Genomic DNA, 461,373 nt, shown 5'->3' with positions numbered 1-461,373 from the left:
AACTATTTTCAAGCCTTTCGCGGTCTACTGCTGTTGCGCCAAAGCGCTCTAATGGAAAAGATTTACGAATATCATGTGTTGCTGTTAAACCGCGTAGTTGCTGTTTTAAATCTTCACTGAGCGCATTAAAAGCAGCTGTACCGCTGGCCCAGAGCGTATCCCCGCCAAATTCAGGGATTTTAATGGCTTGCAGCACACAGCCCAATGGCGGTGTTTGACTAAATGTCACATCAGTATGCCAAAGATCATTGTCTCTTAAATCTTGTCTATGGCTATCCAATACAATCACTTCCGGTGCATCATCCATCGCAGGGTAAATCGGATGAATATGCAAAGTACCAAAGGTTTTTGCCAACCTCACTTGCGACTGTGCGCTAAGCGCCTGCTTTCTAAAAAAGATCACTTGATGCTGCAATAGCGCTTGTTTTATTTCCAGCAGCAACGGTGTATCGGCATGGTTTAAATCGATACCTTCAATAACAGCGCCAATGTTTGGATTAATTTGCTTTGCTTGCAATGACATAATTAAATCTTCTTCAATTTCTAAATCTGTTTACAGCTGTTGGCCATACCAAGGCGCCAACTGCTTTTGCAGCCAACGTAAAAATAGCTCAAAACTTACCGCGACAATCGCAATCACAATAATTCCAAGAATCACAGTATCTGTAATTAAGAACTGAGCAGCTGACTGCACCATAAAACCAATACCGCGATCAGCAGCAACTAATTCTGCAGCCACTAGTGTTGACCAGCCCACGCCCAAGCCAATGCGCACACCCGTTAATATGTGCGGCAAAGCTGTAGGTAAAATCACATATTGCAAAACCTGCAAGCGCGTTGCGCCTAAAGATAATGCTGCACGTTCACGGTTTTTTTGGTGGCTGATCACACCATGGGCACTGCTGATAATAATTGGCGCCAAAATTGAAAAGAAAATCAGCAACACTTTGGTGGTTTCACCAATACCAAACCAAATCACCAAAAGCGGTAAGTATGCAAGCGGTGGAATGGGACGGAGTAGCTCCACTAGTGGATCAAATACAGCGCGTACCCATTTGTTCAGTCCCATCCATAAACCCAAAGGTACACCAATCACAATGGCAGCAATGAGTGCGCTAAACACACGGCCAATACTTTCAGCCAAATGCTGCCAAAGCGTGGCTTTCATAAAACCTTGCTGGCTGACTTCAATAAACTTCTGCCATACCGCTGCAGGGCTTGGTAAAAATAGCTCTGGAATGATTTTCAAAGTGGTTACCACAAACCAAAGTACCAGCAAGCTCAACACGCTGCTGATGCTCACAATAAGTGGCAAATTTTTTCTAAATATAGAAATAGAAGAGCTTCTGTTTAATGTTGCTACTTCTGCACGATTTTCGCTGAGATGAGCCTTATTTAATTTTTGAATTTGCGTATTCATATTAAGACTCCACCGCATGTAATTTTTGCGCTTTTAAGCGTTCAAACAACATTTCACGCAGCTGAATAAACTGCGGATCAGATTTAATCACACGTATAGATTCACCTTTTCTATAGCGCTCAGCAAAATCCAGCTTGAGCGTTTCAACAATTGTCCCCGGGCGCGCTGTCATCAGTACCAATTGATTGCTTAACAAAAGCGCCTCTTCAATATCATGGGTAATTAAAAAGAAGCCCTTCTTCTCTTTAATCCATAAATTCAGCACAAACTCCTGCATGCTTTCTCGAGTAAATGCATCGAGTGCTGCAAAGGGTTCATCCAGCAAAATAAATGGTGCATGACTAATCAAAGCACGTGCAATACCGACGCGCTGTTTCATACCGCCTGAAAGTTCCCAAATATTGGCATTTGCCACATGCGACAAGCCCACAGTCCCTAAAATTGATGTGACTTGTGACTTTATCTCTGCACTTTTTAAGCCTTTTAATTTCAAGGAAAATGCTACGTTATCTGACACGTTGAGCCAAGGCAGTAAGGCATGTTCTTGGAAGACCACCGCACGTCTAGCATCTGGGCCAGTTAAAACTTCATCATCAATTTTGACTTGGCCTGCGCTCACCTGCTGAAAACCCGCCAAAATATTTAAAAGCGTCGTTTTACCGCAGCCAGACTCGCCAAGTACAACCGTTAAAGTCGATTCAGGCACGTCCAAATTGATATTTTTTAGTACAGCCACCTCTTGTTCAGGATAGGTCAGGCTAATATTTTCCGCTTTTAAGATACTCATTTTCACATCCTTAAGGCTGAACAAATAAGGCGGTCACATTGCCCTTATAATCGGCTTTGACTTTATCTACTTTGCCTTGGGCTTTTAAAAAGGTCGCTGTATCTAAAATATTCTTGGCAAAATCTGTGCTGAAGCTTTGAGCTTGCTGCTGCTGGTTCAAATAAATATTGCCTGATAGAAGTAATGGAATATCTTTCGCATCAGAACCGGTTAATTGCGCAATGCTATTGATATAAGCAGTATTCGTTTCAAACGCTTTCGGATCTTGATTGTATTCATCTATTTTCTTTAAAGAAGTTTGAACGAAGGACTTTAAAAACTCAGGATTTTGCTCTGCAAAGTCTTTACGAACTACCCAAACATCAAAGGTTGGCGCACCCCATTCTGCAACTTGCTTAGAATCGGTCAGAACTTTACCTGTGGCACTCGCCTTGCTTAAAGCAGGTTCCCAAACATAAGTCGCGTCAATATCGCCACGTTCCCATGCTGCAGAAATTTCAGGCGGGCGCAAATTAATAATTTTGACCTCAGCCTCAGATAAATTCCAATGCTTCAATGCAGAAAGCAGGCTGTAATGTGCTGTAGAAACAAAAGGCACAGCAATGGTTTTACCCTTTAAGTCTTCAGGTTTTTGAATGCCTGATTTATTGCTCACCACTAAGGCTTCTGAAGCACCAAGTTTGGCTGCCACAAAAAATACCTCTATAGGTAAATCACGGCTGGCTGCAGCCGCTAAAGGACTGGTACCAATATTGCCAATACTGACATCACCTGATGCCAAAGCATTTACAACATCGGCACCCGTATCAAATTTTTTCCACTCAATTTTTTGTTGGCTGTCTTTTTCATAGTCGCCATTGGCCTGCGCCACTTTGCTCGGATCAATACCCGTTTGATATGCAATAACCACCGCTTTTTGATCTTTTTGCGCAATTGCAGCCGTTGAAGTGTCAGGAGTAGATTTTTTAGTTTGAAAATAAACAAAAGCAGCAATCGCCACAATGACGATCGCCGTAATAATTAAAGGTTTTGATTTGCTGCTCATATTTTTTCATTAAAAGTGATTACTAATTCACATATTAATGAGTCAGTCTTATGATGAAAAATAAGTTAATTGACAATGTTTAGCACAAATTTGCATTTATCTATTAGTGGAATACTTATTCTTTTATTCACTAAACGTCTAGCAATCAATTTTCTGCGCGGGATCTTTTAATCGTATTTTCACTTCACTAAGATTTCATGGAACATATTACGTAACCATTGATGGCTCGCTTTATGATGACAAGACATGTGCCAATATTGCTTCACACCATAGCTTGGAAAAACAATCGGAGCATCAAAAATTTTTAAATTACCACGTGACAGTAAGACTTCACTGAGATAATACGGCACTGTAGCAATCGCATCTGTATCTTGCACCACCAGCCCAACACCCAAATAACTCGGCAAACGCATTAATATGTCACGCTTAAGGCCCAGACTCATTAATTCATTTTCAATATGATAGTGCCCCATCCCTGCATCAATATCTATATGGGATTCTGCCAAATACTGCTCTGTTGTTAGATGTTCACCTGTTAAACGTGGATGATCCTTGGCAGCAATAACCACATAATATTGCTCGAATAATTTTTGTTGATAAAAACCATTTTCCAAATGAGGCAAAAAGCCCAATGCCAAATCAATCTCACCATTGGCCATTTGATAACTGGTTTCTGTGGTAATTGGGCGAACATTGAGCCTGATATGTGAGGCATTTTTTTTTAAATATTGCGAAATTTTAGGCAATAAGACCAAATGTGATACATCGGTCATAGCTAGAGTAAATTGCTGATCTGAAATCGCTTGATCAAAATCAATACTAAAATTATTGATCGCCTCAATCTTACTTAAAGCTTCACTCACGAGTGGAAAAAGTTGCTTAGACAATTCTGTTGGCAACATTTCATTACCAATGCGCAAAAAAAGTGGGTCCTTATAATGCTGACGTATTTTATTTAAAATATTACTCACGGTCGGCTGACTCATGTCTAAATGCTCAGCAGCCAAAGAAACACTTTTAAATTTGTAAATATATAAAAATACACTTAGAAGCTTACAGTCCAATTCAAACACGTCAGCTTTTTTCCTCAGATTAAATCAGGTTAAACAATACATCCCTGTATTGTTGGTTTAAAGAATCTGCTGAAATAGTACTGCGAATAACCTGCTTTTTCTAGCATTGTTACACATGCTTTGGGCGTAATACATCCTCATCTACATGCGGATTACAAATTTATGTCTATCATGTGAAGCCAACAAAAAACCAGCTAAATAATTCATTCAAATCATTTTAAAATACATTAGCTTTTATTGTTATTTATTCCATGTACACGAGATAATAGCGACAAATACAATAGGATGGATACGTGCTAAAAGGTAAAAAATTAGTCTGTTTTGATTTAGATGGGACTTTAATTGACTCCGTCGGGATATGGAATCAGGTTGATGCCCAATTAATTCAACAATTTTCTCAGCAACAAATCGACTTACACAGCATACAAAAACAACGTGACCAGCAATTAAAAAGCTATAAACATTGTTTAGACTCTTACTTAGAATACTGTAACTTCCTTAAAGAAAGTTATGAGATTTCACAGCTAAGTGCAGAGCAAATTAAAGTACAGCGTTATGCGATTTCTCAGCATTTTCTAGATCATATTGTTCGACTGAAGCCACAAGCAGATCAATTTGTGAAAAGCTTAAAAGCCTGTGGCATAGCAGTTGCATTAACCACCACAACCAGTTTGAATAATGTGAAGCGCTATGCTCATAATAATCAGGCAATTTACAGCAAACTTAACTTTTTACACGATTTTGACTTAGTCTTAACTCGAGAAAGTGTCACCAATATCAAGCCACATCCAGAAATGTATTTGAAGGCGCTACAGCATTTTGGTATCAGCGCTGCAGAATGCTTAATTGTAGAAGACTCACTAATTGGGGTTGAAGCTGCAAATGTTGCTGGTATTGATGTAATTGCAATTCAGGATGAGTATTCGATCCATGAAGCCACCGCAATAAAACAGCGCGTCAATTATTATGCCCCTCATTTTAAGGCTCTGTTGCAGTTCGTTGACATAAATGCCATTCATCTAGACCATAAAAAAGACATCTACTTTTAAAGCAGATGTCTTTGAATGCAATATTTATCTTTTACGCAATGCATTCATATTTGAAACAAAGCGCAACTTATAAATGAAACGGCTGAGTTAAATGACAGCTGCATTATTTCGAATATTATTCATTGCGTTATACACTTCAGTTTTGCCGACCAAAATCTGCTGATTAATAAAGCGATGTATTCCGTCTAAGTCATCAAGTTGCTTAAAGTTATCTCGAATCATCTGATGAATCGTAACACCATGAATGGTTTCATCTAAAGAAATAAGGTTATGGAAGGTATGAATATTTTGCGCTTCCAAATCTTTACTGCTGGTTTTAACCAAATGTAAATACCATGCTTTCGGATAATTGTAGTGATATTTTAGATTCACTTTTTCCGCAATAATGCCAATATCTACAGGCTTATTCACCGACTTCAAATACGCCACAATATCTTGATGAAGTTTATGAATGTCCACATTTTTATAGGCTTTTTGCGGTGTGGTGTATTCCAATGCGGCTACACGTACTACAGAACCTGCTTGCATAAGCTCATTTAAATATAAAGATGCATGGTTTTGTGAGCCACTACGGATTTTTTTAGCAATATCATCACGTGTGAGTGGACGGCTACTTTGTTCCAGCCAATTCAAAATGGTTTGTAATTGACTTTGAGGCTTAACTGCTTCATTTAAGCTAATCGTGTCGGCACCCGATTTACCTGTAAAGTAAATGCCATGCTCCACCCCCCAGTTACGAATAAGGTGGCGAATTTTAAAATAATCATATTGTTTTAAAGTATCACTTACTTCATACGCTTCCATACGTAAATGCATAGACTGTTGCTGCGTTTGCTGTGACAAAATCGCTAATACTTCTTTAAAGATCAGTTCTTGATCCGCAAAACTGATATTAAATTCATTAATATGGCAGTACGCACCACGGTCAGACTGGTAGAGATAGTTTTCTTCAACATCCTCATTAATTGAATGATCGAGGCGATGTGTGCTTAATTCAACTTTGCTATAGCCTTCTTGGTTCGCACGTTCCAAAATTTCTTTAAAATTTGCACCATCTTTAAAATGCAATGCAGCATGTACAACCGCATACATTTTATTTAAGTTCTTCGGGTAAATCCCTGGTGTTTTAGTTTGGTCAGAAAACAGAATATCTGCATTTTCTGCTGCATTATGTATTGCATTTTTTGCAACGCGTTCCGTACAACCTGCTAAATCTACAATCTGATGAATTGCGGTATCCCACGGCATAGGTGCCTTGTGATGAAGAAACCACTCTTGAAGTAGACTGTTTACATTAATGTTTGGCTTGATAATGTGTACCAGCTCATTTTTATCAAATGAACACAGAAGCTCTAAAAAGTTAAGTAAATCATTTTGATTAGAAAAATGCGAAGCTAATTTAGGATATAACTGCATAAATTCGCTGTCTGCATTTTGGTTTAAATTTTCCCAAATCACATCCACCGAGATACGAACTCGTTCACGTAAGTTCTGAAATGCATTTTTTTCGACTTGGCGAATTCGTTCACGTGTAAGGTCTAAGCTTTGCCCCACTTGTTCTAAAGTCTGCCCCACCACACCGTCGATCCCACAGCGTGCTTTAATAATCGTTACTGAGCGCTCTTCTGCATGGTTAAGAAATGCTTCTAAATCACGATTAATAAAATCATCCATTTCAAAGGACGTTAAATTGCTCGCATCATCTATCATGAAATAACCACTTTGATAAGCTTGCGGAAGTAAATCTTTCGTCTTATCAAAAGCATTGGTTACATCAAGCAATTGCATAATAATAGAGGCTTTGATTGAGTCGGCAGGTTGGCTATTCACTTTGGTGTTAAATGCATGATGCATCACCACATTCATCATAAATTTAAGATCAATGCTTTCATTTTCTACATTTAACCAAACACCCAGTTTATCTAAAAATTTAATTTGATCAGATGAAAAACGTGCCTTAGATAATTTGAGCGCCCCCAGTTCTGGATAGTCAAAAACAGAATTATTCACTGGTTTGACGTCAAGTAAGTTACGCAGTTTAGTACAAATTTTTTCTCGACGTTGCTGACAGAACCATTCAAATTGATTTAAATCTTGTGGAATTTGATCAATTAACTGACTAGTTAAATAAAGTTGCTGCGAACTGAGATTGCCCATAAAAAAGCTTTCGAGCCATTGAGCTGGTTGAGTCGCATTTTTTTGAATATTGACCGATTCAGGAATTAACTGCAAATTCACCACTGTATTGGCTAGGTTCTGTAGCTTATTACTCCCATCATTTACAATTTTTAACTTCTGCATTTTTTTAGGTGTAAAAATGCTTTTTGGATAAATATGATCGATATGTGTTCGTACAAGTTGACTATCAGGAAACACTAATAACAATAAGGCTTTAATTTCATTATCTTTGCCGTATCGTAACTGACATAAATTCTGCACATCTTCTTCGTTAAAGCTTAAGGCTTTATCTTTTTCTAACATAGCCTGTTTTACAGCTTCGTATGGGAATACTGTAGCAGTTTTTCCAATTGCCTTACGGATATGTAAAAGTAGACTCTCAAGATTACTCGACCAAATGCCTTTTTTAAGCAGACTTTCAATCAGCCAGCGCTTCATTAACTGAATATCATTGCTATCAATTTTGATTTTTGCTTTATCTAAATCCAAATTGACACAATATTTATGATAAACAAAATATACGATAGGCAATATCGCAACATCATGAATCAACGCTTTATGATCAAAGCCAAATTCTTTGAGTAATTCCGAACTGCTAATAAAGCCCAGTTTAATTTGTTCCCAATTATTTTCCATTACCCGCATATTGTCTTTATTAAAGTTGGATAATTTAAAGCTTAAATTATTGACTTCAGACAACATAATTCCTGCACGTAAAATTAAATCTTTACTAAATTCAAATTCAGTATTTTCTTCAATCTCTTTTAACAGCTCATTTATTTCATCTCGCGCATTGAGAGTTGACCACTGGGTAACGGCTTTGTTGCATAGAGTCTTTAAAGGTAGAGTTATCCTAAGTCACTAAAATTTAAGGCATAACTTGGGTATGTGGTCGGCCAATTTCCGTAAATTTATTTAATAGGGCTACACGAGCATGAATTTCATTTACTTGACTGGGAAAGCTTCTTGCCATTAATTTTTCGCCTAATAATTTGATGCAATGCATCTTGGTTTCAACCAAACTGCGACGGTGATAGCCTGACCATTTTTTCCATAGTGTCCTGCCTAAACGTTTAACGGTTCGAAGTAATTCATTTCGCTCTAGCGAGCTAATCTTTGTATCTTTCCAAGGTCTCGCATTTTTTCTTGGTGGAATCACCGCATGCGCTTGTCGGTCTGCGATTAGCTGACGGCATTGCTTGGTGTCATAAGCCCCATCAGTATAGATGGAGTCAATCTGTTCTTCTTCTGGAATCTGATCAAGTAAATCACCAAGCACCTGTGAATCATTCACATTGTTGGTTGTGAGCTGAATAGCACGTATTTGAAGGGTTTCAGCATCGATACCAATATGTAATTTACGCCATTGGCGACGATTTTCAGGCTGATGTTTTTTACGTTTCCATTCACCTTCACCTAAAAACTTTAAGCCAGTAGAATCGACAAGTAGGTGGAGACCATTACTGCTTTTTTGATAATTAATTGCAATATCAATATGCTTTTGTCTTCTACAAATAGTGGAATAATCTGGGGCTGTCCAATCTAATCTACAAAGATGAATGAGACTTTGAACAAAGCCATTGACCATACGTAAAGACAGACGGAATAGAGATTTAATCATCAGACAGCATTGGATAGCAGCATCAGAATAAGTTTGATTGCGACCATGTTTACCTTGTGACTGTGCATACCATTGCGTTTTCGGATCAAACCAAATCGTTAATTTACCACGATTGATCAAAGCGCGATTGTAGGATGACCAATTGGTTGTACGATAAATTTTAGGTGTGGGCTTATTCATTTTAGAATTATATTGCTGAATAAGCCCTTAGAGGTAGGTTTGTGCAACAAAGCCCTTCTAAAATAAGTCTTTTTAGTTCGACTTTAATTTATTTAATTCAATCTAATATGATGATTTATTTTAATAAAAAACTCAACTTTCATTTTTAAAGATATTTTTTTAATCGATTTTACTATTTTATGCACTATAAGTTAAGATTAACTAATTAATAAAATAATCTATACAGCTTATCTTTAAATTTAAAACTTCATTCTGCTACAGAATCAATTCTATAAAATACAATAAATGTATTCATACCCATATAAAAAGCCCGAAGAGTTCGGGCTTTTTATTAACTAAACAGTTTTATTAAGCTGTTTTCATACTACCAGTTTCTTCAAACTGTGCATGCCAAGACAGTGCTTCATTTAATAAGTGTGGGGTTTGTCCCCCATGCTCACATGCACGCTCGAAATAACTTAATAAAGCTTCACGATAATCAGGATGTGCACAGCACTCAATGACTTTACGTGCACGCTCACGAGGTGCAAGTCCACGTAAGTCTGCCAAACCTTGTTCAGTCACCAAAACATCCACATCGTGTTCAGTATGATCGGTATGACTCACCATTGGCACTACAGATGAAATTGCGCCAGCTTTTGCAATCGATTTAGTCACAAAAATTGCAATATGCGCATGGCGAGTAAAGTCACCTGAGCCACCAATGCCATTCATCATTTTAGTGCCCGTCACATGCGTCGAATTTACGTTGCCATAAATATCAAACTCAAGTGCCGTATTAATTGCAATAATGCCTAATCGACGAATAATTTCAGGATTATTTGAAATTTCTTGTGGACGTAAAACGATTTTGTCTTTGTATTGATCAAAATTTTGCATCACTTTTTGTGCACAAGATTCTGACAACGTCATAGAACAACCCGAAGCAAAAGTCATTTTTCCTGAATCAATCAGCTGGAAGGTGCAATCTTGTAAAACCTCAGAGTACATTTCTAAATTATTAAAATTAGAATGTTCAAAACCAGCAAACACGGCATTGGCAATTGAACCAACACCCGACTGTAATGGCCCTAAATTTTCAGGCAAACGGCCTTGTGCAACTTCTGCTTCAAAAAAATGAATCAGGTGTTTCGCAATTGACAGCGTATCTGTATCTGGCTCATCCATACCAAACTGTGTGTCGGGCAAATCATTCAGTACAATGGCTGCAATTTTTTCAGGGCTTACGTTAATTCCAATGGTACCGATACGATCACCCGCTTGAGTGAGTGGAATCGGGCCACGATTAGGGCGCGCTTTCGGTAAATAAATATCATGTACGCCTTCAAGAACTGGATTGATCGTATTATCAATTTCGATAATCACTTGATCTGCCATTTCGATGAAGTTCGCTGAGTTACCACAAGAACCCGTTGGAATAATTTGTCCATCTTCAGTAATTGCAGTCGCTGCAATCACTGCAACATTAATACTTGGTAAGTTATGATGACGAATATTATCAGCCATTTCAGATAAATGCTGATCGATATACATCACTTCACCATTGTTAATGGCCTTACGTAATGTTGGGTCTGCCTGATATGGATAACGGCGTTGAATGGCATGTGCCTGACTTAAGCGCCCATCAATACTATTGCCTAAACTTGCACCTGTGGCCAAAGTAATACGTAAAGGATGAGCAGCCGCGTGATCTGCCAAAGCCAAAGGAACTGTCTTTGCCTCACCGGCACCACCAAAACCACTTAAACCCACTACCGAGCCGTCTTTAATTAATTCAATCGCTTGTTGCGCAGACATAACTTTGTCGCGAAGGGAGATTAAGCGAATGCGATCTAAACCGTTCATAATAAAAATCTCATAATAAACATCAATTATTCAACCACCCCAGCGTACTGAGACGGTGTTACAGCTTGCTTATCTAAAAATTTAAAACGATGATGAATTATATTAATTCAATTGCAATCGCAGTCGCCTCACCACCACCAATGCACAGTGCAGCGATGCCTTTTTTGCCACCCGTGCGCTTTAAAGCATGCATGAGTGTCACAATAATACGTGAACCCGATGAACCTAATGGATGACCTAGTGCGCATGCACCGCCATTTACGTTCACTTTCGCTTCGTCGAGCTTAAAGCCATCTATCGCAAGCATCGTCACCATGGCAAAAGCTTCGTTTACTTCCCAAAGGTCAACTTCGTCTGCTGTCCAACCTGCTTTTTGTAAAGCTTTCTCAATCGCTCCTACTGGTGCAATTGTAAACTCAGATGGATGCTGTGAATTTGTCGCGTAAGCAACAACCTTAGCCATTGGCTTTAAGCCACGTGCATTTGCTGTTTCTTCAGAAGTAATCACCAATGCCGAAGCACCATCTGAGATTGAACTCGCATTCGCAGCAGTAATTGTGCCGTCTTTTTTAAATGCTGGACGTAAGGTTGGAATTTTTTCTGGTTTTGCACTCAAAGGCTGTTCATCAGTATCAACAACCACATCGCCCTTACGTGATTTTACTGTAACAGGTGCAATTTCAGCCTTGAAATAACCACCATTTACAGCCGTTACCGCTTTATTCAAAGAGTTAATTGCAAATGCATCTTGCTGCTCGCGGGTATAGCCTTTTTTATCGGCCATTTCCTGTGCCAAAATCCCCATAGAAAAGCCAGTTTCAGCATCTTCTAAACCTTCTTGGAACATGTGATCCGTGGTTTTACCATGCCCCATGCGATAGCCTGAGCGTGCTTTTTCCAGTAAATATGGTGCATTTGACATAGACTCCATGCCACCTGCAACCACAATTTGTGCAGAGCCCGCTTTAATTGCATCGGCTGCTTGCATCACAGCTTTCATGCCAGAACCACAAATTTTATTAATTGTGGTCGCGCCTGTTGAATCAGGTAAACCTGCAAGTCGCATTGCTTGACGTGCTGGGCCTTGTTTTAAACCTGCGGGTAAAACACAACCAAAAATCACTTCATCAATATCAGTTGCCTGTAAACCTGAACGTTCCACAGTTGCTTGAATCGCAACAGCGCCTAGCTCTGGTGCTGTACATGATGAAAGTGAACCCTGAAAACCACCCATCGCTGTACGAACGCCATCAACAATAACAATCATTTTTATACCATCCTGTATTTATACATCTTGTTTACCCTAAGAAGCTTAATTCTTCTTAGGGCATTTCCATCTATAATCGTAAACTGTTTTTTAATTATGCTTGTGCAGTAAAGTAGTCTTGCGGTAATTGCATAATTAAATCAGCACCTGCGTAAATACGCTCTGCGCGTGCAGCTAAGTCTGGCAGCACTTTTGCAACATAGTAATCTGCAAGCACAAGTTTATGTTGATAGAACGGCTCTGCTTTCACACGAGCAGCTTCATGAATACGTGCATACATATAAACAAAGCTGAGTAAGCCCACAACATGTAAGTAATCCACTGCCACAGCATTACTAAAGTTAGGATTTAACTTCGATTGTTCAACAACAAATTGCGTTAATGCTTCTACTTTCTCACATACATTCAAGGCTGCTTGTTTTACTTTTGAATCTGGCATGTTATTGCTAAATTCGCGAATTTCAGCCATATACTCTGCAACAAATGCACCTGAGCATTTCGTGGTTTTACGGCCAATTAAATCAATCGCTTGTACACCATTAGTGCCTTCATAGATTTGTGCAATACGTAAGTCACGAATACACTGTTCCATGCCCCATTCACGAATATAACCATGTCCACCAAAGCACATTTGAGCTTCTAAAGTAGCTTGCAATGCAGTATCAGTTAAATAGGCCTTAGCAATTGGTGTCAGTAATGCAACACGGTCATTGGCTTTACGAACAGCCTCAGCATCGGTTGAGTATTTTGTGATATCTAATTGCTGACCTACATATACGGCAAACGCACGTGATGCTTCATTATTTGCACGTACATTGAGCAACATACGGCGTACATCACCATGTACTAAAATTGAATCAGCGGGTTTTTCAGGACTTTGAACACCTGTAGCTGCGCGACCTTGTAAACGATCTGTCGCATATTGCGCTGCATTTTGATAAGCATATTCTGAAGCACCAATACCCTGAATACCCATTGATAAACGTTCATAGTTCATCATAACAAACATGCCAGCAAGGCCTTCATTTTCATTGCCAACCATGTAGCCTTTAGCACCATCAAAGTTCATCACACAAGTTGCAGAGCCTTTGATGCCCATTTTGTGTTCAATTGAACCTGCGGAAACGGCATTGCGCTCACCTAATGTACCGTCGGCATTGACCAAAAATTTCGGCACAATAAACAACGAAATACCACGTGAACCAGCAGGTGCATTAGGTGTTTTTGCCAACACTAAATGAATAATGTTTTCGCAAAGATCATGCTCACCGCTGGTAATAAAAATTTTGGTACCCGTAATATTGTATGAACCATCATCATTCGGTTCAGCTTTGGTTTTAATAATCCCTAAATCTGTACCAGAGTGAGGCTCTGTCAAACACATCGTACCTGACCATTCACCTGTATAAAATTTTGGTAAATAGGTTTCTTTTTGTTCTTGAGAAGCACGGTCATTAATGGCCATCCCCGCGCCAACTGTGAGTAGCGGATAAAGCATAAATGATGGATTGGTACTCCAAATCATTTCATCTGCCAACACAGTGAGCATTTTTGGCATACCTTGGCCACCCCATTCTTCTGGAGCACCTAAACCTACCCAACCACCTTGCGCAAATTGATTAAACGCCTCTTTAAAACCTTCAGGTGTTTTTACTTCACCTAGGTTAAATTGAGCACCACCTGATTCATCAGCACTACGGTTAAGATCTAAAATGACATTTTTAGAAAATTTAGCCATTTCTTCTAAAATTGCATTTGCGGTTGCAACATCTAAGTGCGCTAAATTTTCGTTGGCTTGCCAAAACTCATCAGCTTTAAATACATCATTTAAGATGAAGTCCATGTCTTTGAGTGGTGCGTTATAAATTGGCATTTAATAGTCCTTAATTTATTACATGCTGATGCGAAGCTTCAGCTTTTTGCAGATAACAGTCAGCTATAAGAAAATACTTGGCATTTCTTAGGCTTAAAATTTAAATTTCTGAGAGCGATACGGTCAGATAAATTGATCTGAAACAGTGTTAAAAACGTGCTAAGACAATAGAATAATTTATTTTAAAATGGAATTTTATTTGCCAAATATGACCTCAAGGGTTCAGTTTTCTTGACATTGGGCGCTAATACTACAAGATTGTTCACATATTCTTCATCTTTGTATTAAACGGCTATTTTTAGTTCAAAATAGAATACACTGCTCGACCTTAGTGTTATTTTAGCAAGCATTAAATCACCGTAATCTTCTATCATATTCTCCATTGATGTATTTGGAATAAAAATGACTACAGTACGCCAACAAAATTTTCTACAACGCAAAGAGAAAATTTTAGCGATGGCCGAAACGTTATTGCTAGACAACAATCAGGACATTACTTTAAGTGAATTAGCAGGCGAATTAGATATTGCTAAGGGCACGATTTACAAACATTTTAAAAGTAAAAACCAGCTGTATTTAGAATTAATTATTTTAAATGAGCAACGTTTGCTAGAGATTTCCAAAAAATATAATCACGATATTAAAACCTATGTTTCACAATACATGCTCTACAACATGCTGAATTCGAATCGAACGATTCTTTTGCATGTAATTGAAGAACGCCTAACAAATAATGAGCGCAAACTCAAAGACTTATTTGAAGAGCTTTATCATATTCGTGAGCAACGAATACTTGAAATCAAAGATTTGTTTGCGCACCATCTCAAAGAAACCAACAGCATGATGTCGATTCGTGACTATTTATCCTATATTTGGACGGTCACTTACGGCGCTTCACTTTTATTAAACTCAACGCACTATCAAAAATCGATCGGTTCACGAGAGCGCTTAATTAAACTTTATGTCAATCAAGCACTGATGACACCAGATAAAATTGCAAGCCAAAACAATTAAGTCTTGTTCTTTCTACATTTATCAATGCTGTTCAAAGTAGCACAATTTTAAAAATGGCTAATTTTGCACACAATAAAGCCCAGTTAAACCGGGCTTTATTGACAACAGTTAAATTATTTAGCTCGTAACCATTAAGCCAATTGCACTGCTGGAAAGCCATCTTCCGCTAAAACCTCTAAAAGTTTTTGCTGTTCCGCAGTACTATCAACTTCCACAATTTTACTTGCAACATCAATATTTACTGTCGCATTTGGATCAAGGTCTTTAATACTCGCAGTCACGCTACGTGCACATCCGCCACAGGTCATTGCATCGATACGTAGTTTCATAGCATTTTTTCCTCATGTTTGTTGTGTTAAACAAAGCTATACAACGATATTTAAAAACTTAAAGCTTCCAATAGGGTGAAGGTCAAGCCCCTAATTCATTCCAAATTCAATTTTATTTAAAATTTCGCATTCAGATTGCTGATTTCCAGCACAACAATGGACAGACTGTTCTAAGTGATCCACCATGGTTTGTAAATCTACAATTTTTTGTTTTAACGCCAGAATATGCTTTTGAGTTAAATCTTTTACTTCGGCACTTTGTCGGTCGTGGTTTTTCCACAGCTCTAGAAGCTCTTTCATTTGCTCTGTAGAAAAGCCAAGTTCTCTGGCATGTCGAATAAAATGCAAGGTTTTTAGGTCGTCTTCACTGTACATCCGATAACCTGCATCGCTACGTTTAGATGCTGGCAATACGCCAATGTCTTCATAATAACGAATCATTTTTGCAGAAATGCCCGAGTTTTTTGCAACTTGTCCTATATTCATGTGTTAAGACTCCAATTTCATTGGCTTACTATCAGCGATGCTCTGTGCCCATGTAGGCTGATAACGCTTTAAGCGTAGCGCATTACTAATCACAAATACTGAGGATAATGCCATCGCTCCAGCAGCAAACATAGGCGAAAGTAATATTCCAAAAAATGGATATAACAGCCCTGCCGCAACTGGAATTAAAGCCACATTATAAATAAAAGCCCAAAATAAATTTTGACGGATGTTATTCATGGTTGCGGTACTCAAGCCAATTGCAGTTGGTACTGCTTGTAAATTTCCAGACATCAGCACGACATCTGCAGCTTCAATTGCAATATCTGTTCCTGTGCCAATGGCTAAACCAACATGAGCCTGTGCGAGTGCTGGAGCATCATTAATACCATCCCCAACAAAAGCGGTAATGCCATATTTAGCTTGAAGCTGTTTTACGGCATGTACTTTCTCATCGGGTAATACTTCTGCAATCACCGTATCTATCTGCAGCTGTTGTGCAATCGCCTGAGCCGTATGTGCATTATCCCCAGTAATCATGGCAACTTTTAAGCCTTGTGCATGTAAAGCACGGATTGCACTAAAAGTGGTTTCTTTAATTGGATCTGCAACGGCAATAATGGCTACTAAATGCTGATCAATTGCAACATACAGGGGTGTTTTCCCTTGCTCGCCCAGCTGTTGTGCCATGGCTGTAAAGACATCAATATTTAACCCTAAATCAAGCATTAAACGTGCAGCACCAATATGAATTTGCTTTCCATGTAATTCAGCACGAATACCCGCGCCTGTAATTGAATCGAAATGGTCTACATGAAGACATTCAAGTGATAAATCCTGAGCGGCTTGTACAATTGCATAAGCAATAGGATGCTCTGATTTTGCTTCTACAGAGGCCACCCATTGTAAAACTTCATGCTCATTAAAGCCTTCAGTCACCTGAAAATCAGTCAGTTGGGGTTTGCCTTCGGTCAGCGTCCCAGTTTTATCAACTGCAACGACTTGAGTTGCTTTAAGTTGTTGTAAGGCTTCGCCTTTACGAAATAAAACACCTAATTCTGCACCACGCCCCGTACCTACCATAATCGACATTGGTGTTGCCAAGCCCATTGCACACGGGCACGCAATAATCAGTACAGCCACAGCATTGACTAATGCATAGGTAAGACTCGGTTCGGGCCCAACTAAATACCAAACTACAAATGTGAATGTAGCCAATAACATTACGGCGGGTACAAACCATAAAGTGACTTTATCCACTAAGGTTTGAATTGGAAGTTTTGAACCCTGTGCCTTTTCAACCATGTGAATAATTTGTGAAAGCACTGAGTCTTGACCCACAGATGTTGCTTTTACTGTCAAATTGCCATTTTGATTAATAGTTCCCCCAACAACGTGTTGCCCTGCAACTTTTTCAACGGCTAAGGGTTCACCACTAATCATGGATTCATCAATATAGCTAGCACCTGAAATCACTTCTCCATCTACAGGTACTTTTTCACCTGGACGAACTTCAAAGACCATACCAGACTGGACTTGCTCTATCGGCATTTCTATAAAAGTACCATCTTGCATAACACGTGCAGTTTTGGCTTGAATACCCATCAAATATTGTATGGCCTGTGAAGTTTTACCTTTGGCTTTGGCTTCTAAATAACGTCCCAATAAAATTAAAACAATAATGACTGCTGCAGACTCAAAATAAACATGCACCGTACCTTGTGGTAATAACTGTGGCATAAAGAGTGCAATACACGAAAATAGATACGCAGAGAATGTGCCCACAGCCACCAAGGAATTCATGTCTGGTGCTAAACGTAATAAAGCTGGAATCCCATGCTGATAAAAACGACGTCCCGGTAACAGTAAAACCAAACTTGTGAAGATAAATTGGATATACCAGCTATTTTGTAGGCCAATAAAACCATGTATCCAATGATGAAAAGCTGGAATCAAATGGCTGCCCATTTCTAAGACAAAAACAGGAAGCGTAAAAATGAAAGCAATGATTAAATCACGTTTCAGTACCTGCATTTCTTGTTGTTTTTTTTCAGTTCGTGTTGCGTCTAATGCTTGTGCGAGACGAGCTTCATAACCAGCCTTTTTTACTGCCTGTATTAATGTTTCGGGTTGACCACCGTACACCATGGCTTTTTCAGTTGCTAGATTAACAGTGGCATGACTCACGCCATCTACTTTCATTAAAGCTTTTTCCACACGTGCAACACATGAAGCACAGGTCATCCCGACCAGATCTAATTCTATGGGTTGGGTTGCAATACTATAGCCAGCTTTTTCAATCGTTTTATACAGTTGCTGTATATTCAATGAGCTCAAGGCGTTTACGGTAGCTTTTTCCGTGGCCAAATTAACAGTGCTGTGCAGTACACCATCAACTTTATTCAGTGCCTTTTCTACTCGTGCAACACATGACGCACAGGTCATACCTTCAATAGGAATTTCTACTTGTTGGGTTGCAACATTAAATCCTGACCGTTCAATTGCTTGAACAACACGATTAAGCTCAATGGGTTGCTTACTCTCAATATGGGCTTGTTCAGTCGCCAAATTAACCGTAGCATTTTCTATCTGCTCGATTTTATTTAATGCTTTTTCTACTCTTACAGCACATGAGGCACAAGTCATCCCTTCAATATCTACAGTAAGTTGATATTGTTCTTGTTTTTTTTCAGCGCTTGCGGTCGACATATTAAATGCCTCATAAATGATTAAATTAATATCTATAGCTTAAACATTGCCATATTGGTAAGGTCAAGCCATCACCATAAAAAAAACAGGCGCATCCGCCTGTTTTTTTATTTACACATCCAATCATTGATAATGATTGTACGGTCTTAGTCTGCAGAAATATCTTCAAACAGTACTGAAGATAAATAGCGCTCGCCACCGTCTGGTAAAATCACCACAATAGTTTTACCCGCATTTTCTGGTCGTGCAGCCAATTTGGCAGCAGCAGCCATAGCTGCACCACTCGAAATACCCACCAAAATACCTTCATGAGTCGCTGTTTTACGCGCCCATTCAATTGCTTCAGCACTCTCAATTGCAAGTACTTCATCAACTAAATCAAGGTCAAGGTTTTTAGGAATAAAGTTCGCACCAATGCCCTGAATTTTATGTGGCCCTGGTGTTAAAGTTTCCCCGCGTTTTGCCTGACCAATAATTGGAGACTCTGCTGGCTCTACCGCAACCGAATAAACAGGCTGATTTTTCACTTGCTCAAAATAACGTGAAATACCTGAAATCGTGCCACCTGTACCTACGCCTGATACTAAAATATCAACTTTACCGCCAGTCGCTTCCCAAATTTCAGGGCCTGTGGTTAATTCATGAATTTTAGGATTTGCTGGGTTTTCAAATTGCTGAGGCAAATAATAAGTTTCTGGATGTTCTGCAACCAAACGTTCAGCTTCTTCAATCGCACCTTTCATGCCTTTTGCAGGCTCGGTTAATACCAAGTTTGCCCCAAAAGATTTTAAAACTTTACGGCGCTCAATACTCATGCTGGCTGGCATCGTTAACGTAATATCATAACCTTTAGCAGCTGCAACAAAAGCCAAAGCAATACCTGTATTACCACTGGTTGGCTCTACAATATGCATACCCGCTTTTAACAAGCCTTTTTCTTCAGCATCTGCAATTAAAGCAGCACCTACACGGCACTTTACAGAAAATGCAGGATTACGGCTTTCTACTTTTGCCAAAACCGTTGCATCCGACTGAATAACACGATTAATGCGTACAAGTGGCGTATTACCAATAGCCTCCGCATTATTGCTATAAACAGCAACACCTAAATTACTTGGTACTGGAAAAGCACTATCAGTTGTCATGAGTATTCCCTTAATTTTATACATCACTGCAATCTTAAGCATCATAACGCCAATTTGAAAGTGCTGTATATTTTTTGCCTAAAATACATAAATTTGTGCTAAATTTTTAATCGCCTTGTATATTCGTTATTCGATGTAGTAAATAAATGCATCTTTTTGATACATATAATTTTTATTGATATTTATTTTCACTAAAAACCATCAATTATCGGCATTTTTTTACAGCGCCTACGTCAGATAACCGTATACTTATTCCACGCCAAACCTATATGGATACTCTGAAATGAATACGGATCTAGAAATCACCAGTTTGCGTGATTCTGCAGATATCGTCGTCGGTGTTCTAAAATCCTTAGCAAACACTGATCGGCTACTTATATTATGTCACTTAGCGCAAGATGAACTAAATGTTTCACAAATCGAGCAAATGACAGACATCTGCCAACCCACATTATCTCAACAACTGATGATGTTACGTAAAAGTGATGTGGTGAGCACACGACGTGATGGCAAGCAAATTTATTACTCAATTAAAGACGAAAATTTGGTTACCGTACTCAAAACATTGCAAGATTTATATTGCACCGCACCTGAAGTCTAAAAAAATTCTTGGCTGACAGTACCTAAAAACAATTCTTCATTGACAGCCAATAGCCAGATTTTTTAGTCCCCTTATTCAACAAATCGCCATCCTCAGCAAAAAACCATATTTCACTTCGCTCTCTTATTACTTTAATTTTATCTCCATGCCTTAAAAATAAAGCATCAGAAATTTTGGCAGGACTTCTTAGCATTTTTTATGCATAATATATATTAAATTGTGATTTAGAATTTTTTATGTCAGATTTAAAACAACGCATCTTGGGTTATTTTCCTGCGTGGCAATGGCTACAAGACTATCATTTAGGTAAATTTAAATCTGACGTATTGGCTGCATTAATTGTGATTGCCATGTTGGTGCCACAAGGGATGGCCTATGCCATGCTTGCAGGTTTACCACCCATCATGGGCTTATATGCCAGTATGTTACCCATGATTATTTATGCTATGACAGGTAGTAGCTCGACTTTATCAATTGGGCCCGTCGCCATTATTTCTATGATGACATTTGCTACCCTCAACCCTTTATTTGAAGCTGGCTCACCAGTTTACATAGATGCAGCTATGTTATTGGCGGTAATGGTCGGGGTGATTTCTTTTTTATTGGGTATTTTTAGGTTTGGGTTTTTAATCCAATTGATCAGCCATCCGGTTATCAAAAGTTTTATTATTGCTTCTGCACTTATTATTGCTTTAGGACAAATCAAATTTTTGCTCGATGTTCCTTTAAATGGCAATAACATTCCGCAATTTATTCAAAGTGCTTGGCAGTATTTATCCTTCACTCATGTGTTTTCCTTAGGCTTTGGCCTGATCGCAATTTTATTTTTAATTTATGCGCCCAAATTACTCAATAGCCAAGCTATACAAGGGCGAATCGGCTCAACCACTTTTTTAATAAAAGCACTTCCCTTAATTTTGGTGGTCATTTCCATTGCACTGACCATAGGCTTTGGCCTAAAAGCCTATGGGCTTAAAACAGTCGGTGAAATTCCTTCAGGATTTCCCCCTTTACACATGCCTTTCTGGACATGGGAATTGGTCATTAAATTGCTTCCTGGCGCAGCGATGATTGCCATGATCAGTTTTGTCGAATCATTGTCCATTGCACAAGCCACAGCACTACAGCAACGTAGCCATCTCAATAGTAACCAAGAACTAGTCGCTTTAGGGCTTGCAAATTTAAGTGCAGGTCTAAGCTCGGCATTCCCTGTAACAGGCAGTTTGTCTCGTACTGTTGTTAATGCCGATGCTGGTGCTAAAACGCCTATGGCTGGCGTTTTATCCTCAATCTTTATTATTATTGTGACGTTGTACTTTACGAGCTTTTTTAAAGATCTGCCTTTGGTTATTTTGGCTGCCACTATTATTGTATCTATTTGGAAATTGGTAGATTTCAAACCTTTTGTGGATACTTGGCACTATTCAAGAGCTGATGGCATTGCGATGTGGATTACGTTCTTAGGCGTGATTGTTATTGATATTTCAACGGGCTTAATGATCGGTATTATCTCTACCTTTATTCTTATGCTTTGGCGTATTAGTCGACCACACATGGCCGTGATTGGCTTGGTTGAAGGCACACAACATTTTAGAAATATACAACGCCATCATGTGGTTACAACTGCAGATATTTTATCTGTTCGTATTGATGAAAGCCTCACATTCTTAAATGCCAATGCATTAAAAGGCTTTTTGATTAATGAAATTAGCCATCAAACTGAACTACGCCATGTAATTTTGAATTGCTCTAGTGTCAGTAGTATCGACTACAGCGCATTAGAAATGCTTGAAGAAATTAATGCAGAGCTTAGCAAACTCAATATTCGGTTGCATTTTTCAGAGGTCAAAGGTCCCGTCATGGACAAACTACAGCAATCTAAATTGCTTAAGCATTTAAGTGGCCAAATTTATTTGACGCATTTTAAGGCTATACAAAGCCTTTCTCCTAAAATTCTTGAATATCAAATCTAAGTGATAAAAAGCCTCAGCTTATGAGGCTTTTTATCAATAAGTCATGTATTTTATTCAAAATCCAATGTATTTTTGTAAAAAATGCAACTGAAAAACAATAACTTAATTTTTATATTCATTTTTCTTACTAGCTAATAATTTTTTCAGTATAAAATAGGCGCCTAATTTTCATCAATTTTGTCATTGTAATTCTGACAAGGCTCTCCTATGTTCACTGCTTTTACGCGTTTGAGTTTAGTAACCCGAATTATTATCGCCATTATTTTGGGCGTATTGGTTGCTGTTTTTTTCCCAAATGCAGCTCCTTATCTAAGTATGCTAGGTGATTTATTCATCAAAGCATTAAAATCTGTTGCGCCAGTTCTTGTATTTGTCTTGGTATTGGCTTCCATTGCAAACTTTAAAGTTGGTAGTAGCAATGCTTACATTAAGCCAATTATGTTGATGTATGCCATTGGTATGTTCTTGGCTGCTCTAAGTGCAGTCATTGTCAGCATTTTCTCGCCAAGCACTTTATTCTTGAATGTTCCAGCACAAGCTGATTTGACACCACCAGGAAGCCTTGCAGAAATCATGAAAAATTTGTTATTGAGTTTCGTTGCAAACCCAGTAACTGCTATTTCTGATGCTAACTTTATTGGTATCTTGGCATGGGCTGTAGCACTAGGCATTGCATTTCGTCATGCTGCTGACACCACTAAAACCTTCCTTACAGATGCAGCCAATGCAGTTAACAGCGTGATTCGCTTGGTTATTAGCTTCGCTCCTGTGGGTATTTTTGGTTTGGTTGCGGTGACATTTGCAGATGCAGGTTTAAGCACCCTTGCAAGCTATGCACATTTATTAGCGGTATTGATTGGCACAATGTTCTTTGTTGCTTTGGTGATCAACCCAATTATGGTGGCATTTGTAACACGCTCAAATCCATATCCATTGGTGTTCCAATGCTTACGTGAAAGTGGTATTACTGCATTCTTTACGCGTAGCTCTGCTGCCAATATTCCTGTGAACTTGGACTTAGCAAAACGTTTAGGTGTACCTGAATCAACTGCAAGTGTTGCTATTCCACTCGGTGCAGCAATTAACATGGCCGGCGCTTCTGTAACAATTACAGTGCTTACACTCGCAGCAGTAAATACCTTAGGAATTAACGTTGATTTCACAACAATGTTAATTTTATCTGTGTTGGCAACTATTTCGGCATGTGGGGCATCAGGTGTTGCTGGCGGTTCATTATTATTAATTCCTGTTGCCTGTGGCTTATTTGGTATTTCATCAGATGTTGCTATGCAAGTGGTTGCAATTGGTATGGTGATTAGTGTTTTACAAGACTCTACCGAAACAGCCCTAAACTCTTCGACTGACGTATTATTTACTGCAGCTGTAGACCGTGGTTTAAAGTAATATACTCATTCGTATATAAAATGCGCTGTTTATTATGCCATTTCAAACTTTACCAGCATGGATACAACTTGGCGCATTCTTTCTTGCGATGAATGCAGGCATGATCAATGTCATTGGCTTGGTCACTGTTCTGCATCAGTCTGTATCTCACATGACCGGCAACGTCAGTATGCTTGCTCAAGCCATCATCACATGGCAACCCGAACATGTGTTGTATTTGGTTCTGGTCATTCTTTGCTATGTGATTGGCTCATTTTATAGTGGGCTCATTCTGGGAAATAGTCACTTTCGCTTAGGGCGCCTTTATGGCATTCCCTTAAGCTTGGTGGCTTTTTTTATTTTACTCTGTTGGCTATTGGTACCTTATTTCCCAAGATATGCACTTTTATGGGCTTGTGTGGCAATGGGCGTACAAAATGCCATGGTTAGCCACTATAAAGGCACAATTATTCGCACCACGCATTTATCTGGTGTATTAACCGACTTAGGTTTAGCACTAGGTTATCAGCTACGTGGCCTTCCAGTAGAAAAACGCAGAATATTACTGCATGTACTCATCTTAATGGGTTTCTTTTTAGGCGGGATAGTTGCTTCTTTACTTTATCCTTTATTAAAATTGAATACATTCTTAATACCCGCAGCCTTAAGTCTTTGTATGAGCGCTGTGTACTGGGTCATTTATTTGCGCTATCGGCACATTCAACATTAGTTTGGACTTTTTTTCATGGTTAAAAATGCATTACAAGCACAGCTGCTCAAAGCTGGCTTGGTCGACAATCAAAAGGCAAAAAAACTGTCAAAACAAGCAGCTCACGCAAAACGTACTGGCGACAGCAATGAAGCAGAAATAAAGGCAAAAATTGCGCAAGATCAGCAGCAAAAGCAAGCGCGTGACCAAGCTATTGAACAAGAGAAAAAAGCTGTTTTACAAGAAAAAGAGCTAAAAGCTACCATTGTACAAATGATTAATCAGCATAAAATTCGCCAAACCGATGGCGATTCTGTGTATCAATTTATTGATGAAAACAAAATTAAAAAGGTTTACATCAATCAACAAATTTATAATGCTTTGGTTGCTGGTAGTCTTGTTGTTGCAAAAGACAACGACAGCTATGCATTTTTACCTAAGCCATTGGCTGAACGTATTAACAGCAAAATGGAAGGCTTTATTATTGTCAATAATTCCGAGAAGAATGAACAAACCACTGAGGAAGAAGATCCTTACGCAGCGTACGTCATTCCAGATGATTTGATGTGGTAATTCTTGCTATAAGCAGTATTAAAGCCCCGTTGTTTTGCACATGGGGCTTTTTTAATAATATAAGCAGTAAATTAATCAGCCAGTAAGTCTGCCAATACTTGATCCATGAGCTCACCTTGTTGTGGTTGCGTTTTCCAAATGCATTGACTCGCCTGCATGGCCTGAACAAAACTTGAATCGTCATAAACAATCGTATTTAAAAATCGCATGCCTGGCATGTCTTGTAATAACTGGTTGGCTTGTTCGATTTCTTGCGCTTCAGTTTGCATGGGTATTTTGTTCAAAAGCACATATACACGTAATTGTGGATTGGATTGCTTCATGGCTATCGCCAGTTCCACCATCTCAGCAAGGAGCTTTAAATCTTGCGCTGTTACACCAGTTGGAATAATCATTTTATGCGCATGCTTTAATACTGAGCGTAGTGCTTTACTATCGTGTCCATCAATATCTACCACTATCTTATCGTATTGCTTTTGCAAATGCTGTATGCGCTTATCTAGTGTGATGGCATCATTTTCTGAGACATCGAGGTGCTCAAAAGCGAGATTTTTATCATGTTTTAGCGCCCATTCAAAATGGTCAGTGCTTAAATCTGCATCTAAAAGCATAGTTTTGTGATTTTGCTTTAAATATTCACACAAATGCATTGCAATGGTGGTTTTACCTGAGCCAGCTTTTAAACTGCTAATCACATAAATATTTGCCACTGTTTATCCCCCCCTTTAATTATTTTAACGCCAGAGCAAAAACAGCGCCTGCTCAATTATTTTTCTATATATATTTTCATGTGCCGATTCTCAAAAGTGAACCCTACTGACTCGTCATTCATCTCGTTTTATTTATTCATTACACTAAAATATATTCAAATTTAGTCAATTACTCTCACCAATCAAAACAGCTTTTAGATCGTAACTCTGCTATAAGTACAATTGCTATAAAGGTATGAATTTCAGTTAATATAGAGCGGTAACGCTACAAAGAAAGGTGATTGTCGTATGTTAAAGTGGTTTGAAAAATTGGTAGATCCCTACCCAACAAAAGGCTTAAATGAACCTTTGCCTACCACTTTCTTTGCCTTTGTTTGGAAAGCAGCAGATGGCGTAAAGCGCTATTTACTACTTTTGGTCTTATGTACAGCTGGTGCTGCCAGCTTTGAAGCACTACTCTATGCCAAAATTGGTGACTTGGTGAACTGGTTGAGCCAAAGCCAGCCTGAAACATTCATGGCGAATCATCAGCAAAATTTGATTATTTTAACCAGTATTTTACTGGCCAATGTTTTCTTCTCCAGCTTACAAACCATAGTTAAACATCAAATGCTCTATAGCAGCTTTCCGATGCGATTACGCTGGCGTTTTCATAACCTTTTACTACAACAAAGTCTCGATTTTTTTCACAATGATTTTGCCGGTCGTTTATCTGCCAAAGTCATGCAAACTGCATTAGCAGTACGCGAATTTTGGATTATTTTAGGCGACATGTTGGCCTATGTTTTAATTTATTTCGTCACCGTCAGCTTGGTATTTGCTGCCATTTCGCCAATGCTACTCATCCCACTGATGTTGTGGCTTGTTCTGTTTATTGCATCTGCAGCATACTTTATTCCAAGGCTCAGTAAAATTTCCAATCAACAAGCCGATGCACGTGCCGTAATGACAGGCCGAGTTACAGACGCCTACACCAACATTCAAACGGTGAAGCTGTTTGCACATGCTGGCCGTGAAAGCCAATATGCCAAAAGCTCAATGCAAGAGTTTATGGTGACGGTGTTTAAACAAATGCGTTTAGGTGCACGCTATTCTATTAGTATTAGCATTTTAAATATTGTGCTATACGGCGGTGTGATTGGAACAGCCGTATATTTATGGCTACATGGACAAGCTGAACTTGGTGTGATTGCAGCTGCAACAGCAATGATTTTAAAGCTGAGTAGTATTGCTGAATTTATTATGTGGCAAACTTCTGCACTGTTTGAAAATGTCGGAACAATTCAAGATGGTATGAAAACTTTAGGGCGCCGTATTAATATTCAAGACAAAGAAAATGCCCAAGAGCTACAAGTACCGCATGGTGAAATTAAATTTGAAAATTTAAGTTTTGCCTATAATGATAAAAAAGTAATTGATCAGTTCAATTTAACCATCCAACCTGGTGAAAAAATCGGTATTGTGGGGCGCTCAGGTGCAGGTAAATCCACACTTATTCAGTTACTTTTACACTTTTATCGTATCAACGAAGGTCGTATTTCGATTGATGGACAAAATATAGAAGATGTTACACAAGACAGCTTAAGAAAAAACATTGCTTTAGTCACGCAAGATACTTCGTTATTGCATAGAACCGTTGAAGAAAATATTAAATATGGTCGACCAGATGCTTCAGATGAAGAAATGTTTGATGCCGTACGTAAAGCCAAAGCAGAAGAGTTTATCCCTCAGTTGGTCGACTTACGTGGCCAAAAAGGCTATGACGCTTTTGTCGGTGAGCGTGGTGTAAAACTATCGGGTGGACAACGTCAACGTATTGCAATTGCACGTGTATTTTTAAAGGATGCACCTATTTTAATTTTAGATGAAGCCACCAGTGCTTTAGACTCTGAAGTTGAAGCAGCCATTCAGTCCAGTTTAGATGAATTGATGCAAGGTAAAACTGTGATTGCGATTGCACATCGTTTATCTACGATTGCACAAATGGACCGCTTGATCGTACTTGATCAGGGTCGCATTGCAGAACAAGGCACACATGATGAATTAGTTGCTTTAAATGGAATTTATGCACATTTATGGCAACGTCAAACAGGTGGTTTTTTACTCGAGCAGTCTTAATTTTTAACTATTCTGTATCGGAACATAAGGAAATTTAACCGCATGCTATATTTGGAAGATATTAAAATTGGCGATCGCTTTATCAGTCGTGACTATGAAATGACCCTTGCGGAAATTAAACAATTTGCACAGGCCTATGATCCACAACCCTTTCATACCGACGAAGCACTGGCAGCCGAACACCCAATTTTCCAAGGTATTGCAGCCAGTGGTTGGCATACAGCAGCCGTCACTATGCGCTTATGGACAGAGTGCTTTCCGATCGCCAATGGCCTGATTGGCTCTGAAACCAGTGTGCGCTGGCCACGGCCGACCCGACCAGGTGATAAAATACATGTGGAAGTTGAAATTGTTGCGATCACGCCATCGCGTAGTAAGCCTGATCGTGCCATTGTGACTTACATTACACAAGCACTGAATCAAACGCAGGATGTAGTTTATATTTCCACCACAAAAATTGTGGTATTTAAAAAAGAAACATCTTAAATTCAGTACTGCTATTTTTAGTTTCGAAGCTTTACTTGAGCTCAACAGTCTGGATGCATATTGTCCAACAATTTTAATGGGCTTATCTTGGATTTCATGCCAATATAAGTCCGAATATAAAAATATAAAATGATTGCAATGGATCGCGCATGAAAACAAACGCCACACGTCAAGATCAAGGTATACCAGGTGTTTATGGCTTACTTCTTTTAGATGTAGTCTCTCGTTGGGGTTACAATGATCAAACTCTATTTTCGCCATTTGATCTCAATAGCGAACAACTTGCAGATCCTGATTATCGCATCCCCACACCTGTCGCGAATCAATTGATTCAACATGCTTTAAGATTAACGGGTGAACCAACTTTAGGGTATCACCTTGGCAACCAAATGCGGATTTCTATTCATGGTTTTATTGGTTATGCCATTATGACTGCTGAGAATATTACCGATGCATTAATCTTAGCCAATCGATTCATACAACTGCGTTTACCTTTTTTACAATTATTTTTTTCGACTTTTGGCAACAAGGCAACCATACAATTACAAACTGATATTGAACTTGAGCCAATTCGTTCAGAAATTTCGATCGCCTTAATGTTCGGTCTCGTCAGTATGGGTAAGGCAATTACCGGCGTAGATGATGCTTCAGGGGAAATTGATTTCGATTTTCCACAGCCAGAAGGCTTTGAGCGATTTATGGCCAAGTATCCAAATCATACTTTCCGTTTTGATCAGCCTCACCTACTCTTGAGTTTTAACAAAAACTATTTAAGCAATAAACTGGTCAATGCCGATCCGATCGCCAGCCAAATTGCAATTAATCAATGTGAAGCTGAACTTTCTGCTTTAGGTGAACGCCATCGAATTGCAATGCGTGTACGGGATATTCTAACGAACTCAGAGCAACATTATTTAAGCATTGAAGCCGTCGCTGAACGCTTATTTATGTCAGATCGAACGCTGAAACGTCAATTGGCAGCAGAAGGCACTTCTTTTTCTACCTTGGTCGATGAAGTTAGATACCGTCATGCCACCTCCTTATTATCCCGCACTGACTTTACCTTAGAGCAAATTGCCGATGAACTTGGCTATAGCGACGTTGCAAATTTTAGTCGTGCTTTTAAACGTTGGAGCGGTCGTAGCCCAAGTAACTGGCGTAAAGACCCTTATTTATAATTCTGACTGATTATTGCTTTTTTTTTTAACTAAAAGCATGTATAAACATGCAAAAATGACTTTCACAGCTTTAAGGAGTTATCCATGAATCATCCTTCAGAACTAAAATATGCACGTACACATGAATGGGTGCGTATTGAAGGTGATCTTGTTGTAACGGGTATTTCAGACCACGCTCAAGACGCGTTAGGTGATTTAGTTTATGTTGAAGCACCTGAAGTAGGTCAAAAAATTACTGCTGGCGAACAAGCAGGTGTAGTTGAATCAGTAAAAACTGCATCTGATATTCATGCACCTATTACGGGTACTGTTGTAGAAGTTAATTCAGATTTAGAAGATGACCCTGATTTTGTAAATGATTCGCCTTATGACAAAGGCTGGATTTATAAAATTAAACCAGACAATATTGCAGATGTTGAAGGCTTACTCAGCAGTGCAGATTACGAAGCTGGCCTTTAATTTAGTATTCTAAGTTTGAAACCAAATAAAATCAGCCAGATGGCTGATTTTATTTTTCAGTGATAATAATTGGTTCGACTCAGCCTAACCTATCTCGTTTTGTTATGTTTAAAACCAATAGAATTCAGGTTTTTCTCAATATGAATTGTACGAATAACCCGAATTAAAAATAATAAAGGCATGATTTTTATCATACCTTTATTCAATAGCGATACGTTTAAATACGAGCAAATTTGCTTAGGATGCCTTCTCACCTTCAGCGGGCTCTTCTTCCTTGCTTTCACTCATCATACTAAAACTAGAGGTTGACTCGAGTGCAGGGTTTGCACGGCTACTTTTCAATTTAATTTGTAAACGTAACTCATTGGTTGAATCGGCATTACGAAGCGCTTCATCATACGAAATTGCGCCTTCATTATATAAATCAAATAATGCCTGATCAAAAGTCTGCATACCAAGCTCACGTGATCTTGCCATAATTCCTTTTAATTCATGGAATTCACCTTTTAAAATCAAGTCTGAAATTAACGGTGTATTCAACATAATTTCAACAGCAGCACGGCGCCCTTTACCATCTTCTGTACGAATTAAACGTTGCGAAATAATCGCCTTCATATTAGACGACAAGTCCATAAGCAACTGATTTCTACGCTCTTCTGGGAAGAAGTTAATAATTCGGTCCAAGGTTTGGTTGGCATTATTAGCATGTAAAGTCCCCAAACATAAGTGCCCTGTTTCAGCAAAAGCAATCGCATGTTCCATGGTTTCAGTATCACGGATCTCACCGATTAAAATAACATCAGGAGCTTGGCGCAAGGTATTTTTTAACGCGTTGTGCCAAGAATGACAATCCACGCCAACTTCACGGTGAGTAATCATCGATTTTTTATGCTTATGTACATATTCGACTGGGTCTTCAACCGTAATAATATGACCAGCTGAATTTTCATTGCGATGGTCAATCATGGCAGCCAAGGAAGTTGACTTACCAGAGCCTGTACCACCAACAACCAATACCAAACCACGTTTTTCCATAATCACATGCTTAAGTGATTCGGGCAATTTTAACTGGGTAAATGTTGGAATTTCATTGGTAATGGTACGAATGACCATACCTACATTTAATTGTTGCTGAAATACATTCACACGAAAACGTGAAATTTCTGGCACACTAATCGCAAAGTTACATTCTAGTTCCGCATCAAACTCTTTACGTTGCTTTTCATTCATTAAGCTATATGCAAATAATTTGGTTTTATCTGGTGTTAATGCTTGTTGACCAAAAGGCTTCATTAGACCTTGGTGCTTAATACTCGGTGGAAAATCTGCCGTAATGAATAAGTCAGAACCGCCGTACTCAACAACTTTGGTTAACATGTGGAACATTAAGCGACGTGCTTCTTCAAGCAACTCAGCTGAGTACATAGTGGTTTTCCCCAAACACAAAAAGCAGCAGACCAAAAAAGTAAGGCCTACTCATGATTATTTTTTAAAATTCAATTGTGCATGTTTTTTATTATGCGCTCAATTATAAACATCTAATTTTAAAACATTTTCTAATAAAAAATGTCTATATCATCATATTTATAGGTAAAATATTGACTTATGACCTTTTGTCGCTGGACTAAAATGCAAATGTAAACACAAAAGTGGCCAAGTCAAATACTCAGCCACTTCCAAAAGTTGATCATAATCTTCACGCGCTACGCTTTAAACTTTGAGTACGTAATTGTTCGGCAACTTCAAGTAAAAGATCCTCGGTTTTGCTCCATCCTAAGCAACCATCAGTTACAGATTGTCCATAACACATCTGGTCAGAAATTTTTTGTGCGCCATCCACCAAAAAGCTTTCTAACATAACACCACGGACATTACTTAACTGACGTTCTAATACAATTGTGCGTAGCACTTCAGGCTGTAACATTGGATCTTTACGGCTATTTCCATGGCTACAATCAATCACTAAAGCAGGCATTTCATGTTTAATTTTGGCTTGGATTTTTTCTATTTCAGCTAAGGCATAGTTTGGGCCAGTATTTGAACCGCGTAAAATTATATGTGCTTTTGGATTACCTTTAGACATTAAAATACTTGGTAACCCAGATTGACTCATGCCCATGAATTGATGCGGTTGCGATGCAGATTGAATCGCATCTAAAGCAATTTGAATTGAGCCATCTGTACCATTTTTGAAGCCAATGCTATAAGGCATGTGACTCGAGATTTCACGATGAATTTGTGATTCGCTGGTGCGTGCACCAATTGCACCCCATGCCAATAAGTCATCGAAATAGGCTGTGGCCATTGGGCTTAAAATTTCTGATGCAATAGGTAAACCCATTTCGATAATTTGCAAATAAAGCTCACGTGACTTTTGTAAACCTGATTGCATATCAGATGAATTGTCTAAATTTGGATCGTATAGGAAACCTTTCCAACCCACTGTGGTACGTGGTTTCTCAATGTATGCACGCATCACAAGGAATATTTGGTCTTGAACTTGTACCTGAATTTTTTTGAGTTTTTCTGCATATTCAAGTGCAGCAACTGGGTCATGAATTGAGCATGGTCCAGTAATGACCATTAAACGGCGATCTTTGCCTTCGAGTATATTTTGTATAGTTTGACGCTGAGTCGCAATTTGCATTGCCAATGTATTTGAAAGTGGTAATTGCGCTTTCAATTGGTGCGGTAAGCTTAAAATAGTTTCTGTTGTAACAGTTTTTTCTAATGTGATATTTAAGGCATTCATTGGTCATTCCTTTGGACTGTGCGCATGACAGTCCGATCTTTTATTTGAGCGTTATGGGTCTAAGGGATTGCTGGCTGAGTGTCATAAATTGACTAAAGTAAAACCAATATGCGCTGCTAAAATATGAATAGTTAAAAGTCATCATGTCTAATCTTCCAAAAGTGTTATAAAAATCGAGATATAAAAAAACCTGATCAGGGTTGCCGATCAGGTATAAACTTGGTGGGCAACCATTTTCCGTGCCCGAACGCGTTCAGGCAATTATCTAAATTGCCAAAAATAATAGTAAGCGTTTGAGATTAATGGTTGCTTTAACATCTTGATTTCATCAAAAGGTATCTGTCTGAAAATTAAAATACGCTGTATTCAATACTTTGACAATAGCATTTCAATAAATTATTGCTAAATATTTACACTATTTTTTGCTCAAAAGCACATTTTAGCTATATTTATAGTTCATCTACTGTTTTTAATATATAAATCATTTTCTCGACGGGTCTAAATTATGCTGAACGACAAACAGACTGATGTTTCTGTAGTATAAAAAGCATCAATCCTTCAAAAACTCAGAATTGATGCTTTCTCATCGTGTTTAAACTCTATTGCTTAATTTAACCGAATAAAGCCTGTAACCGTGTTTTGGCTTTAGTAGCATAATATTTTGCTTCTGCTTTCCAGTCATTAGGTAAAGATGCTTTTGCCAAACGTACCCAAACACTGCCAAACTGCTTCATAAAGCTGGCTTCATTGTAGTTAATACCATATTCAGCACACAACGCTTTAATTTTTGGCGCAACTTCGGCATAACGGTTGGCTGGCATGTCTGGGAATAAATGATGCTCAACCTGATGGCTTAAGTTACCACTTAAAATATGCAACCACTGTGTGCCTGTGAAATTACTCGAACCACGGATTTGTCGTAAATACCATTCTGCGCGGGTTTCGTTCTCGGTATTGTCCATTTCAAAAGTTTCAGTATCTTCTGTGAAATGTCCGTTAAAAATTACTGCAGATGCCCATAAACTACGAATCACGTTTGCAACTGCATTACCTGCAAATACTGGGATTGCATTAGGCCCAGCAATTAATGGAAAAAATACATAGTCTTTTAGAATTTGGCGTTTCATTTTTTTACGGACATCGGCCGCTTCTTCCCACACTTGTGCCCAAGTTTTGGTTTTATACGCTATTACATCTTCTAAGTGTAAGCGTTGAATTCCAACATACCATTCAAAAAACACCATCAGTTGAATCGCAAGTGGAATATTAAACAAGAAGCGTGGCTCCCATTTTTGCGAATCACTCACTCGAATCAGTCCATAGCCAACGTCATGATCCATACCGACAATATTGGTATAGGTATGATGGACGTAATTGTGGGTATATTTCCAATCTTGACCTGTGGCCATTGTATCCCAATCATAATTGGCACCATTCAAACTAGGATCGTTCAGCCAATCAAATTGACCATGCATCACATTGTGGCCAAGCTCCATGTTTTCAACGATTTTAGAGATACCTAATAACCCTGTAGCCAAGAGCCATACTGGTGGCACCCAACCTGCAAACATGAGCATGCCACGCGATGCGATTTCGCTATAACGTACAAAGTTACGAATTTTATAGATATATTGCGCATCTTTTTCATTGAGGCTGTCCATCACTTCACGACGGATGGCTTCAATTTTTGCGCCCAGCTCTTCTACTTGTTCAGAACTTAAGTAGTGAGACTTGCTTTTTTCATTAAAAAATAAGGGTTTATTCATTTTTATTACTCCCCTAAATGCTTTATAGATTAATTACAACTGGACTGATGGCCTGAGAAATACACAATTTAATTTGTGTATTATTGCCTTGGTCAATTTCACCAGTGAGCACATTGCGTACGGCACCTTGCACTTTGGTACATGAGCAAGTGTTACAGATGCCAATTCGACAGCCATGCGCTGGTTTTAATCCGGCCTTTTCAGCACTTTCAAGCAAGCTAGCATCTGCCATAAAGGTCTGCTGTGCACGTGCAAAAGTCACTTGTTGCGCCTCTAATGTAGGATCAATCGTTAACTGAAAATATTCAGTTTTCAGTTGGTTTTGTCGCTCAGTAGATTCATACAATGCATGTAAGTCTTGCATCATGCCCGCTGTACCACAGGCATAGCACATGCGACTTTCAAAATCTGGGACCAAATGCTTCAGTAATTTTTCACTGAAGTGCAACTTGGTTTTGCTGGTATCGATAAGATGATATGTAAAATTTTGGAACTGTTGATGCAAACTTTCAATTTCATGATGATAAGCACTATCACGGCTAAAATAGATCATTTCAATTGATTGATTTTGCTTTAGCGCATGCTTCAGGAGTGAATAAATTGCAGTAATTCCACTGCCTGATGCGATCAGCAAAACTGGCTCTGTAGATGGTGTGTTTAACGTAAATTCGCCTTGTACTTGCGAAATTTCAATCACCGAATGGATCGGCATTGATGCCAAAGCATTTGAAACTACGCCTTGTTGTTTTACTGCAATATGAATGCCATATTCATCAATATTGATAATGCTATAGCTACGTTGCTGGCGCACACCTTTCACCACAACGGTGACTAAAAGCGATTGACCAGCCTGAAACTTACTTGCATCAAAATTATGATTTGGACGCAATATAAACTCATGAAAATCTTGGCTTAAAGCACGCTTTGAAACCAGCTCGGCTTTGACCTTTTTCCATGCCCATGTTGGATGAAATTTTTCTGCAACAAAGTCAACAAAATCTTCGCGAACCCATTCAGGCGTATAGACTGCTGTGTTCATATTGCTCCCTGTAAAATTATTAATATACATTTGTTCTTTTATTGCTGGATACAATATAGTCGTTCGAAAAAATGGACTATGTCATTTCAGGTCAAAACAGGTGTTTTTCACACTTTTTATCATTTTTGTCTAACAATTAATGCAAAAAACCAAGCCGAAGCTTGGTTTTTAAATTTGACTAAATCACTAAGATTTAAGCTTATTCTGCAAAATTAACCACTGAACGAATAGATTTCCCCTCATGCATTAAGTCAAAGGCTTCATTGATTTTATCTAGGCCCATCGTATGGGTTACAAACGGCTCAAGTTGAATATCACCATTCATTGCTTCTTCGACCATACCTGGTAATTGTGAACGACCTTTTACGCCACCAAAAGCAGTCCCTTTCCATGAACGGCCAGTGACCAATTGGAATGGACGCGTAGAAATTTCTTGGCCAGCACCTGCCACACCAATAATAATTGATTGGCCCCAACCACGGTGTGCACATTCCAATGCTGAACGCATCACATTAGTATTACCAATACATTCAAAGGAGTGATCTACACCCCAACCTGTCATTTCTACAATCACTTCTTGTACAGGACGATCGTGCTCTTTTGGATTAACAAAATCGGTCGCACCAAAATCTTCAGCCAATTTGAATTTTTCTGGGTTGGTATCTACCGCAATAATACGGCCAGCTTTGGCTTTTTTTGCACCTTGTACAACAGCCAAACCAATACCACCTAAACCAAATACTGCAACTGTGTCGCCTTCTTGCACTTTAGCGGTATTTTTTACAGCACCTAGACCTGTTGTTACACCGCAGCCCAATAAGCAGACATGTTCATGGTTCGCTTCTGGGTTGATTTTTGCCAAAGACACTTCCGCAACAACGGTATATTCAGAGAAAGTCGAACATCCCATATAGTGGTAAATAGGTTGACCTTGGTAAGAAAAACGAGTCGTACCATCTGGCATTAAACCCTTACCTTGAGTTGCACGTACAGAAACGCATAAGTTGGTTTTACCAGACTTACAGAACAAACACTCACCGCACTCTGCTGTATAAAGTGGAATAACATGATCACCAGGTTTAACACTGGTAACACCTTCGCCAACTTCAACTACAACACCTGCGCCTTCATGACCTAACACAGCAGGAAAAACGCCTTCAGGATCATCACCAGATAAAGTAAATGCATCTGTATGACAAACCCCTGTATGACTGATTTTAACCAATACTTCACCCGCCTGAGGTGGTGCGACATCAATTTCTACAATTTTTAAGGGTTGACCTGGCCCAAATGCAACAGCAGCACGTGATTTCATAAGGATAACTTCCTGTAGAGGCTAAATTAACAGATGAGCTACAGTAACCGCTTTTTATTCGCAGAAGCAACCTTTAACATGGTGATATTCTGATCATAAAATTTATAGCGAAATAAATCATTTATGTATAAAGACATCACGCTAAAAACAGTTGCACTGCCCATCATGCTATTACCATTAGTGGGATGTAGTTTAGCTATGAATCAAGCACCAAAAGATAAGCCAATTTCTGTTTCATCGGCACATTGGTTAAATGATGAAAATAGCGCAGCAGCACTAGCCCAAGGTCAAACTGCATTTTTAGCTTTAGATGATGCTTTTATGAGTATTGCCTCTCGTATACATCTTATTCGGAATGCTAAGCACAATATCGACTTGCAATACTATATTTGGAAAGATGATTTTATTGGCCACATGATGTTGCAAGAATTATTAAAAGCTGCAGATCGTGGGGTAAAAGTTCGTTTATTAATTGATGATCAAAATGGAACTCAATTAGATGACACGCTAAAGGCACTGGCATCACATCCTAATTTTTCTATTAAGATTTTTAATCCTTATAAATACCGAAATTTTCGTGTCATTGATTACGCATTTCGCTTAAAGCAGATTAACCACCGCATGCACAATAAATTGATTATTGCGGATGGTGCAATTGCTGTAACGGGTGGCCGAAATATTAGCCGAGAATACTTTGATGCAAGTGAAAGCTTTCAATTTACCGATTTAGATATTTTGTTTTATGGCATAGCCGTGCAAGAAGCCAACGCGGTTTTTCTACAATTTTGGAATGATGATCTGAGCTATAGCGTAACTCAACTTTTAGGATCCAGCTCTACGGCTGAATTAGCTCAGTTACGGCAACATTATGAACTGGATGCTGTGCGTAAAAATAATGTAGAGAATCGCATTGAATATGCACAAAAAGTTCTGTCAGCAGAGTTAAAACAAAAACAAATTCGCTGGGCAAATGCGCACTTTATCGCAGACCATCCTAATAAAATTCGTGGAACAGCGCATGATCAACAGCTCATTTACAAACAAATGCAGCATTTAATGGGCAACCCAAAACACAATATGGAATTGGTATCGGCCTATTTTGTGCCTACTGAAAAAGCTACAGCTTACTTAGGTGCTTTAGCACAAAATAAGGTAAAAGTTCGTGTACTCACCAATTCCTTAGCTGCCAATGATGTCGCGGTCGTACACTCTTTTTACCAAAAATACCGTAAGGATTTACTCAAAAATGGCGTAAAACTTTATGAGTTTAAACCGTATATTGAACGTAATAAGCGCACATGGTATGAAATTGTCACGGGAAATATTATTCCCGCTAAAGGTAAAAATGCATCGAGTCTACATGCAAAATTCTTTGATATAGATGGAATGGTCTTTATTGGCTCATTTAATTTCGACCCACGATCAGCAAACTTGAATACTGAAGTTGGCTTAGTCGTTGAGTCTGAGCAATTACAAAATGAAATTTCTGCATCATTAGATCAATACCTTCCACATATTGCCTATGAAGTTAAACTGGATCAAAACAATGATTTAATTTGGTTAGATCGACAGGCAAATGGGACAATCAAAGAATTAAAACAAGAACCCGAAACAACTAAATTCCAAAGATTGAGTATGAAGTTCGTGTCTTATTTGCCACTTGAATGGATGATGTAATTGCAAATGAATGACATAATTAACTTTTCAGTGGCAAAATCATGAAGAGTTACCGCTGAACTCTAAATAAAGCCAAACCCTTTAAATTTTTAATAAACTTAATTTTGTTGAATCCCGCTTGTGTCAAACCCTCTTCATGCTCATCAATTGACATATAAAGTTCATTATTTTGCATCGCATCTGATGCATAAATATGGTCACAGACAAAATAAACGCTGTGCGGATGCATCAGCATTTGAACGGCTTGATGAAATTGAGCTGCGTGGCATTTATGGCGCAATTCATGCAAGGCTTGATGAATGATAATGACATCAAAAACGCCGATACACGGTTCAGCAGGCGCAGCTTTTGCATTGAGTTCGATGGACTGCTGCTGTCTTAAATTCTGCAGCAATAAATCCGGCCAATGACGGTCTTTAAAATTACCCGTTACAAATTGGATTCTGTTCAGTTCTGATGCTGATAGTCTATTTTTAGCCAAGGTATGCATGGCGTCTGAGAAATCAAAAGCGGTGTATTGGATATTCGGGCAATGTTTTAACACATGGGACGCCAAATAACCCGGACCTGAACCCAGCTCCAAAATGCGGGCATTTGGCGCATGCTGGGATATTTCAGCTGCGTAATCATCAAATATTTCATACCGCCACGGCCGTTTCACATTGACTTCATTGGCCCACTGCACTGCGTCCGCTTCATTTCTAAGGTCGATCGGACATAAAACGTCTTGCTGCATTTTTAGCTCCTCCGAATCATTTTCTTATTTGGACTGATATTTAAATGTTTATTCTTTATACAAAATAAAGATCAGTTTATGCAATTGTTTTACAGCCATATTTCATTGCTTTAAAATTGTATTTTTTCTGTGCCCCGCTATTATTGCGATTCTCCCTCCTATGCAATTTTTTGATTTAAGCCGTCAGTTTAATTTAAGTGATATTTTAACGCCAAATAAGACTTTAAACGACTTAGAAGCGCAAGAATGGATGCTCTCTAAAGTCCGTGTTGAACATGATTGCCTCTCTGAAAATGAACTGATTGAAGGACAAGCTGTTTTAAAGTCGAGCCAAAATATTCAAATTGAATTGGAATGGCTGATTCAAGATACAGGTTATGAGTTGCAAGTATTATTCAAAGGCATTGAAACTCCAGCTTCAAGTGAAACATTGGTGCTGGTTAAAGGCGCGCAGTTAATTGATGCAAATGAACAGCAACTGTCTGCGCAAGCGCTGAGTCTTTGGATTGACGGCACCTTGCTGCCGATGATGCCCAATATCCGTAAAGAAATTAAAGCCCGTTTAAATCTGTGGGATTATGTTGAATATGACGGCTGATCATGCATTTTTTGCACTGTCATTTCATTTTGTTCTGTCGAATCTAAAATTTATATCTTAAAGATTTTTTAGATTGCATCACTTTAACCCGCATGCAATATTTTTTGTGAATTCAAACATGCGGCCAAAACATCGTAGACTTTTTTGTCTATACACTGCGCAACATTAAAACGCATAAACTGGTGTGCATTTTTCGCTTGGCTAAATGAATTGCCCGGAGCAAGAATAATACCGTTGGCCAGACAGCTTTTAGACAGTTCAGCTGCATCTATATGCGCAGGCAACTGACACCAAAGGAACATTCCTGCTTTGGGCATTGCGACAGGATGTATATCCAATGCTGCTAATTGCTTGACCGTTGCCATCATGTGTTTTTGCAGCTGCTTTTTAATCCATTCAATATGCCGGATATAACTGCTGTCCGTCAGTGTCTGATAAATAATTTCAGCATTCAAATGACTGGTATTGAAATGCGTCGCAATGTTGAGGTCGATGAGCTGATCAATCATGGCCTCTTGCGCAATAATATAACCGCAGCGCACGGCTGCAGAGAGGGTTTTGGTAAAACTGCCAATCTGTATCACCTGTTTTAAACCCAACAAGGTCAAATAGCGCGGTGCATGAAAATATTCCAATTCAGCAAAAATATCATCTTCAACAATCATTAAGCCATTTTGTTCTGCCAATTTTGCAATCTCGAAGGCAGTTTGCATTGAAAGCGTTGCACCTGTTGGGTTATGAATACCCGAATTGGTTAAATACAGTTTAGGCTGAAATTGCAATGCGTGTTTGAATGCTTCAATCTCTGGGCCATACTTGCCAAAAGGCACAGCAATACAATTGAGCCTGTGCGCTTTTGCTAAAGCTCTAAAATTAAAATAACACGGGTCATCAATAATGATGTAATCACCCGCTTGTAATAAGTTTCTGAAAATTAAATCAATAGAATGCGTTGCAGAATCACTAATCAAAATCTGTTGCAGATTTAAATGCACATCATAAGCCTCACGCTTACGCGCAATATAGCGCCGTAAATCGGCATGGCCGTGTGGCGTAGAATAATCTAATAAAAAATGGCTTTCAGATTTCGCGACCAGTTTAAGTGCTTTACGAAGTGTTTGCTCAGGCAGCCATTCTTTAGGAAGCCAACCACAGCCGGGTTTAAGCATATTGTCATGTGCATCTAAAGACTGCCGTGAAATCCAGAGCGGGTCTACTTCTCGGCTATACTCAATTGTAAGTTCTGCCAATAACGAGTTTGTGTTCGAGTTTTTGCGCACATAGTAGCCCGCACCTACGCGTGATTCCAACACTCCTGTACTCACAAGCCTCGCATAAGCCTCCACAATAGTTGAAACCGAGCAACCTAGCTGTTTCGAATATTGACGGACTGAAGGCACACGGCTGCCTTCAAGCAATTTTTTTTGCTCAATTAGCAGCTTGATCTGCCCCATTGCCCATTCAATTTTTGTCATGCTGCATGCCCAATATTCAATTTTTTCAATACTCACCAATGCGCTAAAATTATAAAAATATGCGCTTCAATGCAAATTGTATGGGTATTTTTAGCATAACAGTTATTTAAAATTGTACTGGACTGTATGTGTTTTATCGTCATGCCATGATTTACATTTTACTCACTTACTTAACTAAAAGATGAAAAGAGCGAAAATGAACTTCAGGATTCAAAACATTCAAACAGGCTGGCTACATGGCTTCATTGGTGTCGCTATTTTTGCAGGCTCAATGCCGGCAACACGTGTTGCTGTACAAGGTTTCAGCCCTGAATTTCTGACCGGTGCACGTGCTTGCATCGCTGCACTTCTGGCATTTATTTTATTGTATGTGCTTAAACAGCCCAAACCATCTACCCAGCAAATTAAATCTTTGTGCATTGTATCGATTGGTGTCGTCATTGGTTTTCCGCTATTTACTGCGCTTGCTTTGCAAACTCAAACAGCAGCCAATTCACTCATTTTTGTGGCTTTACTGCCCTTAGCAACTGCATTTTTTGCTGTACTTCGTGCAAAAGAAATACCGCAGTTGACCTTTTGGCTCTATGCAGGCGCTGGTAGCGCTTTGGTGATTTTCTTTATGCTACAACAGTCTGGCATGCATGGTCTGACACTCAGCGATCTCTATATGATTATTGCCGTACTGCTTTGCGGTTTGGGTTATGCAGAAGGTGGTGTGCTGTCTCGGACTTTAGGCGGATGGCAAGTGATTTGCTGGGCGCTCATTATCGCCTTACCCCTTATGCTTCCAATGTTTTTTGTGTATTGGCCTCATAATTTTCAACAGATACCAGCATCTGCCTATATAGGCTTGGCCTATGTTTCTATTTTTAGCATGCTGATTGGATTTTTCTTTTGGTACAAGGGTTTAGCGTTAGGTGGTATTGCCAAAATTGGCCAAATTCAGCTGATTCAACCTTTTATCGGCCTGATGCTTTGCGCCGTACTATTAAATGAGCAAATTAGCCTGCTCATGATTACGGTATCTCTAGCTGTGGTCAGCTGTGTGGTAATGGCCAAAAAGTACGCATAAAAAATCACACGCTATGTTTTACTCAAAAACAACGGGATGACTGACCAATACATTTCTATTGTTCAGTCAAAATTTTTCTTAAAAATTTGATACAGTTAAGCGCATAGGCAAATAGCGTTTGCAACTCCAAACAAAAGAAAAAAAATCTAAATAATAAAAAGGAAATAGAATGAATCCACAAACTTGGCAAAAAATAAGAACGGTTTTTTCAAATGCTCAACGTGCAGCCATGCATTGTTCAATTGCAAGTGTTGATGTAGCTATGCAACCGAATATTACCCCTATCGGTACGCTTTTTTTGCATGAAACAGAATTTTCAGGCTTTTTCTTCGATAGCTATGCTGAAAGCTTAGGTCAAAACTTAGCAGTGAATCCCAAAGTCTGCATCCAAGCAATTAATAGCAGCAAATTATTTTGGTTAAGTTCTTTGCTGAAGGGGCAATTTTTAGATTATCCAGGTGTACGTTTATACGTGACTATTGGTGAAAAAAGGCCTGCAACGACTGAAGAATTACATTTGGTACAGCAGCGTATCCGCATGCTGAAGTGGACGAAAGGCAGTAAATTAATTTGGAATGACTTTAACCAAGTACGTGATTTTCAAGTCCATGCCCATAAATGGGTTGAATATCCCCAAATGATGCCCTGAACATCATTCCATTTAGATCTGTACGCACCCAAAACTTACTAATAGTTTGTTTATTTCCAATAGTTACTTTAGTTGATAAAAGATTATATAAAACCAATCTCTTTAAAAAGCTGGTTATATGCTTTTGCCTTCTTTTCTAGCGCTAGTGGATATGCTCTGGAGGAAGATGGCATTCTATATAATCTAATAGGCCGATCTGCAAAAAAAGTATCAATCGCTTGGCCAATTTGCGGTTTTTTAGTCCCTGCAGGCATAGAGAGCATTAATGTATCTGTTGCTTTATCACCCGTAGTCATAATGCTTTGGCAATGAGGCATCTGTTCCAACATATTTTTAATATCAGATGTTTGATAGATTTGCAGAAATTTATCAGATGCATTGCCTTTTAATCGGATCACTTGATATGCCGTATCAAAAATACCAATCCCTGTTTCAGTTAAAAAATCTCGGATTTTTTGTTCTTGAAATGTTTTATTTTCAACATTCAAAAAATAGTTTTTGTCCTGAAAAAAACATAAGCCAAATATCTTCCACATATCGTTTTGGAAGTTTGGGTAATAAAAGTCCATTTTCCAGCGGTTTTTTGGTGGCGGAAAACTACCAAGCATCAACAATTTTGCATTTTTTGGCAAAAAAGGTTCAAGCGGATGCGTTTCTATACAAGGTTCAGAATCAGACATAGGTGAGATAAATACATAAATAAGAAGTTTATATTAAAGCGCTTGACGAATTTTTTCTGCAACTTGGGAACCCCAAATCTGGTAGACCTCTTTGCTGGGGTGAAAGCCATCTTCAGCCATATTCAAATTGAGCATTTTATATTGCGCCAAATCATATTCAATTAACTGCATATTCGAGTGCAGTTTAACGAAAGCTCTTAACTTTTGATTCATTTGAGCTGCATATTGACCAAACAACCAGCCTAATGGATTGGGAAGTGCCGGAAACTCATTCATCGGTGGTACGCCTGTTGCGACCACTAATTTGGGGCTAAATTTTGATTCAATTAATGTATAAAGTTGTTTTTGTTTGGCAATCCAATTTTTTGCACCCATGAATTGAGTAACATCATTTACGCCAACAGATGTAATTACGACATCGTAAGGAGCACTTGGCAAAGTATTTATATTTTGCATAATTTTAGTGCTGCTATCGCCAGATTTAGCCTGTAAACACCAATGCACAGTAAAATGTTTATCCAATTTTTGTAAAATGGCACCCAATAAGGCATCCTGCTGTGTTTCTACGCCTACACCTGCAGCCGCAGAATCACCAACAATTAATAGTGACAATATAGGGCCTGAACCTTGCTGCCCTTGGCGATCGCCTGTTGCTTCGGGTAAGCGGGGTGTATTTTTTTTAACACTTAGCCCTTGTACTACAATTGCTGGGAGCAAAGCTAAAGTCGCTACGCGTAGAAACATAATAAAGGCCTATATCAAAGTGATGGGGGTAAGTTTTGTGATCTATTATGACATAAGTGCCTATTTATACAGCCAAAGCAAATAAAACTCAGCATTTAGTTTCTAGTAATTTCGGGTGTTTTTCTGTCATTTACTCTTTTAATCATACTTCTTTGAGATACCAATAAAATAAACTTATTTAAATTGTGATGGCACATTTTTCATAATATTTCGAAAAGTGAAATTAATCCTTGCACCTAAATTACGTTTAGTCGTGGGTAAATGATGGAGCCAATGACTTTGTGTACAACCTTTCATTAAAAGCAAACTGCCATGCATTAATTGAATTTCAATTTTTTCATGGCTGACTTTGTGTTTAAACAAAAAGCGACGAGATGCACCAAGGCTGAGTGATGCTATAGTTCCCTGCGGTTTTAAATCTTTTTCACCATCACTATGCCACGCCATACCTTCACTACCATCATGATATAAATTTAATAAACATGAATTAAACTGTTCAGCACACTGCGCTTCTACAATTGCCTTGAGCTCTAAAAGAACAGGCGTCCACAACATGGCTTTTTTCTCAATACCTGAATAGGTATAAGAATATTGCTGATTACCATACCAAGCGACTTTACGTTTAGTCTGTATGCATCGGCCAAAAATCATGGCTTGGTCATGTTGCCAACAAATGTCTTCGAATAATTGATTAAAATATTCATCTGCACATTTAGGCGTCAAAATTTTACCGAGATACTCAACACAACCATCATAAGGTAATAAATTATTGGGCTGTATAGGTGCTAAATTTGAGTCAAAATCAAATTCTGCTTGACTGGTAGGATGTAAGTTTTCATTCAGATTTTTCATGGGTTTTAACCCCTTCCCAACCAATGATTGCAGTTTTACGTGGTGCGCCCCATCGGTATTCCCCAATCACTCCTGTCGCACGAATAACCCGATGACATGGAATTAAAAACGCAATTGGATTGCGTCCAATTGCTGTACCTACTGCGCGACTGGCTGTTGGTTGTTGAATCTGTTGCGCAATATCACCATAGGTGCTTAAGTGCCCCATCGGAATTTTAAGCAAACTCGCCCAAACTTTAAGCTGAAATGGCGTACCTTTTAAATGCAGTTTAATTTGCGCCAAACTCTGATCTTTTGCAAATATGGCCAAAGCATCACGTTGAAACTGATCAGACTGCGCAAGAAAGGTGGCCTTCGGAAAAGATTGCTGAAGATTTGAGACTGCCAAATTTTGATCCGACTCAAATGCCATCCAGCACACACCTTTGTGTGTCGATGCGATGAGCACTTCACCAAATGGTGTGGCAGAAAATTGATAGTGAATGACTAAATTTTGGGCCTGTTTTTTGTACTCAGCAGGCGTCATCCCTTCAATTTGAATAAATAAGTCATGTAAACGACTAGGGCTAGATAATCCCGTGTCATACACAGTTTCTGTAAGAGAGTAATTTTTTAAGACGCTTTTGGCGTGTTCTACACTAATATATTGCAAAAATTTTTTCGGGCTGACTCCCACCCAATGTTTAAATTGTTTTTGAAAATGAATAGGACTCACGTGCACCGCAGAAGCAATCTGTTCTAAACTGGGTTGCTCTTGAAAATGTTGATGAATATAGCGAATTGCATCTGCAATACGATCATATTGATCTATTTGTGCAGTTTCATATTCATGATTCATAAAGTTGATCTCTTCGTCTCGCCTCATATTGGTATAACAACATATTCTGCATGAAGAAAAAATCCGAATCTTGTGTTTGTGCCATTCATTTGAATTTTACACTTGTGTCAGTTATTTAGATTATTGATGAATAGATAAAAAAAGCACCTCTAAAGGTGCTTTTTATTCTGAAATTTATTGTGAACGCTTAGCCTAGCTTGTTCACAATTTTCAGTGGCAAAACTTTCATTGCTAAACCTAATGGTAGCCAAGGCCATTTTGGTACATAAGCTTTAACTGGCGCTTTTTCAATTTCAGCAGCTAATAAGCGTGAACCGGTTTTTTCATCAACTTCAAAGGGTAACTTTTTCGCACCTTCATTAATTTCAGTACGAATATAACCAGGGAAAATAGTGGTTACTTTAATTGGTGTATCAATCAACTCTGCACGAATACCTTCAGCCAAAGCAGCCACACCTGCCTTACTTGCGCCGTATGCGGTTAAATGTTTAGGCATGCCGCGCATAGCGCTCATTGAAGATATAACAACTAAATGCCCTGAATTTTGCGCACGGAAAATTTCAACGGCAGCTTCACACTGGGCTAATGCAGAAATAAAATTGGTTTCTACTGTTGCACGGTTGACTTCAAAATTTCCTTTACCAATTCGACGGCCTTCCCCAACGCCTGCATTGACAATGACACGGTCAATAGTGCCAAAATCGGCTTTAAAGGCACGAAATACTTCAAAAACTTGGTCGTAATTTGTGACATCGAGTGTTTTTGCAATCACTTTGATGCCATATTGGCTTTCCAATTCTTGTTTGAGCGTTTCAAGACGCTCTAAACGACGTGCACAAATAGCTAAGTTATAGCCTTTTTGTGCAAACTCGCGTGCCATACCAGCACCAATCCCTGAGCTTGCACCTGTAATTAAAATTGTTTTCGCCATGATAGTTCCTTTGCTTAATTTAGATCCAAGTCAATAAGTTGGGATCAACTGTTTTTATAAAATGATGTTCATTTAAACTGAGTAATTGCGGTTCATTTCCAACCAAACGCAGCGTCGTTATACTGGTGTTGGCAATGGCCCAATTGAGTGCAAATGTTTTTTCTGGACTCAGCCCTAAAATTTTGCCGACGGCGACTGAAATTACCCCTCCAGATGTAAAAACAACTGCATAGCGCGGTTTGGTTTCAGCCAATTGATTGCACAAGTTTTCTAAAGCTGTTTCGACGCGATTTTTAAATTGTGGCCAAGATTCATCATATTCATGATGAAATTCACCGCCTGTCCAACGATCAATGGCGCCTTCAAATATTTTAGATAAATAAGCACGCGGGTTTTCATGCTTAGAAACATCTTCTTTTAATAAATGCGGTTGATTAAATCGTGGCTCATACTGTGCAAATACTTGCTGATGATTAAATTCATTCCACGATGAATCCGTAATGATGTCACTTTCAGGGAAACATTCATCTAAACAAAGTTGTGCAGTTTGCTGATGACGTTGCATTGAGCCTGCAATAACTTGCGGTGCTTCTTTTAAAATGTCATTAAAATAATGCCCAAGTACAATAGCTTGTTGCTCGCCATTAGGAGAAAGCTTGTCATAGCTTTCAGCACCAAAAGAGGCTTGCCCATGACGGATTAAATAAAGCGTGGTCATTTCCCTAAAAATTCCTTCATTTTTTCAATGTACTTTTGCGCGACTTCATTGGCTTCAATTTTTTGGACTCCAATGAGTTTTAGTGCACGAATATGCAAAGCGTGAATCACAATCCAAAAATCTTTAAATGCAGGATTATTGGTCTGTTTATGGTAGTAACGGTAATAAATTTGCTGTGCAATCACAGCCAAACGGAAAATACCGAACACTTCATAAAAGGTCCAATTGTCTGTTTTTAGCCCAGTTTTTTCTAAATAATATTCAACAACTTCTTTACGGCTAAACATTCCTTTAAGATTTGTCGGTTGACGGCGTGTCGCTTTAAAAATCGCGTTATCGCCATTTTCAACCCAATATGCCAATGCTGAACCCAAGTCCATCAATGGATCACCAAGTGTTGCCATTTCCCAATCTAATACTCCAATCACTTGGGTAGGATTATTTGGATCTAAAATCACATTATCAAAACGCCAGTCGTTATGAATCACACAAGTTTTAGAGTCAGCTGGAATATTGTCTTTAAGCCAATTACGGACGTATTTAAAAGAAGGAACATTTAAGGTTTTGGCTTTTTCATAGCGCGCATCCCAACCTTCAACTTGCCGACGACAGTATCCGTCGCCCTTGCCTATTTTTTCTAAATCTGTGCCTTGATAAGGCACTTGATGTAGCTCAATGAGTTTATCAATCACATTAATGCATAATTCCCGAACTTGGCTTTCATCAAAGTTTAATTCTTTGGGTAAATTTGCACGTGGAATAATCCCTTCTACGCGCTTCATCACATAGAAGTCACAACCAATGACTGATTCATCCTGACAAAGCGCAACCATTTCAGGGAGTACAGGATAAAACTCAGATAAGGCTCTTTGTACATGATATTCACGCGCCATGTCATGTGCAGACTTGGCTTTGGTTCCCTTTGGAGGACGGCGTAAAATTAAATCTTCATTACTATACTTTAAACGATAGGTCCAATTTGAAGCACCACCCGAATATTGAGTAACTTCAACTGGACCAGAAATTTCTGCACCATGCTCAATCAGCCAATTGCCTACGGCACGTACATCCAGCTCTTCTCCCTCGCGAACCGAACCACCTACATCAATCACTGACATGATTTTTCTTCCTAATTTTGAATCTATTACAAGCTAAAAATTTATTTTAGAACTGTTTATAGCATGGTCAACACGAGGCTGCCATGCTATTTGTTGCATACAAATTTGATTATTTTTTACGACGGCTACTATAACCACGTTTAGCCAATTCTAATTTTGCAATCATGCCTTTATGCACTTCATCTGGACCATCGGCCAAACGCAGTGAACGTGCTTGTGCAAAGAAACCTGTAAGTGGTGTATCACGTGAAACGCCAGCACCACCGTGAATTTGCATGGCCATATCGACTACTTTTTCCAATACACTTGGTGCAACTACTTTAATTGCAGAAATTTCAGTTAGGGCTGCCATGTTACCCATCGTATCCATTTTATATGCAGCATATAGAGTCAGCAAACGCGCTTGATCAATCGCAACACGGGCTTCTGCTACACGTTCTAAATTACCACCCAGCTTTAAAATTTCTTTACCAAAAGCAGTTCGACTCATACCTCGGTCAATCATCAATTCTAATGATTTTTCGGCAGCACCAATACAACGCATACAGTGATGAATACGGCCAGGACCTAAACGACCTTGTGCAATTTCAAAACCTTGACCTGCACCACCAATAAAGTTTGCTACAGGTACACGCACATTTGTGAAGCTAATTTCACCATGCCCATGTGGAGCATCGTAGTCACCTAATACAGGTAACATACGTTCAATTTTTACACCCGCCGTATCAATTGGAACTAAAACCATAGAATGCTGATGATGACGATCTTTACTTTCATCTGGTGTATGCGCCATAAAGATAATGATTTTGGCATTTGGATCACCTAAACCTGAAGACCACCATTTACGGCCATTTAACACAATTTCATCGCCTTCAACGACAGCCGTGGCTTGCATATTAGTGGCATCGCTTGAAGCAACTGCAGGCTCTGTCATACAAAATACCGAACGGATTTTTCCGTCAAGCAATGGAGTTAACCACTGCTGCTTTTGTTCTTCTGTACCATAGCGCCAAATCACTTCCATATTGCCACTGTCTGGTGCATTACAGTTAAATACAATAGGTGCAAGCAAGCTACGGCCTGAAAGTTCTGCGATATGTGCATATTCTTGCACAGATAAACCTTGTCCAAGTTCAGGACAAGGTAAAAACATATTCCATAAACCTGCAACTTTGGCTTTATTTTTTAAAACCTCTAACTGTGCTGGCCATTGCCATTTGGTCCAATCACCACCTTGGTTCAGTTCATGAACTTCTGCCCAAAACTCAGTTTCAACAGGCTCAATTTCATCTTTAATAAAACGTTTAGTTCTTTCTACATAGTCTTGTGCACGTGCTGACAGTTCAAACATGGCATGATCCCTTTCAATATTATGTATTACTCTTTACAACAACATACCGCGAATTCTATTATGAACAAAATGATTTAATTCCATAGCAAAATATGAATACAGTGCATAGTAAAAATACCATTGATATGAGTTCTTTTTATCGTATTGATATGAATTTATATCCTTTATTTGTAGCGATTTACGAGCAACAAAATATATCTAAAGCAGCACAACTGATTTGTATTACGCAATCTGCAGCCAGCCATGCTTTGCAACGCCTTAGAACACATTTAAAAGATGATTTATTTGTTCGTACTGGCAGTAAAATGTTGCCCACACCTTTTGCTGAGCAGATTTATCCAGATATCAAAGATGCGCTTTTTTGTATTCAAAAAATCTCCAATCAAAATCAAAAATTTGATTCAAGCCAATTACAAACTTTAAAAATCGCCGTACATGATGAAATTGAACCATTGATTTTTCCTAAGCTTGTTGCACATTTCCAGCAGAGCCAATTTAATATTCAGTTCTCAAGTATTAAATTAGACCGTAAAAACATTGTGGCAGACTTGGCTTCTCAGCAAGTCGATTTTGTGATTGATTTAGAACAAAATTTTGGTGATAAAATTCAGTTTCACAGCTTACAGCAAGATCATTTTGTTGCATGCTCACAGCAACTCAGCATGAACAAAGCGGAATACATCTCCGCCGAACATATTGGTGTTTCTTCTAGACGTACAGGCACTTTGGTTGAAGATATTTTTTTGAACCGTAAGCATTTATCTCGCAATATTCGTTTACGTTGTCAGCATTATTCAACTGCCCTGCAAATTTTGGAAATGCAGCCACAGGCTGTGTTAACCATTCCTCAAAATATTCTTTCACATTTACAAATACATCCTTGCTTGAATATTTTTGAAGTGCCTGTTGAACTGCCTTTAATGAGCCTAGGAATTTTTTGGCATAAAGATGTTGAAATGAATGCTCGGCATAATTTTTTACGTGGGGAAATTTTTAAAATTTTTGCTTAGGCTATTTTAATTAGAAATAAATTCTGCTTAGGCTATTTATATCTGCATGAAGTATTCATACGTTTGGATAATCTGCGCTTTTATTGTGATGAATGTTTTCTAATCTATTGTTTTAATTATTGTTAGGTGAATAATTGAGCATTATAAAACTGCGCTTTCATTTATAATTTACTTCAGTTTTAGCGCTGCTGTTTCGCTATATTTGTCCTGCGTATATCTCCCATTTATGATGCTTTCTCAATTATCTTCAGGCTGGCTGATTGCTTTAGGCATGGTGCTGTGCCTGATCTTGCTTTACCTGCTTCGTAAGCTCTCAGTTTTTCTTTCAGAACTATTTACACCTTTTAAAAAAGGTAAACGCTATTGGTGCAGAGTTGTGCATGTCAGTGATGGGGATACCCTCACCTGCACACGATTTAACTTACGCCGTTCTGAAACTAAATTGCGTTTTGCATTTGTTGATGCCCCTGAATCCAAACAAAGTTTTGGTAAAGAGTCACAGCAAATGGTGAAAAAAATGGTGTACCGCAAGTTAGTCCGCGTTGAAATTACAGATGTTGACCGTTACGGACGTTGTGTCGGATTTATCCGTCGATATGGTAGAAATATTAACCAAGAGTTGGTTAAACGTGGTGGCGCATGGGTATATGAAGAATATATTCGTAATCCTAGCCAAAAACAGCAATGGCTCGCTCTGCAACAACAAGCAAAAAAACAGAAAAAAGGCCTTTGGAAAAATCCGAATGCGATGCGCCCAAGCACATATAGAAAACAAACTAAATAAAGCCCTACCCTTTTTAGCCCACATCATATATGCATGAAAAAGCAGTTTTTATACTGCTTTTTTCGTGACAAATAGCGGCTGGATCTCAAAATCACATTTATATTTAAGCAAGATTTATTTCGTGATGCATTATTTAAAAAGTCCAGCTTCTAGTGAATAGGAGTTTTTGCACTTCCACAATAAGATTTGGATTTAAAATATAAATTAAACCGTTTTATTCCTAAGTAAAAACCTCGATTCACCATTCTATGAGCTTGCGTACCGATAAACATAGTCATACGCACTACATTCATTTTTAGATAAAACGGCCTTATTTTAAAGCTTGAATATTAAACTTGATCGGCGTAAAGTTTCATTAATTTAGTTACCCTAGTTAACCAAAATAAATTCTCGTTTAGGTTTCCGCACTTCCCTACTGCGTTCATCGCGCATGATTTGTGATGAAATCAACACCCTTTTATTACCCTACCAGCTGAATTATTCACTGTGGCAAGTCATGTTCGTTATACATGAAAAGCAAAGTTGCACTTCGATAGACATTGCAAATTATCTCAATGTCTCTAAGCCATCTATTACTAAACGTACGCTTATACTGAGTCAATTGGGCATCCTCACACAGCTAGCAACCCAAGATAAACGTCAAAAGAAAATAGCACTCAGTGATGCAGGTCTGCAGCTATATCAAACTTGTGCCAATGTTATTAATGACTTTGAACAGAGCATGATTCAACAATTTGACCAAAAAGACGTTGTGCTCAGCACTGCGCTTTTAAATACTTTGATTGATCAACTCTCAGCAAAAAAATCGGGAAATAATCATGCCTAATTCAGCGCCTTTATGGACCAAAAATTTTATTTTAGTGAGTGCTATCAACTTTCAATTGGTCCTTACATTTTATCTGTTGGTAGTGGTCATTGTTGGCTATGCTGTAGCTGAGTTAGGTGCGAGTACTGCTCAAGCAGGTTTAGTCTCTGGGCTGTTTATTGTCGGCACTTTGGTTGGACGTTTATTGGTTGGACAGTTTCTGGAACGGTTTGGACGTAAGTTTAGCTTGCTCGTTGGCTTAACTGGATTTTTACTGTTTTCTTGCCTGTACTTTATTCGTTTTGACATTGGCATGTTGCTTTTCGTGCGTTTTATGCATGGCTTCATGATGGGGATTGCATCTTCAGTATTAGGAACTATCATCGCACAAATACTGCCAGCAACACGCCGTGGCGAAGGTATTGGTTATTACAGCATGAGCAGTACTTTAGGTACGGCCATTGGTCCCTTTCTTGCGATTTGGATGATGCTGAACATTGGTTACCACGCCATTTTTATGGTTTCAAGTGTAATCGCACTGAGCTGTCTCGTCGTTGCGCTGTGTATTCAAGTACCCAATATAACGCCTACTCACATCTCTAAAATAAGTGAGCTTCAAGCAAGCAGTGGACAAAAAAGTCTTATTTCACGTTTTGTTGAGCCCAAAGCCCTTCCTATTTCCTTTGTGATGCTTTTAGCCTCTATCTGTTATTCAGGGGTACTGTCATTTATTCACTTTTATGCCAATGAAATTAATTTAGTCGAAGCCGCATCTTTCTTCTTTTTAATGTATGCCATTGCCATTTTAATTTCACGTCCGATTACCGGGCCAATGATGGATCGCAAAGGTGCAAATGTGATTATGTATCCTGCATTTATAATTATGGGGAGCGCATTATTGATATTAAGCTTCACTCATAGCGCATGGATGTTATTACTTTGTGCCGCCTTGCTTGGCTTTGGTTATGGCAATATTCAATCTATTTGCCAAACAATTGCGGTGAAAAGCTGTAGTATTGAACGCATAGGATTTGCTACCTCAACATTCTTTATTTTCTTGGATGCTGGTTTAGGCTTTGGACCATATTTTCTTGGAAAATTACTCGAACACTTAGGCTATTCACAACTGTATCTTTATAGTGCTTATGCTGCCTTTGCATGTATTGTGGTTTACTATTTCGTTTATGGTCGACATCAGCACACTAAACCACTGATCGCTTAACCACACTATGACACTTTGATTTTTAAATATTGCGGACATAAGCAAAGCACTAACCTTTTTACATAAAAAATCCCCCAGCTCATGGGGGATTTTTTAAAACGACATTGTGTGCTTGTTCAAAATTGATTTATTGAAACACTTTGAAGCGTGTTGCATCATCAATATAGCCTTTATCTTTGGCTTCACCTTCCACAGAACCAAATACCAATTGTGCACGTAATTTCCAATTGCTAGGAATACCCCATTCTGCATGAACTTGTTCATCTACAATTGGGTTGTAATGCTGCAAAGATGCACCTAAACCTTCTGTATGTAAGGCTGTCCATACCGCAAATTGTGCAATGGCAGTTGAATGTTCCGCCCAAATTGGGAAGTTTTCTGCATAAGATGGAAACTGTGTTTGTAAACCTTGTACGGTCTCTACATCTTCAAAAAATAAAACTGTGCCTACGCCTGCAGCAAAAGTTGCCATTTTTGCTGTTGTTTTTGCTGCACTTTCTTCGTCTTTTGCATAGGCTTTTAATGCGTCTGCAACAAAGCCCCAAAATTTTTCATGTTGTGCATTCAATAGAATCACTGCACGTGAGGACTGTGAATTAAATGAAGATGGGCTTTGCTTGATAGTGTTTTGAATCAAATCAGTTAAATATTCAGGTGTTTGCACTACATTTTTGCCAATTGCATAGATAGTACGACGTTTTGTAATTAGATCTAAAAACTGATTTGACATCTATTTTTTCCTTTTGAACATATTTAAACGTTAAGCAAGCCAATATTCATTAAATGTCATGAAAGGCTCAGCTCAACTGCGCATTGTTGGTCTTAACATTATGCAAAAACAATTCCATTTACCATTAAAATTTGGCAAATTTTTAACCAGTTGTTAAAATTTATATGCACGTTTTCTAATAATTAAATACATAAATCTGATATACGCATAAAAAAAGCCCCTCCATTATTGAGGGGCTTTTTAAAATTCGTAAAATCACTTCAGTACATATCAATGCAAAATACAATGTTTAGAAATTTGCTTGTAATACTTTCGCTGAAACTTTATTTTTCCACAGATCACGCAGTGTTGGAAGGTAGAATTTTTCGCCTAGCTCTACAAGTTCTGCATCAATCAAACCGTGTACTTCATGCATAAACAAGTAATCAAGTTCAACTGTCGACAACATGGGTTGTGATTTAGAAAAATCTTTGCGCTTTTGCTGTGCTTGCTTCACAAGATTGTCTGCATATTTACGGTCTTTGTATTGAGCTATCGCATTTAAACGTAATTCAATAACACCCCAACCACTCAACAATAATTTAAAGGTTTCAAAGTCAGCAGTTGTCGACTCCCAAGACATTTCTTCCAAGTTTTCATTTTCAGGTAATACTGGCAGCATAAGCTCCATAACACTTGGAAAAATTTTCTTGAAATTTAAAACAAATTTAACAGGATGCTCACCAGGATAATCCTTAAATTGAACTTTCTTTTGGACATCTGTTAAATAAATATCAAACATTAAAATTTTCCGCTGGTAAATTACTGTTTTTCAAAAGATAAAAAAATGCCTATCAAAATTTTATCAAAACTTTAGAAAAACTGAGTTTTTGAGTGTTGAGTATTTTAGCAATTATGACACATCATTCAATGTAATTTGAGTTGTGAAAGATCAAGATAGATTCTTTGTTCTAAATTTATCCTTTTATGTATGAAAAAACCGCCCTGAGGCGGTCTAATTTACTTAAGCAATCTGTATCGCTCATGAGGCAGTGTTTTGAGTTCAAACATGTGGTCGTAATCATAGTTTGGCATAGTTAATCCGCATTTTTTACTCACGCCTGATATAGCATTACTCATAGAGAACATATTGTCGTTAAGCATAGTCACTAGCAATGGATTGAGTTTGGCCAATGTTGGGCTATGTGTATTCCACCACGCCTGAAAGAATCGGGCATGTACGCAAAGCATTTCTAGGGATTGTTTTTCATCTATATAGATGTTCCCTTTTGACTTCACTTCTAGAGTTTCTAGGTAATTCACTGCGTCTTGGAAATGAATGGCCAGCAGGTCGCTATAACGTGGAATGCGAAAATGTTTGTTGTGACGTGACCACATTTCGGCATGAAGTTTACGTTCGCCTTGAGCACGTCGGTCGACGATTTCTTTGAGTTCTGCTTGTTGCTCTGCGTTGATTTTTACTCGTGTATCGATTTGCTGTTGCAGTGATTCTTTTTCCAGTACATCGAGTACCCATTTTCGGAATTCTTTGGCCACTGGTGTACGGGCGAAGATTGCTATTAAATGAGCGCCACGTAGCGAAAAAACCCGTACCGTCAAATTGACGGTCTGAGGATTAGCAACAACTTTTGTCATATCAGAAGTAAATTCATCTAACTTACGATCATAAATACGAGACACTGAATCTTCTCGCGCATATCCTAATGCACGAGCAAGATCAGATGATGTAATCCAAATTTGCTGATCATTGCTTTCTATTGGATGAAATTGCATTGAATTAAATGTTAGACTGTTCATATCAATTGTTCTCGAAAATAATTGGTAGATACCCCGTCTTCCGCCAAGAATGTTCGGGGTATTTTTTTATTTAAAATAATGTCCACTGGACATATTGCAAATATATATGTCCACTTGATACCATGTCAACAGAATTTTTCAGGATGAAGTCATGGGTAAACATTTAGGTGTCGCATATAATTTGCGCTTACCACAAGAACTAAAAGATAAAATTGCAGAGTCTGCTAAAGAGCTGAATCGTTCTATGAATGCGGATATAGTGTCTCGTCTTGAAGAAAGTTTTGAAGGATCAGCAAGTAACACCAATTCCCAAGCTGATTTAAGAATTATTCCATTGCATGATGGGAAGAAGCGTGTGATTTACGGGAAACTACTGAATACACTAGATTTGGACTACACCCAATCACTGAGTGATTTGAAGGTTGATATTGAGCTTGCACTTGAAACTTTAAGCCGTTCATCCATCTGGAACGCTCTTCAATTTCTAACTAAAGATGTAATTGTCGCTCAAGGCAATAATCATCTAAACATCGTTGATAATGGTAAGAAAGGTTTAGGTTGGCTCGTGGTGGAAGATCACTATGTAGCTAACGATAAATAAATTTATAAAACTTAGTATTTTGGTCTTTATTAAGATTGAAATTCAATACCAAATCTAGTTAAAGTATCACATTCTCTTTTCTTACTACTAGTTTGTAAAAGTCTTTAAAGTATGGAACAAAAAATGACACCATCAGATCTGCAATTCGCCTTCTTTTTTGCAAATCCACCAGTTAACCTTAAATTTGATGAGTTTTCAGTTGATTTAAAAAGAAAATCAGTTTTCAAAAACAATAATTTAGATCTAAAAACTTTTATATTTCCAATACCGAATGATGTACCAGCAGAAATTCCGCGATGTCAAATTTCTTCATCAGACCAAACCTTCAACTTAACTATATCCGGTGCTAGATGTGATATTAATTTCAAATACGGTCATCAAGATTCAGTACAGGTATTCAACGATATATTAAAAACAACTATGGAGCTTTTTCAACAGGAAAATGTTGAAATAAACCGTATTGGCTACGTAACAAGACATATAGTTAAGCATGCGAATCCAGATTCAGCAATTAGAGAGAAATTTTTAAAATTTGATGAAACCAACTTGTGCGAACCTTTGATTCGTTTTGTTCTTAAAACCGAAATTAAGGAGGTAACATATAATGATGTTTATCAAATAGAAGTTGCTAAACAAAAAAACTTCAATACAGGAAATGAAGATAATATCATCTTGATTACTCAAGATTTCAATACTTTACCTGATGACATCAACATTATTACACTTAGTGATTTGAATACCTTTGTTCAAAGTATTCCTAATAAAAATATTCAAAATTATATTAAATTAATTAGTGAATAATAATGTCTGATAAAGAAATAAAAAAAAATCGAACTAAAAAATTAGAAGATGGAGAAGTTATCTATCCATCTTCTAAGTCTTCAATTACATCAATAGGCCCTAATGAAACAATCACTTTTTCAAGCCAACCTGTTGAAAAGTTGAATAATGAAATTAAATCTACCAAAACGATTGGACAACCTTCTATACATCAAACTATTTCTAATGTTAGTGTGCAAGGCTCTTTATCAACTGAGACGATTAAAAATAGTACAAAATCATCTACAGCTAACTCACCAAAAGACCCCAAAATACATTTTGGTTTTCAAAGCAATGAATTCGAAAGATTAAAAAATTTAGAGTTAATTCTCGAAAATAAGGCTGATGGAATTGAAAAGGCCTTGCTCGCAAAGCAAAGCACAGCACTCGAAGCACTTAATAGTTCTTTAGATAAGGCATTAAAAAATATTGATGACCATAAAGTTGAAACTAAAGATGAATTAAAAGAAACTCGTAATTCAGTTCTAGGAACTATTGCTTTATTCGCTGCTTTTTTTACATTTGTTTCTGTGAATGTTAATATTTTCACTAAAGCAGAAAATGTAATGCAATCTATTATTTTTATGCTTTCTTTTTGGTTGTGTATTATTGGTTTTATTTCTTTATTTTTTCTATTTCTAAATAAGAATAAAGACACTATTATTTATAAAACCACTGAATTTATCACAACGGCAAGCTGTATCCTGCTATCAGCAGGTTTAATGTTTTTGCTATTTAACAAATCTGATTCTGAATCTTATAAAAAAATTAATGATAAACTAGTCAAAATTCAAAAAGAAAATGATACTTTGAAGAAAGAAAACACCGCATTAAATGAAAAAATAAATAAAAATTTAAAAGCACTGGATGAACAAATTTTTGAATTACGAAAAAACCAATATCAATTGAATCAACAATAATTGTAGAAGAAAGCGCCCTTAGGCGCTTTCTTCTACAATTTTTAAAACTCTTGGTTTTCTTGGAATTTCCATTCCAACCAAATTTTCTAGGAAGCCCACATTCACATCCAAAGCTTGAGCTATATCCTCTGCAAAAATCTTCTTTTTCGCGAGCATAGCAAAGCAGGCTTGAAGGAGCTCAGGCTTCTCTTTAGGGATTAAATGATCTTCTTTTTCAGTAATGCCCTCACCTGTTTTTTTCAGGTAAATCACACCACTTGTGTATTGCTCTTGAGTTAATAAACCCAATTGCTTAGCACGATACAAAATTGCAGCCTTGCTTACTTTCCAATTCAGTTTAAACTCACTCAACTTAGCCCAGTTAAAACGGCCATTTCTATACCAAGTTGGAAAGTGCGTACGCATCATAACTTGGGGAATGAGCAAAGCCGAAGCAAAGTGATTTGCCTGTGATTCTGTTAACCGATCTCCAGTTACAATACCATCATGTAATACAAGATGACCAAGTTCATGAGCCAAATCAAAACGCTGACGACATATACTTTCTTTTGCTTCATTACGCACAAAGATTGGACGTTTTGTAGCTAAAGATAAAGCATCTACTTCTTTAGATATAGAAGAAAATGTTGTCACGATAATGCCGTGAGTTTCGCAAAGCCGAACCATATTGCTAATTGGCCCTAAACCTAAACCCCATTTTTCACGGCACTGCTCAGCAATAGTTTCAATTACTGGATCCTGTGCCATTGGTTCATCATCCGAAGCATGAATATCATACTTAGGTAATCTGAGTTTTAAATCCAAATATTCAGTCAATCGCTTTATATATTCGCCTCTAGCGATAACAATCTGCTTAAAGGAAACTTTCGCGGTACGGTTACTTCTAAAATGGATCTGGTCTTCCTGTAAAACAGGTTTTAGTTGCATAAAAAAAGACTGTGGCACATTAAAATAATGCGCCACTTTGTCAATAAATTGATCGTTGGGAAGAGTCTGCCCAGTTTCAACTTTATGAAGATATTGACGTGTATAGTCAGAGTCCAGCTTGCTACCTAAGTCTTCTAAAGATAATTCATAAAATTGTCTAAGAAGTTTTAGTTCCAAGCCATTAAACTGTGTTGTCATGGCTAGTCATCTTACAATTAGTTGTTTACAGCTTCAGAATCGTCATCATCCTCATTATCCAAATCTGGATCTTCAACCAATGGAGAACCTAACTCTACAGAAGTTGGTGTTTCTGGCTCATCTAGGCGAATATAATTCGTACCGGCAATGCTACTAGAGTCCCAGTAAGCCACTACTTCATTTGCTAAATTATAACCAACGAATACAACTAAAGGCTCGTCATCTAATGTTTTCGGCTCATTAAGAATAAAACGCCAATAGTGAGGTTGTAGATCATCGAGTGGAAATAAGCTCAAACTTTGCAATTGCTGTATGAAGTATTTCTTTTTCTTCGGATTCTCAAAATCATCTTTTAAGAACCGAATAGTTGCGTGACCAATTTGGAAAATAAACTTCAAGGAGCCATTGATCAAATGCACATCTACTGGGCACTCCTGCTTCATGATTAAATTTAAAAAACGATTGCGGGTACGATCAAAAATACTAGTACCTCGGCCGTAGTTTGAATCATCTTCTGTACTTAGTACATCAAGGATATCTCTATGAATATCTAGCATGTGCTGAGCAAAGAAGCCTATGACCTCATCGGTGAGCTGTGGTTCGAATGAAGAAGGATGACGCCATTCCATAAAAAATATCCGCAATAAATAGTGAAATGTTGGGTTAAAATCAATTTATTGCCAATTCCAACATCTGTCAACCAAAATTTATTGCTATATTCAACATCTGTCAACCAAATTCACTTTTATACGACTTTCTAACTAGATTCGTTGAGCAAACAAGTCGAGAGTTGTTAGACTTCGGCTAATGTTTTGACTTTAAAATAATTTATGAAATTTTTACTTATTTTAGTTTTGGGGTTCATTTCCATCCAAGTTTATGCAAAAAAATGCGCTGACTTTAGTACTCAGCCGCAAGCACAGAAATGGTATGAGCAAAGAAAGAAATCAGGACAAACAGGCTGGAAAAGTTTAGACCGCGACGGTGATGGTCAAGCATGTGATTGCCTGCCGGGTGGAAATGGGAAGAAGTGCCCGAAGAAGAGGAAATAATGCGCCACATGGCGCTTCACTCCACTATTTCATACTCTTTAAAACACCATCTTTTAAAATAAAATGATGAATTAACGCAGCCAAGGCATGCAGTCCAATTAGAGTCATAAAGATGTTAGCAACAATTGGATGAATCTCCCCAATATCTAACTTAGGCATAAAAAGCGCTTGGGGTAAGTCATTTCCCAATAAACTAAATGAATCTTTCTCTGAAACCAGAGTAACCCAGCCAAGTAATGGAACAGCGAACAAACCCGTATACAAGGCCAGTTTCATAAGCGTAAAAGCTCTTTCTTGCAAACTTGATAAGTAATCGACTTTCGGGAACTGATCTTTGAAGTGCATATATAAAACAATACGCACGAAAAAAAGTATAAAAACTAAACCACCAGAAATGACATGTGTTTGTCCTAGCCAGCCATCTTCAATATGACCTTGGCTGCTAAAATATGCAACCAATACACAAAGCAAAGTCATCCAGTGAGCATATATTACAATCTGAGGAAATCTTGCACTTGAAGCTGTCATGACGTATTCCTTATAAGGCTTACATAAGAAAATATAATCAAAAACTTAAACTGCGCTTAATTATCAAATACTTAATACATAAAAAACAAAGTTGGCCTGAAAAATATTTATAGTAATAAATTAACTTTCAAATTAAAGCAGGCTTATAACATGAATTCAAAAACGCGTAATCTCCTTTTAGCTAGTGGCGCAATTCTCATTGCTGGTTCCTTACTTTCAACAGCAAATGCAAACACGACAGAAGTCCAAGCGGTTTCAAAGGTAGACTTAAACAAATATCTTGGTACTTGGCACGAAATCGCACGTAAACCGCTATATTTCCAAAATAAATGCGATTACAACGTCACTGCGAAATATTCATTAAATGATAATGGTAACGTGAAAGTTGATAATAGTTGCTATAGCGCAGACGGCAAACTTAACCAATCTATTGGCGAGGCTTATGTTCAGAACGCTCCTGCTAACTCGAAACTAAAAGTGAGCTTTTTACCAAAAGCAATTCGTTGGCTGCCAGTTGGCCGTGGCGATTATTGGGTTCTAAAAATTGATGATGGCTATCAAACTGCATTGGTTGGATCTCCAAATAAAAAATATCTTTGGGTACTCAGCAGAACTGCTAATCCTGACCAAACAACAGTCGATGAATACCTAAATTACGCTAAATCTATAGGTTTTGATTTATCAGATCTGATTAAGACAAAGCACAAATAAGTTTTAAGGGCCCTCAATTGAGGGCTTTTTTATACGCATTAGCTAACTTCACGTCATAGCTATTCTTTGCATAAGCACTACCGTTATATCCATGAGCAAAGGCTTTCCAGTCTTTATTTTTTAATGAATTGACCAGGCCATTCACCTTGATGTATCGGCACATAGCATCTAATTGTGAGGCTTCATCTTTATACATGGCATTAATGAATGCCTGCAAAGATTCATAACCTAATGACTTCCAATGGTAGCCCATCACTTGCCCAATACCCCAGCTTGCTGATTCAAGTGCGGATACACGATGGTATTGTGCTGCAGCATTTAAACGGCCATGCTGGGCTGAATATAAGCCATAACCACCATCAGTTTTATTGCACAGATCTGGTCGCTCAACACTGATGAGCTTTAGATCAATATCTCGTTTATTAGCAATCAAGCGTTGCCGCATCACATGTCGTTCAAAGAGAATCACTGGAGTGCCATCAGCATTAAATCCAGAGCTTTTACATTCAACTTCTATCACAGCCCGCAATGCTGCAGTTTCAATCCCTAGCAATTTTGCTTGCAACTGAATTTGTAAATCAGTCAATTTTTTCATGATCATCTCCATGCAGTTCGGGCTGCTTTTTCAAACGTGCAAGCACCATCGCAACGCCGACAAAACAACCTACGACCTCTTTCCATTGCTCAGGCACCATGTTTTTTACATCTTGTGGAATGAGATTCCAGATACCCACGAACTGATCCGCGAATAAAATCAAGGCATAAAAAAAGGCGCTTACTGCGCCTACTTGTACTGACTTGAGTTTCCAAGCCTGTTTCCAATTATCAATCAACTTCATTTCAATTTCCTTTGGACATAAAAAAACCGCCGAAATGGCGGTGTAAACAGATTTATTGTGTCACGCTATGCAATAGACCATAGGTGATAATACTCTTGAATATCAGAGTTTAAAAACTCATCCTGCTCAGGATCATAATGAAAAGGGTTGTGCTCTAGTAATTCTGCACATTCATTAGCAATAAGATATTTTTTTAAGAATTTCTTAAATAATTCAATTTTTTCAGGAAATATACTTTCCCCATCCCATAGAATTGAGCTCATTATAAGACCCATAAGCCAAAAATTGGATCGAATTATATTGCAAAAATAAATGCATTTCAATAAATTAGTGTGAAACAATTCGCATTTAATATGGGTCACTTTCTCAAATCATCTTTTGCATTTTTCAATTCTTTCACCACTTCAATAATTGTTTTACCCTCCTGCTTGTTAATAAAATTAAATGTCCACCGAACAACAGCCCAGCCTGGCAGCCCGCACACAAAGAAGAATCCGCCTAAAGCGATCATCCCCCATATATCTGTTACCCATTCATGCAGGCCCCATTTTACAATAATGAATGCACCACCCGTAAGACTGGATACAACGGTACAAATCAAACCCACGGCCCACTCTTGTGGTGAACGTGGCAAACGCATCATGATGACAACCGTTGCAACAAGTGCTATCGCTAAAGTGACCATAATCGCTGCACCGTAGAACTTTAAAAATGCAGCAAAACCACTTGTGGACACTGGTTCCATTTATTTTCCCCTAATTTTTTGGTAATAAAAAAGCACCTTCGGGTGCTCTATTTTGTGACTTCTAAACTACTAATGTAGTTGATATCCGGTCTATTTAGATCATTTGATTTTTTACCAATAAAAGTCACACCACCTCGAAGATTGTAAGCAGATGTGTTTGTCTTTGTTGCGATAAGCGCATTATCTAAATAAACCTCATACGTCTCACCAATTTTTTTGAGCTTAAATTTGTGCTTTTGATTCGCAACAATCGGTAAAATTAATTCAGAAAATAAATTCCATCCTTTTGTGTGATCTACAGACATAAAAAGAGATGTTCCCGTGAGACACATATATGACCAATCTCCGCCAGACTGACCGTGCATTGCAAGTATTCCATTGAAAATACTTGCATAATTAGCAACAAACTCAAACTCTAATGTGAAGTCATCAACAGCTGGATTTAGATCGAAAGATGATGTTAAATATTGTGACCCAGCACATCTAACACAACCACTAGGAAATTCTGTAGTAGTTGTTAGTGATGCTCCATTGTGCGCAACTATTAAAGTATTATGGCCGCTATGATCTAAAATATCGCTAGAAAACGGAGCATAAAAAACAACATTTGCTGCTTTCGCTTTGACAATGCCACTTAATTTTTCAACGCCGTTTTTCACAGAGCCAACAGCAACATAATATGTTTTTCCAATTTCAATATCAGTATCAACATAAGTACGCACATCACCCGCTAAAACAGCTTTTGCCGTTGGCAAATTTTCAGTATCAATCGGCGTTTCAGAGCAGTAATAACGCTGCTCGTCAACAAAGCCATCTAATTTCCAATTTAGCTCTAAGCGATTGATTTCATCGTCTTTAAACTCAATCACCAAGTCATATGGTGGATCAAACACAACCTCAGTTCTTGTATGAATCTCTTCACTGAATTCTTCAACTGAATCCCTAATCGCCCCAGCTCGATAGTAATAATCTCGATTTGGTTCAACAGTTAAATCCTCGTAATACATTGTTGATGATATGCCAATCGGCTGACCTAAATTTTCTATAGCGGTTGAAACCGAGTTTCGATAAATATTGAAATATTCAAAGTGCCCAAACTGCGCAAATTCAAGCCTTACTCCTGCCATTTTTTACACCTCAATTTGAATCACATCACCGCTTGTAGCCAAGCGCTTTATCTCCGCATCACTGATAAATACAGTGGCACCTAAGTTATAACGTGTTGTGCTGGTACACATCACAAGGCCTGAGCCATCGATAACCAAAACTTTGTAATTGGGATAATCTTCACTTGTGATCGTACCAATAAATTCAGGAGCTTTAGGTAGCAGTCCAATTAGTCGCTGCAATGCATTACTCATGATTTACACGCTCCACTTTGACTGTTTGATTCACTGTTGAATGGGTAAAAGCAACACCAATACCATCAACAACACCCCACCATTCAGCATTAAATGCCAGTATCTCCCCTGGCATACACTCACCAATCTCCGTTGAAATCGGCATCGTAAATGTATGGGTTTCAACCATCCCAGCTTTTGCCAATTTTGCTTTACCGAAAGTGCCCATGTTGACATGATCAAATAGCGGATTATTTTCAGCAGGCAATAGCGTATCTGCGCTTGTACCAGTTCGTTTGACTTGAGCTATCTTTCCGCTGCGGTCGTTTGTGAGTGTAATGCCGTTGTAGTCTGGATATAACTCATAGTCAGTAGACTGTGTTGTGACAATGCTTTCAGGGATTAACCGATCATATTCATCGATGGTTAGTGAATCCCAAAAGGTCTTTTTATAAAGCGGTTTAATAGTCAATGCATTGCTATTTTTTTCACTATACACAAACCCACCGCCACTTTCGGCAATCATTTTAATCACTGAAATCGGGGCTAGGTTACTATAGCTCAAGCTGTTATTAGCAACGACCCAGCCCAGTTCATCAATCAATTGCCAGTTCAGTTGTGTATCGCTAAAGACTCGGTCCAACTCGGTTTGGCATAGCTGCACTGATGTACGCTCATTCTCTTGAAGAAATGAACGTACTGGTGCATAAGGCTCTGAAAGCAATGCGGTTTGGCTTCGGCCAGTGAGCACATAAACATCTTGTGCAAACTTGCGTGAGCGACTGCGGTTTTCAAGAAGCATTTGGTGTTCATTGTCATTCACTATAATTTTTAGAATCACAGGCTGACCATTAATCGGTTCAAGTTTTGGCAATTCGCTTGCTGGTACAGTCAAGCTGTAAGACCAGCACCATCGGTTGCGGTCTGTGCTGTAATTTCCATCCAGCACATTTATTTCCTCGCCATTGTCCAGGCGAGTTACAGATAAGGTATTCAATATGTGCCACCAATTTTTATTTGGAATTGCTGGAATGCAAACATCTGCACCAAAGTTCAGCTCAACATTGTGAGAATCAACATCATGACAGAGGCATACAAAATTAAGGTCGCCCGTGCCTTCATATTTTGGAATCTCAGGTTCTGGCCATGGCTGAATTGGGTGTTTGCGATAGTGAATAGCCTTGGCTTTATCCCACGCAATATTATCTTTAGTGACCAGCTCCAAGCCTTTATCCCAATCAAAACCAAAACGCTTTTCAAAGACATGCGCGACTTGGTGTGAAAACGTAATATTTCGGCGTTTACGGATCATCTCTTGATGAGTAAATTCACGGTTTAATTGAAGCTTGATTGACTCATCAAAATACAGATCACGCGCAATACGAATTTTAAGGTTCTCTTGCCAACCTATTCTCTGGTTTCGACTCAGCTTTAAGCCTTGGTCAAAAGCCGAGTGAATGGATTCAGACAAAGTAAGCGCTCGATCAAATCCAATTTCTTGACCTACGCTCATCACCAAACCCTGATCAAAAAAAAGAGCTTCATTCGAGACTCTTAAAATAGGTTTAGACCACGGTATTTGCGTGACACTAATTTGGGCTAGGGCCTTCTTAAAGGTTGCACTCAATTTTAGCTCAACACCAAGCTGGTGATTAATATCCTGTAAGCCCGATGAGACTGAAATAAACCCGCAATTTATGTATGAATTGAGATAACCACTGTTATCAACCGGCTGAAGATTTGAGCCTGAGATTTGCGCAGTAAAGCCAGTATTAATTACAGCTCTAACATAATTAGCAACTAGATCTGGATCATAAACAGCATGTAGATCGAAGGGTGCTGTAAGAGCGCTTGGCACAACAATATCAAGATAAGATGCTGTGAGCGAATACGGCTTATTGTGTTCGTAATTGTCGCTCATATCACACCTAAATCACTGGTTTTAAAATTATAGAATCAAGACGCTGTGTAGCACCCATCACAATGTCATAGCTATTCAAAATAATGTCTGTACCCATTGCAAAATCAGCAACTGCTTCACCATTGGCATTCAATAATCTAGCCCATACCACTATTCCAGTTTTAAGCGCAAGAACATCATTGGTTGGCTTGAGCTCTATACTGTCTTCGTTAAATCGACTAAAACAAGGTTTAGGTAAGGTTAGTGTTGCCAGTTTGGTCGTATCATCTGCAGGAACTAATGTGTTTTGAGGCTTTGCAGAGTCGTAATAAACAAAGGAAGCATTTCCGCTTCCCAAGTCAATAAAATCAGCCAACGCTCGCAGTTGTGCAAGCCCAGCTTTAAGAGATGGTGTAATCATTTAGGCACCACATTGTCTTGGATAACAGCATTGAATTGATGGTTCATATCGAAAGCAACAATGAAAGTTTTTAAATTTGCGTTAAGACCTGCGAATTGATACCAGCCGTTTGCATCAGGTTTTCTTACTGCAATTGGCTGCAAATTAGCTTTACAGTACAAAACCACAAGTGAGTCTTTGTATTTTTCGCCTAATTTTTTAGTTGAACCTTTAATAGCTGCAATCACGGGGCCTGCTACCACCACTTGCAGCATATTTGAAGAGTGTGAAATCCTTCTAGATATTGGTTTCACTCTAATTCTCCTAGATAAAAATAAAATCCACCTTTTTGATAGCTGGCATTTCCACCTGTTGCCACAGTGTCATACACATACATTGATGAATCAGCTATCAAAGGGGCAAGCATATTCTCTTGCAAAGACTTTCCCGCATAGCAAACGTGTAGTAAAGCGCCTCTTAAGTGTGCTTCATTATCTAGTATTGGTACTTCTAATGCGGGCAAGTTGTTCGCATACTGATTACTCATACCAGACCGATAATCAAGTAAAAGGCTTTGACATTCAGTACTGTTTGAAAGCCTGCTCAACACATCGTATTTTGGGATAAAAAACTTGCCAGCGCTTGCGTTATGACAAAGCATGGAAACACCGTTGCCGTTGTACATACCGACCCCAGATATGGAGTTTGCGCTTCGGTTGGTCAAGTGTGCTGATAAAAACCAATTTGGAATTACATCATTCATCATGGAAGACTGAAATATCCCTGCTCCATGCAAAACGTTCCAGAGGCCATTGCCAGGATTCTCATTTACTACAGTGTAAAAGCAGTTTTTATCACCGACCAAAGTAAAGTTGCTATTTGCTGCAGCACCACCGCTTGAATCTGGGTAATAACCGCCTACTGGATTTCCAGTTCTAGACCAATACCAGCGTGACCAGCCTCGAACGCAATCACCTCCAGTTCCTGAAATTTTCCAATTCTTAGATGGGTTAGCTGGATCGAAAGGAAGCTGTAAAACATCAGGATTCTGATAATCATCAATATGATCCATATGCTCAAGCAAGCCGACCATTGCATATTTGGCATAACTGGAATTATATGAGTTCACGCCATCGGAAATAGACTCGTCAACTCGAATAAATGGGTGCTGCGCGGTCGGATTTTTTGCACGATATACGCGCTTCACATCCTTATCATCACGAAAAACGATGTCATAACCCAGTGATGCTAATTTACTTGCACCTTTGGTTGTAACGGCAGTTTCATCAATCACAACCTGAGGCTTTAGAATCAATTGCGTATCACTTAGCACACCTTTAATTCGATACTTTTGATTTAAAGATGATGGCTCAAAGCCAGTAAGTTCAACAACCTGCAGCAACATGGCTTTGTGCGGCGCAAATAGTGTTAAGTGCAAATCCCCTTGCTCATCAATTGCTGCTGAAGTGATACTTGGTAATTCGACCCCATTCACCAGACAAGCATCCAAAAGGCGAATCATATCGCCCCAAGTATTGCTCAGCACTAACCCATTCAAGTGGCTAAAAAATTGAACTTCTACATCTGTTGCCATATTTGCAAACCCATAAAAAAGACCGCCAAGGCGGTCATATTAAAGTTGAAGTCTAAGCAACCCGGTCAATATCACCGCGCAGCATGATTTGGAATGAGTCTGACAGTACAGTAGGCTCGGACTGTTTTACGGTGCGAATCACCCAAATCGGATAATTTGCCCCAATCGAGTTAAAGCGCAAGGTATTGCCATTCGCCCAGCCACTGCCCCAACCTTCTTTTTTAATCTTAAAGTATGGTGCATTGGTGATTGGGTTGAGTGGTGCATAATCAGCTGTAGTGGTGCCACGCTGTGCCAATTCACCAGTATATTCACCAACACACTTAAACGTTGTTGCATCCGTAAACACCATAGCCCAGCGCTCTTGAATCGCGCCCTTGTTACTAACCTCTAGTGGGTACAAGGCATCATTATAGTTCGCTGAAATTGCACCACCTGTAGCCTCATCTGACCACACAGAATTCCAAGTGGGCTGAACAAATAAACGTGTGTAACGTGATTTCATATCACCAATCACAAGTGCAGATCCAACAATGGTGTTTGCTGGATCATAGTTATGTGTCAAGGGTTTAGTGAATGTCACCTGACCATTGATTTTAACATCGCGGACAAGGCCCATATCCTGATAGCGGTACTTTGCCGTCAGTGGTCCAGTCAGATTGCCTAAGGCAAAATCACCGTTTAAAGTCACTTTGCCGTAGTCATAGTCCACGATGTACATATCAAATGGCACTTTAGCCCCATCTGCATCCTCCAGCTCACACCAGGAGATCCGTTGATCAGCCAAAGCGTAGATCTTACCCGCGATATAGTCTGGCAACTCCTGCGATTTGCTTGCGCTGACAATGCCGATTTCACCGCTGCGGAAAATCGGGACTCGGCCATCTATAGGCAAACGCACTGCAGATAAACCAAGCAGATCGGCATCAATCGGAATGTAGCTGAAGCCCACTGCGCTATATTTGATGGTTTCAGGCAGCACCATGATTGGCTTGTGAATCCATTGCTTGCCATCTTTTGCATACTCAAGCTCAGCCACATACCAATCCTGCGACATAATTTCCGCGCGGTTTGCTTCAGTGATAATCACTTTTTCACGAAATACGAATTGGCCATAACCTTGATCAAAATTAAAAAATCCATCGCAGTCAGCCGTATCGATCGTACCTGAACCATCTGGCACAATATTCAGCACACCACCCTCAACTTTCACTGCAGACAAGGTTAGGGACTGAGCGCGAATTGGAATCATTGGTGCACGATAAGACACTTGGTTGGTTTTCACACTTTCCAGCTGTGTTGCCAGCGACTCCAAAACTGGGTTATTCGCTCCACCTACATCCCATGATGTGATTTCAATATTACCGTTGCCGTACTGGATCTGACCCGCAAGCGTTCCAGCACCCGTGGTTACAGATGAGTTTCGATAGAGAGATCCTATCTTATCAACGTAAGTTGAGCTGGCCAGTGTAAGCCTTACCGATCCCGCCAAAATCTGCTCTGCAAAACCTTCTGTTAAGTCAGTTTTAAGCACAGATCCAATTACAGTGTCATTCCAGCTTTGCGCTGCAGATTCATCACGATATGAAACGTTCACCGTAACCGCAGTAGCTACTTCATTTAAAGTCAGTGTATTTGTGGTTTTGACATTTTGATAATTAATTGTCATCCCTAACATGCCGGCAGAAATAGCCTCTGAAGATGTGTTGTATTTACCAAAGAAAGGCCGCATGATTTTTTCACGCTCAACAGATTGAAGCGTGGTGCTTGGTGTCACACTGATAGTCCGCGTAACGTAATCTATTGAACCTTGCTGCTGTCCAGCACCATTGATCATGCGGCCTGTAGTCGCATCAATCGGCATATCGCGCAGTTCAACCTCACCCGAATGTCCCATATAACGCACTGGTACACGAATTTTTACAGACTTGGGAACCAGCGGTGCAGATCCATTGTCCAACTCAACCGTAATTGATCCGCCTGACGGTACAGCTGAAAGGCTAACCGCAGACTTCGGGCCCTTTTGGCCAGACACATTGAAAGTGGTACCGCCATTCGGCAGTAGGGTCGGCATAAGCTTGGCCACGCCATCCGCATAGTCGATCGTACCTGTGGCATCCCCAGTAAATTGACCTTGACCATTGTCTGTTGCTGTCTTAGACACACCATTCAGCAGCCAGTCTACAGTCAGCGTGCCCGCCACAATTGAATCATTTACAGGGATTTCAATATAGGCCTTATTAATGACTAACCCCGAGCGCTCTTGAGCTGTGATCATATTGCTCCACGTTAGCAATATTGCGCTGCCAACGTCTGCCAATTCACCAACTGTAACCGCCATGGTGCCCGTTTCATAATCAATGCTGCCAGATCCGAATGAAGAATCAGAACCACGCAGCTGGCCTGCACCATTGTCGCGCAGTGTGTAGACTTGGTTTTGCACCAGATATGAAAACTGCAAACTGCCCGGCGACGGTAAAGGCACCAAGTTCTTAATCCAGTTAAATCCATTATTTTCCTGATTCACATAGATCAACATCGATTCAACTGGCGCAGTTACTGCGGCAGCCGGCATAAACGTAATATTTAAATTGGTTGTACCCGTGCCAGCATTGGCATTCCACGCAATTGCGCCATTTTGGTAGTTTATCGTACCGATTGAAGTACCAGCACTATTCTTTAGTTCACCGCCAACATCGGTAATAGCCGATCCAAACAGGGTAAATTCAACAGATTTAGGCATCACACTTGAGCCGATATACAGCCCTTGCACAGTATTCACTGTGATATTTGGAAAGATCTTGCTTAATACGCCACTGGCTGTTTTGACTAGCGCCGCAGAATCGCCGGCAGCATTGATATTCACCATCGGTGTTTCAGTCTGCGCAGAAGGTACCAGCTGCGTGTAGACACTATCAGCAACGACAGAATAATCACCGACCTGAGCAGCTTCTTTCAAATTCGCACTGGCATAGTATTTACCAGTATCCGCAACAATAGTGTCTCGAATAATGGTCTGGCTTTTTTCACCGCTGTACCACTGCTTTGCAGAGAGGCCCACAAAGTCAGCTTTTAAGGCGTCACTGAGGCCGTAAGTTGCAATCTTGTATTCAACCTGCTTACCGTCAATCATTAAAATTGCAGTACGTGTGGAAACTTCAGTAATGCGAAGATACTGCTCAACTTCTAGAGGCTTGCCTTCATTTGAAATTAGCACAATAGATGCGCCAATCGAGCTTTCAGCTTCCTGTGGAAACATAGCTACTTGCAAAGACTTCATACCCAGCCAATGCGTATCCAAAGGTGTGCCTGTCAGCTGCGCACCTTTGGCTAAGTAATTTTCAATGCGGTTCTGTGCACTAGAGCGCTCATCTGTCCAGCTATTTGTACTGAATAATACGGCGGATACATTCGCATCTTTTGGGTTTTCAGAAATAAAGACTGTGGCACCCATCAGAGCATCCGTATCAGCTGTATTGACTGCGGCATAAATTTTTTGGATTGATGTGCGACCTGTTGTGCGATCCATTTCAGAAATGTCATTAAACAGGTTATTGCTTTGGCCATCGACAATTTCACGGCCTGAATATTTACCGCCGCCATCTTCCGCATCAGTCTTAATGCGTTCAGATTCCAGCAGTTTTAAATTGTTAGTTTCAATCGCCATCGCTTACCTCGGTGAATCGCATAGTGACATTAAAATAGGTATCAAGTGATGTTGCTGGTGTACCTTTAATTGTTGAACTTTCAAGTGCACCATCTTTGTGGTTAAAAACCACATTGAAGCGCCGCTGATCATGTGGCCATTCAAATTGCAATGTGAATTGCTCTTGCAGGTTCTGCCATTCGCGCAGCTTGTTTAAATCACGCAGCTTGATCCAGCCTTTGGTCTTATTGGCTGGCTGCAACGTGATTGGGCGGCCCGCCTGTTTTCGGCCCTCTTGAATAATCAAGGCGCCATTAATGGCATATTCTTGGTTCTGCTGAATCGCAGACCAGTTTTCATCAGACCAAAAAAAACCATCCTCTAATTGGATGGTTTCTGATGAACTTTTACGGACTAATTTCATTACATGCTCCGTTTAAGTGTTTCAAGTTGTTGTAGCATGTCTTGAAGAGCATCTGACTGATCGGGTGCAGCTGAAACTGTGGCTGTTTGACCCATGCCCATATCGATTTTAATCTCCACTGTTTCTTTAGGCACTATACTTTCAATAGGCGTAAGATCAAAACTTGAGGCAACTATTGGAGCGTCAGGCATTGCCGGCGCTTGATAAGCAGGCTCATTGCCGCCAGTAAGCCCAGAGCCAGCATTGCTAGAACGACCGCCTGACCGCTGTGCTTGCGCTCTTGCATTTGCCGCATCCGTTTTGGCTTTCATCTCAGCTTTAAAGTTATCCCAATAGTCATCAGAAGCCTTTTTCTCAGCACTAACCTCTGGCTGATTCTGTGCAGCTGGTTGACTTACCTGACTCACACTGCGCTGGGTTGCATCTGCAGCACGCTGAATCTCACCAAGTTTGGAAACAGTGGCTTTGCCAGTGGCGTCAAGTTGAACCTCAAGGCCAAGTGATGCAGCTTTAGCCTGAGCCACGGCGATTTTAGCCTTGTTTCCTGTTGCAATGGTTGCATTCAACATGGCTGTATAAGCTTGCTGAATGCTATCGGCTGTAGCCAATCCACTCTTATTAACAACATCAAAATTTCTTTGTGCCACAAGAGCCGCATCACTCAATTGCTCTTTGGTTTGTATACCAAAAGCACTAAAGGCTGCTTGTGCTGGGTTTAATACATCTGGAAGTTGTCTTGCTTTTTGCTCGATTTTACTTAAACCCAGCGCAACCTGATCACCTGTTATCTCCCCCTGTTTCCCGTACTCAACAAGTTTGCCTTTAGCATAATCAAGCTCGGATCTAGTTTGTGCTGTGTCTATGGCCCTCCCAAGGTTTGCACTTAACGCCAAACCAGTATCAATACCTTGGGCCTTATAGGCATCCAAGTTATCAATAACAATTTGAACATCATTACTGGCAGACTGGAATGTTTCAGAAAACCTTCCCTTGAGTTGTTGTGTATCTAACCCTGTTCTACCCAGCGCTGCTTTCATCACAGCTTCCGTCATAGCTGCTGACTTCGCTGCCTCTTGTGCTGTTCCCGCAAAAGCGGCCTTTGCATTGGTCTGGAATACTGTTAGGTCTTTTCCACTCAGTGCCTGTCCCAGCCTTGACTGCAACTCCTCAGCAGTAATCTTGCCCTGATCTTTAAGCAGGATTAACGCGGTAACAGAATCATTAATCCCTTTTGTTGAATCAAACTTCATGGCATTAGAAATCTTCTCTAATGCTTCTTTGGTTGGTTCGCCCTTTTTAATGAGTTCATCAAACTCGGTTACAAGCTTTTTGGACTCAACTGTAAGTTGGTAGGCCTTTTCTCTGGCTTTTTCAGCGGCCAGTGCAAAGGATTGTTTTAGTTCCGCCGCAACCTTAGAGCGAGCCGCCTCCAAAGCCATCTGGTTTTCTAGATCAGCAAATGCCTCCCCATACCCTTGAAGTTTGGCAATACCCTCGCCAATTGCAGTACCGATTGGTACACCCACAGTTGCCATTAAAGCACCCGTTGCTGTAACAGCCACCCCCAGAGAGCCAAGTCGCCCAATAAGCCCCATAATGGATGTGCTAGATGAAGCCATCGATGTTGTTGCAGCACTAGCACCAGTAGCTAACTGTCCTTTCGCTAGCGCATTAGCCCGTGTAGCATTTGCATTCACTAATTGCGCTTGAGTGTTGGCTACGACTGATACTGTCTCTTGTGTAATGGCAGTTGATGCCACTCTCACGCCAGCTGCTTTATCAAGGAACACATTTGCAATATTCAATGCTTTATAAGCAACAAAGGCCTGCCCTGCTAACACTAATGTTGAAACAATCTGATCTAGATTTTCAGCAACAAATTTAAGTGCTTCTGCTACCTTCGCACTCGCACCAGTGGCAGCATCTGCCTCTCCAATATACAGAGTCCATGCTGTTTTAAGGTTTTCAATGGACTGTCCAATCGTAATAGGCATTTTGGCGAATTCTTCATTAAGCGCCTTGGATTGACTTTCAAGTGCCTTAACAATCACCTCAGATGTGAGTTTCCCTTGTCCCGCCATCTCACGTAATTTACCAACATTTACACCTAAGCCATCCGCTAGAGCCCGTGCCAACCGCGGTGCTTGCTCCATCACACTGTTGAACTCTTCACCGCGGAGAACACCAGACTGCAGGGCTTGGTTGAATTGATAAATTGCTGCTTCGTTTGAGGCTGCCAGCCCACCACCCACAATTAACGACTTGTTTACTAGGTCAGTAATCCCTAAAGCACGCTCTTGAGAGTATCCAAGCTGATCCACTGCGCTTTTGACACGGGTAAATAGTTCCGCTGTAGCTGTAAGATTTGATCGGGTTTCAATCGCAATCTTTTTTACACCTTCGAAAGCATCTGTAAAGTTGCCGCTTTTAGATGTGGCAAGCCCAATCCTTGCCTCTAGAACCTTAAACTCATCAGCAGTTCGACCAATTTCTGCTGCAGATACGCCTACACCAAGTGCGGCCATTGCGCTTGTTAACGCTGTATAGCCTGTTTTTAAACCTTGGATTTCCACACTTGCTTGTTTAACAAGTGTCTCACTCTTCTGAAGTTCTGCATTTGTTTTACCAAGTTCTGCATCTAGCTTGGTTGCCTCAGGTGTAATTAAACTTAGTTCAGACTTAAATGCGCCAAATGCCTGATCGGCTTGCTGAACTTCTTTTTCTAAAGCATTAATTTGCTGTTGTGCCTTAAGAATATCTTCTGGCGTAGCATTGGTTTTTGAAAATTCTTCAAGTTTGGTTTTTGCGGTAGCAAGGTTGGCCTTTAGTAAATTAAGAGATCGGACCGAATCCACACTAAATTTATTAAAACTTTCTGATGCACCTATAACACCAGTACCTGTGCTTTTAATAATTTCAGTTGTTTCATTCAGTGACTTAATTAACGCAGACGCACGCTCACTGGCATTTTTAGGAATAATATTCCCAATTTCCTGACCAGTATCCTTGGCTGTGCTGGCTACATCCTGAAATTCACTGCCTAGTTCATCTAACTTGCCTTTTGCCTGATCTGCTTTTTTGGGTAGATCGACTGGTATGATTTTACCAATCTCTTTTGCAGTCTCAGCACTTGTTTTCTTGAGTCGCTCAGCTTCACTCTCAATGGTTTCGAATAGCTTTTTGCTAACATCTTTGGATTGTTTTGCTGCGGCAACAAGGCCTTTGCTATCGCCATCCATAATGAGTTTAAAAGTTAGGTTCTTACTAGACATGGCGACCTCAAATTTTAGGCATAAAAAAACCCGCTAAGTAGCGGGTAGGTATTCAGGAGGGTTTTATTTTTCAATTTTTCGATTGATCACGTAAAATCGTTTGCCATTTTTACAATCTACAAATGATGCAATTTGCTCTGGAAGGTTGCTTTTACTTTCAGAATATCCAACATACATGACTTCATCGCACTCGCTTAGTTTTGCAACAATGATTGCAGCATCATGATCATGCTCTTGAATAGCCTTAAGCCCATCATCACCAACTTTCTTGTGAAGTTTTGGATATAAATCCTTGGTGTATTCAGTTACTGCATGTTTGTTGATTTTAGGCATCATGGGTCCCTTATTAAAACTATTGATTAAAAAAAGCACCCTAGGGTGCTTTGTTCTTTAGTTACATTTTGAAGGCCAGAGGCCATCCATTATCTGAGGTGTAAAAATAGAATCCTTCGCATCAGATTCAATGATCACTGTTTTATCCTCAGGGAAGTAAATGTAGCGTGCGAAGCCTGTATAGCCACCCATTCTATTTTTAGCATTCACTTCACCACAATTACCTTTTTGATTTCTAAACTTTGCAGAATCAGAATCTAGTAAGCCGTCTTTAACCTTTTGCGCTGCAACTTCTATCTGTGCTTTTTGCTTATCCTGTTCAGCTTTTTGAGTAGCTTGATTTTCTTTAATGCGCGCCAATTCATTTTTAGCTTTTAGTTCGGCCGCGGTTTCCTTGGCTTTTACGGCCTCGGCCTCCTCAGCCTCTAGCTTCTGCTGATGTGCCACCTCAGCTTGCTTTAAGCGTTCCGCGTCAGCTTTATTACTTTGGCTTGCAAAAAATAAAAAACCACCAAGAATTAAAACGGCAGCCACAGCTAATACTTTTAAATTCACAATCCAACCCTCAGCGCGAAGTCTTAATATGCGTTACTTTGCCGTTCTCAATGGTAATCGTATAGGTTTTATTGCCGTCTACATAGCTAACTTCACGCACTGAGGTTTCTTTGCCATTCACGTTCTTGGTGTAGTCATAAGTCGATACTGGTTGACCCAATTTACCAACGATCTGGCCGTAGGTATCACCAACGCGAACGCGCTCACCATTAACACTAGCATTGGTTAAATTGGCATTTGCAAATGAAAATGCAGTCATCAAAACTGCAGCAACAAGTAATTTTTTCACTATATTCCCCAGTGTTTTAAGTATTTACTGGATATTAGCGTGATCAATTAGACATCACAATGTGAAAATCACTGATCTTTCTCAAGGCTCTTAATAAAAGCATCAAACTTCTTGTTTATTGCGTTCTGAGCTCGGGTTGCAATCGCCAGATTGCGCATCTTTAGTCGCTCAGCTTTTTGGGCTGCTTTAAGGTAATAGCTGAATGAACCATAACTCATTTGCATAATGTTTTCAGGCTGATGACCGTTTGATACTAACACCTGAAACACATCAAACCAGCTACTCTTTTTACGCGGATCTACATCATCCCGGTGTTTTGGTTTTGGCTCAGAGAAGAATGCATCATTCACTTTAATCACGGCATCCAGCAATTGGGTAATAAGCTGCTCATCACTCTTAAATAACTCAATGACCTGCTCAATGCTGTATTTCAAGGAATGGGCTATCAATTGAGTTGATTCAAATGCTTGTGCCTCAAAGAGTTTGCTTGTGGTTTCATCTGGATGGTTATTCAAATAGTCTTTAATGACCTCCGCTGCACACGACCACTCATCAAAGTTATGCATCTGCAGCTGGCGCACCGATAACTCACCAACTTTGATAGGTCGATTTGAGGCTATAAAAAAATCATTCATGATGAAATCTCAAAAAAACAGGCACAAAAAAAGATGCTTATCGCATCCCATTAAGCGCCTGTGTGTGTTTATGCCGCTTTAGGAATCTGCGTGTAATAGCCGTATAAGCCAAGCGCACCATCTTTGTCTTTTGATAGGTCGCCTAAGGCATCGCCACTGATTTCGTATGAGCCAAATTCTTCATGAATTAAACCAAAGCTTGAATCTGGTGACTTCACTGTACGATGCAGGGCCAAGAACACTTTTTCCTTGCTGATTTTATCGATGCCTTCAAAGAACAATGCATATTCTTTGCCGAAGTCGGATGCAATCGTGGTGTGTGTAACTGCACCAGTCTTATAGCCAATTACAACCTTTGGCAGATCTTCAAAAAACTCGATAGTGCCGTAGACCGCATCCAGCTTGTATTTTGCTGATTCAATAGCAACCGCTGGCGACTCACCATCTGTAACTGTTGGTGCACTGATATTAAAACCATCCAGCTTGATCTTTTGGCCTTTAGTGACAGCACCTAAATCTAAATCTGCTACGGTTTTCGTATCCACTGCTACATTTTTACCAGACAGAATGTACGCTAAGTTGTCAGGATCAAGCTGCTCAAGAGTGCCGCTGAATGAAACCGCAGTAGTGTTGTATAGCACTAGATCAGTCGTGTCATCGCCTGACATGGATTCTGTATGTTCAATTTTTTCCGCAGTGATTTCTAGCGTGAAGTCAGGAATATTTCCTAGCTCGCGCATAGCACCAACCACACCCTCAACAATCGGAGCAAGAGAGAACTTGCCGCGTAATGAAATATACTTCTTAGCCATTTACAGGCACCTCTTTAGTTTTTAGCTTAACTTCCGCTTTGGTTTCGGGTTTGATCACTTCGATCGCACCATCTTCTAAAAGCTGCTTAATTTTTTCTGGTGGCAGAGCGCCAATAATCTGCCCTTTCTGCCATGAGCCAATCGGCTTTAAGGCCTTGTATTGCGTTTTCATATAGTTCCTTAATCGGGTTCTGTTTGAATAAATAACTCAGACTCTAAAACTACCGTTGAGTAAACACAGCTTTTAGAAATGTCTTCCTCTGTGTTTACATAAATTAGAGGTTCAGCACTCGATTCAGGTTCCCAGCCACTCAATTTTTTGATGATCTTAATAGTCAAGTCACCAGCCATATCGAATGCTTTAGACCCATCCGTCACTTGTGATGCGGCATGCTTACAGCAAGCAGTAACCTCCCAAACCACTTTTAACTTAAGTGCGTCACTTTTACTTACTGCGCCCGCGCTTTTAGTACGGCGAAAATTGACCTGAATATTCGGAGTAATTTGTGACAGCTCATTCGTCACACCTAGATTTTTAGGGGTATAGATTTTCTTTACACCCCACTCATCCATGAATTGCTCTAGGCGCGCTACTATTTCATCTCGTACCGCATATAGATTTTCATCACTCATCTAGCACAACGTCCTCAACAATGTTTAAAAGATCCTGCTCGTCACCCGACGTTAAACCCAGCCAAGCACGCGCAGGCATTTTCACGGTATAAGCACCAACGGTCACGTCTTGTGCAAAGTTAGATCGCGTTTGACGAACAAAACGATTACCAACAACACCGGTCTTTTGGTTCTGTCGGAAGTAAACCGTGCTTTGACGGGCCTCATGCTTGATTTCACCGCCAAAGTGATGAATTGCGCCATACTCAACATCTGTGCCAACTTCAAAACCATTGGCGATTGTGTTGTATGTAATGGAGTTTAATAATCGAGATGTATCACGAAGTGTTGTACCACCTTGACGCATTACCCTGACAGATAGCGGCCATTTACCATACAAGCCTTCTCCGCGAGCCCAGCGGTCACGGATGTTTTCCACCAAAGAGGCACCCATGCGCTCATAAAGCCTCGACTGACGCTCTTCAACATCAGCATAAAAACTTAGAGCTTTAGAGAGCACTGAGTCACCATCGGCACGAATTTCAATAAATGCGCCCGGCATGCATCACCTCACTTAATGCTAGGCATCATATTTAAGACATCATCACCAAATACGCCGCCGCGGTATGTTGTACCAATTGGCATTGTGGCTGGTGATCTTGCTGGCTTTTCTTCAGTGACTTCATTTTGAAGATTAAGGATGTTCAATGTTGCCTTACCATCAGCAACCCGTTTCAAGAAATCAATTTCTGCCTTGTAGCGATTTTCAACTTCTTCCGTCGGCTGCTGAAAGTAAAGCCGGTAGCGCGCAATATTGCACGCTATCCGTTTCAATGTACTTGGCGTATTTGGTAGAGGCAAAACGTAACGAACAGCGATATAACTGTCTATTTCCTCCGATGCATCCTGCAGCGCTTCTTCAATCGAATTCGCTACAGTCTGCATTGATTCCAGCCCTTGAATTTCCTCTTCCCCGAAACGCGCTTCTAAGTCATTCCGAGTCGCGTACATAGATCACCTATTTATCGGCAGTAGTTGCTTTCTTGGCTTCAGCGGTTGCTTTTTTAAGATTAGCCTCAGATGTAGCTAGTGATTTTTCCAAGGCGCCAACCTTCGCCTTCAGCTCAGCAACTTCTTTATCAGCCTGCTCTTTTCCAGCAATGAGGATCACTTCATTCGCCTTCAGCTCTGCCACTTCGGCTGTTAGGCTTGCTAACTCTACAGCTGTGTTATCAGCTTTAGGTTCCTGAAGCTCTTGATATTCTTCAATAGCGCCAGATGCTAAAAGGGCCTGAAGTTGTTTAGCTTCAAGCCCTGTGATTTCTTGCCCTGGTCGAAAGTGACCGAGTGATTGTTTTACAATGTACTTTGGCATGCTTTATTCCTTATACAAAGCCACGACCGCCAACAAGGCCGTTCTTGTTGTTAGGGATGGCTAGCGGTGATGACTCAGCTAGCATTTGAATGCTGGATGGATTCTTTTCTTGCCACTGGCTCAAGTAAAATTCTAAAGCCTGACCAAATGCTTCTACATTTTGAATTGCACAGTGTGCGATCCAGCCATTTGCATCCGAGATCAAACCAAAGAAGTCTTCAGGGATAAAGCGTTCAGGTGTTGCACCACCGATACTGTGCTGAACATCGTATGTCCAGATTTCAATATTATCGACGGTACCACGGAACTGAGGTTTATCCATCTGATCAAAGGTTGGTGTTAAAGGAACGCTAATACCTGCATACGGCGCAATGAACTTTTCCTTAAACTCTGCATCTTTAATCAAGGTGTTATAGACCTTCGAGGTCGTCAAAGCCATCATTGGAGACGTACCTGAATGCTCTACAGACAAATCAATCATCGCTTGGATGTCTTTAACTGGTGTGGCACCAGTTTGGCCCCATTTAATCAATGGTGCGAAATTACAAGCTGGATTACGTTCATAGTTCACTTCATACATTGGGAAGTCAGCAGAAGCGAATGTTGTTTTGCCATAAAGAAGCACATCACGAGCAATCAGCAACTTTCGATTTTCAATAGACTGGCGCAGATATAGAGCCTTTTGCGCTTGGTCAATCAGCAATAGATCCGCATCGCTTAAACGGTTTGAGCCCGTTGCAATCACACCAAATTTACGTAACTGCGTAATCAATGCAGTATTTTGAACATCGCTTGGGAATACCGTCATCATTGGCTTTAAATAAGCTGGCTTAACAAATTTTACGTTACCAGACTCACCCACTTTAATTTGACGACCCGCAGCCGTTGGCGTTACGAATGGAGCCAATGGAGTTGCTGTATTTAATTCACCTACTGGCACTTCTTTTTTCGTATACGACACACGTTGCGGAAAGAATCGATCCATCAACCAAGTATCAACCTTTTGAGTGGTATCTGTTAACAGTACTAACTGCGGAACATCCAGCAGTTCAACTGGTGCATTTTGAAATGTAAATTGTTGACTCATTTATTAATTCCCCACGACTTTACGAAGTTCGATTTTGTTGACCAATGCCTGTGCACGAACCGCATCATATTGACCAGCTGTTAATGCGGTACCTTTTACCGTTACTACGGCAATATCAAATGCACCTTGTACATAAATTGGCATTTCTAGACCATTGGCTGCATGGTAAGTTGCTTGTTCTGCAGTCATATCGGTATTCGCAATTGCATTCCAATCACCCACCACGCCTTCAGTGATTACAGGATGGTCTGCTAAGTTGCCAGTACTAACCTTTAGCAAATCACCGCGCTTGTATGCTGTGGCCGTTTTTACTTTGGCATTTTCCGTGCGAACACCATCACCAACCACAAGTTGTGTAGTAGTGATTGTTTGAGTAATTGTGCCCATTATTGTTTTGCTCCTTGTTGAGCTGCAGCAAATTGGTTAAAAGCTTGGTCCAGTGCTGAACCTTGATTACCACCTTGCACTTGTTGCCCACCTTGACCACCTGTAGCTTGATGGCTAAACAAATGCGCAAATTGCTGTGGAATCTGCTGTTGTTGTGGTTGTGTCGCTGGTGGAGTACTACCCGCAGAGAATTGTTTTAATTGCTGGGACATAAATGCAAATGAACCATCGTCCATATTTGTATATGACGTTTTTTCTTCAGCACTGAATTGTTTATTCAAAGACGTTTCAAGGGCTTTGATATCTTCTTCACGCTTATCAGCTTTGAACTTTTTAAGTTCCGTTTGTGCTGCGTCACGCTCTTTTTCAGCCTGTACGCGGGCTGCTTTTTCTTGCTCTAATTCGGTCACGTCTGTGTCCTCTGGTTGATTAAAGTTTTTTGGTGTGTGGCTTGCGGCAACGGCGTTTGTATTGTCATCTGCACCTAAAGCACAAAAGGACACTTCGCGGATGCGTCCGCCGCGGAATACTGTAATTGGTCCTTGATGAACTTTTCCGTTTACGGATACAGATGCGCCTGCTTGAATTTCTTCGATAGCTGTAGGCTCAATCCGAACAGACATTTGCCACGGAAAACCATCATCCGAGTCTTGAGCAACCTGAGCACCAAACTCATTGCTCATTAAGTCACCAGAAACAGTTAATCCCGTTTGATGGTTAATTGAATGTGTATTGATTGCCCCTGCTCGCTGACTTGATCGATGTTCAAGTAACGCGGGAATGCGGCCTTTTAATTGCATTGAGTCCAAATCAAAAATAATTCGATCCCAATACCAATGATCAGTGATTGGCTCCCCGCTGTAAGCAACACCGGAGAAGGTGCGTTTTTTCTTACCCTCTTCAGCATTATCAACACTCAGTTGCCCGAGCTGGAAACAATACTGATTAGGCTTTTCAGCTTCTGGCATTTTGATGCTCCATAAAAAAACCGCCCTTTCGGACGGTCTCTAGTTAGTTTCAAATTAATTCACCAATGCTTTAAGTGTGTAAATCATCTTGCCATTCAGTGCCTCAATTGAAATCACTTCAAATGACAAACCAATTGGCATCAATACACCATCACCCGCATTCAGCTTTTCAAGATCAATCCCTAGACCTTTTGCATTCTCAATCTGAATCATGATGTTTGACTGGCCAGCCAATAACATGGGCGCATCCAGAGTCACTACTTTACCCACTTCAAGCGAAGCTGCATAAGCCAGTGTAGAAGACCCTGCAATCACTTCTGCAGTGCTGGCTGATACGGCGTGAATCTTTGCCATATCGTCTTTTACCCAGCGTTTAAGTACATCTTCTGCCAAACTAATGGAGGGCTGTTTTAGGTAGCTACTAAGCGCACCATCATTGCCCTGTACATAATCCAAGAAAGTTTTAATCGCGCTTGGCCTAATGGTTGGATCCAGCGGAATAACTGTACTGGCCACCACATCGAATAGATCACGGCTAGAGTCAGTCATCGGTGCTAAAAGACCAGTCAGCTTTTTGGATGCAGTCCATTCAGCTCTAATGACTTCCTTTTGCTCCAAGAGATATTCCTTATCTAAGGATGAAGCACTGATCTTTTTATCTACCAGCTCTTCCAGATCACCAAATTGTAAAGGATGAGAACTCCAGTCCAATGCCTCTGCAACCTCTGGCAACTTATCATCAGGTGTGATGCCGTATTTAAGCGCCTGTGCCTCTGTAAGCGCGATAACAGTACAGCGACAACGAAAGCCCAGCGGTGGGTAATGCGTCAGCCAAAATGGATGATCAATCGGCAATACAATGCGATTCAATGCCAAATGTGCAGGACGTACGCGGCTATCATTGATAGCTGAGTACATCAGATAAGGGCGTTTGTCTTTATTCCTTTGCTGTTGTTGCCAACGGCCATGACCATAAGCACTTTGGATATTCGTACGAAATACATTGTCCAGATAATGCTTGGGTAAAATGATTTCAGATTCAGCTATAAGCTTCTGGAAATCGTTAAATGTCCCACCATTAGCCAAAGTCTTATTCAGCGACTTAATCACAGTCTCAACTTGCTCTAGACTAGATAAAAAGCTAACCGTGGTCGCCATCTGCCGAGTCTTTAAGTCCATCGAGTAGAACTCATCAGGTAGCACAATCTTTTTGTCATGCGCGTACTGCAGCGCCTCAAGGAACGTGACTGGTTGCATCTATTTCCCCTTAGCAGCTGTTGCATACCCCAACACATCCGCCGCATATAAAGCCTGATCTAGCTGAGCATTGAATTGCGACTGTGTTGCATCGGGTATTAATCGAGTCAAATTAAATAGCAAGGCCTCTGGCGTATCAGACTCAGCTGCTAATTGCTTAATCTGCTCATTGGTCAATAACTGCAGCTCACCTTGGCCATCTGTCAGCTCTTCAACTTCTTGCTGTTCAGGCGATTGGTTTTGTACTGATGCTTTAAAGCTAAATGCAGGTTTAGGTAATGCAGAAAAAGTTTGCTGAACAGGCTCCGTAGCGGTCTTAAGATCACCTTCCTGTAGGCCATATTCACGCATGAAATATGCGTCTGAGAAGTTTGCACCGGCATTTTTCAATCGTGTATCGCGTTCAGCCTGCTCTGTATTCAGCACCTTAGATTCTTCACCCAATACGATTGTATGTTTAGCCCAATTGTTTAACTCGCATAGTGCGTTAACTACTGCTTGCAATGTTGGGGTGACCAATCGCATATCTGATTTGAGTTTGTCCGCACGGACATTCTCATGGACTTGGCCAAGCGCATAACTGCCTTTTCCATCCGTTCCGCTGGTGAGCGTTTGCCCGAGTACTAATTTTTGAATCTGCTGTGCCAAGGTTTTATTAAATGTCTCAAAAGCACCGTTGGCTGAACCAGAGCCTTGAGTAGATAGAACCTGTACATCATCTTCTACATCAATAGACAAAACACTTTGTGCATGAGCGTTCAGAAGTGCCTCATTCATATCTGCAGTTTCAGTATCTTTGCATTTACCTAAAAGAATAGGCGTACCAAAACGCTCTAGAAACTTTGCCCAAAATTTAAAGCCGTTCTGTTTAAAGAAGAACAACCAATAAAGTGTGGCCAGCAACGCTTTACCATAAGGTTGTTCATAAGTAGCCTTACGGCGCGTCAGGAAAAACTTAAAGATCTGGTCAACAACATGTTCCTGGCTAGATCCTTCTTTACGCAAAATAAGCCGTCCATCGTTCTTAGGCTCAAACCATTGCATTGGCTTTTCACCAATCCATTGGAGTCCAATATATCCTTCGGGCTTAAGCTCATATATCGCTTCTTGTACTGAGTAGCCAAAAAACAATGCATTTAACGCTCCTGCAGAAATCTCAAAGTACCACTCATCAAGCTGTTGCTTTAAATGCTGAGCTTCTGGCGTGTCACTAGGCTCGATTCGATACGGCGTACCTAAAAGCGCATCAATACGTGTTTCAACAGCTTGAGCAATTTCATCGTCGTCTAGCAATACTCGCAGTTTATGACGTGTGATACCTGCTTTACGTAGCACCTCATCATTGTCCGGCTGTCGTCCAAAATGAGAAAAGAAATTTGAGACAGCTTCTTGAGTATATAAACCACCTTTAGACAAAGCCTTCTTTGACGCTTTGTCTTTTTTAGACTTTGCCATGTGTTTTCCTATTGATATGTGCGACTACCAGCACCTGCAGGTTTTTTACCCACCCGTGCCTCATTCAATTCATTAAAGCCATCACTACAACCATCCACTTGGTCATCATGTTTGCCATTTGGAAAGTTGCGTAACTCATCAATCAGCGCCTTATTCCAATCACCTCGTAGCATTTTCACGTTCCCAATGTTGACTTGCGCTGCAAAAGGCTGAGCACGTGTAATTTTGTCACCTGAGACTGTCTCGGCCTTCACATTGAAACCTGAAAGCTTGGTAATGAAGTTTTTGGCTTGAGATTTACCAGCCTGACCAGGATCTTGAGGTAACCGAATCATTACTGATTTTCCATCCATCTGGGCTGTTTGCTTAATTGTATTTTCGACACCATCAGGTCCCCATCGACCTCGTACCATATCCACGATGTAAATGATGTTTTCTTTGGTCTTGAGCATTCGTGGACCAGCAGTCCAGTCACCTTCATTTTCTGAGGCAGCTAAATCCCAAGCACGCACCTCTTTCAGATATTCCGCAGGTAATGCATCAACAATTTCAATTCTGTCGGGCTTAAAAAAACCGCCTGCTGGCGGTGATGGTAATTGGCGATACTGTCCTGAGAAAACATACGGCGCAGCATCCTCCATAACCTTCAAACGCTCAATTGAATGCTTTGCTGGCCAAAGTGCTGTGCCGTCATCTTGAATAGCTGGCAAGCATAAATGCTCCCATTCTTCACCATTACCACCAGCAAGTAACCACCCTGCTAAATCTTCTTCATGCAAGCGCTGCATAATTACAATGATTGGTGTATCTGGTGAGTTGGTCCGAGACTCAAGCGTATTCTGAAACCACTCAATTACATTGCCACGAATTGTGTCTGAACTCGCTTCACTGGCTTTGTGAGGATCATCAATGATAATAGCCCCGCCAAACTCCTTTCGGATCTTGCCAGCGCCAAAACCCGTAATGGTACCGCCTGTACCTTGGGCATAACACACTCCACCAGCTAACGTGCGCCAATCATCTTTAGCCTTACTGTCATCGCGCAGCTGAAAATCAGGAAACACGCGCTTATATGCAGTTTCTTGTACCAAGTTTCGGGTCTGAAATGCATTGTTAGCTGCTAATGTGGCTGAGTAGCTGATATGAATAAATTCACAATCAGGTACCTTGCCAAAACACCACGCCATGAAATTAATCACTGCTAATTCAGTCTTGGAATAACGTGGAGGAATGTTGATGATTAATCGCTTAGTCTCACCACGGAACACCTTCATTAAGGCATCACAAACCACTCGATGGTGCCAGTTATGCATCCATTTGTACTTACGGCGCTCTTTGAACATGTATCGAGAAAAGAAATACAAGTCCTCTTGAGCCTCAATGCGAATTGCAAGTTCACGTGCTGGGTCAGTAATCATTTAAGGCCTGCTCCCTTGCAGTAAGGTAGCTTTCGGTTGAAACATTCTGGTTTATGGTTTCGATTGGTTTGCCGTCTTTACCTGTGATTTCAATCTTCTTCTCATAATAGCCTTTGACAATCTTCTGAATCTGATCTGAAAGTTTGATTGCATCACGGGTATTGCCTTGCTTTTTAATAAATAAAGCACTTAAAACCCTAAGCTGAACAATGTCGTTTGCAGCCTCAATGTTATAGATCGGTTGCTCGATGTATTTTTTACGCGCCTCATGAAACATATCAACGAATTCTTGCGATAAATCAGCACCAGCCACTTTGGTTGGGTCATAGCATTCAACCTGTTGGCGAGATACATCTATCTTGTAGTTTTCCTTGACAGCCTCTGCTACTTGGGATGGCTCCATAAACTGCGCAAGTGACCGAACTATAAAGGCTTTCTCATGTTTTTTTAGTCTTGCCATTTCTCTCCATCCGTCAAGGTACGTCAAGGAAAGTGGGCAAAAAAATTAACCTATTACACAGGTCCCACAACATGCCGCCATACTTGTTTCTGAAACGAACGGCGCCTGCTTCGCAATCTCAACCAGTCGCTTAACATTTTCATCAGCTCCCCAGCGTTTAGTTTCACCAAAGAACACTTCAACGTCATGGCCAGCTAAATAATGCTTAGGTAGACCAGTGTTATCGCTATACATAGGTTCGCCATCTTCGTCACGCTCTACACCGATGTGATAAAGCTCATGTTCAATGAGTCTGCAGAAATCTCTGTCAGTTGCTTGTTCACAGTACGCAGCATCAATTGTTATGAGATATACAGGTACGGCGCCGAACCAGTCGCGCATTTGTTGTTCTTGGCGAGCTTTCTTCCATCCACCTTGGTTAAACATCACTTTTTCGCATTGGCCCAACACCATTCGCTTTTTAGCCATACATGCAGATGAAGCCCAAGCAAATGCCAAAAAGTTTTCATCATCATGAAGCAGTTCAGCAATGTGGTCATGATCAGGATTATGAAGTTCACCACCAATGGTCAGCCAATTTGCTAAAACCCATTCTTTTAAATCTGGTGCAGGTGCCAGAAGAATTGCTTCTTGCTCTTCTGCTCGATCAATCAGATCTGTCGGCGGGAATGGTCTGATCTGTTCCATCTTCTAATCTCTCTAACTGACTCTGAATCCAGCGAATTGCATAGCCTGACTCAATTTGATGTGGCTCAAGACGTTCAATTCTATATCCCATGTCTTCAGCCAAATCATATTTAGTAAATGCGTTTGCTATCTTTTTCCCACCGCGACCTACAGCCCAAGGACTACCAGCTATCTCTATAAGAAGCCTGAGCTTTACGATATAAAAATCGAATCGCCAGTTTTTGGTATGTTCAAATTGAAATTTACGCTCATAGCCAATCAAGTGTTCTTCTAATTCTTGAAATAATGTTTCTTCTGCTTCTAGGTATTTTTCTTTGGCTTTAGGTAATGGTCTAGTACGAGGTTTCTTTTTAGGAGGAACCTTTTGGGTTAGGGTTTTATATGCATTAAGTTCCATATTTCACCCATTAAAAAACCACCCGAAGGTGGTTTCTTGAATTACATTACAAACTAAGATAATTTAAAAATCTTTCCAGTTTTATTGCTATAAAAATGGAAATCAAAACTAGGCTTAATCATTTCATCATCTATATTTATGGATCTAATACATTCGCCAAAACTTTTCGGTTTATCATTCGATCTTTCGCACATAGCGTCAACTGTATATGTAGCGCCATATTGATCAACTACATTTACTAGAACTTTTTCTAATGGAATATTCATAAATTAATTATCAATCGCGATGATTTCACTTGCTTGAAAGCCACGTTGACTTTTCGACACTGAAAATTGTACTCGCTGACCTTCGATTAATGTTTTAAAACCGTTTGACATAAAGAGATGGATCCGTAAATTTGAACAACTCCTATAAGTGATATTCTGCTCCTCAAATGATGTTATAAACATCAATATATGGAGTATTTTATGGCACGTAGACCAAGAAGAAATCATTCAAATGATTTTAAAGCTAAGGTAGCACTTGCTGCGATTAAAGCAGAAAAAACACTTGCTGAATTGAGTGCTGAGTTTGATGTTCATCAAAACCAAATTATTGACTGGAAAAATCAATTGATCTCAGCTTCCTCGCAAGCTTTCGATCAATCAAAAGCTCCAACAGAACCACCCATCGATCTAAAAAAACTACATGCAAAAATCGGTGAGCAGGCATTAGAAATTGATTTTTTAGAAGGTGTGTTGAAGAAACTGGGCCGCTTCAACCACAAAAGTTAATCGACGACTCACTTCAGATTTCAGTATCTAAGCAAGCTAAGCTGCTGAAAGTCTCCCGTGGTTGTTATTACTATCGCCCAAAACCTGTGAGTGCATCAGATCTGAAGCTGATGCGATGTATTGATGAATTACATATGCAATATCCTTTTGCAGGCAGTCGTATGATGCGTGATTTGTTGAATCGTCAAGGACATCATATAGGACGACGTCATACACGTACTTTAATGAAGAAAATGGGTATTCAGGCGTTATATTGCAAACCAAATTTAAGCCAGGCTAATCAAGCTCACCGTAAATATCCATATCTGCTCAAAGGATTGGCTATTCAGCGCAGTAATCAAGTGTGGTCTACGGATATAACGTATATCCCTATGGCAAAAGGCTTTGTTTATTTATGTGCTGTGATTGATTGGCATAGCCGCAAGGTACTTGCGCATAGAGTATCGATTAGTATGGAGGTGGATTTTTGTATTTCGGCTTTAAATGAAGCGATTGAAAAATATGGTCGACCTGAAATATTTAATACAGACCAAGGCAGCCAGTTTACCAGTGATGCATTTATTGATGTATTGAAATCAAATGGCATTCAAATCAGTATGGATGGTAAAGGTCGATGGGTAGATAATGTGATGGTTGAACGATTATGGCGGAGCGTTAAATATGAAGAGGTGTATCTCAAAGCTTATAGCAGTGTCACAGATGCGAAAAAGCAATTAAGTGCATATTTTGAGTTTTATAATTTGAAACGACCTCATTCGAGTCTAGACAAAATGACACCAAATGAGTTTTACTATGATCAGCTACCCCAACAAAACAAGGTGGCTTAACTAGAGCGGAATATCACTTATAAATACGCTTTTAGTTGTTCAAACAAGTGGGACCACCTCTTAATTTGAGAATAATGAGCAAAAACCTCATTACCATTATCACCTGAAATGAAGCCAAAGCCTTTTGCATCATTGAACCACTTAACAGTGCCAGTAGTTAGATTAGACATATATTTTTCCTTATAAGTTTTTTTTTGATAGAGGGAAATTCGTAATACTCTAAGTTTAATTAAACAAAAAATAAATAAAAATTTTTACCCTACAATTATTTGAATAATGTTGGATATTTAAGAATACAATTTATAAAGCTTATTCAATTCAGTATAAAAAGACTTGCCATCTAAGTTCAGTTCAATTTTTTTCCCTGACTCCAGTTCGACTTGTTTTGCAACTTCAACCCAAGTATGACCATTCTTTGTACTTTGGGCTTTAGTTAGTGGAATAATATTTACTTTAATGACATTGCCATTAGTCGCTGAGGCTGTAGTCCAGCCATTTTTAATGTTCATTTAATTACTCATATGATGAGCTTTTGTAAACAAGAAAGTATTTAAAGATAAAACCAATTATAAGGTTGGAGATAATTCACTTAAAAAAGTATTTAAACTTATGATATTTACAGTAGCTGTGAAATTTAAAAAGATATAAAACAAATCAGTATCTTGAAAGTGTAATTTAAGGGAAACCCACGAATAGCTGCAGGCTCCCCTTGATCGGCATGATGCGAATTCATGCTATGCGTTAACTGTTTGAATTTGATGCTTGAACATCAGAATGGAGGGAATACGCAATTCCGTTAACAACTCAAACACTACCGTTCCGCTTACGGATTCGATCAAACCCAATATAACAGATCTTAGCTCTATAACCTATTTATATCTCACTTTAATATTTAAATAATAAAATATTCTGATTTTTTAGCGTATAAGAGCATTAAAGTTAAATTAATACGATGAAATTAAATAATCATAAAAAAACCTAGAAAGCATGAAGCAATCTAGGTTATAAACTTTAAATTTTTTATTGGTAGCGGGAGCTGGATTTGAACCAACGACCTTCGGGTTATGAGCCCGACGAGCTACCAGACTGCTCCATCCCGCATCAATGTGTTAGCTTTATACGCTTTAATCCAGCATATAGCAAACTTTATTTTAAAATAAAAATATTTAAAGGATATCTAGGGTAAATAATTAAATATGACTATTATTTGGCTCTGTCACGAATGCTGGATGTAAATCTCTATATTTTTGTAATCTGCCTTTTTCATTCTCTAGAAACAATTTAGGCTCTTCAGACCATAATGATTTTCTTGTATCAAGGCCAGAATGGTTTAAAGCCCAATCCGAAATATTTCCATATATAAATGTATTGTCTGCAAAAATAAATTTAGCTTTTCCACCCCCTGTTGCTAGATAAACTTTATACGTAGGAAGTGACCCAAAAATGCTAAATTGAGTGTATTTATATTTATAAGATTCTGACATGAAAACAATTACCTAAAAACTGCTCCATACTTTAACATTATAAAATTTAAAAAACTAAAAATTTACGACCTCATTAAATTATCTATCGAATTCGTAAATAATTTTTATTTCAAAAAAACCTGCTTATCTCTCCCAAAATAAGCAGGTCAATGTTCGCTGATATTTTTTAATATTGCTAATATTTATTTATTGGCACCGACTATACATATCCAATGTTTCAGAAATATTAATAAAAAGAAAAAACAACTTAAATATTAGAAACACTACATCAAGTAATACAAAATTTATAAAAGCTATTTAATTTTTTTAACCTTAAAACAGTTTCGACAAATTTCAAGATCACCATCTTTACAATGATGAATTTCAGTCGCGTCATGAAAACCTAAAAGACATTTTAGAAGCTGAAACATACCCCCCCTTTTTTTAAAAAAAGCCCACACGGGGAAAGGTTGTGTGGGCAGGAACTAAGGACACCCGATAAGGTGCTGAAACTACAGCTAGTTTCGATTGATTATTTTCCATACATTACACAAATTTACATTAGCATAATGTGACAAACTAAAGCCCTATAGTGAGAATAATTGACAGAAAACAAAAAACATTCCTAATATTTAACTTCAAGCTGATAATCGTCCTGAGTGACCTTAATTTTAATATTTTTATACTTTCGCTTATTTGGGTCCATTGCTGACCCCGCAACTTCTTTGAAAAAATCCCGATCATTCATCAGCTCACCATAAGCCTTGAAACCGATCAATATCTTTTCAGGTTTTTCATTCTTATTTGCAAGGTCTTTCAGAATATCGTCTAGGTTTTTTACTGTTGGCAGTGGCATACGACTCAATCCAAATTTTAAAATTATAATTATTCCCCATCAGTATGAAGCTAAAGTGTCAGTGACGCATCACAGGCAAAAAACACCAGTGCTTAAAGGGGCTGTATCGCAAAACGCCCAGCAGCTGCCATAAATTAAAAAAGCCCCACTTTGCTGTGAGACTTCCCCTTAATTTTTTGCGCTGATTAAGGATTGTTGTTATTTGTTTTTATTAAATAACAGTTGTATATTAATGCATTAATTTTACTTAAGTCAATTTTTTAATAAAAAATGTGAATATAATCACAAAATATAAAGTCGTGGATTTTCTTGTCCTTTGTCTGTCATGGGTACCACCAATAAGAAAAGAAAAACCCCTCAACATCTAGAATGCGAGGGGCTTTGTTTGCCGTAATATGTTCGGCGAATTATTTAGGTAACTTCAGATCCACATCAGGAATGATAACGCTTGGTCTGAAATCAACTTTGTACTGGTAGGTACTAACACCCTTACTATTCAACTGCTCAGAAAAATAAGTAACATTGTCAGAAATACCTAGTGAATGCTTTTTGAATTCCGTATCACTGGTCTTACAGGTCACATCAACCTTCCGTTCGCTCACAGCTTCAAAAGCACACTTGCCTTCAATAGTAAGAACATAATCACCAGTAACGCCATTATAAAAAACAATTCGTCGATCCAACTGAAAGTTATCAGCTGCATATGATAGATTTCGTGAAGCAACTTGAGCATCACGAGAACAACCCGCCATTGCCATTGCACACATTAGACCAACTGCTAAAATTTTAGTTTTCATTGTTAGCTCACTTTTTTTAGACAACAAAAAAGAGCACTCACGCACTCTCACATTTCACAAAAAAACCGCACTAACTTTAGTTAATGCGGCTTCTTATTCTTACCAAACTTAAATAACGCTATTCGATTTCTTTCCAGAAAGTGACATATAGCTTGAATTCCGACTTTATGAGAAATGCACTGATTAAAAATGCAACCCCACTCACCAGAAACATTACATCAATATTCAATAACCCCACCAATTCAAGGATAACTCCAAGAATACATAACGCATAAAAAATAACTACGCCTAAATTTTCTTTCATTTGCTTCACCAGGAGAAAATTTGCTTTCTGCAAATTTGAACCGGCATTTTTACATCAAAAATCACATAAATGGAATAGACCGAGAAGTCTATACGGTAAATATACTTTTTAGCTATCTGATTTGCATTTCCCACACTTCCGGCATTCAGCCTGATTAAAAATATCAGACTCATAATCGTAGTGATGAAAGCAGAATAGCCGTTTTAAAAATTGGAGCATGTGGATCTCCTTTGATTTTAAAGACGGGATGAATACGGCAGGACTTGAACCTGCGCGAGTGGTGTCTAAGCTGTTCTCCACCCATACGACTGCTATCTCGTATTAGGAAGCCGCTCTAACCAACTGAGCTACGCTATTCATCCCTCTTTAGAATCTGGGTGGCGGCATTAATTTAAAAACCACTAGAAATTAATAGGAACCGCCATAGGCGCCCTGATATTGCTTACACAAAAAACATTTCTCAGGGCATTAAAAAGGGCGTGGCAAATTACCACACCCTTGCCTTAGATTACGATATTAATAAAGGTTTTCTATTAACGAGCTAAATGGTTTTCAATATTTGCAATTGCTTCCGATTCAAACACATCTTCGAGCTCAACTTTCTCTTCAAATTGCTTGGAATATGCATCATATTCACGTTGTGCAATTAGGCCATCCAAAATAAACTCAACCCCAAGAATCAATTCTTCATTATTTAGATTATTTAGTTTCGCTTTAACCCTATCATAAGCATTCTGAATGTATTCTTCTTTGAAGCTCTTGGAGTCAAAATTTTCTTGCACTTTTAAATTAGATTTAATTTCGTTTTTTACTAAATCTTTATAAGAAATTAAATCATCGTGTCCAGTATTCTTACCCTTGTTTTCTTCACGCACTTCATAATCTAGAATGTCAATTTTCGATTTTGCAGAATAAAGAAACTTAGCTATAGCTGACGCAATTGATTCAATTTTTACATTCACACCCACATCTTTCATGATTTCTTCTTGTACTTGTGGAGTAACACTAAATTGTTTAAAAACATCATTTAGATCTGAAACTAATTTTTCGTTATCGGTATTCATAAATAATCCGCTATCTATCAAAATTTTTTGTAGATTTAAATTAAAATTATTTCAAATAAATAGCAACAAAAAAGCCCACCATTAGTGAGCTTTGATATCGGTGTAAGTCATAACAACTTGCCACCATACACTAAATTTATACAAACATGGCTGCCAAGTCAATTACTTAGTGCCTCTATTTTTCCATCTAAATAAGCTAAGCCTTTTTCAACTTCTGCACGAACTTTAGCTCGACTACATCCGTGTGCATTTGCAATCGTCTGATCAGACCAATCATTTTCAAACTTTAAAATTAAGAACCAAGCTCGTTCAGCCAAATATTCTCTTTTATCACTATGCATCTTCGCCAGCAGCTGGCTCACTTGTACTGCTTCAGCATCACTTATTTCACAAGGCATTGAGACCTTGCTTGCTCTAATTCTTGTTGTGTCATTCTTATCAATCAGAATTACCAGCGGATTTGCTGAAACAACCGATTTTGCAGACCGAACCCATATCCCATATTGCTCAAGCCACTGGTGGGCTGAACGCTTTGACCAATCCATTACTTCAATTTTCGCTGCTGCATTCATCCCTAGTCCCTCAAACTTCTTTAATATCGATATCGTGTACTGTTTTCATAAGGTGTTTCTTATTGCGATAACTCGCCAATTTCCGCGTTACTGCCGACTTCACATCCTCAACAATCAGCTTCCCATTGCTCAGGTATGTAAAATCTGCGTAATACCTCAATTCAGGTTTTGCCCTTTTCTCTCCTTCCAGTTTTACTTTAGGTGCCAGTACAAATTTAACCTGACACTTAAGCTCTGAAATTTCACCCCTCTGCATTCGCGCTGTAAGCTCGATATAGCGCTTGTACTCTTTGACGCTATCGAACTTCATCCCATCCTTTTCTATGCGCTGTGCGTTGAATTTACTGCGCCCTGACTTGGGTTTAGTCTTGGGCGCGTATTGAGCGTGATATTCAGCGAGTGAGATGCTGGTCATGGCTCACCATCGTAAAAGCGTTCGCAAAATCCCGATAAGGCCTTGCATAAACACTCCCATCATTCAGACTTTGATAAACAGCCATTTTTGGAAACTTTTCGTTGTTACACTTATTTGCTGTTGCGATGTAGCTGTATAGATTTCCAGTTTTGTTGTGCTTATAGATCACGACTCACCTCGCAGAATAATTTCAATTTCTTCACGGATTACATCAATACTTACCAGAGCATCAATGTATTCAAGCCAGCCTGAACTTGCTTCCCATTCTTCACCAGTTTCACAAAACTCAAAATTAATCAGATGCGAATTAGATGGTTCATCTTTTGCAATTGCTAAATGATCTTGATCAATTTTTTTCACATAGCATTGGTTGTCAAAATGGTAAAATTCAGCATCTTCAGGTGCGAATCGATCTATACATATCAACTTCTCCAGGCGCTCAATTAGTCTTAATTTGATGCTCAAAGCCTCAACCACTTGTTCACACGTCCAACTGGTTCTTGGTGATAATCCATTCACACCATGAAGCATTCCTTGGATTTTGCACATGGATGTTTGAAATCGATCCTTTCGAGCCACTTCACCAGTGCCATCAAATTCAAGATCATCAAGTTGTGCGTCACGGAATTGAGGTAAGCGGATATCACGCTCAGTAACTTGTCGTTTATTCATGCCTTCACCCCAAATAATTCTTTAGCCATACCAGTTGCTTTAAATTTATTGTTAGTTGTTCTTTCCAGATATCCAATTTCAACCAAGTCATTCAAGCATCTGCGGATCGTCCATTTAGTTGCACCTAGCACACAAGTGGATATATCACCAACTCTGAATTGATCTGGTGTATGCACAGCAAAAAGCAAAATGTCAAAGCGGTTTTCAAAAATGTGTCTTGAATCATTTCTCATGCTGCACCGCCAAACAGATCAGGATGAGCAACAGCTGGATTCATCCACAAGCATTCAATTCTTGTATCCGTGCCACGGCCAGACGAAATACGCGCTTTAGTTTCTATCCGTTTCCAGCCTTTCAGCGTGTCGTCATACATCTCGCATGGATAGCCTGAAAGCATGACCATTCCTTCTAGATCAAGTAATGTTTCTAGCAATTCCTGATGAGCCGTATCATCCATTTCATGTCTGTAAATACGACCAGATTTAGCACCGTCATAACGTGTGTTCATGACGTACGGCGGATCTACATAATGCAAAGTCGATTCAGCATCGTGATCTTTTAAAACTTGAACTGCTGGGCGATTTTCAATAAGTACGCCACTCAAACGCTGGCCAATCATTGACAAGTGTTCTGGATATGTGGACCACAGCGATTGAGCTGTACCATATTGGCGCTTTGTATCGATTCGAAACCCTGTGATGCCCTTTGTGGCTCCAGCAGATCCAAAGCCCATCTGTGCACGTATGCATACGCGGCGTGCCCGTTCAATTTTGTTTTCAACTGGTTCCCAAGCGTTTTCAAAATCTGTGCGGCTGTATGGGGTTAAAACCAACTGCTCAATGAGCTGTTCTCTCGAGCTAGAATTCCGAAGCACTTCAAATAGATTTACGATATCGCCATCAAGGTCGTTATAAACCTCCGCATACGCACGTGGCTTCTGCAGCAGAACACCAGCTGCGCCGCCGAATACTTCCGTGTAGCAAGTGTGATTCGGCATTTGAGAAATAATCCAATGCGCTAAGCGAAATTTTCCACCGTGATAACGGATAAGAGGATGATCTAGTTTCACACCCCACCTCCCACACGTTGATCCGCCCAATTGCACTCAACCACCGTTAAACCATCATGCTGAAAGCGTGACCAGAGACGATCGCCTAAATCCTTCTGCAGTTCTGCCAAGGTCAAATTCGAAACAATCATGGTTGCCTTACCCGCGTCATAGCGCGAATACAAAACCTTGTGTACTAGCTGTAAGCGGTTCTCATGACGGTCATGCAATCCGTATTCATCCAAAATGAGTAAGTCGTAATCTGTAAAGCGGTATACGGCGCTACTCTCGCTGTCATCGGGTTTCTTCCAGGCATTTGCAATCTCATTGGCCATGTCTTCAGATGTGATGTAACGGACCTGAATTCCCTTGTTCAGCAAAGTACGTGCTGTAGCACAGCTGAGGTGTGTTTTTCCCGTACCTGTTTTGCCAGTCATGATCAGATTGCGTTTGTGGCCATTGATCATTGATTTAGCAAAATTCACACAGCTAGCCAGCGCTTTGGATTGGCCTTCATGTGTAGCTTGGTAATTTCTAAAACCTGAATCCTTGTGACGTGCTGGGATCATTGCGCCAGCGAAATGCAGTTCACGTACCATCTGGTCTACGTGCTTCTGGCGTTCGCGGTTATTTTGATTCACGTTGTTTTTAGCGCATTCAGGGCAAATCTGATTTGGGCCAGCTTGTACCATGTGAACTTTGTGTTCAGGGCAGAATGTTTGCACCTGAGGAAAGCTCATTGAGATCATCGCGTTCATTCGAAATCCTCCGGTATGTGTACGTGTGTTGGTGCACCCGTTGGTTGTGGAAATGAATTCCATGCATCGTTCACATTGCGAGAGTTTGGTTTTTCAGGAGTACGGGGTTTTGATTTTTTTGCTTCGCGTTCTGCATTGGCCAATTGTTTTTCAAATTCTTGAAAAATCCATTGTGCGAATTTGCGCAGTTTTTGGTTATCCGTGATTTGGTGATTGTTTTCGTGGTGAGCGTTGAAGTTCCCCAGATGAAATTCAAAATCCGCCATACCCAAAATTTCATAAACTCGTTGTGAGTGCTTCGTGGCTTTCAGAGCTGTTGCCAGTTGTTCAAGATTTGGTTTCCATGCTTCTGAATTTTGATTTTCCGCGGGCGCGTTCTTGTGTGTGTATATATCTGTAGTAATCTCTGTAGGAACGAATTGCGCTTTTGTTTGCTCCCGAACTGCGCTTTCGTCAGTTGGGGAAATGACGTTTTGTGAGTTCGCCAAAATCATGTCTGTAAGCCACTGATCAAAGCATTCTTCGTTAAATTTGAAGTACAAACGATGGTCGAGTCGTTTGTACGTTTCAGAGATTAAACCCAAGGCAACCAGCTTTTTTCTGGCACTCGCTTGCTCACGATAAGACAGACCTGTTTCTTCTTCAATTTCCTCAGAAGTTTTATAAACGCCCAGTGGGTTATCTGTTTTATCTGCCCAAAAAACCATTTGGCCAAGAAAGATTCCAGCCTTCACGCAGCCGATGTATTTACCCAGCTTGGGGAAGTAAGCGATAGGTTGCCCTGTGCCACGAAGTGACAGAATGTGGCTCATTGAGCATCCCCTTTAGGCATTTCGTAAATAAAACTGCCATGCATTAAAATTCTATTAGCTCTACGTAAACTCGCTACAATTTCAGCAGCTTGATACACAGAAATTCGGTGCTCATTCACCAGTGTTTCAATGAGCTCATCTCTGAGCACCGCGGCATTCTTTTCGTCGCGATTAATCTTTCTAAGGTTTGCTTTACGCACATCTAGCAGTCGAGCAAGTGAACGTAATGCTGGTTCATACCATGACTGCGTCCATTGCGCTTGTTTATGCTCTGGCTGTTTTTGAATTGCCTTGTTGGTGATCATGGGACCTCCGCAAGCGCTTGTTCAGCTGTTGTCAGCCTACGTTTAGCCAATACCTCTGCCACGGATGCATTGCGGACTAATTTTTTGCTTAGAGTTAATGTGCCGAAGCGAATCAACACACAAACCATGTGCTCATAAACCTCAATCACATAGCAAAGGTCGTCAAACGACTCGAAAGCCCCGCTCTCATCCAAAACCACTGCATCACCGATCATGAAGTCCGCATTGTTTTCAATAGGTTGTTGTGTTAAATTTGAATTCATATTCAATCCCCCCTAAGTTTTGAATTACTAAAAGCCTGATGTACGAGATCAGGCTTTTTTATTGCTCTACGCATTTGTTTATTTGCATTTCTAATTCGGCCAATATCTCGTGTAGCAGATGAATGACCTTTGACATGTCTATGGCTTCACCACGAGTGATTCGACCGTCTGCCATCATTTCTTTGAACTGTGCACATATATCCCCACCACCCATTCCAATACTGAGTACTAGGTCTGTGAGTGCTGTATCTCGGCATTCGGGTATACATGGCAAGTTAATAGCCACTTTTCCGTGTTGGGCATTCAGCGTTTGTAAAATGCGGTAATCCCCGGTCAGCTCCATAAGTTTTGAAGCTTCAAGCAAAGTAATGTGGTGTGTTTCCGTATTTGGATTCACTTTGCTGTTGAGTACTGCTGGGCTTTTTATGCCCATTCGTGGCGCTAGTGCATTCGCTCCACCTTGATAGTCGTGAACAGTGTTGTAGGCAGCATCCAATATGTTCATGGCGATTCCTTTTGAACGTGGTTATTGGAGGGCTGGCTTATTACTATTTTTAGTAGAACGAATGAACGACCAATTTATATCTGGTCGTAGCTGTTCCGCTTTAACTTTTGATTTAGTTAATTCCTCTATTGGCAAACAGCGATCTTCAGGAATTTTATCGAAATTCCATTTACTTAAAGCCCAAGGTGTAATGCCTAATCCACGGGCTAAAGCTGATTTATTGCCAGCAATTTTTATCGCTTTTTCTAAAGCATCTTTTGGAGATAACATAATGCACTCAATAAAACTACTTAAAGTAGAAGATAATATACTACCTAAAATAGAATTGGTGCAACTAAAAATACGAGGTAAACTTCTACCATTGGTAGAAAATGGAAAGAAATCCAAAGTGCAGACAGCAAAATATCTTGAATTTGCTTCAAGACTAAAAAGCCTTATGGATAAGGATGGATCACCTATTACAACTGTTAATCAGTTGAAAGACGCTATTGAAGTTACTTACGAAATGGCTCGTAGATACACGCTTGGTATAGCAAAACCACGCGAAGAAAAGATGCAGATTCTTGCTGATAAATTTAATGTTGATATTAGTTATTTAGATCATGGCACTGGTTTGGAACCTAATGTAACTACTCCTTTTCCAGTTGCGGGTCGCCTTGTCCCTGTCATCTCTTGGGTTCAAGCTGGAGCATGGACCACTGTAGATTCTGTGCCTGCGGGTACACAGTTTGATGAATGGTTACCACCAAACCCTAAGTGTGGAAAGAATGGCTATGGCTTGGAAGTAGTTGGAGAATCAATGCTCCCAGACTTCCGCCCTGGCGACAAAATTTATGTAAATCCTGACTTTCAAATAACAGATTTAAAAACTGGTGATTTAGTTATTGTTTCCTGCCAAGGCGATAGTGAAGCGACTTTTAAGAAGCTTATTGTTGAAAGCGGAAATATGTATTTACAGCCTTTAAATCCCGACTGGCCAGAAAAAACTATAGCTTTGGAAGATGGCTGTAAGTTGGTTGGTAAGGTTGTTGGATTGTATAGAGATGTTTAATATTTTTACTTAAGTTTGGACCTATAATGACAGAAATAAATTTAGCGGATACTAGACCTACCAAAGAATATTTAGTTCATGGTATTACGCAAGATGTAAGTATCGAAGAATGTATTTTTGATTTAATTGATAATTCAATCGATGCTTATCCGAGAAATTCTGATGAAATAATGTCTGACTATGATAATTACACAATAGATTTAACAATACAAAAAAATCTTTTTTCTATTGATGATCAAGGTAAAGGTATTAACAAAGGTTTATTGGAAAAAGATACCTTACGCTTTGGGACAAAGAGTGATCATCACACCACTAGTATTGGGTTCTACGGAATAGGATTAAATCGAGCACTTTTCAAACTCGGAAAAAAAATTGATCTAAGTACAGAGACTGACAAAGAAAGATCAATTATAAGATTAGACGTTAATAAGTTTCTAAAAGACAATGACAACTGGTCACTCCCAATAATTCCAGAAAAATTAAAAGGAATTAAAGGCACGTCCATAAAAATCGAGAATTTAAACTCTGAAATCAACGAGAATTTTTCCAGTACAAATTGGATTAATTCATTTTCCAATCAAATATCAATTCGTTATAGTGAATTTTTAAAGAAAAACTTAAAAATCAGAGTTAACGGAAATGACGTAAAGCCTTATTTAGTCTCAATTAGAAATAATAGTGGTTTCAAAGAATTAAAAAAAGAGTTTACTCATAATGGTATTAAAGCAATCATAACCTTAGGACAAAGCTCAAATCACTTTTTCTCTTATGAAGATAGCTATAACTACGATAAAAATGCTACGCCTAAAGATTGTGGATGGTTTGTGTATTGCAATGATCGAGCTGTAAAGCTGTTTGATTGGACACCTGATACTGGTTGGTATACGAAATTTCATAATGAGCATAATGGCTTCATTGGAAAGGCATATTTCATTGGTAATGCAGGAAAACTACCTTGGAATACTAGTAAAACAGATATAGATTTGAATAACGAAATATACAAAAAATCCTTAGAAACAATGAAAAATTTTTCCGAGGAATGGAGAAAACATACAAATAAAGTTTTAAAAAGAGGATTTAGGCCCATTACTGAAGAAAATCCTGCAATAAGTGATTTATTTGGCAGTTTACCAATGGGAGGAAAGCAACCTGTACAACCAGCGACAAATCCACAGCCAATTATTGAGCAAGCTCCCCTAAATCCACAGCCAATTATTGAGCAAGCTCCCCTAAATCCACAGCCAATTATTGAGCATGCCACCCTAAATCCACAGCCAATTATTGAGCATGCCACCCTAAATCCACAGCTTGATATTCAGCAAGATCCCCTAAATTTACACCAAGTTTCACAAGAAACTAAAGATAACTTTTATAAAGAGGATGAATTATCTGATAATTTTTATCAATACGATCCTAATTATTCAGCTCCGAGCCATATTGTAGACTATGAATATTTATTTAATAATAAAACAGCTAAAGTCCCTTTTTTTATACCTAACGAAGAAATCAAGCTTAAAAGTCTTTTAGCTGAACTTGTGAAAATTAGAATTTCAACTTTACCAATAGCAACTATAATGTTGATAAGGGCATTCCTCGAGTTAAGTTGCGACTATTACAGTAGAAAGTTTAATGTTGATATAAAAACCAGAAAACCGTCTCTATCAGAAATAGTTTCTAGATGCCTTCATAAGATGGAAGAAAAACAGCATTTGAGATTAGATTCTAGACGTATTTCTACATTGCATTCTCTTTGTAATGAAAGAAAATATGAAAAAGGTTTTTTGTGTATTCAGAACTTGCAAATAACATTGCATTCTGAAGACTTAATTTGGGACAAAGGATCTATCCTCTCATTTTGGTACACATTACTTCCATTTCTCACCGCTTGTTATAACAGCCATCAAAGATAACTTTCAAAATTTTCTCAGCCACAATTGGGCTAACACTATTACCAATTTGGCGGAAACTATGCCATTTTGTTTCATGAAAAACAAACCAATCAGGGAAGCCTTGCAATCTCGCTGCTTCCCTAGGCGTAATTACTCTTGGTTCTAAATAATGTATTGGTCTTACAGCTTGATAGCTACCTTTATCACTACCTGTACCCGCTCGTAAGGTTGGACAATATCCAGCAGGATTCAATTTTACGGATTTTGATATTTTATCCTGTTCACCAAATTTTAATTCTTTGAAACGCTTCTCAACTTCAAGCGTATGCCTCGTTCCATGACACCCTGATACCAAATTTTCTTCAAAGTATCTTTTTAAACTTTCAGGATCGCCTACATTAATAGGAATTTGTCCTTCTACTTTTTTAAAAAACTCATCATCACTAAATTTCTCTTTTTCAATTTTTTGCCATGAGTCAATTTCTTTTAACCATGTAGGTTCAATTTTTTGCATTAGTCCTTTGAGCGCATCCTCTACAGTTGGAGCTTCAACTGATTGATTATAAAAATTATGCTCACTCAAGATATATTTAACTTTCTTACGATGAAACCCAATAAAAAATATCCGTGTTCTAATTGTTGGGGCACCAAAATCTGAAGCTTTAATTTTTAAAGGAGGCAATAAATAATATTTTTCTTTAACATGTGATAAGGCAGCTTCTCTTATTTCAGAGTATTTTTCATTTAAAATACCAGAGACATTTTCTGCGACAAAAAAATCAGGATCTAGTTCTTTTACAATTCGAAAAAAATCATTAAATAAGTTATTTCGTGGATCTTCTAAGTCACGTTTACCCATTGTACTAAAGCCCTGACAAGGGGGACCTCCAACAACACCTTGTAAATCTTTTTTAGAAATTTTTAACTCTTTTAAAATCTCTTTCCCATCTAGTTTGGATATATTTTTTTGGATATGACAAGAGTATGGAAAGTTTTTCGAATGTGTAGAAATAGCATGATCATCCAGTTCAACAGCACCTATCACATTAAATCCTGCACGGGAAGCACCCAAACTAAGGCCACCTGCGCCGGCAAATAAATCAATAATATTCTTAGTCATAGACCCTCCACTTTTAGCTTAGGATCATACATTTTATTTTGCATTTTACGATCGTTTATTTTTTTAGATGTCTTTTATTTCACCGCTATCAAACAAAATTTTATTTTTTTCGTAGAAAACGGAATTTTTTAAACTAATTCCTTCTAGCCAAAACTACAAAAAGACTTATTCACCTTCATACTCTTGCGAACTTGCAAGTTGGGTCAATTGTTGGGTTTTCTTTTGCCTACCACAACAAAAAACAATTAAAAGTAGAATATTTTCTACAATGTATTGACAATATTTCTACTTAAAGTAGTATTTATTTCACCAGACAACAAAAAAGCACACCGTCCTTCTAACTCCGATGTGCTTTGCAACTTGCGAGATAAGTATGAACAAAACATTAACCCCTTTCAATAGCTTTGCTGTTACGGCGCTTACCGCCAGCGTAACAATTGGCGCTTTAGCATACAGCCTTCAGCCAAACTTCGACCTTACTGCTCATCCAGTAAAACAAATTACTCCTGCACAAACTGCAGTTGCAGCTATGCACTTCACCTCTGCTAACTCTGGTACTGCAGTCATCCGTTTAGACGGCTTCACCCTAGACGTTAGCTTTGACTTCGAACGCATCAACGACTCATACGGCGTACCAGGTAGTGAATTTACCAATGCCGATATTACAAATCTATCTGTAGACAAAGTCATGGATACATCTGGCTATCCAATCCGCGACTTTACTGACTTCAATGACCACTTGACCATCAACGCAATGCTGGTTGCTCACATGCTTCAAAACAAAATGTTGGAGGCTATTTAAATGAATACTCATAACAAACCTTTTCGTAAAGATTTAGGCCTTGATGATGCAGGCTTCCACCGCATCCGCATGGGCAACACAGTTTACTGCGTAAAAAATAATGTCATTTACATCTTGTCTGCAGATGGCCGACTCACCCAAGTTGATGAAAGCACGCTTAGTGCCAAGTCTTGGATCCGTCGCAATGTAAATGAAGTGCTTGGCCAAAACCTAAAATTCAAAGCGCATTTTGCCTTCAAGAGCCGTCGTGGTTACGTGATTGATGTGAATGGCATTCAGTACACAGCACGAGTATCTACAGATCCGACCAGCTGTCTAGATAGTTATGTCAGCTCCCCTTATGCACCAATCTTTATGTTTAGTAGCCTACTGGTGAATGACAATGGTGTATTACGTGCTGTCACTGAAAATGAAGTTAGTCACCCTGAATTTCAGCGCGTGTTTAAAAACTGCCTTAACGCTCGACGTCGCATAGACCGTATTGAGCAACGTGTTGCTTTGAATACCCCAAGCCGTACTGCAGGTGCTCAGTATCGCAAGCATAAATCTTTATGCATTAAGCGCTCTGCTTGATTAAGGAGAATAAATTATGTCTATTCAAATTATTCCTGCAGATCAAGCCTTAAATGTCAGCGCGATTATTACTTACATCTATGCAGATCCGGGTGTGGGTAAAACATCACTGGGCTTTACAGCGGATAAAGCGATTTCTTTCGACTTTGACCGTGGTGCACACCGTACTGGTGAGCTACGTCGCGGTGCCGTAGTACCAGTGCAACAGTGGGCTGATATTGAAAATATCAAAGAGCAGGATCTTGCTCCGTACAATACCGTTGTTATTGATACAGTTGGCGCGATGCTTGAGTCTATTAAAACTCACTTGCTGAAAACTGCAAATAACCGTCAACAAGATGGTGCTTTAAAACTTAAAGCCCAAGGCTTGGCCAATATGAAGTTTAAGCAATACATCTATACCCTACTTAGCTTTGGCAAGGATGTGGTGTTTATTGCCCATGCATCGGAAGATCAAAACGGCGATCAAGTGATTTACCGTCCTGAATTGGGTGGTAAAAACCGCAATGAGCTGTACCGCATTGCTGACATTATGGGTTATTTGACCACTGTTACTACTGGCGAAGGCAAAAATGCCCGTGTCATCAATTTCAAGCCATCACCTACTCATCACGCTAAAAACTCTGGTGCATTGGGCGGTGAAACTGGTGAAGTTTGGTTGCCTGACTTAAAAGCCAACCCTACCTTTTTGGCAGATTTGATTGCTCAAGCCAAGGCACATATCAACACATTAACCCCTGCGCAATTGGCCTCCGCTAAAGCACTTGAAGACTTGGAAAATTGGAAACAAAGCTGTGATGAAGCTTTGTATGCAAGTGATCTAAACCAATTAACCGAGTCACTTGATAAAAGCCACATGTATTACCAAAACATGCGCCAAGCCATGCTATTCAAGGCAAAAGAGCTGAACTGTACCTTTGATAAGCATAAAGAAATGTGGATTAGCCCGCCCGAGTTTAATGCCATTACGGATGCTCAACGCGATGACCTACAGGCATTCATTGCTGAACGTGGCTTAGATGTGAAAACAGTGTGTGAGCACTTGGGCATTGATTCATTAATGCAAATCGATTCAACAAAAATTCAAGCTGTAAAACAAGACATTGATCAACTCGCTAAAGAAGGAACTCAAGCATGAATATCTTAAATGGAACTAAAGCCTTTGAAGCAATGTCTGCAGGTCAAAAAATTGAATGTCGTCATGTTGGATCTGATTTAGATTTTGATGAGATTCGCAATTTCCCTGCAACTGTTTTTATTGATCAAGAATATGAATTTCGTGTTGCTGTTGTTTATATGCTGATAGGTGCAATACGAGTACCAGAGGCTACAAAAGAAGCACCAGCAAAAGGAACGCTATGCTTCACCCCCTCACTTTTAACAACTGAGTTGAGTAAATCATTCAAATGGAAAAACTCAGACTTGGATTTAGCATTGTTACAACGTGGCCAAGTTCATTTGTACGAAGAAAATGCTGTTATCCATGCACAAGCCCTCATTACGATTAGTCATGGATCATTCAAAGCAGACGAAGCTTCTACAGCTGACAATGAATTGCCTTGGGAAGATAAAAATGTCCAAAATCCAACATCAAATGATGTTGAAGAAAAGACATCTACAAATCAACTCAACACAGAAGAAGATCTAGCTGAACAGGATCAAGCTTTTATACAGCGATCTTCTAAAATTAAAGATGATTTTATTCACATGTTTAGCACGTGCAAGACAGAGAGAGATATCAATGGCGTTCACGGCATGGCCCTTGTGAATAAATTGCTGACCAGCTCAGACAAAGCTCTTATCACGGCATATCGGGAGTATTTAAAAAGCTTAAAAGAATTATTGAGCAGTATAGCCAATTCGAGCACACCTGCAGAAGTAAATGCGCATATTCGCGACACAAAATCTTGGACAGAAATCCAGCGAAAACCTTTGTTAGATGCGATTCATAAGCGCCTGCAAGAACTTGCGCCAGCAGAAGCTGAAATTAAAATGCCTCCATCCCTGATGGTCCAAATTCAAAATGCGCCAGATCTAACTACACTGGATACATTAGAGATTGATGTATCTACACGCCATGCAGATATTCAACCAAAGCTTATGGGCTATGTGAAGCAACGTCGCTTTGAGCTTGAGAATCAAGCAAGTGAGGCTTCTTAATGGCTTATCAATACTCATCAATTACCCGCGTGCTGATTATTCAGCACAACGGTCGGGTAAAAAGTTACCGCAATATCAATCTATTTGGGATTGAGGATTGTATTAAGCAGTTTGTGGATAGTTGGGGGCATCGCCATGGTTGAGCATATAAATACAATCTCTCGTTTACCTAATGAGCTATGCCCTGCATTCATGGAGTGGTGTGTGCGTGGTGGACATGAAATCAAAATTAAGAAAGATCGCGTTGTTGTTCGTAAAGGTTTGAAGACTGGCGAGATATTTGCGAAACGCGGTGCTATTCAGCCAAGTTATTTAATGAACGATTACCTGGTTGAGCGTTTCAAGTTATTCAGTCTGCAATGGCTAAAACAAGGTAAATCTTTTGTGAATGACTTGGATAATTCAATGATGCACAAATTTGCAGAAGTACATCGTCAACACAATTTAGCTAAGGTGGCGTGATGGATATTTGTTTGGTCAAAGTATCTGAATTTATCAAAAGAGTGTATGGCGATCAGGGAGCAACACCACCCACTCGCCAAACCATTGTGCGACAATGCCGTCTTGGTCAATTGCCCGCAGAGCAAAAAGGTAAATTGTGGTACATCAAATGGAATATTTACCAGAAGCAAACTGGTGATGATCTTGTTGATAAGGTTTTAGGAAGTTAAGCGCATGGCACGACCACGCACCAAGCGAAATAAAGATTTACCTGCAAATCTATACCGAAATACCGGAAATGGATGGCGCTATCGTCATCCGTTAACTGGTAAATGGCACAGTATGGGTAATGAAAAAGCGAAAGCAATCACTGCTGCACGTAAATTGAATGACATACTAACCCCTTCGACCGATCTTGTTTCAGTGGTTATGGGAGAAGTAACATTCGGTGAGTTTTCACAAAAGTTCTTGTCTGAAAAACGTCGAAAAGATGGACGTTCTCTCGCTCCAAACTCTATTAAGACGTATACACATAGCTTAAATCGCTGTAGTGAATGGAGCGATAAGCCATTGTCATCAATTACCCTATTTATGACAAATAAGCTACTTGAAAGCTTACCCGCTTCAACAAGCATTGAAACCCGAAGTTTATTGATTCAAATTTTTGATTTGGCAATCAGTAAAGGATTGGTGACAGAGAACCCGGCTGCACAAACCATTAAGCGCTTCCGTGTTAAACAACGTAAACGCCACACACTTGAAGGTTTGGCTAAGATTCGTGATGCTTCCCCTCAATGGTTAAAGAATGCTATTGATTTAGCAATGCTCACAACTCAACGACGTGTTGACATCATCAATATGAAATGGACAGATATTGTTGATGGTTATTTACATGTCGCACAGCAAAAAACTACTGATGATCCTGAAGATGAATTTGAGCTATTGGAAGGTGCAGGTTATGTTCGAATCAAAGTGAATGCAGAATTGCAGGCGGTTTTAGATCGATGTAAAGATAATGTCCTTAGCCCCTTCATTATTCATCGTGTGCCGAAGGGTAAAACGAAAAATAAAAGTCAGCTTAAAGAGCATTGGTCACAGGTAGAGGCACCTTATGTTTCACGCGAATTCCAAAAAGCGCTTCAACTTTCAAACGCCTATCCTGATCTTAGTGGACGTCAGTTACCAAGCTTTCATGAGATTCGAGCTTTATCGATTCATTTGCACAAAAAATCAGGAAAATCTGCTCAAGTATTAGCTGGCCATGCTACAGAAAAAATGACTGAAATGTATGCCTCTGGGCATGAGATTATTTGGAATGATGCTGACGTTGGAATTGAATTGCCGTTTAAATAACAACCGATTATCACTACAGAAGGCTCTACTACATGAGCCTTTTTATTTGCCTTTTTGACAGAGAAAACCTTAGCAAAACTATACTGTAAGTTATTGTTTTACATAAATTCCATAATTGCCATTTTTGACACTATTTTATGCGAAAGAAACAATATAAAGATCAATAAAAATAGATACTTAGAAACAATTCACAACCATGTTAAATAAATATCAAACATTTAAACAACCTTTAATTAAAGCACTGTTTTTTATATTTTATTTTCGAATTGCACCATTAATGCAAAACGCAAATAAAGTTCAAAACATAAATAAGACAGGCATTTTATCAAGTATAAGGATTTATTCAATGCTCATAAGAAGATTAAAGATACCGTTGATACAACTCGGCTTGACGACTCATACGCTAAATTAAATACAGTACATGACAGATCTAAGTATGAACTAGCTTACTGACACGGCAGTAATCATCATTTTACATTTCACGTTTTTAGGGTTCTTTTTTTGTGCACTTCAAATACTTAAATATTTCATGAAATTCATTGCCTGTCATCAGGCCTAAAAAATTTCACATTATATTATTAAAATCAGATATTTGTTTGACCCTTTCACCCCATTTTAACAGCGAAACTTTATGGACACGATTAAAGAAACGAAGCCCGAAATTAGCTTTAAAGAAGCTATCTTATTTTGGTTAAAACTTGGTTTTATTAGCTTTGGTGGGCCAGCGGGTCAAATTTCCCTCATGCATCAAGAACTTGTCGAACAAAAAAAATGGATTTCAGAAAAACGTTTTATGCATGCATTAAATTATTGCATGCTGTTACCTGGGCCTGAAGCCCAACAACTGGCCATCTATATGGGCTGGTTAATGCATAAGACAAAAGGTGGTGTTATTGCTGGTTTATTTTTTATTTTACCTTCACTTTTTATTTTAATAGGTCTGTCGTGGGTCTATGCTCAATTTGGCAATATCCCCATCATTGCAGGCCTATTTTATGGCATTAAACCAGCTGTTACTGCTGTCGTTTTTCATGCCACTTATCGTATTGCACATAAATCACTTAAAAATAATTATATGTACTCAATTGCATGTATTGCGTTTATTTTAATATTTGCATTTAAAGTTCCCTTTCCTTGGATTGTACTTTTAGCTGCAATCAGCGGTTATGTACTCAGTAAATTTAAAGCTGAGCTTTTCTCAGACAATCACCAAAGCACAAACTCAAAAAGTTATGGCCAAGCGATTATTGACGATCACACGCCAGCACCGCAGCATGCCATTTTTAAAGTGTCTCGACTGATTCAATTATTAGTTTTTGCTGCAGTACTGTGGTGCCTACCTATGAGCATACTGACAATAATTTATGGCTGGTCGCATGACTTCACACAAATGGCTTGGTTCTTTAGCAAAGCCGCTCTAATGACATTTGGTGGCGCATACGCAGTTTTACCCTATATGTATCAAGGCGCTGTAAACTTTTATGGTTGGTTAAAACCAACACAAATGATTGATGGTTTAGCATTGGGTGAAAGTACACCCGGTCCACTGATTATGGTCGTGGCTTTTGTTGGATTTATGGGTGGATATAACCTTGAACTACTCGGGCCTGAACATACATTTATTGCGGGTGCTTTAGGTGCAATGATTGTTACATGGTTCACTTTCTTATTTTCATTTGTATTTATTCTTGGTGGCGCACCAATGATTGAATCGACACATAATCAAATTCAATTTACAGCGCCTCTTGCAGCAATTACAGCTGCAGTGGTGGGCGTCATACTAAATTTAGCCATTTTCTTTGTATACCATGTACTATGGCCAAAAGGTTTTAATGGGGCATTTGATTACATAGCAGCTATCATAACGTTCCTTGCCTGCATTGCGCTCTTTAAATTTCATCAAAGCGTATTACGTGTCATTGGCCTAGCTGCTTTACTTGGCATATTCATTCAACTCAGCAAGTAAAAATAAGCAGATCATTGACCTGCTTATAACACACCATGTTTATACTGCCGCTTGTAGCCTGCAACTGTGATTAATTTCAGCAGAAACATGTACAATTTCTTCATGGATGGATAGTGCTTTGCGAACTTGATCCGCAGTTATATTCATGTTGCCTACGTCTAAGCACAGAATACAAGAAAATTTGCCTTTACCCACCTTCCATACATGAATATCCGTAATCACAATTCGGCTGTCTAAATCTTCTATGACCTCTTGAATTTCTTCAACGACAGGATGCTCCATTTCTGCATCCAGTAAAGTTTTAGCTGTTTCGCGAATGAGCCCCCAAGACCAATGTGCAACCAAAATAGCACCAACAATTCCCAGCACTGCATCTAAAAAATCCCAACCAAAATATTTAGCTGCAAACAATGCAATGATGGCCAATACAGATGTTACGGCATCAGCTACAACATGCAAAAATGCTGCTTTTTGATTTAAATCGGCTTTGTTGCACAAACCTATCGTTAAGGGCTTATTCCACAATATAATTTCCAAATGAACAAGCCTGCACCTAAAATTTATCGTACCACCAATTGGTCTTCTTATAATCGAGCATTAATAAATCGAGGAAATATTTCAATTTGGTTTGACACTAAGACTCAATGGTATGCGCAGCCAAAAGGCAAGCATGGACGAAATCAAACTTATTCCGACACCGCCATCCAATGCTGTCTAATGATTAAATCTTTATTTCGCCTTTCTTTACGTATGGTCACAGGTTTTGTTCAAAGTCTGATTAAACTCTGTGGATTAAATTGGACAGCACCAGATTACAGTACGCTTTGCAGAAGACAAAAACATATTGATATTGCGATTAGTTATCAAAAAAGCAGTGGTGGGCTTAACTTGCTAGTAGACTCTACCGGTCTAAAGTTTTTAGGTGAAGGTGAATGGAAAAGGAAGAAACATCAGCCTGAATATCGTCGTCAATGGCGTAAATTACATATTGGTATAGATGCTAAAACTCTCCAAATACGTGCAGTTCAGCTTACAACTAACAATGTAAGTGATTCACAGGTACTTGGTGATTTACTCGATCAAATTTCCTTAGATGAGCAGATTGACTCTGTTTATACGGATGGCGCTTATGACACCAAACAATGTCGTCAGGTCATTGCAGATCGGCAAGCGCATGCGGTGATTCCTCCAAGAAAAAATGCGAAACCTTGGAAAGATACAAAGGTCAGCTCGCTAGAACGAAATGAATTACTTCGTACTGTTAAACGGTTTGGCAGAATACTATGGAAAAAATGGTCAGGCTATCATCGCCGAAGTTTGGTGGAAACCAAGATGCACTGCATCAAATTATTAGGCGATAAACTCAGTGCAAGGAACTTTAATAGCCAAACCAATGAGATCCATGCACGTGTAGCCGTGTTAAATAAATTTACCGAGTTAGGTCAACTACATACCCAAGTTATGCCTTAAATTTGAGTAGATATGGGCAATCTTAATTTTTACATCTTTGTGCAACAAAGCCATTGCAAACTGCTTTCTATTTAGTTTTGAATACGAAACATCAGCATAGCTATTTATTGAAAATATACAAAACCCAATTAAAGCTAAAATATTAATTTTCATAATTTATCTCGATTAGTTTTTTATTTTTATTTACACACTAACAAAGAAAATCCCACTCTAAAGTGGGATTTTCTATTCTACTTAATCAATTAAGACAATTGAGCAGCAGCAATTTTCTTCGTATCAACTTCTTTAGAAGCGTCAGTATAAGTTTCCATTTTGTCGAAGCTTAAGTATTGGTAGATGTCAGCAGACATGCTATCAATTTGAGCTGCATATTGTTGGTATTCTTCTGGAGTTGGTAATTTACCAAGTACAGCAGCAACAGATGCAAGTTCAGCAGAAGCTAAGTAAACGTTAGCGCCTTGACCTAAACGGTTCGGGAAGTTACGAGTAGAAGTCGATACACATGTAGTGTTCGGTGCTACGCGCGCTTGGTTACCCATACATAATGAACAACCTGGCATTTCTGTACGAGCGCCAGCTTTACCATAAATGTTGTAGAAACCTTCTTCCATCAATTGACGTTCATCCATACGAGTTGGAGGAGCCAACCATAGACGAGTAGATAAAGAACCACCAGGAACTTTGTCTAGAAGTTTACCAGCTGCACGGAAGTGACCGATGTTAGTCATACATGAACCAACGAATACTTCGTCAATTTTCACGCCTTGAACGTCAGAAAGCAATTTAGCGTCATCTGGGTCATTCGGGCAACAAAGAACTGGTTCAGTGATTGTAGAAAGGTCGATTTCGTACACTTTAGTGTATTCAGCATCAGCATCAGCTTTAAGAAGTGATGGATTAGCCAACCATTTTTCCATGTTCTCTACACGACGAGCCATAGTACGCGCATCGCCATAACCTTCAGAGATCATCCACTTAAGCATAGTGATGTTCGAACGAAGGTATTCAGCAACTTTCTCTTCAGAAAGTGTGATTGAACAGCCAGCTGCAGAACGTTCAGCAGATGCGTCAGAAAGTTCGAACGCTTGCTCAACAGTAAGGTCAGTTTCCATTTCTGTAAGGTCGATCTCAAGGATACGGCCAGAGAAGATGTTCTTCTTACCTTTTTTCTCTACAGTTAAGTCACCTTGCTGAATCGCAACGTAAGGAATTGCATGTACTAGGTCACGTAGAGTGATACCAGGTTGCATTTTACCTTTGAACTTAACAAGAACAGACTCAGGCATGTCTAGTGGCATAACACCAGTTGCAGCAGCAAATGCTACAAGACCAGAACCCGCTGGGAATGAAATACCAATTGGGAAACGAGTATGCGAGTCACCGCCAGTACCTACTGTATCTGGAAGAAGCATACGGTTTAACCAAGAGTGGATAATACCGTCACCTGGACGTAGTGATACACCACCACGGTTCATGATGAAATCAGGAAGCGAGTGTTGCATTTGAACGTCAACTGGTTTTGGATACGCAGCTGTATGACAGAAAGATTGCATAACTAGGTCAGCAGAGAAGCCTAGGCAAGCTAAGTCTTTCAATTCGTCACGAGTCATTGGACCTGTTGTATCTTGAGAACCAACAGTAGTCATCTTAGGTTCGCAGTAAGTACCAGGAAGTACACCTTGACCTTCAGGAAGACCACAAGCGCGACCAACCATTTTTTGAGCTTGAGTGAAGCCTTTACCAGTAGCTGCAGGTTGAACTGGAGTACGGAATAAAGTTGAAGGTGCAAGACCAAGAGCTTCACGAGCTTTAGTTGTCAAACCACGACCAACGATAAGGTTGATACGGCCACCAGCACGTACTTCGTCTAGAAGAACTGGAGTTTTAAGTTCAGATTCAGCGATTTGAGCGCCGTCTTTGAACGCAGTAACTTTAGCAGCAGCGTGATCGATCTTAAGAACGATTTCGTCGCCCATGTTCATGTTTTGAACATCGATTTCTACTGGTAATGCACCAGCATCTTCCATTGTGTTGAAGAAAATCGGAGCAATTTTAGAACCTAAGCAGTAACCGCCATCTTTTTTGTTCGGGATGTGAGCAATTTCGTCACCGAAGAACCAAAGTACAGAGTTAGTTGCTGACTTACGAGAAGAACCAGTACCAACAACGTCACCTACGTAAGCAACTTGGTTGCCTTTCGCGATAAGGTCTTTAATTTGGTTAAGCGGACCAACTTCACCAGGAACTTCTGGGTTGATACCGTCACGTACGTTTTTAAGCATTGCGTTAGCGTGTAACGGAATGTCTGGACGGCTCCAAGCGTCTTGTGCAGGTGACAAGTCGTCTGTGTTAGTTTCGCCAGTTACTTTGAAAACTGTAAGTTTGATTTCTTCAGGAACGTCTTTACGGCTAGTGAACCATTCAGCGTCTGCCCAAGATTGCATAACTGCTTGTGCATTTGCATTGCCCGCTTTTGCTTTTTCAGCAACGTCATGGAACGCATCAAATACAAGAAGAGTTTTCTTAAGCGCGTCAGCTGCAAGTTCAGCAAGCTCAGCATCATCAAGAAGAGCAACTAAAGGAGCAACGTTATAACCACCAAGCATAGTACCTAGTAGGTAAACCGCACGTTCTTTAGTTACAAGTGGAGAAGTCGCTTCACCTTTTGCCAAAGCAGCTAAGAAAGCAGCCTTAACGTAAGCAGCTTGGTCAACACCTGCAGGAACACGGTTTTCAAGCAAATCAACTAAGAATGCTTCTTCGCCAGCTGGTGGATTTTTTAATAATTCAACTAATGCAGCTGTTTGAGCGTCATCAAGTGGCTTCGGTGGGACTCCGAGTGCGGCACGTTCTTCAACGTGTTGGCGGTAAGCTTCTAGCACAGTGTTATTCCTCTTTTTTAAAAAATTACTCGCGAATTCCTGCTTTATAAAAGCTTCACAAGTAATATGGACTGCTAAATTTTACTAAAATTCCAGTTAAAAGTTAATGCAAGTAAAGTGTTTCTTTGTGATGCCCGTTATTTTGTAAATAAATGGTATCGATTTTGCTTAATCTACAATCAAATTCAACACTTATTGCATGCTTTTCACTCACAAATTAACTTTGAAGTGGAATTCACCCCATAAAAAAAGGCAACTAAATGTTGCCTATATTTTTTAAGATTGGATATTCCACCTTAGTGTACTGTAGTTGCCGAAATATATTGGTTTAATTCTGTACGACTGCCACTAAATTTCACCTGACACTGGTCTTCAAATCTACCGCAGTGCTGATTACTTGCGAACGAAATATCGACTTCGCAACGCGGTGTTCCCTGCATAATATTATGCTTAAAATAAACCTTGTCCCCAATGCTCAGCACATAATTTACGCCACCAATAATGACAAGGCCCTGTTCATCTTCCAAAAGTAAATCTGCATGGTTCATATAGCCAACAACATCCATTTGCTACTCCTTTTAATGCGGATCTTCAAAATCATTATTCATTAAAAAGATAAGCTTTTCTATATTTTAGAAATAGGTTTTGTGTCAATTTGTGATCACATTTTGCTTAGGCTATTTATAAGTATTCCTGTCTATCCATAAAAAATAGATACCCATAAAAAAACCGTTCAAATATGAACGGTTTTTTTATCAAGCTACACGCTTAAAATGGTTTGTAATCTGGCATTTCGTCGTGTGGCGTTGCAATACATTTGGCTGTAAATTCAGCTCGGATTTTTTCGCGTGATGCTTCTACATCATTTTTGATGGCATCTTCAGGCAAGGCATACACTTCGTCAATAATGCTGATCAGAAACTTTTTTGTAGTTTCATCTTCAATTTTTGAAGCATGTTCTACTGCTTTGTCTTTTTCAATCGCATTTTGACGATCTAACATTACAGTACGTGCAGCATTACCCACACTACGACAATAACCATGCCATTGCTCTTCAGGTGTTAATGGTTTCTTTTCGGCACAACCAACCAAAGCCACCAAAACAGATAAAGCGAGTAACTTTTTCATGAATTTCTCCTTACGACAGGCAATATAAAAGATCGCTCGGCTTTTGTCATGTAAATAATGAGAGCATTCTAAACAAACAAAAAGCCCTTACGGGCTTTTTGAACAATTTGACTTAACCACAACTTGCAGCAGTAATTTTTTTGCTACTTGGATCGACTGTAACCGTTACACGCTCTGCACGATAATCCATTGTTACAGGTTGTCCGGGTTGAACCATTCTGACAATTTGAGATTTTGTGAGCACTTTAATTTGATCTTTAGATAAATTCGATTGTCCAACCAAACGCTTCGCCTCTTCAGCAGAACAATTGGCCTGACTTGCACGGAACAATGCCCATTCTTCTACTACCCGCCCATTGGCTAAATGGCAATATCCAACCTGACCATTCGTTTCATTACGTATTTCAAGCTTTCCACCTTGATCCACACAGTATTGACTTGCAGGATTAGCCATCCCCACTTTTGGCACTGTGCTTTGACTATTATGAGTCGCACAACCTGCGAGCCCAACCACCATCAAACTCATCCAAATCATATTTTTCATTAGTCTTTCCTTCATAATTCGTCTTTAAATTAACAGTTATTACAAAGCTACTCGAGAATATAAAAAGTGCTCAAAACAAAATACTTAATTGACCGAATGAATATCAAGTTCTTCGTTAGTCGCCAAAACCACTGAAGATAAAATTGGTACACCTAAAATCATTGGCATTGCAAAAATCCAAAGAATGACTGTCGCACCTGGGTTAAAGAAAAAATGAATCGCAATTGCTGTAAACACCAAAACAAATAGCAAAATCATGGCAAATCTTAGCGTAAATTTAGTTGACATCGTCTTATACTCAAATGAGAAATCATATTCTTTCAATATACACATACTTTATAGTATGGTTTTATTGATTTTCAATCTGTATTTTCACTTTACTATTGATTATTCTCATCTTAAATCCAGTCTTAAAACCAAATACAAGCGCATGCTTAGCATCAAGCTCTTCCATTTTAAACGTCCTAAATTGACGTGCTACTGATTTTTAAAGCTTTTTAAATTTGAAAATTAAACCACGCAACCCTTATGCTAAAAAGTAGATTTCCTTCAAACACGCCTTGTAGCGTAGGAGCAAATATGTCAAAAAAGCTGCCGATTTATTTTTCGGACCAAGCGTGGTCGTCCTTACAACACCTCATGGGCGACAATGGCAAACCCAGTCCGACTATTAATGCCTTGCTTGAACAGCAAGATATTTCAGATGCATTTTTACACTCGAATCTCAATGTGCAAGCCATCAAGCGAAACTCGCATATTCAACTTCCTGTTGCACTCGAGCGAATTCCTGCAGGGCCTGCTTTTGCCAATAAAGATGTCTTTGAAAAAGCCTTAGACTTAAATGATTATTTGGTGATTAATCCATTAGCAACCTTTATTGCACATGTAGATAGTGAATCACTCCTTCATGCAGGCTTTGAAATTAATGACACCTTTTTGGTTGACCGTAGTTTAGAAGCCAAGCATGGCGATATTGTGGTTGCACTGATTGATAACCGTGAAATTACACTAAAACGCCTGATGATTAGCGCAAAAATGTCTAAAGATGAAATTGCCGATATCTTTGGCGATGCCAATAAAGTCTTGCCTGAAATGTGGTTAAAAGCAGAAAATCCTGCTTATGAACATATCATTCCAGAAGACTCGCAAACTATTAGCATTCAGGGTGTGGTGACATTTAATCTTAAGCAGCTCTATAAGCGTTTGTAAAATATAGAGCATTGCTATGAAAGCCGAAAATAAAATATTTGCGTTAGTCGACGTGAACAATTGTTACGTCAGCTGTGAACGTGTTTTTAATCCCAAATTAAATAATGTGCCTGTTGTTGTTCTCTCAAACAACGATGGTTGTGTGGTATCGCGTAGCGCCGAAGCCAAAGCTTTAGGCATTAAAATGGCGGTGCCTGTATATCAAATTCAAGACTTAATACAACAGCACAATGTACAAGTACTTTCGAGCAATTACGGTTTATACACCGAAATGTCAAAACGCTTTATGAATATCCTAGGGCAATTTGTAAACGACGAAGAGCGGGAAATTTATTCAATTGATGAATGCTTTTTAGATTTCACCAGTTATCAAAATTTATTTGATTTAACGGACTATGCACGCAAAATTATTCAAACCGTCAATCAATGGCTAGGGATTCCGTGCTGTATTGGTATTGGACGCTCAAAGACTGAAGCCAAAATAGCCAATCATCTTGCAAAGCAAAATACATACTTAAATGGGGTTTGCAATTTAGTCACCATGGATCCTTGCGCCTCAGAACAACTACTGGCCCAAATGCCTGTAAATGAAGTTTGGGGAATTGGGCGCAATCACCACAAATCATTAAACCAGATGGATATTTTCAGTGTATTGGATTTAATTGAAACTAACCCAAAGGACATGCGTCGCTTATTTAGTGTGATGATGGAAAAAACTGTACGTGAACTGCAGGGTATAGCCTGTATAGACATTGAGCAAGACGCACCATGTAAATATCAAATTATTAGTAGTCGCTCTTATGGACAGCCAGTTTATGCACTTGAAGACATTAAAGCATCTATACGGCTTTATATTGCCCGTGCTGTCACGCGTTTAAGAGCAGATCAGTCTTTATGCCGTATGGTGGGTGTATTTATTCAGACAGGACGTTTTGGTAATAACGAAAAATATGCACCTTATACCGCCATTACGCTAAATGAACACACCGATGATTTACTCAGCATCACACAAGCAGCAACGTATGCCGTTGAGACAATTTATAAAGCTGGATTTAAATATAAAAAAGCAGGCGTCGTTTTATTGCAACTACAAGCCAAGCAAAATTTTGTACCCGACTTATTTTGTGATCTTGCGCAGCGTCAAAGTCGCTCCAAACTCTCCGATACACTCGATCATATTCAAAAAAAATTTGGCCATCACTTTGTTTCTATAGGGCTACCTCAAGACGATGCAGCCACATGGCGAATGAAAAAAAATATGTGCTCGCCCGCCTATTTAAGTAACTGGAATGAACTCTTAAGGGTGAAATAGGCTATATAGAAATTCCTCAGTTGTATCAAGCGCGGTCATGTCTATTTAAAACAAGTAGAAATAGAACCTAACCGCGACAAGATGATTACCAACTGTACAATCACAACCTAGAAATTTACAGCATTAAAAAAGGATCAGCACATTTAAAAAAGATCTGCACAACAAAAAGGCATTAACCATGATTGATGATTTCGGTTTTTTTCGTGATCGCCTCAACAATTTTCTTGATGGAATACAGTAGCTGACCTAAAAGCACATGCTTTGAGGTTAGTACGACCAATACCATTGGGTATTTAGCATTTGGAATAGCTGTTAATACGACTTTGCCATTATTGGCGTCCAAAGTTAAGCTTTGACAACCTTCCAAATTTATCTCGCCCATAAAAGCCTGTACCATAGCTAGGATAGAACTACTTACAGCGGCCAATTTACCGGCATTCTCAATCTTCTTCTTAGATGCTGAACTAAGCTCAAACCCATCTGTAGAGCACAGCATAGTAAATTCAACTTCCGAAATATCTCTGAGCAATGCATTAAGATGCTCGTGAGCATATTCTACAAGTGCCTCTGGCGCTTGACGATTCAATTGATGTGCTAACATACTTTTACCTTAAATAATTAAATTGAAAATTGAACTTCTGCATTGGCAATCAATGCTTCAATGAGTAAAAGCACATCATTTTTTTCACGGGCGTCAATAAAGAATAGCGGATATTTTGTATCTATTTGACTTTTTTCCCAATCTCTATAAATAGATGTGTTATAAGCTGTTTTCACATCTAAATGCGTTATACCAATAATAATATTTTCAGAAACAGTTTTAAAATAATTTAAATAAAAATCAAGCTCTTTGATTGGATTCTCAGTGCTATGATCTATTAAAATAATTGTACCTAAAGCCCCTTTGCAAATCTCACTCCAAATAAAATCAAAGCGTTCTTGGCCTGGCGTACCATATAACCCTACTTTCGTTCCATCATCTAAGATTAATTCACCATAGTCGATTCCGACTGTAGTAAACATTTTAGTGTGAGACTGAGTATCCGTGTTAATTGCTTCCGTGGATACAACGCCAACGCTGGATAATGACTTAATTGCCTCACTTTTCCCCGCACCCATTGTCCCTGCAAAAACTATTTTGTATTGATGTAAAATCATTTTATTCCACTATAACCCTAGCTTTTTACGCAAGCTGTTAAAAAAACCACGCACCTTACTTACTTCCTGAATTTCTAAAGGCGTCGTAATTTGACCCAATGAATCTTTTTCAGGAATTTCTTCTACAATTTGAGCAATGTGACATGCAAATAGGTAGCGATTGATCAATGTTGCATTAATACTGGTTTTTTGCTCAATATATTGCACCGTACATCCTCGGCTAAAATAAGCAGAAATTTTTAATACTACATGACGTTGCTGATCTAGCTCAGGTTGTGGCCAATGACGTAAACGATATGCACCATAATATTCAGGTAAATCTGACGGGGAATGATCCCAAATAAATTGCCAAATTCCAGTATTGAGTTCTTTATATTGAAAATTTTTCTTAAACTTAACAATAATATTAAGGTTTGCCGGTACAATTGATAGATCTTGCCCCGTAATACTGGTCAGTTCTGGATGTTGATAAAACTCCCTATTTTTCAAATCAAAACAGGCGATTATTTTGTCATTATTTTCAATAACAAAATGACTAATCCCTGAATATTCTTGCGTAACTTGCAGAAAAGCAGACGTAAGAATTTGATGCTTAATGGTATTTGAAATATCAACATTTTCTGGAAAAATATTGCATGAATTTTCATTATTATAATAAGTTTCATGAATATCACCTAACGCATTACTAATCCATTCATTCAATATCTGTGATGAATTTATGGGTAAATATAGTGTATTATTAACAAGTTCACCTGATAATTTTTCATTTTTCTTTAATTTTAAAATTTTTACATTCGATTTATTTATTTTTTCAACATAATCAATATCTGAAAAATCATCATTTATTAATAAAATTTGCAACCTATCATCTGAAATAGGTGTCCAACAAATATCAAACTGGCTAGAAAATTTATTATAAATAATATTTTTTAAATCATTAATCGTCGAAAGACTTAAACCGAATATTGAAACATAAACTGATTTAGCCATAATTTTAGACAATCATATTAGTTAAAAATTAAAAAGGTTATTGCTAGGTGCAATAACCTTTATTTCAATTAAGAAAAATCAAGCTCTTTCTCGAAGTGCTTTAACTCATGACGTGCCATAGCCAAGTTAGCTTTACTTCGATCTAACACTAAGTAAAGAAATAATGCTTCATTTGAATCCAATGGACGGATTAAGTGATACTGCTTACCCAACGTAATCAAAATATCCTCAATCGAATCATTCAAATTTAATGCTTTAGATACTTTTCGCTTTGCACGAATTACTTCTGTATTACCTGCTGCCGCAAGCTCTAAATCAATTGTATTATTACCTTGTGTAGCAAGAGCTAAACCACTCTCACTATCCACAAGCGCACTCGCGATAAAACCATCAATTTCAAGCAAAGAATCTAATGATACTTTAGCCATGCTGTACTCCCCCTGACTTTATATTATATTTTGATAATATTTAAAAAATAAATTACTGCGGTAAAAAAATATCATCAAACAACCTATCGTTCATTGGCAAATTAGATCAATTAAAATCATCTAAAAATAATAGCTAAATATAGAAAAACTCAATAATTAATTAACAAAACAAATATAAACATAAGAAAAAATACTAAAAAAAGCAAAAAATAACGCTGAAAAATCGATTTTTTAATCAAAATTTGTAGAATTTTAAGCCATTTTCTATTTTCTATTTTTTTAATAAATATATTTTTATATTTAGCTTATCTTTACAAAAAACAGCAAACCAATTGGCAATAACCATCAAAAGAATGAAAGAAAAACAATAATTAATAATAATTTACAGTGATTTTTTCAATTATTTTTCGTTATTTAAATGGTTAAATTAAAAAAATCAAATATATGATTATTTTACATCCATATTTAATTTTTTCATCTCGTGAGGCCCACAATAATTTAGATTCACTCAGTTTATGAACTACTTAAATATTTTATACAAAATTCATGTTTTCCCCCTAAAAAAAACTTATAATTTGTTAACATTTTGCATAATTTATACTCTATTAATTAATGAACGACTCACAACTTTCACTGAGTGAATATCTATCAGCCGTTCAAAACGTCATCAAACTGGCTTTTGATGATGCTGTATGGGTCAAGGCGGAGATTCGTAATCTAAATATTAAAGGTGGTCATTACTATTTAGAACTGGCAGAAAAAGATCCTGACAGTGACAAAGTCATTGCCAGCTGTAAAGCGACGATATGGAAATTTACGGCGTCAAAAATCGTCGGCACATTTGAAAAAGAAAGTGGTATTGAACTCAGTCGTGATTTGAATGTGCTTATTAAAGTACGTGCCCGATTTGATCCACAGTACGGCTTTTCTGTGAATGTAGAAGAAATTGACTCTAGCTTTACGTTAGGTGATTTAGCCAAACGCTACCAGCAAATCTTAGTAAAATTAACAGCAGAAGGCTTAATCGAACGTAATATAGGTTTAGCATCCCCTTTTGATATTCAACGTGTGTTGGTTATTGCTCCAGAAAAAGCAGCAGGCTTGGGTGACTTTAAAAAAGATGCAGATGCGCTGTCCAATGCAAAAGTGTGCCAATTTATTTATCATTATGCGACGTTCCAAGGCAATACAGCGACGCAAAGTATTCGAGATGCCTTGGCCTTAGGTTTAAGACAATGGGCAAACCAATATGATACTGCCCCAGACCTCATTGTGATTATTCGTGGTGGTGGTGCAGTCAATGATCTGGCCTATTTAAATGACTATGACTTAGCGGCTTTACTTTGTAAGCGTAGCGTTCCTATTTGGGTCGGCATCGGTCATGAAAAAGACCGTACAATTTTAGATGAAATCGCGCACCGTTCTTTTGATACGCCAAGTAAAGTCATCGCAGGTATCCGAAATCATATTGTGGAACGTGTACAGGAAGTCAGCGACTATTTGCAAAGCATCCAGCTCATGTCACAACAGCAAATTAGCGTCTATCAAAATCAAAATGACCAACTCTTAACCCTGATTCAAACCCTTGCACAAAACCAGCTACAGGATGCCTCCAAGCAGCTCACGCAGCTCATTGGACTGACTGAAAACTATGCCAATCAGCAACTGAAATTTGCCAAACATCAAGTAGAAGCTTTAATGCGTGAAGCGTTACTACAAAACCCACGCACAGTAATTTCCAAAGGCTTTGCTGTTGTGCGTCAAGATGGTCACAGCATTCGTCATGTTCAACAGCTAAAGGCCTCTCAACCTATCCAAATTGAACTTCAGGATGGCATTTTAGATGCCAAACTGATCCATATTCACCCGCATACGGGAGTATTACCATGAGTAATGAATCCATCAGCTTTAAACAAGGCTACGACGTTTTAAAGAAAAATGCTGAATTGCTAGAATCGCAACAAGAACCAGATATTGATAATTTGATGAAAATTGTTGAGGAATCTATGCAAGCCTATAAAGCTTGTAAATCTCGAGTTGACGCTGTGCAAAATGCACTCAATGAAACTTTCAAAGAATAAAGTATGTATACGGCGTAAATACACTGCAAAATAAAAAAGTAATCCTAGGATTACTTTTTTTTAATCTATTTTGTTTAGATTAACGAGCGCCTAAAAACTCAAACGGTTTAGTCACTTTAAATGAATCATTGGCTTTGCCGGCATATACTTTGGCCTGATCTGCACTCAGCTCCAACTTCTTGGCTTGACCATCTTTAAAGTTGATATCTTTTAAATCCACCCAAAACACATTAGGCGAAACAGCCGACTCAAAGAAATACAAACCACGCTTATGGTCTACAACTGTTCGCCAGCGAGTAGATGAAATATTCGGCTCTTCTTCTGTATTTAAGCCAAAAGGTACTGAAGCATTTCGAATCACGCTAAATACACCTGCCAAAGAATGTTTTTGATCTGCATTTTTTGGAATGGCATTGGTGTAGAACGATGCACGAGCAAAACGATCAGCTGCGCGGTTTGTTCCTGGTAGCATGGTGGTGCCACCGATTTGTTGCCAATATGTATTGAGCGCCAGTTGCTGATCAAAGGTAGGTGAATTGGTCATCACTTGATACTTGCGGTTATGATGAATGACCTGCTTGCCATTAATATATTCAATAATGGCACTGTCGCCTGTTGCATCTGAAATTAATAAATGTAACGTCGCTAAGCGATTTTCACCTGGCACGTGATCTGATACGACTACAAACGGTTCTTTTTCTAAAAACTTGATCGCTTCATCTACCGAGCTAAAATTATCCAATACATATTGAGCCCATAGTGAAATACTTAAAGTTGCTTTGGTATTTTTTTGCACTGCAGGATATTCAGACTCTACTAACCACAATAAATTTGCCATGAGGCCTTTTTCATTGACGCCATCAGTCGTGGCAATATCGTAGCCTGTTGCAACCACACTGCCGTATTTAGACGTCCATTGCACAGATTTTGGACCAGCCAAACCACTACGCTTAACCTCACTGGGTAAAATCCATAGGTTTGTGCCGACATCACTTTTCCAATCCATTGAGCGGGCTGTCATAATCTCATTATTGCCCTGAAAAATAACACGCGTACATGCCGAAGCCATTTCAGCAGCAAACATCAATCCTGCTGCGAATAACACTTTTTGTAATGCTTTATTCATGAAACGCCTCTATTTAAAAAATTGGTAAATTTATGCCGACGACTGGTCCGTGTTCTTTAATATCCCACTTGAAATCACCACTTGTATAATCTTGCTCAAAATAACAATAGCCCCCACGTATATTCAAATGTCGGTTAAATACAGGAATGCGGTAACCGACATAAGCTTGTACAGAACGGGTATCTTCAACCCCAAAAGTGATTTCTGAAGCAAAATTCCACGCAGAATCGAGGTTATATTTAAATCGTGCACCCCAAAAGAATTCATCCCATTCTGTAGAAGCTTGAATCTTATGATTTAAAGCACCAAGTGTTGCACTGGCATCTGTATGATGCATACCTATAGTGGGCTCAACAATGAATTTAGCGTATTGATCTTTGGTTTGCTCAGGGGAAACATAGGCCTGATAATAAATACCGTAGCTACTTTGATCCAACTTAGTCGCCAAAGCCAAAGGAACATGCAAAACCTGTTTATCTTGAGAAGTTTTTACATATTGACGATCTGCATAAATCCCCCATTTGCCTTTACTCAAATCCAAATGTGCCATATAGGATTTATCTAACTCTTTTAACGTCTCTTTAAAAGGCTGTTCAACCTCATAGGAAATAGGACCTTTGCTAATATCGCCATCGATATCCGCAACAAAAACATAAAGATTCAAATTGAGTTTCGTTTTTCCTTTAAATGTATCCGAAATCTCATTTGCAATTGCTGATTGACTCGCTATTAGCGCTAAACCCACCGTAAAATTTATTAAAGTTTTTAAGTACATTTTATTATCCTGATGTGTTCTATTTCTTTTTTAGCATACTTTTATCAGTTTCTACTATTAAATTGTACCAACCTCTTCAGCTAGATTTATAACCGTATATCTTTATCATTACATACTAAAAATACTTTAGTAAATTTAACTCACCCAATACCAATAAATGCCACATGATGTAATTGTTTGCGCCATTTAAAATGCACCGTAATAAAAAAACCGCCTAAATGGTTTTAAATTTAGGCGGATATTTTTAGGTCTACAGAACAAACAAGATTAGAAGCGCCAGTTATAAAATACGTCTATTGCGCGTTCTAAAGATTGGCTTGCTTCTAAATACAGGCGTTGGTTCATTTGATAACGCAATGTCAATTTATTGACTGGAGTAAATACACCTACACCATAACGAATAAACAAGTCTGGTGTAATATAACCCGTTACAGATACTTGGGTATCATCACCTGTACCTTGTGCATCCAACGCCAAACCACTTAGACCAAATGTACGACCAATCTGATTGGTTAAGGCACGTGTACCGCCCAAGCCCATACTAATACCAGCAGCTGCAATGGTATTGTTTACATCGGATTTAAAGCTCTCAGTTTGACTTAAGCCTGTCGCGCCTTCATTAATACGTCCCGTAATTAATGCATTCATCGCTTCTTGTTCAGATAAGCCAGCATCGTTATACACTTGAATACTCGGACTTGTTGCAGTTCCTGTTACACGTACGCCCACAGTACTGCTCTGAATAGTTTTATTGGCATCCACATCTAAGGTTGGATTAGACAATGGGCCATTGAAACGAGCAATCGCACGATTCAAATCTAGGCTTTGGCCATAAGCTTCAATTTTCACACGTTTAGATACACCAATTGCACCATTGGCACGCATTGCTGTTTCTAAACCACGTTGTGATAAATTCAAGCGACCAATTAATGGAATACGACTATCAAAACCTTGGAAAATCACTTGATTGCCCAAGCTTACACTAAGGTCAGCACGGATATCCCAAGGGCGTGCTGATTTTAAAATTTCGAGCTGATTATCGCCTTCATGCACAATACGAACGTCAGATGAAACAGCCGTAACAGGCACTGAAGACTCAGGCATTGAAATAAGTGCACGCGGTACTTCAACCGTACCATTCAGAGTTAAACGTTTTTTAAATGGGTAAACATCTAAATTTAAGTCTGGTGTGACTTGGGCCGTAATCAGTGGTGCTTGGCGTATAAGCAGATCACTGCCTTTTAAGCTGAGCTGTACCCGTGGTTCATCTTTCCAATCCACACTACCTGTTAATTTACCAACACCACGTCCACTATTAAATGCACCGTTAATTGAAGCATTGTTTTGGCGAATGGCAGAATACAACTGAATATTGGTTAGGTTCACAGGTAAAGAAATCATACTGATTGAACCATCTTTAATACGTGCTTCACCTTCTAATAATGGCGATGTCAGTGTTCCTCTGATTTTACCCGCATACGAGATGGTGCCCCCTAACGCGCGCACATCTTGAATAAACGGTTTCAAAATTTTCAATTGCACTTGATTAAAGGCAATCTCACCGTTCATTGGTTTTGACTCTTTATAAGGATCAATCACCACATTGGCATAACCTGTACCAATATCAGGGGCTTTTACATCTAATCGAAGCTGTAAACCTTGTGCAACGCTTTTGAGTACCAACGCCACTTCATCGTATTTCATGGTTGAGCCAAGATACTGCGGATCTTCTGCAGCCAAGCCCATTACCCCGTCGCGCGTGAGTAAACGTGCATCAATTTTAGGTTTTGCACCTTTTGCCCATGAGGCTTTGGCATAACCATTGACCTTACCTGTCAGCGCTAAACCGTCGGGCATGAAGGCCGCAAAGTCATTTAAGTCCACGTTACGCGTAGTAAATGACACATTGCCACGGTTGGGATTAACACGAATAGGTTGATCAAAACACAACTCACTTTGCTGACTCATCCAACAATGTGCGCCAATAAAAACATCCGACTGTGCTGTATTATAAATAATCGAAGCATTTTGACGTTGTACAAGACGAGTACGCAGTGAGTCGAAATCACCTTTTTGGATTTGGCCTAGCCAGTTATTTTGCGCATTAAATCCGCCTGCAAACTGTACGCCAAATTTAGTAATTTTATTTTCTGCATTTACTTTGAGCACATGTGCATTACGTGTACCTGCCAGTGACAGTGAGGCCTTCGAAATACCACGGTTACCACTGCGTAAGTTGTCTAAAGTTGCGGTCAACAATGACGGAACACTTTGCGATGTTGGCAATTGTCCCTGTATGCGTACTTTTTGAATGCTAAACAGGTTATTTAAACCGAAATTATCAATCGCTAAGTTTGCAGAGGCTTGTAGTCGAGGTTGCACTTGCATATTTAAATAGCCGTATGCCCGACCTCTTAAACCTGGGTAAATTTCATATAAAGCTGGCGCATTGACTTTAAGCCTTAAGTTTTGTGCATTACCTGTGGCTTGTATCTGGTTACTTGCATACGCCAAGTACAAATTATTGGCTTCAAACTGCTGTGGCAATAATCCACTTTGATTTGAATTAACCACAATAGCTAGGTTACCTTTACCACGTATAGACTTGTCATTAATTACACCCGCCAAATTCAAACCGTCTAACTGCACGCGTTTCAAACGATCTGACCATTGGCCCTGTGTTTTTACATTACCTGATAATTCGCCACGCACATTCGATGCAAAATAATGCGGTTTAAAACGTACCAATGAGGCATTCACATTCCAAGCCAAACCATCTTTAAGGTTTAAAACCCCATTGGCCAAAATTTTGCCAGCGACACCATCATGGCGTAACTCTGAAATTTTAATTAACTCAGGTGTGCCTGCTACATTTAACTTTAATACACCTTGGCTGGCTGCTAACTGACTTGCGGTTAAACCGCCATCATATTGCACAGCAAAGCTTTTAAACGCACCGCCTTGTTTAGCATCTTGGAAAAGTAAGGCTGCTGTGCTCTTACCTGTCAAACGAACAGTATCTTTTTGACCCACTAAACGCCCAGTTAAATCAACTGCATCTAAGTGAATAATTTGCTGATTTGGCTTGGCATAACCATTGGCTTTTACTTGACCATTTAAAACATCGATAGGTGCGGCAGCAGCAATACTCTGCGGATTAAAATGATCTGCATAAAGCTGTGCGTTCCACTTCAGCATGCGCTTGTCATCTGGAAGCTGAACCACGGCACTGCCTTTAAGTGCGCCTTGCTGTGCAATATAGCTAAAGCTTGGCACATTCAAATTGTTATTTTTGAGGTTTAATTGAGCCTGATACTGGCCTGCAGGAAGCATGCCTTTATCATGTGCGGACACAGCTGTTGCAACAAAAATATTTTGCTGACCTTCAACCAATGCTAATTTCGCATCACCAGAAGCACTACTTAACCATCCAACATAAGGCACAGCGCGATCAATATTCTTCCAAGACACATTCATCAGCATTGGCTGTGGTTTATCATTTTTAACTGGATTTTGATCTAACTTTAGATTCCATGTTTCGTATTTATCAAAGTCAACCAAAGCTGTTAAATGCAGACCATTTTCTAGTGTACCCTTAGAGCCTATTTTGCCGTCTAGACTTGGTGGTAAAAAGTCCTGTACCACTTGTGGAATTAATTTATCTTTAGGATTAATTTTGGATAATGCACCACGAATATCCCAAGTGACATGATCCTTCCAACTCACCACACCAGCAGCGCTCACAGCACCTTGCATTAACTGTGCATTTAAGTCGTCAATATTTAGTTGATGAATCAAATCGGTATGCATGATGGCACTGTACTGGCCTTCAGGTAGATCTTTTCCTTTCAGATCCGTTCTGACATTTAAGTCTAAACGATCGATATTGCCCTGAAACTCTGCCACACCTTTTTTAGAATGTAGCTTGAAGTCTGTTAAGAGTGGCCAATTGTAGTTTTTAAACTTTAATGCACCTTTCATTGGCACGTGATGATCCATTGGACGTACAACTGCCCAACCCGTCAGTAAGTCTGGCGTATTGGTTGCCACACCCGCCTGAATACTTTCTAAAGTACCGCGAGCTGCAACGTTAATATCATGAATATTTAAGCTTTCTCGTAATGAAGGTAAATTCACCACAGCATCTGCATGAATTGGATAACGACCTGTAAAGTCCATTGAACCCGTTGCACTACGTACGGCTAAATAGCCCATATCAACACGCGAGTCTTTAAACTCAAGTTTTGTACCTGACCACAAGGCATCATTTAAATGAATATCATAAAAATCTACGCCTGCTGAATGGGTTTTAATGAGCATATAGTCTACATCTGCATCATCTACACGTAATACAAATGGCAAACGAATATCACTATAGCTAAAAGGTGTATCACTTGGTGGGAGTTTAGTGATGATCTGTAGATTTCTAACATCAGCATGGCTTAAGTGAATTTCTTTATTTAAAATTGCACGCCAGCCTAATTTTACATCAGCACGATCAATTTTGACGTCTACAGGTTTTAGGCTGACCAAAACATTACGTAAAATAATGCCTCGCCATAAATTACCACCTTCATATTCATACTGAATAATTTGTTGACGCTCTAAAACACGGTCGAGCAAAAACTTACTGCCCTTGTCTGTAGAAAACATCACAGCTAAGGCAGCCACGAGCGATACAATAATAAAGCCAAGTGTAAGCAAGACACTTCTTAAAATACGGCGTCGCTTGGGTACACTTTCTTCTGGTAGATTATTGTTTTCTTGCTGCTGTTCTTGATCAGCCATAACTCTCTCTATTACCGTATTTTATAATTGTGAGCCAATGAAGAAATGAATTCGTATTGGGTGATTATCATCAGATAAACCCGATGCAACATCAATACGAATTGGCCCAATTGGTGATGCCCAGCGAATACCTAAACCTGCGCTATAAGCGGTTTTGGTATTAAAATCTTTGTCATAGGCATTGCCTGCATCACTAAAAATTGCCGCACGCCAACCATCTTTAAATTGATAGTTATATTCTAAAGAACCGACCGCCAATGCTTGACCACCAATTTTATAGCCCGACTCAGATGCTGCTAAGCTCTTGTAGTCAAATCCACGAATGGTTTGATCGCCACCTGTAAAGTAGCGTAAGTTATAGGGCACTTTACTAAAATCTTTAGTAAAAATATAACCTGCATCGGCACGACCCACAAACTGATGGTTGTCATTTTCACCTAAAGAGTAAATAAAACGCCAACCCGCATTCACGATTGCCATGTCAGCATCGGTCAATAATTTTTCGGAACCTAACTCGACTTTATAAGTCTGCTTAAAACCAACCGTTGGGTTTACACGTTTGTCCGTGTCTGTTCTAGATACTTCATAACCCACCAATAAAGATTGTTGCTGGCTATTGGCATTTACTAAGAAAGCTTCAGGTATTTTATCAATATCGACAGCAGCTAAGCCGTTTTCTGTAATACGGTCTAATCGATAGCGTAGACCATAAGTTTGTTGCCATTGACCACGTGGGTTTTTAATAATTCGGTCAGCACCTGCAACTGCAGATTCAATTAACAAGTTAACATCACCACCGACATTATCACGCTCTTCACGCTCATAACCGCCTACTAGGCTAATGTAATCATTCAGTGGGTGTTTATAAGGAATGTTATAGCGACCATCTATAGACTGTCGAATTTGTGACAGCTCCATATTGGCATCAAATGAATGTCCACGCTCATTTACAATGGCACGGCGATATTGCCCACGTAAACGAACACCTGTATCTGTACCAAAACCAGCACCCATTTCTGCACTATTTAGCTTGTCAGCATTTAAAGTGACAATCACAGGAACAACTTTGCTTTCACGTGCTTTATCTTTTAATACATCTTGCTCGTTATCTTTTTGCTCTTGTTGCTCCGCCAAACTGCGTAGGCTCGCTTTTTGCTCTGGGTCTTTCACACCTGCAAATTGATCTTCATTGACTACATGCTGTGTAACTTCATGATCTGAAGCTACCGCTTTTTTATCTTGTACTGCTAAATCATCTGCTGACAGTTGATTTTGATCGACCAGCTTTTGTAAATCTGGCGGTAAGTCTAGCTCTTTTTCTATTGGATCTGGACGGACTGCATCCACCAAAGTGTAGTTAAAGTAACGTGAGTTGGTTAGGTTATTGGCTAAGCCATTTACACGCCAAAAAGCATAATCCGCACCTTCTTGCCATGTCACTAAACTACGTAAAATTTTCTCATTCAAAGGGAATGGTTTAGTTGGGTCGCTCATTCTAAATTCGACATCACCCAACTTATAACGCTCACCTGTTTCAAAGCGCAAGTTAATATCGGCAGTATTTTGTGGCTGCGCAACCTTCACATCATGCAAACGCCAATATGAGTCAAAATAGCCGTTATTAGATGCTGCATTATCTATACGAACTTTAGTGTTTTCGTATAAACCATGATTAAACACACCACCTTCTTCTTGATCTGGCAATACACCAATCACTTTGAACTGTGCTTGATTCGCCCCTGGGCCTGTAAACTCAACATTTTGCTGTTGAATGACTACAGGGCTATTTGGTGTAACAAGTACGCGAACACGAGAATTACTAGTTTTCTCAAATTTAAACTCAGAATTATAAAAACCCACAGCCTGTGAAGCCTGAATTGACAAGGCACGTAGCTGAGGTAAAGCAGAAGGAAAGTCGCTGAACGATTCTTGTGTAAAACTCGACAACTTACCTTTAATATTGGCTTTTAAGTTTTCTAATGCTTCCGCATAATCTTTATTTGAGACATTGCTTTCATTTTGCGAAGACACCAAAACAACATCTGCAGTAATCCGTGGCACTTTCGCTGTATTCATTTGGCGTGGCGGGCGCACTTTATATAATAATCGCTTAAAGAAATTGGGTTGCTTATCGTCAACAGCTTCTTGATTATCTAAACCCACCACCAACTCACGACCCGTTTGATTTTCTTGAATCGCAATGTCACTATCCGCGCGGATAGATTGCATTAATACATCTACATTGACTGGAGCTTGGTTAATTTCTTGCAGTTCTTGTTGGGTGATATCTGCAACTGCTACTTCATTATTTTGTGTTGCTCTATAGTTCTGAGCAGACTGTTTCGCCTCTTCTGCAACTTTAAAGATTTCATTTGCAAGCTGTTGATCAATTGGTTCAACTGGCAAATTTTCTAAATCATCAAACTCAATCGGTTTAAACGCCTCAATAGGGGTCTGAGAATTTTGTTGTTCTTGTAACATTTGTACGCTGTCTACAGGAGCTGGCTCTGTCAGCTGTTGTTCAACTTTTTGACGAAGTTCCTCCTCAGAAACACCTTGTTGACTGGCTTCAGCCTTTAATGCATTCACCATTTCCACTTGAGTTGCATCGGCGACAGGCGTATGTTCTTCAACTGTTTGAGCCATTACGTGCTGCGCAAACAATGTTAAAAAGATACTTAAACACAAACGTTTGTTGTTATGATGCCCGAGTGTCAAATGACTTATACTTAAATTAAGTGTGGTCTTTTTAAAATTTATTTTTTCTGGCATAGCGAACTCTAAACATACATGTTTATGAAATAGATCTTTAACCCCATTGAAGTTAAATTCAAGAACTGAATTTCAATGGAATTGATCCATTTTCCTAGGCTTTAAAGTATCTTACATGATTTTCTTCGCTGTTTTACTAAACACTCACATTTCTTAATAAAACTTTATGTAGCACATATCATATGAAGAACAGTGAACATTTACTCAGTAGCCGTCGTTTCCTACCCATGTTTCTCACCCAATTTTTTGGGGCATTAAATGATAATGTTTATAAGCAAGCCTTACTTCTCGTTATCACGTATGGATGGATTCAACAACAAACAGCAAGTATTAGTACTTTAAATAACTTAGCAGCCTTACTGTTTATTTTACCCTACTTCATCTTCTCTGCGACGGCTGGACAGCTTGCAGATAAGTACGAGCGTTCACAGCTTGTTCGAATGCTTAAAATTGCTGAAATTTTGATTATGCTCTTGGGGACTGCAGGCTTCTTATTAGGCAATTTATGGCTATTATTGTGTGCACTGTTTTTAATGGGCACACATTCCACCTTCTTTGGGCCCATCAAATACGCTATTTTGCCTGAAATACTTAAACCACAAGAACTCATGTCAGGTAATGCGCTATTCCAATCAGGCACATCTATGGCCATCTTGATCGGGATGATTTTGGGTGGTGCGGTGATTTCCCTATCGCAAGACAATTTGCTATGGATTAGCCTCACGGTAATCACAATTGCTTGCTTAGGCTATTTATTAAGTCGCTTTATTTTAAAACAGCAAGTCACCTCACCCAATATAGACATTGACTGGAATTTCTTTCGTACCAGTGGTCAAACCTTGCGCTATGCCAAAAGCCTGCCTTTAATTTTTACGATTTTATTAGGCAACTCATGGTATTGGTTTTATGGTGCAACCTACCTCACCCAAATTCCACAGCTGACGCAGCAAAATTTACATGCATCTGAAAATGTCGTAAGTTTATTACTGACCTTCTTTTCTGTTGGTATTGGTGTAGGCTCATTATTGTGTCGTAAAATTGGGGGTACTGAAGTCAATATTAAAATGGTCCCATTAGGTGCCATTGGTCTTACAGTATTCGCTTTATATTTAGCAGCCAGCCTTACTTTTGTACCAGAGCGTACTGGTGCGCTACTCAGCCTCAGTGATGTATTCCAAGGGGGCTGGAGTTATTATAATGTGATGTTTGCAGTGACTTTACTTGGTATTAGTGGTGGTTTTTATATTGTGCCACTCTATGCCATGATGCAAGCCTATTCACCTCGCTCACATCGTGCGCGCATCGTAGCGGCAAACAACATATTAAATGCTGTTTTCATGGTATCTTCTGCTATATTTTCAATTATCATCTTAAGTATATTGAAGATTGATATTAAAATACTTTTCTGCATAACCGCAGTGTTGAGTGCTATTTTCTCTATTTGGCTCCTCCTGCGTTTAAAACCTATGCTTAAAACTGCACACGTCTCGTTGGAGGATTAATTCATGCGTCAATACACCGGTCTAGACAAATTCATCCATTCTTTTGACCAAGCGCTACGCAGTTTAGTTCCTGGAAGCACTTCTGCGCAACGTGAGAACCCTGCCAATGGAACCAACACACAGTTGGCTGTAAGTGAAGCTCGCCATGTTGCAGGCTTAATGCGTGTCAACCATAGTGGCGAAGTATGCGCACAAGCGCTTTATCATGGCCAAGCGCTCACTGCAAAGTTACCCAATGTACGTCGTGAAATGCAACAAGCAGCCATTGAAGAGCAAGATCATTTAGCATGGTGTGAAGATCGACTCAAAGAACTGGATAGCCATACCAGCTTACTAAACCCTGTATGGTATGGTCTGTCTTTTGGTATGGGTGCTTTAGCAGGTATTGCGGGCGATAAATATAGCTTGGGCTTTGTCGCTGAAACAGAACGTCAAGTGAGCATGCATTTAGAACACCACATGAGTCAGCTACCTGTACAAGATCAGCGCTCATATCAAATTTTAAATCAAATGAACATTGATGAGTTGCAGCATCGCGATACGGCGCTTAATGCAGGCGGTGTTGACCTTCCAGCACCTGTTAAAATCACCATGACAGCCATTTCAAAGCTCATGACCAAAACCAGTTATTTTATTTAAGCCATACATAAGATGTAAAAGCCCGCTAATCTGCGGGCTTTTTAAATTTTAGAAACTAGTATTTTAAATTGAGCATATAGCTTTTCATTATTAATTAGCGATGCATAGCGGCGTTTATCTTTTATTAATGTTTAGAGCTTTGCTCAGCTACTTTTTTTCGATAGCCATACACCAACCGCGCAAGCCCAATACAAGCAATCACAGCAACAATCGTATAAAGCTTATCGTCATAAGGCAATATGTACTGCCAAAATACATGTAAGGCATGCGTGATGTGTACTCCAGCACTAATCACTACCCATGCCCAAATGAAGCAGGCCACAATGTTAATGAGTACATATTTCCAAATTGGATAAACTTTTATGCCTACGGCGATCGGCAATACTGTTCTAAGTCCCCACGCAAAGCACATACCCAGAATAGTTAAAATTGGATAACGATCGATAAATTGGCTGGCACGTTGAAATTTTTTGGCAAACTCTGGCTGAGATTCAAGCATTTTTTGCCCATAGCGTGCGCCCAATTGATAATAAAATTGATCACCAATAAAGCTTCCAAGCATAGCAACCGAAAGTAATAGCCAAAAATTGAGTAAATGCTGATGCACTGCATAAGCACCCAGCATAAGTACTGTTTCGCCTTCAAACAAAGTTCCTGCAAATATGGCCCAATAGCCATAATGCTGAATGAGCTCAGTCCAATTCATACAGCCAACAACTTGATGATGATTATTTTTTCTATCTTAGCACTGAATCTAGCATGACTGCTGTTTTACAGACTCAAATGATCTGCTATGCGATAACACAACCTAGCACCCAAATCAAACGCTAAGTGCTCAACATTTGAATACATAAAATTATAGAAACTCAAGTCTATGCATGACATGAGACCACAGGAAAGTGATGTTTCTCATGTACAAAAGCTGCATCTGACCAAATCTCATACATAGGAATTTTCACATCCAATGCCAAAGGTAATTTTTTGGCATTAAACTGCATATTGGACAAACAACTACCCCATGCGATTAAATCGATATCTAAAGTAATTTGATGTGAAGGTCGAATACGCCCTGAATCGGTTTCCATACGTTTTAATTGCAGGACTAAATCCGTTACGGATAAATGACTTTTCAATAAACACGCAGCATTCCAATAATCCGCGCCAATCGCATCTCGGCACGGAATTAAATAAATACTGGAAAAGCTTAAATTACCGAATTGAGCGAGTTGTGCAATTGCTTGTTGAAAATGCTGTTTTGGATTGCAATTACTCGCCAGTGCTAAGGCGAATATCGTTTCGGTGACGTTCAAGACGAATTCCTACAGAATTTGCTTGCGGGATAATGGCAGGCTTACGGATGGTAATCATAATAGATTCCACTACAGGAAAGGTAGTAAAAAGTGCATTCAAAACCAGTTTTGCTGCATGTTCGATCAATTTAGGTTGCGCTTCTTGAATCACTTTTGCCGAAATTTCACAAATTTCCGCATAATTGAGCGTATCGTCTAACTCATCAGAATTAGATGCCTGCTCTAAACTGGTATTAATCTGCAAATCGAGCATTAAAGGCTGAATAATTTGACGCTCCCAATTGAAACAGCCCACCACTGTCTCTACCTTTAAGCCTTCAATAATAATCGCGTCCATAAATCTCTCAAATACAAAAGTCCCCCTTATATAAGGGGGATTTAAAAAAGTGTGTCAAAGTAATAAAGACTGTAAGCGCATTAAAGCTTAGTGCTTTAGCAACAGATTAGGGTCTATACTTTGTACCATCTGTAAGCGCTGGTCAGCATAAATATCTGTATACGGCGCTAGAATACGCATAAAACGATCAAAGTACAGCATTTGCTTAAATAACAAGGCAAAATCTCGTGGGAAACGGATGCCATGACGTTCGCCTACACCCACCATATCCATCATAATGTCATTAATATCCGAAGGATTTGATGTGAGCAATTCTTGCGGATCTGCCAGCAATACACCACTAAACAGACGCTCTAAATCATCAGCCAAAACTTTGGTATCAATTTTATGATCCGTCATGCCCATTTTCAGCATATTTTCAGCCATTAAAGCATAGTCGGTCTTTTGCAATGCATCCATAAATGCAATACAGGCAGTCCATACTTCTGGCTTTAACTGACCCACAATACCAAAATCGATAAAGCCGACACGACCATCTTCTAAGAACATAAGATTGCCCGCATGCAAGTCCGCATGGAAGCTATTACACATCATCAGACTACCAAACCATGTATTCATGGCAGTAATTAAAACTTGTGATGGGTCTTTTGCAACTTTTTTAACCATATCAAAATCAGTCAAAGGTACACCATACAAGCGTTGCATAGTCAGCACACGACGAGTTGAATATTGATGATAAACCTTAGGTGCTGTTGCTGCTTGGTTATTGGTAATATTTAAATAATTCACAAAATCATCTAAATTTTGTGCTTCTTCAATAAAATCAACTTCACGCACCATACGTGTTTTTATTTCTTCAACAATATCTGCTAAAGACGCAAATTTAACTTTAGGTACAGCTTTTTCAAGTAATTTAGTCGCCCAATGCAAGACATTTAAGTCAGTGTATAAAATGGTTTCTACACCTGGCTTTTGTACTTTAATTACGACATTTTCACCACTCACTAAAGTGGCTGCATGTACCTGTGCAATAGATGCGGACGCAAGTGGTTTTTCATCAATAGATGCAAATATTTCATCTAAATTACGGCCTGCAAACTCCGAAGCCAATACCTGCTGTACATAGCTAAACGGCAAGCTTGGTGTCTGATCTAGACAACCTTGAAACTCTTCCACATATTCACGTGGAAATAGCGAAGGCGTACTGGCAATAAACTGCCCTAATTTAATATATGTAGAACCGAGCGATTCAAAAGTTTCACGCATGAGTTTTGCATTGCTTGGTTTTTCTGTGGCGTATTTAATGCCAGCCTTGGCTGCCACCACAGCTGTTTCACCCATACGGGCAACAGAACGTAATCCATCAAGCCAAATATTGTTTTTCATAATGTCTGAGGAAAAATAAAGTGTAGTGAGTGTAGCAAAATTTTATGCCCTTGCAGGATTATCTTGCCTGACAGCTTGCACAATTTTCATCATGCATAAAATTTAAAATTCGCTGCGTCATATTTAAACCATTCCACAATAAAAGCTTTTGCTTCAGTGGCCTAAGGTTTAAACCCAAATATAATAACGCATGATGCGCCTGTAAGCTGGCCATCACATTCGGCGTGGTCGCGAGTACACCTGAGTCCGCACAGCGTAGGCTTTCATTTTGCTGTTCTTCTTTTGGAAACAGACATTCATAACAAGCCGAATCGCCTTCAACCATAAACAATTGCCCCTGAAAGCCAATTGCTGAAGCACTAATTAATGGCACACCGTGTTGCTGACAAATTTGATTCACCAAATAACGTGTTGTGAAATTATCACAGCCATCGAGCACCAAATCTTGCGATGCTATTAGGCAATCTGCATTGGTTTTATCCAACTTAGCGACAATACTGTGCACCTGAATATGTGGGTTAATTTGTGTTAAACGCTTTGCCAATATATCTGTTTTATAAAAACCAATATCTGCAGGTCCAAAAGCCATTTGGCGCTGCAAATTACTCACTTCAATGCTATCTGCATCAATTAAGCTAATTTTTCCCACACCTGCGCGTGCCAATAACTCAGCCAATGCACAACCAATCCCCCCACAGCCTACAATCAACACATTAGAAAGTTTGAGCTTTTCTTGTGCTTCAAGATCCCATCCCTCTAAGAGTATTTGACGACTATACAGGTGCATTTCTGCTTCGCTAAGTTCTAAGTCCAAGTCCAAGTCCGATGACTGATTCACGATTTCAATATCCGTTTAAACAATTATGGTATCGATATTCAAGCTATTATCAGCATTGCATCGATAGTATTGTCAATTCTTTGATGAATTTCCTTTAAATTTGCTTCTTTGTTGATGAATAAAGCATCAATGAAAGGTTTAGTAATTGAAGCACCAAAAAGCATGTCTGCCAAAACCTCTGCAGTTAACGCTAAACGCCAGTCTGAGGGCAAAATACGCTCAATAGCTACAATGAGGTGATTACGACTCGATGCAATCCCCATTTCATAAAACGTATGTGTCATACCGTCCATATCCGCGTGTTCCGCAATGGATAGACGACATAATTTTATATGACGCTCAGAAAGTACGTGCTCAGCTATCATTTTCATGTGTTGTTTTAACCTGTCTACAGCATTCAAAGGAGAATCTGAAAAAGCTTCTTCAGGCCAAATATAAGAAGACTCAACCAATGAGTTCAATAAGGCGCGTTTATCTGCAAAATATGCATATAACGTTTTTTTAGACATTCCTGCTTCACTGGCAATTTGAGCCATCGTGACATTTTCAAAACCATAATTACCAAATAGCTGTTCTGCAACTGCAAAAATTTCTTTACAGCGTTGCTCTACTGTCATTGCCAAAGGTCTACCCAATTTAGCCATGTACTCTTCCTTGACTTAGGAAACCAGTGAGTTTCATAATGTGCGCCATTTAAACAATTCAGATTTATTATGACAGCATCCCCCAATCGCGCAATGCCAATACTTATTGCATTGCTTGCAACACTTGGCCCCATTGGCATTGATATGTATTTGCCTAGCATACCTGCAATGGCCGAGGCACTAGGCAATAGCGAAGGTGCAGTACAATTCAGTTTAATGACATTCTTTGTGGGTTTAATGCTTGGGCAATTGGTCTATGGCCCACTTTCAGATAAATTTGGTCGTAAGCCACTGATCTATTTAGGGCTGAGTATTTTTATAATCGCATCAATCAGCTGCGCTTTTGCAACAAATGTCATGCAACTCCAAATCATTCGTTTTGTACAAGGCCTTGGAGGGTCTATTGGAATGGTGATCGCTTTTGCGATGATTAAAGACCAATATCAAGGCCCTGCCATGGGTAAAATGATGTCTATGGTATTGGCAATTCTAGGTTTATCACCCGTAGTTGCACCACTGATCGGCAATGGCCTACAAACCTTGGGCTCTTGGCGCAATATTTTTGCATTTCTTGCCGTATATGGCATTGTGGTGATGAGTGCTGTCGCGCTTTACCTACCAGAAACACGTGATATCAAGCTACGTCAACAATTTAAGCTCTCACAGACATTTAAACTGTATGGTCGCATCATTACAGACCGTAAATTTATTATTTATGCACTGAGCTTATGTATTGCACAGGCTGCTTTCTTTGCCTACATTGCAGGCTCAGCAAGTGTCCTTATTTCTCAATATCAGCTGAGTTCTACCCAATTTAGCCTACTATTTGCCTTTAATGCTTTTGGCTTAATTATTACGGCCATTTTAACGCCAAAAATGCATGAAAAGTTTGGGCTCCTCAACGCCTATAAATTTACAACATTTGCCTTACTCATCGTCATGGCTATGCTTTTCTGTTGTCTTGTTTTTGGTATAAATCAGTTAATTCTATTTTGTATTATTATCTTTATAGCTATTGCCTTTCTTGGTTTTATTATGCCAACAGGAACACAATTGGCATTAACTTTTCAACACCAAAATGCAGGCACAGCTTCAGCTTTATTGGGTGCACTGCAATTTGGCTTTGGTGCAATCATTACCGCAATTACGGGAAGTACTTCAGCTGTAGGCGCTATAGGCTTAATTAGTATTATGGCCACCTGTGCATTGCTTGCCACCATCACTTGCTTCGTGTTTTTTCCAAAGCATCTCCCGATGGCCAACCATTAAAAAAGATGCGACATATTAAAAAATAACAAATTACATCAACAATAAAGGCGGTCATTTGACCGCCTTATATTTAGATAAATTAAATTATTCAACCCACTTTGGCTAACTGCTCTAATTTTGCAATTTCTTGTTGCTTGAGCAAATTACGCTGAATTTTACCACTTGATGTTTTAGGTAAGCTGTCTACAAATTCAATTTCTTTTGGATATGCATGTTTTGATAACCGTGAACGTACATATTCTTGTAGTTTTTTCATGAGTTCTGCCGTAACAGCATATTGTGTTTTAAGCACCACAAAAGCTTTCACAATCTCAGTACGCTCAGGGTCTGGCTTACCAATAACTGCTGACTCTAGAACCTCTTCACACTCAAGCAAAGTACTTTCCACATCAAAAGGACCCACGCGATAGCCTGACGTTGTAATGACATCGTCAGCACGACCAATAAAATCGATGCCCAAATGTTCGTTTAAACGTACAGTATCACCTGTTAAATAATAGTGCCCGACAAATGATTTACGATTATTGCCCCCATAGCCATTAAACCAAAACAAAGGTGACTGTGAGCAATCAATGGCCAAGGTACCAATACCGCCTGCTACTACTTCTTGGTTATTACTATCTAATACAGCAAAACGATGCCCAGGAATTGCATACCCAGCAGAACCTACTTTCTTTTCATGCGCTAAGGCATGATGGTTGGCAATTACCATACCCAATTCAGTCTGACCATATTGATCGTAAATATTGACATTTAGATCATGGTTAAACCAATGAATAACTTCAGGTGTAAGTGGCTCACCCGCGCTACTCACCACACGCAAATGGGTTTTAATTGACTCATCAAACTTTTCTTTAAAGCCAAAAAACAAACGAAATGCTGTTGGCGATCCTGTTAAGTTACTCACTTTATATTTTTGAATAATTTGCAATGCGTTATCTACACTAAATGCACGCTCATCCATAATAATGCTATGACCTAAGCTTAATGGCCCTGTAATACCATAGTACAAACCATAAGCCCAACCTGGGTCAGCTAAGTTCCAAAATGAATCTTCTTCACGTAAATCGACAGCATGGGTCATATAACCTTTAAAAGCTAACATTGCCTTTAAAGGTACAGGTACAGATTTCGCCAAACCTGTCGTACCTGAGGTAAACATCATTAAAAAATAGTCATCAAAGCTTTGCATTTCTGCATCACAGTGTACAGATTGCTGGGCCATCACTGTCCAAAAATCCGCCTCAGTAGCTATCGAGTTAGGCATTACATCGACTTGCCCAACCGTTAAAATATGCTGCACTTTAAGGTTGTTTAATTTTGCACGTTGCTCTGTATTGGTCACAATCAGTTTAGTCTGTGCAACTTCAATACGGTGCTCAATTGCTTTAGATTCAAACGCAGTAAATAAGGGTTGATAAATTGCTCCAATACGCCATGTAGCCAATACAGTTATGAGTAATTCTGCTGTACGTGGCAATAAGCCCGCGATGCAATCTCCTTTTTGAATACCTAAACCTTTAAAATAATTTGCAAGCTTGCCTGAGGCTTCATCTAGTTGTTCAAAAGTCCATGTTGCCGATTCGCCATTCTTACCTTCCCAAATAAACGCTGTTTTGTGCTGTCCAACGTACCGCTGGCAACATTCCACATAGGCATTTACTTCCTTAGAATGACCTTGTAATTGCATTGTAATTAATTTTTCAAAATCAAAATCGAGATATGCTTGTTCAAGTGTTTTCATGGTATTCCCTATATCATGTGGGCTGAGGACTTGGCATCTGCTCTATGTCACTTCAGCATTGTTATATTGCTTACACACATCTTGCTGTGTGGCGCTGTACATCCCGTACTTCAATTTGGCCTAAGTTAAACTCACGCCTTTTTTATATAATTAGAAAAACACGTTTAAAGATGGCCTGCAATTTCCATAAACCTCATCTGTATTGCAGGCTTTGAACATCGACCAAAGTCTAATGACTTCGGCCTTCATGCTTATGACTCTGCATGTTTATGACTTGGCAACTTCACGCGCAATTACGAGGCGCTGAATATCGGATGCGCCTTCGTAAATTTGGCTGACACGCACATCTCTATAAATTCGTTCAACAGGAAAATCCGAAACATAGCCATAGCCGCCATGAATTTGAATTGCATCTGAACACACCCGCTCTGCCATAGTTGAGGCAAATAGCTTCGCCATAGACGCTTCTTTTAAGCAGGCTAAGTTGGCATCTTTTAAAGTGGCCGCATGAAAAATCAACTGACGTGCGGCTTCAATCTGTGTGGCCATGTCGGCCAAACGAAATGCCACCGCTTGATGCTCTACAATATTGACACCAAATGCTTGACGCTCATTGGCATATTCAATGGCTGCATCCAAAGCCGCCCGCGCCATACCAATACACTGGGCTGCAATACCAATACGGCCCGATTCTAAATTGGATAAAGCAATTTTGTAGCCATCACCTTCTTTACCCAATAAATGATCAGCAGGTATACGACAGTTATCAAATATAATCGTTGCAGTATCTGAGCAATGTTGGCCCATTTTTTCTTCTAAACACGATACGATATAACCTTCAGTACTTGTTGGTACTAAAAAGCATGAAATCCCTTTTTTGCCAGCTGCTTTATCTGTCACTGCAAACACCAATGCGACATCAGCATATTTACCGGTGGTGATAAATTGCTTGGTACCATTGATAACCCACTCATCACCATCACGTACAGCCTGACACATCAATGCACTGGCATCTGAACCAGCTTGTGGCTCTGTTAAGCAGAAGCAGCCTAACATTTCTCCAGTCGCTAATTTGCTTAAGTATTGCTGCTTCTGTTGCTCTGTTCCATAACGCTGGGTAATTCCACATGGCAAAGAGTTTTGTACGCTTACAATGGTCGAAATTGCGCCATCACCTGCGGCAATTTCTTCAATAGCCACAACCAAAGACACATAGTCCATGCCTGCACCACCCCATTGCTCAGACACAGTCATACCTAAAGCACCTAAGGCGCCCAATTCTTTTAATTCTTGCGCTGGAAAGCGCGAAGTTTTATCGCGTTCTGTAGCAGTAGGTTTCAGTTTATTTTGTGAATAATCACGCATCATTTCCTGAACCATTTTTTGTTCATCATTCAAAATCATGCTTACATCCTTTTAAAATTTAATTATTTTCACTATCAAATACATTGCAGTGGCGGTTGCGCCACCTGCTGGCCAAACATCCCATTTAGCCAGCAATAAATTAAGTTTCGTTGCTCACCCATCAAAAGGAAACAAGAAGTTTTTCCTTAAAATGAATTATTTAGGTTGCATACGAATTGCACCATCCAAACGAATCACTTCGCCGTTTAGGTAGCCATTTTCAAAAATATGCCCTACCAAGTGCGCAAATTCTTCTGGTTTTGCTAAACGCGGTGGAAATGGCACCATTTGCCCTAAAGCATCCTGTACATTTTGCGGTAGGCCTTTAAGCATAGGCGTTTCCATAATCCCTGGCGCAATGGTCATTACTCGAATCGCTTCGCGAGCCAACTCACGAGCTAAGGGTAAAGTCATTGCGACAACTGCACCTTTTGAAGCTGCATAGGCAGATTGCCCAATCTGACCATCATAAGCTGCCACAGAGGCTGTATTCACAATCACACCACGCTCTTCTTCACCCGCTTTTAATTCATATTTAGCTATTAAGCGCGCGCCAAAACGAATCATATTAAATGTACCAGACACATTGATATTCAATACTTTTTGGAACATTGCCAAGTCATGCAAACCATCGCGACCCAATACTTTTGCAGAAGGTGCGATCCCCGCACAATTGACCAAACCATTTAATTGACCATATTTATTCTCAACATGTTGAAAAAAAGCTTCTGTTGCAGCTTCGCTAGTTACATCTAACATGACAAATTCAGCATGCTCACCTAGGCGATGTTGTAAGCTTTCACCTAAGTCTTGGTTCATATCGACCATAATGACTTTTGCGCCTTGCCCAACCAAATAAGTAGCTGTAGCCGCCCCTAAACCAGACGCACCACCTGTAACTACAAACACTTTTCCTTGGATTTTCATTTTCTTTTATCCTAAACAACATGTTTTAAAATTCGACTTAAGACACAGAGTAATCACAGAATAAATTGAGTACAATTTCCAAATACTGCATCGCGCGTGATGTATTTGAACAATAGAAAATATACTTCAGCTCAATCATGGAATTTAGATTGGATCACGACTATTTCAAAGGGACAATTTCAATTAGCCTTGTACATGAAGCACTCCTTCATGCAAAACAACAAGGCTATGACACTTTTGCTTTACTGCAAAAAGCGGGTATTGCACCTGAACTGCTGCATTCGGATAAAACTCGTGTGTCGGTAAGCCAATATGCACAGCTTTGGATTGTACTTGCCGATGCAATGAATGATGAGTTTTTTGGGATGGACTCGCATCCCATGCGCCGAGGCAGTTATACATTCTTATCCAAATCAGTTACGCAAAGCACTGATTTAAAACAAGCTCTAACGCAAATTCTTCAATTTTTAAATCTTATTTTAGATGATTTTAAAAGTAAGTTTTTTGTGGAAGAACACTATGTATATATTGTGATTCAAGAAAATACCTTGCCCAAACGCATGTTCAGTTATGCTACGTATTTAATGTTAATTCATGGCCTGATGTGCTGGTTATGTGGACAACGTATTGTTTTGAATCGAATTCAGCTACGTTGCACTGCGCCGAGCGATGATCACGACTATAAAGTTCGATTTTGTGATGATATTCAATATGCTGCCGACGAAAACTATATTCAGTTTGATGCCAACTACTTAAACTTAGCCATTAAGCAAGACCAAAAAACTTGGCATCAATTTATTCTGCATACACCATATAACTTATTGGTGCGTTATAAAAACCCCAATGCATTGGGCCATCAAATTCGTAAACACTTTATGCAAACCGCAACGGCTGATTGGAAAGAACTGACCGAACTAGCGCCCCTTTTTAATATGTCGGAAGCCACGATGCAACGTAGACTTAAGCAAGAAGGCATTAATTTTCAACAACTCAAAAATGACATACGACGTGACCTTGCCATTGATTTGCTCGCACAAAGCCATTTAACCTTGCAAGATATTAGTGAACAACTGAACTTCCATGATGCAAGTGCATTTCACCGTGCCTTTAAAAAATGGACAGGCGTCAACCCAGGAATGTACCGCCAAAAACAACAGAATGAAATTTCAGAAGTCTAATATTTAAAATCACTCAAATAAGCTTAATTTTAGATTAATTGAAAAATTTACAAATTTATCAATAGTTTATTAAAAAACACAAATACGACTGTACGTTCATCGCTAGAAGATTGCCAACCCCCTTTAAATAGGTTATTTTTCACTCAATTTAAAGCATTTTGCTTATTGTTATTTTGGCTGTATCTCACTCCCTGATCTCATCACCTCGAAGGCTCCCACATGCTTAAGATGATAGACGTACTCGAGCAAAGCTTGGTACAAAATTTCTCTGAATCAATTTTTCAAGCAACTGAACAGACTGAAGCTCAGTTTCATCAGGAACTACTTAAGATTTCTGATATTGATTTAGCCAATATTGTCTCTACATTTTTCTTAAATGAGCAGGCACTTGAAATTGCACAACACTTGGATATTTCAACGGAAACCATTCAAGAAGTTCAAGCTGGTGCCAATTTAAAAGATGAAGCTTACATTACAGCAACTACTAAAATTGTTGCCTATTGTCTTGCAGTAGAAACTGATGCTTTCAACCAAGTTGAAGTGGCAGAATGTCTACAAGATTACCCAATGTAATCTATCACAGTAGTACAATAATCATTAAAAATACGGCGGCCGACATGGCCGCTTTATTTTGTATAAAAAACCTTTTTACAGCCCTAAACTACACTTATCAATTTAACTGAAATTTTATGATCTATTTGATATATAAAACAAAATCACATACTAAATTTTTAAAATAAATATTTTTCAATAACTTAATATTTAAAATACTCTATTTTTATATTTTTCATTTTGTTATCACTTTTTCTATTTTGCTCTATTTAACTTCAGCACGTATTTATAACGAATTATTTTTGCGCTATACATTTTCGGGGTTATATGAAAACGATTCGTCAACTTGCTATCTTGGCTACTACGGCTTTAGTAACCACAGTGACTTTGGCAGCACCACCAAAAGAAATCAAACTGGATTATGCCTACTATGCCCCAACCAGTTTAGTGGTTAAAGATCAAAAACTTTTAGAAAAAGCCTTCCCTCAAAGCCAAATCAAATGGGTATTTAGCCAAGGTTCAAACCGCTCATTAGAGTATTTAAATAGTGGTAGTGTCGATTTTGCATCTACTGCAGGTTTAGCTGCGGTATTAAGCAAGGCCAACGGTAGCCCTATTAAAACAGTGTATATTCAAAGCCAACCTGAATGGACCGCATTACTGGTTGCTAAAAACTCAAATATTAAGAGTTTAAAAGATTTAAAAGCTAAAAAAATTGCAGCAACTAAAGGTACTGATCCCTATTTATTTACCTTACAAGCGCTAGAAACAGTTGGTTTAACTAAACGAGATGTTCAACTGGTTCATTTACAACACCCAGATGGTAAAACGGCATTAGAGCGTGGCCAAGTCGATGCTTGGGCTGGACTTGATCCATTAATGGCTTCAGCTCAACTACAGTCTGGAGCAAAACTGCTTTACCGCAATGTAAGCTTCAATAGCTATAGCGTTTTAAGCGTAAAAGATGCTTTTGCAAAAGAAAACTCTGAAACTGTGACCGCGGTGCTTAAGGCGTATGAACAAGCACGAAAATGGGCCAAAGCACATCCTGATCAAGTTGCCGCACTATTAGCCAAGGAATCTAAGCTTCCTTTAAATGTTGCAAAACTACAAATTAGCCGTACCAACTTCGATCAAAACGTTCCAACTGCAAAACATATTGCTGCCTTACAAAAAGCAGGCAATATTTTGACTGAAGAAGATTTAGTACGAAAAGGCACGGATGTAAACCAAGTAGTGACTCAATTACTTGATGCAAAATTTGCACAAAATGCTGTGAAGTAAAAGGCATTTTTTAACTTATGACACATCCTCAAGCAACACCGAAAGCACCTACTTCACTCAAACCGAAAATTGAAAGCGAAGCATCTAGGCCCAAGTTAAGCACTTGGTCAAAAGCACTCACGATCCCAGTTTTAGTTCTTTTATTATGTGAATATTTAGTTCGTGCAGGCTGGATTGAACCGTATTTACTCCCTGCACCCAGTAGCCTTTGGCAAAGCTTCACAGAATTGGCAGCTGGAGATTTATGGCAACATATTTGGGCGAGTAGCTTACGTGTATTGATTGGCTTTTTAATCGGCAGTTTTTTAGCCTTGTTTTTTGCGGTATGGGTTGGTCTAAGCAAACAAGCTGAAGCCTTTTTAGAACCTAGTTTTTCAGCCATTAAGTCTATTCCTAGTTTAGCATGGATACCACTTCTGCTCCTTTGGCTGGGTATTGATGAGGCTTCAAAAATTACTTTAATTGCAATTGGTGCATTTTTTCCTGTGTATACCAATACTGTAGCAGCAATTAAAGGCGTAGACCGTAAATTAATCGAAGTCGCTCAAGTCTATCGTTTAAAATATTGGCAACTTGTACAGCAAATCATATTACCAGCAGCCTCCCCAGGCATATTGACTGGGCTACGTAATGGTCTGAGTTTATCTTGGATGTTTATGATTGCTGCTGAATTAATTGCAGCAACACAAGGAATTGGCTATTTACTTAGTGATGGCCGAGAAACCTCGCGACCAGATATTGTCATTTTAGCGATTATTTTATTGGCAATCTTAGGTAAGTTAACCGATCGTGTCATGCAAGCACTAGAAACTTGGTTACTTCGCTGGCGAGACGTTATTAAACAGTAACCGCCTTTAAAAATAAAAGCGCATTGAATGCGCTTTTATCATTTGTTTTTGGCGCAGCTACATTACTGTTGCCATTGCCCTAAGGTCACACGGTCATTTCCGCCATAATCTTTTACAGTACGGACATCACGATAGCCCGCTTGTAAAAATAGATGACGTACCGCTTCACCTTGATCATATCCATGTTCGAGCGCAACCCAGCCATTCACGGTTAAATGCTTTTTGCCTTGCTGAATAATTTGCTCGATATCTGCAAGACCATGCTTATCTGCCACTAAAGCGCGCTCAGGCTCTGTCGCTAGATCTTTCATGTGCACATCGTCTGCATCGATATACGGCGGATTCGACACAATCACATCAAAGAATTCGCGGCCAAATGGTTTTAACCATGAACCCAATACAAATTTCACATGCGCTAAATCATGTGCTTTAGCATTGTATTCTGCGACTTCCAGTGTCGGCTCATAAATGTCTGACGCTGTAACAGACCAATCAGGCCGTTCACTTGCCAATGACAAAGCAACGGCACCTGTTCCTGTGCCTAAATCTACAATACGCGCATCTTCAGGTAAATCTAAACGCAACACGGTTTCAACCAATACTTCAGTATCCGGACGCGGTACCAAAGTGTCTTTAGTCACTTTTAAGTCTAAAGTCCAAAATGGCTGTGAACCCGTAACATAAGCCAATGGCTCACCCGCTGCAATACGTTCTAAACCAGCGAGATAAGCTTGTTCTTGCTCTGCGGTTAACGCTTGATCCTTCTTCATGATTAAATCAAAAGAATCAATTTTCGTAATGTGCTCGAGTAACCATGCATTTTCCTGACGCTCATAGCTTTCAGGTTCACCGCGATAGGCCAACGCCTGTGCAATATTCATTAGCCACCATTCTGCTGAGCTAACATTGCCAATTGGTCGGCTTGATATTCGCGGTGCAAACTATCCAGCAATTCTGTTAAGTCGCCTTCCATCACAGCATCTAACTTATATAGCGTTAAGTTAATACGGTGATCGGTCATACGGCCTTGCGGATAGTTATAGGTACGGATACGTTCAGAGCGGTCGCCCGAGCCAACCAAGTCACGGCGCATTTCAGACGTTGCCGCATCTGCAGCTGCACGTTTTGCATTTTCCAGACGTGAAGCAAGTAAAGCCATCGCTTTGGCTTTGTTCTTATGCTGTGAACGCTCATCCTGACATTCCACCACAGTTCCTGTTGGAAGATGGGTAATACGAACTGCCGAATCGGTTTTGTTAATGTGCTGACCACCCGCACCTGACGCACGATAAGTATCAATACGCAAATCAGATGCGTTAATTTCTACTGTGGTGTCTACATCTATTTCAGGCAAAATTGCTACGGTACATGCTGAAGTATGCACACGACCCTGTGATTCTGTCGCTGGTACACGCTGTACACGATGCGCACCGCTTTCAAATTTCAAACGGCCATACACGCCTTCGCCATTTACAAGGCAAATGACTTCTTTATAACCGCCATGCTCGCCTTCATTTTCTGAAAGTACTTCAATACGCCAACCTTTAGATTCGGCATATTTGCTATACATACGGTATAAGTCGCCTGAGAAAATCGCAGCTTCATCACCACCCGTTCCTGCACGGATTTCCAAATATGCAGAGTTCGCATCATTCGGATCTTTAGGAATCATTAAGATGTTAAGGTCAGCTTCCAAAGTGCTAATCAAAGCTTTATTTTCTTTAATTTCTTCCTGAGCCATTTCCTTAAAATCAGGATCAGACAACATCGCTTCAGCAGTTTCTATATCTGCCTCAGCTTGAGTATATTTGTGCCATACTTCAGTAATTTCGCTCAAATCACTATGTTCGCGTGAAAGTTGACGAAAACGTTTATTATCTGAAATTACCTCAACATCTGCGAGTAAGGCATTTAATTCTTCGTGACGGTCAGATAATTGATCCAACCGCAAACGCAGTGATTCTTTCATTTTACAAAATATCTCTTTAACGCCTGCTCTAATACGCGAAATAAAATTTGGCTAGAGCAGACAAATCTTCATTTTGCGCCTAGTTTACAGATTCTCAGTTTTAAATGACATCTTTATTGTTATTCAGCTGCTTGTGTCTTTAACTTATATATAAGACACAACATCACTCTATCTTCCGCCTGTTTCTATGGGCTATATCATGCATGTCGCCAATCCGACAAAAACGTATTTTTAATCTGCCTAAATTCAGCTAAATTTAAGCGCCACAACATATCCTGTTGTGCTTATAGGACTAATACCCTCAATAAGAACATATTCAGGACGTTCAGTTGTGCCTAATAAAGTATGATTTTGCTGTTTTAGACAAAATTTCAAAACTAGCGCCAATCATTATTCTACTTAATTCATTCATCATTGCTTTGAATTGAGGAAATTAAAGGCAATTTTTTCACAATTGTTACAAAGAAAAACATTGCTTACACCAAAGCACATTAATTTGGAGAAGGCTCTCCATATTTATAAAGAATTCTTTTGTTACATTTACCCCATCTAAAGAAATTAAAGAGTCCAAACACGATTGGACATGGAGTTAACCATGAAAATGAATACACTTTTACTTAGTAGTGCTTTAGCACTCACTTCAGTATTTACGGTTAGCGCCCACGCTGACAACACCACTCGCGTTGCTGCTGCTAGTGCACTCGGTAGCGTTGCAGGTACTGCAATTGGTAAAAATATGGGCGGCAATACTGGTGCGACCATTGGTGCTGCATTAGGTGGTGCTGGTGGTGCAGCTGTAGCCAGTGATCGTCGTAATCGTACAGATTCTGCGATTGGCGGTGCAATTGGTGGCGGTGCTGGTTATACCGTAGGTAAAAGCATGGGGGGTACAAATGGCGGTTATGTTGGTTCTGCCCTTGGTGCTGCAGGTGGTGCGGCTTTAGGGAATAAAATCTCTAAAGACAAAAATTACAATAACAGTAGCCGTAAATACAAAAAACATCGTCGTCATCGTTAATTCGGCACATCTAAATTTAAAACCCGCTCAATGTCAGACATTAAGCGGTTTTTTATTATAAAAAACTATACGCTAAAAAATGGAGCATCATGTCTAAAGAAGACTCTTTTATTCTAAATACCCCTATTCATATCGTCTTCAAGTATCAACAAAACAGCAATAATATTAAGCAACCTCACTAATCCAATGAGGCATCTCCACAAGTAAATCAGAAACTGTATATGCGTTTCCTACTTGACTAAAGCCATGGTCAGCATAATAGAAACTTGATGCTTTATTTTTCCCTGTATCATTGTACAAAGCCTCTTTTACCACATCATTTTTAGCAATATATGCCAATAAAGCTGTTTCAACACCCAAACCAAAAACACGGCAAGACATTACAACTTGAGAAATTGTGCCTTCTTCTACCAAAGCAACAGCAACAATACCGTTATTACTGAATTTATCTTCTACTTGAGCAGTATAAATTTTTAATTTTTTGCTATCTAATAACTGAATAATCTCTGACTCAGTCCACCGCTTTCCAGTTGTATTAAACTGATTCGTTTTATTAATAAGTTCAAATGCTCTGATAAAGTTGGCATTCTGTTGATCCAAAATGATATCAAAATTAACTTTAAGCTCTAAAGAGAGTAAGAACTCTTCACGATTCATTGTTTTTTCAGAGTGATCTCTCTGAATTTTAGCCTGAATCAACTCAGTTCTCGCAGCAGATTCATTTGTAATATGCAAAGTTTGCATTTCTGGTGCGTATAAAATTTTATTTTTCCAAATCTGAGGCTCCCCACTTAATGTATTTATTGTTGGAAAAACACTCAACACCTCTTCGATTTCACGCGGATTATCATCAATAAATAAAACATTTTCAGGGAGAAGATTAGTCTCTTCTAATATTTCTGCAATATTCTTAGATTTTGGATCCCAATTAATTTTAAGTGCACAAAAATCTTGTACTTTAATCGTGTTTTGCCAAATATGATCAAACCGACCTACAGTTTCATCATGATTATTTTTACTTGAGATTGCTAAAAGTCCACCACGTCGTTTGAATTCTAATAAGGCTTCTACATAACCCAGTGGCCAACCCTCAGTTAATTCATGAGCTATAATCGTTTCAAACTCAGCAGCAACGCCTCTCCATAAAGTATTATCCAAATCTGTAATAATTAATTTTATGGTAGAAAGATTTTTAATACGAATCAACATATTATCTAATCTTTCAAAAATAGAACCAATCATTAAATGAGTATCTTCACCATCATTAAGTCCACTATGTGAAAGATGACTCTGTACACTATCAACTATTAGACTGTCGCCAACAAAATTCAAAAGGTCATTTATTTCAAAATAATAGACATTACTTTCTTTTGATAAAATATCCTCTAAATAATCATTTATATCACGAACAAATCTATAAAGAGATCTAGAGCGGTTTATTAAAAAATCCCCCTGAGCTTTTAAAGGAGGTTCTATAAATGAAAGAAAAAATATCGGCCCATCATATTTGAGCTCATTTTTGATTTGATCTATTTTAGCCCCAATATATTTTTTGAACTGCTCCAAATATTGATCATAATTTTTAGCAAATTGATGATCACTATGTACATGAAGCACATCACCAGCTACAGAGCCACCTAAAATATCCCATAAAAAATGCCGTAATGTGAGATGTACAATTACTGCATCTAACTGATTCGTTTCAACTCTAGGAACTGGATCATAGTGAAGTGACCCCATTAAATAATGAGAAATATTTCTACCAGCAAGATTTCCATAATTTGTTATTTTTTCTGAAACACATGTTCCCAACAATGCGATATTTTTAAACTGAATATTATTTTTAAGAAGCTTATTAGTAAAAAAAGCTCCCTTATTTCGTATATTTAATTGCGCATTTCTATTCGCATTTAATTTTTCTTCACTACTCATCATTGATGCAATAATCTGATTTGTCACAGATATACGATCAGACGCATTCAATATCATTTCAGTATATTGTTTTTTTCCTGAATCATCAGGCTTCCTGTTTAAACATGTTTCATATAATGTTTCTACAAGCTGAATTACTGTTTCATAATTTAAGTTTTCTTTGGCATTCATATCTTATGTCTTTCTTTTATAAAATTATATTTTTGAAATCTGTTACAACTAAATTATAGAAAAAAAAAACAAAAAAACAACATCTCTATTTCCCAAGCTAAACGCGGGCTTATGGGAGGCTCATCTTTCTTAAGATTATAATTTTTACACACAATCAAACACCAAAATAAAACCATATAAAACAATGTTTTGTGAATATTTAATTAATTATGAAGCAATTAAAGATCTAAAATTACAAAGCATTAACCAAATAATACTACTGAGCAATATTAGCCTTCACTATTTTTTCCATCTTTTTTCTTACATTTAACTCAAGACGAAATTGTGATGCTCTTAGGAGTTTAAAATGAAAATCAAAACCGTATTCTTTAGTGCCGTATTTGCTGCTTCAGCAATGACTATGACTGCCGCAAATGCAGGCAATGCCACAAATACAGCCCTTACTTCAGCACTTGGTGGTGTTGTAGGTGCAGCCATTGGTAATCAAATGGGTGGCCAAACTGGCGCTATGATTGGTTCTGCAATTGGTGGTGGCGCAGGTGCTGCAGCAGCCTCAAATAAACGTGATCGTAATGGTGCAATTATTGGTGGTGCACTTGGCGGTGCTGGCGGTTATACCGTTGGTAAAAATATGGGTGGCACAAATGGTGGATATATTGGTGCTGCAGCGGGCTCTGCTGGTGGTGCTGCTTTAGGCCAAAAAGTTAGCCAAGACCGTCGTTATGATGATAGATACAACAATCGTTATGACAGCCGTTATGATGACCGTTATGACAATCGTGGCTACCGCAATTCTAAATACCGCTACAACAACTCAGCCTATCGCCATGACAACGGCCGTCACCTAGGTTGGTACAAACAAGACCGTCGCTAAGTAGGATAGCCTCTTAGGCTAGCGCTCAATATTAAGCACCTTCGGGTGCTTTTTTAATGTCCAAGCAAAACATCTAAACTCCTATATCAATCATCATTTTAGAAGAACGAATATATATACGATACAACAGGAATACCTATTAAAGGTGGAATACAGCCCAGACCCGAACACATTTATAATCATGCTTATATAGATTGTGCTGAATGCGATTAATATCGAAATTTATCGATATACATGCAAACCTTTATATCGTATTATATCGATATAAAGAATACGAGGCCAGTTATGCGCAACTTAAATGAAATTAAATTTTCAATATTAGAACTTGCACCTGTTCGTGAAAACAAAACGATTGCAGATGCCTTACATCATGCTTTGGAACTGGCACAACATGCAGAAAAGCTGGGTTTCGAACGCCTTTGGGTAGCAGAACATCACAATATGGCAGGTATTGCAAGCTCTGCAACATCGGTGCTTTTAGGCTATTTACTGGCAAATACACAACAAATCAAATTGGGTTCAGGCGGAATAATGCTTCCTAACCATGCACCATTAGTAGTGGCTGAACAATTTGGCACATTAGCAACCTTATATCCTAACCGTATTGAGCTAGGTTTAGGTCGTGCACCTGGTACAGACCAAAATACAATGCGTGCCTTACGTCGCGGACAGCAAGAAACCGAGGATCAATTCCCTCGTGATGTCACAGAAATTTTGCAATATTTTAAAGACCCTATGCCAAACCAGCGGATTATTGCAACGCCTGGCCAAAGTACACACGTTCCCGTTTGGCTGTTGGGTTCAAGCTTATTCAGCGCACAGCTGGCAGCACAGCTTGGCCTACCCTATTCATTTGCCTCGCACTTTGCACCCCGTATGTTAGGCCAAGCCATTCAAATTTATCGCGACAATTTCCAAGCTTCGGAATACCTTGAGCGCCCTTATGTCTCTATGGGGGTTCCTGTTGTTGTGGCTGAAACCGATGCTGAAGCTGAATTCTTAGCAACTACACCATACCAACGCATTTTAAATATGTTTCGCAACCAACGTGGCAAACTTCCAGCACCAATCCCAAGCATGGAAGGCATTTGGTCTACGTCCGAAAAAATGTCGGTTGAAAGTTTTTATGCCATAGCTCAAATTGGATCGAATTCCACAGTAAAAGCAGGCTTAGAAGCATTAGCACAACGCTATGATGTCGATGAATTTATTTTTACTTGTGATATTTATGACACACAGAAACGCTTAGACAGTTTTGAACGCTTGATGAGCATTCGTAACCAACTTTAAAATATTTGGACCTGCAAATAGCATTCATATTCTTTCCATATCGACTTCTTATCTCTGTAATGAAAGTTGCTATTTGCAAAGCCCCCCAATCTTCGACAATTCATAATTCTGCGAATCTCCCACAAATTCACATAATCTTTTGATGATTACAGCATTATTTTCGGGATGACTGTCCAGATTACATTCCGTATTTTACCTCTGTGCGAAAGTTCGCTATCTATATTCCTATAAATACACCCGAAAACAATTATTATTGGAACACCACTTATGAGCAAACAACAGCCCGATGGCACGCATCAGGCCTTTCAAAATATATATACTGATTTTAAAGAATTTAAAGGCATACTTCTTTCTTCAAAAGATATTAAAAATTTTGACTTTAACCATAAAAATGTCGCAGTAATTGGTATCGACCAAGACACGGCTACGCAACTGAACCACATCAGTCAACATGCACAGCAAGTTGCTGTATTTCAAATACAACCCCACTTTGTTTTACCCAAAACAGAACGTTTTATACATAAACTGATTGAACACCCTTTGGTGATTAAAAATCGACGCTTATTTAACAACCGCATTAAAAGCCTTTTAGCGCTACGTTTTTTAGAAGAGCAAGTTAAAGATACATGGCTTAAGCATTTGCTCATGCCAAATACAGCCATTCAAAATAAGACTTTTTTAAAGTCAGATAGTTATTATTTGGCTTTACAACGTCCCAACTGCACCTTAGTGACATGGCCAATTATGAAAGTGCATAGTCATGAAATTCAGGCGATTAATGATCATCTTTATCCATGTGATGTCATCATTCACCATGTAAAAGCACCATAATTCATCCATTTTTAAATGAGCTTATGCTGGTTTCGTATAGGCTCACGAATTTAATTTGGTTGTTTTGTGATCAATTGGTTCATTTTTTTGTGCTTATAAAAGTGCTATCAAAGCAAATTAGTACATAAAACTATCTGAAAAATAAGCTACATTGTTGGGTCGAATCAAAGCATTTTCATCCGTATTTAGCACATAGAAATCGCACTACTTTTGTCTAAATTTGGTAAATAAAAACATCATGATTATTTAGATGGTTAAAATATTTTATTTAATTTTTCTAATAAAATTTGCTCAATTTTTAGTTTTTTATTTCCATTCAAAATAAGCGCTTTCTCTAATCTACTCTTTCAAGAGGTTATTTTTATAAAAAATGACATTATAGATGGCATTTATTTTATACATACTGATATTAAATTCTTATCAATCCATATTTCATATTTATAAAAAATGAGCCACTTAGGCGTGGCTCATTTGAGTGTTAACCGATTCGACGCTTCAAACCTGTCATCTGTAATACACGTGTTGAGATTTCTTCAATCGACATTTCCGACACATTTAAATACTTAATGCCTTCTGAAATATAAATCCCCTCAATTGCACGCAACTCCATTTGACACTGGTTATAACTTGCATAACGGCTATTTGCTTTACGCTCCGAACGAATCGCTACAAGACGTTCTGCATCAATCATCAAGCCAAATAGCTTATTTTTATGGGGACGAAGCACTGCAGGCAGACGATTATCATCCAAATCCTCTTCAGTTAAAGGATAGTTCGCAACACGAATTCCAAACTGCAAAGATAGGTAAATTGACGTCGGTGTTTTACCCGAACGTGATACCCCAATCAAAATCAAATCAGCTTTATCATAATGGCGTGTACGTGCACCATCATCATTATCTAGAGCAAAATGTACCGCATCAATACGGGCCTTATATGACTCAGAATCAGTCACTGCATGAGTTTGTCCGACTAAAGTCGTAGGCGATGTGCCTAATTCATCAGACAACTTACTAATAAGCCCTTCAAATACATCAAGATTTATTGCATCAGCTGTATTAATAATATCACGTACATAAGGGTCAACTAAGGTATCAAACACCAAAGGCTTTTGACCGTCTTTTTGTGAGCGTTGATTGATCTCAGCTACGACGTTTGTAGCTGCCTCTTCAGAGGTAATATAAGGGATGATATGAATGTCAAAATCTACATGCGGAAACTGCGCCAGCAAAGAGTGTCCGAGGGTTTCAGCGGTAATGGCCGTACCATCAGAAATAAAAAAAACACTGCGCTGAATTTGTTTACCTTCTGACATTAAAATTCTCCTCAAATATTTGTCTAAGTGCTATATAATCTTTATAGTAAACCATCTTACATGACTGTCACTTAGTAAATCCAAAATGCTAAGTAATTTGTTATAATTTCATGCCAAGATAGTGATTAATACTGCAAAAGTGGAGTAACAACTTTGGAAGCGCGCGTAATTGGTCTAGAAAAATTAGGGAAACATGACGTTGAACTAGTAGGTGGGAAAAACTCATCTCTCGGTGAAATGATCAGCCATCTATCAAATGCTGGTGTATCTGTCCCGGGTGGTTTTGCGACAACAGCACAAGCTTATCGTGAATTCCTTGAGCAAAGTGGCCTAAACGCTAAAATTAACGCAGAGCTCGCAGCACTCAATGTTGATGACGTGATTGCTCTCGCTGAAACAGGCGCTAAAATTCGCCAATGGATTGTTGACACTCCGCTTACAGCAGAGCTTGAAAAAGAAATCCGCACAGCATTCGAAGCACTTTCAAACGGCAACCCTGACATCGCGGTTGCCGTTCGTTCATCTGCAACTGCAGAAGACTTACCAGATGCGTCATTTGCTGGCCAACAAGAAACTTTCTTAAACATTCGCGGTATCGATAACATTCTGATCGCGATTAAAGAAGTTTTTGCTTCACTTTATAACGACCGCGCAATTTCTTACCGCGTACACCAAAACTTTGCACACGATGTTGTTGCATTGTCTGCTGGTATCCAGCGTATGGTTCGCTCTGAAACTGGTGCTGCTGGTGTAATGTTTACACTAGATACAGAGTCAGGCTTCCGTGATGCAGTATTCATTACAGCATCTTATGGCTTGGGTGAAATGGTTGTACAAGGCGCAGTTAACCCTGACGAATTCTACGTATCAAAACCGCTTCTAAATGCAGGTAAACACGCGATTCTTCGTCGTAACCTTGGCTCTAAACACCAAAAAATGATTTACGGTGAAGAAGGCGCTGCAGGTAAATCTGTTGTTGTTGTTGATGTAGACAAAGCTGAACGTCAACAATTCGCATTGAACGATCACGAATTACAAGAACTTGCTAAACAAGCCTTGATCATTGAAAACCACTATGGTTCTCCAATGGACATCGAATGGGCTAAAGATGGCGATGACGGTTTAATTTATATCGTTCAAGCACGTCCAGAAACTGTAAAAAGCCGTGAAAATGTCGGTACTATGGAACGTTACCTTTTAAAACAAAAAGGTACTGTAGTATGTGAAGGTCGTTCAATTGGTCAACGTATCGGTTCTGGTAAAGTTCGTATCGTGACTTCAATTAAAGAAATGGACAAAGTTCAAGACGGCGACGTACTTGTATCAGACATGACTGACCCAGATTGGGAACCAGTAATGAAACGTGCTGCTGCAATCGTAACAAACCGTGGTGGCCGTACTTGCCACGCTGCAATCATTGCACGTGAATTAGGTGTTCCAGCAATTGTTGGTTGTGGTAATGCAACTGAAGTACTTGTAGACGGTCAAGAAGTGACTGTTTCATGTGCTGAAGGTGACACTGGCTTCATCTACGAAGGTTCTTTAGATTTTGAAGTTCAGCGTAACTCTATCGAATCTATGCCTGCTCTTCCGTTCAAAGTAATGATGAACGTAGGTAACCCAGACCGCGCATTTGACTTCGCTCAAATTCCAAACGAAGGTATTGGTCTTGCACGTTTAGAGTTCATCATCAACCGTATGATTGGTGTTCACCCTAAAGCATTGCTTAATATTGACAGCCTTCCACGTGAAACGCGTGCTGCAGTTATGGCGCGTACTGCTGGTTATGCATCTCCGATCGAATTCTATGTTGAAAAACTCGTTGAAGGTATTTCTACACTTGCAGCTGCTTTCGCTGACAAACCAGTGATCGTGCGTATGTCTGACTTTAAGTCAAACGAATACGCAAACTTGATCGGTGGTAAGTTATACGAACCTGAAGAAGAAAACCCAATGTTGGGCTTCCGTGGTGCAAGCCGTTATGTATCTGACAACTTCCGTGACTGCTTCGAATTAGAATGCCGTGCATTGAAGAAAGTTCGTGACGAAATGGGCTTAACAAACATTCAAATCATGATTCCATTCGTTCGTACTGTAAACGAAGCGAAACGTGTAATTGAATTACTTGCTCTAAATGGTCTTAAGCGCGGTGAAAACGGCCTTAAAGTGATCATGATGTGTGAATTGCCAACCAACGCATTGTTAGCAGACCAATTCCTTGAACACTTCGATGGTTTCTCTATCGGTTCAAACGACTTAACTCAGCTTACACTTGGTTTAGACCGTGACTCAGGTATTGTTTCTCATTTATTTGACGAACGTGATGCAGCTGTAAAAGTTTTACTTTCTATGGCAATCCAAGCATGTCGTAAAGCTGGCAAATACGTAGGTATTTGTGGTCAAGGTCCTTCGGATCACCCAGACCTTGCTTTATGGTTAATGGAACAAGGTATTGAATCTGTTTCATTGAACCCAGACTCAGTATTAGACACTTGGTTCTTCTTATCAGAAGAAAAAGCTCAACAAGCTTAAAAATCTGTGTTAAAAAAAGACCCACATTTGGGTCTTTTTTTTCACCTATACTTTTTATATACGTTTTGAGATTGTATTTTTATGCAGATTTACTTGGCACGAAATAATCAACAAGCTGGACCATACACTTTAGAGCAACTTAATCAAATGCTCTCAAGCCAACAAGTTTTACTGACAGATTTGGCTTGGCACCAAGGTATGACCGAATGGAAGGCTTTAGGTGAACTCACTCAAGGACAACTTACATACCAACCTGCAGGTTACACCCCCCCAACACCTGCACCTACACCATTCCAACAACCTGTTGCCACGGCACAAAAAAGCACAAATGTTGCATCGCAAACACTTGCCTCTATTCCAAGTCGCGCATTAGCAAAAATTATTGACCTATTGCTTTGGCTACCTGCAACCTACATTTTGACATCTTTCTTTAGCGCTCAAGAAACTGAAGCATTCAACAAACTGAATGAGCAATTTATTACCGCTGTTATGGATGCAAGTACAAATCCAACGGTCATTCAAAATTTGCAAAATCAAATTTTTGATATGTTTTCACAACAAGCATGGATGGCAATGACAGCATATCTTGTCATCATGCTTATGGTTCAAGCTTACTTTATTACCAAGTCAGGGCAAAGCATTGGTAAAAAAATCACCAAAATTCAAATCGTAGATGCCGAATCAGGTGAACAAGTTTCAACCTTACGTGCATTTACCCTGCGCAGCATCGTATTTATTTTAATCAACTTTATGTTCTTAATGGTGGCTATTGTTGATTATTTATTCGCTTTTGGCGCGAAACGTCAAACTTTACATGATAAATTAGCGAAAACTAAGGTGATTAAGCAGCAAAAATAACATAAATTAAGGGATGAGTTTTCATCCCTTTTTTATTCATTCCTTTGAAATTAAAATAAAATTATTAACAGCATTTATGAATTCCGACTGACAAAATAGGTTTTTAATACAGTCATTTAAACCCGCTTTATGTATAGCTTAGTTTCCAGATATGAGGCATAATGCCCAACAACGTAGCGGTGTCTCATGATTGGGAAGGATTTTCTATGTCTAATAAGAATATTCTCAATCATGCGACACTATAATCGCTATCCCATAATTTAATTAGGGAATGGGACTCTTCACCGAGGTTGTAAAATGAGACAAACAATTTTAGCTGTATTGTCTTTATCTGCGATCGCCGCACTGTTAACAGGTTGCGGTGGTGATATGGTACTTCTAAACTCGAAAGGTCCAGTTGCTCAAGGTCAATCTGACTTGATGATGACTGCGATCTATTTAATGCTTTTAGTGGTGATTCCATCAGCACTTATGGCGTTATGGTTTGGTTGGAAATATCGCGCGTCAAATAAAGATGCAGACTATAAACCAACATGGGCACATTCAACTGCAATTGAAGTTGTAGTATGGGGTGTTCCTATCATTATTATTGGTATTCTTGCGTACTTAACATGGTGGGGTTCCCACAAATATGACCCGTACCGTCCGCTAGAATCAGATAAAGCTCCTTTAACTGTTCAAGTTATCGCTGAACAATTTAAATGGATTTTCATCTATCCAGAGCAAAACATTGCGACTGTTAACGAACTACGCTTCCCAGAGAAAACTCCAGTAAGCCTTCGTTTGACTTCTAACTTCACAATGAACTCATTCTTCATTCCTGCATTGTCTGGTCAGATCTATGCAATGGCAGGTATGCAAACTCACCTGAACTTATTGGCAGACGAAACTAGCCCAGCTGAAGGCTTCCGCGGTTTCTCTTCTAACTACTCAGGTTACGGCTTCTCACAAATGCGCTTCCGTGCTCATTCTGTGACAGATGCTCAGTTTGCTGAATGGGTTGCGGCTGTGAAAGCAGGCAATGGTACTTCAGTAAATCCTGAAGCAGTTCAAAAAACTGTTTTAGACCAAGCTGAATTTGCAACCTTACGTGACGGCAACCGTTCTAAGCATCAAATTGAAATGATGGTTGCACACGCTGAAACTGAAAAGCAAAAAGAAGCAGCAGCTCTAGCTGAAGCAGAAGGTCCTTATCCTACTAAGCCACACCCTGTGACTTATTACTCTTCAGTAGAACCTAAATTGTTCGAATCTGTAATTAACAAATACATGAGCAACTACCACGGTGCTGATCACTCAGCTGCTGGTCATGAAGCAGTAGCTTCTGAAGCTCATGCAAATGCAGATCATGCGACTGCTTCTGTAGGGGAATAAGACATGAGCTTATTAGGTAAGTTAGGCCCGGATTCAATCCCACACGATCCAATCGTGTTGGTGACTGTGGCTATGATGATCCTAGGCGGTATCGCAGTTGTTGCGGGTATCACCTACTTCAAAAAATGGAACTACTTGTGGACTGAATGGTTCACATCTGTAGACCATAAAAAAATTGGTATCATGTATATCTTCGTATCGATTATCATGCTTGTGCGTGGTTTTGCCGATGCGATCATGATGCGTCTTCAGTTGTTCCTTGCAAAAGGTGGCGGCGAAGGTTACTTACACCCAGAACACTATGACCAGATCTTCACTGCCCACGGCGTGATCATGATCTTCTTCGTAGCGATGGGTCTTGTTGTTGGCTTAATGAACGTTTCTGTACCACTTCAAATTGGTGCACGTGACGTAGCCTTCCCATTATTAAACTCTTTAAGCTTCTGGTTATTCGCAGGCGCTGCTGGTTTAATGATGGCATCTCTTGCGATTGGTGAATTCGCTGCAACTGGTTGGATGGCTTACCCTCCACTATCAGGCATTGAATACTCTCCAGGCGTGGGTGTGGACTACTACATCTGGGCACTTCAGATTTCAGGTCTTGGTACTCTTTTAACTGGTGTTAACTTCTTTGTTACCATCATTAAAATGCGTGCTCCTGGCATGAAACTTATGGACATGCCGATTTTCACTTGGACTGCGCTTTGTACTGCGGTACTAATTATCGCTGCATTCCCTGTGTTAACAGCTACAATTGCAATGCTTTCCCTTGACCGTTACTTCGGTTTCCATTTCTTCACCAATGACATGGGCGGTAGTCCAATGTTGTACGTGAACTTGATTTGGACTTGGGGTCACCCAGAAGTTTATATTCTAGTATTACCTGCTTTTGGTATTTACTCAGAAGTTACTTCAACGTTCTCTCGCAAAACACTATTCGGCTACAAGTCAATGGTTTATGCGACTATTGCCATTACCGTTCTTTCATTCGTTGTGTGGGTTCACCACTTCTTTACAATGGGTGCAGGTGCGAACGTAAACGCGTTCTTCGGTATCATGACAATGATCATTGCGATCCCTACTGGTGTGAAAATCTTCTCTTGGTTATTCACCATGTACAAGGGCCGCATCACGTTTACAACTCCAATGTACTGGACACTTGGCTTCCTTGTGACTTTCGGTATCGGCGGTTTAACTGGCGTATTAATGGCAGTTCCACCAGCTGACTTCCTTGTACATAACTCATTGTTCTTGATTGCTCACTTCCATAACGTAATTATCGGTGGTGTAGTATTCGCAATGTTCGCCGGCATCATTTTCTACTGGCCAAAAATGTTTGGTTGGAAATTAAATGAAGCTTGGGGTAAAGCTGCATTCTGGTTCTGGTTCTTCGGTTTCTACTTTGCATTCATGCCACTTTATATCCTTGGTTTCATGGGTATGACTCGTCGTTTGAATACATATGACAACCCTGAATGGGATCCGTACTTAGCGATTGCTTTCTTCGGTTCTGTACTTGTTGCAATCGGTATCTTCTGTTTTGTTATGCAAATTGTTGTTGGTTTCCTTCAACGCAAAGACAATATGGACGTTACTGGTGACCCATGGGATGGCCGCGTTCTTGAATGGGCAACTTCATCTCCTGCTCCGTTCTATAACTTTGCTCACCTTCCAAAGATCAATGGTATTGATACTTTCTGGACTGACAAAGAAAACGGCATCGCGTACGCTAAACCTACTAAATATGAAGACATCCACATGCCGACTAACCGTGCGGCAGGTTTCGTAATTGCAATGTTTATTACAGTTATGGGCTTTGGTTTGATCTGGCACATTTGGTGGTTAGTTGTTGTTACGTTCATTGCTTCAATCATCAGCTTCATTGTTTCTTCATTCACGAAGAAAGTGGACTACTATGTTCCTGCAGCTGAAGTTGAGCGTATTGAAAACGAACGTTACGCAATTCTTGAAAAACACTTGAAGAAGGACTAAGACAATGGCTGAAGTACTTCATCACGATAACCACGGACACGATGAACATCATCACCACGATGATACAGACATCACAGTCTTTGGTTTCTGGTCTTACTTGATGAGTGACTTGATCCTATTCGGTACACTCTTCATTGCGTTTGCTGTTTTAAGCAGTCACGTTCCTGTGGACACTCCAAGTGCAAAAGAATTGTTTGGCGATACTTTAGGTTTCGTTCTAACAGAAACTTTTGCTCTCTTAATCTCTTCTGTAACGTTTGGTTTTGCTGTACTTGCTGCATACAAAAAAGACGTTTCAAAAGTTTTAACTTGGTTAGCAATTACTTGGGTATTTGGTGCTGCCTTCATCGGCATGGAGCTTTATGAGTTCAATCACCTTGTACACGCTGGTCATGGTCCAAGCACAAGTGCGTTCTTATCTGCGTTCTTTACTCTAGTTGGTACGCACGGTATTCACGTAACTTCTGGTTTGGTATGGATGCTTGTGTTGATGTTCCAAATCAAGAAATATGGTTTGACACTTCCAAACACTCGTCGTCTTGCTTGCCTAAGCTTGTTCTGGCACTTCCTTGACATCGTTTGGATCTGTGTATTCAGCGTAGTTTACTTAATGGGAGTTCTATAATGAGTCACGACCATAACTCAGCTGGTGCTGCACACGGCAATACTAAGCAATATACAATTGGCTTCATCCTGTCTGTTGCTTTAACAATCATTCCTTTTGGTATGGTTATGATGGGCGGTTTTAGCCGTGGTTTAGTTGTTGCGACAATTGCAATCACTGCAGTTGCTCAGATTCTTGTACAGTTAGTTTACTTCCTGCACATGAACTCTTCTTCAGAGCAACGCTGGAATGTTATTGCGTTCATCTATACAATTCTTACAGTTGCAATCTTATTGGTTGGTTCTGTATGGATCATGAACTACTTACACTACAACATGATGATCTAAACTGTTCGTCATGCTGAAAAAGTATTTATTCCTGACTAAGCCAGGAATTCTCTTTGGTAACTTCGTTACCACTCTGGGCGGCTTCTTTTTAGCCGCTCAGGGGTCTGTAGATTTCCTCCTCCTTCTTATCACCCTACTTGGTACAACCCTAGTTGTAGCCTCTGGCTGTGTCGTCAATAACGTCATTGATCAAGATATTGATCAAAAGATGGAACGGACGATGAACCGAGCACTCGTTAAAAAAACCATTAGTCCAGCTGTTGCATTGACTTTCTCTGCTGTACTTGGACTTTTAGGCTTTGCCCTACTTTGGTTTTTTGTGAATGCTTATGCTTTTGGCTTTGCTGTACTTGGTTTTGTGGTTTATGTAGTTTTTTATAGTCTTTGGAGCAAACGTACTTCAATTCACCAAACGGTGATTGGCAGTATTTCTGGCGCAAGCCCTCCAGTCATTGGCTACACCGCTGTTTCAAATGAATTTGATGTTGCAGCATTGCTAATCTTTTTAGCGTATGCACTATGGCAAATGCCACATTCATGGGGAATTGCAGTTTATCGTTTTGATGACTATAAAAATGCAGGCATTCCTATTTTACCTGTCGCTCGCTCAATTTTTCGTACTAAGGTCGAAAGCCTGATTTACGTGATTTTGTTTGCTTTGGTACTTAATGGTTTGTATTGCTTTGGCTATACCAATATGTTCTTTTTAATCACTTTTAATGCACTTTGTGCATACTGGGTGTATTTATCAATTATTGGATTTAAAGCCGAAAATGATCAGGTTTGGGCAAAACGCTATTTCTTATATTCAGTGATTTTAATTACTGCTTTAAGTTTTAGTTTTAGTTTTAGCTATTCCTCACCTGCACCGCATTTACCGCTGTTTTAAAAAAGATAGAGTTTTACTCTATCTTTTTTCTTTATACCCCTAAAAAAATTCTTGAGTCTTATTTTCTAATTGATACCATAGCGAGCACAATAATAACCTACCGCTCAATAATGAAATTAATCTCTACAGCTTTTAAAACTTCACTTTTTATTTCTACATTTCCTTTTGCTCTAATGTACAGCACACATGCTTTTTCTGGTGTAGACATCTATTGCGAGACTTCAGCTCAGATTCAAAATAATGAATATACCGCGTGCAATGCCCTTCCTGCGCTTACACCAGCCAATGACAACCAAGTCAACATGCTCTTGTTACTTAGCGACTTAGGCTTAGCCAAATTAAAATTTGCTACCGATACTGAAACCTTATGGTACACATCTTCAAGCACTGTTCCATTCGAAACCAAAGCACTCACAGCATCCGCCGTCAATTTGGCCAAAAATGCGCGACAACCCAACAAAGCACTAGATGGTTCAAATTCAGAATACTGCAACACCATTCTGAACAGCCATCAAGATTTTATTCAGCAGGTTAAAGCAGATAAAAAACTGTCCAGTACAGAGCGTGATTTTCTGATCAAAGTGCGTAGCCAGCTCAAAACTTGCGACGACCACATCAGTTTGATTACAGTAGATCCTCATTGGTCTGTGACTGCACGCCAATTTGCTTCATATCTAAATGGCAGTATCGCCTTCTACAATACTAACTTTTCCACAGCTTCTAAGATTTATTCAGCTTTAACTTCCGCAGATCAACCATGGATTAAAGAAACTGCGCAATACATGCTAATTCGTAGCAATCTCAACGCAACCTATCAAACCGGCTTAGGTGAATATGGAGATTTGGATCAGTCTAAAATTAATCAGCAATTACTCAAAAATACTTATGACAGCATTAGCCAGTATTTAAAACTGTATCCATCGGGCAGATATGCAGCCAGCGCGCGTGGTCTACTGCGTCGCTGTTACTGGATTGGTGGGCAACAGCAGTTATTGGTAAATGAAATCACTTGGCAAATTAACAATCCCAAATCGCCATTTTATAATCTAGAAATGAGTAATTTGGCCTATGAAATTGACCGTCACGTTTTCCAATCCCCATTGTTCAAAGCGCAGTATTTAAAAGATCCTTTCTTGTTAGCCATATATGATTTAATGCGAATGCGCAAACCTGAGTCGGCGGAAGACCGCGTAATAAATTGGAATGAATTAAACAGCCAAAAAACTGTATTTAAAACACAACCAGAACTATTCCAATATTTACAAGCTACGCATTTATTTTATGTGCAAAACAAACCCAATGAAGCCTTGAATTATTTGTCTAACCCTCAGGTTGGCAATTCAAACAGTTACCTAGCTCTGAGTCAAATATTGCTCAAAGGTAGGGTTATGGAAAAAGCCGGACAATCTGCAAATACGCAGCAATACTGGGAAAACTTACAAACCAAAGCAAAAACACCAGAGCAACGCGGACTGTTTGAGCTTATGCTGTATCCATATTATGCCAAGCAACAAAATGCCAGCTTTTTTGCCGGCGAAAACTCAAAAATTAAAGCGCGTTTTCTACAACGTAACTTCATTACCGAACAAGCCAACGAAAACAGCTTAATGCATATTGTGCAGGACAAATCTGCCAGCGAAGATCAAAAAAATCTAGCGCTAAATACGGTGCTAGAAAAATCCTTGATTCATCAAAACTACAGCTTGTTTAATCAAGCCTACACACTACTGCCAAAAAATGCTGCGCAATATGTTTTTAGTGACACCGACTACATATCTTATAAAAAACAGCCTCCACTGGGTAATTTTGTCTGGAAAGGTTCAACCATAAACTCCAAGCTTAGCTGCCCAGATCTTTATAGTCTTACGCAAAAACTGCAAGTTGCACCAAAAGATTTGAGCTTAAAGCTCTGTCTAGGTGAATATATTCGTTCAGATAAAGCTTACCGTTTAAGCAGTATCACAGAAGATGAAAAACAGCGCAGTACCTTGCAAGGGCCAATCTTCGCACGCGGTCAAGTCTATAAGGATATAATCAAATCAACGTCCAATGCCGATTTAAAAGCCTACGCACTGTACCGTGCAATCATGTGTTACTCACCAGGTGGGCTTAATGACTGTCAGGATGCTGACGTGGCTAAATCCGTACGCAAACAATGGTTTGACCAAATTAAGCGTGATTATCCAGAGACCAGCTGGGCTAAATCGCTGAAATACTATTGGTAATTAAAAATGAAAACTTGGCTAACAGCAGTTTGCATTATTTTATGCTACATATTTACGCTGACGGCATGTAAGCCAAGTCAATCTGCTCAGGCAAGTGATTATATCAATGCCAACAGCTACGATTCATTCTGGATTTGGGGCAATATCAAATCTGCCCCCTACCTCAGTCAAGCCAAAGAACTCTATATACTGCAGGGCAATATTTATCTCGAGCAACATACCCAGCAGTCAGTACTTAGCGTACAAGGTATTGCTCCAATGAGCATGCCACATCAAAAAATATGGCTGGTCTACCGCAATCACCATTTAAATTGGAACAACAATGAACTCAATAGCATATTAAAGCGTGTAAAACGCTGGGAAAATATGGGAAGCAATATTGAAGGCATTCAAATTGATTTTGATGCTAAAACCAAGAATCTACACGATTATGCTTTATTTCTGACACTGCTTAGATCTCAGTTGCCTCAAAAATACAAGTTAAGTATTACTGGACTGATGGACTGGAGTAATCTTCAAAACACAAAAACGCTCCAGTTACTCCAAAGCAGTATTGATGAAATTGCAATTCAAACTTATCAAGGCTCCACAACTATTCCGCATTATCGCGCATATTTAAGTAAAATTGCAGCGCTAAACTTGCCCTTTAAAATTGGCTTGGTACAGCATGGCCAATGGGATAAAAGCATTGATTTTAAAAACAATCCTAATTTCAAAGGCTATATTGTTTTTTTGTTGCGTGAAGCGCCTCACTAAAAATATCCAGTCAGATCTGCTCATACATGCATGTCGCATTTCAACACATCTGTACAAACAACAACCCCACTTATGCTAAAACCATAAAAAATACAGGCTTTTTAGCTAAACACCTTGTATTCCAATAGCAAACCCTCTAAAATCTGTGCCTCGCAGACACTGCGACATAACTATTTTATAGTAGTTATGCCTCCTTGCTTCTAACAATTACGTTAGGGGCTGTCTAAACCGTAAGGAGCTGACAATGCGTCATTACGAAATCGTACTTTTAGTACACCCAGATCAAAGCGATCAAGTTGTGGGTATGGTTGAACGCTATATCTCACAAATCAAAGAAGCTGAAGGTCAAATCCACCGTCTTGAAGACTGGGGCCGTCGTCAATTGGCTTACCCAATCAACAAGATCCACAAAGCTCACTACATTCTTATGAATGTTGAGTGTGGTCAAGCTACTCTTGATGAGCTTGAAGAATTGTTCCGTTACAACGATGCAATTATTCGTAGCCTTATCATCCGTCGTGAAAACGCTATCACTGAAGAGTCACTATTGGCTAAGAGTGCTGAAGAAAAACGTGCGCGTAAAGCTCAACGTGAAGAAGCACAACAAGCTCAAGACTCTGCTGAAGCATAAGGAGAACACTAAATGGCACGTTTTTACCGTCGTCGCAAGTTCTGCCGCTTTACAGCTGAGAACGTTACGTACATCGACTACAAAGATATCGACACTTTAAAACAGTACATCACTGAAAACGGCAAGATTGTTCCTAGCCGTATTACAGGTACTAAAGCTCGTTACCAACGTCAATTAGCGTTAGCTATTAAACAAGCGCGTTACTTGTCTTTGATCCCTTACACTGACAATCATAAGTGAGGTTGAGCTGTGGATATTATCTTACTACAACGCATTAAAAACCTAGGTAAACTAGGTGACAAAGTTTCAGTTAAAGCTGGTTACGGCCGTAACTTCCTTATCCCACAAGGTAAGGCTGTTGCTGCAACAGAAGCTAACACTGCTGCTTTTGAAGCTCGTCGTGCAGAACTTGAGAAAGAAGAAGCTGAAATTTTAGCTGCTGCTCAAGCTCGTGCTGACCAATTGAACGAAGTTAACATCGTTATCACTGCTAAAGCTGGTGACGAAGGTAAACTATTCGGTTCAATCGGTACTCGTGACATCGCTGACGCGTTAACTAACGCTGGTCTAGTGGTAGATCGTTCAGAAGTACGTTTGCCAAATGGCGCGCTTCGCCACACTGGTGAATTCAACATCGCAATCCAATTGCACCATGATGTTGTTGCAGAAGTTCTTGTTACTATCGTAGCAGAGTAATTTCGCACCAAAAAAAAAGAGCATGCATTTGCATGCTCTTTTTTTATCTGTACATTTTGTTATAGTCTTAACAAAACTATTCACACAAATATTCATATACAGATACACCTCAATATAAGATGAACCCTCAGTATAGATGATCGTATTTCTATGGTAGAAAGCGTATGATCTACTGCTATATACCCTATTTATCTGCTATAAATATTTAAGCCCAAGTATTGACTGTTAAACGGAATATCTATGTCTCAGGCCAATGCCGATACGAAACAAAAATCAGCTCCTACACCTACATCAGAGTCAGGACAACTTAAAGAATTTCGTACGCCTCCACATAATCTTGCCATTGAACAAGCTGTGCTTGCAGCCCTCATGACTGTGGCTGAATCATTTGAACAAGTGGGTGATACGCTCGTTGAAAATGACTTCTATGCAACACGTCATAAATATATTTTTCGCGCCATTGATCAGCTTTCCAAAGACAGTTCACCTTATGATGCCGTTTTAGTGCATGACTGGCTGACTAAGCAAAACCTATTGGATGCAGTGGGTGGCGAGGAATATTTAATGCAATTGATGGCTGACTCACCATCAAGTTTCTACAACTTAGAAACCTATGCATCTAAAATTAAAGAATTTTCAACTTTAAGAAATATGATTAAAGTGAGTTCTGAAATTTTACAAAATGCCTATGACACCAAAGGTCGTACAGTCAGTGAAATTTTAGATCTTGCAGAAACCAATATTTTCTCGATTGCAGAACAGCACAATAACAACGCGAAAGCTCAAGGCCCTAAAGCAATTAATACTGTCGTTGCAGACGTTTTTGACAAATTAAATGAATTGTCACAAATGGAAGGAAACATTACAGGCTTAACAACAGGATTCTTAGAGCTCGACAATAAAACCTCTGGTATGCAAGCCGGCGATCTAATTATTGTCGCGGCCCGCCCTTCTATGGGTAAAACCACTTTTGCCATGAATTTGGTTGAAAGTGTGCTCTTTAATAATGACTTGCCAGCTTTGGTTTATTCAATGGAGATGCCTGCCGACTCTATCGCAATGCGTTTAATTTCGTCTTACGGTAAGGTACATCAAGGGCATTTACGTTCGGGTAAATTAGATGGTGATGAATGGTCTAAAGTGACTGGTACCATCTTACAGTTACAAGAAAAGAAACTGTATATTGATGACTCATCTGCACTTCCTCCAACAGAGGTACGTGCACGTGCGCGTCGTATTGCCAAACAGCATGGTGGTAAGCTCGGCTGTATTATGGTCGATTACTTACAGCTGATGAAAGTTCCAGGCATGGGTGATAACCGTGTGGGTGAGATTTCGGAAATCTCTCGAAGCTTAAAAGCTTTGGCAAAAGAAATGATGTGCCCTGTAATTGCCCTTTCACAGCTCAACCGCTCACTGGAAAACCGCCCAAATAAACGACCTGTGATGTCAGATTTGCGTGAATCTGGTGCGATCGAGCAGGATGCCGACTTAATCATGTTTATTTATCGTGATGAGGTTTATAACAAAGAATCTAAAGAAGCTGGTACGGCGGAAATTATCATCGGTAAACAGCGTAATGGTCCAATTGGTACTGTTCGTCTTGCCTTTGAAGGTCAATATACGCGTTTTAGTAATTTATCGCCTGAGTTCTATGCACAATATGACGATGAAGAATAATCAATAGAAGCAGGCTTAGGCCTGCTTTTTTATATGTATATTTTTTAACTTTTTGTTCAAATAATTACTTTAAAAAAACCAATTTAAATACTTGATCTGCACAGTATTTCCAATCAAATTTACTCGCATCATTTTGCTTAAAATTCACTAAAATAGTGCATCAAGAACGTCTTTGGCCTGCGCTTTAAACTAAATTAGCGTAAACTTACAGGCCAAATATATTTTATGGCTTCACTCGCTTAGCATAATCAATCTATAGCGAGCAAACCAATCCTAAGGAGTTATTAGGGTGCGCCAAGCAACTGTCTATATTGATCAATCTGCACTTCAATATAATTTAAACCGCGTCAAACAACTTGCCCCAACTGCGAAAATTGTCAGCATGGTGAAAGCCAATGCTTACGGACACGGTGTAAAAGACTGCTTAGCAGCCTTAACAGAAACCGATGCCTTCGGTGTTGCCTGCCTAGAAGAAGCTTTAGAAATTCGTGAATTCGGTTATCTACAACCGATTACGTTGATTGAAGGTATTTTCAGCGCGGATGAAATGACTGCCGTGTTAGCGCACAATATCGAAGTTGTTGTGCACCATCAACCACAGTTGGAATGGCTACTGGCAAACAAAGATGCATACATTGCAAAAAACCTAAAAGTTTGGGTCAAACTCAACAGTGGGATGAATCGTTTAGGCTTTAAAGTGCCTGAAATCATTGAGGTCATTAACTCACTCAAAGCTGAAGGTTTTACTTGCGTACTTGCTATGCATTTTGCCAATGCAGATGCAGACAATCATCCATTAAATGAGCAACAGCGTGACCAATTCCTGCACGTAAAACAAGCTTGTGCGCCTATTTTAGGCTCTTGCTGTAACTCAGCTGCTATTTTTAAATGGCCTGAATTAAACTTTGATTTTGTCCGCCCTGGCATCATGCTTTATGGTGCAACACCTTTTGCCGACAAAACAGTTCATGAGCTTGACCTTAAACCGGTCATGACGTTTACAGCGGATATTATCGCTTTAAATACTATTCAAGCCGGTGAATCAGTAGGCTATGGTTCAACTTTTGTGGCTGAACAAACCATGCAGTTAGCTATTGTCTCTATTGGTTATGGTGATGGTTATCCACGCGCCTTCCCAAAACAAAACTACGTCCATGTTAATGGTCAAGCAAGCCGTGTGATTGGCCGTGTTGCAATGGATATGATTGCGATTGATGTGACTGGCTTAAATGCACCAATTGGCACGACCGTAGAGCTTTGGGGCAAAGACCGTCTAGTAGATGATGTCGCAGAAGCCAATGGTACGATTGGCTATGAATTACTTTGCCGTATGAGTGCGCGCCCAATCCGTAAAACGGTTTAAAAAGATAGAAAATCTATTTTTAGATCATTTCCACAAAAAGCCCAAGTCAATCTTGGGCTTTTTGATTTAAGCAGCTTCATCAGGCTGTGCATCATACAAATGCACCAAAAAGGCTTCCACTTGATCAGCATTCAAAGCAAATGGCCTAAATTTTTCCTGCCCTTGTTCATTCAAATACTGTAGCGCATGACTATTCCTACTCACATACTTCATCGACCAGTCTGCAAAATGTGCTTGATCAATGCTCTTAAATCCATAGATCATAATCTCACGATGTCGAGAATCTTTGCTTAGCTTTTCTACCAGCAGTTCAAGTATTAGCTCGTTACCTTCCAAACACTGAAAAAAGTGGCCATCTGCATAATACAGCACACCTGTAATTGCATGACGATGGTTAAAATCTCGCGCTTCACTCAGTATGTTTCTTAAATCTTCCAGCAATGTCACTGGAGAAGATGTTGAACAGCTGGCATAGCAAAGTTGCTTCATCATCGAACTGCCCTCATCTTTTTTAGCCCCTAAAAAATAAAAACTGCATTGGAATCTTATCGTTCCAATACAGTTTTAACATAGCATTCTTCAACGGATCAATTAATTAAAATAATCTTCTGTGGGCTTTGCTAGGCCAACTAAACCATTGCGTAATACATCAGACCAACCTTTACTAATCATTGTAAAATATGGGTCTTCTTCATAAATTCGCTTTCCATTAGGAATGACAAGACTATCTTTTTTATAAATAAGTGCATCCAATGGCAAACCCACAGACACATTAGAACGAATGGTCGAATCAAATGAAATTAGGCTACAACGCATCGCTTCATCTAAAGGCATGTCATAACGTAATGCACGGTCTAAAATAGGCTTACCATACTTACTTTCACCAATTTGGAAATATGGTGTATCCGAAGTTGCACTGATAAAATTTCCCTGCGGATAAATATTATACAATTGCATATCAGCACGACCAATTTGCCCACCGACCAACAAACTACAAAAGTAATTACTTTGCTCAACTGTATCTGAAGTGACATCTGCAATGACTTTTCTTAAGGTATGCCCAACCAATTCAGCAACCTCAAACATCGTATTTAAGCTATACAAATTAGGCTCTATTTTCAGCTCCAACTGATTTTGTAGATGACCAATCACGGCTTGCGTTGTGGCTAAATTGCCTGAGGTTTGTATCACAATGAAGCGCTCGTTGCTTACACCAAAGGTATATAATTTGCGAAATACAGAAATATGATCTACGCCCGCATTAGTACGCGTATCACTAATAAACACCATGCCATCCTGTAAGCGCATCGCACAACAATAAGTCATTTTTAATCCTTCTTTTTTTCAACAGCGAAGTACTTGCACAATCGAACTCATTGATTCAATACCGCCTTTTTCCCGTACCCCCCGCACGGGAGCAACATCCCAATAATCACGGCCAATTGCGACATAAATATGCGCATTTGGTTTAAACAATTGATTACTAATATCAAAACAATACCATGCATTGTCTATAAATGCTTCAGCCCATGCATGACTGGCCAGATGTGCTGTTTGTGGTACATATAAATACCCCGATACATAACGTGCTGGGATACCCAAATACTTACACATTGCAATAAACACATGACTATGGTCCTGACAAACGCCTTCACCATGCAAAAAAGCTTCTAATGCTGTGGTATGTACTGAGGTTCTTGCAGGTGTGTACGGAATACACTGTAAAATTGCCTCAGCCAAAGCCACTAAGTTTTGATGTGTCGGAGTTGGAACATACTGATGTGCGAAACACTGCATTTCCGTATTGCACAAGGTACGATCTGTCGGCTGTAAAAACATAGCAGGTGAGATATGTGCCAAATCTACACCCAAACTATTATTTACATTCAACTCCACAATTCCCTGCGCCATAATCGTCAATTGGCTATAAGGTTCGTATTGTGAGCTGGTCAACCAAATATTTTCAAATGCATCGTGTTTCGCAATAGACTGACCAGGCACACTCACCGCCCAATGATGTACCTTTTGATGGACATTACTGGGTGGTGTCATACGAATATATTGAATGCTCCGATTTACATCCGCAGAATAACTATAATGCGTTTGATGATTCACCATGAATTTCATGTATCAGCCTCAAATATCCGTTGAATCGAGTCATAAAAATGAAAAAAATGCGTGTTATTAGGAACTTGCTGCAATTGTGCCCATGTTTGTTCTAAATCAGACCAACCTAAGTGCTCCAATGAGCTCACAATATGACCAACCTTCGCTAAAGTCGTTGTTTCATCTTGTTGTAAACGTAACTGTCGATCGAGTTCCTCTATACCTTGCCCCAAACTAAAAAATAGAAAAATAGTTTCAGATTCAGTTTCTAAAATATCTTGGCATTCAGATGCCACATCACAAATATAGCCTCGATTTTCATTGGCATTTTTTATCAACAAACTTAATTCTGCATAATTCACTGCACTTAGCACTGCGCGTAAATCTTGAATATTGTTTTTTGCACATTCAAACTGATAAGAAAATGAGGCCACCTGTGTTGGATCTAACAATAGCTCATTTAACTCAATTGCATCCTCAGCATTTAAAGCAAATGCATGTGCATACTGCGCTGCTTCTTCGTCTACTTGAAAAGGAAATTGAGCACATAAGTACTGTATACGTGTTAAATATCGCCCCAACCAAAAAATATTTTGTACATTACTTTTTAACAAAATCATCTCATTTTCCTTTTATTGGTATAAGGCATCACACATGTAGGTTATCCACCACCCAAGTATCCTTAATCCCTCCACCCTGAGATGAATTGACCACCAATGAACCCGCTTGCATGGCTACACGCGTCAAACCACCAGGCACAATTTCTGTGCGATAAGGTGAACTCAGCACAAAAGGACGTAAATCAATGTGTCTTTCTGCAGCCCCATGCGCAGTCAGCGTTGGGCACACAGATAAATCCAAAGTAGGCTGTGCAATATATAAATGTGGCGTAAGGCTTATTTTCTTTCTAAATTCATGAATTTGCTGTTCAGACGCTTGGGGCCCAATTAACATGCCGTATCCACCAGAACCTTGTGCTTCTTTTACCACCAATTGTTCTAAATGACTCAACACATAATCTAAATCTGCTGCTTCACGGCATTGGTAAGTGGGCACATTTTTTAAAATGGCTTGCTCACCTAGATAGAACTGAATCATTTTATCTACATACGGATAAATTGATTTATCATCTGCCACACCAGTACCCGGTGCATTGGCAATCACAACATTATGTTGATGATAAGCCGACATTAAACCTGCAACACCCAAGGTACTGTCTGGTCTAAACGTTAATGGATCCAAAAACGCATCATCTAAACGACGATAGATCACATCTACCCGTTGACGACCTTTAATGGTTTTGACATAGACCACGTCATTTTCTACAAATAAATCCGCAGAAGTTACTAACGGTACATCCATTTCACGTGCCAAGAAAGCATGTTCATAATAGGCACTGTTATAGCGACCTGGCGTTAAAATCACGATAAATGGATGATCACAATAAGCATTTTCTTCAAGTATTTGTCTGAGCAAGCTTGGATATTGCTCTATGCCCAAAATATTGCTCTTTGCACATAAATCGGGCATGAGTTTTTGGCTTATTTTGCGTGACTCCAACATATATGACACACCTGATGGTGTACGTAAGTTATCTTCAAGCACATAAAACTCACCATGACGATCACGGATAATATCAACACCACTAATCTGGCTATAGACCTGACCTTTTAAATGGTGCTGTACCATTTGAGGCAAATATGCCTCATGCGACAACACTTGTAACTCAGGAACAATACCCGCCTTTAAAATTTCTTGTTGATGATAGATATCATGTAAAAATAAATTGAGTGCACGAACACGTTGAGCACAACCAGTGGCTACGGTATTCCATTGTTTCTTCGCAATCACACGTGGAATTAAGTCATAAGGGATTGTACGTTCGGTCCCCTCAGCCTCACCATAAACATTAAAGGTAATACCTTCATATAAAAAATGTTCTTTTGCACGTTGGTTTAATGCTTTTAATTCATCTAAATTATGCTGCGATAGCCAATGTTCTATGTTTTGGCATGCTTCACCCGAGATCAATCGATCATCACGCATTTCATTAAAAAAATTTGACTTCAAATGTTCAAACAACGCATAGGACTGTGCTGTCGCTGTATTTCTACTCATGGTAGATACAGATGATGCATACGCCTCTAAGGATGTACTGGAAGCTGTATCGTGTATATTTTCTTTCAACATACCAACCTCTTCTCTTTGTAATCTATTGTAAGCAAATCAAAGCAATAAGCATGCCAGCTGTATAAATTACCACCTTGTCTTACATTTATTGATCATTTCCAACATGTACACAAGACTAAAATTGCGCCATCTTGTTTCAAATTGTGCTGTTTTTTTTAAGTCAAAGACTTGCGAAATAAATCCAGTTTTTTTATTGTGTATTTTGGCGTTGCCCATCTCACTACTAGATTAGTTATTGTCTACATTATGTCCTCACAAGAAAAAGAAACATCCAACAGTCTCTATCGCCAATGGCAAATTTTGTCGCGATTACCCACAGGAAAGTGGATTGGGACACGTGAATTGCAAGAAAGCTTGGTACGCGAAGGTATCGATATTAGTTTGCGCACCATTCAGCGTGATTTAAACCAAATTGCCCAGCGCTTTCCAATTGAAAGTAGCAAAACATCGCCTCAGGGCTGGCGTTGGCGGGCTGATGCACCTATTCAAAGCTTGCCACACATGACCAGTTCTCAGGCTGTAACTTTTATGATGGTTGAGGAACATCTTAAACATTTACTGCCGCCTAGCCTCATAGAGGAAATGAATCCTTGGTTTGATTTGGCTCGCCGAAGTCTTTCCACCCAAAACAGTGTGCGCCAATGGATCAACCGTGTTCGTATTGTGCCGGCCAATCAGCCTCTTATACCGCCAACTGTAGATAAAACATCACAACAAACGATTTATGAAGGCTTACTCCAAGACAAGCAATTAGAATGTGTATATCAAGGCCGTGGTTTACAAAGCGAGGAAAAGACCTACATCTTAAATCCACTGGCATTGGTTCAAAAAGGTGCAATCATTTATTTAGTGTGCACCCGACATGACAAAACCGACATCCAAACATTCGCTTTGCACCGCTTTAAATCTGCGCAAGTGCTTAATTCACGTGCATTGCATCCAGTCAATTTTGATATAGATGCTTATATAGAATCTGGTGCATTGGGCTTTAGGGTTGATTTTAATCAACCTACTGAGAATATCGAGCTTCGCCTCACTGTTACAGAACAAGATGCAGGCTACTTTGAAGAATCTCAGCTCAGTAGAGACCAAACCATACAAAAACTAGATAATGGACAGATTTTAATTACTGCAACTGTACCCTATACCTCGCAATTGGTTTGGTGGTTACGTAGCTTTGGAAAACGTATTCAAAATATTGAACCCGAATATGTTTTACATGCAGTACAACAAATCAATGAACCTTAAAACGCTAAAAAAATCCAAATACTGTATTCAAGCTAAGCTTTGAATGAGGCGGTATGGCCAAGCTTATCTAGCCATTTTACAAGCATAAGGCTGCATAGAAAAAAGTCCCAAAACTGGGACTGATAATTTCTTAAAATGTTATTGTCATTCTTAGCGTTGATTGGCTGATTGAAATACCGTATTCAGTTGCTTTCCCCACTGCATACGGTATTGGTAAGTTAAAGTCAGTTTAGAGATCTTGATTAGCATAAGCATGCTAGATCTGCATTGTTAAAACGGATCGATTTTTTAGTCATCTTTATTGCTCCTTTTGCTGGGGTAAAATCAATTTATCTAAAAAATCTTAGTGGGTGAAATCATAAGAATTGCTTTGTATAGCAGATCAAAACCTAAACAATTTTTCAGAAAAACTTAGTCCACTCTTTGCAAATAACCATGCGTATAGCTCATGAATTTCGCATATTAATTTGCACAGAACTACATTCAATCAACAAACTAAAACTTGAGAATTGCTAACAAAATCGGCACATTAAAAGCTTAATGCAGTCTATGGATAAATTTTTATATGCCAAGCCCAACACAATCTATACGACATAAACTGCTCAATACATTTTTTTCACGCCATTCTATTTGGTTCTTGTGTATTTTTATTTGTTTGCTGGTCACGTCATTCCATATTGGCTATGAGCCTCGCTATATTTATTATTTTGTTCCCAAAACCTTGCTCAATAGTGTTTGGGTTATCACGGCAATCTTAAGTTTGATTGGTTTGTATGACGTGCTTCAAAATAAACACTCCATCTTAAAAAATTACCCAATCATGGGGCATTTTCGTTTTTTATTTGAAGAGTTCCGTCCTGAAATTCGCCAATATTTTATTGAAGCTGATCAAGATGCCCTTCCTTTCTCTCGCATGCAACGTAGCTTGGTTTACCAACGTGCAAAAAATGAAAATGCAGATAAACCCTTTGGTTCTATTTTAGATGTTTATCAGGATAATTATCGCTTCATTACCCATTCACTCAGCCCATGTAAACCTGCAAATCCTGCAGACTTTAGAATCAGCATTGGTGGGCCACAATGTACTCAACCTTATAGTGCATCAATTTTAAACATTTCAGCCATGAGCTTCGGAAGTTTAAGTGCTAATGCCATTCGTGCACTCAACAAAGGTGCACAGATGGGACAGTTTTACCATGACACTGGTGAAGGTAGCATTAGCCCATATCATTTAGAACATGGAGGCGATATTGTTTGGGAACTAGGAAGTGGCTATTTTGGTTGTCGCACACTAGATGGTCAATTTGACCCTGTTCGTTTTGCAGAACAAGCCAAACTTCCTCAAGTCAAAATGATTGAAATTAAGCTGTCTCAGGGCGCTAAACCTGGTCACGGTGGCATTTTGCCTAAAGATAAAATTTCTGCTGAAATTGCTCAAATCCGTGGTGTTAGTCGCGATCATGATTGCGTATCGCCGTCAAGCCATCCTGCTTTTAGTACCCCCCTCGAATTGATGCATTTTATTCAACAATTACGAGAGCTTTCCAATGGTAAACCTGTAGGCTTTAAACTTTGCCTCGGCCAACCTTGGCAATTCATGGGTATTGTTAAAGCCATGCTTCAAACCCAAATTTTGCCAGATTTTATTGTGGTCGATGGCTCTGAAGGTGGCACTGGCGCAGCCCCTGTCGAGCTAATTAACTATATGGGTACACCGCTACGAGAAGGTCTACTCTTTGTACACAACAGCTTAGTGGGTGCTGGTTTACGCGATAAAATTAAAATTGGCGCCAGCGGTAAAATCATTAGCGCTTTTGATATTTCCAGCACAATGGCGATTGGCGCTGATTGGGTCAATTCTGCTCGTGGCTTTATGTTTGCCGTTGGTTGTATACAAGCGCAAAGTTGCCACACCAACCAATGCCCTGTAGGCGTTGCCACGCAAGACCCAGACCGCCAAAAAGCGATTCATGTACCCACCAAAGCAGAACGGGTCTATAACTTTCATAAAAACACCCTGCATGGCTTGTCTGAAATGTTAGCCTCAGCCGGCTTAAGCCACCCTGCGGATTTAAAGGCACATCATTTAGCGCAGCGCATTAACGATCGTGAAATTAAAAACTATGCCCAGCTCCATTTTTGGCTAAAAGAGGGTGAACTTCTACACTGTGAGAATAAAGATCAAGAAAATTTTTATTATCGCATGTGGAATATGGCAAGCGCCGAGCGTTTTTAAACAACTGAATGAACATAAAAAAAGTAGCATATTGCTACTTTTTTTATGTTTTTGATCAACAAAAACTCAAGGCTAAACCTGCAACTTAGTAATAACTTTTACTGCTATTTGCATTTAAAAAAGCAGGAATTAAACCTGTTAGCGCAGCGCGAATATCTGCACGCTCGTTAATTAACTGATGAGAGCCTTCTTCTAACATGAGTAGCGTTTGTAAACGGAACTTTCGGCGAATAAACTCAATATTGTAACGCCAGTCAACCGTCTGATCCTGCGCACCTTGTGCTAACCACACTGGAATGCGACATGCTGGACGATCTTCCATTTCCTGCATCCACTTCGACATTGCTAAAATCCAATCCATACCCATCATACGTGGCTGTAGTGGATCTTTTAGGCGTACAAAGCGTAAAAACTCAGGATTATGGTTATTGCGGCGAAAATGACGAGGCACTTCACGCTTAATACGGCGAATAATGCCCAAACCAACCGAATTGTGCCACCAAGCAGTTTTGGCTGGACGAATTAGTGGCGATAACAACAATACGCGATCTACATACGGGTTTTCACGACGCTCAGCAAAGGCAAGCAAGTGATGCAACCAAATTGCGCCACCCGTGCTTTGACCAATGCCTAACCATGGCTGAGGCAATTGCGAAGCATGTTTTACATAACGGTATACGGCGTCTAATACGGCTTGGTAATGATCAAAATTTTGAATACTCGCAGGTGAGCCATTGCTTAAACCATGCCCAGGTAAGTCATAGGTCAAAATACTGTAGCCTTGCTCAAGTATTTCTCGAATTATCGGTTGATAAATACCGCTATGCTCTAAATAGCCATGCAATAAAAATACCGTCCCCTTACTCTGTTGACCTTGTTCTAATTTGGGTTGAAAGACCTGTACATGTAGCTTAAACAAAGGCATTTCAATTGCACCTTGCCAATGCTCACAATTCAAAGCATCTAAACCATACAAACGACGATAAGCTTGAATTTCCAAAGTCGGCGTATAAGGCCGATTTAAATTTAATTGTTCTAATAACAGAGGCGTAGTTTCACGGCTCGGTATAGGCAACTCTAATTGCTTTAAAATTGCAGGATTTAAAAAAGGTATATCAGACATTAAGGTACCTCCCTGCATTCTGTACCTACCCACATGTCGCGCATTGTCGCCAACATTTCATAATTGGCACGGCGACTATGGTCATAATTTTTTTCACTTGGGCGCCATCGGGTTAAATGCGTTGGCATTGGCGCTTCTATAGCGATTGTTTCAATGCCATTGAGTGCAAATAAACGTCGAGTTCTTGGCATGTGATAACGATCTGTAATGAGCATTACTGTAGGTGCACCACCTTTTTTCTGCAAGAGCAAAGAGCTAAAACGTGTGTTTTCACAGGTATTCATACTACGGTCTTCAAGCAATTTGGCTTCTACACCACGCTCAGCCAACCAACGTTGCATATAAGGTGCTTCTACACCACTCAGTACAATTGGCAATTTATACCGCTGTTCTACTGTGAGCGTTTTTTCTAAACGTAAGCGTGTATAGTCATTTACAACAATATCTTTACCATTTTTATCGAGTGTTAAACCACCACCTAACACCACAATTGCATAAGGTTCAGACAAGTGCGTTGGCTTTGCTTGTGTGGCTTTTTTCTCATTTTCATTTTGGTTCTGAATCAGGGCAATATCTTTAAATATTTCATCATCCACAGGCTCTGAAGCAGCCATTTCAACAGGATGTGTTTTTAAAAACTTAATATAATATTGCATCTGTTCATCATCAAGTTTTGCATTGAAGTCAAAAACATTTGCCACTGTCGCTTCAGATGCACTACTTGCCTCTGCTTGATCAACCACAGGCGCCAATAATGGGACCTGAGGGCGATTTTTCTCTTCAACTTCTTTTTGAATGTCTTCTTCGATATTTTTTTGCAGTGCTTTATAACGTGCCTGTACCAACATCAAATCTTGTGCATTTTTAGTTTGGATCGCTTCTTCCATCACTTTTAAATACGCTTGACGTGCAATCCACATATCTGAGCCTGGCTCATAGCTTTCGTGGTCACTTAAAGAAGCCATTTTTTGACTTTTGGCAGCCACCTCATTCACTTCTACAGGTACAAAATAATTCAGCGCACGTACGATCAAGCTAGAATAAAAAGGCGTATAAATAAAAACGATCAGACAGCCGAAAAGCGCAAATAGTAAAGCGACTATTTGCACCAAACGGACTATCCATGGCGTTTTTTTCATTTTTTAGTCCTGATGTGAACGGATTAAACCTTGCTGACTAAACAACACAGGTTCGGGTTCTAAGTCAATTCCAAACTGATGATATACATCATTTTGCACAGCTTGATAGGTACGGCGTACATCGTGCAAAGTTGCATCAGCATAATTTACCAGCACCAAAGCTTGCTTATGAAACATTCCTACAACACCTAACTTTTTGCCTTTCCAACCCGCTTGATCAATTAGCCAGCCTGCTGCAATTTTGACCTGCCCATTCGCTTGAGGATAATGCGGTAAGTTAGGATGTTTTATTGCAATTGCTTCATAATCCTGCTGAGAAATGACTGGGTTTTTAAAAAAACTACCCACATTTGGAAATTCTTTAGGATCTGGTAATTTAGCCTGTCGAATATGAATCACCTGACGTTGTAAATTTTCAGCGGTGAGCTCATCACCTACTGCTGCTTTTAAATCACCATACTGTAATTTCAGTTCTGGTGTTTTCAACAGCTTAAATTGAACCGCACAGATAATGTAACGGTTTGGATCGTCTTTAAATACACTATGACGGTATGCAAAATCACAGTCTGCCGATGCAATACATGTAAATTTTTTCTGATTACGATCATAGACTTCAACCGTATCAATAAATTCACCTGCTTCAACACCATAAGCACCAATATTTTGTACAGGTGCCGCGCCTACAAGCCCAGGGATCAAAGCCAAATTTTGTAAGCCATACAACTGCTGTGTCGTCGTCCATAACACAAAGTCATGCCATACCTGACCAGCACCCACACACAACGTGCGGGTATGCTCATCTTCTGCGAGAGTTTCAATCCCCATTATGTGCATGTGCAATACCAAAGCATTGATGTGCTCTGGCAGGAGCATATTACTGCCCCCTGAAAGTATAAATACATTCAGTTGCTCTGCCTCTGCAAAAGCCAATGCTTCTAACAGGTCTTGTTTTGAAGACACTTGAACATAATGAGAAGCAATCGAATTTAAATTGAGCGTATTAAAAGGCTTAAGTTGTACTTGAGTCTGGATATGCATATCGAATCTTAAACCTTAATATTTTAATTTTTTCTGAAGAACCTGAATCCAGGCACGACTGCTGGATTCACACTGGTCAAGTACCAACTCAAAACCATTTGCACCACCATAATACGGATCTGGAACAGCTTGTTCAAAAAAGTCAGGATCATGCTGACTCATGAGTGCAATATCAGCACGTAAGGCATTTGCACCAAATTCTTGCTGTGCTTGGATCTTTAAAGCTTGAATATTCGCTAAGTTTTCATAATCCATGGCAAGAATCAAATCGAATTCTACAAAATCTTGAGTTTTAAGCTGACGTGCACGTAAGGCAGACAAATCATAGCCACGCTTTTTAGCATGTTGCTGGCTTCTAGAATCTGGTGCCTTACCAGGATGGTAATTGCTGGTACCTGCAGAATCAATTGCAACATTCAAGTTCGCTTCATCACATAAGTGCCTGAACACAGCTTCAGCCGTAGGAGAGCGGCAAATATTACCTAGACAAACACATAACACCTGATAGGGCGTTTGGGATGACATAAGAACCTCAATGTTACTTTTATTTCAAGCATCTTATGTTAAGTTATTTAAAGGATGAATCCTATATCAACCCTCAACAATAATGCGCATTTAGATATAAAAATTAAGGATAAAGTCATGAGCCAATTTCAGTTTCAAACGGTGAGTAATATTATTTCGGGGTTGGGTTCAATTCTTGAGCTTAAAAATCTGCTCAATGACTTTAAACCGAAGCGCGTATTAATTGTGACTGATCCAGGTATGTTGCTTCATCAGTTGCATTTACCCATTGTCGAAATATTGGAAACGCTTAAACAAGACTATGTAATTTATGCCAATGTACAAGCAGATCCTCCTGAGCATTTGGTTCTCGATGCAGTACAATTTGCGCAAAATGAAAAAATTGATCTCGTACTTGGCTTTGGCGGCGGTAGTTCTTTAGATGTGGCTAAAGTGATTGCGATCTTAGCGCACCCTCAACAGCATCAAACTATTCAAGACCTATACGGTGTAGGCAATGCCAAGCGACCACGCCTGCCTCTGATCTTAGTTCCAACCACGGCAGGAACCGGTTCAGAAGTTACTCCTATTTCTATCGTCACCACAGGTGAAACCACCAAAACTGGCATTGTTTCGCCTGTGTTATATGCAGATGTCGCTATTTTGGATGCTCACTTTACGCAAAATTTACCTGCTTCAATTACAGCTGCCACAGGTATAGATGCTATGGTGCATGCCATCGAAGCTTACACTTCTAAAATAAAGAAAAATCCTTATGCAGATATGTTGGCCAAGCAAGCGCTTCGCTTATTAAATAAAAATCTTCCGTTGGTACTCAACGATGGAAATAATCTTGAAGCACGACAAAACATGCTGGTTGGCTCAATGCTCGCTGGACAAGCATTTGCGAATGCACCCGTAGGTGCAGTACATGCCTTAGCCTATCCGCTTGGTGGGCATTTTCACATTTCACATGGACATAGCAATGCTTTAGTACTGACTGAAGTTCTAAAATTTAACGCACCAGAAGCCAAAGGCCATTACGCAGAGCTTATGCAATGGCTTGACCCTTATAGCACTGGATGTACAGCAGGCTTATGTGATTTATTTATTGATCACATGCAAAACCATCTAGATCAGAGTGGTCTAACGCTTAAATTGCAACAGCTCGATATTCCACATACCAAATTAACTGAGTTGGCTACAGATGCTATGTTGCAAACTCGCCTCCTGCAAAACAACCCACGCCCCTTACAACAACAGGATGCTCTACAGATTTACAACGCAATTTACGCTTAAATAATAATTTATGACTGTCTAGCTGTGATGAATTCGACATTCCTACACTTTTACTGTTTATTAAATCAGTGAAATGGTGATTTATTTATACATTCGAATTCAACACATTAGATGTTGATTAAAAATCAATCACCAAAAACCATATTGTTTTTAAACACTTTTTATTACTTTTATATTTTAAAATAGCTTCATTTACATTGTAATTTTTCTTATTTATTAAGCTTTTTCATGTATTAACTGCATACACTTATATCTAAAACCACTTCAGGATTTGAATTGGTATGACGCAATACAGACTAAGGAAAAGCAAATGAATCATATTAAAAAATCAGCATTATTGGTCGCACTATGTGGTGCAATGCCTTTGGTTCATGCCTCTACATCTGATGGAAAAACATGGGCTGTTTCAGCAGGTTGGTTGCACATCATGCCTCAAAGTAGCGCGCAAGGTGTTTCAGGAAGTACAACAGATAAAACACCTATTTTAGGCGCTCAACAGGCCTCCTCTCCAAATGCTGGCTTTGAAGTACAAAATGCGGATACTGCTGGCTTAATGCTTGATTACTTTGTTAATGACAATGTTTCTCTCGAACTAGTTTTAGGTGCACCGCCAAAAATGGATTTATCTGGTAAAGGTGAAATTAGCCTCCCAGTTGTTGGATCAGTCGCAAACTTAGAGCAATTTAATAAAATTGCAACAACAGATGCATATACCCCAACCTTCACTGCACGCTATCACTTTGGCTCAATTAATAACCGTATTCGGCCTTATGTGGGCGCAGGTGTAATGTACGCACATTTCAGCAATGTAAAAGCAGATCCTGCCATCAATACAGAACTACAGACGCATAATCCGCTTGTAGGTGGTTTACTTAAACCTGAATTAGGCAAAATTAAAGTCGATGATGCTTTTGCACCCGTTGCTACGGTAGGTGTTGATGTGAATTTGACTAAAAATTGGTTTGGTACGGCGTCTGTCAGCTATGCTCATCTCTCGACAGATGCAAAACTTAATGTCATTGGTAATAGCAACACAGGTGACCGTGACACGGTGTTACTTGGATCAAGTAAAATTGAAATCAATCCAGTTGTCACCTACTTAGGCCTTGGCTATCGTTTCTAACTCAAAAATACAGAAAAAATTATTGTTTTAATTTTTAAGCTTTCATTTTGCCATAGCCATTCAAATTGCTTGAATGGCTTTTTTTTACTTGAATAAACTGGCATAGCAAAGTAAAAACACATGATGCTTGATAACAATACCGACCCAAATGAAACCAACGATCAGACAACGCAATCAATATCGCTTTATATTTCCTATTCAAACCCGCTGGGCAGATAACGACTTGTACGGGCATGTCAATAACGTTACCTATTATAGTTACTTTGACACAGCAGCCAATGCCTTATTAATTCAAAAAGCAGGCTTTAATATTCACCACTCTCCCATCATAGGTCTAGTGGTGAGCTCTTCTTGCAACTTTATGCAAGAACTCAGTTACCCTGAGATTATTGAAGTCGGTGTTGCCATTCAAAAAATTGGAAATTCCTCTTTAAGCTATGACTTGGCAATTTTTAAACAAGGACAAAATCACGCCGCTGCACAAGGTAATTTTGTACATGTTTTTGTTGAACGTGAATATAAAAAAAGCACCCCGATTCCACCAGAAATGCGAGATGCCTTAAAACATTATCTAATTGATTTAATTAATGAAGAATAATGTATTCCACCTGATTATTTCAGTTGAATATTATGTAGTTCACCATTAAATGCTTGGATTAAAGATTTCACGGTAGGCTCACTATGCAATAACTCTGAGGCGCGAACATACGCTTGCTCTTTACGTGCATTTAACAACACATAAGGCGTACGCTCACTCACATCGCCATACACCACATTAAAGCGTGTTGCTGGCCAAGCACTGTGTAATGCTTGCTCCAACAGGTGTTGCATTTGAGTCAGCAACTGTTCATATTTTTTAGGAATATGGAAGTTGCTCTCACCATCAATTGTGCCAATCATCACCCCATGTTGTGCTAACTCCTGTACAGCAGGTGACAAATCACTATGACGGAACCAGTATTCCCACTTATCGACTGTCCATTCACCTTGTAGGTCTTGTACAGGCAGTTTCAAAATATCCTGTGGCATAAGATGGCTAACAGATGCAGATGATACCGTGACTGAGTTTTGAGGTTGCTGTACTATTTCTTCCTGTACAAAACTTTCTACTACAGCTGCAACTGTCATGTCTTGTGCAAATAAACCAGCCTCTGCACCGTCTTGATCTGGCTCAGCTTGCGCTTCAGTTACAGGGCTATTTTTAATAACCGTTTCTAAGGGAGCAATAGATTCAAAGGCATAATCAGGTGTTAGATCTACAACTTGATCCCCCCCTGCCAAAGCATCTAAACCAAATAATGTTTCACCATTCGATAGATCAAAAATAATTTGATTTTGATCAGGTGACTGTATTTGATCTATTGGAGATGAATCGGCATTTTGCGTATGTGCTTCAGAGCTTATTTGAACATCGACTAGAACCTCAGACTCTAGCTGATGTTTTGTACCTTCAGGCTCTGGAGACAGCTCAAATTCAGCTTCATCTAAAAAATCATCTGATGAAGGCTCATTCACAGTTGCTTGCGATCTAAAGTCATCTTGCTCATCATCATATTCATCAGAGAAGAAACCATCAGAATTTAGCGCTTCGTTTGTTTCATCCTGCGTTGAAGGTATATCTGTTGCTAATGGTGATGCATTTACTTCCAGCTGACTGCTATGCGGTGTTAGCGCTTCGCTTACAGGTGCTGGTTCAACATGTGCAGCTGGTTGAGCTGTTTGTACTGGTGCTGATGCAGATATTTCACTCGGTTGCATTGGGCGGAAAGCAAGCAAACGTAGCACGGTCATTTCAAAACCCTGCTCTTGTGTCACTGCTAGCTGTAGATCAGCTCGACCTTTACAAGCAATTTGATAATATAATTGCAAATCTTGTGCTGTGACTTGCGCTGATAAACGCATAATTTTTTGGTTAATTTCAGCACTGTATTTTAAAGCTAAATCTGGCAAATACTGTAGTAATGCCAATTCATGCAGTGTCGAAATCAATTGATCCAGCACCATAGAAACATCAAGTGCTTGCTGGCGGAATTGCATTAACAACTGGCTAATCCGCGCTTGCTGATTTTGATGTATCGCTAAAATCAAATCATAAATAATCGTACGATCAATCAGACCCAACATGTCTTTGACATCTTGGTGATGAATAGCACCCTGCCCATAAGCAATTGCTTGGTCTGTCAATGACATCGCATCACGAAGTGAGCCTTGCGCAGACTCTGCAATTTGCCAAATCGCATCCTGCTCTGCTTCGATGCTTTCTTTGTGTAACACATCGGTTAAATGCTTTGTAATTTCATCTACAGCCAGCGGACGTAAGGTAAATTGCAAGCAACGCGAAATGACGGTAATTGGCAATTTTTGTGGATCTGTCGTCGCAAACAGGAATTTTACATGCTCAGGCGGTTCTTCCAGCGTTTTCAAAAGTGCGTTAAATGAATGCGTAGACAGCATGTGCACTTCGTCAATCAGATAAACCTTAAAGCGTCCTTGCGTAGGCGCATAAGGAACATTATCTAAAAGTTCACGTGTATCTTCTACTTTTGTACGCGATGCTGCATCAATTTCAATCAGGTCGATAAAACGCCCTTCATTGACAGACTTACAGGTCGCACAAACTTCACATGGCGTAGAAGTAATCCCTGTTTCACAGTTCAAGCATTTCGCTAAAATACGCGCAATTGTGGTTTTACCTACACCGCGAGTCCCTGTAAACAAATAGGCATGATGTAGGCGACCACGGTCTAAAGCGCTGGTTAATGCGCGTGAGACATGGTTTTGGCCAACCAGTTCATTAAAATTGCGTGGACGGTATTTTCGCGCAAGTACTTGATACATGTATGCTCCTTTTCACATGCATAAGGATACTGTTTTTTTGACGAAGAGTGAATGAAAACTCTTAATTTGCTAAGTCTTTGGCTACTATCCTTTCTACTTGATCAATTTTCAAAATAGTTATGACTTTATCGTCACCTGTAATGGCTTGGCGAAACACTATAATTTTATCTTGATATGCTTCAAGTAACTGTGCTTGTTGCGACCTTGATGAATTATCTTTGAAATATACTGTAGGTGCTTCACTTAAATAAGCAATTTTAATCTCTGCATTCAGAGCAGTAACCAATATCACCATTAATGCGAGTGTGATTCTTTTTGTGATCAAATCCAATGTATGATTAGTCACTAAGGCCATGCTCAACCCAAAAATGAAAAAAGCCCAGATATAGATTTGAATTGTAAATATAAAGCCAAAGTTTTCCAGCACCTTAAATATTAAATTCATCAACAAAACTGAAAAGACAGTATAGCCTCTTATAAAAGATTTCCTTTTCTTCGCAAGTAAATTCTTTATCTCTTGCTCATTATTTTTATAAAATATTTTCCGTTTTCGAAATAATGATTTTAATAAAATTTTATACAACCACTCAAAACATGCTGCACTAATAATCAACAGACATACTAAAAATAAAACTCTAAAAACCTCTACGAAATATACCGATGGTGAAAGTGTTGACATGATCCATAAAGCATCTAATGAATAATAAAAGTATGCATTAGAAAGTACAGACAATCCTACAGCGAACACTGAAAGCAAGGCAATTAAGTCTGAGACTGTTAACTCTTTTTTTAACATATTTACAATTTATAAGTGCTTATAGAGATGCGTTAAACTACCGCTCAAAATCCACTGTAGTCCACTATTTAATGTCATAAATCTGCCAGTTCTGTTCTTATATTTCATTTAAAGCCTCAGTCAGCTGATGTAGCTAACTGATTCAATCGATATTCAGCTTAAAATCATTTTTTAATCAGTACTTACTTTGGCTCAATATGTAGATTTAGGCACGTTCAAGTAAAAAGTTATCTTGCACATCATAAGGTTGCGCGGTGTCATTCTTCAAAATTTCTAACTGTTTATTTGCTAAATTAACATATAGCAAATTACGACTTTCTACATTCACCAGCTCTAATTTGGTCTTTTCTGGATTATGAAATTTCATCGCGCCATGTAGTAAAGCCGGCTGATCATTTCCACTCATGCTTTGACGATCTAAGGTATAGGTCATATCAGTATTTAAAGTCAGTTTAACCGCCATTCCCTCACAATCTTCACACAATGCGCTACAACTCATGCATGGCGTATGCCCGCTATAACTACCAACCCAAGCTGGGACGATTTGTTTCACTTGCACAGCCTCTGTTTGCTTTACAGTCGTCTCGGAGGCACGCTCACAACCCACCAAACCAGTCACAGTCAAACTAGAAAGAGAAACTAAGGGAATTAAGATCGACTTATTCATGTGTTGCCTGCCTGTCATACATTCGGCGGGAAAAATAGCACAAACAAACCGATACGTCGTCCATTAATGTACAGCATGTGCAATTAAAGCCAGCCTTTCCGCCCTTTTAGCACACGGTCTGCACAGCGGAGTGTTTCCTGCGTCAACGCCCATAAACGGTAATCCCCCGTCAGTGAGCCTGTTGGAAAGTTATGTGTATATGCAAAGCTTAAATCACGCTCTGGGTCACACCATGCACCTGAGCCATTAAAACCAATATGACCAAAACCATTGGATGATTTTCCTAAACTCAGTACTCGGTGATAGCCCAGTCGCCAATGCATCGGCAATGGCATAATTCGGTCACGCTTTTTACTCTGGATTGTACTCAGGACTCGATACACTTCTGGTTTAATCAACTTTTGACCATTCCACACACCATTATTTGCTAGCATGGCATATATCTTAGCCAAACTTCCCGCTGTAAAAGCACCATTGGCTGCCGGTATGACGGCCTGCATTCCCTCATCACTAAAAAAACTAAAGTGCTTCATGCCTTTAGGGATCATTGCATCCTGAAAATCTTGCGGGTTCTGGCCACTCAGCTCAATCAGCTTATCCATCGGTGATGCCTTACGCTGTTTCGAATGATCTGAAGATTGTTGCTGCTTCGCTGCATTTGAACGCGGCGCTTTGGGCAATGGACGAGCTGCACGTTCAAGCTGATCCTGCGGTACACCAAAATACGCGCCATCCAAAGCCAAAGGCCCAACCAAATACTGCTGCATTAACTCAGATAAACTTCGCTTGGCCGCTTTTTCCAATACACCGCCCACCAGCCAGCCAAAGGTCAGAGGCTGATATGCCATGTCTTCACCTAAGCCAAAACGCGGCGTCATGTTTTCCATCACTTGGAGCATGTGCTGCCAGTCCGCCATTTCAACGGCCTGATCAATATTATTACGGATGTCATATAAACCACTTTGATGACTCAAGATATGTCTAAGCGTTATACGAGCTTTACCATGTTGTGCAAATTCAGTCCAATAATTAGCAATTGGTACGTCATAGTCAATAAAGCCTTCACTGACCAAAATATGCGCCAAGGTAGCGAGCACACCTTTACCCGTGGAATAGCAGATTGAAAGTGTATCAGGCTGCCATTTTTCATCTGCCGATTTTTGACCTGTAAAAATATCCAGTACTTTACGCCCCTTAAAATAGACGCATAGCGCAGCGCCACCTTGCGTGCTACGCGCATCCTGTAAGCGACTAAACAGCTTTGCTACATCTTGAAAAGATGCATCAGCTTCACCTGAATAATGATCAGTACTTGCAAATAAAACTTCTTTGAGCTGGTTCATATCCTTTGAACTCCAATGCTATAAGGCATAAATGATATGACATATTTTCGGACAGAAAAAAAGCCTGATGCAATGAAGACATCAGGCTTTTTTGGCTTATAGCGCTGTGACTGTACCCGTCACATGCGGTTTTTTATTTTTTGCACTACGAATCATAAAGTCTGTTTCAGATGAATTCACCGCAGTTAAAAATTCTACTTTTGACGGCAGGTACATCGGCAGTTTAAACCAAACATCTGCATCATACGCATCTGGCAGGCTTAAATTCGCCAATGCTTTCGCTTTGCTCCACATACCATGTGCAATGGCTTGTTTAAAGCCAAATGCTTTTGCTGTAACAGCATGAATATGAATCAGGTTAAAATCACCAGAGGTAATTGCATAACGACGTCCTGTATTTTCAGAAACCCCCCACTCCGCAACCAGCTGATAGTTTGGTGTTTTGCTCTCAGCCGTTTTTGCTGCAGCTTTTACATCGGTTTTTTGACGCGCTAAATAAGTGGTCAGCGACTCTACAACAACATCATTACCTACTTTTGCAGTGGTAATAAAGTCAAACTGTACGCCTTTATCATGCGGCTTTAATTCGCCAAACTTGCAAGACAGGCTTAGCTGTTCATTTACACCGACTTTACGGGTTTGCTTCACTTGGTTACGAATGTGCACCAAGCCTAAAATTGCAAATGGAAATGCTTCGGTAGTCATCATGTGCATTTGCAGGCTTTGCGACAGCACCGCCAAGTAAATTGCAGGAATATAGCCGTTGTTTTTAAAACCGCAAACTTCGTTATACGCTTTTAAGTGTTTTGCATCGACTTGAAATGAATCCACCACATATTCAACTTGCGGCAGCACTTTTTCACCTTTCGGCTTTTTAAAAATCAAGCCTTGGATGACTTTTGGATAAGCCAAATAAGGTTTTGGAAGTTGACTAAAATGGCGAGTATTCATACTGAACCTTTGAGAAGTTTTTATTTCAATGTCTTAAAAGCCCCTTCTCCCTCTGGGAGAAGGCTGGGATGAGGGTAGCCTCATGTCCCTTTATAGTAAATTTTACCTCTCCCTAGCCCTCTCCTTAAAGGAGAGGGAATTTTAAGAGGGATGCATTAAGCCCCTAACAGGCTTTGACCGCAAACACGTACTACGTTGCCATTTAGACCTGTAGATGCAGTTGAAGCAAACAATGCAATCGTCTCTGCAACATCGACTGGCAAACCGCCTTGACTCATCGAGTTCATACGGCGACCCGCTTCACGGATTGCAAATGGAATAGCAGCGGTCATTTGCGTTTCAATGAAACCTGGCGCAACGGCATTAATGGTCACACCATTAGTTAGTGTAGGTGCTGTAAATTTAACCACACCAATTACACCTGCTTTAGAAGCAGCATAGTTAGTTTGACCCAAATTACCTGCGATGCCTGAAATAGACGATACACAAACAATACGGCCATTCGCATTAAAACCGTCATTCGCTAACAAATAGTCATTCACACGTTCAATGGCAGACAAGTTGATGTTAATTACCAAGTCCCAAAGCTCAGGCTTCATATTTGCCAAAGTTTTGTCACGTGTAATACCTGCGTTATGCACAATAATATCTAAACCGCCTTGCGCAGCTGCCGCAGCTTTAATTTTTTCACCAGCATCGCCTGCTGTAATGTCAATCGCAAGCGTTGAACCGCCAATTGCACCAGCTACACGGTCAAGGTCAGCTTGCTGCTGCGGAACGTCTAAACAAATCACATGCGCGCCATCACGAGAAAGCACATGCGCAATCGCTTCACCAATACCGCGGCTTGCACCTGTCACTACAGCAGTCTTACCTGCAAGCGGCTTAGTCCAGTCAATATCTACTGTGTCTGCTTTCGACACGCGGATCACTTGACCTGAAACATAAGCTGAACGCGGTGAAATTGCGAAACGAAGCGCAGACTCAAGGTTCGCTTCAGCGCCTGCATCTACATAGACAAGATTAGCCGCAATGCCTTTTTTAAATTCTTTACCTACAGATTTCACAAAACCTTCGAGCGCACGCTGAGCAATAGCCTGTTTTGCAGTTTTTGCAGTTTCTGGTGTTGTACCAACAACTACAACACGGCCAGATGCTTGAACCTGACGTGCAATAGGGTTAAAGAATGCATATAGCTCATGAAGCTGCTCTGAGTTTTCAATGCCTGATGCATCAAAAACAACAACTTTAAATTTAGATTCTTTGTCGCCTTCATTAAATGCGCTTAAGTTCAAACCTGCTTTTGCTGCAGCTTGCTGCAATTCAGTATTGTTGCCTGCATAGCCATTTGCATGCACATTTGCCAAAACTTGAGCAATAGAACCAGCCAAGGTGCTGTTTGGCGCAGCGCCAACTAAAATTGCGCCTTTCACCACAGGAGAAGCAGATTCAAAACGCTCTAGGAAAGTCGGTGCTGGCAATCCTAAATTTTTAATGACAAATTTACCAATTGGAGATTTTGAAAATGCTTGGTATTGGTCAGTCATGTTTGTATCTCTCGAATAAATTAATTTTTTGATGGCTTTGAAGATATCCTTTAAACTTCAATATGATGTTATTGGCCTTATATTTCAATAGATCCACCAGTTTCCATTGAATCATACTTGAGTTAATGCTGATATGACTTGACCTGAATGTATTCGGCACTGTCATTCTAGTCAATTCAGCACTGCTGAGTTTATGATAATGTAGCCTTCAGAAACACTTTTACATGCTTGGAAAAGCCTTATGAGCAAGACTACTCAAGAAAATCCAGCAGTCGAAACTTCTGCTGAACAAGATGTGTCAAAACCATCAAAAACCGCATCTAGCCGCACCGCTCGAAAAACCAGTACAACGGCCAAATCAGCAGCAAGCGCTAAACCTGCCAGCACACGCTCAGCAGCGCCGCGTAGCAGCAGTAAAAGTACAGCGTCTAAAACTACAGCTTCAAAACAAACAACTCAAACTTCTGTTCAACAGGAAAAACACATGAGCCAAAATACAGTTCGCCGCGTAGCAATCATTGGCGGTAACCGCATTCCATTTGCACGTTCAAATGGCGCTTTTTTCACAGCTTCTAACACTGACATGTTTACAGCTGCTTTAAATGGCTTGGTTGAACGTTTCAACCTGCAAGGTCAACGCTTAGGCGAAGTTGTTGCAGGCGCAGTGTTAAAACACAGCCGTGACTTTAACATGACACGTGAATGCGTGTTAAATACTGAACTTGCTCCAGAAACACCTGCTTACGATATTCAGCAAGCATGCGGTACTGGCTTGCAAGCTGCATTCCTTGTAGCAAACAAAATTGCTTTAGGTCAAATTGACGTTGGCGTTGCTGGCGGTGTAGATACAACATCTGATGCGCCAATCGCATTTGGTGATGGCTTACGTAAAGCATTGCTTGAATTAAACATTGCAAAAACGGGTAAAGACCGCCTGAAAGCATTAACTAAAATTAATGTCAAAGATTTGATGGATGCACCTAAGAATGGTGAGCCGCGTACTGGCCTTTCTATGGGTGACCACCAAGCGATTACAGCGCTTGAATGGGGTATTCCACGCGAAGCTCAAGATGAACTTGCTGCGACTTCTCATCAAAAAATGGCGAAAGCATACGAAGAAGGTTTCTTCGATGACTTGATCACGCCTTTCCTAGGCTTAGACCGTGACAACAACTTGCGCCCAGATTCATCTGTAGAAAAACTTGCGAAACTTAAGCCAGTATTCGGTAAAGGTGACGGCCGTACAATGACTGCGGGTAACTCTACGCCACTTACTGACGGCGCATCTTGTGTGCTTTTAGCTTCTGAAGAATGGGCTAAAGCAAATGGTCACGAAGTATTAGCTTACTTAACTTTCCAAGAAACTGCTGCTGTAGATTTTGTTGGCAAGAAAGAAGGCCTATTGATGGCGCCTGCTTATGCAGTACCGCGTATGCTTGAGCGTGCTGGCATTAGCCTTCAAGATTTCGACTACTATGAAATTCATGAAGCTTTTGCATCTCAAGTATTGTCTACGCTTAAAGCGTGGGAAGATCCTAAATTCTGTAAAGAACGTTTAGGCCTAGATGCGCCATTAGGTTCAATTGACCGCACTAAATTAAACGTTAAAGGTTCTTCACTTGCTGCAGGCCATCCATTTGCTGCAACTGGCGGACGTATTTTAGCTACTGCTGCAAAACTGCTGAATGAAAAAGGTTCAGGTCGCGTATTAATCTCGATCTGTGCTGCTGGCGGTCAAGGCGTCACAGCAATTGTTGAAAAATAATTATTGAGACCACAAAAAAAGCACCTCAATTGAGGTGCTTTTTTATTGCTACGCTAATACTTCACTATTTTTTACTATTCCTTACGAAGATCTATGCGCGGGCTGATAGCCTAATTGGGCTTCAATGTAGTCATAACACCATTGGAAAATAAAGGTATAAACCAAAATACACATTGTAAGTACTAAATCAGTGATAAAGGCTTGGGCTAAAGACATATTCAGCGCATACGCCACCATAGGGATAGTCGCAAGCATTAAGCCACCTTCAAACCCAATTGCGTGTAAAACACGGACACCTACTGTTCTTTTCAGTTTACGTTTTGCTTCAAATTTTTCAAAAAAATGGTTAAAAATCATATTCCAAATCACCGACGTTACAGCCATGGCAATACCCAAAGTGCCTGTAACTTCCATTGGCATTTTAAAAATAAAACTCAGCGCAATTGCAATGATCACCAATAGAATAATTTCATAGCTCAGCGCATGAACAATCCTTCTTTTGAAAATCAACATTTTCAACTACTCAACTTGTTTGTTTAAGATGAGCCTATTTTATTTGTATATTTTTGATTGATCGAGTTAGCTTCTTTCAATTTATTTGATAGATTAACTTTAATCTAGCTTCACAAGAGATTCGTATGAATCTGAACCAAGAACAATTGATTATTTTTAAAAAAGTCATGGAAACAGGTTCTTTTTCTGCCGCTGCGCGTGCTTTAGGAAAAGTACCATCTGCTGTCAGCATGTCCATTGCCAACTTAGAAATTGATTTAAATCTGCAGCTGTTTGAACGTATTGGCCGTGAGCCAGTCCCTACTTCACATGCAAAAATATTATATGAAAAAGCTGAACAGCTACTCATCGAAATGAATCAATGGAAACAGCTTGCACGGTCGCTCAGCACGGGACTTGAATCTGAATTGAATATTGTGGTTGTATCTGAGTTACTGCACACCCGCTGGACGGATTATATTGCTGCCCTGGAAGCCCAATTTCCCACAGTGCAAATTAATATCTTTACAGCCCCCCAAGAAGATGCACAAAAAATGCTGATTAATGGTACAGCTCAATTTGCATTGATGTTTGAACGTGAACAACTGGAAAGCAATGAACAGTTCATTGAACTTAAACAACAAGCCTTGATTCCTGTGGCAGCAAAGAGCTACGCCCTTGCGCAATTTACACAGCAAAGTTTTGAACAAATTTTACAAAGTAGACAAATTGTCGTTGCCAGTCGTGACCGCAATATTCGGCCTGAACTCTTATTTTCAAAAAATTACTGGCGTACAGACAACCATCACTCAGCCTGTGCCATGATTTTACAAAACCTTGGCTGGGGAGTTTTACCTGTTGAAATGCTAGATGAAAATCCATTTCTAAAAAAACAACTGAAGGTTTTAAACTTTTCAGATTTCACCCCAAAGTTTGAGTATTTTGTAGATTTAGTATGGAATAGAGAAAGCCTTCAGGGCACGGCTGCACGTTTTTTAATAGATTATGTAAAAAAACTGCGTAAAAATACCGTTTAAATGTCTTAAAAATAGCCACAGGCACTTTTGCTGTACAGTCTTTATGATATAACTAAATCAAGGGCAATAACTTTAAGAACTAGATTTAAATGACACATTCAGCTTTAACTCAATTAAAAAATTTAACAACGATCGTTGCAGACAGCAGTGACTTAACTGCGATTGAAAAATTCCGTCCACTGGATGCAACAACTAATCCTTCTTTAATTACTGCGGCCGCAAACCAACCTGAAAATATGGCTTTAATTGAGGCGGCTTATCTGCAGGCACAGCAAGAAGGTTTACAGCATGATGCTTTGATTGAGCGTACTATTGATATTTTAACGGTAAAATTTGGCGCGGAAATTTTAAAGCTGGTCGAAGGTCGCGTATCAACAGAAGTTGATGCAGCGCTGTCTTATGACACTGAAGCTACAATTTCAAAAGCTAAAGAGTTGTTGGCACTTTATGCACAGTACGGTGTAGACCAAAACCGTATTTTGATTAAAATTGCATCTACATGGGAAGGCATACAAGCAGCCAAAGTATTAGAAGCTGAAGGCATTCACTGCAACCTGACGCTGTTATTCGGCTTACACCAAGCTCAAGCCTGTGCAGATGCAAAGGTTACGCTTATTTCGCCTTTTGTAGGTCGTATTTTAGACTGGTACAAAAAAGCAGAAAATGTGGACAGCTATCCGATTGAAAAAGATCCTGGCGTATTGTCTGTAAAACAAATCTACCACTACTATAAACAGCATGGCATCCGCACTGAAATTATGGGGGCAAGCTTCCGTAGCGTCGATCAAGTGCTAGGCTTAGCTGGATGTGATTTACTGACCGTCTCTCCGAACCTATTAGATGCATTAGCGCAAGATCAACGTACGGTAGAAGCGCAACTTTCTGCAGATCATACACATCCACACACTGAACACCCAATCAGTCCGCTCACAGAAACTGGATTTAAAGCACAGCTGGAAAAAGACTTAATGTCATTCCAATTACTGCAAGGTGGTATTGATGGATTTATTAAAGCACGCGAACAGCTGAGTCAGTTGTTACGCCAAGCTTTTGGTGAATCACAAGAAATTAAAGCTTAATTCTCTGCTTTACGCATAGAAGCTTTTATAAATCAGGTGAATTTTCCAATTTATCTACATATCTTGTCCACTCTAAAACTGATGTTGTTATACTGACGGCATCAGTTTTTTATTGGCAAAATCACGTGTTTGGCATTACAGACTTAACGACCTTTATTATTGGCACAACATTGATTGTGTTACTTCCGGGTCCAAATTCCATCTATGTAATGACCATCGCTTCACGCTACGGTATTCGCGCTGGCTATAAAGGTGCTTTTGGTGTTTATAGTGGCGATTTAATTCTGATTATTTTAACGGCTTTAGGTGCAGCATCTTTACTGCATGCATTTCCTTGGCTGTTTATTTTATTAAAAATTGTGGGCGCTGCATATCTAAGCTACTTAGGCATTAAGCTTTTAAAGGCTGCCTATGACACTTGGCGCACTTCCGATGCACCTCAAGCTGTACAGCAAAAAGAAGATCTTTCGTCATTAAAGCCCTTCCGAACTGCGCTCACCATCAGCGTTTTAAATCCCAAAGCAATTTTGTTTTATCTGTCTTTTTTCGTACAGTTTGCAGATCCCAATTACCCGTACCCTGCTTTAACATTCATTATGTTAGCTATCGTGCTGCAAATCATTAGCATGAGCTATTTAACTATTTTAATTTTTTCAGGCGCAAAATTGGCGTCTTACTTTACTGCACGTAAACGCTTAACTGCCAGCTGTGTTGCAAGTGTGGGAATTTTATTTTGCGGTTTTGGGCTGAAATTGGCATTTTCATCACTCTAAACACTGAAGCCATAGTGAAGATAAATTAGGGATCTTTTAACAACAACAATCATTTGTCCCTAACTGAAATTATGGCGCATTGTGGTAAGTACGGCGCATCATCTCCAACTCTAAACGCTGTGTTTCATCTGGATCATCTACCCCTGTAAACATAGTCAGCCAAAGACCGTCAGCCGCACAGCGTAAAAGTTGCAACTCAATGCCACTGTCTGTCTCTGCATGTAAAACCAAACGTCCATTTAACCATTCAATCCATTGTGCATTAAAAGCCTGATCCGTCAGCATGACCATAGAAATAGCCGTCCATAAACTGCCAATTTCCTGCACATCACGCTGTAAGGTAAAATGAATAAAAGCACGGGTAAACCGTCCATAAGGCTCAGGATCGCGTGCCATATACTCATCAAAAGCCTGATCAAGTCTTTGTAGCACAGTACTGACGACTGCACGTATTAAAGCGGGTTTATTCGGAAAATGATGTAGCAACCCACCTTTCGTCACACCCGATAAATCAGCCACAGCTTGCAAAGAAACACCAGATAAACCTTTATCTGCTGTCAGCTGAATAGCCACATCTAAAATACGTTGTCGGACTCGCTCAGGTTCTTTTTTCCGCTTGTAAGGATTATCCATTAATGCCCCGTTGAATTTGAAAATAAGTTAATCACCAATACGCCTGAAACAATCAGTGCGATACCCAGCATTGCAGGCAAGTCCAAATTTTGTTTAAAAATAAAATAGCCCACTGCTGCAGTTAAAATAATACCCACACCCGCCCAAATGGCATAAGCAATGCCCAATGGAATAACCTTAATTACTTGTGACAGTAAATAAAATGCAATACAAAACAGCACAACAACAGCTATCGATGGCCAAAACTTTGTAAAGCCCTCAGATTTTACCAAAAAAGTAGAATCTGTGACCTCAGTAATAATGGCTAAGGCCAGCATGGCATAAGCCATATAAATCGGATTCATTGTATATACACTCACCAAAACATACCGTATGGTCGGTATGTTATAGTTTTATAAAAAGAATGCAAGCCCATACGTGTAACTGTGAATCACGACTTCGTGTAAAGATAGCTACTTTAATGTGGTTTCTAAATGATCTTCAGGCGCATATTGCGCTAAAAATTCAAAGGTTTTTTGTAAAGTTTGTTGGCTCGCTTTTTTACCCATCATAAATTGATATTCATGAACCAATAATTCTTTGCTCTCAGGGTAAAAAACTTCAGTTACGGGTACATTGACCTGTTTTAAACTTTGCACAAATGGCATGGATTGACTTTGGGTTAAAAAGTCCTTATTCCCACCGCTAATAAAGACTGGTGGATAAGTTGCGCTCAAATGCTGACGCGGGGAAATACTGGCTAAGAAATCCATATCCTGCATTCGATCCCCTGTATAAGCTTGTACTAAATTGACAATCCCCCATTCTAATAATTTAATTTCTTCTGGGGCCATGTGTACAAAATCACTTAAATCATAAATGCCACAATGCAAAATCAGACCTTTTAAATCTGTTTGTTCTAAAACGGGTTGAAAGTTTTGAGATTGTGCATACCCAGGATTACTCACAAAACTGGCGTAGTGGCTAGCCATGTTTGCCCCAGCCGAATCTCCAGCTAAAAAGATCTGTTGTGCATTTAAATGGTATTGAGTCGCATGCTTTTGAATATAAGCAATCGCTTGGTTTATTTGATGTAACTGTGTGGGATAAATTGCTTCAGGTGCAAATTGATATTGTACAGACACCACGTTATAACCAGCATCTGCAAGACGTTTAAAATAGCCACGTGCATGTTCTTTATCGCCAGAAATCCAACCGCCGCCATGTATCCAAACAATAACAGGTCGAGGTACTAATTGCGCCACATAAGTAGGTTGATATAAATCAAGTCTAAGCTCTGGCGTTTGCATATAAGGAATATTGTTATATACCTTGATATGTTGAGGTGCGTGTCGATCAATGAATTTTTTTTGGATTTGGGTCGATGCATTAAATACACCTGCAATCACACGGCTATTGGACTTTGTTGATTGACATGCAGATAACTGTAACATCAGTAAAACACTTAAAATCGTCATCCCTGTTTTATGCATGATTTCGCTCACAACAAATAATACCAAACACAAATTATACCTTTAAATACAGAATAATTAATCTGGATCGCAAAACAGAAAAAACTAGTCAAAAGCTGAGCATTTTACTGTGAATTATTTGCCAATCAATTGGCATTTAATTAACTTAATTATATAAAATTAAATATTATTTTCCATTTAAAATTGAACCTTTACACGCAATATGCTATGTATAAAGAATACACTGATAAAGATAAATACTGGAGTTTTTCTCATGGCTTATCAACAAATTTTAGTCCCTGTAGATGGTTCAAAAATCTCTCTTTCTGCTGTTAAAAAAGCAGCTCAACTTGCTATTGCTTTCAATAGTAAATTAACGCTGATTAGCTTGGTTGCAGAAGATCCATTTACTGATGCTGACTTCTACTACTCAACTGCCATCATGCGTGATTACTTTGTGCAAGCCTATGAAAATGCCGAAAAAGCATTGCTTGAAGCATCTCAAATTGCAAAAGATCTTGGCGTAGATGCATCAACAGAAGTGGTAAAAGGTCTTGTTTCTGCCGAAGGCGTAGTGGCAACTGCCGAACAATACAAAGCCGATCTGATTGTAATGGGTTCACATGGCCGTAAAGGCTTCCAAAAAATCCTGCTCGGTAGTTTCGCACAAGATGTATTAAGTAATACTGAATTACCTGTACTGATTGTAAAATCTTAAAACTCACTACGACCCCAATGAGTCACCGTTTTAAGCGATTTACAACAACACAAAAATCACACGTTTTTTTATGAATGCATCACCATAATAATGTGATGACTTAAGGAGTCTAACATGAGCGCATATTCACACATTCTTGTTGCTTTAGATGAATCCCCTATGGCTTATGCTGCTGTAGAACAAGCCTTAAGCTTGGCACAAGACCTAAAAAGTCAAGTCACTATCATGAGCGTGATTGCAATTGATCCCTTTGTTGGTGTCGATTTTTATAAAGTTGCCCCAGCAATTACGGACTACTTTATGCAAGCAGAAAAGAATGCCAAAGAGCGCCTAGAAGATGTAAAACAATCTTTTGTTCGTGATGGCCTCAGTGTGAATATCAAACTTATTCATGGGGTATCTCCTTCACAAGGTATTATTCAAGTGGCTGATGAAGTCAATGCAGACTTAATTATTATGGGGTCTCATGGTCGCAGAGGTATTCAAAAAGTTATGCTCGGCAGTGTGGCTCAAAATGTTCTGACCCAATCACCAATTCCTGTACTAATTGTCAAAGTCTAAATTCAAGCAAAAAATATAATTAAAAAAAGCCCAATCCTTTTCGATTGGGCTTTTTACATCTCAATAACAGCATAAAATTTAAAGCTTTACTCGTGCCAATGTAGAAAATGCTTTTTTAGAATCTAGTGACTTACAATAATCCTATCCCGCAGATTAATTTATTGCGGTTCATTCCAATCAAAGTTTTATTCATTTTTTGACCAAACTACAATTTATTCATTGCTTTTAATAACTACGGTATTGGCCATTTTGTCATGCCAACCTTGTTTCTTTTGATCAAATGCAACCCAAATTAAACCCAACCCAAATACCAATGATGAAGGGAAATAGCCCAAATAACGTATCAACGATTGTAAGGGTTTTATTTTGTCACCTGTGGTGGCATCTACAATTTTAAGCCCCAAAAGAATTTTCCCAGGCGATGCCGACCAAATGTGCCAGACCAATAAAGTTAAAATAAAAGGTAAAATATAATTAATCGTGACATCAAACCATAATACGGATAATTGCTCAGAACGTCCCGTATCTAAAATTAAATCCCAATCCCCTTGGTAAAACCAAAAAAGAAGAAACAACATGATAATCAATAAAATAAAGGAATCGATAATACACGCGCCTGTACGGATCCAAAATCCTGCATATTGAGAAGGTTCCTGAAGCATGTGAATTTTCCTTGTTTTTTGTTTTATTCACTTACTATAAAGCAGTCTACTTACAGACTAAATTGTAATTTTGTATAAAAAAATCCTTCTATTGAAGGATTTTTAATATCACTTGAAATTTGAATTAACTCATAGCTTTATGCAAATGTTGCAAAAATACTTCTGCCTCTAAGCCAGTATCAAAATGCTTTTCGAATACTGCATTTTTTTGCACGCTGTTTGGGGTGTACTCTGTTGCAACGGTAAAACCGCCACTTTGACTCTTAGAAATTCGCACTGCAATAATATGTTGGGTATTTAAATAAAAGCCATCTTCAACTTTAACTAACATAACAGCCTCAAAATTTCGCTCACACTAACTGAGTCTCATCAACTCTTTCACTTGATACATTTATTACAGTCAGACACTATAAAATGTAATGTATTTAAATAATTGTACTCCTAAAATGTGAAATACATAACACTTTTCACGTAAATTTAATAATTTAGCATTATTAAAACAATGAATTATTCAATATACCTCATTTAAAAAAATATCATTTTTACAAGATGTTTTTTTATTTCATAAGTTTAAATTTATTCTTTAAATTAACTTTATATACACAATAGACATAAAAAAACCGGATGCGAACATCCGGCTTTAAGCTAACCCTTTCACACTATACGCTTAACATACTGTTCAGAGTTTCTGATACGTTTTTAGATTTTACTTGAGGTTTTAAAGCCTCCAATTCCGCTTTTACCACCGAGCGCTGTGGTTCTGCCAAAGTGTACCAACGTGACAACGCTTGCAATAAACGTGAACCGACAATTGGGTTTTTCTCATCAAGGTACTTCGCAAGCCCAATAAAATGCTGCACGCCAAAGCTCCATGTATTTACAGGATTGGCATTCAAGCCGCCGGATACTGCGCGGATACGGTTCGGCACTTTCAAATCATAATCCGGATGCTGCGTTAATGCCTGAATAGATTCAGCTGTCGCTTTCGGATGCGCTGCCTGCACCATGAACCATTGATCCATCGACAATGCTTCATCTTTAAAGCGTGCATAGAAATCCGCCAATGCTTCTTTGGCTTGCGGCGCATCATTCCAAACCAATACACGTAGCGCACCTAAACGCTCAGACATATTGCCCGTATTTTGATACTGTGCATTTGCCAACTCGAATGCTTCTGCATCGCCCTGACGTGCAATCATGCCCAAAAGTATATTTTTTAGTGCACGAATACCCATCGCTTGAGAAAACTCTTTTTGCGTGTCAGGATCAAGTGCCAAATAAGTTTCTTTGCAAAATGCACCAAACTCACGCGCCAAAGTATCCAATAGTGCATTCCGTTTTTCTTTGACTGCTTCAGGGTTGTAGTCCGTATCAATACGACTACCCAAATAACCCTCTGTTGGAACATCAAATAAACGTGACGCTAACAACGGATCTTTTGCAATCACTTCTGGCACGGTATGTTTCATGGCTTGGATATAAATATCTGCTGCATGATCATTGAGTAAAATACGTTCCAATAACGTTTGGGTTGCTTGCCACTGGTTAAAGCCATTGGTTTCATACTGCATTAAAAATGCAAGTTCTTCATCGGCATAATTAAAGACTAAGTTTACAGGCGCAGAGAAACTACGTAGCAATGAAACAACAGGTTGTGCTTTTACGCCTGTAAATTCGATCACAGCTTCATCTTGATCAAATAAATACACACCATCTTTTACGGCGTTTTCGAACAATGCATCAGAATTTAACACCAATTGCTCGCCAGACGCTTTATTAAAGAGTGCAAGCGCCACTGGAATCGGCACTGCTTTTAAATTTGGATATTTAGGATGTGCTTTTAGGCTTTGCTTTAAGCTTAAACGGTAAGTTTGTGCAGTTGCATCGTATTCACCCTGCGCTTCTAATTTTGGTGTACCTGGTTGGTTATACCAAATCAGGAAGCTGGATAAATCTACACCCGAACCTGCAGTTAAAGCAGCTACCCAATCTTCAACCGTTACTGCTTGACCATCATGGCGCTTGAAGTATTCATCTGTACCGGCACGGAATTTTTCTTTGCCGAGCAAAGTCGCCATCATGCGGTTAATTTCAGCGCCTTTTTCATAGACTGTTGCCGTATAGAAGTTATTAATTTCAACAAAATGGTCAGGGCGTGGCGGATGCGACAGCGGGCCTGAATCTTCTGGGAATTGATGCGCTTTAAGTACAGCAACATCATCAATACGCTGTACCGCAGCTGATTGTAGGTCTTCAGAGAAAGACTGGTCACGGAACACCGTTAAGCCTTCTTTTAGGCACAATTGAAACCAGTCACGGCAAGTAATTCGATTACCTGTCCAGTTGTGGAAGTACTCATGCGCAATTACTGACTGCACACGCATAATGGCAGCATCCGTTGTATATTCTTCATCTGCCAATACACATGAAGTATTAAAAATATTCAGGCCTTTATTTTCCATTGCGCCCATATTGAAAGCGCTAGTTGCGACAATCATATAGTTATCTAAGTCATAAGGACGACCGTAGTGTTCTTCATCCCAACGCATAGAGTGCTTTAAGGCTTCCATCGCAATATGACATTTCGCGATATCTTTTTCTTCTGCATAAATTTCTAAGGCAACATTACGCCCTTCAGAAGTGACGTATGAGTCCTTTAATACAGCTAAATCACCAATAACGCAGGCAAATAAATAAGCAGGTTTTTTGGTTGGATCTTGCCATACCGTATAGTGACGACCTTCACCCGCCTCACCAGCTTCAATCAAGTTACCATTAGCCAAAAGCACAGGGAATTTTTTATCTGCCTCTACGCGTGTGGTAAATACCGACAACACATCTGGACGGTCTGGGTAAAAGGTAATTTTACGGAAACCTTCAGGCTCATTTTGGGTAACGAATAAATCACCACCCGCCAAATATAAACCTTCAAGTTGTGTATTCGATTCTGGATGAATAATGACATGCGTTTCAATTACAGCATGTTCAGGTGCATTCGCAATTGACAGTTGTTCTGTGTCGAGTTGATATTCATTTTCTGCTAAAACTTGACCATTCACTTTGATGGATTGTAGTTGCAAGTCTCGGCCTAAAAGAACAAGATCGCCTGCCGTTTGGCGTTGCATATCGAGTTTGGCGTAAACATGCGTTTTGTCATCAAAGACTTGAATATCTAGCTGAATAGAATCTACAAGGAAAGACGGCTTTTGATAATCTTTTAAATAAACAGTTTGGTCTGCTTCAACTACTGGATGTGCTGCAATATTCATATAGAGTCCTAATCCTTTATTTAAACGTCTAGACAGCTGACGATTCTTAAAATGGGCAATGCATTAGATCATACGATAAGTTTTTCTAGCTGTCTGTGCATTTCATTTGTAATGTATATGGGAATAAAGCGCACTCATTTCAATTGCTTTCGCTGAATATTTATGATGCCCGCTGTATATTTGCGCAGATTAAAAACCAAGCTCACAATACAATTGTAAGCGCAACAGCTCTTAAGCACGCTAATTAAGTTTTATCAGCGAACATACACCTAAATAACAAATTCACTAAAACTTTAGGAAAATACACACGTTATCCAGGTCAAATTTCATGCAAATCTAGTATCTAATTCTAGGCAAAATTTACTCTGATTGAAGCAAGCTCATAGCAACACCGTACATGCACCAAGCCATATCATTTTATTCTTTTCATGGTGCATCTAGATGACAAAGCTGCTGGAGTTCAGCCAGCATTTAAACTCAATCCTATAAATTCCAAAGCTTTAAAATGTTGAATTTTAAAGTATCACCCAATAAATAGTTTTTATTTTTAAACAACTTAGCAACATAATTAAAATTAATTCACGCTAAATTTCTTAATTCGTACATTTTGTGCACAGTTATTGCTTTTATCTAGCTGAACAAAGTTCACAATAAAATTTACTGAAAACAAAAAAGAGGTGCTCCATGTATTTAAAAGATCACATTGTACGCGTAGAAAACGTGAAAGCACTACAAGCACTGGATGCAGCAAATATTGATCACAAAGTGATTGCTATGTTTATGAGCTGCGAAGGTATTCCCCTACAAACCTATGAAGTTAGCGCAATATTAAATAGCTATGAGCATTTAGGAGGCAAAAAAATCCCCACAAAGAAAGTCCAAGCATTGATTGATGCAAAACAACTCGGTGAGGAAGATGAATCATTACCATGCCCTGCAGCTTACTAAAAACAGTTACAGCAGTCTCTACTAACTGATCAGGAGATAAAGGATTGCCAAGATATGAAAAGTGCTAAAGGACATCTAATGCTATGACCTTAGTACGCTTAAACCACGCATACCCTGTGTAAAGCTGATTTTTATACGTCGCTTTATACAGGATTCATCCTTTATAGGCGCTTAAATTTAACCCTTAGCACCGAATGACAACGGTGTATAATCAATTCACTTTCTCTTTGATTTGATGACTTAGGTTATGACTTTAAACGTTCTACAAAAACAGCTGGATGCGAGCACAACGTGCCCACTCTGCCATGCTGCAATGTTTTGGACGGAAGCCGAACAATACGATCAAGAAATCAATTATTTTGAATGTAGTCACTGTCAGCACCAAATATTTCCAGAGCAACAACGCACATGCCACTGTGAAAAATGCTTAGCACAGCGTAAAAAGCTGATGGCGGAATCCCGATTACAGGAGCAACGTAAGCTACGCCAAAAAGATCAGCATGAATATGAACTCAGTCAATTGAGCTTTATGCAAAAGCTGTTTTTATTAGCGCTTTTAGATGACCTTGTGCAAGAACATACTACTCATCATGAATTTATCGATTGGGATCAAATAAAATATTACCCAATAACGCCAAATTATCTCTTTCAGAACTCAATTATTAAATATCTAGTAAAAGAGCAAGTATTAATCTGCAAAGACTTTGCTGCCCAAGCACAGCAGTATTATCTGAATATTCGCTTAGATGGCTACTCAGAACCAAGCCTATTTAGCATTACGCACCAATTACGGTTGTGGTTTTATGAAAACCTCTCTATGGGTGTGCCATTTAAAAATGCCGAAGAAGTGAAAGATGCACTTTACACGGTGTTGTATCAAGAAATTATTCAATTTATGCAGTTTTATTGTCGCTCGTGGGGAATCCAAATTGCGGGCAATAAAACCTTCCGTGCATTTTGTTATCAATTAATGGATGGGCTGGCAATTGGACAGATTTATTACTTGATCCAAACGGCCTTAGAATACCTGTATCAAAAAAATGCACTGCAAGCGCGTAACGAAAACTTTATTAATACCAACTTATTAAAAAAAACCTTACAGCAATATCGAGAGCGTAGCTTGACAGAAAAATGGGAAACCAGCACTCTGCCACGCCCACCCCAAATGCCATTGAGCAAAATGAGCCAAATTTTGTTTTACCGCTTTTTGGGCTATGACGAACGGATTTTTTTCCAGCCAGTATGGCGTTCTTGGAAAAAAATTGAAGCGCGTTTGAGTTTCCATTCCAACAAACGTTGCATCCACTGTGGCTCTGAAGAACTCTCTGTCGATTACGATGCCTCTGATTATGTCACGCTTTTCTGTCGCAATTGTAAACATCAAGATCACTATTTCACGCGTTAGGGACAATCAGCTCATGAACCAACTCGAAACCTTGCTTCCCTTAAACACAACTGAACATTTAAGCGACCTCAGCGCCCCCTTAATGGAGCAAGTCTGTGAAGCATGGACACAATTACAAACCCAACAGCCTTTGGTACATATTATTACCAATGGGGTTGCCAATAATTATGTTGCAAATGTGCTTTTGGCTGCAGGCGCATCGCCAGCTATGATTGATAACCCTTTCGAGGCAGAAAGCTTTGTACGAATTGCGAGTGCTTTAAATATAAATTTAGGCATGCCTACTTCTGAGCAGATGCAAGCCATGCAAATTGCGGCACAAACGGCACAACAAATTGCAAAGCCTTGGGTACTTGACCCAGTTGGTTATGGACCTGCTCTGCCTTGGCGCTCAGAAATGACCAATCAGCTGATTCAATATGCACCAACTGTGATTCGAGGCAATGCTTCTGAAATTAGTGCACTTGCAGGTAATCAAGTCGAATCCAAAGGTGTAGACAGTACCTTAGACAGCGCTGAAGCTTATTTACAAGCGACATCATTACTCGAATATGCAAGTTGCATCGCCATTTCAGGTGAGTCAGATTATATTTTATCTAAAGAACTGAATGCAGTTATTCAAGTTAAAGGCGGTTCTTTCCTACAACCGAAAATTACAGCATCAGGCTGCGCATTAGGTGCATTAACAGCTGCCTATTGTGCAGTCAGTAACGCTACGGTAGGCACTGTGGCCGCACATATACATTTTGCAATTGCAGGTAAAAAAGCCTATGAACGTGCCAATACGGTTGGAAGTTTTAATGTTGCATTTTTAGATGAACTACATTGCTTAGATGCAGATAGCCTGCATCAATATCAAGACCTATACATAACAGCCTTATAAGTGAGGCTTAATACCCAAGCAATATGTATCAACGACTTGGTTTTTAATCGTGCATAAGCATACCCAGCCAGTATGCTTAACGCACCTTACGCCCAATCGCTAGGTTAAACGTCGTTTAGAGGTGGTCCCACTTGTTTGAACAACTAAAAGCGTATTTATAAGTGATATTCCGCTCTAGTTAAGCCACCTTGTTTTGTTGGGGTAGCTGATCATAGTAAAACTCATTTGGTGTCATTTTGTCTAGACTCGAATGAGGTCGTTTCAAATTATAAAACTCAAAATATGCACTTAATTGCTTTTTCGCATCTGTGACACTGCTATAAGCTTTGAGATACACCTCTTCATATTTAACGCTCCGCCATAATCGTTCAACCATCACATTATCTACCCATCGACCTTTACCATCCATACTGATTTGAATGCCATTTGATTTCAATACATCAATAAATGCATCACTGGTAAACTGGCTGCCTTGGTCTGTATTAAATATTTCAGGTCGACCATATTTTTCAATCGCTTCATTTAAAGCCGAAATACAAAAATCCACCTCCATACTAATCGATACTCTATGCGCAAGTACCTTGCGGCTATGCCAATCAATCACAGCACATAAATAAACAAAGCCTTTTGCCATAGGGATATACGTTATATCCGTAGACCACACTTGATTACTGCGCTGAATAGCCAATCCTTTGAGCAGATATGGATATTTACGGTGAGCTTGATTAGCCTGGCTTAAATTTGGTTTGCAATATAACGCCTGAATACCCATTTTCTTCATTAAAGTACGTGTATGACGTCGTCCTATATGATGTCCTTGACGATTCAACAAATCACGCATCATACGACTGCCTGCAAAAGGATATTGCATATGTAATTCATCAATACATCGCATCAGCTTCAGATCTGATGCACTCACAGGTTTTGGGCGATAGTAATAACAACCACGGGAGACTTTCAGCAGCTTAGCTTGCTTAGATACTGAAATCTGAAGTGAGTCGTCGATTAACTTTTGTGGTTGAAGCGGCCCAGTTTCTTCAACACACCTTCTAAAAAATCAATTTCTAATGCCTGCTCACCGATTTTTGCATGTAGTTTTTTTAGATCGATGGGTGGTTCTGTTGGAGCTTTTGATTGATCGAAAGCTTGCGAGGAAGCTGAGATCAATTGATTTTTCCAGTCAATAATTTGGTTTTGATGAACATCAAACTCAGCACTCAATTCAGCAAGTGTTTTTTCTGCTTTAATCGCAGCAAGTGCTACCTTAGCTTTAAAATCATTTGAATGATTTCTTCTTGGTCTACGTGCCATAAAATACTCCATATATTGATGTTTATAACATCATTTGAGGAGCAGAATATCACTTATAGGAGTTGTTCAAATTTACGGATCCATCTCTTTTCCACAATGGTTTTTAAATCTAACTGACATACACACATCATGCCCATCCCATCAAAATAATCAGGCACATGTTGCATAAAAAATTGATGATGCGTGTCCTGTTTATTACGCAGTCGAATCAATTGCTCAGGCGTAATTTTTGGAATATCACAATAATGTGTAAATACCTCATCATCACGTTTCTCAACTTGTGATTTACGCGACATCACCATTTTTAGTACTCTCAAATGATCTGAACTCATTTTTCGTCCATTACGCGGATAAAAGTTTACCGAGCGCGAAGCAAATAGAGAATAGACTTTAGGTTGCATAAGCGTAGTGACAAACCATAATGGAACACTGGGATGACGTAAGCGATGATGAAATGCAACTCGAATTGCAGAACGTAAAGATAAATTGCGACGACGATACTGAGCTAAAAATCCAGCACGTGACATCACCACAAAAATAGGCTGGTGATCTAATTTTAATTTTAAAATGGCAATAATATTTTGCCCAACCAAAATGTTTTTGTGAAAATACTGAACCACTTGAACTGAAACGGCATCTAAGTCATATACAAATTGATATAAGTTTTCAATTTCAGTGTGTGGAAAAATTTGCTGATCAAATGCCCAAATTTGTTGAAAAAACAAATGCTTTTGCTCTACAGAGAGCTGCACAAAATCAGTCACTCGTTCTGTGATTTTCATAAGATGCACTCACTGCATTTAACTTTATAATAAAAAATATTTTTTTAATTTAAAATATATATGACTCTAATGAGTCTATTTGTCTTAAGCATAATAACTTTCACGCATAAAACAATGACCTAATATCCAGAACTTTTGGGCTATTTATACAATAGACAATCTACCCTGTACATATTGAACAAAAAACTAAATCATACCTAAGCGTATAACAAAAATCTTCATTCAAGCCCTATAAAAAAAGCTGGTAGATAACTACCAGCTTTTTAAATAAGTATGTGAAGCGTGTTTAATGACGTATTAGAACCGTTTTAATGCGATTTTCATCCATCTCAGTGACTTCAAATACAACGCCCTGATATTCAAGCTGTGTGCCAATATCGACCACACCCTGCATCTTGTCTAGAATTAAACCAGACACACTAATGTAGCCTGCATCTTCTTCAACCAAGTCCAACATGCCCAATTCAAGTTCTAACTGATAAACATCTAGCAAGCCCGAAGCACGCCATGTGTGTTCATCTAATTTAACTAAATCAAGTTGCTCGTCTGCATCAGGGAATTCCCCTGCGATTGCTTCAAAGACGTCCAGTGGAGAAACTAAACCTTGCACATTACCAAACTCATCACTCACCATCACCAAAGAACCTTTTGAAGTTCTCAAGGTATTAATCGCATCAATCACTTTCATTTTTTCGAAAATATAAATTGGGCGGTGGCGTTTAATTAAAGCTTTGAGTTCCGTTTCGTCATCGAGTACATCCAATAAATCCTTGGCGCGCACCACACTAATGACTTTATCTAAACTACCTCGACACACAGGGAATAAACTATGTGGTACCGATAAAACCTTTTCACGAATTTGCTCTGCTGTGTCATCAAGATCGACCCACGAAATTTGGCTACGCGGTGTCATAATTGATGCAACTGAACGTTCTGCTAGGGTTAAAACCCCACCAATCATATAACGCTCTTCATCAGCAAATGCTTCTTGTGCTTGTAAGACAACACGATCATCCGTAGTTTCAACACGACCACCCATTAATTTTAAAATGGAGTCTGCAGTCCGATGACGCAAAGGAATTTTAGATGCATGTTTGGCAACATTACGTTGACCAAATTGGTTAAAAGCTTCAATCGCAATGGCTACGCCAATACCCGAATAGATATAACCTTTAGGAATATGGAAACCAAATCCTTCTGCAATTAAGCTGATACCAATTAATAGTAAGAAGCTCAAACACAAAATCACCACCGTTTGATGACGGTTCACAAATGCAGTTAAAGGTTTAGATGCCAATAACATGACTGCCATAGCGACAATCATTGCTGCCATCATAATGCGGATATCATCCACCATACCAATAGCAGTAATTACAGAGTCTAAAGAGAACACTGCATCTAACACGACAATTTGCGCGACAACTGCAGCAAAGCTCGCATAGACTACATTATTCGACACTTTGACTTCTGGCTTACCTTCAATTTTTTCGTGTAATTCAGAAACCGCTTTATACACAAGGAATAAACCACCACCCAACAGGATAAGGTCTCGCCCAGAAAAAGGATGATCAAATATATTAATGAGAGGTTCAGTCAGGGTGACTAACCAAGAAATAGCAAACAACAAGCCTAAACGCATGAACAATGCGAGCGTTAAACCAAGTACACGTGCTTTATCACGTTGTGAAGGAGGAAGTTTTTCTGCCAAAATGGCAATAAAGACTAGGTTATCAATACCTAATACAATTTCTAAAATGATTAATGTAATTAAACCAACCCATAACCCAGGATCCATAAAAAATTCCATTAGTTATTTACTCCGCAGTATTGAGTTTGGTAGGTACTAAGCAGATCTGCGCACGGCGACGGATCCATATTTGAAGCCTTTGTTACTATAGATAAATTTATTATGCACAAACTTAAGATTTTGTAATGATTTTTTTGTAATTTTTTTGAGTTAAAGCTCAAATTTCACGCAGAGTAAAAACTTACTTTATATGTGTTCAGTTACTGTAGTGTAAACAACTAAATTAAGTATGCTGGGCTAAACTGGACTTTAAATTGAAAAATTTAATACCTTAATAATTTATTACAAGCTCAATAAAACATTTAATTTATTCATATTTATTTATATCAATCGTTATAAAAATCCAATTTTATATATGTAAAATATTTTTCAAATAAATACTTAAATTAAATCATCCAAACACATATATACAGAGGTGGTCCCACTTGTTTGAACAACTAAAAGCGTATTTATAAGTGATATTCCGCTCTAGTTAAGCCACCTTGTTTTGTTGGGGTAGCTGATCATAGTAAAACTCATTTGGTGTCATTTTGTCTAGACTCGAATGAGGTCGTTTCAAATTATAAAACTCAAAATATGCACTTAATTGCTTTTTCGCATCTGTGACACTGCTATAAGCTTTGAGATACACCTCTTCATATTTAACGCTCCGCCATAATCGTTCAACCATCACATTATCTACCCATCGACCTTTACCATCCATACTGATTTGAATGCCATTTGATTTCAATACATCAATAAATGCATCACTGGTAAACTGGCTGCCTTGGTCTGTATTAAATATTTCAGGTCGACCATATTTTTCAATCGCTTCATTTAAAGCCGAAATACAAAAATCCACCTCCATACTAATCGATACTCTATGCGCAAGTACCTTGCGGCTATGCCAATCAATCACAGCACATAAATAAACAAAGCCTTTTGCCATAGGGATATACGTTATATCCGTAGACCACACTTGATTACTGCGCTGAATAGCCAATCCTTTGAGCAGATATGGATATTTACGGTGAGCTTGATTAGCCTGGCTTAAATTTGGTTTGCAATATAACGCCTGAATACCCATTTTCTTCATTAAAGTACGTGTATGACGTCGTCCTATATGATGTCCTTGACGATTCAACAAATCACGCATCATACGACTGCCTGCAAAAGGATATTGCATATGTAATTCATCAATACATCGCATCAGCTTCAGATCTGATGCACTCACAGGTTTTGGGCGATAGTAATAACAACCACGGGAGACTTTCAGCAGCTTAGCTTGCTTAGATACTGAAATCTGAAGTGAGTCGTCGATTAACTTTTGTGGTTGAAGCGGCCCAGTTTCTTCAACACACCTTCTAAAAAATCAATTTCTAATGCCTGCTCACCGATTTTTGCATGTAGTTTTTTTAGATCGATGGGTGGTTCTGTTGGAGCTTTTGATTGATCGAAAGCTTGCGAGGAAGCTGAGATCAATTGATTTTTCCAGTCAATAATTTGGTTTTGATGAACATCAAACTCAGCACTCAATTCAGCAAGTGTTTTTTCTGCTTTAATCGCAGCAAGTGCTACCTTAGCTTTAAAATCATTTGAATGATTTCTTCTTGGTCTACGTGCCATAAAATACTCCATATATTGATGTTTATAACATCATTTGAGGAGCAGAATATCACTTATAGGAGTTGTTCAAATTTACGGATCCATCTCTATACACATACTACAAAACTTTGTATTCAACCAATAAAACAAAGATTAATACTAATATTTAAAATATACAGTTACTTAGAAACCAACTATCACTCTGACACTATTCATGACCTATATATTATAAAATCAATATTTGTTATAGATGACGGACAGTAAAAAACTGATTTAACAGTTAAACTTAAAGCCATTTATCCGAATATTCTGGTGCATCTATCATTTGAAAAATCATTTAACTATAATCAAATGATTAAATTTCTTTTACTTGTTGTGAATTCTAAAAATATCTATTGATATTGAACACACTTTTTACTTAGAATAACGACAGATTAAATAAAATTACAAAAAATTTGACTTGGGGCATTTCATGACGAAAAAGTATTCTAAATTTTTACCAACGACTGACGACTTCAACTTAGAAAATTTCCCATATTATTGGGTAACTCAGGTTCATGCACAATATGTTCTTAATGTAGATCATGCACTTAAGAAGTATGGTGTTGATAACTCACGTCGACGTATTCTCCTTGCATTGAAGTCTAAGCCACATGCAAGCGTATCGGATTTATCTGAAATGGTGGTGTCTAAAATGTCCACCACAACCAAGATTGTCTATCGCTTAAAAGATGAAGGATTAGTAGACACTTATTCATGTGAAGATGATGCACGTATTACGCGCGTTGTACTCACTGAAAAAGGCAATCTAATGACGCAAAAGATTAATGATTTAACCAATATTGTATTGGAGCAATCATTCGAAGGCCTTACTCCCCTTCAAATTGAAAAAACCATGGAAAGCCTACGTCATATATTTAAGAACTTGTCTCGTTAAATATATCTCACTACATTCTCAAATATCAGTCGAAAAAATTTAGTTGGGGACTAATTTTTTCGACTTTTATTTTGGGTACGTGTGAACATTCAAATTCTTCTACTGGAAAGCCTTCCACAAAACTCTGGATATTCGGCGATTTCCAGTTTAACCACTCTTCTAAACGTGCATGCGGTATAACTATAACTGAACGCTTTACATCACCAGGCTCATGAAAGTCATTCATCATAGGATGGTCTATGGCATTCATTGTGATCATTGTACTTGACCGTATAACTTCAGAACCTTGCTGACAAATATCATAGAGCGCAGCAATATAAAATGCCTGCCCGTCTTTACGACGCACACCCCAACGCTGGGGTTTATTATCGATATATTTTGATTCATAAAACTCTGCAACGGGTATAACACCAAACTTGCATTTAGAAATTGCATTGATAAAACTGGCTTTTTGTAGCAAAGTTTCATTACGTGCATTATAGGTTTTTAATGCAATTGATTTATCTTCTGCCCATTTAGGTACCATACCAAAACCCACTTTACGCCACTCTAAACCTTGTTGAGCATTAAATAAGAGTGGTAAATCGTAATTTGGATATACTTCCGCCACATACTCAAATGGAATTTCAGGTAAGTGCAATCTGTGTAATTGCTCCAACGTCAGCGGTTTAAAATTAGCACACATAGTTTCTAGACTAAAAAAACTTATTAATATAATAATAGATTCACATAAGCTTGTGCATTCTGACTAAAATCCATCAAGCTACTATTTCTTTACATTGCGATGTGTATGCATCATTTTTTATTAATTTTCTAAAGGTTCTTGAATTTTCAACATAGCACGATAGATCCGCCAATACACGACGCACGAAAAAATAGGATCAATTGCCACATCTTTGTATTCATTAATTTTTTCTAATTCTGGCTCACTCCATCCTTCAGAATAATTTGTCCAAATCAATTCAATCAAAATCACAGCAACTACAAAAATGACTAAAGTTTTGAGCACAATCGGCAAATATAATGCAAAAAAGCGATTTAAAAATTGTTGCCCTTGTTCCCCACCATTGGCCTTAAATATCGCATTGGTCCAACTAATCAATAGCCCCAGATTCACCACAAAGGTTGCTAAATTTAATCGTACAGGTTGCTCAGGCGTAATGGCCACAAAAAAGAATGAAACTAATATTAAAATACTGCTCGCGATATAATAGTTTTTAAATTGACTTTGCTTAACCTGATGAGTTTTTAAATCGTGTATGAGCTGTTTTACATTCCAAAAATACATATAAAATAAGTTCCTCTATTTATTTCTATTTATACATGAAAAAAGCCTCCGAAGAGGCTTTTTTAGTCAAACAGTCTGACGATTAGTCACCTGTATAACCTTTTAACTTCAAGCGGTAAGCATGAAGTAGTGGTTCTGTATAACCTGATGGTTGCTCTGCGCCTTTGAATACCAAGTCATAAGCAGCTTGGTAAGCAAAACCGTCAAAACCTGGTGCCATTGCAGTGTATGCAGGATCATTCGCATTCTGTTCGTCTACGATTTTCGCCATACGTTGCATAACTTCTTCAACTTGCGCTTTCGTTACGATACCGTGACGTAACCAGTTCGCTACGTGTTGAGAAGAAATACGTAAAGTTGCACGGTCTTCCATTAAACCAACGTTGTTGATGTCTGGAACTTTAGAACAACCTACACCGAGGTCTACCCAACGCACTACATAACCCAAGATACCTTGAAGATTGTTTTCAAGTTCTTTGATCTTGTCTTCTTCAGACCAGTTTGTATCTGTCGCTAAAGGCGGCGTTAACAAGTCATCTAAAGAAAGCGCTTCAGTTTTGAGAAGCTCTTGCTGACGGTTTGAAACATTGCATTGGTGGTAATGGATCGCGTGAATTACAGCGCCAGATGGTGACGGAACCCATGCACAGCTTGCGCCAGCTTCTGGATGCTCAATCTTAGTTTTGTACATATCAAGCAGCATATCTGGTTTTGGCCACATGCCTTTACCAATTTGCGCTTTACCGCGTAGACCTGCTTGAAGACCGATCATTACGTTACGGTTTTCGTAAGCTGGGAACCAAATTTGCGACTTCACTTCGCCTTTACGAACGAATGGGCCTGCTTCCATAAATGTATGGATTTCATCGCCAGTACGGTCCATGAAGCCTGTGTTAATGAAGATCGTACGATCTTTTGCTTGCGCGATACAGTTCTTCAAGTTTACAGATGTACGACGTTCTTCATCCATAATACCGATTTTTAAAGTCTTCGCTGGAAGGCCTAGCGCTTGCTCTGAACGTTCAAATAGTTCAACTGCAAATGCAACTTCTTCTGGACCATGCATTTTTGGCTTCACGATGTACATAGAACCTTTACGAGAGTTCTTGTTTTCGTTTTCGCCTTTAATATCTGCAAACGTCAATAACGGTGTAATTAACGCATCCATAATGCCTTCGTAGATTTCAGCGCCATCTACAAGGATCGCAGGGTTTGTCATTAAATGACCAACGTTACGAAGAAGCATTAATGAACGGCCATGAAGTTTAGTTTCACCGCCAATTAAGTTTTTATGCGTACGGTCTTTATTAAGTGTACGTGTAATCGTTTTACCGTTCTTCTCAATAGACTCTGAAAGTGTGCCTTTCATTAAGCCTAACCAGTTACGGTAGCCTTCAACTTTCTCTTCAGCATCTACTGCTGCGATAGAGTCTTCCAAGTCTTGAATCGTTGTTACAGCAGCTTCAAGAACAAGGTCTTTTACGCCAGCAGGGTCTGCTTGACCAATTGGGCTTGTCGCATCAACTTCAACGATCACATGTAGACCATTGTTAAGCAAAACGATTTCAGTTGGCGCCGCTTCGTCACCATTAAAACCAACGAATTGTGCTTCTTTTGCTAAAGTCGTTGTAGAACCATCTTTTAAGGTTACAACTAATTTTTTAGCTTCAACTGCGTATTTTGTTACATCTGCATGTGAGCCAGTTGCAAGTGGGAAAGTTTCATTTAAGAAATTCTTAGCAAATGCAATTACTTTTTCGCCACGTACAGGGTTATAGCCCTTGCCTTTTTCTGCGCCGCCATCTTCAGAGATCACGTCGAAGCCGTAAAGTGCGTCGTATAAAGAACCCCAGCGAGCGTTCGCTGCGTTCAAGCAGTAACGAGCATTACGTACAGGTACAACCAATTGCGCACCAGCCAATAATGCGATTTCTTCGTCTACATTTTCTGTGCTGATGTTGAAATCTTCTACTTCTGGTAATAAGTAGCCAATTTCAGTTAAGAAAGCTTTGTAAGCTCCAAGTTCAAATTTGTTGTTGCGGTGCCATTCATCAATTTTAGCTTGAAGGTCGTCACGCTTAGCCAGTAGTGCTTTGTTCTTTGGGCTAAGATCGACAACGACTTGTTCGAAGTTTTTCCAATATGTATCGCTGTCTAAACCAGAACCTGGAAGCGCTTCATTTTCGATGAAATCGTAAAGTTCTTTAGCAATCGCTAACTTGCCTTTTTGAATACGTGCAGTCATTGTCTTTCCTGATATTGCTACTTTTTATAACAAGAGATTCCAGTATACCCATTTATACTTAGCTGAATAGCACTATCACATTACTAAATAGTGATCATTTTTTAGCAAGTAAATACCCTCATTTTCTTGCTTAAACATCTGATCGGCAATGCAACATCATCAGCTTGAATGCTCTTTTACAGTGTATAAAGTTTTTGTTATGCCGAAATTAGACTTAAGTGCAGACTTTTGATTTAAAAATATACAAATAGCACTAATTTAGTCATATTCAATGCTGATTAAGCCATGAAAAAGCCGAAATGTCGATAAAACACACAGTCACTTTTGAATAAAAAAAGCGCCATAAATGGCGCTTCTTCATCTTTGTTCGATCCGTGGCTTTTACACAAATAATGAACATATTCCAGCTATTTTGCTGTAAAAATACACCCTATATCTATTTCAAGTTCACCATTTTAAGTACTGACTTTTCACTAAACTGCTCACTATAATTCCATACCTGCTGGTGCACTAATTTGGCGATGTGCTGCGTTTAGATAATCATCTGACTGCATTTCTAATAAACGCGAACGTGTACGCTCGATTTCAAATGCCAGTTTCTCACCTTGATAGATATCAATAATCGAGTCTTCAGAGGTTAATAATAATTTAACACCACGGTCGTAAAACTCGTCGACCAAGTAAATAAAACGACGTGTACCTTCCGATAAATAGTCCGTCATGTGTGGCACATTACTGACCAATACGGTGTTATAGACATTGGCGATTTCAATAAAGTCAGCTGGACTACGAGGTTTTAAGCACAGTTCTGAATATTCACACCAAAGCACATCTTCTGTATGACCAATAGTTTCCACAATTCGCTTATTAATAATAATCGGCTCTTGTGACTGAGTCTGACCTTGCGTCAAAGCACTAAAACGCTTTGCCATCCAAAGTTTATTTTCATGCGTAAGTGGGGTTTTAAACAATTGTGCTTGCTTTAATACGCGCAGGCGATAATCCACACCTGCATCCACATTTAAAATCACACAATTCTTTTTAACCAGTTCAATGGTTGGAATAAAACGGTCACGGTGAATACCATTTTTATATAAACCATCTGGCGCAATATTTGATGTTGCAACCAGTGTAATACCACGTGCAAAGAGTTTTTGGAACAAATCGCTTAAGATCATGGCATCTGTCACGTTTGAAACAAAAAACTCGTCAAAACAAATGACAACGGCCTCTTTATAAATTTGGTCTGCCACTAAGTCGAGCGGGTTACGTTGCCCTGAAAGCTTATTGAGTTCACGATGTACGTGCTGCATAAAGTGGTGAAAATGCATTCGTGTTTTACGGCGAAATGGAATCGACTCATAAAATTGGTCCATGAGCCATGTTTTACCACGTCCGACACCACCCCACATATATACACCTTGTGGTGCAGTTTGGCGACGGAAACGACGAAATGCCTTTTTAGATGCTTTAAAGCGTTGAATCAGTTCTTGCCATACGCGATCTAATTCATGCACAGCTTGCGCCTGTGCTTCATCCGGTAGGAATTGGCCTGATGCCAAAACTTCAGCATATCGCTCTGCCGGTGAAATTGGGGTAAATGCTGTACTGTGCTGTGCTTGAATGTCTGACATAACTCTAAATACTATTTTGGGCTATTTTAAATTATAGCGAAGATTAAACTTGAATATATAACACTTTGGGATATACATGCTTAGGCTATTTTAAATATTGCCTTGGGCTTTGACCAAACCACCGTTTAAATGCATGATTAAACGCCGCTGGTTCTGAGTATCCCAAAAGTTCCGCAATCATTTCTATTGAATATTCATTGTATTCAATTAAGCGTAAGGCTTTATCTTTAATAATATCTTCACGGATTTGTTTATAACTACTCCCGAGTTGTTGCAACTGATGTCTTAACGTTCGCTCTGGTAAATTTAGTGCTTGTGCTGTTTCAGCCATGCTTGGCATTACACCTGTTTGAAGCTCTAAATAATCCTGCACTCGTTGTATCAGTGAAGGTACTGTTTCATCCGCATTGAGTCGGTTGAGTTCAGCAATGCACTTGGCTTCATATAAATTAAAGGTCATTGCATCAGCAGAAGGAATTTTGACATCCAACACTGACTGCTCAAACCAAAAAGACGCAAATGGCGCACCAAAGCTAACCTGCTGACCATAATAATCATGATAAACCTGTAATTGCTGTGCCTCACTAGGCAAGTCAAAGGGTAATTCAATTTGAATTTGTGGCGAAGCCAGACCCATCATTTTGTACAAATCACGAATAAATTTGTAAGTTCCTGATATTTCAGATTGTGCCAACAACAAACCTAAAGGACTATTGATATTTTGTGGCCGATAACATAAAGCTGCTTGGTGCTCACGAAAATCTAAGCCCAATTGACCCGTTAAATGTGTTAATTGCTGAAAGCGCATGCCCTGCTCAAGTACAGTTCGAATATTCGGACTAGTCACCAATAGCATTAACAAGGGGCCATAACCTGCTAAAGCATAATGCTGACCAATGAACATTCCTTGCTCTGGCGGCACATCATGCCCAATCACCTTTAACACATCCCACTCAAGGCTTGGGTGAATCACCGAAGTTGCATCGAGTGCATCAATACGCAAGCCAATGGTTTGAAGTTTCTGATCCACATCTATGCCTGCCTTACGCATGCCTTGAATTAAGTACATAAGGCTGAGAACAGATCGCTTCATAGACACCCAATAATAAACAGAGAAAGATTTAATTCATGTTTGTTTTACTATAATTTTTAAGCTTTGCAAATTGCCGTTTTGATCAATTTTCCTGTCATGACAATCATTTCTTCTATTGGAACGAATGCGGTACTCTAATACCATAAGCAAAAAAAGAGCAAAACAATATGCAATCGAGCGATATCCAAAATACGCAAAATAACCGCACGAAAGTCGCTATCATTGGCGGAGGCTTTGGTGGTATAGCTATGGCTATTCGACTTTTACAAAACAATATCAACGACTTTGTAATTTTAGAAAAAGCCACAGATTTTGGTGGGACTTGGCGTGAAAACCAATATCCTGGTGCTGCTTGTGATGTGCAATCACACATGTACTCGCTTTCATTTGCTCCTAAAAAGGATTGGTCTAAGCGCTACGCCGAAGCCCCAGAGATTTTTGCCTACATTCAAAGTTTAATTCAAGAGTTTCAACTCAAGAAGTACACTGAACTAGACTGCGAGGTACTCGGTGCACAGTACAATGAAGAACGCTGTGAGTGGCAATTAACTTTAAACAAAGAACGCCAATTGACGGCGCAATATTTGATTTTTGCCTCAGGCCCTTTACATGTACCACAAATCCCACATATCTCAGGCATAGAAAAATTTAAGGGTAAAGTCTTCCATTCTTCTCAATGGGATCACCAATACGACTTACATGGAAAAAATGTTGCCTCTATTGGTACAGGTGGTAGCGCAATACAATATATTCCTGAAATTGCCCCACAAACCAAACAACTCTATGTATTCCAACGTACCGCTGCTTGGGTCATTCCACGTGACGAACGCGAATACAACCAACTTGATCAAACTCTATTTAACAAATACGAGTGGTTTAGAAAACTACATCGCGCACGCTTATATTGGAGTAATGAGTCCCGCGTGATGCCAATTGTTAAACCTAAAATAATGAAATATGGCCAAAAACTTGCTGAAGCTTTTATTCGTTATCAAGTTAAAGACAAAACAACTGCTAGGCAATTAACGCCGAATTTTGTGATGGGCTGTAAGCGTATTTTAATTTCTAATAAATATTTCCCTACATTTAATCGACAAAATGTAGAACTCATAACAACCGCTATTCAGGAAATTACCGAAGACAGCATTATTACCAAAGATGGCCAAAAACGCCCTATTGACTGTTTAATTTATGGAACAGGCTTTATTACCGACCCACGCGTTTATATGAAATCATTTCAGTGCATTGGCCAAAATGGCTTAGCTCTCAGTGAAGCTTGGAAAGATGGTGCTGAAAGTTACTTAGGTGTGTGCACCAAAGGCTTTCCAAATTTATTTCAGTTACTCGGCCCGAACACGGTACTGGGTCATAATTCGGTTATTTTTATGATTGAAGCTCAGGTCAATTATATTTTACAAATGATCAATTTAGTGTCTAAAACCCAAAACCAAGCCATTGTGATTAAAGATCATATTCAAGACAAATTTAATGATGATGTTCAAGAGCAACTTAAAGGTACCGTTTGGCAATCTGGCTGCGTGAGCTGGTATCAACAAGATGGCGGCAAAAATTTTGCGTTGTGGCCAACCTATACATGGAAGTATTGGCTTCAAACCAAAACTCTCAATCCTGCGGACTACCTATTATTACAACAACAAAATCAAGCAGCTTAAATCTTAAGCTGTCATACTAAGCAGGTGTCCCATCACCTGCTGTTTTTGTTATGCAATCTCTTTGGTTGATTTTCCAACTGCTGTTCTGCCTATTTCTTGGCTTTGTTCTGGCACGTCGCTTACCACAAAATATTGAAAAAATTGGCTTTAAAATTCTTCCCTATTTTACCTATATTTTACTCATTGCTATTGCGATAGAATTTTCACAAACCTTACATCAGATTAATAATCCACAGCTTATTATTAGCAGTGCCGTGAGTATTGCCTTTGCAACATCGCTTGGTGCATTTGTTTGTTGCTATATACTATTTAAACTAATTGGCTATCAACCTACCCAAGGTAAAGTATCTACTGAACTTTTATTAAGTTCATTACTCAATATTAGCTATGCTTTTTTTGCACTTGCACTAGGTTATGCAGTTGCAGAACTGTTTAATTATATAAATATTCCTCTGCACATAAGTACGTGGCATTTACTGCTCGTCTTTATGTTTTTAATTGGCTTAGATTTAGCCTATTCACCACTCGATCGCTCTTGGCTTAATTGGAAAATACTGCTTGTGCCATTAGCCTGCATTATTGGCTCAGTTATTGGTGCGGTGGCTATTTCATACTTCCTGACCGAGCTACATCTTAAAGACCTCATTATGCTTTCACAAGGTTATGGTTTTTATTCAATGTCTGGCATTGTGATTACTGAATTAAGAAATGCGCAACTTGGAAGCATTGCACTGATCAATGATTTATTTAGAGAAATATTTGCGATTCTCTTTATGTATTTGATTGGATGGCGCTATCCACGCTCTGCTATTTCATCTGCTGGGGCAACCGCCATGGATGTGACCTTACCCATGGTGAAACAAGCTTGCGGTAATGATTTTATTCCACATGCAATGGTCAGTGGTTTTGTACTTTCTGTTTTAGCACCCATTGCTGTTAGCGTACTGGCTGCGCTTTAATTGACTTAGCAATTTAAATGATAAGCCCTTATTTTCCAATAGGGCTTATCCAAACATTACAGTAAACGAGCTAATGAACAAATCAATTAGATGTTCAAATCAATACCACTAATCAAATCACCAACAATATCCACTGCTCCCTTTGCGATTTCAATAACATCAATACTTGAAGTCCAATCAGCAGAATCAGATTGCTTCTGTTCTTGCTCTAATTGCTCATTGTCCTGAACTTCAATATTTTGCAACCCGTCTAATGCGGGCTTATTTTTAGGGATTGTCATATCGCCAATTCACTATTTTAAGAATGAAAAGACCAATGTATAAAAAAAGCCCTTCTTATGAAAGGCCTTTTAGCATTCTAGATCAAATAACATAATTACCAAGTGAGGTAATTATCGAATGCAAAAATTATAGTGTTGCTAAAATATCTTTTAATGTTTGACGTGGATTTTCAGATTTTGTAATCGGGCGACCAATCACCAAATGCGTAGAACCATCTAGCATTGCTTGCTTTGGTGTCACAATACGCTTTTGATCATCTGCATTTGAGCCTTCAGGACGGATACCTGGGGTTACTAAAGCAAAATCTTTCCCTAGACTTTCACGTAGCATTTTCGCTTCTTGAGCCGAACATACAACACCATCTAAACCACTGTCTTTGGTCAATTTAGCCAAGCGTTTAACATGCTCAAATGGTTCAACATCCAACCCTAAATCGGCAAGGTCCTCACGCCCCATAGAGGTTAATACAGTCACAGCAATTAATTGTGTATTGTAATTACCCGCTTTTAAGCGCTCTACGCAGGTCTCCATCATCTTACGGCCACCAGATGCATGAACGTTTACCATCCATACACCCATATCTGCTGCCGCACAAACAGCCTGCGCAGTGGTATTTGGAATATCGTGAAATTTTAAATCTAGAAATACTTCAAAGCCTTTATCATGCAAAGCTTTAACAACACTTGGACCCTCGTGGGTAAATAACTCTTTACCAACTTTTACTCGACACAGCGCTGGATCTAATTGTTCAGCAATTGTTAATGCGTCATATTGGCTTTTAGCATCTAAGGCAACAATGATACTCAAGAGACTACCCTTTTTTTGATTAAGACAAAAGAAAGCACATTATAGAGGCAATCTAATTCTGCAACCAAGCTTAAAACTTAGATTATCCAACTTTATCTCGTGCTGGCTTGATATTTTTATCAAGCACTGCATTTATCAACATAAAAAAAGCGCCCTAATGGATACTTAGAGCGCTCTAAAAATTTTATTAAGTCTGTTTCTTTAATCCGATTGGCTAAACAACTGTTTTAACTCAACCAGCGAGATTATAACGGGCTTGACGGTCGATCATCTGGATGAATATCCATCACAGTTTTTTCATGCCGTGTCACTGATGCAGCTTCCGCCGCAGCCAATTGTGCCGTTTGAATCTGTTCTTTACGTAGGCGATCTATGTCTTTACGTAGGCGTTTAATTTCCCAACTGTTTTGGAATACCCGGAAGATTTGAACTCCAAGTAATAATCCAAGAACAATACCCAATGCTAAAGTCAACAATAAGAGTAGACCTAAACGCATTGCTGGAACTTGTGTAAACAGAAGATCTACACTTAGTTCTGTACTATTCTGTAGTACCAGGAATAAAGAATATCCGAACAGCAGAATTAATAAAATAGCCAAGACATAACGCATAAACACCCCCGGATAGAATTATTTGTTTGCGGATTCGTTTACCGCATCACGTAAAGCCTTACCAGGTTTGAAGTGCGGAACAGCTTTTGCTGCAACCTCAACCGATCTACCCGTTTTTGGGTTACGACCTACACGTGGTTCACGATGATGCAATGCAAAACTGCCAAAGCCACGAATTTCAATACGATTGTCAGTTGATAAAGCTTCAATCATCTGATCAATCATAATTTTAACGGCCTCTTCAACCAGCGGTTCTGCTAAGTGCGGGTTTTTAAGAGAAATACGCTCTATTAAGTCAGACTTATTAAGTGCTTCCGTAGTCATCTGCGACCTCTTTAATTATCAAGCTACTTGGGAATCTATAGGCTGATAATAACCTGTTTAAATACAAAACGGTAGCGCAATAATTGATTACTACGCTACCGTTTACAGTAATTGTATAAAAAGTATGAGTTAATTTACATCAACTATACAATTCAAGCACTTACTTAGTTGCCCATTTGAGCTTTGATCAAATCACCAATAGTCTTAGGACCATTGTCTTGACCGTTAGCAGCTGTTTTCAAGTTAGCAACTGCTTCTTTTTCTTCAGCTTCGTCTTTCGCTTTGATAGACAAGTTGATAGAACGAGATTTACGATCTACGTTGATGATTTTAGCTTCAACTTCTTGACCAACTTCAAGGAACTTAGTTGCATCTTCAACGCGGTCACGGTTGATTTCAGATGCTTTAAGAGTCGCTTCAACTTCGTCAGCTAACTTAACAGTTGCGCCACGAGCGTCAACAGCAGTTACAGTACCTTTAACAAGCGCACCGCGTTCGTTAGCAGCTAAGAAATCGTTGAATGGATCGCTGTTCATTTGTTTGATGCCAAGGCTGATACGGTTGCCTTCAGCGTCTACTGAAAGGATAACCGCTTCAACTGTGTCACCTTTCTTGTAACGACGGATAGCTTCTTCGCCTTGTTCGTTCCAAGAAATGTCAGACAAGTGAACTAGACCATCGATACCGCCTGGTAAACCGATGAAGATACCGAAGTCAGTGATTGACTTGATAGTACCAGATACTTTTTCGCCTTTGTCGTGGTTTTTAGCAAACTCTTCCCATGGGTTAGCACGAGTTTGTTTGATACCAAGAGAAATACGACGACGTTCTTCGTCAACTTCAAGAACCATAACGTCAACTTCGTCACCAATCTGAACAACTTTAGATGGGTGGATGTTTTTGTTAGTGTGGTCCATTTCAGAAACGTGTACTAGACCTTCAACGCCTTCAGCGATTTCTGCGAAACAGCCGTAGTCAGTAAGGTTAGTTACGCGTGCTTTAACGATTGAACCTTTAGGGTAACGGCTCATGATCGCTAACCATGGATCTTCGCCTAATTGTTTAAGGCCTAAAGATACGCGGTTACGTTCGCGGTCGAATTTAAGTACTTTAACAGTAACTTCTTGACCAACTTCAACAACTTCTGAAGGGTGCTTGATGCGTTTCCAAGCCATATCAGTGATGTGAAGAAGACCGTCGATACCGCCAAGGTCAACGAATGCGCCGTAGTCAGTAAGGTTCTTGATAGTACCAGTAACTGTTTGACCTTCTTCAAGCTGAGCAAGAAGAGCTTCACGGTCAGCTGAAGATTCAGCTTCCATAACAGCACGACGAGAAACAACAACGTTGTTACGTTTAGCGTCAAGTTTGATTACTTTGAATTCTAACTCTTTGCCTTCCAAGTGAGTAGTATCACGGATAGGACGAGTGTCAACTAAAGAACCAGGAAGGAACGCACGAACTGGACCGATGTCAACAGTGAAACCGCCTTTAACCTTACCAGAAATAACACCAGTAACGATTTCGCCGTCTTCAAAGATTTTTTCAAGTTTAGTCCAAGTTTCAGCGCGTTTAGCTTTTTCGCGTGAAAGAACTGTTTGACCCATACCGTTGTCAAGCGCTTCAACAACAACATCAACAGTGTCGCCAACTTGAACTTCAAGTTCGCGTTGTTCATTTAAGAACTCAGCACGGTCAACAACGCCTTCAGATTTAAGGCCAGTGTCAACTGTTACCCAGTCAGAGTCGATGCTTACTACAACGCCTTGGATGACAGCACCCTTTTCAACGTTGAGGTTTAATTCGCTTTCTTCAAAGAGGGCTGCAAAAGATTCGGTCATGATATTTCCGATAAGTCAGCGGTCTTGGATCAGACAAGGCCGGTTTAATTAAGCGTCTACATAGTCCATATTGAACTGATCAAGCTATGCTTCTGCTGAAAAATTCTTTAATTTGTTAATTGTTGATCGACATAATTTGTCATCAACTTGAATACATCATCAATGCTTAAATTAGAGCTATCGATAATATACGCATCCGAAGCAGGCTTGAGTGGCGCGACTGTGCGCTCCATATCTCGTTTATCGCGAGCTTCGATATTAACTAAAATGTCGTTTATTTTAGCATCCAGCCCCATCCCCTGCAACTGCTTTACACGACGCTGTGCACGAGATTCAGCCGATGCCGTCAAATATATCTTGGCTTGCGCCTCTGGAAAAATTGAAGTGGCCATATCACGACCATCAGCAACCAAACCAGGCGCTTGAGCAAATGCATGTTGACGTGCCAATAAAGCAACTCTAAGTGCAGGAATTGCTGCAACTTTTGAAGCATACTCTCCCACGCGTTCAGTACGAATCTGTTGTGTTACATCAACTGATTCTAGTAATACCGTCATGCCAGTTTGAGTTGTAACAAACTGTATGTCTAAATTTGTTGCAATTTGGGTACAGGCTTCAAGTTCTGTATCTAACTTTTCAAGCAAGCCTTTATTAAACAATGACAGCCCCAGCAATCGATACAGCGCACCTGAATCCAATAAATGATATTGGTAATGCGACGCCAGTTTTGCCGCTAATGTGCCTTTACCCGAACCACTTGGCCCATCAATCGTAATAATATTTACTGTCATTGCCTTTTCCGCCATTCCCTATACAGTTTTTGCGAGTTTAGAAAAACCAAGTTTAATCGCTGATTTAAGCTGTGCAAGGATTAATTTACTGACAAAAGGTGCACGTGCTTGTAATTCAATCGTATAAGTCACTAAAGTTTTCTCACCATCAACGCGCTGAAATTGAATCACGCCCAAATGATGCTTCACCAATGGGTTTTTAATAATTTTATATTCAATACGTGAATTCGGCTCAAGCAGTGTAATTTGCTCTTGGAGTGGCTTAACTGGGCCAAACCCCATACGACGCACAGACCCAACTCCATCCGGACGCTCAGGATCTGCTGAATCTTTCACACGCACAACCTGCACTGGCGCAAAAGCCACGTTATAAGTTGCATGTTTAGACAATAGTTCAAATACCTGTTCTACTGGCGCATTAAATTCTTTTTGTATGGTAATAGAGTTCATAGTAGATCCTAAAAGTTATTGTGCTGTTTTATGAAATAGAAATAGCAAATATCATACGCTTTAGCCTTGATCATTTAAGGCCTTTTCTTGTAATTTTTGCTGTCTTTTCTGCTCACGACGCATTTTAAAAAACAGGCTGAGTTGCTCTGAACATTCGCTATGCAAAACACTCTGCTCAAATGCAAAGACATGATTGTAGTAACCCGTTTCAAAGAGTTTACGCGCACTAACCAATGAACCTGCTTTCGGCTCTGTCGCACCATACACCACACGTTGCACACGGGCATGAACTAAAGCACCCACACACATCGTACAAGGCTCAAGTGTGACGTATAGCGTCGCGTCATCTGGTAAACGGTAATTTTTAATCTGTTCACACGCTTGGCGAATTGCTTGTATTTCAGCATGTGCTGTCGGATCGTTTAAACCAATAGGTGCATTAAAGCCAAAACCAATCACTTGGTTTTGGCTCACAATAATCGCACCGACTGGAATCTCACCTTGTTTTGCAGCAGATGCAGCCTGATCAATCGCCAACTGCATCCAATATTCATCACTATAAAGTTCAAACTCAGTCATGCGAAATTAAATAACACCATAGTGTTTTAATAAAGCATTCCAGCTTTCATTTGATGTCACTGGAGGTTGATCTGCCAAAATCCCCTTTAATGACATATCTGCACCTTGCTTCCACTCAGGAGAAAGGTCTTTATCTACCAAGCGTGCACGCACACCCTCAACAAAGTCTGGGTGATTAATCTTCCAGTTTGAAATTTCAGTTTCAAGTTCAAACACTTCATTCCACGAATGAATTTGCTTACCCCATTGCCATAGCAACCAGCTCAATGCTGCTGTTGTTGGTGAACCTTTTTGCAAGTTTTCGCTGGCTTGACGCAACCAGTCACTTCGCGCATCACTCAAACCAACAATAGCTTCATAGTCATGCTCAAAATTCACACCACGACATACACTCTGAATCACATCAAGCGAGTTTTGAAGTGGACCTGGGCCGACTGGACGGTGCATGCTATTCAAAGTGTCATCAATTGCACGGAAATCGCCAGCTGGATAATGGCCCCAATCAATATTAATGACTTTATCAAGTACATTATCACGTTGTGCATCACAGATATGTGTTGCCCAACCAATACCATACGCACCTGCAGCAGTCATAATTGAACCAGTTAAACCTGTAAATAGGCCTATAGCACCACGGTCTGCTAAGAAGCGAGTTGCCCCCACATCTGGATATAAACCGATATTGATTTCAGGCATCGCCAAACGAGAATATGGTGTCACCAAGCGGAAAGGTGCCGCCATGAACAAGCCCAAGCCCCCACCCATGACATAACCTTCACCCCATACCAAAACGGGTTTAGCATAGTTATGCAATAACAAATCTAAAGCATATTCTTGTTCAAAAAACTTATTCGCAGTTGCTACTTCATCATTAATGACCAATTGACGTAGTTTGCGTACATCGCCACCTGCACAAAACGCTTTTGGTGTGGTTGAATCAAACCAAATCGCTTTCACACTACTATCACCATGGAAGTCTTCAAAAACTTCAAGCAAAGCAGTCACAATGGATTCATCTAATGCATGTAAAGATTTCGGACGGTTCAGGCGAACAATGCGCCAACCGTTTTTCGCTTCTTCTACAATTAAATCCGGATGGTAGTTTTTTGAAACGGGAGAATATGTCATGCGTCCAGCTGCCAATCAATAGGCTCAATGCCATGTTGTTTAAGATAATTATTAGATTTTGAGAACACTTTACAACCAAAAAAACCACCGCGGTTTGCAGCCAATGGTGATGGATGCGCGGCTTTTAACACCAAATGTTTATTTTGATCGATACGTTGTCCTTTTCGTTGTGCATACGCTCCCCAAAGAATAAAGACAACATGTTCACGCTGTTCATTCAATACATCAATTACATGATCTGTGAAATCCTCCCAGCCACGTTTTTGATGTGATGTTGGTTGACCAGCTTCTACAGTTAACACACTATTCAGCAATAACACACCTTGTTCTGCCCAACGTGTCAGGTCCCCGTGCTTAGGTACTGTAATTCCTAAGTCACTTTGCAACTCATGGTAAATATTGCGCAAAGACGGCGGTAAAGGTACGCCTTTTTGCACAGAAAAACTTAAACCATGTGCTTGATTTGGACCGTGATATGGATCTTGCCCTAAAATAACCACTTTGACATTTGCCAAAGGTGTCGTATTTAGCGCATTAAAGATCAATGCATTTGGCGGATAAACCACTTTATCTGCTTTAATTTCTTGCACAAGAAAGTCTTTTAGCTCATCCATTTTTGGGCTAAGCAAAAACTCACTCAGTCCATATTTCCAGCCCGCATCAAGCTGAACTTTGTTTAGTTTCGCTTGTTGCTCTTCTGTAAAAGACATACTTGCTACCCAATCCTTTTTACTTTATATCATTACTGTGCTGCATTAGAGTTTAACTTGTAACTCTACCTGAGGGTTTTGAAATTTCAGACCTTTTTTCAGTTGTTCGAACATCTGTGGATTTGACCATTCTGCTTGAATTTGCTCAGAAAATACAATTTGCTCTAAATCCAAAACACCCATTTGTTCATTTTGAATATCTTCTAAAAAGCTTTGTGCATAGCCAGTATCTGTTTCATGCACAATGACAGAGTAAACTTCAACATCACCTTCACCATTTTGTGTTTCTGTCGATGCTAAAACTTGTTGTGCCAAATAAAAGAAAATACGCGAAAACTGTTCAGCTGACGGTGATACTGGTAATGATACCCAACGCGCACTAAATGTTTCACATGCTTGAATATATTCTTGACTGTCTTGATTCCAATAGCAAATCGCATGATCAAAACTATCATACAAGTCTTTGATCACACCTTTGAGCAAACCAAAATCGTAGACCATTTGCCCATGATCAAGTTTCGATGCTTTCAAAAGCAACTCTACTTTATAACTATGCCCATGAATGGAACGTTTACAACGATCTGATGTGCAATTACGCACAATATGCGCATTTTCAAACTTAAATAACTTACGAATTATCATGTGCCGTAATGCAATTAAAAATCTCTAGATGACCTATAATTATAAAGCAAAAGTAAATGTTTGAGCATTAATTTTACTGTTCACTATGATTGACAAAATGCATCAGCCACACAAAGATTTTTTGACTAAAATGGCGCCATGCTCCGATAAGCCACATAGACATCTTTATCTTTTCTGATCATTTGCGAGCTAAACTGGCGTTTTCTCCCACCTAGTTCAACCTGAATTTTGGCTTTAAAACATTCAGACTGAACACCAAGCAAGGTATTCACTGCAGATTGTTTTTCTTCTGATACCTCTGAAAATGGTGCTAAAGCCCATAAATCCGAAACACTTTCAAAATGTTTTAAATTGGCTTGCTGTTGCTCGACAGCCTGCTTTACCGCATTCACATCAAGCTTTTCATCCAAACTTGCCAATAAAAATGCCGACGCAGTATTTATATTCACTTTACTATCGTGACTTGGAATGGCTGTTACATAAGGTGCAATTAATTGATCTTTGCCTGCCTCAAAACCCCGAATTTGTTTTAATTCTGCCACGTCATGAAATTTAGCATTGGGTGGCAATGACGCATTTGCCATGCCTTGATAATAACTCGCTTCTGCACCCATTGAACCTAGAGGTTGATCATCCAAATCTTGCCAGTCAATAACCGCTTCACTCAATTGAGCAGGGAGACCCACTTGCACCAAAATCCGTTCAAACCAAGCTTTGGCATTTTCATTGACCTGACCTTCGTTATTCACCAAGCTATTGAGATTAAACTTACCTGATTCATCTTCTAAAACACCAGCCACTGAACCATCTTCAACTGGAAAAGCAGGCATAGGTTTAGCCCAGTTTTCTTGTAAGTGATCGACTTGTCCTGCATTTTCAGCATCGTCTTTTAAAAGTTCGGCAAAAAATGCTTCTGCACTTTTTGCATACAATAAAGACTGATTTTGACGCATCAAATAAGACGTGCTTTCTGCTGTATTGGCCTGTTGCTTGGCAATTCCTGCTGCTAAAATTGTCGCCAAGGCCACCATCACCAAAATGGTCAACAAGGCAACACCTTTTTGAGTTCCAACCTTAATGTGCATTAAGATGACACTCCTTGGTTACCATCTGGCGTGCTAACAGTTTTTTTCTCTTCTAAAAAGTCCGTATTGAGTAAACTAAAAATCCACTCATAACTTACACCATTTACTGTTAAGTTCAACTTAAGCCCGCGCGGTAAGCGTTGCTTTTCCGCATCACTACTTAAGTTGCCCACTGAATCTGGCCAAGTGGTGAGCTCATTGGGGTTTAATACTGTAATTTGATATTGCTCTACGCCATTGAGCAAAACACTACTGTCTGGCTGATCACGCCCAGATTGATTAATATTTGGATATTTTAAACGGTATAATTTCTGCTCATCTTGACGATAAACATATTCTACCCGCTCATCCGCAGCCACACCTTGATTAAGTGGGTCGGTTACCCCTGTTTTACTAAACGCCAATTTGTTATTTTGCAAAGTTAACGCTGCCTGCACCTGTCCAGCAATATTTGCAGTCAATGGCACAGCTTGCATTGTATCTCTTAATATTTGTTTGTAACTTTCTTGTAATTGTCCCAATTTGCTTTCATGCATTGCATTTTGAGTTTTGACTTTTGCAATATAATCAAACACTTTCCAACCCAGCGCAGACAATACCGCAAAAATTGCGATTGCAACCAACAACTCCACCAAGGTAAAACCCCATGCTTTTTTTAGTTTCATGAGCTTTTAATCCGATGATTAAAGAAAAGTAAGTTGGTCACACCTGATTCTACTTGCCCAGTTTCTGCATTTACTAAGCTCACATGCACATCAACACGTTGTACATTTGGGCTAATGGTGGATTGAGCGCTTTTATCAATTTGCCACGTTTCACCCTGCTGCGTCACTTGTTTAGACGATGTACCACTCATCCACTCTTGATTGATTTCCATCATGGCAATTTCATTCAGCGCAGTGAATTGTGCTTTGGTTCTTAAAACAGCATTTGATGTGGCTTGCGTGTATTGTCGTGCAACATTAGTCAAAGCAATCGCAGCGACTGAAAATATTGCCAGCGCCACCATTACTTCCAACAAAGTAAACCCTTTAGCTTTCATCAACTATTTTACCTAAATGGTCTATTTCTATTTCTGAACCAATCGGTTGGTCATTTAAATAAAATTGCACTCTTACTGGTTTAGCCTCGCCATTACCCAACCAAATTAACTTAGGTGCGCTATGCTTTAATAATTCAGAATTATTTGCATTACGATAGGCATGATCTAAAGCTTGAATACTTAATGACACATGATCCGGCAAAATGCGCGGCTCAAACTCCGAATAGGTTTTCCATTGATTATTTTGATTGTAAGACCCACTCGTTTGCTGAGTAGGTAAATATTCGACAACATTATACTGAAAATTAGCCACATCTGTTGCAGATTGCGGGTTTAAAGCCAATATCCGCGATTGATCATTGGCAACTCTTAACATCTTCTGCATATCCATGAGAAAGACTTCTCTGGCTTGCATGGCTTTACGCTGATCTGTACCACCAATATTCATTAAAATAATGGAGGCTAAGATACCCATCACCACAATGACGACCATCACCTCAACTAAAGTAAAACCCTTGATGGATGATCGTCTTGGTGAGTTCATAGCATGCCTTTACGCAAATTGTGGAACAGCATGCGTCAGCTTAGGCAGTGCTAAAGCTTGATCAATGTAAGCAACCCTTAACGTATCTCTTGAACCTAGATAACGCTGATAGAAACTTGAGTTCAAAATTGCAGCAGCACCATGCGTAAGCGACCAAATTGAAGCCAAATAATCACGTACAACCATTTTACTTTCAATTAATGCTAAATAGCTTTCTGTCATTCGAATAATTAAGCGTAGACGTTGCTTACGAACTTGATAAAGCTCATTAAACAAATGCTGGATACCCACACCAGTTGTAGATAAACGCTCTTCAATTTGATGAAACAGCACAGTTCTTTCAGGATGATGTAAATGATGTAGCATAAAGAAAGCTAAATGCTCAGGGAATTGTTTATCTGTATCCTTGATCATTTCAAGCAACATGCGCTCATTACGAATAATGAGCAACATATATAATTCATCTTTACTTTGAAAGTGTTTATATAGAGTGCCTTTTGCTAAATCCAGCTCTGCCGCCAATGCATCTAGCGTCATCCCTGCTTCACCATTTTCAAGCAGCAATTGCTCTGCAACTTGAAAAATTAACGCTTCTCTTGCTCTGAATTGAGCTTGACGATCCATCTTCACCCTATTAACTCTCTTATACGCTATATCATTCAATTTTTTACTTTTGCTTGAGGAGATTCTCAAAATTTTGCATCGTTATACGCGCAATCTCTTCAACGGGTTTATCATATACTTCACTTAATGCTTTGGCTACATAAGGCACATACTTTGGTTCATTAGACTTTCCTCTATAGGGCATAGGCGCCAAATAAGGACTGTCTGTTTCAATCAACACGCGATTGAGTGGAACTTGCTTAGCGACATCACGCAGATCTTGCGCATTTTTAAATGAAACGATGCCTGAAAACGATACATAATAACCGCAATCCAATACTGCTTTTGCAGTTTCCCAGTCTTCTGTGAAGCAATGCAAAATACCATGTGTCGATTTTTCAGCACGAATGATATCCACAGTATCGTGTTTAGCTGCACGAGTATGCACAACCACAGGCTTGTTCACTGCTTGCGAAGCATGAATATGGCGAGCAAAACATTCTTTTTGCTCTGTAACGAAGTCCGTACTGTGATAATAGTCAAGACCAGTTTCACCCAAAGCCCAAACTTTTTCGGGTTGTGCAAGTTCAATTAAATACTCTGTCGTCGCACGCGCCATGGTTTGAGCATCTTCGCATGGATGCACACCTACGGTATAACCCACATCTGCATGTCGGGCTGCAATTTTAGCCAGCTCAATGTGATCGTCCAAATCAACTGATATACTCATAAATTTTGAAACACCCGCTTCGCGGGCTTGCGCCAATGCCAAATCCAAATCCCCACCATAAGGGCTTAAATCCAACATAATCAAATGGCAATGAGTATCTACAAACACAATGAAACCTATTCGCTAAAATTCAAATTCTACATAGTGTAACTTCTACGCCCTTCAGTTTTAAGCCCTGTAAGTAATCGTTCTGTTTCAGAACGGAAGTAAACGCCTTTTTCACCGCTCAATTGAATCCCAAAACCTTGAGGTTTCACCCCATTTTGTTTATGGGAAATCCAGATCACCTTACCTGTTAAGGGTACTTTTTGTGTTTGCTCAGGCAATGTCGCCAAAATAAAAACTTCCTCACCCATTTTAACTGGCTGATTTGACGGCACAAATAAACCACCACCAGAAACATAAGGCATATAACATGCAAAAAGTGTATCTACATCTGGGATATTCGCCTGAATAATTCCGCCCATACGTGGCTGCATCCTTTTCCCCTTTTTATATATTCATTAATTTGATGCACAGCTGATCGAGCACAAGATTGGTTTGTACATTTTGCTCAATAAACCGCTTAGATTGCTGAAAATCAGCATAAATACCAAACAACGCTTCTAAAGAATACTGCGCTGGTAAATCACTATAATTCAAATCAATATTTTTAATTGATTGATTTAGCTTGACACAAATTATATCGGACAACAAGTATTCAAACATTTGACTAAAATCACTAAAACTTAGTGCTTTGTTCCATTTGGTCGCAATTGCCATCGGCATATTTTTCTGTTTGATCAGTTTTTGCCAATCATCAACGAAGTCTTGTCTTAATGTTAGCCATTCTGCCTCAGCCAAATTCACAGCGCGCAATGGCATTTGATCAGACAAATTCATCAATAATTCATGACTAAATCTATCCGTAGCAATCTTTTCTTGTAAAAACTGCTCCGACTGCGATGGGCTTATTCGATCAAGCGCAAAGTGCTGTAAACGACTACGAATCGTTGCTGGCAATTTTAAGTAATGATCTGCCAACAGAATAATAACAATACGCTCACCAGGCTCTTCTAAGGTCTTGAGTAAAGCATTAGAAGAAGCAGTATTTAATGCTTCTGCTGGTTCAATAACAATGACACGCCAACCGTCCACCGTTTGTTGCACAAAAGGTAAAAGATCTCGAATTTTTTCAATTTTAATCTTGGCGTTTTGCTTTTTATTGTCTTCATCTGTACTAATGTGCACATAATTTGGATGTGTATCAGACTTTAGCCACTGACAACTACCACACTCACCACATGCATAGCGATGGCTATCACGATTTTGACAAAGCACCCAAGCAACAAATGACTGTGCAAATGTTTCTTTTCCACAGCCATTTTTGCCATAAAACAGTAAACCGTGCCCAATTTGTGGAAAACGACTGGTTAAGGTGTGCCAGACATTTTCCTGCCAAGGGTATACAGGTGCTTTTACATCATTTTGCATGGATAATTATCCTTATTCAAAATGTGCTACATCCATTTGGTTTAAGCGATCCAAATCTTCTTGAGTATCGACACCCGGTGGCAAATTCGCTTCTGCTACAGCTATCGCAATACGATGTCCATTTTCAAGAACACGTAATTGTTCTAAGCTTTCCAGCTTTTCTAACACGCCCATATCCCAGCTCACGTACTCTTGTAAAAGTTTAACGCGATATGCATATAGTCCTAGATGACGATAAGCTTGATCATGTAATTTTTGCTCTGCAAGCTTCGCACCATCTCGATCATAAGGAATGGTTGCACGGCTAAAATATAATGCTTGGTGATGTTTTGACATAACCACCTTCACAATACTATCACGCTTAAATTCATCTAAATGATGAATAGGCTCACACAGTGTAGACATTGAGCAGGCAGGCTGTTGCTCTAATAATTGAGCGACTTGTTTAACCAATAGCGCTGGAAGCAATGGTTCATCGCCTTGCACATTGACAATAATATCGTTTTCATCCCAACCTTTTAAACGCGCAACTTCGCTCAAACGATCTGTACCTGAAGGATGATCTGCCGAGGTCAACACAACATCAATACCTTCTGCACGACATACTGCTGCAATACGCTCATCATCTGTTGCTACACATAAGTCATCAAAGCCTTCTACTTTTTTAGCCTGATCTACAACGCGTAAAATCATAGGACGACCATGAATTTCCAACAACGGCTTACCTGGTAAACGAGAACTCGAAAAACGCGCTGGGATGACGATATGTTTCATAAAATACTGCCTTCAGGAAGAGTAATGCCCAATTGACTCAATTGCTGATGCAAGGTGCGATAGCAATCTGCTGAAAGTACAGCATCTACAGGAACAACCCAAATCTCACGTTGTATATTTGGGTGTTGTTTGAGTAAGGGTAAAATTTTAACTGCATCTTTTTCAGTGGTGATAATTGGATAATTATCTTCAAACTGTAAATCTGCAAGTTCGTATTCATAATGATCTGGAAATTCATGGCATTGGAACTGGTGAATACCCATATTTTCCAAAGTTGTATAAAAACGTTGTGGAAAACCAATGCCAACCACAGCATAAAATGCTTGATGTGGATTAAACACTTGCTCAGTCGTGCTATTAAGCAGATAAGGCTCTGACGCCTCTAAGTGCATATTGAGTGGACTAATGGCATGAGATGCATGCTCAATCACCGTACCCGTATTTAAGCGACTTTTAGGTTCGCGCAAATAGCCTTCAGGTAAAATTTTTTCATTTCCCAAACCACGGTTATTATCCAGCACAATCCATTCTAACTGTCGATTGAGTGCCAAATGTTGCAAACCATCATCGCAAATAATTAAATCTAGAGGATGCTTGCTCAGCAATAGCTCAATGCTTTTTTGACGATTGGCACCCACGGCCATCGGCACACCCGTAGACTGAACAATCAAAGCAGGTTCATCACCCACTTGCTCGGCTTCTGCATTCAGATCGACATAGGCTGGAAATGGGCCTTTACCGCCATAACCACGACTAATGACACCTACACTTAGGCCTAAGCTTTGTAAGTAATTAACCAAGTGAATTAGCAATGGCGTCTTACCGCTTCCACCCACGGTAATATTACCAATCACCATAACAGGCACTGGCGCGGTATAACTTTTTTTAAGACCCGTGGCATACATTTTCTTATTCAGTAAAAATCCGCCACGATAAAGCCACGACAACGGTCGGAACACAATTAGCCACTTTGCTTGTTTATGCCAAGCATCTTGTATTAACTGTGCGACCGACATGCTTAGTGCTCCTCAAAATTACGCTGATGTAATTGGAAATATGCACCTTGTTTTGCAAGCAACTCTGCATGCGTGCCTTGCTCTACAATCAGGCCTTTATCCATCACCACAATACGATCCGCATTTTCAATCGTCGACAATCGGTGAGCAATCACAATTGTAGTACGATCTTTCATTGCAGTATCAAAGGCTTGCTGAATAAAGTACTCCGATTCATTATCTAAAGCACTGGTTGCTTCATCCAAAATCAATATTGGCGCATTTTTTAATATTGCACGAGCAATAGCAATACGTTGACGCTGACCACCAGACAAGTTTAAGCCTTGCGCGCCTAATGGCGTATCATAACCTTGTGGTAAGTTCATGATAAAGTCGTGTGCATACGCCGCTTTAGCAGCTGCAATCACTTCCTCATCACTAGCAAATCCCAACTGACCATAAGCAATATTTTCACGTACCGTACGATTGAAAAGCACCACTTGCTGATTCACCATTGAAATTTGTGACCGCAATGCATTCAGCTCAATATCATGAATATCCATTTGATCGAGCTTTAACTGACCCGAACTAATCTCTTGATATCGCAGAAGTAAGTTAACCAATGAGGTCTTACCTGCACCAGACCGCCCAACTAAAGCGACCGTTTCACCCGCATTCACTTTTAAGTTAAAGTCATGAATTGCATGATAACCATCTGAGTAGGTCAAGTTCACATTATTAAATTCAATTTCACCTGTTAAGGCTGGTGTTAATGTACCTTTATTTTCTTCTTCTGGTAGATCCAATAATTCAAATACTGAATATGCAGCAGCCATACCACGTTGAATTTTTTCGTTAATATCCGTTAAAGAACGAATTGGCTTCGCCAACATACCCGCTGCAGTAATGTAGGCAACAAACTCACCCGCAGACGTTTCACGCAAAATCTCAGGTCTTAGGGCAATAAACATAATAATGGCCAAAGAAATAGACATGATCAACTGTACGACTGGACTATTCAGCTGTTGTACCACTACCATTTTCAAGCCACGGCGTAAGTTTTCCATTGAGCTTTCATGAAAACGTTGTTGTTCATAACTTTGCCCAGCAAAACCTTTGACCACCATATTGCCGTTTACAGTTTCTTGCACCACATGGTTTACATCACCCATCGTATCTTGTACTTGATTCGATAGTTTACGCATCCGTTTCGATGCCTTACGAATCAACAAGCCAATCAAAGGGCCAAATACCAAAATAATTAAGGTCAAACGCCAATTGGTATAAATTAAATAGCCCATTAAGGCCAGTGTAATTAAACCTTGTTGTAATAACGTTTTTAATGATTCGGTCGATGCAGCGGTTAATTGCTCGACGTTATACATAATTTTGGCAGTAATATGGCCACTCGAATTATCTAAATAATACTGCGATGGCAATCGCATAAGCTTAGCAAATACTTCTTGGCGGATATTAAAGATTAAATTACGGGAAATCACTGCCGTGAAATACCCACCCATAAATAAACCCAAACCGCGGAAGAACATCAGCACCACAACTAGCAGTGGAAACAGTGTTGTAAAGCTTTGGTCTTTATTCTGAATCGCATTAATGATTTTCTCTAGCAATTTTGCCACAGAAACTTCTGTTGCAGCATTGATCGCAAAACCAAGTACAACCAATAATGCTACGCCCCAAAATTGCTTTAAATAGCTTAACAGGCGCAGATAGACCTTAACATCTTGCTTCACTAATAACCTCGAGTTGGTACTTTGGTACTAATATTAACGTTCACGAAACCTAACTGACCAGCGACATCCATGACACGAATGACATCTTGGTGTGCAGCTTTGGCATCCGCAGCAATAATAAACATTAAATCACGGCGATCATGAGAAATCTGTTTAATTGCCGTATTTAAATCTACAGTATCCTTCCCCTCTAAGGACTGCCCATTCACAGCATAGTGTCCAGTAGCGTCTACCGTCACTTCAATTTTTTGATCATAGTGCTTAGGTGGCACACCCTGCGCATCTGGCAGGGTTAAATTCATTCGACTCATTTGGTTAAATGACGTCGACAACAGCAAAAACACCAAGATAAACAATAAACAGTCAATCATTGGTGTTAGGTTGATATGAATATCTTCAACTTGACGGCGTCTGAACTTCATTTTAGACCTCAGCTTGCTTTTGGCATGTCTTGATCTTGTCGTTCAGCTACAGGTGTTGCTTTATAAAATAATGCAGCATGAAATAAGGTCGATTGTTGTTCAAGTTCGGCTGTAAATTCTTGCACCAAACGCTGAAAATAACGATGTGCGAATAATGCTGGAATTGCAATTAGCATACCCGCCGCTGTCGTAATCAAAGCCTTTGAAATACCCGGCATCATCAGTACTGGATCACTATTCGTACCTACATCAATCATTAAAAATGATTCAATAATACCCAGCACTGTACCCAACAAACCTAGTAATGGCGCTACTGCACTTAGTGTACCCAAGAAATTTACATTTTTTTCTAAAAAACCAATTTCTTGAGAAGCCACAGCTTCCATTTGAGCACTGGCATATTGCTGTGCTTGGTCTTTGCTTTCATAGCCAGCTAAAAAAATACGGCCAAGCGTACTGTCTTGTAGCGCTTGGCTTTGGCGCATAACCTTTACAACTTGATCTGCACTTTGATTTTTTTTCATTAACAATGCAGTGGGTAATACTGTCGATTTTTTCAAGCGAATAAATCGCTCAATCGTAATAGCTACGGTAAAAATCGAACAAAGTACCAAGGGTAGCATCAGCCACCCACCTGCTTTGACTAATTCCCACATTTGATTTTCCCCAATAAATCGAAATACAAAATTAATCTGCGAAGCAAATATTTAAAATACCATCCAACTCTTCGAGTGAATGATAATTAATCACCAACTTGCCTTTGCCTTGTTTGTTATGGTCGATTTTAACATCGGCACCAAAACGATCAGATAAACGTTGTGTTAATTGCTGAATATCTGAAGATGCTGCTTGTTTTTCTTTGACTTGTTTTGGCGCATTCATGTCTCGCACCAATTGTTCGGTTTGACGCACAGACAAGCTCTTTTCAATCACATGTTCAGCCACTTTAAGCTGATCTTTGGCTTTTAGCGTCAAAATTGCACGTGCATGACCCATGTCTAAAAGGCTTTGTTGCATAAAGTCTTTTACAGGCTCAGCTAAAGTTAATAAGCGTAGTAAATTACTTACTGTCGTACGTGCTTTACCCACTGTATCGGCAATTTCTTGATGGCTTAAACCAAACTCATCATGGAATCGTTGTAATGCCATCGCCTGATCAATTGGATTTAAGTCTTGACGTTGAATGTTTTCAATTAAAGCCAAAGCAATTGCAACTTGGTCCGTTAAATCGCGAACAATTGCAGGCACTTCCGTTAAACCGGCCAACTGTGCGGCACGCCAACGACGCTCACCTGCAATAATTTCATACAGGTACTTTTCATCTTCAATTGGACGAATCACAATTGGCTGCATCACACCGTGTTTTTCGATTGATGCCGCTAATTCTTGTAAGTCTTGCTCATTAATATAACGACGTGGCTGATATTCGCCACGTTTGAGTAAATGAACATCAATTTGTTTGAGCTGACCATGGTCCAAAGATTGTGCTTCGAGTTGCAACTTTTCTTTTTGAATGGAACCAAGCAACGCGTCTAGACCACGACCTTTCGCTAATCCGCGTTTTTTTACTGTCATGCTTTAATTCCTTTTTTTACTTTGCTTTTCTTTAACATTTCAGCAGCAAGGTTTAAATATGCCACTGCACCCTTCGAGCTTTTCTCAAAATAAATGACTGGCAAACCATGCGCAGGTGCTTCTGCTAAACGAATATTACGTGGAATAACCGTCTCATATAGCTTCTTGCCAAAATATTGTTCTAGTTCTGCTGAAACATCACGTGTCAAAGCATTTCGCGCATCATACATGGTGCGTAAAACACCTACAATTTGTAAGTCTGGGTTTAATGCTTGCTGAATACGATCAATCGTTTGCGTTAAATCAGCCAAACCTTCCAAAGCGTAGTATTCACATTGCATTGGAATAATCACGCCATCCACTGCAGCCAAAGCATTCACCGTAATCAAGCTTAAACTTGGCGCGCAATCGACAATAATATAATCAAATTTATCTTCAACCTCTTTTAAGGCTTCACGTAAGATAAATTCACGGCCAGGCTGCTCCGCAATTGCAAGCTCAACACCTGCTAAATCACGGTTTGCACCCAATACCTTATAACCAACTTCAGCTTTACTAATTGCTGTTTCAATCGGCATTTCGCCCAGCAATACATCAGTTACCGAATACAGCAGATCATTTTTTTGAATGCCAGAACCCATCGTCGCATTGCCTTGTGAATCCATATCCACAAGTAATACGCGTTTTTTAAGTACGGCCAATGATGCAGCCAAATTTACTGCGGTTGTAGTTTTACCGACACCACCTTTCTGGTTCGCAATCGCAATAATCTGTGCCATGGTAACCCCAAATCCTTTGAAAAAATTAAATACGTTTTAACAGCAACAAGTGACGCTGTTCATCCAAACGTGGAACTTTTAACTCAATAATTTTACAGCTAAATTGATCTTTAAAAGCTTCGACTTCTTCGCTTGGAATCAGCCCTTTCATAGAAGCAATAATGCTGTTGTCATGCATAAATGGAAGTGACGCATGAATAAAATCTGTTAATGAGGCAAAAGCACGGCTGGTAATGACATCAAATTTACCAAGCTCTTGAATGCTGTCTTCATTTTCGACACGTGTTTGTACTGCGACTACATTACTCAATTTTAAATCTGCAATAAATTGCTTTAAGAAGCGAATTTTCTTGCCATTTGAGTCAAGTAATACACATTGGCGTTCAGGCTGACACAAGGCAATAATCATACCCGGCATACCCCCACCTGTACCAATATCTAAAAGACGACCTGCAGGTAAATCTTTTAAAATACTAAGGCTATCTAGTAAATGCTTAACCAACATTTCTTTTGGATCACGAATCGCAGTCAAGTTATATGCTTTATTCCATAACACCAAAGCATCTTGGTATTTGAGTAATAAATTTAAAGCTTCATCGCTTAAGCTTAAACCTAAAGCCTGACTACCTTGCTTGAGTTCTTGAAAAAAAGTATGCATAACCAATTTACGTCTCGAAAATTTAGATGGAAGTATAACGATTTATCCTGCCTGTCACAGCAGGATGTGTCTAGCGAATATGCACTTAAACGTACATCCCTTCACGAATCTGGAGATTTAGTGCACTTAAACGCTCAGGAGTGCCTACATCTACCCAAACCGCCTGCATTTTTTCTGCAGCAATTTTTCCGTCGTGCATGGCCTGTTTTAAGAGTGGCGCCAATGGACGTTTACCCGCCTCTAGGCCATCGAACATCTTAGGATCAATCACAGCAACTCCACTATAAGTGAGTGCCTCTCCCGCATGTGCCTGCTCAAAGGTGTAAGCACGGCCAGCATCCAATGTAAAATCACCCTTTGGATGTTGCTCAGGATTTTCTACAAACACTAAATGTGCTAAATCATCATTTAGTTGCACATCTAAGAGTGATGCAAAATCAAATGTCGTCCACACATCGCCATTGACCAAAATAAATGGCTCTGTCCCTAGAAGTGCTAAGGCATTAATAATACCGCCCGCTGTTTCTAAACCTTCCAATTCACGTGTCCAACGTATATCGACACCAAATTGTGAACCATCGCCGAGAGCGCCTATCAATACATCCGCCAACCATGCCGAGTTAATTACAATTTCAGTCACACCAATAGATTTAAGTTTCTCGATATGCCAAACAATTAAAGGCTTACCCCCCACTTCCAACAATGGTTTCGGTTTATATAGCGTTAAAGGTCGCATGCGGTTGCCCAACCCAGCAGCTAAAATCATGGCTTTCATTATGCTTCAACCTCGTATTTGCCATATTTCTCTTCAAATTTTGGCAACACTTTAGCCTGAATAAACTGCATAAATGGTTGTAATTCTGCATACGGCTTACTTTCTTCGAGCAAATACCACATCACACGCGGTAAATCTTTTAAATAACCAGACTTACCATCACGCTCAAACAAGCGAACAAAAATACCCAAAATTTTAATATGGCGCTGAATTGCCATTAAATCTGCGTCTTTTTTAAATTGCTCAAAGTCACGACCTTCTTTTGCAGACACAGGAAGTAGATCATAAAATACTTTAAACCACGTATAGACACGCTCAGGATTCCATTGCACATAAGCATCTCGTGTAATCGAAATCAGATCGTAAGTATCTGCACCAATTACGGCATCTTGAAAATCAATGACACCTTGCTCTGACTCACCTTCCAATAACATCAGATTACGACTATGAAAATCACGATGCACAATAACTTGAGGCTGTGCTAAAGCAGCATTGGCTAAAATAGCAAAAGTTCGCTTAATTAAAGCACTTTCAGCTTCAGTTGGTTGGATCTTAAGTGAAGGAAGTAGCCAATCTGTAAGTAATTCCATTTCTGAAATGAGTTTTTCGTAAGCATACTCAGGGAAATGACCTTGACCCGCAATCGATTGTAATTGAATTAACTGTTTGAAACTTTGTGCATAATGCGCATCTACTGTTTCATCATTTAATTTTGTAGACAGCAATACATCACCAAAATCTTCCAACAATAAAAGACCTAAATCAAAGTCTTTCGCCACAATATGTGGTACACGTACACCATGTGCATCGAAAAATTCATCAATCGTCACAAAAGGCACACAATCTTCTTTTTCTGGAGGTGCATCCATGAGCATAAATGTTTTATTATTCAATTTGATTCGTGCATAACGACGAAAGCTAGCATCGCCTGCTAAAAAATGAGTTTCAAATTGATCTGAACCGAGTACAGATGTCATCCATGATTGTATCAATTGTTCACGTTGTGTATTCATTTGCGATTATTTCTAAAACAGGCTGAGTTTTTAAAGTGCTAAGTGTAGCCACTTATCAACTTTTTCTCTATGATGCGACAATAATTAATTGCAATTAAGCATACTTGGTTAATGAGACAAATGAAGCATCAGTTTAAATTTAATCCTTTAGCGACTGCGATCTTAACTCTACTTTGCGGTAGTTCCATCACGGGCTATGCCGCTGACCAGACTGCTTCGACTGTCACTAATGCAGAGCTTAAAAAAAGCATTACTGAAACCTACCCTGGCCAAAAGTTTTTTGAACAATACTATATAGATAAATCTGCGCCTGAAGCGCAGCAACGCCAAGGCCATCAACTGAGTTCAGCTTATTGCCAAGGTGCTTGGGTAACTCCAATTGCTTCAGACACAAAAGCAGCTTCTCCTGAAACTGCAACGTCTACAATTACTGCAGATTATGGTCATTTTGATCCAAACGGCGACTCAACTCTTGAAGGCAATGTCGTTATTGATCAAGAAGGCCGTCAAATTCGTGCTGATCAAATCAAAATTGATAAAACTAAAACCTATGCAAATGCTTCAGGCAATGTGCAAATGGCCCAATCTGGGCTACTGTCACAAAGTGACAATGTCGATTACAACCTCAAAACCCAACAAGGCGATTTAAATAACAGCCTTTATATTGCTGAGCAGCAACATGCTCACGGTCGTGCAGATAAAATTTCACGTACATCAACATCTACACTGGAATTGGATAACGCAACCTACACCACATGTCCACCAGATGAAAAGCCCACTTGGAAAATTCAAGCAGACCATATTAAGCTGAATCAAGAAACGGGTCGTGGTGAAACCAAAGGCACTAAACTTTATGTAAAAGACGTGCCAGTGATGGCCGTTCCATATTTCAACTTCCCAATTGATGAGCGTCGTACCACGGGTATTTTGACTCCAAGCTTTGGTTTTACCAATGATGGTGGTTTAGAGCTTGGTGTACCTGTTTATTTAAATTTAGCACCCAATTACGATGCCACTATTACACCTCGTTTCTTGGCAGACCGCGGTGCAATGCTTGAAGCTGAATTCCGTTACCTTACCCAAAACTTTGGACAAGGCTTAATTTCTGGGGGTGCATTACCATCAGATAGTGGCTACAACGATAAAGATCGAAAATTCTTACACGCTGAACACAATTGGCAAATTAACGACCAATTTAGTACGAACCTCGATTATAACTACGCCTCTGATAAAGACTATTTTGCAGATTTAAATAACAACCCAAACTCTAGAACCGACCTAAACTTACGTCGTGCTTGGGAACTGAACTACAAACACGGTATTCCTGGTTTAAAGGCTCAGCTTAAAGTCGAAGACTTCCAAACATTAGATAAAACCGTAAAAGACGAAGATCGCCCTTACGCGCGTTTACCGCAATTCTTGGTTAACTATAAAACGGGTAATCCACTCGGTTTACAATATGAGTTTAACCACGACACGGCTTACTTCAAAAAAGACATTAATGACTACAGCATTTATAACAATAATTTAAATTCGTTTGAGCCAAGCGGTACGCGTATTTATAACGACTTCTCTGTTCGTTACAACTATCGCACCCCTTTTGCATTTGTGATTCCTGAAGCAACTGTACGTAACGTCAACACCTTCTTTGATAAGAACACGATTGACTACTTACAAAGCAATGGTAACAACGCTGTACAAACCAACTCTTCAAATGAAACCAAATCTATTACCGTACCACAATTTACTTTAGATGCTGGCTTAATCTTTGAAAAGCAAGGTAAGTTCTTACAGACTTTGACACCGCGTGTGTTCTACGCATATTCACCATATCGCAATCAGGACTCACACCCAAACTTTGACTCTGCTACAGCCTCTGTAAGCTATGACCAATTATTTAGCCCATACCGCTTCTATGGTCATGACCGCTTAGAAGACAACAACTTCACATCATTAGGCTTAAGTTATAGCTTGTTTGATGATGTTGGCTTAGAACGCTTAAAAGCAAGTGTTGGTCAAAGCTTCTACTTTGAAGATCGTCGTGTCACACTCAACAACACCAGCGATGATTTTGATCGTGAACGACACACTGGCCCTGTTGTTAGCTTAACTAGCCAATTATCAGAGCGCTTTACCATCAATGCCAATAGTGCATGGATGGCAAACGGTGATAATGCCGAACGTGATATTCAAGCCTATTACACAAGTGATAAGGGTAGCCTATACAACCTAGGCTATTTTAACCGTCGTGCTATTCCAAACCGCCAAGATCACTACGATCAAGTAGTAGCGTCATTTATTCAACCTGTACACAATAACTGGCGTATTATTGGTCATGCACAATATGACTTAGACAACAGTGTTGCCCGTGAATATCTGCTTGGCGTGAACTATGAATCATGCTGTTGGGGTGTTTCTGTCTATGGTCGTTCATACTACAACGACTTAGATAACGTGAAAGATGACGGTGTTAACCCAAAACGTGCCATTATGGCTGAGTTCACCTTAAAAGGCTTAGGTGGCTTTAATAACAAACTTTCATCATTGCTTGAAAACCGTATTTTAGGTTTTAACAATATCAATCAAAATTGGACTGAACGTTAATGAAGACAACACAATTAAAACGCATTTTTAAAGCAACAACGCTCGCACTTTGTTTGAGTGCTGCAGTACCTGTTTTTGCTGCTGGCCAACCTAAAGATGAAGTTGTTGCTGTTGTCGATAATGGTGTGATTTTACGCAGTGACTTAGAGCAAAGCATTTCAGAACTCACACACCAATTACAGGCACAGAAAAAAACTGTTCCACCAGAACAATATTTACAACAACAAGCACTTGAACAGCTGATTGCGCGCCAAGCACAATTAGAACAGGTAAAGCGCTATAACATTAAACCAGATGAAAAAAGCCTTAATGAAGCTGTATTAAAGGTTGCTAAAGATTCAGGTTCTACTAGTCTTGAAGCTTTCCAACAAAAATTAGATGCCCTATCACCGAATACTTATGCAGGTCTACGCAATCGTATTGCAGAAGATTTAGCGATTAATCGCTTACGCCAACAAATTGTGACTTCACGTATTCACATTTCTGATTCGGACGTAAAAAACTTCTTAAACTCACCGCAAGGCCAAGCTGCCATTGGCAGTCAAGCGCATGTGTTACATGTTCGTATTTCTGGAACAGACCAAGCCGCTGTAGAAAAAACAGCAAATCTAGTGAAAGCCGAACTCAATAACTCCAATGATGTTAAAGCCATTAATCAAAAATTTAGTACCAATGGTGTTAAAGTTGAAGGCGCAGATATGGGTTTCCGTAGCTTATCAGACATCCCTGCTGAATTAGCTGCACGTGTGAGTACACTCCAAGAAGGCCAAACCACAGAACTGATTCCTGTACGTGATGGTACTCATGTCTTAAAGCTTATTGAACGCAAAGGCGCAGACCAAAAAGCGATTGTTTCACAATTTCAAACTCGCCACATTCTGATCCAACCTTCTGAAGTGGTTAGCCCTGAAGATGCTAAACAGCAAATTGATAGTATTTATACACGTTTAAAAAATGGGGAAGACTTTGCAGTTTTGGCAGGAACTTTCTCCAATGACCCTGGTTCTGCACGTGATGGCGGTAGCTTGGGCTGGGTAACGCCTGGTATGATGGTTCCAGAATTTGATGCAAAAATGCAATCTACGCCAAAAGGCCAAATTACTGAACCTTTCCAAACTCAATTTGGTTGGCATATTCTGCAAGTGACAGACACTCGCCAACAAGACATGACGAAAGAATACCAAGAACGCATGGCCCGCCAGATTCTTGGAGAACGTCAATTTGATGCTGAATTAGACAGCTGGTTACGTGAAACGCGTAACAATGCTTTTGTAGACATCAAAGATCCTTCTTTAGATCGTAAAAATAATCGCTCTTAATATTAGAGCAAAAAAAACCAGCACTCGATGCTGGTTTTTTTCTTAATTTTTAAAATTAAGTCATAAAAAAGCCTCTCAATTGAGAGGCTTTTTTATGAAGTATCAATTAACGATTATTTTCGTCTTCTTGAGAATCTTCAAATTTTGATTCGCCATCAAAGCCAGCAGATTGACCACCGAAGCCACCTTGACCACCGAAGCCACCTTGACCACCGAAGCCACCTTGACCGCCGAAGCCACCTTGACCGCCGAAGCCACCTTGACCACCGAAGCCACCTTGACCACCGAAGCTACCTTGACCACCGAAGCCACCTTGTTGACCGCCACCGAAGCCGCCTTGTTGACCGCCACCGAAGCCACCTTGTTGACCGCCAAAGCCAGCCGCGCCTTGAGCACCAGCAGGAGCACCAGCAGGACGTGGATTACGTGCAGGAACTACTGTAGAAATCGCATGTTTGTAAACCATTTGGCTTACAGTATTTTTTAATAAAACTACATATTGGTCAAAAGATTCAATATGACCTTGTAACTTAATACCGTTCACAAGGAAAATAGAAACAGGAATACGTTCCTTACGGAGAGAATTCAAGAACGGATCTTGTAAAGTTTGACCTTTAGACATGTTATAACTCCAAAAAATTTAAAAATCAGCGCAAAAACTACCTTTGATTTTTCAATTAAAAATTATAAAAAAGGTAGTACCCAAATTTTGCTTTATCCGTAACAGTTTCGCAAGTCTTCTTGAGCCTGCTTAATCGTTAAATATGTTGTAAATTTATGCGTTTCTTGCAAAGATCTTAACCATGTGTATTGACGTTTTGCAAGTTGTCGTGTTGCAAATAGAGCTCTATCCTCCATTTCTTTACGATTTACGATACTTTTATCACTATTTTTTAAAAATTCCATGGCTTGTCGATACCCGACTGAGCGCATCGAAGGTAAATCCTCGTTTAAATCGTATTTTTTCATGAGTTCTTCAACCTCATTTAAAAATCCGATATCCCACATAATCTCGAGACGTTTTTCTATTCTTTTATGCAACTCTATACGATCAGGTAGCAAAGCGTAATTATGAAAAGTGTATCGATATGGTAAGTTCTTCGGTTGTTCAGCTTGAAGCTGTGTAATTGGTTTACCTGTCAGCTTAAATACTTCGAGTGCGCGAATAATGCGTTGCTTATCACTCACCTTAAATCTCTGACCTGCCAATGGGTCAACCTGACACAAATGCGCATATACAGCATCCCAGCCATCTCGCTCACCCATCGCTTCAATTTCTGCACGAACTGCATAATCTGCACTTGGTAAATTACTCGATAAGCCTTCAAGCAATGCTTTGAAATACAACATGGTTCCACCCACTAATATTGGGGTTTTTCCACGTGTGTGCATATCATCAATCAGTGCAGATGCATCTTCAACAAAGCTTGCCGCTGAATACACTTCAAGTGGTGAAATAATATCAATCAAATGATGCGGGAATTGAGCCAATTCATCTTTTGTCGGCTTTGCCGTACCAATATCCATATCTTGGTAAACCAGCGCAGAATCGACGGAAATCAACTCAAAATCACCTTGCTCGTATAATTCGCATGCCAAAGCAGTTTTCCCGCTTGCAGTTGGTCCCATTAAATTGATGACCGGCAATTGATTTGACATGTAAAACTACTCTCCTCGAGCAAAAAGTTTATCAAGTTGAGCCAATGGAAAGGCACGCCATGTAGGACGGCCATGATTACATTGGCTGGCAAATTCGGTTTGCTCCATTTGGCGAAGCAAAGCATTCATTTCAGAAAGGCTGAGTATTCGATGTGCGCGTACTGCCCCATGACAAGCCATACCCGCTAAAATTTCATCGCGACGTTGCAATAAACCTTGCGCTTGATCAGTCGGATCTAAATCATTTAGCAATTCAGGTACTAAGGCTTCCAGATTTGCTTTATGTAAAATCGCAGGCACACCACGTACAATCACTTGCTCATCACCATATTGGTCGATTTCCAAGCCAAAACGAGCCAATTGATCTCTTAGATCATCAACTCGCATCGCTTGCATGCGACTAATATGAACAACTTTAGGAATTAATAGCTGCTGTGACATCCAAAATTCAGGCTTATCCCAAGCAGCTTTCATTTGTTGCAACACAATACGCTCATGCGCAGCATGCATATCAACAATAATCAAACCTTCAGTATTTTGCGCCAAAATATAAATACCATGTAGCTGTGCAATCGCAATACCCAATGGATGCTCATCTACTTTAGACGCAATATGTGCCTCTAAACTCATCTCTTGCGCTGTAGCACTTGATGTATCTTCAGTTGCTCGAAGTGGTGCCAAATAACTTTGCAAAGCGTTATTTAGCCGTACAGAGCCACCTAATTGTGCATTGTACTGATAAGCAGTCGCTGTCGCTTGTGTACCATCACGGCGCATTTCTGGTACAGTCCGATCAAACTGAAAGTTTCCATCATGTTGCGGCATTGTCGGCGTCAAAGTCTGAGCTTGCGTAGTGGCCTGCTTATGCAAGTCAAACTGCTCTTGATAACGTGGTTGAGGCGCATGCTGTACAATTGACTGTTCAATATCTTGCTTCATTGCAGAGGATAATTCTGCTGAAGCCGTTTGAAATTGAGCCAAGGTTTTTTTTGCAGAATGTCGCACAAACTCATGCACTTCGCGTTGGTTTAAAAAACGAATTTCATGTTTGGTTGGATGAACATTGACATCAATATTTTCAGGGTCAACTTCTAAAAAGAGCAAATAGGCCGCATGTTGATGCCCATGCAAAATTCCCTCATAAGCCATACGCAAAGCATGAGAAATTGTCTTATCTTTCACAATACGGCCATTCACATAGACATATTGTAAATCTGCCTGCGCTCGCGCATCAGATGGATGGCCTAACCAACCACTCAAACGCATACTGATGCTGTCCGCATCCATCCAATATGCATTTTCAGTAAACTGACGCCCTAAGAGCTGTTGAACTCGCTGAAACCGTAGTTCACCACTATCAGCTATCGGTAAATTCAGCTTAATGCTGTTGTTATGTTCAAGTACAAAACGAATATCAAAATGGGTCAGTGCTAGACGACGCACGATTTCTTCAATATGACCAAATTCAGTACCGGGTTTCTTTAAAAATTTACGTCGTGCAGGAACATTAAAAAATAAATCTTGTACCCGAATGTGTGTGCCCCGTGGCGCTGCTACTGCTTGAATTTGTTGGTGATCAAATGCCGTACCATTTACCTCTACCTGATAACCGACCCCTTCATCCGTCTGACTACTGGTTAAGGTTAAGCGAGATACAGCTGCAATCGAAGCTAAGGCTTCTCCACGAAAGCCAAGACTGACAATTGCCTGCAAATCTTCAGCTGACTGAATTTTACTGGTTGCATGACGCATCACAGCTAAAGGTAAATCTTCAGGGTGAATGCCACGGCCGTTGTCTATAATTTCAATGAGTGTACTGCCACCCTGCTCAACCCGAACAATCAGTTCTGTGGTTCCTGCATCAATGGCATTTTCCAGTAATTCTTTGACCACAGATGAAGGGCGTTCAATCACTTCACCTGCTGCAATTTGGTTAGCTAATGCAGGCTCAAGTGTGCGAATACGGCGTACACTCAATTCACTCATGAAAAACGGTTCTCTAAAGCTGTTTTTAAACTGTCTGAAGCAAAGCTTAAAGTCGCATAGCGCGTTAGCTCATCTTCAGACTTTTCAATATTAATCAACAATTCTGGCGCAGGAATTTCATCACCACCTTTCGATGGCCATTCAAACAAAAATAACGCATTTGGGGTTTCGAGATAATCGCGAATACCCATCAGTTCTAATTCATAAGGATCATTTAAACGATACAAGTCAAAATGAAAAATATCTTGCCCTTGGATATTATAGGGTTCAACCAAGGTATAAGTTGGGCTTTTTACCGCACCTTGATGTCCCAAAGCTTGCATAAAATAACGTGTTAAGGTTGTTTTTCCTGCACCGAGGTCACCAATTAAATGTATAACACCTGAGTTAAAATGCTGTGCCAAAACTTGTGCTAAGTTCTGTGTATCTTCTTCATTGTTTAAAACCAAATTAAATGAATACTGCATAATACTCACGACACCAATATAAAGATTGATTATGATAGCATTGCATGGCTTTAAAAGCCTATTTTCGCCTATCAGTTTGTGTATTTTTTCACGGCTTAACGCTCTCATCATCTCCTATTGAATATGCCCATGCTTCTTTCTAATTTCATACCACCTATGATTAATGGCGTAAGTGCCAGTAAAGTGTTTTTAAAAGCTTTACAGCCACAACCACAGAGCATTTACCAATACTTGTGCCTTGAATTTCCACATATTGAGGCGCAAGAATGGTTACAACGTTTTCAAGATGGGCTGATCTTTGATGCGCAAGGGCAAAAACTCAATGCAAATAGTCCCTTTCAGCCAAATAGCCACGTGTTTTACTATCGGTTTTTAACACATGAAATTCATGTGCCTTTTAAACACCATATTATTTTTGAAAATGAACACTTTATTGCCGTAGACAAACCCCACTTTCTCACTATTAGTCCCACAGGACAATATGTACAAGAAACGCTTTTGGTTCGCTTAAAGAAACAAACTAGCATTGAGCATCTCACGCCAATTCATCGTCTTGACCGTGAAACTGCAGGGATTGTTTTATTTTCAAAGTGCATTGAAAGTCGCGGTATCTATCAGCAGTTATTTGCCGATCGTAAAGTGCAAAAAACCTATCATGCGATTGCACCCTATCTACCCACTTTAAAACTGCCACTTACGCTTCGTTTAAGAATGGAAAAAGGTGAGCCATTTTATACCATGCGTCAAATAGAAGGCGTAGCCAATAGTGAAACAGAAATTCAACTCTTAGAGCATAATCAGCAGTGGGCAAAATACCTACTCAAACCGCATACTGGTAAACAACATCAACTCCGTTTACACCTTAGCCACTTGGGTATTCCGATTCAAAATGACCCATTTTATCCGCAAGTCAAGCACAAAGCTGATCATGACTTTAGCGCACCACTACAATTACTTGCCAAGCATATTAAGTTTATCGACCCTTTATCTAAACAGCAGATCTCTTTAAGCTCCACATTTGACCTCACACTGTCATCTTAATGTCATTACAAATAATTCATATTTTTATGAGTTGAAGGATTGAATTTGGCGTGTAATAGATTAAAATAAATGCGAAAAGTTAAGTATTTAAAAGCTTTCTAAAATTATGAGAAAAACTGAAGTCTACCAAATCCGCTTGGATTCCCAAGAAAAGAAGCAAGCATTTGCGGTATTTAAACAACTGGGGATTACACCAGCTCAAGCTGTGCGTCTGTTTTTCAAGCAAGTTGTACTTACAAAATCTATCCCCTTTTCGATTGAAAATCAAAACATCAATCTTGAACAATTAATTCGTTTACGCAAACTGAAGCAACAAGATGTGAAATCATCTGTGGCAGCAACAGATGCAGACAATATGATGACTTCAAGCGATATAGATTTAGATGATGAGCATTTAGATATCTTTGAGGAACTCAATGCCATTTTGGGCGAAGGTGACAAAACTTAACACTGTCGTATTTTTAAACAATTTAAAAATCACAGTTTTTTAATTATTCGTTATGCTTCATGCAACCCTCTAATTTTAAGCATGGAGTAAAGCATGATTGTAAGACGCGCTGTAGAATCAGATTTAAAGCAACTTGCAATATTATTTGATGAATATCGCCAGTTTTATGGTGCTTCTTCCAATTTAGACCTTTCTTTTCAGTTTTTAAAACAACGCTTTGCTAATCAAGAAAGTGTGATCTTCATTCATATTAAAGATGATCTATTTACGGGCTTTGTCTTACTGTATTTAGGTTTTTCTTCTGTTGCTTGTTCTCGTTATTATCTCTTAGATGATGTTTATGTCCGACCTGCCTTTAGGCGTCAAGGCTCTGCCAAACAACTGATTGATACTGCAATCTTATTTGCACGCCATGAAAATGCGCAGCGTATTAGCTTAGAAACACAAAAGAATAATTTTCAATCGCATGCATTATATGAGTCTATGGGTTTTGTAAAAGATGAAGAATTTCAAACCTACCATTGTTTTTTAAAATAAGCCCCAAATAGTTATCTTTGTAAATTCAGCGATCTTTGTATTTAAACAAAATCATGCAACAACAGCATCTATCAATCGCATGCGTAGTTCCAATCCACGCATGCACAACATATCAGTCAATTTAACTTTAAAAAGCTATTCAGCGCGTTGCTTTGCTAATTCAATTTGCGCCTCAGTTAAATAAACCCACTCACCTTCTGCTAAGTGATTTAACTGTTCCAAGCCCAATTGTCCAATCTGCGCCCGATGTAATTGCTCTACCTTATTCCCTACAGCCGCAACCATGCGTTTCACTTGATGATACACACCTTGATGCACAGTAAAACGTAGTTGCTTCTCTGCTAAGCGTATAGCTTCTGTAGCAGCAAATATACCGCTTTCATTGCGTAGCTCTACACCCAGCTCAAGCTGTTGTAGCTGCGCGTCTGTTACATCATCGGCCGTATACATTTCATAAACTTTTGGCACATGCTTTTTAGGATGCGTTAAAGCCTGCAAAAACTGACCGTCGTCCGTTAACAATAACAAGCCTGTTGTGTCTTGATCTAAACGACCCACACACTGTAAACCTCGATTCATTAGCGCATCATCAAAAAACTCAAACACACTAAAATGATGGGTCGCCTGATGTGAACATTCATAGCCTTTAGGCTTATGTAGGGCGATATAAACTTTTTCTCGATAAACATAGTTTTGACCATAAACTTGAAACGCTAACTGATCCAAATTTACTTTATATTTGAGATTATCAATCAACTCACCATGAATTTGAACAGCACCGCTTTTAATTAACTGTTGGCAATATTTACGTGAACCAAAGCCCTGTGACTGCAACATTTTTTCCAACAACATAAAAGCACATCTCAAATAAATCGCCTGATATTCTAAAGGATCATGATCTGAAACCCAACTCAAAACAATGCAGCGGAAAATCGACCTGAGCCACGATCAGTATAAATATGCTTTATACTCTACTTGTCAATGCAAATCTTATATCTCCCGTGATGACCCTTTCCAACCTTGATTTAAACCTTATTGTCCTAATTGTTTTATTGGCGTGTGGTGTCTTTAGTCATAACACTGCTGTAACCATTGCAGCAGCTGTGCTCATTGTGTTTCGTATTACGCCTTTAAGTGAATACTTTCCTTTGCTGCAACAGCATGGTTTAAATATTGGCATCATCATCCTGACCATTGGTGTACTCACACCAATCGCCAGTGGCAAAATACCTGGCGATGAAATTTTGAAATCCTTTTTCAATTGGAAATCCTTATTTGCCATCGCTATTGGTGTATTTGTGGCTTGGTTAGGTGGTCGTGGTGTACAACTGATGAGTAATCAACCTAATATTGTTGCTGGATTACTGATTGGTACAGTTGCTGGGGTTGCTTTATTAAGAGGTGTACCTGTAGGACCATTAATTGCTGCAGGTATTTTGTCACTCATTATTGGGCTTGGCCAATAACACAGCTTGATCAGCTTCGCCCTAAAAAGATCAAATGGCAAAAAAGTTATTCTTCTATAATTAAAAGTTGTATGTACTTTCACACATCTTAGTTATAGCAAAAGCCAACAGAGTTAATGTGTTGGCTTTGAATGCCTCCCAACCAAAGCTCCCCCCAAAAACTTAAGCAGAAGTTTTGGGCTGAATTGCAAATAAGCGCTGTGTAAGCACAATACCCAGAATAGACAGAACACTCATGAGCACACCGACCCACAACCAAGTTCCAGTGCTAGACACCAATAATGCGATACTTGGCGGTAATAAAAATTGAGACAGTGCAGAACATTGTAAAATCATCCCCACAGTAGTGCTAATAGCCATAGGACTTGGGGAAAAATGTAGGGCTTGTGCAAAGATACTTCCCGCTACCAAGCCACCAAATAATGAAAAGCCAAAAACCAGTACGTATTGCAGCATAAAAGGCAAACTGTCTTTTGCTGTATAAAAAAGTAGTGCACAAGCAATTAATACAACAAATCCCAAAATGACCAGCAGCTTCGCCTGCAAGCCTCGTTGTAACAGTAACCCACAGATAAAAGTACCTACGGCATTTGCGATAGATACACTTGCCGTAAGCAATCCAGCCAAAGTAGGTGCAATATGATTTTGCTCATAAATCGTCGGTAAAAAGCCCACCAAAGCAAACCATTGCCCTGCATAAGTTCCAAATATCAACGCGAGTAACCATGCTGGCTGATGCTGCAATGTAAGTTTAATTAAAGATTTTAGCGGTACAGCTTGTGAAGAAGGCGTTGTATTTGGAATAAACCATGCAATACCAATTAAAAAGCTCAATGTAATGAATGCATAACTAAACCAAACCACAGACCATGACCAACTTTGAATCAACATAGGTGCAGTAATTAAAGCAATGCCTACTCCTCCGCCCATATAAGCCGCCCATAAGCCCATTTTGGCCGGTAAACTCTGTATAGGTGCCAACTCGCGAATAAGCGCTGGCCCACTCAAGGTAACCAGTAAAAAGCCAAAACCTTCTATAATTCGCATGCTAAATAAAGACAGTACCGACTGCGTGAGTCCGGCACAGATACTGGCTAAAGTGAGTAAACTGAGCCCCAACAACACACAACGCTTTAAACCTAACTTTGATACATAACTACCAATCAGCAGCGCAAAGCACATCCCTGCACATTGTATACAGGACAATAGTAAACCCGACTGCACCAAACTTAAGCCTAGCTCAGCCTGTAAAATAGGGATAGCAGCGGGTAATTTACCAATATGCATCGCAGCGGCAAAACCAGCACCAATGATGAGTAAATCCTTTGCAAACCATTGTACTTTTGCTGACATTTAATAAAATCTTTTACTTGAATAAGGCAGTAACATAACAAATATAAGATTTAATTAATATCGTCGAAAAATATAAATTAATATCTATTTACGATAATTTAAGCCAAAAAAATTAGATTTTAGTAAATAATTTATTAATTACTCTCATTTTGTATCATTCAAACTTATTCAATTAGATCAAAGCATACACCTGACTTTGCATCACTTTTCCATCTTCCAAATATACGGTCACAGCTTGGCGATGATATTCCACGCCTTCAAACTCATCCAAATATTCCCAGTGATCCTCTAAATGCTCAGATATAAATACATAGCCCTGAACAGGATTTCCATCATCTTTCAAACGAATTCCAGGACTACCTAAAGCCGCACCCCAACCGCTATTTTCTAAGTTCCCCAATATATAGCCTTTAAACCATGTGCCACCAATTCGCTCCATCACATGTGCATTCGGCTCACCGAGGCGTAAAGTGCCGTATACAAATAAACTTTGCATATTGTGTATTTCCAATTTCATTGTCTCTGTACTTTAACGTTCAAATTTAAAAGCCACTTATTTCAACCCAAAGCGGAGGAAATAAATGGCTTTATTTATGAATCAAAATATTAATTCAATCTATATTTAGATTAACTATTCAACAAATAACAAGGCCAAACGCACTTGGTCATAACCCATACGCGGGCTGGTCTGTTCCACAATCGGACGTAATTTAATGCTACCGTCATCATTAAAATGTTCGGCATCTTTACGCTTCATTAAGCGTTTATAAATTTTACGGACTTGTTCCACTGCTTCTTCACCCGGATGAGCAACAGAAATATCGAGCGCCTGTTCTTTTTGCAAGCGAGCCAAGTGATTAATAATTGTCGCTGGAGTTAAACCACGCTCTTGTGCAATATCTGCTATGTCATAGCCATCTTCAAACAATGCTCGTGTTTCATCCAAAGTAGCTGAACCATAACTTTGTTTCGCACCATTTTTGGCGATTTTCTTTTCATTACGCTCAATTTCATATTCATTTAATGTGCCACCACAGTGACGAATAAATGCTTTATGTTGCGGGGTTAAATCAATATCAGCAAATTGATTTTCTGCTTCTGCAGAAAGCTCTTGAAAACGTCGATCTGCTTTAATAGCCAAACTATCTAACTCAAGTGCTTGCTCATTAAAACCTAATAATCTTAAGCCTTGTAAGGTTTTTAAACGCGACAAGGCAACATAGCCTTGGCCTTTTTCAAAAGTATGACTGAGATTAATCTCAGCAGCTTCTAAAGTCATACCTTGTGATTTATGAATGGTAATTGCCCATGCCAAACGCAGCGGAATTTGCTGAAAACTGGCAATGGTTTTGCCTTCGTCATTGTCAACTGACCATGTTTCAGGCTCCACAATTAAAGTCGTACCATCTGTAAGTTTAACTTTAGGCAATACACCGTATTCATCGTCTTCTTCAAAGCCAATTACTTCACCCAAACTGCCATTGATATAGCCCACATCAAAATTGTTTTTTACAAACATGACTTTGGCATTTTTCTTTAAATTGAGTGTTTCTGGCGCACGTACAGATGATTTTAGCGTTTCGATGAGCTTTTCATTGCCATCACACTGCGCATCAAACTGCTTTGCTTCCTGCTCAATTTCATTTAAATGTTTGAAGTTAATACTGTCCACATCCATATTGTGGGTATATAAACGTGTAAAGGTATCGCCAATATCTTGTGTGCGTGTTTGTTTTAATGCTTCTAAGTGTGCAGGACCAATCGTTTGCGCACGAATTGCATTTAAAATATCATTTAAATAGTCATTGCCTTGACGGTGTTGCTCAGTCAAATAACACACGCGAAATTTGGCTTCGACCCAAGCCTCAGACATAAAGCAAAACTTATCGCGATTGCGTTCTTCATTACGGCCTACAGGTGGCAACTGGAAAAAGTCACCAGCCGCAATGACTTGAATCCCACCAAAGGCTTCATCACTTTCTTTAAAAAACTTCAGGACTTTATTCACCAAGTTGAGTTGCTTGGCATGTAGCATCGAGATTTCATCAATAATCAATACTTGGGCATTTTCTAAATGCTCTTTTAAATATTTACGTTCTTTTAAGCGTTTGAGTTCATCTTCAGAAATCGCATCTTTAATGCCTATGCCCGCCCAAGTATGAATCGTCATGCCATTCATGTGTGTGGCTGCAATACCTGTAGATGCTGTAATCGCAACCGTCACCTTGCGCGCTTTTAGATAATTAATATATTGATTTAAGGTATATGTTTTACCCGCACCTGCCGAGCCTGTTAAAAATACGTTTTCACCAGCTTTTAATAACTTGAGTGCGGTTTCCTGATTCATAAGACCTATACCATTAAAGAACCGCTATAGCCTACCGACTTTTACCTCAAAAGTTAAGCTTCATCCGCCAGAGTCTGTCGCGTATTGAATCGTACTTTGCTTGAATCAAATGGATTGTTGATTTCGTAGATTCAGAAACTCAATAAAACGACAGGCAATCATTGTTGCTGTTACTTGAGCTTTTTTATTATGAGCATGTTCCAACTGATCAAAAATCAAGACTTCATTTTGTAATACGCAACCTAAAGTCATCGGTGCGAGCGTTGAATCGAGTGGCATCACATGAAAAGCCACATATTCACCTTCTATAATCCGATGTGCATAACTGGCGGCCAAACAATGCCGAAATACTTTAGACTCTTGAATAATGCGGTCTATAGATGTCAACTCTTCAATCAACCATTGTTCAAACTGTATTTGCGGCGAATGACTCCACGCACTCCATGATGCTTTTAAGCAGTCTTTTTTGAGCTTGGTCATAATTTCTTCTTTTTGAATTTCATCATGCCAAACAATCGCCTGCTGATATAAGCCAAACCATGTCACATTCTTGGCAATGACTTTATTTTCTGCAAAATATGCTGTGAGGTAATCACGGACATAAGCATCAAATAACGACTCCCGGGATTGCTCATGAACTAAATAGAAACGCTGACGAAAATCATCCAATTGAATACGGTGACGTCTTAAGGTACTGTGAAAATTTCTATTTTGCTGAGTTTCTGGGCGTATAAACGCAATCAACTCGGTTGCCAAAGGCTGGGTAATCTTGGCCAAATGCTGTAAATACGCCTGCATCACTCGACTGAGTGAGGCATAAACTCGTTTTTCAAGTGTTTGGTCTTCACGTGCAATACAACGAACCAAGGCCATCCACTCATCTAAATACAAAATAGAATGGCTTATTGCAATACGATGATCATCCATCGCCTGTTGCGTGCCTTGTAAAACGGCATGGGTATTGTTCGGATGGTCAAACCACTGTTCCTGATTTGCAAACTCATAACACCGACTAATAAACATGCGAGCGGCAGCATATTGAAAGTACTGCAACGTCGCTAAAATAATTTGAGGATGTTGCTGACTACAATCAATAAAGCTTATGGCCGTCATGGCTACACGTACACTGCTATGCTGGATATTTTCACTAACCCAATCGATCACTTCACTTGATTGACGGTACAACCAATTGACAGTGCGCATACCATCGAAGAGTGGTAGCTTCGCCGCTTTTTTTTGCCAAATTCGTGTATTAGCCTGTACAAAATGTTGCTTAGATAAAATATCTGGCTGTTGCCATACTTCATGGTGCATCAGGCGTAAAAAAACCAACATTTTAGGTTGCTCAAGCGCATGCCGATATAGCAGTTCAATATCCGCTCGATGTTCCTGTAAATCATTTAAATTAAAGCGTTCTACAAAGTTTAAAGACATAATTCGATACAAAGGTGCATCTAAAAACTGCGTCGCGGTATAGCCAAACTCATAAAAGCTTCCCATCAAATTCTGCACAGGCAAGAATTCTGTCTCCATTAATAGATCAAAGCAAAACATCGTTTTAAATTGTTCGATCACTGCTTTTGGAATAGCGACACCTTTACGGCGAAAATTTTGCAAAATGGGCGTTTTGTAATACTTGGCTTTTATCATTAAATGATCAGTGATTTCAGCTTGTACTTGCGTAATTTGCTGTAAAAAAGCTTCTGCCCGCTGTTCAACCCCACAGCACTGATAAATATATTCAAGTAGTAACTGTTTAAGTTTTTGCGCCTTGCTTCTGAGCAAAAGCGAATGCTGTGGCTTACGATCACCCGTTAAAAAGTAAATTTCATGTAAAAAGAACTCCTCCAACGCTTCGGCATGTGGTTGCCCAGCAACAAAATGCATGTCAAATAAAGTTGGTGAGCTTAGACAGCTCAAACTTGTATAACGTTCTGGCGTATGAAAATGAATGGAAAACAATTGATTCGCCAAAACAATACGTTGCTTTGCAGGTTCAATTTTGAACATGTTTTGCGAAGTAATGTTTCCGGCCAATTCAATTTGATCAATATACAGGCGATTTAAACCCTGTGAAATACGTAGTAACTGTTTCGCAATCGCCACCAAAGAAGTGGTAACGTCTTTTTGATCCATCCCCCACTCCTTATTGATTCATACATTTTATTTATTTCTTCAATATAGGAAATATTCGCTCTTTGCTCCAGTCTTTTCTATAGCCTGAGCGAATTTATGGCTTATGTGAAATACACTTTAGCACTACGCTACCTTTATACAGCATAGTCAAACTCAAGCGTTTTTACAGTATAATTTAATGCGCAAAAAGATCGTGTTGTTGCTCACGATATTGTTTTAAATCAGATATTCCCTGATAAATCTGTTGCTGTATGTGCTCACGAAATGCTTTCAACTCCTCCACATCTTGAATCTGCATCAGACTTTGACGGGGCATAAATTGAAAATAAAATGGTAATCGCTTTGGAATTAAACTTTTAGGTAAAGATGGAATGACCTCTCCATGCCTTAACAATTTCGCTAATCTTGGGACTTTGAGCAAGGTTTGAAAAAATTTAGTATTCACTACTGTTGAAGCATCTACACCAATTTCATAAGCTTCATCACCACCTAAGGCAGCAAAAGGTACAATATCATAACTAAACTCTTGCGCCAGTTTTAGAAAGCCGTAACGCTCTTTCCAAATCAGCTGATAAGCTTCGCCTTTACGTTTCAGCAGCTCACGCCCACCACCTGGGAAAACTAAGATGGAATAGCCTTGTTGCATCACGCTACGGACGTATTCTTGTACACCGTCCACCGCACCAAACTTTTTGACAATCTCACGCCAAACAGGCAAATAAAAATGGCTATGGTCAGCAATACTAACCACAGCCACTTTATGTTCATTGTACAGGTAGTCGATAATCATCGGTGCATCAAGCACACCATACATCGTATGATTACCCACATACATTGCAGGTATAGATGCATCAATATATTCTGCGCCTAAAAAAGTTGGCTGAAAATATTGCTTGGAGATCGAACTAATTCGCCCAATCCATTTTGCATCATGTTGTACCTGCACCTGTGTACCTTTTACATATCTACTGTTCAGTCTATAAAGACCTAAAATCAGGATTTATGCAACGTGTTTTTGTACGAGGATTGAACCTACTGAATAACCCGCACCAAACGAACACAATACGCCATATTCACCGTCATCCACTTGGTCTGCAGTACGGTGTAAAGCAATAATGACACCTGCTGATGACGTATTTGCAAACTCATCCAAAATAATTGGTACTAAATCTGCTTTTGCATTTTCTTTACCTACCACCAATTTCAGAATTAATTCATTCATACTGGCATTGGCTTGATGTAACCAAAAACGCTTCACATTTGCGGGTTCAATTTCATTTTTCTCTAATTGCTTTGAAATCATTTTCGCAACTAAAGGACAAACTTCTTTAAACACTTTACGTCCGTCTTGGCGGAAACGCTTATCATCAGTATCCGTCGTTTCACTTGGATTTAAGAAACCAAAGTTATTGCGAATATTGTTTGAGAACTGGGTAAACAAATTAATGTCGAGCACTTCAAAACCAGTTTTGCTTGTTGTTTCTTCAATAATTGATGCAGTTGCAACATCACCAAAGATAAAGTGACAATCACGCGAACGGAAATCTGTATGACCCGACGTAATTTCAACGTTAACCAACAATACGCGACGAGCACCAGCTTTAATCGCATCATAAGCTTGCTTAATACCGAAAGTCGCTGCTGAGCAAGCCACATTCATGTCGTATGCATAGCCTTGAATACCCAGCGCAGTTTGAATTTCAATCGCTACTGCTGGATATGCACGTTGCAAATTAGAGCAAGATAAAATCACCACATCGATGTCTTCTGCAGTAACACCTGCATTTTCCATCGCTTGTTTAGCAGCAGTCACGCCCCATTCTGCTTGAATAGATAATTCATCATTTGAACGTTCACGCAACAATGGACGTAAACGCTTTGGATCTAAAATACCTGTTTTCTCTGCAACATAACGACGCTTTACGCCTGACGCTTTTTCAATAAATTCTGCGCTCGAACCACGACGAGCCTCTAGCTCACCTGCTGCAATTTTTTCAGCATTGTCTTGGTTATACTGTTCCACATAAGCATTGAGACCTTCTACCAGCTCTTCATTGGTAATAATGTCTTCTGGATGATATAAACCCGTACCTGTAATGCGGATGCCCATGTAAAACTCCTTTTTGAAATTGCCACTATCTTAACTGATTCCAAGTTTTTCCCATAGTTTTTGCAACCGGGTTGGAGAAATTGGCATCTTTGTTTTCATTGGTTGTGAAAATAAAGAAATGCGTAATTCCTCGACCATGAAATACAATTCTTTTAGTCGAGCATCGTTTTTAAACTTAAATAATTTTTCCATCCATGGGTCAACTTGATCAATGGCAGAATTGTCCCTTTGCAGATTATTTGCTAAGCGATCTAAACGCAACACCAAGGCCTTTAAATAACGCGGAAATTCTTGCCAAACATCGGTTGGTTTCACATAAACAAAATCTGATAAATTCATCAAATCTAGCTGATCTTCAATATCATCAATATTTTTTCCAAAGATAGAATCATCTAAAACCAGCAGTTTGCGACGGATATCCTGCCATTGAATAAAAATTTCACTTAATGTGGCCAAGACCTGCTGACCATGAGTTAAGAAAGATTTCTTTACATTTAAAACCAAGTTTTGATACTCCTGCTCATTGACAGGAAGCTCATTTATTGCAACTTGTAGTGTGGCATAAACTAACATTTGCTCTAATTTTGCTTTATCACCCAATGGCGAATATGCCAAAGCTAAAGGTTTTGAAATCTGTTTTTTTAACTGACGAACTACATCACCCAATTGCATATACACCAAACGAATCACACCTTCACGATGCTTTCGCACGGCTTCTGCTTGGTCATTAAAGGTTTGTATCACAACACCCGATTCATCTTTTTGCTCTAGGCTCGCAAAAGGTTTTACAGAAACCAAGGCCTGATATTGCTTAACCACCACCCCTGTCACTTTTTGTGAAGCTTCAAATACAAAAGACTCTGGGAAGCTTTTGAATTCACCTTTTAATTGTTTGACTGGGCTATGGGTTTCTGTGCGGCAACGTGCTTTTAACTCACTTAAATCACGACCTTGTTCAACCATTCGGCCTTTTTCATCAATGACTTTAATCAGTGGTTGTAAATATTGCTCAATACGATCAAATGAAAAATCTTTTTCTGTGATTTGATCCCCACGCAGTTGATAAGCCAAAAAGCTAAAAATATGCTGATTCAAATGTACAGCATCAAGTCTTGCCATCAACTTTTTCGCGGTGTCTGGGATGGGTACCAAGCCACGGCGTTTATCTTTAGGTAAAGACTTTAATAACGCTTCGATCAGGTCCTCACGCCAACCTGGAATTCCCCAAGACCAAATTCCTTCGTCTACTTGTGGCAAGGCCTGTAGTGGAATTTTAACCGTTGCACCATCTTCATCATGACTTGGGTCAAAATGATAGGTAGCCGCCAATCTCAGCTCACCATTACGCAAATAATCTGGGAATTGTTGCGTTGTTGGGCGGTCATTCAGCCAAAGTGCATCATCTTCAATAAATAAATAACGCGGTTGCTGTTGTTCAACAGTAGCACGCCAATCCTCAAAACTACGTCGGCTTGCAACTTCAGCTGACACTTTAGATGCATAAAATTGATAAATTGTTTCTTCATCCACCACCAAATCACGACGACGCAATTTATCTTCTACACGCTCTACTTCTTCAAGTTTAAGTAAATTGTGCTTTAAGAATGGTGGGATTACACCTAAATTCCCTGTGGTTAATGCATCACGCAGGAAGATTTCATGTGCCGCAGGTTGATCGACTTTTTCATAATTAATTTGTCGCTTCGGCTCAATAATCAAACCAAATAACGAAATTTGATCATAAGCATTTACCACACCTGCTTTTTTCGACCAGTGTGGTTCAAAATAATGATGCTTTAACAAATCACGCGCAGCCAACAAAATCCACTCGGGTTCAATTTTGGCCAAAGTACGCAAATACACCTGAGAGGTTTCAACCATTTCAAAAGCCATCACCCAAGGTGTATTGGTTTTATGTAAGGTAGAGGCTGGAAATACACGCGCTTTTTGCTGACGTACCGCCATGAATACATTTCGTTCATCTGTTTTGTTGGCAATAAACGACAGCAAACCCGTTAATAAAGCACGATGTAAATTTTCATAGCTGGCTTTCTTTTCGTTAAATGACAGCTTTAAACCTTTAGCTAAGTCAACCAACTGCTCATGCGTCTTTTTCCATTCACGTAAACGCAACCAACTTAAAAAGTGAGTACGGGCAAATGAGCGTCGTTTATTTTCACTCATGCTTTCGCGGTTATCGTTTAGCGTGTCCCATAATTTGGTATAAAACAAAAAGTCGGAATCGGCCTCGCGGAACAAAGCATGTTTTTGGTCTGCTTGCATTTGTTTATCGGCAGGACGTTCACGTGGATCTTGCACAGCTAAAGCAGCCACAATCACCAACACTTCATTTAACACACCAAAATGAGCACCACCTAAAATCATACGTGCCAAACGTGGGTCTATCGGCATTTTTGCCATTTGCTGACCAATTTTGGTTAATGAGTCACCCTTGGCATGAGCATGCTTGCCTTGCTGAGCATTAGACTTATCTGCCATTGCGCCAAGCTCAATTAAAAGCTTACGACCATCATTGACTAAACGGTGATCTGGCGGCTCAATAAAATCAAAATCTTCTAATGAACCCAAGCCTAAACTTTGCATTTGCAAAATTACAGAAGCCAAATTTGTACGTTTAATTTCAGGTTCTGTAAATTCTGGACGGCTCTGAAAATCTTCTTCCGAATACAAACGAATACACACACCCGGTGCAATACGACCACAGCGACCTTTACGCTGATTAGCCGCTGCTTGTGATACCGCTTCAATTGGTAGACGTTGAATGCGTGAGCGATAGTTATAACGTGAAATACGAGCAAAACCACTGTCAATCACATAACGAATATTCGGAACAGTTAACGCTGTTTCTGCAACGTTGGTGGCAATAATAATGCGTCGACCACCCCCAGTAGGGTTAAAGATTTTTTGTTGCTCGGCTAAAGCCAAACGTGCATACAGTGGTAAAACCTCCGTATGACGTGGGCCATGTTTGATTAACGTTTCTTGTAATTCACGAATTTCTTGTTCAGTGCTGGCAAAAATCAAAATATCAGCATGCTCTGGATGGCCTTTCGTTTGCGCATCCTGAAAACATTCTTCTACTGCTGACACCACAGCACGGGGCAGATTTTCTTCAAAATCATCAAATTCGTCGTCATCACTGCCCACAATACTCAGTTCTGAAATAGGGCGATAGCGCAGTTCGACAGGAAAACTACGGCCTTCGACTTCAAAAATAGGCGCATTGTTAAAATACTGACTAAAGCGGTTCACATCTAATGTTGCAGACGTAATAATCACTTTTAAGTCTTTACGACGTGGCAATAATTGCTTGAGATAACCCATGATGAAGTCAATATTGAGCGAACGCTCATGTGCTTCATCAATGATAATCGTATCGTATTTGGTGAGAAAGCGGTCATTGGCCAACTCTGCCAATAAAATACCATCCGTCATTAAGCGTACAAGAGAATCTTGCGAACCTTGTTCATTAAAACGAACTTTAAAAGAAATTGCCTCACCCAGTTTTTGCCCAACTTCTTCTGCAATACGTTGTGAGACACTACGTGCAGCCAATCGGCGTGGTTGCGTATGGCCAATCATGCCCGTCAAACCACGGCCAGCAAGCATTGCAATTTGAGGTAACTGTGTGGTTTTACCCGAACCTGTTTCACCAGCAACAATAATCACTTGATTGCTTTGAATTGCATCAATCAATTTGTCTGCATATTGAGTTACAGGCAAATCTTGATTCAACTTGATGTTTGGAATGCTTTCCACACGCTCAAGTACTTTGAGATGTGATTTCTCAAATAATTCTTGATATTGCTTTTCATTGGCGTCTTTGCCTTTGCGCAATCGATTTAAACGGTGAAGATCACGTGCCATCACCATATTTTCTACATTTAAACCTTTTGCAACCAAGTGAACGCCCTACAACTATCTGAAAACGCCCTATTCTACTCGTTTTCAAATAGATTCCCAATCTCCTGATGTCCCGTTTCAAACATTCAAATACACTTTAGCGCCAAACATCACAATTCAAACCGCTCTATACCGCTCAGCTCTACTTTTTAGTGCATACGATTTAAAAATTTGCTTGTGTCTGCTTTTACGAAATGTCATGCCCAAATTTGAGTCCAATAAAAAATAAAGATGACTTTTTTAAAATCTACCCTTGAATTTTCAACTCACTGGCATCATGTTCTTAAGCGAGTATTTGGGTCGATCATTTTGTCATTTAGACATCATATTTTTCATGCTAAATGAACAGAATCATCTGACTTTAAGTCTGTGGATATTTTTCTAATTCGGTTTTTCCGATATTTGTAATGTAAAAATACTATTTCAGCAATGACTTAAAGTTCGATACTCTATTGGAAATCAAATACAAACCTCAATCATGGAGACAATGATGAGCTTAATTAATACTGAAGTTAAACCATTCAAAACTACTGCATTCCAAAACGGTCAGTTCATCGAAGTAACTGAAGCTGATCTTAAAGGCAAATGGTCTGTAGTATTCTTCTACCCAGCTGACTTCACTTTCGTTTGCCCAACTGAACTTGGTGACCTTGCTGACAACTACGAAGAATTCAAAAAATTAGGCGTTGAAATCTACTCAGTTTCTACTGACACTCACTTCACTCACAAAGCTTGGCACGATTCTTCAGAAGAAATCAAAAAAATCCAATACGTAATGGTTGGTGATGCGAACTGGACTCTTGCTAAAAACTTTGACGTATTAATCGAAGCTGACGGCCTTGCTGACCGTGGTACTTTCGTTATTGATCCTGAAGGCAAAATCCAAATCGTTGAAATCAACGCTGGTGGTATTGGCCGTGATGCTTCTGAACTTCTTCGTAAAGTTAAAGCAGCTCAATACGTACACGCTCACCCAGGCGAAGTTTGCCCAGCTAAATGGAAAGAAGGCGACGCAACTCTTGCTCCTTCAATCGACCTAGTTGGTAAAATCTAATTTCTAATTAGATTAAACTGATTAAAAAACCGCGCTTTTAGCGCGGTTTTTTTATTTTACGAAAGATAATCTAAAAGATTAAATCTGGTACATTCATAACCATTTTAGGGATTTACACCTAAAAAGCTAAAAGGGGCTGTCTCTACAAATTTAGCCGTAGCATCACCTGCGTATGCAATTGCCTGATCTTTGCCTAAATTCAACTTACGTGTTTGAGACTGCTTGAAGTTAATTTGTTTTAGTCCACCCAAAATACATTCGGTGACACAGCAGACTCAAAGTAATATTTCAAGTTTTTATGGTCCGCCACAGTACGCCAGCGCGTAGAAGAAATATTTGGTTCTTCTTCTGTATTTAAACCAAAAGGCACAGGCACATTGCGAATCACACTAAATACACTGGCTAAGCTAAACTGAGTCTCTGCATTTTTAGGAATGGCATGAATATAAAACGAAGCACGTGCAAATCGATCAGCGGCGCGATTGGTGCCCGGTAAAAAAAGTCGTTCCACCAATTTGCTTCCAATATTGGTTTAACGCCAATTGCTGATCAAATATTGGGGAGTTGGTCATCACTTGATAACTTGCATCATGATGAATCACTTGCTTTCCAGCAAGATATTCAATAATCGCGCTATCCCCAGTCGCATCCGATAACGATAAATGCAAAGTTGCTAAGCATTGTTCGCCGGGGACTTAATCAGAAATCACAGCAAAGGGATCTTTTTGTAAAAATTGAACAGCTTCTGCCACAGTGGCAAAATTATCCAACATGTATTGCGCCCAAAGTGAAATACTCAGTGTTGGCTTTTTAGTTTGCTCCAGTTGTGGGTATTCAGCTTCTACCAACCAGAGTAAATTGGCATTCAAACCCTTTTCATTTAAACCATCTGTGGTCGCAATATCATAGCCTGTAGCAATCACATTGCCATATTTTGAGGTCCATTGTGTCGAGTTCTTGCCTGCATTACCACTTCGTTTCACCCCTTAAGGTAATATCCAAAGGTTAGTACCCACATCACTTTTCCAATCCATGTAGCGGACCGTCATTACATTTTACCGCTCCCCTTGAAATACCACACGAGTACATGCATCTGCCCAAGAACTTAATAGCAGGCCTGATATGACCATCATACTACATACCGTTTTTTTCATACGCTTACCCTCTAGATGAATCTTTTAATCGCAATATTTTTTTTAAATTGTAATGTGCTGAGTAAATCTACTTTGCATCTCCACACGTGAACCTACAAACAGTATGCGGAACTTTCACGGCTTATGCTTTGTTCTGATATATAATTCTTATCACAGACAATGCACTTTTGACCATACACTCCTCATTATCATAAATTTCAAATATTTATTATTTTAACCGCGCAAATCGCTATGGTGAGCATATTCACATCATATTGCTCATGACCTTGGCTTGAAAACTGATTATTTTTTGTTACAAATCTATGCTATTAGCATCTCTTAATTTAACTTAAGTTCAAGAGACAGAAGAAGTTCTGTAATGAAAAAGATTGATTCAGATTAAATCAACAAAGGGAGTAGCTTATGGGAACACCGATTGCTGTAACGTCCTGGAAATATAGTGCATCATCACGCTATTTAACAATTTTTTATAATAATGGCTCAGGTGATCTTTACCACCCTGTCCCCGCTTTTGTATACGACAATTTAATGCGATGTAATGATAAAACCGCTTTTGTGCATAAATATTTAGAATACGATTTGCACTTTACTCGGCTCAGCATTCAGTGAATTTCTCTAGCTTTCATGCCATCAATCTTGATGGCATTGTTATTTTATGATGCAGGGCTACATTGTTCAGCCCTGCCACATCTACCTTAAACTGCCTGAATAAACTTAAAGCGTGGCAATACGTCCCCGTTGTATTCAACTGTTTCTAAAAACATGCTTAATGGACGAACCCACATCGAATACTCACCGTACAAGCATTGGTATACCACCAATTTTTCTGCCGTTTCACTATGTGTAGCGACTGAAAATACTTGATAAAGTGGTCCTTTATAATGCTGATAAATCCCGCGTTGCAATTCCATATTCTCGTCTCCGCGCTAAATAATCGCATCATAACGAATTTTTAATTCGTAAATGCAACTTTCACTTGAAATCCAGAGAATCAACCTTATCTATTAAGTTGAAATTTCAAATGAAATTAACCAATTATTTATAAAACCGATTGTTTTTATAAAAACAAACTGTTTTATCTATTTTTATATTTATCTTATTCTTATCCCATCAAATATACATTTACTCCTTTGGAGACGTTAGCAATGTTAGATCAAAATACTTCTGCACAATTAAAAACTCTTCTTGAACGCCTTGAAGGTCCAATTGAAATCGTTGCGACTTTAAATGGCTCTGACAAATCAGACAAAATCAAAGAATTGGTTGAAGAAGTTGCTGCATTATCAAACTTAGTGACTGCTCGTTTCGATGGCACAAACAAACGTGCGCCTAGCTTCGGTATTGCAAAAGCAGGTGAAGAGCCGCGTGTATTCTTTGCGGGCCTTCCTATGGGCCATGAATTCACATCACTGATCTTGGCATTGCTACAAACTTCTGGTTATGCACCAAAAGTATCTGACGAAGTTTTGGCAACAATTAAAGGCTTAGGCATTAAATCTGACTTTGATGTATTCGTATCTTTAAGCTGCCATAACTGCCCAGACGTGGTTCAAGCACTTAACTTGATCGCAATCTACAACCCAGGCACAACTGCAACCATGATTGATGGTGCATTCTTCCAAGACGAAGTTGAAGAACGCAAAATCATGGCAGTTCCAATGGTGTTCCAAGACAACAACCATATTGGTCAAGGCCGTATGACCTTGGAAGAAATCATTGCCAAATTAGACACTGATTCTGATGCGAAAGAAGCAGCGAAAATCAATGAAAAAGACGCATTTGATGTTCTTGTGATTGGCGGTGGCCCTGCAGGTAATACTTCTGCAATCTATGCTGCACGTAAAGGCATTAAAACAGGTATCGTTGCTGAGCGCATGGGCGGTCAGGTGATGGATACAATGGACATCGAAAACTTCACGTCTATTCAAAAGACCCAAGGTCCTAAGTTTGCAGCTGAAATGGAAGCGCACGTTCGTGAATACGGCGTAGATATCATGAATCTGCAACGTGTAGCTGACATCAAAGGTGCTGAACAAACGGCAAATGGTTTGGTTGAAGTGACTTTAGAAAACGGTGCAAAACTTGAATCGAAAACTGTCATCCTATCTACAGGTGCACGTTGGAGAGAAATGAATGTACCGGGTGAAGCAGAATACCGTACACGTGGTGTAGCGTACTGCCCACACTGTGATGGTCCATTGTTTAAAGGCAAACGTGTTGCAGTCATTGGCGGCGGTAACTCAGGTGTAGAAGCAGCCATTGACCTTGCAGGTATTGTTGAGCATGTAACGCTTGTTGAGTTTGATACTAAACTACGTGCTGACCAAGTACTGCAAGACAAGTTAAACAGCTTACCGAACACCACTGTAATTAAGAATGCGCTTTCTACAGAAGTGGTTGGTGATGGTAAACAAGTGACTGCACTGAAATACAAAGACCGTGCAACTGATGTTGAACACACTGTTGAACTAGCAGGCATCTTCGTACAAATCGGTTTGTTGCCAAACACTGATTTCTTAAAAGAAACAGCCGTTGAACTTTCAAACCGTGGTGAGATCGTGATTAACGAACGCAATGAAACTAATGTAAAAGGTGTGTTTGCTGCTGGTGACTGTACAACAGTGCCTTACAAACAAATCATCATTGCAACAGGTGAAGGCGCGAAAGCATCACTTTCAGCATTCGATTACATTATTCGTTCAGGTCAGTAATTGTGTAATTCACACTGATTAAAGCAAAAAAGCCAGTCTTAGGACTGGCTTTTTTTCGTATGACATTTCCTCAACGCGTTCATGTCTTGTTGCATTTATTAATTCAATTAAAAACAGATATTAACCGCTATAGTCGTGATGACTTACACGATAATGAGCAAAACTAACGGATTTTCACTTGTACAAGTGATTCTTTAGATATTAAGATAAAAATTCATCACGGATTGATGATTGACAATAACAACAAGAATGTTGGTCAGTAGAAAAGAATAATGGAGAAATACAATGCACTATCAATACCACTGTGGCTGTTGTAATAAAGCCCTAGCTTCAAGCGATAAAGAATGCTCCTCTTGTGGCTCTCATAATATTCGTAGCCCTTATGGTTTTTGGATTTTTTGCATCCTGACCTGCTTAGTCGTATCTATCGTTTTTAAAGTCGTGCATGTTTATTTACAAGACCACCAAGAAATACCCAAACAACAATCACTTTTTGAAGTACTACAACAAAACGATAAGCGCTAATTTTTAGATATGAGCCATACATTTGGGAGGCCCTATAGCCTCCCTCTTTATTCGTATATTTCTTCTGCTTTTTTATGATTCGATTTAGCTTAAAATAAAAGAAGCTAATGAGGAATGACTATGGTTCAGCTAATTAAAAAAGGTGGTTTACGAGAGCGTGCAAATCGGAGTCGTAGCTATAAAGGCTCTGAAAACACTGAGACAACATTACAACCCAATCGTTATCAGGCGTCTTTAACAACTGAAATACCGTCACATGAAACCATCACGAACGAAACTGTGGTTAAGGAAAGCAATACGCATGTAGCTCAACTAGCAAAGGTTTCGACAAAATAGTTCCGTGAATGTTCAAATTCGACACTGGCATTTTCTGTAGTGGACACATCGTCCTGTCTAAACACCAAAGAACATCCCTTTGACGAATAACTGTCTTTACCAAAATAAACATACAATTTAGGCTACAAGCCACTTAGAGGTTTCAAACAAGTTTTAACGCATCAAGCCACAGCCATATTGCAAAGCCTAAAAAAAGCAGACCTGAAATGACATCAATATAAGCTCCAGATCGCTGATATAAGCTTTTGATCTTTGGCATAGACAGGATCAACATCAGCAAGCTAAAAACCAAAAATGTTTGTATTGGAATAATGATTGCCAATTGTGTTTTGAGCCCTGTACCCGCAGAAGAACTTAAGGCCAAAGAAAATACACTACTAAAATAAATCAGTGTTTTAGGATTAGATAAATTGGTCAACAATCCCAGCATGAAGTAGTTTTTAGTGGCTTCTGATTCATTGTCTGATTCTAAGCTTGCGACTTTCTTCAAGCTTTTTAGACCGCCATTGAACATCGCCCAGCCCATTTTCGCCAAGAACAGACCACCGACCAACATTAATACCTGTTGAATCCACGGAAATTGCTCCACGAGTACTGTAAAACCAGAAAGTGTTAGCACTACCCATGCAACAATACCAACAGAAATACCTGCAATAATTTTAAGTGTATTTGCACGTGTAGTAGATGCTGCGCTTTTCGCAATTAAAAGTACGTCGGGACCTGGACTCAGCTGCGCAACAAAGTGCAACAAACAAATCGTAAAGAGCAAAGACATTTCATTTTTACATCATATTAAAAACTGCATTATTATATCGATAGTTCAAATTATTTGCTGGTATCTAACGAATATTGGATAAAAAAAAGCCGGAGCAATGTCCGGCTTAATCATAGCGATGTTTTAAGTTCTATTTAGGGTTCACATCTTTCATTTCGATTTTCTTAGCATCTGGTGTCACTTCACGTGCTTCACCATCAATAATGCTAGAGTCGCGCCCTGCTTGCTGGTTTTGCATGTCTTGCATTTGACGCATCATGTCTGCAAATGGGTTTTGACCTTGAGCACCACCCATGCCTCCCATGTCACCGCCCATCATGCCACCCATCATTTTTTCCATCATGGCTTGTTGACGTTTCATCATCACATTCATCATGGTGGCTTTTAAGGCATTTTGTACAGGTGGAATTAAAATTAACAGTGCCAATACATCTGTAATAAGACCTGGGATTAGAAGCAAAAAGCCTGCAATAATTTTAGGAAGATTACCTGAAAGCGCTGGATCTGCACTCATTTGACCAGCCTGCATTTGTTGCATTTGAGGCATTAGGCCCGCAGAGTATTTGCGGATCATATTCATACCAATAAAAAATGCAGCAACAAACCAGAAGAATACATACCACATACTGCCGACAAGGTCACCCACGCCGATCCAAACAAAGACTTCTAGGATTAAGCCAATAAGTACAATCAGAAGTAATTTCATGAAAATTAATCAAATCTCAATTAAATAAATAAAGTGCATCAATCAAGTGCTTAATCACTATCAAGCTTTTTTGATCCGCTTATGTAACAATATGGGCATATTTTTATTTTTAAAGGGCAAATATGCCATTAATTATTGGTATCGACCCTGGTTCTCGTCTTACTGGTTACGGGATCATCGAACATGAAGGCTCAAAACTGACGTTTGTTGATGCTGGAACGATTCGCACTGAAACCACTGAAATGCCTGAGCGCCTAAAACGTATCTTTGCTGGCATTGACCGTATTGTCAAATTTCATGGTCCAACCGAAGCCGCTGTCGAACAAGTCTTTATGGCACAAAACCCAGATTCTGCCTTAAAACTTGGGCAAGCTCGTGGTGCTGCCATTGCCGCTTTAACCAATTTAGATTTAAAAGTTGCAGAATATACAGCCCGCCAAATCAAACAATCTGTAGTCGGTTACGGCGCGGCTGATAAAGAACAAGTACAAATGATGGTCATGAAGTTACTGAACTTAGATATTAAGCCACAACAAGATGCTGCCGATGCTTTAGCTGCAGCCATTTGCCATGCACATGCATCTGGCAGCATGAGCAAAATGGCAGTGCTAAATGCTTTAGGTGGTATGGCACGTGGTCGTAGCCGTTATAGTTCAAGACGTCGCTAATTCATCTTCTAAAACAGAAAAGTTGTAGTGTTTTATACTGCACTACAACTGTTAAAGTCGCATTTTAAAGTTTGCAAACTCTGCTTCATCAAAAGCTATAGCTGTGCTTTCAATAGCTGTAACAACTGCTCGTATAGGGCCACTTTCACACAGCACAAGCATTTTAGAAACATCTAACTCAGAGCCTACAATAACCGCTTCAACATCACCTGAACTTAGATTTTTTACATAGCCTTTTAAATTTAAGGTAATCGCCTGCTGTTCGAACCAGCGCCGATAGCCTACGCCTTGTACTTGACCATGAATGCATAATTTGAGTGCTTTTCTATTCATGGCAATGTATGTCCATTCACAACACGATACACAGCTTGCGCCATATCCTGTGCTTGCAAACCACGCATACCTTTATGTGCCAAATCATCCCCAGCCAATGCATGTAAAGTCACAATTTCATGCAAATGAATCTCCTCATAAAATTGAGCTTTTAAACTGGCCATCATGCCAGCTAGCACATCGCCCATACCACCCGTACCCATGCCCGCATTGCCCGCAGTACAAATCCAGAGCTGTTCTTGTAAAATCAAGCTTCCTGCACCTTTCAGCACCCATTGCCCTGCATATTTTTTCTGTAGCTGATGGATGGCCTGAATGCGGTCGGATTCTATCGCTGCCACGCTCATATTAAGAAGCTTAGCCGCTTCCCCCGAATGTGGTGTGCAATAACTATGCTTATTTAACTGTACAGGTGACTCAGCCAAAAACCATAAGGCATCTGCATCTAATACAATTTCTAATGTAGACTGCTGAATCAATGGAAACCAGCGCTCAAATTGCTGTTTTGACCAGTCATCTCGCCCTAGCCCCATACCAAAACACACAGCATCGACATGGGCAATTAAAGCCTGCACATCGGAAGTTGATAAGGCATTCATATCCCGAAGCATAATATTCGGAGCACGCGCTAATATTGCAGTATGATGTTTAGCATCACATACAGCGGTGACTTTACCTGCACCAGCATGGAATGCAGCTTCAGCCGCCATGATCACTGCGCCCCCCATATCTGCATGACCACCCACCACTAGTACATGCCCATAACTGCCTTTATGCCCAAATGCCTTGCGCTGTGGGAGTTTGATCGTTAAAGGCGAAAGGTATGCGATTGCTTCAAGCGCATCATCGATCGGTAAGGCAGGAATCACCTCTACAGCACCTGCATATTCTTTGCCTTGTCCTGTAAATAAGCCCGCTTTTAATCCTAGCGCTGTAAATGTATAGTCAGCTTTAATAGCACAAGGCAAAGGCTGCCCGCTGTCCGCTTGCAAGCCGCTTGGAATATCAATCGAAATTTTTAGTCCATATTGCGCATTAACACGTTGAATAATCTGTTGCCATTCTGCATTTAACTGTCGGTTCAGACCAATACCAAATAAGGCATCAATATAAACATCGTAATTTTGTTGAAAATCGAAGCCTGAAAGAATACGCACACCCGACTCTCGCGCTTCTTGTTCTGCTGCATGTAAATCTTTAGACATACCCAAAGGCGCTGTATAAACATCTACCCTAAAACCCGCTTGAAACAAATATTTTGCAATTAAATAGCCATCACCTGCATTATTTCCCTGACCACAGCACATGGCTACTGTTGCTTTATTACGAGACTCAAACTGCAAATCGAACCATGAAATTAAACGCTGTGCGGTCATCCATGCAACTTGTTTCATTAAGCCATAAGCGCTGTTTTGCTGGCCAAACCAACGTTGCTCCCATGCTTGAATAGCGTGGCTATGGTAAACTTGCTGTTGCATTCTTCTTCCTTCAAAATGGTTTATGGCAACTTCCGCTCAATCAAAAATTCAGCTCAATCAAGATGATCCAGCAACACTAAAAGCATGGATTAAAGCTCAAGCTTTGGCTTTGGGTTTTTCAGATTGTGTCATTGCCAAACCAGATGCTCAAGCAGAATTACCCCGATTTAAAGAATATTTAAAACGTGGCTATCATGGGGACATGAAATTTTTGGAAGAAAATTTAGAAAAACGTGCCGACCCAACTTTGCTCATTCCAGGTACAAAAAGCATCATTTGTGTGCGTATGGACTATTTAGTTGAAACACCAAAGCCCCGTTATGTGCCACATGAACCCAATGCAGCCATCATTGCCCGCTATGCACGTGGCCGCGACTACCATAAAACCATGCGTGGACGCCTCAAAACATTAGCCACAGTTATTCGCGAAAAAGTGGGTGATTTTGAATCACGCCCCTTTGCCGATTCTGCGCCCGTTTTTGAAAAATCCTTAGCAGAAAATGCTGGCATGGGCTGGACAGGTAAACATACCTTACTGATTCATAAGAAATCAGGCTCTTTCTTTGTGCTTGGCGAGCTATTCACGTCTTTGGACTTGCCATTTGATAGTCCTGCAGAAAAACATTGCGGTTCGTGCAGCGCTTGCATCGATATCTGTCCAACTCAGGCGATTGTTGAACCCTACATGCTGGATGCACGTAAATGCATTGCCTATTTAACTATTGAATATAAGGGCATCATTCCAGAAGAACTGCGTAGAGGCATAGGTAATCGAGTGTTTGGCTGTGATGACTGTCAGCTCATTTGCCCGTGGAATAGTTTTGCCAAGAAGACCTCGATAGAGGACTTTAACCCGCGCCACGGTTTAGATCAGGTTTCATTATTGGATCTTTGGCAGTGGGATGAAACAACATTTTTAAATTGTACTGAAGGTAGTCCAATCCGTCGTACAGGCTACCAAAGCTTTATGCGTAATATTGCGATTGGCTTAGGAAATGCAGATTATTCTGTAGAAATCCTGCATGCTTTACAGCAGAGCCGCGCATTGCATGATGAAATTGTGCAAGTCCACATCGATTGGGCAATTGCCGAACAACAGTCAAAATCGTGATATTTTTTAAGTGATTTACAGCAAATTGAGCTCAACCAGTTTGCTGTTAAGTTTGCAATATTTCAAAACTGAACCGACTCATTCCTTACAAAATCAAAAAGCTCCAAAAAAACTTTGTGAGCAATTTACTGTAAATCTAAGCAACTTTGTAAGTAATTATACAATCTTATATTTCCATAAATTTTATAATTTAATCGAGAGATACTATCAAAGTTGACAGTTATTGCCTTTTGCCTTGGCACGCTTTCTGTATAGTAAATACCAAGTAAAATACAATGATGATGGACTCCACATGACTTTACGTAATGACTGGACTCGAAATGAGATTCAGGCTTTATATGAGCAGCCTTTTTTAGATTTAGTTTTTGAAGCTCAACGTGTACATCGTGAAAACTTTAATGCCAATACCATTCAAGTCAGTACACTCCTCTCCATTAAAACAGGTAAATGCCCCGAAGATTGCAAATACTGTTCACAGTCTGCACATTATGACTCTAACCTAGAGGCTGAAAAACGTATTGCGGTTGATAAAGTCATTTCCGAAGCGAAAGAAGCCCTAGCATCAGGCTCTTCACGCTTTTGTATGGGCGCTGCATGGCGTAATCCACATGAGCGCGACATGCCTTATGTTTTGGAAATGGTACGTGAAGTAAAAGCATTAGGCCTAGAAACCTGCATGACGCTTGGCATGTTGAATGAATCTCAAGCCGTACGTTTAAAAGATGCAGGTTTGGACTATTACAACCATAACCTTGACACTTCACGCGAATATTACTCTCACATTATCAGTACTCGTACTTTTGATGATCGCCTAAACACCTTGGAATATGTCCGTGGTGCTGGCATGAAAGTTTGCAGTGGCGGTATTGTCGGCTTAGGTGAAAACCGCAATGACCGTATTGGTTTATTACAGGAGTTGGCAACCTTAGCCATTCATCCTGAATCAGTACCAATTAACATGCTTGTTCCTATTGACGGGACACCGCTGGCAGATGTTGAAAAGCTTGATGTGACTGAGTGGATCCGTACCATTGCTGTAGCGCGAATTATTATGCCTAAAAGCTACATTCGCTTATCTGCTGGCCGTGAGTCCCTCACCGATTCAGACCAAGCATTAGCATTTATGGCTGGTGCTAACTCCCTATTTTCTGGTGAAAAATTACTGACCACACCAAATGCGGGTGAAGGTAAAGATAAACAACTCTTTGCGAAACTCGGTTTAACGGCTGAAAAAGCAAAAGCAACCGTTGCAGAACTTTCAGTTGACGCGATGGCAAGCTAAGGCCAAAAATTGAAAAAGCCCAATTCAATTTGGGCTTTTTTATTTATAAGACAGCTAGTTATTTTGCAAAATTATGTGCAGTAATTAAAATTCCATAACGTGCATTCAAATAATCACCTTCTTTAATAACATCTTGTCCATTGGCATGAAACACCACCAATTCAGCATCAATGGCATCGTAGCGAAAAGAATCAAAACTCTCTTGATGATGACATAACCAAGTCAAAGTATCCTGTAATTGATCATCGACTACGTAAGTATCTGATTGAAAATCTTTTGCCATGTGCGTATTCATATCTTTAGTAGGTGCACATTGTAATATGAAATCACCCTGTCAACAGTACACACGATAAAACATCAACCATAAAAAAGTGAGCTTTCGCTCACTGTTTTATTATTTAGTATCACCGCACTTGCGACATTCCTTGTGCGTACCGATTTCTTCCATTTGCTCATATTCATAAATGTGCATACAAAATAGTTTTCTAAATAAATGAAGCATGTTGTTAAAACTCCCGTTTAATTTTATAAAACGCTTCTAAGCAATTTCATCCTGAAATGCTTCGGTTTTCACCATAAGGTTAAAACCATACCTATTTATTATCATATTTTTTAAGCCTGTCAAATTCCATTCATCAGAATATTACAAATAATACAGATTTTGGCAGAACATCCAAAAACAGTGAACGGGTTAACAAAACTATTGAATATTTTCAACAAAATATTTATGATGAACTCTATATGGATAATGATTATATATTTCAAAAACTTTATTTTAAAACAAAGTGTTATTTAGTAAAAACTCTTGCAACAAAAAAATATCTCTATATACAATGAGACTCAACATGACCACTTATTTAATAAGCTTAGAAGCAAGATCAAAACGAGAATATGATGATCTCGAGAAAAAAATTATTCAATTGAGTAGTATCAAACCTATTACCCCCCTCAAAGACACTTGGATTTTACTGAGTGAGCTGAGCTCTGAGGAAATTCGAGACCAACTGCTGTCACATATTTATGCCAAAGATGCACTCATGGTGATTCGCATTGATTCACATGATTGGGCTTCATGGAATATCCATGAAAAATCTGCATTATGGCTCAATAAGACTGCAAGTTAATCCAGTTCTTTCAAGCCGATGCAACATGCTAGTTTTTAGCTTTAAACTGCCATATTGAACAATCACAACTGATTCTAATTGCTTTCATCAATTCGATACACGTTGTAAATGAAATTAATCAGCTATCGCCTTTAAAATAAGACTTTTTTCAACTTGAATAAACGGCTTTGTAATTTTAAGTACTGTTCGCGAAATCGCTTAACATAAGATGTATTCACAAAGCCGTTCGTGCTTATTTTGCTGTTGCTTCCGATGTTGCTTGACCTTCTAATGGTGCAGCATCAATCATATCTGGGCTAACTTCAATATTCGTTACAGGGGTTTCAGCTGCTGAAGCTTCTGCTGTTGTTGCTGGGGCTGGAGCAGTCTCTTGCGCTGCTTCTTTTTTAACACAAGCCGTAAGCGCTGCAACTGAAACAACAGAAACCAATACAAATAAGGCTGTTTTCAACTTCATTATAAAATCCTTCATTTTTCTGTCCTAGCGAGAAGTGAGCTCACTCATTTAAATGCACTAGGTTATTTAGCATGTTAAAGACTGATCATAGCAAAATCTAGCTTGTAACTGCTTAATTTATCAAATTTAAACAATTGTTCACGAAATTTTCTACACAATTTAAAAGTAGCTTGTATATTTACCAATACCTTCGCGCACAATATGTAGCATCACTCCATTAGGATTTGCAAAGTACATATTTTAACTACCCTCATTTTAGTTTAGGCAGAGAAATTAAATATGATGCAATTGGTATGGTTTCGTAATGACCTCCGCATTCAAGATCACAGTGCTTTATATTTTGCACAACAAAATGGCCCCTGTATGGCTGTTGTAATCTTAAGTCCAGATCAATGGAAACTTCATCAAGATGCGACTATTAAAATTGATTTTTATTTACGTCAGTTAGCCGAATTAAAAAATTCGTTACGTGCTTTCAATATTCCTCTACATATTCAAACCGTGCCACTCTGGCAAGATATTCCAGCAGCACTCAAACAGCTCTGCCAACGCTTTCAAATTAAAACCATACATTGCAATATTGAAAATGGCTGGAATGAAAAGCAACGTGATCTATCTGTTGCAACTCAAGTGTCAAAAATGGATTGTCAATTTGAGCAATATACAGATCGAACAATCTTTCCTTTACATACGATTCGCAACAAATCAAACCAACCCTATCAAGTATTTAGTGCCTTCAAAAAGAACTGTATAGAGCAACTAAATATTTGCGTGCCACAAGCTCTCCCAGCTATTGAAGCACAGCAAATGGTGTTTGATAATGAAGGAATCGACAACCTTATACCTAGTCTTGAACAATTGGGGTTTGAAGCAATATCAGCAGAAAAGCAACAGCTTTGGCCTGTGGGAGAGCAAGTTGCTCTCGATCACTTAATGCATTTTATAGATTCAAATCTAGTGCAATATGATCAAACCCGCGACTTTCCTGCAATTGAAGGAACTAGCCAGCTTTCAGTCTACTTAAATATTGGGATTCTATCTATTCGGCAATGTTTAGAGGCATTATTTAATGCTCAACAAGGCCACTTTTATATTCAAAACTCAGGCCAGCAATTTTGGCTAAATGAATTATTGTGGCGTGAGTTTTATCAACATGTTATGGCTGATTTTTCGCATGTATCTAAGCATCTTCCGTTTAAACGGAACACAGAAAATATTTCGTGGTTACAAGATGACGAGGCACTAAATGCTTGGAAATACGGCCAGACTGGTATTCCTATTGTGGATGCTGGAATGCGCCAAATGTTAGCCACAGGCTGGATGCATAATCGTGTTCGTATGATTTGCGCCATGTTTTTAGCCAAAAATTTATTGATTGATTGGCGTAAAGGCGAAGCATGGTTTATGCAACAACTCGTCGATGGCGACTTTGCCGCCAATAACGGTGGTTGGCAATGGTCTGCTTCAACAGGTACAGATTCTGTGCCGTATTTTCGAGTATTTAATCCAACCAGCCAATCACAAAAATTTGATGCTCAAGGCGATTATATTCGACGCTGGGTGCCAGAACTGGCCAGCTGTGATGCTAAACAGATTCATGAGCCTTATGCTTATATTACAGATTCCAATTTAGACTACCCGCACCCTATCATTGATTTAAAAATGTCACGCCAACGTGCGATAGCCACCTTTAAAATGGGCAATGCTAAGTGAATTACAGCAATGTATTGAAATTTATCTAAAACTTTATAGCTAATGCTGCAAGTAGACCTGGTCGAACTCTCTGGGTTTTCTTTTATTGATTTTTATTGGGACAGAATCATCACCAAGTTTTGATTTTTGTAATATTACTCGTTAAAAATAAATAGTAAGTAAAATTAAGCAACATAGGGCTATAGAGAAAATACCCTTCCATTTTGCACTTGATTTAAGTCAATTCAAGATAAATCACACATTAACTCAATAGATGTATAAACATCCAAAATATTTCATTTATCTTTTACAACATATTTACATAATTCATTGTAAAACTTTAGTTTTTAATTTATCAGCTGGAGTAGATATAATTTAATACAAATAAAACAAACACTTAAATTTTCTTAAATAAAATAACTCATTAAAAAACCACTTAGGATTAATGCACCTAAGTGGTTGTTTTATATGGTGGGCCCACATGGACGAAAACCTCCACCTACCCTTTTGTTTTTAATCAATTAATTACTTTTCATAATATTTAGGATACACGCCAGGATACATAGTTTAAGTGTTGTTTTTTTAATCAAATAACAGTTTTTCCACCACCAAACTGCCCCACTACCCTTATAACTCTATTAAATTTTGACAATATACAGCTTTTACTAAAAGAGCATTCAACATCAATATAGAGGCGATTATCGTTTTTAGTATGCTCTTTTACAATGGTTTAACCTAGACAAATTTCATCAATATTTTCGACAATATACTATGGGCTTGCAGCATGTCATTTCTGATACTATGCAAAAAATTATGTCGCTTCTCTCTGGTGAAAATACACCTCAGGCGGTAAAGAATGTCGAAGAGTATCGTGAGCAATGTCAGCATATTTCTGAACGTTTAAGACAGTTTGCTCAAGAAAATCCTCTCTCTTTGAAGTTGCTGTTACTTGAAGCGACTTCAATTGATGCCGAACTTACTCAATTTGTGCAAGGTGTTATGCAAATGGGCGGCATTTTAACTGCCAATTACTTAAAACACGGTGTTGAACTTGGTTTTTTTAGAGCCAATTTGGATTGTGAAAATACGGGGCATAACATCATTGGCATGATCATGAATGGTGCTTTACGTTTTCTTGCAAATCCGAGTGATATTGATGGTTTAAAGCAATATGGCGATTCAATAATTGACTTAATTATAGGTGGAATGATTAAGGTTTAAAATCATTGATAAATGCTACCACGATACACATAAATGCTCTACTGTATCAGTGACAGAATAGACGAAATTTGTCTAGGAGAATGGTGGCTATTCAATCTAACCTAAATACAATGGATGTAATTCATCAAAAAACTTTTCGCCAATTGCCGATAAAATAAAAGATTCAGAACTGGTTTTTTCTAATAAAATATGACGTTCGACCAATATATTTTTGATTTGAACAAAAACATCATCCCCCATGCCTGCTCGATTTAACAATTCAATGGTCTCTGGCATCGCCTGAACACCTAAAATGTCTGAACGTGTTAGACCAACATTCAAATGTTTAATTTTTTGTAGGCTGTAATTATTGTTATTCAGATATTTGCCAATCAATAGCAGTAGAATTTGTGCCTTCATGGCAATGTCGGTTTTATTCTTTTCATCTTCAGTAATATAGACATAATCCCCTGAATGTAAAAACTTGAAACCACTCATTTCATATTGTTTTTTATACACTTCTAGGTTGTCCATAATTTCATTAAATAATGGATTTGCAACTAAAACATCATTATCAATGATTTCGCGATTGATGATTCGACCATTCATTAAAGTATTAAAGATCTGTTCACTTTTTTGTAGACTAACCATGCATCACCTCTTTTTTATGCCATGAAAGCACAGAATATTCTAAATAATACTGTAGATCTTCAACTCGCCCTCTTTGTTGTTGCCCGTGGAAATCACTTCTTAATAAAGGCAATAACATCTCTAAACCAAACAAAATATCTTTGAGGGAATAATCATTTAAATGCTGTTGAAGTTGCTCATGCGTATACAAATAAATATCATCAATTTGGTTCGGTAAAGATAAATTCGCGACTAAATTCATGATCATTTTTTTTCGTGTTTCTTCTAAACGTATAGTTTTGGGTAGCGCTACACGTTCAATAACTTGCGTTTCTTTATAGGGCTTTGAATATAAACGCTCTAAATAATATTCAAATGGAAATAGACTCTTTTCTGGCTCCAAATTGAGTTTTGCTTGATATTTCTTTTTATGGTCAGCAAGTCCTTCGAATACCGTTAAATGTTCAAAAAACTCAGCATCTGGTTTAAGCTTAATATTTTTAGCACCGCCGTGTCGTAGTGGTTCTAAAGCATTCATCAATTCAGAAAAGGCATTTTCAATTGCCAAATAACTTGAGCGATCTTGCCCAATTTGATGTAAATAACGGCTAATATGCTCAGAGATTAATTGAATATCTTTATAGTAGGATGTTATTGCAGTGAGTCGATAACTGAGTTGATATGCCAATTCAATGTCGCATTGCCCTTCAAAAAAATCGATGATTGAAGTGACCGCCTCATGAAAAGACTGCACCGTTAAAATTTGATCGGTTGAAGTAAAATCTAAAAAAGGTTTCACATTGCGTAAAAAGAGTTGGTTGACTTGCGTATATAGATCTTGAATGGTCAATTGGCTTTCGCCCAATTCAAAGAGTCGATATTCTTCCGCAAAACTTTCCAATCGACTTTGTAAAACGGTACAGTTTTCTTGCACCTTACTGTGAATTTCATTCAGTAGTAATTTAAAACTCAGTACATTTTCTTTATAGCTTTGGCTACCGACTTCAGCATGTTGTATATCAAGTGCCACAACCACGGTACGTTTACGCATGTCTTCTAACTGAGCATTCACCAATTGCCGGCTACGCTTCGTGTCTAGAAAACTGAGTAGATCAAGTACGGTTTTATTGAGCACCAATTGTCCTGTTGATGGAAAATCGGCAAAAATATGATTATCGATCAAGGATTCAAGGCTCAGGAGCTGAATGAGATTGGCTTTAGTCGCGTCAAGTTTGGCTTGATTACGAATTTGACGTTCAAAAAAATCAATATATAAGCTCTTAGGAAACTCACCACCCGAATGATGCTCATTGATGTAATCTATAAATCTTAAAAAATAACTCTTTTCATCAATAATGGCTTTAATAATGAGGTCACGATTGAGCTTCATGTGTCCCCCAATGATTTACATGGTGCGGCATAATATTCCACTGGCACTCAGGTTCCATAATGTTCTTGGCGACATTTTGATTAATGTAAATATAGCGCCCCACTTCTGAAACCAAATACGCCGTCAATTCTGGTGTAGCACAGAAGATTGAAAAACCATGCTCTCCGATCTGTTGAATAGTAGACGCCGTATTTTCAGCATCTAAAGCTGATATTTCATCGACAATAATTGGAATGCGCACAGACGTGCCAATCACTTGAATTTCTTTTAAAAGCACAGCCAATACAAAAGAAGTAATTGTCGTAGTCGTTCCACCAGATTGTGATTTAACGACTTCTTGTCCATCAATTTTATAACGATACTGGATGGATTCGATGAGATTGGCCATTTTCAAACGACCTTTGTCTTGATGCTTATTAAAGAAAGCGATTAACGATAAGTAGAATGATTCCTCTGCTAATGTTTCACCCGAAATATTATGTTTTTCTAAGGTGTTTTTTAAAGCATCGAAATCAGAAACGGTGTCTAGTTGTAATCGAATTTCAGTTAAATTGGAAATTTGATGATGATTAATTTTTTGGTTAATCATGGCGACAACACGATGCAGTTGATCTTGTGCCTCATTAATTTCATTCACTTGTGATCGTATTTCTTCGTTATGCCCAAGTACAGCATGTTTAAATTGCTGATGTTCTAAATCTAAATTTGCGAACATATTTTGATAAATTTCAAAACTTTGTTCCAATTCATCGAGTTGAATGTATACACGATTTAAATCGATATCGGCCGTGGGTACTTCATTGGAAAATTGGGTAAATTTGAAGACAAACTGGTTATATTTATCTTTTAATTGTTTAGCCAAATCACTTAAGCCATGCGCTTGTTCAAACAAGTCGTGTACAGCCGTTGAATTGAGTTGTGATTCGTGATGATCGGCTGCTGTTGAAGGTAGCACCGCATACATTTGCGAGGCATGCCCCAAGAAGTCGACTATTTTTTTAAACTTATCATGTTGGTCTGTAAGTTGATCCAAAATCGATTGGCAATTTCCTTGCAGATTGCGTAGATCGTCAAATTGAATTTCGTACGCATTCAACTGCTCTACATATTTTTCTTTTTGTTCATTTAAACTGTTAATTTCTGTGGTGAATTCCTTTGCACGCTGCGTATTCGATGCTAAAGCATCCAACAGACGCATATCATTTTCATTTTTTTGAATATCATTGCTGAGCTTTAACTCGTTGGCTTGGTTGAACTCCAGATTGTGTGCATTACGTATTAACTGCTCCAAATATTTAACATCCTGTGCAAGATTTTCAACATCTACATTTAATGCTAAAAACTCATCTTCCAACTGCTGTAATACTTGTTTAGGTTGATACTGTTTGGATGGAATAGCAATCAACTGATTTTTAAATGAGAGTGAAGATGATGTCATTTGAAAAAGTGCAGTGAAAGACTCAACAGTGTGAAGATCTTCCGCGGGTAATGCTTGTCGAATATTCACTAATTTGCTGTTCAAACTATGTAATATTTGTCGACTATGATCAGTCACTTGATTAACCAATAATTCATCATCTTTTTGATTTTTTATGCTTTGAATCTCTGTCGAAAGCTGTTCCAATTGTTGTTGTCTTTCATTCAATAGCTTTCTTTTCTTTTGAAATTCTTCTGCTACTTTTGTGCTATCTCTTAATAATTCTCGTTCTTTCATCAATTCTTGAGTTTCTGCATAAAGTGCCGCTTTAATCTCATGAATAGACATGTCATGTGGATATTCATATTGCACTTTTTGCGCATTTTCTATGTCTTTATTGGTCAAATTCACATCTTTATTGCGTGTTCTCAGATTTGTCTCTAATCCAATGACTGTTTCTTTTATTTGGGCGATATTATTTTTTAAATCACGCAGTTGAAGATTAAACTCATTCAGCTGACTTTGCTGCTTAATTTTTTCGGGTTCCAATTTATTTCGCTGTAAGTTGACATAATAATCAATCGCTTGATGTTGTGTTGAATAATCATATGTTGCCTGATAAATGGCTTTAAATTCGCTGGCTAAAAGATTAAAGCGTTCTAAATTATTTTGTTTTAATTTTAAAGTTTGGCTTTGTTGATTCAGTTGTAAATATTTTTGATAGGTTTCTTCTAAGTCATGATCAAGTTTTTCTTCCTCACGACCACGTTGCATTTCAATTAGGGCAGCGATCGCAGATGAAAGAACATCTGAAACATTACTCGACATCGAAAACGCTAAATTATAGACCTTTCTAAAAGCATTGATTGAATCTGCATTATTGTTTTTTAACGGAATAATACAATATTGGGCATCTGGACTACCTAAACGTGCAAAAATCATTTGGCGGAGTTTTGCCGCTTCTTGAATAATGAGGCCACGTTGCTTTTGAGTGAATTTCAGCAGGCTTTCAGTACTTAAATTTTCCGCAAAATCTTGTTCGAATTCATTCCAAAATAAATGGCGCACTTCTTGATATGGAAGTGGAATAAATGCACGGTGATAAGCATAGTTTTGACTTTTTTCACTACTTGGCGCACGAAACAACACCATGGTAAATGTGCCACTTGGGTTTTCAACTTCAAGTGCGATATAAGATTTAAGCGTGGGAAAGTAAAAGCGAAATGATTGTTCAGTATCATACTGTCCATCCTTTCCTTCAAAACCGAATTTTTGGAAACAATGCTTAAAGTTTACTTCTGGAAATAGTAACAATTTGGTTGCAGCTAAGCTTGCCGTTTTACCATTATTATTTCGCCCAAACATAGCTAAGTGCTGATCTAGAAGCAATTCAGAATAAGCATGCTTGGCAGCGTTCACAAAGACCAACCGCTTTAACGTGAACTGTAATAGCGACAAACTATCATTGATCATATAAAAAACTCTCTTGTTCAAGTCGGCGTTGGGTGCTGCACAGCAGTCGTGCAAAAGGACGAATAAAAATAGGCGCATCAACTGCGAAATGGACTAGCTTTTCAATTTCATCTGAACTCAAAGCATGTACCACTTGCTCCAAACGTTTTTTGAATGTCATAAGGTTGCACAAAAGTCATTGTTTTATTAGGTAATAATTGAAATAAATTTTTTGCTATTTGGAGTCCACCATAATCACAATCAAAACATAAGTACAAATGTTCATACTGATTCAAAAAGTTTTGATGTAAAGAATTCGCAATTTCATTTCCTGTACCAAAGATAAAATCTAGAGGTTGATCACATGGCACATGGGTATGATTTTTTAAAAAATTTTTAAATTTTTCACTATTTAAAAAGACTTGACGGTTTTCCACAATAACCGCATAACGTGACAAACTTACTGGCGTTTGATAACAACCATCTTGTTCAAAAACAACCACTTGTGGATGTTCTGACAATTGTCTTATTAGAATATATGAACCAATAACTTTATGCTGATGACTACGATTCTGTTTGGCAGCACTCATCCGATCATGCCCCATGTTGCTGACTAAATTTTGAATCTCTTTTTCAATGGTCGGGTGAATATATTCAATCTGATAAAGATCGCCCTTAATTTTAATTCCACGTATATCTGAGGCTTCAAGTCGATGTGGAATATTTAATTGTGCAACCAAACGCTTAAAACGAATAAGATTTACAGGCTGATTCTGATCTATCGCCACCATCATTTTTTTTAAATTATTTAAGTTCAAAGTGGACTATTCCCCATATCCTAGCTTTGCAAGCCATTTCTTACTAAATAAAAATAATCTTTTAGGTATATTTTAGCCAATCCATTTTTTTAATTTTCAGCCTTAGGCGACAACTCATGTCGCTTTCAGAATTATAAATGTAAATTGACTTATGAGGAGGTGGTGGGAGTTGAAGTCATTGCTAACATCATCTTTAGTCCGATAAAAGAAAGTGTTGAACCCATTTTGCACCTAAATTAATTTGAACAACTAAAGATTACTACTGTAATCTTTAGTTAGATGATTATTTAAAACACTATCCCAATTCTAGTTGTTTTTTTGCCATTCTACGATTGATGTGTGCTGATAAAAACAGAAAATTTAACTTGGTAAACTAAACATACTCATTAGGAGTTTACCATGAGAAAAAAACAAAAGTTTTATACAGCAGAATTCAAAGCTGAAGCAATCAAAGCGATTGAATCAAATCAAGACAATGTCTCTGAAACTGCTCGACAGCGTGGTATTTCCATGTAACCCTTTTCAAATTGCTACAACAAAGCAAAAGCTGGAACATTAGTAGGCACACAACACTATTCGCCTAATCTTGTTGCTCTAATCAAAGAAAAGGCTTTGTTGCATAGAGTCTTTAAAGGTAGAGTTATCCTAAGTCGCTAAAATTTAAGGCATAACTTGGGTATGTGGTCGGCCAATTTCCGTAAATTTATTTAATAGGGCTACACGAGCATGAATTTCATTTACTTGACTGGGAAAGCTTCTTGCCATTAATTTTTCGCCTAATAATTTGATGCAATGCATCTTGGTTTCAACCAAACTGCGACGGTGATAGCCTGACCATTTTTTCCATAGTGTCCTGCCTAAACGTTTAACGGTTCGAAGTAATTCATTTCGCTCTAGCGAGCTAATCTTTGTATCTTTCCAAGGTCTCGCATTTTTTCTTGGTGGAATCACCGCATGCGCTTGTCGGTCTGCGATTAGCTGACGGCATTGCTTGGTGTCATAAGCCCCATCAGTATAGATGGAGTCAATCTGTTCTTCTTCTGGAATCTGATCAAGTAAATCACCAAGCACCTGTGAATCATTCACATTGTTGGTTGTGAGCTGAATAGCACGTATTTGAAGGGTTTCAGCATCGATACCAATATGTAATTTACGCCATTGGCGACGATTTTCAGGCTGATGTTTTTTACGTTTCCATTCACCTTCACCTAAAAACTTTAAGCCAGTAGAATCGACAAGTAGGTGGAGACCATTACTGCTTTTTTGATAATTAATTGCAATATCAATATGCTTTTGTCTTCTACAAATAGTGGAATAATCTGGGGCTGTCCAATCTAATCTACAAAGATGAATGAGACTTTGAACAAAGCCATTGACCATACGTAAAGACAGACGGAATAGAGATTTAATCATCAGACAGCATTGGATAGCAGCATCAGAATAAGTTTGATTGCGACCATGTTTACCTTGTGACTGTGCATACCATTGCATTTTCGGATCAAACCAAATCGTTAATTTACCACGATTGATCAAAGCGCGATTGTAGGATGACCAATTGGTTGTACGATAAATTTTAGGTGTGGGCTTATTCATTTTAGAATTATATTGCTGAATAAGCCCTTAGAGGTAGGTTTGTGCAACAAAGCCATAGATAGATTATGAGTAGTCAGCTGCCTAAACTCAGCAAATTTTTTAAAGCTATTTAGTGTGATTACAAACTCAGACAATGAATCTTCAAACAAACCCCAATATTGTATATCTTTAAAAGAAACATAGTCATGCTTTTCTAATACAGATAAAAAAGATTTCTTATCTACACGGCCTAATTTCTTAATTTCTACTTTGATACGACTTTTTTTTGATTTAAATCATTGACTAACAACATACACGCACGCTTATATGCAGCAAGAATCTCTTTTTCATTGGCTTGAAGAATCTCTTCATTACTTAAAGTGTAAAAAGTTATCAGCTGTATTGTAGATAGAATTGATAAATCTTCATTTAAATCACCAGACTTAATAATGTCAGATTGATGCTGACTCTATATTCTATCTTTACTTGGCGAAAGATTTACAGAGTGCAGAAATGGAAATATATAACTCATTGCTCAATCCTTTAAATAAGAAGTTATTATTTTTGTGCTACCTATTCGCTACCTATAATTTTTATATTAAAAAACCACTTAGGATTAATGCACCTAAGTGGTTGTTTTATATGGTGGGCCCACACAGACTTGAACTGTGGACCAACGGATTATGAGTCCGCTGCTCTAACCAACTGAGCTATAGGCCCTATATATACCGAAACTGTTATATTTCAACAAGTTCAGGCGAAAAGAATACTATCTAACATTGTTTCAAAAGACAAGTACTTTTCGCGCTTGTTGTACATTTTCAAAACATTTATAAAGTATCAAAACGACTGTTTATAAGTAACAGACTTTGGTTTTGAATCATATTTCTTTATATGTGCAAGCTTTGTTTTCTTTAAGTAATAGCTTTTAAGTCTAATTAAACATATATAATAAATACTTTATTTAATTATAAATAAAAAGAATATCTGTATCACTTCTCTAAACATTCAGCAAAATCGAACAATTAAGACTCAATTATTTCTTTCTTTTTAGATTCAAGTTGAATTTCGATCAAAGACCATACAGCAACTAACATAAATAATGCTAGAGCAAAGCTCAAAACGCTCATTAAAGTCATTTTTTTCAGTCTCCAAAAAAATTTAACCATAAAATCTGTCATAGGCATTCTTTACACCTAAGACAAAAGTCTAATAAGAATCTGACTGAATAAAAAGTGCAAAATCACGCATTTTAATATTTTTTTTATATCAAATAATATATTTAATGAATTAATATTTATTGACTTAGTTTTTTTTACTCTAAATAACAGGCAGAAATACGTCATTAAAACACGCATAAATTATTATCAAGCATACGGTTTTACTCTTGACTGTTGATTCAAACAGGAAGAAATTAAGCACTTTATTTCAACCTCTTCTTACACCCCATGCTGAATAAATTTATTGGCGAGTCTGCATTCAAGCTTGCAGGCTGGACTTATCATGTTGAACCCGATGTGCTAGAAAAAAAACAAGTGATTGTTGGCTTTGAACATACATCAATGATGGATGCTGTACTTTCACTAGCGCTTTTCAACATCTACAACATCAAGATACATACTTTAATAAAAAAAGAACTCTTTAAAGGCCCTTTCAAGCCTCTACTCAATGCAATTGGGGGCATTCCTGTCGATCGTAAAGCGAATAAAGATATTGTTTCTCAGATGGCTGAGCATTTTGCCAATAACGCAGAATTTAACTTGGTCATTGCTCCTGAAGCGACCCGAGCAAAGCGTGGCGAAGCGCGTAAGCCAATACGTACTGGTTTTTGGCACATTGCTAAAGCCGCTGGTGTACCCATTGTATTAATGTATGCTAATTCAAAAACCAAACAAGGTGGGATCTTCGGAAAAATCTATCCAACTGAACTCGACCATGACTTAGCTTTACTCAAAAAGCTTTATAAAGAAAATACTGGATTGGATATTATTATCCCAGAATCTAAAAACTAAATTTTTGATTGTTTAAAAACTCTAAGCTAAGCCCTTTATCAGAAAAAAGTGCTTATGGTAGAATTTGCACAATTTGATAGGCATAAGGCCAATCTACAAGGAGCATATTTCGCATGGCGGGTCATTCCAAGTGGGCTAACACAAAGCATCGTAAAGCAAAACAAGATGCGAGTCGCGCTAAAGTATTCACAAAATTTATTCGTGAAATCGTTACTGCAGCGCGTTTAGGGGGTGGCGATGTTGCTTCTAACCCACGTTTACGTGCAGTAGTCGAAAAAGCATTAGTTGCAAACATGACACGTGACACTATTAACCGTGCAATTGCACGTGGTGTTGGTGGTGAAGAAAATGCAGACCTAAAAGAAGTGACTTACGAAGGTTATGGTGTGGGTGGTGTTGCTGTTATTGTTGAAACAATGACAGATAACCTAAACCGTACGGTTCCAGATGTTCGTCACTGCTTCTCAAAAACTGATGGTAACTTAGGTACAGCAGGTTCTGTTGCCTACATGTTTACTAAACGTGGTGAGATTACTTTTGAAGATGTATCTTTAGAAGATAAAATCATGGACGTGGCTTTAGAAGCTGGCGCAGAAGATATTGAAGTTGATGAAGAAGAAATTCTAGTCATTACAACACCAGAAACATTTGGTGAAGTTCAAGATGCTTTAACTGCTGCAGGTTTAAAATCTGATAACGCTGAAGTTGTAATGAACCCTTCTACTAAGGCATTAATTTCAGATGTTGATCAAGCGAAGAAAATCGTAAAAATGATCGATATGTTTGAAGACCTTGACGATGTACAAAACGTTTATACAAACGTTGAATTTACGGATGAAGTTCTTGCTCAACTTGACGACTGATCAAGCTGAAAACGAGATACATCTAAAAAAACGCGCCAATTGGCGCGTTTTTATTTATTGCATATAAGATGAAGATAAGTCACTAAGCTTTGCTCAACAATCCTGTGCAATTAAATACGTTATATTCTTTAATCACAAAACTCGAATGCAGTGCGACCACATGTTCAATTTTTCCAATACGTTTTAACAATACATCGCTGTAATTTTCCATATCTTTTGCAACAACTTCTACAATAAAATCTGCAGATTGGCCCGTCACTAAAAAAGCATTAATCACTTCAGGAATACTTTCTAACTCTTCTAGAAATTTTGCAAAGGTGTCTGTGTCATGCTTACTTAATGATACTTGCAAGAGCACATGCAGACTAAAACCGAGTTTCTGATAATTGAGTTCTCGTTTTAATCCAGAAATAATATTTTGATCAATCAAGTGCTTAATACGGCGATGGACTGAACTGACTGATAAATTAATCCGCTCAGACAATTCATTAAGATTCAGATCTTCATTGGTTAATATTTCTAAAATTTGCTTATCAAAGCGATCTAATTCCATGCCTTGCTCCATCATAACTACAGCTTTATATACATTTATTTTGTTTTCGTACGACAATCACTTAAAAAGTGACATAAATAATTAATGTAAAGAAGAAAACGAGAAATGCAAATTTATTTTTCAGTTATTTCCATATTTTTCGAATTTTTTATCCCCAAATATCCTTTTTATAAAAAATAGCGTACTTGTGCCTTAATGTAAATCATGTAGATAAATGCAAAATTCAGCTTTAAATACGATACATCTGTATACCATTGGTCAGAATTTTTAAATCATCTGACTAAATACAGATTCTTTTATTTTCAGTTAATTAAAACAATATACAGATTATTTTTTGTGATGAACTTCTCTTTTTTTTATTTTTACTGGATTTTTCAATATTTTACATTTTAATTGAATCAGTTTAAAAAAGATTTGCTTTACAAGACCCCCTCAAAAATAAAGCAGATTAGAAAATAACAAGGAATGAATAAAAAATGGCAATTAAATTAATTAGCTTACTCAGCACTAAAATTAGTCCGGTTCTTAGCTCAAATACACAGCTCAGCAGTATTCAAAATAGTCTCAGTACTATTATTAACCCAATTAGTTCCATCATCAGTTCAATTACTAACAAACCAACGACGATTGACCTCAGTAGCTTATCAAGTTCTTTACCTAAGCTCATGAGTTTAATGACTAGTCTAAGCGCTAGTACTGCAAAGCCAACCCTGAATACAGATACCATCAATACGCTGATGCAGACCCTGCAACCTTTACTTCAATCAGCAAATGGTACTTCATCTATTAATCAAAGCCAGCTATTACAATCTTTACCTACTGTTGTAAATAGCATTACAACCTTAATCAATAGCTTCGGCAATCAAGGCAATGTATCAGATAGTGTTTCCTCTGCAATTACCGCGGTTAAACCACTGCTCACAATTTTAGCAGGTGCTAGTAGCAATACTGACGTGAGTCAAATTGTGAGCACATTAAGTAAAATCATTGATATTGCGCAGCCGATTATTCAAGTTGCAGGCAGTGCAACATCGGGTAATGTTGATTTTGGTGATATTGCCAAAGGTGCTACACAAGCATTAATGCCATTACTTGCATCTATCGATACAGGTAACTCCAAAATTGACATGGCACTTCTGCAAAAAGCTTTACCTTCAGTGATTGGTAGCGTAACAACCTTAGTAGGAACATTAACCAAAGCCAACGAAGGGAATATTCCAGAAACTATTTCAGGTGTGATCAAAGGGATTAGCCCTTTACTCAAATTACTGGCCGACAGTGGCAGTTTAGATACTGACCAAGTTACAACTGTGAATACCGTTTATAACTTACTGAACAGCGTAAAAGCGATTATCGACTTTACAAGCAATCCATCATTATTAACACTTTCTAGCGACCTAAATAATATCATTGACTCATTGAAACCAGTCATTGCAGTACTGGATCAAAAAGGTGATTTCAGCAACTTACTTGATAACGTACATATTCCAGACTTGGGCGACCTACTAGGTAGCTTAAGCAAACCATCTACAGATCAAAGCCACGATAGCAACAGCTCAACAACGACCAGCTTACCAAACCTTTCAGATCTTCTATCGAATGCAAGTGGATTAGGTCAGATTGACCTTAGTACAATTGCGCCACAATTAGGTGAAGCAGCCAATAAAATTGCTGGCTTATTAACTGGTAACATTCCTGAATTAATTACCACATTACCTTTGACAGCTCCTGTGCTAGATCTAAATACACCTACGTCTTATGTATAAGCTGTCTAGGCAAAGTATTTATTACTAAGTACTATTAAAAAAATGCACCTTCTGGTGCGTTTTTTTAATACTTTAAGTCAATTCGATACGATTTCAGCATTCTTTTTGATTTACCCTTAAACGAGTCTAAATCTTAATTAACAACCATATTAAACACCCCGCCAATCCACCCGTGCATTGCGTTCTGTTTGATATATTCGTTGTACATATTGGCCTAATGGAAGTTCCTGCAAGTAGGCCTTATAGTCTTTAAATTCATCCGACAATAAATCTTCGGATTCTTTTTCCCACGGTGTACCTGCAAGCTCTAAGATAGGTGCAAGCATCGAGCAAACTGCAATATCTGCTAAACCAATACGGTCGCCAACAAAATAACGACCACCCTGCTCAATAATTTTTTCATTCAGCTGTTCAATGAGCTGTTGCATCTGTGTTTTTGATTGCGCGACTTTGTCGGTATCAAGCTGATAGCCTTTGGACATAATCGCTTTCAAAATTGGTTTACTGTATTTTTCAAATTGGCGTAAGTAGCCTTTTTCACCAATTAAAATATCTAAAGACTCACCACCTTCATTCAGCACATGTGATAAGCCCCAACGGCGCACATGTTGCCCCAATTCAATTGACATTAAATTAATATCTAAAGCTTGAGTGCGTAATTGTGGATCAGCCCTCAGCAAGCCATGTTCTGGGTATTTTTCATCTAAATACAGTGCAATTTGCGTAGAATCGGCAACCCAACATTCTTCATCACGCAAAATAGGAAGTTTATTTTGACCTGTTTTAAGCTGAGCAAAAGCACGATGCACACCAGGCATCAAATTATGAGCAGTATATTCAAGCTCTTTATGGTCGAGTAGCCAGCGTGCTTTTTCACAAAAATGCGATAAAGGAAACTGGTATAAGGTGCGCATATATACTCCAAAAATTATTGTCTTACCCAATCCATGCGGACAAGTATTTTAGTCAGATACTTTAGACACTGCCTCGTTCAAAAACAATGAACTTTTTTTCCAAATTGCTGAATGTTTTGTCACTAAAGTTATTTATTTTTATACGATTTTATCGCATGAATATCTAAATTCAATATATACCGCTTGTTAAAAACTCTTAATAAATAATTAAATTCAATATATTTCATATACTTAATGTATACGTAAAATTAAAAAATTCAGCAGGATAAATTCATAGGACTTTTTTGCATAAGGTCATCGAAAACTCACATTTAATTATTGCAATCAGAGCAGTTAGCGTTTGGAGATTAAATATAGGTGCTCTTATGTCTCGTTTAACTGCCGATAATGTACATATTCTTGAAAATGACCAAGATGCAATTACAGCGACCTACCACGTAGCCGACTTTGCTTTAGAAGGTCGTAATCTTCGTGATCAAAAGCGTCAACTTCCATTTGCTGAAATTGAACTCTTTAGCCAAAAAGGCTTAGGTGCCATGCGCATACCCAAGCAATACGGCGGTGCCTTCATTTCAAATAAAACTTTGGCACATGTATTTCGTATTTTGAATCAGGCGGATTCGAGTGTCGGTCAAATCCCGCAAAACCAAATTAGCTTACTTAATTTGGTGGATATTATGGGCTCAGAAGAACAGAAGACCTTTATTTTTAATCAAATTCTGCAAGGCAAAAGACTCGCCAATGGTGGCCCAGAGCGTAATACCAAAGACAGTAAAACTCTCAATACTCGATTAGATATTGAAAATGGCAATTACATTTTGCAAGGCGAAAAATTCTATTCTACAGGCAGTAGTTTTGCCGACTGGTTAGCCGTAAAAGCCATTTATCCTGAAGGTCATGTGGTATTGGTTATTTTGCCTGCCAAAGCTGAAGGTGTAGAAGTCATCGACAATTGGGACGGTTTTGGACAACGCACAACCTCAAGTGGCACGATTAAACTCAATCAAGTTGTTATTGATCCATTTTTAATTTTTGATGAACGTAAACTCACTACACAGCCGAGTTATCGTGGTGCTTATTCACAGCTCCTACAAGTTGCTATTGATGTGGGTATTGCTGAAGCAGCCTTCTCCGACACCATCAGCGCGGTAAAACGTGCTCGACCAATAATTGATGCACAAGTGGAAAAAGCCAGTGAAGAACATTACACCCTACAAGAGGTGGGTAAGTCGGCAGTGCACTTAGATGCTGCGATTTTACTTTTGGATGATGCCGCTGAATATCTAGATGAACTTGATCAATTAACTCATATTACAGAAGAACAAGCAGCCAAGGCATCGATCTTGGTTGCAGAAGCCAAAGTGTATGCCAATGATGCGGCTTTACAGATATCTGAAAAATTACTCGAATTAGGCGGTAGCCGTTCCAGCTTAAGCGCACATCAACTCGATCAACATTGGCGTAATGCACGTGTGCATACCTTACATGATCCGATCCGTTGGAAATTACATGCCTTAGGGGATTATTACCTTAACAATAAACTCCCTGCCCGCCACGCTTGGATTTAAAGGACGACTCAACATGACCTCATTTCATAACCTTGTTTCTTTTCAATCCAATTCTGTAGCCAATGCCCATATTATTCGTTCAGATGCGGAAGCACTTGAAATTGCGACTCGATTAGCTGAGCAATTTCAGCACAATGCAATTCAACGAGATTCAGATCGACAACTGCCTTTCGATGAAATTGAAAGCTACAGCCAGTCAGGTCTGTGGGCCATTACCGTACCTAAAGAATACGGCGGTGCTGAGGTATCAAGTTATACCGTTGCGCGTATTATTGCACTGATGAGTGGTGCAGATGGCTCGATTGGTCAAATTCCACAGAACCACTTTTATGCCCTTGAAGTACTCCGCAATACAGGTACAGTGCAACAAAAACAAAAACTCTATGCAGAGGTACTCAAAGGTGCTCGCTTTGGCAATGCCTTGGCCGAGTTTAAAACCAAAAATTCCACACAAAAATATAGCGCAATTAGCGCTACAAGTGATGGCTTTGAAGTCAATGGTGAGAAGTTTTACTGCACAGGTAGTTTATTTGCACATCGTATCCCAACCCTCGTAAAAAATGCTGAAGGCCGTGAATTTCTTGCTTTTATTCCTCGTGAAAGTGAAGGACTAGAACTGATTGATGACTGGTCGGGTTTTGGCCAGCGCACTACAGGCAGTGGCACGGTTAAATTCAACCATGTACAGGTCAAAGCTGAAGATGTGATTGCATTTGATGATGCATTTAGTACACCTACACTTGTCGGGCCTTTTGCTCAAATTATGCATGCAGCCATTGAAACAGGCATTGCACGAGCTGCCTTTGAGGAAACCTTGCTACATGTACGCCAAGCCCGCCCGTGGATTGATTCAGGTGTAGATACTGCAACAGAAGATCCACTCACCAAATTTGAATTGGGTCGTATTGTTGCAGATGTCCGTGCGAGCGAAGTATTGCTTAAACAAGCAGCGCGTTCTATTGATGCCGCTAAACCATACCCTACTGTAGAAAATATTGCCAAAGCTTCACTGGATGTTGCTAAGGTTCGTGCACATAGCACGGATACGGCCCTCAAGGCGTCGTCTAAATTAATTGAACTCGCAGGTAGCAGAGGGAGTCAGCGCAGTGATGGTCTTGACCGTTTTTGGCGTAATGCACGTGTGCACACTCTACATGATGCCTCACGCTGGAAATATTATTTTATTGCAAACTATGTATTAAACGGTGTACTTCCACCTCGTCGAGGGACACTGTAATGACACAAATACCTGATAAAGAAATTATTTTAAATGCCTTTGATATGAATTGTGTGGGTCATATCAACCATGGCTTATGGACACATCCACGCGATGAATCACATCGTTTCAATGAGCTTAGCTATTGGACAGGTTTAGCTAAAACACTGGAACAAGGTTTATTTGATGGGCTGTTCATTGCTGATATTACGGGCGTATACGACGTCTATCAGGGCAATATTGATTTAACCTTAAAAGAGTCCATTCAATTGCCTAGCCATGACCCAAGTACTTTGGTTTCAGCAATGGCTGCCGTAACGCAAAATTTAGGCTTTGGCGTGACCGTCAATTTAAGCTATGAAACGCCCTATCAATTTGCTCGTCGTTTTGCCAGTTTAGACCATTTAACCCAAGGACGAATTGGCTGGAACATTGTGACAGGTTATCTCGACAGTGCAGCGCGATTAATTGGTCAAACTGGCCTACAAGACCATGACCTGCGTTATGAGCAAGCCGAAGAATTTTTAAGTCTCTGCTATAAATTTTGGGAAGGCTCTTGGGAACATGATGCTGTAATAAAAGATAAATCCCAGCGTATATTTACTCAGCCCAGCAAGGTACATGCAATACACCACCAAGATCAGTTTTATCACAGCCAAGGGGTATTCCAAGTGTCTCCGTCAGTGCAACGCACACCGGTTTTGTTTCAAGCTGGCGCTTCTGCACGTGGCTTAAGTTTCGCGACTCAACATGCAGAGGCAATGTTTATTGGTGCAGACCAACCCGCGAAAGTAAAACAGCAAGTTGAACAAATTCGAGCTCAAGCCCGTAGCCAAGGCCGCGCCCCAAATCAACTTAAACTATTGGTGGGTATTAGTGTAATTACTGCTGAAACCGATGAGCTCGCACAGCAAAAGCTTGCCGAATATATAAGTTATGCCAGTCCAGAAGCTGGCTTGGCCCATTTTTCAAGTTCAATAGGCATCGACCTCAGTCAATTTGCTGATGATGAAGCCATTCCCTATCAAAAAACCAATAGCATTGCGTCTGTAAATCAACGCTTTAAATCACAAAAAATCACACCAAATGATTTAAAAGCCCAATTAAAACTCGGGGGACGTTACCCCTTATTTGTCGGCAGTGGCGCCAGCATTGCCACGCAATTGATTCAATATTTAGATGAAACAGGCATTGATGGTTTTAACCTGACACGTACGGTTGCACCTGAATCACATCACGATTTTATTCGTTATGTCATACCTGAATTACAACAACGTGGGCGCTATAAAACTGCATATCGTCAAGGCAGTTTAAGACACAAACTTTTCCAAAATGGCGATTTACTTCCGCACACGCATCCTGTTGAACAGTATCGATGTCAACCGCAAGACACAAAAGCTGCTTCAGAAAAGGCTGCAACAAAAGTTAGCACCTTAGCTTAAACCCATAGCAGTAATGACAACCGTATGACGAAGTTGCACACATGAAAAGCGATCAACATCTATTAAAAATGCATTGAAAATAAGAGTATTCAATTATGGCAGTAAATACAAAAACCAAACTCAGCTTCATTGGGGTCATTGTCGCAGTGCTGGTCATTGGCCTTGTGATTTGGAATCAAAAGCGTAGTACCACGACAGACGAAATTGTGATTGGGATTAGTCCACCTTTTGCCAAACCCTTACAAGTCGCAGTCGATGAAGCGAAAAAAGATGGCATCAATGTTCGTTTGGTCGAATTTTCCGATTGGAACACACCAAACATTACCTTAAATCACGGGGATATAGATGCAAACTATTTTTAACATCAGCCCTTCTTAAGCAATGCCATCAAGGAAGCAGCTTATAAAATCAAACCGATTGCACATGGTATTGCCACACATGTTGGCCTGTATTCTAAAAAATACAAAAGCCTTCAAGATGTGCCAAATGGCGCTCAAGTGGTTATCCCAAATGACCCTGTTAACCAAGGCCGTGCGCTGTTGCTATTACAACAAGTCAAACTCATTGGCTTAAAAGATCCGAATAACCATCTTTCAAATTTGCAAGATATTGCCAGCAATCCTAAAAACTTCAAATTTGTTGAAGTTGAAGGCCCACAAACTGCACGCGCTGTGGATGAAGCAGACCTTGTCTTTAGTTACCCACATTATTTACGCCTTGCAGGTACGCTTGACCCAAATGATGCACTGGCTTTTGATGACACCACCAGCAACCGCTATGCCATTTTATTCGTGGTTCGTGATGACTATGAAACACAGCATCCAGAAAAAGCCGAACAATTAAAAAAATTCATCCATATTTATCAAAACTCAGCTCAAGTCAAACAAGCGATCAATGCTGAAGTGGGTGAAAAACTGTGGTTTGCAGGCTGGAAATAAGGAGTCAATCATGGTGAGTTTTGGTACACATAGCGAATTCGCACGCCCTGCCATTAAAATTCGCAACTTAAATAAATACTATGCTGTTCAAGGCAAGCAAGTGCATGCGCTTAAGAATATCAACCTAGATATTCCCAAGGGCTCAATCTTTGGCATTATTGGAAAAAGTGGTGCGGGCAAATCATCCCTCATTCGCACGCTCAATGGCCTAGAGCAATTAAGTGACGGGAGCATACATGTACAGCAACAAAATCTTGCAGAGCTTTCACATGCACAGTTAATTCAACTGCGCCAACGTATTGACATGATTTTTCAGCACTTCAATTTAATGTCTGCCAAAACTGTGTATGACAATATTGCACTTCCACTCAAAGTGTCTGGTTTTGCCAAAACTGATATCGATCAACGCGTAAAAGAAGTATTGCAATTGGTCGGCCTAGCCGATAAAGCAGATCATTATCCATCTCAATTATCTGGTGGGCAAAAGCAACGCGTGGGAATTGCCCGCGCTTTGGTTCATCACCCTGAAATTCTGCTTTGCGATGAAGCCACATCAGCACTTGATCCTGAAAGCACTTCAGCGGTGCTTAGTTTATTAAAAGAGATTAATCAAAAGCTTGGAATTACCATTGTGCTGATTACTCATGAAATGCAGGTCATTCGTGAAATTTGCGATCAAGTCGTGGTGATTGATCAAGGTGAAATTGTAGAGTCTGGTCAAGTATGGTAGGTATTTTCAAACCCACAGCAAAAGATCACGCAAGAGCTTTTGAGCTTAGAACAGCTGGATATACCGCTCAGTTATGATTTAGAAAAAACCAGCCAGCATCGTTTGAGTATTTTAAAACTTCGTTATGCCTCTACCCTTGGCCAGTCGCCAGACTTAAAACTAATCTTTGAACAATTTGATGCACCTGTACATCTCATACAAAGTCATGTGGACAGTATTCAACAGCACCTCATTGGTTCTTGATTGTCGCCTTAGCTTCTACCGAATTTGATCTAGATACCCTTTCTAGCAAACTTGCACCTTATATTGCACAAGTGGAGGTCCTCGGCTATGCACAATCAACTCATTGATTTACTCATTACAGGCACAATTGACACGCTGTTAATGGTCGGCTCATCTGCCCTCTTTGCTTTTTTGATTGGTTTGCCTTTGGCTGTCATTTTGGTTAGTACATCTGAATATGGCATTTATCCAGCCAAACATATTAATCGTAGCCTTGGCTGGGTGGTTAACCTTACACGCTCTGTACCTTTTTTAATTTTAATGGTCGCGCTTATTCCACTTACCCGCTGGATCGTGGGTACCAGTTACGGCGTTTGGGCTGCCGTTGTGCCACTAACTTTGGCAGCCACACCATTTTTTGCACGTATTGCGGAAGTCAGCCTACGTGAAGTTGATCATGGTTTAATTGAGGCAGCTCAAGCTATCGGTAGTAACCGCAAACAAATTATTTGGCATGTGCTTTTACCCGAAGCCCTTCCTGGCATTGTGGCTGGATTTACCGTGACCATTGTCACCATGATTAATTCATCTGCTATTGCGGGTGCAATTGGTGCAGGCGGTTTGGGTGATATTGCTTACCGCTATGGTTACCAACGCTTTGATATGCAAATTATGCTTGCCGTCATTGTCGTCTTGGTCATTTTGGTTATGCTGGTACAAGCCACAGGTGATTTACTCGCTGCACAGCTCGATAAACGTAAAATATAGACAACACCGTAAAAGCTTATATGCTCCCCTATGCAAGCCATGACTTTGTCATGGCTTTCATGTAAAATCGTCGGCAATTTTATATATAACACTGTGTGAGTTATTTCATGGGTTTTAATTGCGGTATTGTCGGCTTGCCGAACGTTGGTAAATCTACTCTTTTCAATGCTCTTACTAAAGCTGCTATTGCTGCTGAAAACTTCCCATTCTGTACGATTGAACCCAACACAGGGATCGTTCCTGTGCCAGACCCACGTTTAGACAATCTTACAGCGATTGTTAAACCACAACGTGTAATTCCAACCACGATGGAATTTGTCGACATTGCTGGTCTTGTTGCTGGTGCGTCTAAAGGTGAAGGCTTGGGTAACCAATTCCTTGCAAACATCCGTGAAACAGATGCAATTGCACACGTTGTACGTTGTTTTGAAGACGAAAATGTCATTCACGTAAATGGCAAAATTGATCCATTAGATGACATTGCAACCATTAACACTGAACTTGCTTTAGCTGACTTAGAAACTGTAACTAAAGCAGTTACTCGTTTAGCTAAATCTGCAAAAAGTGGCGATAAAGAAGCGATTGCAACAAAAGCAGTTTTAGACAAAATTTTACCTCTACTGGATGAAGGTAAGCCTGCACGTGCAGCAACTCTAGATGACGACGAGCGTAAATTGGTTCGTGGTTTTGGTCTACTGACTTTAAAACCAACCATGTACATTGCCAACGTTGCAGAAGATGGTTTTGAAAACAACCCACACCTTGAAGCTGTTAAAAATTTAGCTGCTTCTGAAAATGCAATTGTGGTTCCACTTTGCAACCAAATTGAAGCTGAAATTTCATTGCTTGAAGATGAAGACCGTGCAGAATTCTTAGAAGCTTTAGGCATGGAAGAACCAGGTCTAAACGTGGTTATTCGTGCAGGCTATGGCTTACTTGGCCTTCAAACTTACTTTACAGCAGGCGTACAAGAAGTACGTGCTTGGACCGTTAAAATTGGTGCAACAGCACCTCAAGCGGCTGGCGTTATTCATACAGACTTCGAAAAAGGCTTTATCCGTGCTGAATGTGTCGCTTATAACGACTTTGTTCAATTCAATGGTGAAGCGGGTGCAAAAGAAGCAGGTAAATGGCGTTTAGAAGGTAAAACTTACATCGTTCAAGACGGTGACGTTTTACACTTCCGCTTTAACGTATAATTTAAATACGTTACAAAAAGCACCTTCGGGTGCTTTTTTTGTAGCAATGCATTAATAGGTAGCCTATTTATAAATTAGTTACGAAGATTCAAGACAAACATTGAACAAAAAACAATTGAGAGAAAATGATCAGCAGAGTGGGTAAATACGGCGTATATTAAATTGGAAGTATGCTCAATCGATACATGTGTAGCGCCTATATATATATGTGAATTCAAAACGATTTAAATATAAATAAAACATTGAACCAATATACAACCGTATATATTTAAAGCATTAAAATGAAACCAAACTTAAGAGCAAAAATAAAATACATAGGCACACTATTGCTATCTCATACTTACATCAGAACTGTTGCAGATATACGACCCAATACGGCATATTTTAAATATTAGGCACCAACGCCCTTTGTTATAAAGATAAAAGCAATGAAAAAATTAAGCACAATAATCGCTGCAGGTGTTTTAAGTGTACTCAGTGCAACAGCATTTGCATGCCCAAAAGGCACCACACTCACAGGTGGCACAGGTGCAAATCATAAAGGTGGCAAATGTGTTGCCACTCAACCCGTACAAGCACACAAACAAAGCCTAAAAACTGAAAAAGCTGTTGCTAAAACAGAAGCAAAAGTCGCAAAATGAACCGTACCGGGTTTGTCGGAGACTCCGTATTCTGAGAGAATGTTCCGATGACCAAATTAAAATATACCCCTGAAATCAGAGAAAGAGCGGTTCAATTATTGATTGAATCTGAAAAAGACTATCCATCTAATTGGGCTGCGATCACAGCTATTGCGCCTAAGATTGGTTGTACTCCTGAAACACTTCGTGCTTGGCATCAAAAGCATTTAGATGAGCAAAATCCTATCAAAGTACAACAGATCTCTGATCAAGAAAAAATGAAGCAAATGGAACGTGAAATCAAAGAATTAAAGCGTGCCAATGAAATTCTGCGTAAAGCAGCCGCTTTTTTCGCCCAGGCGGAACTCGACCGCCCACACAAATAATGGTGGATTTTATCCATAATAATAAAGAGCTGTACGGAGTCGAGGCGATTTGTAGAATTTTACCGATCGCACCCTCAACCTATTACCGGACTCTAGATCTCTGCGAAAACCCAGAACATCGAGCAAAGCGAGATCTACATGACTTGCATCATGCTGAACAAATTAAACGAATTTGGAAGGAAAGTTCAGGTCGATATGGTGTACGTAAAGTTTGGCAAAAACTGAAACGTGAAGGCTATATTATTGCACGCTGTACAGTTGCTCGATTGATGCAAAAGCTAGGTATACAGGGTGTTTGGCGTGGGAAGAATAAATACACCACCCGTAGCCGAGATGATCAAAAAAGAGCGGATGATTTAGTGAAACGTAATTTTACTGCTGATTATCCTGACCCTTGCGAAGCAATGCTTCTCAGGTCGGTGACTTCACGTATATTCAAACTCATTCAGGCTGGGTCTATACCGCCTTTATTATTGATGTGTTCTCACGAGCGATTGTTGGATGGAAAGTATCAACACGTATGAATACAGACATGGTGCTCGATGCACTAGAGCAAGCATTGCATGACCGAGGTATGCCTAAGAATGTGATTCATCATTCAGATAGAGGTGTTCAATATCTTTCAATTCGCTATACCAATCGTTTAGAAGCAGCAAATTTACGAGCATCAGTCGGTACGACCGGTGATTCATACGATAATGCTTTGGCTGAAACAGTGAATGGGTTATACAAAACAGAGGTGATTGAATATTTAAAAGCAGACTGGCAAGGTTTAGCGGATGTACAACTTGCGACATTAAATTGGGTAGATTGGTTCAACAAAAAGCGTGTACACAGCGCATTGGGTTATGTATCGCCTTTTGAGTTTGAAGCAATGTACTATGATAAGATTAACCCGTTAGGTCACGTGGCCTAACTTAAATAAAAATGTCTCCGACAAACCCGGTACGGTTCAAAAACCGAGGCTCAAAAAGCCAATGTAAGTGCCCAAAAGGCCAAAGCTAGCGCAGAAAAAGCAACACAAGATGCTCATACCGCACAACACAACGCCAAAGTGGCAAAGTCGTAAATAAACTTAAATTACAAACACCAAAAAGGCTGATCTCAAATCAGCCTTTTTAACATGTAATTGTTATATATTTTACTTTATGACGCACTCACCGAATGCGCAACCTTCGCATCCATCAATGCACGTTGCTGATGTGCCTCTTGTAGCATTCTATGTTCCATGTCTTTTCTAAAACCGAGCATAAACACCATTTCAGCCAGTACAAATAATGGTCCAATGGCTAAGCCAATGACATCATCCATAAAAGCGGGTTTTTTCTTTTCATAAAAATGACCCACAAATTGAAATACCCAGCCCACAACAAATATTCCAATACTTGCACTCAACCAAGCAACCCAACCCCACTGTGCAATGCTATGTGCCAATGGATACATCAGGGCAAACACGAGCAACATAATGAAACCGAAAATACGGTCTAAGCTCAGATAGTACAAAATGCTTAATGCCATAATGACCAATGCCAACGTAATTTCTAGACCAGAAATCATGACGCCTGCACGTGCTGTTAAACAAATAATTGAAAATACAATCAAAGGAATACCCACAAAATGCGTCAGTATATTTTTATGATCTAAATGATAAGCCGCATATTGGCTCAGTAAGGTTTCAAGTTTAGTCATCGCCAGCATCCTTGTACGAGTAATGATTTCACTATATAAAAAGAGTACAAGCCAAGTTGTCGTATAGCCGACAACTGATAAAAATAAATGGATTTTTACCAGAATGTTAGATCAACAGTACCAGACACAACTCAGCAATAACTATTGGTATGCACAGCTCAGTCCAGAGCATCAGCAATATATTGCGACACATAGTCAATTACTTGAGTTTAATAAAGACCAAAATATCTTTTTATCTGGTGACGCCTTTAATGGCATGTATGCTGTTTTAAACGGCGCTATACGCTTAGGCTATATTGATATTCAAGGTAAAGAAGCCATAGCAGCCATTGCTGAACCCATTATGTGGTTTGGTGAAATATCATTAGTCGATCAACTGCCCCGCTCGCATGATGCAATTGCCTTGCAAAAAACTACAGTATTACATTGGCCAAGCCGCAGTATTCAACATTTACTCAATGAACAACCACAGTTTTGGTTTCATATCGCACAGCTCACCAGCCAAAAACTTCGTTTTGCATTTTTAGAACTGATTTCAATTCAAACTCAAAATATCCGCCAACGTTTAGCACAGCGTCTACTGTTTATTTTAAATGGCTATGGCAATCATATTACGATTGAGCAACGATCTATTCACCTCTCTCAAGAGCAACTTGCACAAATGCTGATCTGTTCTAGACAAACCATTAATCAAGCCCTTCAAGAGCTTGAAAAACTAGGCGTACTCAAAGTGGCTTTTCGTAAAATTGAAATTTTAGATTTAGCATTGCTTCATAGGATTGCACATACACTAACGATTCATGAACCTGAATAGCGCAATTCATTGTGTGTTGCTGTAGATCGTAGCGTTTTATATCATTTTTAATACCGAACAGATCAACTGGAATATTTTGGTGCAATTACCCGCACCATTACTGACATACTTATTGTTTTTTGATCAATTTAAGTGCGCTAATCTCATACAAACTTAAGATAAAAGCTTGCACACATCTACGCTATCAAAGCCATTTTGACAGTTTGCAACTTCATTTGATTGTTCAGTATTGCTGTTAGCACTGACATTGGTTGCCATACTCAACATAAGAACAGAAACCACACAAATTAATGCTTTTTTCATCTTAATCACCAATTCTATATTTAATTTTTCATACAAATAAATTTAAATTTCAGAGTTATTTTCACATAATTTATCAAATTGTGATAATTTATTATTTTTATTAACTTATAAATTAAAAATATCACTCATCGAAAATACATCTAAATAAAATTAACAATACACTTTTTAAAAATAAGTCCAACTATAAAAAAGATCATTTAATTCAGCCATATAGAGTTTATTATTCCTATTTTTTAAATTACACCAACCTATAAGCCACTCAATTCAATACTTTATCTAATCTTTTTTAAGTTTTAAAAATACTCAAATATGTAAAAAACACTACAAAAAAAAGCCGTAAAAATAAATTTACGGCTTTTTAACCATTGTATTCTGAGGCTCAATCAAGCTTAGACTCCAATTTTCTTTGGATCTGTATTGCCTAAATTAGGATTATCAATTGCACCCTGACACTGCTTTTTATCGCGTTCATAGTCAGCTTGCTTTTGTGCTACATCACTCGAACTTTCAAGCACTTCGCGCGCCCAAATATCTAAACTTGTGAGTGCTTTCCGGCATAAGGCATATTTGCCTTCTGTCACAGAATCAGTCATTTTGACATTAATGCGCCAGTCCGTACTCAATTTCCGCGCAGGCTTACGTACTTGCCCATCAAGCTCTGCAATTTTCTTTTCATAAACCAAGTGATCCACTTGATTAATCAGTTTCCATGCCTCATTGGCATATACCGTTGCATCATTCGTCAGTTTTGGTGCAGGCTTAATCACCACTTTTTCTTCAGCCTGATCTGAACTATTGCCACATGCTTGCAACATCCATACGCTGCACAGCAAAATAGTTGTTTTAAAAACAACTGACTTGAAGCTAAACATAGCGAATTCACTTATCCAAACATTTCGGCACTATGCTAGTAAATTCAGGTACAATACTCAACGTCGTTTTGACCCTTTGTTTAACCTCCCGCTAAGGTGTGTCGTGTCTGAGCACAAAACTCCTCCTATAAAAGTAGCTGGTTTTTGGCAAGGTGCCAAAGATAGCCAAGCCATTATCTTTACTTATCTTCCTGTTTCTTTTGCATTTGGTGTATCTGCTACTCAATTTGGCTTTAGTGCTTGGGAAGCATTGTTTCTTTCATGCTCTATGTATGCAGGTGCTAGTCAATTTTTAGTTGTTGCCTTACTTGGAAGTGGCACCTCGATTTGGATGACTGCACTTACCGTCATAGCACTTGATATTCGACATTTACTTTATGGCCCAGCCCTACAAAACCTCATTCAAGACCGCCTGAATCTAAAGAAAACAGCCGTCTGGGCATGGGGTCTTACAGACGAAGTTTTTGCCTCTGGCATGATCAAATTGTCTCAGCGTCGCCAAGAATGGTCTGAGTCTTGGATGCTTGGCCTCAGTTTATTTAGTTGGATGTCTTGGGCACTCGGTTCTTTTTTAGGTGGCTTATTTGCAGATCAGGTCAGCAACCTACCGCAATTTTTACAAGCGGCCCTCGATTTCTTATTACCTGCGCTTTTTCTTAGTTTCTTGTTGGCTGCTTTTGAACGCAAACATACTTTCGTGGTTGCTGTAACCGTTGTTGTATCTGCTGTTGCATGTTATATGATTGATTTATCAGCAGCTATTTTCATTGGTATATCTTCAGGCATATTGGCAGGTTTGTTTAAGCATTATGTCTTAAAAAAACCAGACCCAGAACACAAAGAGGCCTAATATGAACTTAGAAATTATTGTGGTCGGCATTGTGGTTGGTATTGCTAACTTTGCATCTCGCTTTGGACCATTTTATTTTATCCAGAAATTCCAAAAGGATTCGCAAAAGCGAGGCTCACTTTGGCTCAAAATTGCCTTAGGTGCGATTGGGATTTCAGCCATTAGCTCCATGCTCGTGGTCGCAACATTGCCTCCATTACTTGAAACCCCAGACAAAAGCGTTGCGATGCTGGCAGGATTTATTGTACTTGCTGGGCTTTATTTCAAATTTAAGCAAATTGTTCCTGCGACTTTAACTGCAGCCTTAACCTATGGTTTGGTCTACACCTACGTGCCATTTCATTTTTAGTATTCACACAGGCTTACACGAGGGCGCATGCAGATTAGCATGCGCTTTTTTTACAGCGATTATTAATTTAGGTTCTTGTTTTACATCGGCCCAACTTTAACTATTGTAACTGATCAATACCGCATTCATACGAATACGTATTTTAGTCAGCCAATGCGCTTATATATTTTTAATTATTGAATCTATAAAAGTTTTTTCACTTGCTACACCAACTATCTTATAAATAAAATTGTTGGACAATATCATTTATTTATGTGAACCAATACTTATCTACCCAATAAGTTCTGCTATGCTAAAAGCCCATAAAATCAAGCATGGATGATTTACATGAGCGTGACTATTGGTACTCCACTTCAATCTTCAGCGTTTAAAGTTTTACTTTTAGGCTCAGGCGAATTAGGTAAAGAAGTGGTGATTTCACTGCAACGACTTGGCGTGGAAGTCCATGCTGCTGATCGTTACGACCATGCCCCTGCGATGCAAGTTGCACACTATTCACATACGCTCAACATGGCAGACCCTACCGAATTAAAACAATTAATAGAAAGCGTAAAACCAAACTTAGTTATTCCAGAAATTGAAGCCATTGCAACACAAGTTTTAGTTGAATTAGAACAAACAGGCACACATATTATTCCTTCGGCAAAAGCCGTTAACCTCACCATGAACCGCGAAGGTATCCGTCGCCTTGCTGCAGAAGAGCTTGGTTTACCTACTTCTGCTTATCGATTTGCAAATACACTTGAGTCTTTCCGTGCAGCCTGTGATGACATCGGCTATCCAAATTTTGTTAAGCCAGTCATGTCGTCATCAGGTAAAGGACAGTCGCGCGTTAAAAGTTTTGAAGAAGTTGATGCCGCTTGGGAATACGCTCAAACTGGTGGTCGCGTAAATCAAGGTACAGTCATTGTTGAATCACAAATTGATTTTGACTTTGAAATCACTTTACTGACTGTACGCTCAAAACATCCCGAAACAGGTGAAATTGAAACATCATACTGCGACCCAATTGGACACCGCCAAGACTCAGGCGATTACGTCGAAAGTTGGCAACCACAAATCATGACAGCTGTCGCACTCGAAGAAGCCAAACGTATTGCACACAAAGTCACTGTCGCATTAGGTGGTTGTGGCATCTTTGGCGTGGAACTGTTTGTCAAAGGCGATAAAGTATGGTTTAGTGAAGTATCTCCTCGCCCGCATGACACTGGCCTTGTTACATTGGCATCTCAGTTCCAAAGTGAATTTGAGTTACATGCACGTGCCATTTTAGGACTACCTGTAAATACCGCACGACATAGCACAGCAGCCAGCGCTGTTATTTATGCGGGTGTTGATGATACTAATTTGTCATTTTCTGGCTTAAATCTTGCTTTGGCAAACCCGAATACCGATTTGCGCTTATTTGGTAAACCAGAAGGCTTTAAGCGTCGTCGCATGGGTGTAGCCACTGCGCGTGCTGAAACGACTGACCAAGCACGTGAACTCGCGACCCAAACTGCACAACTCATTAGTGTTCATCAAAATTAAGTTAGTCATACACATTTAAACGGACCCTTGTTCATGATCGATACTCTTCCATTGCTGGATTATGCTCAAAATAGCCACGACATTAAGGCCATTAACCAATGGCGTACAGATGTTGAAAATCAGCTACAAGAGCGTTTTGAACAAGGGCTGTCGATTCGTGAAATTATTGTTACTCGCTCTGATCTGATTGACGAAGCGCTTAAATTCTTATGGCAACATGCTGAATTAGAACATAGCCAGTTAGGTCTTTTTGCCGTTGGTGGTTATGGCCGACGCGAAATGCTCCCTTACTCAGACGTAGATATTATGATTCTGTCTGAGGATGACATTCCAAGAGAATTAGAAGCCCAAATTTCAACGTTTATTTCTTCACTCTGGGATGTCGGCAACTTTAAGCCCGGTATTAGCGTACGCACGATTGCGGACTGTGTAACGCAAGCAGCAAGCGATTTAACTGTTGCCACGGCTTTAATTGAAGCTCGTTTAATTACAGGTAACGAACATCTTGCAAAATGGCCACGTCGCATTGTGTCGCAAACATGGACGGATAAAACCTTCTTTGATGCGAAAATGCAGGAACAAACCAAACGCTATGCACAACACAACAATACCGAAAGTAACTTAGAACCTGATATTAAAAATGCTCCGGGTGGTATTCGCGATATCAACCAAATTGGTTGGATTGCAAAACGTCATTTTCGTGTCAACCGTATTTACGACTTAGTCCATTTGGGCTTTATTTCAGAATTTGAACTGGGTGTACTCGAAGAGGCTGAAAGCTTTCTTTGGGAAATTCGCCACCACCTACACCGCTTAACCAAGCGTGACGAAAACCGTCTGTTGTTTGACTATCAACGTGAAATCGCAGCCAAATTTGGCTATCACCGTGAAGAAGACAAATCGCCTAACTACCCAATCGAACAATTCATGAAGCGCTACTACCGTAGTGCGCAACAGGTCTCGACCTTAAACGAAATGTTATTGGCGTACTTTAATGAATCTGTCATTACACCGCGCTTGCCAAGTTATGAACGACAAATTGAAGAAATCAATGAGAATTTTAAATTAGTCGATGGCAAACTAGCAGTTCAACATCACAAGATTTTTTCAGAAAATCCAAGTGCAATTTTAGAAATTTTCTATTTACTTGCTAACCGCCCTGAAATTGAAGGTATTCGTGCACGCACATTACGTCTATTAACCTTAGCCGCAAAACGGATTGATCAGTCTTTTCGAGATAATCCTGCGCATCAAGCGCTATTTATGGAGATTATCCGCTCACCGTATCGCTTATACGACACACTTGTAGCTATGAAACGCTATGGTGTTTTGGGCAATTACATCCCTGCTTTTGGCCAAATTATGGGCCTGATGCAATATGATCTCTTTCATATCTATACAGTTGATGCTCACACCCTACTGCTTATTCGTAATTTAAACCGCTTTAAAGAACCTGAATTTGCAAAAGACTTCCCTGTCGTAAGCTCTGTATTCCAACGCCTTGCGCGTCGTGACATTGTGTATTTAGCAGCAATTTTCCATGACATTGCCAAAGGCCGTGGTGGTGACCATAGTGAACTTGGAGCATCGGATGCCATTGCATTTTGTCTAGCACATGGCTTTACTGAGCGTGAAGCAAACTTGGTTGCATGGTTGGTCAAAAACCACCTACAAATGTCTGTTACTGCACAGAAAAAAGATATTTCTGATCCAGATGTAGTAAAAACCTTTGCCGAAACAATGGGCGATATGGAGCATCTCGATTATCTATATGCCTTAACCGTTGCAGACATTAATGCAACCAACCCAACGCTTTGGAATACATGGCGCGCTTCACTCATGCGTCAGCTCTACACTCAAGCACGTGATGTAATTCGTTCCGGCATTGGTCGACCAGTCGACTATCAAATGCTGATTGAAGACACCAAGTTTACTGCCAGCGAATTATTGGTTGAAGAATTCTCACTCGATGATGTTGAAAAAGTATGGCAAGAATTGGGCGATGAATATTTTGTCAAAGAATCTGCCAATGAAATTGCATGGCATACCCGTGCTATTTTAAAACATGGTAGCAATCCCGAACCTTTAGTGCTCATGCGTGCACATCGTAAATTCGCGCAAGATGCCGTACAGATCTTTATTTACACTCAAGACCAACCGAACCTATTTGCAACAACGGTTGCAGTGCTTGACCGTATGAATTTAGACGTCCAAGATGCGCGAATTATTACGGCACTGAAGTCATTTAGCTTAGATACGTATGTAGTCCTCGATCGCTTTGGCACCTTACTCACGGACCCAGATCGTGAACATACGGTCATTGATGCCTTAATTAAAGCACTCAGCCAAGCAGATGTTTATCCTGGCCTCATGCAACGTCGTATTCCTCGTCAATTACGCCATTTTGATATTGAAAATACAGTTGCAGTCACCCTTAATGAAGCCTTACAACAAAACATGGTGGAAATTGCGACACTTGACCACCCCGGCTTACTTGCTAAAGTTGGTGGTTTATTTATGATGCAAGGACTAGATATTCATTCTGCACGAATTGCGACTTTAGGCGAACGCGCAGAAGATATTTTCTTTGTGACTAAAAAAGATGGCATCCCCATGAATGCGAACGAAACAGAAACATTTGCAGCGCAGCTCAAAGCAGCGCTCGATGAAGCTTCGAACCAAGTATGTAGTCATCATTAACTTAATTTAACTGGTAAAGGTTTCATGAACTCTAGTTTGTCATTATTACATCCATATCCATTTGAAAAATTGAATAAACTTTTCGCGGATATTCAACCAGCAGCACTGCCTTTAATTCCACTATCTATTGGTGAACCAAAGCACCCTGCACCAGAGTTTGTGAAACAAGCCATTATTAACAACTTTAATCATCTTTCAACCTATCCAAACAGTAAAGGCTTGCCTGAGTTACGCACCAGTATTGCTAACTGGCTAGCACGTCGCTTCAAGTTAAATACTATTAGTGCTGAAAATCATGTACTTCCAGTATCAGGTACACGTGAAGCAATTTTTTCTTTTGTACAAGCGCTCGTAAACCGTGAAGAAGCACCTTATGTAGTGATGCCAAATCCGTTTTACCAAATTTATGAAGGTGCAACCTTACTCGCTGGTGCACAACCGTATTTCATTAACTGCACAGAAGAAAATAACTATTTAGGTAATTTCGATGCTGTGCCTGCGGAAGTCTGGGAAAAAACAGCATTGTTATTCGTCTGCACGCCGGGCAATCCAACTGGCGCAGTACTGTCTAAAGAACAATTTAAAAAGCTCATTGCACTGTCTGATCAATATGGTTTTGTGATTGCTTCTGATGAATGCTATTCAGAGCTTTGGTTTGATGAAGCACCTGTAGGCTTACTTGAAGTTTGTGCTGAAATGGGCCGTGACGACTATAAAAACTGTGTCGTATTCCATTCTCTCTCTAAGCGTTCTAACCTTCCAGGCATGCGCTCAGGTTTTGTGGCTGGTGATGCGGCGTTACTTAAACCTTATTTGCAATATCGTACTTATCACGGCGCTGCAATGCCTGTACAACATCAACTGGCTTCAATTGCAGCCTGGGATGATGAAACACACGTAGAAGAAAACCGTCGTTTGTACCGTGCAAAATTTGAATTATTCCAAAATGAGCTTGGTCATTTACTTCCACTACAAAAGCCAGATGCTGGCTTCTATTACTGGTTAAAAGTCGACAATGATGAAGCTTTTGCCAAAATGCTGATGGAAAAAGCACATATTAAAGTGCTTCCTGGTCGTTATTTATCACGTGATACGGCGCAAGGTAACCCAGGTGAAAACCATGTACGTATGGCGCTGGTTGCTGATATTGCACAATGTGAGCAAGTCATACAACGCTTAAAAGCGATCTTGTAAGTATCAATTAAGCATAAAAAAGCCCCAACTTTGGGGCTTTTTTATTGCCGTCAACACCAGTAATAAACATCTCAAATATGACTAAAACATGGCATTTCAGATTCTGATTTTCTGCTAAAGCGGTGGTGCAATATTAAATTCATGGACTAGACTATAGCGCAGTGTTCTTTCCACCATCGGTAAAGGCTGTAATTTGGCTTGTTGCAAAGCATCATGCACTTTCTGATCTACACGCACAGAACCTGAGGATCGGATGGTTTTAGATTGTAAAATCTGGCCTGATCCCGCCTCCACAATCATTTCCACCTTAATGGGCTGGCGATAGCTCTGATAATCCTCCGCATTCACCCGAAAGGATGGCTGTACCCGCCACGTCACTTCATATTGTCGTTTGGCAATTTTAGGATCAATCACATAAGGTTGAGTATCAACCTTATACTCAGCAATAGGTGTGGTCAGCATTTTTAATAGTTCATCAGTTTGAGTATCCGCAAAAGCAGACCCAGAAAAAATAGCGCTAAAAGAAATCCATACAAAGTGAAATTTATAATGTTGAACCACAATAACCCTCTTATGGATTTAATTTATTATCAGTTTTCAATGCTTAGCCACGCATACCACCACCTTGTTAAACACGCACTAAGCCACTCACTCAATATAAATGAACCCTGCTATCTTTGCAAAATTGCTGAATTAGGCGTTTTTATTATTTTTTTAGACAGTACCTTCATTTCTGACAAATCACTACACACTAAAAAAGTTTCACCTGGAAAAGTAATTGTAGATTTGAGCACATTGATGGTTTGAAGTACCAGTTCAGCATCTACTTTATCAAACATACCGTCCTTTAAGCTAAACGCAAAAACAAAGCAAGGCTGTTCATTTAAATACTTAGTCCGCTTTCTTACCAGCCACATTTTTTGAATTGAACTAAATTTTTCTAATTTGCTGAGTAGCTGATTCAACTCATCTTGTGCCAAACCATGCGACATGAACTTGTCATTTGACGAAATCGTCTCACGCTCTTGCGCTGCCTTCATTTCAATTTCAACACGTTGCTCTAGCATCTGTCTAAAATGTGTCGCTTGTGCATGATCCTCTACATCTTCATAGTATTGAATCAATAATTCACAACTTGGAATCGTAAAAAATGCATTCTTATTCATGGCCTGTTGCAGTAAAGTTATGCCTTGTACGTCTTTTCGTATAATCAATTCTTTGGCATACAGATAAATCGCATGCTCATGCACTGGAAAATCTTGATATAACTGTGCCTTCAGTTCAAAAGCACGTTCAGGCTGATAAGCAACATATTCGGTTAATTCGATATAATTTATACGCTCTTCAAAGGTTAAACTGTCCGTCGGCTTTTCAGATAACTGTGCTAAGTAGTCTTTTTGCTCTTTAAATGTTTGGTGATGCTTTTGCCAATCATACTGCACCGATTTTTGCCATGTTTGATCAAACTCAGTGGCTATTTCCAGTCGTTTTTGTCCCAATAAATAATCTGAAGTTTGACCTATTACCGGGTAGTTTACCTTAGCAACTTGACCAATCGACTTTAAACGATCTGATAATGATGGATGTGTATCCTCAAAATTGGTATGCACATTTAAAGAATGATTTAACCAAACGTGCGTATCTTCACTAGAAACCTCATCGGAGAAACGTTGTACATAACCCGTATAAGGCAAAACATTTGGTCGAGATGACGTCTCAGCTTGCTTAAAAATTTTAGGCCAATAATTTTCCGACAAATAAAACCCAATAACATTCACCGTGCTCAGTGTTTCCGCTACGACTTCTGCAGAAGTTAAGTTCACTGATATTTTATCGGCCTCATATTCATTCGCCCGTGCAATCGGAAATGAATATGCCACAAAATAAGGAACAAACCGCTTTAAAAATGGTCGAAAAATAATATCGACATGACTCACCTTTTGCTCAATTTCAGTAAATAATTGTGCCCAGCGGATACGTTGTCTGTAAATCCAATTGGCTGTCCGCGCATGGTTTTTGGATAAATGACCAAATTCATGTGCTAAAACAGCAGTTAACTGTTCAACCTTTAAGGACTGCATCAAAGGCAAACCTATAATTAAATAGTTTTCATACCAGCCAAAGATTCCTAAACGTGGCCGTTGTACCACAGCAGCATTAAAATCATCGGTAATTAATACATGATTAAATTTGACTGCGTTCAACTGCCCACTTAAACGCTCAATAATTTTAAAAAGCTCAGGTGCATCTTTTTCCGAGATTTCAATTCCAGTCGGTGCATCCACCGTAACCCAAAGTGAACGCACCACAACAAATAAAAATACCCCAGCAATCGCAATCAGTTTAATTGCAAAAGCTTTCAAAACTAAAATGGATAAACAGGCAAGGATTAAAAGAACTAAAAGAATGAAAACCCCAAACACGATATAAAAATTACCTAAAAGTGCCAGTAACATCACTTTAGTTTGATAGGCTTTTGGATTTTGTCGTAACTCACGTTCTAGTTTTTCAATTAATTTAGGGTCATACATTTATTATTTTCCACAGATTAAATCCATTATTTTTTATCAAAAGCGTGTCTTTTTATACTGCTTATACTGCATCCCTCAGTATAAAAATAAGCCATCTTATGCTCAAAATTTTGATTTCTTTTTTGAATTGATGCTCAGCCAAAGCTGTGTATGTTAGTTCAATCTAAATGCAAATAAAAAGTAACCCATTGGCTACTTTTTTATTTTGCACAATATGCATGACTATTTTCTTTTTAAGCAGATCAAGCTTTTTAACTGGCAAGCGCTTTTTCAATATCTGCTTGTAAGTCTTCTGGCTTGGTCGTTGGCGCATAGCGATTGATGACTTTGCCATCTTTACCAATTAAAAACTTTGTAAAATTCCATTTAATACCACTTCCTAAAATACCTTTAGAATTATTGGTTAAATAACGGAAAATGACATGCGCTTCTGCACCTTTTACATTCACTTTGGCAAACATTGGAAATGAAACGCCGTAGTTTTTTTCACAAAAGCTACCAATTTGCTCATTAGAACCAGGATCTTGGCTACCAAATTGGTTACATGGAAAACCCAATACTAGCAAGCCCTGATCTTTATATTCTTGATAGAGCTTTTCTAGCCCAGAAAATTGTGGTGTAAAGCCACATTTACTGGCTGTATTCACAATCAAAAGCACTTTGCCTTCATAATCGGCAAAAGATTTGTTTTTCCCATCTAATAATTCAGCTTCAAACTGATATATGTTGGTCATGGATAAGTTTCCTCGTCATTTTTTTCTTGTGTTTTTAGGTCTAAGGAAGCCGAATTCACGCAATAACGCAATCCTGTCGGCTCTGGGCCATCAGGAAAAACATGCCCTAAATGTGCGTCACAATGATGACAAACTATTTCAGTTCTGACCATACCGTGCGTCGTATCCAAATGCTCTTCAATAACCACACCATTAACAGGACGTGTAAAGCTTGGCCAGCCACAACCGCTATCAAATTTAGACTCCGATGTAAATAATGGTTCACCACAACAACGGCATACATAGGTGCCTTCTTGCTTGGTATTCCAATATTTACCTGTAAACGCTGGCTCCGTCCCCTTTTGACGTGTAATGCGAAACTCTTCTGGCGACAACTCTCTTTGCCATTCTCGTTCTGTTTTATTGAGTTTTCCCATGATGACGTCCCTTTATATCGTGCTATTTAAAATAGGATAATCCTATATTTACGTCATTCAATGTTAAATTTCTAGTCTTTATTCAACAATTTACAAAATCGATATAATGACCATAAAAGCAAAAAGTAAGCATTTTAAATTAACAAGTAAGCAAATTAAAAAATTAAATGCTTTTTTGTGAGCAAAATAAGTGTTAGGCTTAGCTCTACTCTTGCTCAGGATTAAAAAATGTCGCAAAAAAAGAGCGTAATTTTTAAAAATCTGCTGCCCGTGATTAAACAATATCAGCAGGCTGGGTTTACGCATGAAAAAATTGTTGCTTTACTCAAAGATGAACACCATCTTGACTTAGTAACAACAGAGACATTTAAAAGCTATTTATACCGTTATGCAAAAGTGACCTCCACTCCTTCCGAGACTATAAAAATGCCGAACACTATCAACACCCCACGCGAAATTAAGAAATCGTCTAAGCTTGAGCATGTATGCTACGACATTCGCGGACCAGTGTTACGAGCGGCCAATGAAATGGAAGAAGCTGGCCATAAAATTATTAAACTAAATATTGGTAACCCTGCACCATTTGGCTTTGAAGCGCCACAAGAAATTATTAATGACGTTGCATTAAACTTACCTAATGCGATCGGCTATACCGACTCAAAAGGTATTTTTCCTGCACGTAAAGCAATTTGCCAGTATTACCAGCAAAAAGGCATCCTTAACATGCACGTAAATGACGTGTACGTAGGTAATGGTGTATCTGAACTGATTGTTATGGCTATGCAAGGCTTGCTGGATGATGGCGACGAAATGCTCGTGCCAATGCCTGATTACCCACTTTGGACTGCAGCAGTTAACTTATCTGGCGGTACAGCGATTCACTATAAATGTGATGAAGAAAACTTCTGGTATCCAGATATTGCAGATATGGAAAGCAAAATCACACCAAACACCCGTGGTATTGTGATTATTAACCCGAACAACCCGACTGGTGCTGTATATCCACGCCACGTGCTTCAACAAATTGTAGATCTTGCTAAAAAATACGATCTCATTTTATTTGCTGATGAAATTTACGACAAAATCGTTTATGACGGCATTGAACACGTTTCTGTAGCTGCTTTAGCAGGTGATCAACTGTGTATCTCATTTAATGGTTTATCCAAATCATACCGTATTGCAGGTTATCGCTCAGGCTGGATGGCAATTACAGGTGATAAATCGCGTGCGCTAGACTATATTGAAGGTTTAGACATGCTGGCATCTATGCGCCTCTGTGCTAACCATCAAGCACAATATGCGATTCAAACCGCATTAGGTGGCTATCAGTCTATTAACGATTTGATCCGTCCAGGTGGCCGTTTATACGAACAGCGCAACATTGCTTGGGAAATGTTGAATGATATTCCTGGTGTTTCATGCGTGAAACCTGAAGGTGCAATGTACTGCTTCCCGAAATTAGACCCAGAAATTTATCCAATTCAGGATGATGAGAAGTTCATGCTGGACTTCTTAAAAGCAGAGAAAGTTTTATTGGTACAAGGGACTGGCTTTAACTGGCCAACACCGGATCATTTCCGTGTGGTATTCCTCCCTGCCGAAAATGAACTGCGTGAAGCATTAACGCGCTTAAGTCGCTTCTTGGCAAAAATGCGTTAATTCGCTCTTTAAAAAAAACCGCATTCTGTGCGGTTTTTTTTGGCCTAAACGAAACACATCACATCCAAAAAAATGCATTTTTAAAAAATATTTGCGGTTATACATTACTTTTAATCCGTCTTCACGCATAATACTCGTATGCAAATTCACTTTATTTGAGATTTATACAAGAAACCTCTATGTTTCTTTTTTCAATAAATCCTCACCAATTTCTAATTCATGTAATTACAGAAGTTATTTTTTATGAAAATCGTCATTCTTAACAAGCCTTATGACGTGCTCTCCCAATTCCGCAAAGACGAAGCTCACATGACGATGTCAGACTTCGTAGATGACCCAACACTTCGTTTGGCGGGTCGTTTGGATATGGACTCTGAAGGCTTAGTATTTTTAACAGACCATGGTGGTTTAAACCAATACATCACCAACCCTGAAAACAAAAAGTTTAAAACTTATTTGGTACAAGTCGATGGTGATGTAACTGAAGAAGCTTTAGAAAAACTTCGCCAAGGTGTTGAATTAAAAGACGGTATGACTTTACCTGCTAAAGCAAGTAAAGTTGAAGAGCCTGAATGGTTATGGGAACGTGATCCTCCTGTACGTTACCGCGCAAATGTACCAACCTCTTGGGTTGAAATTTCAATTTGTGAAGGCCGTAACCGCCAAGTTCGTCGTATGACGGCTGCTGTTGGTTTCCCAACTTTACGTTTAATTCGTACTAAAATTGGTTCTATTGACTTAGTTCAAATGGCTTTACAACCAGGCGAAACCAAAGATATCGAGCCTTTATTGTATAAAGACTTTCAAAATGTACCAAAGGAAGAACCTTATCGCTCACGTTCATACGTGAAAAAGCCAGGCGGTACGGGTGGTAAACCAATGGTACGTAAGAACAAAGATGGTTCTGTGAAAAAGTCAGGTACTAAACGTATTTGGCAAATGGATGAGAGCGAAAAGCCAAAACGTCGTACCAATGGTACAACACGTCCAAATACCAAAGCGCCACGTGGTAGTCGTAGCCGTAATGGTCGTGGTTAATCCCCTCTGAAATTAAAATTAAAGCTCACGAAAGTGGGCTTTTATTTTAATGGAACCACTCTGTGTAAAATCAAATCCTCGGGTGCAGACTTCATATTTTCCTCAAACTGCACTGCAAAAGATAAATACATTAAAGAGTTTCTAACCAATCGAATAAGATCCATTAATGAGCTTTCAAATTCCGATAAAGGTATTTCTAAAATATAATTTGCTTTCTTTTCTTTTTCTTTTATTTTTTCCAATATTTCTAAGTATTCAATAGACTTAGCTTCTCCTTGTTCCATTAAAGTATTTTCCTGTTCTTTTAATTGCTCATACGCAAATTTTGATGTCATATCAAACTTTGTATTTAGCTCATATCCAAAATCGTCAATAACTCTAAAAGACCGATGTTCTAGACTGTTCCGAATCTTCGCCAATCTAGGCTTTTCAACTTTTCCTTTAAAATTTATTTCATTTACTTTATCTGAACCACTCAGCTGATCAAATTCAATTTCTTTTAAAATATAAAACAAAGCGTGTAAAAAGTAGTTCTTTGAATCCTTCAGTTTATCACGTGGCTTAAATTTTCTATTTTCATTCCATCCAAAAACTTTTGAAAAAGTAATTTGACGATCACTCATTTCTAAATCTAAATACTTAGCTAAAAAGTATGAAATTTTGTCAAAAATTGAATATAAAATTCTAAAAGCCGATTTCATTTGTGATGTTTTTAAATTATCAATTGCATGTAAAGTATCATACACATGTGGATAGGTTTTATTATAAAAATGTTGAGTATCCGTTTTTATTTCAGAAGCTTGAAAAATTAAAAATCTAGCATAAGTATATTCATTTCTAAGCTCATCAAAATTTGAATGATATACGAGACTTTCTTTAAGGCTCAAAGACGAATTAATTTTATAGGTCATATCAGGAAGCCCCAAAATGTCCTGAAGTACAATTTCATCCTCAAACAAATCGTTTAAGTCATTTAAAAATAATTTGTTTTCTGCACTCCAAACCAGATACCTAAGCTCAGCCTTAGTTTTTGTCTTTTGTTTATATTCTTTTACATAATCAAAATCAGTATCTTGGAAGTGCTCATGATACCAGCAAGTAAAATGATATAAATCACCTGTCTCCTTTAACGGAATTTTCTGTTCCTCTTCTAAAGCATCAAAACTCATGTATGCCTGCTTTATCAACTGATTTGCAAAATAGTAATGAATATTTACATGTGATTGGTCATACAGTTGACTTGACCTAAAAATTACACCTTGTGCTTTAGCAACTAACGCTACAGGGTTATTATCCATTTTTATTGCTTGATCCCAATAATATTGAGCACAAAAACTGCGCCCTATTGAAGATAAAAAATTCCCAAAATTTGTTTTTTTAAGGATATATAATGACTTCTCATACAAATTAACCGTAGTTATTAAGTTTTTCAAAAACCAGTGCTCATCCTGATATTTATAAATTTCAGAACTACAATTCGCTAAAATATAGTAGAAATAACCCTCACAACACTCATCAGTAAAAGTGAACTCTGTTTTTAAATGAACATTAAAGCACTCGACTAGTTCAGCTTTTCGACTAGCATCCAATAACAATTCATCTACTAACTGCGCTAATTCATTTAATTGTTGTAGCCCCAATTTCATAATATTTTTCTAATAAAAAACCCATACCTAAGTATGGGTTTTACATGGTTTTTATAGCGTATGCAAATTAAACATTAAGCCACTTTTCAGCTTTCGCCTGATCTTCCACTTTTAACTCAACTTCAGTTAAAACAGAACCAGCTGCATTCACTTCAAATGTCATTAACTCATCACGACGGAATGCATGAATAGTAAAAGTACCATCTTGTTTAGCATATTTTTCTGCAAGCTTCGCTGTGGCTTTAATGCCATCAATCGCCACAATCACATCATTGGCAGAAAGGCCTGCTTTAGCAGCCACCCCATCACGGCGTGCAGAAGACACAACCACACCTTCTGGCTTGTCTGTTAGTTTCAAACCAAATGGCAAAGCTTTATCGCTGTTTAATGTATAGCTTAAACCAAACTCAGGGAATAATTGATCCAGTGGCAATTCATCGGTCGTGTTAACCAAATGATTGATTTGCTCAACCCAGTTATCACCTGTGAGTTCATTGCATAACTCTACAATCGTACGTTCATTAACTTGTATGCCATTTTGCGCATTTACATACAACTTACGCATTAAGGCATCAAGGCTAGAACCACGCAAACGCAAGCCTAAATCTAGGCATAAAGCTACCAAACAACCTTTGTTGTAATAGCTTGTACCTGCGTTATTGGAGTTTTCATCCTGACGGTAGAATTTTACCCACGCATCAAAACTTGATTCAGATACCGACTGAACCTCACGCCCCGGATTTTGCAAATAGCGATCAATCTGAGCTTTCAACAACTTGATATATGACGCTTGAGAAATCACACCACTTCGAAGCAAGATTAAATCATCATAATACGAAGTGAAGCCTTCAAAAATCCAAAGCAGTGAAGTGTAACCTTCTCTGTTTAAATCATAATTGACAAAGTTTTCAGGGCGAATGAATTTTACCAACCAAGAGTGGAAATATTCATGGCTACATAAACCCAAGAAACGCTGATAATCCGCAGAAGGCTCTACAGGCTCATTGGCTTTTGGCAAATCGTCACGCGGGCTAATTAAGCTCGTGCTGTTCGGATGCTCTAAACCACCATAACTGTTGCCAGTCGCCATAGTCATAAAGGTATAGTCTTTAAATGGCGCCGAACCAAACATTTGAATTTCTGTTGCACAGATTTTTTCAATGTCTTGTTGCATACGTGTGGCATTCATTGCATGTTTGCCAGACACCACAAATTCATGCGGAATGCCTTCAGCTTCAAAGCTAAAACGTGTTTGCTCTGCAAGCTCAAACGGTGCATCAATTAATTGTGCGTAATTGTCGGCTTCTAAGGTAAAACGACCTTTCACTAAAGTGCGTGACTTCAATCCTGTTGCCAATTGAAAGTGCTTTAACTCTTGCGGTAAAAACAACTCAACTTCAATCGCCTTATGCTCCTGCCCTTCCAAAGCTAAGCATACACATGCAGGATTCACATATAAGCGTTTTTCATCAACATAGGCACCACGCACCGATAAATCATACGCATAAACATCATATTCAACCGTAATCAGCTCATGATCCGTATTAAATAAACGCCATTTATTTTTTTCAAATTTTTGAATTTTTAAAATTCGACCATCTTCATCATAAGCACGTACAGACTCAATATGCTTTGAAAATTCACGGATTAAATAGCTACCCGGAATCCATGTTGGGAGAGACAAGATTTGCGTTGGATCTGCAAGAAAACGTGCAGTGACATGAACCAAGTGCTGACGATAATCGTCAAATTCGATTTGATAATGCAACATAATGGGCAATATAAAATAAAAATAGATAACTTAGTAACTAGCTTAACATTTTTTTATTGCTACAGCGCTGAACTGTCGTAATTGTCTACAATTAAGACTAGTCAGCAGAAAAAAAAAGGCATAGCATTCCTAAAATTTTTTTGTATTTTCAGCCTAAGGATAGGCCGTAAGGAAACCCATTGAAACGCGTAATTTACTTCATCTTGGCGCTCGCAGCTTTATGCTCCACGATAACCCATGCAGCCTTACTCAACATCAAGCCTGAATCCGTAGAAGCTGAAGCTTGGACCATTCTAGATCCTCAATCTGGACAAGTCATCGCCGAGCACAATAGTCATCTTCAACGTGCCCCTGCATCATTAACCAAAATGATGGTGGCCTATATTACGCTTAAAGAAATTCAGGCTGGTCACCTACGCAAAGATGAAGTGCTAACCGCAACACCTGTTGTAAAACTTGTGCAATGGGACGAATCCCAAATGTATCTTAAAGAAGGTGAGCAAATCACGATTGATCATCTTCTTGCAGGTTTAGTGGTTATGTCTGCCAATGATGCCGCTGTTACACTTGCAGAGCGTATTTCGGGTAGTGTTCCAAAATTTGTAGAGCGCATGAACAAAGAAGCCAAAGCATTGGGGATGAATGACTCACATTTTGAAAATCCACCTGGTGTCACAATGCCTGAGCATTATTCATCAGCAACTGATTTAGCGCGTTTAGGTGCTGCCCTAGTTAAAGAAGTTCCAGACTACTTAAACTACTCAAAACAACAAAGTTTTTCTTATAATGGTCGTTTTCACCGTGCAACCAACATATTATTAAAACAAGACCCGAGTGTGGATGGCTTAAAAACAGGCTTTACCCGCGCTGCAGGTTACAATCTAGCGCTCACCGCAAGCCGACCAACAGGACGTTATAATGACCCTGATCGTCGCTTAATTGTTGTGGTATTAGGCACAAAGAGTGGTTTAAAACGCGCAGAAGTTGCGCACAAACTGATGAACCTCGCTTATGTCTACACACGCAATGAAGTTGCAGTAAAAGACAAAACACTTTTGGCTGAAGTCCCTGTGATTAAATCTACTTTGAAAATGTTTAAAGTTGAAACTAAAGCACCACAAATTATCAGTACAGCGCTTGTTGATCCTGCTGTTCAGCTTGATTTAGCCAATTTTGATCCTTTACGCCAACGTATTGCACAAGACTTAGGCAATGGTCAAATTCAAGTCCTTGAGCCACTCCAACAAACCAATACTAACTTAGAAGTAAAAATGAATGAGAAGTTGCTAACCGCACCACTGTCTCAAGTGATGAAACTTGCAACAATCGAGGTCTATCAAAACAATCAGCTCATCAATAGCTTTGATATTGAAGATGACGTACAGATTGAAGAAGCTGGCATTTTCCAGCGCTTTTTCCACTGGTTAAGTAGTTTATTTGGTGGCAGTGTAAATAGCGAAATTAAAACTTATCCTATTGGCAAATAACTTTTGCAATGATGTGTTTCTGTAACATGTCAGACAAAGGTTTATAAAGCAAAATAAGAAGATGGCATACTAAGGCCATCTTTTTTTTACAATAATAAAATAGGTAACTGCAATGCCGAATGACAAAAATACCACTTCAGAAAGCACAGCTCCACATCGAATCGTGATCGTTGGTGGTGGTGCTGGCGGTTTAGAACTTGCAACACTATTGGGCGGCAGTTTAGGTAAATCTCAAAAAGCTCACATTACTTTAGTCGATTTAAAACTCAACCATGTGTGGAAACCCCTACTGCATGAAATTGCAGCAGGCACCATGAATATTAATGATGAAGCAACCAACTATTATGCACATGCCAGCAAAAATCATTACGAGTTTGTACTAGCTAAGCTAGAACAAGTCTATTCCAAAGAGCAGCAAATTGGCTTAAGCCTAATTATCAATGGTAAATATGCCTCTACAAATGAAGAAACACGTCTAAGTTATGACACCCTCATTTTAGCTGTAGGCTCAGTATCCAATGACTTTGGTACGTCAGGTGTACAAGAACACTGCCATTACTTGGACAGCCTACAACAAGCTGAAGTCTTCCAACAAGACCTTCTACACCTATACCTCGATGCCCAAAATAAAAATGCTGACCGCACACTCACCATAGGCGTGATTGGCGCAGGTGCAACTGGGGTCGAACTGTCAGCCGAGTTAATTCAAGCCAAAGAAAATTTCTATAAATATGGCTTAAATAAAATCCATCCAAACAATGTCAAAATCACCTTAATTGAAGGTGCAGAACGAATTTTACCTGCCCTGCCTGCCCAAATGGCAGATCACGCACAACAGCAACTCACACGTATGAAAATTGATGTTTTGAGTGGCAAGCGTGTAGAAAAAGTCGACGCGACTCATATTTATTTTAACGATGGCACGAGCATTCAAGCAGAACTCAAAGTTTGGGCTGCAGGGATTAAAGCACCAGATGTCATTAGCCAATTAGAAGGTTTTGCTAAAGACAGAATGGGACGCCTCGAAGTATTTGCTACCTTACAAACCAAATCTGATCCCAATATATTTGCTCTAGGTGATTGTGCACACTGCCAACCGCGTGCAGATGAACCTGTATTGGGCCCGCGCGCGCAAGTGGCTAGCCAACAAGCCTCTTTTCTTGCTGAAGCCATGAAAGCACGCATAAAAGGTCAATCCCTACCTATGTTTGTATTTTCTGACAAAGGCTCTTTGGTGTCATTGAGCAAACATAAAGCGGTTGGCGAGTTACTTGGTCAAGTGAATGTTCAGGGCTTTGTGGCTAAATCGATGTATGTTTCATTATATCGCTTACATCAAGCTACTATTTATGGCTATACCCAAGCTGGCCTGCTAACAGCCAAAGATTTTGTTACACGAAAAATCACACCAAAAATAAAATTGCATTGAAAAATAAATATTCATCCCCATTAATGAAAAAAGCATCAGAAGAACTGAAATTTTGCATTTTTTTCGCAAATTCAGTCTACAAAAGTGCAAATTCACTTTATGATGTAACCCTTAAAAAATTGAACGGATCAATAACATGACTGCTATTGCAAATAACCTCGTGGTTTCTTTCCACTACACATTGACTAATGCAGAAGGTGAAACTCTTGACAAATCTCAAGGTGAACCACTTGCATATTTGCACGGCGCAGGCAACATCATTCCTGGTCTTGAAAATGCACTTTTAGGCAAAACTGTTGGTGAAAAATTCACTGTTACAGTACCCGCTGCTGAAGGCTACGGCGAATACAACCCAGAACTAGTTCAAGAAGTTCCTGCGCAAATGTTCCAAGGCGTAGACAACATCCAAGCTGGTATGCAATTCCAAGCGCAAACTGATGATGGCGTTCAAATCGTTACTGTTAAATCTGTTGAAGGCGACAACGTAATCGTTGATGCTAACTTCCCACTTGCTGGTCAAGATTTAACTTTCGAAGTTGAAATCGTTGAAATCCGTGAAGCTTCTCAAGAAGAACTTGACCACGGTCACGTACACGGTGCAGGCGGTCACCACCACTAAGATCTATTGATCTAAAGTGTGAAAAGGCAAAGTTTTTACTTTGCCTTTTTTTATGGCTTTTATTTGATTTATTTGTATTTGATTTCAACGATTGTTTGTATAAATCTTCAGATTGTGCAGTTGTAGATATGAAAATTACATTCTATCGACTCGTTACGCTCCTACAATCCCCACGCTCAATAACAGTCACAACCAGTTAAATAAACATAGCCCCTTAAGCTTTAAATTAAGCTAATTGAATTCTCTATATAAATACACAAACTCACAGTGCAATAATGCTTATTGGCCTGCACCATTTTTTTATTTTTAAGACATAAAAAAGCAGAGGATCGACCTCTGCTTATTTACACATAATAACTGCTTATTTACGCTGAATATAAATGGCTTGCGCTGCTGGCAAGTTTTTACGCATCGCATCAATACGCTGTGTATTTGATGGGTGAGTCGACAAGAAAGTTGCACCCCCCTTACCATCGAGTTTGTTCATTTTTTCCCAAAGTGTGATTGCTGCTTGCGGGTTATAACCAGCACGCGCCATCAACATTAAACCACCTTGGTCTGCTTGGCTTTCCAAACTACGAGAATATGGCAAACCTACACCAATTTGACTTCCTAATTGCGCAGCTGCAGTACCAGTCTGACCTACACCCGCAGCACTTAAACCAATACCAAGAGCAATGTCAGTTAATGCTTGCGCACCAATTTTTTGCTTAGAATGCTCTTCTAAAGCATGGGTCATTTCATGGCCCATAATGGCTGCAATTTCGGCATCGGTTAAATTTAGTTTATTTACAATACCTGTATAGAATACAACCTTACCACCTGGTGCAACATAAGCATTTACCTGATCAGATTTCAGCACAGCCAATTGCCAATCAAAACGAGTGCCTGTTTGATTGTATTGATCTGCTACAGGTTTAAGACGATTAAATACAGCATAAATACGCTTATAGGTTGCAGAACTTGTATCTAGGGTTTTATTACTATTGGCTTCTTGAACCGTTTTATTAAAACCTTGACTGGCTGCTGCATTTAAAGTCGCAGTATCAGCACCTGCCATATCAGCAATAGTCGTACAACCCGAAAGAGTCAACGTACCTGCAACACACAGGCCCATCCATATATTTTTATTCATTGTATTTAAACTCCAAAACATCAGTATTCCACAAAAATATGCTTCATTATATTCTTTAAATTTAGGAGCTTAAATAAATATTAAGGACAAATTCATTTAATTTATGTAACGGCTTTAGCCAATAAACTGCATATAGAGCCAATACAACAAACAAGCGATATTTAAAACAAAATAAGCTTTCATTAACGGCTTAATTTTAAGATCTAATGCCTCATCATTACGTTTAAACAATAAGTATGCATTTTGAATCAGAATCACAGGTGCTAAAACGCAGGCAATCATTACAGACAACCCCACAAAAGCCTGATAAAAGATATCTGGATGATAGCTTTGCCCCTGAATAATCAGCATTGCGATGGTGGGAGCACCACCCATTGCAAACAATAACGAATACAAAATTGTTTTGGCAATATTAGGTTGTAAGGTCATAGCATCTTTATTCATTTTACTTTGTGGTATTTTTTAACGTGAATTTGCGCTACAACATAGTCAACTTTAGTCGGCAAAAAAAGGAATGCCTAAGCATCCCTTTTTTGAATCTTCAATTTAATCTTTATTTAAATCCGTATTAAGGCTTTGCACTTGCGGTATAAAATTGTTTTGCCTCAGCTAAGCTTTTTTTCAAATCAGCAATACGGTCATTATTTGATGGATGTGTTGAGGTAAACTTCTGTGCACCATTCGTGCTACCCCCATCCATTTTATTCATTTTTTCCCATACTGTAATCGCCGCATCTGGGTTATAGCCTGCTTTAGCCATCAACATTAATCCACCACGATCAGCTTTTGATTCTAAATTACGTGAGTATGGCAATCCCACACCATATTTACTCCCAATATCTAAAGCTTGCGATCCAGTACTACCAAGTTTATCGCCAGCATAAGCCTTTCCAGCTTTCACTGCTAAATCCGTAATGGCTGTTGCGCCTGCTGCACGCTTTGAATGTTCTTCAAGTGCATGTGTCATTTCATGCCCCATTACAGCTGCAATTTCTGAATCTGTTAATTTTAATTTAGTCACAAGTCCAGAATAAAATACGACCTTACCACCTGGCATTACAAAAGCATTTAGCTCATCTGACTTTAATACACTCAATTTCCAATCAAACTGCTGGCCTGTTTGATTCACCTGATCGGCAAAAGGCTTCATTTTTAAAAATATGGTATTGATGCGCTTATACGTTGCAGATGTTGTATCTAAAGCTTTTTGCGCTTTCGCATCTTCGACAATCAGCTGATAATCTTGCGCGGCATTTAAATTTAAAGTAGCAGAGTCATTTCCTGTTAATTCAGCAACAGTTGTACAACCAGACAGACTTAGGATCAGGCCAAGCCCCAGTAAACTTTTATTATTCAACATTTTTTCACCAAAAATAATTAATTATTATAAATTATGTCTTATTTGACATTTTTATTTATAAGTGCCAACTATAAATCATTTATGAATAAAATACAATCATTTAGTTATTGAATATGAAGGCAAAAAAAAGCCCTACGCATGTAGGGCTTTTTTATTCCATTTAAAAATGCAAATTAAGCATCAAATGGATGGCGAAGAACGATTGTTTCTTCACGGTCTGGACCAGTTGAAATAATGTCGATTGGACATTCGATCAATTGCTCAAGACGTTTAACATAGTTAATTGCCGCTTGTGGTAATTGCTCAATCGATTTAGCACCGAAAGTAGACTCAGACCAACCTGGCATAGTTTCGTAAATAGGTTTTAAAGTTTCAAATGCAAGCGCATCAGAAGAACCTACACAACCAGAATCAGCTGCTTCGTAACCTACACAGATTTTCACTTCTTCTAAACCATCTAGAACGTCTAGTTTAGTTAAGCAAATACCAGAAAGTGAGTTTACTTCTACTGAACGACGTAGAATTTCAGCATCGAACCAACCACAACGACGTTGACGGCCAGTAGACGCACCAAATTCAGAACCCACTGTACCTAAGTGTTTACCGATTGCATCACCAACATCGTTAGCAGCATCATAAACAAGTTCAGTTGGGAACGGACCAGCACCTACACGAGTTGTGTATGCTTTCGTAATACCCAATACATAGTCAAGGTGTAATGGACCAAGACCTGAACCTGAGCTTACGCCACCAGCAGTGGTGTTTGAAGAAGTAACATACGGATATGTACCATGGTCAACGTCAAGAAGTGAGCCTTGCGCACCTTCAAACATGATTTTTTTACCAGCTTTACGGTATGCGTGAAGTTCACCAGTCACGTCCATTACCATAGGCTCGATTACTTTGCGCCATTCGTCGCATAGTGCAATCACATCTTCAACTTTAACTGCTTCAACACCGAAGAATTGAGTCAATTGGAAGTTATGGTACTCAAGAAGCTCTTCTAGTTGAGCTTTAAGATGTTCACCACCACGTACCAAGTCAGCAACACGGATTGCGCGACGAGCAACTTTATCTTCGTATGCTGGACCGATACCACGACCAGTCGTACCAATTTTCGCATTACCACGTTTAATTTCACGTGCTTGGTCAAGAGCAATGTGATGTGGAAGAATCAATGGACAGTTTGGAGAAATACGTAGACGTTCACGTACAGGCACGCCTTCTTTCTCAAGGATATCCATCTCTTTGATAAGTGCTTCAGGTGAAAGTACAACACCGTTACCAATTAAGCACAGTACGTTTTCACGTAAAATACCAGATGGAATGAGGTGTAATACAGTTTTCTTACCACCTACAACTAGAGTGTGACCTGCGTTGTGTCCGCCTTGATAGCGAACTACCGCAGCCGCTTGATCTGTGAGCAGGTCGACGATCTTACCTTTACCTTCGTCGCCCCATTGGGTACCAAGTACCACAACATTCTTGCCCATAATAGCCTCATTGCATCATGCTGTTAAAATTGGAAATAGCGTGTGTGCCCGCAGGCACATCCGCGGTTAAATTTGTTTGATTGTCCATTCGTCATTTGCGCGCACCAATTGGTGTGTCGCAGATGAAATTGAATTTAAATCATCATTACCTAGCAATTGAACCACACTAAACCCTTCGTTACGTGCTGAATCAATTGCCTTTAATAAATCTGCTTCAATGCCTTTAGGTGCAACCAAAACTTGAGTGCTCTGAACTTGACCAGCTGTTAAAGCATATAAGTCACAAGAGAAACCCGTTGCTGGACGTGCACGACCAAAGTGCTCACCAATACCATCATAGCGACCACCTTGAGCCAGTGGTGCAGCACGGTTTGGTGCATATACTGCATACATTAAACCAGTGTGATAGTGATATGAACGAAGTTCAACCACATCAATACCAATATCTAGCGCTGGCCAACGTGCTTGAATTGCTGCTTGAGTCGACTTCACAGCATCAAAAGCAAGTTTAAATGCTTCGTTCGCTAATACTTCAGGCGTTAAATTAGCTTGCAGTGCATCTAAATCACTTGCAAAACGACCTAATGTATAAAAGTCTGCACCAAACGGAATAGTTTGTGTGAATTCAGCAAGTTCAGGCAAAGCTTTGCGTTGATATAAGTCAGACAATTGGCGTTCAAGCGCTTTGCTCAAGCCTGCTTGTTTCACCATGCTACGGAATAAACCGACATGCCCTAAATCAAGATGAATACCATCTGCATGACCGGCTTTTTCAAGCAAGTTGATCATGACATCAATCAGCTCAACGTCAGCATCAATGCTGTCTGAACCAAATAATTCCGCACCTAACTGTAAAGGTGCACGCGTGGTATTAAAACCCTGTGGCTTAGTATGTAGTACTGTACCAGCGTAGCAATAACGAGCTACACCTTCGACAGGATGTACATGCGCATCAATACGAGCCACTTGTGGTGTCATATCGGCACGCACACCAAGCAAACGACCTGAAAGTTGGTCGATCACTTTAAAAGTGGCTAAGTCTAAATCTTGATTCGATTCTGAAAGAGAAGATAGAGATTCGATGTATTCAATGAATGGCGTGTACACCAACTGATAACCTCGAGATGCGAGGAAATCTAATGCTTCACGACGCAAAGATTCAATCACTTGCGCCTGTTTTGGCAGTACATCAGCTACACCATCAGGTAATAACCATGTCTCTGAAATGGGCATGTTGTAAACCTAAATTCTTGTCAGCGCGGAACAAATCCGCATAAAAAAATCGGGAGCACACCCGATTTCTCCTAGTCTAGCACGATCACTTAGCTTGTGCACATGACTTTTTCATAAATCATGTGCAAATAAACACGCTTGTATGAAATCTATCGTTATATTTTCTTAAGAACTGATTATATAAAGTATTTTTATGAAGGAAATAGCAAACTACCTGCGCATAATTTACACATCCAAGCGCTATTAACACCTAAGAATAACGCACCAAAAACTAAATACTATAGTGGTAATGCCGTGGTTTGCTTAATTCGCTGTAATGGTATTTCTGTTTTCACACTCTGTATGCTGATAATTTTGTTTAAATGCTCAACCTGAAAACGTCGATATGCATCCAAATCTGCCACAACTATTCTTAAAAAGAAGTCACAATCGCCTGCCATTAATTGACATTCAACCACCTCTTGCAAATCTTGTATTGCCTCTACAAAACTATTTACTGTATTGGCATCTTATCCTTTCAACCAAATCCGTGCAAAGACTGTTAATCCTAAATTTAATTTTTGTGGATTTAACAAGGCAACATATTTTTCGATATAACCCTCATCTTCCAACTGTTTAACCCGACGTAAACACGGTGATGCAGACAACCCCACCTGCTGGGCCAGCTCATTATTTTGTAGCTTCCCTTGATGTTGCAATACTTGCAAAATCCGTTTGTCTAATTGATCCATAATTAAAGCACTTAATATCTCATTTAAGATAAAATTAGCAATAAAATTGCGTTAAGGCAAAACATAACCCCAATTTCAATCACAAATGCCAACATAGACAGAATAAAATAGATTTTCTATTTGCAGTTTAATGCCCAACATGTACAGCCTTCGTAGCAGCTCAACACATACACCCAACACACAAGTTCAAGCAACAGAATTTAAACGTGGTCTCAAAGTGTCTCTACCACTACTGCTGGGTATTATTCCATTTGCTTTGGTTTTAGGTGCTCAAGCGACGCAAAAAGGTTTTTCTGCAATAGAAGTTCCACTGCTCACAGGTCTTAATTTTGCAGGTGGGTCCGAGTTTGCCATTTTAGAAGTCTGGACCAATCCACCCAACATTCTTATGTTGATTTTTATTACCTTTTTGGTGAATAGTCGCCACCTACTTATGGGTGCAAGCTTAGTGCCCTTTTTACGTCATTTACCCAATAAAACGGTTTATACCGCATTATTTTTTATGTGTGATGAAAGCTGGGCTGTTGGTTTAGCCGATGCACAAAAGAAACAAGGAATTTTAGCCCCCTCTGCATTTAGCATGATGTTTTATGCGGGCATTTGTACAGCGCTGTACCTTATGTGGGTCGGCTTTACTACATTGGGTGCCATGATTGGACCTATCTTAGGTGATATTAGTCGTTTCGGCTTTGATATGGCATTCCCAGCGGTATTTTTAATCTTGCTACGCAGTATGTGGAAAGGAATGACTGCGGCACGTCCATGGTTGGTGAGTTTAATTACAGCTGCTTTAGCTTATTTATATTTACCTACAGGCTGGTATGTCCCTGTCGGTGCAATTTGTGGCATTGCTTCAGCTTTTTACTTTGTTGGAGATGATGCATGATTCACACAGCCACCCTTATTGCCATTCTTTTTGTCGCGATCACAACCTATTTAACCCGTATATTGGGTTATGTTTTATTAAAAAATAAAACGCTGAGCACAAAGCAAAAACAAATCTTAGAAGTCGTACCTGGCTGTGTGCTCATTTCAGTGATTGCACCTTATTTTGTACGTGATAATCCTGCGGACATGATTGCAATCGTAGTGACATTAATTGCAGCATCTCGCTTGTCACTACTGCCAACTGTCATCATTAGTATGAGTACTGCGGCTTTTTTACGTATGGCACTCAGCTAAACAATGTATTCAGCACTTCCTATTCATTCTTTTGAATTAAAAAAGCTCAATGCATATATTCGATATGCACCGAGCTTTATTCACATCATTTAAAGATATTCTCTTAACCAATAGCAATAAAGCTTTATTCTTTAGGAATAACTACTTTTGCCAGCAAGGTTACCAATTCGGCATTTTGTAATTCGACTTGCTGTAATTTATGTGTGGTTTGATCTAAAACCTCTTGTTGGGTATGCATTTTTTTTGCTAAATCTTGCATAATTTCTAAAGTTTTTTTCAAATTCTGCTCAAGATTTACAACTTTCTGATCCAGTTGCACGTGCTCAGACTGCTTAAAAACTTCATCCCCTTGGTTTTTAAATTGCATCCATGTTAAAAAAATTACCGCCATAGACAGCAAAAAAACAAATCCCCACAAAATAATCATGTGCAAACTCTACTTATATATTTAATTCCATTCTATCTTAACCAAATTCGAGTTAAATGAATGCTTAATTCTATAAAATACATCTACTTTTCACGTCATTTCATCTTTTTAATTATTTGAATGCCTTTAAAACACATTCGAAAGTAAATGATGTTGAAGCCAGCAAAATTAAATATCGGCTTTAGCCAATATGCTCACCCATCAACCAGCACGCACAGCTTTTAAAAAATCGATCAAACAAGCACAAGAAATAAGGCTTAGAAATAACAAAAACCGCTGCACAAATGATGTTCAAAAGTAATCTTATGGTTAGTACCGTATAATCCTGAGCTGTTTTAAAAGCATTAGACGGTAAAAGACTCACATAAATCTAATAAGCGGTTGGCATAACCCCATTCATTGTCGTACCACGCAAAGACTTTTGCTTGCTTACCCACCACCATAGTTTGGGTTAAATCCACAATTAAAGAGTATGGAGAGTGATTAAAATCACTCGACACCAATGGCTCATCGGTTACCTGCATAATTTCAGCATAACGGCTATGCGCAGCTTCCGTTAAAACCTGATTCACCTGTGCTACATTAATTTCTGTTTGCGAAATAAACGTAAGATCTATGGCTGCCACATTAATAGTGGGTACACGAATTGAATATCCATTAATTCGATCGGCCATTTTAGGCAACACCTGCTTTAAAGCGCCTAATGCAGATGATGTAGTGGGAATAATATTTTGACCTGATGCACGAGCACGACGTAAATCACGATGTGCATGATCCAAAACTGATTGATCCGCTGTGACTGCGTGAATTTCAGTCATCATCGCAGTATCTATACCAAACGCATCATCAATAATTTTAACCAAAGGCACCAATGCTTGGGTGGTACAAGACACACTGGAAATAATCTGATCGGTATCTTTTACATCTTGGTGATTCACACCATATACAATGGCCGCATCTACGGTATCAAACGGTGCCGCACCAATAATGACACGCTTTGCCCCAGCAGTAATATGTTGTGTAGCCGCTTCACGTGAGCGAAATAAACCTGTGCACTCAAGCACCACATCAATATCTAAATTTTGCCATGGCAAATCATAAGGATGAGCTTGATTGAGTACTTCCACGCGCAAAGTTTGCGTCGCAGACTGAATATTTAAATAATGATGGTATTCGTGTTGTTCAACACTCACTAGCCCCTGAAAGCGACCATGTGTTGTATCGTATTTAAATAAATGCACCAAGGTTTCTATGTCTGCAACATCATTGATGGCTACAACTTCAAAATTAAAGTGCTTTGGATTTTCAAACCAAGCACGTAACACATTACGCCCAATTCGACCAAATCCATTAATTGCCACTCGTTGCATGACTCAAACCTTGTAATATGAAACTGTTACCTTAAAGCACCTCTATGTTAATTGATTTCAACCCACAATAGTTATCATTAATTCTTTTATTAGTTATTGGGCATTTTTTTATTTTTACATCAAACATCTCAATGATGAAAAAGACTCCTTAACTTGAAGTCAAATCTATTCAAACGGCTGGGTAATTTCCTAAAAACGCTTAAAATTCATCAACATTAAATTTACTACGTATTTAACCTCACCAAATAAGGAATTCCATCCAATAGATTTCAAAAACAGCTTGGAATATTTTAAATATCACTTCAAATTTAGCTGGCAAAATAAACATTAACTCAATACTGAAAAGTCATTCCATAACGAAGCAAAATCCAGCTGAAAACACAAAACAATCTAAAATAAAAATAAAGCAAAAATTCGACAATTTTCAGAGAAATGCATGATTCCCTTTGAATTGTATAAAAAGTCATAGAGATAGCCGAAAATCATTGGTCACCACACCTTTTTCCGTTATAATTTAGCGTTTTTAAATTTTATGTCAGCATCTCAAGCCAGCTTTAAATTTTTGTAAGACTTGCTTGATATGCTATTACCAAATCGAAATTAGGAGAGACTTGGTTGTGAGTACTCGTTTTATGACATCAGCTGAAATTCGCGAAGCTTTTTTAAGCTATTTTGAATCGCAAGGGCATACACGTGTCGCGTCGAGTTCTCTGGTACCTGCCAACGACCCAACATTATTGTTCACAAACGCAGGTATGAACCAGTTTAAAGACTGCTTCCTTGGTCTTGAAAAACGTGACTACGTTCGTGCAACTTCTTCACAAAAATGTGTACGCGCAGGCGGCAAACACAACGACTTAGACAACGTTGGTTATACAGCACGTCACCACACATTCTTTGAAATGTTAGGTAACTTCTCTTTCGGCGATTACTTCAAACGTGATGCGATCACATTTGCATGGGATTTCTTAACCAACGAAAAATGGTTAGGTCTTCCAAAAGACAAACTTTATGCCACTGTTTATCACACAGATGATGAAGCTTTTGATATCTGGAACAAAGAAATTGGTCTAGATGCATCTCGTATTATCCGTATTGGTGACAACAAAGGCGGTCAATACGCATCAGATAACTTCTGGGCAATGGGCGACACTGGCCCTTGCGGTCCATGTTCTGAAATCTTCTTTGACCATGGCGACCACATCTGGGGCGGCCTACCAGGCACGCCTGAAGAAGATGGCGACCGTTTCATTGAAATTTGGAACAACGTATTCATGCAGTTCAACCGTACTGCTGACGGCGTACTCCACCCTCTTCCTGCACCTTCTGTAGATACAGGTATGGGCTTAGAACGTATTTCTGCAGTTTTACAGCACGTAAACTCAAACTACGAAATCGACCTATTCCAACACTTGCTTAAAGCTGCGGCTGAAATCATTGGTTTAGATACCACTGAGCTTGAAGCAAAAGCTCAAGCTGAAGGTAAACCTGTTGAATACCCAGCGTCTTTAAAAGTTGTAGCTGACCATGCACGTTCATGCTCATTCCTAATTGCTGATGGCGTAAACCCTTCTAATGAAGGCCGTGGCTATGTACTACGCCGTATTATCCGTCGTGCAGTACGTCATGGTAACAAGCTTGGCGCAACAGGTTCATTCTTCCACAAAATGTTGAAGCCACTTATTGAAGTGATGGGTGCTGCTTACCCTGAACTTGCTGCACAGCAAGCGCGTATCGAAGCACAGCTCTTGAAAGAAGAGGAACAATTCGCGAAAACTTTAGAGCAAGGTTTGAAATTGCTTGAAGGCGAATTGGCACAACTAAAAGGTTCTGTAATTCCTGGTGAAGTGGTATTTAAACTTTACGATACTTATGGTTTCCCAACTGACTTAACTGCTGACATTGCACGTGAACGTGAATTAATGATTGACGAAGCTGGTTTTGAAGTTGAAATGGCTGCGCAACGTCAACGTGCACGTGATGCAGGTAAATTTGCAATCGACTACAACGCTGTTGTTAAAGTTGAAGGTGAAACTCAATTCGACGGTTACGATGCAACTGCGGGTGAAGGTCAAATCATCGCAATCTACAAAGATGGTGAGCAAGTTGATGAAGTGGTTGAAGGCGACGAAGCTTTAATCGTATTAAACCAAACACCTTTCTATGCAGAAAGTGGCGGTCAAATCGGTGATACAGGTATCTTCAAAAACGATACAGGTATTTTCGAAGTTCAAGATACGAAAAAATCTGGTGGCGCATTCGTACACCAAGGTATTGTGACGATGGGTAACTTGAAAGTTACTCAAAATGTTGAAGCAACTGTAAAAGCAGACATTCGTGCAGCTACTGCGCGTAACCACTCTGCAACTCACCTTCTACATGCTGCATTACGTCAAATCTTGGGTACTCACGTACAACAAAAAGGCTCATTGGTTGCGTCTGACATTTTACGTTTCGACTTTGCCAACGACCAACCTGTTTCATTTGAACAGCTTCAAGAAATTGAACGTCTTGTAAATGCCGAAGTGATTGCTAACACTGCTGTTTCTACTGAACTTCTAGACATCGAATCTGCGAAAGCAAAAGGCGCGATGATGTTGTTTGGTGAAAAATACGGTGAAGAAGTTCGTGTACTTTCAATGGGTTCAATCATTGAAGAGAAAAACTTCTCAATCGAATTGTGTGGCGGTATCCACGTTAAGCGTACTGGCGACATCGGTTTGTTCAAAATCACTTCTGAAGGTGGTGTAGCAGCAGGTGTACGTCGTATTGAGGCAGTTACAGGCACTAAAGCAATTCAAGTTGCTCAAAAAGCAGAACGTGATATTCACGCAATTAACGATTTGCTTAAAGCGCAAAAAGATCAAACCTTAGAAAAAGTTGAAGCTTTGTCTCACACCGCATCTAGCCTGCAAAAGCAAATTGAACAATTGAACCAAAAATTAGCAAGCTTCCAAGCTGCTGAGCTTTTGAGTCAAGTTCAAGACATCGCAGGTCGTCAAACTTTAATTACCACTGTTCAAAATGTAGATGCGAAATCGCTTCGTAACTTACATGACGGCGTGAAATCTAAGCTAGATAATGCAGTGATTGTAATTGCAGCAATTGATGCCGATAAAGTGAGCTTAATTGCTTCAGTTGCTAAAGAATTTACAGCAACTGTTAAAGCGGGTGACATCATCAAACACCTTGGCCAAGAGCTAGGTGGTAAAGGTGGTGGTAAACCAGATATGGCTCAAGGTGGTGCGCCTTATAGCGACAAACTCGAAGCTGTAATGAGCGACCTTGTAGCATGGTTAGCTGCAAAATAAGAGCAAATATTAAAAGTTGATCAAGCAATTTTGATCAACTTTTGTATAAAAACCAAACAAACGTCAGACTCATGTGGATTTTTTAATGATGCATAAGTTCTAACGTGATAAAAATGATGGAGTCCACGAGAAAGCACTCTGCCCACTTGCGGACAAAAATGCATTCTCTTAAATAACCGTGAAAACAGTTATTTAAACATGCGTGGTATATTAAAGCCGCCCCGAAAGGACGGCTTTAAATATGTAAAAGTGCTTTAAGCCTTGCGGCTTATATACTTGGTAAGGATAGTTATGGCATTAATCGTTCAAAAATATGGTGGTACCTCAATGGGTACTCCTGAGCGCATTTTAAATGTTGCTCGTCGTGTAAAGCGTTGGCATGATCACGGTCACCAAGTTGTGGTGGTTGTTTCTGCAATGAGTGGCGAAACCAATCGCCTACTTGCTTTAGCGAAAGCCATTACCGAAACCCCTGATCCACGTGAATTAGACCAAATGGTGTCTACAGGTGAACAGGTAACGATTTCTATGTTAGCAATGGCGCTCAATTCTATTGGCGTTGCAGCAACATCACTAACAGGCCGTCAAGTCGGCATTAAGACTGACAGCGCTTTTACCAAGGCACGTATCGAATCGATTGACACTGATGTGTTAACTTCAAATTTAGATGCTGGTCGCGTAATTGTAGTTGCTGGTTTCCAAGGCTTTGATGCAAATGGCAACACAACAACACTTGGTCGTGGTGGCTCAGACACTTCAGGTGTAGCGATTGCCGCAGCACTTAAAGCAGACGAATGCCAAATCTACACAGATGTAGATGGCGTGTATACGACTGACCCTCGTGTTGCACCAAAAGCGAAAAAAGTTGACCGCATTTCATTTGAAGAAATGCTAGAAATGGCATCTCTTGGTTCTAAAGTTCTACAAATTCGTTCTGTAGAATTTGCAGGCAAATATCAAGTTCCGCTACGCGTATTATCAAGCTTTGATAATGATGATGACGGCGCATTTGATGAAGAGTTCAAAAAGAACGTTGGTACACTTATTACGACTGAATTGGAAGACAACATGGAACAACCAATTATCTCTGGTATCGCATTTAACCGTGACGAAGCTAAATTAACGATTTTAGGTGTTCCTGATGAACCAGGTATTGCGTCTAAAATCTTGAAGCCAATTGGCGATGCAAACATTGAAGTGGATATGATTATCCAAAATGTTGAAGAAGATGGTACAACTGACTTCACATTTACAGTTAACCGTGGCGAACTTGCGAAAGCGAAAAAAATTCTTGAAGAAACAGCTCAAGCAATTGGCGCTCGTGAAGTTGCAACACGTGATGACATCGTAAAAGTATCGATCGTTGGTGTTGGCATGCGTTCACATGCTGGCGTAGCAAGCAAAATGTTTACTGCCCTAGCTGACGAAGGCATCAACATCTTGATGATTTCTACTTCTGAAATCAAAATCTCTGTAATTATCGAAGAAAATTACTTAGAGCTTGCTGTACGCTCTCTTCATACTGCTTTCGGTTTAGACCGTGAACATGGTGAATCAAGCGCTCGTGCGTAATTAATGTGTCAAAAATTGTCATTGTTAGACAGTATTTGAAAAACATTACAAAAAATCAGGGCCACTATAGTTTTTCTTATAGTGGCTCTGTTATATTAACTGTGAGGATATTAAGAAAAGAATCAGAATAAAATTCGTAACAATGACGGTTACAACTTCTGATATATTTTCTTTGCTTTTTCAGGTTGTGTTTTTACATTCTAGATCAATTGCAGGTTTAGCGTTTTGCAAGGAGATAAACATGCTGATTCTGACTCGACGTGTCGGAGAAACATTGATGATTGGGGACCAAGTCAGTGTGACTGTACTTGGTGTTAAAGGCAATCAGGTGCGCATTGGCGTAAATGCTCCAAAAGAAGTTTCTGTTCATCGTGAAGAAATTTACCAACGAATTCAACATGAACGCGCTATGCACGAACACCTACAGCATCTCGATCAAGATTATCAACCTTCTTTTGAAGATGATAATTTTTCACAGAACAATTTTAATCGCTAAGATTAAAACTGGTTTGAATATAAAGCGGCTCTTGAGCCGCTTTAAATTTATCTATCCATTGTAATACCTTGAACCATAATACTTATTGGTTTTGCATTTGCTCTATGACCTTGCGCACTGGCCCAAAGCTACGACGATGCTCATCAATCACGCCATGTAAAGCAATCGCCTCAAAATGTGCCTTGGTTGGATAACCTTTATGTTTAGCAAAACCATACTGAGGATATTTGGCATCTAATGCCACCATGTCATGATCACGTGTTACTTTCGCCAAAATACTGGCTGCCGATATTTCAGCATGCAGTGCATCACCACCAACAATCGCATCACAGCTCATGGTTAAGCCCAGTGGCACTTTATTACCATCTACCAGCAAATGGTCAGGCTGAATCTCTAATTGCTCTACAGCACGTCGCATTGCAAGCAACGAAGCCTGTAAAATATTAATCTCATCAATTTCAGCTGCTGAAGCTTCAGCTATAGCCCAAGCCAAAGCCTTTTCTTTAATTTCCACAAAAAGCTTTTCACGCTTTTTTTCCGTCAGCTTTTTAGAGTCATTTAAACCTTCAATTGGGTTATTGGGATCTAGAATAACTGCAGCGGCCACCACCGAACCAACTAAAGGACCGCGACCTGCCTCATCTGCACCTGCAATACGCATATTTTTTCCTCAAATATAAAAAGCGGCCGAATTCGACCGCCTTTTGACACAATTTTATTGTGCTTAGTTTTTCAATACTTCAACAACACATGCATTTAATGTTGTTGTTACTAATTTATTCACCAATGTCGCTTGAGATGTTTTATCCATTGCTGCAACCACAAGATCAGTTGCAGTCACGCTTGTTGTTGCCTTCTCACCTACACAAGAACACACTTCTGTTTCCAACTCTTGCTTCTTGCTCTCGGTCAATAATTTAGAGCCTGTTTTCCAATAGGTGTTGTTGTTAATTTCAGCCACACATTTCGCTTGAACACCAACTTTTACCGCCATCATTGCTAAGCTATTACCCGTGCTTGCTGTGGTTGAGCCCGCGCCCGTTGTACCATCTACAGTCGCACATGCAGTTAAAGCAAAAGCGAGGGGAGCAAGTACAGCTAGTAATTTTTTCACTATTTATCCTTTGTTTTGGTGTAAAGATGCGCTATTTTGCCGAAATTTTCACAGTGAATAAACTGCTAATTATAAAATTTAATACAGATGCACAATTTATGTCATCCCACTCAGCGTTGCAGTATATCAACGCTGAGTTCTATCTAAACTATAGAGCGCATCAGCAAACTCGATTAGCATTTCTACTGACTCAACACACAACTGCCCAGCAACTCAATATGAATAAAAACATAGAATATTACACACGTACGGCTCAAGTCCTGCATTGGCTCATGGCCATTATTTTCATTGTCGCTTGGATTATTGGCTTCTATAGCGGCAACTTTTTAAGTTATGACAATGACGGAAGCTTTAAAGGCCAAGTCATTACCTTACATAAAAATATTGCGACTACACTGATCTTTTTAGTCGTTGTCCGTATATTTTGGCGTTATACCCATCCTGCACCAGCGCTACCAGATAGCATGTCAAACGGTATGAAAAAACTTGCTCACTTCGGGCATTTAGCTTTGTATTTCGTTTTGCTTGCATTACCAATTACAGGTTGTTTATTCAGTTGGAGTGCAGGCCATCCCGCACCAGTATTGTATTTATTTGAAATCCCTCGCCTTGTACAAGACAATCCCGCACTTTTAGCTGTGGTAAAACCTTTACATATTTATATTTCGTGGGCGGCAGGTTTGTTATTAGCAGGCCATATTTTAGCTGCACTCAAACACCACTTCATTGATAAAGACAATGTACTGAAGAGCATGATAAGACAAGGTAAATAAACGAGAAACTAAATAGTCGTTTCAAGCACTCTATAGTTTATAACTAAAAAATAACAGGCAAAGTGCTGTTATTTTTTAGTTTTAATCACACAACTTTTAATGCTATTGAGTGTTGCCTTACGAATGAGTTGATTTTTCGCCTCCTCACTCAACAAAGCCTGTGTAATTTCATTCACAGTCACGTCATTCAAAGCATTTTCCCCCACACACTGACATACCTCTGCTTCAAATTGCTTTTTATTATGATCAGTCATTAAAAATGTTGAAGCCTTCCAAACATTAGAGTCCTTTAATTCTGTTATACATTGACGCTCAATCACTGGCTTTAGCATTTTAACTGCCAGACTTTGCGATGCTGCTTGTACAGATGTCACACTAAAGAACATGCTCATCAAAAGCACCATCGACTTAAATTTTGTTTTCACTTGATACCCATTTCAAACTATAAATTGAATAAAACCATTAAGAAAAAGCATAAAAAGGCAGCCCAAGCTGCCTTTTTTGTGACCTAAAATTACACCAAAGATGTAATTTTAGAAATCCATTGTTGCTTTTCAGCATCTTCTATAAATGATGCTTCAAATGAGTTTATAGCCAATTGCTTCAACTCATCATTGCTTAAGTCTAATGCTTCTGCAATAGCAATAAAGTTATCATTCATATAACCACCGAAGTACGATGGATCATCTGAATTGACTGTGACATGCACACCCTGTTGTAGCAAACGACGAATATTATGCTCCGTCATATCTTGCACAACACAAAGCTTTAGATTTGATAAGGGACACACTGTTAACGGCATTTTTTCAGCAATTAAACGCTGCATTAACACTTCATCTTCTTCAGAACGTACACCGTGGTCGATTCGGTTTACTTTAAGTAAATCCAAAGCTTCCCAAACATATTCTGGCGGGCCTTCTTCACCTGCATGTGCCACAATCAAGAAACCATTTTCACGCGCTTTCGCAAATACACGTTCAAATTTAGCAGGTGGATGAGAGGTGGTCCCACTTGTTTGAACAACTAAAAGCGTATTTATAAGTGATATTCCGCTCTAGTTAAGCCACCTTGTTTTGTTGGGGTAGCTGATCATAGTAAAACTCATTTGGTGTCATTTTGTCTAGACTCGAATGAGGTCGTTTCAAATTATAAAACTCAAAATATGCACTTAATTGCTTTTTCGCATCTGTGACACTGCTATAAGCTTTGAGATACACCTCTTCATATTTAACGCTCCGCCATAATCGTTCAACCATCACATTATCTACCCATCGACCTTTACCATCCATACTGATTTGAATGCCATTTGATTTCAATACATCAATAAATGCATCACTGGTAAACTGGCTGCCTTGGTCTGTATTAAATATTTCAGGTCGACCATATTTTTCAATCGCTTCATTTAAAGCCGAAATACAAAAATCCACCTCCATACTAATCGATACTCTATGCGCAAGTACCTTGCGGCTATGCCAATCAATCACAGCACATAAATAAACAAAGCCTTTTGCCATAGGGATATACGTTATATCCGTAGACCACACTTGATTACTGCGCTGAATAGCCAATCCTTTGAGCAGATATGGATATTTACGGTGAGCTTGATTAGCCTGGCTTAAATTTGGTTTGCAATATAACGCCTGAATACCCATTTTCTTCATTAAAGTACGTGTATGACGTCGTCCTATATGATGTCCTTGACGATTCAACAAATCACGCATCATACGACTGCCTGCAAAAGGATATTGCATATGTAATTCATCAATACATCGCATCAGCTTCAGATCTGATGCACTCACAGGTTTTGGGCGATAGTAATAACAACCACGGGAGACTTTCAGCAGCTTAGCTTGCTTAGATACTGAAATCTGAAGTGAGTCGTCGATTAACTTTTGTGGTTGAAGCGGCCCAGTTTCTTCAACACACCTTCTAAAAAATCAATTTCTAATGCCTGCTCACCGATTTTTGCATGTAGTTTTTTTAGATCGATGGGTGGTTCTGTTGGAGCTTTTGATTGATCGAAAGCTTGCGAGGAAGCTGAGATCAATTGATTTTTCCAGTCAATAATTTGGTTTTGATGAACATCAAACTCAGCACTCAATTCAGCAAGTGTTTTTTCTGCTTTAATCGCAGCAAGTGCTACCTTAGCTTTAAAATCATTTGAATGATTTCTTCTTGGTCTACGTGCCATAAAATACTCCATATATTGATGTTTATAACATCATTTGAGGAGCAGAATATCACTTATAGGAGTTGTTCAAATTTACGGATCCATCTCTATGCCCTACTTCACTTGAGTCTAAACCTACGCCAATAATCTGGTCTTTATAAGGTAAGGCTTGTTCAAGTGTGGTAAATGCAGCTTCTTCGCTCAAATGACGCAAGAAACACATGATTAAGTGCGAACTAATGCCCAGCTTTGTTTTCGCATCATCACATGCACGTTGCAAACCATCGATAACCGTTTTAAAAGCTACACCACGATCTGTATGTGTTTGCGGATCGAAAAACATTTCTGTGTGTACAACATTGTCTTCAGCACATTTTTCAAAGTATGCCCAAGCCAAATCATAAAAATCTTGTTCATGTACAAGTACATTTGCACCAGCATAATAAATATCTAAAAAAGACTGTAAATTATGGAAGTTGTACGCTTGTTTAACTTCTTCTACAGATTTGTAGGGAATCTCAATCTGATTGCGCTGGGCAATCGCAAACATCAGTTCAGGCTCAAATGTGCCTTCGATATGAACATGTAATTCAGCTTTTGGTAAAGCACGGATGAGCTCAAGTCGATTCATACTTTATTCCTCTTTAAAAATAAAAAAGGGTGCAAACTGAGTTTACACCCTTATTTGTGCTCGGAGAATTAACCGCCAAACAACGCAAATTTTAATACCCAAAGCACAGCAATAATCCATACCATATACGGTACAGTAGATGCTTTGCCTGTACATAATTTGATTAATGCATAGCTAATAAAGCCCATTGCAATACCATCTGCAATTGAATACGTAAATGGCATAAATACAATAGTCAAGAAAGCTGGAACAGCTTCAGTAATGTCTTCCCAGTCAATATGCGTAATACCTTGAATCATCAGCACACCAACAAACAACAATGCCGGCGCTGTTGCAAAACCAGGTACTGACTGTGCAAGTGGTGCTAAGAACAAGCACGCAATAAAGAGCAAACCTACAACTACAGCTGTTAAACCAGTACGACCACCAGCAGCAACACCCGCAGATGATTCGATATATGGTGTTGTAGAAGATGTACCTAATGCAGCACCTGCAACAATTGCAGTTGAGTCAGCAAAAAGCGCTTTTTTTAAACGTGGTAACTTACCATCTTTCAGTAAACCTGCACGGTGTGAAACACCGACTAAAGTTCCTGTAGAGTCAAATAAATCAACCAAGAAAAATACAAAAATTACCCCGATTAAACTTGCCGTGAATAAGCCTTCAAAGCTCATTTGCATGAATGTTGGAGCAATTGATGGAATAGCACCCACCACACCTTGGAATTCATTATAGCCAAGTAAAGTTGCGATAGCGGTAATGGCAAGAATACTAATAATGATTGCGCCACGAACTTTAAAGTGATGTAAAATAACCACCATTAAAAAGCCAAGCAAAGCAAGCAATACAGACGGCTGCTTCAGATCACCCAATCCCACCAAAGTTGCTGGATTATCAACAATAATGCCTGCATTTTTGAGTGCAACAAGTGCCAAGAACAAACCAATACCACCACCGATTGCCAGCTTCAATGACATTGGAATGGCATTGACAATCGCTTCACGAATTTTAAACAAGCTAATCGCAATAAAGACAAAGCCTGAAATAAATACTGCACCCAAAGCCGTTTGCCACGGCACGCCCATGCCCAAACATACTGAGTATGTGAAGAAAGCGTTTAAGCCCATACCTGGTGCAAGAGCAATAGGATAATTTGCAATGATCCCCATTACCAAACAACCAATTGCTGCGGCTAAACACGTTGCAACGAAGACAGCCCCATGATCCATGCCTGTTTCAGACAAGATCATTGGGTTGACAATAATGATATAACACATCGTTAAAAACGTTGTTATACCTGCCAGCACTTCTGTACGAAAGCTGGTTTTATTTTCACTCAGCTTGAACATACGTTCTAGCACACTTTCGGAAGACGGATTAGGAGTCGTCATGACCTAGCCCCTATTAAGTAAACTTTATGCCTTAAGCATTCCACAAAGTTAAACACAGCACTGCATATGCTTAAATTTGTGTATGTCGAAGCACTACAATTCCAGCACTGTTCATTCAGAACAAAATATGCACAAACAATCAATAAGTTAAGCTTAACAAGCTCAATCATTATCAATCGTAAACAAAAAAGCTGCATAACAGTTATGCAGCTCTATTTACCTGAATTAAATCATAGGTTTATTTAACTATGAATATGATCTAACCCTATGCGAACAGAATTATAACACAGGGATTTTTTAATGTTTCTAAATTTTAAGTTTAATCGTTTTTTAATATATATAACATATTGGTTTTATTGAAGTCTTATAAAAAATTAAGAAAAAAATTATAAAAATAAATTTGAACTCAAAAGTCAGCACACGATTTTAAAGTTTGTTTTTTAGCCTTATTTAACGCTTGATGAAAAATTTTCTGAATTTTGCAGATGCTCTTCTCCAACCAGCTGATCTACATTTTGCTGTCGCTTGGCTTCTGCATCGTTATATACCAGCATGCATAGCCCACCAACAAGGCTCAAGAAAATTAAAATCACAAATGTCTTCATAACTAAAAATTATTGTTTTGCTAACTTTTGCTAATAATAACAAAATGAAATACAAAAATGTGACTCAATAGACATTATTTTATTTATTTGAATTAATATACATTTTTTTTGTAATTTTACGTAACTTCAATTTCTAGCAAGATCTTTATTTTTCAAGTTTTTAGCATAAGGAATATGACATAGTATCCATATACAAGAGCGACGAATGACATATTTAGTTCTACAAAAAAAAAGCAGACCCATGCAAATGATCTGCTTTCATCTCGTTTATTTAAACTGAATTAAGCGACTTGTTCATCTCTTTTGAATACTAATTCACTTGATGTCGAATTGGTTGCATCAAAATAATAACCATCACAATTAAATGAACGAATATCTTCAATTTTCTCAATTTTATTTTCAATTAAATAGCGTGCCATCAGGCCACGTGCTTTTTTAGCATAAAAGCTAATAATTTTATATTTGCCATTTTTTTGATCCAAAAACACTGGGCGTACAATTTGTGCTTGGATTTTGCTTTCTTTCACCGACTTATAGTATTCGTCTGACGCCAAATTCACTAGCAATTCACTCCCAGCCTCAGACAAGTCTTGGTTAATGAGCTGGGTAATAATATCACCCCAGAACTCATATAGATTATGTCCACGTGAGTTTTGTAGCTTAGTTCCCATTTCCAAACGGTACGGCATCATTAGATCCAAAGGACGCAATAAGCCATACAAACCTGATAGCATGCGCAAATGCTTCTGTGCATAGTTAATTTGTGCATCATCTAAATGATATGCATCTAATCCTGTATATACATCACCTTTAAATGCAAATAGCGCTTGACGAGCATTTGAAAAATTAAAATCTGACTGCCAATCCCTAAAGCGTTCTACATTTAAATTTGCAATTTTTTCACTCACACCCATCAAACTGGCTATTTCAGATGCTGACAGCCTACGACTTACGTCGATAAGCGCTTGTGAATGTTCTAGCAATCTTGGTAATGTGTGCTGATCTGTAGGTAATGCAGTTTCATAATCTAAAGTTTTAGCTGGGGAAATTAAAGCGAGCATAGATAACTTGATTAAAATTTAAGTAATCAAACTATAACAGTAGACTTATTTTATTTCCAATCTGTGTTTTTACTGAGCATTATCGGTAGAATACTGCATTCTCCTGCTATTTAATCTATTTGTTATGTCTGAACAAATTTTCCTTCAAGGCCAAGCTGGCCAAATTGAAGTTTTTGTAGATTATCCACAGGGTGAAGTGAAAGGATTCGCGGTAGTTACTCACCCCCATCCCCTACAAGGTGGAACACCACAGCATAAAGTCCCAACTTTACTTGCTCAAATGTTTTTAGAGCGCGGTTGTGTTGTGTATCGTCCTAGCTTTCGTGGTTCTGGCCAAAGTGCGGGCGTTCACGATGAAGGTAATGGCGAAACGAAAGACACCTTAGATGTCATTGCCTATGCACGTAGCCAACATGCAGACTTGCCTTTCTTTGCAGGCGGTTTTAGCTTTGGTGCACATGTCATGGCAAAATGTTATGCCATGCTTGCCACTGAGCTTCAGCCTGTACAAACCATCTTATGTGGTTTACCTACAGCAACTGTTGCTGGTGTACGTCCATATGTGACGCCACACATTAAAGGCGATATCCTCTTCATTCATGGCGAAGCAGATGATGTCACTTTATTGTCAGATATGATTCAATGGGCGAAACCACAACGTCATTTAATCACTGTGTTGCCTGGTGCAAACCACTTCTTCACAGGTTACTTAAAGCAATTGCGTATTGCGATGACACGCTTCCTCATTAACTAATATAAATAAGCCGTTTAAAAATAAAAAAGCCAGTCTCAAACTGGCTTTTTTATTTTATCTTTGATGAATCACACTGATTTTTCCAAAGCAATACATCATCAAGCTTAGGACCACCTAAAATCTCTTTCGACTTTAATACCAAATGCCCAAGCTCTGTACTACTGACTGCTAAAGTAACACCCAGCAATACATCTAAATCATAATATTCATCATAGTGAGCAATTTTAACGGCTTCATCATGTGCGATTTCAGTATAACTCAGCGCAGCATTGGCTTTATTAAAATACTCACCATCAACCAATGCATGTGTATTGTGGAGCACATCAATACGCTCAATTGGTGAACCACTTTGATTAATACAATAAAGTTCGCGCCCTTCGCTACTTGGTCTACAGCTGAGCCAAATATAGGGACGGTCATTTTCTTTTATGGCCCGACTCCATCGACCATAAGCTGAACCAGGATTCCATTCAAATTGCTCAGTGATACGTTTTAAATCAAACATCGACTTCCTCCAGACATGGATTGGACGGAATTTCACACATCTTAAAGTACCCAAACATTCCGTTCATGAACTTTCTAAAGTCCACTTTTCTTTATTCGTTTTCTCTTGAGTATCATCATATAACTTAGATTTCGGTCAGCATAGCATGAAGCGACATATACTGACGCGAAGAACCCCAAAATCAAAATTTAGCCTTTCCAGCTAAATTGACTGAATGCATCATCTTCTTTCAATGAGCTTTCAACAGCTTGTGCCAATTGATTAAGCAAACTTTGCTCAGTAATGCGCTCCAACCAATCTTGATCCTCATCAGGATAAGACGTAATTTCACAGACTAAATGACCTTCAGCATTATGCCCTTGGCAGGTTACAGAAAGTGGTAGCTCATGATTATCTACACTGACCGCAACACGGTCAGCGCCTTGAGGCAATACTTCAAAGCCATATTGCCCCAGCTTGCTTGCCAAAAGATCCGCGACGTGCTTTTGCGCCACAGTTGAATCTGCTTCCTTTGCTTGATGTTGCTCACAGTTGGCTGCAAATTGTAATTTTTTCATGATCAAACCCTAAAGGCATTTTTGTTGTATGGTTTTAGAATAAGCAATAAATGCAAAACAGCCAAGCTTTTGCTTGGCTGTTGTCTAACAAATAATCAGTTTTAACAATTTTTATTCTGTTACTTCAATTGCTAAGCCCGCTTTCGCTGTTAATTGTGTAAATGTAGGGAAACTGGTTGCAACTGTTTCAGTACCTACAATTTTAATTGCGCCCGAAGTTCGTAAGCCCGCAATTGAAAAACTCATTGCAATACGGTGATCGTGATGTGATTCAATTTCACCACCTGTGAAAATTGAGCCCCACTCACCTGACTTACCCTTACCTTCAATAATGATACCATCATCAGTCGGCGTACAATCAATACCCATGATCTTCAAACCATCTGCCATCACTTGAATACGGTCAGACTCTTTTACGCGAAGCTCAGCAGCACCAGTTAAAACTGTTTGACCTTCTGCACAAGCAGCCGCAATAAATAAAGCTGGGAATTCATCAATCGCCAACGGCACTTGATCTTCAGGCATGTGAATACCTTTGAGTGTACGCGTACCTTGAATACGAATATCAGCAATCGGCTCACCACCTGCAATTCGTTCATTTTCAACTGAAATATCCGCACCCATTTGCTTTAATATTTCAATCACGCCAGTACGTGTTGGGTTAATCCCAACCGCTTCAAGCGTAACATCCGCACCTTCTGTAATGGCAGCACCCACCATAAAGAAAGCTGCTGAAGATATATCTGAAGGCACTTGAATATTGGTACCCACAAGCTTACCACCGCCTTGTAGCGAAATACGGTTACCTTCTGTTTTTACATCATAACCAAATGCACGAAGCATACGCTCGGTATGGTCACGTGTTGGCTCAGGTTCAGTTACCGAAGTCTCACCCTCAGCCCAAAGTCCCGCAAGCAAAATACCTGATTTTACTTGGGCTGAAGCCATAGGCAAATCGTATTGAATGCCTTTTAAAGCTTGGCTACCAGAGATAGACACTGGTGGCGTACCACGCTCACCCGTCGTTTGAATTTGCGCGCCCATTTCACGTAAAGGCTTCGCAATACGCTCCATTGGTCGTTTAGACAATGACGCATCACCTGTCATCACCGAATCAAATGCTTGCGCAGATAACATGCCTGAGAGCAAACGCATCGATGTACCAGAGTTGCCCATATACAATGCACTTGCAGGTGCTTTTAAACCATGTATGCCCACACCATGAATCGTAACTTCACCATTTTTTGGGCCTTCAATACTCACTCCCATGTCACGGAATGCTTGTAAAGTTGCAAGTGCATCTTCACCTTCGAGAAAACCAGTCACATGTGTGGTGCCTTCAGCAATCGCACCAAACATGATTGAGCGGTGTGACACAGATTTATCCCCTGGCACTGTAAATTTACCTTGGAAATTCTTTTGGCCCGGTAAAATTGTAAATTGCTGTGTCGTCACTTTGTTTTTCTCCATCAAGGGTTTTTTAGCCAGCATGTGATTAAAGTGCTGTCGTGCTGCTTGCGCATGTCCGAGCAATCCCATCAATGCTTGCGAGTTTTCATCTTCAATCAACTTGCGCAAAGTCGTTAGCTGCTGTTCAAAGCCATCGACTGCATTTAAAATTGCCTTTTTATTGGCAAAAAAGATGTCATGCCACATTTGTGGATCGCTGGCAGCAATGCGTGAGAAGTCACGGAAGCCACCTGCTGCATAACGGAAAATATCTAAATTGTCTTCACGGTTGGCCAATTGCTCAACCAAATTGAATGCCATAAGATGCGGTAAATGACTGGTGTGAGCAAGCACCTCATCATGCTTGTCCACATCCATACAAATGACCTCAGCTTTGGCTGCTTGCCACAGTTGAATGAGTTTATCTACTGCCCAATCTGCGCTACTTGGCAAAGGTGTCAAAATAACCTTATGGTTAGCAAATAAATCGACTTTACCTGCGTGTACCCCTGTATGCTCTGCTCCAGCAATTGGATGGCCAGGTACAAAACCAGCAGGTAATTTCTCACCATAAACTGCTTTTGCTGCCTCTACCACATTGCCTTTGGTACTACCTACATCCGTAATAATGACATTTGCGCTTAAATACGGTTGAATAGTTTCTAATACCTTTTGTGTCGCACGTACAGGTAATGCCAAGACCACTAAATCTGCGCCTTTTACAGCATCAATCGGATTGGTATAACCCGCCTGAATCAGACCCAGCGCTTTCGCATCATCTAAAGTTTTTTGCGATCGCGTCGAAGCGACGATTTCCGTTGCTAATTTTTCAGCAATGATCACTCGAGCTAGACTTGAGCCAATTAGCCCAAGGCCAATAAATGCAACTTTTTCAAACAGTGGCGTTGCCATAATTTACGCTTTTGCCTCTAAACCCAGCACCTTAGCCAAAGCAGCTAAGAATTTTTCATTTTCTACTTCAGTACCAATTGATACACGAAGATGATTTGCAATTCCAACATGACGCACAATCACACCTTCTTTAAGTAAAGCTGCGAATGTTTGTGCAGGATCTGCATTTACATTGATTAATAAGAAGTTCGCACGCGAAGGTTCAAAACTTAACCCTAATGCCGTTACGCCAGCTTCTAACTGCGCCATACCCGCCTTGTTCACGACACGTGATTGCTCAATAAAAGCTTCATCTTTGAGCGCAGCAACTGCCGCCACCATTGCAAGGTGGTTCACGTTAAACGGCTGACGAATACGATTAAGGTAGTCGGTCACTTCAACAGAAGCTAAAGCAAAACCTACACGAAGTGCAGCTAAGCCATAGCACTTTGACATCGTGCGGCTAACAATTAGGTTTGAATACTGATCTAAGAACTTCAAGCTGTTAAAGTTTTCTGGGAAATATTCCACATAAGCTTCATCCAATACCACAATCACATTGCTTGGAATTTTTTGCATAAATGCATCAAATTCTGCTTCTTCAAACCAAGTCCCTGTTGGGTTGTTCGGATTTGCAATAAAAATTAATTTGGTATTGGCTTGAACCGCAGCAGCCATTGCATCTAAGTCATGTGAAAAACCTTTTGCAGGCACTTCAATGGCTTGTGCATTAATTGCTTGAGTCACCAAGCCATAGACAGCAAATGCATGCTGACTGTACACAACTGAATCCTTTTCAGATACAAAACTGCGTGCAAAAATCTCGAGTAGATCGTTTGAACCATTGCCTAATGTAATACGGTCATGTGCCACGCCAAATTGTGCCTGAATTTGGTCTTTTAAAATAAAACCACCACCATCTGGATAACGGCCAATTTCAGCTAATTCAGCAGCTACCGCTTCTTTTACTTTTGCAGAGCAACCCAATGGATTTTCATTAGAAGCCAATTTAACAATATCAGTAATCCCCAACTCACGCTCAAGCTCACTGATTGGTTTACCTGGTTGATAAGGCTTTAATTTTTCAATGCCTTCATTGGCTGGGACAAACGTCATTTTACACTTCCGATTATTTCAAGTAATAAAGGTGATGTGCATGCAAACACACACATCACAGTTGTGAACTTAGAGCACCGCAATTGGATATGAACCCAACACGCGAACTTCTTTAACTAAAGGTCGAATTTCTTCAATGGCCGCTTTCACATTGTCTTGCTCAACATGACCTTCAAGATCAATAAAGAACACATAGGCCCATTTTTCTGGCAATGCTGGACGCGTTTCAATACTTGTTAAGCTAATATTGTGTTTAGCAAATGGTGCTAAAATTTCTAACAATGCCCCAGCGCGGTCATGTGCAGAGACCAGTAATGACGTTTTATCATTACCTGACTGTGGCACTTTCTCGCGACCAATAACCAAGAAACGTGTCGTGTTTTCTGGGTTATCTTCAATATTGCTATGTAAAATTTCTAAGCCATAAATACTTGAGGCAACCTCAGATGCAATGGCTGCCGAATGCCATTCATTACGAATACGGCGCGCAGCTTCTGCATTTGAGCTTAATGCAACACGTTCAACACCAGGATAATGCGCATCTAACCAACCACGGCACTGCGCCAAAGTTTGTTGATGAGCATAAATTTGTTTGATGCTATCTTTACGTGTATTTTCAGAAATTAAGAACTGGTGATGAATTGGCAATTCAACCTCACCAATTACGTTCAGATGTGATGTCTTGAAACAATCTAGTGTGTGATTGACTACACCTTCAGATGAGTTTTCAACAGGCACTAAACCATAATGCGCACTGCCCGCTTCAACTTCACGGAATACTTCATCAATAGTCGGTAAAGGGCGAATGACAGCATCCTGACCGAAATGCTTTAAAACTGCCGAATGAGTATATGTACCCACAGGGCCTAAAAAAGCAATACTTTGTGGTGCTTCTAAAGCCAAGCATGCCGACATGATTTCACGGAACAAACGAGCCATGGTGACATCAGACAATGGGCCTTCATTGCGATCCATAACTTTACGTAAAACTTGCGCTTCACGCTCAGGACGGTAAAACAGAGGATCTTCTTCTGAAGCAAATTTTGCTTTTGCTACTGCCTCTGCCAATTTAGCTCGACGGTTAATCAATTGCTGAATTTGCATATCCACTGAATCAATATCTTCGCGGATTTGAGCTAGGTCAAGAGAAGCCTTCGTGTTTTGATCGTCGTTGATCATTGTTATATCGCCCTTCAAAAACATGGTTTGCAAACAAGTATAACAATAGTTAGCTTTCAAATGTTGCGCAATACGACTTTCATTGATTCAGCCTTAAAAACAGACAGTTGTTTAAACTATCCACATGATTTCTGCCTTTATGCTTTGCTTAAATTATCATCTTCTTGTGTCATTCAATCTTGTTTTGTATATATACAACCCTGTTATTAAGTTATGAAAACTACAGGAATTTTCATGATTCAACATCTAAGCTAAAAAGCCAACTCAACCACTTTATTCATAAAAAATAGTTCAGTTATTCCAATTAAAATTTCATAAAAGAAATACCTTTCACACAAACTAATGCCCGAGTGCTAGGTCTTAAAAAAACACGATTAGAGTACCGAGGCTTGGTTACCTTTTCATACTTTATTATGACAAATATCGCACTTTATAAATGCAGACACGGTGTAATATTTTTTAAAAGATTTCTTGAGTCTCCGACCATGCCAAAAAATATTGCTGTACTGGTGACCCATAATTTTGAAGACACACATTACGACGAAACCGTAGAAGCCTTTCGTGCTGCTCGACATTCGATTTTAAATATTGAAGCACAAGCTGGTAAAATCATTCATGGTCAACATTGCACCAGCGCCGTTACAATTGATCAAAGCATTGCAGAAGTTGACTTAAACAATTTTGATGCATTATTAATTCCCGGTGGCCATTCACATGACCTCCTCTCTCAAGATCTGCGCTATCTCGAATTTATTCAACATTTTGCCAATTCGCATAAATTAATTATGAGTATTTCAAATGCTCCACAACTGTTAATTCAAGCACGGGTTGTGGCAGGTCACTTAATGACAATTAACAAACCAAATGCATCGTCTTTAATAGATGCAGGTGCAGTCTATTATGATGTCAGTGTAGTAAATGATAATAACCTCTATATTTCTTCACCATCATCTACCGATTTACCTTATTTTATTCGTGAAAGTTTGATTGCCTTGAGCCAATAAAAAAGAACCCGAAGGTTCTTTTTTATGACTAAAACTCAATATATAACCATCTAAGCTTTACGGCCCAACATACTACGAACTACAATTTCTTTCATAATTTCGTTGGTTCCGCCATAAATGCGCTGGATGCGCGCATCAACGAAGAAACGTGAAATTGGATATTCAGTCATATAGCCATAGCCACCAAACAATTGTAGTAAATTGTCCGCGATTTTCATCTGCATATCCGTTGAAAAGCTCTTTAAGGCAGCTGCAGTTTCTACATCCAGTTTATTTTCCATGTAGAGCTCAACATTACGCTCATAAAATGCAATGGTTGCCAATTCATCAATTTTGGCTTGTGCCAATACAAAGCGAGTATTTTGGAACTGCCCCACCGCCTGACCAAAAGCTTGACGTTCTTGCACGTATTTTACTGTTACTTCAATCGAACCACGGATTGCACCTACAGCAGTCGCTGCAATTGCAGTACGTTCACGTGGAAGCTCTTGCATAAGATAAGCAAAGCCATGACCCGCTTGACCCAATAATTGCTCTTTTGGCACTTTTACATTGTCATAAAACAGCTCTGAGGTATCTTGTGAGTGCAGACCAATTTTGTCGAGGTTTGTGCCTTTCTTAAAACCGTCCAAGTGTGTATCCACCAACAGCAAAGACACGCCTTTAGCACGCGCTTGCGGATCAGTCTTAGCTGCCAACACCACTAAATCTGCATGCTGACCATTAGAAATAAAGGTTTTAGAACCATTTAATAGATAATGATCACCTTGTAAAATGGCGCTACTACGCATTGACTGTAAATCAGAACCTGCACCCGGCTCTGTCATACCAATCGCGCCCACAACTTCACCTGTTACCATTTTAGGTAACCAGTATTGTTTTTGTTCTTCTGAACCAATATGTAAAATATACGGTGCCGCAATTTCAGAGTGACACGAAATACCTGTAGATAGTGCGCTAAAACCTGCACGTGCAGACTCTTCGACCAGCATTAATGAATAATGTGTTGGAACACCATAACCACCATATTCTTCCGGCACATCTACGCACAGGAAACCGTTATCACCTAAAGCATTCCATACAGAGCGTGGCATAATGCCTTCGCGTTCCCATTGCTCATAATGCGGTGCAATCTGCTCTTGCATAAAACGACGAAAGTTATCTCTAAATAATTCTAAATCTGCATCATAAGCAAGCATTGAACAGTTCCTTTTCAGATTGTTGTTTTTGAATACTCCCATCCTAGAGGAGTTTTAGAGGCACGTCATGAAGGAAAACTTTTGCGTTCAAAATGTATATTTTTCCAATGGCCCACAGCTGAACACAACAAAAATGACTTGGCTGAATGCCATGACATGATGTCTTGCAAGAAGTTCTATATCACCCAATAAACAATAAAAAAGGAAGCCAAAGCTTCCTTTTCTAAACCCAACTTTAAACTTCTGCCGAATTAAGCATGTGCTTGGTCTTGCTCTTCAAGCATTTTGCGGTCAACTTCTTCTGGATTTGCCAAATAATAATTGAGGCTTTCAACATCCAATTGACCTACCCATTTTGCAACCACAATTGTTGCTAATGAGTTACCAACCAAGTTAGTTAATGCACGTGCTTCAGACATGAAACGGTCAATACCTAAAATCAATGCTAAACCAGCCACAGGAATATGGCCAACTGCTGATAAAGTTGCAGCCATAACAATAAAGCCAGAACCTGTAACCCCAGCCGCACCTTTAGATGAAATCAACAATACTGCAAGTAATGTAATTTCATGTGCCAAATCCAAATGGGTATTGGTTGCTTGGGCAATAAAGATTGCTGCCATAGTTAAGTAAATAGACGTACCATCCAAGTTAAATGAATAACCTGTTGGAATAACCAAACCTACAACTGACTTTTCACAACCTGCAATTTCGAGCTTTTTCAGCATACGTGGCAGTACAGATTCTGAAGAAGATGTACCCAGCACAATGAGTAGTTCCTCTCGAATCATACGAATCATTTTCAAAATACTGAAACCACAGAAGCGTGCAATTGCGCCCAGTACAATAAAAATAAACAGCAAACAGGTCACATAGAAACAAATGATTAATTGCGCCAATTGCGCTAACGAACCAATACCATATTTACCAATCGTAAATGCCATTGCACCAAATGCACCAATCGGTGCAAGCTTCATCACCATGTTTACAATATTAAAGAAAACATGTGAGAGTTGATCGATAAACTTCAATACAGGTTTACCTGCATCGCCAAGTTTATGCAGTGCAAAACCGAAGAGTAAAGCAAATAGTAATACTTGTAGAATCTCCCCTTCTGCAAATGCTCCAACAACTGTGTTAGGAATAATATGCATTAAGAAATCAACTGTGGACTGCGAAGCACCCGACTCAACATACTTTGAAATACCTGAAGTATCTAAAGTTGCTGGGTCGATATTCATGCCTACACCAGGTTTAGCAATGTTAATTACAAGTAAACCAATTACTAATGCAAATGTAGAAACAATTTCAAAATATAACAGCGCAATACCACCTGTTTTACCTACAGATTTCATGCTTTCCATGCCCGCAATACCACTCACGACGGTACAGAAAATAACTGGCGCAATAATCATTTTAATGAGCTTAATGAAAGCATCACCCAATGGTTTTAATTGCTCACCCAAACCAGGTACGCTTTGCTTAACACCATTTACAATTTCAGTTGAACTTGGTGAGAAATGCCCCACCAAAACACCTAAAAAAATAGCAACAATCACTTGAAAATAAAGTGATTTATAAATTGGTTTTTTGGTCATGATAATACTTCACTACATATTTCTCATGATAAGAAATATTCAGTTTTTGTTTATTTAACACAAATAAACAGTTGAAACCCTTTTGCCCAGACAAAAGAATACCTATGTATTTAGCATGCTAAATACAGAAAAATGTGTATACGTAATTTTAATAATTACTTCAGGACCTGATAAAAAATCAGAATGGATCAGGAGATGAGTAATACACTCGAATTGGTTTAAATTTTACCTGTTTTTTAGTTTTTTGTTTTCCCATAATTGTTAATTTAGGTTAAATAACAAACACAACCTCTTAGACTATAGTCTCATAAGTGCTAGTTTTAGCGCCAAAATCAAGCTGAAATCTCGCATGCATACACGTAAACTAGGATCAAATGTCATGCATAGCCTGAAAATATATTTATGAATACCAAACGAAATATTTATCAAGATTTTGAACATCCCTTTGCACAGTTTGTACGTATTATTGGTAAAGGCAAAAATGGCGCACGCTCATTAAACTATGATGAAGCCTATCAAGCTTTTAGCATGATTTTAAAAGATGAAGTCTTGGACGTGCAATTGGGTGCATTTCTCATGTTGTTACGTGTTAAAGAAGAATCTGTGGATGAACTTGCAGGCTTTGTACAAGCAACACGTGATCAGCTTAATTTTAAACCTCTAGCTGTAGATTTAGATTGGTCATCTTATGCAGGCAAGCGTAAACATTATCCTTGGTTTTTATTGGCAGCACTAACACTTGCGAAAAACGGCTATAAAATTGTCATGCATGGGGCTTCTGGCCACACGCTTAACCGTGTTTATACAGAGCAAGTTCTCGAATATTTAGGCTATCCAATCTGCCAAACAGATACTGAAGTTGAAACTGCACTGAAGCAAAGTAATTTTGCCTATTTACCTTTACATGCTATTTCACCAATTCTAAGTGACTTAATTGCACTGCGTAATGTGATGGGCTTACGCTCACCAATTCATACACTTGCGCGTTTAATTAATCCTTTTAATGCCAAAGCCACCTTGCAAGCGATTTTCCATCCTGCATATCGCAGTTCACACCAACAGTCTGCCTACCGCTTAGGTTATCAAAATAGTGCCGTTATTAAAGGAGAAGGTGGCGAGTTTGAACGCAATCCAGATGCTAAAACTTTAATTTGTGGCATCCAAAATGGCGAGCTATATGAACATGAGTTAGCAAAGCTCACAGACAACCGTAGTCCTATCGAAGAAGAACTCGACCTTGCGGTATTTAAAGCTGTTTGGGAAGGCCAACGCACACATGAGTACGGCGAAGTTGCCGTGATTGAAACCATGGGCATTGCTTTATATACCATGGGCGTTTGTGCAGACTACCCAACTGCAATGCAACATGCTCGTAAACTTTGGCAGGCACGTTAAATATTGCGGTGAATAACGCCATAAAAAAAAGGATGCTAAGCATCCTTTTTTATTGATCAAAAAGACCGTATTACTTTAAATAAATTTAATTGGCTTAAATTCTTCTTCAGCATGATCATGAGAGTCACAATGCTCATCTTCTTCTTTCGTGCCACGGTCAATATAACCACTACGTTCATCTTCAGGTAAGTTTTTAGCTTCCCACGCATAAACTGCTTGCATACAGGTTTGACGTTGTTCTTTTGTCAACGCCACGCCATTAGGCCATTTACCAATTTCAATTGCCGTTTTTAAACGACTAACAATTTCAGGATCGAGTACGGCCAGCATTTGTTCAATATTCATCATCTAATCCTGTTTTAATGAGTCAAAATCTTGGTTCCAACCAAGTTTAGTCCGGCATGCCATATAAAAGTCATAGCCTGGTGGATGGAGTAGATTAAGTTTAAATGGATGTTTACGGATATGTAAACTGTCCCCCACATTTAATGAAACACTATTTTGACCATCTGCGCTCACCATAGGCAATACACGGTTTTCACGAATCAAAATTTTAATTTCACTGTGCCCGCCCACCACAATCGGACGTGATGACAAAGTATGTGGGTGCATAGGGACTAAGGCAATCGCATCCATACTTGGATGTACAATTGGGCCACCGCCAGACAAAGCATACGCTGTTGAGCCTGTCGGCGTTGAAACGATTAAGCCATCACTGTGTTGACGATACACATACTGCCCATCGATATTCAGCTCAAAATCGATCATGTGTACAGAACGACCTGAATGTAGCACTACATCATTGAGTGCTATGGCATCGTAGATTGTTTCACCTTTTGAGCGGATTTCCATTTCTAATAAGAAACGACGATCCAGCTGAAACTCACCTTTTAACACTTGATCAAGCTTAAATAATACTTCTGTTGGTTTGATATCGGTTAAAAAGCCCAACCGACCACGGTTTACCCCAATAACAGGTGTATTGTGCTTGACCAGTGAACGTGCAGCATGCAGGAGTGAACCATCGCCACCAACGACAATCACCAGATCAACAACTTCGCCTAATAGCGCCTTACTGACCGTCTGCGTATTGGTATATGGCACCAAGGCTGCAGTTGCATTATCAAATACAGGATGCAGACCTAGACTTAAAAGATGGTCATGAATGAGACATAAAGTATCCACTACAGAAACTTTATCTGGACGTCCTATTAGTCCAATATTTCTAAATGATTTGTGTGAAATTTGCACCTGCGCCTTTGCTCCACTACGCTTCATGCCTATCATAGCATTAACACATTTGTTTTAAAAAAAACTTTAAAGCCATTCATTACAACGGATTTCACCGTATATTTTGCATTCTTATACAGTTTAAATATTGCAAATTAACAAAAAGCTTCGCATGATTAGCACAATTTATCAGGGTCTTATCATAGTTTATGAAGTCTGAACGTGGCATAGGCATAATTGCTTTCATTTTTTGTGTACTTATCATTGGCATGTTTGTCGCAATGAGTGTCTATCTTATTCGTATTGATAACATTGTACGTACAAAATTTGAAGGCCAACGCTGGGATATTCCTGCGAAAGTATTTGCTCGCCCTTTAGAAATCTATACAAATGCCCCTGTAAACCAAGAAGACTTAAGCCAAGAACTTAAAATGTTGGGCTATAAAAACACTGAAAGTTATGCCAAAACCGGAAGTTACGTTGTTTCTGGAAATGAAATGTATGTACACACGCGTGGCTTTGACTTTGGTGATAGCGTCGAGCCTGAGCAAGTACTTAAAATTGCCTTTAATGAAAATGCCATTGCCGATGTAAGCGCAACTAAACCATCGTCAACAGGTATTGCTCGCTTAGAGCCAATGCTGATTGGTGGTATTTACCCACAGCACAATGAAGACCGTGTACTGATTAAATTAAAAAATGTACCACAGCCTTTAATTAATGCACTGATTGCCACAGAAGACCGTAATTTCTATAAACACCACGGTATTTCTGTACGTGGTACTGCACGTGCCTTAGTGAGTAATTTGACTGGTGGTAAACGTCAAGGTGGATCTACCCTGACACAACAGTTGGTTAAAAATTTCTATTTAAGCCCTGAAAAAACCTTAAAACGTAAAGTCAACGAAGCACTTATGGCGCTGTTGATTGAATTACACTATGACAAAAATGAAATTTTAGAAGCTTATTTAAATGAAGTGAACTTAGGCCAAAATGGAAACTACTCCATCAACGGCTATGGCTTGGCATCACAGTTCTACTTTGGTTTGCCTCTACGTGAGTTGAATATTGCACAGCAAGCTTATTTGGTTGGTTTGGTACAAGGTCCAACTTTATTTAATCCGTGGCGTAACCCTGAAGGGGCTAAAAAGCGTCGTGATATTGTCTTAAACAATATGTTAGTTATGGGTACGCTAAGCCAAGAGCAGTATGAAACTGAAATTGCACGTCCATTAAATGTATTGGCAAAACCAACTTTGGGCCCTGCCCGCTTCCCTGATTTCTTAGATATTGTCCGTCGTCAATTACGTACGGAATACCAAGAAGGCGACTTGACCAATCAAGGCTTACGTATTTTTACAACTTTAGATCCGATTGCTCAAACACGAATTCAAGACAGTTTTAAAATCTCAGTTGCCAATTTAACCAAAAGTAATCCTGCACGTTTAAAAGATTTACAAGGTGCAGTACTGGTGACGCATCCAGAAAATGGCGAACTGGTTGCCGCTGTTGGTTCTACTCAAGAATTTACAGGCTTTAACCGTGCACTGGATGCTAAACGTCAGGTCGGTTCTTTACTCAAACCTGTCATTTACCTCAGCGCAATCGAGTCTAATCGTTATAACTGGGCCAGCCCAATTGAAGACTCACAAATTAACATTCAAAGTGAAGGAAAAACTTGGACACCTAAAAACTATAGCGGTGGTGAACATGGTGTTGTGCCAATGATGACGGCACTTGCCAATTCATACAACTTATCTGCCGTGCGTTTAGGTCAAGAGTTTGGTATGTCGACATTTATCAATCACTTGAAAAAATTTGGCGTCACTTCAACTATTCCAAACTATCCATCGATATATTTGGGTGCTGTTGATATGTCACCACTGGAAGTGATGAGTATTTATGGCAACTTTGCAACAGGTGGTTTCAAATACCCTGTTAAAGCCATTCGCTCTGTGGTGGATGCAAATGGTCATTTGCTTGATCGTTATAGTTTATCTGTACAACCAACAATTGATCCATCCGATGCATACATTCTGAACTACGGCTTACAGCAAGTTATGCGTGCTGGTACTGGTCGCTCTGCTTATGCAACATTACCGTCATCTTTAGGCTTAGCAGGTAAATCAGGCACCACCAATGATACACGTGACTCATGGTTTGCTGGTTACTCTGGAAATTATGCAACCGTAGTATGGTTAGGTTTAGACAATAACAAAGCGACAGGTCTTACTGGTTCTTCAGGTGCACTGCCAGTTTGGACCAATGTGATGAAACAATTACGTCAAAAACCGGTAAATTTGCGTCAACCTGATGCAGTGACATGGCAATGGATTGATAGTGGTTCAGGTGATTTGTCTGCTTCAGGCTGTAATAACGCGGTCTATATTCCTTTGAATCGTAATTCAATACCAACACGTGCATCAGCATGTGCTACTTCACAATATGAATCAGAACAAAACACAATTAATATCGATTCTACACAGCCTTCAGTACCGCAAGATGATAATTATTCAGATGGTGGTTATATCCATGAAAGCGAATCGGATACAGATGCTGATTCATCGAATCAACCCCGAATGATTTCAAGCGGGAACTATGCAAATTAAGGTGTGTCATATTGAATAAATTGCAATTACATTGTGATGTAAGCAAACTCAGTTTAGTTGTCTGCCTTATGGCGTTGGTTGGCTGTCAAAGCGTACCAACGCCTGAGCAAAAAACAGAAGTTTCAAACAAAGCACCAATCAATAAACCAATTCAAGCTGCGGATGGTGTTGTCATTCATCCTTATGATGTGCCTGAAATTAAACGTAAGCAGATTATTATTCCTGAGCAAAAAGCACCTAGCCAAAAGTTTGATGATGGTCGAAACCTACCTGCTTTTCAAAAATTGATGCAACAAACGCAAACTGCATACGCAAAAGGCGAACTGAATCAAGCAGAGAATTTAGCCAATCAAGCACAGCGCTTAGCCCCTCAATCTGCTGAAAGCTTTTTATACTTAGCCCTTATTGCTAACCGTAAAAACCAAGCGGTCAATGCACAAGCTTTGGCACAGCGGGGTTTAAGTTATGCACAAACCGATGCTATGAAAAAACAGTTATGGCAAGTGATTCTTAAGTCTGGGCAAAAACAAAACAATACCGCAACCGTGAACAAAGCACTCAACGCGCTAAAAGGGCTATAACAGCCCTTTTCAAAACCCTTAAAAAACTTCCTTAGACGAAGCGTATTCCAGCAATACCATAAGCATGATGTTGCTTCGCCTCCATCAAATCCGAAATATGCATCCCACCCAATGCAAAGACTGGAATATCCACCTGCTGTGCAATGCTTGCAAAAGCCTGCCACCCAAGTGGCTGAGTTTCGCTGTGTGTCTCAGTATGCTTTACAGGGCTGAGTAATACAGCATCACAACCTATACGGCTAGCATGCAAGATAGAAGCCAAATCATGACAGGCAGCAATATAACGTACGCCTTGCTGTAAATCACCTTTGTTGAGTTGCAGACATTGTTGCTGTTTTAAATGAACCGCCCCCATACTTTGCTGTTGCACGCTATTTAACTTTTTCCAAAGTTCAATATTCACAATCAATCGTGACAAATCTTCCAACTTAATTTCTGATAACTCAATTTGCTGTTGCTGTGTGGCATCCGTGCGCCAATACATCAGCTTTGTGTCATCCACTTGCGCCAATTGACTCAATTGATCTGAAATTTTAATAATCTGTTGCCAATACAAACGCTTTAACATGGCTTTATTGGCTTTGGGAAAGTTTAAGTTGAGTAGTTCATCACGGCGATACCACTGCCATGGTTCACGAATCGATTCCAGCATACTGCTCGGAACTACCCCATGGAATATATGCAAATTCACAATTACATCGTCGTATTCATGGCGTATAAAATCAAAATGATGCCATTCACTTAAATTAATTCCAACTTCCTCAAGCACTTCTCGGCTACATGCCTCTACAGGGCTTTCACCCTCTTCCACCTTACCACCTGGAAATTCATTTTTATTGCCCTGATGTTGCTGTGCATCTCTCCAGCCAACCAGCACTTGGTCTTGATGTAATAAAATAGCAATTGCTATGTGCAAATTTGGTTTAGCCATAAAGCAACATCTCAAAATCTGACGAAATATGTTTAAGTGTAAACAGCTTTATAATTTTTTTAAATTATTATCATTTACCGTTGACAGGTCTATTCGATAATGATTATCATTTAATTCGTTCACTACCCACCACGGAGCACATAATAATGAACGCACCTTTTAGCTTATTTACTCATTCTAACGAAACTCATCATGCACTACCAATGCTACATTCTAATAACTTATTTGCATTGGGCCGTGAAATTCGCATTATGCATGCAGGCGAAGAATACCGTTTACGTTTAACACGCAATAACCGTCTTATTTTAACTAAATAATTTTCAATTTCTAATAATAATAAACGTGGGAACAAGCAGTATGAGTCAGCGCATACTGCTTTTTTACATCCAGATTAAAACAATTTTCCACACGAACGTAATGTATCTATTGATCACACCGACAATGAAGTTATTTAGTCCCCACAGTCTGCATCAGTCTACTCACTCAACCCGCTTTATATAGATAAGAGAACTTTGAGCCCACCCAATTCAGAAGCTGAAAATTTTATTTGGCCTTGATGTAATTCAACAATTTTTTTACATATCGAAAGCCCTAAACCACTGCCTTGTACTTGGCTTCCCAATACGCGATAAAAGCGTTCTCCAAAGTGCTGTATCACGGTTTCGTCTAAGCCTTCACCTGAGTTATCAATTTGCCAATAAAGCTGACGACCTTGTTGTTGCAAGCGAATCTGTATGGTGCCTTGATCTGGAGTGTAATTCACCGCATTGTCGATTAAGTTACGCAAACATATTTGCAATAACTCTGCGTTCGCTTCAATGGTCACAGGCTCTAAATTACTATGAAGAATCAAATGGTGCTGTTGCAAAGACTCTTGGTAGTCACTCAATAAACGTTCTGTGATTGCTTGTACATCAACCTGAGTTTTGGGAAGATCTTCCTCCTTTGACGGATCTAAACGTGCCAATAAGAGTAAATTTTCTAAGACCTGAGTTCCACGGCTGACATCTTGCTGTATGGCCAGCATTTCTGTTGCCAATTGTGGATGATCTTGATATTTACGGCGTAGTACTTGCAAACGCATTTGAATAGCAGACAATGGTGAGCGTAACTCATGCGAGGCATCTGCAGTAAAACGATGTTCTGCTTCTAAGGCACGCCCTAATCTTTGCATTAAGGAATTTAATTGCAAGCGTATGGGCTCTAGCTCGATGATTGCAGGCTGACTGGCATCAATCGGACTCAATTCTTTCGGATTTTTTAAGGAGATTTGTTCTGAAAACTGCCGAATAACTGCAAAATCCCGCTTCATTAATACTTTTAACAGCACCCACTGTAGCCCCCACAACAAAAGTAGAACCGCAGCATAGCCCAACACACTCTGTAACAACAGTTCAACCCGTTCTTGCATCGGTTGAAGCATGAGTACTTCACGCTTTGATTCTGAGTCTATTCGCTTATAACTACGCCACAGTTGCCTGTCTTGCCAATAAAAGCCGTAATCATCAGCTATACGTTCCGATACAAAAGCGCTCACATCATGCTGATCTTCAAGTTTAGATTGTGCCAATATCCGTTGCTGATGTTGAACCACATAGGAAATATCAAATTCCTTACTGAGTTCACCTATAGTTTGGCTCGACTGTGTGGGTTGCGTCTGAGCGACCAGAAAATCGGCTATTTCATCCATAATGGCATCTTGCGTATCCATCGTCTGATAGGCCGACAATGCAAATAGCAAACACAGTGCAATTGCACCTGCCAAAATCGAACTCCATAAGGAGGTCTTAATCAGCTTTTGCTGGAGTGAAATCTTAGCTTGACTCATGATGTAGCCCTATTCATGCGATAACCTAAACCACGGATCGTCTTGATATATTCACTGCCAATTTTTTTTCTTAATTGGTAGATATACACTTCAATTGCATTACTTTCGACTTCATCGCCCCATGCATATAAGGACTCCTCAAGCCTATCTCGGCTCACGGTATGCTCAGGTCGTTGCATCAATTTATATAAAATCTGAAACTCTTTGGCGGTTAAATCTATGCGTTCTGCAGCCCTATATAAAGTTTTCGCCTGCACATCCAACTTTAGGCTGTCAAAGCTGATGATATTGGCTTGAGTCTGTTCGGCTTGCTTTAAACGAAGTTGTGCACGTATGCGTGCAGAAAGTTCATCCAAACTAAAAGGCTTAATCAAATAGTCATTTGCACCTAAATCTAATCCAATGACACGGTCTTGTATGCTGTCTTTGGCTGTAATAAAGATGACTGGCGTTTGCGGCTGCGTTTTACGTAATGCCACAATAACTTCATCGCCTGTTGCTTGAGGCAAGCCTCGATCTAACAACACACAATCATATTGATGTTGTTGTAAAGCCAAAATTGCATGATCCCCACGTGCCACCCAATCTAAGCTATAACCATCCATTTCTAACCATGCTTTAATGCTCTGTGCTTGGGAAGCGTCATCTTCAGCCAGTAATATACGCATGTTGATATTCCTTACATTGGTGGTGGGCAATCAAAATCTATCTGTTTTTTATTCTGTCAGCATAATAAAAAAACCGTATGCACGCATACGGTTTTCTGTTGGGTAATTTACTTGCTGTTAAAATTTGATGTGATCAACATCAATTTCTACATGCTTGGTCGGTAGTAAATCAACATCCACTTCACCCATAATCACAACAGGTGTTTTGGCAGAAATCGCTTTGCCTTGCCACAACTTATCATCGATATCGACAGTAATACTGCCAGTGCTATCACGGAATTGATATTTTTCATCACCTAAGGCTTTCACAACATAGCCTTTTAACTGAACATCAGTATCATCTTTTAAAGTCAAAGCTTGCTTTACAGTCACCAATGCTGGTGTAGCAATAGCTTGTTGATTGATGGCTGGCGCATTTACCTTAGCTTGTGGTGCTGTTGGGTTTGCAACTGCATACACAGCTACACCTGCAAAAACGGTTGCAATCAATGATTTAGTTAATGTGTTCATGCTCATTTCCTCTGTTTAAATATTCAATGCTTGATTCGATAACTGCATTTAAACAAAGTAAGATGAGGTGAATCTTAGGATCAAAACATCTTGCGTATGAAATTGGACACACTAAATAAATCACACCCCATTAAAACAAGAAACATTTTAGACCATCAGACATATATGCAAATGCCTAGTGCTCAGTTTAAAGGCACAACACGTAGCACTTCCTCTAAGGTGGTTACACCAGCCATTACTTTACGCGCACCTGCAATTCTTAACGGTTCAATGCCTTCTTTACGAGCTTGATAACGAAGTTTGGTTAAATCTGCATTGGCGCCAATCAGTTGCTTGGTTTCCAAACTCAGTGGCATAAACTCATAAATACCTACTCGCCCCTTATAGCCTGTATTGCGACATTCATCACACCCAACAGCCTTACACACAAAATCTGGCATATCAATGTTGTAATCGAATGTAAGATGCTTCCACTCTTGATGATCAATAAAAGTTTCTTGCTTACAATGCGGGCATAGTTTCCGCACTAAGCGCTGTGCCAAAACACCCAATATGGTTGCTGCCGTCAAAAAGGGTTGCACACCTAAATCATGTAAACGGGTTAAACTCGACGGCGCATCATTGGTATGTAGCGTAGACAATACCAAATGACCTGTTAATGCCGCTTGGATGGCCATGTTGGCTGTGTCGTGATCACGAATCTCCCCCACCATAATAATGTCAGGGTCTTGACGCATTAAAGCTCGTATACCATCAGCAAAACCCAAATCAATGCCTGTATTGACCTGCATTTGGTTAAAGCTAGGCTCTAACATTTCAATCGGGTCTTCAATAGTACAAACGTTCACTTCATCTGTAGCCAATTGTTTAAGAGATGAATACAGCGTAGTAGTTTTACCCGAACCTGTTGGACCAGTCACCAAGATAATGCCATGACTATGGCTGGTCAGTTCATTCCACGCATTTTGTAAACGCCCTTCAAAACCCAACTGCTGAAAACTTCGTACCAACACTTCAGGGTCAAAAATACGCATCACTAGTTTTTCACCAAATGCAGTTGGCAAGGTTGATAAACGTAATTCCGTTTCTTGGCCTTTTGGTGTACGGGTTTTTAAACGGCCATCTTGCGGTTTACGCTTCTCGGCCACATTCATTCGACCTAAAATTTTAATACGTGAAATGACTGCGGTCAGTGTATTGGCTGGCATATTATAAATGGTGTGTAATACTCCATCGATACGAAAACGCACCTTACCTGCTTCTTTGCGCGGCTCAAGATGTATATCACTTGCTCCTTGCTCAAAGGCAAATTGCAGTACCCAATCAACTAACTTCACAATGTGCTGATCATTGGCATCTGGGTTTTGCGTATCCCCTAGCTGGAGTAAAGCTTCCACGCCTTTATTATCACGATCATAAGCCGAGGTTTTTTGCGAATTATTCACCGCACGGCTGACCTGATAATATTCGACCAAATAACGCTGTAATTGCTCAGGATTTAACAATACGCGCTGAATTTTACGCGGTAGTACCGTACGTTCTAAATTGGCCATCCACTCCATTTTATACGGTTGATCTGTAGCAATCAGCACCACATCATTTTGTAACTCAACAGCCAAAATACGATTTCGAAATGCAAATTCTTGTGACATCACACTGGTTAATGCCGCCACATCCGCTTTTAATGGATCAATAATATAAAAAGGTAACTGGCTTTTTTCTGCCAACCACTGACATAAGCGATTCAGCGTTAAAACTGACTGCGGGTGACTTTGATCAGGCAAATTAAAATTTGAAATCCACTGTAATGGATGCCATTTCAGTTGTTCACGTTGACGATGTGTCGTTTGAATTAATAATCGATCTCGCTCGGTAATTCGGCCATCTTTTTCTAATTGCTCTAAACACCAAACCGTGTCAATTTCAAAATTATGTATCATTATTTTCAGTCCCCAAACAGACTTTTACTATAACAAGTTTCACCTTGCTTTTTATATCAATAAACCATCAATTAACACCTAAAAGTATTTAATGGTCCTGCCTTATTAATCTGCCTAAAGCAAAATCTTAAAATAAATAAGGATATTTCTTATTTTGAGCAATACAACGCTTGAAAGACATTCAAAACTTCGCCTATATTTCAAGCACATCTAGATAATAACGACAGTATTGGTGACCTTTTGGATTATTCATTTGCCACACAATTTCCAGGCTCATTTGCTACATTGCTTTCTATATTTGCATCTGCACTAGGTTGTGGCTTACTCATTGGCTTAGAACGTGAACGTAGTAAACAACGTGAAAATCAGCACAGCTTTGCAGGACTTCGCTCCTTTGCCATTTGTGCCTTACTTGGCGCACTCTGTTTTTTATTTGGTCAGTATATTGGATTAATGGGCGCGGCCATTGTGGGCGCAATGGTAGTATTTTCAATTAAAAACCAAACGGATGACCCAGGCATTACCACAGAACTGGCTTTTATGATGACCTATTTTATTGGGGCACTATGTTTATGGAATATGCCTTTGGCTGCAGGTTTGTCAGTGGGGTTAACCATCATTTTAAGAGCCAAACACTCCATGCACAGCTTTGCAGGAAAATGGATTACTGAAGCCGAATTTAGAGATGGTCTGTGTTTATTGGCATTAATCCTAATCGCACTTCCACTTACTCCCAATACCCCACTTTGGGGCGACGTACTTAATCCTTATATTATTTTAAAACTTCTTACACTGATCTTGGTCGTGCAATCCTTAGCACATATTGCAAAACGTTTATTGTCTTCTAAAAATGCCATGATGCTATCTGCTATTGCCTCGGGTTTTGTGTCCAGCACTGCCACGGTTGCAAGCTTAGGCATGGAAGTTCGCGCTGGACGTGCCAATGCAAAACACAATGCAGGTGCTGCACTCATGTCTTGTGTCGCTACACTATTGCAATTACTGATTATTGTGGCTGGTCTGAGCATGCTGTGGCTAAAAAGCATTGTCATTGCTACTCTCATCGCCACAGTTGTTTTGGCATCCTGTGCATGGCTCTTATTAAGAGATGCTCCTCTTACAACACCCAATCAAGATTTAGATAGCCGTATGTTTAGCTTAAAAGAGGCTGCAATTATCGCCTTAACCTTAACGGTGATTCAGGCAGGTGTTTACGCGCTTAATTTGAGTTTGGGCTATGCAGGTTTAATTCTTGGAACCTTACTAGCATCTTTATTTGAAATTCATGCCGCGATGGCAACTGTTGTAATACAAGGTACGCCCGACAATAGCACCGTATTTTATGCATTTGTTCTTGGGATGATTGCACATGCAATTGCTAAATCGATCAATGCATTTATCACTGGCGGTTATCGCTATTTTGCCTACTTTGCACCAATTCAAATTTTGCATATTGCTGTGCTCATCACGCTACTGTATTGCCTATAAGGAATCACGCTATTCAGTTACTGTATTAAGCTCACAAATATGTACTGCTTCAACGCTTACGGTAAATGCAACATCAACATCAGCAAAGCGCATTTTATAAACACGCATTGCATCTTCCTGATAGGCAGGCCTCGGATCAAGCGCCAATACTTGTTCAAGTTCTTGCAATTGCCGTACATCAATTTTTTGGGTCTGCAATAAGTGGATTTTTTGCTGCTCTGCGACTTGCTGCCATAACACCACTTTACGCCTAGGCTCGTCTTGTGCATAACCACTTTGTGCATCGACCACTGCATCCGAATACTGTATATAAGGTTTAATATCTACAATGGGTGTGCCGTTGAGTAAATCACTGCCCTGCACATAAACCCGTACAGATTTTCCAACTTTTTCCACTTTTTTTAGCTGTACTACAGATAAACCAATCGGCGCAGGTCGATACATACTCCGCGTAGCAAAGACACCTATTTTTTCGTTGCCTCCTAGGCGTGGTGGACGCACTTGCGGACGGAACTTTTGAGTATCCTGATTTTTATTGTCATGAAACTGCCAAATCAGCCATAAATGACTAAAGGCTTCAATTCCTTCAAATGCCAGCAAGGTATTATATTCACCTGTCATTTCTATATATGACTCAACCTGCACCAAATTCGGCTGACGCGGTATTCCGAACTTTTCTTGGTAAGGAGAACGCATATAACCAATAATTGGCAAAATCAAACCCGACATAATCACTTTTTCTGATAAGCTCAATTAAATATATTCAGTTTATCGAGAATGATTTTAGATTAGAATAGTAAGCTGTTCTAATTTGATAATTTTATTGAGACCTTTAATGGCTGCTTTCAACGTCGAAAAGATTACTCACGTTCACCACTGGAATGACACTTTATTTTCTTTTAAAACGACTCGCGACACTGCACTACGTTTTAAAAACGGTCAATTTGTGATGATCGGCCTTGAAGTAAACGGTAAGCCTTTAATGCGTGCTTATTCTATTGCTAGTGCAAACTATGAAGAAGAACTTGAATTCTTCTCTATTAAAGTGCCAGATGGTCCTTTAACATCTATTTTGCAACAAGTTAAAGTTGGCGACGAAATTTTAGTTTCTAAAAAGCCTACAGGTACTTTAGTACTTGATGACTTAAACCCAGGTAAAAACTTATACCTTCTTTCTTCAGGTACAGGTCTTGCACCATTCCTTTCTGTGATTCGTGACCCTGAAACTTACGAACGTTTTGAAAAAATCATCGTTGTGCATGGTACGCGTTTCATTTCAGAATTGGCTTACCAAGACTTAATTGAAAATGAAATTCCTAATCACGAATTCTTTGGTGAATTAGGCGCGAAAGAAAAATTGGTTTACTACCCAACAGTAACGCGTGAAGAATTCCACACTCAAGGCCGTGTAACAACTGCAATTGAATCTGGTCAGCTATTCGAAAAAATCGGTCTGCCACGTTTCAACCCTGAATCTGACCGTGCAATGCTTTGCGGTTCACCTGCATTCCTAGACGACGTTGCTGCGCTTCTTGACCAGCATGGCCTTAAAGAATCTCCAAAAATGGGCGTTCTAGGTGACTACGTAATTGAACGTGCATTCGTTGAAAAATAATTAGCTGTAAATTAAAAAGCGCATGTCATCATGCGCTTTTTTTGTACTCCAAACCTGCAAATGAGTAGGGCTATTCCTTCTGAAAGATATGACTCAATAAATAATACGATCTAAAATATCGCTTTCTACTAAGCGTTGCAGGAAACAGAAAAGAAATATCTCCATATAAAAATAGGGTGATGCGCTGATAAAAAACTTAGCATACATCTAAAGCAAGTTAATTTAATGCTGTCTCGGGTACAGTTTCTGATTGATTCACAGCTTCAGACATCGCATTTTCACGGGCAATTTGCTCATGAACTGGTCCTAATTTTTTATCTACACGCTTACCTTTCCAGCTGCGCTTAGGTTCATACACCGTCCGCTGTCTAAAGTAACTGAATGGTTCAGCATTATAAATAAAGCCATATTTTGAATCATGAACATAGTTTGAATAAAATTTAATCGTGTTTTCCTTTGCTTCTTTTTCAAAGCTTTCAAGTTCCCAGTCATCAAGACCAATATAAAATTCGTAAAATTTTTGCAAGGGGTAAAACACTCGATATAACTGTTTATATCCAGTCACTTGATTACTGTCTGCACTGGTATACCCTCTGGCTTTTTTCACCCGTTCAACTTCAGTCGCCATATCAGTAGGACCCCACCAGCGTCTGCTTTCAGCACGATTTTTCTGCGCAACGGATTGAGCTATATTCGCATCTGAATTGCCAGCAGCATGCAATGCCTGTTTTTGTCTATGCAATGTTCCATATGCGCTATAGTAAATCTGCATATAGCGCTTCATATCATCTTCAACTTTACCTGTGCTTGCTCCAGCCTCCTTTTGCAAGGCATCCCAACAGGCTTGCGTCTCTGCTTCAATTTTAAATTGCTGATTAAATAATTCTGTTGCTTCCACAGCTGTTTTTTCATAATTAAACAGCTTTACACCAGCTTGCTCAGCGGTATCCAGCATATGTCTTAAAGTAATACGGGCAAAATTATTACTTACATGCTGAGAGTTTGTCTCGTAACCGCCGCCGACATCGGAGTGCATGCCGGGGTAAACCACTTCTTTCCAGTTTTTAGGGTTAGCCAATACCCCATCCTTTCGAACCAGATCTACCGGAAAGGCAAAGCGCTGCTCATTGCCCGCAATCAAATGCAGACAATTTTTTACGCGAGGATCGACCACCATATCCCGCCCAGAGAAAGTCAGTTTATTCGGCAAATTTGTTGCCGGCAGGCCAAAAGAAGCCACCGTATCAAACAAGCCTAAAAACTTGACTTCCATCGGTATTTTTTCGGCATAGCCTTCCATTTCATATTTCAGCTCTAAATTTTCTGCTTCAGCTTTCCAAATCATTTCATTGGTAAATACACGCGCCAAAGCTGCGCCACGTGAAAAGCCAAATACAGAAAGATTGATTTTTTTGATTAATCGATGCTGATTTAAATTGCTGATAACTTTAGTATTCACTTCATTTTTTCGCTGCATCACATCCTGTTGCAGTTCAGCTTCCAGCTTTTCAATTTTTTGAGCTAATATATTCTGTAACTGCTTATTTACTTCATCTTTACCATACTGTAGCCTTTTACTTCCACCAATACCGGTACTTCCTCCCGTTAAGTCATTGTCTTGCATCCAGCATACAGATGCTTCTAAATGATCCATTTCACCATTAAATGGTGTCCCAACACCTGAAATATAAATCGCATGACTTAAAGCATTGCTAAGTTTATTTATTTTTATTTCAGACTGACTAAAAGTATCTGCGTTACGCCACAAGCGAGCTGGATTTGCCCATTTTTTATCAGTTTCATCATTTTTTAAATTATTACCTGTACCATCAAAATAAACCGACAGATTTACTATATCTTCACAGCTTTGCTTACTTACAGGTGGCTGATTAGACACATCTTGATTATTATTTTTAATTTTTTCTGAGATCGTTAAAGACACAAGAAACTCCCAATGATTATTTTAATTTATTTTCCCAATCTATACCTTTTTTCGTCGGATCCGGAAGGTCATTTGAAGTCGTAATTTCTACGCTATCATCAGGATATAAATGCACCGCCAAATAACTCTTATTTTTTAACTCTTCTTTGCTTAGATGTACAATATTGATGGCTTGATGTTTACGCGTACTGTTATCCTCACCCCAAGTGATGATTTGTGGACCGAGTATCACAGCAGAACGCATTGTTGCACTGCCGTATCCGCCACCCACCTCATATCCATTCACTTTAACCATATAAGGCCGATAGCTTGGATCATAGTTGAATGAAGTTGTGGTCAGCACATAGGTTTTATTTGGACCTATACCCATACACCCAGCCAAGCCAAAAATCAAAGAGACTGGTAAAATCATTTTTTTAAATTTACGCATTATATATTCTACTTATTATCCTTAATTATAAATCAATATTTTCCCCATCATTAGGGACTTATTTTTCCCATAATGTATCTCTCCATTTTAACCCCTTTGATGTTGGCCTAGGTCCATTTTCAGAAGTCACTATTTCAACACTGTCATCAGGATATAAATGTACAGACAAATACCGCTTATTCTTTAAATCATCTTTTGTTAAATTCACAACATTGATGGCTTGATGTTTACGCGTACTGTTATCTTCCCCCCAAGTAATAATTTGTGGGCCGAGTATCACGGCAGATCGTTTGGTTGCTCCACCAAAGCCTCCGCCCATTTCCTCTCCATTCATCTTAACCATATAAGTCCTATAACTCGGATCGTAGTTAAATGATGTTGTTGTCAACACATAAGTTTTATTCGGACCTATTCCCATACACCCAGCTAAGCCTAAGGTTAAAGACACAGGCAATAACATCATTTTTGTTAATTTACTCATTTTCTATACTCATATATCAACCATGGCAGTACTAATGTTAATTTCTTTATTGAAATAAATTATTGTCAAAATTACAGAATTTAAATTTTCATTTATTTATTCTTAGATTGTTTTCTTAATTTATCCCGCCAATCTAAACCCTTCTGTGTCGGGTCAGGCAGATCATTCGACGTGGTTATTTCTACGCTATCATCTGGGTATAAATGCACCGCTAAATATCGTTTATTTTTTAAGTCTTCTTTAGCTAAGTTAACACTATTGGTCGCTTTATGTTTACGCTTGCTGTTATCTTCTCCCCAAGTGATAATTTGTGGACCAAGTATCACGGCCGAACGCTTCGTTCCAGCACCAAAAGCTCCTCCCACTTCCTCACCATTCACTCTCACCTCATAAGTTCTATAACTTGGATCATAATTAAATGAAGTTGTAGTCAGCACATAAGTTTTATTCGGACCTATACCCATACACCCAGCCAAGCCTAAGGTTAAAGACACAGGCAATAATATCAACTTGGTTAATTTACTCATTTTCTATACTCTTTATTTAATAATTGCTTATTCTGTTCTCTTAAGTGTTTCATCCACTCTAAGCCTTTTTGCGTTGGATCAGGCAAGTCATTCGACGTGATAATTTCTACGCTCTCATCAGGATATAAATGCACCGCTAAATATCGTTTATTCTTTAAATCTTTTTTGCTTAAATTTTCAACATTAATCGCTTTATGTTTTCTATCACTATTCCCTTCACCCCAAGTAATATTCTGTTGGCCAAGTATCACTCTTGAGCGCTTTGTCGCTCCGCCAAAGCCTCCGCCCATTTCTTCTCCATTCATCATAACCATATAAGCTTGATAATTTGGAGCATAGTTAAATGAAGTTGTGGTCAACACATAAATTTTATTCGGACCTATACCCATACACCCAGCTAAGCCTAAGGTTAAAGACACAGGGAATAACATCAATTTTATTAACTTATTCATTATCTATACTGTTTATTCAGTTCATATTTTTAAATCTAAAAATATATTTTTCCGCATTACAAAGCTGGCGAGGAATCCTCTAGCATCTCCATGGCTTGATCCATCGTGATTTGCTTTTCTTTAACCCTTAACAGGACTGTCTGCAGCTGTAGATCCATTTCAAAATGTTCCTGATAACCTAATTTTAAACAAATGAAATTTAAAATATCTCGTGTTCCTTGCAAGTGAAAACATCTTGCTTGTTTAAGTGCAGAAATCACGTATTGATACAAATCCCAAGCGGTAAAGTTTTCAACCAAAAAATAATTATTCAATTTTAAGTAATAAATTAAATGATCAGGAAATGTCGCTTCGACCATTTTCTCTTCCTGATCCACAGAGAAACACAATGGATTTTGTGAATCATAACTTTGCTGAAAAGATTGGAGGTTTAATCCTGTTATCTGTTGTAATTGACCTAGCCGATCCCAATACCACCACGTGTGTATTGGCCCTAGTAAAATCTGCTTTTGTTCCTTATCTAATACTTGTTCTTGGATATACAAAGTCTCATCAGCTTGATGTCCAAGCAAGGTCGCTAAGATGATAGGGTCCCAAAATGCCAAAAACATTTCTAAACCGCCATCGAATCTCACATTGGTAAATTGCCTTAAATGTGCATACATTTCCTCAAAATTTAGAGGCGATACAATCAATGTCATTTTAGGTGTAGATATCACTCTTTTTTGAATGTGTATCCATTCCAAACTGGTCATTTCACTATTTAACTGTATTAAATGTGGCGATATTTGTGCAGCTTTTTCACCTGCAGCTTCTGTAAGCAAATTACGCTGGGGCAAATGCATCCATTTGCTTAAAAAGAACTTATCCTGAGCCGCATCAGCAAGGGCATATATAGATAATCCTTCTGCAACATGATCACTTTGCGTGGAAAAAATTCTTTTAATATCATCGTGAATATAATATGACATTTATAAACCATCTCCTTTATTCACAAATGCACCGCGTTGATTCATTCTTCGTGCTAAACACTCCCAACACACATTTTGCGGAAAAAATGGCAATTGCATATTGACCTGTGCTCCAGGAATAAACGTATGCTGACCTGCCTTCACCTCAAACTTTCCAGCCGTTGTTGGCAGCACCCCTGCACTACTAATCTCAATTTGACTGCCACCTGCAGTCAGCACTATTTTCTTACTGGCTTTAATTTCCACGCTATCTTCAGTCGAAATAATTTGAATACCTTTACGAGCAATCAAGTCAGCCCCATCTCCTTGGGCTTGGATTTCAACTTTGCCTTTGCCTGCATACGCACGTAATCCTTCTTGTGCCGCAAATAGACTGATCTTGCTTTGTGCATGGGCAATTAAGGATTTTTGACTACTGATATTAATACTATCCCCAGCACTTTGGCTGATCTGCCTATCTGCTGAAACATGTATATCTTCATTGCTCGTCATCGCAATTGAGTTGGGCGCAGATAAAATCATGAGGGCTTGTTTAAAAGCATCGGCTTTTTCTTGACTGCCTTTTTCGATTTGACCAAGGAAGTGCTTTAAATTATCCAAGACTTCAAGTGGGTCTGTTTGCTGATTTTTCGCCACTTCACTTAATGCTTTACTGCTGTTTAAGTTGGCTTCGATTTGTTCTTTTGCAGCTTGTGCATCGAGGTGCATTGCAGTCGCTTGTTGTTGTGAGTGTGTGCTGACAAGTAGCCCTTGTCCTGCTCGTACTGCGCCCCATTGGTCTGTTCTTAGTTCAAAACCTTCGCCTCGACCTTCACTTTCTGCAGTTTCTTTGGGATGACTGAGGTTTCCTAAGTTGAGCTGAGTGGCGCCATGGGTACTTTGTAATTGTGTAGATATCTGTCCAGTCGTATCATCAAAGCGCAGTTGTCCAAAGCCTTCACCTTGTACTTCCTTGCTTTTTATTCCAGCCAGCTTTTTGGTCTCGGGTAATTGACCTTTATTGTCAAACTTGGTTGGACTGCGCTGTGCTTCATGTATGCGCCCCACCACAAATGGTCGGTCGATATTGCCGTCAAAGAAGTCGATGACCACAATTTCATTAATACGCGGCAAGAATCTTGCGCCATAGCCTTCACCTGCCCACGGTGTGAGTACATCTACCCATGCAGAGTCCGTGTCATTGTCATTACTGCCTGCACCGCCGTCATGGCTATGGTCATCACTTCGGGTAAATAAGAAGCGAACTTTGATTCTTCCCCATTCATCAACATGTATTTCTTCACCGCTTGGTCCAACGACTTTAGCCCGTTGTGGATGAGTGCTTGGACGGTGTTCGAGCGGATTATATGCCGGAACAGTCGGAGTATTACGCCGTTGCAATGTGAGCTGATTGGCCTGACGCTCTGCCTGTTCATGGATGGGTTTAATGTTCCACTGACTTTGTTCAATCAGCTGATTGACTTGTTCAGTGAGATCTTTGGGTAAGTTATTTTGGTTATAGAATTTCTTTTCTGTGATTAAAAATTCTTTGTCTGCACCACTGTGTTGATCGATTTCTGGGTGTTCATTCAGTTCAAACCAATAACCCACTTGTGTATCACGCACGGTCGATTGTGCATTGAATTTTTTCGATTGTAGCTCGTGATATCGCGTTAGATTTTGATTCAGTTTTTCAATCTGACTGTTGGATGAAGCTGTGGCTTGATCTTCACCTGTTAAGTCTTGCATCCATGCAGGGCTGACATGCCATGCTTGTTCTAGGCTTAAGCTGGCATTGTCTTGGCTTTGGCTATGCTGATGTTTGCTTTGGACTGAACCTGCACCTTCTTCTTGGCTGAGGCCATCAGCTTGCCAACGTTGCACATGTACTGCTGTCGGTTGAATGCTACGCTCACCGATAAAGCTAGTGATGCTGTCTTGTTGCTCTGTTGCACTAGAACGATGAAAGCGGATACTGCGACGGCTAAGCGCTTGATATTGACTATTGTCATCAATCAAGCGGAGTTTTTGTTTTTCAATTGGTACTGAGGAATGTGGCACTTTCAGCTGTGCTTCATCAATGAGCCAATTAATGCCTTCACTACGCCAAAGTCGGGTTAAAAAGTCATAATCGCTTTCATTCGACTGCATGATGAAGGGCCGAACATCATAGTTTTGGCTTAAACCACTTAGATCAAGCATTAGACTGGATGCAAAGAGTGGACTTTTGCTTTGCCATTCTTTAAAAATAGTTTCACTGACATCACGCACTGATTTATTCATAAACACACGGCTATTACGACGTTTATGCCACAACGACGTTGCATCTTCTAACGTAAGTTTATATAGGGTGAGTGAACCGTCACTCTGGCCTTGAGTGGCTTCGGTGATGATACCCGTAGTCCGAAACAGTTCGCCCCGATCTGTCACTTGATCAACAGCAACTTGTACACCAATAAATTGTTTCAGCGGAATCAATGCATTGGTGGATAAGCAAATCAGGGTCGCTTGCAGGCCTTGGTTTAAGACATGCTCCCCATCAATACGTTGAATAAAAAGCTCGTCATTCAAAGCAGGATTGGAAAATTGCGCATGAATGGCACGCTTTTGAGCGGATAAACCTAATTTTTCTAATACAGCAAGTATTTTGCCTAGCATAATAAAAAATTCTTAATTGTAATTTTAAAAATTATATTTACTGAAAATTAAATAAAAACAGAAAGCTGATAAAGATAAAATCATAAAAGATGTTGATTATATTTTCTTTAGTACACTGACCATTTTCTTTCAATTTTCATATAAATCTGTACTTTTTTCTAATTTATTGAGCCTTTACCCAATAACATAATTATATTCATTTTCTATATTCTACATTTTTTAGACATAGACAGCTAGCCTTGGACTAAAGACTAGCGCATCTCTTATAAAGCAAATTGTATTGATAAAAAAGTTGCAGATTGTAAATTAAGAGCAGTTCATTGGTGCTTCTACTTTTATTTTTCGCTCTTTCAAAGCTTGCTTAATCACCGCATAACCACCCGTTAAACCTAATACCGCCATAATTCCTGCCACAATAATGTCTGGCCATAAACTGCCTGTACCAAACACCCCCACTGCAGCCAAGATCACGGCCACATTGCCAATCGCATCATTACGGCTACATAGCCAAACCGACTTCATATTGGAATCGCCATCGCGGAAGGCATATAAGATCACCGCAGAAATCACGTTGGCCACCAAGGCTAAAACACCAATCGCGCCCATGGTGATCGCTTCAGGCGGGATACCTTGCATATAAGAGTAAATGACTTTACCAATGACCACGAAGCCAAAGGCCGCCATCGTCAGCCCTTTTAACAGTGCAACTGTCGCACGCCAATATAGACTCGCCCCCAATACAGCCAAAGACACACCATAGTTGACAGCATCACCAAAGAAATCCAAAGAATCCGCCCACAGTGATGCAGAGTGCGCATAAGCGCCACCAATCAGCTCAACCAAGAACATCGCTAAGTTAATGAATAAGGCGATCCAAAGCGCGGTGCGAAATTTACTATTTGGCTTTGGCGGTGCTGGTTCATGACTGCAAGTACAAGCCATACAAAACTCCCATGCATTTCAGTATTGATCAGGTTATAGTCATTAAAAACCCTCGAGTAACTCTAAGGTCAAGCATGGCAACTTATAAAATTGGTGAACTGAGTAAAAAAACAGGATTAACAACCGACAGCATTCGTTTTTATGAAAGCAAACAGCTGATTCAGCCCTCATTTCGGGCGGACAATAATTACCGTTATTATTCTGAAGATGCCTTAAAACGCCTGCTGTTTATTCAGCGCTGCCGTGCGCTTGATTTATCTTTAAAAGAAATTGAAACTTTAATTGAACTCGAACAGCAACCACAGCAAAACTGTCAGGCGGTGAATGAAATTATTGATCTGCATTTAGCACAAGTCGAAAAAAAATTGGCAGAACTGCATAAATTCCAACAGGAATTACAGCAGCTCCGCCAATCTTGCAATGCACAAAGCACCATTGATCATTGCCAAATCTTAAAACAGCTTGAAGCTGAATAAGCGGCATCAAATCATGTATTAAATTGATTTTTGATTAACACGTTTAGACAATTCAGCTGCCGACTCTTTACGTTCTGAATAGCGGTTGGTCAAATAACTTGACTGCCCACGGGTCAATAACGTGAACTTATACAACTCTTCCATCACATCGACAATTCGGTCATACAAACTCGACGCTTTCATACGGCCATCTTCCTCAAACTCCAAAAAGGCTTTCGGCACAGAAGATTGATTTGGAATGGTGATCATACGCATCCAACGGCCTAAAATGCGCATTTGATTGACCGCATTAAAAGATTGCGAACCGCCAGACACTTGCATCAAGGCCAGGGTTTTTCCTTGCGTGGCGCGAATTGCCCCAGCAGCCAATGGAATCCAATCAATTTGCGCTTTTAAAATAGAAGTCATCGCACCATGACGCTCAGGACTGCACCACACCATCCCTTCCGCCCAAGCCAATAGCTCATGTAATTCTTGCACTTTCGGATGTGTCGCATCGCCATCTTCAGGTAAAGGCAAACCTTTAGGATGAAAAATTTTCACCTCAGCACCAAAATGTTCAAGAATACGACCCGCTTCAATCACTGCTAAACGACTATAAGAACGTTCACGGTTTGAACCATACAGCAATAAAATCCGTGGTGGATGCGCAAGTTCTTGCGCCTGCACATTTGCAAAGGTCGGTTGCTCAAGCAAGTCCATCTCAATGTTTGGAAGATCTGTATTCGCTAGATCAGTCTTTGATAAATCAGTACTCATTCAGCATTTGCCCCTGCATTTGAGAAATATTTTTTACGTAGCCATAAAGACACACTGACCAAAGCAATCAGCACAGGTACTTCAACCAATGGCCCAATAACGGTGGTAAATGCCACAGGTGAGGCCAAACCAAAAGTAGCAATCGCCACTGCTAGCGCCAATTCAAAATTATTGCCTGCTGCAGTAAAGGAAATCGCCGTGGTTTTGGCATAGTCATTGCCCATCAACTTGCTCATAAAGAAGCTAATGAAAAACATTACGACAAAGTAAATGGTCAGTGGAATGGCAATGCGCAGCACATCCATTGGCAGACTCAGCACTTCACCGCCTTTTAGACTAAACATCGCCACGATGGTAAACAGCAGTGCCAATAAACTCAGCGGACTAATTTTTGGAATAAACTTCGTTTGATACCAATCTAGTCCTTTTTGTTTCACCAAAAGTGTCCGGCTGAGATAGCCCAATAAAAATGGAATGCCCAAATAAATGAGCACCGCTTTGGTAATAGTCCAAAAACCGACATCAATCACTTGCCCTGCCACACCAAAATATGGCGGCAAGAAGCTTAAGAATAACCATGCGTATGTACTAAAAAACAGGATTTGGAAAATACTGTTAAATGCCACCAAGGTAGCCACATATTGATTATCACCACAAGCAAGGTTATTCCACACCAAGACCATCGCAATACAGCGCGCCAAGCCAATTAAAATCAGCCCCGTCATATATTCAGGATAATTCTGTAAGAAAATAATCGCTAAGGCGAACATCAAACACGGTGCAATCAGCCAGTTCTGTACCAGTGACAACACCAACGTTCGCTTATCCTGAAACACTTGCGGCAAATTGGCGTAATCCACCTTTGCCAAAGGTGGATACATCATCAGAATCAAACCAATGGCAATCGGTAAATTAACCGTGCCTAAGCTCATACTTTCTAAAGCAGTTGATGCCTGCGGAAATAAATAACCGATCAAAATACCCAGTGCCATGGCAATAAAAATCCACAGCGTGAGATTACGATCTAAAAAGGATAATTTTGCAGTTTGCATATCTTCAACTTATCAATCTAAGACGCAAAAATGAAAAGCCATGTACAAAAAACAGGCTTCTATTTTTGCAGAATTGCGATTTAATTAATCAATCCGACCAATTTTATTCAGCTCAATAATTAAATCTTCTTTGCTTAATTGGTTTAAATCCAAGGCAAAAAAGGCATCAAAACGACGTTGAATATGCTCTACTGTCTGCATAAATGCCTGCATTTTTTCATCATCTTCGCAATCTAAATGTGAAGGATCTTCTAAGCCCCAGTGCACTTTAATCGCATTGCCTAAATATAATGGACAAGGCTCTTCTGCGGCAGAACCGCATACCGTCACCACAATTTCAGGATTAAACTGTTCGCAATCTTGCATATTTTTGCTCCACAAACCTTCTGTGGAAATATTCAAACTTTGCAAGGTTCTTAATGACAGCGGATGCACCTTACCTGAAGGCTGACTGCCTGCGCTGCACGCACTAAAGCCCTGCGGTGCACGTGCATTAAAAAGCGCTTCCGATAAAATACTGCGGCAGCTATTACCTGTACATAAAAATAAAAAATTCATAGTGTTACTCTTAATATTAGTCACAACATGGCGCTGCATTTTCAGTACATTTAAATTGCTCTGCACGTGGATTATGCTGCAGCGTTAGTTTCAAAATATCGACACACCACGTTTCTAATTCAGGATGAATTTGATAATAAATCCACTGCCCTTGGCGGCGATCTTGCAAAATTTTGGCACTGCGTAATAAGGCCAAATGACGGGATATTTTCGGCTGGCTTAAATCTAAGGCAGTCATCAAATCACAGACACAGCTTTCACCGCGCAGCAGCAAAATAGTCAATATGTCGAGACGCGTTTGATCTGACAAACATTTAAAAAAATTCAGTTGATCCATAATATATATGCATATTCGAATATGCATATATATTATTCGCTATTCGGTGAAAATAACAGTGTTTTGGATCTATAATTCCGAGCTTTTTACTAGGTTGAATCATTTTTTTAGATTCATACAATAAAGCCATATTTTTTATATGCCTTAATTTTTGTCATGAGCATCACGACTGTAACTGAACTCTTATCACCTGCCGGCTCACTGAAAAACATGCGCTATGCTTTCGCATACGGTGCAGATGCCGTCTATGCAGGTCAGCCACGTTATAGCTTACGTGTTCGTAACAACGAGTTCGATCATGACAACTTACAAATTGGCATTAACGAAGCCCATGCTTTGGGTAAAAAGTTTTATGTGGTGGTCAACATCCAGCCGCATAACTCAAAATTAAAAAATTTTATTCGTGACCTTACACCAATCATTGAAATGAAGCCTGATGCACTGATCATGTCAGACCCTGGTTTGATTATGATGGTGCGCGAAAACTTCCCTGAAATTGACATTCACCTTTCAGTTCAAGCCAATGCCGTAAACTGGGCAACGGTTAAATTTTGGCAAAAAATGGGTCTAACCCGTGTGATTTTGTCACGCGAACTGTCGATTGAAGAAATCGAAGAAATTAAAACGCAAGTCCCGGGCATGGAAATTGAAGTCTTTGTTCATGGCGCACTCTGCATGGCCTATTCAGGCCGCTGCATGTTATCTGGCTACATGAACAAACGCGATGCCAACCAAGGTGCATGTACCAATGCTTGCCGTTGGGAATACAAAGTGTCTGAAACCGCTGAAGATGCCAATGGCGATGTGATTCCTGTACAAAATATTGATACAGCAAAAAAATCTGGTTGCTGCTCAAAAGATGCAGATGAACTGCACATGCAAGCGCAAAACCAAGTTTCTGAACCAGTGTTATTACAACGTAATGACGAAGAAGCTTTTGCTGCCGAAGAAGATGAACACGGCACATATTTCATGAATTCTAAAGACTTACGTGCCGTTCAGCATGTTGACCGTTTAACCAAGATAGGCATTCATTCACTGAAAATTGAAGGTCGTACCAAGTCTTATTTCTACTGTGCCCGTACTGCGCAAATTTACCGTAAAGCCATTGATGATGCGCTGCAAGGCAAAGACTTTGACCCATCACTGATGACTCAGCTCGAAGGTTTAGCAAACCGTGGTTATACCGAAGGTTTCTTACGCCGCCATGTGCATAGCGAATATCAAAACTATGAAAACGGTTCATCAAGTTTTGACCACCAAATTTTCTGCGGTGAAGTTTTAGAGCGCAATGGCGACTACATCAAAATTGATGTGAAAAACCGTTTTGTGGTGGGTGATTCATTGGAACTAATGACCACTAAAGGCAACATCACGTTCACATTGACTGAAATTAAAGACAAAAAAGGTAATTCCATTGAAGATGCGAAAGGTTCAGGCCATATCGTGGATATTCCTGTGCCTGCCGATGTCGATATGACTTATGCCCTGCTCATTCGTAACTTACCAAATTCGACGGCAGATATTTCTGCATCCTCTTTGGCTTATCAGGCTTAATTGGGTTCGCTATGGCCTTACTCATTACTGACAAATGCATTAACTGCGATATGTGTTTACCCGAGTGCCCGAATGAAGCGATTTATGAAGGTGCGAAGGTCTATAAAATTGATACAGACCGCTGCACAGAATGTGTGGGTTTTTATGAAACTCAAACCTGTGTTGATGTCTGTCCAATTGAGTGCATCGTGCCCCATCCCGAGCATGTGGAAACGCAAGAGCAGTTAATAAAAAAATTTAAAGGATTGAATTTATTCAAGTCTTAATATGAAACGCCACTTTGGAATACTTATTGCTTATAAGCTTAGCAATTAAAAAGAACAACCTTGGGGAAAGTATAAAAATAAGGTTGTAAAACAAAAATAGACGATGGGCAAAGAACGGGATCAAAATGCGTGGGGACATTTTGATTCTTATCTTGCAGATAAAAAAAGGAACTCCGGTGTTAGCATCCAAAGTTCCTATAAAACGAGAATATTGATAACAACAATATTCACAATAACGCTTAGAAAATAGGTCAGTGTGTATGGGGAACACACTGGCCTTTTCTTTTATTACTGACCTGAACGGATAATGTAATCGAATGCTGAAAGTGATGCTTTCGCGCCTTCACCTGTAGCAATGATGATTTGTTTGTAAGGCACTGTTGTACAGTCACCCGCAGCGAATACACCTTTCACATTGGTTTCGTTGCGTTCGTTAATCACAATCTCACCGCGGTTTGAAAGTTCAACGGCTGTTTCTTTTAAGAAATCAGTGTTTGGCAACAAACCGATTTGTACGAAGATACCTGCTAGTTCAACAGTGTGTTCAACATCAGTTGCACGGTCTTTGTATTTCAGTGCAGTCACTTGTTTGCCATCACCAACCACTTCTGTAGATAAAGCATTCTTAATTACAGTGGTGTTCGGTAAGCTGTTTAACTTGTCTTGAAGGACTTGGTCAGCACGAAGCTTAGTATCAAACTCAACAAGTGTTACATGCTCAACAATACCTGCAAGGTCAATGGCTGCTTCTACACCTGAGTTACCGCCACCGATGACTGCAACACGTTTACCTTTGAACAATGGACCATCACAGTGTGGGCAGTACGCTACACCGCGTGTACGGTATTCAGCTTCACCCGGTACATTCATTTCTCTCCAACGTGCACCTGTAGATAGGATGACAGTTTTCGATTCAAGTTTTGCACCGTTTTCTAAAGTCACTTCAACCAAACCATTTGCCGTTTGTTCAGCACCTTTGATGTCAGCTACACGTTGCAGATTCATGATATCTACGCCGTATTCACGAACGTGCGCTTCCATTTCAGCTGCAAACTTAGGACCTTGGGTCTTTTGAATAGACGTGAAGTTTTCGATGTCCATTGTATCCATCACCTGACCGCCCATGCGCTCAGCAACGATACCTGTTTTAATGCCTTTACGTGCAGCATAGATTGCAGAAGTATTACCTGCAGGGCCACCGCCAATCACAAGAACATCAAATGCGTCTTTTTCATTGATTTTCGCTGCTTCTTTCGCATCAGAATCAGTGTCTAATTTGGCAATGATTTCTTCCAAGGTCATACGGCCTTGACCAATATGGTTGTTGTCTTGGAACACCATTGGAACTGCCATGATTTTGCGTTCTTCAACTTCGTCTTGGAAGAATGCACCATCAATCATGGTTGCAGTTGTGCCTGGGTTGTAGATTGCGATCAAGTTAAGTGCTTGAACCACGTCTGGGCAGTTATGGCAGCTTAAAGATACGAATACATCAAAGTCAGATTTAATGCCTAAGCCTTTAATTGTTGCCAAAACTTCGTCAGATACTTTTGGTGCATAACCAGAAGTTTGTAGCAATGCCAAGATCAGTGATGTGAATTCATGGCCCATAGGAAGGCCCGCAAAGAATACACGCGGCTCTTCACCTGCTTTTGCAATACCGAAGCTAGGCGCACGTTTGTTTGTGCCATCGAAACGAGCAGTCACTAAGTTTGATAATGCAGCAACTTCTTCAACCAATTCTTTGATTTTGTCTGATTTGTCAGAGCCATTTAAAGTCGCAACGATTTCAATTGGACCTTCAAGGCGTTCAAGAAGAGTTTTTAATTGTGCAGAAGTATTTTGATCTAACATTGCTAACGTCTCCAAAGGAGTAAATGTATATTTGATGGGATAAGAATAAGATAAATATAAAAATAGATAAAACAGTTTGTTTTTATAACAATGATCGAAAAATTAGATTTAAATACAAAATAAAAATCTTTTTCAACAACTTAAGGAAAAGGAGACATACCCCGTCTGTCACTAAACGCTCAGATCGACAACACCATAGCCACTGAGCGTGAACAATTTAACTTAAATGTTGCCCAATCCGTTGAATACGGCTTTTTAAATGTGAGGATAAAATAAATAACAGTGCACTCATGGTGAGAAAAAGTACAACAGCAGCCCATAGAACCCAATACACCACAGTACTCAGCACATTTGCCTGTGCAACTTGCTTACTCACACTTTGTGCCATAGGTGTGATAGTTTTATCAAACAATTGATTTTGCATACTCCACAATTGCTCTGGCTTAAAGCCATAACTTAAAAATTGTGGATCATGTTGCTCTGCTTTTATCAGCGCTTGTACATAAGGAATAGCCGTTGCGCGGTCGGCTGGCTGATGCAACAAGGCAGTTTGTGCCAATAGATAATTTTTGACAGGCAAAGCGACGTTTGACTCATTCAAATAATGTGATATTTCACTTTCTTGAATATTTTTATCATAACGAACCAGTTGCTGGTATTCACCATAATGCTCTGATTTTAAATCGTATTGCACATAGGTCAGCCCACTCCAAAGCACAATAAATGCAATAAGCCAACCCACAAATTTCAACACAAAAGATTGAAATCTGACATAAAAAAAGCGAATTTTTCGAAGAAAATGGATCACCAAAAACGACCCTATAAAAGCCACAAAGAGCTTAAGAAACAGCCAACCAAACCATGACAATAGATTCACAAAATAATCAGGTTGCTGACTAAAATTCGCTAGCTGGGCATCAATACTACTTGGTAAATGCAGTTGCTCAACCTGCGTTGTTAAACCAAAGAATCCATATACAAAGTCTTGTTGTACAAATAGACCTATCACTGATGCAATAAAAAAGACAGATGAAGTTATACCCAAAAGCATTAAATTTCGTTGTCGTTTTTTCAGCGTCACTAAGCCCGTTTCTATCTGTTGCGGACGTACTGCATATTCATCTAAGGGAGGCATATATTCTCCTAAGTATCTGACAATATTGCCTTCCTAAGCAGTAAAATGGCATGACCCTTATGCCATTTATAGAATGCTCTTAAGAACTCTTCGAGCCATTTGAGCTAGTTTCAAGCACCAAATGATTCAAATTATCCTGTAAAGCACGTAAACGGATTGTCGCTTCATCACGTTTTTGCATGCCTTCTTTTTGAATCACAATTACATCATTAACTGTTTTAATGAGGGTATTTTGTACATGTTCAAGGGTTTCAATATCAATTACTGAGCGCTGATTGGCTTTGGCGGTATCTACCGAATTTTGATGTAGCAAGTCTGCATTACGTTTTAATAGATCATTGGTCGCATCATCAATCGTATTAGCCAGTTGCACACTATTCTTTTGTTCTTGCAAAGAAATCGCTAGGCTAATTTGGTTTTTCCATGCAGGTAAAGTAATGTTTTTAATCGCATAAAACTTATCAACCAACATCAAATTATTCGACTGAATAATACGAATCATCGGTAAAGTTTGCATGGCTGATTGTTGCAACACTTGCAAATCACTCACGCGTTTTTCCAAATTATTGGCCAAATGGTTTAAATCATAAATTTTTTGCGTAGTGTTCTGATCTTGCTCTAACGCAGTTAAGCTGGCAATTTCTTGCTGAATATCTTGTTGCTTTAATTTACCTGCCGCAACATAGACACCCAACTGCTTATATTCATCTTGTACGCTATTAAACATGCGATCTAAGGTATCTACACGCGCTTTCAAACCGTTCTGCGAACTTTCAATTTCTTTAACCAATGCGTCAATTTGCTCTTTGGTGGTATTAAAGTGCTGATCAAAACTTTGCTTCGCACCCTTAAACTTATTTAATAAGCCACCCAAAAAACCTGAGTTTTTTGATTTATTTAAAATACTACTGGTATTAAGTTGCTGTGCTACTTGCACCACTTGATTCAGCTTTTGACCCGTTGCATCAAGGTCTTTATTTTGTACCAAACTCAAGAGCTCATCAGTATAGGTAGATGTTTTGGTCGCAATATTTTTACCATATTCTGCAACTGCATTATGGTTTATCTCTGCCAGCTCTTTATGTGCAGTCATGACTTCCTGAAAATCAGCCGGCTTTAAACCCATCCCTTGTAAATCGAGCTGTTTAAATTTTTCTTCTACCACGGTTACAGCAGTTGTTGGGTTATCTTCATTTACAAGCAATTGGAGGTTTTCTGGATGTGTCATAGCGCACCTTACTGATTATGATTTAGAGGATTTCTCTAATGATTTTCTTAAATTTTTAATGAGGGCTTCTCGGCTATTATCAAGTTTTTCCAGTGAACTTGTCGAGTTATTCTGCTGGCTTTGTTTCACATGATACTGCCATGCTGGAATCAGCACCTGCTGCGCCTCTTTAAAACGATCCAACAAACTAAAGGATAATTGCTGTGACAAGTGCATTTGCATAATCGCAATATCATTACTGGCCTGCAAGGTTCTTAAGGTTTGAATCTTTTTTGCTAAGCGTTCAGCAAAACTGTCCAATGGCTGTTGATGATGTGCAAAACTAGGATACTCTTGTGCAAATTCCTCAGCCGCCTGAATATATTTTGCCATTTGCTCACGTAAACCTTGTAACTGACTCAAACGTGATTGCGACTTTTGAATTTCAATTTGTAAATGCTGACTGAGCTGATTAGCATCGCTTAAGGTCTGATCTAGCGTTTTATAATAATCAACCTGATTGGAACCAAACTCTAAATCAATACCTAACCATTTTTGTAAACCGTTAAATTTACGTTTTTTAAAGTATTTTTTTGAGTCAGATAATAATTGGATTAATGTTTCAATCTGTTGACTCAATTTTTGTGTCAAATGTGGATCTACACCATTTAAGAGCACTGACTGAGCTTGAATAATTGCATCGGCATAATGATTCAAACGATATTGATCATTTAATATGGGGACCAGCTCGTTACATTTGACCGACAGCGCTTCCTCAGAAGATACGGCTATCTCTGTTAAAGGGACCAACACATCGACTTGAGACATAAATCATTAAACTCAACAAAATCATTTTTATACTAAGGCTTTTAACAGGCTTTTGATGTAGTTTTTTGCAAAACTTCTAACCTTCATTTGAGCTATGCTGTTCCACTATTTTGCCCTTCACCCCTACATTTAAGCACACATAATACTGTCTTAATTCAAGCTCAGCATGTGTTTAGATTTTTCGATTATTTATCGACTTAGCATCGATTTAATTTAATAAAAAATATTCCAATCGTGCACCTATTTTAAAAACACTCTTTTATACTCATATTAAAATAACACTAAAAGAATCATCATGATAACAAACCACTTCAACAATCCAGTAGATTCTACTTTATCTGCAACCAAACGCATGCAACACATCCGCAGGCATTTTCAGGATACTCAAAATCAGCATGAATTTTATATTGCAAATGCTTTTAATACGGTCAATTTAGATCAAAGCTTTACTAGCTTTCAGCGTCTTGATCAATTATTTACAGCCTTTAAAAAACAAGTGGGAACATTGGATATTCAACATAATGCTGAAGCTAGCCAGTTAAACACAGCCTTATGTTACTGGCCAGCCATTTGGGTCAATTTTTAGCTGAGCGCACTGCAAGCACAGAGCAATGGTTCAGTCGTGAAGAACTCAATCAAAATCTTCCTCAAAGCGATGTATCTTTACCTAAATCATATTTATACGACTTTGCATTGGTTTTATCTCATAAAATTGTGTTTCCACTTCTTGTGATACATCAGTATTTTAAACAAGATGACATTGCGCTCAGTTTGAGTCAGCATGTTGAAATAGAATTACTTAATCACACCATCATCAGTGGTGAAAGTCGGCTAAAAATTGCCGAAGAAATGCATGCGCTACAAAAGATGTATCAAAACCAATATCCTCTACCCAATGGAAGCCCTTATTTAAAACTAGTAGAAATATCACAACTCGACTATTCCCTTAAAAGCCTTGAACGCTTAGATGATTTAATGCGTGAAATGCGTCAAAACTATATTATTTCTGCAGAAAAATTTTTAACTGAAGAAAGCAATTATTACTTCATTTTATATTTAAGTGGTTATTTAGGCCGAGTTATTGCTCAACATGCAGGAACGTCTTTACGCTGGCTCAATCCAGCACAAGCAAGCCAACTCATAGGACAAGAGATTCAAGCTCAATTACCTACTGCACGTATTGCTCATATTCATAATCGCATATTTTTTACCACGGGCCATATTTGTGATTTTCTTTTTGCACCGATGATTCAAACCAGTTCAACACAATATGCACAACAGATTATTAACGAGATTTTAAACATACGTAACCCCATGTACCTCGCCCAGCCATCTACTGAAATTGCATATAAAAACTCGCCTTATCATGATGCTTTATACCAAGCTGGGGAATTAATCGCTTACGTTTTTCAATTTATTCATGGTGTTATGCCAAGAACAAACCCTGATGACAACATGACGCCAACCAGTTTTCCGCCAGGTTATACATTTATTAAGCACATGGATGGCCCAGATCAAGGCTTAAAACAATTGGAACAGAATCCTCAAAATTACCCATTTAATGTACTTGCCTATGAAATGTATGCATGTTTACCTCATATTCGTACAGATGCTTTTGCTATCCACATACGCCAATACGGCGCACATGCAATGAACTTACAATTGGTGATTCCTTATTTTTCTGTATTTGATTATCGTGGCTTTTCTATTATCCAGCCTTATTTAAATGCCTGCGACGCCATTACTGACAGTGCAATGCCAAATATTTTATCTGCAATGCAAGCCTTATTTGATGGTATAGAGGGCTTTGAAACACCCCTCCCTACAGAACGAAAAGTTTGGGCCAAGTATTATCAACCACAATTACACCCATATCCGCAAGGTTTTGCTCAAAACTAAATAAAAAAACTCCAGATCATAAATCTGGAGTTTTAGTTTTCACCTAGGCCATACAAGCAGCTTATAAATAGTTGCCTTCCCGTTCTGGCTGGTATAGCACCTTTTCAATTTTTACTTTCATAATGTGACCGTCTGGTTGTGGCCACTCTATTTCTTGACCTTCCGCTAAACCTAAAATTGCAGCGCCAATGGGAGCAATGACATTCACCTGCCCTTTTTCAGCTTTAAAGTCATGTGGATATACCAATGTTATTTCGGTTGCTTCTATTGATGGTGCTATCGTAATTAAAACTTTTGCATTCATGCTAACCACATTAGGTGGTACATCCTGTGGTGCAACTACATCTGCACGTGCTAATTCATCTTCAAGATGTTTCATTGTCAATGTTAGTTCAGACTGATGCTCTAACATTGTTTCTAAACGATGTAGATCTTGTTCAGAAAGAATAATATTAGGTTTATTCATCTATGAAGTTCCTTCAGTTTTATTAGACCACGCCAAGGCAGTGGTCTTCATGTTCTTGTTATCACTCATTCATTTATAACAGAAATATAAAGGTTTAGATAACATTCGAGTTTTTTCATGCCATAAAAAAAGCCCCCTTGAGGGGGCTTTTCTCAAGTATGACTTATTTCGCGTAAACAGGGAATTTAGCGCAAACTGCAGCCACTTTTTCTTTCACTGCAGCAATTACCGCTTCATCACCTTTGCTATCTAAGATGTCAGCAATCCAACCAGCAAGCTCACGTACTTCAGCTTCGCCGAAACCACGAGTTGTTACAGCTGGTGTACCAATACGGATACCAGAAGTTACGAATGGAGAACGTGGGTCGTTTGGTACAGAGTTTTTGTTCACAGTAATGTGAGCAGCACCTAACCAAGCATCCGCTTCTTTACCTGTAATATCGCCTTGTTTGATTAAAGACAATAAGAACAAGTGGTTTTCAGTACCACCAGAAACAACATCGTAACCGCGAGCGATCAACACTTCAGCCATTGCTTTCGCGTTTTTAACCACTTGTTGTTGGTAAGTTTTGTATTCAGGCGCCATTGCTTCTTTAAAGCAGATCGCTTTAGCCGCTACAGCGTGAACCAATGGACCACCTTGGTTGCCTGGGAATACAGCTGATTGTAATTTTTTCTCAATTTCTTCGTTTGCTTTCGCAAGGATTAAGCCAGAACGTGGGCCACGAAGTGTTTTGTGCGTAGTCGTAGTCGTTACGTCAGCAATTTGTACTGGGCTTGGGTAAACGCCAGCAGCAACAAGACCAGCAACGTGAGCCATATCTACAAATAGGTAAGCGCCAACTTTGTCCGCGATGTCACGGAAACGCTGCCAGTCAACAATTTGGCTGTATGCAGAGAAACCAGCAACGATCATTTTTGGTTTGTGTTCTTCAGCTAGACGTTCAACTTCTTCATAGTCGATTTCGCCAGTTTCAGGGTTTAAACCGTATTGAATTGCATTGTATGTTTTGCCAGAGAAGCTAACTTTTGCACCGTGAGTCAAGTGACCACCGTGAGCCAAGCTCATACCCAATACTGTATCGCCTGGGTTAAGAAGTGCTAAGTAAACAGCAGAGTTTGCTTGTGAACCAGCATGTGGCTGAACGTTTGCATAGTCAGCGCCGAAAAGTTCTTTAGCACGATCAATCGCTAACTGTTCAATCACGTCTACATATTCACAACCGCCATAGTAGCGTTTGCCTGGGTAGCCTTCAGCATATTTGTTTGTAAGTTTTGAACCTTGTGCTTCCATTACAGCTGGTGAGCAATAGTTTTCAGAAGCGATCAGCTCAATGTGAGCTTCTTGGCGCGCATCTTCGTTCGTGATGGCTTGAGCTAATTCTGGGTCAAATTGAGCAATTGAAGTATTGGCAAACATTAGCGAGGTCCTATGAAATGTAGGGCTTTTAAGCCGTGCTAAGATTGGCGCGTATTGTAGCATGAAGTTTTATAAAGTAGAGAATGAACTTCGTACTGTTTGCAATAAAAAATGCTCATCTTTATTCTAAAAATGAGCATTTCAGTTAAATTAACTTATTGAATTGGCATTAGAGATTGCACATCTTTCACAATATTACCCAAATTTAAAGAATAGGCTGTAATGTGATCCCACTTACTTGTCTCTGGAAGAGCATCATCCGTTTTATAACTAATCGTTGTACCTGCAGGTGCTGACTTCACCAAAGTGTCCGTCACTTGGCGTGGTACAGTTGGATCCAGTGTTCCTTGGTAAATAATAATCGGGGTTTTAATAACGGTTTTTAGTGGCTGTGAACCATTGACCAAAAAGTCCTTTACTTCAGGAACATTCGTCATGAAATCTGTCTGTGTTCGTGGGTAATTTGTCAGATTCATATTGAGTTGAAAATATTGCCCCATTGCCCCACCTAAAGCATCCCCCAATTTATCAGAGCATAGTGATTCTGCTTTTGCAGCAATTAAATCTGTGGGTGATTTAAAGACTTGGTTATATTGCAAATTCGGATACTGATTTTTTAGCCCTGCTGTAATCAAAGATGTAAAAGTATCTAAAGAAGCGAGCGTTTTAATTATTTCTGTTGGATCTGTCATATTTTTAGTAGAACCTTCCCCTAAGGTTAGTACAGAACCAAGGAACGATGCTGGTGCCACAGCAATTGCCCCTTTATAATTGAGTTGTGCACGTGATGCATATTGTGCTGCACCTAAGGCCGCTTGCCCTCCTTGGGAATGTCCAACGACCAGCCATCTATTTTCTGTGGTATTGCCCAGATAATTACGCGCAGCAACCACCGCATCTGTAATTGAAAATGCTTCACTTTTTAAATTTAAAAATGGATGCGGTTCACGGCCACTCGGCTCACCAAGTCCTTCATAATCAGGCGCAACCACTGCATAACCTGCAGCCAAAAGACCTTGTATTAAATATTCATTGCCTTTTAAGCCCTGTTGACTCGGTGCACACATATCTGCCACACCCGTAGTTCCATGTGCCCAAGCAACAATCGGCCATCCCCCTGCAGGTTTAACTGTCTTTGGCGTGAAAACTAGAGCTGTTGCTTGCGTCTCTTTTCCATTTACACCTAACATTTTATACGTCATCAATAACTTGTCTGAACTAACAGACGCTAAAAGATTATCTGCTGTTTGACTAGCATCGGTATAGCCTGTTGTTTTAACCACTGGAGCTACAATATTATTTTTAGGGACTCCATCATCAATGACATAAGTGGACTCACCACCATCACCGCCACCACATGCCGTTAATAAAATAGAACTGCCGATTAACACAGCTAAAACATGTTTTTTCATTTTGAGCCCTTCCTTGTTGTTGTTTTCATCTTCTGATTTTATATATACCCTGTCAGTGCTCACCAACACAAGAGTATTTAAGATCAATGACAGCTTGGCTGTTATAAGTGTACGCGCCTCATCAAAATCATCTGCTCGCATTTAAAATGCTCATTGATCAGATGAGCTGAGAAAATCATGTTTGAATAAAGATCTGAATAAATTCCATTCCACAGCCATCTTTACCGCGCTGATCACTAGCACCTATATGTTGTATTTAGCATCACATTTTTCTAAGTTTTTTGTTCGATCTTCTTTTAATTCAATGTACTCAGCTACATTATGCTCAAAAATGCGCAGAGATTGAGTTATATTTTCAGCAAATACTGGGCAATATCAGGTCATTCAGTGCAGTTTGGTTTGTCAGTATTCTCTGCAAATGATAGATTGAGCATATTCATTTTGCTTTTGGATTTGGGCATGCAAGCCATTATTCTTGATACAGAAACACATACATTAAATGGTCAGCCCATTGAAATTGCATACGCTCCAATTGAAATCCAAAATGGCAAACTCAGCTTAGACAAAACAAAAGTTTTTGATCAACTCTATTCAGTTGATGAGCCAATTTCATTTGCGGCAATGGCTGTGCATCATATTTTAGAATCAGACTTGGTTGGTATGCCTCATTACAGTAGTTTTCAGCTGCCGAAAGAAACCAACTATATTATTGGCCATAACATTGATTATGATCTTCGCGCTTTAGAAAAGTGTGGTGTAGATACTTCAAATCTTAAAGCCATTTGTACACTTGCCCTAGCACGTCGTGTGTGGCCAGATGCAGAAGCACATAATATTTCTGCACTCATTTATATGATTAGTAAAGGTAGTGAAAAAGCACGTGAAATGATTCGCAAAGCACACCGTGCGGATATGGATATTATTTTAACAGCAAATATTTTGATGCATATTGTGCACCAACTCAAAATTAATGATTTGGAATCGCTTTATACCATTTCAGAAGATGCCCGCATTCCACGTAGTATTAATTTTGGTAAACACCGAGGTACTGCAATTTCTGAACTTCCGGCAGACTATGTACAGTGGCTCATGCGTCAAGAGGATTTAGACCCGTACTTACGTAAAGCTTTGGAAAATTCCTCAGTAAGCACACTATAAAATTGTTAAAAATCAAATAACCATTCATCAAACTGTCATTTTAGTGTAATTTTCACACAATAGGATATGCCTTAATTTATTGGGGGAATAAATTAAGGTATGTCTCGTTTTTATAAAACCGAACTTGGTTTTCGCACCATCAAATTACGTGATTTAGCATTAAATGCCAAACAACGTCAACTCTTGCTACTTATTGGATCAGATGACTTCAATGCAATGAATCCATCAATGCAACATCGAATTGCCACGCCTGAATTAATCCAACAACTATTAGAATTAGGTCTAATACATACTAAAGGATCATTACACACCGCGACAGATACGCCACCGACAATTCAAAATACGTCAACTGAAACACCAATACCAACTTCAGAGCTTCCAAGCCAACTGCATGAACCAGTCATATATAATGATCAAACTTGCGTAATAACGGACACTATGCCACTGAGACGATCTAACTCAAATGACAGTAATCTGGTACGTATGCATGCTTCAAGCTTAAATGAACTAAAAGAGTTTATGACTCAACAGCTTCAACAATACTGCGGACTGATGGCGAAACGATTAATTGAAAAAATTCACAATACACAACATCCAAATGAATTAAAAACGTGCCAAATGCAGTGGATGACGCATTTACAAGAATCACGCATTCAGCCTGCACAGCTCAATATGGCCTTAAAATATGTGAATTCCAGTATGTATACCTTAGCTTCGAATTGAGCCAATCAATTTAACTTTAGCACTTCACTGTTAGAGCTTTTATATTATTTCTTATTTATAAAAGCTCTCATTTTTTATACTTGTGACTGCTGAAAACTTTTAATTTGGCTAAAATAGGATTAATTCTATGCAAATAAGCGAAAGTGGCATTTCATGCTACGACTTAATGCTAATGGGGTTTTATTTTAATATTTGGCATAGATAGCATAGTTTTTTAAGAGCATGACGCATGGCCGTTTTATTTGAGTTTGACCCTTTTGACCATCCGACTCAATTGAGTAAAATTGGTAATTGGGTGATTACCTTTTTAAGCCCTGCTGATGAACAGCAAGACATTCAACTGGCTATTACGTATGTTTTGCCACGACAAGCCAATGATCAATTACAGGCACGTCGTATTATTATCAATAGCACGGCCAATGAACAACGCTGGCTTATTGAAAAAATTGAATGCTTTGACAGTGCTCAAAATACTGAACTTGATTTGTTACCAACAACGCCTGAAGCACAACAAGTCTTAGATACAGTTATTCAAGAATTTGCACGTTATGATGTCCAACTACAGCTCATCAATGAATAAACCAAACTGGCAACACCTATAAATATTAAAAAGCTCCCTACATAGGGAGCTTTTTAATATTCATTCCACTGATGATTGAATCAATTTAAGCTTCAATCACTTTATAAATACTGGATGAGTTTTGGCTTTCATACAAAAATTCAATGCTGGGTTGAATCATTTCACCATTCACAAAAATATGATCAATATGTTGAAATACAGGTGTGCCAGCCTCAGCTTGCTCCATTAGACGCGTACTCAAAACTGCTTTTGCATCAAGAATTTGGCTATATTGATCTTTCACTTTAATATCAATCATTTTTATCATTTCCCTACTTCCTTCTTCAATTATTAACGTCGTCTAGCTATTTAGGTTTATATCACATGACAAAAAATCAACCACAAAGAAAATGTTAGATTTCATGGCAATGTAACTTTTCTTAATTTTAAAAATGATATATCAATGACATAGTTTGAATAAATTAATATTGTATGACAATTCTTATATAAATCTGACCCATCAGTTTTCACTTTATATACATTCATATATTAAAAAAGCCCGCACATTGGCGGGCTTTATGTTGGAAGGCTAGTGCTGATTGTATTGTTTGAACTAGCAAACTCAAAACGAGCTGTCATTGATCCGTCCAACTACTTTGTAGCGTCTACTTTATGTTTCGACCTACTGTAAAATCAATATATGCCTGTAACAGATTGCCCGCAAGTAGCTGTGACACTTCCATACATTTGTACAAATAAACAGCAATTGTTTTATTTTCATTTTAAGAGAACAATTGCTTGCTTATTTTTAACTATAATCAATTTGCAAACTGTATATTGACAGCCCTATCTCTAATATTGTGTAGTGAATTTAACCATGTTATCCAAACTTATTTTAAGTGACCTCTATCGCTACTGTGGTAACACCAGTTGGAAGTCGTTTATTAAAAATTATTTGTTTAACCGTGGTTTTAATTTTAGTGTTTGGTTGCGTCTTGCCAGTCCTCAATCGCCTTGGCGCAAAGTGGCCTACCCTGTTTTTTATTATAAAAAGAAGAAATACAGTATAGATATCCACTGTACGACTCAAATTGGCTATGGGCTGTATATCGGACACGGCGGCCCGCTGGTCGTCAACCCGACAACCATTATTGGTAACAATGTCAATCTTTCTCAATTTACGACTATTGGCGCCAATGGTGGCAAACAAGCAGCAATCATTGGAAACAATGTATATATTGGTCCCAATGTCTGCATCATCGATGATGTCCGTATTGGCAATAACGCAACCATTGGCGCAGGCAGTGTCGTCACTAAAGATATTCCTGAAAATGCGACAGCCGTGGGTAACTATGCCAAAGTCATTCATTATAATAATGCTGGAACATCTGTAAATCGGCGCTGGGATATTTAGAAATAAAAAAATAGCCAATATTGGCTCTTTTTTAAATTTGGTGCGCTCAGCGCGCACCGGAATCTGCTGCTATCATATTGTTTTATATTGATAAAAACAAAAGTCCATTGAGCTTTACCGTAAAAAATACCGTATAAATATTATTTACTTTTTTCATATTGCTAATTTGAAATTTATTGACCAAATTTTGATCCAAATCAGATTTAGTGTATTGAATCACTTAGAAATCTTGTTCAAATCCTAATTCAGGATTTGAAATGATGTACTGATTATATCAATATTAAAAGCACCATAAATAGGAATGATATAACATATCATTTCTTCAATATTCTTTTTTGATGTATCATTCTTTTAGACACATTCAGGGACAAGGTAATGTTTGAAATTATTGATGATTTAAAAAATAAATTAGATCAGCATCGCCCCCTATCACCAGCTATAGTAAAAAATTTACAAGAAGATCTTATTGTACGATGGACCTATCATTCGAATGCAATTGAAGGCAATACACTTACATTGCTAGAAACAAAAGTCGTGTTAGAAGGCATAACTGTCGGTGGGAAGGCATTAAGAGAACACTTCGAGGCAATTAACCATAGAAACGCTATTTATTACGTTGAAGATATTATTCGAAAAGAAGAACCATTTTCTGAATGGCAAATTCGCAATATCCATCAACTCATTTTAAAAAATATTGATGATGATAATGCTGGCCGCTATCGCCAACAAAATGTCCTAATCTCTGGTGCCACGTCTACCCCGCTTGATTACACATTATTAAATGACAAGATGGCTCAGCTAGTTGATTGGTATAGTAATGACGCACATAAATTTCATCCTATCGAACGTGCAGCCAAAGTACATGCTGATTTTGTAGGTATTCATCCATTCATTGATGGCAATGGCCGTACATCACGTCTATTGATGAATCTTGAATTGCTTAAAGCTGGTTATCCCCCTTGTGTAATAACAGTTGAAAACCGATTGGCCTACTATGAGGCCCTAGATCAATGGATGGCTTATGGAAAAACTGAAGCATTTATCCAGTTGGTTTCTGAAGCTGTACTTGAAGGATTTAAACCTTATCAAGTTGTATTGGGCATTTAATCGGCTTGATCGGTGTATTGATCCCTAGTACTAGATACCATCCACAATTGCATCTAAAATTATTTGTAAAATAAACTCATTAGATGCTGTAACACTGAAGATATGAGCGGTACAAAGAATATCGCTAGTGACTCATAAATCCGTGGTGATTTACTCAATCAATTTCAATCTGATGAGCGAACAGATTCTGTCTATACTGAGTTGTACGACACTATAGGCTGTAAATCAAAAACCTTTAGACTCAGCATTAAAAGCTTTTTTAATAGTTTTTCCTCCAAATCTATCCAATAAGATTTGATCTACAACATTTAGTTCAATAATACTCAACGCAGCATCTACCCCAAAGTACCCGAAATGCAACTGTCATCAATTTGTAATAAAAATCGATTATATCTCGTGTGATAATGCAACTTTTATTTGCGAGTTTATAAATGTCAGACAAAATCAGCTTAAACTATTTAAATGAACTCATTCGTAATGCTGAGAAAAAAGATAAAAAAATTGACAAGATCTTATTAGGCTATAAGGCGTATTATTTTTTTATGTCTGACAGCGAATTCCATAAAGAAGTCACTAACTCTGCCCTTTCACCAAGTAAACGTAAATATAAAGACTATAAAATCAAAGTGACTCAGGACGAATATCAAATTGATTTAAAATTTCAGGAAAAATAAGCAGGATTGCTCTAATTCTCAGGTTTAAACTCTTTATTTATTGACAGCCACTATGATTAAAGCATCAAAAAAGACAATCTAGACATTAGATGACCTGTTGTACTTAAGATCGTTACCCGCCAATTCAACATCATCTGATACAATCAAAATAACGGTTCACGTATCCTGTGAACTCCTGTTTTCTGACCAAATAGCACTCCGATAGTGTTCTCTTAAAATTTATTGGACACTATCGTGGTATTAATGAGTTAGAAAAGTGGGGCTCAGCGGATGCTTACGATTAAACAAACGATCGAGCCATCCGTTACCCTGCTCACACCATGACGAATCAGCTTTAAAGATTACGCTGATTGACTCGTTTAGACAGTTCTTCAGCCGATTCTTTTCGCTCCGAATAACGGTTGGTCAAATAGGCACTCTGACCGCGAGTCAGCAAAGTAAACTTGTATAGCTCTTCCATTACATCAACAATACGATCATATAGCGATGAAGGCTTCATCCGTCCTTCCTCATCAAACTCCAAAAAGGCTTTAGGAACAGAAGACTGATTTGGAATCGTGATCATCCGCATCCAGCGCCCAAGAATTCGCATCTGGTTTACACTGTTAAAAGACTGTGATCCACCGCTCACCTGCATCAAAGCCAGTGTTTTACCCTGCGTAGCACGAATTGCTCCTGCAGCAAGTGGAATCCAATCAATCTGTGCTTTGAAGATTGAGCTCATCGAACCATGCCGCTCAGGCGAACACCAAACCATGCCTTCAGACCAAGCCAACAATTCATGCAGCTCTTTAACCTTTGGATGTTCCAGATCACCATCTTCAGGTAAAGGTAAACCTTTGGGATGAAAGATTTTAACCTCACAACCAAAACGCTCAAGAATTCGCCCAGCTTCCATCACAGCTAGGCGGCTATATGAACGCTCTCTGTTTGAGCCATATAGCAATAAGATACGTGGTGGGTGACTTAGTTCTTTAGCCTGCACTTCCGCAAAAGTTGGTGTCGGTAAAAGATCAGATTCAAGATTAGGGAGTGTCATCTTTGCCTCTTAAGAATTTGGATAATATTTTTTCTTCAGCCACAAGGATACGCTAACCAGTGCAATCAGCACGGGCACTTCAACCAATGGGCCAATAATCGTAGTAAAGGCAATTGGTGAAGCCAAACCAAAGGTAGCAATCGCAACGGCCAACGCTAACTCAAAATTGTTACCTGCTGCGGTAAATGAAATTGCGGTGGTTTTGGGATAGTCATTCCCCATCCACTTACTCATGAAAAAGCTGACAAAGAACATCACGACAAAGTAAAGCGTCAATGGAATTGCAATCCGCAACACATCCATTGGCAAACTCACTACATCACCGCCTTTCAAGCTAAACATGGCTACAATGGTGAATAACAAGGCCAATAAGCTGAGTGGACCAATTTTGGGTAGAAACTGATTCTGATACCAGTCCAGACCTTTGGCTTTCACTAAAGATAGACGCGTCAGGAAGCCCATCAGGAATGGAATCCCCAAGTAGATAAGGACAGCATTGGCAATGGTCCAGAAATCAACATTGATGACATTCCCTTCTATCCCAAAAAATGGCGGCAGATAGGTCAGGAAGAACCAGGCATAACTGCTAAAGAACAGAATCTGAAAAATGCTGTTAAATGCGACCAATGCAGCACCGTATTGATTGTCCCCGCATGCCAGTCCATTCCAGATCAGTACCATGGCAATACAACGCGCCAAGCCAATCAGAATCAGACCTGTCATGTATTCTGGGTAATCACTCAAGAAGACTATCGCCAATACAAACATCAGCACTGGCGCAATCAGCCAGTTCTGAATCAGAGAGAGCGCTAATGTTTTTTTATCCTGAAATACTTTGGGCAAAGCTGCATAATCTACTTTGGCTAATGGTGGATACATCATCAAAATCAAACCAATCGCAATTGGCAAGTTGACTGAATTTACACTCATTGCATCCAATGCGACGGATGCTTGTGGAAATACCACCCCAATCGCAACTCCCAATGCCATAGCCACAAAAATCCATAGCGTCAGGTTACGATCCAAAAAGGATAATCCTGGTTTAGACATGATCTGCTCGCTTAAAGATGGGAAATTTGATTGATTTCAGCAATAAGCTGAGGACGGCTCATGTGTTGGGTATCTAATGCAAAAAGTGCATCTAAGCGTTTGTTGATATGTTCTACAGTACTTAAAAATGCCTGTAATTTTTCTTGTTCAGGCAAATCTAAATGTGATGGATCAGATAGACCCCAATGTGCTTTGATTGCTCCTCCTAAATACAACGGACAAGCTTCTTGTGCTGCCGCATCACACACGGTGATGACGACATCGGGCTGATACTGTTCACAGGCATCAATCGTTTTACTCGACAAACCTTCGGTAGACAAACCCAGGTTCTGTAAAGTCTGAATGGTTAACGGATGAACTTGGCCAGAAGGTTTACTTCCAGCGCTATAAGCTACCCAACCTTCAGGCGCTCGACTATTAAACAAAACTTCAGAAAGAATACTGCGACAACTGTTACCCGTGCACAGAAACAAAAATTTCATAAAAACTTACTCGCAATGGCTCTGAATCGATAGAGCTGAGGGATCAAATAACACGGGAACATTGCTACGTTTAAGTGTATTCAGAATTTCAAAGCACCATTCAGGTAGTTGTGGGTTAAGACTGTAATACACCCACTGCTTTTGCCGACGGTCATTCAGCAAACCACTTGATCTTAACAGGGCTAAATGCCGTGAAATTTTTGGTTGGCTTAACTGGAGTTTATCTGTCAAATCACAAACACATTGCTCTTCGTTTTCTGCGATAAGCATGACAATACTGAGACGTGTTTCATCAGATAAACATTTAAAAAACTGAACGTGGTCCATAACTGCTCCCATTCTATTATGCAAATATACACATATCCATATATTCAGTAAAGAGTACTCATTATAAAAGTATACCCATATCCGTATATGCTTGCCAGAAAGGGAAAAATTTAAAACTTCTTAACATCTCAAGACACAAATAAAAAAGACCCGTGGCTTATGCCACAGGTCTTTTTTACAGTTTTCCACATACACTTATTTATTTTTTTCAATCAACTCCACAATGGCTTGTGGTTCCAAAACTTTGCCACTTGAAACGATTTGATTATCTATGATCAGACCTGGCGTACTTAACAACCCTGTTTCAGCAATTTGCATCATATCAGTTACATATTCAATTTCTGCCTGAACACCCGTACTTTTTACAGCTTCTTCAGTTGCAGCCAATAAGGCTTTGCATTTACGACAACCTGTTCCTAAAACTTTAATTTGCATCTTTATTCTCCACACTTTTTATAAAAACCAATAACCCAAAGTATTCAGGCTATAACCAACAATCAAGATTCCCACAAAAACAATCCCTACAAACAGGCTCAATAAACGGGTTTTCACCACTTGTTTTAACAAGATTAGCGATGGCAGAGAAAGTGCGGTGACCGCCATCATAAACGCTAAAACCGTCCCCAAGCCAACGCCTTTAGTCACAAGTGCTTCTGCAATCGGCAAGGTGCCAAAGATATCCGCATACATTGGCATTCCGACAATCGTGGCAATCAGTACGGAATACCAGTGTTCCTGACCAAGTAAGGCGGTAATCCACTGCTCAGGAATCCAGTTATGAATTGCCGCACCAATCCCGACACCTATCAAGACATAAAGCCAAACCTTACTAAAAATGTCTGTCACCTGTTCCCAAGCAAATGTACGCCGCTCTTTTGCAGTCATGCTGAAATCTTCATCGTCACCTGAGATTGTTTGATGATGAGTCACAAATTCAGCCACATACTTTTCCATTTTCAAGTAGCTGATTAATGACCCGCCGATGACTGCCAGCACTAATCCAAGTAACACATAGACCAATGCAATTTTCCAGTTAAAGATACTCGCCAATAAAATAATTGAAGCCAAGTCAACAAGTGGTGATGAAATCAGAAAGGAAAAAGTGACGCCTACCGGAAGTCCTGCACGGGTAAAACCAATAAACAACGGAATGGAAGAACATGAACAAAATGGCGTAATAGTACCGAGTAATGCCCCCATGATATTGGCTTTGATTCCTGTCATCCGACCTAAAATCAGCCGAGTACGTTCTGGAGGGAAATAGCTTTGAATATAAGATAATGTATAGATCAACACTGAAAGCAGAATAAAGATCTTGAATACATCATAAATAAAGAAATGGACACTACCACCCAACCGGGTTGCAACGGATAAACCAAATACATTTTCAACGAACCAGCGCACCCCATCCGAGAGCCAGGTCATTTTAAGTAGAACATCATTTAACCAAGCAAAAATTGCGACAATATTCTCCATTTAGATCTCCTGCTTTACACTGATACAAAGTCCAACAGCGTTAGGGGTTTCACCTTTTATTTTAAGCGTCTGCCTTGCTCATCAATGATGACTTCACCATCTTCTTTAGCGAAAGCTTTTAATTGCGGCAAAGGTAGAATATCTAGCACTACTTCAGATGGGCGACATAAACGAGTGCCCAAATCTGTCACGACCAAAGGACGGTTAATCAGGATGGGATGTTCAAGCATAGCATCAAGCAATTGCTCATTTGTCCAGTTCGCATCGTCTAAATTAAGTTCAGTATAAGCATCTACATTTTTGCGTAACACATCACGAACACTTAAACCAGAGTCCTGAATCATTTTAATCAGCTGATCTTTTGATGGTGGCGTAATCAGATATTCAATGACTTCTGGTTCGATCCCCGTGTTGCGAATAAGCGCCAAAGTGTTACGAGACGTGCCACAGGCAGGATTATGGTAAATTTGAACTTTTGGCATTTGATCCATGAGTATAATCTCTTAAACAGACAGCCTTTTATATATGAATATTCGAATATACGCAATATGGAATATATGATTAACTACAAGTACCAATAAATAAGAAAAGCTCCTGAATCAATCAAAAACCTCCCATTTAGGTATTTCTGAAACGGTGTCAATTAAATTAAGAAGCTAAAGCTTCTTTTCGGATTCTCAACTCACATTAGGAACATCCCTCATCTAACAAACTGCTCCTAGTCAAATAAAGGATATTCCTCCCCTCACCCTCTGCTATAGCAAGAGTTTTTCCCACAATTGGAATCTGATCTGCTATCTGTTGAATAAAATGATTGGGCGAAATGCCATACAGATCCTGTGTTTGCGAATAAAGATTATCCCAATGCTGATTCATATCTTTTCACAATGATTGAAAAAATTAAGCTGTGAATTCTTTAAATGCTTCCAATGCATTAGCGGCATACATCAATGAAGGACCGCCCCCCATATAAACTGCAACACCAAGCACTTCCTCTAATTCTTGCAATGTCATTCCCATTTTGACTAGGGTTCTGACATGAAAACCGATACATCCATCACATCGTGCTGCAACACCAATCGCTAAGGCAATCAGTTCTTTTGTTTTAGGATCAATAACACCATCTCGCATTGCAACTTGTGACAATTGATTAAAACTTTTCATTAAATCAGGAGAATCCTGCGCTAATGTCTTTAAACTGCCTGAAATATTTTGAGTTAATTCTTTGTACTTCATGATTTTCTCACTTGAATGTCCATAAACTTAAGTTAGACTTAAAATAGAAATCTAGTTATTTCTCTACTGGATAACCCTGCTCTAGCCATGCTTGGAATCCACCCTGAACAGATTTCACCTGAGTAAATCCCATATTCTGTAAAGTATCTGTAGCCAGAGCTGATCGGCCACCCGTCCCACAAATCAAATAAATCGGCTGATCTTTAAGATGTTCTAGTGCTTGCAAGGTATCGCAATGATGGCTCGCCACAGGATGCTGGTGAATTCTCATTTCTAAAACACCACGAGGATAATTCACGGCTCGGTCTATCGCTGCCGCCTGAAATTCATCTGGTTCCCGAACATCAATCAGAATGGTTTTATGGTTTTTCATGGCTTCAAGTAAGTCTGCGACCGTCACTTCTTGAATTCGGTTTTTTGCCATTGAAATTAATTGTTCTGCTGTTTTCATTACTCTTTACCTCTTCCGATCTTTAGAAATCTGGTCTCTGATTAAATATTCATGTCTTTAAAATGCAGTCTTTAAATTTGGCTCTAATCTCTTGCTTGTATTAAGTTATGATGACTGTAGAAATTAAATAAAATGCTACGCTTATGACAGTTATGGCAAAAACCTTTTGGATTTGACTATTCTTAACTAAAGGCATCAAAATTCGACCAATCAACATCCCAGCCATGCAAGCTAAAACGAAAGTCAGCGTGACCGAAACGGGGTATTGAAAACCATCTAAAATATGAGCTGAAATGCTGACACCACCTATCAGGAAAATAATCATCAACGAGGTCGCAACAATACTGCGCATATCAAGATCAGTTACTTTACTCAGTGCTGGAACAATCACGAATCCCCCACCTACCCCAAGCAAACCAGTCAATAAACCTGCCACGACACCAATGGCACCGAGAGACAATGCAGTTTTCATGTTCCAAATCAGACGACCAGTTGTTTGGTTAACTTTACACAGCACACCTGTATGGTCATTCACTTTTTTAAAAAAAATCCGGTAAGCAACCACGAGCATGACTAAACTGAATGCTAAGGTAAGCCATACAGGAGAAATTATTCCTCCCAGATGCACACCATAACGTGCTGAAGGAATGCTAATCAGTGCAATCCAAAGCGCAGCCCGATAGCGTACTATCTTCTTAAATAAGCCTTCAAATGTTCCAACCAAGGCAGATAAAGTGACTGCAAGCAAGCCAACAGGTGCAGCTTGTGCGACCGTCCATCCTTGACTTGCCATCAGTGCGGGTACGGCCAGAATGCCACCACCAGCACCGGTTAACCCAAGCAAACCACCGATGGCCAGTCCTTCAAGTATTAGCATCCACATCGCTACTGCCCCCCTCTATTACCAAACCAATTAAACAAAACTTGTTGTTTAATCTTAAAATTTGCCTATTTGAAGTAATTCAGTGGAAGTTTTAAATAAGAAACACCATTCTCTTCGGGTTCAGGGAATTGTCCTGCTTTCATATTGATCTGTATCGAAGGTAAAATCAGTTTGGGCATACTTAAACCCGCATCGCGCTTATTACGCATTTCAACAAAATCATCTTTGGTCGTGCCGTCGTGAATATGGATATTCTGATTTTTTTGAGTCTGAATATCCGTTTCACACATATAGGTATCGCGCTTTTCTGGCAAATAATCATGGCAGAGAAATACACGTGTTTTCTCAGGCAGTTGATACAAACTTTGTATTGAATCAAAAAGGATTGATGCGCTTCCCTTCGGGAAATCACAGCGCGCTGTTCCATAATCTGGCATGAATAAGGTATCACCCACAAACACGGCATCACCGATGACATAACTCAGGCAAGCAGGCGTATGTCCCGGTGTTGGAATGTTATAGGCATTCAATGTTCCGATTTGGAACGACTCATGATCTTCAAATAAATAATCAAAGAGCTGCTGGGCATTCCATTGTTTAATATCCAGATGATAAATCGCACCAAAGGTTTCCTGTACAATGCCAATTTTCTGGCTCATGGCAATTTTGCCACTTAACTCAGCTTTGAGATATTGTGCAGCAGTCAGATGATCAGCATGTACATGGGTTTCGAGAATCCACTCAACCGTTAAACCCTGCTCTTTAATATAGGCAATAATTTTATCGGCATGAATAGTTGATGTACTTGCTGATGCCGGATCATAATCCAGAACGCTATCAATAATGGCGCAGGCTTTAGTCGCAGGATCACGTACAACATAACTGAAGGTATTGGTATCTTCGTGAAAAAAATCTTTTACTATAGGTAAGTTTGACATCGTTAAGCTCCTGACCATTTACGGTGAATCCATACACCCACCAACATTGCTACAATAAAATAGAGCACTTGATAGTGGCCCAAACCGATCAAGGTAAAACTTGGTGCCGGACAGATGCCGGCAATGCCCCAACCTGCACCAAATAAAACCGCACCCGTGATCAGCTTCTTATCTATCTGATTATTTTTAGGTAAATCAATAGGTTCATTAAATACTGTTTTCGGTTGTGCCGTACGTAATACTTTCTGGAAAGGAATAAAGGCCACCGCAATCGCGCCCATCATGACAAAGGCCAGACTAGCATCCCAGTCACCAAACAGATCCAAGAAATCGAGTACTTTTTCCGGATTGGACATACCCGATACCATCAACCCCACAGAGAACAGTGCACCAAATAAAAAGGCAAACAGATTTTTCATTTTAGAATGCTCCTGTGATATGACGGATAATATAAACAGCGACAAAACCTGCAAACATGAAAGTCATGGTCGCGATGAAAGAACGTTTAGACATGCGACTGATGCCACAAATTCCGTGACCACTGGTACAGCCCGAACCTAAGCGCGTCCCAAAACCCACCAGCAGACCTGCCACAATCATCATCAGTGGGCTGGCATTCAATTCGATTTCAGATTGTACAAACAGACCATAAATAAACGGTGTGAGAATCAAGCCTGATAAAAACCAGATTGCAGGTGTTTTAAACATGGTTTTTGAGTTTAATACTTGCCCAATCAAACCACTGATTCCTGCAATACGGCCATTGACGTAAAGATAGCCAACCACGGAAAGCCCGAGCATTAAACCGCCAATAAATGCGATGAGGAAGTCATGCATGATGAATTAATCCCTACATAATATACTTTTTTATATTATATAATTAAAAATATTAATCAAGCAGTTTTATGGTAAATTATGTAAACTGCACGGGCTACATCAAAAGTTGTGAGGACATTTATGGATATGATTGCTGAAAATGCCAAAATTGATTTTTCTCAAGTCGATTTCGTCAGCCAATGCCTGAAAGTTTTGGCCAATCCTGATCGCCTGAAAATCTTATGTGTCCTGGTGGATGGGGAAATGAATGTTCAGGAAATTGAAGAATCCACTGACATTCATCAACCTACACTTTCACAACAACTGACTGTCCTACGTAAGGCTGACATGGTCAGCACACGACGTGAGGGTAAACAGATTTTCTATCGTCTGAGTGATCCCAAGGTCTTAAGTTTGATGCAAAAGCTGTACGAGCTGTATTGTGCGAATTAATCCGCTTAGTACAGCCAAAAAGAAATGATCAGAAGCAGTAAACCTTTGTTTTTTTAATACTCTTAATATGGAAAAATCTTGTACTCATTTTTTCTCTAGATTAGATTTAGTGAACTAAATCTGAAAAATATTTTATTCAAATTACACAGGGTTATAATTTATCGATTTACAAGTTTGTTCTTATATCGTGCTAGAATTTTGAGGTCTACTCAATGTTTTGAACTGCTTTTACCAGAAGAGTGATCTACATTCCGGCTCATTCCATCTCGTGTTTGGAATCACTCTGAATTCTCCCATCCACCAAATTAATGGTTCGATCACAGGTCGCCGATAATCTAGGATCATGAGTCACCAATAAGACTGCACAGTCATGTTCGCGATGTACTTTACGAAATAATTCAAACATTTCCGCAGCAGTTTGAGTATCCAGATTACCTGTCGGTTCATCGGCCAACAATAGTGCAGGCTGAGTAATCAGTGCACGTGCAATCGCTACGCGTTGCTGCTGCCCTCCAGAAAGCTCATTGGGTTTACGGTCAGCGAACTTATCTAACCCTACAGCGGCCAATAATTCATGGGCATATTGCAACGCAGATTGATCTGGCTTACCTTGCTTCAGCATTAATGGCATGAGTACATTATGTAAGGCAGTAAAAGCCTGTATAAGATGATGGAACTGAAACACAAAACCTATACTATTGCCTCGTAATGCTGTCCGAGCCGTATCATCCATACGGCTTGTAGCCTGCCCCAACAAGTACAACTCACCACGACTAGGCTGATCTAATAAGCCGAGAATATTCAGTAAAGTACTTTTGCCTGAACCAGAAGGACCAATTAATGCAGCAAAGTCATTCCGTTGAATACACAGGTCAATTCCATGTAATACCTCCACTTCATTAGGCTGCCCAACATTGTAAGACTTTCGCAATGCTTCTAAACGCAGTACTTCCTGAGATGGATCAAACATGACGAATTGCCTCCACAGGATCAAGTGCAGCAGCCCGACGAGATGGTATTGCAGCAGCCAAAATACCTGTCACTGTCGCCAAGAATAATGCCGACAAGATAAGCTTGATTGAAATCGAAATATAAAACAAGCCGGGACCAAACTGATTAAATCCCCAGATCAAACCATAACTGACTACACTACCAAGCATCGAACCAAGCAGACCAAAAATTGCTCCCTGAAACAAGAAAACTCTTAAAATTTGTGCTTGTGTCGCCCCCGTCGCACGTAAAATACCGATTTCCCGAGTTCGTTGCACCACACTCACCGACATCACACTGGCAATGCCAAAAGCGACTGAAATCCCTACAAAAACAATAATCATGTTGGTCGAAAGACTTTGAGCGGTAATCGCATTCATTAATTGAGCATTGGTTTCAATCCAGCTTTCTGCTTTTAAGCCAGTTAGGCGTCCAACTTGTGAGGCAACTTGATCCGCCTGAAAAATATCTTGGATCGTCAGATCAATCACGGTGACCCCACCCGGCAAATTAAGTAAAGATTGCGCCTGTTTCAAATCCAGATAGACATAGCGCGCATCCAATTCACGCACACCCAATTCAAATATTCCAGAGATGTTCACAACTGCATTTTTCTGTTGCCCGGTATCTAATCTTAATTTGCTCCCAACTTGCACACCCAAATCTTTGGCTAATTGACGCCCAATTAATACATTATCCGCACTGACCTGTAATTCACCACTCACCATATATTGCTTCAACGGAATAATCTGTTGATAACGTTCAAGGTTGATACCAACCAATGCAATAGATTGAATCGCATCTCCGCGCTGTACAAATGCAGGACCTGAGACCACAGGAGAAACCGCAGTCAACACCGGTAAATGATCTAAAGTCCCAGTAATCTGCTGCCAATTATTAATAGAACGTAAGCGTTGTGCACGCTTATCTTCTTGTAACAACTGAAGTGTTCCTGCTGCTGGTGGCACAATACGATTCACCTCATCTGGTGAGAGCAAACGAATATGCGCCTGTGTCCCTAAAGTTCTTTCTACAATATTCGATTGTAAACCCTGAATTAAGGCGCTAATGAACACAATGACGGCTACCCCCACCGCGACGCCAATGGTAATCATCATCGACTGTGTGCGACCCTCTCGCAAAAAACTGATTGCGATGGTCCACTCGGTCCAAAGTCGCCTAAAAAAGTTTTTCAATCGAATTTCACCGGTAATTCATTTTTGCTATTTTTCTGATCCGTTTGACTCTGGAAAACAGGTTTAGTTTTCTCTATTCGGACACGAGTTCCATCTTTAAGCACTGATTCTGCATCGGTAAGGACGTGATCACCTTCTTTCAATCCAGCTACAACTTCAGACATGACCAAACCACGTAAACCCAGTGTGATAGGATGACGTTGAATTTTTCTATCTCTTACTAAAATGACCATAGCCTTGTTGCCACTTATACTGCTTAAAGCATCATTTGGAATGACCAAGGTTCGCTCGCGCTTGTTGGTTTCAACATTTACCGATACCGTCATGTCTTGACGCAGAAAACCTGGGACTGGATCAACTGTTAATCGGACGTCTACTGTGCCACGTTGAGCATCAATACTTGGAGCAATAAAATTAATATGGGCAGGAAAAGATTGATTTGGATAGGCATCTGCAATCACTGCGGCTTTTTGTTGTAAAGCCAACAGTGGTAAATTTCGTTCATCAAATGGCACTCGTATTTCAGTCGCACCATCCAGTGCAATAGTGAAGAGAGTCTGACTCGGTTGTACCAGATCCCCTGGCTCAACATTACGCGTTAAAATAATACCCGAAACTTCTGCACGAATTTTGGTCTTGGCAAGTTGCGCTTGAAGTGCAGCGAGTCGTTCGCGTAATTTTGTCTCTTCAACTTTATTTGGGGCAAGTGAAGCAACTTTTAATCGAGCTGATTCCAAATTATTACGGGCGAATTTTTCTGCCTCTATCGATTTCTCCCTTTCCTCTGCTGATAATATTCCTAATTCGGTATTTCGTCTGCGTACCGCCTCTCTTTGAGCCTGTTCTAATTTCACTTTGGCATTCGCTAAATCGAATTCTGCTTGCGGACGTCTAGTGGTTGCGAGTTCCTTTAATTCAGCTTCTGCCTGCCGCACCTGCGCTGAAATTTCATCAGATTTCAGTACTAAAAGAACATCCCCTCGAGAGACCCGATCTCCCTCTTGAACCAAGCGCTCAAGAACAACCCCTGTAATTTCACTACCAATCTGAGTCCGAGATACTTTCTCTACCCGTCCTGAAGCAACAACTGTCTGAATCAATGGACTAGATACGACTTCATAACTAGGTAACAATGGTCCTTGCCACCAGCGATATATAGCAAAACTGACGAGCAAAACCAGTAGTATGATCATGATCCAAGGCTTATAACGGGTAACAAGCAATTCCATTCTCCAAGCCAGATTTAAGAAAAGTTTTTGAATTGAATAATTAATGTCTAGTTAAATATATATGAAAATTTAGTTACAACACACCAAATTAAAAAAGCACACCATTTTTATTAAATTATTTTCTCTTACTGTTATAGTTTTTTCATAATTTTGATTAAAAAAACAAACAAAAAATAAACCTATATTTCTATATATTTCATAATTTTATATAAAATAATAACACGTTTTAGACTTTAACATTCCAGCTATCAATAACGTAATACATAGCCATATTTAGTAAAGTAGCTGTGATGGCGTCAATTGAACTCAAACCCTAAACCGCTAATTCTTAAAAGAAAATTTAAAACCCCTAAGATTCTGTACCCAATATGTACCCAAATTAGATTTAGTGCATTGAATACTAAAACTAATTTTGTTCAAATCCACCTTAAGGATTTGAACTTGGGTACTGATTTTAACACGTATGCATTAAACATTAAATGAAATGTTATATCATTACTTTTTTATAATTCTTTTTTTCATGTATCATTTAAGAATACGACTGCAGGGACAAGGTTATGTTTGAGAATATTGATGCTTTAAAAAGAAAATTAGATCAGCATCGTCCTCTTCCTCCAACTATTGTAAAGAATCTACAAGAAGATCTTATTGTCCGTTGGACATACCACTCAAATGCAATCGAAGGCAATACACTGACATTACTAGAAACAAAAGTTGTTTTGGAAGGCATAACTGTTGGTGGAAAAGCATTACGAGAACATTTCGAGGCAATCAACCATAGAAATGCTATCTACTATGTTGAAGACATTATTCGCAAAGAAGAGCCTTTTTCTGAATGGCAGATTCGAAATATCCATCAGCTCATTCTAAAAAATATTGATGATGACAATGCAGGACGTTATCGCCAGCAAAACGTATTGATTTCAGGTGCTACGACTACCCCGCCCGACTATACATTATTGAATGACAAGATGGCTCAACTTATCGATTGGTATAACTTGGAAGCACATAAACTTCATCCCATTGAACGTGCAGCTAAAGTACATGCTGATTTTGTAGGTATTCATCCGTTTATTGATGGCAATGGTCGCACATCACGTCTCTTGATGAATTTAGAATTGATGAAAGCTGGTTATCCACCTTGTGTGATCACAGTTGAAAATCGATTGGCTTATTATGAGGCTTTGGATCAATGGATGGCTTATGGAAAGACTGAACTTTTTATTCAATTGGTCGCAGATGCTGTACTAGAAGGATTTAAACCGTATCAGGTCATTTTAGGAATTTGAATTTCCCACACTCAATATTTTAGATGAGAAAAAGAGGGCTTGTACATTATATAATTACGAATAGTACTTCTTACAAAACACGCACAATACATATGAAATTTGAAAAAAATTATATTAGAACGCAACTTATGGAGTTAGGGTCTACAAGTGAAGAATATCCAATTACATTTACTGGCCGATATAAACATACAGAATCGCAAGACTATATAACCTTAACAACAATTAGAGTCTATAAAAAAGAAGCTGGGAAACAAAAAACTATATGTAATCATATAAACTTAAAAAAATCATCTATTCCTCAATATATGATTTTAGATGTTAATGTACACAACAGAAAAGTATATTTTGTAGGTGAAGTTATCTTATATGAGCATGATGGTAAAGTACGTGCAGGCATTCAGCTTATTGATAAGCCTAATGAAATTATTATGTGGTTTGCAGACCCAAAATTAAACTTTAACGAGTTAAAATATCAATAGTACTATTTATATTCTACTTAATTGGTAAGCATCTGCTGAACCCCATCGCTATGTTTTAATGGGATTAGGGTTTCCAGCAGTGTGGCAATAATTCTTCAATCTGAGTCACTTTATGTGTCGGCAGCCTTTTCAACACATCACTTAAATAGACATATGAATCCAAGCCATTCAGTTTTGCTGACTGGATTAAAGTCATAATATTGGCAGTTGAGCCAGCAAACAGCCAGTTCTTTCGCCCCAAAGCCCAAGGACGCATCTGGTTTTCGATCCTGTTATTGTCAATCGGTAGATTACCATCATCCAGATAACGACAAAGTGCCTGCCAACGTTTTAGACTGTAGTTGATCGCCTGAGCGGTTGGAGAACTCGATGGCACCGTCAGTTGATATTGGTTGAGCCACTCATATAGCCGTTGTATCACCGGTTGACTATGTTGTTGTCGGTATTCGTAGCGTTGTTGCGCTGGCCCATTTGCCACGTACATGCTGTTTCTTATAGAACCTGTGCCGGTCTGAAATTCAGTTTTTCACTAATATCTTCACTGATACAACGGAGTTAGCATCCACAAGCGTATTGGATTGATACAGGTTCATGCTCAATACGGAGTAGTATAGAGGAACCTCAGTAAAGGTTCCTCTTTTGAAAAACCATGGGCGAGCAGTCAAACCTCAGTATGTTCTTTTTTAGCTCAAAAGATCATAACGCTGTGCTGTTAAAGCTGCTTTTTGATAAATATGTGAAGGATATTTATTTTTTAAATTATGTTTTACCCATTGAGGTAAATTCTTCCATTGTTTGCGCACATCTTTAAATTCAGACTTCTGTACTTCTGTTAAATAATAACTATAATTATTTTGCCCTTCTGCAAAGTAAACTCTTTGGTCTTTTGCTTGAATTTTAAAATGCTGATCTAACGTGTAGGCTAAATCACTTTGCCATTTAAATAAATGATCATGAATTAATACAAGATTCATCTGCTTTAACTGATTATCTAAAACCAACCTTTGATTTAGAATTTGTTCAACTTGATGTATATCATCTGTCATCAATAAATCATTATTAGCTGCCGTGCCTAAAAAATATTGAAATACAAAATAATTCTGTATTTTTAAAACCACCACTGGATAATCTGCACCTTGCAGTTCTTTCACATTGGATAAATCAGTTTTATTTTTAACGAAAAATTCATGAGGTAATAATAACCATGCTTCCTGAAACAAAGCTTGATAATTTTTCCAAAAAATATAACGATTGGTTGTTTTAGACAAATCTCCTTCATCAGCCTTATTTTGCGCAATTTCTACTAAAATTTGACGCAATGATTCATAGTTACCAAACCCAATCCAACAGCCCAACCTTTGTCTTTCCTCGCTTGTCAGTTGCAATTTAAATTCAGTATTTCTTGCACATGCTGACAACCAAGCGACGAGCTCAGGATAATCTTTCACTTTTTGTTCTAATGACTCATTTTTTAAAGAGAAAAAATTGTGATTTAAGATACTCGAAGCCAATTTACATTGCTGCTCCAACGGCAGACTCTTATTTAACAGTGCATTTAATGGCTGACGAAATATCTGACGTTGCTTTTTACTCGATTGAATCCATAAGCTTAACCATTCAATATTTGCATCATGAATAATGAGAAGTTTTTTAGGAAAATTAGCTTCCAGCACCAGTTGCACTACGTTCTTATACTCTCGCATAGCGATTTTTGCTAAGGTTTTTGCATCCCCAGAGATTAATGCCAGTAAGATATCAACATCAGTTTGCTCCCCCCATTCATCTGTTCGAATCAAATCCTCCAAGACATCTCTCATCACCTTCACCACATCTATAGGCGCAGGATAGCGCTCTAAATCCGCAAGTACAGTACGTAGTACCATAACCAATCGTAATAATGGCTCGCCTTCCCGATCTTTTTCCAATACGGATAACCACCAATGCTTCATGGCTTGTCGACCTTGAGCACTTTTCCATTGATTACCATCCCAGCCCATTAATGCAAAGACTTGAATTAATTGCAGATCAATTGGTGAACGTATCAATTCCGCGAATAATTTTTCAGGATCAAGCTGCAGTATCAGAGATTCATCAAATGGAAAATTGATAAAATCTGCAATACTTTTCATTCCGCTGAATTTACTTTGTAATTTAGCTTTTTCTGTAAAAGCAAAAAGATCATGATTCAAAAAATTCATTCTTCGCATCACTTCTCACTCAGCTGCTTTGTTTTTTCTATAATTTTATTTTTTGAAATATCACCAAATAATTCCGAAGCGAACTGAAACTTAAATACAACTTTCCGATCACTCGCATCATCATAAGGTTTAGAGTCAATATTGCCACGCCCCACAGGTGTAAGCTTATATAAAAAAGGTAGCTTCCCTCCAAATGCAGACATGTTATTTACATGTTGCACAACTGCGTTTGAACGACTTAAACTTAAAGTCATATTTTTCGAATAGTCAAAACTCGTATTGTTATCTCGGCTGCCGTGCCCCTCTACGATAATTCTTGCAACTTGCTTTTGCTGTTCTTTACTAAGGCGATTAAACAGTACATGACTATATACAGGAATAAATTCATTTAAAAAAACTTTACCCTGTGCCGAAAGTTGTGCAGAACCGTAAGGAAATAATATATTCTCAGCAATACTGATATCGCCTGTATTGGGATCAATCTCGACTTTAATTCCTTCTGCCTTCATGGATTCTTGTATAGATTGAATAATCATTACACGTGTACGATCCTGATTGGTCAACATCAATATACAAAGCACCAGAAAGATCGCCATTAAGCCCGTCATCAAATCCGCAAGTGCGATCCATGTTGCAGATTGACTTTCGTGGTCGGAAAATTCATTTTCATCAATCATTGGATTTTCCTTTTGCTTATTGAGTCATTGCATCATGCAATGGAATTGCAGCTGCTAAAGCAGCAACAGTGCTCCCTAAACGATTTACCGCATCTTTTAAACCATGATCCAAATCTGTGAAAGCGCGTTGATATTGGTTATCAAGCTGCTTAAAGGCATTTGCAAATTCTTCAGGTAAATCTTGTCCTAATTGCCCTAAAGCATTAGTAACATCTGTTAAATATTTTGCTGATTGATCTAACTTTTGACTTAATTTCGCCTCACCCGCATTCAATTCCTGCGCAATACTTTGTACTTTCGGCAGAATGGTGCTTTGTACTCCATCAATACGTGAAATTAGTCCTTTAGTTTCTTCATTCACTTTACGTTGTTTTTCATCCATAAACTTAAATTGTTCAGTTAAGCTATTCGTTACTTCAACCAAACCTTCACGTTGTTCACCAATTGTCTGCTCTAACTGTTCATTTTGACGATCTAAGAAACCATTGAGATTTTCAGTTTGCTCATTTAAATAAATTGTTAAAGATTCTTGATACTGAATACGGAATTTTTCAAGCGACTTTTCTAACTCACTTGAAGTATTTAATAACTTTTGATCAATATCGCCTAATGTATTTTTGAGATTTTCAGATGCAAAATTAATCATATTTTCCGCATTATCACCAACAGCTGCTAATTCTGTGGCCATACGATCCAAATACCCATTCATATCTACTGAGAATGTAGTCAGAATTTCATTAAATTTTGTTTGTGCATGATCAAATTGTGTAAAAACATCCTGAATCGATTTATTTTGTTCTTGAATAATAGATTTGATGGAAGTGTTAAGTTCCGTCGTCGCTTGTGAAACTGCTCCTTTTAGCTCTGTTCCCGCATCATTTAATACTGATCTAATATTCGTGACCATTTCATTTGAAGCAGATTGAATATTTTCTTGCATTTTTTCTGAAGCACTATTAATGCTAGTGTTCATTAAGACCGAAGCACCGCCAATTGCTGTTTCTAATGCTTCTTTCGCATGATTTAGACCATTTTGAATAGCAGGCTCAATACTTGATAAATTTGTTTTAAGTTCTTTGTTAAATGCATCCAAAGATTGTTTTTGTTCATTCTGAATATCATCCATATGCTGAACAGTTTCACCAATTTTAGTGACTAGACCATTCATATCTTGACTTGCAGCTTGCATATTTAATGCTGCTTCACCCACAACAGTAATTAGCTTCTCATTATGCTGTTGAGAAGTTTCAATTGCTTTAATAGTATCTTTGACCGCTTGAGTGGTGTTTTCCAAAGCTATATTGGTTTGATTTAATGCCCCGTTCATTGGCAGTAAAATTTCAGTTTTTAAATCTTCTAATACCTTTTTTATTGCTTCAGTACCTTGATCAGCAACTGCAGTCTTAATTTCAACCAATAAAGGCGTTAAACCCTGAACTACACCTTGACTAATCAGCTGTGCAAGTTGGGTATTGTCATTATCAAATTGTAATTTTGCGATATCTTGCTGCATGAGCTTTTGATTATCGAGCTGCTTTTTTTGTAAAGAAGCAAGTTGTAATAAAGCATTTTCCTGACTTCTTTGAATTTCTAATAAATCTTGGTTATGAAGTTTTGCTTTAGCTTGTAAATCCTGACGTTCTAATAAATGTTTTTGATTTTGTGCTTTTAAAACAAATGTATTTAGAAGCATAAACAACAGGGAGGAGGCTACACCACTCAGAGCATATACAAAGACAGCTTTAAGTTTATCCATTAAGCCTGCAAATGACTGAACATCTATATTTCCATCATTAAATTCAATCCCCTGTAGACCCATTGTTAATCCTACAAACGTCCCTAAAAGTCCTGCAGTAGTTAGAATTGTAGGAGCATACTGAGAAAAAATAGTCAGTTTTTTTTGCTTTAAAGAAATGAACCAAGCAATGAAAGATATTGCAATCAAACCAAGAATAATGACTCCAATTACAGGAACCTTACTAATAAAGGAAATAAAAAAAAAGGATAAAAAATCCATAAAACCCTCAAAAATTAAAATTTAAAATTATTTAATATCCCAAGCTTCTAATAGCTCTTCTGATAAACCCTGCTGCAAAATATACAATGGAATATGACGTGCATATTCATCAGGAAAACCATGCAATCCCAAGGACCATTCTTGGTGCAGCTGATTTAAATCTGGTCGAATCCAAACAAGTTCAGAGGAGGCAAACTTTAACAGCATCAACTGACAACGATTTTTACTCATCCGCATTAATGCATGAAAATCTTTTAAATGCAGTTGATTCTCGCTATCATGAAACTGATCATTAAAAAAGTGTATTTGTTGCATCATAGCTACCACTTCATCTTTATTCATACGCCAGTAATACCTCCTAAAATTAAACCATATATAGTAGCTCTAGGATTATAAAATTAAAGGGAATATTATAATGCTATATAATATCCCCTAACATTTTTACTAAATCAAAGTATATTAGTTTCAATTAACTCCAACATAAACTTGAAGTATTATTTAACTTCAATCAGCTCAACTTCAAATATTAATGTACTATTAGATGGTATAAGTTCTGGAACTCCTTGTTCCCCATATGCTAAATAAGGTGGTATATACAGTACGGCCTTGCCACCTTCTTTCATCAATTGCAGACCTTCAGTCCAGCCCGGAATAACTTGATTCAATGGGAACTCAATTGGTTCACCACGGTCAATTGAGCTATCAAAGACTTTACCGTCAACCAATTGACCTCTGTAATGTACTTTCACAATAGAGTCCGCAGCAGGTTGTTTACCTGTACCTTCTTTAGTGATCTTGTACTGTAAACCAGATGCTGTCGTTTTTAAATCAGATCCGATTTGAGCTTGTATACTAGACTCATTTGGAGAAGAGAGCTGTATCTCATCATAATCTGTATGCTCCGCATTCGACCATTGTAATACGCCATCTAAAGCATAATGTTCAATCGTACCATCAGCTCGTGTCACGACGTAATAAGTATCTATTCCGTGATCTGCTTCAATCCTTTCATATTTATCCCCTTTCCTTAATTCGAAAGGTAAAACTTCTTCTTCTTTAGATTCATCTTCAGAATTTTTTTCACTTGAGGCTATTTCCTTTCGCTCTACAGCAGATTTCTGATTTTCAGGTGTAAGCATTCCTGCCACAACCAGACTAGGTACAGGTAAAATCATCATTAAATATAAAATAACTTTACTCACTGAGTTATCTAATGGTGGCGGTGGCGGTGGAAAACCCGTTCCTTGATTGATATACAGTCTATTTTTTTCATATTCAATAGGATTTTCCCCATGATTATTTGCCTCAGATACACTAGGTATTAATCCTACAACCAACCACATAATACCTGTTAATATACAAGGAATTGCCCACCAACCAGACCAGTTAATATCATGTAATCGTTTCACTGTAAGTACAAAAAATACGTACCAGTAAAAGAGTACAATAATTATCATAACAATTCCTAGTTGCTCACTATTTATGATCAAGGCCTGTTCAGTAGCAACCAAAACAACGAGTAGAGCAAAATACACGAAAAATAACAGTAAGTTAGATTTCCAAAATAATCCTCTCGTAATCCGTCCCTTAACTGAAAAAAATAAAGGGACAATCTGTTGCTTCATTAACTTTGTTGACAACATATGCTCACCTTAGATTTCTCTAAATGCTGTATCTATAGAACCCATTCTCTGAAAGTCCTGCGTAATTTTAGTCAATTTTTCTTTTTTGAATTGTAAAGAATCCAACTCTCGTTGCTGTTGTTGCAGTAACTGCTTAAACATATCTAGTTGAGGAGCAAAATTAGTTATTGCAATATCTTCGTTCTTTAGCAGGTCATATACTGTTTTAAAATGCTCCATTACAAGCGCATTAATCTGATTCTTTGCATCTATGAACTCTTGCTCTGCTTTTTGTTTCTGATATTGATCATTAACTTGTGAAAGAATTGAAATACCAATACCGATTGGACCTGCCCACTTTCCAATTCCAGCTGCTAAATTTACAGCTCCCCATGGTTTAAATTTTAAAGATAAGCCAGTAATACTTGATAAAACATCACGAGCAGCAAAAACGCCTGTTTTAATAGTATTTACCGGTAACTTTCCAACCTGCTTTAATGCAAAACTAGAAGAACTAAAAGCTGCTTTTGATAAAGAGTTTGCATATTGCTCAGACTGATATAATTGATGCTCAACTTTAACAGTTAAGTCATGAATAATACCTACAGCATGATTAAAATGCTTCTGACAAACTAATTCGATATTCTGTCTAAGCTTATAACCAACGTCATTACCTGAGTAACCAATTTCGCTATCAACAAAAAATTTTATATCTTCTGGTGTTAATGAACGTATAGCTCCTAACAAATTTTTTTCACTTAATTGTAAATCTGTAAGAAGATCAAATTTAGCATCTATAAAAGCACGTCGGGCTTTTGCTAAATCCCCCTCTATCAATTTCATTTCTTGATGAGTATTATTTACATAGGCATCAATAGATGAGTATTGTGATTGCGCTAACGTCAAATTTTGTACCAATACATCTTTAACAACATCCAACCCTGTTTTATTAATCAAATTCTTTTTTGTATTACTTGTAAGAATCTGATTAGTCAATGTTTTTAAATCACCAATTCTTGAACGCCCCTCATAAATCTCTTTTTTCTCAAACCAGAAATCTAAACCACGACCATTAGGATTCGATGCCAAACATACAACATTCACAGCTTTCCGTTCATCTACTGTAAGCTGAATAAATCTATCCAATTTACCTAATAAATTATCTTTCTTAATTGCTGCATGATGAGCAAACTCCTCTTCATCTCTTAAATCTGCAACCTCATCCATTTTATTAATGATAAATACAGTAGATGATAATTTATTTAAATCTCGCAATATCCATTGCACAGTATCTTTATGACTTTCTTTCAAAGGATTTGTTGCATCAACAACATAAAAAATTAAATGTGCTTCAGATATGTACTTACGAGTAAGATCACTATATTGAATAGTATTACCTCGATCATCTAACTGCTGTTTATCACCAAATAAGCCGGGTGTATCTACAATTTCACACTTTTCAGGCAAATGATCTGGTCGATATATTGCTAACTCATTAGAAGACTCATCGCTGTCAATTTTCATGTTATCCATGATATGGCCCAACCAACCTGCGATTACACTTGTTTTCCCATCAGAAAATGCGCCTAATAATGCAATTCTAAGTGTATCTTCAGAGGTGGTCCCACTTGTTTGAACAACTAAAAGCGTATTTATAAGTGATATTCCGCTCTAGTTAAGCCACCTTGTTTTGTTGGGGTAGCTGATCATAGTAAAACTCATTTGGTGTCATTTTGTCTAGACTCGAATGAGGTCGTTTCAAATTATAAAACTCAAAATATGCACTTAATTGCTTTTTCGCATCTGTGACACTGCTATAAGCTTTGAGATACACCTCTTCATATTTAACGCTCCGCCATAATCGTTCAACCATCACATTATCTACCCATCGACCTTTACCATCCATACTGATTTGAATGCCATTTGATTTCAATACATCAATAAATGCATCACTGGTAAACTGGCTGCCTTGGTCTGTATTAAATATTTCAGGTCGACCATATTTTTCAATCGCTTCATTTAAAGCCGAAATACAAAAATCCACCTCCATACTAATCGATACTCTATGCGCAAGTACCTTGCGGCTATGCCAATCAATCACAGCACATAAATAAACAAAGCCTTTTGCCATAGGGATATACGTTATATCCGTAGACCACACTTGATTACTGCGCTGAATAGCCAATCCTTTGAGCAGATATGGATATTTACGGTGAGCTTGATTAGCCTGGCTTAAATTTGGTTTGCAATATAACGCCTGAATACCCATTTTCTTCATTAAAGTACGTGTATGACGTCGTCCTATATGATGTCCTTGACGATTCAACAAATCACGCATCATACGACTGCCTGCAAAAGGATATTGCATATGTAATTCATCAATACATCGCATCAGCTTCAGATCTGATGCACTCACAGGTTTTGGGCGATAGTAATAACAACCACGGGAGACTTTCAGCAGCTTAGCTTGCTTAGATACTGAAATCTGAAGTGAGTCGTCGATTAACTTTTGTGGTTGAAGCGGCCCAGTTTCTTCAACACACCTTCTAAAAAATCAATTTCTAATGCCTGCTCACCGATTTTTGCATGTAGTTTTTTTAGATCGATGGGTGGTTCTGTTGGAGCTTTTGATTGATCGAAAGCTTGCGAGGAAGCTGAGATCAATTGATTTTTCCAGTCAATAATTTGGTTTTGATGAACATCAAACTCAGCACTCAATTCAGCAAGTGTTTTTTCTGCTTTAATCGCAGCAAGTGCTACCTTAGCTTTAAAATCATTTGAATGATTTCTTCTTGGTCTACGTGCCATAAAATACTCCATATATTGATGTTTATAACATCATTTGAGGAGCAGAATATCACTTATAGGAGTTGTTCAAATTTACGGATCCATCTCTCTTCCTTAACATTATCTATAGAGTTTTCAATTTTCTGTATCACATCGGCTGAATCAATTCCTACTTCATCCAACTGCACAACTAAATCTTTTAATTGACTTAATTGAGAAATCACATCATTTTTTTGTAGGTTATATTCTTTAAATTGTTCCATAGCCTTTACTCTTAATTTGATGACTTAAAGTTGTTAACAGAGATGGATCCGTAAATTTGAACAACTCCTATAAGTGATATTCTGCTCCTCAAATGATGTTATAAACATCAATATATGGAGTATTTTATGGCACGTAGACCAAGAAGAAATCATTCAAATGATTTTAAAGCTAAGGTAGCACTTGCTGCGATTAAAGCAGAAAAAACACTTGCTGAATTGAGTGCTGAGTTTGATGTTCATCAAAACCAAATTATTGACTGGAAAAATCAATTGATCTCAGCTTCCTCGCAAGCTTTCGATCAATCAAAAGCTCCAACAGAACCACCCATCGATCTAAAAAAACTACATGCAAAAATCGGTGAGCAGGCATTAGAAATTGATTTTTTAGAAGGTGTGTTGAAGAAACTGGGCCGCTTCAACCACAAAAGTTAATCGACGACTCACTTCAGATTTCAGTATCTAAGCAAGCTAAGCTGCTGAAAGTCTCCCGTGGTTGTTATTACTATCGCCCAAAACCTGTGAGTGCATCAGATCTGAAGCTGATGCGATGTATTGATGAATTACATATGCAATATCCTTTTGCAGGCAGTCGTATGATGCGTGATTTGTTGAATCGTCAAGGACATCATATAGGACGACGTCATACACGTACTTTAATGAAGAAAATGGGTATTCAGGCGTTATATTGCAAACCAAATTTAAGCCAGGCTAATCAAGCTCACCGTAAATATCCATATCTGCTCAAAGGATTGGCTATTCAGCGCAGTAATCAAGTGTGGTCTACGGATATAACGTATATCCCTATGGCAAAAGGCTTTGTTTATTTATGTGCTGTGATTGATTGGCATAGCCGCAAGGTACTTGCGCATAGAGTATCGATTAGTATGGAGGTGGATTTTTGTATTTCGGCTTTAAATGAAGCGATTGAAAAATATGGTCGACCTGAAATATTTAATACAGACCAAGGCAGCCAGTTTACCAGTGATGCATTTATTGATGTATTGAAATCAAATGGCATTCAAATCAGTATGGATGGTAAAGGTCGATGGGTAGATAATGTGATGGTTGAACGATTATGGCGGAGCGTTAAATATGAAGAGGTGTATCTCAAAGCTTATAGCAGTGTCACAGATGCGAAAAAGCAATTAAGTGCATATTTTGAGTTTTATAATTTGAAACGACCTCATTCGAGTCTAGACAAAATGACACCAAATGAGTTTTACTATGATCAGCTACCCCAACAAAACAAGGTGGCTTAACTAGAGCGGAATATCACTTATAAATACGCTTTTAGTTGTTCAAACAAGTGGGACCACCTCTTAACTTCTGAAGTTGAGCAGTTAAAATCCGCTCAACATCTTGCATTTTTTCATATTCACTATAAATTTTTACAATAATGCCTTTCTCTGTATCCTGCCTAACAACACTCACCATCTGATAAATTGAGTTACGTACTTGAGACTTAAAATCAGATTGTGCTGAATTAACATTAGTTCTAAAGTGACTTTGAGCTTTTTTAATCTTTGATTGTTTACTACTAAGACCACCAATAACAAACTTAACCAAACCAAGTCCCGCACCGAGTAAACCTCCGACTATATTTCCCACAACCGGAAAAACCATGCCAATGCTTGCCCCTAAGGCTGCCATTCCCCCTATCTCCATTAAACCTTTTCCCATACTTTTAGCATCAAACATGGACTGATGCGAAAATTGATTTGAAACAACCAAATCTTTTGAGTGCTCTAAATCAAAATTAAATTGGATTTGTTCAACACTTCTACCAACCCTTTGAACGGCCTCTTCAAGACTTTTTGAAAATTGTTGATTCATCTCAATCTTTATAGTCTCTAATCGCTCTAACAATTGCCCACTTTCAACCTTTACAATGCTTTCGATTCTTGAAGAAATAGCATCCTTATCCCCAAAATAATTTTCGATTACACCACAACCACTATCTGCAATATTAAGAAAAGTAGAACTAATAGCATTATTGGACTTATTTGATAAATTATTCTCGAAATCGTTCAATAAGCGATTAATTGAGTCCTGGCCGACATCAAGCTCTTTCTTAATCTTAGTTTGAAACACAAGATGTTTATCTAATTGCTCTTGTATTACCCCTATACTTTCTTCAATTTTTCGCACTATTTTATGTTTATTGCTCTCAATAATATCTTCTTCGAAAGTAGCAAACTTAGATATTATTTTTTCTTCCAGTGCATTCACCTGACTAAATGACTTCATATTTTCCAATGAAGAAAAGTCACTCATATATGATTTTTGACTTTTTATTAAATCCTTACGACTAGATGAAATAGTTGTTTCTTTTTTATTCTGATCATAAGCTAATGCAGAAAATGCCAATAACCCCTGAATACATTGCCCCCCTTCAATCAAATCTTGACCTACATTTTGATTTAGTACTGTCAAAGTCTGATCTAGAACATCACTTATATCCTTATGAGTTTTTGTTAGTAAAACTTGATCTTCTTCAAACTCATAACTATCAGCTTTACCACGAACATTACAGACTGCATACACTTTTGCATACTGATTAATATAACTTTTAATCTTTCGTGTAGTTTTTTCTTCTGGTTTTTTATTTGTGCCATTAACATAAATAACCAAATGAGCCTTTTCAATTGCCTGTTTCACAAAATGTTCATACTTTCCCTCATTTCCTTCAATCCCAGGAACATCTATCAACTGGAAAATTTTATCCTGATATGTGAATTCATAAGGGACATTACCTTTAGTAAAGTCAGCCTCTCCAGTTCCAATAATTAAACCATCTGGTTTATTTGGTGATAAACGCAAACTTTCTAATCTTTTTTGTACAGCCAGATTTTGTACAATCTTTTCAGTTAAGTTATTTACATGTTGCTTATGCTGCTCTGACAACCAAACCACTTGATATGGCGTTGTATAATCTACTCTTTGTACTCGTGCAACTGGCGTATCTAGCACTTGATCAACAACAGATTGATGATACTCAGCCGATACTTTCTGAATAATAGAAGCTGCCTTAGCTACATCTTTTTTACCAAATAAAGACAAGGATGGGCGTACATCCTCAAATCTTTTCCAATCATCAAAACCATCTTTCCATACATAACTTCTACCAGTAATTATTTTTTTTTGATATAACTCTAACAATTTCTGGCTGTTATAAGTCCCTAAAGTCTGATGCTTTGCATCTAGATAGTACCATTGATCATTTTTCATATTTGTCATTCTTATAGATCCTATACAATCCACTGATAGATAACTGTTAAGATGACACCTAAAATAACTCCTAAAACACCAACTAAAACACTATTACTCTTAGGTTTATTTTCTCTTTTAATTTCAGAAATTTGTTTTGCTATACTTCTAGTTTCATGCGTATACTCCTTCATTTTCTTATTTAATTCAGCGATTAAAATATCCGATTTTTCAGAGAAACTTTTCTCTAAGTCAACTAACTGCGCTTCACCATTTTCAATTTGTTTTTGGCGTTCCTTTTCTTGAAAAATAATTCTTAAAGACTCAATAATTGTGCTTTTACCTGCATTTGTTTCACCAAAAAATGCAATTGTAAACTTATCCCACTCAGAGTTTTTTTCAAGTCCTTCAATATCTTGATTAAAACTATGACTTATATCACTTAGTCTGTTTTTAATATTCAAAATATGATTTTGTTCTTCCGTAGTTGATAATGATATTTCACTGATATCATTGATAGCATGACTGACGCTGCTCTTTACCTCATTATACAAATTTACAATTTCTTGCTTAGCAATGGCCATAGAACCCTCTAGATTAATAAAATATTGATATAAAATTGGGACTTAAATACCCAAATACATTCTTAATGTGCTTTCTAATTCATCTTGTAATCTTTCTGGATTAACAATTTTAATATGTGGAATCCAAAATCTAATTAATGGCAATAACTGCATGTCATGATTAATCTTAGAAGAGACCAATAAGCCACCATCGCCTAATTCTTTAACAATTTGCTGTTCAGGAAGTATTGGCCTTTGCTTAAAATAAAAAGCAATCTGGTGATCAATAGACAAAATTATTTCCTGCTTATCCTGACCAAACCAAATACTGTCATCATCTTCCACAAGTTTTACAATATTTTGATCTGGAATAAATTGAGGATATTCATGCGAAGCGTGCATAAGTTGAATATGTGAAATACGATAAGTGCGTAATTGATCTTTTCTAACTGCTGCCAAATACCAACTGCCATGGTGATGAATCAACCGATAAGGTTGAACCAGTCTAGGCTCCCCTTTATATAAAAAACCAATTTGTCGCTGCTCTTGAATTGCTTTTCCAAGAACTTTGAATAGTTCTTTAAACTTACTCGCATCTTCAAAAGAGTAACCTTTAGCACAATAAATCTGTTGTGCTCGACTATCTAAAAGTTCACGCAAAAAGGACATATCCAATGACGGATACAAATGACTAACTCCTGAGAGCTGTGCAAAATTACGGATATCTTTAGGAGCAATTTTTCCTAAATAATTTGGCTCTAAGTAATATCTTTTATTTTCAATATCCTGCAGCAACGGCAAATAAGTATTGAGGCGATCAAAATCTCTCAAAATCGTCCGTGTACTTACCCCAAATTCTGCAGCGAGCTCTTTTATACTTAACTGATATCCCATATTTAATTTCGTTAAAATATTGGCCAATCTATCAGCTAAACGCTCATGAGTAGAATCATCACGTTGCATGGATTATCTCTAATTATTAAAAAGTAACATCAAAGTTATACTTGATTTATATTTGAAATATAACACATTAAAAATACAAAAAGTTACACTAATTCACAAAAAAAATGAGTCTTGTTTTCCTTTAAATAGAGTTTAGTCGATCTAAATAACGCTCTAAGTGCAACATTGCTAGATAAATTTTTTTTGATTCAGCCCACTTTATTTTCCCAAGTATTAATGCCCTAAAAATACGTGTTAAGGCCTTTTTCTTATGTTTATTGGTAAATGGATTTGGGCATATTTTCATGCAAATTTCCTTTCAATATTGCTTTTAAACCTAATTGCTTAAAGTAACTATTCAATTGAAAGATGAAGATAAGGCATGAAAATGACAGGAGATGTCATAAGGCTTAAAAATTTATTTTATTTCTTAATTTTCTTCTTTTTGAAACCGTTATTAAATAGAGGAGATGGCGTCAATTGAACTCAACTCCTAAACTATTGATTTAGTGAACCATAAAGTCAATAGCATTTTACCTGTACCCATTTTTTACCCAAATTAGATTTAGCGCATTGAATCACAAAATTTATTTTGTTCAAATCCATTAACAGGATTTGAAATGGTGTACTGATTTTAACACGTATGCACTTAATATTAAAAGAAATGTTATAACATTTCTTTTTTATATTTGTTTTTTTCATGTATCATTTAAGAATTCAACTGCAGCGAAAAAGTTATGTTTGAAAATATTGATGCTTTAAAAACAAAATTAGATCAACATCACCCTCTTTCTCCTGCAATTGTAAAAAATCTACAAGAAGATCTTATTGTTCGCTGGACATACCATTCAAATGCAATTGAAGGCAATACACTTACATTGCTAGAAACTAAAGTCGTTTTGGAAGGCATTACCGTTGGTGGAAAAGCATTACGAGAACACTTTGAAGCAATCAACCACAGAAATGCCATCTACTATGTCGAAGACATTATTCGAAAAGAAGAACCTTTTTCTGAATGGCAAATTCGGAATATCCACCAGCTTATTCTAAAAAATATTGATGATGACAATGCAGGACGTTATCGCCCACAGAATGTATTGATTTCAGGTGCCACAACTACGCCACCCGACTATACAATATTGAATGACAGAATGGCTCAGTTAGTCGATTGGTACAATACTGAGGCACATAAGCTACATCCTATTGAACGTGCATCTAAAGTACATGCGGATTTTGTGAGTATTCATCCGTTCATTGATGGCAATGGACGCACATCACGTCTTTTGATGAATCTTGAATTATTAAAGGCTGGCTATCCGCCTTGTGTGATTACAGTTGAAAATCGATTGGCTTACTATGAGGCTCTTGATCAATGGATGGCTTATGGAAAAACAGAAGCATTTATCCAGCTGGTATCCGATGCTGTTCTAGAAGGATTTAAACCATATCAGGTTGTTTTAGGTCTAGAACCTCATATAAGATAAAGAGGCTGCACTGTAGTTTATTATTTTCTTTCTAAATGAATTTAGGGCCTATCATACAAAGTAATATTCATTAATGCTTATATTAAGTAAAACCAAGTCAGATTAAAATTCTACCGATAAAGCAAAGTGAGCTCTGCCTTCATTTTTTAGTATTTTGGATGTAAAAACAGTTTCCACATAATTTAAAACTAATATTACTAAATTAATTCAATAAAATAATATATCAGATTGTTATATTTCATTAATTGTAATTTTTTGTTAAATTTATAAAGTTTTCAAAATGACATACCCTGTCAAAATATTATTGAAAATAAAAGTTCATAGTTATAACTAAAAATTAGGTTGGGAATGGCAAAAAGTTCTGTAGCTTCACAATTGGCCGAACGCTTAACAAAGATTATTGTAATGTTAAACAATGGAATACATTTGGACCTAAAAAGTCTGGCTGGTGAATTTGGGGTTAGTAAACGTACATTGGATCGGGATATTGAACGTTTATCAAGCTGTTTACCTTTGCAACAGAATAGTCAAACTAAAAAATTCTATTTAGAACGTCATTATTTGGGGCAATTAAAACCACAAGATATTAAAAATTTTGCTCAACTTTCCGGAATTGCTCAACTTTACCCAAGTTTAGACATCTCATTTCTACGTGAAATTTTAGATAGTCGTGCCAGTTCTATATATAGTGCTAAAGGTTCTTCCTCTGAAGATGCAACACTATTTACAGTATTTTTTGAAATGTTTTCAACTGCAATTGAAAAAAATCAACAGGTCGCATTTTTATATAACAATGAGATACGTATTGTTGAACCATATAGATTGATACATCATCATGGAAGTTGGTATTTAGCAGCTGTAAAAGAAGGGTTAATCCGTGTATATCGCATAAGTCGAATGGCGATATCTTATCAACAACACAAACTTCAAAGTTTTATACCTGATCCTAAAATCATACAACAGCTAAATAATGAAAATAGCATTTGGTTTGGTAGAGAAAAGACCAAGGTAGTTTTAATTATTTCTGCAGAAATCGCTTTGCATTTTAAACAACGTTTACTTTTTCCAGAACAAGAAATCATTGAAGAGTTGAAAGATGGCCGTTTGCTAGTGTCGAGCAGAATTAGCCATACCATGCAGCTTTTACCTTTAGTTAGATATTGGATCCCACATGTAAAAATTACTGATCCTGAATATCTACAAGGTGAGTTGGAAAATGAACTGAAAGAATATTGGGGAAGTTAGGAAAAAATTATGGAACAAAATCGTAAAGATACTTTAAAAACGTCTATAGATGTATGTCCTATTTGGTCTATGCAAGCAGCTGATAAAGTCGGTGAAATGATTAAAGAAATCAAACAAGCTGATTTTTTGATCTTAAAAGAAATTGTAAATGGACGAAATATTCCTCAATCAGCAGGCTATGTAGCAGAAACATGGCATGCCGAATCTTTTAATTTAGATGCAATTCTTAAAGATAAAAATGTAAGAGCATTTACAGATAATTTTAAGGGTAATCATGGTTTATCAAAAAATAATACTGTCCATGACATAGTAGTGAAGGATGGAAACAAGCAAGTATTAACAGCCCAATCGAAATATTGTAAAGATGCTGAAACAACAGCAAATGCGTTTCGTGAATTAGATAAAACAAATAAATTTAAATATGCTGAAAATGATATTTTTCTAGGGCCTTCGGACCAATTAAATGATATTAAGAAACATGCCCAACAAGATATTAATACGCAACAACATCGTGAAAATCCTGCAGTTGTTGAAGGTGCAACACATGTTAAAAATAAAGCATCAGATCGCTTAGCAGTAGATGGCGTGGAGTCTACAGCGCTAAGTAAAAAAGAGGCTGAACACCTTGGACGAGGTAGTAAAACTGGTCAAAAAATGCACAAAGAAATGCAGCAAGGTTATCTAAATAAATCTACGGTTCAACAAAGCGTAAAAGCAGCAAAAAATGCGGCTGTGATTACAACAGTTATAGCAGGAACCATTAATTGTATTGAATATATTCAGAAAGCTCAAAGTGGTCAAATCTCTAGTGATGAGGCCATACAAGCTATTCTAAAAAATACTGTAATAGCGGCTGGAGATAGCGCTTTAAAAGCTGGTGTAGCTACAGCAAGCGTAAGCACTGCAGCCCAATATTTACCAAATTTATTTACAGGTACAGTATTTCAGCAAAGTTTAGCCGCAGGTAGTGTGGGGGGAGCAGCAGTTTGTGCTGTGGACTTAGTTCAATGCACTGTAATGTTTGCTTTAGGAAAAATGTCAGGAAAAGAGTTAGAAGAACGCACAGGAAAAAATATTTTTCAAACTGGTTCTGGCGTAGTTGGGTCTGCAATAGGCACAAGTATTGGAGCTATTGGCGGCCCTCCTGGAATGATTATTGGAAGTATTTTAGGTGGGATGATTACTTCGATCGCAACAACAATCGCTATAGATAATGGTATAGAAAAGCCTTTTAAAGAATCTCTAGCACAAACTCAAAATCTAGTTTCTCTTGGGAACGTAATGAATGATTCTTTAATGTATTTATCAATATCACAAGATTTTTATGCTGATTTTCAAAAAGGATTGTTTTTGTCAGAAAGACATTTTAATACCCAAGTTCATGACATGAAAAAGCAAAGTTCAAGATTAAAAGCAAAGTTAGGAAAGTTTTAGGAGTTCATCATGACAGTTTTAGACCACAGTACTCTTGACCATATCTTTCATCAACCTCTTACTCACGAAGAAAATTCAAGATTAAGTTCTCTGATAGAAAAATCTAAAAGAAAAAAAGCCTTTTCACAACAGTTAGCATTAGATGCATCAAAATTACTAACTACATCAGAAAATAGATTAAATAAAATCAAAGATGCTGGTTTTGTTAAACGTTGCTGGTATTCTTTTACCGGTAAAAATCAGGAAGTTATTAACCAAAACAGTTCAGATTTAATAGCAATACAACATTTTGCATGGCACTATTTAAAAGAATTACAAGAACAAAGTCTAATAAAAGCTCAAAGTATTGCCACTATTAGGAACAACCTTAGTGCGACCAATGAGCTCCTTTATGAAACCAGAGATTTTTTAGAGCAAGCTATTGATAAAATAGAAAATATCAATAGTCGTTTAGGCCTAAGCGAATGGTCTTTAAATATTAAAGCTAATAAAAGAAAATTTAAGTCTTATCCAAAAACAATACTTGTTTTATATCTAATTTATGATTTTGTTAAAACGCATAGAGAATTTGATTTTGGTCGTAAAGATGTCAATCATCTTATCGTTTTATTAGAAGAAATGAATATAAACTGTGATGAAGATCTACGGTTAATTGATTTTATAATAGAACTATTAAATGACATCGAAGTTATTAAACTAGATGGTTATCAAAATTTAATAAATTTATCTTTTGATGAATACTATATTGATAATAAATTTATTAATGAAAATATTTCTAGCCAGTTCTTTAATGCATTGTATTTCTTATCCAATGACTATAATAAAATTTATGATCTCGTTTCAGATGAAACCATTTGTGATTCAGATGAAAAATTTGAAAAAATTGTCTCTAAATTTTTCGGGGAAGAATTTGATTATCTAGACTCAATTTATACATTTAAGCAAATTATTGAAGAAATTTTTGGTAATAGTGTACTGACTATTAACATATATAAAGAACTAAATGGTTTAGATCAAGATATTGAAGAATATGATGAAGATCATGAGTCAGCTCAAGTTAATGAAATAGAACTGAATACTAGCTTTAATGAACTTATTAGTAAGCTAAATTCTACATCAGCAGATAGCTCCACATTACTGCTTAAAAACTTTAATATAGTAATGAAATCACATGACTATGCTTATTATATTAATGATTTAGATTATGATACAGGTTTTTTTAGTAAGGTTCGCTCCTCTGTTAGCGGATCAGCTACCTCTTTTGGAAGATCATCATGTACATCTGATTTAAATAATTATAAAAAAGAAGTTCGTGACTTTATCTCAAATCATAAAAATAATTTATATGAAGCAAACAAAATTATAGAGGACTATAAACTTGAAAAAATTGACTTTAAGGATAGTATTGATTACTCAGATATTAATCTAGATACATCAGCTACTAATGAAAATTGGCATGATCAATTTATTTATATTAATGATGGCATAGAAAGTACGCTTAATTCATTTGTGCAAGCTTGTGAATATGCTGTACAACAACTAGAACTTTTTAAAAAAAATCAATACGATAAGTCTATTGTACAGATGAAAAAACAAGAAAAAAAAGAGGTAGAAGAGCAAAGAGAGCTAGAAAAGCAAAATAAGAGGGCTGTAACATTTGATAATTTTAAAAAGGTCTATATTACTTGGAAGAGGGTGGAAAATTTACCATGTCACTCAGAGGACATAAGGTTCATTGAAGATATCAATGGGAAATGGTTACTTATAGATAATGATAGTAACTTCTATGTTAGTGATGATGGAGAAATATGGGATTCTGTAAACATAACCTGTATTGAATTTTCTTATATTAATGAAATCAAAGTCATAGATAATATATGTATTGTCTTTAATAGTGGCTTTGAAGAAAACGGATTTATCTATTCATCTGATGGGACAGAATGGAAAAAAGGAAGTATTCCTGATGGCGTTAATTATTCTAATGGAATTTATCCAACAGTTAATATAACTAAATTCAAAGATCAATGGTTATGGATATGTACTAAAAGAGCTGAGTATTGCTATACAGAAAAAGGCTTTTTCTCTGACTCTGTTAAAACATCCGATTATAAAAAATCTGTTGTAATGTATTCATCTAATTTAAATGGAGAATGGAATGAATGGGAAAATTCACCATATTTAGATGAGGGGTTAGAAATAAAAAACCTAGTTGTTTTACCAGAATTGAATATTCCTATATTGTTAGCTGAATATGATTGGTTATATACATCTAATAAAAAGAAAGTTGATGCAAAGCCAAAAGCTCTTTATTTGAGTAATAACCAAAAATGGCGAGCATGTACTTGGAATATAGAGAGTATTCAAAGTAATACCTTCTTGGATAAGGTAAACAATGTATATTTCTGCCAAGCAGGATATAGAGAATCGTTTACATCTAAGAATGGTTTCGAATGGACTAAATTTGATATAGATTTCTCCATCGATAAAATATTAAAATTACAGGATTTTAATATTTTTATATCTTCTAGTACTTTATACCTTTCCAAAGATATGAGTGAGTTTAAAGAGATGATTCTGGAAGATGGTAACTGGCAAAAATTTTCATCAAATGGTGAAAAAATATTAGCTGTACATGCACCATCTAGGCATGAAGAATATTTGATGTTGGGAAATATCATCGTAAGCGAGTGATCTTTTTAAGTTGTAATCTTTAAAATTTTTCTTACACGAATCTACTTAAGACTTATTCAGCAATATAATTTTCTAATGAATAAGTCTTAGGTGGTAATCCTACTTGACCACGATCCTCTTTAAGCCAATAACTCTATAATCTGAATTGTTGGCTTATTTCGATAGTTTAATTGATATGCACACAAAGTATTCTGGTCACAGATCTTTCGCTCGTGCAATAGCCCATATCGGACATGTCATGAACCAAAGCTGATTGTAATGGCAGAATACCATTTGAAATATTACTTGATGGAAAATATATTTGGGCTGAAAAAAATTTAGCTCAAATTTAACCTGACAGTTTTAATCAAATATCGGTAAATGTCAGCTCAGGTTTGAGCTAGTACATCTAAATAACGTTCTAAATGCAACATTGCTAAATAGAACTTCTTTAATTCAATCCATTCTATTTTCCCAACTATCAATGCTCTAATAATACGCTTTAAAGCCAGCTTCTTATGCTTATTGGTAAAAGGTCCAGGTCTTATTGTCATGCAATGTCCTTTTAATTTTCCTTTTAAATTTAAACTTTTGATCAGGTTGACTAATCAATTGAATATAGTAAAGATAAGCTACAAAATTGACAGGACATGTCATAAGTCGTAAAAATTATTTTTCTTTCTTAAATTTCAAATTTTTAGGACAAACTACAAAAACAGAGGTGGTGGAAGTTTAACTAGCAATTGAAACTATTGTAACTATTAAAGAACATCCATGTTCTTTAACCTAGATTTACCCGAGCTCGATCAAATTATCTTGTGAATGCTCTTCAGCATCATCAACTCTTTCGAATTCTTCTTTTGCCGTAACAACGTCCTCTTTAATAAGTGACATTAAAACTTCATGATTGATGAATTTCATAGCAGAAATAATTGCTACTAAGACTCCAACTATTAAGATAGCAAATTGAGAAAAAATATATGTATTTTCATCGACAAAAAACAAGTTCCATCCTAAATATTTAAACAACAAAGTTAAGAGAGTATTTGATATAAAAATTGGTACTGATGATACGTATAAAAGGAAATAAATTATTGGTTTAAATTTTAATGCCTTAGATCTATCGATTGAAATGAATACATCTTCCTGCCCAAATTTTTTAACTTCTATCTTATGTCTAATTTTTTTTATTTTATTGACCATTGAAAAAAAGTTATTAGGGGATTTTAGCTTAAGAATATTCACTTCCTTAAAGCCTAGTTTTTCAGTGGCAACCATTGCCTGTGCAAAGGCACTCTTTTCATAATCAGTGATATCAGCTCGCTTAATTTCTTCTTCATATTTTTTAACAGATACCGCCCTATCTGCATAAAATTTTGCACTATGGGTAAAGCGTTTTCTGCTATCTAACCAAGATAAAATTGGGTAAATAAAAATGATAAGAGGTAAATATTTTAAGATTACATCCAATGATTACTACTCCAAATGGCTAGTTAAACCTGTGGGATGAAATAGCACCCCACTCTATTCACTACTTCGAATTTGACCACTAATTAATGCTACTTACAATTTCCAATGCTTTAGCTTGGATCAAATAATGTTGATCTGTTTCATCTGGATCATACTGAACTCTAATAATTAAAGGGTTAGATTCAGCAGTACTTTTATCTTCTATTAACCCATCTTGATTTTCGATCTTATATTCAATAATGCCATGCTCTGCAGCAAACTTTATGAGCTCTTTTACCTCATCGCTTAGGTTTAAAAAATCATTTTTACCTGCGATATATGTCTGAATATAAGACTCTGTATTCGTATCAGCCATATAAGAAATAACCTTGTGAGCTGAATCGGACTGCTCATCTATTTCTAGCTTTTCTAAAAAAATTTGAATTCGTTTTAAAGTTTTCGAATTGATGATCTTTTCTGCCGAAATTACTTCAGGGACTGTACTAACTATGATTCGTCCAAATTTGTCCTGCAATTTATCCGTTATAATTAGCTTCTTTAAAAATTTTTCAAGCAATCCGATTTGGATCTCATTTTCAGGGTCTTTCACTTCACAAACCAATTTTTGATGTAAAGGAAAGAATATAAATTTAAAAAATCGTGGGTTTGCCTTTAAATTAGATGGAATATAATTTTCCTCTACATTTTTATGACGATTCCTTTCATTTTTTTCTTCGTCATACCAATCACTTGTAAGCCCATTACTTTTAAAAACTTCACCACTAAAACCATTAAGTAAGTTTTCTTCATTCAATGGTTTAATGAAACGAAATTTTAAATAGTTATTGCGTTCCAAAGGAATCTGTCTAGGGTTCTTTCGAAGCTCTTCAAAAAGCTCAACATAAGTTTCAACCGTTGTACCTTCCCGAAGTAACTTAATATCTACAACAGCATAGTTTACAGTACGATTACGCGCCATTATTACAACCTCTAATTCAAAAATTTAATAGGATGATCAATGACTTCGAAAAGCCATTGATCATTATTTACTTGTCTATTTTTCTTTACGAACACCTTTAAAAGGTGTTTTATCCGATGTCTTAACATCCATAAAACGCCCAGTCCCAGTATCACGTTTAACCCAATGACCACTTGGGGTTTGTGTTTGAGAACGGTCTCGAACCATTCCATTACGATGTCCATCACCTGATGGAGGATTTGTAGCCATAGCATCACCTTTTTCTGCTTAAATAAATCTGATTAATCAGATTTTAAAGTTAAAGGACTTCGCTGTCCTTATTTCTATAATAACCTGATTATTCTGATTAAGTAAATACAATTAAGCAGATTTTAGCAAATACTTTTGTAAATAAATTCAATACCACCAGATTCTGCTACTTCTTCAACTCTAAGGATGTAGCCTCCATCAACTAATTTTTTCAATTTAGTACTAGCATTGGGTACAGATAAACCAAGTTGTGTCGCAACTTTATTTGTAGTGATAGCTTTTGCTTTCATAACTAAATCAAATACTTCCTGATTGGAACTAGAAAGTTGATTTCCCAACAAACGGATCTCGCCTCCCATTTTCACCAAAATTGGTTGTTCAACTTTTTCAGCTGCATAATCCCAATTATCAAGCATATCAATATTGTCCGGATCAAAATCAGATAAAAAAATACCTTTATTGCCCCTAAACATCTTAGCCAATAACAAAATACTTTCTCTTGCAAACGAGGAGTCTGTAAACTCAATTCCATCAAAAGATATTTCAAATACATTCTGATTTGGATTCGAGTCTATAATTGCTTTCAATTGTGGAAAAACCTCTCTACCCTTTTTATTTCCAAAAGGCATCGAATTTCCTGAGCAGTAATCAATTAATTTCATTTTTTGCATTTTCTCATTCATGCCGTTCTTTTAATCAGAAGAAGCTATATTGTCAAGACTATTGATAAAATAAATTGCGTTCCACCAATTTTTGTATACTCTTCTTTATAAGCTAAGTCACAACTTTTCAATTGGTTATGCTCGTAAAGAAAATCGTATAACCCATCATCTAAACGTATTGAAACATTCACATCTATTTTCTTTATATCCAATTGGGCTACTGTTTCATATTTAGAAATCTTAGAAATTGCTGAATGTGCTTCATTTAAGCCTAATCCTCCTCGATTTTGATCTTCTTTCTGGGTAATCCCACCATTATTCAGAACATGTGCTAATAGCTTTTTATTGTTCTCAACCGATTCATTACCAAATTGTTTTGCTAATACATGATAACGCTCATACCCTAGTGCTTTTCTTAATGTCGTAATTAAACCTTCACCATTGTCAGCAATGACCAATATAATTTTTTTTTGGTTTTTACTTTTAATATTATAGATCTGTAAAGCAGAGTATCCTATTAGTTCTGAATAACCATGTTGTCTAACATTGTCAATTAAGCTTCCTACAAACATTTGTAATTTAGGTAACAGTATTCGTTTCTCATGCTGATTAAACGAATTCTTTAATACCTCTGATATCCGTAGTACATCTTCGTTATCGATATCTTCAGGACAAATTGGGAACACCTCAATAAGACTATCAGAACCTTTTTTATAAATATCTAATAACGATTTTTCTGGTTTTTCAGGTATAAGCTGGACGGATGAATGTAGGTGCTTTAAAAATCCTAATCGATCTAGATACCCAAAAGCGTCTAAACAATGTGTGAAGTCGAGACACACTATTCTGCCTTGATGACACAATTGATTGGTCAAACACAATAATCTCATGATTGCATCTAAAAGCAGTTTTGTATCTGAGAACACAAAGCGAATTCTTCCATTAAGAATAAATAAATTTGGATGCTCTGCTAATTTTTTTTCAAAGGCATTTGCACTAAGCCAACCTTTTTGAAACTCAAAAACAAATTCATTTTTATGCTGTTTATTACTCCAACGATATTCATTATTCTGATAAAAAATATCCTGATTTTTATTCAAGAAGGAATTTACCTCTTTTCTATCTTTACCTATTTTTTTTGCAATTTCACGACCTAGAAGATTTGGAGATACTTCCAATAAGCCAAAAATTGAATCCCTCACTAGACTTTTCCTTTAAAATTTTAAAGATCACCTATGTATAGGTGATCTTTATACAATACTTTACACTTCTTCCATCTCTATCAAATTTTCCAAGGTCTGACTAAACGTATCTTGGAATGCAGAATCCTTACGGTAGAGGTTATACAAGTCCACCATATTTTTACGCTGTACCACCATAATTTCATCAAGCATCTTTTTAAATACCAATGCTTTATTCTGCGGATCTTGTGTCTGCTTATACTTTTTCATAAAGTTTTGATGCTGCTGAATACGTTTCACCAAATCAATGATAATCACTCGTTGATCTTGTGGTGTCGCACTCCAATCCTGAAACCACTTTTCATTAAACTTGGCAACGATCGAATCTAAAGTTTCATCATCATTTTCTTCGCTTGGATTACGAGGGTTTGGATTTTGTGGATCTAAAACCGTTTCTTCGGCATCAAGCGTAATGGTCTTGTTGATATGCTCACGCTTCAAGGCATAAGTACTTAAATCGACTGATTCCAACAGGTCATCAATACCATTTAAGCGTCCATCTTGAACATTCAGTTTTGGAATAAGAAATTTTAAGAACCAATAAAGCTGTTCCCATTCCTTGTTATTAAACTGCATAATTGAAGACACTTGAGCATAAATTTTAACGAATTGTTTTGCCTTGACTTTAAAATCAACTCGTTGTTCATGTTCCCATGAGCCTTTTCTCTCTTCATCGAAGCGTGCTGCCACTGTATCAATAATTGGGCTTAAATCGCTGCCCGACGCATTACTAAAGAACAGTTCATTAAACTTCACCACTTCATGTAATTCATAAATGCCTGTGTCATCTAGTGCAGTTTTAATATCATTTAGTACATTGACATCAGTCGCATTGGACAATGAAGTCGAGGTATAAAAATCATCAAAGGCTTTTTTAATATCATCAACATCATTGTAGAAATCTAAGATAAACAAGTCTTCCGTGCGTTTGTTGTATTTAGGCGCAGCACGGTTTAAACGTGACAATGCCTGCACGCATAGTACGCCTGTGAGCTTTTTATCAACATACATCGTGGTCAGTTTCGGCTGATCGAAACCTGTCAAATATTTGTTTGCCACCACCAAAATTCGGTTTTCATCTAAATCAAACTTTTCTTTGGTTTTAGCGTCATTAAAGCCATTCAGTGATTCTTCAGTATAGGTTGTACCATCAACTTCTTTCTCACCTGAGAACGCAATCATGATGTTAAATGGATTACCTTTTTGATCTAGCAATTTTTTAAGTGACAAGTAATAGCGGATCGCAGCTTCTATGCTTTGTGTCACCACCATGCCCTTTGCTACACCTTTGAGCTTTTTCTTATTGACCACATTGTCAATAAAGTGCTCAAGCATAATGCTGGATTTAGCATCAATCGATTGTTGTGATGCTTCTACATAAGCTCTTAAAATACGTTGTGCTTTTTTCGATTCAAACATTGGATTGTCTTCAATCGACTTTTGAATCTCATAAAAGCTCTTATATGTCGTATAGTTTGCCAACACATCTAAAATAAAGCCTTCTTCAATGGCTTGTTTCATACTGTATAGATGAAATGGTACATATTTGCCTGTCGCAACATCTAGTTGACCAAACTTTTCTAAAGTGGTGTTTTTAGGCGTTGCAGTAAAAGCAAAGTACGATACATTTTCACGCTTTTTACGTGTGGTCATCATTGCCACAAGCATGTCCTGAACATCATCAGCATTTTTTAAGGCTTCATTGCCCATTGCTCGATTCATGCTGTTATGCGCTTCACCTGACTGTGAGCTATGTGCTTCATCAATAATAATGGCAAAATTTTTATCACTTAGGTCAGTCACGCTATCCCAAATGATGCGAAACTTTTGGATAGTGGTGATAATAATTTTCTTACCTGTTTCTAAAGCGCTTTTTAGCTCGGAACTATTGTGTGCAGGCGCAATAATATTTTTAATTTCTGAGAAGTCTTTAATATTGTCCCGAAGTTGTTTATCTAAAATTTTACGGTCTGTCACAACAATCACAGAGTCAAACAACGGCTGATGTAATGCTCGATTACCTGCTGCCAATGCATTGTTTGGATAGGCTTCAATGAGCTGAAAAGCTGCCCAAGTAATCGAGTTCGATTTACCCGAACCTGCAGAGTGCTGGATCAGATACGGTTTACCCACACCATGTTGTGACACATCACGAATGATTTTACGTACCACATCAAGCTGATGATAACGTGGGAAAAATAATGTGCGTTTGCTCAGTTGATCTGAATCTTTACCGTCTAAACGGACAAAGTGCTGAACAACATTCACCAAGCTTTCTTTGACAAAGATTTCTTCCCACAGGTATGCGGTCTTATAACCATTTGGATTAACAGGATTACCTTGCCCACCTGATGCTGTACCTTTGTTAAATGGTAAGAAGTAAGTCTTTTTACCTTCTAATTTGGTGGTCATATAGACTTCATCGGTATCGACAGCAAAATGTACCAAGCAACGTGCAGGTGTCAGTAATGGCTGTGTTGGATCACGATCTTCACGATATTGTTTTTGACCGTGATAACGAGCTGTTTGATTTGTCCATGCGTTTTTAAGTTCCATCGTCACCAATGGCAAGCCATTGAGGAAGATGACCATATCAATTTCTTCACGACGGTTTTTGAGTGAATACTGAACTTGTCTTGTCACGCTAAAGATATTAGACGCAAAGTTTTGTTTGACTGATTGGCTACTGCTTGCCAATGGGCATGGGTACATAAAATGAAAATGTTGTTCATCCAGCGCCATGCCTTTTTTCAGCATATAGGCAATGCCATGTTTTTTAATAAGCTTGTCAAAACGCCCTAGAATTTTTTGCTTCCAGTCGTTTTTGTTATAGGCTTTGTAGGCATCTAAGCTGTCTTTTTGAGTGCTTTCTAAAAATTGAAAAAACAGTTTTTCGTCTAAAGCATACTCAGAATTAAAGTCAGACACTTGCCCGATGACATAGCCCAAACCCGTATGGGCTTGAGCGATGCCTTGAGCAAGGTCTTCTTTACAGATACCGACCAATGCACGTTCGATATTTTTTTCTAAAGCCAATTCGTTTAAATTTTTGTTCACAAGGGCTTTGTTGCACAAACCTATCTGTAAAGGCTTTTTCAGCGATATAATTTTCAAATGAAGAAGCCTACACACAAAATCTACCGCACAACCAATTGGCCCGCATATAACCGAGCACTCATGAGTCGCGGAAATATTGCCATTTGGTTTGATCCTGCTACGCAATGGTATGCTCCATCAAAAGGCAAACAAGGGCGAAATCAAACCTACTCCGACGCAGCTATCCAATGCTGCTTAATGATTAAATCTCTATTCCGTTTGTCTTTACGTATGGTCACTGGCTTTGTGCAAAGTCTGATTAAACTTTGCGGATTAAATTGGACCGCACCAGATTACAGTACGCTTTGTAGAAGACAAAAGCATATTGATATTGCAATCAGCTACCAAAAAAGTAGCGATGGGCTGCATCTACTCGTAGACTCTACAGGCATGAAGTTTCTAGGTGAGGGCGAATGGAAACGCAAGAAACATGGAGCTGAATATCGTCGCCAATGGCGTAAACTACATATTGGTATAGATGCCAAAACCCTACAAATACGCGCTATTCAGCTCACAACCAATAATGTCAGTGATTCACAGGTGCTTGGTGATTTACTTAATCAGATTCCACAAGATGAGCAGATTGACTCTGTTTATACCGATGGAGCTTATGACACCAAGCAATGCCGTCAGGTCATTGCAGATCGGCAAGCGCATGCGGTGATTCCACCTAGAAAAAATGCGAAACCATGGAAAGATACAAAGAGTAGCTCGCTAGAGCGAAATGAATTACTTCGAACAGTTAAACATTTAGGCAGGACATTATGGAAAAAATGGTCAGGCTATCATCGCCGCAGTTTGGTGGAAACCAAGATGCATTGCATCAAATTATTAGGCGATAAATTAATGGCAAGAAGCTTTCCTAGTCAGGTGAATGAGATCCATGCACGTGTAGCAGTCCTTAACAGATTTACGGAATTAGGTCGCCCACTTACCCAAGTTACGCCTTAAATTTGGATCAATTAGGGGCGCTTTGCATTTCAAATCTTTGTGCAACAAAGCCAATTCGAATTACAGTACTTAAAACATGTAATTTTTTTCCTATCTTAAACAGCTCGTCTAAATCACTTAGTATTAAACTTTTCGTCTCTGAGAATTTTTCAGCTGGTATGCCATATCGTCTTAAATTATCAATGTAATGTTCATACCATATTTTCAAGAAATCATTCTGCCAACTCCCTGCATAAAATTGTCTGAATTGTTCTTGCCTCAGGAAATGTTGCTGCTGTTTTAGATTTGTTGATTTAGCAGTCCTATGGACAAAACTATCAAAGATTCGACCAAATTCAGTTAGTCTTTTATTTTTTAGACCCATTTGTAGCTGATCAAAGTTAGGCATTACATAAAGTTGATCTAGCGCTTTTCCTATACCCAACAGAAGCTGCTGACTTCTATATCGGCCTACTTGATTCGTTTGCTCACCGCAATGTAAGTGCCGAAACTCCGTTTCGATCTGTTCACACCACTGCAAAATATTTACCAATAAATTGATTGTTTCTTTATATGCACAACCTGCCTTGGGTTCTTGAGAGAAGAACGTATCCTTCATAGATTTAGAATACATGTAACCTAATAATTTATTGTAATTTGAAAGCTTCATACTATAAATATAACCATTTCAACAATCTAAGTTGTTGATAATATAAATTATAAAAACACTTTAAAACAGGTTTATCACATATATTTTAAGTAAATTAAATCATTTTTCACACATAGCAAATAAGCAATAAATATATTTATTAATATACTAATAATTAAGCAATACAGAAATGTTAGGTATAAAAAACCACGCCATCAGGCGTGGTTTAGAGATGGATCCGTAAATTTGAACAACTCCTATAAGTGATATTCTGCTCCTCAAATGATGTTATAAACATCAATATATGGAGTATTTTATGGCACGTAGACCAAGAAGAAATCATTCAAATGATTTTAAAGCTAAGGTAGCACTTGCTGCGATTAAAGCAGAAAAAACACTTGCTGAATTGAGTGCTGAGTTTGATGTTCATCAAAACCAAATTATTGACTGGAAAAATCAATTGATCTCAGCTTCCTCGCAAGCTTTCGATCAATCAAAAGCTCCAACAGAACCACCCATCGATCTAAAAAAACTACATGCAAAAATCGGTGAGCAGGCATTAGAAATTGATTTTTTAGAAGGTGTGTTGAAGAAACTGGGCCGCTTCAACCACAAAAGTTAATCGACGACTCACTTCAGATTTCAGTATCTAAGCAAGCTAAGCTGCTGAAAGTCTCCCGTGGTTGTTATTACTATCGCCCAAAACCTGTGAGTGCATCAGATCTGAAGCTGATGCGATGTATTGATGAATTACATATGCAATATCCTTTTGCAGGCAGTCGTATGATGCGTGATTTGTTGAATCGTCAAGGACATCATATAGGACGACGTCATACACGTACTTTAATGAAGAAAATGGGTATTCAGGCGTTATATTGCAAACCAAATTTAAGCCAGGCTAATCAAGCTCACCGTAAATATCCATATCTGCTCAAAGGATTGGCTATTCAGCGCAGTAATCAAGTGTGGTCTACGGATATAACGTATATCCCTATGGCAAAAGGCTTTGTTTATTTATGTGCTGTGATTGATTGGCATAGCCGCAAGGTACTTGCGCATAGAGTATCGATTAGTATGGAGGTGGATTTTTGTATTTCGGCTTTAAATGAAGCGATTGAAAAATATGGTCGACCTGAAATATTTAATACAGACCAAGGCAGCCAGTTTACCAGTGATGCATTTATTGATGTATTGAAATCAAATGGCATTCAAATCAGTATGGATGGTAAAGGTCGATGGGTAGATAATGTGATGGTTGAACGATTATGGCGGAGCGTTAAATATGAAGAGGTGTATCTCAAAGCTTATAGCAGTGTCACAGATGCGAAAAAGCAATTAAGTGCATATTTTGAGTTTTATAATTTGAAACGACCTCATTCGAGTCTAGACAAAATGACACCAAATGAGTTTTACTATGATCAGCTACCCCAACAAAACAAGGTGGCTTAACTAGAGCGGAATATCACTTATAAATACGCTTTTAGTTGTTCAAACAAGTGGGACCACCTCTGTTTTTTTTACATATACTGAGTGACTTACTTCATCCATTCCTGCACCTTCCCCCCATACCACTCCATAATCATTACTCGTTCATCCCAATACTGTGCTCGGTTATAAGCAGCATGAATGTTGTTTTTGTCGCACAGGTGCAAGCTTACTAATCAATCCATAGTCTTATGCATCAACCGATCTAAATAGTCAGACCATGATTGCATCATCACCGTACGTTCTTCTAAATATTTTGTACGGTTGTATGCTCTTCCATGCATATCACGAACCTGATGAGCCAATTGCTGTTCAATCCGCTCAATTGGAAATTTTAGAACCTCATCCAAGAGTGTTCTCGCAGTCGCTCTAAAGCCATGACCTGTCGTCTCACCATTTTCAAAACCATATTGTTTCAATCGTTTGTTAATCGTCGATTCGCTAATCGTTTTGGACTGATCCCGCATCGATACAAAGCAATACTCCGTATAACCTGTTATTTGGTGTAATTCTTTAAACAAGGTGATAACCTGATCTGACAGAGGAACAATATGCTGTAATGCGGTCTGATTCTTCGTTTTAGGAGGAGTGTATTTCCAAACCCGATTTTCAAAATCAATGTCTGCCCACTTGGCTCCTCTCAATTCTCCTGGGCGTACAAAAACATGGGGTAAAATTTTTACAGCATAATCTATCGCAATGTCACCACGGCCAACACTATTATTAATATTACTCAATAACTGTCCTAGCTTCTGCTCATCTGTGATCGCAGATCTATGCTTGGTTTTACCAACTTTTAAGATCCCACTAATTTGGTCTGCCACATTAAATTGACATAACCCTAAAGCAATCGCATAACGAAAGACTTGGGATGCTTTGCTTCTCATGCGCTTTGCTGAATCTGTCTTACCCTGCCTTTCGTAAATACGACAAACTTCTAAAATTTGCGATGGTGTAATACTGTCTATTGGATAATCCCCAATTGCAGTATACAACTTACCCCAAACAAATTGATTCCTTCGCTGAGTACTAAGTTCTAA

General features: G+C 38.9%; 449 protein-coding genes, 3 tRNA genes, 12 pseudogenes and 1 other annotated feature (2 of these 465 running past the window's edge). Of the genes and pseudogenes, 158 read left to right on the top strand and 306 right to left on the bottom strand.

Features of this window, described 5'->3' with window-relative positions; genetic code table 11:
- The 5 genes from tauD to C9E88_RS07955 form a co-directional block, all read right to left on the bottom strand.
- Window positions 1-523: the 5' portion of a taurine dioxygenase gene (gene tauD / locus C9E88_RS07975; RefSeq protein ID WP_106984423.1), read on the bottom strand. Its footprint begins 323 nt before the window's first position; the window shows 523 of its 846 coding nt (coding positions 1-523); the start codon lies at window positions 521-523; its stop codon lies beyond the left edge, outside the window.
- Window positions 524-553: 30 nt separating this feature from the next.
- Window positions 554-1,420 carry a taurine ABC transporter permease TauC gene (tauC, locus tag C9E88_RS07970; protein WP_106984424.1) on the bottom strand — a complete coding sequence of 289 codons (867 nt, stop codon included), beginning with the start codon at window positions 1,418-1,420 and terminating at the stop codon, window positions 554-556.
- Window position 1,421: 1 nt separating this feature from the next.
- Window positions 1,422-2,207: a taurine ABC transporter ATP-binding protein gene (locus C9E88_RS07965; protein WP_106984425.1), complete on the bottom strand. Its 786-nt coding sequence runs from the start codon at window positions 2,205-2,207 to the stop codon at window positions 1,422-1,424.
- A 10-nt stretch (window positions 2,208-2,217) separates the two neighbouring features.
- The gene (gene tauA, locus C9E88_RS07960; RefSeq protein ID WP_106984426.1) at window positions 2,218-3,252 is read right to left on the bottom strand and encodes a taurine ABC transporter substrate-binding protein; all 1,035 of its coding nucleotides are present in this window, start codon (window positions 3,250-3,252) and stop codon (window positions 2,218-2,220) included.
- Window positions 3,253-3,431: 179 nt separating this feature from the next.
- The gene (locus tag C9E88_RS07955; RefSeq protein WP_106984427.1) at window positions 3,432-4,325 is read right to left on the bottom strand and encodes a LysR family transcriptional regulator; all 894 of its coding nucleotides are present in this window, start codon (window positions 4,323-4,325) and stop codon (window positions 3,432-3,434) included.
- 293 nt (window positions 4,326-4,618) lie between these two features.
- Between C9E88_RS07955 and C9E88_RS07950 the strand changes: the two genes are divergently transcribed.
- Entirely contained in the window at window positions 4,619-5,374 is a 756-nt protein-coding gene (locus C9E88_RS07950) for an HAD family hydrolase (protein WP_106984428.1), read from the top strand.
- Between the two features lie 87 nt (window positions 5,375-5,461).
- Here the strand turns inward: C9E88_RS07950 and C9E88_RS07945 are convergent, their stop codons facing one another.
- The 5 genes from C9E88_RS07945 to C9E88_RS07925 form a co-directional block, all read right to left on the bottom strand.
- The gene (locus tag C9E88_RS07945; RefSeq protein WP_106984429.1) at window positions 5,462-8,254 is read right to left on the bottom strand and encodes a sigma factor-like helix-turn-helix DNA-binding protein; all 2,793 of its coding nucleotides are present in this window, start codon (window positions 8,252-8,254) and stop codon (window positions 5,462-5,464) included.
- A gap of 166 nt (window positions 8,255-8,420) precedes the next feature.
- Window positions 8,421-9,353 (bottom strand): IS5 family transposase, encoded by a 933-nt coding sequence (locus C9E88_RS07940; protein ID WP_137287930.1) that lies wholly within the window; start codon window positions 9,351-9,353, stop codon window positions 8,421-8,423.
- Window positions 9,354-9,701: 348 nt separating this feature from the next.
- Window positions 9,702-11,198: a succinate CoA transferase gene (locus tag C9E88_RS07935; protein ID WP_171406238.1), complete on the bottom strand. Its 1,497-nt coding sequence runs from the start codon at window positions 11,196-11,198 to the stop codon at window positions 9,702-9,704.
- 97 nt (window positions 11,199-11,295) lie between these two features.
- Window positions 11,296-12,471 (bottom strand): thiolase family protein, encoded by a 1,176-nt coding sequence (locus C9E88_RS07930; protein WP_106985183.1) that lies wholly within the window; start codon window positions 12,469-12,471, stop codon window positions 11,296-11,298.
- A gap of 88 nt (window positions 12,472-12,559) precedes the next feature.
- A complete protein-coding gene (locus tag C9E88_RS07925; protein WP_106985184.1) occupies window positions 12,560-14,338 on the bottom strand; it encodes an acyl-CoA dehydrogenase C-terminal domain-containing protein in 1,779 nt (592 codons plus the stop codon).
- A 402-nt stretch (window positions 14,339-14,740) separates the two neighbouring features.
- Between C9E88_RS07925 and C9E88_RS07920 the strand changes: the two genes are divergently transcribed.
- Window positions 14,741-15,352, top strand: a complete 612-nt coding sequence (locus C9E88_RS07920) for a TetR/AcrR family transcriptional regulator (RefSeq protein WP_106985185.1) — start codon at window positions 14,741-14,743, stop codon at window positions 15,350-15,352.
- 131 nt (window positions 15,353-15,483) lie between these two features.
- On the opposite strand, the gene C9E88_RS07915 is transcribed toward C9E88_RS07920, so the two are convergent.
- The 4 genes from C9E88_RS07915 to cysK form a co-directional block, all read right to left on the bottom strand.
- Window positions 15,484-15,681: a heavy-metal-associated domain-containing protein gene (locus C9E88_RS07915; RefSeq protein WP_106985186.1), complete on the bottom strand. Its 198-nt coding sequence runs from the start codon at window positions 15,679-15,681 to the stop codon at window positions 15,484-15,486.
- Between the two features lie 90 nt (window positions 15,682-15,771).
- Window positions 15,772-16,167 carry a Cu(I)-responsive transcriptional regulator gene (gene cueR / locus C9E88_RS07910; protein WP_106985187.1) on the bottom strand — a complete coding sequence of 132 codons (396 nt, stop codon included), beginning with the start codon at window positions 16,165-16,167 and terminating at the stop codon, window positions 15,772-15,774.
- A 3-nt stretch (window positions 16,168-16,170) separates the two neighbouring features.
- Window positions 16,171-18,876 (bottom strand): heavy metal translocating P-type ATPase, encoded by a 2,706-nt coding sequence (locus tag C9E88_RS07905; protein WP_106985188.1) that lies wholly within the window; start codon window positions 18,874-18,876, stop codon window positions 16,171-16,173.
- A gap of 146 nt (window positions 18,877-19,022) precedes the next feature.
- A complete protein-coding gene (gene cysK, locus C9E88_RS07900; RefSeq protein WP_106985189.1) occupies window positions 19,023-20,021 on the bottom strand; it encodes a cysteine synthase A in 999 nt (332 codons plus the stop codon).
- 283 nt (window positions 20,022-20,304) lie between these two features.
- On the opposite strand from cysK, the gene C9E88_RS07895 reads away from it, so the two are divergent.
- The 5 genes from C9E88_RS07895 (at window position 20,305) to C9E88_RS07875 (ending at window position 25,260) form a co-directional block, all read left to right on the top strand.
- Window positions 20,305-20,622 carry an ArsR/SmtB family transcription factor gene (locus C9E88_RS07895; protein WP_106985190.1) on the top strand — a complete coding sequence of 106 codons (318 nt, stop codon included), beginning with the start codon at window positions 20,305-20,307 and terminating at the stop codon, window positions 20,620-20,622.
- Window positions 20,623-20,858: 236 nt separating this feature from the next.
- Complete coding sequence (locus tag C9E88_RS07890) at window positions 20,859-22,595, top strand: SulP family inorganic anion transporter (RefSeq protein ID WP_106985191.1); 1,737 nt, start codon at window positions 20,859-20,861, stop codon at window positions 22,593-22,595.
- 207 nt (window positions 22,596-22,802) lie between these two features.
- Entirely contained in the window at window positions 22,803-23,999 is a 1,197-nt protein-coding gene (gene sstT, locus C9E88_RS07885; RefSeq protein WP_106985192.1) for a serine/threonine transporter SstT, read from the top strand.
- Window positions 24,000-24,033: 34 nt separating this feature from the next.
- On the top strand, window positions 24,034-24,708 hold the full coding sequence (locus C9E88_RS07880) for a YoaK family protein (RefSeq protein WP_106985193.1): 675 nt from the start codon (window positions 24,034-24,036) through the stop codon (window positions 24,706-24,708).
- Window positions 24,709-24,723: 15 nt separating this feature from the next.
- Complete coding sequence (locus tag C9E88_RS07875) at window positions 24,724-25,260, top strand: DUF2058 domain-containing protein (protein WP_106985194.1); 537 nt, start codon at window positions 24,724-24,726, stop codon at window positions 25,258-25,260.
- A 71-nt stretch (window positions 25,261-25,331) separates the two neighbouring features.
- Here the strand turns inward: C9E88_RS07875 and C9E88_RS07870 are convergent, their stop codons facing one another.
- Entirely contained in the window at window positions 25,332-25,970 is a 639-nt protein-coding gene (locus C9E88_RS07870) for a nucleotide-binding protein (protein WP_106985195.1), read from the bottom strand.
- A gap of 288 nt (window positions 25,971-26,258) precedes the next feature.
- Between C9E88_RS07870 and C9E88_RS07865 the strand changes: the two genes are divergently transcribed.
- The 4 genes from C9E88_RS07865 to gcvH all read left to right on the top strand — a co-directional run bounded on the left by C9E88_RS07865 (window position 26,259) and on the right by gcvH (window position 30,211).
- Window positions 26,259-28,088 (top strand): ABC transporter ATP-binding protein, encoded by a 1,830-nt coding sequence (locus C9E88_RS07865; protein WP_106985196.1) that lies wholly within the window; start codon window positions 26,259-26,261, stop codon window positions 28,086-28,088.
- 42 nt (window positions 28,089-28,130) lie between these two features.
- A complete protein-coding gene (locus tag C9E88_RS07860) occupies window positions 28,131-28,574 on the top strand; it encodes a MaoC family dehydratase (protein ID WP_106985197.1) in 444 nt (147 codons plus the stop codon).
- A 149-nt stretch (window positions 28,575-28,723) separates the two neighbouring features.
- Window positions 28,724-29,752, top strand: coding sequence for an AraC family transcriptional regulator (locus C9E88_RS07855; RefSeq protein WP_106985198.1), 1,029 nt, complete (start codon window positions 28,724-28,726; stop codon window positions 29,750-29,752).
- An 84-nt stretch (window positions 29,753-29,836) separates the two neighbouring features.
- Window positions 29,837-30,211 (top strand): glycine cleavage system protein GcvH, encoded by a 375-nt coding sequence (gcvH, locus tag C9E88_RS07850; protein ID WP_106985199.1) that lies wholly within the window; start codon window positions 29,837-29,839, stop codon window positions 30,209-30,211.
- Window positions 30,212-30,448: 237 nt separating this feature from the next.
- On the opposite strand, the gene C9E88_RS07845 is transcribed toward gcvH, so the two are convergent.
- The 5 genes from C9E88_RS07845 to C9E88_RS07825 all read right to left on the bottom strand — a co-directional run bounded on the left by C9E88_RS07845 (window position 30,449) and on the right by C9E88_RS07825 (window position 37,083).
- Window positions 30,449-31,636: a PilT/PilU family type 4a pilus ATPase gene (locus C9E88_RS07845; RefSeq protein ID WP_106985200.1), complete on the bottom strand. Its 1,188-nt coding sequence runs from the start codon at window positions 31,634-31,636 to the stop codon at window positions 30,449-30,451.
- A gap of 271 nt (window positions 31,637-31,907) precedes the next feature.
- Complete coding sequence (locus tag C9E88_RS07840; RefSeq protein ID WP_106985201.1) at window positions 31,908-32,963, bottom strand: 3-deoxy-7-phosphoheptulonate synthase; 1,056 nt, start codon at window positions 32,961-32,963, stop codon at window positions 31,908-31,910.
- 611 nt (window positions 32,964-33,574) lie between these two features.
- The gene (locus C9E88_RS07835; RefSeq protein ID WP_106985202.1) at window positions 33,575-34,729 is read right to left on the bottom strand and encodes a fatty acid desaturase family protein; all 1,155 of its coding nucleotides are present in this window, start codon (window positions 34,727-34,729) and stop codon (window positions 33,575-33,577) included.
- 22 nt (window positions 34,730-34,751) lie between these two features.
- Entirely contained in the window at window positions 34,752-35,768 is a 1,017-nt protein-coding gene (locus tag C9E88_RS07830) for a flavin reductase family protein (RefSeq protein ID WP_106985203.1), read from the bottom strand.
- A gap of 199 nt (window positions 35,769-35,967) precedes the next feature.
- Window positions 35,968-37,083, bottom strand: coding sequence for an S-(hydroxymethyl)glutathione dehydrogenase/class III alcohol dehydrogenase (locus C9E88_RS07825; protein ID WP_106985204.1), 1,116 nt, complete (start codon window positions 37,081-37,083; stop codon window positions 35,968-35,970).
- A gap of 165 nt (window positions 37,084-37,248) precedes the next feature.
- Between C9E88_RS07825 and C9E88_RS07820 the strand changes: the two genes are divergently transcribed.
- Window positions 37,249-38,760: a phospholipase D family protein gene (locus tag C9E88_RS07820; RefSeq protein WP_106985261.1), complete on the top strand. Its 1,512-nt coding sequence runs from the start codon at window positions 37,249-37,251 to the stop codon at window positions 38,758-38,760.
- 49 nt (window positions 38,761-38,809) lie between these two features.
- Here the strand turns inward: C9E88_RS07820 and C9E88_RS07815 are convergent, their stop codons facing one another.
- A complete protein-coding gene (locus tag C9E88_RS07815) occupies window positions 38,810-39,496 on the bottom strand; it encodes a class I SAM-dependent methyltransferase (protein WP_106985205.1) in 687 nt (228 codons plus the stop codon).
- 160 nt (window positions 39,497-39,656) lie between these two features.
- On the opposite strand from C9E88_RS07815, the gene C9E88_RS07810 reads away from it, so the two are divergent.
- Window positions 39,657-40,094, top strand: a complete 438-nt coding sequence (locus C9E88_RS07810) for a hypothetical protein (RefSeq protein WP_106985206.1) — start codon at window positions 39,657-39,659, stop codon at window positions 40,092-40,094.
- An 83-nt stretch (window positions 40,095-40,177) separates the two neighbouring features.
- Here the strand turns inward: C9E88_RS07810 and C9E88_RS07805 are convergent, their stop codons facing one another.
- On the bottom strand, window positions 40,178-41,569 hold the full coding sequence (locus C9E88_RS07805) for an aminotransferase-like domain-containing protein (RefSeq protein ID WP_106985262.1): 1,392 nt from the start codon (window positions 41,567-41,569) through the stop codon (window positions 40,178-40,180).
- Window positions 41,570-41,777: 208 nt separating this feature from the next.
- On the opposite strand from C9E88_RS07805, the gene C9E88_RS07800 reads away from it, so the two are divergent.
- Window positions 41,778-42,641 (top strand): DMT family transporter, encoded by an 864-nt coding sequence (locus C9E88_RS07800; RefSeq protein WP_372659130.1) that lies wholly within the window; start codon window positions 41,778-41,780, stop codon window positions 42,639-42,641.
- A 169-nt stretch (window positions 42,642-42,810) separates the two neighbouring features.
- Window positions 42,811-43,290, top strand: coding sequence for a pyridoxamine 5'-phosphate oxidase family protein (locus tag C9E88_RS07795; protein ID WP_106985208.1), 480 nt, complete (start codon window positions 42,811-42,813; stop codon window positions 43,288-43,290).
- An 83-nt stretch (window positions 43,291-43,373) separates the two neighbouring features.
- On the opposite strand, the gene C9E88_RS07790 is transcribed toward C9E88_RS07795, so the two are convergent.
- The 8 genes from C9E88_RS07790 to C9E88_RS07755 form a co-directional block, all read right to left on the bottom strand.
- The gene (locus C9E88_RS07790) at window positions 43,374-43,970 is read right to left on the bottom strand and encodes a uracil-DNA glycosylase family protein (protein ID WP_106985209.1); all 597 of its coding nucleotides are present in this window, start codon (window positions 43,968-43,970) and stop codon (window positions 43,374-43,376) included.
- Between the two features lie 33 nt (window positions 43,971-44,003).
- Window positions 44,004-44,714 carry an SGNH/GDSL hydrolase family protein gene (locus C9E88_RS07785; RefSeq protein ID WP_106985210.1) on the bottom strand — a complete coding sequence of 237 codons (711 nt, stop codon included), beginning with the start codon at window positions 44,712-44,714 and terminating at the stop codon, window positions 44,004-44,006.
- Window positions 44,715-44,888: 174 nt separating this feature from the next.
- Window positions 44,889-45,566 carry an alpha-ketoglutarate-dependent dioxygenase AlkB family protein gene (locus C9E88_RS07780; protein WP_106985211.1) on the bottom strand — a complete coding sequence of 226 codons (678 nt, stop codon included), beginning with the start codon at window positions 45,564-45,566 and terminating at the stop codon, window positions 44,889-44,891.
- Window positions 45,550-46,404, bottom strand: a complete 855-nt coding sequence (locus tag C9E88_RS07775; RefSeq protein ID WP_106985212.1) for a methylated-DNA--[protein]-cysteine S-methyltransferase — start codon at window positions 46,402-46,404, stop codon at window positions 45,550-45,552. Before C9E88_RS07775 ends, C9E88_RS07780 begins: the two co-directional genes overlap by 17 nt.
- Before the next feature lie 187 nt (window positions 46,405-46,591).
- On the bottom strand, window positions 46,592-47,335 hold the full coding sequence (locus tag C9E88_RS07770; protein ID WP_106985213.1) for an SDR family oxidoreductase: 744 nt from the start codon (window positions 47,333-47,335) through the stop codon (window positions 46,592-46,594).
- A gap of 19 nt (window positions 47,336-47,354) precedes the next feature.
- Entirely contained in the window at window positions 47,355-48,053 is a 699-nt protein-coding gene (locus C9E88_RS07765) for a histidine phosphatase family protein (RefSeq protein ID WP_106985214.1), read from the bottom strand.
- Window positions 48,050-49,171 (bottom strand): phosphotransferase family protein, encoded by a 1,122-nt coding sequence (locus C9E88_RS07760; RefSeq protein WP_106985215.1) that lies wholly within the window; start codon window positions 49,169-49,171, stop codon window positions 48,050-48,052. Before C9E88_RS07760 ends, C9E88_RS07765 begins: the two co-directional genes overlap by 4 nt.
- 109 nt (window positions 49,172-49,280) lie before the next feature.
- The gene (locus C9E88_RS07755; protein ID WP_106985216.1) at window positions 49,281-50,522 is read right to left on the bottom strand and encodes an acyl-CoA dehydrogenase family protein; all 1,242 of its coding nucleotides are present in this window, start codon (window positions 50,520-50,522) and stop codon (window positions 49,281-49,283) included.
- A 92-nt stretch (window positions 50,523-50,614) separates the two neighbouring features.
- Between C9E88_RS07755 and C9E88_RS07750 the strand changes: the two genes are divergently transcribed.
- The 4 genes from C9E88_RS07750 (at window position 50,615) to C9E88_RS07735 (ending at window position 54,343) form a co-directional block, all read left to right on the top strand.
- Complete coding sequence (locus tag C9E88_RS07750; RefSeq protein ID WP_106985217.1) at window positions 50,615-51,532, top strand: LysR family transcriptional regulator; 918 nt, start codon at window positions 50,615-50,617, stop codon at window positions 51,530-51,532.
- A 229-nt stretch (window positions 51,533-51,761) separates the two neighbouring features.
- A complete protein-coding gene (locus tag C9E88_RS07745; RefSeq protein WP_106985263.1) occupies window positions 51,762-52,316 on the top strand; it encodes a thermonuclease family protein in 555 nt (184 codons plus the stop codon).
- Window positions 52,317-52,812: 496 nt separating this feature from the next.
- Complete coding sequence (locus C9E88_RS07740; protein ID WP_264766853.1) at window positions 52,813-53,142, top strand: MarR family winged helix-turn-helix transcriptional regulator; 330 nt, start codon at window positions 52,813-52,815, stop codon at window positions 53,140-53,142.
- Window positions 53,135-54,343, top strand: a complete 1,209-nt coding sequence (locus C9E88_RS07735) for an MFS transporter (protein ID WP_106985219.1) — start codon at window positions 53,135-53,137, stop codon at window positions 54,341-54,343. Before C9E88_RS07740 ends, C9E88_RS07735 begins: the two co-directional genes overlap by 8 nt.
- Window positions 54,344-54,470: 127 nt before the next feature.
- On the opposite strand, the gene C9E88_RS07730 is transcribed toward C9E88_RS07735, so the two are convergent.
- The 3 genes from C9E88_RS07730 to C9E88_RS07720 all read right to left on the bottom strand — a co-directional run bounded on the left by C9E88_RS07730 (window position 54,471) and on the right by C9E88_RS07720 (window position 56,870).
- Entirely contained in the window at window positions 54,471-55,073 is a 603-nt protein-coding gene (locus tag C9E88_RS07730) for a nitroreductase family protein (protein ID WP_106985220.1), read from the bottom strand.
- A 289-nt stretch (window positions 55,074-55,362) separates the two neighbouring features.
- Window positions 55,363-55,854 carry a hypothetical protein gene (locus C9E88_RS07725; RefSeq protein ID WP_106985221.1) on the bottom strand — a complete coding sequence of 164 codons (492 nt, stop codon included), beginning with the start codon at window positions 55,852-55,854 and terminating at the stop codon, window positions 55,363-55,365.
- A 218-nt stretch (window positions 55,855-56,072) separates the two neighbouring features.
- On the bottom strand, window positions 56,073-56,870 hold the full coding sequence (locus tag C9E88_RS07720; protein WP_106985222.1) for a BRO-N domain-containing protein: 798 nt from the start codon (window positions 56,868-56,870) through the stop codon (window positions 56,073-56,075).
- A 151-nt stretch (window positions 56,871-57,021) separates the two neighbouring features.
- Here C9E88_RS07720 and C9E88_RS07715 point away from each other — a divergent pair, with 151 nt between their 5' ends.
- The 3 genes from C9E88_RS07715 (at window position 57,022) to C9E88_RS07705 (ending at window position 59,210) form a co-directional block, all read left to right on the top strand.
- On the top strand, window positions 57,022-57,471 hold the full coding sequence (locus tag C9E88_RS07715) for an Arc family DNA-binding protein (RefSeq protein WP_106985223.1): 450 nt from the start codon (window positions 57,022-57,024) through the stop codon (window positions 57,469-57,471).
- 123 nt (window positions 57,472-57,594) lie between these two features.
- Window positions 57,595-58,272, top strand: coding sequence for a hypothetical protein (locus C9E88_RS07710; RefSeq protein WP_106985224.1), 678 nt, complete (start codon window positions 57,595-57,597; stop codon window positions 58,270-58,272).
- Window positions 58,273-58,274: 2 nt separating this feature from the next.
- Entirely contained in the window at window positions 58,275-59,210 is a 936-nt protein-coding gene (locus C9E88_RS07705; RefSeq protein WP_106985225.1) for a hypothetical protein, read from the top strand.
- Between the two features lie 18 nt (window positions 59,211-59,228).
- On the opposite strand, the gene C9E88_RS07700 is transcribed toward C9E88_RS07705, so the two are convergent.
- Both C9E88_RS07700 and C9E88_RS07695 read right to left on the bottom strand, forming a co-directional pair.
- Window positions 59,229-60,335, bottom strand: coding sequence for an XRE family transcriptional regulator (locus C9E88_RS07700; protein WP_106985226.1), 1,107 nt, complete (start codon window positions 60,333-60,335; stop codon window positions 59,229-59,231).
- 17 nt (window positions 60,336-60,352) lie between these two features.
- Entirely contained in the window at window positions 60,353-60,964 is a 612-nt protein-coding gene (locus tag C9E88_RS07695; RefSeq protein ID WP_106985227.1) for a hypothetical protein, read from the bottom strand.
- Between the two features lie 201 nt (window positions 60,965-61,165).
- Here C9E88_RS07695 and C9E88_RS07690 point away from each other — a divergent pair, with 201 nt between their 5' ends.
- Complete coding sequence (locus tag C9E88_RS07690; protein ID WP_106985228.1) at window positions 61,166-61,387, top strand: excalibur calcium-binding domain-containing protein; 222 nt, start codon at window positions 61,166-61,168, stop codon at window positions 61,385-61,387.
- A gap of 24 nt (window positions 61,388-61,411) precedes the next feature.
- Here the strand turns inward: C9E88_RS07690 and C9E88_RS07685 are convergent, their stop codons facing one another.
- Window positions 61,412-61,915: a cytochrome b gene (locus C9E88_RS07685; protein WP_106985229.1), complete on the bottom strand. Its 504-nt coding sequence runs from the start codon at window positions 61,913-61,915 to the stop codon at window positions 61,412-61,414.
- Between the two features lie 150 nt (window positions 61,916-62,065).
- Here C9E88_RS07685 and C9E88_RS07680 point away from each other — a divergent pair, with 150 nt between their 5' ends.
- On the top strand, window positions 62,066-62,626 hold the full coding sequence (locus C9E88_RS07680) for a lipocalin family protein (protein ID WP_106985230.1): 561 nt from the start codon (window positions 62,066-62,068) through the stop codon (window positions 62,624-62,626).
- Between the two features lie 13 nt (window positions 62,627-62,639).
- Here C9E88_RS07680 and C9E88_RS07675 read toward each other — a convergent pair whose 3' ends face one another.
- The 34 genes from C9E88_RS07675 to C9E88_RS17790 form a co-directional block, all read right to left on the bottom strand.
- Window positions 62,640-63,224, bottom strand: a complete 585-nt coding sequence (locus tag C9E88_RS07675) for an N-acetylmuramidase family protein (protein ID WP_106985264.1) — start codon at window positions 63,222-63,224, stop codon at window positions 62,640-62,642.
- Window positions 63,205-63,465, bottom strand: coding sequence for a DUF7940 domain-containing protein (locus C9E88_RS07670; protein ID WP_227865898.1), 261 nt, complete (start codon window positions 63,463-63,465; stop codon window positions 63,205-63,207). Before C9E88_RS07670 ends, C9E88_RS07675 begins: the two co-directional genes overlap by 20 nt.
- A gap of 65 nt (window positions 63,466-63,530) precedes the next feature.
- Window positions 63,531-63,728, bottom strand: coding sequence for a hypothetical protein (locus C9E88_RS07665; RefSeq protein WP_106985231.1), 198 nt, complete (start codon window positions 63,726-63,728; stop codon window positions 63,531-63,533).
- Window positions 63,729-63,823: 95 nt separating this feature from the next.
- Window positions 63,824-64,210 carry a hypothetical protein gene (locus tag C9E88_RS07660; RefSeq protein ID WP_106985232.1) on the bottom strand — a complete coding sequence of 129 codons (387 nt, stop codon included), beginning with the start codon at window positions 64,208-64,210 and terminating at the stop codon, window positions 63,824-63,826.
- 47 nt (window positions 64,211-64,257) lie between these two features.
- On the bottom strand, window positions 64,258-65,337 hold the full coding sequence (locus C9E88_RS17695) for a fibronectin type III domain-containing protein (RefSeq protein ID WP_194229667.1): 1,080 nt from the start codon (window positions 65,335-65,337) through the stop codon (window positions 64,258-64,260).
- A gap of 3 nt (window positions 65,338-65,340) precedes the next feature.
- Window positions 65,341-65,571, bottom strand: a complete 231-nt coding sequence (locus C9E88_RS07650; protein WP_106985233.1) for a hypothetical protein — start codon at window positions 65,569-65,571, stop codon at window positions 65,341-65,343.
- On the bottom strand, window positions 65,564-67,471 hold the full coding sequence (locus C9E88_RS07645) for a hypothetical protein (protein ID WP_106985234.1): 1,908 nt from the start codon (window positions 67,469-67,471) through the stop codon (window positions 65,564-65,566). Before C9E88_RS07645 ends, C9E88_RS07650 begins: the two co-directional genes overlap by 8 nt.
- 7 nt (window positions 67,472-67,478) lie before the next feature.
- Complete coding sequence (locus tag C9E88_RS07640; RefSeq protein WP_106985235.1) at window positions 67,479-67,871, bottom strand: hypothetical protein; 393 nt, start codon at window positions 67,869-67,871, stop codon at window positions 67,479-67,481.
- Window positions 67,868-68,164, bottom strand: coding sequence for a hypothetical protein (locus C9E88_RS07635; protein WP_106985236.1), 297 nt, complete (start codon window positions 68,162-68,164; stop codon window positions 67,868-67,870). Before C9E88_RS07635 ends, C9E88_RS07640 begins: the two co-directional genes overlap by 4 nt.
- Window positions 68,161-69,444, bottom strand: coding sequence for a hypothetical protein (locus tag C9E88_RS07630; RefSeq protein ID WP_106985237.1), 1,284 nt, complete (start codon window positions 69,442-69,444; stop codon window positions 68,161-68,163). The genes C9E88_RS07635 and C9E88_RS07630 overlap by 4 nt, the downstream gene beginning before the upstream one ends.
- Before the next feature lie 52 nt (window positions 69,445-69,496).
- Window positions 69,497-73,111, bottom strand: a complete 3,615-nt coding sequence (locus C9E88_RS07625; protein ID WP_106985238.1) for a hypothetical protein — start codon at window positions 73,109-73,111, stop codon at window positions 69,497-69,499.
- Window positions 73,101-73,514, bottom strand: a complete 414-nt coding sequence (locus C9E88_RS07620; protein WP_106985239.1) for a hypothetical protein — start codon at window positions 73,512-73,514, stop codon at window positions 73,101-73,103. The genes C9E88_RS07625 and C9E88_RS07620 overlap by 11 nt, the downstream gene beginning before the upstream one ends.
- Window positions 73,514-76,786 (bottom strand): tape measure protein, encoded by a 3,273-nt coding sequence (locus C9E88_RS07615; protein WP_106985240.1) that lies wholly within the window; start codon window positions 76,784-76,786, stop codon window positions 73,514-73,516. The genes C9E88_RS07620 and C9E88_RS07615 overlap by 1 nt, the downstream gene beginning before the upstream one ends.
- A 63-nt stretch (window positions 76,787-76,849) precedes the next feature.
- Window positions 76,850-77,119, bottom strand: coding sequence for a hypothetical protein (locus tag C9E88_RS07610; protein WP_106985241.1), 270 nt, complete (start codon window positions 77,117-77,119; stop codon window positions 76,850-76,852).
- 57 nt (window positions 77,120-77,176) lie between these two features.
- A complete protein-coding gene (locus C9E88_RS07605; RefSeq protein ID WP_106985242.1) occupies window positions 77,177-77,674 on the bottom strand; it encodes a hypothetical protein in 498 nt (165 codons plus the stop codon).
- A gap of 10 nt (window positions 77,675-77,684) precedes the next feature.
- The gene (locus C9E88_RS07600) at window positions 77,685-77,963 is read right to left on the bottom strand and encodes a DUF2845 domain-containing protein (RefSeq protein ID WP_106985243.1); all 279 of its coding nucleotides are present in this window, start codon (window positions 77,961-77,963) and stop codon (window positions 77,685-77,687) included.
- A 68-nt stretch (window positions 77,964-78,031) separates the two neighbouring features.
- Window positions 78,032-78,598 (bottom strand): hypothetical protein, encoded by a 567-nt coding sequence (locus C9E88_RS07595; protein ID WP_106985244.1) that lies wholly within the window; start codon window positions 78,596-78,598, stop codon window positions 78,032-78,034.
- Window positions 78,599-78,666: 68 nt separating this feature from the next.
- Entirely contained in the window at window positions 78,667-79,410 is a 744-nt protein-coding gene (locus C9E88_RS07590) for a phage tail tube protein (protein ID WP_106985245.1), read from the bottom strand.
- Window positions 79,403-79,582, bottom strand: coding sequence for a hypothetical protein (locus C9E88_RS07585; RefSeq protein ID WP_106985246.1), 180 nt, complete (start codon window positions 79,580-79,582; stop codon window positions 79,403-79,405). The genes C9E88_RS07590 and C9E88_RS07585 overlap by 8 nt, the downstream gene beginning before the upstream one ends.
- Before the next feature lie 8 nt (window positions 79,583-79,590).
- Window positions 79,591-80,043, bottom strand: coding sequence for a phage tail terminator protein (locus tag C9E88_RS07580; RefSeq protein ID WP_106985247.1), 453 nt, complete (start codon window positions 80,041-80,043; stop codon window positions 79,591-79,593).
- On the bottom strand, window positions 80,036-80,584 hold the full coding sequence (locus tag C9E88_RS07575; protein ID WP_106985248.1) for a phage virion morphogenesis family protein: 549 nt from the start codon (window positions 80,582-80,584) through the stop codon (window positions 80,036-80,038). The genes C9E88_RS07580 and C9E88_RS07575 overlap by 8 nt, the downstream gene beginning before the upstream one ends.
- Window positions 80,585-80,592: 8 nt before the next feature.
- A complete protein-coding gene (locus C9E88_RS07570; RefSeq protein WP_106985249.1) occupies window positions 80,593-81,033 on the bottom strand; it encodes a gp436 family protein in 441 nt (146 codons plus the stop codon).
- Window positions 81,034-81,040: 7 nt separating this feature from the next.
- Window positions 81,041-81,397, bottom strand: coding sequence for a hypothetical protein (locus C9E88_RS07565; RefSeq protein WP_106985250.1), 357 nt, complete (start codon window positions 81,395-81,397; stop codon window positions 81,041-81,043).
- A 10-nt stretch (window positions 81,398-81,407) separates the two neighbouring features.
- Window positions 81,408-82,484 carry a major capsid protein gene (locus C9E88_RS07560; protein ID WP_106985251.1) on the bottom strand — a complete coding sequence of 359 codons (1,077 nt, stop codon included), beginning with the start codon at window positions 82,482-82,484 and terminating at the stop codon, window positions 81,408-81,410.
- 3 nt (window positions 82,485-82,487) lie between these two features.
- Complete coding sequence (locus C9E88_RS07555) at window positions 82,488-82,871, bottom strand: hypothetical protein (RefSeq protein ID WP_106985252.1); 384 nt, start codon at window positions 82,869-82,871, stop codon at window positions 82,488-82,490.
- Window positions 82,871-83,839, bottom strand: coding sequence for a hypothetical protein (locus C9E88_RS07550; RefSeq protein WP_106985253.1), 969 nt, complete (start codon window positions 83,837-83,839; stop codon window positions 82,871-82,873). Before C9E88_RS07550 ends, C9E88_RS07555 begins: the two co-directional genes overlap by 1 nt.
- A gap of 54 nt (window positions 83,840-83,893) precedes the next feature.
- Window positions 83,894-85,096, bottom strand: coding sequence for a phage head morphogenesis protein (locus tag C9E88_RS07545; protein WP_106985254.1), 1,203 nt, complete (start codon window positions 85,094-85,096; stop codon window positions 83,894-83,896).
- Entirely contained in the window at window positions 85,097-86,551 is a 1,455-nt protein-coding gene (locus C9E88_RS07540) for a phage portal protein family protein (RefSeq protein ID WP_106985255.1), read from the bottom strand.
- Between the two features lie 8 nt (window positions 86,552-86,559).
- On the bottom strand, window positions 86,560-87,969 hold the full coding sequence (gene terL, locus C9E88_RS07535; protein WP_106985256.1) for a phage terminase large subunit: 1,410 nt from the start codon (window positions 87,967-87,969) through the stop codon (window positions 86,560-86,562).
- The gene (locus tag C9E88_RS07530; protein WP_106985257.1) at window positions 87,959-88,429 is read right to left on the bottom strand and encodes a DUF2280 domain-containing protein; all 471 of its coding nucleotides are present in this window, start codon (window positions 88,427-88,429) and stop codon (window positions 87,959-87,961) included. Before C9E88_RS07530 ends, terL begins: the two co-directional genes overlap by 11 nt.
- Before the next feature lie 45 nt (window positions 88,430-88,474).
- Entirely contained in the window at window positions 88,475-89,116 is a 642-nt protein-coding gene (locus C9E88_RS07525) for a putative metallopeptidase (protein WP_106985258.1), read from the bottom strand.
- A complete protein-coding gene (locus tag C9E88_RS07520; RefSeq protein WP_106985259.1) occupies window positions 89,076-89,513 on the bottom strand; it encodes a hypothetical protein in 438 nt (145 codons plus the stop codon). The genes C9E88_RS07525 and C9E88_RS07520 overlap by 41 nt, the downstream gene beginning before the upstream one ends.
- A gap of 53 nt (window positions 89,514-89,566) precedes the next feature.
- The gene (locus C9E88_RS17535) at window positions 89,567-89,779 is read right to left on the bottom strand and encodes a hypothetical protein (protein WP_106985260.1); all 213 of its coding nucleotides are present in this window, start codon (window positions 89,777-89,779) and stop codon (window positions 89,567-89,569) included.
- A 3-nt stretch (window positions 89,780-89,782) separates the two neighbouring features.
- The gene (locus tag C9E88_RS17790) at window positions 89,783-89,890 is read right to left on the bottom strand and encodes a cold shock domain-containing protein (RefSeq protein ID WP_264766852.1); all 108 of its coding nucleotides are present in this window, start codon (window positions 89,888-89,890) and stop codon (window positions 89,783-89,785) included.
- Window positions 89,891-89,980: 90 nt separating this feature from the next.
- On the opposite strand from C9E88_RS17790, the gene C9E88_RS07510 reads away from it, so the two are divergent.
- Window positions 89,981-91,113 (top strand): IS3-like element ISAba14 family transposase gene (locus tag C9E88_RS07510; RefSeq protein WP_223155595.1). Its coding sequence is split into 2 segments (ribosomal slippage): window positions 89,981-90,233 and window positions 90,233-91,113, totalling 1,134 coding nucleotides; the frame shifts between segments, so codons are not numbered across the junction.
- Window positions 91,114-91,172: 59 nt separating this feature from the next.
- Here C9E88_RS07510 and C9E88_RS07505 read toward each other — a convergent pair.
- The 21 genes and pseudogenes from C9E88_RS07505 to C9E88_RS07405 all read right to left on the bottom strand — a co-directional run.
- Window positions 91,173-91,283 (bottom strand): annotated as a pseudogene (locus tag C9E88_RS07505) (cold-shock protein); the annotation flags it as partial.
- 117 nt (window positions 91,284-91,400) lie between these two features.
- Entirely contained in the window at window positions 91,401-91,622 is a 222-nt protein-coding gene (locus C9E88_RS07500) for a transposase (RefSeq protein ID WP_106986617.1), read from the bottom strand.
- Between the two features lie 515 nt (window positions 91,623-92,137).
- Window positions 92,138-92,214: transfer RNA gene (locus C9E88_RS07495), tRNA-Met, on the bottom strand.
- 89 nt (window positions 92,215-92,303) lie between these two features.
- Window positions 92,304-92,597, bottom strand: a complete 294-nt coding sequence (locus C9E88_RS07490) for a hypothetical protein (RefSeq protein ID WP_106986616.1) — start codon at window positions 92,595-92,597, stop codon at window positions 92,304-92,306.
- 604 nt (window positions 92,598-93,201) lie between these two features.
- Complete coding sequence (locus C9E88_RS07485; RefSeq protein WP_106986615.1) at window positions 93,202-93,432, bottom strand: hypothetical protein; 231 nt, start codon at window positions 93,430-93,432, stop codon at window positions 93,202-93,204.
- Between the two features lie 407 nt (window positions 93,433-93,839).
- Window positions 93,840-94,229, bottom strand: coding sequence for a beta-sandwich lipoprotein (locus tag C9E88_RS07480; protein ID WP_106986614.1), 390 nt, complete (start codon window positions 94,227-94,229; stop codon window positions 93,840-93,842).
- A gap of 118 nt (window positions 94,230-94,347) precedes the next feature.
- Window positions 94,348-94,533 carry a hypothetical protein gene (locus C9E88_RS07475; RefSeq protein WP_106986618.1) on the bottom strand — a complete coding sequence of 62 codons (186 nt, stop codon included), beginning with the start codon at window positions 94,531-94,533 and terminating at the stop codon, window positions 94,348-94,350.
- 248 nt (window positions 94,534-94,781) lie between these two features.
- Window positions 94,782-94,891 (bottom strand) — tRNA-OTHER (locus tag C9E88_RS07470).
- A gap of 175 nt (window positions 94,892-95,066) precedes the next feature.
- The gene (locus tag C9E88_RS07465) at window positions 95,067-95,597 is read right to left on the bottom strand and encodes a hypothetical protein (RefSeq protein WP_106986613.1); all 531 of its coding nucleotides are present in this window, start codon (window positions 95,595-95,597) and stop codon (window positions 95,067-95,069) included.
- Between the two features lie 158 nt (window positions 95,598-95,755).
- Window positions 95,756-96,169: an antiterminator Q family protein gene (locus C9E88_RS07460; protein ID WP_106986612.1), complete on the bottom strand. Its 414-nt coding sequence runs from the start codon at window positions 96,167-96,169 to the stop codon at window positions 95,756-95,758.
- 10 nt (window positions 96,170-96,179) lie between these two features.
- Complete coding sequence (locus C9E88_RS07455; protein ID WP_106986611.1) at window positions 96,180-96,584, bottom strand: DUF1064 domain-containing protein; 405 nt, start codon at window positions 96,582-96,584, stop codon at window positions 96,180-96,182.
- Window positions 96,562-96,753, bottom strand: coding sequence for a DUF1653 domain-containing protein (locus tag C9E88_RS17990; protein ID WP_106986610.1), 192 nt, complete (start codon window positions 96,751-96,753; stop codon window positions 96,562-96,564). Before C9E88_RS17990 ends, C9E88_RS07455 begins: the two co-directional genes overlap by 23 nt.
- Window positions 96,750-97,256 carry a hypothetical protein gene (locus C9E88_RS07445; protein ID WP_106986609.1) on the bottom strand — a complete coding sequence of 169 codons (507 nt, stop codon included), beginning with the start codon at window positions 97,254-97,256 and terminating at the stop codon, window positions 96,750-96,752. Before C9E88_RS07445 ends, C9E88_RS17990 begins: the two co-directional genes overlap by 4 nt.
- Entirely contained in the window at window positions 97,253-97,489 is a 237-nt protein-coding gene (locus C9E88_RS07440; protein WP_106986608.1) for a helix-turn-helix domain-containing protein, read from the bottom strand. The genes C9E88_RS07445 and C9E88_RS07440 overlap by 4 nt, the downstream gene beginning before the upstream one ends.
- Window positions 97,486-98,325 (bottom strand): DNA adenine methylase, encoded by an 840-nt coding sequence (locus C9E88_RS07435; RefSeq protein WP_106986607.1) that lies wholly within the window; start codon window positions 98,323-98,325, stop codon window positions 97,486-97,488. The genes C9E88_RS07440 and C9E88_RS07435 overlap by 4 nt, the downstream gene beginning before the upstream one ends.
- Window positions 98,322-99,062 (bottom strand): ATP-binding protein, encoded by a 741-nt coding sequence (locus C9E88_RS07430; RefSeq protein WP_106986606.1) that lies wholly within the window; start codon window positions 99,060-99,062, stop codon window positions 98,322-98,324. Before C9E88_RS07430 ends, C9E88_RS07435 begins: the two co-directional genes overlap by 4 nt.
- Window positions 99,059-99,874: a hypothetical protein gene (locus C9E88_RS07425; protein ID WP_106986605.1), complete on the bottom strand. Its 816-nt coding sequence runs from the start codon at window positions 99,872-99,874 to the stop codon at window positions 99,059-99,061. The genes C9E88_RS07430 and C9E88_RS07425 overlap by 4 nt, the downstream gene beginning before the upstream one ends.
- Window positions 99,871-100,179: a hypothetical protein gene (locus C9E88_RS07420; RefSeq protein WP_106986604.1), complete on the bottom strand. Its 309-nt coding sequence runs from the start codon at window positions 100,177-100,179 to the stop codon at window positions 99,871-99,873. Before C9E88_RS07420 ends, C9E88_RS07425 begins: the two co-directional genes overlap by 4 nt.
- Window positions 100,176-100,442, bottom strand: coding sequence for a hypothetical protein (locus C9E88_RS07415; protein ID WP_106986603.1), 267 nt, complete (start codon window positions 100,440-100,442; stop codon window positions 100,176-100,178). The genes C9E88_RS07420 and C9E88_RS07415 overlap by 4 nt, the downstream gene beginning before the upstream one ends.
- Window positions 100,443-100,500: 58 nt before the next feature.
- On the bottom strand, window positions 100,501-100,947 hold the full coding sequence (locus C9E88_RS07410) for a phage regulatory CII family protein (protein ID WP_106986602.1): 447 nt from the start codon (window positions 100,945-100,947) through the stop codon (window positions 100,501-100,503).
- A gap of 21 nt (window positions 100,948-100,968) precedes the next feature.
- Window positions 100,969-101,217 (bottom strand): transcriptional regulator, encoded by a 249-nt coding sequence (locus C9E88_RS07405; protein ID WP_106986601.1) that lies wholly within the window; start codon window positions 101,215-101,217, stop codon window positions 100,969-100,971.
- Between the two features lies 1 nt (window position 101,218).
- Here C9E88_RS07405 and C9E88_RS07400 point away from each other — a divergent pair, with 1 nt between their 5' ends.
- Entirely contained in the window at window positions 101,219-101,998 is a 780-nt protein-coding gene (locus C9E88_RS07400; protein ID WP_106986600.1) for a LexA family protein, read from the top strand.
- 26 nt (window positions 101,999-102,024) lie between these two features.
- A complete protein-coding gene (locus C9E88_RS07395; protein ID WP_106986599.1) occupies window positions 102,025-103,908 on the top strand; it encodes an ATP-binding protein in 1,884 nt (627 codons plus the stop codon).
- Here C9E88_RS07395 and C9E88_RS07390 read toward each other — a convergent pair.
- Entirely contained in the window at window positions 103,877-105,007 is a 1,131-nt protein-coding gene (locus C9E88_RS07390; RefSeq protein WP_106986598.1) for a DNA cytosine methyltransferase, read from the bottom strand. The genes C9E88_RS07395 and C9E88_RS07390 overlap by 32 nt on opposite strands.
- A 373-nt stretch (window positions 105,008-105,380) precedes the next feature.
- Between C9E88_RS07390 and C9E88_RS07385 the strand changes: the two genes are divergently transcribed.
- The 8 genes from C9E88_RS07385 to chrA all read left to right on the top strand — a co-directional run bounded on the left by C9E88_RS07385 (window position 105,381) and on the right by chrA (window position 112,302).
- Window positions 105,381-105,809 carry a hypothetical protein gene (locus C9E88_RS07385; protein ID WP_106986597.1) on the top strand — a complete coding sequence of 143 codons (429 nt, stop codon included), beginning with the start codon at window positions 105,381-105,383 and terminating at the stop codon, window positions 105,807-105,809.
- The gene (locus C9E88_RS07380) at window positions 105,810-106,382 is read left to right on the top strand and encodes a hypothetical protein (protein WP_106986596.1); all 573 of its coding nucleotides are present in this window, start codon (window positions 105,810-105,812) and stop codon (window positions 106,380-106,382) included.
- A 16-nt stretch (window positions 106,383-106,398) separates the two neighbouring features.
- Window positions 106,399-107,520, top strand: a complete 1,122-nt coding sequence (locus C9E88_RS07375) for an ATP-binding protein (protein ID WP_106986595.1) — start codon at window positions 106,399-106,401, stop codon at window positions 107,518-107,520.
- A complete protein-coding gene (locus tag C9E88_RS07370) occupies window positions 107,517-108,542 on the top strand; it encodes a hypothetical protein (protein WP_106986594.1) in 1,026 nt (341 codons plus the stop codon). The genes C9E88_RS07375 and C9E88_RS07370 overlap by 4 nt, the downstream gene beginning before the upstream one ends.
- A gap of 135 nt (window positions 108,543-108,677) precedes the next feature.
- Entirely contained in the window at window positions 108,678-109,004 is a 327-nt protein-coding gene (locus C9E88_RS07365; protein WP_106986593.1) for a hypothetical protein, read from the top strand.
- Entirely contained in the window at window positions 109,004-109,213 is a 210-nt protein-coding gene (locus C9E88_RS07360; RefSeq protein WP_106986592.1) for a hypothetical protein, read from the top strand. The genes C9E88_RS07365 and C9E88_RS07360 overlap by 1 nt, the downstream gene beginning before the upstream one ends.
- A 4-nt stretch (window positions 109,214-109,217) precedes the next feature.
- A complete protein-coding gene (locus C9E88_RS07355) occupies window positions 109,218-110,336 on the top strand; it encodes a phage integrase Arm DNA-binding domain-containing protein (RefSeq protein WP_106986591.1) in 1,119 nt (372 codons plus the stop codon).
- Between the two features lie 631 nt (window positions 110,337-110,967).
- Entirely contained in the window at window positions 110,968-112,302 is a 1,335-nt protein-coding gene (gene chrA / locus C9E88_RS07350) for a chromate efflux transporter (RefSeq protein ID WP_106986590.1), read from the top strand.
- A gap of 39 nt (window positions 112,303-112,341) precedes the next feature.
- Here chrA and C9E88_RS07345 read toward each other — a convergent pair.
- Window positions 112,342-112,785: pseudogene (locus tag C9E88_RS07345) on the bottom strand (cation diffusion facilitator family transporter); the annotation flags it as partial.
- Window positions 112,786-112,839: 54 nt separating this feature from the next.
- Here C9E88_RS07345 and C9E88_RS07340 point away from each other — a divergent pair.
- Window positions 112,840-113,772: an IS5 family transposase gene (locus C9E88_RS07340; RefSeq protein WP_137287934.1), complete on the top strand. Its 933-nt coding sequence runs from the start codon at window positions 112,840-112,842 to the stop codon at window positions 113,770-113,772.
- Window positions 113,773-114,014: 242 nt separating this feature from the next.
- On the opposite strand, the gene C9E88_RS07335 is transcribed toward C9E88_RS07340, so the two are convergent.
- The 5 genes from C9E88_RS07335 to C9E88_RS07315 form a co-directional block, all read right to left on the bottom strand.
- A complete protein-coding gene (locus C9E88_RS07335) occupies window positions 114,015-116,654 on the bottom strand; it encodes a bifunctional aconitate hydratase 2/2-methylisocitrate dehydratase (RefSeq protein WP_106984844.1) in 2,640 nt (879 codons plus the stop codon).
- A gap of 296 nt (window positions 116,655-116,950) precedes the next feature.
- Window positions 116,951-117,220 (bottom strand): hypothetical protein, encoded by a 270-nt coding sequence (locus tag C9E88_RS07330; RefSeq protein WP_106984845.1) that lies wholly within the window; start codon window positions 117,218-117,220, stop codon window positions 116,951-116,953.
- A gap of 202 nt (window positions 117,221-117,422) precedes the next feature.
- Window positions 117,423-117,782, bottom strand: coding sequence for a hypothetical protein (locus C9E88_RS07325; RefSeq protein WP_106984846.1), 360 nt, complete (start codon window positions 117,780-117,782; stop codon window positions 117,423-117,425).
- 112 nt (window positions 117,783-117,894) lie between these two features.
- A complete protein-coding gene (locus C9E88_RS07320) occupies window positions 117,895-118,326 on the bottom strand; it encodes an I78 family peptidase inhibitor (protein WP_106984847.1) in 432 nt (143 codons plus the stop codon).
- 84 nt (window positions 118,327-118,410) lie between these two features.
- On the bottom strand, window positions 118,411-118,614 hold the full coding sequence (locus C9E88_RS07315; RefSeq protein WP_106984848.1) for a hypothetical protein: 204 nt from the start codon (window positions 118,612-118,614) through the stop codon (window positions 118,411-118,413).
- Between the two features lie 291 nt (window positions 118,615-118,905).
- Between C9E88_RS07315 and C9E88_RS07310 the strand changes: the two genes are divergently transcribed.
- Window positions 118,906-119,535 (top strand): LexA family protein, encoded by a 630-nt coding sequence (locus C9E88_RS07310; RefSeq protein WP_106984849.1) that lies wholly within the window; start codon window positions 118,906-118,908, stop codon window positions 119,533-119,535.
- 16 nt (window positions 119,536-119,551) lie between these two features.
- Window positions 119,552-120,847, top strand: a complete 1,296-nt coding sequence (locus C9E88_RS07305; protein ID WP_106984850.1) for a Y-family DNA polymerase — start codon at window positions 119,552-119,554, stop codon at window positions 120,845-120,847.
- A gap of 172 nt (window positions 120,848-121,019) precedes the next feature.
- Here the strand turns inward: C9E88_RS07305 and C9E88_RS07300 are convergent, their stop codons facing one another.
- The 4 genes from C9E88_RS07300 to C9E88_RS07285 all read right to left on the bottom strand — a co-directional run bounded on the left by C9E88_RS07300 (window position 121,020) and on the right by C9E88_RS07285 (window position 123,423).
- Window positions 121,020-121,448 carry a roadblock/LC7 domain-containing protein gene (locus C9E88_RS07300; RefSeq protein WP_106984851.1) on the bottom strand — a complete coding sequence of 143 codons (429 nt, stop codon included), beginning with the start codon at window positions 121,446-121,448 and terminating at the stop codon, window positions 121,020-121,022.
- A gap of 17 nt (window positions 121,449-121,465) precedes the next feature.
- Window positions 121,466-122,005, bottom strand: a complete 540-nt coding sequence (locus C9E88_RS07295; RefSeq protein WP_106984852.1) for a GTP-binding protein — start codon at window positions 122,003-122,005, stop codon at window positions 121,466-121,468.
- Between the two features lie 9 nt (window positions 122,006-122,014).
- Entirely contained in the window at window positions 122,015-122,995 is a 981-nt protein-coding gene (locus C9E88_RS07290; protein ID WP_106984853.1) for a hypothetical protein, read from the bottom strand.
- Between the two features lie 68 nt (window positions 122,996-123,063).
- Window positions 123,064-123,423: a roadblock/LC7 domain-containing protein gene (locus C9E88_RS07285; protein ID WP_106984854.1), complete on the bottom strand. Its 360-nt coding sequence runs from the start codon at window positions 123,421-123,423 to the stop codon at window positions 123,064-123,066.
- A gap of 612 nt (window positions 123,424-124,035) precedes the next feature.
- Here C9E88_RS07285 and xseA point away from each other — a divergent pair.
- Together xseA and xseB are read left to right on the top strand one after the other, a co-directional pair.
- Complete coding sequence (gene xseA, locus C9E88_RS07280; RefSeq protein WP_106984855.1) at window positions 124,036-125,313, top strand: exodeoxyribonuclease VII large subunit; 1,278 nt, start codon at window positions 124,036-124,038, stop codon at window positions 125,311-125,313.
- Entirely contained in the window at window positions 125,310-125,504 is a 195-nt protein-coding gene (xseB, locus tag C9E88_RS07275; protein WP_106984856.1) for an exodeoxyribonuclease VII small subunit, read from the top strand. The genes xseA and xseB overlap by 4 nt, the downstream gene beginning before the upstream one ends.
- 79 nt (window positions 125,505-125,583) lie before the next feature.
- On the opposite strand, the gene C9E88_RS07270 is transcribed toward xseB, so the two are convergent.
- The 4 genes from C9E88_RS07270 to C9E88_RS07255 form a co-directional block, all read right to left on the bottom strand.
- On the bottom strand, window positions 125,584-126,630 hold the full coding sequence (locus C9E88_RS07270; protein WP_106984857.1) for a linear amide C-N hydrolase: 1,047 nt from the start codon (window positions 126,628-126,630) through the stop codon (window positions 125,584-125,586).
- A gap of 13 nt (window positions 126,631-126,643) precedes the next feature.
- Window positions 126,644-127,405 carry a hypothetical protein gene (locus C9E88_RS07265; protein WP_106984858.1) on the bottom strand — a complete coding sequence of 254 codons (762 nt, stop codon included), beginning with the start codon at window positions 127,403-127,405 and terminating at the stop codon, window positions 126,644-126,646.
- Between the two features lie 267 nt (window positions 127,406-127,672).
- Window positions 127,673-132,193 (bottom strand): translocation/assembly module TamB domain-containing protein, encoded by a 4,521-nt coding sequence (locus C9E88_RS07260; protein WP_106984859.1) that lies wholly within the window; start codon window positions 132,191-132,193, stop codon window positions 127,673-127,675.
- A 21-nt stretch (window positions 132,194-132,214) separates the two neighbouring features.
- Window positions 132,215-134,965, bottom strand: a complete 2,751-nt coding sequence (locus tag C9E88_RS07255; RefSeq protein WP_106984860.1) for an autotransporter assembly complex protein TamA — start codon at window positions 134,963-134,965, stop codon at window positions 132,215-132,217.
- Between the two features lie 182 nt (window positions 134,966-135,147).
- Between C9E88_RS07255 and C9E88_RS07250 the strand changes: the two genes are divergently transcribed.
- The gene (locus C9E88_RS07250; protein WP_106984861.1) at window positions 135,148-136,467 is read left to right on the top strand and encodes an MFS transporter; all 1,320 of its coding nucleotides are present in this window, start codon (window positions 135,148-135,150) and stop codon (window positions 136,465-136,467) included.
- 3 nt (window positions 136,468-136,470) lie between these two features.
- A complete protein-coding gene (gene coq7 / locus C9E88_RS07245; RefSeq protein WP_106984862.1) occupies window positions 136,471-137,106 on the top strand; it encodes a 2-polyprenyl-3-methyl-6-methoxy-1,4-benzoquinone monooxygenase in 636 nt (211 codons plus the stop codon).
- A gap of 124 nt (window positions 137,107-137,230) precedes the next feature.
- Here the strand turns inward: coq7 and C9E88_RS07240 are convergent, their stop codons facing one another.
- From C9E88_RS07240 to C9E88_RS07215, 6 genes are all read right to left on the bottom strand, one after another.
- Window positions 137,231-137,812 (bottom strand): DedA family protein, encoded by a 582-nt coding sequence (locus tag C9E88_RS07240; RefSeq protein WP_167514212.1) that lies wholly within the window; start codon window positions 137,810-137,812, stop codon window positions 137,231-137,233.
- 166 nt (window positions 137,813-137,978) lie between these two features.
- Window positions 137,979-138,416: a 2-amino-4-hydroxy-6-hydroxymethyldihydropteridine diphosphokinase gene (locus C9E88_RS07235; protein WP_106984863.1), complete on the bottom strand. Its 438-nt coding sequence runs from the start codon at window positions 138,414-138,416 to the stop codon at window positions 137,979-137,981.
- Window positions 138,373-138,753, bottom strand: a complete 381-nt coding sequence (gene folB, locus C9E88_RS07230) for a dihydroneopterin aldolase (RefSeq protein ID WP_106984864.1) — start codon at window positions 138,751-138,753, stop codon at window positions 138,373-138,375. The genes C9E88_RS07235 and folB overlap by 44 nt, the downstream gene beginning before the upstream one ends.
- A gap of 87 nt (window positions 138,754-138,840) precedes the next feature.
- Window positions 138,841-140,139: an ABC1 kinase family protein gene (locus tag C9E88_RS07225; protein ID WP_106984865.1), complete on the bottom strand. Its 1,299-nt coding sequence runs from the start codon at window positions 140,137-140,139 to the stop codon at window positions 138,841-138,843.
- 58 nt (window positions 140,140-140,197) lie between these two features.
- Window positions 140,198-140,926, bottom strand: a complete 729-nt coding sequence (locus C9E88_RS07220) for a HesA/MoeB/ThiF family protein (protein WP_106984866.1) — start codon at window positions 140,924-140,926, stop codon at window positions 140,198-140,200.
- Between the two features lie 89 nt (window positions 140,927-141,015).
- A complete protein-coding gene (locus C9E88_RS07215) occupies window positions 141,016-141,594 on the bottom strand; it encodes a TetR/AcrR family transcriptional regulator (RefSeq protein WP_227865896.1) in 579 nt (192 codons plus the stop codon).
- Between the two features lie 96 nt (window positions 141,595-141,690).
- Here C9E88_RS07215 and C9E88_RS07210 point away from each other — a divergent pair, with 96 nt between their 5' ends.
- A complete protein-coding gene (locus C9E88_RS07210) occupies window positions 141,691-142,890 on the top strand; it encodes a multidrug effflux MFS transporter (RefSeq protein ID WP_227865895.1) in 1,200 nt (399 codons plus the stop codon).
- Window positions 142,891-142,978: 88 nt separating this feature from the next.
- Here the strand turns inward: C9E88_RS07210 and C9E88_RS07205 are convergent, their stop codons facing one another.
- From C9E88_RS07205 to C9E88_RS07195, 3 genes are all read right to left on the bottom strand, one after another.
- A complete protein-coding gene (locus tag C9E88_RS07205; protein ID WP_106984868.1) occupies window positions 142,979-144,634 on the bottom strand; it encodes an AMP-binding protein in 1,656 nt (551 codons plus the stop codon).
- A gap of 267 nt (window positions 144,635-144,901) precedes the next feature.
- The gene (locus C9E88_RS07200; protein ID WP_106984869.1) at window positions 144,902-146,038 is read right to left on the bottom strand and encodes an acyl-CoA dehydrogenase family protein; all 1,137 of its coding nucleotides are present in this window, start codon (window positions 146,036-146,038) and stop codon (window positions 144,902-144,904) included.
- Between the two features lie 156 nt (window positions 146,039-146,194).
- Window positions 146,195-146,965, bottom strand: a complete 771-nt coding sequence (locus C9E88_RS07195; protein WP_106984870.1) for a 3-hydroxyacyl-CoA dehydrogenase — start codon at window positions 146,963-146,965, stop codon at window positions 146,195-146,197.
- A gap of 137 nt (window positions 146,966-147,102) precedes the next feature.
- Between C9E88_RS07195 and C9E88_RS07190 the strand changes: the two genes are divergently transcribed.
- The 4 genes from C9E88_RS07190 (at window position 147,103) to C9E88_RS07175 (ending at window position 150,827) form a co-directional block, all read left to right on the top strand.
- Entirely contained in the window at window positions 147,103-148,143 is a 1,041-nt protein-coding gene (locus tag C9E88_RS07190; RefSeq protein WP_106984871.1) for an AraC family transcriptional regulator, read from the top strand.
- Between the two features lie 219 nt (window positions 148,144-148,362).
- The gene (locus C9E88_RS07185) at window positions 148,363-148,716 is read left to right on the top strand and encodes a hypothetical protein (protein WP_106984872.1); all 354 of its coding nucleotides are present in this window, start codon (window positions 148,363-148,365) and stop codon (window positions 148,714-148,716) included.
- A gap of 306 nt (window positions 148,717-149,022) precedes the next feature.
- A complete protein-coding gene (locus C9E88_RS07180) occupies window positions 149,023-149,979 on the top strand; it encodes an aliphatic sulfonate ABC transporter substrate-binding protein (protein WP_106984873.1) in 957 nt (318 codons plus the stop codon).
- A 17-nt stretch (window positions 149,980-149,996) separates the two neighbouring features.
- Complete coding sequence (locus C9E88_RS07175) at window positions 149,997-150,827, top strand: ABC transporter permease (RefSeq protein ID WP_106984874.1); 831 nt, start codon at window positions 149,997-149,999, stop codon at window positions 150,825-150,827.
- A gap of 62 nt (window positions 150,828-150,889) precedes the next feature.
- Here the strand turns inward: C9E88_RS07175 and prmC are convergent, their stop codons facing one another.
- Both prmC and prfA read right to left on the bottom strand, forming a co-directional pair.
- Entirely contained in the window at window positions 150,890-151,708 is an 819-nt protein-coding gene (gene prmC, locus C9E88_RS07170; RefSeq protein WP_106984875.1) for a peptide chain release factor N(5)-glutamine methyltransferase, read from the bottom strand.
- A complete protein-coding gene (prfA, locus tag C9E88_RS07165) occupies window positions 151,708-152,796 on the bottom strand; it encodes a peptide chain release factor 1 (RefSeq protein WP_106984876.1) in 1,089 nt (362 codons plus the stop codon). The genes prmC and prfA overlap by 1 nt, the downstream gene beginning before the upstream one ends.
- 595 nt (window positions 152,797-153,391) lie before the next feature.
- Here prfA and C9E88_RS07160 point away from each other — a divergent pair.
- Window positions 153,392-153,814: a glycine zipper domain-containing protein gene (locus C9E88_RS07160; protein ID WP_106984931.1), complete on the top strand. Its 423-nt coding sequence runs from the start codon at window positions 153,392-153,394 to the stop codon at window positions 153,812-153,814.
- 165 nt (window positions 153,815-153,979) lie between these two features.
- Here C9E88_RS07160 and C9E88_RS07155 read toward each other — a convergent pair whose 3' ends face one another.
- Complete coding sequence (locus tag C9E88_RS07155) at window positions 153,980-155,917, bottom strand: HAD-IIIC family phosphatase (protein ID WP_106984877.1); 1,938 nt, start codon at window positions 155,915-155,917, stop codon at window positions 153,980-153,982.
- Window positions 155,918-156,263: 346 nt separating this feature from the next.
- Here C9E88_RS07155 and C9E88_RS07150 point away from each other — a divergent pair, with 346 nt between their 5' ends.
- From C9E88_RS07150 to C9E88_RS07140, 3 genes are all read left to right on the top strand, one after another.
- Window positions 156,264-156,791, top strand: coding sequence for a hypothetical protein (locus tag C9E88_RS07150; RefSeq protein ID WP_106984878.1), 528 nt, complete (start codon window positions 156,264-156,266; stop codon window positions 156,789-156,791).
- Between the two features lie 285 nt (window positions 156,792-157,076).
- Window positions 157,077-158,081 (top strand): LLM class flavin-dependent oxidoreductase, encoded by a 1,005-nt coding sequence (locus tag C9E88_RS07145; RefSeq protein WP_106984879.1) that lies wholly within the window; start codon window positions 157,077-157,079, stop codon window positions 158,079-158,081.
- Window positions 158,082-158,348: 267 nt separating this feature from the next.
- Window positions 158,349-158,912, top strand: coding sequence for an NAD(P)/FAD-dependent oxidoreductase (locus tag C9E88_RS07140; RefSeq protein ID WP_106984880.1), 564 nt, complete (start codon window positions 158,349-158,351; stop codon window positions 158,910-158,912).
- Window positions 158,913-159,390: 478 nt separating this feature from the next.
- Here C9E88_RS07140 and ppsR read toward each other — a convergent pair whose 3' ends face one another.
- On the bottom strand, window positions 159,391-160,227 hold the full coding sequence (ppsR, locus tag C9E88_RS07135) for a posphoenolpyruvate synthetase regulatory kinase/phosphorylase PpsR (protein ID WP_106984881.1): 837 nt from the start codon (window positions 160,225-160,227) through the stop codon (window positions 159,391-159,393).
- 153 nt (window positions 160,228-160,380) lie between these two features.
- On the opposite strand from ppsR, the gene ppsA reads away from it, so the two are divergent.
- From ppsA to alr, 14 genes are all read left to right on the top strand, one after another.
- On the top strand, window positions 160,381-162,759 hold the full coding sequence (gene ppsA / locus C9E88_RS07130; RefSeq protein ID WP_106984882.1) for a phosphoenolpyruvate synthase: 2,379 nt from the start codon (window positions 160,381-160,383) through the stop codon (window positions 162,757-162,759).
- Between the two features lie 81 nt (window positions 162,760-162,840).
- A complete protein-coding gene (locus C9E88_RS07125) occupies window positions 162,841-163,617 on the top strand; it encodes an RDD family protein (RefSeq protein ID WP_106984883.1) in 777 nt (258 codons plus the stop codon).
- Window positions 163,618-163,914: 297 nt separating this feature from the next.
- The gene (gene cyoA / locus C9E88_RS07120; RefSeq protein WP_106984884.1) at window positions 163,915-164,991 is read left to right on the top strand and encodes a ubiquinol oxidase subunit II; all 1,077 of its coding nucleotides are present in this window, start codon (window positions 163,915-163,917) and stop codon (window positions 164,989-164,991) included.
- A 3-nt stretch (window positions 164,992-164,994) separates the two neighbouring features.
- Window positions 164,995-166,983 (top strand): cytochrome o ubiquinol oxidase subunit I, encoded by a 1,989-nt coding sequence (gene cyoB, locus C9E88_RS07115; RefSeq protein ID WP_106984885.1) that lies wholly within the window; start codon window positions 164,995-164,997, stop codon window positions 166,981-166,983.
- Window positions 166,984-166,987: 4 nt separating this feature from the next.
- The gene (gene cyoC / locus C9E88_RS07110; protein ID WP_106984886.1) at window positions 166,988-167,608 is read left to right on the top strand and encodes a cytochrome o ubiquinol oxidase subunit III; all 621 of its coding nucleotides are present in this window, start codon (window positions 166,988-166,990) and stop codon (window positions 167,606-167,608) included.
- Window positions 167,605-167,934: a cytochrome o ubiquinol oxidase subunit IV gene (locus C9E88_RS07105; RefSeq protein ID WP_171356355.1), complete on the top strand. Its 330-nt coding sequence runs from the start codon at window positions 167,605-167,607 to the stop codon at window positions 167,932-167,934. Before cyoC ends, C9E88_RS07105 begins: the two co-directional genes overlap by 4 nt.
- Window positions 167,935-167,944: 10 nt before the next feature.
- A complete protein-coding gene (gene cyoE / locus C9E88_RS07100; protein WP_106984888.1) occupies window positions 167,945-168,823 on the top strand; it encodes a heme o synthase in 879 nt (292 codons plus the stop codon).
- A 110-nt stretch (window positions 168,824-168,933) separates the two neighbouring features.
- Complete coding sequence (locus C9E88_RS07095; RefSeq protein WP_106984889.1) at window positions 168,934-171,048, top strand: PA5441 family protein; 2,115 nt, start codon at window positions 168,934-168,936, stop codon at window positions 171,046-171,048.
- 6 nt (window positions 171,049-171,054) lie between these two features.
- Window positions 171,055-171,804 (top strand): DUF3142 domain-containing protein, encoded by a 750-nt coding sequence (locus C9E88_RS07090; protein ID WP_106984890.1) that lies wholly within the window; start codon window positions 171,055-171,057, stop codon window positions 171,802-171,804.
- A gap of 244 nt (window positions 171,805-172,048) precedes the next feature.
- Window positions 172,049-172,435, top strand: coding sequence for a 30S ribosomal protein S6 (gene rpsF, locus C9E88_RS07085; RefSeq protein ID WP_106984891.1), 387 nt, complete (start codon window positions 172,049-172,051; stop codon window positions 172,433-172,435).
- 12 nt (window positions 172,436-172,447) lie between these two features.
- A complete protein-coding gene (rpsR, locus tag C9E88_RS07080; protein ID WP_004278792.1) occupies window positions 172,448-172,675 on the top strand; it encodes a 30S ribosomal protein S18 in 228 nt (75 codons plus the stop codon).
- 9 nt (window positions 172,676-172,684) lie between these two features.
- The gene (gene rplI, locus C9E88_RS07075; protein WP_106984892.1) at window positions 172,685-173,131 is read left to right on the top strand and encodes a 50S ribosomal protein L9; all 447 of its coding nucleotides are present in this window, start codon (window positions 172,685-172,687) and stop codon (window positions 173,129-173,131) included.
- 240 nt (window positions 173,132-173,371) lie between these two features.
- Window positions 173,372-174,811, top strand: coding sequence for a replicative DNA helicase (dnaB, locus tag C9E88_RS07070; protein WP_106984893.1), 1,440 nt, complete (start codon window positions 173,372-173,374; stop codon window positions 174,809-174,811).
- 289 nt (window positions 174,812-175,100) lie between these two features.
- Window positions 175,101-176,174 (top strand): alanine racemase, encoded by a 1,074-nt coding sequence (gene alr, locus C9E88_RS07065; RefSeq protein ID WP_106984894.1) that lies wholly within the window; start codon window positions 175,101-175,103, stop codon window positions 176,172-176,174.
- Between the two features lie 66 nt (window positions 176,175-176,240).
- Here the strand turns inward: alr and C9E88_RS07060 are convergent, their stop codons facing one another.
- The 5 genes from C9E88_RS07060 to C9E88_RS07040 form a co-directional block, all read right to left on the bottom strand.
- Window positions 176,241-176,666 carry a BLUF domain-containing protein gene (locus C9E88_RS07060; protein WP_227865893.1) on the bottom strand — a complete coding sequence of 142 codons (426 nt, stop codon included), beginning with the start codon at window positions 176,664-176,666 and terminating at the stop codon, window positions 176,241-176,243.
- A gap of 99 nt (window positions 176,667-176,765) precedes the next feature.
- Window positions 176,766-177,500, bottom strand: a complete 735-nt coding sequence (locus C9E88_RS07055) for a proteasome-type protease (protein ID WP_106984895.1) — start codon at window positions 177,498-177,500, stop codon at window positions 176,766-176,768.
- 18 nt (window positions 177,501-177,518) lie between these two features.
- On the bottom strand, window positions 177,519-178,301 hold the full coding sequence (locus C9E88_RS07050) for a transglutaminase family protein (protein ID WP_106984896.1): 783 nt from the start codon (window positions 178,299-178,301) through the stop codon (window positions 177,519-177,521).
- Complete coding sequence (locus C9E88_RS07045) at window positions 178,298-178,900, bottom strand: hypothetical protein (RefSeq protein WP_106984897.1); 603 nt, start codon at window positions 178,898-178,900, stop codon at window positions 178,298-178,300. The genes C9E88_RS07050 and C9E88_RS07045 overlap by 4 nt, the downstream gene beginning before the upstream one ends.
- Window positions 178,901-178,928: 28 nt before the next feature.
- Entirely contained in the window at window positions 178,929-180,470 is a 1,542-nt protein-coding gene (locus C9E88_RS07040; protein WP_106984898.1) for a circularly permuted type 2 ATP-grasp protein, read from the bottom strand.
- Between the two features lie 246 nt (window positions 180,471-180,716).
- Here C9E88_RS07040 and C9E88_RS07035 point away from each other — a divergent pair, with 246 nt between their 5' ends.
- Window positions 180,717-181,718, top strand: coding sequence for a helix-turn-helix transcriptional regulator (locus C9E88_RS07035; RefSeq protein WP_106984899.1), 1,002 nt, complete (start codon window positions 180,717-180,719; stop codon window positions 181,716-181,718).
- A 565-nt stretch (window positions 181,719-182,283) separates the two neighbouring features.
- Entirely contained in the window at window positions 182,284-183,954 is a 1,671-nt protein-coding gene (locus C9E88_RS07030; RefSeq protein ID WP_106984900.1) for an FMN-binding glutamate synthase family protein, read from the top strand.
- Window positions 183,955-184,039: 85 nt separating this feature from the next.
- Here the strand turns inward: C9E88_RS07030 and C9E88_RS07025 are convergent, their stop codons facing one another.
- Genes C9E88_RS07025 through C9E88_RS07010 form a run of 4 tightly spaced genes read right to left on the bottom strand, consistent with a single transcriptional unit; the run spans window position 184,040 to window position 187,779 of the window.
- Entirely contained in the window at window positions 184,040-185,077 is a 1,038-nt protein-coding gene (locus C9E88_RS07025; RefSeq protein ID WP_106984901.1) for an alpha/beta hydrolase, read from the bottom strand.
- The gene (locus tag C9E88_RS07020) at window positions 185,077-186,216 is read right to left on the bottom strand and encodes a YdcF family protein (RefSeq protein ID WP_106984902.1); all 1,140 of its coding nucleotides are present in this window, start codon (window positions 186,214-186,216) and stop codon (window positions 185,077-185,079) included. Before C9E88_RS07020 ends, C9E88_RS07025 begins: the two co-directional genes overlap by 1 nt.
- 3 nt (window positions 186,217-186,219) lie before the next feature.
- A complete protein-coding gene (gene murB, locus C9E88_RS07015) occupies window positions 186,220-187,254 on the bottom strand; it encodes a UDP-N-acetylmuramate dehydrogenase (RefSeq protein WP_106984903.1) in 1,035 nt (344 codons plus the stop codon).
- A 15-nt stretch (window positions 187,255-187,269) separates the two neighbouring features.
- On the bottom strand, window positions 187,270-187,779 hold the full coding sequence (locus C9E88_RS07010) for a low molecular weight protein-tyrosine-phosphatase (protein WP_106984904.1): 510 nt from the start codon (window positions 187,777-187,779) through the stop codon (window positions 187,270-187,272).
- A gap of 117 nt (window positions 187,780-187,896) precedes the next feature.
- On the opposite strand from C9E88_RS07010, the gene C9E88_RS07005 reads away from it, so the two are divergent.
- The 3 genes from C9E88_RS07005 (at window position 187,897) to C9E88_RS06995 (ending at window position 190,778) form a co-directional block, all read left to right on the top strand.
- Window positions 187,897-189,057, top strand: coding sequence for an iron-containing alcohol dehydrogenase (locus C9E88_RS07005; protein ID WP_106984905.1), 1,161 nt, complete (start codon window positions 187,897-187,899; stop codon window positions 189,055-189,057).
- Window positions 189,058-189,367: 310 nt separating this feature from the next.
- Window positions 189,368-190,180, top strand: coding sequence for an OmpW/AlkL family protein (locus C9E88_RS07000; RefSeq protein ID WP_106984906.1), 813 nt, complete (start codon window positions 189,368-189,370; stop codon window positions 190,178-190,180).
- Between the two features lie 148 nt (window positions 190,181-190,328).
- The gene (locus C9E88_RS06995) at window positions 190,329-190,778 is read left to right on the top strand and encodes an acyl-CoA thioesterase (protein WP_106984907.1); all 450 of its coding nucleotides are present in this window, start codon (window positions 190,329-190,331) and stop codon (window positions 190,776-190,778) included.
- A gap of 14 nt (window positions 190,779-190,792) precedes the next feature.
- On the opposite strand, the gene dnaX is transcribed toward C9E88_RS06995, so the two are convergent.
- From dnaX to C9E88_RS06965, 6 genes are all read right to left on the bottom strand, one after another.
- Entirely contained in the window at window positions 190,793-193,018 is a 2,226-nt protein-coding gene (gene dnaX / locus C9E88_RS06990; protein WP_106984908.1) for a DNA polymerase III subunit gamma/tau, read from the bottom strand.
- A 61-nt stretch (window positions 193,019-193,079) separates the two neighbouring features.
- Window positions 193,080-193,814, bottom strand: coding sequence for a hypothetical protein (locus tag C9E88_RS06985; RefSeq protein ID WP_106984909.1), 735 nt, complete (start codon window positions 193,812-193,814; stop codon window positions 193,080-193,082).
- A 205-nt stretch (window positions 193,815-194,019) separates the two neighbouring features.
- The gene (locus C9E88_RS06980; protein ID WP_106984910.1) at window positions 194,020-194,481 is read right to left on the bottom strand and encodes a copper resistance protein NlpE N-terminal domain-containing protein; all 462 of its coding nucleotides are present in this window, start codon (window positions 194,479-194,481) and stop codon (window positions 194,020-194,022) included.
- An 83-nt stretch (window positions 194,482-194,564) separates the two neighbouring features.
- Window positions 194,565-195,824: a serine hydrolase domain-containing protein gene (locus tag C9E88_RS06975; protein WP_106984911.1), complete on the bottom strand. Its 1,260-nt coding sequence runs from the start codon at window positions 195,822-195,824 to the stop codon at window positions 194,565-194,567.
- 96 nt (window positions 195,825-195,920) lie between these two features.
- Window positions 195,921-196,775: a MaoC family dehydratase gene (locus tag C9E88_RS06970; protein ID WP_106984912.1), complete on the bottom strand. Its 855-nt coding sequence runs from the start codon at window positions 196,773-196,775 to the stop codon at window positions 195,921-195,923.
- A gap of 155 nt (window positions 196,776-196,930) precedes the next feature.
- Complete coding sequence (locus tag C9E88_RS06965; RefSeq protein WP_106984913.1) at window positions 196,931-198,322, bottom strand: 3-oxoacyl-ACP reductase; 1,392 nt, start codon at window positions 198,320-198,322, stop codon at window positions 196,931-196,933.
- A 241-nt stretch (window positions 198,323-198,563) separates the two neighbouring features.
- Between C9E88_RS06965 and C9E88_RS06960 the strand changes: the two genes are divergently transcribed.
- On the top strand, window positions 198,564-200,087 hold the full coding sequence (locus C9E88_RS06960) for an acetyl-CoA C-acetyltransferase (RefSeq protein ID WP_106984914.1): 1,524 nt from the start codon (window positions 198,564-198,566) through the stop codon (window positions 200,085-200,087).
- 81 nt (window positions 200,088-200,168) lie between these two features.
- Here C9E88_RS06960 and aceI read toward each other — a convergent pair whose 3' ends face one another.
- Window positions 200,169-200,600, bottom strand: coding sequence for a chlorhexidine efflux PACE transporter AceI (aceI, locus tag C9E88_RS06955; RefSeq protein ID WP_106984915.1), 432 nt, complete (start codon window positions 200,598-200,600; stop codon window positions 200,169-200,171).
- Between the two features lie 125 nt (window positions 200,601-200,725).
- On the opposite strand from aceI, the gene aceR reads away from it, so the two are divergent.
- The 3 genes from aceR to leuE all read left to right on the top strand — a co-directional run bounded on the left by aceR (window position 200,726) and on the right by leuE (window position 203,468).
- A complete protein-coding gene (gene aceR, locus C9E88_RS06950) occupies window positions 200,726-201,616 on the top strand; it encodes an HTH-type transcriptional regulator AceR (RefSeq protein ID WP_106984916.1) in 891 nt (296 codons plus the stop codon).
- Window positions 201,617-201,705: 89 nt separating this feature from the next.
- Window positions 201,706-202,695, top strand: coding sequence for a transaldolase (gene tal / locus C9E88_RS06945; RefSeq protein ID WP_106984917.1), 990 nt, complete (start codon window positions 201,706-201,708; stop codon window positions 202,693-202,695).
- A 125-nt stretch (window positions 202,696-202,820) separates the two neighbouring features.
- On the top strand, window positions 202,821-203,468 hold the full coding sequence (gene leuE, locus C9E88_RS06940) for a leucine efflux protein LeuE (protein ID WP_106984918.1): 648 nt from the start codon (window positions 202,821-202,823) through the stop codon (window positions 203,466-203,468).
- A gap of 69 nt (window positions 203,469-203,537) precedes the next feature.
- Here leuE and C9E88_RS06935 read toward each other — a convergent pair whose 3' ends face one another.
- The 3 genes from C9E88_RS06935 to C9E88_RS06925 form a co-directional block, all read right to left on the bottom strand.
- Window positions 203,538-204,101 (bottom strand): TetR/AcrR family transcriptional regulator, encoded by a 564-nt coding sequence (locus C9E88_RS06935; RefSeq protein WP_106984919.1) that lies wholly within the window; start codon window positions 204,099-204,101, stop codon window positions 203,538-203,540.
- A complete protein-coding gene (locus C9E88_RS06930; RefSeq protein ID WP_106984920.1) occupies window positions 204,101-204,445 on the bottom strand; it encodes an SMR family transporter in 345 nt (114 codons plus the stop codon). Before C9E88_RS06930 ends, C9E88_RS06935 begins: the two co-directional genes overlap by 1 nt.
- Window positions 204,446-204,553: 108 nt before the next feature.
- Window positions 204,554-205,573: an alpha/beta hydrolase gene (locus tag C9E88_RS06925; protein WP_425267152.1), complete on the bottom strand. Its 1,020-nt coding sequence runs from the start codon at window positions 205,571-205,573 to the stop codon at window positions 204,554-204,556.
- A gap of 253 nt (window positions 205,574-205,826) precedes the next feature.
- Between C9E88_RS06925 and C9E88_RS06920 the strand changes: the two genes are divergently transcribed.
- Entirely contained in the window at window positions 205,827-206,270 is a 444-nt protein-coding gene (locus C9E88_RS06920; RefSeq protein ID WP_106984921.1) for a universal stress protein, read from the top strand.
- A gap of 114 nt (window positions 206,271-206,384) precedes the next feature.
- Complete coding sequence (locus C9E88_RS06915) at window positions 206,385-206,831, top strand: universal stress protein (protein ID WP_106984922.1); 447 nt, start codon at window positions 206,385-206,387, stop codon at window positions 206,829-206,831.
- 212 nt (window positions 206,832-207,043) lie between these two features.
- On the opposite strand, the gene C9E88_RS06910 is transcribed toward C9E88_RS06915, so the two are convergent.
- The 3 genes from C9E88_RS06910 to pepN all read right to left on the bottom strand — a co-directional run bounded on the left by C9E88_RS06910 (window position 207,044) and on the right by pepN (window position 210,762).
- Window positions 207,044-207,493: an RDD family protein gene (locus C9E88_RS06910; RefSeq protein WP_106984923.1), complete on the bottom strand. Its 450-nt coding sequence runs from the start codon at window positions 207,491-207,493 to the stop codon at window positions 207,044-207,046.
- Window positions 207,494-207,617: 124 nt separating this feature from the next.
- Window positions 207,618-207,824, bottom strand: a complete 207-nt coding sequence (locus C9E88_RS06905) for a hypothetical protein (RefSeq protein WP_106984924.1) — start codon at window positions 207,822-207,824, stop codon at window positions 207,618-207,620.
- A gap of 328 nt (window positions 207,825-208,152) precedes the next feature.
- Window positions 208,153-210,762, bottom strand: coding sequence for an aminopeptidase N (pepN, locus tag C9E88_RS06900; RefSeq protein WP_106984925.1), 2,610 nt, complete (start codon window positions 210,760-210,762; stop codon window positions 208,153-208,155).
- 684 nt (window positions 210,763-211,446) lie between these two features.
- Between pepN and C9E88_RS06895 the strand changes: the two genes are divergently transcribed.
- From C9E88_RS06895 to thiM, 3 genes are all read left to right on the top strand, one after another.
- Window positions 211,447-211,710 carry a hypothetical protein gene (locus C9E88_RS06895; protein WP_106984926.1) on the top strand — a complete coding sequence of 88 codons (264 nt, stop codon included), beginning with the start codon at window positions 211,447-211,449 and terminating at the stop codon, window positions 211,708-211,710.
- Window positions 211,711-211,957: 247 nt separating this feature from the next.
- A complete protein-coding gene (locus tag C9E88_RS06890) occupies window positions 211,958-213,115 on the top strand; it encodes a hypothetical protein (RefSeq protein WP_106984927.1) in 1,158 nt (385 codons plus the stop codon).
- A gap of 13 nt (window positions 213,116-213,128) precedes the next feature.
- Entirely contained in the window at window positions 213,129-213,998 is an 870-nt protein-coding gene (gene thiM, locus C9E88_RS06885; protein WP_106984928.1) for a hydroxyethylthiazole kinase, read from the top strand.
- Window positions 213,999-214,176: 178 nt separating this feature from the next.
- On the opposite strand, the gene C9E88_RS06880 is transcribed toward thiM, so the two are convergent.
- The 4 genes from C9E88_RS06880 to C9E88_RS06865 form a co-directional block, all read right to left on the bottom strand.
- Window positions 214,177-215,309, bottom strand: a protein-coding gene (locus tag C9E88_RS06880) for an IS3-like element ISAba14 family transposase (protein ID WP_223155595.1) whose coding sequence is annotated in 2 segments (ribosomal slippage) — window positions 214,177-215,057 and window positions 215,057-215,309 — 1,134 coding nt in all. Because the reading frame shifts where the segments join, the coding sequence is not laid out codon by codon here.
- A gap of 53 nt (window positions 215,310-215,362) precedes the next feature.
- Complete coding sequence (locus C9E88_RS06875) at window positions 215,363-216,091, bottom strand: hypothetical protein (protein ID WP_137287935.1); 729 nt, start codon at window positions 216,089-216,091, stop codon at window positions 215,363-215,365.
- A gap of 286 nt (window positions 216,092-216,377) precedes the next feature.
- The gene (locus tag C9E88_RS06870; protein ID WP_106986763.1) at window positions 216,378-217,898 is read right to left on the bottom strand and encodes a TerC family protein; all 1,521 of its coding nucleotides are present in this window, start codon (window positions 217,896-217,898) and stop codon (window positions 216,378-216,380) included.
- A 472-nt stretch (window positions 217,899-218,370) separates the two neighbouring features.
- A protein-coding gene (locus C9E88_RS06865) for an IS3-like element ISAba14 family transposase (RefSeq protein WP_223155595.1) occupies window positions 218,371-219,503 on the bottom strand; the annotation gives its coding sequence in 2 pieces (ribosomal slippage) (window positions 218,371-219,251 and window positions 219,251-219,503; 1,134 coding nt in all).
- Between the two features lie 451 nt (window positions 219,504-219,954).
- On the opposite strand from C9E88_RS06865, the gene C9E88_RS06860 reads away from it, so the two are divergent.
- Window positions 219,955-220,419, top strand: coding sequence for a MarR family winged helix-turn-helix transcriptional regulator (locus C9E88_RS06860; RefSeq protein WP_106985782.1), 465 nt, complete (start codon window positions 219,955-219,957; stop codon window positions 220,417-220,419).
- Between the two features lie 25 nt (window positions 220,420-220,444).
- On the opposite strand, the gene C9E88_RS06855 is transcribed toward C9E88_RS06860, so the two are convergent.
- From C9E88_RS06855 to C9E88_RS06835, 5 genes are all read right to left on the bottom strand, one after another.
- Window positions 220,445-221,104, bottom strand: coding sequence for an SOS response-associated peptidase family protein (locus C9E88_RS06855; RefSeq protein WP_106985783.1), 660 nt, complete (start codon window positions 221,102-221,104; stop codon window positions 220,445-220,447).
- Window positions 221,105-221,224: 120 nt separating this feature from the next.
- Window positions 221,225-221,707 carry a hypothetical protein gene (locus tag C9E88_RS06850; RefSeq protein ID WP_106985784.1) on the bottom strand — a complete coding sequence of 161 codons (483 nt, stop codon included), beginning with the start codon at window positions 221,705-221,707 and terminating at the stop codon, window positions 221,225-221,227.
- Between the two features lie 82 nt (window positions 221,708-221,789).
- Window positions 221,790-223,952, bottom strand: coding sequence for a malate synthase G (locus tag C9E88_RS06845; RefSeq protein WP_106985785.1), 2,163 nt, complete (start codon window positions 223,950-223,952; stop codon window positions 221,790-221,792).
- Window positions 223,953-224,437: 485 nt separating this feature from the next.
- Window positions 224,438-225,586, bottom strand: coding sequence for a cell division protein ZapE (zapE, locus tag C9E88_RS06840; RefSeq protein ID WP_106985786.1), 1,149 nt, complete (start codon window positions 225,584-225,586; stop codon window positions 224,438-224,440).
- Window positions 225,587-225,671: 85 nt separating this feature from the next.
- Complete coding sequence (locus C9E88_RS06835; protein ID WP_106985787.1) at window positions 225,672-226,679, bottom strand: helix-turn-helix domain-containing protein; 1,008 nt, start codon at window positions 226,677-226,679, stop codon at window positions 225,672-225,674.
- A gap of 167 nt (window positions 226,680-226,846) precedes the next feature.
- Between C9E88_RS06835 and C9E88_RS06830 the strand changes: the two genes are divergently transcribed.
- Together C9E88_RS06830 and C9E88_RS06825 are read left to right on the top strand one after the other, a co-directional pair.
- Window positions 226,847-228,352: a flavin-containing monooxygenase gene (locus C9E88_RS06830; protein ID WP_106985788.1), complete on the top strand. Its 1,506-nt coding sequence runs from the start codon at window positions 226,847-226,849 to the stop codon at window positions 228,350-228,352.
- A 50-nt stretch (window positions 228,353-228,402) separates the two neighbouring features.
- A complete protein-coding gene (locus C9E88_RS06825) occupies window positions 228,403-229,311 on the top strand; it encodes a LysO family transporter (RefSeq protein ID WP_106985789.1) in 909 nt (302 codons plus the stop codon).
- Window positions 229,312-229,397: 86 nt separating this feature from the next.
- Here the strand turns inward: C9E88_RS06825 and C9E88_RS06820 are convergent, their stop codons facing one another.
- The 29 genes from C9E88_RS06820 to C9E88_RS06680 all read right to left on the bottom strand — a co-directional run bounded on the left by C9E88_RS06820 (window position 229,398) and on the right by C9E88_RS06680 (window position 251,695).
- Window positions 229,398-229,592: a hypothetical protein gene (locus C9E88_RS06820; RefSeq protein WP_106985790.1), complete on the bottom strand. Its 195-nt coding sequence runs from the start codon at window positions 229,590-229,592 to the stop codon at window positions 229,398-229,400.
- Between the two features lie 127 nt (window positions 229,593-229,719).
- Complete coding sequence (gene pyrF / locus C9E88_RS06815; protein WP_106985791.1) at window positions 229,720-230,400, bottom strand: orotidine-5'-phosphate decarboxylase; 681 nt, start codon at window positions 230,398-230,400, stop codon at window positions 229,720-229,722.
- 245 nt (window positions 230,401-230,645) lie between these two features.
- Window positions 230,646-231,011 (bottom strand): lipopolysaccharide assembly protein LapA domain-containing protein, encoded by a 366-nt coding sequence (locus tag C9E88_RS06810; protein WP_106985792.1) that lies wholly within the window; start codon window positions 231,009-231,011, stop codon window positions 230,646-230,648.
- An 18-nt stretch (window positions 231,012-231,029) separates the two neighbouring features.
- On the bottom strand, window positions 231,030-231,335 hold the full coding sequence (locus C9E88_RS06805) for an integration host factor subunit beta (RefSeq protein ID WP_106985793.1): 306 nt from the start codon (window positions 231,333-231,335) through the stop codon (window positions 231,030-231,032).
- Window positions 231,336-231,499: 164 nt separating this feature from the next.
- On the bottom strand, window positions 231,500-233,176 hold the full coding sequence (rpsA, locus tag C9E88_RS06800) for a 30S ribosomal protein S1 (protein WP_106985794.1): 1,677 nt from the start codon (window positions 233,174-233,176) through the stop codon (window positions 231,500-231,502).
- Window positions 233,177-233,283: 107 nt separating this feature from the next.
- The gene (gene cmk / locus C9E88_RS06795) at window positions 233,284-233,967 is read right to left on the bottom strand and encodes a (d)CMP kinase (protein ID WP_106985836.1); all 684 of its coding nucleotides are present in this window, start codon (window positions 233,965-233,967) and stop codon (window positions 233,284-233,286) included.
- Window positions 233,968-233,985: 18 nt separating this feature from the next.
- Complete coding sequence (locus tag C9E88_RS06790) at window positions 233,986-234,417, bottom strand: SRPBCC family protein (RefSeq protein WP_106985795.1); 432 nt, start codon at window positions 234,415-234,417, stop codon at window positions 233,986-233,988.
- 60 nt (window positions 234,418-234,477) lie between these two features.
- Window positions 234,478-234,996, bottom strand: coding sequence for a tRNA adenosine(34) deaminase TadA (gene tadA, locus C9E88_RS06785; RefSeq protein ID WP_106985796.1), 519 nt, complete (start codon window positions 234,994-234,996; stop codon window positions 234,478-234,480).
- A gap of 6 nt (window positions 234,997-235,002) precedes the next feature.
- Window positions 235,003-236,124 carry an enoyl-CoA hydratase/isomerase family protein gene (locus C9E88_RS06780; protein WP_106985797.1) on the bottom strand — a complete coding sequence of 374 codons (1,122 nt, stop codon included), beginning with the start codon at window positions 236,122-236,124 and terminating at the stop codon, window positions 235,003-235,005.
- The gene (ung, locus tag C9E88_RS06775; RefSeq protein WP_106985798.1) at window positions 236,121-236,834 is read right to left on the bottom strand and encodes a uracil-DNA glycosylase; all 714 of its coding nucleotides are present in this window, start codon (window positions 236,832-236,834) and stop codon (window positions 236,121-236,123) included. Before ung ends, C9E88_RS06780 begins: the two co-directional genes overlap by 4 nt.
- Window positions 236,835-236,879: 45 nt before the next feature.
- Window positions 236,880-237,476, bottom strand: a complete 597-nt coding sequence (locus tag C9E88_RS06770) for a 6-pyruvoyl trahydropterin synthase family protein (RefSeq protein WP_106985799.1) — start codon at window positions 237,474-237,476, stop codon at window positions 236,880-236,882.
- Window positions 237,477-237,601: 125 nt separating this feature from the next.
- Window positions 237,602-238,561 (bottom strand): type II secretion system minor pseudopilin GspK, encoded by a 960-nt coding sequence (gene gspK, locus C9E88_RS06765; protein WP_106985800.1) that lies wholly within the window; start codon window positions 238,559-238,561, stop codon window positions 237,602-237,604.
- On the bottom strand, window positions 238,561-239,226 hold the full coding sequence (locus C9E88_RS06760; RefSeq protein ID WP_106985801.1) for a type II secretion system protein GspJ: 666 nt from the start codon (window positions 239,224-239,226) through the stop codon (window positions 238,561-238,563). Before C9E88_RS06760 ends, gspK begins: the two co-directional genes overlap by 1 nt.
- Entirely contained in the window at window positions 239,223-239,603 is a 381-nt protein-coding gene (gene gspI, locus C9E88_RS06755; protein ID WP_106985802.1) for a type II secretion system minor pseudopilin GspI, read from the bottom strand. The genes C9E88_RS06760 and gspI overlap by 4 nt, the downstream gene beginning before the upstream one ends.
- On the bottom strand, window positions 239,593-240,147 hold the full coding sequence (locus C9E88_RS06750) for a prepilin-type N-terminal cleavage/methylation domain-containing protein (protein ID WP_106985803.1): 555 nt from the start codon (window positions 240,145-240,147) through the stop codon (window positions 239,593-239,595). Before C9E88_RS06750 ends, gspI begins: the two co-directional genes overlap by 11 nt.
- A gap of 9 nt (window positions 240,148-240,156) precedes the next feature.
- Entirely contained in the window at window positions 240,157-240,771 is a 615-nt protein-coding gene (locus C9E88_RS06745; protein WP_106985804.1) for a TetR/AcrR family transcriptional regulator, read from the bottom strand.
- A gap of 43 nt (window positions 240,772-240,814) precedes the next feature.
- The gene (locus C9E88_RS06740; protein WP_106985805.1) at window positions 240,815-241,588 is read right to left on the bottom strand and encodes a TatD family hydrolase; all 774 of its coding nucleotides are present in this window, start codon (window positions 241,586-241,588) and stop codon (window positions 240,815-240,817) included.
- 29 nt (window positions 241,589-241,617) lie between these two features.
- Window positions 241,618-241,959, bottom strand: coding sequence for a PilZ domain-containing protein (locus tag C9E88_RS06735; RefSeq protein ID WP_106985806.1), 342 nt, complete (start codon window positions 241,957-241,959; stop codon window positions 241,618-241,620).
- 13 nt (window positions 241,960-241,972) lie between these two features.
- A complete protein-coding gene (locus C9E88_RS06730; RefSeq protein ID WP_106985807.1) occupies window positions 241,973-242,953 on the bottom strand; it encodes a DNA polymerase III subunit delta' in 981 nt (326 codons plus the stop codon).
- Between the two features lie 12 nt (window positions 242,954-242,965).
- Entirely contained in the window at window positions 242,966-243,727 is a 762-nt protein-coding gene (kdsB, locus tag C9E88_RS06725) for a 3-deoxy-manno-octulosonate cytidylyltransferase (protein WP_106985808.1), read from the bottom strand.
- Window positions 243,724-244,743, bottom strand: coding sequence for a tetraacyldisaccharide 4'-kinase (gene lpxK, locus C9E88_RS06720; RefSeq protein ID WP_106985809.1), 1,020 nt, complete (start codon window positions 244,741-244,743; stop codon window positions 243,724-243,726). The genes kdsB and lpxK overlap by 4 nt, the downstream gene beginning before the upstream one ends.
- A 2-nt stretch (window positions 244,744-244,745) precedes the next feature.
- Window positions 244,746-246,473, bottom strand: coding sequence for a lipid A export permease/ATP-binding protein MsbA (gene msbA, locus C9E88_RS06715; protein ID WP_106985810.1), 1,728 nt, complete (start codon window positions 246,471-246,473; stop codon window positions 244,746-244,748).
- Window positions 246,473-246,895 (bottom strand): ExbD/TolR family protein, encoded by a 423-nt coding sequence (locus tag C9E88_RS06710; protein WP_106985811.1) that lies wholly within the window; start codon window positions 246,893-246,895, stop codon window positions 246,473-246,475. The genes msbA and C9E88_RS06710 overlap by 1 nt, the downstream gene beginning before the upstream one ends.
- An 8-nt stretch (window positions 246,896-246,903) precedes the next feature.
- Complete coding sequence (locus C9E88_RS06705; protein ID WP_106985812.1) at window positions 246,904-247,551, bottom strand: MotA/TolQ/ExbB proton channel family protein; 648 nt, start codon at window positions 247,549-247,551, stop codon at window positions 246,904-246,906.
- Window positions 247,552-247,582: 31 nt separating this feature from the next.
- Window positions 247,583-248,470 (bottom strand): ParB/RepB/Spo0J family partition protein, encoded by an 888-nt coding sequence (locus tag C9E88_RS06700; RefSeq protein ID WP_106985813.1) that lies wholly within the window; start codon window positions 248,468-248,470, stop codon window positions 247,583-247,585.
- On the bottom strand, window positions 248,467-249,249 hold the full coding sequence (locus C9E88_RS06695) for a ParA family protein (RefSeq protein ID WP_106985814.1): 783 nt from the start codon (window positions 249,247-249,249) through the stop codon (window positions 248,467-248,469). Before C9E88_RS06695 ends, C9E88_RS06700 begins: the two co-directional genes overlap by 4 nt.
- A gap of 25 nt (window positions 249,250-249,274) precedes the next feature.
- Window positions 249,275-249,907, bottom strand: coding sequence for a 16S rRNA (guanine(527)-N(7))-methyltransferase RsmG (gene rsmG / locus C9E88_RS06690; protein ID WP_106985815.1), 633 nt, complete (start codon window positions 249,905-249,907; stop codon window positions 249,275-249,277).
- An 85-nt stretch (window positions 249,908-249,992) separates the two neighbouring features.
- A complete protein-coding gene (murU, locus tag C9E88_RS06685) occupies window positions 249,993-250,682 on the bottom strand; it encodes an N-acetylmuramate alpha-1-phosphate uridylyltransferase MurU (protein ID WP_106985816.1) in 690 nt (229 codons plus the stop codon).
- Window positions 250,682-251,695 (bottom strand): aminoglycoside phosphotransferase family protein, encoded by a 1,014-nt coding sequence (locus tag C9E88_RS06680; RefSeq protein ID WP_106985817.1) that lies wholly within the window; start codon window positions 251,693-251,695, stop codon window positions 250,682-250,684. The genes murU and C9E88_RS06680 overlap by 1 nt, the downstream gene beginning before the upstream one ends.
- A gap of 120 nt (window positions 251,696-251,815) precedes the next feature.
- On the opposite strand from C9E88_RS06680, the gene C9E88_RS06675 reads away from it, so the two are divergent.
- Window positions 251,816-254,299: an LPS-assembly protein LptD gene (locus C9E88_RS06675; protein WP_106985837.1), complete on the top strand. Its 2,484-nt coding sequence runs from the start codon at window positions 251,816-251,818 to the stop codon at window positions 254,297-254,299.
- The gene (locus C9E88_RS06670) at window positions 254,299-255,618 is read left to right on the top strand and encodes a peptidylprolyl isomerase (protein ID WP_106985818.1); all 1,320 of its coding nucleotides are present in this window, start codon (window positions 254,299-254,301) and stop codon (window positions 255,616-255,618) included. The genes C9E88_RS06675 and C9E88_RS06670 overlap by 1 nt, the downstream gene beginning before the upstream one ends.
- A 106-nt stretch (window positions 255,619-255,724) precedes the next feature.
- Here C9E88_RS06670 and hfq read toward each other — a convergent pair whose 3' ends face one another.
- The 4 genes from hfq to tsaE form a co-directional block, all read right to left on the bottom strand.
- On the bottom strand, window positions 255,725-256,240 hold the full coding sequence (hfq, locus tag C9E88_RS06665) for an RNA chaperone Hfq (protein WP_106985819.1): 516 nt from the start codon (window positions 256,238-256,240) through the stop codon (window positions 255,725-255,727).
- 92 nt (window positions 256,241-256,332) lie between these two features.
- A complete protein-coding gene (gene miaA / locus C9E88_RS06660) occupies window positions 256,333-257,277 on the bottom strand; it encodes a tRNA (adenosine(37)-N6)-dimethylallyltransferase MiaA (RefSeq protein ID WP_106985820.1) in 945 nt (314 codons plus the stop codon).
- 6 nt (window positions 257,278-257,283) lie between these two features.
- The gene (gene mutL / locus C9E88_RS06655) at window positions 257,284-259,263 is read right to left on the bottom strand and encodes a DNA mismatch repair endonuclease MutL (protein ID WP_106985821.1); all 1,980 of its coding nucleotides are present in this window, start codon (window positions 259,261-259,263) and stop codon (window positions 257,284-257,286) included.
- Window positions 259,260-259,730, bottom strand: a complete 471-nt coding sequence (gene tsaE, locus C9E88_RS06650) for a tRNA (adenosine(37)-N6)-threonylcarbamoyltransferase complex ATPase subunit type 1 TsaE (RefSeq protein ID WP_106985822.1) — start codon at window positions 259,728-259,730, stop codon at window positions 259,260-259,262. The genes mutL and tsaE overlap by 4 nt, the downstream gene beginning before the upstream one ends.
- A gap of 129 nt (window positions 259,731-259,859) precedes the next feature.
- Here tsaE and C9E88_RS06645 point away from each other — a divergent pair, with 129 nt between their 5' ends.
- The 3 genes from C9E88_RS06645 (at window position 259,860) to C9E88_RS06635 (ending at window position 261,756) form a co-directional block, all read left to right on the top strand.
- Entirely contained in the window at window positions 259,860-260,771 is a 912-nt protein-coding gene (locus C9E88_RS06645) for a pseudouridine synthase (RefSeq protein WP_227865891.1), read from the top strand.
- Window positions 260,772-260,877: 106 nt separating this feature from the next.
- The gene (locus C9E88_RS06640; RefSeq protein WP_106985824.1) at window positions 260,878-261,219 is read left to right on the top strand and encodes a type II toxin-antitoxin system RelB/DinJ family antitoxin; all 342 of its coding nucleotides are present in this window, start codon (window positions 260,878-260,880) and stop codon (window positions 261,217-261,219) included.
- Window positions 261,220-261,312: 93 nt separating this feature from the next.
- Complete coding sequence (locus tag C9E88_RS06635) at window positions 261,313-261,756, top strand: GNAT family N-acetyltransferase (RefSeq protein ID WP_106985825.1); 444 nt, start codon at window positions 261,313-261,315, stop codon at window positions 261,754-261,756.
- Window positions 261,757-261,891: 135 nt separating this feature from the next.
- Here C9E88_RS06635 and C9E88_RS06630 read toward each other — a convergent pair whose 3' ends face one another.
- The gene (locus tag C9E88_RS06630; protein WP_106985826.1) at window positions 261,892-262,608 is read right to left on the bottom strand and encodes a pseudouridine synthase; all 717 of its coding nucleotides are present in this window, start codon (window positions 262,606-262,608) and stop codon (window positions 261,892-261,894) included.
- 152 nt (window positions 262,609-262,760) lie between these two features.
- On the opposite strand from C9E88_RS06630, the gene C9E88_RS06625 reads away from it, so the two are divergent.
- The gene (locus C9E88_RS06625; RefSeq protein WP_106985827.1) at window positions 262,761-263,222 is read left to right on the top strand and encodes a DUF441 domain-containing protein; all 462 of its coding nucleotides are present in this window, start codon (window positions 262,761-262,763) and stop codon (window positions 263,220-263,222) included.
- 162 nt (window positions 263,223-263,384) lie between these two features.
- Here C9E88_RS06625 and C9E88_RS06620 read toward each other — a convergent pair whose 3' ends face one another.
- The 7 genes from C9E88_RS06620 to hrpA form a co-directional block, all read right to left on the bottom strand.
- Window positions 263,385-264,575, bottom strand: a complete 1,191-nt coding sequence (locus C9E88_RS06620) for an MFS transporter (protein ID WP_106985828.1) — start codon at window positions 264,573-264,575, stop codon at window positions 263,385-263,387.
- 172 nt (window positions 264,576-264,747) lie between these two features.
- Window positions 264,748-265,071 carry a gamma-glutamylcyclotransferase family protein gene (locus C9E88_RS06615; protein ID WP_106985829.1) on the bottom strand — a complete coding sequence of 108 codons (324 nt, stop codon included), beginning with the start codon at window positions 265,069-265,071 and terminating at the stop codon, window positions 264,748-264,750.
- A gap of 135 nt (window positions 265,072-265,206) precedes the next feature.
- The gene (locus C9E88_RS06610; RefSeq protein ID WP_106985830.1) at window positions 265,207-266,922 is read right to left on the bottom strand and encodes an AAA family ATPase; all 1,716 of its coding nucleotides are present in this window, start codon (window positions 266,920-266,922) and stop codon (window positions 265,207-265,209) included.
- Between the two features lie 105 nt (window positions 266,923-267,027).
- A complete protein-coding gene (locus C9E88_RS06605; protein WP_106985831.1) occupies window positions 267,028-269,058 on the bottom strand; it encodes a hypothetical protein in 2,031 nt (676 codons plus the stop codon).
- A 175-nt stretch (window positions 269,059-269,233) separates the two neighbouring features.
- Window positions 269,234-270,004, bottom strand: a complete 771-nt coding sequence (locus C9E88_RS06600; RefSeq protein WP_106985832.1) for a 1-acyl-sn-glycerol-3-phosphate acyltransferase — start codon at window positions 270,002-270,004, stop codon at window positions 269,234-269,236.
- A 54-nt stretch (window positions 270,005-270,058) separates the two neighbouring features.
- Window positions 270,059-271,168: a beta-ketoacyl-ACP synthase III gene (locus tag C9E88_RS06595; protein WP_106985833.1), complete on the bottom strand. Its 1,110-nt coding sequence runs from the start codon at window positions 271,166-271,168 to the stop codon at window positions 270,059-270,061.
- A gap of 30 nt (window positions 271,169-271,198) precedes the next feature.
- Window positions 271,199-275,062 carry an ATP-dependent RNA helicase HrpA gene (gene hrpA, locus C9E88_RS06590; RefSeq protein ID WP_106985838.1) on the bottom strand — a complete coding sequence of 1,288 codons (3,864 nt, stop codon included), beginning with the start codon at window positions 275,060-275,062 and terminating at the stop codon, window positions 271,199-271,201.
- A 520-nt stretch (window positions 275,063-275,582) separates the two neighbouring features.
- On the opposite strand from hrpA, the gene ahpC reads away from it, so the two are divergent.
- Window positions 275,583-276,146 carry an alkyl hydroperoxide reductase subunit C gene (gene ahpC / locus C9E88_RS06585; protein ID WP_067767636.1) on the top strand — a complete coding sequence of 188 codons (564 nt, stop codon included), beginning with the start codon at window positions 275,583-275,585 and terminating at the stop codon, window positions 276,144-276,146.
- Between the two features lie 104 nt (window positions 276,147-276,250).
- Here ahpC and C9E88_RS17985 read toward each other — a convergent pair.
- Window positions 276,251-277,300 (bottom strand): annotated as a pseudogene (locus tag C9E88_RS17985) (linear amide C-N hydrolase).
- Between the two features lie 402 nt (window positions 277,301-277,702).
- Here C9E88_RS17985 and C9E88_RS06575 point away from each other — a divergent pair.
- Window positions 277,703-277,909, top strand: a complete 207-nt coding sequence (locus C9E88_RS06575) for a KTSC domain-containing protein (protein WP_106985834.1) — start codon at window positions 277,703-277,705, stop codon at window positions 277,907-277,909.
- A gap of 86 nt (window positions 277,910-277,995) precedes the next feature.
- On the opposite strand, the gene C9E88_RS06570 is transcribed toward C9E88_RS06575, so the two are convergent.
- A complete protein-coding gene (locus C9E88_RS06570) occupies window positions 277,996-278,211 on the bottom strand; it encodes a DUF1653 domain-containing protein (protein ID WP_106985835.1) in 216 nt (71 codons plus the stop codon).
- 234 nt (window positions 278,212-278,445) lie between these two features.
- Here C9E88_RS06570 and ahpF (C9E88_RS06565) point away from each other — a divergent pair, with 234 nt between their 5' ends.
- The 3 genes from ahpF (C9E88_RS06565) (at window position 278,446) to C9E88_RS06555 (ending at window position 280,872) form a co-directional block, all read left to right on the top strand.
- On the top strand, window positions 278,446-280,011 hold the full coding sequence (gene ahpF, locus C9E88_RS06565) for an alkyl hydroperoxide reductase subunit F (protein WP_137287937.1): 1,566 nt from the start codon (window positions 278,446-278,448) through the stop codon (window positions 280,009-280,011).
- Window positions 280,012-280,296: 285 nt separating this feature from the next.
- A complete protein-coding gene (locus C9E88_RS06560; RefSeq protein ID WP_106986635.1) occupies window positions 280,297-280,536 on the top strand; it encodes a hypothetical protein in 240 nt (79 codons plus the stop codon).
- A 120-nt stretch (window positions 280,537-280,656) separates the two neighbouring features.
- Window positions 280,657-280,872: a hypothetical protein gene (locus C9E88_RS06555; protein ID WP_106986636.1), complete on the top strand. Its 216-nt coding sequence runs from the start codon at window positions 280,657-280,659 to the stop codon at window positions 280,870-280,872.
- Window positions 280,873-281,014: 142 nt separating this feature from the next.
- On the opposite strand, the gene C9E88_RS06550 is transcribed toward C9E88_RS06555, so the two are convergent.
- A complete protein-coding gene (locus C9E88_RS06550; protein WP_106986637.1) occupies window positions 281,015-281,647 on the bottom strand; it encodes a LysE family transporter in 633 nt (210 codons plus the stop codon).
- A 130-nt stretch (window positions 281,648-281,777) separates the two neighbouring features.
- Window positions 281,778-282,353, bottom strand: coding sequence for an FxsA family protein (locus C9E88_RS06545; RefSeq protein WP_106986638.1), 576 nt, complete (start codon window positions 282,351-282,353; stop codon window positions 281,778-281,780).
- Between the two features lie 122 nt (window positions 282,354-282,475).
- Between C9E88_RS06545 and ruvC the strand changes: the two genes are divergently transcribed.
- Window positions 282,476-283,021, top strand: a complete 546-nt coding sequence (ruvC, locus tag C9E88_RS06540; RefSeq protein WP_106986639.1) for a crossover junction endodeoxyribonuclease RuvC — start codon at window positions 282,476-282,478, stop codon at window positions 283,019-283,021.
- A 51-nt stretch (window positions 283,022-283,072) separates the two neighbouring features.
- Here ruvC and C9E88_RS06535 read toward each other — a convergent pair whose 3' ends face one another.
- Both C9E88_RS06535 and C9E88_RS06530 read right to left on the bottom strand, forming a co-directional pair.
- On the bottom strand, window positions 283,073-283,354 hold the full coding sequence (locus tag C9E88_RS06535; RefSeq protein ID WP_106986640.1) for an acylphosphatase: 282 nt from the start codon (window positions 283,352-283,354) through the stop codon (window positions 283,073-283,075).
- Window positions 283,351-284,832, bottom strand: coding sequence for an NAD(P)H-hydrate dehydratase (locus C9E88_RS06530; RefSeq protein ID WP_106986641.1), 1,482 nt, complete (start codon window positions 284,830-284,832; stop codon window positions 283,351-283,353). Before C9E88_RS06530 ends, C9E88_RS06535 begins: the two co-directional genes overlap by 4 nt.
- A gap of 22 nt (window positions 284,833-284,854) precedes the next feature.
- On the opposite strand from C9E88_RS06530, the gene queG reads away from it, so the two are divergent.
- The gene (gene queG, locus C9E88_RS06525; RefSeq protein WP_106986642.1) at window positions 284,855-285,943 is read left to right on the top strand and encodes a tRNA epoxyqueuosine(34) reductase QueG; all 1,089 of its coding nucleotides are present in this window, start codon (window positions 284,855-284,857) and stop codon (window positions 285,941-285,943) included.
- Window positions 285,944-286,235: 292 nt separating this feature from the next.
- Window positions 286,236-287,225 (top strand): biotin synthase BioB, encoded by a 990-nt coding sequence (gene bioB / locus C9E88_RS06520; RefSeq protein ID WP_106986643.1) that lies wholly within the window; start codon window positions 286,236-286,238, stop codon window positions 287,223-287,225.
- Window positions 287,226-287,283: 58 nt separating this feature from the next.
- Here bioB and C9E88_RS06515 read toward each other — a convergent pair whose 3' ends face one another.
- Window positions 287,284-287,508, bottom strand: a complete 225-nt coding sequence (locus C9E88_RS06515) for a hypothetical protein (RefSeq protein ID WP_106986651.1) — start codon at window positions 287,506-287,508, stop codon at window positions 287,284-287,286.
- Window positions 287,509-288,070: 562 nt separating this feature from the next.
- Here C9E88_RS06515 and C9E88_RS06510 point away from each other — a divergent pair.
- Window positions 288,071-288,349, top strand: coding sequence for a hypothetical protein (locus C9E88_RS06510; protein ID WP_106986644.1), 279 nt, complete (start codon window positions 288,071-288,073; stop codon window positions 288,347-288,349).
- Window positions 288,350-288,581: 232 nt separating this feature from the next.
- Here the strand turns inward: C9E88_RS06510 and C9E88_RS06505 are convergent, their stop codons facing one another.
- Window positions 288,582-288,806 (bottom strand): hypothetical protein, encoded by a 225-nt coding sequence (locus tag C9E88_RS06505; RefSeq protein WP_227865889.1) that lies wholly within the window; start codon window positions 288,804-288,806, stop codon window positions 288,582-288,584.
- Between the two features lie 282 nt (window positions 288,807-289,088).
- Here C9E88_RS06505 and C9E88_RS06500 point away from each other — a divergent pair, with 282 nt between their 5' ends.
- Together C9E88_RS06500 and C9E88_RS06495 are read left to right on the top strand one after the other, a co-directional pair.
- On the top strand, window positions 289,089-290,519 hold the full coding sequence (locus C9E88_RS06500) for a cryptochrome/photolyase family protein (protein WP_178962769.1): 1,431 nt from the start codon (window positions 289,089-289,091) through the stop codon (window positions 290,517-290,519).
- 792 nt (window positions 290,520-291,311) lie between these two features.
- Window positions 291,312-291,719: a hypothetical protein gene (locus tag C9E88_RS06495; protein ID WP_227865887.1), complete on the top strand. Its 408-nt coding sequence runs from the start codon at window positions 291,312-291,314 to the stop codon at window positions 291,717-291,719.
- Between the two features lie 96 nt (window positions 291,720-291,815).
- On the opposite strand, the gene C9E88_RS06490 is transcribed toward C9E88_RS06495, so the two are convergent.
- The 4 genes from C9E88_RS06490 to C9E88_RS06475 all read right to left on the bottom strand — a co-directional run bounded on the left by C9E88_RS06490 (window position 291,816) and on the right by C9E88_RS06475 (window position 297,405).
- Window positions 291,816-292,349 (bottom strand): condensin complex protein MksE, encoded by a 534-nt coding sequence (locus C9E88_RS06490; RefSeq protein ID WP_106986646.1) that lies wholly within the window; start codon window positions 292,347-292,349, stop codon window positions 291,816-291,818.
- Window positions 292,342-293,718, bottom strand: coding sequence for a hypothetical protein (locus C9E88_RS06485; protein ID WP_106986647.1), 1,377 nt, complete (start codon window positions 293,716-293,718; stop codon window positions 292,342-292,344). Before C9E88_RS06485 ends, C9E88_RS06490 begins: the two co-directional genes overlap by 8 nt.
- Window positions 293,702-296,608 (bottom strand): hypothetical protein, encoded by a 2,907-nt coding sequence (locus tag C9E88_RS06480; RefSeq protein WP_106986648.1) that lies wholly within the window; start codon window positions 296,606-296,608, stop codon window positions 293,702-293,704. The genes C9E88_RS06485 and C9E88_RS06480 overlap by 17 nt, the downstream gene beginning before the upstream one ends.
- 107 nt (window positions 296,609-296,715) lie before the next feature.
- Entirely contained in the window at window positions 296,716-297,405 is a 690-nt protein-coding gene (locus C9E88_RS06475; protein WP_106986649.1) for a hypothetical protein, read from the bottom strand.
- A 399-nt stretch (window positions 297,406-297,804) separates the two neighbouring features.
- On the opposite strand from C9E88_RS06475, the gene C9E88_RS17980 reads away from it, so the two are divergent.
- The gene (locus C9E88_RS17980) at window positions 297,805-297,921 is read left to right on the top strand and encodes a transposase (protein WP_106986650.1); all 117 of its coding nucleotides are present in this window, start codon (window positions 297,805-297,807) and stop codon (window positions 297,919-297,921) included.
- A 144-nt stretch (window positions 297,922-298,065) separates the two neighbouring features.
- Here C9E88_RS17980 and C9E88_RS06465 read toward each other — a convergent pair whose 3' ends face one another.
- The 3 genes from C9E88_RS06465 to C9E88_RS06455 form a co-directional block, all read right to left on the bottom strand.
- Entirely contained in the window at window positions 298,066-298,998 is a 933-nt protein-coding gene (locus C9E88_RS06465) for an IS5 family transposase (protein ID WP_106986774.1), read from the bottom strand.
- A gap of 622 nt (window positions 298,999-299,620) precedes the next feature.
- Window positions 299,621-299,697: transfer RNA gene (locus C9E88_RS06460), tRNA-Ile, on the bottom strand.
- 305 nt (window positions 299,698-300,002) lie between these two features.
- Window positions 300,003-300,164 (bottom strand): hypothetical protein, encoded by a 162-nt coding sequence (locus C9E88_RS06455; RefSeq protein ID WP_155687858.1) that lies wholly within the window; start codon window positions 300,162-300,164, stop codon window positions 300,003-300,005.
- Between the two features lie 261 nt (window positions 300,165-300,425).
- On the opposite strand from C9E88_RS06455, the gene C9E88_RS06450 reads away from it, so the two are divergent.
- Entirely contained in the window at window positions 300,426-300,989 is a 564-nt protein-coding gene (locus tag C9E88_RS06450) for a 1-acyl-sn-glycerol-3-phosphate acyltransferase (RefSeq protein WP_106986666.1), read from the top strand.
- Between the two features lie 113 nt (window positions 300,990-301,102).
- Window positions 301,103-301,852: a YebC/PmpR family DNA-binding transcriptional regulator gene (locus C9E88_RS06445; protein ID WP_106986667.1), complete on the top strand. Its 750-nt coding sequence runs from the start codon at window positions 301,103-301,105 to the stop codon at window positions 301,850-301,852.
- A gap of 82 nt (window positions 301,853-301,934) precedes the next feature.
- On the opposite strand, the gene C9E88_RS06440 is transcribed toward C9E88_RS06445, so the two are convergent.
- Window positions 301,935-302,405 (bottom strand): Lrp/AsnC family transcriptional regulator, encoded by a 471-nt coding sequence (locus tag C9E88_RS06440; protein WP_106986675.1) that lies wholly within the window; start codon window positions 302,403-302,405, stop codon window positions 301,935-301,937.
- Between the two features lie 476 nt (window positions 302,406-302,881).
- Between C9E88_RS06440 and C9E88_RS06435 the strand changes: the two genes are divergently transcribed.
- Entirely contained in the window at window positions 302,882-304,171 is a 1,290-nt protein-coding gene (locus C9E88_RS06435) for a phage tail family protein (RefSeq protein ID WP_106986668.1), read from the top strand.
- A gap of 149 nt (window positions 304,172-304,320) precedes the next feature.
- Here C9E88_RS06435 and C9E88_RS06430 read toward each other — a convergent pair whose 3' ends face one another.
- Entirely contained in the window at window positions 304,321-305,085 is a 765-nt protein-coding gene (locus tag C9E88_RS06430) for a glutathione S-transferase family protein (RefSeq protein WP_106986669.1), read from the bottom strand.
- A 365-nt stretch (window positions 305,086-305,450) separates the two neighbouring features.
- Here C9E88_RS06430 and C9E88_RS06425 point away from each other — a divergent pair, with 365 nt between their 5' ends.
- From C9E88_RS06425 to C9E88_RS06385, 9 genes and pseudogenes are all read left to right on the top strand, one after another.
- Window positions 305,451-306,653: an SfnB family sulfur acquisition oxidoreductase gene (locus C9E88_RS06425; RefSeq protein ID WP_106986670.1), complete on the top strand. Its 1,203-nt coding sequence runs from the start codon at window positions 305,451-305,453 to the stop codon at window positions 306,651-306,653.
- A 13-nt stretch (window positions 306,654-306,666) separates the two neighbouring features.
- Window positions 306,667-307,890: an SfnB family sulfur acquisition oxidoreductase gene (locus tag C9E88_RS06420; protein ID WP_106986671.1), complete on the top strand. Its 1,224-nt coding sequence runs from the start codon at window positions 306,667-306,669 to the stop codon at window positions 307,888-307,890.
- Window positions 307,890-309,311, top strand: a complete 1,422-nt coding sequence (locus C9E88_RS06415) for an LLM class flavin-dependent oxidoreductase (protein WP_106986672.1) — start codon at window positions 307,890-307,892, stop codon at window positions 309,309-309,311. Before C9E88_RS06420 ends, C9E88_RS06415 begins: the two co-directional genes overlap by 1 nt.
- 95 nt (window positions 309,312-309,406) lie before the next feature.
- A pseudogene (locus C9E88_RS06410) lies at window positions 309,407-310,249 on the top strand (MetQ/NlpA family ABC transporter substrate-binding protein).
- 10 nt (window positions 310,250-310,259) lie between these two features.
- Window positions 310,260-311,329, top strand: a pseudogene (locus C9E88_RS06405) (methionine ABC transporter ATP-binding protein).
- The gene (locus C9E88_RS06400) at window positions 311,310-311,969 is read left to right on the top strand and encodes a methionine ABC transporter permease (RefSeq protein ID WP_106986673.1); all 660 of its coding nucleotides are present in this window, start codon (window positions 311,310-311,312) and stop codon (window positions 311,967-311,969) included. Before C9E88_RS06405 ends, C9E88_RS06400 begins: the two are co-directional and overlap by 20 nt.
- A 107-nt stretch (window positions 311,970-312,076) precedes the next feature.
- The gene (ychF, locus tag C9E88_RS06395; RefSeq protein ID WP_106986674.1) at window positions 312,077-313,168 is read left to right on the top strand and encodes a redox-regulated ATPase YchF; all 1,092 of its coding nucleotides are present in this window, start codon (window positions 312,077-312,079) and stop codon (window positions 313,166-313,168) included.
- Window positions 313,169-313,596: 428 nt separating this feature from the next.
- Window positions 313,597-313,797 (top strand): annotated as a pseudogene (locus C9E88_RS17780) (hypothetical protein); the annotation flags it as partial.
- Window positions 313,798-313,856: 59 nt separating this feature from the next.
- Window positions 313,857-315,090 (top strand): annotated as a pseudogene (locus C9E88_RS06385) (IS3 family transposase).
- Window positions 314,132-314,248, top strand: a sequence feature (AL1L pseudoknot). It overlaps the preceding pseudogene by 117 nt.
- A gap of 230 nt (window positions 315,091-315,320) precedes the next feature.
- Here C9E88_RS06385 and C9E88_RS06380 read toward each other — a convergent pair.
- Window positions 315,321-315,863: an Mpo1 family 2-hydroxy fatty acid dioxygenase gene (locus C9E88_RS06380; RefSeq protein ID WP_106986379.1), complete on the bottom strand. Its 543-nt coding sequence runs from the start codon at window positions 315,861-315,863 to the stop codon at window positions 315,321-315,323.
- Between the two features lie 103 nt (window positions 315,864-315,966).
- On the opposite strand from C9E88_RS06380, the gene C9E88_RS06375 reads away from it, so the two are divergent.
- Window positions 315,967-316,677, top strand: coding sequence for a Crp/Fnr family transcriptional regulator (locus C9E88_RS06375; protein ID WP_106986378.1), 711 nt, complete (start codon window positions 315,967-315,969; stop codon window positions 316,675-316,677).
- A 153-nt stretch (window positions 316,678-316,830) separates the two neighbouring features.
- On the opposite strand, the gene C9E88_RS17610 is transcribed toward C9E88_RS06375, so the two are convergent.
- Together C9E88_RS17610 and C9E88_RS06370 are read right to left on the bottom strand one after the other, a co-directional pair.
- Complete coding sequence (locus C9E88_RS17610) at window positions 316,831-316,980, bottom strand: hypothetical protein (protein WP_165382507.1); 150 nt, start codon at window positions 316,978-316,980, stop codon at window positions 316,831-316,833.
- Window positions 316,981-317,369: 389 nt separating this feature from the next.
- Window positions 317,370-317,852: a hypothetical protein gene (locus tag C9E88_RS06370; protein ID WP_106986377.1), complete on the bottom strand. Its 483-nt coding sequence runs from the start codon at window positions 317,850-317,852 to the stop codon at window positions 317,370-317,372.
- 103 nt (window positions 317,853-317,955) lie between these two features.
- On the opposite strand from C9E88_RS06370, the gene C9E88_RS06365 reads away from it, so the two are divergent.
- From C9E88_RS06365 to dapC, 5 genes are all read left to right on the top strand, one after another.
- Window positions 317,956-318,702: an AzlC family ABC transporter permease gene (locus C9E88_RS06365; protein WP_106986376.1), complete on the top strand. Its 747-nt coding sequence runs from the start codon at window positions 317,956-317,958 to the stop codon at window positions 318,700-318,702.
- 1 nt (window position 318,703) lies between these two features.
- Window positions 318,704-319,051, top strand: coding sequence for an L-valine transporter subunit YgaH (gene ygaH / locus C9E88_RS06360; protein WP_106986375.1), 348 nt, complete (start codon window positions 318,704-318,706; stop codon window positions 319,049-319,051).
- Between the two features lie 318 nt (window positions 319,052-319,369).
- Entirely contained in the window at window positions 319,370-320,581 is a 1,212-nt protein-coding gene (purT, locus tag C9E88_RS06355; RefSeq protein ID WP_171356361.1) for a formate-dependent phosphoribosylglycinamide formyltransferase, read from the top strand.
- A gap of 33 nt (window positions 320,582-320,614) precedes the next feature.
- On the top strand, window positions 320,615-323,281 hold the full coding sequence (glnD, locus tag C9E88_RS06350) for a [protein-PII] uridylyltransferase (protein WP_106986373.1): 2,667 nt from the start codon (window positions 320,615-320,617) through the stop codon (window positions 323,279-323,281).
- Window positions 323,282-323,305: 24 nt separating this feature from the next.
- Window positions 323,306-324,475 (top strand): succinyldiaminopimelate transaminase, encoded by a 1,170-nt coding sequence (gene dapC / locus C9E88_RS06345; protein ID WP_106986372.1) that lies wholly within the window; start codon window positions 323,306-323,308, stop codon window positions 324,473-324,475.
- Window positions 324,476-324,589: 114 nt separating this feature from the next.
- On the opposite strand, the gene C9E88_RS06340 is transcribed toward dapC, so the two are convergent.
- The 4 genes from C9E88_RS06340 to msrB all read right to left on the bottom strand — a co-directional run bounded on the left by C9E88_RS06340 (window position 324,590) and on the right by msrB (window position 328,156).
- Complete coding sequence (locus C9E88_RS06340; protein WP_106986371.1) at window positions 324,590-325,036, bottom strand: TonB C-terminal domain-containing protein; 447 nt, start codon at window positions 325,034-325,036, stop codon at window positions 324,590-324,592.
- Between the two features lie 110 nt (window positions 325,037-325,146).
- Window positions 325,147-327,006, bottom strand: coding sequence for a M48 family metallopeptidase (locus C9E88_RS06335; RefSeq protein ID WP_106986370.1), 1,860 nt, complete (start codon window positions 327,004-327,006; stop codon window positions 325,147-325,149).
- Between the two features lie 251 nt (window positions 327,007-327,257).
- On the bottom strand, window positions 327,258-327,740 hold the full coding sequence (locus C9E88_RS06330) for a glutathione peroxidase (RefSeq protein WP_106986369.1): 483 nt from the start codon (window positions 327,738-327,740) through the stop codon (window positions 327,258-327,260).
- On the bottom strand, window positions 327,737-328,156 hold the full coding sequence (msrB, locus tag C9E88_RS06325) for a peptide-methionine (R)-S-oxide reductase MsrB (protein WP_106986368.1): 420 nt from the start codon (window positions 328,154-328,156) through the stop codon (window positions 327,737-327,739). The genes C9E88_RS06330 and msrB overlap by 4 nt, the downstream gene beginning before the upstream one ends.
- 228 nt (window positions 328,157-328,384) lie before the next feature.
- Between msrB and C9E88_RS06320 the strand changes: the two genes are divergently transcribed.
- The gene (locus C9E88_RS06320; RefSeq protein WP_106986367.1) at window positions 328,385-329,815 is read left to right on the top strand and encodes a pyridoxal phosphate-dependent aminotransferase; all 1,431 of its coding nucleotides are present in this window, start codon (window positions 328,385-328,387) and stop codon (window positions 329,813-329,815) included.
- 243 nt (window positions 329,816-330,058) lie between these two features.
- The gene (locus C9E88_RS06315) at window positions 330,059-330,853 is read left to right on the top strand and encodes an rRNA large subunit pseudouridine synthase E (protein WP_106986366.1); all 795 of its coding nucleotides are present in this window, start codon (window positions 330,059-330,061) and stop codon (window positions 330,851-330,853) included.
- A gap of 41 nt (window positions 330,854-330,894) precedes the next feature.
- Here C9E88_RS06315 and C9E88_RS06310 read toward each other — a convergent pair whose 3' ends face one another.
- Both C9E88_RS06310 and C9E88_RS06305 read right to left on the bottom strand, forming a co-directional pair.
- Window positions 330,895-332,499: an LA2681 family HEPN domain-containing protein gene (locus C9E88_RS06310; protein ID WP_227865884.1), complete on the bottom strand. Its 1,605-nt coding sequence runs from the start codon at window positions 332,497-332,499 to the stop codon at window positions 330,895-330,897.
- Between the two features lie 67 nt (window positions 332,500-332,566).
- The gene (locus C9E88_RS06305; protein ID WP_106986364.1) at window positions 332,567-334,270 is read right to left on the bottom strand and encodes a M61 family metallopeptidase; all 1,704 of its coding nucleotides are present in this window, start codon (window positions 334,268-334,270) and stop codon (window positions 332,567-332,569) included.
- Window positions 334,271-334,449: 179 nt separating this feature from the next.
- Between C9E88_RS06305 and C9E88_RS06300 the strand changes: the two genes are divergently transcribed.
- From C9E88_RS06300 to C9E88_RS06290, 3 genes are all read left to right on the top strand, one after another.
- Window positions 334,450-335,757: a D-alanyl-D-alanine carboxypeptidase family protein gene (locus tag C9E88_RS06300; RefSeq protein WP_106986363.1), complete on the top strand. Its 1,308-nt coding sequence runs from the start codon at window positions 334,450-334,452 to the stop codon at window positions 335,755-335,757.
- 112 nt (window positions 335,758-335,869) lie between these two features.
- Complete coding sequence (locus tag C9E88_RS06295) at window positions 335,870-337,186, top strand: NAD(P)/FAD-dependent oxidoreductase (protein ID WP_106986362.1); 1,317 nt, start codon at window positions 335,870-335,872, stop codon at window positions 337,184-337,186.
- A 136-nt stretch (window positions 337,187-337,322) separates the two neighbouring features.
- Window positions 337,323-337,805 (top strand): FKBP-type peptidyl-prolyl cis-trans isomerase, encoded by a 483-nt coding sequence (locus C9E88_RS06290; protein WP_106986361.1) that lies wholly within the window; start codon window positions 337,323-337,325, stop codon window positions 337,803-337,805.
- Between the two features lie 361 nt (window positions 337,806-338,166).
- On the opposite strand, the gene C9E88_RS06285 is transcribed toward C9E88_RS06290, so the two are convergent.
- The 6 genes and pseudogenes from C9E88_RS06285 to C9E88_RS06260 all read right to left on the bottom strand — a co-directional run bounded on the left by C9E88_RS06285 (window position 338,167) and on the right by C9E88_RS06260 (window position 343,757).
- Window positions 338,167-338,940, bottom strand: a complete 774-nt coding sequence (locus C9E88_RS06285) for a M48 family metallopeptidase (RefSeq protein WP_106986383.1) — start codon at window positions 338,938-338,940, stop codon at window positions 338,167-338,169.
- A 114-nt stretch (window positions 338,941-339,054) separates the two neighbouring features.
- Entirely contained in the window at window positions 339,055-339,369 is a 315-nt protein-coding gene (locus C9E88_RS06280) for a hypothetical protein (protein ID WP_106986382.1), read from the bottom strand.
- 139 nt (window positions 339,370-339,508) lie between these two features.
- Complete coding sequence (locus tag C9E88_RS06275) at window positions 339,509-340,300, bottom strand: M48 family metallopeptidase (RefSeq protein WP_106986360.1); 792 nt, start codon at window positions 340,298-340,300, stop codon at window positions 339,509-339,511.
- 173 nt (window positions 340,301-340,473) lie between these two features.
- Window positions 340,474-341,793, bottom strand: a complete 1,320-nt coding sequence (locus C9E88_RS06270) for an adenylosuccinate synthase (RefSeq protein ID WP_106986359.1) — start codon at window positions 341,791-341,793, stop codon at window positions 340,474-340,476.
- 66 nt (window positions 341,794-341,859) lie between these two features.
- A complete protein-coding gene (locus C9E88_RS06265) occupies window positions 341,860-343,026 on the bottom strand; it encodes an ATP phosphoribosyltransferase regulatory subunit (protein ID WP_106986358.1) in 1,167 nt (388 codons plus the stop codon).
- Window positions 343,027-343,304: 278 nt separating this feature from the next.
- Window positions 343,305-343,757: pseudogene (locus C9E88_RS06260) on the bottom strand (Lrp/AsnC family transcriptional regulator).
- A 139-nt stretch (window positions 343,758-343,896) separates the two neighbouring features.
- Between C9E88_RS06260 and C9E88_RS06255 the strand changes: the two are divergent.
- Window positions 343,897-344,643: an AzlC family ABC transporter permease gene (locus C9E88_RS06255; RefSeq protein WP_106986381.1), complete on the top strand. Its 747-nt coding sequence runs from the start codon at window positions 343,897-343,899 to the stop codon at window positions 344,641-344,643.
- Complete coding sequence (locus C9E88_RS06250) at window positions 344,640-344,939, top strand: AzlD family protein (protein ID WP_106986357.1); 300 nt, start codon at window positions 344,640-344,642, stop codon at window positions 344,937-344,939. The genes C9E88_RS06255 and C9E88_RS06250 overlap by 4 nt, the downstream gene beginning before the upstream one ends.
- A gap of 124 nt (window positions 344,940-345,063) precedes the next feature.
- Here the strand turns inward: C9E88_RS06250 and C9E88_RS06245 are convergent, their stop codons facing one another.
- A complete protein-coding gene (locus C9E88_RS06245) occupies window positions 345,064-345,366 on the bottom strand; it encodes a hypothetical protein (RefSeq protein ID WP_106986356.1) in 303 nt (100 codons plus the stop codon).
- A 344-nt stretch (window positions 345,367-345,710) separates the two neighbouring features.
- Window positions 345,711-346,736: a type I glyceraldehyde-3-phosphate dehydrogenase gene (gap, locus tag C9E88_RS06240; RefSeq protein ID WP_106986355.1), complete on the bottom strand. Its 1,026-nt coding sequence runs from the start codon at window positions 346,734-346,736 to the stop codon at window positions 345,711-345,713.
- Between the two features lie 617 nt (window positions 346,737-347,353).
- On the opposite strand from gap, the gene alaS reads away from it, so the two are divergent.
- From alaS to csrA, 3 genes are all read left to right on the top strand, one after another.
- Window positions 347,354-350,047 carry an alanine--tRNA ligase gene (gene alaS / locus C9E88_RS06235; RefSeq protein ID WP_171501781.1) on the top strand — a complete coding sequence of 898 codons (2,694 nt, stop codon included), beginning with the start codon at window positions 347,354-347,356 and terminating at the stop codon, window positions 350,045-350,047.
- A gap of 291 nt (window positions 350,048-350,338) precedes the next feature.
- The gene (locus C9E88_RS06230) at window positions 350,339-351,619 is read left to right on the top strand and encodes an aspartate kinase (protein WP_106986353.1); all 1,281 of its coding nucleotides are present in this window, start codon (window positions 350,339-350,341) and stop codon (window positions 351,617-351,619) included.
- Window positions 351,620-351,860: 241 nt separating this feature from the next.
- The gene (csrA, locus tag C9E88_RS06225; RefSeq protein ID WP_004989721.1) at window positions 351,861-352,115 is read left to right on the top strand and encodes a carbon storage regulator CsrA; all 255 of its coding nucleotides are present in this window, start codon (window positions 351,861-351,863) and stop codon (window positions 352,113-352,115) included.
- An 82-nt stretch (window positions 352,116-352,197) separates the two neighbouring features.
- On the opposite strand, the gene rnhB is transcribed toward csrA, so the two are convergent.
- Window positions 352,198-352,776, bottom strand: a complete 579-nt coding sequence (rnhB, locus tag C9E88_RS06220) for a ribonuclease HII (RefSeq protein WP_106986352.1) — start codon at window positions 352,774-352,776, stop codon at window positions 352,198-352,200.
- A 63-nt stretch (window positions 352,777-352,839) separates the two neighbouring features.
- A complete protein-coding gene (locus tag C9E88_RS06215) occupies window positions 352,840-353,229 on the bottom strand; it encodes a hypothetical protein (RefSeq protein WP_106986351.1) in 390 nt (129 codons plus the stop codon).
- Window positions 353,230-353,447: 218 nt separating this feature from the next.
- On the opposite strand from C9E88_RS06215, the gene C9E88_RS06210 reads away from it, so the two are divergent.
- A complete protein-coding gene (locus C9E88_RS06210; RefSeq protein WP_106986380.1) occupies window positions 353,448-354,002 on the top strand; it encodes a cytochrome b in 555 nt (184 codons plus the stop codon).
- 68 nt (window positions 354,003-354,070) lie between these two features.
- Here C9E88_RS06210 and C9E88_RS06205 read toward each other — a convergent pair whose 3' ends face one another.
- The 6 genes and pseudogenes from C9E88_RS06205 to yaaA form a co-directional block, all read right to left on the bottom strand.
- A complete protein-coding gene (locus tag C9E88_RS06205) occupies window positions 354,071-354,427 on the bottom strand; it encodes a hypothetical protein (RefSeq protein WP_130125662.1) in 357 nt (118 codons plus the stop codon).
- A gap of 89 nt (window positions 354,428-354,516) precedes the next feature.
- Window positions 354,517-355,014 (bottom strand): annotated as a pseudogene (locus tag C9E88_RS06200) (adenosine deaminase family protein); the annotation flags it as partial.
- Window positions 355,015-355,060: 46 nt separating this feature from the next.
- Window positions 355,061-356,193, bottom strand: a protein-coding gene (locus tag C9E88_RS06195; RefSeq protein WP_223155595.1) for an IS3-like element ISAba14 family transposase whose coding sequence is annotated in 2 segments (ribosomal slippage) — window positions 355,061-355,941 and window positions 355,941-356,193 — 1,134 coding nt in all. Because the reading frame shifts where the segments join, the coding sequence is not laid out codon by codon here.
- 88 nt (window positions 356,194-356,281) lie between these two features.
- Window positions 356,282-356,803, bottom strand: a pseudogene (locus C9E88_RS06190) (adenosine deaminase family protein); the annotation flags it as partial.
- A 68-nt stretch (window positions 356,804-356,871) separates the two neighbouring features.
- Window positions 356,872-358,194 (bottom strand): NCS2 family permease, encoded by a 1,323-nt coding sequence (locus C9E88_RS06185; RefSeq protein ID WP_106986484.1) that lies wholly within the window; start codon window positions 358,192-358,194, stop codon window positions 356,872-356,874.
- A gap of 886 nt (window positions 358,195-359,080) precedes the next feature.
- Window positions 359,081-359,860 (bottom strand): peroxide stress protein YaaA, encoded by a 780-nt coding sequence (gene yaaA, locus C9E88_RS06180; protein WP_106986483.1) that lies wholly within the window; start codon window positions 359,858-359,860, stop codon window positions 359,081-359,083.
- A gap of 124 nt (window positions 359,861-359,984) precedes the next feature.
- Between yaaA and C9E88_RS06175 the strand changes: the two genes are divergently transcribed.
- Window positions 359,985-360,614 (top strand): alpha/beta hydrolase, encoded by a 630-nt coding sequence (locus tag C9E88_RS06175; protein WP_106986482.1) that lies wholly within the window; start codon window positions 359,985-359,987, stop codon window positions 360,612-360,614.
- A gap of 49 nt (window positions 360,615-360,663) precedes the next feature.
- On the opposite strand, the gene C9E88_RS06170 is transcribed toward C9E88_RS06175, so the two are convergent.
- From C9E88_RS06170 to pheA, 5 genes are all read right to left on the bottom strand, one after another.
- Window positions 360,664-361,119, bottom strand: coding sequence for a hypothetical protein (locus C9E88_RS06170; protein WP_106986481.1), 456 nt, complete (start codon window positions 361,117-361,119; stop codon window positions 360,664-360,666).
- Between the two features lie 188 nt (window positions 361,120-361,307).
- The gene (locus tag C9E88_RS06165; protein ID WP_106986480.1) at window positions 361,308-361,676 is read right to left on the bottom strand and encodes a hypothetical protein; all 369 of its coding nucleotides are present in this window, start codon (window positions 361,674-361,676) and stop codon (window positions 361,308-361,310) included.
- A 111-nt stretch (window positions 361,677-361,787) separates the two neighbouring features.
- Window positions 361,788-364,037: a bifunctional prephenate dehydrogenase/3-phosphoshikimate 1-carboxyvinyltransferase gene (locus tag C9E88_RS06160; protein ID WP_106986479.1), complete on the bottom strand. Its 2,250-nt coding sequence runs from the start codon at window positions 364,035-364,037 to the stop codon at window positions 361,788-361,790.
- Between the two features lie 3 nt (window positions 364,038-364,040).
- On the bottom strand, window positions 364,041-365,132 hold the full coding sequence (gene hisC / locus C9E88_RS06155; RefSeq protein WP_106986478.1) for a histidinol-phosphate transaminase: 1,092 nt from the start codon (window positions 365,130-365,132) through the stop codon (window positions 364,041-364,043).
- A 69-nt stretch (window positions 365,133-365,201) separates the two neighbouring features.
- A complete protein-coding gene (pheA, locus tag C9E88_RS06150) occupies window positions 365,202-366,311 on the bottom strand; it encodes a prephenate dehydratase (protein ID WP_106986477.1) in 1,110 nt (369 codons plus the stop codon).
- 485 nt (window positions 366,312-366,796) lie between these two features.
- On the opposite strand from pheA, the gene C9E88_RS06145 reads away from it, so the two are divergent.
- Window positions 366,797-367,315: a DJ-1/PfpI family protein gene (locus tag C9E88_RS06145; protein WP_106986476.1), complete on the top strand. Its 519-nt coding sequence runs from the start codon at window positions 366,797-366,799 to the stop codon at window positions 367,313-367,315.
- Window positions 367,316-367,365: 50 nt separating this feature from the next.
- Here the strand turns inward: C9E88_RS06145 and C9E88_RS06140 are convergent, their stop codons facing one another.
- Window positions 367,366-368,514, bottom strand: coding sequence for an acyl-CoA dehydrogenase family protein (locus C9E88_RS06140; RefSeq protein ID WP_106986475.1), 1,149 nt, complete (start codon window positions 368,512-368,514; stop codon window positions 367,366-367,368).
- Window positions 368,515-368,765: 251 nt separating this feature from the next.
- Window positions 368,766-370,112, bottom strand: coding sequence for a dicarboxylate/amino acid:cation symporter (locus C9E88_RS06135; RefSeq protein WP_106986474.1), 1,347 nt, complete (start codon window positions 370,110-370,112; stop codon window positions 368,766-368,768).
- 402 nt (window positions 370,113-370,514) lie between these two features.
- On the opposite strand from C9E88_RS06135, the gene C9E88_RS06130 reads away from it, so the two are divergent.
- Window positions 370,515-371,507, top strand: coding sequence for a glycosyl transferase family protein (locus tag C9E88_RS06130; protein ID WP_106986473.1), 993 nt, complete (start codon window positions 370,515-370,517; stop codon window positions 371,505-371,507).
- Window positions 371,508-371,582: 75 nt separating this feature from the next.
- Here the strand turns inward: C9E88_RS06130 and C9E88_RS06125 are convergent, their stop codons facing one another.
- Both C9E88_RS06125 and C9E88_RS06120 read right to left on the bottom strand, forming a co-directional pair.
- Complete coding sequence (locus C9E88_RS06125; RefSeq protein ID WP_106986485.1) at window positions 371,583-371,852, bottom strand: YeaC family protein; 270 nt, start codon at window positions 371,850-371,852, stop codon at window positions 371,583-371,585.
- Window positions 371,853-371,855: 3 nt separating this feature from the next.
- Window positions 371,856-372,794 (bottom strand): NAD(+) kinase, encoded by a 939-nt coding sequence (locus tag C9E88_RS06120; RefSeq protein ID WP_106986472.1) that lies wholly within the window; start codon window positions 372,792-372,794, stop codon window positions 371,856-371,858.
- 152 nt (window positions 372,795-372,946) lie between these two features.
- Between C9E88_RS06120 and mrcB the strand changes: the two genes are divergently transcribed.
- Entirely contained in the window at window positions 372,947-375,346 is a 2,400-nt protein-coding gene (mrcB, locus tag C9E88_RS06115) for a penicillin-binding protein 1B (RefSeq protein ID WP_106986471.1), read from the top strand.
- Window positions 375,347-375,414: 68 nt separating this feature from the next.
- Window positions 375,415-375,927 carry a hypothetical protein gene (locus C9E88_RS06110; RefSeq protein ID WP_106986470.1) on the top strand — a complete coding sequence of 171 codons (513 nt, stop codon included), beginning with the start codon at window positions 375,415-375,417 and terminating at the stop codon, window positions 375,925-375,927.
- A 31-nt stretch (window positions 375,928-375,958) separates the two neighbouring features.
- On the opposite strand, the gene C9E88_RS06105 is transcribed toward C9E88_RS06110, so the two are convergent.
- Window positions 375,959-376,858, bottom strand: a complete 900-nt coding sequence (locus C9E88_RS06105) for an NUDIX domain-containing protein (RefSeq protein WP_106986469.1) — start codon at window positions 376,856-376,858, stop codon at window positions 375,959-375,961.
- Between the two features lie 146 nt (window positions 376,859-377,004).
- Between C9E88_RS06105 and hemP the strand changes: the two genes are divergently transcribed.
- A complete protein-coding gene (hemP, locus tag C9E88_RS06100) occupies window positions 377,005-377,175 on the top strand; it encodes a hemin uptake protein HemP (protein ID WP_106986468.1) in 171 nt (56 codons plus the stop codon).
- 176 nt (window positions 377,176-377,351) lie between these two features.
- Here the strand turns inward: hemP and C9E88_RS06095 are convergent, their stop codons facing one another.
- From C9E88_RS06095 to tfpB, 4 genes are all read right to left on the bottom strand, one after another.
- Window positions 377,352-378,686, bottom strand: coding sequence for a sensor histidine kinase (locus C9E88_RS06095; RefSeq protein ID WP_106986467.1), 1,335 nt, complete (start codon window positions 378,684-378,686; stop codon window positions 377,352-377,354).
- Window positions 378,683-379,354: a response regulator transcription factor gene (locus tag C9E88_RS06090; protein WP_106986466.1), complete on the bottom strand. Its 672-nt coding sequence runs from the start codon at window positions 379,352-379,354 to the stop codon at window positions 378,683-378,685. The genes C9E88_RS06095 and C9E88_RS06090 overlap by 4 nt, the downstream gene beginning before the upstream one ends.
- Window positions 379,355-379,471: 117 nt before the next feature.
- Window positions 379,472-379,864 (bottom strand): NirD/YgiW/YdeI family stress tolerance protein, encoded by a 393-nt coding sequence (locus C9E88_RS06085; RefSeq protein ID WP_106986465.1) that lies wholly within the window; start codon window positions 379,862-379,864, stop codon window positions 379,472-379,474.
- Window positions 379,865-380,046: 182 nt separating this feature from the next.
- A complete protein-coding gene (gene tfpB / locus C9E88_RS06080) occupies window positions 380,047-381,804 on the bottom strand; it encodes a type IV pilus assembly ATPase TfpB (protein WP_106986464.1) in 1,758 nt (585 codons plus the stop codon).
- 240 nt (window positions 381,805-382,044) lie between these two features.
- On the opposite strand from tfpB, the gene C9E88_RS06075 reads away from it, so the two are divergent.
- A complete protein-coding gene (locus tag C9E88_RS06075; protein ID WP_106986463.1) occupies window positions 382,045-383,292 on the top strand; it encodes an MgtC/SapB family protein in 1,248 nt (415 codons plus the stop codon).
- A gap of 9 nt (window positions 383,293-383,301) precedes the next feature.
- On the opposite strand, the gene tsaA is transcribed toward C9E88_RS06075, so the two are convergent.
- The gene (gene tsaA, locus C9E88_RS06070) at window positions 383,302-384,021 is read right to left on the bottom strand and encodes a tRNA (N6-threonylcarbamoyladenosine(37)-N6)-methyltransferase TrmO (protein ID WP_106986462.1); all 720 of its coding nucleotides are present in this window, start codon (window positions 384,019-384,021) and stop codon (window positions 383,302-383,304) included.
- A gap of 106 nt (window positions 384,022-384,127) precedes the next feature.
- Between tsaA and C9E88_RS06065 the strand changes: the two genes are divergently transcribed.
- Window positions 384,128-384,907 (top strand): ferredoxin--NADP reductase, encoded by a 780-nt coding sequence (locus C9E88_RS06065; protein WP_106986461.1) that lies wholly within the window; start codon window positions 384,128-384,130, stop codon window positions 384,905-384,907.
- A 217-nt stretch (window positions 384,908-385,124) separates the two neighbouring features.
- Here the strand turns inward: C9E88_RS06065 and C9E88_RS06060 are convergent, their stop codons facing one another.
- The 8 genes from C9E88_RS06060 to C9E88_RS06025 all read right to left on the bottom strand — a co-directional run bounded on the left by C9E88_RS06060 (window position 385,125) and on the right by C9E88_RS06025 (window position 393,289).
- Entirely contained in the window at window positions 385,125-386,849 is a 1,725-nt protein-coding gene (locus C9E88_RS06060) for a T6SS phospholipase effector Tle1-like catalytic domain-containing protein (protein ID WP_106986460.1), read from the bottom strand.
- Window positions 386,850-386,865: 16 nt separating this feature from the next.
- On the bottom strand, window positions 386,866-387,279 hold the full coding sequence (locus C9E88_RS06055; protein ID WP_106986459.1) for a hypothetical protein: 414 nt from the start codon (window positions 387,277-387,279) through the stop codon (window positions 386,866-386,868).
- A 58-nt stretch (window positions 387,280-387,337) separates the two neighbouring features.
- Window positions 387,338-387,760 (bottom strand): hypothetical protein, encoded by a 423-nt coding sequence (locus C9E88_RS06050; RefSeq protein WP_106986458.1) that lies wholly within the window; start codon window positions 387,758-387,760, stop codon window positions 387,338-387,340.
- A gap of 92 nt (window positions 387,761-387,852) precedes the next feature.
- Complete coding sequence (locus C9E88_RS06045) at window positions 387,853-388,287, bottom strand: hypothetical protein (RefSeq protein ID WP_106986457.1); 435 nt, start codon at window positions 388,285-388,287, stop codon at window positions 387,853-387,855.
- A complete protein-coding gene (locus C9E88_RS06040) occupies window positions 388,284-388,739 on the bottom strand; it encodes a hypothetical protein (RefSeq protein ID WP_106986456.1) in 456 nt (151 codons plus the stop codon). The genes C9E88_RS06045 and C9E88_RS06040 overlap by 4 nt, the downstream gene beginning before the upstream one ends.
- A gap of 56 nt (window positions 388,740-388,795) precedes the next feature.
- On the bottom strand, window positions 388,796-389,710 hold the full coding sequence (locus C9E88_RS06035; protein ID WP_106986455.1) for a DUF4123 domain-containing protein: 915 nt from the start codon (window positions 389,708-389,710) through the stop codon (window positions 388,796-388,798).
- Window positions 389,711-392,347 carry a type VI secretion system Vgr family protein gene (locus C9E88_RS06030; RefSeq protein WP_137287939.1) on the bottom strand — a complete coding sequence of 879 codons (2,637 nt, stop codon included), beginning with the start codon at window positions 392,345-392,347 and terminating at the stop codon, window positions 389,711-389,713.
- A gap of 306 nt (window positions 392,348-392,653) precedes the next feature.
- Complete coding sequence (locus tag C9E88_RS06025; protein WP_106986740.1) at window positions 392,654-393,289, bottom strand: cation efflux transmembrane domain-containing protein; 636 nt, start codon at window positions 393,287-393,289, stop codon at window positions 392,654-392,656.
- 74 nt (window positions 393,290-393,363) lie between these two features.
- Between C9E88_RS06025 and C9E88_RS06020 the strand changes: the two genes are divergently transcribed.
- On the top strand, window positions 393,364-393,765 hold the full coding sequence (locus C9E88_RS06020; protein WP_106986741.1) for a Cd(II)/Pb(II)-responsive transcriptional regulator: 402 nt from the start codon (window positions 393,364-393,366) through the stop codon (window positions 393,763-393,765).
- A gap of 18 nt (window positions 393,766-393,783) precedes the next feature.
- Here C9E88_RS06020 and arsH (C9E88_RS06015) read toward each other — a convergent pair whose 3' ends face one another.
- The 4 genes from arsH (C9E88_RS06015) to C9E88_RS06000 form a co-directional block, all read right to left on the bottom strand.
- Window positions 393,784-394,467, bottom strand: coding sequence for an arsenical resistance protein ArsH (arsH, locus tag C9E88_RS06015; protein WP_171406285.1), 684 nt, complete (start codon window positions 394,465-394,467; stop codon window positions 393,784-393,786).
- A gap of 53 nt (window positions 394,468-394,520) precedes the next feature.
- Entirely contained in the window at window positions 394,521-395,576 is a 1,056-nt protein-coding gene (gene arsB / locus C9E88_RS06010; RefSeq protein ID WP_106986743.1) for an ACR3 family arsenite efflux transporter, read from the bottom strand.
- A gap of 84 nt (window positions 395,577-395,660) precedes the next feature.
- The gene (locus C9E88_RS06005; protein ID WP_106986744.1) at window positions 395,661-396,134 is read right to left on the bottom strand and encodes an arsenate reductase ArsC; all 474 of its coding nucleotides are present in this window, start codon (window positions 396,132-396,134) and stop codon (window positions 395,661-395,663) included.
- Window positions 396,135-396,150: 16 nt separating this feature from the next.
- Window positions 396,151-396,471, bottom strand: coding sequence for an ArsR/SmtB family transcription factor (locus C9E88_RS06000; protein WP_106986745.1), 321 nt, complete (start codon window positions 396,469-396,471; stop codon window positions 396,151-396,153).
- 156 nt (window positions 396,472-396,627) lie between these two features.
- Here C9E88_RS06000 and trhP point away from each other — a divergent pair, with 156 nt between their 5' ends.
- The gene (gene trhP, locus C9E88_RS05995; protein ID WP_106986746.1) at window positions 396,628-398,028 is read left to right on the top strand and encodes a prephenate-dependent tRNA uridine(34) hydroxylase TrhP; all 1,401 of its coding nucleotides are present in this window, start codon (window positions 396,628-396,630) and stop codon (window positions 398,026-398,028) included.
- 11 nt (window positions 398,029-398,039) lie between these two features.
- Window positions 398,040-398,294, top strand: coding sequence for a YfhL family 4Fe-4S dicluster ferredoxin (locus C9E88_RS05990; RefSeq protein WP_106986747.1), 255 nt, complete (start codon window positions 398,040-398,042; stop codon window positions 398,292-398,294).
- 288 nt (window positions 398,295-398,582) lie between these two features.
- On the opposite strand, the gene ahpF (C9E88_RS05985) is transcribed toward C9E88_RS05990, so the two are convergent.
- From ahpF (C9E88_RS05985) to C9E88_RS05970, 4 genes are all read right to left on the bottom strand, one after another.
- Complete coding sequence (ahpF, locus tag C9E88_RS05985) at window positions 398,583-400,148, bottom strand: alkyl hydroperoxide reductase subunit F (protein WP_137287937.1); 1,566 nt, start codon at window positions 400,146-400,148, stop codon at window positions 398,583-398,585.
- Window positions 400,149-400,365: 217 nt separating this feature from the next.
- Window positions 400,366-401,283, bottom strand: coding sequence for a hypothetical protein (locus tag C9E88_RS05980; RefSeq protein ID WP_106986384.1), 918 nt, complete (start codon window positions 401,281-401,283; stop codon window positions 400,366-400,368).
- A gap of 79 nt (window positions 401,284-401,362) precedes the next feature.
- Window positions 401,363-402,511 (bottom strand): toxic anion resistance protein, encoded by a 1,149-nt coding sequence (locus C9E88_RS05975; RefSeq protein ID WP_106986385.1) that lies wholly within the window; start codon window positions 402,509-402,511, stop codon window positions 401,363-401,365.
- Window positions 402,512-402,526: 15 nt separating this feature from the next.
- On the bottom strand, window positions 402,527-403,318 hold the full coding sequence (locus C9E88_RS05970) for a tellurium resistance protein (protein ID WP_106986386.1): 792 nt from the start codon (window positions 403,316-403,318) through the stop codon (window positions 402,527-402,529).
- A gap of 295 nt (window positions 403,319-403,613) precedes the next feature.
- On the opposite strand from C9E88_RS05970, the gene C9E88_RS17775 reads away from it, so the two are divergent.
- Window positions 403,614-403,904: a hypothetical protein gene (locus C9E88_RS17775; protein ID WP_227865882.1), complete on the top strand. Its 291-nt coding sequence runs from the start codon at window positions 403,614-403,616 to the stop codon at window positions 403,902-403,904.
- Window positions 403,871-405,217, top strand: a complete 1,347-nt coding sequence (locus C9E88_RS05965; protein ID WP_227865880.1) for a hypothetical protein — start codon at window positions 403,871-403,873, stop codon at window positions 405,215-405,217. The genes C9E88_RS17775 and C9E88_RS05965 overlap by 34 nt, the downstream gene beginning before the upstream one ends.
- A 61-nt stretch (window positions 405,218-405,278) precedes the next feature.
- Here the strand turns inward: C9E88_RS05965 and rnk are convergent, their stop codons facing one another.
- The 3 genes from rnk to C9E88_RS05950 all read right to left on the bottom strand — a co-directional run bounded on the left by rnk (window position 405,279) and on the right by C9E88_RS05950 (window position 408,515).
- Window positions 405,279-405,683, bottom strand: a complete 405-nt coding sequence (rnk, locus tag C9E88_RS05960; RefSeq protein WP_106986387.1) for a nucleoside diphosphate kinase regulator — start codon at window positions 405,681-405,683, stop codon at window positions 405,279-405,281.
- Window positions 405,684-405,846: 163 nt separating this feature from the next.
- Window positions 405,847-407,103: a serine hydroxymethyltransferase gene (gene glyA, locus C9E88_RS05955; RefSeq protein WP_106986388.1), complete on the bottom strand. Its 1,257-nt coding sequence runs from the start codon at window positions 407,101-407,103 to the stop codon at window positions 405,847-405,849.
- Between the two features lie 155 nt (window positions 407,104-407,258).
- Window positions 407,259-408,515, bottom strand: a complete 1,257-nt coding sequence (locus C9E88_RS05950) for an alpha/beta hydrolase family protein (protein WP_106986411.1) — start codon at window positions 408,513-408,515, stop codon at window positions 407,259-407,261.
- A gap of 459 nt (window positions 408,516-408,974) precedes the next feature.
- Between C9E88_RS05950 and C9E88_RS05945 the strand changes: the two genes are divergently transcribed.
- The 3 genes from C9E88_RS05945 to C9E88_RS05935 all read left to right on the top strand — a co-directional run bounded on the left by C9E88_RS05945 (window position 408,975) and on the right by C9E88_RS05935 (window position 410,976).
- A complete protein-coding gene (locus C9E88_RS05945; protein ID WP_106986412.1) occupies window positions 408,975-409,673 on the top strand; it encodes an exonuclease domain-containing protein in 699 nt (232 codons plus the stop codon).
- Window positions 409,674-409,772: 99 nt separating this feature from the next.
- A complete protein-coding gene (locus tag C9E88_RS05940) occupies window positions 409,773-410,396 on the top strand; it encodes a hypothetical protein (protein ID WP_106986389.1) in 624 nt (207 codons plus the stop codon).
- Between the two features lie 229 nt (window positions 410,397-410,625).
- Window positions 410,626-410,976: a hypothetical protein gene (locus C9E88_RS05935; protein WP_106986390.1), complete on the top strand. Its 351-nt coding sequence runs from the start codon at window positions 410,626-410,628 to the stop codon at window positions 410,974-410,976.
- Window positions 410,977-411,061: 85 nt separating this feature from the next.
- Here C9E88_RS05935 and C9E88_RS05930 read toward each other — a convergent pair whose 3' ends face one another.
- Window positions 411,062-411,283: a hypothetical protein gene (locus C9E88_RS05930; protein ID WP_106986391.1), complete on the bottom strand. Its 222-nt coding sequence runs from the start codon at window positions 411,281-411,283 to the stop codon at window positions 411,062-411,064.
- A gap of 549 nt (window positions 411,284-411,832) precedes the next feature.
- On the opposite strand from C9E88_RS05930, the gene C9E88_RS05925 reads away from it, so the two are divergent.
- The 3 genes from C9E88_RS05925 (at window position 411,833) to C9E88_RS05915 (ending at window position 414,150) form a co-directional block, all read left to right on the top strand.
- The gene (locus C9E88_RS05925; RefSeq protein WP_106986392.1) at window positions 411,833-412,369 is read left to right on the top strand and encodes a serine O-acetyltransferase; all 537 of its coding nucleotides are present in this window, start codon (window positions 411,833-411,835) and stop codon (window positions 412,367-412,369) included.
- Between the two features lie 375 nt (window positions 412,370-412,744).
- Entirely contained in the window at window positions 412,745-413,476 is a 732-nt protein-coding gene (locus tag C9E88_RS05920; protein ID WP_106986393.1) for a Fic family protein, read from the top strand.
- A 431-nt stretch (window positions 413,477-413,907) separates the two neighbouring features.
- Window positions 413,908-414,150, top strand: coding sequence for a hypothetical protein (locus C9E88_RS05915; protein ID WP_004755870.1), 243 nt, complete (start codon window positions 413,908-413,910; stop codon window positions 414,148-414,150).
- Between the two features lie 334 nt (window positions 414,151-414,484).
- Here the strand turns inward: C9E88_RS05915 and arsH (C9E88_RS05910) are convergent, their stop codons facing one another.
- From arsH (C9E88_RS05910) to C9E88_RS05845, 13 genes are all read right to left on the bottom strand, one after another.
- On the bottom strand, window positions 414,485-415,189 hold the full coding sequence (gene arsH / locus C9E88_RS05910) for an arsenical resistance protein ArsH (RefSeq protein ID WP_106986394.1): 705 nt from the start codon (window positions 415,187-415,189) through the stop codon (window positions 414,485-414,487).
- Window positions 415,190-415,198: 9 nt separating this feature from the next.
- Window positions 415,199-416,239, bottom strand: coding sequence for an ACR3 family arsenite efflux transporter (arsB, locus tag C9E88_RS05905; RefSeq protein ID WP_004988470.1), 1,041 nt, complete (start codon window positions 416,237-416,239; stop codon window positions 415,199-415,201).
- An 11-nt stretch (window positions 416,240-416,250) separates the two neighbouring features.
- Window positions 416,251-416,721 carry an arsenate reductase ArsC gene (locus tag C9E88_RS05900; protein WP_106986395.1) on the bottom strand — a complete coding sequence of 157 codons (471 nt, stop codon included), beginning with the start codon at window positions 416,719-416,721 and terminating at the stop codon, window positions 416,251-416,253.
- A gap of 6 nt (window positions 416,722-416,727) precedes the next feature.
- A complete protein-coding gene (locus tag C9E88_RS05895; RefSeq protein ID WP_004988477.1) occupies window positions 416,728-417,048 on the bottom strand; it encodes a metalloregulator ArsR/SmtB family transcription factor in 321 nt (106 codons plus the stop codon).
- Window positions 417,049-417,243: 195 nt separating this feature from the next.
- Window positions 417,244-417,483, bottom strand: coding sequence for a thioredoxin family protein (locus C9E88_RS05890; RefSeq protein WP_004988479.1), 240 nt, complete (start codon window positions 417,481-417,483; stop codon window positions 417,244-417,246).
- Between the two features lie 18 nt (window positions 417,484-417,501).
- Window positions 417,502-418,524, bottom strand: coding sequence for a permease (locus C9E88_RS05885; protein ID WP_106986396.1), 1,023 nt, complete (start codon window positions 418,522-418,524; stop codon window positions 417,502-417,504).
- Window positions 418,525-418,580: 56 nt separating this feature from the next.
- The gene (gene arsC, locus C9E88_RS05880) at window positions 418,581-419,015 is read right to left on the bottom strand and encodes an arsenate reductase (glutaredoxin) (protein WP_004988483.1); all 435 of its coding nucleotides are present in this window, start codon (window positions 419,013-419,015) and stop codon (window positions 418,581-418,583) included.
- A gap of 409 nt (window positions 419,016-419,424) precedes the next feature.
- On the bottom strand, window positions 419,425-419,760 hold the full coding sequence (locus tag C9E88_RS05870) for a carboxymuconolactone decarboxylase family protein (RefSeq protein WP_004988488.1): 336 nt from the start codon (window positions 419,758-419,760) through the stop codon (window positions 419,425-419,427).
- Between the two features lie 55 nt (window positions 419,761-419,815).
- Entirely contained in the window at window positions 419,816-420,211 is a 396-nt protein-coding gene (locus C9E88_RS05865; RefSeq protein ID WP_004859470.1) for a rhodanese-like domain-containing protein, read from the bottom strand.
- Between the two features lie 100 nt (window positions 420,212-420,311).
- On the bottom strand, window positions 420,312-421,094 hold the full coding sequence (locus C9E88_RS05860; RefSeq protein WP_106986398.1) for a sulfite exporter TauE/SafE family protein: 783 nt from the start codon (window positions 421,092-421,094) through the stop codon (window positions 420,312-420,314).
- A gap of 65 nt (window positions 421,095-421,159) precedes the next feature.
- Window positions 421,160-422,032 (bottom strand): MBL fold metallo-hydrolase, encoded by an 873-nt coding sequence (locus tag C9E88_RS05855; protein WP_106986399.1) that lies wholly within the window; start codon window positions 422,030-422,032, stop codon window positions 421,160-421,162.
- A gap of 2 nt (window positions 422,033-422,034) precedes the next feature.
- Window positions 422,035-422,451, bottom strand: coding sequence for a DUF6691 family protein (locus C9E88_RS05850; protein ID WP_106986400.1), 417 nt, complete (start codon window positions 422,449-422,451; stop codon window positions 422,035-422,037).
- A 1-nt stretch (window position 422,452) separates the two neighbouring features.
- Window positions 422,453-422,869, bottom strand: a complete 417-nt coding sequence (locus tag C9E88_RS05845; RefSeq protein ID WP_106986401.1) for a YeeE/YedE family protein — start codon at window positions 422,867-422,869, stop codon at window positions 422,453-422,455.
- A gap of 120 nt (window positions 422,870-422,989) precedes the next feature.
- Between C9E88_RS05845 and C9E88_RS05840 the strand changes: the two genes are divergently transcribed.
- The gene (locus C9E88_RS05840; protein ID WP_004984482.1) at window positions 422,990-423,301 is read left to right on the top strand and encodes an ArsR/SmtB family transcription factor; all 312 of its coding nucleotides are present in this window, start codon (window positions 422,990-422,992) and stop codon (window positions 423,299-423,301) included.
- Window positions 423,302-423,557: 256 nt separating this feature from the next.
- Here the strand turns inward: C9E88_RS05840 and C9E88_RS05835 are convergent, their stop codons facing one another.
- Genes C9E88_RS05835 through C9E88_RS05825 form a run of 3 tightly spaced genes read right to left on the bottom strand, consistent with a single transcriptional unit; the run spans window position 423,558 to window position 426,710 of the window.
- Complete coding sequence (locus C9E88_RS05835) at window positions 423,558-424,271, bottom strand: ABC transporter ATP-binding protein (protein WP_004984479.1); 714 nt, start codon at window positions 424,269-424,271, stop codon at window positions 423,558-423,560.
- Complete coding sequence (locus tag C9E88_RS05830) at window positions 424,264-425,487, bottom strand: ABC transporter permease (protein WP_106986402.1); 1,224 nt, start codon at window positions 425,485-425,487, stop codon at window positions 424,264-424,266. Before C9E88_RS05830 ends, C9E88_RS05835 begins: the two co-directional genes overlap by 8 nt.
- The gene (locus C9E88_RS05825) at window positions 425,484-426,710 is read right to left on the bottom strand and encodes an efflux RND transporter periplasmic adaptor subunit (RefSeq protein ID WP_106986413.1); all 1,227 of its coding nucleotides are present in this window, start codon (window positions 426,708-426,710) and stop codon (window positions 425,484-425,486) included. Before C9E88_RS05825 ends, C9E88_RS05830 begins: the two co-directional genes overlap by 4 nt.
- 563 nt (window positions 426,711-427,273) lie before the next feature.
- On the opposite strand from C9E88_RS05825, the gene C9E88_RS05820 reads away from it, so the two are divergent.
- Both C9E88_RS05820 and C9E88_RS05815 read left to right on the top strand, forming a co-directional pair.
- Window positions 427,274-428,005 (top strand): Fic family protein, encoded by a 732-nt coding sequence (locus C9E88_RS05820; protein WP_106986403.1) that lies wholly within the window; start codon window positions 427,274-427,276, stop codon window positions 428,003-428,005.
- Between the two features lie 128 nt (window positions 428,006-428,133).
- Window positions 428,134-428,484, top strand: a complete 351-nt coding sequence (locus C9E88_RS05815; protein WP_106986404.1) for a hypothetical protein — start codon at window positions 428,134-428,136, stop codon at window positions 428,482-428,484.
- A gap of 64 nt (window positions 428,485-428,548) precedes the next feature.
- Here the strand turns inward: C9E88_RS05815 and C9E88_RS05810 are convergent.
- The 10 genes and pseudogenes from C9E88_RS05810 to C9E88_RS05770 all read right to left on the bottom strand — a co-directional run.
- Window positions 428,549-428,956, bottom strand: a pseudogene (locus tag C9E88_RS05810) (IS66 family transposase); the annotation flags it as partial.
- Window positions 428,957-429,167: 211 nt separating this feature from the next.
- On the bottom strand, window positions 429,168-430,682 hold the full coding sequence (locus tag C9E88_RS05805; protein ID WP_106986405.1) for a hypothetical protein: 1,515 nt from the start codon (window positions 430,680-430,682) through the stop codon (window positions 429,168-429,170).
- 8 nt (window positions 430,683-430,690) lie between these two features.
- A complete protein-coding gene (locus C9E88_RS05800; protein WP_106986406.1) occupies window positions 430,691-431,359 on the bottom strand; it encodes an OmpA/MotB family protein in 669 nt (222 codons plus the stop codon).
- 16 nt (window positions 431,360-431,375) lie between these two features.
- Window positions 431,376-433,376 (bottom strand): hypothetical protein, encoded by a 2,001-nt coding sequence (locus C9E88_RS05795; RefSeq protein ID WP_106986407.1) that lies wholly within the window; start codon window positions 433,374-433,376, stop codon window positions 431,376-431,378.
- A 27-nt stretch (window positions 433,377-433,403) separates the two neighbouring features.
- Window positions 433,404-433,718: a hypothetical protein gene (locus C9E88_RS05790; RefSeq protein WP_106986408.1), complete on the bottom strand. Its 315-nt coding sequence runs from the start codon at window positions 433,716-433,718 to the stop codon at window positions 433,404-433,406.
- Between the two features lie 152 nt (window positions 433,719-433,870).
- Window positions 433,871-434,554 (bottom strand): FKBP-type peptidyl-prolyl cis-trans isomerase, encoded by a 684-nt coding sequence (locus C9E88_RS17975; protein ID WP_425267155.1) that lies wholly within the window; start codon window positions 434,552-434,554, stop codon window positions 433,871-433,873.
- A gap of 168 nt (window positions 434,555-434,722) precedes the next feature.
- A pseudogene (locus tag C9E88_RS17765) lies at window positions 434,723-435,001 on the bottom strand (DUF805 domain-containing protein); the annotation flags it as partial.
- A 27-nt stretch (window positions 435,002-435,028) separates the two neighbouring features.
- The gene (locus tag C9E88_RS05780; RefSeq protein ID WP_227865932.1) at window positions 435,029-436,597 is read right to left on the bottom strand and encodes a LeoA/HP0731 family dynamin-like GTPase; all 1,569 of its coding nucleotides are present in this window, start codon (window positions 436,595-436,597) and stop codon (window positions 435,029-435,031) included.
- Window positions 436,598-436,673: 76 nt separating this feature from the next.
- Window positions 436,674-437,806, bottom strand: a protein-coding gene (locus C9E88_RS05775; RefSeq protein WP_223155595.1) for an IS3-like element ISAba14 family transposase whose coding sequence is annotated in 2 segments (ribosomal slippage) — window positions 436,674-437,554 and window positions 437,554-437,806 — 1,134 coding nt in all. Because the reading frame shifts where the segments join, the coding sequence is not laid out codon by codon here.
- 53 nt (window positions 437,807-437,859) lie between these two features.
- Entirely contained in the window at window positions 437,860-438,048 is a 189-nt protein-coding gene (locus tag C9E88_RS05770) for a hypothetical protein (protein WP_155687857.1), read from the bottom strand.
- 126 nt (window positions 438,049-438,174) lie between these two features.
- Between C9E88_RS05770 and C9E88_RS05765 the strand changes: the two genes are divergently transcribed.
- Window positions 438,175-439,307 (top strand): IS3-like element ISAba14 family transposase gene (locus C9E88_RS05765; protein WP_223155595.1). Its coding sequence is split into 2 segments (ribosomal slippage): window positions 438,175-438,427 and window positions 438,427-439,307, totalling 1,134 coding nucleotides; the frame shifts between segments, so codons are not numbered across the junction.
- Window positions 439,308-439,338: 31 nt separating this feature from the next.
- Here C9E88_RS05765 and C9E88_RS05760 read toward each other — a convergent pair.
- From C9E88_RS05760 to C9E88_RS05750, 3 genes are read right to left on the bottom strand one after another with little or no spacing between them, the layout of a single operon-like run.
- Window positions 439,339-441,285 (bottom strand): GYF domain-containing protein, encoded by a 1,947-nt coding sequence (locus tag C9E88_RS05760; RefSeq protein ID WP_137287942.1) that lies wholly within the window; start codon window positions 441,283-441,285, stop codon window positions 439,339-439,341.
- Window positions 441,286-441,296: 11 nt separating this feature from the next.
- On the bottom strand, window positions 441,297-441,839 hold the full coding sequence (locus tag C9E88_RS05755) for a hypothetical protein (protein WP_106986662.1): 543 nt from the start codon (window positions 441,837-441,839) through the stop codon (window positions 441,297-441,299).
- A gap of 42 nt (window positions 441,840-441,881) precedes the next feature.
- Window positions 441,882-442,781, bottom strand: a complete 900-nt coding sequence (locus C9E88_RS05750; RefSeq protein WP_106986661.1) for a helix-turn-helix transcriptional regulator — start codon at window positions 442,779-442,781, stop codon at window positions 441,882-441,884.
- Between the two features lie 716 nt (window positions 442,782-443,497).
- On the opposite strand from C9E88_RS05750, the gene C9E88_RS05745 reads away from it, so the two are divergent.
- The 4 genes from C9E88_RS05745 (at window position 443,498) to C9E88_RS05730 (ending at window position 449,614) form a co-directional block, all read left to right on the top strand.
- Complete coding sequence (locus tag C9E88_RS05745) at window positions 443,498-444,244, top strand: Fic family protein (protein ID WP_106986660.1); 747 nt, start codon at window positions 443,498-443,500, stop codon at window positions 444,242-444,244.
- A gap of 348 nt (window positions 444,245-444,592) precedes the next feature.
- On the top strand, window positions 444,593-445,489 hold the full coding sequence (locus tag C9E88_RS05740) for a helix-turn-helix transcriptional regulator (protein ID WP_106986659.1): 897 nt from the start codon (window positions 444,593-444,595) through the stop codon (window positions 445,487-445,489).
- A gap of 9 nt (window positions 445,490-445,498) precedes the next feature.
- Entirely contained in the window at window positions 445,499-446,923 is a 1,425-nt protein-coding gene (locus C9E88_RS05735) for a hypothetical protein (protein WP_106986658.1), read from the top strand.
- Window positions 446,924-446,932: 9 nt separating this feature from the next.
- Window positions 446,933-449,614: a hypothetical protein gene (locus C9E88_RS05730; protein ID WP_106986657.1), complete on the top strand. Its 2,682-nt coding sequence runs from the start codon at window positions 446,933-446,935 to the stop codon at window positions 449,612-449,614.
- Between the two features lie 368 nt (window positions 449,615-449,982).
- Here the strand turns inward: C9E88_RS05730 and C9E88_RS17605 are convergent, their stop codons facing one another.
- The 7 genes from C9E88_RS17605 to C9E88_RS05705 form a co-directional block, all read right to left on the bottom strand.
- Window positions 449,983-450,147 carry a hypothetical protein gene (locus C9E88_RS17605; protein ID WP_167514211.1) on the bottom strand — a complete coding sequence of 55 codons (165 nt, stop codon included), beginning with the start codon at window positions 450,145-450,147 and terminating at the stop codon, window positions 449,983-449,985.
- Window positions 450,148-450,385: 238 nt separating this feature from the next.
- Complete coding sequence (locus C9E88_RS05725) at window positions 450,386-451,063, bottom strand: hypothetical protein (protein ID WP_106986656.1); 678 nt, start codon at window positions 451,061-451,063, stop codon at window positions 450,386-450,388.
- A 79-nt stretch (window positions 451,064-451,142) separates the two neighbouring features.
- Complete coding sequence (locus tag C9E88_RS05720; protein WP_106986655.1) at window positions 451,143-452,021, bottom strand: DUF4747 family protein; 879 nt, start codon at window positions 452,019-452,021, stop codon at window positions 451,143-451,145.
- Between the two features lie 75 nt (window positions 452,022-452,096).
- Complete coding sequence (locus C9E88_RS17600; RefSeq protein ID WP_167514210.1) at window positions 452,097-452,270, bottom strand: hypothetical protein; 174 nt, start codon at window positions 452,268-452,270, stop codon at window positions 452,097-452,099.
- Between the two features lie 122 nt (window positions 452,271-452,392).
- Complete coding sequence (locus tag C9E88_RS05715) at window positions 452,393-452,953, bottom strand: DNA-binding protein (RefSeq protein ID WP_227865878.1); 561 nt, start codon at window positions 452,951-452,953, stop codon at window positions 452,393-452,395.
- 23 nt (window positions 452,954-452,976) lie between these two features.
- The gene (locus C9E88_RS05710; RefSeq protein WP_106986653.1) at window positions 452,977-454,134 is read right to left on the bottom strand and encodes a hypothetical protein; all 1,158 of its coding nucleotides are present in this window, start codon (window positions 454,132-454,134) and stop codon (window positions 452,977-452,979) included.
- 60 nt (window positions 454,135-454,194) lie between these two features.
- Window positions 454,195-457,230 (bottom strand): type I restriction endonuclease subunit R, encoded by a 3,036-nt coding sequence (locus tag C9E88_RS05705; protein ID WP_106986664.1) that lies wholly within the window; start codon window positions 457,228-457,230, stop codon window positions 454,195-454,197.
- A 57-nt stretch (window positions 457,231-457,287) separates the two neighbouring features.
- On the opposite strand from C9E88_RS05705, the gene C9E88_RS05700 reads away from it, so the two are divergent.
- Window positions 457,288-458,220, top strand: coding sequence for an IS5-like element IS17 family transposase (locus C9E88_RS05700; RefSeq protein WP_099475569.1), 933 nt, complete (start codon window positions 457,288-457,290; stop codon window positions 458,218-458,220).
- Between the two features lie 7 nt (window positions 458,221-458,227).
- On the opposite strand, the gene C9E88_RS05695 is transcribed toward C9E88_RS05700, so the two are convergent.
- Window positions 458,228-458,869: a hypothetical protein gene (locus tag C9E88_RS05695; RefSeq protein ID WP_137287943.1), complete on the bottom strand. Its 642-nt coding sequence runs from the start codon at window positions 458,867-458,869 to the stop codon at window positions 458,228-458,230.
- Between the two features lie 295 nt (window positions 458,870-459,164).
- On the opposite strand from C9E88_RS05695, the gene C9E88_RS05690 reads away from it, so the two are divergent.
- Window positions 459,165-460,297 (top strand): IS3-like element ISAba14 family transposase gene (locus C9E88_RS05690; protein ID WP_223155595.1). Its coding sequence is split into 2 segments (ribosomal slippage): window positions 459,165-459,417 and window positions 459,417-460,297, totalling 1,134 coding nucleotides; the frame shifts between segments, so codons are not numbered across the junction.
- 212 nt (window positions 460,298-460,509) lie between these two features.
- Here C9E88_RS05690 and C9E88_RS05685 read toward each other — a convergent pair.
- On the bottom strand, window positions 460,510-461,373 hold the 3' portion of the coding sequence (locus C9E88_RS05685) for a tyrosine-type recombinase/integrase (protein ID WP_106985876.1). Its footprint extends 369 nt past the window's final position; the window shows 864 of its 1,233 coding nt (coding positions 370-1,233); its start codon lies off the right edge, out of view; the stop codon is at window positions 460,510-460,512.

It is taken from the genome of Acinetobacter cumulans (assembly GCF_003024525.3).
Classification (GTDB): Bacteria; Pseudomonadota; Gammaproteobacteria; order Pseudomonadales; family Moraxellaceae; genus Acinetobacter; species Acinetobacter cumulans.
This window is presented reverse-complemented; position numbering and strand designations above follow the sequence as displayed.

Excerpts from the sequence above, each read along its gene's own strand:
- C9E88_RS17605 (WP_167514211.1), bottom strand. The coding sequence starts at position 450,147 with ATGACAATAAGACCTGGACCTTTTACCAATAAGCATAAGAAGCTGGCT.
- C9E88_RS05815 (WP_106986404.1), top strand. The coding sequence starts at position 428,134 with ATGGAGTTAGGGTCTACAAGTGAAGAATATCCAATTACATTTACTGGC.
- C9E88_RS05695 (WP_137287943.1), bottom strand. The coding sequence starts at position 458,869 with ATGAAGCTTTCAAATTACAATAAATTATTAGGTTACATGTATTCTAAA.
- C9E88_RS06890 (WP_106984927.1), top strand. The coding sequence starts at position 211,958 with ATGACTTTAAACGTTCTACAAAAACAGCTGGATGCGAGCACAACGTGC.
- C9E88_RS05795 (WP_106986407.1), bottom strand. The coding sequence starts at position 433,376 with ATGGATTTTTTATCCTTTTTTTTTATTTCCTTTATTAGTAAGGTTCCT.
- C9E88_RS07550 (WP_106985253.1), bottom strand. The coding sequence starts at position 83,839 with ATGCCAGAAGCTGAAAAGCCTAATCAGTATTGTTTCCAGCTCGGGCAA.
- C9E88_RS06605 (WP_106985831.1), bottom strand. The coding sequence starts at position 269,058 with ATGGATCAAAAAGACGTTACCACTTCTTTGGTGGCGATTGCGAAACAG.
- C9E88_RS06875 (WP_137287935.1), bottom strand. The coding sequence starts at position 216,091 with ATGAAAATCACAGAACGAGTGACTGATTTTGTGCAGCTCTCTGTAGAG.
- rpsR (WP_004278792.1), top strand. The coding sequence starts at position 172,448 with ATGGCACGTTTTTACCGTCGTCGCAAGTTCTGCCGCTTTACAGCTGAG.
- C9E88_RS07145 (WP_106984879.1), top strand. The coding sequence starts at position 157,077 with ATGCGCAACTTAAATGAAATTAAATTTTCAATATTAGAACTTGCACCT.
- arsC (WP_004988483.1), bottom strand. The coding sequence starts at position 419,015 with ATGGATCAAATGCCAAAAGTTCAAATTTACCATAATCCTGCCTGTGGC.
- C9E88_RS06290 (WP_106986361.1), top strand. The coding sequence starts at position 337,323 with ATGACTGCTATTGCAAATAACCTCGTGGTTTCTTTCCACTACACATTG.
- C9E88_RS06770 (WP_106985799.1), bottom strand. The coding sequence starts at position 237,476 with ATGATAATTCGTAAGTTATTTAAGTTTGAAAATGCGCATATTGTGCGT.
- terL (WP_106985256.1), bottom strand. The coding sequence starts at position 87,969 with ATGATTACTGACCCAGCACGTGAACTTGCAATTCGCATTGAGGCTCAA.
- gap (WP_106986355.1), bottom strand. The coding sequence starts at position 346,736 with ATGCAACGAGTGGCAATTAATGGATTTGGTCGAATTGGGCGTAATGTG.
- C9E88_RS06680 (WP_106985817.1), bottom strand. The coding sequence starts at position 251,695 with ATGAATACACAACGTGAACAATTGATACAATCATGGATGACATCTGTA.
- C9E88_RS07440 (WP_106986608.1), bottom strand. The coding sequence starts at position 97,489 with ATGAGAAATGATTCAAGACACATTTTTGAAAACCGCTTTGACATTTTG.
- C9E88_RS06855 (WP_106985783.1), bottom strand. The coding sequence starts at position 221,104 with ATGTGTGCTAATTTTAAACCGCTGACGTTGGAGCAATTACACAGATTG.
- C9E88_RS05865 (WP_004859470.1), bottom strand. The coding sequence starts at position 420,211 with ATGAAAACAGCAGAACAATTAATTTCAATGGCAAAAAACCGAATTCAA.
- cyoC (WP_106984886.1), top strand. The coding sequence starts at position 166,988 with ATGGCTGAAGTACTTCATCACGATAACCACGGACACGATGAACATCAT.
- C9E88_RS17790 (WP_264766852.1), bottom strand. The coding sequence starts at position 89,890 with ATGTCAAACGGTTTTAAAACATTAATCGAAGGTCAGCGAGTACAATTT.
- C9E88_RS07380 (WP_106986596.1), top strand. The coding sequence starts at position 105,810 with ATGAATACTCATAACAAACCTTTTCGTAAAGATTTAGGCCTTGATGAT.
- C9E88_RS06035 (WP_106986455.1), bottom strand. The coding sequence starts at position 389,710 with ATGTCATATTATATTCACGATGATATTAAAAGAATTTTTTCCACGCAA.
- C9E88_RS06255 (WP_106986381.1), top strand. The coding sequence starts at position 343,897 with ATGTACAGCCTTCGTAGCAGCTCAACACATACACCCAACACACAAGTT.
- C9E88_RS07205 (WP_106984868.1), bottom strand. The coding sequence starts at position 144,634 with ATGAAAACACTTGAACAAGCATATCTCGATTTTGATTTTGAAAAATTA.
- glyA (WP_106986388.1), bottom strand. The coding sequence starts at position 407,103 with ATGTTTGCCAATACTTCAATTGCTCAATTTGACCCAGAATTAGCTCAA.
- C9E88_RS07750 (WP_106985217.1), top strand. The coding sequence starts at position 50,615 with ATGAATACAGTGCATAGTAAAAATACCATTGATATGAGTTCTTTTTAT.
- C9E88_RS07250 (WP_106984861.1), top strand. The coding sequence starts at position 135,148 with ATGAAGAACAGTGAACATTTACTCAGTAGCCGTCGTTTCCTACCCATG.
- C9E88_RS07370 (WP_106986594.1), top strand. The coding sequence starts at position 107,517 with ATGAATATCTTAAATGGAACTAAAGCCTTTGAAGCAATGTCTGCAGGT.
- C9E88_RS07610 (WP_106985241.1), bottom strand. The coding sequence starts at position 77,119 with ATGCCTAAAATCAACAAACATGCAGTAACTGAATACACCAAGGATTTA.
- C9E88_RS05720 (WP_106986655.1), bottom strand. The coding sequence starts at position 452,021 with ATGGCGCGTAATCGTACTGTAAACTATGCTGTTGTAGATATTAAGTTA.
- C9E88_RS07160 (WP_106984931.1), top strand. The coding sequence starts at position 153,392 with ATGAAAATGAATACACTTTTACTTAGTAGTGCTTTAGCACTCACTTCA.
- C9E88_RS07415 (WP_106986603.1), bottom strand. The coding sequence starts at position 100,442 with ATGAATTCAAATTTAACACAACAACCTATTGAAAACAATGCGGACTTC.
- lpxK (WP_106985809.1), bottom strand. The coding sequence starts at position 244,743 with ATGTCGGTCGCACAGTTAATACAAGATGCTTGGCATAAACAAGCAAAG.
- C9E88_RS06730 (WP_106985807.1), bottom strand. The coding sequence starts at position 242,953 with ATGCAAAATGATGTAAAAGCACCTGTATACCCTTGGCAGGAAAATGTC.
- tal (WP_106984917.1), top strand. The coding sequence starts at position 201,706 with ATGACACATTCAGCTTTAACTCAATTAAAAAATTTAACAACGATCGTT.
- C9E88_RS05925 (WP_106986392.1), top strand. The coding sequence starts at position 411,833 with ATGTTATCCAAACTTATTTTAAGTGACCTCTATCGCTACTGTGGTAAC.
- C9E88_RS06830 (WP_106985788.1), top strand. The coding sequence starts at position 226,847 with ATGCAATCGAGCGATATCCAAAATACGCAAAATAACCGCACGAAAGTC.
- C9E88_RS07545 (WP_106985254.1), bottom strand. The coding sequence starts at position 85,096 with ATGCAACCAGTCACGTTCCTTGAGGCGCTGCAGTACGCGCATGACAAA.
- C9E88_RS06210 (WP_106986380.1), top strand. The coding sequence starts at position 353,448 with ATGAATAAAAACATAGAATATTACACACGTACGGCTCAAGTCCTGCAT.
- C9E88_RS06230 (WP_106986353.1), top strand. The coding sequence starts at position 350,339 with ATGGCATTAATCGTTCAAAAATATGGTGGTACCTCAATGGGTACTCCT.
- C9E88_RS05885 (WP_106986396.1), bottom strand. The coding sequence starts at position 418,524 with ATGGAGAATATTGTCGCAATTTTTGCTTGGTTAAATGATGTTCTACTT.
- C9E88_RS07050 (WP_106984896.1), bottom strand. The coding sequence starts at position 178,301 with ATGAAATTCATGGTGAATCATCAAACGCATTATAGTTATTCTGCGGAT.
- yaaA (WP_106986483.1), bottom strand. The coding sequence starts at position 359,860 with ATGCTCGCTTTAATTTCCCCAGCTAAAACTTTAGATTATGAAACTGCA.
- C9E88_RS07340 (WP_137287934.1), top strand. The coding sequence starts at position 112,840 with ATGAACAAGCCTGCACCTAAAATTTATCGTACCACCAATTGGTCTTCT.
- C9E88_RS07185 (WP_106984872.1), top strand. The coding sequence starts at position 148,363 with ATGCTTAAGATGATAGACGTACTCGAGCAAAGCTTGGTACAAAATTTC.
- C9E88_RS06105 (WP_106986469.1), bottom strand. The coding sequence starts at position 376,858 with ATGGCTAAACCAAATTTGCACATAGCAATTGCTATTTTATTACATCAA.
- C9E88_RS06185 (WP_106986484.1), bottom strand. The coding sequence starts at position 358,194 with ATGACGACTCCTAATCCGTCTTCCGAAAGTGTGCTAGAACGTATGTTC.
- cmk (WP_106985836.1), bottom strand. The coding sequence starts at position 233,967 with ATGACAGTAAATATTATTACGATTGATGGGCCAAGTGGTTCGGGTAAA.
- C9E88_RS07670 (WP_227865898.1), bottom strand. The coding sequence starts at position 63,465 with ATGAAGTTGATTGATAATTGGAAACAGGCTTGGAAACTCAAGTCAGTA.
- C9E88_RS06625 (WP_106985827.1), top strand. The coding sequence starts at position 262,761 with ATGACCCTTTCCAACCTTGATTTAAACCTTATTGTCCTAATTGTTTTA.
- C9E88_RS06510 (WP_106986644.1), top strand. The coding sequence starts at position 288,071 with ATGACCACTTATTTAATAAGCTTAGAAGCAAGATCAAAACGAGAATAT.
- C9E88_RS06630 (WP_106985826.1), bottom strand. The coding sequence starts at position 262,608 with ATGTTGTTGGAAAAAATGTTGCAGTCACAGGGCTTTGGTTCACGTAAA.
- C9E88_RS06760 (WP_106985801.1), bottom strand. The coding sequence starts at position 239,226 with ATGAAACTAAAAAAAGCATGGGGTTTTACCTTGGTGGAGTTGTTGGTT.
- C9E88_RS06695 (WP_106985814.1), bottom strand. The coding sequence starts at position 249,249 with ATGGCACAGATTATTGCGATTGCGAACCAGAAAGGTGGTGTCGGTAAA.
- C9E88_RS06445 (WP_106986667.1), top strand. The coding sequence starts at position 301,103 with ATGGCGGGTCATTCCAAGTGGGCTAACACAAAGCATCGTAAAGCAAAA.
- msrB (WP_106986368.1), bottom strand. The coding sequence starts at position 328,156 with ATGGGAAAACTCAATAAAACAGAACGAGAATGGCAAAGAGAGTTGTCG.
- C9E88_RS06310 (WP_227865884.1), bottom strand. The coding sequence starts at position 332,499 with ATGAAATTGGGGCTACAACAATTAAATGAATTAGCGCAGTTAGTAGAT.
- C9E88_RS07945 (WP_106984429.1), bottom strand. The coding sequence starts at position 8,254 with ATGTTGTCTGAAGTCAATAATTTAAGCTTTAAATTATCCAACTTTAAT.
- C9E88_RS07030 (WP_106984900.1), top strand. The coding sequence starts at position 182,284 with ATGCCAAGCCCAACACAATCTATACGACATAAACTGCTCAATACATTT.
- C9E88_RS07685 (WP_106985229.1), bottom strand. The coding sequence starts at position 61,915 with ATGACAGCTTCAAGTGCAAGATTTCCTCAGATTGTAATATATGCTCAC.
- C9E88_RS07530 (WP_106985257.1), bottom strand. The coding sequence starts at position 88,429 with ATGGCAAGACTAAAAAAACATGAGAAAGCCTTTATAGTTCGGTCACTT.
- C9E88_RS07700 (WP_106985226.1), bottom strand. The coding sequence starts at position 60,335 with ATGACAACACAGTTTAATGGCTTGGAACTAAAACTTCTTAGACAATTT.
- C9E88_RS05790 (WP_106986408.1), bottom strand. The coding sequence starts at position 433,718 with ATGAATAAAGATGAAGTGGTAGCTATGATGCAACAAATACACTTTTTT.
- C9E88_RS07220 (WP_106984866.1), bottom strand. The coding sequence starts at position 140,926 with ATGCACCTGTATAGTCGTCAAATACTCTTAGAGGGATGGGATCTTGAA.
- C9E88_RS06985 (WP_106984909.1), bottom strand. The coding sequence starts at position 193,814 with ATGTTAAAAAAAGAGTTAACAGTCTCAGACTTAATTGCCTTGCTTTCA.
- C9E88_RS06710 (WP_106985811.1), bottom strand. The coding sequence starts at position 246,895 with ATGAAGTTCAGACGCCGTCAAGTTGAAGATATTCATATCAACCTAACA.
- C9E88_RS06735 (WP_106985806.1), bottom strand. The coding sequence starts at position 241,959 with ATGCAGCCACGTATGGGCGGAATTATTCAGGCGAATATCCCAGATGTA.
- C9E88_RS06270 (WP_106986359.1), bottom strand. The coding sequence starts at position 341,793 with ATGGGCAAGAATGTTGTGGTACTTGGTACCCAATGGGGCGACGAAGGT.
- C9E88_RS07680 (WP_106985230.1), top strand. The coding sequence starts at position 62,066 with ATGAATTCAAAAACGCGTAATCTCCTTTTAGCTAGTGGCGCAATTCTC.
- C9E88_RS06005 (WP_106986744.1), bottom strand. The coding sequence starts at position 396,134 with ATGAATTTTTTATTTTTATGTACAGGTAATAGCTGCCGCAGTATTTTA.
- C9E88_RS07460 (WP_106986612.1), bottom strand. The coding sequence starts at position 96,169 with ATGAATGCAGCAGCGAAAATTGAAGTAATGGATTGGTCAAAGCGTTCA.
- rnk (WP_106986387.1), bottom strand. The coding sequence starts at position 405,683 with ATGAATAAACCTAATATTATTCTTTCTGAACAAGATCTACATCGTTTA.
- C9E88_RS06090 (WP_106986466.1), bottom strand. The coding sequence starts at position 379,354 with ATGCGTATATTACTGGCTGAAGATGACGCTTCCCAAGCACAGAGCATT.
- ygaH (WP_106986375.1), top strand. The coding sequence starts at position 318,704 with ATGAACTTAGAAATTATTGTGGTCGGCATTGTGGTTGGTATTGCTAAC.
- C9E88_RS06550 (WP_106986637.1), bottom strand. The coding sequence starts at position 281,647 with ATGTCTTTGCTCTTTACGATTTGTTTGTTGCACTTTGTTGCGCAGCTG.
- hrpA (WP_106985838.1), bottom strand. The coding sequence starts at position 275,062 with ATGGTGATGGCACGTGATCTTCACCGTTTAAATCGATTGCGCAAAGGC.
- C9E88_RS07835 (WP_106985202.1), bottom strand. The coding sequence starts at position 34,729 with ATGAATAAACCCTTATTTTTTAATGAAAAAAGCAAGTCTCACTACTTA.
- C9E88_RS07300 (WP_106984851.1), bottom strand. The coding sequence starts at position 121,448 with ATGTTAGCACATCAATTGAATCGTCAAGCGCCAGAGGCACTTGTAGAA.
- pheA (WP_106986477.1), bottom strand. The coding sequence starts at position 366,311 with ATGATCAACGACGATCAAAACACGAAGGCTTCTCTTGACCTAGCTCAA.
- C9E88_RS07705 (WP_106985225.1), top strand. The coding sequence starts at position 58,275 with ATGTCTGATAAAGAAATAAAAAAAAATCGAACTAAAAAATTAGAAGAT.
- xseB (WP_106984856.1), top strand. The coding sequence starts at position 125,310 with ATGAGTAATGAATCCATCAGCTTTAAACAAGGCTACGACGTTTTAAAG.
- C9E88_RS06780 (WP_106985797.1), bottom strand. The coding sequence starts at position 236,124 with ATGACATATTCTCCCGTTTCAAAAAACTACCATCCGGATTTAATTGTA.
- C9E88_RS06025 (WP_106986740.1), bottom strand. The coding sequence starts at position 393,289 with ATGGCTTGTACTTGCAGTCATGAACCAGCACCGCCAAAGCCAAATAGT.
- C9E88_RS07795 (WP_106985208.1), top strand. The coding sequence starts at position 42,811 with ATGAATCCACAAACTTGGCAAAAAATAAGAACGGTTTTTTCAAATGCT.
- C9E88_RS05890 (WP_004988479.1), bottom strand. The coding sequence starts at position 417,483 with ATGCAAATTAAAGTTTTAGGAACAGGTTGTCGTAAATGCAAAGCCTTA.
- C9E88_RS06165 (WP_106986480.1), bottom strand. The coding sequence starts at position 361,676 with ATGAAAAAATTACAATTTGCAGCCAACTGTGAGCAACATCAAGCAAAG.
- C9E88_RS06450 (WP_106986666.1), top strand. The coding sequence starts at position 300,426 with ATGCTGAATAAATTTATTGGCGAGTCTGCATTCAAGCTTGCAGGCTGG.
- C9E88_RS07755 (WP_106985216.1), bottom strand. The coding sequence starts at position 50,522 with ATGTTTGAACTGTCAGCACGTGCACAAGACTATGTAGAAAGAACTAAA.
- C9E88_RS06065 (WP_106986461.1), top strand. The coding sequence starts at position 384,128 with ATGGCTGCTTTCAACGTCGAAAAGATTACTCACGTTCACCACTGGAAT.
- C9E88_RS07390 (WP_106986598.1), bottom strand. The coding sequence starts at position 105,007 with ATGACTAAGAATATTATTGATTTATTTGCCGGCGCAGGTGGCCTTAGT.
- C9E88_RS06960 (WP_106984914.1), top strand. The coding sequence starts at position 198,564 with ATGAGCAAGACTACTCAAGAAAATCCAGCAGTCGAAACTTCTGCTGAA.
- C9E88_RS07810 (WP_106985206.1), top strand. The coding sequence starts at position 39,657 with ATGCAATTTTTTGATTTAAGCCGTCAGTTTAATTTAAGTGATATTTTA.
- C9E88_RS07200 (WP_106984869.1), bottom strand. The coding sequence starts at position 146,038 with ATGATTTTGAATGATGAACAAAAAATGGTTCAGGAAATGATGCGTGAT.
- C9E88_RS07540 (WP_106985255.1), bottom strand. The coding sequence starts at position 86,551 with ATGGCAAAGTCTAAAAAAGACAAAGCGTCAAAGAAGGCTTTGTCTAAA.
- C9E88_RS06420 (WP_106986671.1), top strand. The coding sequence starts at position 306,667 with ATGACCTCATTTCATAACCTTGTTTCTTTTCAATCCAATTCTGTAGCC.
- C9E88_RS07805 (WP_106985262.1), bottom strand. The coding sequence starts at position 41,569 with ATGACAAAAATTGAATGGGCAATGGGGCAGATCAAGCTGCTAATTGAG.
- C9E88_RS06910 (WP_106984923.1), bottom strand. The coding sequence starts at position 207,493 with ATGCTTCAGGAACCTTCTCAATATGCAGGATTTTGGATCCGTACAGGC.
- C9E88_RS07785 (WP_106985210.1), bottom strand. The coding sequence starts at position 44,714 with ATGTTTCTACGCGTAGCGACTTTAGCTTTGCTCCCAGCAATTGTAGTA.
- C9E88_RS06530 (WP_106986641.1), bottom strand. The coding sequence starts at position 284,832 with ATGCAACAGCAAGTTTACCATAGCCACGCTATTCAAGCATGGGAGCAA.
- C9E88_RS07500 (WP_106986617.1), bottom strand. The coding sequence starts at position 91,622 with ATGAACATTAAAAATGGCTGGACTACAGCCTCAGCGACTAATGGCAAT.
- C9E88_RS07400 (WP_106986600.1), top strand. The coding sequence starts at position 101,219 with ATGCACTCAATAAAACTACTTAAAGTAGAAGATAATATACTACCTAAA.
- bioB (WP_106986643.1), top strand. The coding sequence starts at position 286,236 with ATGACTTTACGTAATGACTGGACTCGAAATGAGATTCAGGCTTTATAT.
- C9E88_RS06125 (WP_106986485.1), bottom strand. The coding sequence starts at position 371,852 with ATGAATATTGAACAAATGCTGGCCGTACTCGATCCTGAAATTGTTAGT.
- C9E88_RS06705 (WP_106985812.1), bottom strand. The coding sequence starts at position 247,551 with ATGTGGGAATTAGTCAAAGCAGGTGGGTGGCTGATGCTACCCTTGGTA.
- C9E88_RS06175 (WP_106986482.1), top strand. The coding sequence starts at position 359,985 with ATGTCTGAACAAATTTTCCTTCAAGGCCAAGCTGGCCAAATTGAAGTT.
- C9E88_RS06860 (WP_106985782.1), top strand. The coding sequence starts at position 219,955 with ATGACGAAAAAGTATTCTAAATTTTTACCAACGACTGACGACTTCAAC.
- C9E88_RS07560 (WP_106985251.1), bottom strand. The coding sequence starts at position 82,484 with ATGAGTCAACAATTTACATTTCAAAATGCACCAGTTGAACTGCTGGAT.
- C9E88_RS07325 (WP_106984846.1), bottom strand. The coding sequence starts at position 117,782 with ATGAAAAAGTTACTCGCTTTATCTGTTTTGGTGGCTTTGGTTGGTTGT.
- C9E88_RS05990 (WP_106986747.1), top strand. The coding sequence starts at position 398,040 with ATGGCCTTACTCATTACTGACAAATGCATTAACTGCGATATGTGTTTA.
- C9E88_RS07225 (WP_106984865.1), bottom strand. The coding sequence starts at position 140,139 with ATGAAAAACAATATTTGGCTTGATGGATTACGTTCTGTTGCCCGTATG.
- C9E88_RS07865 (WP_106985196.1), top strand. The coding sequence starts at position 26,259 with ATGTTAAAGTGGTTTGAAAAATTGGTAGATCCCTACCCAACAAAAGGC.
- C9E88_RS07820 (WP_106985261.1), top strand. The coding sequence starts at position 37,249 with ATGCTATTACCATTAGTGGGATGTAGTTTAGCTATGAATCAAGCACCA.
- dapC (WP_106986372.1), top strand. The coding sequence starts at position 323,306 with ATGAACTCTAGTTTGTCATTATTACATCCATATCCATTTGAAAAATTG.
- cysK (WP_106985189.1), bottom strand. The coding sequence starts at position 20,021 with ATGACAACTGATAGTGCTTTTCCAGTACCAAGTAATTTAGGTGTTGCT.
- C9E88_RS07570 (WP_106985249.1), bottom strand. The coding sequence starts at position 81,033 with ATGTACGCGACTCGGAATGACTTAGAAGCGCGTTTCGGGGAAGAGGAA.
- C9E88_RS06640 (WP_106985824.1), top strand. The coding sequence starts at position 260,878 with ATGAGAAAAACTGAAGTCTACCAAATCCGCTTGGATTCCCAAGAAAAG.
- C9E88_RS06495 (WP_227865887.1), top strand. The coding sequence starts at position 291,312 with ATGTCGCTTCTCTCTGGTGAAAATACACCTCAGGCGGTAAAGAATGTC.
- C9E88_RS07395 (WP_106986599.1), top strand. The coding sequence starts at position 102,025 with ATGACAGAAATAAATTTAGCGGATACTAGACCTACCAAAGAATATTTA.
- xseA (WP_106984855.1), top strand. The coding sequence starts at position 124,036 with ATGAACGACTCACAACTTTCACTGAGTGAATATCTATCAGCCGTTCAA.
- C9E88_RS07445 (WP_106986609.1), bottom strand. The coding sequence starts at position 97,256 with ATGAATAAACGACAAGTTACTGAGCGTGATATCCGCTTACCTCAATTC.
- tauC (WP_106984424.1), bottom strand. The coding sequence starts at position 1,420 with ATGAATACGCAAATTCAAAAATTAAATAAGGCTCATCTCAGCGAAAAT.
- C9E88_RS17535 (WP_106985260.1), bottom strand. The coding sequence starts at position 89,779 with ATGAATATTCCATTAGAAAAAGTTCTAGTAAATGTAGTTGATCAATAT.
- C9E88_RS07640 (WP_106985235.1), bottom strand. The coding sequence starts at position 67,871 with ATGATTACACCATCTCTTAAAGCTGGGCTTGCACAACTGCGAGCGTTG.
- C9E88_RS07375 (WP_106986595.1), top strand. The coding sequence starts at position 106,399 with ATGTCTATTCAAATTATTCCTGCAGATCAAGCCTTAAATGTCAGCGCG.
- C9E88_RS07575 (WP_106985248.1), bottom strand. The coding sequence starts at position 80,584 with ATGCCGGGCGCATTTATTGAAATTCGTGCCGATGGTGACTCAGTGCTC.
- aceI (WP_106984915.1), bottom strand. The coding sequence starts at position 200,600 with ATGTTGATTTTCAAAAGAAGGATTGTTCATGCGCTGAGCTATGAAATT.
- C9E88_RS07715 (WP_106985223.1), top strand. The coding sequence starts at position 57,022 with ATGGGTAAACATTTAGGTGTCGCATATAATTTGCGCTTACCACAAGAA.
- C9E88_RS07455 (WP_106986611.1), bottom strand. The coding sequence starts at position 96,584 with ATGACCAGCATCTCACTCGCTGAATATCACGCTCAATACGCGCCCAAG.
- C9E88_RS06895 (WP_106984926.1), top strand. The coding sequence starts at position 211,447 with ATGTATTTAAAAGATCACATTGTACGCGTAGAAAACGTGAAAGCACTA.
- C9E88_RS06980 (WP_106984910.1), bottom strand. The coding sequence starts at position 194,481 with ATGAATAAGTCGATCTTAATTCCCTTAGTTTCTCTTTCTAGTTTGACT.
- C9E88_RS05850 (WP_106986400.1), bottom strand. The coding sequence starts at position 422,451 with ATGAAAAATCTGTTTGCCTTTTTATTTGGTGCACTGTTCTCTGTGGGG.
- C9E88_RS07040 (WP_106984898.1), bottom strand. The coding sequence starts at position 180,470 with ATGTTGAAAGAAAATATACACGATACAGCTTCCAGTACATCCTTAGAG.
- C9E88_RS07010 (WP_106984904.1), bottom strand. The coding sequence starts at position 187,779 with ATGTCATCCCAAACGCCCTATCAGGTGTTATGTGTTTGTCTAGGTAAT.
- tsaE (WP_106985822.1), bottom strand. The coding sequence starts at position 259,730 with ATGCAGTATTCATTTAATTTGGTTTTAAACAATGAAGAAGATACACAG.
- C9E88_RS07425 (WP_106986605.1), bottom strand. The coding sequence starts at position 99,874 with ATGAGCCACATTCTGTCACTTCGTGGCACAGGGCAACCTATCGCTTAC.
- C9E88_RS06845 (WP_106985785.1), bottom strand. The coding sequence starts at position 223,952 with ATGACTGCACGTATTCAAAAAGGCAAGTTAGCGATTGCTAAAGAACTT.
- C9E88_RS07630 (WP_106985237.1), bottom strand. The coding sequence starts at position 69,444 with ATGGCAACAGATGTAGAAGTTCAATTTTTTAGCCACTTGAATGGGTTA.
- C9E88_RS05770 (WP_155687857.1), bottom strand. The coding sequence starts at position 438,048 with ATGGAACAATTTAAAGAATATAACCTACAAAAAAATGATGTGATTTCT.
- C9E88_RS07430 (WP_106986606.1), bottom strand. The coding sequence starts at position 99,062 with ATGAACGCGATGATCTCAATGAGCTTTCCTCAGGTGCAAACATTCTGC.
- mrcB (WP_106986471.1), top strand. The coding sequence starts at position 372,947 with ATGAAGTCTGAACGTGGCATAGGCATAATTGCTTTCATTTTTTGTGTA.
- tfpB (WP_106986464.1), bottom strand. The coding sequence starts at position 381,804 with ATGATACATAATTTTGAAATTGACACGGTTTGGTGTTTAGAGCAATTA.
- C9E88_RS06140 (WP_106986475.1), bottom strand. The coding sequence starts at position 368,514 with ATGCTTGCTTATGATGCAGATTTAGAATTATTTAGAGATAACTTTCGT.
- C9E88_RS06045 (WP_106986457.1), bottom strand. The coding sequence starts at position 388,287 with ATGAGTAAATTAACCAAGTTGATATTATTGCCTGTGTCTTTAACCTTA.
- C9E88_RS07140 (WP_106984880.1), top strand. The coding sequence starts at position 158,349 with ATGAGCAAACAACAGCCCGATGGCACGCATCAGGCCTTTCAAAATATA.
- C9E88_RS07825 (WP_106985204.1), bottom strand. The coding sequence starts at position 37,083 with ATGAAATCACGTGCTGCTGTTGCATTTGGGCCAGGTCAACCCTTAAAA.
- dnaB (WP_106984893.1), top strand. The coding sequence starts at position 173,372 with ATGTCTCAGGCCAATGCCGATACGAAACAAAAATCAGCTCCTACACCT.
- C9E88_RS17975 (WP_425267155.1), bottom strand. The coding sequence starts at position 434,554 with ATGATGATTTTACCTGTACCTAGTCTGGTTGTGGCAGGAATGCTTACA.
- C9E88_RS06435 (WP_106986668.1), top strand. The coding sequence starts at position 302,882 with ATGGCAATTAAATTAATTAGCTTACTCAGCACTAAAATTAGTCCGGTT.
- C9E88_RS07595 (WP_106985244.1), bottom strand. The coding sequence starts at position 78,598 with ATGAATGATTTTTTTATAGCCTCAAATCGACCTATCAAAGTTGGTGAG.
- C9E88_RS06930 (WP_106984920.1), bottom strand. The coding sequence starts at position 204,445 with ATGAATCCGATTTATATGGCTTATGCCATGCTGGCCTTAGCCATTATT.
- C9E88_RS05845 (WP_106986401.1), bottom strand. The coding sequence starts at position 422,869 with ATGCATGACTTCCTCATCGCATTTATTGGCGGTTTAATGCTCGGGCTT.
- mutL (WP_106985821.1), bottom strand. The coding sequence starts at position 259,263 with ATGAGTGAATTGAGTGTACGCCGTATTCGCACACTTGAGCCTGCATTA.
- cyoE (WP_106984888.1), top strand. The coding sequence starts at position 167,945 with ATGCTGAAAAAGTATTTATTCCTGACTAAGCCAGGAATTCTCTTTGGT.
- C9E88_RS07915 (WP_106985186.1), bottom strand. The coding sequence starts at position 15,681 with ATGAAACTACGTATCGATGCAATGACCTGTGGCGGATGTGCACGTAGC.
- C9E88_RS07490 (WP_106986616.1), bottom strand. The coding sequence starts at position 92,597 with ATGTCAGAATCTTATAAATATAAATACACTCAATTTAGCATTTTTGGG.
- C9E88_RS06380 (WP_106986379.1), bottom strand. The coding sequence starts at position 315,863 with ATGACTAAACTTGAAACCTTACTGAGCCAATATGCGGCTTATCATTTA.
- C9E88_RS06935 (WP_106984919.1), bottom strand. The coding sequence starts at position 204,101 with ATGGATAATCCTTACAAGCGGAAAAAAGAACCTGAGCGAGTCCGACAA.
- C9E88_RS06465 (WP_106986774.1), bottom strand. The coding sequence starts at position 298,998 with ATGAATAAGCCCACACCTAAAATTTATCGTACAACCAATTGGTCATCC.
- C9E88_RS07260 (WP_106984859.1), bottom strand. The coding sequence starts at position 132,193 with ATGGCTGATCAAGAACAGCAGCAAGAAAACAATAATCTACCAGAAGAA.
- C9E88_RS07580 (WP_106985247.1), bottom strand. The coding sequence starts at position 80,043 with ATGAGTGATGAAAATCTATATGCGGTACGAGATGAAATAGTAGCGCGC.
- ung (WP_106985798.1), bottom strand. The coding sequence starts at position 236,834 with ATGTCTTTTACAGAAGAGCAACAAGCGAAACTAAACAAAGTTCAGCTT.
- C9E88_RS17610 (WP_165382507.1), bottom strand. The coding sequence starts at position 316,980 with ATGAAAAAAGCATTAATTTGTGTGGTTTCTGTTCTTATGTTGAGTATG.
- C9E88_RS06245 (WP_106986356.1), bottom strand. The coding sequence starts at position 345,366 with ATGATTATTTTGTGGGGATTTGTTTTTTTGCTGTCTATGGCGGTAATT.
- C9E88_RS06970 (WP_106984912.1), bottom strand. The coding sequence starts at position 196,775 with ATGAATACTCGCCATTTTAGTCAACTTCCAAAACCTTATTTGGCTTAT.
- C9E88_RS07855 (WP_106985198.1), top strand. The coding sequence starts at position 28,724 with ATGAAAACAAACGCCACACGTCAAGATCAAGGTATACCAGGTGTTTAT.
- C9E88_RS07745 (WP_106985263.1), top strand. The coding sequence starts at position 51,762 with ATGCTTTCTCAATTATCTTCAGGCTGGCTGATTGCTTTAGGCATGGTG.
- C9E88_RS06965 (WP_106984913.1), bottom strand. The coding sequence starts at position 198,322 with ATGACTGACCAATACCAAGCATTTTCAAAATCTCCAATTGGTAAATTT.
- C9E88_RS07590 (WP_106985245.1), bottom strand. The coding sequence starts at position 79,410 with ATGGCTAAGAAGTATATTTCATTACGCGGCAAGTTCTCTCTTGCTCCG.
- C9E88_RS07240 (WP_167514212.1), bottom strand. The coding sequence starts at position 137,812 with ATGAATTGGACTGAGCTCATTCAGCATTATGGCTATTGGGCCATATTT.
- C9E88_RS06570 (WP_106985835.1), bottom strand. The coding sequence starts at position 278,211 with ATGGAATTGCAACGCGGGATTTATCAGCATTATAAAGGACCACTTTAT.
- tauA (WP_106984426.1), bottom strand. The coding sequence starts at position 3,252 with ATGAGCAGCAAATCAAAACCTTTAATTATTACGGCGATCGTCATTGTG.
- C9E88_RS07625 (WP_106985238.1), bottom strand. The coding sequence starts at position 73,111 with ATGGCGATTGAAACTAACAATTTAAAACTGCTGGAATCTGAACGCATT.
- C9E88_RS06610 (WP_106985830.1), bottom strand. The coding sequence starts at position 266,922 with ATGAATCAGGAAACCGCACTCAAGTTATTAAAAGCTGGTGAAAACGTA.
- C9E88_RS05980 (WP_106986384.1), bottom strand. The coding sequence starts at position 401,283 with ATGCCTCCCTTAGATGAATATGCAGTACGTCCGCAACAGATAGAAACG.
- C9E88_RS07520 (WP_106985259.1), bottom strand. The coding sequence starts at position 89,513 with ATGGAACTTAATGCATATAAAACCCTAACCCAAAAGGTTCCTCCTAAA.
- C9E88_RS05750 (WP_106986661.1), bottom strand. The coding sequence starts at position 442,781 with ATGCAACGTGATGATTCTACTCATGAGCGTTTAGCTGATAGATTGGCC.
- C9E88_RS05965 (WP_227865880.1), top strand. The coding sequence starts at position 403,871 with ATGTTACTGGCCAGCCATTTGGGTCAATTTTTAGCTGAGCGCACTGCA.
- C9E88_RS07780 (WP_106985211.1), bottom strand. The coding sequence starts at position 45,566 with ATGAAAAATCTGAATGAAAACTTACATCCTACCAGTCAAGCAGAATTT.
- C9E88_RS07925 (WP_106985184.1), bottom strand. The coding sequence starts at position 14,338 with ATGCCAATTTATAACGCACCACTCAAAGACATGGACTTCATCTTAAAT.
- C9E88_RS06485 (WP_106986647.1), bottom strand. The coding sequence starts at position 293,718 with ATGAAGCTCAATCGTGACCTCATTATTAAAGCCATTATTGATGAAAAG.
- hisC (WP_106986478.1), bottom strand. The coding sequence starts at position 365,132 with ATGACGTTTGTCCCAGCCAATGAAGGCATTGAAAAATTAAAGCCTTAT.
- hemP (WP_106986468.1), top strand. The coding sequence starts at position 377,005 with ATGAACGCACCTTTTAGCTTATTTACTCATTCTAACGAAACTCATCAT.
- C9E88_RS07090 (WP_106984890.1), top strand. The coding sequence starts at position 171,055 with ATGAAAACTTGGCTAACAGCAGTTTGCATTATTTTATGCTACATATTT.
- C9E88_RS07815 (WP_106985205.1), bottom strand. The coding sequence starts at position 39,496 with ATGCAGCAAGACGTTTTATGTCCGATCGACCTTAGAAATGAAGCGGAC.
- C9E88_RS05900 (WP_106986395.1), bottom strand. The coding sequence starts at position 416,721 with ATGAAATTTTTGTTTCTGTGCACGGGTAACAGTTGTCGCAGTATTCTT.
- sstT (WP_106985192.1), top strand. The coding sequence starts at position 22,803 with ATGTTCACTGCTTTTACGCGTTTGAGTTTAGTAACCCGAATTATTATC.
- C9E88_RS17775 (WP_227865882.1), top strand. The coding sequence starts at position 403,614 with ATGATAACAAACCACTTCAACAATCCAGTAGATTCTACTTTATCTGCA.
- C9E88_RS05870 (WP_004988488.1), bottom strand. The coding sequence starts at position 419,760 with ATGAAGTACAAAGAATTAACTCAAAATATTTCAGGCAGTTTAAAGACA.
- C9E88_RS06250 (WP_106986357.1), top strand. The coding sequence starts at position 344,640 with ATGATTCACACAGCCACCCTTATTGCCATTCTTTTTGTCGCGATCACA.
- C9E88_RS07475 (WP_106986618.1), bottom strand. The coding sequence starts at position 94,533 with ATGAAAGAAAATTTAGGCGTAGTTATTTTTTATGCGTTATGTATTCTT.
- C9E88_RS06915 (WP_106984922.1), top strand. The coding sequence starts at position 206,385 with ATGAGCGCATATTCACACATTCTTGTTGCTTTAGATGAATCCCCTATG.
- C9E88_RS05945 (WP_106986412.1), top strand. The coding sequence starts at position 408,975 with ATGCAAGCCATTATTCTTGATACAGAAACACATACATTAAATGGTCAG.
- C9E88_RS06595 (WP_106985833.1), bottom strand. The coding sequence starts at position 271,168 with ATGGGCATCCGCATTACAGGTACGGGTTTATATCATCCAGAAGACATT.
- C9E88_RS07290 (WP_106984853.1), bottom strand. The coding sequence starts at position 122,995 with ATGGCTAAATCAGTTTATGTTTCAATATTCGGTTTAAGTCTTTCGACG.
- C9E88_RS06085 (WP_106986465.1), bottom strand. The coding sequence starts at position 379,864 with ATGAACACATTAACTAAATCATTGATTGCAACCGTTTTTGCAGGTGTA.
- C9E88_RS06835 (WP_106985787.1), bottom strand. The coding sequence starts at position 226,679 with ATGAAGCGATCTGTTCTCAGCCTTATGTACTTAATTCAAGGCATGCGT.
- C9E88_RS06275 (WP_106986360.1), bottom strand. The coding sequence starts at position 340,300 with ATGTTGAATAATAAAAGTTTACTGGGGCTTGGCCTGATCCTAAGTCTG.
- C9E88_RS05895 (WP_004988477.1), bottom strand. The coding sequence starts at position 417,048 with ATGGACCACGTTCAGTTTTTTAAATGTTTATCTGATGAAACACGTCTC.
- csrA (WP_004989721.1), top strand. The coding sequence starts at position 351,861 with ATGCTGATTCTGACTCGACGTGTCGGAGAAACATTGATGATTGGGGAC.
- gcvH (WP_106985199.1), top strand. The coding sequence starts at position 29,837 with ATGAATCATCCTTCAGAACTAAAATATGCACGTACACATGAATGGGTG.
- murB (WP_106984903.1), bottom strand. The coding sequence starts at position 187,254 with ATGCATATCCAGACTCAAGTACAACTTAAGCCTTTTAATACGCTCAAT.
- C9E88_RS07055 (WP_106984895.1), bottom strand. The coding sequence starts at position 177,500 with ATGACTTATTGTTGTGCGATGCGCTTACAGGATGGCATGGTGTTTATT.
- C9E88_RS06995 (WP_106984907.1), top strand. The coding sequence starts at position 190,329 with ATGAAACCAACGATCAGACAACGCAATCAATATCGCTTTATATTTCCT.
- C9E88_RS07330 (WP_106984845.1), bottom strand. The coding sequence starts at position 117,220 with ATGGATGTTGTTGGCTATATGAACCATGCAGATTTACTTTTGGAAGAT.
- C9E88_RS06440 (WP_106986675.1), bottom strand. The coding sequence starts at position 302,405 with ATGGAATTAGATCGCTTTGATAAGCAAATTTTAGAAATATTAACCAAT.
- C9E88_RS06745 (WP_106985804.1), bottom strand. The coding sequence starts at position 240,771 with ATGGATCGTCAAGCTCAATTCAGAGCAAGAGAAGCGTTAATTTTTCAA.
- C9E88_RS07790 (WP_106985209.1), bottom strand. The coding sequence starts at position 43,970 with ATGTCTGATTCTGAACCTTGTATAGAAACGCATCCGCTTGAACCTTTT.
- C9E88_RS07765 (WP_106985214.1), bottom strand. The coding sequence starts at position 48,053 with ATGACCACGCTTTATTTAATCCGTCATGGGCAAGCCTCTTTTGGTGCT.
- C9E88_RS07660 (WP_106985232.1), bottom strand. The coding sequence starts at position 64,210 with ATGGAACCAGTGTCCACAAGTGGTTTTGCTGCATTTTTAAAGTTCTAC.
- C9E88_RS07525 (WP_106985258.1), bottom strand. The coding sequence starts at position 89,116 with ATGGAACAGATCAGACCATTCCCGCCGACAGATCTGATTGATCGAGCA.
- C9E88_RS06160 (WP_106986479.1), bottom strand. The coding sequence starts at position 364,037 with ATGGCAACGCCACTGTTTGAAAAAGTTGCATTTATTGGCCTTGGGCTA.
- ahpF (WP_137287937.1), top strand. The coding sequence starts at position 278,446 with ATGTTAGATCAAAATACTTCTGCACAATTAAAAACTCTTCTTGAACGC.
- C9E88_RS05915 (WP_004755870.1), top strand. The coding sequence starts at position 413,908 with ATGTCAGACAAAATCAGCTTAAACTATTTAAATGAACTCATTCGTAAT.
- C9E88_RS07035 (WP_106984899.1), top strand. The coding sequence starts at position 180,717 with ATGTCCTCACAAGAAAAAGAAACATCCAACAGTCTCTATCGCCAATGG.
- C9E88_RS06145 (WP_106986476.1), top strand. The coding sequence starts at position 366,797 with ATGCCAAAAAATATTGCTGTACTGGTGACCCATAATTTTGAAGACACA.
- C9E88_RS06635 (WP_106985825.1), top strand. The coding sequence starts at position 261,313 with ATGATTGTAAGACGCGCTGTAGAATCAGATTTAAAGCAACTTGCAATA.
- C9E88_RS07360 (WP_106986592.1), top strand. The coding sequence starts at position 109,004 with ATGGATATTTGTTTGGTCAAAGTATCTGAATTTATCAAAAGAGTGTAT.
- C9E88_RS07465 (WP_106986613.1), bottom strand. The coding sequence starts at position 95,597 with ATGAATACCGATAACGAAAAATTAGTTTCAGATCTAAATGATGTTTTT.
- C9E88_RS07740 (WP_264766853.1), top strand. The coding sequence starts at position 52,813 with ATGTTCGTTATACATGAAAAGCAAAGTTGCACTTCGATAGACATTGCA.
- C9E88_RS07940 (WP_137287930.1), bottom strand. The coding sequence starts at position 9,353 with ATGAATAAGCCCACACCTAAAATTTATCGTACAACCAATTGGTCATCC.
- C9E88_RS07965 (WP_106984425.1), bottom strand. The coding sequence starts at position 2,207 with ATGAGTATCTTAAAAGCGGAAAATATTAGCCTGACCTATCCTGAACAA.
- C9E88_RS06425 (WP_106986670.1), top strand. The coding sequence starts at position 305,451 with ATGTCTCGTTTAACTGCCGATAATGTACATATTCTTGAAAATGACCAA.
- C9E88_RS05760 (WP_137287942.1), bottom strand. The coding sequence starts at position 441,285 with ATGACAAATATGAAAAATGATCAATGGTACTATCTAGATGCAAAGCAT.
- C9E88_RS07690 (WP_106985228.1), top strand. The coding sequence starts at position 61,166 with ATGAAATTTTTACTTATTTTAGTTTTGGGGTTCATTTCCATCCAAGTT.
- C9E88_RS07775 (WP_106985212.1), bottom strand. The coding sequence starts at position 46,404 with ATGAATCATGAATATGAAACTGCACAAATAGATCAATATGATCGTATT.
- C9E88_RS06030 (WP_137287939.1), bottom strand. The coding sequence starts at position 392,347 with ATGCTAGGCAAAATACTTGCTGTATTAGAAAAATTAGGTTTATCCGCT.
- C9E88_RS07735 (WP_106985219.1), top strand. The coding sequence starts at position 53,135 with ATGCCTAATTCAGCGCCTTTATGGACCAAAAATTTTATTTTAGTGAGT.
- C9E88_RS06805 (WP_106985793.1), bottom strand. The coding sequence starts at position 231,335 with ATGACTACGGAAGCACTTAATAAGTCTGACTTAATAGAGCGTATTTCT.
- C9E88_RS05805 (WP_106986405.1), bottom strand. The coding sequence starts at position 430,682 with ATGAATTTTTTGAATCATGATCTTTTTGCTTTTACAGAAAAAGCTAAA.
- dnaX (WP_106984908.1), bottom strand. The coding sequence starts at position 193,018 with ATGTATCAAGTACTTGCGCGAAAATACCGTCCACGCAATTTTAATGAA.
- C9E88_RS07555 (WP_106985252.1), bottom strand. The coding sequence starts at position 82,871 with ATGGGCACAATTACTCAAACAATCACTACTACACAACTTGTGGTTGGT.
- rpsF (WP_106984891.1), top strand. The coding sequence starts at position 172,049 with ATGCGTCATTACGAAATCGTACTTTTAGTACACCCAGATCAAAGCGAT.
- arsH (WP_171406285.1), bottom strand. The coding sequence starts at position 394,467 with ATGGACTTGCTTGAGCAACCGACCTTTGCAAATGTGCAGGCGCAAGAA.
- C9E88_RS07020 (WP_106984902.1), bottom strand. The coding sequence starts at position 186,216 with ATGAAAAAAACGCCATGGATAGTCCGTTTGGTGCAAATAGTCGCTTTA.
- C9E88_RS06670 (WP_106985818.1), top strand. The coding sequence starts at position 254,299 with ATGAAGACAACACAATTAAAACGCATTTTTAAAGCAACAACGCTCGCA.
- C9E88_RS07315 (WP_106984848.1), bottom strand. The coding sequence starts at position 118,614 with ATGTCAACTAAATTTACGCTAAGATTTGCCATGATTTTGCTATTTGTT.
- rpsA (WP_106985794.1), bottom strand. The coding sequence starts at position 233,176 with ATGACCGAATCTTTTGCAGCCCTCTTTGAAGAAAGCGAATTAAACCTC.
- C9E88_RS07480 (WP_106986614.1), bottom strand. The coding sequence starts at position 94,229 with ATGAAAACTAAAATTTTAGCAGTTGGTCTAATGTGTGCAATGGCAATG.
- C9E88_RS07875 (WP_106985194.1), top strand. The coding sequence starts at position 24,724 with ATGGTTAAAAATGCATTACAAGCACAGCTGCTCAAAGCTGGCTTGGTC.
- C9E88_RS07730 (WP_106985220.1), bottom strand. The coding sequence starts at position 55,073 with ATGTCAAATCAGTTTTTAGATCTAATTACAAAACGTCGTACTATCTAT.
- C9E88_RS07005 (WP_106984905.1), top strand. The coding sequence starts at position 187,897 with ATGAGCCAATTTCAGTTTCAAACGGTGAGTAATATTATTTCGGGGTTG.
- C9E88_RS07150 (WP_106984878.1), top strand. The coding sequence starts at position 156,264 with ATGAAAATCAAAACCGTATTCTTTAGTGCCGTATTTGCTGCTTCAGCA.
- C9E88_RS17600 (WP_167514210.1), bottom strand. The coding sequence starts at position 452,270 with ATGGCTACAAATCCTCCATCAGGTGATGGACATCGTAATGGAATGGTT.
- ychF (WP_106986674.1), top strand. The coding sequence starts at position 312,077 with ATGGGTTTTAATTGCGGTATTGTCGGCTTGCCGAACGTTGGTAAATCT.
- C9E88_RS07045 (WP_106984897.1), bottom strand. The coding sequence starts at position 178,900 with ATGATTTTGTTAAAAAGTAATGTACAAAATATTTTTTGGTTGGGGCGA.
- C9E88_RS06545 (WP_106986638.1), bottom strand. The coding sequence starts at position 282,353 with ATGAAATTACTTCTGATTGTACTTATTGGCTTAATCCTAGAAGTCTTT.
- C9E88_RS06560 (WP_106986635.1), top strand. The coding sequence starts at position 280,297 with ATGCACTATCAATACCACTGTGGCTGTTGTAATAAAGCCCTAGCTTCA.
- C9E88_RS06575 (WP_106985834.1), top strand. The coding sequence starts at position 277,703 with ATGGGAACACCGATTGCTGTAACGTCCTGGAAATATAGTGCATCATCA.
- C9E88_RS07650 (WP_106985233.1), bottom strand. The coding sequence starts at position 65,571 with ATGAGTAATGCATTGCAGCGACTAATTGGACTGCTACCTAAAGCTCCT.
- C9E88_RS05970 (WP_106986386.1), bottom strand. The coding sequence starts at position 403,318 with ATGTCTCAAGTCGATGTGTTGGTCCCTTTAACAGAGATAGCCGTATCT.
- C9E88_RS06975 (WP_106984911.1), bottom strand. The coding sequence starts at position 195,824 with ATGAACCAGCTCAAAGAAGTTTTATTTGCAAGTACTGATCATTATTCA.
- C9E88_RS05940 (WP_106986389.1), top strand. The coding sequence starts at position 409,773 with ATGTCTCGTTTTTATAAAACCGAACTTGGTTTTCGCACCATCAAATTA.
- C9E88_RS06040 (WP_106986456.1), bottom strand. The coding sequence starts at position 388,739 with ATGAATAAGTTAATAAAATTGATGTTATTCCCTGTGTCTTTAACCTTA.
- arsH (WP_106986394.1), bottom strand. The coding sequence starts at position 415,189 with ATGACACTCCCTAATCTTGAATCTGATCTTTTACCGACACCAACTTTT.
- C9E88_RS05950 (WP_106986411.1), bottom strand. The coding sequence starts at position 408,515 with ATGAAAAAACATGTTTTAGCTGTGTTAATCGGCAGTTCTATTTTATTA.
- C9E88_RS06515 (WP_106986651.1), bottom strand. The coding sequence starts at position 287,508 with ATGGCAAAAGATTTTCAATCAGATACTTACGTAGTCGATGATCAATTA.
- C9E88_RS06920 (WP_106984921.1), top strand. The coding sequence starts at position 205,827 with ATGGCTTATCAACAAATTTTAGTCCCTGTAGATGGTTCAAAAATCTCT.
- C9E88_RS06400 (WP_106986673.1), top strand. The coding sequence starts at position 311,310 with ATGCACAATCAACTCATTGATTTACTCATTACAGGCACAATTGACACG.
- C9E88_RS06335 (WP_106986370.1), bottom strand. The coding sequence starts at position 327,006 with ATGTATGACCCTAAATTAATTGAAAAACTAGAACGTGAGTTACGACAA.
- C9E88_RS06870 (WP_106986763.1), bottom strand. The coding sequence starts at position 217,898 with ATGGAATTTTTTATGGATCCTGGGTTATGGGTTGGTTTAATTACATTA.
- C9E88_RS06370 (WP_106986377.1), bottom strand. The coding sequence starts at position 317,852 with ATGTTTAGCTTCAAGTCAGTTGTTTTTAAAACAACTATTTTGCTGTGC.
- C9E88_RS06050 (WP_106986458.1), bottom strand. The coding sequence starts at position 387,760 with ATGAGTAAATTAACAAAAATGATGTTATTGCCTGTGTCTTTAACCTTA.
- C9E88_RS06905 (WP_106984924.1), bottom strand. The coding sequence starts at position 207,824 with ATGTTAGTTAAAGTTGAAGATGGCTTTTATTTAAATACCCAACATATT.
- purT (WP_171356361.1), top strand. The coding sequence starts at position 319,370 with ATGATTTACATGAGCGTGACTATTGGTACTCCACTTCAATCTTCAGCG.
- C9E88_RS07125 (WP_106984883.1), top strand. The coding sequence starts at position 162,841 with ATGCAGATTTACTTGGCACGAAATAATCAACAAGCTGGACCATACACT.
- C9E88_RS07905 (WP_106985188.1), bottom strand. The coding sequence starts at position 18,876 with ATGTCGACCGCAAGCGCTGAAAAAAAACAAGAACAATATCAACTTACT.
- C9E88_RS07355 (WP_106986591.1), top strand. The coding sequence starts at position 109,218 with ATGGCACGACCACGCACCAAGCGAAATAAAGATTTACCTGCAAATCTA.
- C9E88_RS05730 (WP_106986657.1), top strand. The coding sequence starts at position 446,933 with ATGACAGTTTTAGACCACAGTACTCTTGACCATATCTTTCATCAACCT.
- C9E88_RS05860 (WP_106986398.1), bottom strand. The coding sequence starts at position 421,094 with ATGTGGATGCTAATACTTGAAGGACTGGCCATCGGTGGTTTGCTTGGG.
- C9E88_RS06375 (WP_106986378.1), top strand. The coding sequence starts at position 315,967 with ATGTTAGATCAACAGTACCAGACACAACTCAGCAATAACTATTGGTAT.
- C9E88_RS05740 (WP_106986659.1), top strand. The coding sequence starts at position 444,593 with ATGGCAAAAAGTTCTGTAGCTTCACAATTGGCCGAACGCTTAACAAAG.
- queG (WP_106986642.1), top strand. The coding sequence starts at position 284,855 with ATGGCAACTTCCGCTCAATCAAAAATTCAGCTCAATCAAGATGATCCA.
- C9E88_RS06825 (WP_106985789.1), top strand. The coding sequence starts at position 228,403 with ATGCAATCTCTTTGGTTGATTTTCCAACTGCTGTTCTGCCTATTTCTT.
- C9E88_RS06850 (WP_106985784.1), bottom strand. The coding sequence starts at position 221,707 with ATGTATTTTTGGAATGTAAAACAGCTCATACACGATTTAAAAACTCAT.
- C9E88_RS07285 (WP_106984854.1), bottom strand. The coding sequence starts at position 123,423 with ATGGCTAAAGTATCATTAGATTCTTTGCTTGAAATTGATGGTTTTATC.
- C9E88_RS07270 (WP_106984857.1), bottom strand. The coding sequence starts at position 126,630 with ATGAATAAAGCATTACAAAAAGTGTTATTCGCAGCAGGATTGATGTTT.
- C9E88_RS07410 (WP_106986602.1), bottom strand. The coding sequence starts at position 100,947 with ATGAACATATTGGATGCTGCCTACAACACTGTTCACGACTATCAAGGT.
- C9E88_RS06455 (WP_155687858.1), bottom strand. The coding sequence starts at position 300,164 with ATGCCTATGACAGATTTTATGGTTAAATTTTTTTGGAGACTGAAAAAA.
- C9E88_RS07880 (WP_106985193.1), top strand. The coding sequence starts at position 24,034 with ATGCCATTTCAAACTTTACCAGCATGGATACAACTTGGCGCATTCTTT.
- C9E88_RS06330 (WP_106986369.1), bottom strand. The coding sequence starts at position 327,740 with ATGACCAACATATATCAGTTTGAAGCTGAATTATTAGATGGGAAAAAC.
- murU (WP_106985816.1), bottom strand. The coding sequence starts at position 250,682 with ATGAAAGCCATGATTTTAGCTGCTGGGTTGGGCAACCGCATGCGACCT.
- C9E88_RS07155 (WP_106984877.1), bottom strand. The coding sequence starts at position 155,917 with ATGAATGCCAAAGAAAACTTAAATTATGAAACAGTAATTCAGCTTGTA.
- C9E88_RS06675 (WP_106985837.1), top strand. The coding sequence starts at position 251,816 with ATGAAGCATCAGTTTAAATTTAATCCTTTAGCGACTGCGATCTTAACT.
- C9E88_RS05700 (WP_099475569.1), top strand. The coding sequence starts at position 457,288 with ATGAAGAAGCCTACACACAAAATCTACCGCACAACCAATTGGCCCGCA.
- chrA (WP_106986590.1), top strand. The coding sequence starts at position 110,968 with ATGGACACGATTAAAGAAACGAAGCCCGAAATTAGCTTTAAAGAAGCT.
- C9E88_RS07895 (WP_106985190.1), top strand. The coding sequence starts at position 20,305 with ATGAATACGGATCTAGAAATCACCAGTTTGCGTGATTCTGCAGATATC.
- C9E88_RS06555 (WP_106986636.1), top strand. The coding sequence starts at position 280,657 with ATGGTTCAGCTAATTAAAAAAGGTGGTTTACGAGAGCGTGCAAATCGG.
- zapE (WP_106985786.1), bottom strand. The coding sequence starts at position 225,586 with ATGTCAGACATTCAAGCACAGCACAGTACAGCATTTACCCCAATTTCA.
- C9E88_RS06265 (WP_106986358.1), bottom strand. The coding sequence starts at position 343,026 with ATGCCCATTTCAGAGACATGGTTATTACCTGATGGTGTAGCTGATGTA.
- C9E88_RS06505 (WP_227865889.1), bottom strand. The coding sequence starts at position 288,806 with ATGAAGTTGAAAACAGCCTTATTTGTATTGGTTTCTGTTGTTTCAGTT.
- ruvC (WP_106986639.1), top strand. The coding sequence starts at position 282,476 with ATGCCATTAATTATTGGTATCGACCCTGGTTCTCGTCTTACTGGTTAC.
- folB (WP_106984864.1), bottom strand. The coding sequence starts at position 138,753 with ATGGACGCGATTATTATTGAAGGCTTAAAGGTAGAGACAGTGGTGGGC.
- gspK (WP_106985800.1), bottom strand. The coding sequence starts at position 238,561 with ATGCACATTAAGGTTGGAACTCAAAAAGGTGTTGCCTTGTTGACCATT.
- C9E88_RS06095 (WP_106986467.1), bottom strand. The coding sequence starts at position 378,686 with ATGAGTCAAGCTAAGATTTCACTCCAGCAAAAGCTGATTAAGACCTCC.
- C9E88_RS17980 (WP_106986650.1), top strand. The coding sequence starts at position 297,805 with ATGAGAAAAAAACAAAAGTTTTATACAGCAGAATTCAAAGCTGAAGCA.
- aceR (WP_106984916.1), top strand. The coding sequence starts at position 200,726 with ATGAATCTGAACCAAGAACAATTGATTATTTTTAAAAAAGTCATGGAA.
- C9E88_RS06645 (WP_227865891.1), top strand. The coding sequence starts at position 259,860 with ATGCTTCTTTCTAATTTCATACCACCTATGATTAATGGCGTAAGTGCC.
- C9E88_RS07365 (WP_106986593.1), top strand. The coding sequence starts at position 108,678 with ATGGTTGAGCATATAAATACAATCTCTCGTTTACCTAATGAGCTATGC.
- miaA (WP_106985820.1), bottom strand. The coding sequence starts at position 257,277 with ATGTCAAATCAATTGCCGGTCATCAATTTAATGGGACCAACTGCAAGC.
- C9E88_RS06315 (WP_106986366.1), top strand. The coding sequence starts at position 330,059 with ATGAAAATCGTCATTCTTAACAAGCCTTATGACGTGCTCTCCCAATTC.
- C9E88_RS07195 (WP_106984870.1), bottom strand. The coding sequence starts at position 146,965 with ATGAAAATCCAAGGAAAAGTGTTTGTAGTTACAGGTGGTGCGTCTGGT.
- C9E88_RS05820 (WP_106986403.1), top strand. The coding sequence starts at position 427,274 with ATGTTTGAGAATATTGATGCTTTAAAAAGAAAATTAGATCAGCATCGT.
- C9E88_RS07725 (WP_106985221.1), bottom strand. The coding sequence starts at position 55,854 with ATGTTTGATATTTATTTAACAGATGTCCAAAAGAAAGTTCAATTTAAG.
- C9E88_RS05715 (WP_227865878.1), bottom strand. The coding sequence starts at position 452,953 with ATGAATGAGAAAATGCAAAAAATGAAATTAATTGATTACTGCTCAGGA.
- C9E88_RS05840 (WP_004984482.1), top strand. The coding sequence starts at position 422,990 with ATGGATATGATTGCTGAAAATGCCAAAATTGATTTTTCTCAAGTCGAT.
- cyoA (WP_106984884.1), top strand. The coding sequence starts at position 163,915 with ATGAGACAAACAATTTTAGCTGTATTGTCTTTATCTGCGATCGCCGCA.
- ahpC (WP_067767636.1), top strand. The coding sequence starts at position 275,583 with ATGAGCTTAATTAATACTGAAGTTAAACCATTCAAAACTACTGCATTC.
- C9E88_RS06415 (WP_106986672.1), top strand. The coding sequence starts at position 307,890 with ATGACACAAATACCTGATAAAGAAATTATTTTAAATGCCTTTGATATG.
- C9E88_RS05735 (WP_106986658.1), top strand. The coding sequence starts at position 445,499 with ATGGAACAAAATCGTAAAGATACTTTAAAAACGTCTATAGATGTATGT.
- C9E88_RS06430 (WP_106986669.1), bottom strand. The coding sequence starts at position 305,085 with ATGCGCACCTTATACCAGTTTCCTTTATCGCATTTTTGTGAAAAAGCA.
- rsmG (WP_106985815.1), bottom strand. The coding sequence starts at position 249,907 with ATGCATACTTTTTTTCAAGAACTCAAGCAAGGTAGTCAGGCTTTAGGT.
- C9E88_RS05935 (WP_106986390.1), top strand. The coding sequence starts at position 410,626 with ATGGCCGTTTTATTTGAGTTTGACCCTTTTGACCATCCGACTCAATTG.
- C9E88_RS07310 (WP_106984849.1), top strand. The coding sequence starts at position 118,906 with ATGTCAAAAAAGCTGCCGATTTATTTTTCGGACCAAGCGTGGTCGTCC.
- C9E88_RS06285 (WP_106986383.1), bottom strand. The coding sequence starts at position 338,940 with ATGAATAAAAATATATGGATGGGCCTGTGTGTTGCAGGTACGTTGACT.
- C9E88_RS05920 (WP_106986393.1), top strand. The coding sequence starts at position 412,745 with ATGTTTGAAATTATTGATGATTTAAAAAATAAATTAGATCAGCATCGC.
- C9E88_RS07860 (WP_106985197.1), top strand. The coding sequence starts at position 28,131 with ATGCTATATTTGGAAGATATTAAAATTGGCGATCGCTTTATCAGTCGT.
- C9E88_RS06490 (WP_106986646.1), bottom strand. The coding sequence starts at position 292,349 with ATGGTTAGTCTACAAAAAAGTGAACAGATCTTTAATACTTTAATGAAT.
- glnD (WP_106986373.1), top strand. The coding sequence starts at position 320,615 with ATGATCGATACTCTTCCATTGCTGGATTATGCTCAAAATAGCCACGAC.
- C9E88_RS07620 (WP_106985239.1), bottom strand. The coding sequence starts at position 73,514 with ATGAAATTAGTCCGTAAAAGTTCATCAGAAACCATCCAATTAGAGGAT.
- ppsR (WP_106984881.1), bottom strand. The coding sequence starts at position 160,227 with ATGTCAGAAGGTAAACAAATTCAGCGCAGTGTTTTTTTTATTTCTGAT.
- C9E88_RS06810 (WP_106985792.1), bottom strand. The coding sequence starts at position 231,011 with ATGCGTTATGTCTTGGCTATTTTATTAATTCTGCTGTTCGGATATTCT.
- C9E88_RS07210 (WP_227865895.1), top strand. The coding sequence starts at position 141,691 with ATGACAGCATCCCCCAATCGCGCAATGCCAATACTTATTGCATTGCTT.
- C9E88_RS05855 (WP_106986399.1), bottom strand. The coding sequence starts at position 422,032 with ATGTCAAACTTACCTATAGTAAAAGATTTTTTTCACGAAGATACCAAT.
- C9E88_RS06130 (WP_106986473.1), top strand. The coding sequence starts at position 370,515 with ATGAATACCAAACGAAATATTTATCAAGATTTTGAACATCCCTTTGCA.
- C9E88_RS07025 (WP_106984901.1), bottom strand. The coding sequence starts at position 185,077 with ATGTCTGATATACCTTTTTTAAATCCTGCAATTTTAAAGCAATTAGAG.
- C9E88_RS06925 (WP_425267152.1), bottom strand. The coding sequence starts at position 205,573 with ATGCATAAAACAGGGATGACGATTTTAAGTGTTTTACTGATGTTACAG.
- C9E88_RS06750 (WP_106985803.1), bottom strand. The coding sequence starts at position 240,147 with ATGAACTCACCAAGACGATCATCCATCAAGGGTTTTACTTTAGTTGAG.
- coq7 (WP_106984862.1), top strand. The coding sequence starts at position 136,471 with ATGCGTCAATACACCGGTCTAGACAAATTCATCCATTCTTTTGACCAA.
- C9E88_RS07710 (WP_106985224.1), top strand. The coding sequence starts at position 57,595 with ATGACACCATCAGATCTGCAATTCGCCTTCTTTTTTGCAAATCCACCA.
- C9E88_RS07615 (WP_106985240.1), bottom strand. The coding sequence starts at position 76,786 with ATGTCTAGTAAGAACCTAACTTTTAAACTCATTATGGATGGCGATAGC.
- C9E88_RS05835 (WP_004984479.1), bottom strand. The coding sequence starts at position 424,271 with ATGTTTGATCCATCTCAGGAAGTACTGCGTTTAGAAGCATTGCGAAAG.
- C9E88_RS17695 (WP_194229667.1), bottom strand. The coding sequence starts at position 65,337 with ATGGCAGGAGTAAGGCTTGAATTTGCGCAGTTTGGGCACTTTGAATAT.
- C9E88_RS07180 (WP_106984873.1), top strand. The coding sequence starts at position 149,023 with ATGAAAACGATTCGTCAACTTGCTATCTTGGCTACTACGGCTTTAGTA.
- C9E88_RS06500 (WP_178962769.1), top strand. The coding sequence starts at position 289,089 with ATGCAATTGGTATGGTTTCGTAATGACCTCCGCATTCAAGATCACAGT.
- C9E88_RS06615 (WP_106985829.1), bottom strand. The coding sequence starts at position 265,071 with ATGCAAAGTTTATTTGTATACGGCACTTTACGCCTCGGTGAGCCGAAT.
- C9E88_RS07265 (WP_106984858.1), bottom strand. The coding sequence starts at position 127,405 with ATGTACTTAAAAACTTTAATAAATTTTACGGTGGGTTTAGCGCTAATA.
- C9E88_RS07830 (WP_106985203.1), bottom strand. The coding sequence starts at position 35,768 with ATGAACACAGCAGTCTATACGCCTGAATGGGTTCGCGAAGATTTTGTT.
- C9E88_RS07175 (WP_106984874.1), top strand. The coding sequence starts at position 149,997 with ATGACACATCCTCAAGCAACACCGAAAGCACCTACTTCACTCAAACCG.
- C9E88_RS07060 (WP_227865893.1), bottom strand. The coding sequence starts at position 176,666 with ATGATGAAGCAACTTTGCTATGCCAGCTGTTCAACATCTTCTCCAGTG.
- C9E88_RS07840 (WP_106985201.1), bottom strand. The coding sequence starts at position 32,963 with ATGAATGCCTTAAATATCACATTAGAAAAAACTGTTACAACAGAAACT.
- prmC (WP_106984875.1), bottom strand. The coding sequence starts at position 151,708 with ATGAATATTGCACAGGCGTTGGCCTATCGCGGTGAACCTGAAAGCTAT.
- C9E88_RS07405 (WP_106986601.1), bottom strand. The coding sequence starts at position 101,217 with ATGTTATCTCCAAAAGATGCTTTAGAAAAAGCGATAAAAATTGCTGGC.
- C9E88_RS07935 (WP_171406238.1), bottom strand. The coding sequence starts at position 11,198 with ATGAACGGTTTAGATCGCATTCGCTTAATCTCCCTTCGCGACAAAGTT.
- C9E88_RS07095 (WP_106984889.1), top strand. The coding sequence starts at position 168,934 with ATGAAATTAATCTCTACAGCTTTTAAAACTTCACTTTTTATTTCTACA.
- C9E88_RS06620 (WP_106985828.1), bottom strand. The coding sequence starts at position 264,575 with ATGTCAGCAAAAGTACAATGGTTTGCAAAGGATTTACTCATCATTGGT.
- C9E88_RS06020 (WP_106986741.1), top strand. The coding sequence starts at position 393,364 with ATGGCAACTTATAAAATTGGTGAACTGAGTAAAAAAACAGGATTAACA.
- C9E88_RS05975 (WP_106986385.1), bottom strand. The coding sequence starts at position 402,511 with ATGACACATCCAGAAAACCTCCAATTGCTTGTAAATGAAGATAACCCA.
- C9E88_RS07215 (WP_227865896.1), bottom strand. The coding sequence starts at position 141,594 with ATGACAGTAGAGCAACGCTGTAAAGAAATTTTTGCAGTTGCAGAACAG.
- C9E88_RS07845 (WP_106985200.1), bottom strand. The coding sequence starts at position 31,636 with ATGTACTCAGCTGAGTTGCTTGAAGAAGCACGTCGCTTAATGTTCCAC.
- kdsB (WP_106985808.1), bottom strand. The coding sequence starts at position 243,727 with ATGAAACATATCGTCATCCCAGCGCGTTTTTCGAGTTCTCGTTTACCA.
- C9E88_RS07720 (WP_106985222.1), bottom strand. The coding sequence starts at position 56,870 with ATGAACAGTCTAACATTTAATTCAATGCAATTTCATCCAATAGAAAGC.
- arsB (WP_106986743.1), bottom strand. The coding sequence starts at position 395,576 with ATGCAAACTGCAAAATTATCCTTTTTAGATCGTAATCTCACGCTGTGG.
- C9E88_RS05745 (WP_106986660.1), top strand. The coding sequence starts at position 443,498 with ATGTTTGAAAATATTGATGCTTTAAAAACAAAATTAGATCAACATCAC.
- C9E88_RS06000 (WP_106986745.1), bottom strand. The coding sequence starts at position 396,471 with ATGGATCAACTGAATTTTTTTAAATGTTTGTCAGATCAAACGCGTCTC.
- C9E88_RS07295 (WP_106984852.1), bottom strand. The coding sequence starts at position 122,005 with ATGATTTTACATCAATACAAAATAGTTTTTGCAGGGACAATGGGTGCG.
- C9E88_RS07255 (WP_106984860.1), bottom strand. The coding sequence starts at position 134,965 with ATGCCAGAAAAAATAAATTTTAAAAAGACCACACTTAATTTAAGTATA.
- C9E88_RS07565 (WP_106985250.1), bottom strand. The coding sequence starts at position 81,397 with ATGCCAAAGTACATTGTAAAACAATCACTCGGTCACTTTCGACCAGGG.
- C9E88_RS06135 (WP_106986474.1), bottom strand. The coding sequence starts at position 370,112 with ATGACCAAAAAACCAATTTATAAATCACTTTATTTTCAAGTGATTGTT.
- C9E88_RS05755 (WP_106986662.1), bottom strand. The coding sequence starts at position 441,839 with ATGGCCATTGCTAAGCAAGAAATTGTAAATTTGTATAATGAGGTAAAG.
- cyoB (WP_106984885.1), top strand. The coding sequence starts at position 164,995 with ATGAGCTTATTAGGTAAGTTAGGCCCGGATTCAATCCCACACGATCCA.
- tadA (WP_106985796.1), bottom strand. The coding sequence starts at position 234,996 with ATGACTGAGTTTGAACTTTATAGTGATGAATATTGGATGCAGTTGGCG.
- C9E88_RS07645 (WP_106985234.1), bottom strand. The coding sequence starts at position 67,471 with ATGAGCGACAATTACGAACACAATAAGCCGTATTCGCTCACAGCATCT.
- tsaA (WP_106986462.1), bottom strand. The coding sequence starts at position 384,021 with ATGTCGGGTTTGATTTTGCCAATTATTGGTTATATGCGTTCTCCTTAC.
- trhP (WP_106986746.1), top strand. The coding sequence starts at position 396,628 with ATGAGCATCACGACTGTAACTGAACTCTTATCACCTGCCGGCTCACTG.
- C9E88_RS07420 (WP_106986604.1), bottom strand. The coding sequence starts at position 100,179 with ATGATCACCAACAAGGCAATTCAAAAACAGCCAGAGCATAAACAAGCG.
- C9E88_RS07190 (WP_106984871.1), top strand. The coding sequence starts at position 147,103 with ATGGAATTTAGATTGGATCACGACTATTTCAAAGGGACAATTTCAATT.
- C9E88_RS06320 (WP_106986367.1), top strand. The coding sequence starts at position 328,385 with ATGTCGCAAAAAAAGAGCGTAATTTTTAAAAATCTGCTGCCCGTGATT.
- C9E88_RS07000 (WP_106984906.1), top strand. The coding sequence starts at position 189,368 with ATGAATCATATTAAAAAATCAGCATTATTGGTCGCACTATGTGGTGCA.
- C9E88_RS05800 (WP_106986406.1), bottom strand. The coding sequence starts at position 431,359 with ATGATTGATGAAAATGAATTTTCCGACCACGAAAGTCAATCTGCAACA.
- C9E88_RS07695 (WP_106985227.1), bottom strand. The coding sequence starts at position 60,964 with ATGGAATGGCGTCATCCTTCTTCATTCGAACCACAGCTCACCGATGAG.
- C9E88_RS07305 (WP_106984850.1), top strand. The coding sequence starts at position 119,552 with ATGAAAGCCGAAAATAAAATATTTGCGTTAGTCGACGTGAACAATTGT.
- arsB (WP_004988470.1), bottom strand. The coding sequence starts at position 416,239 with ATGTCTAAACCAGGATTATCCTTTTTGGATCGTAACCTGACGCTATGG.
- C9E88_RS07585 (WP_106985246.1), bottom strand. The coding sequence starts at position 79,582 with ATGAAAACGCAATACAAGGCCTTAAAGCCGATTGGCTCATGGCAGAAA.
- prfA (WP_106984876.1), bottom strand. The coding sequence starts at position 152,796 with ATGAAAGAATCACTGCGTTTGCGGTTGGATCAATTATCTGACCGTCAC.
- C9E88_RS06295 (WP_106986362.1), top strand. The coding sequence starts at position 335,870 with ATGCCGAATGACAAAAATACCACTTCAGAAAGCACAGCTCCACATCGA.
- thiM (WP_106984928.1), top strand. The coding sequence starts at position 213,129 with ATGAACCAACTCGAAACCTTGCTTCCCTTAAACACAACTGAACATTTA.
- C9E88_RS07890 (WP_106985191.1), top strand. The coding sequence starts at position 20,859 with ATGTCAGATTTAAAACAACGCATCTTGGGTTATTTTCCTGCGTGGCAA.
- C9E88_RS06700 (WP_106985813.1), bottom strand. The coding sequence starts at position 248,470 with ATGACAGTAAAAAAACGCGGATTAGCGAAAGGTCGTGGTCTAGACGCG.
- C9E88_RS07760 (WP_106985215.1), bottom strand. The coding sequence starts at position 49,171 with ATGTCAGTGATTGATGTAGGTGGTTCGGTTCGCGAGGGAGAAGAGCTG.
- C9E88_RS06280 (WP_106986382.1), bottom strand. The coding sequence starts at position 339,369 with ATGACCTTACAACCTAATATTGCCAAAACAATTTTGTATTCGTTATTG.
- C9E88_RS07770 (WP_106985213.1), bottom strand. The coding sequence starts at position 47,335 with ATGGCGAAAACAATTTTAATTACAGGTGCAAGCTCAGGGATTGGTGCT.
- C9E88_RS06110 (WP_106986470.1), top strand. The coding sequence starts at position 375,415 with ATGGCGTTGGTTGGCTGTCAAAGCGTACCAACGCCTGAGCAAAAAACA.
- C9E88_RS07320 (WP_106984847.1), bottom strand. The coding sequence starts at position 118,326 with ATGAAAAATATGATTTGGATGAGTTTGATGGTGGTTGGGCTCGCAGGT.
- C9E88_RS06305 (WP_106986364.1), bottom strand. The coding sequence starts at position 334,270 with ATGTTGCATTATCAAATCGAATTTGACGATTATCGTCAGCACTTGGTT.
- C9E88_RS07485 (WP_106986615.1), bottom strand. The coding sequence starts at position 93,432 with ATGCCACTGCCAACAGTAAAAAACCTAGACGATATTCTGAAAGACCTT.
- C9E88_RS07385 (WP_106986597.1), top strand. The coding sequence starts at position 105,381 with ATGAACAAAACATTAACCCCTTTCAATAGCTTTGCTGTTACGGCGCTT.
- C9E88_RS06790 (WP_106985795.1), bottom strand. The coding sequence starts at position 234,417 with ATGAACTCTATTACCATACAAAAAGAATTTAATGCGCCAGTAGAACAG.
- C9E88_RS06170 (WP_106986481.1), bottom strand. The coding sequence starts at position 361,119 with ATGTTTGATTTAAAACGTATCACTGAGCAATTTGAATGGAATCCTGGT.
- cueR (WP_106985187.1), bottom strand. The coding sequence starts at position 16,167 with ATGAATATAGGACAAGTTGCAAAAAACTCGGGCATTTCTGCAAAAATG.
- C9E88_RS05930 (WP_106986391.1), bottom strand. The coding sequence starts at position 411,283 with ATGATAAAAATGATTGATATTAAAGTGAAAGATCAATATAGCCAAATT.
- hfq (WP_106985819.1), bottom strand. The coding sequence starts at position 256,240 with ATGTCTAAAGGTCAAACTTTACAAGATCCGTTCTTGAATTCTCTCCGT.
- rnhB (WP_106986352.1), bottom strand. The coding sequence starts at position 352,776 with ATGCGTATTGCAGGTGCAGATGAGGCAGGTCGCGGTCCTTTAGTTGGT.
- gspI (WP_106985802.1), bottom strand. The coding sequence starts at position 239,603 with ATGAAAGCTAAAGGGTTTACTTTGTTGGAAGTAATGGTGGCGCTGGCA.
- C9E88_RS07920 (WP_106985185.1), top strand. The coding sequence starts at position 14,741 with ATGACTACAGTACGCCAACAAAATTTTCTACAACGCAAAGAGAAAATT.
- ahpF (WP_137287937.1), bottom strand. The coding sequence starts at position 400,148 with ATGTTAGATCAAAATACTTCTGCACAATTAAAAACTCTTCTTGAACGC.
- C9E88_RS06535 (WP_106986640.1), bottom strand. The coding sequence starts at position 283,354 with ATGAATAGAAAAGCACTCAAATTATGCATTCATGGTCAAGTACAAGGC.
- C9E88_RS06120 (WP_106986472.1), bottom strand. The coding sequence starts at position 372,794 with ATGATAGGCATGAAGCGTAGTGGAGCAAAGGCGCAGGTGCAAATTTCA.
- C9E88_RS06480 (WP_106986648.1), bottom strand. The coding sequence starts at position 296,608 with ATGATCAATGATAGTTTGTCGCTATTACAGTTCACGTTAAAGCGGTTG.
- C9E88_RS06820 (WP_106985790.1), bottom strand. The coding sequence starts at position 229,592 with ATGACAATCCCTAAAAATAAGCCCGCATTAGACGGGTTGCAAAATATT.
- C9E88_RS07665 (WP_106985231.1), bottom strand. The coding sequence starts at position 63,728 with ATGAGCTCAATTCTATGGGATGGGGAAAGTATATTTCCTGAAAAAATT.
- pepN (WP_106984925.1), bottom strand. The coding sequence starts at position 210,762 with ATGAATATTGCAGCACATCCAGTAGTTGAAGCAGACCAAACTGTTTAT.
- C9E88_RS06055 (WP_106986459.1), bottom strand. The coding sequence starts at position 387,279 with ATGCGTAAATTTAAAAAAATGATTTTACCAGTCTCTTTGATTTTTGGC.